Genomic DNA, 444,775 nt, shown 5'->3' on the forward strand with positions numbered 1-444,775 from the left:
TGCTGAGGATGGTGGCAGCGGCCTCATAATCCGCTTCGGCAGCGGCCAGTTCGGCGCGCTGATCCGCCAGATCGGATTCGCCTGCGTCGAGTTGTTTCAGCCGTTGGCCCAAAGTTTCGGCAAAATTGCCCAGATCATCGGGAGCCACGTCATGTTTGCGGGCCAGTGCGCGGATGGCGAACAGGCGCTCTTCGGCGGCTTCCAGTTCGGCGGGATTGAAATCCAGCGCCTCAAGGCAGGCGTTGACGCCATCCTGCGCCTCGCCCAGTTCGATAAGAGCGCGTCCAAGGGCGGCAATCGGCTCTTCCAGCTGGCCGCCTGCGTTGTCGGACACCCCTTCAAGCCAGCGCACCGCGTCGCCCATCGCCCCCTCGGCGCCTTCTGCCCCCAACAAAGCAAAGGCGCGGGCCACGTCATCGCGGATGCGCTCGGCCCCCTGCATCATACGGCGGCGGGCGTCGAGGTCGGCATCCTCGCCCGGTTGCGGATCAAGCTTGTCCAGCTCGGCCACGGCGTGGCGCAGGAAATCTTCCTCGGCGCGTACGGCAGCCAGAGCGGTTTCGGTATCTGTTAGCGCCTTGCGCTTGCGCGACATGTCGGCCCATGCGGCGCGGGTCGCGGTCAGTTGGGCATCAACGTCTGCGTAGGCATCCAGAATCGCGCGATGTCCACGCGGATTCAGCAGGCCGCGGTCATCGTGCTGGCCGTGCAGTTCGATCAGGGTTTCGGACAGCGCCCGCAATACCTCGCCCGAACAGCGTCGGTCGTTGACCCAAGCCGTCTTTCGCCCGTCCGAAGTGTTGACCCGGCGCAGGATCAACTCCTCACCACCGGGCAATCCGGCCTCGTCCAGAATCGCGTGGGCAGCATGGCCCGGGGACAGTTCGAACTCGGCCACCACCTCGCCCTGCGAGGCCCCCTGCCGGACCAGTTCGGCACGACCGCGCCAGCCCAGAACGAATCCCAGCGAATCCAGCAGGATGGATTTGCCCGCGCCGGTTTCACCGGTCAGCACGTTCAGCCCCGGCTGGAACGAAAGCTCCATCCGGTCGATGATCAGCATATCGCGGATATCAAGGGCGCGCAGCATCGGGTGTCACCGTCCGAGGCCAGTTCGCATCGCGCTTACAACCACTGGCCCTTGATCGACTGGCGGTAAATCTGGCTGAGCCAGTTGTCGCCACGGTCCTTGAGTTCCAGCCCACGCGACGTCAGCAGTTTGTAGCTGCTGTCATACCATTCGGACGACTGGTAGTTGTAACCCAGAATAGCCCCCGCCGATTGCGCCTCTTCTACCAGGCCGAGGGACAAATACGCCTCGACCAGACGGTGCAGCGCCTCGGCTGTGTGAGAGGTGGTCTGGAAATCCTCAACCACGACGCGGAAACGGTTGATCGCGGCGGTATAGTGTTTCTTGCGCAGGTAGTAGCGCCCGATCTCCATCTCTTTACCGGCCAGATGGTCGAAGGCCAGATCGAATTTCAGGATCGCGGATGTTGCGTATTCGCTGTCGGGATAAACCTCGATCACCGTGCGCAGCGCCTGCAGCGCCTGGAAGGTCAGGCCCTGGTCGCGCCCGACCTCGTCAATCTGGTCATAATAGCTGAGCGCCAGAAGATACTGGGCATAGGCCGCGTCCTCATCCGTCGGATAGAAGTCGATGTAGCGCTGCGCGGCACCCCGGCTTTCTTCGTAGTTCTTGTCGGAGTGATAGGAAAACGCCTGCATGATCAGGGCGCGCTTGGCCCAGTCGGAATAGGGATACAGACGCTCAACCTCGGAAAAATACCACGCGGCGTTGTCCGCGTTGCTTTGCGACAGCTCGTATTCGCCACGGGTGAAAATCTGTTCAGGCGTGTAGCCTTCGAGGTTCTGATTCCGGTCTACCCTGCTGCCACCGAACAGCCCGCCGCTGCACGCTGCCAAAGTGGCTGTCAGAAGAATCGCGCCCGCAAGCCTGACTGCCGCTTTGCTGCCAACCATACCGCCCATCCTTGTCGTCTTCTCTCGTGGGGTCGCCCCGGATTGGGCTTCGGTCTAGCACATAAAATTCCGGTGCAAAACGCCTTATCGGCATTGTGACCGAATTGCTGACCGAGTTCCGGTCAGATCAGGCAACTTCGGGAATTTCGTTCCAGATCAGCCCCTGCCCCGGCAGAAGCTCGGTCTGTTCCGGTGAACACAGGACCGGGCGCACAGCACCCGGCGTTTCAAACAGCTTGCGCAGCAGGGTGTTGGTCATCGAATGACCGGACTTTTCCCCGACGAAGTGGCCGAGAATCGGGCCGCCCGCCAGATAAAGATCACCCAGCGCGTCCAGCATCTTGTGGCGCACGGCTTCGTCCTTGTGGCGGAACCCGCCCGGCGTCAGCACAAGTTCGCCATCGACCACGACGGCGTTGTCCAGCGTACCGCCCAGGGCAAGACCATTTTCGCGCATCGCTTCAACATCCGAGCGCAGACAGAACGTGCGGCAATCGGAAAGTTCGCGGGCGAATGAGCCGTTGCGCATATCCAGCGTCATGGTCTGGCTGCCGATGGCCGCATCGTCAAAGTCGATGTGAAATTCGATTTCCAACCGGTCGGAGGGCCGGATCGAGGCGCGTGCGCCTTCGCGTTCCACAGTCACTTCCTTGAGGACTTCATACGCCAGAACCGGGCTGGCCTGACGGCGCACACCTTTGGCCATGATGCCACGGACAAAATCAACCGACGAGCCATCCATGATCGGAACTTCGGGGCCGTCGATCTCGATCAGGGCGTTGTGGACGCCACATCCGGCGAGCGCGGCCATGATATGTTCGATGGTCGACACAGACACGCCCGCATCATTGACCAAACGGGTGCACAAAGGCGTCCGCTCGACGATGTCATAGATGGCGGGGATCATCGCATTGCCAAGCTCAATATCCGTGCGCTTGAACCAGATTCCGTGGCCGGCAGCAGCCGGGTGCAGAACCATGGTTGCGGGTTTACCGCTGTGCAGTCCAATGCCTTTGAACGCGACCGGAGCTTTGAGCGTATGTTGCAATGTGGGCCTCTGTGAGCAGTGTCCGGCCTCTGCGGGCCGTGTTGGCACTGAGTTAAGCGAGAGACAGTCAAGGCTCAATTCACTCTTTGTAACCGAATGAAACATGTATGTAACAGATCGGCAAATCCCTGCTTACCAGCACTTAATGAACTGATTTTAAAAAGAAAAGGGCCGCCATTTGGCAGCCCCATCTGTTCAGTTTGTTACCGCTGTCAGTTGGCCTGACGCCGCAAGAAGGCCGGAATTTCGATCCGGTCTTGCTCGGGGTCGGAGTCATCCTGAGCGGGTGCCGTAGCGTCATGTTGGCGCAGTGTCGGCTGCTGACGAACGGGTTGTGCCGGTGTGTCGGAGGCGTGTCCGGTCATCCGGTCGATCAAGCGGTTGAACCCGAAACGCGGACGTTCGTGGTGTTCTTGCTGCGGTTGAACCTGCTGTTCCTGCGGCTGTTGGGCCGGGCGTTGCTGACGGGCCGAAGGCACGTTCTGAACCGCGGCCTGCAGGCGCTGCAATGCCTCGGGCGACGGGTTGCCGGGCGCTCTTGGGGCCACGTAGCTTTCCGGTGCCTGCTCGGCAACGGTTTGCTGCGGCTCGTACTCGTCGCGCTGCGGCTGATAGGCTGGCGGCGGCAGACCGTCGTCATCCATGTCCGCACCGGCTTGTGACGGTTCGAACATCGCGTCCTCGCGCACGGGTTCATCGACCGTTTCAAACAGCGAAGGCTCGCGGCTGACTTCGGGCTCGGGCGTGGGTTCCGACATTTCAGCCGCAACAGGTGCCTGTTCCTCGACCGGCTGTTCAGCAGAAACGGTACGGGTCAGCGGCGCCGACATCGAGCGGCGCGCAACCGGTGCATCGGACTGAACGTCGGTGGCATCAATACCGGTTGCAACAACCGAAACGCGCATGCCGCCTTCCATGTCGGTGTCCAGTGTCGAGCCCACGATGATGTTGGCGTCTGGATCGACCTCTTCGCGGATGCGGTTGGCTGCTTCGTCCAGCTCGAACAGGGTCAGGTCGTGTGAGCCCGTGATGTTGATCAGAACGCCCTTGGCACCCTTGAGGCTGATTTCATCCAGCAGCGGGTTGGCGATGGCCTTTTCTGCGGCCTGAATGGCGCGATCTTCGCCGGTCGCTTCACCGGTGCCCATCATCGCCTTGCCCATCTCGTCCATCACCGCGCGGACGTCGGCAAAGTCGAGGTTGATCAGGCCCGGACGCACCATCAGGTCGGTCACGCCTTTGACACCCTGATGCAGAACATCGTCCGCCATCGAGAACGCCTCGGTAAAGGTGGTTTTTTCGTTGGCCAGGCGGAACAGGTTCTGGTTGGGAATGATGATCAGCGTGTCGACGACCTTTTGCAGCGCATCAACGCCATCCTCGGCCTGACGCATCCGCTTGGCGCCTTCAAACTGGAAAGGCTTGGTGACGACACCCACGGTCAGCACACCAAGTTCACGCGCGGCCTGCGCAATGATCGGCGCCGCACCGGTGCCGGTGCCGCCGCCCATACCGGCGGTAATAAAGCACATGTGCGCGCCCGCCAGGTGGTCAACGATCTGTTCGATGCTTTCTTCGGCGGCGCTGGCGCCAACCGAGGGGCGCGCACCCGCGCCCAGCCCTTCGGTCACCTTCACACCAAGCTGCACCCGCGATTGCGAGCGGCTTTGCTGAAGCGCCTGAGCGTCGGTGTTGGCGACCACAAAATCGACGCCATCAAGTTGTTTCTCAATCATGTTGTTGACAGCGTTGCCACCTGCACCGCCAACGCCAAAAACCGTAATCCGAGGCTTCAATTCATCGTGCCCGGGCATCGAAAGATTCAATGTCATGCTCTGTCCGCCTGTTTTTATGATCCCGCAAATGCGGTCTTTTTCTTGCCTATCCACAGGTGATTCTACATTTCCAATTGGCAAACGTCACGTCAAAAATCGCGGAATTCCACAAAATGTGGAGAAATCATGGCGCAAACCAGCAGTATTTCGCAAACATCGCCAGATGTTGCGGAAAAAACCCATTAAACCACAAGGCAACAACACCGGATGCGCAGCCAGAACCTTGCGGCGCACATCTGAACTTACATATTTTCGGCGTAGGCGACTGCTCGTCCTGCCGATGACCTCTGTTGGGCCTTGTCGATATTTTGCGGGATAAATCCTTGCATCGCAACCTGATTCTTCAACTCAGAGGGGCATTCGGACAGGAAATCGTCTCGGTCGTGATTGACCGGACTTCCTGTGTCTCGGCCCCGATGAGAATACTCGACCGCACCATCAACTGATCCCCGTTCAGAAACGGCCACCAGCACACCGGCAATCCGTCGACATCGTTATCGTACAGAAAACAAATCTGCCCGTGGCGGGTGCTGATCTGACCATAGACGCATTGCTCTCCGGGCCGTTTCCAGACTGAAAGTGACCGGTTGAGAAACTGTTCCTTGCCCACAAGCTCGCCCGAACTCACCTCGTGAAAGCTCAGCGTCTTTCCAACAGCTGCGTCCAGGAAATCATCGGGCGTGATAAGTGTTTGAGGTTCGGCCGGCGTTGCGAGCAACGCCATACCGAGCACCGCAACGCCCCGAAGCGTCATTTTACCAGTTGTCCTTGAACCACTTCACCGCGCGGCGCAGCGACCGGGACGGGTAATTGTCGACCGGAATCTCGAAATCCCACCATTCGTCCTGAGGGTGTGCGGCGAACAGGCTGAGACCAACCGCCGAGGAAAAGCCCGGTCCAGTGGCCGATTGTGGCAGGCCGTGCACGCGCAGGGGACGACCCAGGCGCACGCGCTGGCCAAGGATACGGCTGGCCATACCGTCCAGCCCCATGATCTGGCTGCCACCCCCGGTAAGCACGATCTGCTGTGTTGGCATATGCTCAAAGCCCGCTGCGTCCAGACGCACGCGCACCTCTTCCAGAATCTCTTCGACGCGCGGGCGCATGATGCCGATCAGCTCGGCCCGGCTGACGGTGCGCCGGTCGTGTTCCCAGTCGCCGGTTTCGCCGCCGATATCGATCAACTCGCGGTCATCGGCGCCGGTAGCGTGCACCCCGCCGTTGAAAGTCTTGATCCGTTCGGCCACGGCGGCGGGTACGCCCAACCCCATGGAAATGTCGGCGGTGACGTGATCGCCGCCCATGCGCACACAGTCGGCATAGATCATGTGTTTCTTCATGAAGATCGACACGCTGGTGGTGCCACCACCCATGTCGATACAGGCCGCGCCCAGTTCCTGCTCATCCTCGACCAGTGCGGAAATGCCCGACACATAGGCGGAATTGGCGATCCCGGCGAGTTCAAGATCACAACGCTTGATACAATGGACGATATTCTGGATCGCGATCGCATCGACGGTCAGCATGTGCATGTCAACGGCCAGAGACTGCCCCAGCTGTCCACGCGGATCGATTAGGCCCGAGCGGTTGTCGAGCGCAAAATTCACCGGCTGGGCATGCAAAACCTCGCGCCCTGCCCCATAGTCCGGCACATCGCAGGCGTTGAGAACGCGCCCGATCTCGGCCTCGGTCACCAGCTGGCCTTCCAGATCCACCTGCGCATCCAGACCGTATGAACGCGGGTTCGCACCGGCAAAGCAGGCAATGACGTGATCGACGCGGATCTCGGCCATCTTTTGCGCGGCCTGCAGGGCAGTGCGAATGGCGCGTTCGGTTTCCTGCATGGCGGTCACTTCGCCAAACTGAACCCCACGGGAACGGGTTGTGGCCGCGCCGATGACCCGGAAACCGGTCTGCCCGGCCATCGAGCCGATCGAGTTGTCCTCGCTCAGCCGTCCGGTGCCGTCGAAGCGCAGAACGAGGCAGGAAATCTTGGAGCTGCCAACATCCAGAATGGCGACGACGCCCCGCTGCATGGCCTGCCTGCGCATCTGCCGCATTGCGCGCTGGGACTGATAAAGATCGGTCATCATCGTATTACTGCCCGTTACCCACTGTCACTTTTGTATTCCACCAGTCTTCGCTGGCGGCTTTGCTCATTCTTATTGTTGGACGCGATCCGAGCCGCATATCCACCACGGCCACGTCGCGTTCCAGAAGATCCTGCACCTCGCTGACCGCCAGCACACGTTCCAGTGCGCGCACCGGGCGTTCGGTGGGCAGCATGATGCGCTGGCCGCGATCCAGAACCAGATCCCAGCGCCGCTCGCCAATACGCACGAGGCCACGGACCCGCCCGCCAAGACTGCGCGCGGTTTTCAGAAGCTCCAGCGCCTCGGGCACATGATCGTCGGCACCCTTACCCGCAATCAGGGGCAGGTTGGCGTGGTTGGCGCGGGACGCCACCTCATCCACATGCGCGCCGGTTTCGTCCAGCAGTTCGATCCCGTCGCGGTTACGCCAGACTATAACCGGCTGACGTTCGACCACATTGACCTGCAGGATGCCGCCCGGGCGGATGCGGACGGTTGCAGATTTGACTGGATCGAGGCCGGTGATGACATCGCGGATTTGCTCGACATCCAGATCGAAGGAACTGATCGGAAAGTCCAACGGCACCACTTCACGGATATCCTCGGACAGGCCGGTCCCGGCCCCGTCGATGGCCATCAGGTTGACCATGAATTCGGGCCGTTCCTGAAACGAGGTGCGAATGTCGGCCACAAAGGTGCTGACCGCGTCCCGCCGTTCCTGGGAGGAGAAGTAGAGCCCGCCAATGGCCAGCGAAATACAAATCGGAATACCGATGCGCAGACCCATACGGATGCCGGGGGTCAGCATCCAGCGCTGGTATCTGTAGCTGAGGCGGGATGGCGCCGGGTCGGCCTTGCGCGCCGCGCGGCCAAACCGCTTGCCACCCTTCAGCTGCAGCTTGGGATCGGAATTTTCGTCGGCAGCGCCGGTTTCAAAGGCCGCGTCCGGTCCGGACAGGGCCTTGGACCGGTGAATCACCGGTGCGCGGGTAGCGGTCAGCGGTCGCATGAGGCGTCCTCCACCATCCAGGCGCAAAGCTGGCCGAACGTGATCCCCACATGCTCGCCCTGTTCGGGCACGAGTGACGTCGGTGTCATGCCGGGCTGGGTGTTGGTTTCCAGCAGAAACAGACCGGCAGCGCCCTTGCTGTCATCCCAGCGGAAATCGGTGCGACTGACGCCCCGGCAGCCCAGAACATTGTGGGCGCGCAAGGCATAGTCCATGCACAGATCAAAGATCTCGGACGGGATTTCGGCGGGCAGCACATGCCACGAGCCGCCGGGCTTGTATTTGGCGTCGTAGTCGTACCAGCCGTCGGTCATGATCTCGGTCACGGTCAGGGCGCGGTCGCCCATCACGGTCACGGTCAGTTCCCGCCCTGCCACATATTGTTCGACCATCACCTGATCCGGCATGTCATCAGCCAGCTTCGGCGGGCCATTTGCGCCTTCGTGCACCAGATAGATGCCGACGCTGGAGCCTTCGTTATTGGGTTTGACCACATAAGGGGCCGCCATCACGTGGTCGGCCATGACATCCGCCTTGGGGACGATCACGCTATCGGCGATAGGCAGGCCCGCAACACGAAACGCTTCTTTGCTGCGCTGCTTGTCCATGGCCAGCGCCGAGGCCAGCACGCCGGAATGCGTATAGGGAATGCCCATCCATTCAAGCAGACCCTGAACGCAGCCATCTTCGCCCCAGCGGCCATGCAGGGCGTTGAAAACCACGTCCGGTTTGATTTCCAGAAGGCGCGCGTGCAGGTCGGGACCAGCGTCCAGCTCGACCACTTCGATACCTTCTCCCCTGAGGGCGGTTGCGCATTCGCGCCCGCTGCTGAGAGACACCTCGCGCTCTGCCGAGGGTCCGCCCATCAATACCGCCACTTTGGGGCTTGTCCTGCTCGACCTACCCACGTTCGTGCGCCTCAATGTCCCCGGACCTTATGTGGTGGTCCGTACTGCGTTTATGCCTTTGATCCGCCGCCTGAATTTGCCTGTTTTTGGTCTGACGGTTGGGGCTTTATTCCTTCAGCGGATCACCGACCCGCATGATTTCCCACTCTAGCGTGATACCGCTTGTTTCGTAAACCTTTTTTCGCACCTCTTCGCCCAGCCCTTCGAGGTCGGCGGCAGTGGCGTCGCCAGTGTTGACGAGAAAGTTCGAATGCTTCTGACTCATCTGTGCACCACCCCGCATCGCGCCGCGCATTCCGGCGTCATCAATCACTTTCCACGCCTTGAGATCGTGCACGTCATCGTCCCGCCCCGTCGAGGAAAACCCGGCCGGATTGCGAAAGGTGGACCCGGCACTGCGGTCCTTGGTGGGCTGGGTTTCATCGCGCTTCTTTAGCTGGGCGTCCATGCGTGCGTGAAGCTCGGCGGGATCGCCGGACGGGCCCTTCAGCCTGGCCTCGACAAGCACCGCGCCCTGAGACAGGTCGGACTGGCGATAGCGGAAGTTCAGGTCCTCGGCGGTCAGTTCGACCACCTCTCCGTCACGGGTGACGATGGTGGCGGACTGGAACACATCCGCCGTGTAGCTGCCGTAGCAGCCCGCATTCATCCGCACCGCACCGCCGATGGAGCCGGGAATGGTGCGCAGGAATGTCAGGTCCACGCCCGCATCGGCCGCCTTGCGCGCCACATGCGCATCAAGCGCTGCTGCACCTGCGGTGACGGTATTGCCTTCGACCGAGATGCCGTTGAACCCGCGCCCCAGCCGGATCACCACGGCTCGCAGTCCGCCATCGCGGACGATGAGGTTCGAACCGACCCCCATGGGAAAAACCGCCACGTCCGAGGGGAGGTTGCGCAGAAACTCCTGCAGGTCCTCGCGGTCGGCGGGTTGAAACAGGTAGTCGGCAGGACCACCCACACGCAGCCAGGTGAGGTCGGATAAAGGGCGGTCGGGGGACAAACGCCCCCGTATGGACGGTATTTGGATCATAAGTCGGCGCGGGCCGCCACACTGCGCCCGCCGACGCCGCCCATGATGACCGCGAACAGGAAGGGCAGAACGCCGCCGGTCAGCCAGACAAAGGGGGCAAACGCGCGTTCTTCTTCACCGGTCCCGACCGTGGCCAGCATGACGATCAGCGCCAGCGCCACACAGGATGTCAGGCCAATCAGCCACAAAAGCCCACGCAGGCCGATCCAGCGTCCTGCTGCAAAACCGGCGATGGCCCCTAAAACAAATGCTGTAAGCGGCAGGTAGGCGAACGTTGCGATGTTCCCCATGGCGGACCTCCTGATCTGGTCGATTATTTTCCGGTTGCCTTCTTGCCCTGCAATTTCGACTTTGTCCAACGGGTCAGGTAAATAACAGGCCAACGCAGCACCGACATCCCTGCAATCAGCACGATCAGGCCGATCCATGGGCCGTTTTCATAGGTGACATAGCCCAGCAGAGGGATTCCGATGGCGATCAGGATATAGGCGCGGGTCCAGTGGTGATCCTTGCTGGGGATCATGGCCAGCACATTTGCAGCCAGCCCCCAGAGGCAGGCAAGGGCGATGGACCAGTTCATTCCGCGACCTCCTGCCCGGTCCATTTGCGCCAGTAATAGCGGATGGGATTGCGGAACATAGATACGAATGCTGCAAAAGCCAGCGCAGAGATGAACCAGCCGTAGTCATAGCCCAGCCAGACAATCAGCGCCGGCGCGCAGATCAGCAGCAGAATGCCCGGAGGGAATTGCAGCCGCATCGGCAGCAGCGCCACAATCGTCGCGCAGATCACCCAGATCGCGGCAAAGATCATCGAATAGCCCATTCACCCCTCCGAGGACGCACGGAAGCCTCTGGCATACTACCACACTTGCAGGTTGTGCGCCAAATGAGGTCCGACGTCAAACGGCTTGTTTTCTCTGCAATCTCTCAGGCAACCCGTTGGCCCAGGCGCTGATCGTGCCTGCCCCCAGACAGACGACCATGTCGCCGGGGCGCGCCTGTTCGCGGACGAGCCGTTCGAGATCGTCTTCGTTGAGGATCGCGCGGGCGTGGCGGTGGCCGTGGCGGATCAGCCCCGCGACCAGATCGTCGCGCCCTGCGCCTTCGATCGGGTCTTCGCCTGCGGAAAATACGTCAGCGATGGCGATCACGTCAGCGTCGTTGAAACAGGTGCAGAAATCATCGAACAGATGCGACAGGCGGGTGTAGCGGTGTGGCTGATGCACTGCGATGACGCGGCCTTCGGTCGCCTGACGGGCGGCTTTCAGCACGGCGGCGATTTCCACCGGGTGGTGGCCATAGTCGTCGATGATGGTGACGCCATCGATCTCGCCCACTTTGGTAAAGCGGCGGTTGACGCCGCCGAAATTGGCCAGCGCCTCGCGTATCTCGCTTGCCTTCATGCCCAGATGGCGGGCAACAGCCACGGCAGACAGCGCGTTCGAGACGTTGTGATCGCCGGGCATGGGCAGCGTACAGCCTTCGATCACCTTGTCTTCGTATTGCAGGTGAACGTCGAAATGAGCCACGCCCGCCTTGTAGGTCAGGTTTACGGCACGCACATCGGCCTGCGCGTTGAAACCATAGGTGCGCACGCGGCGGTCAGTGATGCGACCCACCAGCGCCTGCACTTCGGCGTGATCGGTGCAACAGACCGCGAGTCCGTAGAACGGGATATTCGAGACAAACTCGTTGAAGCCCGCGCGCAATTTGTCGAAATCGCCCCAGTGCTCCATATGCTCTGGGTCGATATTGGTGACGATGGCGATGGTGGCGGGCAGTCGGTTGAACGAGCCGTCACTCTCATCCGCCTCGACCACCATCCATTCACCCTGCCCCATGCGGGCGTTACTGCCATAGGCGTGGATAATGCCACCATTGATCACGGTCGGATCGAAATCGCCCGCCACCATCAGCTCGGCCATCATCGTGGTGGTGGTAGTCTTGCCGTGAGTTCCGGCGATGGCGATGTTTGACTTCAGGCGCATCAGTTCCGCCAACATGTCTGCGCGGCGAACCACCGGCAGCCCTTGCGCGCGCGCCTCGTCCAGTTCGGGATTGCCCGGCTTGATCGCGGTCGAGGTGACGACAACGGCGGCGTTTTGCAGGTTTTCGGCGCGCTGGCCGACAAAGATTTCAGCACCCAGCCCCGCCAGTCGATCTGTGATCTTGGACGCCTTGAGGTCCGATCCCTGCACCCGGTACCCGAGGTTCAGAAGCACCTCGGCGATGCCCGACATCCCGATCCCGCCGATTCCAACAAAGTGAATCGGCCCAACGTCCTGCGGCAGTTTGGTTGCGGGTGTCATGCGGTCTCCTTCTGCGCCAGTTGTTCGACAAGGGCCGTCAGACGCTCGGTCGCGTCGGGGGCACCAGTCGAAAGGGCGGCATGGGCCATTTTCTGTGCGGCTTCGGGGTTGGTCAGAACCGTGGTGATTTGCTGCGTCAGCGAAGAAACGTCAAGGACGTTTTCGGGAATCATGATCGCGCCGCCCGCCTGTACAAGTCCGCGCGCATTGGCGGTTTGATGATCCCCCGCCGCGGCGGCGAAGGGGACCAGTATCGAAGGGCGGCCGATGACCGAAATATCGGCAACGCTGGAAGCCCCGGAGCGCGAAATGACTAGCTGCGCGTCGGACATGCGGCGGGGCACGTCGTCGAAAAAGGGCTGAACGTCGGCGCGAATGCCGTGTTCGGAATAAAAGGCGGTGACGCGCTCGCCATCCTCGTCTCGGGCCTGATGCGCCACGCGGATACGGCTGCGCAGATCTTCGGACAAACCGGCGATTGCCGCCGGAACCACGTCACTGAGGATGCGCGCACCCTGAGAGCCGCCCATCACCAGAACTGACATCGGATACTCTCCGGGTGGGATATATCCCGCCGCCGCGCGTTCAAGCACGGCCGCGCGCACCGGGTTGCCGACGTGCACCCCATGGGCGCCTTCCGGCAGATCGGTGGGCCAGACACCGCAGGCCACATAGGCAACGCGGGTTGCAAACAGCTGGTTCACCCGGCCCAGAACACCGTTCTGTTCGTGAATCATACGCGGGATGCCCAGCATGGTTGCTGCGCTGAGTGCGGGGATCGACGGGTAGCCGCCGAAACCGACCACGACATCCGGTTTGTCCCGCATCATCTGAAAGACCATGCCGGTCACACCGCCTGCAATCTTGGGCCCGGCCATTGCCTTGGCGGCCAGCCCCCCACGTGCGAAGGTTGCGGAGGAGGCTTCTACGATCTCGGTCGTGTGGGGAAAGCCGCTGGTGTAACGCGCACCACGCGCGTCGGTGGACAGGCGCACGCGCCAGCCTTTTTTCAGCATGGATTCGGCCAAAGCCTGGGCGGGGAACATATGACCCCCGGTGCCGCCAGCCGCAATCAACAGATAGGGTTTGCCCATTATCCTCTTCCGCGCAGAATATCACCAAGTTCGCCCTGTGGGCGGGTGCGGGTAAAGGCCAAAAGCATGCCAACCGCAATCCCCCCCGCGATCAGCGAAGAACCGCCATAGCTGACAAAAGGCAGCGTCATGCCCTTGGCGGGCAACAGGCGCACGGCGACACCCATGTTGATCATCGCCTGAACCCCGAACATGCAGGCCAGACCCGTGCCTGCCAGACGGATGAACATATCACGCTCGCGCATCAGGCGCAGCAGCGACCGCACGACGATGATCGAGTAGAGCGCGATGATGATCAGCACCAGGATCAAGCCGTATTCCTCGGCCGCGACTGCGATGATGAAATCGGTATGGGCATCGGGCAGCGACCATTTTACCTGCCCCTCGCCGACGCCGACACCGAACAGCCCGCCTTCGCGGATGGCATTGGTGGCATAGCCCAGCTGGGTAGTCGGATCGACCTCCTGATTGAGAAAGCCGTCGATGCGGCGTGCGAAGTGTTCCGAGTTGGAATAAGCAAACATCCCACCCAGAACCACGGCTCCGGCCATGCCAAGCAGCAGCAGCATCGGCGCACCTGCCACGAAGTACATCACGCCCCAGCCGAACAGGATCAGGCAGGCCTGCCCAAAGTCCGGCTGCATCACCAGCATACCAACGATAGCCATGCACAGCGCAAAAGACCACAGACGCCCCGGCGGGCCATTGATTTCCTGCGAAGCGGCGAACAGCCACGCAGCAACGACGACAAATCCGGGTTTCAGAAATTCAGATGGCTGAAGCGACGCAAAGCCCAGCGAATACCAGCGCACCGCGCCCTTGCCGAAATCAGTGCCAAAAACCGGCAGAAAGGCCAGCGCCACAAAGGCTGCCACAAACCCCAGCACCGCCAGACGCCGCACCAGCGTGGGCGACATCATCGAGGTCAGCAACATCGCAACCAGCGCCATTCCGCCGAAAAACGCCTGCCTCTCGACATAATGGAAAGGATCGAACCCGTTTCGTCCGGCCAGCGGCGGGGACGAGGCCAGCCCAAGCAACAATCCGATGACAAACAGGATCAGAACACAGGACATCGTCCATTTGTCGATCGTCCGCCACCATTTCGGAAGGATCGGTTCACCACGCCGGTCCGGGACCGCGCCATACACCATCTCAGTCATGAGATTACCGCCACTATCTGCCTCGTTAACGCCCCGTTTTCGGGGTCTGTGTGTGAGAGTCTACAGGGGTTTTTGCGTTTGGGCTAGAGGGATGACGCTGATGCGGCAAAGTCACTGCGTATAGACCCAACAAACTCACTATGCGTTTCGGATTTCTTAGACTCCCGCAATCATTTCAGTTGCAGGCGTGGGTTGCCGGAAAGCTGCCCCCACAATACGCTTCATTGTCATCCAATCGATTTATTGGTGGAGACTCCAATGAAAGACATTTCCAACGAAGCCCAAGCCCTTTTTGCGCGATATTTGGAGTGCTGGAACAATCGCGACTTTGAGGGCGTCGCGGCCTGTTTCGACGAGCCGTCAATGTTCGTTCTTCCAACCGGCCCGGTAAGTCTGCCAAACCGGCAGGCACTGGTGGAACTGATTGGGAAAATTTTCGACGGTCTGGAAGCCGCAGGTTTCAGCCATACGACAATCGGTGCAATCGAGGCGCACCCGTGCGGCGACGGACTTGCAATACTGGACGCGCGGGACGTCAGCAGATTCAAAAAAGACGGTTCGATTTTGGAAGTCATTGATGGCCACTACATCATTCGCCAATCCGAAGAGGAATGGCGCTTTGCGGTGGCCGTGCCCTGCGCCACCGGTTGGAAAGAAGCCGCATCCTAGGGTGACTATCGTCCCGGCTGCTCCAAACGGCGCCCTCTTGCCTTTACTTGCAATCCGCGCCATGCGCAGCGCATGAGATACGACACGATCATCCTTGGCGCCGGCGCCGCCGGCATGATGTGCGCCGCCCATTGCGGCGGGCGGGTTCTGGTGATCGATCACGCGAAAGCCGCGGGAGAGAAAATCCGTATTTCGGGCGGAGGGCGCTGCAACTTTACCAACATGTATGCAGGCCCGGAAAACTTTCTGTCGCAGAACCCGCATTTCTGCAAATCGGCGCTGGCGCGCTATACCCAGTGGGATTTCATCGATCTTGTGAACCGCCACGGCATCACCTGGCACGAAAAGACACTGGGGCAACTGTTCTGCGATGGCTCATCAAAACAGATCATCGCCATGCTGATGGCCGAGATGGAGCGCGCGGGGGCCGAGCTTTGGGTGCGCAGCACGGTCTGCGACCTGCGCAAGATGGAAACCGGCTTTGCGCTGGAACTGGAGCGCGACGGCAAGCGGCACAACCTGACATGTACCAATCTTGTGCTGGCCACAGGTGGCAAATCGATCCCCAAGATGGGCGCGACCGGACTGGCCTATGACATTGCCCGCCAGTTCGGGTTACGAATGACCGACACCCGCGCCGCCCTTGTTCCCTTCACATTCCCGGATGGCCGGTTCAAAGACCTGTCCGGCGTCGCGCTGCCCGCGCGCCTTTCAAACGCCCGCACCGGTTTTGACGAGGCGCTGCTGTTCACCCATCGCGGCCTCAGCGGCCCCTCAGTTTTGCAACTGTCATCATACTGGCGTGAAGGCGAGGCCATTACCGTCAACCTGATCCCCGACCTGCCGCTGCTGGACCTGCTGCGCGAGCAACGGCAGGTTTCGGGGCGCAAGGCGCTGACGACGGAACTTGCGCGTCACCTGCCTGCCCGGCTGGTGGATTACCTTCAGGGGGAAATCCCGATGAATGGCAATCTGGCGGACCAGTCAGATACCAGCCTGACCGAGCTTGCGGAGGCGCTGAGCGCGTGGTCCCTGACCCCATCCGGAACCGAGGGCTACCGCACCGCCGAGGTCACACTGGGCGGAATCGATACGGATGACCTGTCGTCAAAGACCATGGCGGCAAAGAACGTACCGGGCCTCTATGCTATCGGAGAAGCGGTGGATGTCACCGGCTGGCTGGGCGGCTACAACTTCCAATGGGCCTGGTCGTCAGGCCATGCCGCCGGAACGGCCATAGCCTCGGGGCGCTGATCCCTCTTCTTCTCGCAACAAAATACGGCGGGGGTGAATTGACCGAAGGTCAAGACGGGGCGGCGTCCCTGGTGGCGTTTCAGAGCAATCAGACGCGTCTTAGCCCGCCAGCCGCTTGCGAACCTCGGCTACAAAATCCTCGCCCCGCTGTTCGAAATTGTCGTATTGATCAAAACTTGCGGCGGCGGGCGCCAGCAGCACAGTTTCGCCTTCCTGAGCATCCGCCATCGCGCGTTCCACTGCCCCGGCCATGGTGGTGCAGACTTCGGCCTCAGCCTCCAGCTGCATGGCGAACCCTGCCGCCTCTCGCCCGATCACATAGGCTTTCAGCACTTCGCTGCTTGCGCCGTTCAGGGCCGACAGCCCACCCTCTTTCTCAAGACCGCCGCAGATCCAGCGTATCTTCCTGAAGGCGCTCAGCGCCTTTACCGCGCTGTCCACGTTGGTCGCCTTGGAGTCGTTCACGTAAGTCACGCCCTCAGCCTCGGCAATGATCTGGCTGCGATGAGGCAGGCCCGGATAGCTATGCAACGCGGCCTCGATCACCCGCGGCGCCAGCCCCAGCGAGCGGCAGGCCGCATAGGCGGCGCAGGCATTCTGGTGATTATGGGCGCCCGGCAACCCTTTGATGCCGCGCAGGTCGATCGATCCGGTCTGACGACCCTTGCGGTATTCCGACAGAAACCCCTTTCGCGCAAAAACCTGCCAGCCGGGGCCGGTCAGTTTCCGCTCGACCGAGATGCGGATGACCCGGTCATCCGACGGCCCCTCGGACATCTGCCCCGCCAGAAAGGCGCCTTCGGCCTCATCCACGCCAATCACGGCCCGATCCGGCCCGCCTTCGGAAAACAACCGGCGTTTGGCGGCGAAATACCCACCCATACCGCCATGCCGATCCAGATGATCGGGGGAGAGGTTGGTGAACACGGCCACATCCGGCGTCAGCGCGCGCGCCAGCTCGGTCTGATAACTGCTGAGTTCCAGCACCACGACCGACCCGTCGTCGCCGGGGTCGATATCCAGCACGCCGCGCCCGATATTTCCGGCCAGCTGTGCCTCGCGCCCGGCTTCTGTCAGGATGTGATGGATCAGGGCGGCGGTGGTCGATTTGCCGTTCGAACCGGTCACGGCAATCACCCGCGGCGGCGTGTCGAACTTTTCCCACTCCGGCCCTGCAAACGAGCGGAAAAACAGGCCGATGTCGTTGTCCACCGGCACCCCGGCATCCTGCGCGGCTGCTACGACCGGGTTGGGTTCGGGATAGAGGTGCGGGATGCCCGGCGACACGATCAACGTCTCGATATCTTCAAAAGCGCCCTGCCGTCGTAAATCGACGCAATCGAACGCTTCATCGGCAGCCGCATCCCGCGCTGCCGGATTGTCATCCCAGCATATTGGCGTGGCGCCCCCGGCGCGCAGAGCCCGCGCCGCCGCCAGACCTGACCGGCCAAGCCCCAGAACCGCTACTTTCTGCCCTGAAAACCCTTTGACCGGGATCATATTGCCTATCCTTAAACTCTGAGAATTCCGCGGCCACACTGCACCGGGGCGATTCCGCTTGGCAAGATGTGAAAAGGCTTACGCGACAGCGTGAGCCGGGCCCAACAGGTGGCAGGCGGGCGCCAGCCCGCAGAACCTGGAGGGAGATCCCCTCACCGTACCTTCAGCGTCGCCAGACCGATCATCGCGAGGATCAGGGAAATGATCCAGAACCGGATCACGATGGTCGGCTCTGCCCAACCCTTTTTCTCATAATGATGGTGGATCGGCGCCATCAGAAACACACGTTTGCCTGTACGTTTGAAGTAGAGAACCTGAATGATGACGCTCAGCGCCTCGACGACGAACAATCCGCCGACAACAGCCAGCACCAGCTCGTGCTTGGTCGCAACGGCGATGGCCCCCAGCGCTCCGCCCAGCGCCAGCGATCCGGTGTCGCCCATGAACACGGCAGCAGGCGGGGCGTTGTACCAAAGAAATCCCAGCCCTGCGCCGAACAGGGCAGATGTGAAGATAAATATCTCACCCGTTCCCGGCACGTAATGCACATCCAGATATTCGGTAAAGTCGACCCGGCCCACGGCATAGGCAATGATCCCAAGCGTCGAGGCCGCAATCATCGCGGGCATGATCGCCAGACCGTCCAGACCATCTGTCAGGTTCACCGCATTCGCGGCACCGACGATCACGACGATGGCAAACGGAATATAGAAAAGACCCAGATTGATCAGCGTGTCCTTGAACACCGGCAGCGCCAGTTGGTTCTGCAGGTCAGCCGGATGGTGAAGCGTGGCCCAGAATGCGGCCAGCACGGCAATGATGACGCCCAGCGCCAGACGCAATCGGCCCGGGACACCACTGGTGTTCTGCTTGGAAACCTTTGCGTAATCATCGGCAAAGCCGATAGCCGCATAGGCGAGCGTCACGAATAGCACCATCCAGACATATGGGTTGTCCCACCGCGCCCAGATCAGGGTGGACGTGACCAGCGCGCCGACGATCAGCAGCCCGCCCATGGTTGGTGTGCCTGCCTTGGAAAAATGCGCCTCGGGGCCGTCGTCACGGATCGGCTGGCCCTTGCCCTGTTTTCTGCGCAATACGTTGATCAGCGGCTTGCCAAAGAGAAAGCCAAAGATCAGTGCGGTCAGAAAGGCGCCCCCTGCACGGAACGTGATATAGCGGAAGAGGTTCCAGAAATCCCCTCCGTCCGACAGGGCGGTCAACCAATAGAGCATCTCAAAACCTTTCCCAAACGCCGATCATGGTTCAAGCGCGCTCCCTTGCCCCATTTTCCGCAAACCGTCAACAATCCGCGCCAGGCCCATGCTGAGCGACCCTTTGGCCAGAACCGTGTCACCCGCGCGGATCAGGTCCGGCAAGTGCCCCGCCATCTCGGTGCTGGTCTCGCTCCACCGTCCGCGCTTTTCGGCAGGCAGCACGTCGTGCAGCGCCTTCATCAGCGGGCCAATGCAGTGGACCTGATCGACCTGCGCCATCGCCGCGACATCCGCCATACCGGCATGCATTGCGACTTCCTGCGCGCCCAACTCTTTCATGTCACCCAGAAACGCGATCCGGCGCGCGCCTTGCGAGGCGGCCAAAACGTCCAGCGCGGCCTCCATCGAGGTGGGGTTGGCGTTGTAGCTGTCATCCAGCAACTCGATCTGCCCGCCTGTCGCCAAAGGCAGCGTTTCGCGCACGCCGCGTCCTTTGACCGGTGACCATCGGCGCAGACCGGCAACGGCCTCATTCAGATCGACGCCCATTTCAACGCAGGCCGCCAAAGCGCCCAGCGCATTCATGGCAAAATGAGTGCCCGCGGATTGCACGTCGTAGGTGATCAGCGTGTCCCCGACCGAAGCGCTCGCCTGAACCGAGTCGCCTCCTTGCGTCACATCCGTCAGACTGTAGTCCTTGGCATCGCGGCCGAAATCGACGATCCCGGCGCCATGGTCGTGTGCGGTCTGACGCAGGATGTTCGCATGCTCGATGTCGGCATTCACAATCGCGGCCCCGCCACTTTCCAGCCCTTCGAAAATCGCCGCCTTTTCATGGGCGATGCCCGCAACCGACTCGAACGCCTCAAGGTGAACCGCCGCAACGGTCGTGACCAGGGCCACATGCGGGCGGGCCTGTCGGGCCAGAGGCGCAATCTCACCCGGATGATTCATGCCGATCTCGATCACCGCGTATTCGGTGTCGCGCGGCATTCGTGCCAATGTCAGCGGAACACCCCAATGGTTGTTATAGCTGGCAACACTGGCATGGGTCTTTCCCTGCATGGACAGGATTGTCGACAGCATTTCTTTGGTCGAGGTCTTGCCGACACTGCCGGTCACGCCGATGACGCGCGCGTCGCTTCGGGCGCGGGCAGCCTGCCCCAGCGCCTCAAGCCCGGTCTGAACGTCATCCACGATCAGCAGCGGCGCATCCTCGGACACACCGTCCGGAATGCGTGAGACCAGCGCAGCGCCCGCGCCTTTCTCAAGCGCCTGCGCCACAAAATCATGGCCGTCCCGCACGTCCTTCAGCGCGACGAACAGATCACCCGGCTGTATCGTGCGGGTATCGATGGAGACGCCGTTTACCACCCAATCGGCGGTGGCACGTCCGCCGGTTGCATCAGCGGCCTCGGCTGCGGTCCAGAGCGTCATGCCACCCTCCCGTCCAAAGCGGCCACAGCTATGCTGGCCTGTTCGGCATCGTCGAACGGCAGAACCTGATCACCGACGATCTGACCGGATTCGTGCCCTTTGCCCGCGATCAGCAGCGCGTCGCCCGGCTGCAGGGCATCGACGCCGCGCAGAATCGCCTCGGCCCGGTCGCCCACCTCGGTCGCTTCCGGTGCGCCCTGCATCACGGCAGCGCGGATCGTGGCAGGGTCTTCGCTACGCGGGTTGTCGTCGGTGACAAAGACGATATCCGCATTCTCAGCCGCCGCCTGGCCCATCAGCGGGCGTTTGGTGGCGTCGCGATCTCCGCCTGCGCCCACGATGGCGATGAGACGCCCCATCACATGAGGGCGCATCGCCTTGAGCGCGGTCGCAACGGCATCCGGCGTGTGTGCGTAATCGACAAAAACTGCCGCCCCGTTGTCGCGGGTCGCGGCCAGCTGCATTCGCCCGCGAACAGTGGTCAGGTGCGGCAGGGTTTCAAATACACGTTCCGGATCATCCCCGCTGGCTATGGCCAGACCACAGGCCAGCAGCACGTTTTCGGCCTGAAACCCTCCGATCAGGTTCAGGCGGGTCTGGAGTGTTTTACCGCGCCATGAAAACCGCAGGTCCTGCCCGGTAGCGTCGAACCGCTGGTTTAGCAGGCAGAGATCCGTGTCCGCCTGCCCTACCGTCAGCACCTTTTGTCCGCGTGACAGGGCGATGTCGCGCATCTCGGGGCCTTTGGGATCGCTGATGTTGATGACGGCCGTACCATCCGGCGGCAGGACCCGCGTGAACAGGCCGGCCTTGGCGATGAAATAAGCCTCGAACGTGTCGTGATAGTCCAGATGATCCTGCGTGAAGTTGGAAAAACCGGCCGCTGTCAGGTGCACGCCATCAAGGCGACGCTGTTCCAGCCCGTGGGACGATGCCTCCATCGCGGCGTGGGTCACGCCATTGGCCGCCGCCTCGGCAAGGCAGCGGTGCAAAGTGATCGGCTCGGGCGTGGTATGGGCCAGCGGTGCGGTCCATGCCCCTTCGACACCTGTCGTGCCGAGGTTCACCGCGGCATGGCCAAGTTCGGTCCAGATCTGGCGCACAAAGGTTGCCACGGATGTTTTGCCGTTGGTCCCCGTGACCGCAACCATGGTCTGAGGCTGCGCCCCGAACCACAGCGCTGCCGTGTAGGCGAGCGTCTGACGCGGGTCTTCGACGACGATCAACGCAGCATCGGATGCGGCCAGTTCGCCGGCCGCGATTTCTGCACCTTTGGCATCGGTCAGGATGGCGGCCGCCCCCATACGCAGGGCAAATTGGATGAATTCACCGCCGTGAACGCGCGTTCCGGGAAGGGCCGCGAACAGATAGCCATCCTTGACGTCGCGGCTGTCCACCGCGAGTCCGGTAATGTCCGGGTCCTTGCCGCCCCGCGCGGTAAGGGCCAGTTGGCTAAGTTTCGTTGACTTTGCGCCCATGACCCACCTTTTCGGACTGCCTAATTTGAGGTCAGCGTTATAGCAGCGCCCGCATCAGGCTCAAGCCGGGGACGCAGCCCCAGCAACGGAGCAACCCGACCGATCAACTCTGCGGCCACAGGCACAGCGGTCCAGCCAGCGGTGCGCCGCTTTTCGCCGTAGGCCACGATCGAGGGTTCGTCCAGTGTAACCACCAGAACGTATTTCGGGTCATATGCCGGGAACAGCGTGGCGAATGTCGCGATCACCCTGTCATCGTAATACCCGCCACGCGGTTTTGGCTTGTCGGCAGTGCCGGTTTTACCCGCAACGTCATAGCCCGGCACTTCGCCAAAGCTGGCTGTGCCGCTGGTGACAACCTTGCGCAGCATTTTCTGCGCCTGACGCGCTGCATTCTCGGACATCACGCGCGGGCCGTATTGCGGGCCGTTTCGGCGCAGGATCGTCGGGCTGACATAGTGGCCGCCATTGGCGATGGCGGCATAGCCCGCCGCCAGATGCATCGGGCTGGTGGAAAGGCCGTGGCCGTAAGAGATCGTGACGGTACTGAGTTCGCCCCATTTCTTTGGCTTCAGCGGCTCGCCACCTGCAGCCTCGACAATCTCGAACGGGGTGGGTTCAAACATGCCCAAACCGGCCAGAAAATCCTGCTGACGCTGCCCGCCGATTTGCAGGGCCAGCCGTCCGGTGCCCCGGTTCGAACTTTTGACGATGATGTCGGCGACGCTGAGATCGCCATAGTTCTTGCCCTGGAACTCTCCAATCGGGAACCGCCCGATCCTCATCGGGCCCGAAGTGTCGATGATGGTTTCCGAGTTGACCAAACCCAGATCAACGGCCTGTGCCGCCGTGAAAATCTTGAAAACCGAGCCCAGTTCATAAACACCCTGCACATAGCGGTTGAACAGCGGGCTGTCAGACGGATCAAACCCCGATGTCGGCGGCCTTGGCCGGTCATTCGGATCGAATGACGGCAGAGAAGCAGCGGAAACAACCTCGCCCGTGTGGGCATTCATCAGCACTGCCGAGGCGCCTTTGGCGTTCATGATCTTCATGCCGCCATAGAGAACCTGTTCGACCGCCGCCTGAACGGTCAGGTCCAGCGAAAGTTGCAGGGGCTTGGTGCCGTTGGCGGGATCGCGGAGATAACCGTCGAACTGCTTTTCGATACCGGCGACGCCAATGACTTCAGCAGCATCCACCCCCTCGCGGCCAAACCCGGCTCCGCCGAGGATATGGGACGCTAGGCGGCCGTTGGGATAAAGGCGCATTTCACGCGGGCCGAACAGGATGCCCGGATCGCCGATGTCGTGCACGGCCTGCTTCTGTTCCGGCGAAATGCGTTTCTTGATCCACAGAAACTTGCGCTTGCCGGTGAAATCCTTGACCAGACGATCCTTGTCCAGATCAGGGAAGATCCCGACCAGTTGATCCGCGGCTGCGACCGGGTCGATCATCAGAGGCGGCTGGGCGTAGACCGAATAAGTCTCGAGATTCGTTGCCAGAATGCGCCCTTCGCGGTCCACGATATCCGCGCGCTGCATCGCGATGGTTGCACCGGAGGCACTGGCAAGGGGTTCCTTTGCCTCGGACGTCGCCAACATACCCATGCGTGCGCCGACCACCGCAAATGCCACGAAAAAGAATGCGCCCAAAACCAGCAACCGGCCCTCGGCGCGGGCGCGGGACCGGTCCTTCATTTCCTCGTGGCGCTTGTGGATGTTCTCGCGCTCGATCAAATCGGGGTTCTCGCCGCGTGCTCGGGCATCAAGCACCTGCGCCAAAGGACGGAGCGGTGTACGCGTCATGGGATCTGCACCTCGCCCAGGGCCTGAACATCGGTGATCGCGGTCAGGTCATTCGGATCGATCTCTGGCAGGTCAGGATCTTCGGCATAAGCGATCTGATCCGCGCGCCCGAACTGCTCGGCACGCAGCGGCAGCAGGCCAAGGCGTTCAAAGTTCAGGTCTGCCAGCTCGCGCAACCGGTCGGGGCGATTCAGATAGGCCCATTCGGCGCGCAATACGGCCAGCCGGGCCTGCGCGGCTCCGATCTGAGTTTGCAGAGACCGGGTTTCTTTCAGAACCTGCTGCGTACGGTAGTTTTCCTGATAGGCCCAGAGGGCCAGACCAAACACGGACAGAGCGGTCAACACATACAAAATACTCTTCATCTTGCTCTTCCACCAAGTTGCGGCATGCCGATGGCGCGGGCGTCTACTTCCCCCGCCGGAGCATCGGTGCGAACGGCGACCCGCAACTTGGCAGACCGCGAACGTGGGTTTTCATCCAATTCCTGTGCATCCGGCCCTACGGCCTTGCGCGTTTTCAATGTAAATTGCGGCTGTTCCTGTTGTATCTCGGGCGCATAGCGGTTTGCGCGACCGGTTTTGCCCGCCCGCGACTGGAAAAACCGCTTAACCATCCGGTCCTCGATGGAATGGAACGTGACCACCGCCAGTTGACCGCCGGGTTTCAAAGCACGCTCAGCCGCCATGAGGCCCTGAAACAGCTCTTCGTACTCGGCGTTCACCGCAATGCGCAGGCCCTGAAAGCTGCGCGTCGCGGGATGTGACTGCCCCGGCTTGGGGCGCGGCAGGCAGGATTCGATGATCTCGACCAGACGCAGTGTTGTGGTAATCGGCTCCTCGGCCCGTGCCTTTATGATCGCCTTGGCAATGCGGCGGCTGGCGCGTTCTTCACCGTAGTGGAACAGGATATCCGCCAGCTGCGCCTCGGTCGCGGTATTGACCAGATCGGCGGCGCTTTCGCCTTCCTGGCTCATCCGCATGTCCAATGGACCGTCCTTCATAAAGGAAAAACCGCGCTCGGCCTGATCCAGTTGCATGGACGAGACGCCAAGATCCAGCACAACGCCATCCAGGTCCTGGGCGTATTCATCCATACGCGAAAACACTCCGGGCTGCATCACCAGCCGGTCGCCATATTCACCGGCCCAATCCGCCGCCATATCAAAGGCCAGCGGATCACGGTCAACGCCGATAACAGTGTCGGCACCGGCATCCAGCAAGCCGCGCGTATAGCCGCCGGCGCCAAAGGTTCCGTCAAGCCAGGTGCCCGAAACAGGTTCAACCGCGGCCAGCAACGGGCGCAACAGAACAGGAATGTGAGGTTTGTCGGAAGGGGTTTGCGTACCGGCCATGCCGTCACGCATCCCCGGGACCATCGAGGAACTCCATCGGATCGAAATCGTCCGGCAGTTCGTCCAGCCATTCTTCGGCTTTGGCCAGTTCTTCGGCCTCGTAAGTCTCGGGTTTCCAAATCTGAAAGGTATCACCGGCGGCGATAAAGAACGCCTCGCCCTCTAGCGCGATCTTGCTGCGCAGCTTGGCGGGCAGAACCAGACGACCGGTTTCGTCTACGTTGGTCGGAAAGGACTGACCATGGAACATGCGCTGCAGCATCTTGCGCTGCATGGACCCGCGCGGAAGTGCATCGATCTTGGCGTCAACTTCGTCGATCGCCTCCATCGTGTAGCATTCAAGATAATTGCGGCGGTGGTCGCCATAAACAATCACGAGTTCCGGATTGCTACCTGACTGCCAGTTGGGATCGGAGGCTTCAAGCACACGGCGAAAAGAGGCCGGGATCGACACCCTGCCCTTCGTATCCACCTTGTGGTGGCTTTCGCCTCTGAACCTGCGCGCCAAGACGACTGTCCCTTTCGCTTGCGCCCCACTTGAAATTCACGTTCCCCCCGAAGGTAAAAACGGCGGGTTGATCTGCTGCCACTGATCAACCCGCCGCATTCGCCCGCTTTGCGGGAAGTCCAGCTGCGCGCGCCACCTGGGGGGATGTCTGCTCGCTCGCGCGCCGGATCTTGGTGTCTGATGAAAAGCGAGATGCCTGTATGAAACCTGTTTGTTTTTGGTCGGGGTCGTTTGGTGCCCCATCTGCCTCGTCCTCATCGGATGTATTAGGGATGCCATGGGAATTCATGGAAATCAACTGGTTTATTCAATGAATCATGTCCCTCAGCGTCAATTTGAACGTCAGCAGCACAACTAATTCATCCATTTTGTCCACAAATAGAATTATCTATACAGCCGATCACTATATATGGTGTATTTATGATAGGTGCAATTTTTTCCCTCGATTTCCCAGAAAAATTAGCATTTCGCCAATTCCTTCACATATGTTCGCAATTTGTTCCCAATTTCCGCCACGAATCATTCCCCAGAACCAGTCCGCTTTGCTCTAAAACCAAGAGATCGCCCCCCTAAACACCGCTTCCCATAAATTCCCGTAATTCCCTCCGCTAAGATCAAGAGGGGTTGTCAGAACGCCGAAACTTCCACCGGGGCCGCCCAAATTTTCAACAGTCAAAAGGAAAATTTCCGAAAGGACAGCACCCGGGTTTTTAAGAAAGGCACCAGGAAGCCTTATTTTCCTGCACCTATGCGCCTCGTCGGATTTTCCCCCTTCAATCTATGCACTTGCTGCATAGCGGCATTGATCACGAGAGGTATTGTGCAGTTGCAGCATTTGCCTATTTTGATGCTCAAGCAAGCGCCGCAACATGGTGGCGAAACGAAAGATACGGAATACAAAAATGGCAGTAACAAGCGCACAGAGCACGCTGAAAGGCGCACATTCATTTGGCATCGCGTCGCTGTTCGAAGCAGCGAAGGACCGCTTTCTGCGGAACCGGATGTATCGCCAGACTGTCAACGAACTTTCGTCGCTGTCGAACCGTGAGCTGGCCGATCTGGGCCTGCACCGTTCGATGATCCGGCGTGTGGCCCAGCAGGCGGCCGAAGACCAGATCGCGCGCTGAGCGCAACAGAAACAACCGAGATCAGGCCCTCCTCCTCCCTGAGGGTCTGTATTTCAGCGGCGACGTCTCTCCTCCTCCCTGACGTTGCCGCACCCTATACCGGCCCTGAACGCCGGAGCTGATACGCCGGGCTTCCTCCTCCCTGTCCCGGTGTTGCAAGCGCGCGGCGATGCCCTCCTCCTCCCTGGCGTCGCCGCGACTTCATACCGGGATCAAACCCGGGTTCGGATACATCGGGGCTTTCCTCCTCCCTGCCCTGATGTTGAAAAGAACGGCGGTTCCCCTCCTCCTCCCTGGGAACCGCCGTTTTTGTTTTATGCAACTGTGTGTAGGATGAAGCTCTGATCGGGATTATCGGAGCTTCCAATGGCCGCTTATTTCATCGCCCAGATTACCATCCACGATCCCGACGGGTATCAGGGATACCTTGAAGGATTCATGCCGATCTTTGACCGGCACGGGGGCCGCCTGCTTACAGTGTCATCCAAACCCGTGGAGGTGATCGAAGGTACTTGGCCCGAGGACGGAATCGTCCTGATGGAGTTTCCGTCGCTTGAGGCCGCAAAGGCATGGAAAGACGATCCCGACTATGTCGAACTGGCGAAAATCCGGCATAAGACAGCGACTACAAACATGGTTTTGGTCGAAGGGCTTTAAAACGGAACGTCGTCCTTGGCGGTCAGATACTGAGACACAACCTTCTTGAGACCCGCCTTGTCGAAATCAACCTCGACCTTGTCGCCTTCGATACCAGTCACCGCCCCATAGCCGAACTTCTGGTGGAACACCCGTTCGCCCAGTGTGAAACTGGCCACTGCGGTTGCGTCGATCACGGTGTTGCGGGATTCGCGCGGCTGCGACATGCCGTATTGGCCCTGCCGGGCTTGCATCCGTTTCCAGCCGGGCGAGTTATAGACGTTTGCCTCGGCCGCACGGGTTTCGATTGTTGTCGTAGTCTGCCCACCACCATAGAGACCCGGCGGTGTCAGCACTTCGACATGATCCTCGGGCAGTTCATCTATGAACCGGGACGGCATCGCGTTCTGCCACTGTCCGAACACCCGCCGATTGGCCGCGAAAGAGATGGTGCAGACCTCTTCGGCACGGGTAATGCCGACATAGGCCAGCCGCCGCTCTTCTTCGAGGCCCTTGATTCCGGATTCGTCCATTGACCGTTGTGAGGGGAACAGCCCATCCTCCCAACCCGGCAGGAAAACGGCAGGAAATTCCAGCCCCTTGGCCGCGTGCAACGTCATGATCGAAACCTTGCTGTCTGCGTCCTGAGAATCGTTGTCCATGATCAGGCTGACATGTTCCAGAAATCCCTGCAGGTTCTCGAAACTCTCCAGCGCCTTGACCAGTTCCTTGAGATTTTCCAGACGCCCCGGCGCCTCGGGCGTTTTTTCGTTCTGCCAGTGGGCGGTATAGCCGGATTCGTCCAGAATGATCTGCGCCAGTTCGATATGAGAGGTTTCGGGTTCGCCGTAGCGGGCCGGTGCGGCCCCGTCATCGATGACCGAATCGTCGTCCAATTCAATCCGTGGCCCGCGCGTCATCGCGTTCCAGCGCGCCAGCCCCTCGAGCAACTGCCGCAAAGCCGCGCCGCCCTTGCCCTTGATCAACCCCTGATCAACAGCGATCCGCGCCCCGTCAACCAGCGACACGCCGTTTTCTCGCGCAGTCAACTGGATCGTCTGCTGCGCCTTGTCGCCAAGTCCGCGTTTGGGTGTGTTCACGATCCGCTCGAAAGCGAGATCATCCTCGGGGCTGATGACCAGCCGGAAGTAGGCCATGGCATCGCGAATCTCCATCCGCTCATAGAATCGCGGGCCGCCGATGACGCGATAAGGCAGGCCGATGGTCAGGAACCGATCCTCGAACGCGCGCATCTGGTGTGATGCGCGGACAAGGATGGCAATTTCATCAAGGTTCACGGGCCGCACGCCACGGGTGCCGCCCTGCATGGCGTCGATTTCCTCGCCGATCCAGCGCGCCTCTTCCTCGCCATCCCAATGGCCGATCAGGCGAACTTTCTCTCCGTCTTGCGCGTCAGTCCAAAGCTCTTTGCCCAGACGTCCCTCGTTACCGCGAATGACGTTCGAGGCCGCCGCCAAAATATGCGGGGTCGAGCGATAGTTCTGTTCCAGCCTCACCACAAAAGCGCCGGGGAAATCCTTTTCGAACCGCAGGATGTTGCCCACCTCGGCCCCGCGCCAGCCATAGATCGACTGATCGTCGTCACCCACGCAACAAATGTTCTTGTGTGCCCCGGCCAGCAGGCGCAGCCACATGTACTGGGCGACATTAGTGTCCTGATATTCGTCCACAAGGATATAGCGGAACCAGCGCTGGTATTGCTCCAGCACGTCCGTATGGGTCTGAAAGATCGTGACCATGTGCAACAGCAGGTCACCGAAATCCACCGCGTTCAGTTCGCGAAGGCGGGTCTGGTACTGAGCATAAAGCTCGATACCCTTGTGGTTATAGGCCCCTGCATCCGCGGCGGGCACCTTATCAGGCGTCAGGGCGCGGTTTTTCCAGTCATCAATGATTCCGGCCAGCATCCGCGCGGGCCAGCGTTTGTCGTCGATATTGGCGGCCTGAGTGAGTTGTTTAAGCAGCCGCTTCTGATCATCCGTGTCCAGAATGGTGAAGTTCGACTTCAACCCGACCAGTTCCGCATGACGCCGCAACAGCTTGACGCAGATCGAATGGAAGGTGCCAAGCCATGGCATCCCTTCGGCGGGCTGGCCCAGCATCCGGCCCACACGCTCTTTCATTTCGCGCGCGGCCTTGTTGGTGAAGGTCACCGCCAGAATCTCGTTCGGGCGGGCCTTGCCGCTGCGCAACAAATGGGTGATGCGGGCGGTCAACGCCTTGGTTTTACCTGTCCCCGCCCCCGCAAGCATCAGGACCGGGCCATCAAGCCGTTCGACCGCCTCGCGCTGCGCGGGATTGAGATCGTTCAGATAATCCATCTGACGCGCAGGCATGGCCCGCGCCGACAGCGATGCGCCTTCAAAGGCGTCCATTTCGTCGAAACTGCTCATGGCTGCAAACTACGCCGGAAACGGGGAAAGGGAAAGGGTTTGTTCATGCCTTGTTCCAACTCTGAAAGGTCGCATCCGGTGTTGGCTTTCCACTGACGGCTTGCCGAATCGACGGGCAGGTCCGATCAAATGGCATGGACCTAGGCAACAGATATCCGGGCATAGAAGACCTGAAAAGGCGTGCGCGTCGTCGGGTTCCTCATTTCGTGTGGGAATATCTGGACAGCGGTACTGGCAGCGAAACGGCAAGGGCCAGAAACCGCGCCGCGCTGGACCGGATCGGCTTTGCACCTTCGATCCTGCACGGTGAGCTGGAGTTCAACACTGCCACCCAGCTTCTGGGGCGAGATTTCGCGCTGCCGTTCGGCATCGCGCCGATTGGCATGTGCGGATTGATCTGGCCGGATGCCGAAAAGATACTCGCCCGTCAGGCCGCGGCTGCAGGAATTCCGTTTACCCTGTCGAAGGTTGCCAGCCAAAGCCCCGAAGATCTGTCGCACTGTCTGGGTCCTGATGCGTGGTTCCAGCTATATCCGCCAAGGGATCCCGACATTCGGATGGACGTTCTGAAGCGGGTGCGCGCGTCCGGCTTTTCGACCTTGGTGCTGACGGTAGACGTTCCTGTCGCATCGCGACGCGAGCGTCAGACGCGGTCCGGCCTGACACATCCGCCAGAACTGACGCCGCGCTTGCTATCGCAGATCGCATTGCGCCCGACCTGGGCGCTTGGGATGGCGCGGGCGGGGATGCCGCGGATGCGGACACTGGACAAATACATACAGAACCGGGGGAACCTGCCACCGACGGCCCATATCGGTTATCTGCTGCGAACCTCTCCGGACATGGACTATGTCCATTGGCTGCGCGATCACTGGGACGGACCATTCATCGTCAAGGGCGTGATGCGGCCCGAAGATGCCGAGCGGCTAGCCGCAGCAGGTGTCGATGCGCTGTGGGTGTCGAATCACGGAGGGCGTCAGTTCGACGGTGCCCCCGCCAGTATCGAGGCTCTTCCCGACATACGCGCCGCGACGAACCTGCCTGTGATATTTGACAGCGGCGTCGAGGGCGGGCTGGACGTTTTGCGCGCGCTTGCGCTGGGGGCTGACTTCGTAATGCTGGGGCGGGCGTTCCTGTATGGTCTGGCCGCATTGGGTGAGGCCGGGCCTACCCATGTGATCGACATACTGAAACAGGACATGATATCCAATATGGGACAGTTGGGCGCGGCCAATCTGGCCGATTTGCCGCCTGCAATTGACCTCGGATATGCTGCATTGCAGCAACGCCAGACATAAATCTGTTACTGAACGGCGTTTGCGAGCGATAACATGCCGGTTCTACCCAGAACTACAGATATACGTGCGCGTATTGTCTGCCTATTACCACGGCCAAGCTAGAAAAGACCGGGACCTGCCATGACCGACTTCAAGAAAATCCTGATCGCGAACCGCGGCGAGATCGCCATCCGAGTGATGCGCGCGGCGAACGAGATGGGTAAACAAACCGTTGCTGTCTTTGCCGAGGAGGACAAACTGGGCCTCCATCGCTTCAAGGCGGATGAGGCGTATCGCATCGGCGAAGGGATGGGGCCGGTTGCCGCCTATCTGTCCATTGACGAGATTATCCGCGTTGCCAAGGAATGCGGCGCGGATGCGATCCACCCCGGTTACGGCCTGCTGTCCGAGAATCCGGACTTTGTGGATGCCTGCGTCAAGAACGGCATCACCTTCATCGGCCCCAAGGCGGAAACCATGCGGGCGCTTGGCGACAAGGCCAGCGCACGTCGTGTTGCCATCGAGGCTGGCGTTCCAGTCATCCCCGCGACCGAGGTGCTGGGCGACGACATGGATGCGATCCGGGCCGAGGCGAAGGAAATTGGCTATCCGCTGATGCTCAAGGCATCCTGGGGTGGCGGCGGGCGCGGCATGCGTCCGATCGAATCCGAGGATGAGCTGGAAGAGAAAGTTCTGGAAGGCCGCCGCGAGGCCGAGGCTGCGTTCGGCAACGGCGAGGGGTATCTGGAAAAGATGATCACCCGTGCCCGCCACGTCGAGGTGCAGATCCTCGGCGACAAGCATGGTGAGATCTATCACCTTTACGAACGCGACTGCTCGGTTCAGCGCCGGAACCAGAAGGTCGTCGAACGCGCCCCTGCCCCATACTTAAGCGAGGAACAGCGCGCCGAGATCTGTGAACTGGGCCGCAAGATCTGCGCCCATGTGAACTATGAATGCGCCGGCACCGTCGAATTCCTGATGGATATGGAGACGGGCAAGTTCTACTTCATCGAGGTGAACCCCCGCGTGCAGGTGGAACATACCGTCACCGAAGAGGTCACCGGCATCGACATCGTTCAGGCGCAAATCCTGATTGCCGAAGGCAAGACCCTGGCCGAGGCCACGGGTGCGGCCAGCCAGGCGGACGTGCATCTGACCGGCCACGCGCTGCAGACCCGGATCACCACCGAGGATCCGCAGAACAACTTCATCCCCGACTATGGCCGCATCACCGCCTATCGCTCGGCCACCGGCATGGGCATCCGTCTGGATGGCGGCACCGCCTATGCGGGCGGTGTGATCACGCGCTATTACGACTCGCTGCTGACCAAGGTGACCGCTAAGGCGCCGACGCCTCAGGCCGCGATTGCCCGTATGGACCGCGCCCTGCGCGAGTTCCGCATTCGTGGTGTCAGCACCAATATCGACTTTGTCATCAACCTGCTGAAGCATCCGACCTTCCTGTCGAATGAATATACCACCAAGTTCATCGACACGACGCCGGACCTGTTCACCTTCAAGCGTCGCCGCGACCGGGGCACCAAGGTTCTGACCTATATCGCGGATATCACCGTGAACGGGCATCCTGAAACCAAGGACCGCCCGGAACCGCGCGCCGATCTGAAAGAGGCCAAGGCCCCCGCGCTGAAAGCCGAGCCGCAGATGGGCACACGTAACCTGCTGGAACAGAAAGGCCCGCAGGCGGTTGCCGACTGGATGAAGGCGCAGCGTCAGTTGCTGATCACCGACACCACCATGCGCGACGGGCACCAATCGTTGCTGGCCACCCGGATGCGCTCGATCGACATGATCAAGGTGGCGCCGACCTATGCGGCCAACCTGCCGCAGCTGTTCTCGGTCGAATGCTGGGGCGGCGCGACGTTCGACGTGGCCTACCGCTTCCTGCAGGAATGCCCGTGGCAGCGTCTGCGCGACCTGCGTGAGGCGATGCCGAACCTGATGACCCAGATGTTGCTGCGTGGTGCAAACGGGGTTGGTTACACCAACTATCCTGACAACGTGGTGCAGGAGTTCGTGCGTCAGGCATCCAAAGGGATCGATGTGTTCCGTGTGTTCGACTCGCTGAACTGGGTCGAGAACATGCGCGTCGCCATGGATGCGGTGATCGAGAACGGGAAAGTCTGTGAAGGCACCGTATGTTATACCGGCGACATTCTGGACCCGGACCGTTCCAAGTATGACCTGAAATACTATGTCGGCATGGCGAAAGAGCTGCGCGATGCAGGTGCACATATTCTGGGCCTGAAGGATATGGCGGGCCTGCTGAAACCGGCCTCGGCCAAAATCCTGATCCGCGCGCTGAAGGAAGAGGTCGGCCTGCCGATCCACTTCCACACGCACGACACCGCCGGTATCGCCAGCGCCACCATTCTGGCTGCGTCCGAGGCGGGCGTGGACGCGGTGGATTGCGCGATGGACAGCTTCAGCGGCAACACATCTCAGGCAACGCTGGGCACAGTGGTCGAGGCGCTGCGCCATACCGAGCGTGACACCGGACTGGATATCAAGGCCATCCGCGAGATCAGCGATTATTTCGAGGCCGTTCGCGGCCAGTACGCGGCCTTTGAATCCAGCCTGCAGGCCCCGGCCTCCGAGGTCTATCTGCACGAGATGCCCGGCGGCCAGTTCACCAACCTCAAGGCGCAGGCGCGTTCGCTGGGACTGGAGGAGCGCTGGCACGAAGTGGCGCAGATGTATGCCGACGTGAACCAGATGTTCGGCGATATCGTGAAAGTGACACCGTCGTCCAAGGTGGTCGGTGACATGGCGCTGATGATGGTCAGCCAGAACATGACCCGTGAGCAGGTCGAGGATCCGGATACCGATGTGGCCTTCCCCGACTCGGTCGTCGACATGATGCGCGGCAATCTGGGCCAGCCTCCGGGCGGGTTCCCGGACACGATCATCAGGAAGGTTCTCAAGGATGAGGCCCCGAACACCCAGCGCCCCGGCAAGGACGTGCCCGCGGTCGATCTGGAAGCCACCCGTGCCGACCTTTCGAAGCAGTTGGAAGGCAAGGATGTCGATGACGAGGACCTGAACGGTTATCTGATGTATCCCAAGGTGTTCCTGGATTACATGGGCCGTCACCGGACATATGGCCCGGTCCGCACCCTGCCCACGCGCACCTTCTTCTACGGCATGGAGCCGGGCGAGGAGATCACCGCCGAGATCGATCCGGGCAAGACGCTGGAAATCCGTTGTCAGGCCATCGGCGAGACCGATGAAAAGGGCGAGGTCAAAGTGTTCTTTGAACTCAACGGCCAGCCCCGCGTCATCCGGGTGCCGAATCGTCTGGTGACCTCATCCACGCAGGCCCGGCCCAAGGCCGAGGCCGGCAACGCCAACCACATCGGCGCACCGATGCCGGGGGTCGTGGCAACCGTCGCAGTGACCGCCGGGCAAGAGGTCAAGGAAGGCGACATGCTGCTGACCATCGAAGCGATGAAAATGGAAACCGGTATCCACGCCGAGCGTGACGCGGTGGTCAAGGCCGTCCACGTCCAGCCCGGCGGCCAGATCGACGCAAAAGACCTGCTCGTCGAACTGGAATAATTTGGGCGGCGCAAGCCGCCCACAATCACCAAAAGCGCAAAACGCCGCCGGCACTCAATCCGGCGGCGTTTTGTTTGGACTTATTCGGACAGCATGTCGTTCAGCGCTGACACTGCTTCGTCGGAAAGCTCCTGATCGCCGGTCAGATCTGCAAGCGCTTCTTCGCTGGTTTCTGATGCGGTATCTACCGCATCCTGCGCTTCGGCCACTTCGGATTCGGCATCCTCCACCGACTTTTGTGCCTCACTGACCGCATCATTATAGTCGTCGATCGAGTCGAACTGGTCGGCAATTTCGTCATCCGTAAGCCCTTCGAGAGCGTCCAGTTCGCTTTGGGCTTCGGCAAGGCTGTCGAGGGATTCGGCAAGATCGTCTTCGGCAATGCCAAGTTCCGCCAGCGAGTCACGATAATCGACCATGGAACCAACCCGGCTGTTGGGAGCTGCATTCGCAAAAGCCTGTGCGCTGGCGTGCGCGGCATTCAGCCCTTTGAGTTCCGAGGCTATCTTGCCCTGAGACTTGGTCACTGTGTCAGATTTTACAGCAGCCTTCGATCTGGAAGTGCGATCTTTTGATTTGCCGTTGAATATACCAGAGATTTTGTCTCCCAGGCGATCCGCACTGGCGGCCAGTCCGCGTTCGCTACTCTTCGATTTTCCTTTGCCCAGTCCGAGCCCAGCAAATACGCCTTTGCCGTTGTTGGACTTACCAGAGCTTTTGCCTAAACCAAGTCCGGAAAACACTCCCTTACCGCCAGAGGATTTGCCCGAGCCTTTACCAAAACCGGCCTCCGCGCTTTTGCCCTTGCCGCCGCCGTTACCGCCTTTTCCAGCACCGTTGCCGCCCTTGCCACTGGCACCATCACCGCCTTTGCCGTTGCCTCCACCGTTGCCGTTGCCGCCGCCGTTACCGTTGCCACCTCCATTGCCGCCGCCGTTGCCACCTCCATTACCGCCGCCGTTGCCACCTCCATTGCCATCCTTGGCATAGGCAACGTCCGGCGCAACAAACCCGGCTGCAAAACCAAAAACACCCGCAAACATCAGCGAGGTCATCGCTATTCGAAGCATCGAACCCGTTTTCATAGAGCCTCCAATATCCATCAGTTCCAGCCAAATTCTTCGCAATAGTAGCAATAAGAGTGCGGTTAAAAACACACTACCATTAACAACACTAATTATTATGGCAAAATTGTGCATCTCTGCGGCTATTGGCTATCTGTTAAGCTCCACGCGGCGGGGCTTGAGAAATCGGCGCTTGCTCGCGCGTCATCCTAGGACATGGGAAATTTTTTTCGTTTCGTGCGTTTTTCCCCTTGCAGCTTTACGCCAGAATTTATACTTCACGCCTCACTCAACGGTGCGGGCGTAGCTCAGGGGTAGAGCATAACCTTGCCAAGGTTAGGGTCGGGCGTTCGAATCGCCTCGCCCGCTCCAATGAGAGACCGAAAGGTCGCTGAAAGTATCTGATGCGGGCGTAGCTCAGGGGTAGAGCATAACCTTGCCAAGGTTAGGGTCGGGCGTTCGAATCGCCTCGCCCGCTCCAGATACCAAACTCTCCGAACATGCTGGTTCTTTGTCGGGCGTTGCGCCATTGTGGCCTGAAACGCAATCACTACGGAGATGCGCCCATGCCCGAGTATGAAATTCGCGCTTTGACGCCGGACGAACTTCAAACGTCTGTCGACTGGGCGGGGCACGAAGGGTGGAATCCCGGCCTGCACGACGCTGTGTGCTTTCGCAGTTCTGATCCCGAGGGTTTCAAAGGCGGATTTCTGGATGGGCGGATGATCGCATCCGCTTCGGCCGTGAATTACGACGACGCCTATTCGTTTCTGGGCTTTTACATCGTCCGACCCGAATTTCGCGGGTCTGGTTACGGGCTTAAGGTGGCCGAAGCGGTCAAAGCTCATTGCCAGGATCGCAATATGGGTATGGACGGTGTGGTCGAACAGCAGGACAACTATCGCAAATTCGGGTTTACCCTGGCCTATGACAATTATCGGTTTTCCGGAACGGTCCGCAGCATACTGAAGGGGCTGGATCAGACTGGTAATGACAACATTACCCCCTTGAGCACCCTGACAGATGAGGTGCGTACCTATGACCGGCACCTGTTCCCCGCCCCGCGCGATACGTTCCTGCAGGGCTGGCTGGACGCGCCAACCCATATCTCTCGGGTGTTTCAGGATAATGGGCGGATCAGGGGCTATGCGACGCTGCGGCGATGCCTGAGCGGATATAAGGTTGGACCGTTGTTTGCGGACAATACGGATATTGCGCAGGCCCTTCTGGCGTCGCTTTTGGCGACGCTTCCAGCCGATCAGTTGGACAGCGACGTGTTCATCGATATGCCGAACCCCAACGCCGGCGCAATGGAATTGGCCCATAACCTTGGCCTGACCAAGGTGTTCGAGACCGGGCGCATGTATTCCAGCCACGCGCCGGATATCGATCTGGATCGGATTTACGGAATCACGACGTTCGAACTGGGTTGAGACTCAGAACGCCTTGAAGGTCATCGTGGTCAGTGATCGTTCGATATTCGGGATCACCAGCAGGTGTTCGTTGATGTAATGGCCCACATCCTCGGTCTCGGGGATGTAGAGCTTCAGCAGCAGATCATATTCACCACTGGTCGAATACAGTTCCGAGTGGATTTCTCGCAGGGCGATTTCTTCGGCCACTTTGTAGGTCGTGCCGGGTTTGCAGCGAATCTGGATAAAAACGCAGGTGCTCATGCCATGGGCCTTGTTGTTTGATTTGCGGTCAGGCTGACATGACGGCAGGGCGCGTGCAATCCCCTGATTTCATCGCAACACATCGCCGCGTGGGGACCAAGCGGGCTGGATATCTTTTGCGATCCGCGTCTATAAGCACGCCTGTAGCAAAAGGAATTCGCCCATGCGCAGCGCCACGATCAGCCGCCAGACCGCCGAGACCGAGATCACGGTCGAAATCAATCTCGACGGGACCGGTGCCTATGACAACCAGACGGGTGTCGGGTTCTTCGATCACATGCTGGATCAGCTGGCGCGCCATTCGCTGATCGACATGACGATCCGGGCCAAGGGCGATTATCACATCGACGACCACCACACGGTCGAAGACACGGGCATTGCGCTGGGTCAGGCCCTGATGCAGGCCCTGGGAGACAAGAAAGGTATCCGCCGCTATGGCGAGTGTCACCTGCCCATGGATGACGCGCAGGTGCGGTGTGCGCTGGATTTGTCTGCCCGTCCGTTCCTGATTTGGAACGTGGACTTGCCGACACAAAAGATTGGCACCTTCGACACCGAACTGGTGCGCGAATTCTTTCAGGCGCTCAGCACCCATGGCGGCATCACGCTGCATATTGACCAGTTGCACGGCTTCAATAGCCACCACATCGCCGAGGCGGCCTTCAAGGCTGTTGCCCGCGCACTGCGTCTGGCGGTGGAAACCGACCCCCGCAAAGCTGATGCGATTCCATCGACCAAGGGCGCGCTATAGATGTTGACCGCCATCATCGACTATGAAAGCGGCAACCTGCACTCGGCCGAAAAGGCGTTTCAGCGCATGGCGCGCGAACTGAATGCCGGTGAGGTTGTGGTGACGTCGGACGCCGAGGTCGTTGCACGTGCGGACAGGCTGGTTCTGCCCGGCGACGGGGCTTTTCCCGCCTGTGCCGCCGAACTGCGTGGCCATAAAGGCATCCATGACGCAATGGTCGAGGCGGTCGAACAGAAGGGGCGTCCCTTTCTGGGCATCTGCGTCGGAATGCAGTTGATGGCAGCAAAAGGCCACGAATACAGCGAAACCGATGGATTGGGCTGGATCGCCGGAGACGTGGTGCGGATTGAACCGTCAGACGATGGCCTGAAAGTGCCCCATATGGGCTGGAACGATCTGGTGATCGAACACGAACACCCGATTTTTGACGGCGTAGAAAGCGGCGATCACACCTATTTCGTGCATTCCTACCATTTCCGCGTCAACGACCCGGCCCAGCGGCTGGCCCACGTGGATTATGGTGGGGATGTCACGGCCGTTGTCGGCCGCGACACGATGGTCGGGATGCAGTTCCACCCCGAGAAAAGTCAGGATGTGGGTCTACGGATGATCGGAAATTTCCTGAACTGGAAACCGTGAATCCGCAGGTCGGACCGCGTGCTACTCGATTCGCGACCAGACCTGACCGCGACAGATCAGGCCACCAGCAACACAGCCTTTGACGGTCAGTGAATTGCCGTCGAGGGACATTTTCGAGTTATAGGTTTTGTCCGAATCCGGTGCCCAGATCTTGCCATCCGCATAGGCACCATTCCCTTCGGGGATCATGTCCCAAATGATGTTCTTGCCAAGATGCTCATAGTCGAGCGATTCATTCCCTTCTGCATCGAAGGCGTTGTCGATCGTCCCGCAAATTGCGCTGCCGCAAGGCCCGATGGATACGTGCAGATAGCCACCGGTGTCACCTGGCTGGGTTTTCCACAGACCGTCAACCGGATCATCCGCCAGAGCCGCCGTGGCAAATACCGAACAGATCGCGGCAACTGCAAATGTGATCTTCTTCATGAAAACTCTCCCAATTTTGGCTCCAGTCTGACCGGAGGCGAAGAATCGAGCAAGCCTGACTTTGGGTCGCGTTGCATCCCCTGCCCCAGCCGTGCCATATCCCCCGCGAATATCAGCAAAAGGCCGCCAGACCATGATCCTTTACCCTGCTATCGACCTCAAAGACGGTCAGGCCGTGCGCCTGCTGCGCGGCGAGATGGACAAGGCCACCGTGTTCAACGAGGACCCGGCCGCTCAGGCCCGCGCCTTTGTCGAGGCCGGTTGCGAGTGGCTGCATCTGGTGGATCTGAACGGCGCCTTTGCCGGTGAGCCAGTCAATGCCGCACCGGTCGAAGCCATCCTGAAGGCTTGTGATGTACCTGCGCAGCTGGGCGGTGGCATTCGCGACATGGCCACGATTGAGACCTGGATCGAAAAGGGCCTTGCCCGCGTTATTCTGGGTACGGTCGCGGTGGAAAACCCCGATCTGGTGCGCGAAGCCGCCAAAGCCTTCCCTGGCAAAGTCGCTGTAGGCATTGATGCCCGGAACGGGCTGGTTGCCACAAAGGGCTGGGCCGAAGAGACCGACGTTCAGGTGACCGATCTGGCGCGCAGTTTCGAGGACGCGGGCGTTGCCGCCATCATCTACACCGACATCAACCGTGATGGCGCGATGCAGGGTCCGAATATCGACGCAACTGCTGATCTGGCCCGCGCCGTGTCGATCCCGGTGATCGCGTCAGGCGGTGTTAGCTCTCTGGATGATCTGATTGCCCTGCGCGATTGTGGGGTCGCCCTGAACGGCGCGATTTCTGGCCGAGCGTTGTATGACGGAGCAATCGACCTGAAAGAGGCCTTGTCAGCGCTGAAAAGCCAAGCCTGATCTGAACGTCAACAAACAAGAACTGCTACTTCATTTTCCAAGGATTTTTCAAAGGCTTTCCGCCTTTGTAAGGTTGCAGTTCTTTGTTGCCGGTGCGTACGAATTGCCAGCAATCGCTGCCACTTCCCCAGTTCTCGCACCATTGATTGCCGTCAACAAACCATTCGGCCTCGTACTTGTCACCTCCAAAGTTGCCGGCAATTTTCCCCTTTTTGCGACCTTTTCCATAGGCCTGAGCCCATTGGGTTTTACCATCGTTGTTTGAAATCCCGTAAAGTGTTGAACCCGGAATAGTCGCCAGCAGCTCTTTTTGCGTCATGAAATTCTGCGCCTGCGCAGCGCCTGCAACGGCCACAAAAAATGCGCCTGCAATCCATATCGTTTTCAATGAAGGCTTCATTGATAGCCCCTCCCAAAAAATGTTTGAAATGCAGGGAATTTACCACAATCCCGGCACTCAAACAAATTGCGGAGGAGAAGATGTGCCAGCGGCCAATGCTTCTGGCACATTCGTTTGGTTATTGCGCCGCCACAGACGTCAGCTTGGCCAGTGCGCCGCGCATCTTTTCGATGACCGGCGATTTCTCGACCTCGTCAAACTCATCCATGGTTTCCTTGGGATCTTCGTAGGCCAACCACACCTGACCGTTGGCGTCTTCATAGACCTGCACCTTGAGAGGCAGGAACAGACCTGCGCGCGGATCGATCTGCATGGCAGGCGTACCCAGAGCCGGGTTGCCGAAGATCAGAACCTGATTGGCCGGAATGGACATGCCAACCTTTTCGGCGCCTGCCGCATGGTCAACACGCGCGAAAACCGTTGCACCGGCGTTGCCTACCGCAGCCTCCAGCGCATCCATTGCCTCGGGCACAGATTTGGCCGTGTTTACCTTGATGATATCATCCGCCATTGCTGCGACGGTCCCTCCCAGAATGAACGCGGTTGTCAGAAATAGTTTGCGCATCGCAATATTCTCCTGATGAATTTGCCGATAGTTTTCACAGCTTTGACCGATGTGACAATCACAAGTCTGGCATCGGCAAGGCTTTGCCGTTAGGAGTGCCGCAACAAAGGATACCCCATGCTGAAAACCCGCATCATTCCCTGTCTGGATGTCGCTGACGGCCGAGTCGTCAAAGGTGTGAACTTTGTAGGCCTGCGCGACGCGGGCGATCCGGTGGAATCGGCCAAGGCTTATGACGCGGCAGGTGCGGATGAGATTTGTTTTCTCGACATCCATGCCACCCATGAAAATCGCGGCACGATGTTTGACGTGGTGCGCCGGACGGCCGAACAGTGTTTTGTTCCACTGACCGTTGGCGGTGGCGTGCGGACGCGCGAGGATGTGCGCGCCCTGCTGCTGGCAGGCGCGGACAAGGTCAGCTTCAACTCGGCAGCGGTCGCCAATCCGGATGTGGTGGCGGAAGCGGCCGGTCAGTTCGGCAGCCAGTGCATTGTGGTTGCCATCGACGCCAAGACCGTCAGTCCCGGCAAGTGGGAAATCTTTACCCATGGCGGGCGCAGATCGACCGGCATCGACGCGGTCGAGTTTGCCAGAACCGTCGTCGCCAAAGGGGCTGGCGAAATCCTGCTAACTTCGATGGACAGGGACGGCACCAAGGCCGGGTTCAACCTGCCACTGACTCGCGCCATTTCGGATGCGGTCGACGTGCCGGTCATTGCCTCGGGCGGGGTTGGAAATCTGGACCATCTTGTCGATGGCGTAACAAAAGGCGGCGCAAGCGCGGTACTGGCCGCGTCGATCTTTCATTTTGGCGAATACACCATTCAGGAAGCCAAGGAACATATGGCCGCCGCCGGTATCCCCATGAGGCTGACATGAGCATCCTGCACGATCTTGCGGCAACTATCGAAGACCGCAAAGGGGCCGATCCCGACTCAAGCTGGACCGCCAAGCTGCTGGCCAAAGGCCCCGAGAAATGTGCCGAGAAGTTCGGCGAAGAGGCCGTGGAGGCCATAATCGAGGCGGTAAAGGGTGACACGGCCGGATTGACCTCTGAAGCGGCGGATGTGCTTTACCATCTGCTGGTCATGCTGGCGGTGCGCGACGTGCCACTGGATGCCGTGTTGCAAGAACTTGCCCAACGTCAGGGCATCAGCGGCATCGCGGAGAAGGCAGCCCGAAAGGGCGATTGAATCCCCCATGGCAGGCCGTTAATCTTTATGGCCACCGGGCACGTTGATCCGGGGCGCGAACAATCGGGAATACTTGGATGATCGGTAAATTTGCTTTTGCTGTGATGGCGCTTGCGCTGGTGCTTGTCAGCGGCTGCACGGGAAAGCCAGATGTTGATCAGCGCGACATCTACGGGCTTGCACAAGAGTTGCAGCAACTGGGCCCCGAAGTGGACCCGAAAGAGGCTGAGCGCGCCGCTCGGATCGCCTATGACTATGCCCTGCAATTGCGCGAGGAATACCAGGTCACCGATTCACCGCTTGTGCATAACGCCAAGGTCAATAACGGGTTTCGCGATCGTGGCCTGTGCTGGCATTGGGCGGAAGACATCGAAAGACGTCTCAATCAGGAGCAGTTCCGCACATTGCAGATGCACCGCGCCATTTCCGACCCCGAAAACCCGTTTCGCATCGACCACAGCACCGCAATCATCAGCAAGCGTGGTGATGACATGTATGATGGCGTCGTACTGGACGGGTGGCGGAACGGCGGAGCCCTGTATTGGGCGCCGACTCGAGAGGATACGCGGTATAACTGGGCGCCCCGCATAGAGGTTCTCAGAAACAAAGAGCAGAAACTGCTGAAACAGCGGGCTTCCCTGACAACGGGCTGACCCGGTTACGGTCAGAGTTTCGATGAGATGATGCCGGTGGCGAATCCACCCATGCGCAGCTCTCCGAACAGGCGCTGATATTCGATCTTGGGGCAGCGGTTCATCACCACATCAACGCCCCGCGCCTGCGCCTTGGCGCCTGCATCCGCGTGTTCGACACCGATCTGCATCCAGATCGTGCGCAGGGCCGGAAACCCGTCAAGCGCCTCGTCCACGATGGGTGGAACCGCTTCTGAGCGGCGGAAAATATCGACCATATCCACCGGCTCGGTGATTTCGGACAATGTGGCCCGCACTGTTTCCCCAAACAGCTGTTTGCCCGCATGGCCGGGGTTGACCGGTATGACCCGAAATCCCTTAAGCCCAAGGTATCGTGCCACGTAATAACTGGGGCGCACCGGGTTCATGGAAACGCCAACAACAGCGACCACTTTCGTGCGCTGCAATACGGTCTTGAGAAAGGTATCGGAATAGTCGGACATATCGGCACCCTACCCGCCCGAAGGGCAAGAAAAAAGCGCCCAGGAATATCCTGGGCGCCAGTTATGGAACGAGGGACAGTGAAATGACCCGCGGCAGTTCCGTTCCGCGGTCACTGTGACATTTAGGCATAAGTTTCGAAAAAAGAAGAGGGGTCGAGTAAAATTGTGATGACAAATCACAATTGGCGGAAATCAGCCGGCTATTTGTAAAGAACGCGCGGCCAGTTTCCTTCGGCCGAGCGGATATTTCCTTCGACATCCCGGCTCCATAGCCTTTCGATCTGGTGCGAGTGAACCAGATACAGCCTGTCATCCACTATCTGCCAGGCATTCGGGTCCGTACTGGTCAGGTACCCGCGGGCAACGGCATAGGCACAATACCCACCGAACTGCGGCGCAAAGGCCCTTGGGTTTGCCTCGAACACTTCGCGGTTTTGCTGTGACGCAAAATGCCAGGTCGCCCCCTTCCACATCACGGCAATTTCCGGCGCGCCACGAACGGGTGTGCCGGCCTGAAAGTAGGATACCGTATCGTATCCATGAATCGCCGCACCGCCATCTGTGAAATACATAGGCGACTCGGCTCGGGCAACGTGGGGAACAAGGGTGGCCGTCATACCGGCCAGCAGGGAACGTCTTGAGATCATCGTATTACGGGTACAGTTACTTGGAGACCCGTAAAATGCAGCTTTTTGGCAGATTTATAAACCCCGTTGACAGGGAAGTGATTGGACCGTGTGCACCGGCGGTTTAATCGAAGATATCCTCGATCGTGTCCCATGCCTCGTCCACGAAACGAGAGAACATGCTTTTGCGCGGCTTCTTCTTTTTCTGCTTCGGCTTGGCATAGCCCCGACTGGCAGAGACGCTGTGCTCTGCTTTCTTGGTGGTTTTGGATTTCGGCAGCATTTTCAGATTGTGCAGCGGAGCGCCACAGCTGGAACAACTCAGCTCATGCCGCTCGCGGCCACGCAGAACCAGCGCCGCGCGGCTGCCGCAATAACAGCAGGTTACGATCTTGGATGGGCCTGAAATGGTCGCCTCCTGTCACTTGTGCCTTGAGGCATATAAGGCAATCGCCGCCGCGTTTGAGACGTTGAGCGAACCAAATCCGCCCGCTGCGTCAATTTTCACCAACTGATCAACGGTTTCCTTGGTTTTTTGCCGCAAACCCGGCCCTTCGGCCCCAAGAACCAGAGCTACCGGTCTGTCGCGCCTGCCATCGACTGCAGCTTCGATGGTCTGTTCCGCCTCGCCGTCCAGACCCAGCACGAGAAACCCCATGCCCTGAAGCTCAACAATGGTGTCGGCAAGGTTGCGAACGCGCAGGTAGGGTTGCCGCTCCAGCGCGCCGCTGGCCGTCTTGGCAAGCGCCCCGGTCTCGGGCGCCGAATGATGCCGCGTTCCGATCACGGCGCTGGCCCCAAGAACCTCGGCCGAGCGCAGAATCGCACCGACATTATGAGGGTCGGTCACGCGATCCAGAAGAATGACACGCGGATGCTCGCGCCCGATGCAGTTTTCGGCCAGCCCGCCCCAGTCCAGCGGCCTGACTTCAAGTGCTGCCCCCTGATGCACCGAACCCGGATCAATCGGAGCAGTGAATTTTCGCGGATCGACCACCTCGGGATCGATCCCGGCGAAATCGATGGCTTCACCCAGTTTTCCCTTGGCGTTGAGCGTCACGATCAGCCGTATTTTCTGCCGCTTTGGGTTCATCAATGCGTCACGAACGGCATGCAGGCCAAACAGCCAGACCGTCTCGCCTGCTGCCGCCTTGCGCGCCTGTTCTTTTTCCACGACCCATTTGGGTTTTTTCATCTGTACCGGCCTCCGGGCCTTGGAGTGAGTTTCCTGCGCCAAAGCGGAATTTTCCTGTTGACGCTCCTTTGGCGCGCTAGTAATCACGCCTCCACGTCAGGTGCAACGCCTGACAGTGGGCGACAGGCCGCAAGGTGTGGCAGGGGACTGTAACTCCCTCGCGGAGACGCACGCCTGGTTCGATTCCAGGGTCGCCCACCATCTTCACAATCCTCTGAATACAAATACAAAAGCTTGTTTTTCAGGCGAATTGTGACTTTGAGCCGCGAAAGCCGCCGTACAATCGGCGCCGATCAGACCGGCGCCGGATTTCTGGAACCAATTTCTTTTTTGCGGTCTCGACCGGACCGGCACAGGTTGATTATGCAGCGGCCGATTTTTCGGCGTTGACCTGCTGAACCCACTCCAGAATCGCGTCCGTGTCTGCTTCCATCTTTTGAGCAGCGCCGTCAGTGAATTCCTGAAAGCGGTCTTCGTTCAGCGAATTGACTCCGACCAGTACCGGGATATCGCGCGCCAAAGCTTCGGCGATCACCGGCCGGAAGCCGCGCCCATCCGCCTCGTGCTTGCCGAATTTGTTGATGATCAGAAGCTGTGGCGTGTCATCAAGCGACGCAGTCACATACCCAACCGCCTGTTCCAGCGCGGCCGGATCCAACCTGCAACCGCGCGCCATCGAACCCAGAGATTGCGAGATACGGATGGTCGCGCCATCAGGCAGTACGCGCAGGTCCATGTCGCATTTGCTGCTGTCGGCGCATTCGGTGTTGGTCTGCACCACTCCGGCCAGTCTGGCCCCCGTCGCCAGCAGGCGTTCCGCAACCGCGCTGAGCAGTCGGTCGGTTGCGCCTCTATCGGTGGTCGTGACATAGGCCAGATGCATTGTTTGGCTCTCCGGAATTGATGTTGGTGTTTCAGATAGCACGCCGTGGGGTGCGCGGCCACTCCCCGGCGTCAGGGAACGGGCGACAGGCCGATCACGGGTGCGTGCAGATGCAAAAGAACCGCATACGCGGCAAAGGCGGATATCCAGACCCAAGGACGCGGCAACGGGCGTGGGGCGTGTAGCGACAGCCGCGAGGTGTTGCGGGTAAGCCGGGTCCACTCAGCGCCAAGCTCAGCCGATCTGCGCCGGTCGATCAGCGCCATGCCCAACCACGCGAATCCGGCAAACAAGCCGAACAGAATCACATGTGCCAGGCTGCCATTGGCCATCAAATGTGCCAGGGCCCACAACAACAGGGCCGCGAGGACCGGATGGCGGGTCGTGCGCAGGATTCCGGGCTGATCCGGATCAAACGAGCTGCGGCCCAATCCGCCAAAGGAAAACGGGTTTTGAATCGCCAGACCGGCAATCGTCAGCCAGCAAACGATGGGCATGATCAGAACGGGAACCCACCGGAATATACCGAGGGGCGGGATAACCTCGACATATGGCGCGCGGGCAGCAGCCACGATCAGCCACGCCAGAACCGCCAGTGAGAACAGGGAATAGGCTGTGAAATATCCTGACCGGCCCAGCTTTGAGATCAGCCACGGGCGGACCGGTGGACGCACCGGGATCGCGTGGCTGAGCAGAAAGACGATGAGTGCCGCAATGAACTCGCCCCAACCGGCCATGGAACTCTCCAACGTTTTTTGCCCGGTCTAGGCAGCTTTGCGGTGCCGGTCTTTGTCCGAAGTCAAGAACGGCAAGGGGGCGGATCATCCGCCCCCTGCCCTTGTGTCACAGACCCAGCGCCTTGCGCCGTTCCTCGGCAAAGCCTTGCACCATGCGGTCAGCGATCAGTGCAAGGATCGCCATCGCCGCCCCTGCCGAGATACCCAGACCCACATCCGCCTGCCCCAGCGCCAGATAGATCGACTGGCCCAGACCGGTGGTGCCGATCAGCGCCGCGATCACCAACATGGCGAAGGCATAGAGGATGGTCTGGTTCAGCCCCAGCAGGATCGTCGGCGCGGCATAGGGCGCGCGCACGTCGCGCAGGATCTGCCATTCATTGGCACCGCTGGAAATGGCGGCCTCCATCATCTCGTCCGGCGTGTTGACCAGCCCGTGCCGCGTATAGCGGATCATCGGGACGATCGCATAGGCGCAGATCGCCAGAAAGGCCGAGAACTCGCCGATCTGGAACACCATGAGGACGGGGATCAGGAAGACAAACAGCGGGATCGTCTGCAACATGTCGCAGATCGGGCGCACGATCTTCCAGACCGGGCTCCAGACCGCACTGGCCAAGCCGATCAGCCCGCCAACCACGGCGCAGGAAAACACCGCCGCCCCGCTGAGATAAAGCGACAGCAACGCCCTTTCCCACAGGCCCGAGACAAGGATGGTGCTGAGTAGCACCACCGACAGCAGGGCCAACCGCCAGCCGCCCGCAACCCAGCCAAGTGCGGCAGCCCCGGTCAGGACGAAAGGCCACGGCAGGTTCGCAATCCCGGTTTCCAGCATCCCGATCAGGATAAGGACGGTCAGGCCACCGGTCAGATGGCCGCGCCACGCCATCAGCATCGCGATGACTGCACCGACGGCGAACAGGCCATAGCTCATGCCTGCAGTCCACTGAAAGCCCCAGGTAAACGGCAGAACCGCCTGATCCAGACCAATGCGCAACGGCAGCAAGACATAGAACAGGGAATTGTTCTTGAGCGCGTCCAGCCACGGCCCGTTATCCTGCGTGAATGCGGTCAGTCCGCTGTCCACCGCATCAGCCACGGGATCAAGCAGCGTCAGATCGGATGGATTGGGCAGCCGGGTCCAGAAGGCGATGGTGAACACCACCGCAAAGCCCAGCATGGCCCAGACAACGCGCATGTCATATCGCTTGCGCTCGGCCGCCAGAGTGCCGCTCATGCGGTCGATGACGACGGCGAATACCACGATAACAAGACCGGCCATCAGCGACTCGCCGAACTGCGCCTTGCGCATGGTCAGCAGAACCTCCCAGCCGATGTCGTTGAAACCACCGATGACGGCGGCGATGATGACCATCGACAGAGCAGCCATTAGGCACTGGTTCACACCAACCATGATCTGCGTCGAGGCCGAGGGGATTTCGACCTGAAACAGCTGCTGGAGGCGCGTGCCGCCGGACATGATGGCGGCCTCTTTCACCTCATGCTCGACCCGCTCCAGCCCCAGCATGACATTGCGGGCCATCGGAGGCGCGGCATAGATGGCCGACGCAATCAGGCCCACGACCGGACCAAAACCAAAGAGCAGCAGCAGCGGCGTGAGATAGGCAAAGGTCGGCACTGTCTGCATGACGTCCAGAACGGCCTGCACAAAGGATTTCACCCGCGGCACTTCGTTGGCAAGGATACCGATTGCGCCACCCACGATCAGCGCCACCGGCACCGAAACCGCCACAAGCGCGAGGGTATTCATGCTTTCCGCCCAATACCCTGATGCCAGCACGAAACTGAGCCCGAGAAATCCCAGCGAAGCCATGGGCAGACCACCCAGATACCAGCCCAGCGCGGTGACAATTCCGATCAACAGAGGCCAGGGGGTATTACCCAGCACATAGTTGGCCCAATCCATAGGATAGGCCATCACGTCAGAAAACAACCGAGCCGCCGGTTTGATACCGTTCAGAAACCAGGCCAGAAACGTCCCGACCCATTCGGTCGCTGGCAGCTCCCACGTCGTAGGCCATTTCACCAACCATGGCACAAAGGGTTCCAGCGCCAGACAGATCGCGCCGACCAGAACGGTGATCAGCGCCGCCTGTGCACCAACCGTTAACCGAACAGAGCTTGTTTTCGGCACATCGGCTAAAGCGCTCATGCCTCTTCCACCTGCAAAGCGGCGGCCAGATCGGACGGATGAACCGTGCCCACGATGGTGCCGGTCTGATCCCGCACGGGGACCGGTTCATACAGTTCCATGCAATGCGCCAGCGCGGCGTCCAGCGTCATCGATGTCGTCAGTCCCGGATCATCCGGGCCGCGTTCACCTTCGCCCTGGCGCATGACCGATGCGACCTTGGCGTGCTGGCCTTTGGCGACATCCTTGGAAAACTCACGCACGTAGTCATCGACCGGGCGCAGGACGATATCCGTAGGCGTGCCGATCTGGACGATCTTGCCGTCGCGCATGATGGCGATACGGTCGGCCAGCTTCAGCGCCTCCTGAATGTCATGAGTGATGAACACGATAGATTTCTTCAGCGTCGCCTGAATGCGCAGGAACTCGTCCTGCAACTGGCGGCGGATCAGCGGGTCAAGTGCCGAGAACGGCTCGTCCAGAAACCAGATATCCGGGTTCACAGCCAGTGATCGTGCGATCCCCACACGCTGACGCTGACCACCGGAAAGCTGGCGGGGGAAACTGTCTTCGCGGCCTTCAAGGCCGACCAGAGAGATCACCTCTTGTGCGCGCGCGCTGCGTTCCTTGCGCCCTATCCCCTGCACCTTGAGCGGATAGGCCACGTTTTCGGCTACGGTCATGTGCGGGAACAAGCCAAAGTGCTGAAACACCATGCCCAATTTCTTGCGGCGCAGTTCGGTCAGCGCTTTCTTGGAGGCACCGATGACATTTTCGCCTTCGATGCGTATCTCACCGCCGGTGCCCGGCAGCAGCTGTGAAATACAGCGGATCAGCGTCGATTTGCCGGAACCGCTTAGCCCCATGATGACGAACAACTCGCCATCCCGAACCTCGAAATTCGCGTCCTGCACCGCAGGAATGAACCCTTTTTCACGCAGGTCGGTGGCGGCCTGATCGGCGTCTCCCCCTGACCGAGACAACGCGTCGGTCAGGGCTTTGTCAGCGCCGGGGCCAAAGACCTGCCAGAGGTTCTGGCAGGCAATGGCTGGCGTAGTTGTGTCAGTCACGCAGGCAGCTCACTTGGTTGCAGCGTCGACAACCGGACGCCATTTGCCTTCGTTTTCGGCCATCCATGCGGCGACCACTTCTTCGACCTTGCCACCGTCAACGTCGATCGCACCCATCATCGGCTGCTGGTCTTCGACCGCCAGCTGATAGTTGGTCAGGATCTCATAGGCGGCGGGCCACTTTTCTTCCATGCCACTCCAACCGGCCTTGAAGATGCGCGAAGGCGAGAAATCGCAATCGTTGACTGCATTTGGGTTCGGGCCCCATGCCGGATCGCTGAAGCACGCTTCTTCGCCGGGCGGCAAATCAACGAATTTCACGTCATAGGCCGACATCGCCCAATGCGGCTGCCAGAAGGTGATGAGCAGCGGCGACTTGCGCTCGGTCGATGCGCGCAGTTCCGCGATCAATGCGCCCTCGGAGCCTGCAGGAACCGCCTTGAACGGCAGGTCCAGACCGGTCATCCGATCCGCGCCGGGTGTACCCCAATCGGCAGGGTAGTCCACGAGACGACCACCGGGTAGCGTTTCGGCTGTGGCAAAGACCTGCGCACAATCCTTCAGTGCTTCCCATGCGGGCAGGCCCGGGCACAGGTCTGCGACATGCGCCGGGTAAGCAATGCCTTCCTTGGCGTCGAGACCCAGATCACCGATTTCAACAACGGTGCCTTCGTCAATTTTCTTGGCATATTCGTCCGAAACGTTCGACGACCAGATTTCCAGCGTCGCATCGATGTCGCCATCGGCCAGCGCCTGGAACTGGTTCATCATGCCCGCGGTGACATATTCGACATTATAACCGGCCGCTTTCAGCATCTCACCCGCGACATGCGTAGTGACGTGCTGCCCCGTCCATTCATTGATGGCCAACTTGATCGGCTCGTCCACTGCGCCCATATCGGCGGCATAGGCCGAACCGGCGACCGTCATGGCCAATAGGCTTACGCTCAGTTTTTTCATCGATTAACTCCCTGTTTTATTTGTTTTTACTCATCCTGGCGGGCGTTGCCCCGCCGGTTGCGTTCTGCTGGTGTCAGTACCGTATCGCAACATGCGCATTTTCGGCCACGAAAAGAAAGCGCTTAGTTTTATTCGTGACGCAGTACGGCGTAGTTGTCCGACAACCCGATTCCTTTTCTGTCTCATCCCTTTTTGAACGCCGCAGCGCCAAAACCGGATTCGGCTCTTATGTATCGCCGGATATTGATTGACGGGTCAATCACAAACCGAAAATACCCCGTTTGTCGAGAAATACTTTGGGTCAATGGCATAAAAATTACGCCTCGCTTGGCAGACCAACCCTGCGCAGATACGTTTTGCGAAAGGACGGAGGATGCAACCATGCACCATTTCGATGAGATTTTCGGTCTGGCCGCGAACCGTCATGGCGGGGCGGAGGCTTTGGAGGCGACGCTGAGCAAACCCAAAACCCGGGATGAGCTTGCGGCGATGACCGAGGATCGCTGGCTGTCCGTTATAACCAAATGCGTGTTTCAGGCCGGGTTCAACTGGAAGGTCATCGAAAACAAATGGGATGGGTTCGAGACGGCCTTTGACGGGTTCGATGTCGGCCGCTGTGCCTTTATGGATGACGAAAAATTCGACGCGTTGTTGCAGGACACACGGATCGTCAGAAACGGCACCAAGATTGCCTCGGTCCGGGACAATGCCGCCTTTCTGCTGGAGTTGCGCGAAGAAGGCGGCGCGGGCCGCGTACTGGGTGGATGGCCATCGACCGATTATATTGGCCTTCTGGCAATGCTGGGCAAACGCGGGTCACGCCTTGGTGGCGCATCCGCCCAGTATGCAATGCGTTTTGCCGGGCGGGACAGTTTCATTCTGTCCCGTGATGTCACCGCGCGGCTGATCGCCGAGGGCGTCGTGGATAAGCCGCCAACATCAAAAAAGGCCATGGCCGCTGTGCAGGACGCATTCAATGTCTGGATGGAGCAATCGGGACGTTCGCTGACGGAAATCAGCCGCGTACTTGCGATGAGTCTCTGAAAACGACTTGCAGAGACGACCGGGCGCATTAGGCTTCACTGCATGATCCGATGCGTTTTTGTTCTGTTTGCTATTCTTCTCACCACTTGCGGGCGCCCATTGACCGATACCGAACGCGCCTTTGTGCAGAACGTTCACGGCGAATCGCTGGAACTCGACCGTGTTCGCCTTGTCGAAGGCGCACCCGTCGCGCCGATAACCTTTCACCGCAAACCCCGCCCGCGTGTGGCTTGCCGGGAAAGGATACTGCCACCGGTCAAGGAAGAGATCGTGACCAGCAAACCGGCGGCGGTCGCACTGTTCAACCGAGTCTTTTTCACCCGGGACTGGTATCTGGAAGATTATATGTCCGAATACCCGGACGAAATGAACCTGATCGCGGCGATGTTGCTGGCGCACGAGTTGACCCATGTCTGGCAATGGCAAAACCGAAAGGAAACCGGATACCACCCTTTGCGCGCGGCGGCTGAACACGGCTCAAGCGATGATCCCTACCTGTTTGACCTCGACACCTCACCGGATTTTCTGAGCTATGGGTTCGAGCAGCAAGGCGCCATTGTCGAGGAGTATGTCTGTTGCCGTGCTCTGGATCCCGATGCAGCCCGGACCAGACGTCTTCACGACATGCTGGGGAAACACCTGAACCTTGCCGCGCTTCCAACAGATGGGCGCGAGAGCGACGTAGTCATCCCGTGGCGCGGCGCCAAGGTCGAGGGGATTTGCAGCTGAACTGACATCGGCACGAGCTGGCGGAAGTGGGCGCCACCGGTGGCTTAGCTGGGCTGTAACGTCTTCAGGTAGGCAACAAGATCCGCAATGGGTCGGCTGGTCATGATCGGCTGGCCGTCAGGGGCCTTGATTGCCACATCCCTGCCCTCGAAATAAGGGCCGTAGACCGGCATCGGGCTTCCGTGGCTGACCAGCGGCTCGCGACCGTCGATGCGGGCGACAACGCGGGCGGTTGGAAACGCCTCGGCGTCTTTCTGAAGCGCTGTCAGATTTGTTGGCTGAATCACCAGAACCCCTGCCATCGGCCCATGGCCGGTGGCGTCCAGGCCATGGCAGGTCGCGCAATGGTGCAGATACAGGTCCTCTCCGCGATTTGCGTCCTGCGCGAACGCAGCCGTTGCGCAAAGCGCAAACAGTGTTATCGCAGCAGTACCCACTTTGTTTGACAGCCTGCCCATCACGCCCTCCTCGTTGATCATGTTGAATTCCCTGCAATAACAGCCTTGCCCGGGACGCGTTCAGCCGCAATGATCCAGATCAACGATAGCTGACCAGGGAATTCGGGAAATGACTCATTATGCGGCCATCATGCTGGCTGCGGGGATTGGCGTGCCGATCCTTGCAGCGCTTAACGCGGCGTTGGGAAAGTTCGTCGGCTCTCCAACTGCGGCCGCAGTCGTTCTGTTTACGGTCGCGCTTGCGTCGTCAGCGGCCGTTCTGCTGCTGACACCGGGCGCGCAGGCATTCACCAAAATGGCGGACGCGCCCAAACACCTGTTTCTCGGCGGTGTTCTGGTCGCTTTCTATGTCCTGTCGATCACGCATGTGGCGCCTCACTTCGGCGTAGGAAATGCAGTGTTCTTTGTTCTGCTGGGTCAGTTGATCAGTACTGCCGCTATTGATCACTTTGGCCTTTTTGGCGCTCAGGTCACGCCTTTGAGCCTGATGCGCGCCGGGGGCATTGCCGTCATGGCGATCGGGGTTGCGATCACGCAACTGGCCTGAGAACTCCACCCTCCAACCGAACCGCACGGTCCATCCGTGCGGCCAGATCCAAATTGTGGGTAGCAATAAGCGCCGACAGCCCCGAACCGCGCACCAAATCCATTAGCGCCCCAAACACCTGATCCGAGGTTTCGGGATCCAGATTCCCGGTAGGCTCATCCGCAAGCAGGATTTTAGGCCGGTTCGCCAAGGCGCGGCAGAATGCGGCACGCTGCTGCTCGCCCCCGGACAGGGCCGCCGGGCGGTGCGCGGCCCGGGGCGCTATGCCGACCCGGTCGAGCAGTTCCATCGCCCTTTCCTGCGCTGCGCGTTCGGAGGTGCCGTTTGCCAGTTGCGGCAGGGTGACATTTTCAAGGGCGGTAAATTCCGGCAGAAGATGGTGGAACTGATAGACAAAACCCACATCCCGCCGCCGGATTGCCGTTCGGGTGCGATCGCCCTTGCCGGTCGCGTTGTTTCCGGCAATCTCAACCGTCCCGGCGTCGGGCGTATCCAGCAGCCCTGCAATGTGCAGAAGTGTGGATTTCCCTGCGCCCGATGGCGCAACAAGGGCAACGGCCTCGCCCGCGCGCAATTCAAGATCAGCGCCGCGCAAGACCTGAACCTCACCCGGTTTGCCTTTCAGATATGTCTTGGTCAAACCGCTCAACCGCAATGTCACATCATTCATAGCGCAGCGCCTCGACCGGGTTCAGCCGCGCCGCGCGGCGGGCCGGAAAGTAAGTGACGAAAAAGGACAATCCCAGAGACAGCGCCACTGCCTTGAGCACATCTGACAGGTGCAACTCTGCCGGCAGGGCATAGATGCCGCGAATGGACGGGTCCCAGACACCGCCACCCATGGCATAGTTCACAAAGGAAAAGATCGTATCGATATAGATCGCAAACAGGCAGCCGAGGATCACCCCGAACGCCGTGCCCAGAATTCCGGTAAATGCGCCGCAGATAAAGAACACGCGCAAAACTGAACCCTCACTCAGGCCGATGGTACGAAGAATGCCGATATCGCGTCCCTTGTTTTTGACCAGCATGATCAGGCCGGACACAATATTCATCGCGGCAATCAGAACGAGGATCGACAAGATGATGAACATCACGTTGTCCTCGACCTCAAGCGCACGCAGAAATCCGCCCGAAGCGTCTTTCCACGTCCAGACCTGCGTTCCATCACCTGCGGCTTCGAGTATCGGGATCAGTGCGGGCTCGAGTTGTTCCGGCTGGGCAACCATCACCTCGATCTCATCGGCGGCACCTTCACGATTGAAAAAGGCCTGCGCCTGAGCAAATGGCAAATACACCCGCGTGCGATCGATATCGTACCGGCCTGCGGAAAAGACATATACAATTTCATACGCATTCACCCGCGGCGAGGTGCCGAATGCCGTTTTGACCCCGTTGGGTGAGGTCAGTTTAATACGGTCACCTACGGTCGCGCCGATGGCGCGCGCGACACCGGACCCGATGGCGACGACATCTTTTCCATCCTCGAACTGCGAGAGGTCACCGTAAGCCTGTTCGCTTTGCGCTATCCCCGGCAGGTCAAGCAGATCATCGGGCCGGATGCCAAACACCTGAACGCCGGAGCTGCTGTCGCGATTGGTGATCAGAACCTCACCCTTGACCAACGGCGCCGCGCGCTCGACGCCCGGTACCTGCTGAATGCGTTCGGCCATTGCGTCGAAATTCGCAATTGTGCGATCGACCCGACCCTGCGCATCCACCTCGCCTATCGAATAGACGGTGACATGGGCGTTGGCCCCCAGGATTGTGCCCACGAATTCCGAACGAAACCCGGAACGCACCGCCAGCGTCGCAATAAGGGCAAAGACCGCAAGCGTAATCCCGATAAGGGAAATCCACGTCATGACGCTGACTCCGCCTTCGGCACGGCGGGCCCGCAGATAGCGCCAGGCGATCTTCCATTCAAAAGGTGCAAAAGGAGGAGGAGTTACGGCCATTGCTGCTCCGGCAAATCAGATCGGGCGACCCTTGTCCCAAAAGCTTGAGCGGTCAAGTCAGATACCCTGATTGGCAAAACCGCTTCAAGCCGAAAGCGCCAATTAAAAGGCCAACAATGGACACGCCCCGATCCATTGATTCGTCTGGCGTGCACCTTTCAGGAACAGACATGAGGGCTAAATCCCTCACAGCGTGGGGGATTTTGTTTCAAACATGTAAACAAAGTGAGAATGTGAGCGCCAACTGAGTTCGTTTTGCAACGAAAATAGGGTAATATAGTTTCACGTTTTGCCTAGTCTGCGAAATTTTGTCACTCTGCCAAGTGGGGGAACACTTTAACCAGTACCAGAGCGGGGGGTCGCTCATGAATTTTCAAGAGGAATTAGTTAGCCCCGGAATGGCCGGGATTGAAAACAAATCAGCTGAGCTTGATTGCGAAACCGCCGCGTTGCTGCGGGCATCCATCAGACCGCTATTCACAAACGCCGCAAACTGGGGCGCATTGTCCGACATCCTGCGCGAAAAGGGATACAGCCTTGCGTTTCGGGATGGACGTCTGTGCCTGACCGATCAGGCGACGGGTGGCCGGATTTGCGGGCTGAAATTTCTGGGCTTTGAACTGCGCGAACTGGTGCGGCGAATGGGCCGCCCGATGGTTATCGCCCGCGGTGATCATGCGGATGGCGACCTGATCATCGCCCGCCCTGATCCGAAGGTGCGGGAAAGCTGAACAGACCGGGTTGACAAGTCGAGCAGCGTTGTCTGATCGTCGCCCTGCCTTCAGGTTCGATTTGTCCTTTGGCGTTGCCACGCATTCCTGCGAAAGAACTTTCTGATCTTGTACTTGGTGCGCGACTTTGCGCGCTCGCTCATGAACTCTTCACCCGCATCTTCGGCGATGACATCCGTCAGCAATACCTCGGCGTCCCAGGGATCATACGGCACAAGCGAGCGTTTCTTGAGAGAAGGACGATAGAACGATGTCGCAACATCGTTGAACATGGTCGCGGCGAAGGACATGGACGAGTTTGATATGGCCACCTGCCGGGCAAAACACAAAGCCATGAAATCCGTTACAAATCCCGGAGACGGAAGGGGATGCGGCGCATCCTTTGCGGACACCGTATTGAATGCACCAAAATCATCCAACACGCTGTCAAGATCATCACTGGCAACATAGACAGTAAGTTCGCCGACCTGTTCTCGCAGGGTGTCAAGCCAATCCGTGTACCATTCGGAAGGCGCACGAAAGAAAATTCCGGTCCCGTAATCACCCCGCCGCATGTGGACCGCGACAACGGTTCCCGGCAATTCCGAAAACCAACCCTGCAATCTTGCTGCATAATCGGAATAGGGAGATTTGAGCGAAAACTCCCCGCGCAACCGATCCCGTTGCGGCGCGTAGAAACTGGTCGGAAATTGGAAATAGCCGGACACGTCCGCGCCGTCCAACGAGCCGGTCGCATTCCGAATGGGGCAATGCCGGGGATCTTCGAAATTCTCGATCAACTTCCGATCTGGTTCCGGCAGATTGTTGCGGCCCGGCTGAATGTTGAAAATGGAATCCCCGTCCCAGGGCGGATTTGCAAACTCCAGACCATATTTGGCTGCATGAAACGACAGGTACATGTATTGGAAAATCTGGTTTCCAAATCGACCGTTGCCACCGATTTCCGCGTTAGTGATCAAATCCCTGCCACCTTACCCAGAGACGTCCCGATTTACCGGCACCTTACTTTTCCGCCAAAACTGCCATGCCCGGCGACGCGCCTTGCCAAGGCTTTCTTTCAGAGCGGGCCTGAGGGCATCGGGGAATTCATCGATGGATTGCAAGCTGCGACAAAGGCTGAGGGGCATGTTTCCCTGATAATACCAGCTCAGACAATCCGCGACAGTGTAACGCCCTGACAGTGATGCAAAACCGTTCATCAAATTGTACCACGCCATGGCGTAATCCTGTGCAACGCGCGCATCGTCCGCCGATGCGCCGCGCGATGAATATTCCGAAATCGGCATGTTCAGATCGAAACCCGTGGCGCCGCTGGCGAACATGCGAAGCACCAGATCATAATCCGATGCGACCGCGAAACTCAGATCATGCCCGCCAAGTCGATGAAACAGGTCGCGGCGGATGAAAACGGAGTTGTGCGAAAAAGGCATCCGCTGAAGAACCGCCCGTGGATCAGGGGGGCGGTCTTTGACAATCTGTCCGTCAGCGCCGCGTTCGACTGTCGAGCCATAGGCAAAGTCCGGCCCTCGTTTCGCCAGAAGGTCGGCAGCATCGTTCAGTGTGCTGTCCCCTGCAAGCCAGTCATCCGAATTGAGGAACAGGACATACGCTCCGCGCGCCGCTTTCACACCACGGTTCATCGCGTCGTAAAGCCCTTTGTCAGGTTCGCTGATGAACCGTGTGCGTGGAGCGCCTGTAATCAGGTCCTCGGCAAATTCGACGGTCCCGTCCGTAGAGGCACCATCCTGAATGATATGCTCGGCCCGGATACAATTTTGCCGCGCCATGCAATCGATGACGCGGCTGAAACTGTCTCTTCTGCCAGCGGACAAAAGGTTGTGGGTCGCCGTGATGACCGAGATCAGCGGCGCATCGCTATGATCAACTGGCGCGCTCATAAATCTCCGCGACTTTGGTGACGGCTTCTTCGGGGCTCAACTCTTCGCTTTCGCCAGTCCGGCGGCTGGTGAGTTCAACGACACCGTTCTTCAGGCCACGCGGTCCGACGGTGATGCGCCAGGGCAGACCGATCAGGTCCATGGTGGCGAACTTGCCCCCTGCCCGTTCGTTGCGATCGTCGTACAGCGGCTCCAGCCCCAGAGCGGTCAGAGCCTTGTAAATCTTGTCACAGGCCGCGTCCGCTTCGTCATCACCTTGCTTGAGGTTGACGATACCGCAGTGGAACGGGGTCACGCCCTCGGGCCAGATGATGCCCTTGTCGTCGTGGCTGGCCTCGATGATCGCGCCGATCAGGCGGCTGACGCCGATGCCATGGCTGCCCATGTGGACCGGAACCGGCTTGCCGTCAGGGCCTTGCACTGTTGCACCAAGAGGCTCGGAATACTTGGTGCCGAAATAGAAAATCTGACCAACCTCGATCCCGCGTGCCACACGACGGCGTTCTTCGGGGATCTGGTTGAACAGCGCCTCGTCATGCGTTTCATCTGTGCGCGCGTATTTCGAGGTGAACTCTTCCAGTATCGCCTGACACTGTTCGCGGTTGTCATAGTCGATCTCGCGATCCCCGAAGGTCAGATCGGTAACGGCACTGTCGTAGAAGACTTCGGATTCACCGGTATCCGCGAGAACCAGAAATTCGTGCGTATCGTCACCACCGATAGGGCCCGAATCCGCGCGCATCGGAATGGCCTGCAGGCCCATACGCTCATACGTGCGCAGGTAGCTGACAAGGTGACGGTTATAGGCGTGCAGCGCGTCTTCTTTGGTCAGGTCGAAGTTGTAGCCGTCTTTCATGTAGAATTCACGCCCCCGCATCACGCCAAAGCGCGGGCGGATTTCGTCGCGGAATTTCCACTGGATTTGGTACAGGGTCAGCGGCAGGTCCTTGTAGCTGTTGACGTGTCCGCGAAAGATGTCGGTCACCAGTTCCTCGGCCGTCGGCGTATACAGCATGTCACGCCCGTGCCGGTCCTGCATCCGCAGCATTTCCTGGCCATAGTCGTCATAACGGCCGGATTCGCGCCACAGATCCGCCGATTGCAGGATCGGCATCTGGATCGCGATGTGACCGGCACGCGCCTGTTCCTCGTGCACGATGTTTTCCAGCTTGCGTAGTACTTTGAAACCCAGCGGCAGCCAGGAATAGATACCGGCAGCGGCCTGCTTGATCATACCGGCGCGCAGCATCAGCCGGTGGCTGACGATCTGAGCCTCGGAAGGGTTTTCCTTGAGAACGGGCAGAAAGTAACGGCTGAGGCGCATTGATGGACCTTTAAAGGTGTGAATTCGACTGCAAAGGTGCTTAGTCCAAACCCCCGGCGGGGGCAATCGGCCTTTGGTGTTTTTGCGACCTGGGGTCAGTCGGTTTTTTGATTGACCAGCCAGTCACAGAGGCCAAATGTGACAAGAATGAAAAATACGAGGCCCCGATGCAAACCATACATGAGCCCGCGCGCGAGATTCCCGTCGTTCACAAAACGGATGTGCTGGTTGTCGGTTCCGGCCCAGCAGGGTTGGCCGCAGCCTTGGCCGCAGCCCGGGCCGGGGCCGAAGTGTCACTGATGGACAGGTTCGGCTGCATGGGCGGCAACATCACCGCTGTCGGCGTTGAAGGATTCGCGTGGTACCGGCACGAACAGACTGTCGAGGCAGGTGGGATCGGCCTGGAATTCGAAACTCGCGCCCGTGATATGGGCGCCGCCGTGCCGGAAAGTCAGTCACTCAGCTATGAGCTGGACAGCGAAGGGTTCAAGCTGGTGGCCGACAAGCTGGTCGAAGAGGCCGGCGTGCATCCGATGCTCCATCGCCAGTTCGTCGCGCCGATCATGGATGGTAATCGAATTACCGGGGTCATCACCGAATCCAAGGCGGGGCGCGAGGCGATACTGGCCAGAATCGTCATTGACGCAACCGGTGACGCGGATGTGGCGCACCGTGCAGGGGCACCCACCTTCAAAACCGCGCCGGAACAGATGATGGCGGCCTCGGTCATGTTTCATCTGGCCGGGGTGGACAAGCGCGCCTTCATGGAAGGGATCAAGGCCGATCCGCAGACCTACAAGGACTGGGGAGGTGGCGGTGAATGGAACATTGAAACCTCGGGCAAAGAGGACGACATGTTTTCGCCCTTCATCAAAAAGCCATTCGCTCAGGCCATCGAGGAAGGGCTGATCCCGGCGCATCTGAACACCATTGCGGGCACTTGGGGCGCGATGCATGACACGGGTGAGCTAACCTATATGAACCTGATCCATCTGGATGGGGTCGATGGTACCGACCCGGACAGCCTGACAAGGGGCGAGATCGAAGGGCGCCGCCAATCCATGCTGGCCATCGAGGCGTTGAGGCGTTTTATGCCGGGCTGCGAAAATGCGCGGCTGCGGAATTTCGGGATGACCGTCGGTATCCGGGACACGCGCAAGATCGACGCCGCCTACAACATGACCGAGGATGATGTCCGCCATCAGGGCCGGTTCGAGGATACCATCGGCATCTACCCCGAATTCATCGACGGATACGGCATCCTGATCTTGCCGACCACGGGGCGATACATGCAAGTCCCCTATCGCTCGATGCTGCCCAAAGGCGTTCAGGGGCTGCTGGTTGCCGGCCGGTCACACGGATCGGACCGCATCGCCCATGCCGCAACCCGCAATATGGCCTGTTGCGCTGTCATGGGCCAAGGGGCGGGTATCGCAGCAGCCGTGGCGTTGAAAAGCAATCGTGACCTCGATGCGCTGGATCTGGAACCGGTGCGCAACGAGTTGAACAGACAAGGTGTGAGAATTCACTGATGGAACATATCCCGACGATTGACATCTCACCGCTGCGCGATCGCAACCACCCCGGCTATGACGCGACTGTTGGGCAAATCCTGAATGCCTGTACCGGGATCGGTTTCCTTTCGATCACCGGGACCGGCATTTCGCAGGAAGTGGTCGACAATGTGCGCGCCTGTGTCCGGGCTGTTTTCGGGATCGAGGAACAGAGCAAGTGGGATCAGGCCATCACACGCGACAATTATCGCGGCTATATTCCGATGGGATTCTTCACCCCGAACGACGGTTCGGGCAAGGCCGACAAATACGAAGGCTACAAGCTGCATTTTGAAGTCGAAGAAGATGCCGGTATCCGGCAGGACTGCGCGCTTTATGGCCCGAACCTTTGGCCAAGTGAGGTGCCGCAGGCACGCATTGTCCTTTTGGATTATTGGACCCGACTGGACGGGGTCGCCGATATGCTGCTGGGCGCTTTAGAAGATGGGCTGAGCCTGACCCACGGTGCTTTGCGCAACGCGTTCACGAACCCGATGACCAACATGACCTTGTTGCACTATCCCCCACAGGCCCCGGACGAAGGCGGGTATGGTATCCACCCGCACAAGGATACCGACGCCCTGACCATCATCGCCCCGGACCCGGTGGGCGGGCTGGAGGTGCAGACCCGGGATGGCGGATGGATCACTCCGGATTGTCCCCCCGGTGGTTTTGTCGTGAATATCGGCGATATGTTGGAGCTGTGGTCGGGCGGACGTCTGAAATCAACGCCGCATCGCGTGGTCAACACTTCCGGAAAAGAACGGTATTCCTTCCCCTATTTTGCAGTGCCGCGTCATGATGTAATCGTTGCGCCCCTGTTGCCGCCCCTGCCCGGATTCGACCGGCCTGCCGTTCATTGCGGTCACTGGTCGGCCGAGATCTGGCGCACCAATTGGCCCGACGAAGAAGCAGATGATCACACGCCGGAACTGGGCACGTTGCACGTGTGAAAGGCAAAACCTCAATCGCATGAACCGCTTGCATCGCGCGCGCCCTTAGGCCAAGAAATAGGGCAAGAGCTGCAACGAGGGAATGCGCGATGGCTTTGCCGGTGAAAGATCAGCTCAGGTATTGGGGCATTGCGACCGTTGTTTTCGTCCTGATCCTCTGGCTGCTTGGCGATGTTCTGCTGCCGTTTGTAATTGGTGGAGCGATTGCCTATTTCCTGGACCCGGTCGCGGATCGGTTGGAGAAAATGGGCCTGTCCCGCATGGCGGCAACCGCGATCATCACCATATTCGGGATATTGCTGTTCGTGCTTTTGGCCCTGATGGTCATTCCGGCGCTGATCACGCAGCTGATCGATCTGGTTGAAGTGCTGCCCAGCCTGTTTCAGGAGCTGCGCGGCTTTATCGAAAAACAGTTCCCGGCGCTTCTGGACCGTGAATCCAACACACACCAGTTCCTGGTTTCGCTGGGCGAAACCCTGAAATCCAAGACGGGTGAAGTGCTGCAAACCGTCGTTGCATCCCTCGGATCGGCGGTGAATGTGGTTGTTTTGCTGGTCATCGTACCGGTCGTCACCGTCTATCTGTTGCTCGATTGGGACCGGATGATCGCCCGGATCGACGAATTGCTGCCGCGCGATCATGCCCCGGCCATCCGCCAGCTTGCCGGAGATATCGACAAGGTTCTTGCCTCTTTCGTGCGCGGAATGGGGACCGTCTGTCTGATTTTGGGAACGTACTACGCCATCGCGCTAATGATCGTGGGTCTGCAGTTCGGGCTGATCGTCGGGTTTATCGCGGGTCTGGTCACTTTCATCCCCTATCTGGGGGCGTTGATCGGCGGTTCGCTGGCCATTGGCCTTGCCCTGTTTCAGTTCTGGGGCGACTGGGCCTCGATCGGACTGGTCGCGGGTGTTTTCGCATTGGGTCAGGTGACCGAAGGCAACTTCCTGACGCCCAAACTGGTGGGCAGCTCTGTGGGATTGCACCCGGTCTGGTTGCTGCTGGCCCTGTCCGTGTTTGGCGCGCTGTTCGGATTTGTCGGCATGCTGATCGCCGTTCCGGTCGCCGCCGCACTTGGAGTGCTTGCAAGGTTCGCCACATCGCAATATCTGACGAGCCGCCTCTATACGGGCTTGAGCGCGCGGGATCAGGATAACCACTGAATGGCAAGACAACTGAGCTTTGACCTTCCGGCGAAAACCGCGCTGGGACGAGAGGATTTTTTCGTCTCACCGGCGAATGCGCTGGCCGTGGCCATGATTTCAGCGACATCCTGGCCCGGAAACAAGCTGGTGCTGAGCGGACCAGCGGGTGCAGGCAAGACCCATCTGGCACATGTCTGGGCCGGTGAAACCGGTGGTCGGATCGTGCAGGCGTCCGAAATTCGTTTCGACGATGTTCCCGCCCTGTCGCGGACGCCGATCGCGGTCGAGGATGTACCGATGATCGCAGGCGACCCAGAGCAACAGAAGACGCTGTTTCACCTGCACAACCTTGTTCTTGCCGAGGGCAACGCGCTGCTGATGACCGGGCGTCTGGCACCCAACCTCTGGCAACTACCGCTGGCCGATCTGCAAAGCCGGGTCGCGGGTGCGCATCATGTGGCGCTTGACCCGCCTGACGATGCCCTGTTGTGCGCGGTACTGGCAAAGCTATTCATTGACCGGCAGCTCAATCCCGGTCCTGACGTTATTTCTTACCTCGTCAAGCACATGGACCGCCGGTTCGAAACCGCAGCGGAACTTGTCGAACGGCTTGACCATGTGGCGCTGTCCGAAAAACGCGAGATTACGCGAACACTGGCCAGCCGGGTGCTCAATAATGACGCAGGCGCATCCGACAATTGACCGGGCATTCACGATTTCGCATTCTGCCGTTGGCAAGATCGGAAGAGACATGGAAAAATCCGTCGAAACCTCAGACGAAACCAGTGTTCCCGATTGGGACCCATTTGGCCGCCCTCTGTTTGACGATCCCAGTGTAAGAGCCCTGTCGCGTGTCGGCGTTGTCGATGTCGGCTCGAACTCGGTCAGGATGGTCATTTTCGACGGCGCGGCGCGTTCACCAGCGTATTTTTACAACGAAAAAATCATGTGTGCCCTTGGGGCTGGTCTGTCGGAAACCGGCAAGCTTAACCCGGCCGGTCGCACGCGGGCGTTGTCCGCTCTGAAACGGTTTCAGCATCTGGCACGGGATCTGGACCTGCCCCCGCTGCATGTCGTCGCAACTGCGGCCGTACGCGAGGCGAGTGACGGTCCGGATTTCTGTGCGCAGGTCGAAGAAGAAACAGGATTGAGCATCTCCGTCATCAACGGCGAGGAAGAGGCCCGGTTGTCGGCGCAGGGTGTGCTGCTGGGTTGGCCGGGGGCTTACGGATTGATCTGCGATATCGGCGGGTCTTCCATGGAACTTGCCGAGATCGGCGATGGCGACGTCGGACTGCGTGTCACCTCACCCCTTGGTCCGCTGAAACTGCGCGACATCAAAGGCGGGCGTCGGGGCCGCAAGGCGCATATCAAGCAGACGATGGAAGAATTGCGTGACCAGCTTGGGCCGCAGCGGGACCGTCTGTTTCTGGTCGGCGGCAGCTGGCGTGCGTTTGCAAGGCTCGACATGCTGCGGCGAGGATATCCGCTGCAGGTTTTGCATGAATACCGGATGACCACCAAGCAGGTCCGCGAAACCATCAAGTTCATCGAAAAGAACGACCCCGAGAAACTGAGGTCACAGGCAGGGGTTTCGGGGTCGCGTATGGCTCTGGTACCTTATGCGATGGATGTGTTGGGGCGGCTGATCCGCACCTTTAAACCCAAGGACATCGCTATCTCAAGCTACGGTATCCGCGAGGGGTTGTTGTATCAGCAAATGCCGCAGCGTCTGCGCGACCGTGACCCGCTGATCGAAGCCAGCCGTTTCGCCGAGATCAAAGATGCCCGGCTGCCGGGGTTCGGTAAGCACCTGTTCGAATTTGTGATGCCCCTGTTCCGCTCTGCGCCGGAGTCCAGCATACGCCTGGTCAAAGCGGCGTGTCTGTTGCACGACGTCAACTGGCGGGCGCATCCCGACTACCGTTCCGAGGTGTGTTTTGACACCGTGACCCGCGCCAATCTGGGCGGGCTGAAACATTCCGAAAGGGTGTTCATCGGTCTGGCGCTGCAGCACCGCTATCGCAACAAGCGCGAAGGCGACCGGTTCGAGCCGCTTTATGCTTTGCTGGACGACAAAGGCCAGAAGCAGGCAGAAATACTCGGCAAGGCCATGCGGTTTGGCGCAATGTTATGGATGCAGACCGACGCCAGAATGGGCAAGCTGCGTTTCTATCCGAAAAAGCAGAAGCTGGAACTTATTCTACCTTCGGAAACCCTGCCGCTGTTCAGCGAAGTGGCAGAATCACGTTTGAATGGTCTGGGCAGCGCCCTGAAATCCGAAGTGCGCGTTGTCGTCCGGGACTGATCGGCAGACACCGGTAGAACGGCTCGTCAGATATCTGTCCCTTCTGAAGGAGGCTCAGGCTCCTCACCGCTTTCCTCCTGCGGGGGCAGCGTTGGTTTCTTGCGGATGATGATATCACCGTTGGGCAGTATTTCCGGCGCCTCATATGCGCTCCAGTCGTCGACCTGTTCCATAAGTTCGGCCAGTGCCGGGCCCATATTGTCAACAAATGACTGCATGGCCGGCCCAAACTGTAGCGCCAGTTCCCGCAGCGTGTTCAGCGATGGCTCCATTTCCTGTCGAAGGCCCTCGAAAAACAGCTCCGCCCCCTGCTCCATCAGGGATTTGTCGTCCTCCTCTGCTGCTGCTGGCAGCGGCGCCAGCGCAAACAGAACACATATCAGGGCCGATTTACGCATAGCTTGAATATAGGTGTCGGCAATCGGACATGAAAGTCTACAGTTCAATGTCCAGCGTCACGGGAAAGTGGTCCGAAGCAGTCAGCAGTGCATCCCGCAGTTCAGGAACTTTCCAGCATTCTTCGTCGTCAAAAGGATGCCAGATCCTCCAGACCGGGCGCCGGGACTGCAGGTCGCTGCTGATCATGATGTAATCCAGCAGAGCGTCCAGAAAACGCCCCTCCTGTGGCATGGCAAACCGCGCGGTCGCAGGCACCGATTTCGGCCTTAACCGATGTGCCTCGACGGCATGCGGGTCATAAAGCCCCGCCTCCAGAAGAACCTCGACCGTTGAACGCCCGAACAGGTGTTCAAATTCGTCCAGGCCCGGACCGTCATTCAAATCGCCCATGAGAATAACGGCCTCGTCACTGGCCAGATGCGACCGGATGCGTGTGCTCAGCCAAATGGCTTGAGCCAGTTGCTTCCTGCGGTTGGCAATCGAAAGGCGCACGGCCTCGTCCCGCGTTGAGGCCCCATGCGGTGCCTTGGATTTCAGATGCGCCCCGATCAGGCGGAATTCGAATCCCGAGCGCAGCGTCACCGCCAATTCCATAGGTGGCTTGGAAAACCGGACCGAATCTTTGGTGGCATCAACGTCCAGATCGATCTGAAACACCCCGTCAAACCGGGGCGTTTCGGGACCATTGTCCTTGCCGGACGGTTCGCCTATCGGATCATGACGGGCGCTCAGCCGATCGGGGTCGTACAAAAGCGCCAGTTCCTGATGCGTATCATTGGGAAACCCCATCACGGCATGAGAGGTCCGCAGGTCAAACGCGTCCGCAAATCGCTGCAGGGCGCGAACCGTGTTCTGAGTTTTTCCTGTATTTGGCGCTTCGACGATCAGTACCGCATCGGCATCGACAGCGGTTAACACCTTGGCAATCGCTTCGACCTGCTGCGCCTTGGTAACGTCGTGACGCCCGGACCAGCTATCGTCAACGATCAGAGTGTCATCGTTGTCAAAAAGATTGGCGAACCATTCCACATTGTAGGTCGCCAAACGCATGACATCAGACCCGGGCGCCGTTGATCTCGTCCCATGCGCGGTTGATGTCGATCATCTTCTTTTCCGCCAGACGAACCGCCTCTTCAGGCACACCGCGCGCCATCATCGCGTCAGGATGTGTTTCACGAACCAGTTTACGCCAGACCTTGCGAATTTCCGGCAATGACATCTCTCTGCTTACACCCAACACCGTAAAGGGATCAGCGGGCGCTTCGGGAACAAATCGCGCGCGCAGCGCCATGAACTGAGCGTCCGTCTGTCCGAATATCCTGCTGACTTCCTCAAGGAACTCATTCTCGTTGGGGTGATAGAACCCGTCCGCCATCGCGATATGAAAGAGCCCTTCCATCAGATCGCAGAGCGTGGTGTTATCTTCGGCGAACATGCCTTTGATTTTGCGTGCATATTCCTGAAAACCCGCAACATCAGTCCGCGCCATGTTGAAGACCTTGGCGGCCCCTTCTTCGTCTCCGCGCGCAATCTGAAACACTTCGCGAAAGGCTGTCACTTCGTCGCGGGTCACCTGTCCGTCGGCCTTGGCCATCTTGGCGCCCAGCGCAATAACGGCGATGGCAAAGGCCACCGACCTTTCAGGCGGCGTCCGCAGGCGTTCAAAAACCTCCGTCAGGCTTTCGCCCTGGGCAAGCGCACTCAGCGCATCGGATATACGGGTCCAGATCGACATGTCCGCACCCTAACCCGCCCTGATGCAACTGTCAGGTGCGACCAATCATTCCTGAGCAAGAATTTTCTGCATCAGGACCAGATCCAGCCAGCGCCCCCATTTCCGCCCGACCTCCGGCATCCTGCCCACTTCGGAAAACCCGATTGCAGAATGAAATCTGATGGCTGGACGATTATCCGCAGAAATACCCGCCACCAGCACATGAACCCCGTCCACGCGGGCGACTTCCTCAAGCCGGTTCATAAGAGCATGCCCCACCCCACGGCCGCGGGCTTCGGGCTTCAGCTGGATCGTGTGCTCTCGGGAATGCGCGTATCCGGGCCCGCCCCTGAACGGCCCGTATGTCGCAAACCCAACGACGCTCCCATCGGTCTCTGCCACAAGAAACCGCATACCCCTTGCCTTGATATCCCTGACGATGTCCGCTTCTTCGCGCTCCGCCGAATTGAAGGTCACCAGCGTATCCCGAATGATCGCATTGGTTATCGCCATGATGACAGCTGCGTCTTCCGTTTTGGCCTGCCGCACCATCATTCCAGCACGCGCACCCCATGCGGTGTGTCAAACTCGGCCCTCAGCGCGGGTGCACCTTCGACAAATTCAACACAATCCAATTGCCCCAAAATCCCTGCAAGCTCGACGGCCTGCGGATTGCTGATCTCCAGCCTACGCAGACGACAACCGCCGGGTTGCAGCATCTGCGCAGGGTGCAGATTGCCTTTCCATTCAATCAACGCCGGAAACAGATTGTCGAACGGAAGCACCCCGTCGTAAGGAACGGCCATCTTCCAACGCAGGTCACCCCGCACCAAATCGATTGGATCACCGGCATTCACTGAAAGACGATCCAGCATGGCATCCAAGTCATCTACCCGGCAAATCCAGTTGGTCAGCCTCGGTGATCCCGAAAACCGATCCAGGTCAAACCACCGGGGCTGGCCGGGATCTGCCGCCTGCGGGTCAATTGCGATGGCCTCCAGATATAGCCCATCGTCCAGACCCAGAAGTCTGTTGTAAGTTCCGAATCTCTCGTGCCGCCCACCTGCCTGCAACGAGACGCCCAGCGCCTCTTCGACATAGGCCGTGGCCTCATCCAGGGTTTCCCCGGCAACTGCAACATGGTCCAGATTCATTGAGCGCCCCTTTCCCTGATGAAGCTACCGAGAACCGGACCAAACACAAAGGGAATCCGCCGCTTCATCAGGCCGAAAATACTCTCGGGGGGATCGCGCCACAGGTGCGGTTGGGGGGCAGACAGCCCCCCGCATCGGAATCAGCTCCGCGCTTCGCCGATCAAGTTCAGAATATCCTGCGCCGCTTCGGGAATGTTGGTTCCCGGCCCGAAGATTGCCTTCACACCGTGATCATATAGGAACTGATAGTCCTGTTGCGGAATGACACCGCCACAGATCACAATGATGTCCTCCGCTCCGGCTTTCTTCAGTTCCTCAACCAACTGAGGCGCCAATGTCTTGTGCCCGGCTGCCTGTGACGAGATGCCCACAACATGCACGTCGTTGTCGATTGCATCCTGCGCCGCCTCGGCCGGGGTCTGGAACAGCGGGCCAACATCGACATCGAAACCGATATCGGCAAAGGCGGTCGCGATAACCTTGGCGCCACGATCGTGCCCGTCCTGTCCCATCTTGACTACCAGCAGTCGTGGGCGACGGCCTTCGGCATCCGCAAACTCCTCTATCGACTTTTGAATCGCGGCAAAGCCTTCATCCCCTTCGTAAGCGGCACCGTAAACACCAGCCAGCGTTTTCACCTCGGCGCGGTGACGCCCGAATTCCTTTTCCATCGCCATGCTGATTTCTCCTACTGATGCGCGCGCGCGTGCGGCCTCGACCGCCGCTGCAAGCAGATTGCCGCCGCCCTGAGCAACACGGGTCAGATCATCAAGCGCCTTTTTACAGGCCGCTTCATCGCGGGTCGCACGGATGCGCTCAAGCCGCGCAACCTGCGCCTCACGCACCGCCACATTGTCCACATCCAGAATGTCGATCAGGTCTTCCTGTTCCTTGCGGTACTTGTTGACGCCGACGATCACCTCATCGCCCCGGTCGATCATGGCCTGACGCCGCGCGGCACTTTCCTCGATCCGCAGCTTGGGCATCCCGCTTGCCACGGCCTTGGTCATACCGCCCATTTCCTCGACCTCTTCCATCAGGGCCCAGGCCTTTTCGATCAGATCGTTGGTCAGGCTTTCGACGTAGTAGGAACCGGCCAGCGGATCGACCACATCGGTCACGCCGGTTTCTTCCTGCAGCACCAGTTGCGTGTTCCGCGCGATGCGGGCCGAAAAATCAGTCGGCAGTGCAATCGCTTCGTCCAGAGCGTTGGTGTGCAGCGACTGAGTGCCACCCAGAACCGCGCTCATCGCCTCATAGGCAGTGCGGATCACGTTGTTATAGGGGTCCTGCTCCTGCAGTGACACGCCCGATGTCTGACAGTGTGTCCGCAGCATTTTAGACCGTTCGGATTTCGCGCCGAACTCGGTCATCACACGATGCCAGAGGGTCCGCGCGGCGCGCAGTTTGGCGATCTCCATGAAGAAGTTCATGCCGATGGCAAAGAAGAAGGACAGGCGCCCCGCGAACTTGTCCACATCCATCCCGGCCTGCGTTGCGGCGCGAACATACTCACGCCCATCCGCCAGCGTATAGGCCAGTTCCTGCACCAGGTTCGCCCCGGCCTCTTGCATGTGGTAGCCAGAGATTGAGATCGAGTTGAACTTTGGCATCTCGTTCGACGTGAACTCAATGATGTCCGAGATGATCCGCATCGACGGATCAGGCGGGTAGATATAGGTGTTGCGCACCATGAATTCTTTGAGAATGTCGTTCTGGATGGTGCCGGACAGGACAGATTTATCGTGCCCCTGTTCTTCGCCCGCAACGATGAAGCTGGCCAAAATCGGGATTACAGCCCCGTTCATGGTCATCGAGACCGAAACCTTGTCCAACGGGATGCCGTCGAACAGGATTTTCATATCCTCGACTGAATCGATCGCCACGCCAGCCTTTCCGACATCGCCAACCACGCGCGGATGGTCACTGTCATAGCCGCGATGTGTTGCCAGATCGAAGGCGACCGAAACCCCCTGCTGACCCGCAGCCAGATTGCGGCGATAGAACGCATTCGACTCTTCAGCGGTCGAGAATCCGGCATATTGCCGGATGGTCCAGGGCCGCCCCGCATACATCGTCGCCTTCACCCCACGGGTGAACGGACCAAACCCCGGTAGCGACCCCATATGCGGCAGATCGGCGGTGTCGTCCTGCGTATAGAGCGGTTTGACGTCGATGCCTTCCAGCGTCTCTTTGGTCAGGTTGTCCAACGGGCGACCGCGCAGCTCTTTCTCGGCCAGCGCCTGCCAGTCTTTCGTATCGGTCATTGCGATTTCCTTTTCTCAATTCGGATCGCGCCGGGGCAAAACCCGCGCGTTGTTATGTTCCGTGTTGCCCGGTCAGACGTGGCGCAGCGCAACATTTTACAGTCTGTGTGCATTTCGCCGGTCGCATTCAGCGGCGCAGGGGCTATATTCAAACGAACAGGAGGCCCTATGACACGAACGCTTGCCCTTGTTTTCTCGGCACTATTCCCGCTGGCAGTTTTTGCCGCAGACGGGTCTGCACCTGCTGATGACGAATTCGTCCGCCCTGTCGGCGACAGCGACCTCAGCGAATATCTTTGGGTGAGCCGGCCAATTGTGGTTTTTGCCGACACTCCTGCCGATCCGCGCTTCCAGCAGCAGATCGATATGCTGCTTGAGGGCGAAGAGGCCATGCGTGACCGTGATGTCATCGTACTGACCGACACTGATCCGTCGGCCCGATCCCCGATCCGGTCGCAACTGCGCCCGCGCGGGTTCCAGATGGTATTCGTCGACAAGGACGGCGTGGTCAAACTGCGCAAGCCCAGCCCATGGAGTGTGCGGGAGATTGGCCGGTCCATCGACAAGACCCCCCTGCGCGAACGCGAGATCCGCGAACGGCGCGAGGGCGGCTGAGCGCATTTGCCATACCCAACGGCCCCGGCACAAAGCGCCGAAGTCCCTTTGGGATATGACAAACGCGCGGACATGATCACTCGAATTCCATGATCACATCGTCAACAGCCAGACTGTCGCCCGCGCCAGCGTTGATCTTGGAAACGACACCCTTTTTCTCGGCGCGCAGGATGTTTTCCATCTTCATCGCCTCGACAGTGCACAAGGCCTGACCTTCCTGCACCTCCTGCCCCACTTCGACATCGACCTTCACGATCAGGCCGGGCATCGGGCAGAGCAGCATCTTGGATGTGTCAGGCGGCAGCTTCTCGGGCATCCGTTTTGCAAGCTCGGCCTGACGGGGGGTGCGCACATGCACCTTCATATCCGCGCCCCTGTTGCGGATGCGGAATCCACCGGAAATCTTGCTTGCTTTCAGGACCAGCGGGCTGCCGTTGATATCCAGCGTTGCCAGTTGATCACCCGGCGTCCAGTCCGAAGAAACGCGGTATTCACCGCCACCTTCGAACGTGACCGTCGAACCTGCCGGATCGGCGGCGATGGTAAGATTGTACTCGTACCCTTGCAGGCTTACCGTCCAATCAGTTCCCACTTTGCGTTCATGGTTGTCCATACGGCCTGACAGGCGGGTCCGGCGAATCTCGGCTACACGGTGCATCGCCGCGCAAGAGGCTGCGATCCGGCGCAGATCGTCTTCGTGCAACGAAACACCATCAAATCCGTCAGGATATTCTTCGGCGATGAATGCGGTTGTCATGTCGCCCGAAACAAATTTCGGGTGATCCATGACCGCCGACAGGAACGGCAGGTTGTGGCCGATGCCTTCAACTTCGAAACTGTCAAGCGCCACGCGCATCGCCTCGATCGCCTGTTCGCGGGTCGGCGCCCACGTGCACAGCTTGGCGATCATGGGATCGTAATACATCGAAATCTCGCCGCCTTCGTACACGCCGGTATCGTTGCGCACTGCGGCCGCGCCCTCGGGCGCCTCACCCTGCCATTTGCCGTTGACCAACAGCGGCCCCGCAGCAATTTCCTGCGGCGGGCGATAACGTGTCAAACGGCCAATCGACGGCAGGAAGTTGCGATACGGGTCTTCGGCATACAGCCTGTTCTCGATGGCCCAGCCGTTGAGCCGCACGTCATCCTGAGAGATCGACAATTCCTCGCCCGCTGCCACGCGAACCATCTGTTCCACCAGATCGACACCAGTGATCAGTTCGGTGACCGGATGTTCAACCTGCAGGCGGGTGTTCATTTCCAGGAAGTAGAATTTCTTTTCACCGTCGACGATGAATTCTACCGTGCCCGCACTGGCGTAGCCCACGGCCTTGGCCAGCGCCACGGCCTGCTCGCCCATGGCGCGGCGTGTTTCTTCGTCAAGGAAGGGTGACGGAGCCTCTTCAACCACTTTTTGGTTCCGGCGCTGGATCGAGCATTCGCGCTCACCCAGATAAATGCCGTTTCCGTGGGTGTCGCACAGAACCTGAATTTCGATGTGGCGTGGCTGAGTTACGAATTTCTCGATAAAGATGCGGTCGTCGCCGAACGAATTCGCCGCTTCGTTCTTGGATGACTGAAAGCCCTCGCGCGCTTCTTCGTCATTCCAGGCAATTCGCATGCCCTTACCGCCGCCGCCAGCGCTGGCTTTGATCATCACGGGATAGCCGATTTCCTGGCTGATCTTGACCGCTTCGTCTGCGTCTTCGATCAACCCCATATAGCCGGGAACCGTGGAAACGCCCGCCTCCTGCGCGATCTTTTTCGAGGTGATCTTGTCACCCATCGCCTCGATCGCGCCTTTTGGGGGGCCGACAAAGACAACGCCTTCGGCCTCAAGCGCCTCGGCGAATTTGGCGTTTTCCGACAGGAAGCCATAACCGGGATGCACCGCCTGCGCGCCGGTCTGACGGATGGCCTCCATGACCTTGTCGATCACGATATAGGACTGGTTGGCAGGCGGCGGGCCGATATGCACCGCCTCATCCGCCATTTCCACGTGCAGCGCGTTCTTATCAGCATCTGAGTAGATGGCGACTGTGCCGATACCCATCTTGCGCGCGGTCTTGATGACCCGGCAGGCGATTTCGCCCCGGTTGGCGATCAGGATCTTGTTGAACATGGAACGTCCTTTGTCTTGGGTGTCTGGAAACGCAAAACGCCGCCACCGGGCATAAGCCCCGCGACGGCGTGTTGCGTGATTTCGGCCGGGGCCAAACGGCCCGCGGAAAAATAGGTATCAGTTACAGGTGTTCTGGGTCTTGCAATACAGCAGGTTGGTCGCCGCACCTGCCGCCGCGCCGACAACCGGGTTGGCATCCAGAACCAGCGCGCCAAGCAGGCCCGCGCTGCCGCCATAGAGCGCCTGTTCGCCGGGATCGTCCCCGCAGGCCGCCAATCCGGCGCACAGGCCAATTGCAGCGATGAGTCGTGATGTCTGCATGAATTCTGCCCCTTTTCAGACTTTGAATTTTCTGAGGACAGATGCGGGGCCGTGGCCGACAGACGCAAGCCACATCGCCGTGACAATGGCTGTTGCGCAAAATCCTGCTTTCGGACGGTTGGATTCCGCCGAAAGAAAAAAGCGGGCAGGGTATTGTGGGGAACACAAACCTGCCCGCTGAAGGAAGGGGTACGGAATAGTAGGTGCTTGTGCGGCGCAGGCAAAGTAGAGCCGCACGGCCCAACTACTCTGCCCGCCACAATAATTGCCGCCAAGCTAACATTGTTTCCAAACAGGTTTCCGGCCAGTTTCTGCCTATTCGGCAGAATTACGCGCAACTTTGTGCCGACCCGAGCAAAGGGGAACGCGTCCCCAATATGCTCATTCGCCGTCACGTTGCCGTTACACTTGAGGCTATCGAAGGCTGCCACACCATGTAGAGATTCACAGGCGATGACGTCAGCGCCATTCACCTTGATCATTGTTCTCAAGGGCTTCCGTTCGAATGGCGGTATTTTACAGCCATAATCGGTTTTTAGATCACGCAAATGAGAAAATAAGCCCACTATTTGTATCTTATTCGTGAATTTCCCAAGGCGAATTTGCGTGAAAGTGTTGCGGTGCATACTCGCACACAAGGAAAAATCCCCATGAAAAACAAAGGTAAAGCAGCCTTTCTGCTGGCTGTTTCCGGGGTGGCGCTGGCTGCCTCTCCGATCTGGGCTCAAGACGCGCAAACACAGGCCGAAATCGACGCCTTGCGCGCACGCGTCGAGGCGCTGGAAACGTCCAACAATTCTTCCAGTGGTGATTTTCAGCTGGGAAGCACTTCGCTGGATATCTACGGCTACGTCAAATCCGATTTCTTCTACGATTTCGAGTTTGATCAGGGAGATACGGCGTTTGTGAACGTCATCGGTGAGCCGTCCGCTGCCACGGACGGTACGTTCGGCGCCACCATACGGCAATCGCGGCTGGGCCTTCGGACCAGCACGCAGACCGACATCGGTGAGATCACCGGGCAACTGGAATATGACCTGTTCGCATCCAATGGTACTGCCGAGCTTCGGCTGCGCCATGCGAATATCGGTATCGGTGATAACTGGCTGATCGGGCAGTACTGGACCAACTTCCAGCCGCTCGACACGTACCCGACCACCGTTGAATTCAACGGACCCGTCGGTATCGCCTTTGCCCGGGTTCCGCAGGTGCGCTACAGCAACAAGCTCGGCGGTAACACCACTCTCAGCTTCTCGGTCGAGGAAAACGTCGGCGGGTCGAACTCGGACGATCCGGTGTTGACAGGTGCGGTCGAATACAATGACGGCACCTATGTCGCGCGCGCGGCTGCCCTTTATGGCAACGCGCAATCCGGCACCGTCGAAGTTGATCAGACCGGCTTTACCCTGTCGGGATCCGTCCGCCCCTGGCAAGGCGGGCTGTTTCAGGTCAACTACGTCACCGGCGAGGCGCTTGGCCCCTATCTTATCGGTCTGGGCAATGCCATCGTCGGCGGGCAGGCCAATGATGTCGATGGCTATACCATCGAATTCCGGCAGGATCTGAGCAGCAAGTGGAATGTCGGCATCGCGTACGGCAAAGAAGAATACGACCTGCCCACCTCGACCGGGACCCTGTCGTTTACCGAGTTGGAGACGATCCATGTCAACGCCTTCTACAAGGCGACCGACAGTCTGACACTCAGCGCGGAATACATCTTTGGTGAACGGAATGACGTTATTTCCGGCCAGACCTTCGATGGCAACCGGGTTCAAATTGCTGCTCAGCTGAACTTCTGAAATTGCAAACCAGCCCTGCCCGCTCCCGGGCAGGGTTCCCACGGCATGGCCGGGCAATGGCTTATGCACGGGGACGGCACACATAGTCAGTAGCTATCCTCAAACACGTCAGGGAATGACACGCGCGCCACTTCAACGTCGATGGCCAGAAGTGCGTCATAGCTGGCGGTGTCGAACGGATCTTCGGCCGGCACGACTTCTCGCCCGAACAACCAGCTGATCCGCCCGGCATCCAGATTGCCGCGCTCGAAAGGTTGATCGCCAAAGTGTTCCCACAACGCCCTCAGAAATGCGGTGTCGGCACGACGGTCCGCCGCCTTGCGATCGCGATACCGTTCGCGCCGCGTCAGCGGTGTGACACCCTTGGGGTTGGCACGCCGGACTGTGAACTGAAAATCGGTTCCGGGAAGACGACCGGGGAAACCGCGGTGCTTCAACATAACTGCACCTCCTGAAACTTGGCGAAGTCCAACGGGCAAACGCCTGATCTCTGACCAAAAATCGACGGTTTCCATCCGGGTAAGGATGAGCTCATAACGCGCGCTCCCAATGCGAAAAGGTTGTGTTGAGGCACTTTGGCGAGTTCAACGGCTGGTTTCATCGTCAAAGCCCCTCCCAGATACACCGGGATTGCTCCAGCCGATAGGCTTCGAAAAACTGAGTGGCGTCTGGTTCGGACAGGCCGAATTCCACCGGCCGATCAGACAGCGAGATCACCACGCGCGCGGGCTCCAGTTCATGCTTTGCCACGTAAGGAACCGCCAGTGTCTGGCACAGATGCTCCATATCCACAGTGGCCACGTCGTACCCGATACGTCCCGCGGTCGCGCCAATCTTGGGCGCGACAAAGCGGAACCGAACCCACAGTTCGCCGGGGTTGTTGTCCAGCAGAACATCCCGCAATTCCACGGGCTGCCCTGAAGGAACAGGCAACAAGCTTTGGGAGTTGCCGGTCGTCGCGGCACACACAGCCAGCACTGCCAGAACATAGCCGCAGCCCCGGCCCCGCGCCCGGCGGGCTCCTCCATCCGGGGCTGCGTGCGCAGCAGAGTCTGGCCGCGCGATTCTATGTCTGGTTGAACAATTCATGGGGTAGATTCGTCTTTGGTGTCAAACTGCGCGGGCGAGATGATCTCGATTAGTTCCATGTCGTCGGAATGGCGAACCTCGCGATGCACAACGCCGGGCGGCTGCAGTACGCACGACCCCGCACGCAAAGTATGTTCGCCCTGCCCCTCATATTCAAAGACGACCCAGCCCTTGGTGACGTAAACCATCTGGAAGTCCAGATCATGGCTGTGCCACGCACCCGGGCTTTCCATCCCCGGCACGGCACGGATGACATGCGCGCCGAATTTACCCTGCGTGGCCTCTTTGATCCCGAGGTCGCGGTACTCAAAGAAGGCCCGCAGCCCCTCGCCGACAAATGGGGAATCGTCGGCATGAGAAACGGTGAAAGCCTGATTTTTCCATAGCTGGGTCATTTGGCAATTTCTGTGGGGTGGGATGTTGACCCACCCCGCAGCCTCACAACGGAATGTTATCGTGCTTCTTCCACGGGTTCTTCAGGGATTTGCCCCGCAGTGAGGCAAACGCACGCGAGACCCGGCGGCGGGTGGAGTGCGGCATGATTACCTCGTCGATGAACCCGCGCTCGGCGGCGACGAATGGATTGGCAAAGCGGTCTTCGTAGTCCTGGGTATGGGCCGCGATCTTGTCGGCATCACCCAGGTCGGCACGGTGGATGATCTCGGTCGCGCCTTTGGCACCCATCACGGCAATCTCGGCCGTCGGCCAAGCATAGTTGAAATCGCCGCGCAGATGCTTGGACGCCATAACGTCATATGCACCACCATAGGCCTTGCGGGTGATCACCGTGACCTTTGGCACCGTCGCCTCACCATAGGCGAACAACAGCTTGGCCCCGTGCTTGATGACACCACCGTATTCCTGAGAGGTCCCAGGCAGGAAACCCGGCACATCCACGAAAGTCAGGATAGGGATTTCGAAACAATCGCAGAAACGGACAAAGCGCGCGGCCTTGCGGCTGCTGTCGATGTCCAGACAACCGGCCAACACCATCGGCTGGTTGGCGACGACACCGACCGTTTGCCCCTCGAGCCGCATGAACCCGGTGATGATGTTCTTGGCGAAGTCTTCCTGAATTTCATAGAAGTCACCCTCATCCGCCACTTTGGTGATGAGTTCCTTCATATCATAAGGCGTGTTCGGGTTTTCCGGCACCAGAGTGTCCAGCGAGGTCTCAATGCGGCCCGGTTCGTCAAAGAACGGACGCACAGGCGGCTTTTCGCGGTTGTTCAGCGGCAGGAAATCCACCAGTCGGCGCACCTCAGCCAGCGCCTCAACATCGTTTTCGAAGGCACCGTCAGCAACGGACGATTTTTTGGTATGGGTCGAGGCACCGCCCAACTCTTCGGCGGTGACCACTTCGTTGGTTACCGTTTTGACCACATCCGGACCGGTCACGAACATGTAGGACGTGTCCTTGACCATAAAGATGAAGTCAGTCATCGCCGGGCTGTAAACAGCGCCGCCTGCGCATGGCCCCATTATGACACTGATCTGAGGCACCACGCCGGATGCCATGATGTTGCGCTGAAACACCTCGGCGTACCCGGCCAGCGAGGCGACACCTTCCTGGATTCGCGCCCCACCCGAGTCGTTGATGCCGATCACAGGCGCCCCGTTCTGCACGGCCATATCCATGATCTTGCAGATCTTCTGCGCGTGGGTTTCCGACAGCGATCCGCCAAATACGGTAAAGTCCTGCGAAAAGACATAGACCATGCGGCCGTTGATCGTGCCCCAGCCGGTCACGACGCCATCACCTGCAGGCTTTTGATTTTCCATCCCGAAATCGGTGCAGCGGTGGCTGACAAACATGTCGAATTCTTCGAAGCTGTCTTCGTCCAGCAGCAGTTCAATCCGTTCGCGCGCCGTCAGTTTGCCGCGCGCATGTTGTGCGTCGATCCGTTTTTGACCGCCACCCAGCCGCGCAGCCTCGCGGCGATTTTCCAACTCGGAAAGGATGTCTTTCATCGCGTTAGTCCCCTGTAACATTTGGCGGGACAATATAGACTGAGACATTCAGGCCAAAGTGATTTTCGGCAAATTTGCAAATACTTCTCAACCGCTCAACAGCTAATTGCAAATTTGTTAATTAACACTTTAACACATTCGCAGGCATAGCAATGATCTTTCCCCTGCCTTAAATGCAAACCATGCAGTTCAGTTCCACACAGGCGCGTCGCAGCCCCCCGACACTTGCGACACTTATTTTGCTGTCCGGGCTGTCGGCACTGGGCATGAACGTATTCCTGCCCAGCCTGCCCAACATGGCGACTTATTTTCAGGCCGATTACAAAGTTCTGCAACTTTCCGTGGCACTGTATCTGGCGGTCAATGCCATCATGCAAATCCTGATCGGCCCCATTGCGGACAAGGCCGGGCGTCGGCCGGTCATTCTGTGGGGGCTGGGCCTTTTCCTGCTGGTCACACTGGGGTGCATTTACGCGCCAAATGCAGAAGTGTTCCTGTTCTTTCGGATGTGTCAGGCCGTCATCGCCGTCGGTATCGTGCTAAGCCGTGCCGCAGTCCGCGACATGTACGAACAGGACAAGGCCGCTTCGATGATCGGTTATGTGACTATGGGCATGGCGGTGGTCCCCATGGTCGGCCCCGCGATCGGCGGTCTGCTGGACGAAGGCTTTGGCTGGCAGGCAAACTTCTGGCTGCTGTTCGGCCTGGGCGCGTTGACGCTGCTGCTGGTGTTTGTGGACTTTGGCGAAACATCGCACAAAAGCGGCAAGACACTGGTACAGCAGTTCCGCGAATATCCCGAACTTCTGACCTCGCCTCGTTTTTGGGGATATGCACTGGCGTCGGCTTTTTCCTCCGGTGCATTCTTCGCCTATCTTGGCGGCGCACCGTTTGTGGGAACCGAAGTGTTTGGCATGAACCCTGCCGAGGTCGGCATCTATTTCGGGGCTCCGGCAGTCGGATATTTCTTCGGCAACTTCATCAGCGGCCGGTATTCGGTGCGCTATGGCGTGAACCGAATGGTGCTTTGGGGATGCTGGATGAACGCCATCGGCGTTGCTATTTCGGTTCTGATCATGCTGGCAGGCCTTGGCTCGGCGATCAGTTTCTTCGGCTTCATGACCTTTGTGGGGTTAGGTAACGGGATGTCCATTCCGAACGCCACTGCCGGATCGCTCTCGGTGCGTCCGCATCTTGCTGCTACGGCTTCGGGCCTGAGCGGCGCGATCATGCTGGGCGGCGGCGCCGCACTCAGCGCGCTTGCGGGGGCGCTGCTGACCGTCGAGACCGGCGCCTTACCCCTGCTATGGCTGATGCTTGCCACATCGGTGATGGGCATTGTGGCGATCCAGGTGGTGATCTGGCGGGAACGGCAGCTGGGGCTTTAACCAAAGGGCCCTTTGGGCGCGCAAGATCGCTTGCGCAGGGCAGTTTGCAAAGCTAGCCTTGGCGGTGTGTAAATCTGCAAAGACAAGCCATGGCCACCCAGAAACTGTATGCCGGCGCCAAGCTGCGCGAAATCCGCAATCGCCTGACACTCAAGCAAAAGGATTTTGCCGCCAAGCTTGGTGTTTCGCTGCCCTACCTCAACCAGATGGAAAACAACAACCGACCGGTCTCCACGACGGTCGTGCTGGCGCTGGCGCAGGAATTCGGGCTTGATGTCACCGAGCTCAGCACCGGCGACAGCGAACGGCTGGTCTCAGATATGCGCGAGGCACTGGCCGACCCGATCTTTGCCGACACAATGCCACCGGTTGCCGATCTTCGTCTGACTGCTTCAAACGCACCGGCGCTGGCGCGTGCCTTTATCGAGCTTCATCGCAACTATCGCCAGACCCACGAACGCCTCGCCTCGCTGGACGAGGCGCTGGGGCGCGAAGACGCGCGCATTCAGGCAAGCCCGTGGGAAGAGGTCCGCGACTTTTTCCACTATTGCGACAACTATATCGACGCTGTTGACCGCGCCGCTGAACGATTTGCCGAGCGCGCCGACGGGTCCGGCGGCATTCGCGAGGCCGCGTTGACCAGCCTGTCCGACCGCGGTGTGCAGGTCGATTTTTCGGACACTGAAATTCTGCGAAGCTATGACGCGCAGAACAAGAAACTTGTGCTCTCCTCTCGCACGGCACCGCAGACACAGGTGTTTCAGTTGCTGTTGCAGGTCGCCCTGATAAGTCAGGACCAATTGCTGGAAGCCACGCTTGATTTTGCCCGCTTCCAAAGCGACGAAGCCCGCTCGATCGCTAAAATCGGCCTTGCGAATTACTTCGCGGGCGCATCCCTCATGCCGTATGGCAGCTTTCTGGCAGCGGCGCAGGAATACCGCCACGATCTTGAGTTGCTCAGCAACCGGTTCGGCGCATCGATTGAACAGGTGGCGCATCGCCTGTCCACGATGCAAAGGCCCGGCGCCAAGGGTATCCCGTTTTTTTTCGTCCGGGTGGATCAGGCGGGCACCATCACCAAGCGTCACTCTGCCACGCGCCTGCAATTCGCCCGCTTTGGCGGGGCCTGCCCGCTGTGGAACGTTCACCGCGCCTTTGAAACGCCGGGGCACTTTTTACGACAACTGGCCGAAACCCCGGACGGGGTTCGCTATATCTCTCTGGCGCGGGATGTGTCGAAATCGGGTGGTTCGTTCGGAAGCCCCGTGCGCCGCTATGCAATTGCACTGGGGTGCGAGGTGCGCCATGCCGAGGCGCTGGTCTATGCCGACAATCTGGACACCAACAACGCAAGCGCCTACGAACCGATTGGTATTTCCTGCCGGATTTGCGAACGCAAAACCTGCCACCAGCGCTCCGTCCCGCCGCTGGAACGACGCCTGACCATCGATGCGCATACGCGCGGGACCCTGCCCTACGAAGTCACCTGATCCGGAAGGGTTACAGGGCCGCAGTTGCCGCGGCCCTTTTGCGGGTCAACGCATGTCAGGCTTTGGACAGAATGGCCCAGATCTCATCCTTGAGGGCCGCGCGCTTTTTTCGAAGCTCAACCTCGGCCAATTCCTCCATGGGCTCGACATTGGTTTCGGCACGGTGAACGGTGCGATTGATTTCGTGATACTCGTCTGCCAGCCGGGAAAAATGGGCATCCGATTGCTTGAGCTGGCTCATCAGTTCAGCCTTGTCCGGAAACTCTTCGGCCAGTTCATGCGGGGTGTGGGACATTTGTGTTCGCTCCTGATCTGTGTGTTGCAGCCAATTCGTAAATACGATGCGCCCAACACGCTTTGACCGGGATCAAAACAAAGCAGATTTTGCACAGGTTTCAGCATATGCGGCACACACATAGACAACATGTGATCGGGCCCGCACGTCCGCAACCTCCCACAGTTCGGCAACAATGAAACGGACCCTTCCAACTGGAAAGGCCCGCTGAGAATGCCGACTGACCTGACTGCGTTTATCAGGTGGTTTTAAGATCGGTTAACGCTGTGCCGTCACCCATTCAGGATGGATCCAGGGGCGATCATTCGCCTTCGAAAGCGGATCTTTTCCAAGCAGATGATCCGAGACCTTCTCACCCACCATGATCGATGGCGCGTTGAGGTTGCCGTTGGTGATCTGCGGAAAGATCGAGCTGTCGGCCACGCGCAACGCGTCAACACCGATCACCCGACCTTGCGGATCGACAACGGCGTCTTTGTCATCGGCACGGCCCATCCGGCAAGTACCGCAGGGATGATAGGCGCTTTCGGCGTGTTCCGCGATAAACCCGTTCAGTTCCTCGTCCGTCTGCACGGGCGCGCCCGGCTGAATTTCCTTGCCCACATAGGGTTTGAATGCGTCTTGCCCGAAAATCTCGCGCGTCAGCCGGATGCAGGTGCGGAAATCCTCCCAGTCCTGTTCGTGGCTCATGTAGTTGAACCGAATGACCGGCGCATCCTCGGCCCGCGCCGAACGCAATGTGACAGCACCCCGCGACGGCGACCGCATCGGCCCGACATGTGCCTGAAAACCGTGCCCCTCGGCCGCCGCCTGCCCATCATAGCGCACCGCAATGGGTAGGAAATGGTACTGGATGTCCGGGTACTCGACACCGGGTTTCGATCTGATGAAAGCCGCACTTTCAAATTGGTTCGAAGCGCCAAGGCCGGTCTTGGTGAACAACCACTGCGCCCCGATCAAACCCTTGCTGATCAGATTCCAGTGTTTGTAGAGTGTGATTGGCTGAACCGAAGCCTGCTGAATGTAGAGTTCCAGGTGATCCTGCAGGTTCGCACCAACACCCGGGCGATCGGCCACAACCTGAATACCGTGCTCCGCCAGATGTGCGGCCGGGCCTATGCCAGAAAGCATCAGAAGCTTCGGCGAGTTGATCGACGACGCCGCCAGCACCACCTCGCGACGGGCGCGGATGATCTCTTTCTTACCGCCGCGCACCAGTTCGACCCCCGTCGCGCGGCCATTTTCCATAACCACGCGTGAAGCGAGTCCACGGACGATATCGCAGTTGTCGCGCTTGAGCGCCGGCTTCAGATAAGCGTTCGCCGCAGACCAGCGCCGTCCTTTCCAGACGGTCTGTTCCATCGGGCCAAAGCCTTCCTGCTTTTCACCGTTATAGTCGCCGGTAACTTCGTACCCTGCCTGCTGACCCGCATCGACAAAAGCCTTGAACAGCGGGTTCGCACGCGGCCCGCGCGAAACATGCAGCGGCCCATCCGTCCCGCGCCATGTGGGATCGCCACCATGGCCGCCATCGTGCCATGTCTCCATACGTTTGTAGTAGGGCAGTACGTCGGCATAAGACCAGCCGTCTGCCCCCATATCGGCCCAAGTGTCGAAATCCCTCGCGTGGCCACGCACATAGACCATACCGTTGATCGAAGACGATCCGCCGATCACCTTACCGCGCGGACAGGCCAGACGTCGGTTGTTCAGATGCTGCTCGGGCTCGGACTGGTAGCCCCAGTCATAGCGCGACATGTTCATCGGATAGCTGAGCGCCGCAGGCATCTGGATGAACGGTCCGGCATCGGTGCCGCCATGTTCGATCACCAGCACCGAGGCCCCAGCCTCGCTCAGTCGATAAGCCATCGCGCAACCGGCGGATCCTGCACCGACGATGACGAAATCTGCTTCCATATTCGGGTCTCCTGTGCCCACCGGGTCAAGATTTTTCGTCGAAAAATCTCACTCTCTCCGATGGGGTAATTTTCAATATTGTGAAGAGGTTATTCGCCGCGCGGATATCGCTGGCTTTCCTCGACGGTATTCAGGTCCATGTGATTGCGCATGTAGCGTTCGGATGCTTTTTGCAGCGGCTGATAATCCCAGGGGTAGTAGCCGCCCTGCCGCAGCGCCTCATACACCACCCAGCGCCGGGCCTGGCTGGCACGCACATCCGCATCGAAGCGATCCAGATCCCAGCGTGCCTCGGATTTTGCCTGCAGGGTTTGCAGCGTTCCGGCATGTTCGGGATTGTCGGCAAGATTGTCCAACTCGTTGGGGTCCGCGTCCAGATCGAACAACTGATCAGGGTCAAGCGCGCAACGGTTGTATTTCCATTTTCCATAACGCAGTGAAACCAGCGGTGCATAAGATGCTTCGGCCGCATATTCCATCGCCACCGGCTCTGAACGCTCTGCCCCGTTGGCCAGCGGCACCAGATCGTGACCATCGGTCCAGGGTGCGATTTCGGCCATATCGACCCCTGCCAGCACCCCAAGCGTCGGCGTGACGTCAATTGTCGAAACCGGGGTGTCGATCCGACCGGCTGGCATGTCCGGAGCAGAAATCATCAGTGGCACTCGTGCCGAACCTTCGTAGAAGTTCATCTTGAACCAAAGGCCCCGCTCGCCCAGCATATCGCCGTGATCCGAGACGAACATGATGATTGCTTCCTGACGGGTCGTCTCCAGCACCTCCAATATCTCGCCAATCTTGTCATCGAGATATGAGATATTTGCAAAATACGCCCGACGCGATTTGCGGATATCTTCTTCGGTGATGTCAAAGCTGCGCCAGTCGTTGGCGTCAAAAATACGTTTGGAATGCGGGTCCTGGTTGTCATAGCCCAGATCCGGGACCTCTGGCAGCAGGTGTTCGCAATCCTCGTATAGGTCCCAGTACTTCCGGCGCGCCACATAAGGATCATGCGGGTGCGTGAAGCTGACGGTTACACACCACGGACGCTCATCCTTGCCGCGGGCAAGATCATAGAGCTTGGCCTTGGCGTTGTAGGCAACCTCGTCATCATACTCCATCTGGTTCGAAATTTCGGCAACGCCCGCCCCGGTGACCGAACCCATGTTGTGATACCACCAGTCGATCCGTTCACCCGGCTTGCGGTAATCAGGCGTCCAGCCGAAGTCAGCCGGATAAATGTCGGTCGTCAGACGATCCTCGAACCCGTGCAGCTGATCCGGGCCGACGAAATGCATCTTGCCGCTGAGGCAGGTGTAATACCCCGCACGACGCAGATGGTGGGCATAGGTGGGTATATCGCTGCGAAACTCGGCGGCATTGTCATAGACGCCGGTACGTGACGGCAACTGACCCGACATAAAGCTCGCCCGGCCCGGCGCACACAGCGGCGAGGCCGTGTAGGCGTTGGCAAATCGTGTCGAACGTTCCGCCAGCTTTTTCAGGTTCGGCGCATGAAGCCATTCGGCGGGACCATCGGGAAAGAGGGTTCCGTTGAGCTGATCCACCATCAGGATCAGAATGTTCGGTTTTGTCATTTTCCGGCCTCGATGAGAGTGTTGAGGACACGCAGGGCGTGGTTAACGGCCAATTCCGGCCTCTCCGGTGCGCTGAGCGCAGCCCGGATATAAAGCCCGTCGATCAGGGCGATCATGTTTTCAGCCCCTTCAACAGGATCATCCAACAAAGGGCGCAAGGCATGGGTCAGGTTCGACCGGATGCGCGCCTGATAAACCTGCCACAGCCGCAGCGCATCATCATTGGTCTGCGCCAGTACATAAAAGGTCATCCAGGCGGCAATGACGTCCGGAGTAAAACAGGACGGCGCGAAACACGCGCGAATGATTGCCTGCGCACGCGCGGATGGTTCCGCGGCATTCAGCTCTGTCCGCGCCTCTTGCCCGAAATCGCTGAGGATACGGCGCATGGCCGCAAGGAAAATCTGATCCTTGCCACCGAAATAATGGTGCGCCAATGCACTGGACATCCCCGCCCGCTTGGCGATCTGGCTGACTGTCACGTCGAGGGATTTTTTCACGCCAAGTTCCGCAATCGTCGCCTTGACGATCGCGTCGCGCCGTATCGGCTCCATCCCGAGTTTCGGCATGTCTGGCTCCTCAACACAACATTTGCAATTAAACGCTATGTCGATTTTATTGACTCGTCAATCAATAACGCATTCAGCCCAGCCGAAACCTCGTCAAAGTTTGGGCGCAATGCTTAGTGGAGTCACTTCCCGTCGGTTCAACACGGCTTCGCGCCAGGTGATGAAACTGACCGCTGCAAGAATGAGTGTACCACCGGAAACCACCCAGATATCCACCTGTTCGTGAAAGACAAGTGCGCCAAGCAGGGTCGCCCAGATCAGCTGCAGGAACGTAACCGGCTGGGTCACTGCCACCGGCGCGGCCTGCAGTGCGAGCGTCATGAAATAGTGCCCTGCCGTGGCAAAACTGGCCACAAGAAACAGCACGCCGATATCACGCAGGCTGGGCGGCGACCAAACCGCGACGGCAAAGGGAATCAGCATTATGGTCACCCAGATGGACAGTTGCGCAACGACAACCGATGGCCTGATATCTTCGACCATGACCTTGGCCAGCAGGTACGACCCACCCAGCATCAGCGAGGTTCCAAGCATCGCAAGATGGCCTGCTGATACTTCACGAAACCCAGGTCGGAGGATGATGGCCGTCCCGACAAGAGCAACCACAACGGCGGCAATGCGGCGTGCGGCCAGTTTCTCTCCCAAAAACAAAGCTGCGCCTATGGTCACGTAAACCGGGGTCAGATAATTCATCGCCGTGACCTCGGCCAATGGGATCTGTGTCATGGCAAAGAACCACAACATCACCCCGACTGCATGCACGGCCCCGCGCACCCCGAATATCGTAATGTGGCGGCGCGTCAGGCGGGTCGACAGAATCGCACGCATGGCTGGAAGCAAAAAGACCAGACCCAATGCGTAGCGCAGAAATGCGGCTTGAATCGGGTCCATGCTGGTTCCCATGGACTTGACCAGAGCCGTCATCAAAACGAAAGAAAGCCCGGCGGCGAACATCCAGAACATACCGGCTAGCGGGTGGGACTGTGCAGCTGCGATTGTCATGGCACTGGTTGAACACCTAAATGCCCGCCGGGACAACCCTTCACATCGCAACAAGTTTCAATGCGATACCCAACATGACTATTCCGATCAGCACATCGAGAACCTGCCACGCGCGCGGGCGGGTGAAAAACGGGGCCAGCAACCGGGCGCCATATCCCAGCGAGAAAAAGAAGGTGAAACTGGCGGTGACGGCCCCCAGCGCAAAGGCAAACCTGTCATCGTACTGCGCCGAAATCGAGCCAATCAGGACAACGGTGTCCAAGTAGACGTGCGGATTCAGCCAAGTGAATGCCAGAACCATAAGCAATGCAGTCTTCAGGCTGGTTTTCTGCCCTTTTTCGGCATCCATGGCCGCGCCACCCTTCCACGCGGAATTCAGACTGCGGAACCCATACCAGATCAGAAAAATAGCGCCGCCATATCTCATGACCGGCTCGAATTGAGGGATGGCCTGCGCTAAAGCCCCAAACCCCGCAACACCCGCTGTAATCAGGATGGCGTCTGACATCGCGCAAGTCAGGCATAGCGCAAAAACATGCTCGCGCCGCAAGCCTTGCCGCAGGACAAACGCATTTTGCGCACCGATCGCCAGAATCAGGCTGAACCCAAGGGCGAAACCCGGAAAGAACGTAGCTGACATGTGGCCTCCGACTGATTGCCCGAGTTGACTATTGGGTGCGCACGGATTTATCCAGTTAATTATCCTAAGCCAAATTAAGCTGAGCTAATGCTGTTCGACCCCAATCATCTGGCCACCCTGTCGGCGATTCTGCGGCTGGGCAGCTTTGATGCCGCTGCCGCCGATCTGGCCGTCACCCCTTCGGCCATTTCACAGCGCATCAAAGCCTTGGAAGACCATGTGGGAACCTCCCTCATTCATCGTGGGCCACCCTGCACTGGTACAGCGGTGGGCCTGCGCATTGCAAAACACGCCGAGGACATTGGCCTGCTTGAGGCTCAACTCAGCCGCGAACTTTCGCTGGAGAACGGACCGGGTTCAGCCCGTGTCAAAGTTGCCGTTCCCGCCGATAGCCTTGCCACCTGGTTTGTCACTGCCATGGCAGCGGTCCCGGACCTGCTGTTTGATCTGGTCATCGACGATCAGGACCATTCGGCCGACTGGCTGAGACGCGGCGAGGTCAGCGCAGCGGTTACCGTTGGCGGCCAGCCCGTCACCGGGTGTGATGCTGTTCCGCTGGGTACACTGAGGTATCTTGCCACCTGCAATCCTGGCTTTGCTCGCAAGTGGTTTCGGGATGGCGTAACCGCTGAGACGCTGTCAATTGCGCCTTGCATGACATTCAATCGCAAGGACAATCTGCAAAAGACCTGGCTTGCAAATAACTTTGATCCGCGCATCTCTCCACCCTCCCATTTCCTGCCCTCGACACACGCCTTTGTCGATGCCGCCTGTGCGGGACTGGGATGGGGCATGAACCCTGAATCTCTGGTTCGGCAAGCCATAAAGGACAACAGATTGCAGGTTCTGTTGCCCGACACGCCGCTGGACGTTCCGCTGACGTGGCAAGTTGGCCGCATCATGGCGACAGCACTTGCACCTTTGACGAAGGCCGTCAAAAGTGCCTCAGCCAAGGACCTGATCCGCGCGTAACCCGATTGGATCAGGCCAGAACAAACCGGAGTATTGCAATGTTCACCCGCGACGCGCTCAACTATGACCCGATACCGCTTCCGGATCGCAATGACCTGCCGGACGCAGAAATGATTGCCGAAGCGCGTGCCTTTTACGATGTCATGCGCAAGCGGCACACGGTTCGGGACTATTCATCCCGCGACGTCCCGCGCGAGGTGATTGAAACCTGCATTCGCACTGCCGGTACCGCCCCGTCAGGTGCAAATCATCAACCCTGGCATTTTGCCGCCATCTCGGATCAGGCTTTGAAACAGCGAATTCGAGAAGAAGCCGAGGAAGAAGAGCAGCGGTTTTATGAGGGTGGTGCCGGTGACGAATGGATCAAGGCGCTGGAACCGATCGGCACCAATGCGGTCAAGGAACACCTGACCGTCGCCCCGTGGCTGATCGTCGTTTTCGCCCAGCGTTGGGGTCAGTTCGAGGACGGAACCCGATACAAGAACTATTACGTGCCGGAAAGCGTGAACATCGCCACCGGTTTTTTGCTGGCGGCCCTGCATCACGCGGGCCTTTGCACGCTGACTCACACGCCGAACCCGATGCGTTTTCTGAACGCGGCGCTGGACCGACCGGCCTCGGAAAAGCCCACGATGATCATTGCGGTCGGCCATCCTGCCGACAATGCCACGGTGCCTTCAGTCGCTAAGCTGAAGAAACCTTTGGAGGAGATTTCGTCGTTTTTCTGATCAAGGGTATGATCGATAAATTTATGCGAACTGCCCAAAGCCCCTAGCGGGCAGCTTCCTTGTGTTTCGGGTGCGGTGCTACGAAACGGCTGCAGGCATAGGCCGCAAAAACACTTGCGGCGACGATGAATACGATAGCCCAGATCACTTCCTGACTGTGGGCAACTGCAGCCAGTCCGGCGCCCACGATTACGGCAGATAGCCTGGATACGCTTTTGATCACGGCAGATGCCTTGATGCGCTGATCCTCTGGCGCGATGTCCATAAAGTACAGCTTGCGCGCACCGCCCGCGCCGGTCACCGCGATAGTGGCCACAAAAAGGGCAATCGAATGCGCCCGCACATCGTGGTCAAGCCCGCCAAAGTGCATCAGGATCAAGGCCAGACCTGTCCCCGCGACCAGTAGCGACCCGGTGATCATCACCACCTGATGGGATTTCATGTTTACAACGTGCCACAACGGCGCGGCCACCAGATATCCGGCAGCAGACGAGATGATCAGCGCTGTCATCCCTCTCGCTGAGCTGTGATGCGATTCAGCCGCGATCAGGGCAAAGAACGGGACGGCAAGGGCGACCACCACCAGCGGCAGGCGCATCGCAAGGTATTTGCGAAACCAGCTTTCACCAAACAGCGTCCGCGCATCCGACAGAAAAGAGGTGACTGTCGTCCTTGGTGATCTGGGAGTTTCGACTTTTTCAGAACTGGCACCCGCCAGTTCGCGAACCGCCATCACAAAAACAGCCGACACGAGGAAACAAACCGTGGCAATAGCCACCACGGCGGAATGACGTTGAAACGGCGGCTGGCCTTTGGTGATTTCATGCACCACCAGTGTCAGGGCAATCGCCCCCACACCGCCGAGCCCAAGTTGCAGGTAGTGCTGCCAGATTCGCGCGTTGGAATTGAGGTGGTTGCTGAGGAAATCCACCAGCATCAGCCCCTGAATTTCTTCGATCAGACCGATCATGAAGAACGCGGCAACAAAAGCGATGGCCACCAAGATCATGTTGCCCGTCGCGGCGACAATCACTGCCAGCAGAAGACATGCGCCGATTGCAATCTCGCACATCGCCAAGGCGCGCTTTTTCTCGGATTTCGCGGCGATTGCGTCAGCCAGAAATACATCCCCGATCATGCTGCCCAGCTTGCGGATCGAAACCAGCGCTCCGGCCAGTATCATCGGCAGTTCAAGCGATACCGCAAGAAACGGCATAACGACCGATGGGCTGCCCATTGTCCAGGCGACCTGTGACAGAACGCTTTGACTTGTCAAAGCGGACATGTTGCGTCGCTCGAACTTTCTGGGCGCGGAGGCCATCAACCAACCAACCAGTTGCGCTTACTTTTTTCCACCAAATCAACCCTCTCGAAATACCTGAACCTACCCACAAGGTACAAAGTTCGAACCATTCGGCCAAGAAATGAAAAAGCCCGGCGATTGCCGGGCTTTCTGCAGAACGGTGTCTGGACGCTTCAGAGTTGCGCCATGACCTCGTCAGATGCTTCGAAATTGGTCGTCACACGCTGTACGTCGTCGTCATCTTCTAGCGCGTCGACCAGCTTCATCAGCCGTTGCATGTCTTCCAGACCCAGTTCAGTGGTTGTAGTGGGTTTCCAGACCAGTTTGGTTGACTCTGATTCACCAAGTGCGGCTTCAAGCGCGCCAGATACGTCGTTCAGATCGGTATCCGCACACCAGATGACGTGACCATCTTCCGAGCTTTCGACATCTTCGGCGCCCGCTTCGATAGCCGCTTCAAAGATAGCGTCTGAATCGCCCGCGGTTGCGGGGAAAACGACCTCTCCCTTACGTTCGAACATGAAACCGACCGATCCGGTCTCGCCCAGATTGCCGCCGTTCTTGGAAAAGGTCGAGCGCACGGTCGAGGCTGTCCGGTTACGGTTGTCGGTCATCGTCTCAACGATTACCGCTACGCCGTTGGGGCCATAGCCCTCATACCGGATTTCTTCGTAGTCATCGCCTTCGCCGGCAACGGATTTCTTGATCGCCCGGTCGATCACGTCCTTGGGGACCGAGTTCGACTTGGCCTCTTTCACCGCCAGACGCAGGCGCGGGTTCTTTTCGGGATCGGGGTCACCCATCTTGGCGGCGACGGTGATCTCTTTCGACAATTTGGAAAACAGTTTGGACCGCGCGGCGTCCTGACGCCCCTTGCGGTGCTGGATGTTGGCCCATTTGGAATGGCCGGCCATGTTGCGTCCTCGTGATGATTGCGTGTTTCGGCGCTCATATAGACGTTTGCGGGGCCGGGGATCAAGAGATCGGCTTGCCGTGACAGGTCCGGTGGCTATGGTGGGCGCATGACGACAGATCAGATCATATTGTTTACGCTGTTTCTTTCCGTTTTTGCGCTGCTGCTGTGGGGGCGCTTTCGATACGATCTTGTGGCATTTACCGCCCTGATGATTGGTGTGGTGCTGGGGGTCGTCCCGGTGGACCATGCCTTTGCCGGGTTTGGCCATCCCGCAACCATTGTGGTCGCTCTGGTTCTGGTGGTTTCGGCGGGGCTGGTGCGTTCAGGCGCTGTTTTCATGATCACCCGGACGCTTGTCGATGCCTCACGCGGGCTGGGCGCGCATATCGCACTGATGGGTGGCATCGGGGCAGTCCTGTCGGCCTTTATGAACAATGTCGCCGCTTTGGCGCTGCTGATGCCGGTCGATATCCAGACAGCCCGCAAGGCTGGCCGCGCGGCAGGGCTGACCCTGATGCCGCTGAGTTTCGCAACAATCCTTGGCGGCATGGCAACCCTGATCGGCACGCCGCCAAACATCATCATCGCGTCGATACGGGGCGAGGCACTGGGTGAGCCGTACCACATGTTCGATTTCGCCCCGGTCGGCGGTTTGGCGGCAATTGCGGGTCTGGTTTTCGTTGCCCTGATCGGCTGGCGCCTGATCCCGGATCGGGGTGCGCAGGCCGACACGTCCGAGGCCCTTGCGGAATACATCGCGGAACTGACGATTCCGGCCGAGTCCGCACAAATCGGCCAGCGCGTAGCCGAGCTGGATGAAACCGCCGAAAAGACAGACGTCGCGATCATTGGCCTGATCCGCGATGGAAAACGCCGGTATGGCCGCGCCGCCAATGCGATCCTGCGTGAAGGAGACGCCTTGGTGTTGGAGGCGACGCCTGAGGCACTGGATGAATTCCGATCGGCGCTCAAACTGGATTTTTCGGATACAAGACGGCAGGAATTACTGACAGCCGCAGGTGACGGGCTTGAGGTTATCGAGGTCGTCGTTCCGGAAAGCGCCCGCATCACGGGCCGGACAGCACAGGCGCTGGGACTGTCATGGCGTCAAAGCACGGTGCTGATGGGTATCTCGCGTCAGGGCCGCCGCATCACCAATCAGGTTCGCAAGACCGAAGTCGAGCCGGGTGACATCCTGCTGCTGCTCTGCCCGCGCGACCGGGGACCGGACGTGACCGAATGGCTGGGCTGCCTGCCCCTGGCCGAGCGCGGACTGGCCGTGACCGCCAACGACAAGGCGTGGCTGGCCATCGGACTGTTTGCGGCCGCCGTTCTGGCCGCCAGCATCGGTCTGATCTATCTGCCGATTGCGCTGGGACTGGTGGTGATCGGATATGTACTGACCAAAATCCTGCCAATTGCCCAGATCTATGACCAGATCGAATGGCCCGTAGTGGTCCTGCTGGGTTCGATGATTCCTCTTGGAACAGCACTGGAAACCTCTGGTGGCACCGAACTGATCGCGGGTGCTTTGGTGTCGCTGACGGCCGGACTGCCGGCGTGGGCGATCCTGACCGTCCTGATGATCGTAACGATGACCCTGTCAGATGTGCTGAACAACACAGCCACCACCATTGTCGCAGCCCCGGTCGGCATTCAGATGGCCCGCACATTGGAGGTTTCGCCCGATCCCTTCCTTATGGCCGTGGCGGTTGCAGCCTCGGCGGCGTTCCTGACCCCAATCGGTCACAAGAACAACACGCTGATCCTTGGCCCCGGCGGCTATCAGTTCGGCGATTACTGGCGCATGGGGCTGCCGCTGGAAATTCTCATCGTCGCGGTTTCCATCCCGGCCATACTGCTGTTCTGGCCGCTGTGACCCGCGCCATATTGCCAAACCTCTGTTCTGCAGGATAAGGGCAGGCCATGAAACGCTTTCTGATCCTGCAGCTTCGCCCGGAAACGGATGCCGCCGACGCCGAGTTCGTGTCCATTCTGGACAAATGCGGATTGTCACCGGACCGTGTGCATCGCATCCGTCTGGATTGCGAGGATCTGCCTGATGGCCTGAATGTCACCGACTACGCTGGCGTGATCGTTGGCGGTGGCCCGGGATGCGTCAGCGACGATCCCGAGAAAAAGTCACCGCTGGATACCCGGATCGAAAACGCGATCATGGGCCTAATGCCACAGATAACGCAGGCCGATCATCCGTTCATGGGGTGCTGCTATGGTTTGGGCATACTGGCGGCGCATCTGGACGGCGAAGTCAGCAAGGCACGATACGGCGAACCGGTAGGTCCTTCGATTTGCCACCTGACAGAGAACGCGGCATCAGACCCGCTGACCGATGGATTGCAGCCGGTATTCGAAGCCTTTGTCGGCCACAAAGAAGCCGTGCAGGCCCTGCCCGACGGCTGCATCCATCTGATTTCCTCTGAGCCTTGTCCGTTCCAGATGATCCGCTGGGGGCAAAACGTCTATGCCACCCAGTTTCATCCCGAGGCGGATGCCCGAGATTTTGAACAGCGTATCAATATCTACAAGGATCACGGCTATTTCCCGCCTGAGGATGCACAAGAGCTGATTGAAGCGTGCCATTCGGCTGACGTCACCCAACCCGGCGAAATTCTGCGGCGGTTTGCCGAACGCTATGGGTGACCTAACGGCGCTGTTGCCTGATCCCGACCCCCTCGCCTAATCTGACCAGAAACGACTTTGGGAGGGGTTGTTTTTGGACTTTCTGATCAATGTGGGCCTGCCCCTGTCGCTGGCCATCATCATGCTGTCTCTGGGCGTCGGTCTGGAGGCAGGCGATTTTCGCCGCGTTCTGACCCGACGCTATCCTTTTGCCATCGGTGCACTCAGTCAGGTCGCCCTGTTGCCTGTTGTGGCGTTTGCTGTCGTAAAACTGTTTTCGCTGCCGCCTGAAATCGCCGTCGGCTTCATGCTGCTCAGTTTTTGCCCGGGTGGTGTAACCAGCAACATCCTGTCGAAACTGGCAAAGGGTGATGTGGCGTTGTCCGTCAGCCTGACCGCCGTCATCAGCCTGTTGTCGATGGTGACAGTTCCCTTTCTGGCCTCTTGGTCGATCAATCATTTCATGGGCGAGCAAGCACCAGAGGTTTCGATAAGCGGGCTGGCCTTTGCAATGTTCCTGATCACCACACTGCCCGTGGCAATCGGCGTCAGCCTTCGGCATTTCTCCAGAGATTTCGCACTGAGGATCGACGGGCCGCTTTCAAAACTGGCCACGGCCCTTTTCGTCCTCATCGTGATCGCAGCCCTTGCTGGGAACTGGCAGCTGTTTGTCGACAACCTTGGCGTCATGGGGGCCGGGTTGATCACACTCAATGTCGCTCTGCTTTTGATAGGTCTGGCGATTTCACGCGCCGCAAACCTGTCGTGGAACGAGAGCAAGACAATCTCAATCGAAACCGGAATTCAGAATTCGGCCCTTGGAATTACGCTGGGCGCACTGATCACTGGCACAACAACCGGATTCAGCCCACTGGCCCTGCCCTCGGCCGTTTACGGCATCACCATGTATGCCGTGGCCATCCCATTCCTCATCTGGTTCCGAAACCGCTGAAAGGACGCTTCATGACCGCAAATACAGCAGATGCGATCGTTGTCGGAGGTGGCCTGGCGGGCCTTGCAGCGGCGGCGGAACTGGGCGACAGGGGCAAAAAGGTGATCCTGCTGGATCAGGAGCCCGCGCATTTTCTGGGCGGGCAGGCCTTTTGGAGCCTTGGTGGACTGTTCATGGTGGACACCCCCGAACAGCGCCGGATGGGTATTCATGACAGTCAGGAACTTGCCCTACGCGACTGGATGGGCAGCGCACAATTCGACCGGGATGAGGACAATTGGCCCAAGAAATGGGCCGAGGCCTATGTCGAGTTCGCCGCCGGAGAAATGCGGCCATGGCTGCACGAGATGGGGCTGCGTTGGTTCCCGGTAGTCGGCTGGGCCGAACGTGGCGGTTCTTATGCCAATGGTCACGGCAATTCGGTCCCGCGATTTCACATTACATGGGGTACAGGGCCTGGCGTCCTGGAGCATTTCATCCGCCGGGTGCGTGAACATGTCAGTGCCGGTCTGATTCAGATGAAGTTCCGGCATCAAACCAGCCACATCATTATGCAAAACGGAACGGCCAAGGGTGTATCCGGCGAAGTGCTGGCTGACGACACCGCACAGCGCGGCGAAAAAACAAATCGTGACGAGGTGGGTGAATTCGAGGTCTATGCCCCTTCGATCATCGTTACGTCCGGTGGGATTGGCGGGAATTTCGAACTGGTTCGAAAAAGCTGGCCTCGTGATCGCCTGGGTGAACCACCCAAGGATATGGTGGCCGGTGTGCCATTCCATGTCGATGGCAGAATGATTGCCATCAGTGAAAAAGCAGGCGGCCATGTCATAAATGGCGATCGTATGTGGCATTACACCGAAGGCGTGCGCAACTGGGACCCGATCTGGCCCGCGCACGGCATTCGAATTCTACCCGGCCCCAGTTCCATGTGGTTTGACGCGCGCGGCAACCGGCTGAACCCTCCATGCCTGCCGGGATTTGACACCCTGACAACCCTGAGGGAAATTCTGAAGACGGGCTATGAATACAGCTGGTTCGTTCTGACCCAGAAGGTGATCAAGAAGGAATTCGCCCTGTCGGGGTCAGAGCAAAACCCCGACTTCACCTCGGGAAGCTGGAAAGAGGTCATCCGGCAGCGCATCCTCTCGGGCGCCAAGGCGACGGGACCGGTCGAGGCCTTCAAGGAAAAGGGCGAGGATTTTGTCGTGGCCAACACGCTGACAGAACTGGTCAGCGGCATGAACCAACTAGGCGGCGGTCTTATCGATGAGGCCGATTTGCGTAAACAGATCGAGGCACGTGATTCCCAGATCGACAATCCGTTTTCAAAAGACGCCCAGATCATGGCCATTCTTGCCGCCCGCAACTACCGCGGGGATCGCCTGATCCGCACCGCCAAGCCGCACAAGTTTCTCGATCCGGCCAACGGTCCCCTGATCGCGGTCAAGCTACACGTGCTGACCCGCAAGACACTGGGCGGGTTGCAGACCAATCTGGACAGCCAGATGATCGGCGCAGATGGCCAGATTGTGCCGGGCCTGTTCGCCGCAGGTGAAGTGGCAGGGTTCGGCGGCGGTGGGTACCACGGATACAACGCGCTGGAGGGCACATTTCTCGGCGGATGCATCTTTTCCGGCCGCAACGCAGGCAGATCGCGGGCCGTTGCCTGACCGCCCTGCCCTTATTGCGCCAGTCTGAAACGCAGGACAGTATCGCCCGCCGCGTCAGTCAGGATCAGTTCATTCCCCGCCCGCGTAAAGGTAACTACGCGCTGCAATGCCTTGAAGAACTGACGCTCGATCTCGTCATAAGGCGGGGGACAGGCCATCAGTGTCGCCGCCATGTTGTCTGGGAAATTGATGGCATTGCCGGAAATCTCGGCCTTGCCCGAAAAGCGATTGCACCCCCCGCTGCCGCCAAAAGCGCCGTCCTGACCAAAGGAAATTTCTGGCGGCTTGTCGGTATCAGGTGCCTCACCACCCCATTCCGTCGCGATCCATTTGGTATTCTCAAGCATCGCCTGTCCCTGATTGCTGACCTGAACAAGAACCAGATCGGCCTGATTTCCAGCACCATCCGTCAACACCGGATAGGCGGTATCCGTGGTGAACAGCAGCTTTCGCCCGTCATAGATTGACCCTCTGACGACATACCGCATCCCGTCCCGTACAAGAGCATCGTCATAGGTCAGTTGATAGGCCGCAGGCACCGCGCTCAGCGAATATCGCTGTGCGGACAGTGTAACCGCAGGCGCGTCGGCACGGGACACGTCCTGAAGCTCGACGACCAAGGTGGCGTCTGGTGGCAGCGCAATACGTTCGCGATAGGTCGCCGATCCCTGCACGGTTCCTGCGACTGCACCATCCTGGCCTGCAACTGCGATCAGTAGACCAGCCAAAGTGGCAATACCCAGTGCGGATTTACGCATGACAAACTCACCCTTTCAGATCCTGTTACCAAACAAGATCGTAAGAAAGTTTGAATTTTCAAGCTGTTCGGACAACTGTCGGCGGTAATGCGCCGCTGATCAAAGCGGCCAGATCAACGGGATCAGCAACGATGCCAGCAGGCCGACCGTCAGATTGAGGGGGATACCTACCTTCATGAAATCCATGAATCTGTACCCGCCGGGGCCATATACCAGCATGTTGGTCTGATATCCGATGGGCGTCGCGAATGAGGCCGAAGCCGCCAGCATAACCGCAATCACAAGCGGGCGCGGATCGACGCCAACCGCCTGCGCCAGCCCGATGGCAATCGGGGTGACAACAACGGCAACCGCGTTATTCGACACCAGTTCCGTCAGAACGGAGGTCAGCAGGTACACAGCCCAGACAATCAGGAAGGGCGGCAGCATACCAAGCGACGGGGCGATAGCGTTGATTATCAGTTCGACCGCACCCGAGCTTTCCAGCGCGGCCCCGATGGCCAGCATTGCAAAAATCAGGGCCAGCAGCCGACCCTCGACAAAAGAAAACGCCTCATCTGCGTCTATGCAGCGGGTCGCCAGCACAACGGCCACGGCAATGATCGAAAGCATCAGGATCGGCGCCACACCCAAGGCAGCCAGCAGAACAATTCCGATCAGCGACGCAATGGCAATCGGCGCATGGCTGCGCCTGTACGCACGCCCCGAAGGCTGCGCAACCTCGACCATATCCATATCGGCGGCCAGTTTCTGAATATCGGCAGGAGATCCCTCCAGCAGCAGCGTGTCGCCCACCCGGACCACCAATTCGTCCAGTTGCCGCCCGATGTTCTGATTACGCCGATGCACGGCCAGAACATACACGCCATAGCGGCGGCGCAACCTCATCGCACCCAATGTCCGGCCGATCATGCGGCAGCCCGGCGTTATCAGCACCTCGACGGTTTTGGTTTCCACGGCGGACACTTGGTCAACACGCTTGAGTTCCGGGTTGCTCTGAAGGCTCAGAAGTTCGGTCATCTGGGTCCGTAAAACGACGCGGTCGCCGACCCGCAGCGCTACCCCCTTCAGGTTGCGACGCAGGGATTCGTCGCCGCGGATCACATCGATCAGACGAACACCCTGACGTTTGAACAACTGCACCCCCGTAACTTCGCGCCCGATCAGGTTGCTGTCGGGGGGTATGACCGCCTCGGTAAAGAACTTCATCTTCGACCGGTCGCTGAGCATGCTCGCCATACTGTCCCGCTCGGGCAGAAGATGCGGCGCAATGAACCGCAGATAAACCATGCCATAGATCACCACGGCGATCCCAAGCGGGGTGACCTCAAAGATCGAGAAGGCAGGCAAACCCTGTGCCCGTGCCACACCATCGACCAGCAGGTTAGTTGACGTACCAATAAGGGTCAGTGTCCCGCCCAATATCGCCGCATAGCTGAGCGGGATCAAAAGCTTTGAGGCCGGAAGGTTCAGCGTGCGGGCGATTTGCACGAAAACCGGAATCATAACAACGACCACAGGAGTATTCGAAACCACAGCAGACGCGATGATAACAAAACCCATCAGCAGCCCGATTGCGATCCTTGGATTGACCTGTGCCTGCTTCTGGGCAACCGACGTAAAAGCATCCAGCGCGCCAGTTCTGACCAATGCCCCCATGATGATGAACATGGCGGCAATCGTCCAAGGAGCCGGGTTTGAAAGAACGACCAGCGCATTTTGGTAGGGCAAAATACCGGTCATCATCATCAATGCGACACCCGAGATGGCCACAACCTCGGTCGGATAGGTTTCGCGCATGAACATCACGAACATGCCCCCGACAATGCACAGCGCCAATATCGCGCTGCCAGTATCTGTCAATTGAAGGAAGTCCATTCGTGGTATTCTGTCCGAACCCTGTTCTGGCACAAGCGCCCTGCAGCCAGTTTCACGTATTGCGCGGCTGCGGGCAAGCCTCAGCTTACTTTAGCTTTGCCAAAGTTAGTGTTTTCACGGCCCGGCTTGCTCGAGCCGCCCGCCGACACGAACCATCCGCACCTTCGTCGCCTGACCACTTCTGTCGTCAGTTTCGACATAGACACCGCTCAGGGTCGCCTCACCGGTTGCGGGTGTGAAGCGGGCCTTTGGCATGCCGGTGATAAACCGGCGCATCGGTTCTTTTTTGTCCATCCCGATCACTGAATCGTAATCGCCGCACATACCCGCATCGGTCAGATAGGCGGTTCCGCCCGGCAAAATTTGCGAATCTGCTGTTGGCACATGCGTATGCGTTCCAATCACAAGGCTGGCGCGCCCGTCGCAATAGTGGCCCATCGCCATCTTTTCCGAGGTCGCCTCGCAATGCATATCCACGATGACGGCTTGCGCCTGACCACCACGCGGATGCGATTTGAGTATGGGTTCAATTGCAGAAAACGGATCATCGAACGGGCGCTTCATAAAGACCTGACCCAGAACCTGAACCACGAGAATTTTCCGCCCACCCGGCGCATTATACAGGCGATATCCGCGCCCCGGCGCGCCCTTGGCGAAGTTCACCGGGCGCACAATGCGTGGCTCGCTTTCGATGAACTGCAACATGTCTTTCTGATCGAAAGCGTGATCCCCAAGCGTCAGACAATCCGCGCCCGCTTCCAGAAGCAGTTTGGCGTGATCGCCACTCAACCCCATGCCGTTCGAGGCATTCTCACCATTGACGACCACGAAATCCAGACGCCATTCCTCGCGCAGGCGTGGCAGATGCTGCTGCACGGCCGCGCGCCCCGCGCGCCCCATGACGTCCCCAAGAAACAAAATCTTCATGTCTCGGGTCCTATGGGTATCGCACGGCGATAACAAGGCAGAACCATGCAAATTGCAGGCCAATCGCGATACTTGATTTTGAATTTTGCGATGGCAAGTTCATAGGGTAACCGATTCTCAACCAAGGATAATTTCAATGACGCGCACTGCCCTGACACTCTCGATGCTGCTGCTCGCCACTGGACTTGCCGCCCAGACGACAACAACCATGGCCAATCCTGCCGCTACCTTCTGCGTCGAAAACAACGGCGAATATCAGATTCGAAAAAACGCGGACGGCAGTGAGTACGGCGTCTGCATCCTGCCTGACGGCAAAGAAGTGGATGCCTGGGAATACCTGCGCAGTCATTTCGAGAACTAAGGATCAGAAGGTCAGAACCCGGCTTTCCGTAACGACCATATCCAAGGGTTGGTCGGTTGGCTCAAGCGGCAGGTCTTCGGCCTCTTGCGCATCAAACGCGAAACCGATCGCAAGTGTCGGGCGTTTGGCGCGCAGGCCTTCAAGCGTCCGATCATAGAATCCACCGCCATATCCCAGCCTACCGCCACGTACATCAAACGCCACCAGCGGCACGATCAGGATCTCGGGATCGAAGTAGTCATCGACCTCGGGCACCTTCGCACCAAAAGGTCCGTCCTTCAGCACCCCTTCCGGTGTCCAACGCGAAAAGCGCAAAGCCTGTCCCTGCCCCTGAATGACAGGAACGCCAACCGGACCATAGGCTGTCGCCTCGGCCATGGCTGGCAGAGGATCGATTTCCGTGCGGATCGGCATGTAGCCGGACATCGGAACCCCCCTATGCCCGGCAAGAATTTCGGACAGGCGTCCGGCCGCACCCGGCATCCTTGTTTCAAACGCCGCTTTACGGCGGGCAAAGGCGGCTTTGCGGGCCGCCGCTTTGATTTCCGTCAGGTCGGTCGTATCGCTCACAGTAACACCACGCTGGCAAGCCCCAAGAAGATGAAAAACCCCATCACGTCCGTCGTGGTCGTAACGAAGGTTCCCGATGCCAGCGCCGGGTCAACGCCCAGACGGTCCAGCACGACCGGTACTACCGTACCTGCGAAGCCCGCGATGATCATGTTCACGACCAGGGCAGACCCGATCACGACACCCAGCAACGGAGAATCGAACCACATCATCCCAACTGTGCCCAGCACGATGGCAAAACACAGGCCGTTCAGCATACCGACCAGCAATTCGCGGCGAATGACCCGCCCCACGTTTGCCGCCGTCAGGTCGCGTGTGGCCAGTGCCCGCACAGCCACCGTCAGCGACTGGGTCCCCGCGTTGCCACCCATCGACGCCACGATCGGCATCAGAATGGCCAGTGCCACCAACTGATCAATCGCCGCCTCGAATTGCGAGATTACCAGCGAGGCGCAGATCGCCGTACACAGGTTCACCGCAAGCCACGGCAGACGTCGCTTGCTGGTCGCCGCTACGCTGTCGGAGATAGAGCTGTCGTCGCTGACACCCGCAAGGCGCAACATGTCCTCTTCGTATTCCTCGTCCAGAACCGCCATCGCATCATCGATGGTGATGACACCAACCAGTCGGCCATCCGCATCAACCACCGGGGCCGAGATCAGGTGGTACTGATTGAAGGCATAGGCCACATCCTCCTCGTCCTGATCGACCGGGATAACGTGAAACTCTTCTTCTGCGATATCGCTCATCGGCACATCGCGCGGCGTCGCCATCAGCTTGCCAAGTGTGACATGGGCAATGGGCTTCAGCCGGGGATCAACAAGGATGACGTGATAGAACTGATCCGGCAGATCATCGCTTGCGCGCATGAAATCAATGGTTTGCCCAACCGTCCAATGCTCGGGCGCCATAACCACTTCGCGCTGCATCAGACGCCCGGCCGAGTTTTCCGGGTAGGACAGCGCCTGTTCCGCCGCTACCCTTTCGGAATCCTCCAGCGCATCCAGAATGGCCTCTTGTTGCGGCTCCTCCAAGTCTTCCAGGAGGTCGACAACATCATCACTTTCCAGTTCCCGCACGGCTTCGGCCAGAACATCGGGCCGCAGGACGTTGATCACCTCTTCCCGAACGGATTCGTCCAGCTCCGACAGGATTTCCCCAGCGAACTCCTTGTCGTAAAGCCGGATCAGGCGCGTACGGTCAAACGAGTTGATCTGTTCCAGAAGGTCGGCAATGTCCGCCGCATGCAGCGGCTCCATCAACTCGACAAGTTTGTCGCGATCGTCAACGTCAACCGCATACAGGATCGCCGTTACGGTCTTTGGATCCAGCGCATAGGCGTCATCGTCCCGGGGCTGATCGGTTCCGGCGCTTTCGTTGCCTGTCGTCATGCTCTGCCCCCTGATCCTGGCGATTGGACCTTAAATAGAAGAAGCAGCTACAGGAAAACAATGACAATGGTCCAATTTACCCACATCTTTACGCCCCTTATGCTGTGGATCGGTCCCAAACATGTGGAGAGTGATGTAAATGGCGCAAAAGACGCTTTTGAAAGGGCGCGTTCTGACGTTTACCGGAACCCCGTTCAACGAAGAACCCGATGATGCCGTGACCATCAGCGAAGCCGTCGTGGTCGAAGGCGACCGCATTGCTGCTGTTGGTGCGGCCGACGATCTGAGCCGCGCTTACCCGGATGCGGCGGTGACCGATCATGGTGACAAGATCATTCTGGCCGGGTTCATCGATCCGCATGTGCATTATCCGCAGACCGCCATGATCGCCAGTTGGGGCAAGCGACTGATCGACTGGTTGAATTCCTACACTTTCCCGGAAGAGATGAAGTTTGGCGCGGCTGAATACGCCTCCGAGATTGCCAACCGGTATCTCGACCTGACCACCGCACACGGGACCACCACGATGTGCAGCTTCTGCACCATCCATCCAGAGAGTGTGGATGCCTTCTTTACCGCCGCTCAGGCGCGCGGGCAGCGGGTTGTCGCGGGCAAGACCTGCATGGACCGCAACGCGCCAGACGGGCTGCGGGACACGGCGCAATCTGCCTATGATCAATCCAAGTCTCTGCTGCAGCGCTGGCACGGAACAGATCGCATCTCATACGCGATCACGCCCCGGTTTTCCCCGACATCCACGCCCGAACAGCTTGAGGCGATGGGCGCTTTGTGGGCTGAACATCCCGACTGCCTGATGCAAACCCACCTGAGCGAACAAACCGACGAAATCGAGTGGGTCAGATCGCTGTTTCCCGATGCGCGGGATTATCTGGATACCTATGAGAAGTTTGGCCTGCTGGGCGGGCGAGGCCTGTATGGTCACGCCATCCATTTGGAACAGCGTGAGCGGGACCGCCTGCGGGAAGTTGACGCGGCACTGATACACTGTCCGACGTCAAACACCTTTATCGGATCGGGGCTGTTCGACATGGCCGGCCTGATGCAGGACGGCCACCGGGTAGGGCTGGCAACAGATACCGGCGGTGGGTCCAGTTTTTCCATGCTGCGTACGATGGCTGCGGCTTATGAAATTGGTCAGCTTCGCGGCGTTCCCCTGCACGCGGCTCAGTTGCTGTGGCTGGGAACCGTCGGTTCGGCCCGAACGTTGCGGATGGAGGACCGCATCGGCAATGTGGCACCGGGAATGGAGGCCGATCTGGTCGTGCTTGACCTCGCCTCAACCCCGGCCATCTCCCAGCGCGTGAAAAGCGCCGAAACCATATGGGAGGCCGTTTTCCCCACCATTATGATGGGGGACGACCGGGCAATCACCGAGGTCTGGATTGGAGGGCGTCGGGTGTAATCACCCCCGCCCTTCCCTTCTTCAGTGCTGTTTCCCAATTAGGGCGGTGGCCAACCGGTTTTGCCGCTCGATCACGACCGGCAGATCGATGGTTGCAACATGGCCGTCACGGACAATCTGGCGCCCTTCCACGAACAAGTGTTTTACGCGTACGGGCCCGGCCAGCAAAAGGGCTGCCGGGTCCCAGCTTCCGGCGCTTTCCACTCCGCTGACATCCCAAATCGCGATATCCGCGCGCTTGCCAACCGCAAGCCGCCCGCAATCGGGGCGGTTCAGGACGTCCGCTCCGCCTCTTGTCGCGATTTCCAGCGCTTCCCGCGCAGACATCGCGTCAGCCCCTTTTGACACACGTTGCAACAGCATGGCCTGCCGTGCCTCGGCCACCAGATTGCCGCTGTCGTTGCTGGCCGAACCGTCCACGCCCAACCCAACATTCACACCGGCATCCCGCATGGCCCGTACAGGCGCGATGCCCGATCCCAGCCTGCAATTCGAACAGGGGCAATGCGCAACGCCGGTCCGGGTTCTGGAAAACAAATCGATCTCTTCCCCGTTCAGCTTCACGCAATGCGCATGCCAGACATCCGAACCGGTCCAACCCAGATCCTCGGCATATTGCCCGGGGCGGCAACCGAACTGGGCTTGTGAATAGGCGATATCCTCATCGTTTTCAGCAAGATGAGTATGCAGCATCACCGCCTTGTCCCGCGCCAGCAGGGCCGTGTCCCGCATCAGATCCCGGCTGACCGAAAACGGCGAGCATGGTGCAAGACCAACGCGGCACATGGACCCTTCAGAGGGGTCATGAAAACCGTCCACGACCCGGATCATGTCCTCAAGAATGGCCTTCTCGTCCTCGACCAGACTGTCAGGCGGCAAGCCGCCATCGCTTTCGCCGATGCTCATGGCACCGCGCGTCGGGTGGAACCGGATACCCAGTTCGGCAGCCGCAACAATCGTATCCTCCAGACGCGATCCATTCGGGTACAGGTACAGGTGATCCGAACTCAGCGTGCATCCCGACAGGGCCAGCTCGGCCAAACCGATCTGGGCCGACACATGGATTTCCTCGGGCCCGAAATTCGCCCAAATCGGATAAAGCGTTTTGAGCCAGCCGAACAACAGGGCGTCCTGCCCCCCGGGCACCGCACGCGTCAGCGTCTGGTAGAGGTGGTGGTGTGTGTTCACCAGGCCAGGTGTCACCACACAGCCCGAAGCGTCGTGTATTTCACCCGCCGTTGTCAGGTTTTGGCCAACAGCAGCTATCTGACCGTTTCGGACCAGCAGGTCTGCATCCGCAAGCTCTTGCCTGTCGTCATCCATCGTCAGGATGGTTTTAGCGTTTTTGATCAGGATTTCGTTCATCCCCACACTCCTTTTGTCGTCCGTCTCATACGAAGAGTGTGAAGGCCGGTGGAAAACGGACCCAAGAACCGGCTGTTGACGTTTTTATCCGCTGGCGCCGGTTCGGGCAACAAATATCAGTATTGCTGCAGAATGTTCAAAGCTGCCGCGTGAATCTCCGCATTTGCTGCGGCAAGAACCTGACCGCCTTCGTGCGCGGGATTACCTTGCCAATCGGTAACGATACCTCCGGCTGCGTGGATTACAGCGATGGGTGCCTGAATGTCATAGGCGTTCAATCCCGCCTCGATCACCAGATCGATCTGACCGGCGGCCAGCAAAGCGTAGGCATAACAGTCCATCCCGTAACGGGTCAGCTTTACCTGATCCGCAACCGCGCGAAATGCGGTCGCTTCTTTAGTCGTTCCGACCTCGGGGAAGGTTGTGAACAAAAACGCCTGATCCAGTGATGCCGTACTTCGCGTACCAAGTTTCGACTGTCCCTGCGGCCCGGTCGAAAAGGCAACGCCGGGCGAGCCGACAAAACGTTCACCGATGTAAGGTTGATCAATGATCCCTGTCGTGGGCCCATCCTGATCCCCCACGGCGATCAACACACCCCAGGTCGGCGTTCCGCTGATGAATGCGCGGGTTCCGTCAATCGGGTCGAGCACCCATGTAAGCCCGGTCGTTCCCGGAGATTTTCCGAATTCCTCTCCCCAGATACCGTCATCCGGCCGATGCGCCGCCAGTACTGCACGCATCGCCTTCTCGGCCTCGCGATCCGCGACCGTGACCGGATCAAATCCGGCCTCCAGCTTGTTCTGGGTATCAAGATTGGCTTGCCTGAAATACGGCAGGATCGCCGCTCGTGCGGCGTCCGCCATCATTTCGGCGACTTCAAGATCGCTGCTTGGGGTCAGTTCCATGCCCTACCCCTGCGTGTCAGCGCCAATGAAGTCAAGTCAGTGAAGTTATGCTACGTCACTCAGCACACGCGCCAGTTCAAACAGGCGGCGGCGTTGGTTTTCCGGAATCGCATAGTACGAACGCACAAGATCCAGAGCTTCCTTGTCACCCATCAGATCTGCAGGAACCGACTTTTTGTCTGCGCCGTCCTTTTGCGTCTCATCCAGACCTTCAAAGAAGAAAGAGACCGGAACATCCAGAGCCTCGGCAATGTCCCACAGGCGGGATGCGCTGACCCGGTTGGCACCAGTTTCATACTTCTGAATCTGCTGGAACTTAATCCCAACCTGTTCTGCCAACTGCTGCTGAGTCATTCCAATCAGCCAGCGGCGGTGCCTGACGCGCTTGCCCACATGGACATCGACGGGATGGGTCATGGGTTCTCTCCTCTGTTTCACTAACAACCGTTCGGGTAATCGTACCAACAGCCATGTTTCGCCATACTGGCGAGTGGCCAATTAAGAACTCCCTAATTCCGATTATGCACCCCGAACCGCACTGAGTGCAAATATTGCTGTTTTCGCGAAATAATTCAAGAAGGTTGAGTTTGAAACGGACAACACAGATTTGTGGTTGTGCTCCGGTTAATTCGCACTTCACTGTTTTCGAATTGGAAACATGCACTTAACCAGCCGGCTCTGGAAATTCATCATTTTCCGGATTGCGATTGACAATCCCGTTCAACCTGCGGCGTATGGCGATAGTATCAGGAAAACCATGCGTAGCTATCGAATCCAATCTGCCGGATCAGCGGCAAACTTAACCCAAATACAGGTCCCCGAGCCCGGAGCCGGTCAGGTTCGGGTCGCCATTCGGGCCTGCGGTCTGAATTTTGCCGACCTTCTGATGCAGAAGGGGACATATCAGGACACACCTTCCACGCCATTTACACTGGGCATGGAAATCGCCGGGATTGTCGACAAGGTGGGGACAAACGTTTCCCACCTGAAGGCCGGAGACCGAATCGCCGTGTACTCGGGGCAAGGCGGATTGGCGGATTTCGGCATATTCGACGCAAACCGCGCGTTGCCCCTTCCGGACACGATGAGCTTCGAGGACGCCGCCGCCATTCAGATCGCTTACGGCACCAGTCACATTGCACTGGAACACCGCGCCCGCCTTCAGCCGGGGGAAACTCTTCTTGTCACCGGGGCAGCCGGTGGCGTCGGTTTGACCGCTGTCGAGATCGGCAAGCTTATGGGGGCTACCGTCATCGCGCAGGCCCGGGGCAAAGACAAGCTGGCCGTGGCCCAAAAAGCAGGTGCGGATCATCTGATTGACGCAGATGAGGACTTGCGGGAACGCGTAAAGTCACTGGGCGGTGCCGACGTTGTCTATGACGCCATCGGCGGAGACGTATTCAAGGCCGCCTTTCGCGCAACCAACCCCGAGGGGCGACTGCTGCCCATTGGCTTTGCGGGTGGAGATGTTCCACAGATTCCCGCAAACCATCTTCTGGTAAAGAACCTGACTGTGATCGGATTTTACATCGGCGGATATCTGAAGTTCCGGCCAGAGGTCGTGCGCAACAGCTTCGAGACCCTGTTCCGCTGGCATTCCGAAGGGCGCATCAAACCGCATATCAGCCACGTCCTGCCTCTGGAGGACGTGGCCGAGGGCATGAGATTGCTCAAAGAACGCAAGTCGACGGGCAAAATAGTGATTACGCCCTGACGCTTAACCCACGACTGCCCTGAGTTGCGTTCCGCCCAGCATGCTGAAGTTCTGGCGGACCAGAGCGGCCAACGCTTCGACTATTGCGCCCCGCCCTGCCTCACCACCGTACAGATTGATCAGATGCGCGGGCAGGTCTGGCAAAGCTCCATTCGATTCGATCTGCTCCAGATGCGCTGCCTCGGTTCCGTCCAGCATGGCATGAACTGCCAGATCGGCACTTACCGTTGCCTCGATCGTCCGGTCATTTTCGGTCTCAACCGCCAGTTCCCACGGGACACCCGCCGCATCCAGTGCGCCGATCACCTGCGGGCGGAACATGCAACGACGTCCCAAGGCCAGCCGTAAAGGTCGCTTTCGCCAGGCTGATCCGCCCTGCGCACCGATCCAGCGCAAGGGAAGTTCCGCAACGATCTCGGCTCCTTCACCCATGGTAGCTTCGGTCGTCAGGATCAGGTCGCATTCCCCGCGCCGGAACATTTCCTTGAGTTGCACAGTGTACGAAGACACCAGTTGAACCTTTACGCGCGGAAAATCGGCGTTGAACCGCTGCAGAACCCTGGGGATTGCCGGGTAAACGATGTCGTGCGGCACGCCCAGAACAACTTCGCCCTCAAAGGCCTGATCCGTCAGGCGACCGATCACTTCGTCGTTCAGGGCAACCATCCGCCGGGCATAGGCCAGCAACTGTTCGCCCGACGCGGTCAGCGCAATGGTTCGGCCGCTGCGATCCAACAACTCAAGACCCAACAGTTCTTCCAGACGCTTGAGCTGCATTGAAACGGCAGACTGCGTGAGGTGCAGGAACCCTGCGGCCCGCGTCACACCGCCATGATCCGCCACGGCCACAAACGATCGCAAAATGGTTATGTCCAGATTTCTCAACTTCACGATTCCTTATGGGATAGTTCATAAACATTCATTTTCATAATGTGTCATGATCGTCCATATAAATCAAGGAACATGATCCAATTGACGAAATTCATCAAGGAAACAGAAAGGACGATCCCATGTCACACGCCGCAATTTCGAATTCGCACTGCCCGGCCCGGGCATCGAGACCAAACCTGGTGAAGCGCGCCTTTGATCTGATCCGTCAGCGGCAGTCTCTTGCAAAACTGGATTGCCACGCCCTGAATGATATCGGAATCTCACGGTCCGAGGCCGAAACCGAGGCCGCTCGCCCCTTCTGGGATGCCCCCGATACATGGCGTAAGTAACCGATTTTCCGTTCCGAAATGCCAATCAGCGGCTCGTTACAGCGAGCCGCTGTTTTTGTTGAGTGAAATACCGTGTTTTAGACGTAAAACCCTTGAAACATACGCGACTCTCTCCGATATTTGCTGAGAGCTTTTCCCGTTTTCGCGGGAACACGACAGAATACATCAAGGGAGACCCTTATGGCACAATTCGATACGATCCGGACGGCGACTGGTGCGCGCGCCGCCGAGATTGACGAGGGCCTGCGCGCCCATATGAACAAAGTCTACGGCACTATGTCCGTGGGCATGTTGATCACGTTCCTTGCCGCTTGGGCAATTTCAGGGCTGTCGATCACGACTGACCCGAATGCCGCTGTGGCACAGCTGAACGCGAACACCTATCTGACGGCAACGGGTCATGCGATCTATGTCTCGCCGTTGAAATGGGTCATCATGTTCGCACCGCTGGCGTTTGTCTTCGGCTTTAGCGCCGCGATCAACCGCATGTCCGCAGCCGCCGCGCAGTTGGTTTTCTACAGCTTCGCAGCAGTCATGGGCCTGTCGATCAGCTGGATTTTCATCGCCTTCACCGGCCAGTCCATCATTCAGGTGTTCCTGATTACTTCGATCGCTTTCGCAGGTCTGTCGCTGTATGGCTACACGACCAAGAAAGACCTGTCCGGCATGGGCACATTCCTGATCATGGGCGTGATCGGCCTGATCGTGGCGATGGTTGTGAACATCTTTCTGGCCTCGTCGGCGGTTGCCTTCGCAATCTCGGTCATCGGCGTTCTGATCTTCGCTGGTCTGACGGCATACGACACGCAGAACATCAAAAACACCTACCTTCAGATGGCCCACTCGGGTGATCAGGAGTGGCTGGGTAAAGCTGCAATCATGGGCGCGTTGAGCCTCTATCTGGATTTCATCAACATGTTCATGTTCCTGCTGCAACTGCTGGGCAATCGCGAATAACGCGAACCTGATACGGAAAACGAAAAGGCGGGTCATCTTTGGCCCGCCTTTTTCATTTGGCCTATGGACGCATGAACATCGCTATCCTCAAAGCGGTTGAGGATGCTCTGTCGCGATCCAAACAAAACCAGAATCAGTCCGCGAGACGAAAAAGACCCCCGCAATTGCCAGGGGTCCTTCGCATCTGGAAATCAATTGAACGGCGTCAGCTACAGTTCAGCGGGACCGCAAAGCCTGTGCTGGACCTGCGCGACCCTTTTCCGTAGGCCGTACCACCGGCTGCCAGGCAGCCCGTAAGACGTTCAATCCGGCTGACAAAGGACGCCCCCACAGAGTTGTCCATTCGCGCGGAACTGTTCGAAGGCTCGCGAAGTACAGCAAACAGCGTATTGTTCACTTTGACGGTGCTCAGCATCAGATTGCGTTCAGCACCCTCGACGACAACGGCGTTGTTCGTCGTCCGCCCCCCGTTTTCGATCGCCACGCCGGCCATCTTTTCAAGAGACGTATCTTCAGACGCCACCCGGACTGGCGGAAGTGCCGCCAACTCGGCCGGTACATTCGTCAGCGGTGGCTGAAACGCCACTGTGCCCGGCACGTCAGCAGTTGTTCTGGGCTCCCCATCGATTCCGGTAAATCCGACACCTTCCCGGTTCCATGGATCTTCACAGGCCGCGAGGGTCAGGAAAGCGATTGCGGGCAACAAGATTTTTTTCATGACGGTCAACATATTGTGGCGGGTTGCTGAAGCGTAATGGTATGCGCAGCTTGTTTGCAAGCCATAGCAATGTCGATTAGCCGAAATCCTGATGCGCGGCTGCAACGGCGCACCGAACCGCCTGTCAATGTGGCTCGCCTTAACCGGCAGCACATGAACGACAAAAAAGGGCTCTGCCTTGACAGAGCCCTTTCGTGCAACTTTCAGTCAGAAGACAGATTACTTGATCTTGCCTTCTTTGTATTCGACATGCTTGCGCACGACCGGGTCGTATTTACGAACGGTCATTTTCTCGGTCATGGTGCGAGCGTTTTTCTTGGTCACGTAGAAGTGGCCCGTGCCCGCGGTCGAGTTCAGACGGATCTTGATTGTCGTCGGCTTCGCCATGGTTATCTCCTGCGTCCGGAAAGGCAGGGGCCTTTCGGTTGAATCCTTATGAGCGTGCGCTTTTACCCGTACTGCCGTACGAGTCAACCGGAATCGGCCCGGGATCTGCACAATTTCCGCCGTCTGCCCGCCCACGCCCGATGGGCGCATTTTGTTTGATCACGGATTCGTGATACGGTACCGGCAGATCGCATCCCAAGAAGCTGAATTCGGGCTCGACGATCGAGGCACCACAACATGGCAGGAAACTCTGGCAGCAGGGTTGTTTCATGTGACTTGATTGGGGGCTTTCATGACAGATCAGGATGAAAGGGTGAAGAACCGACCATCAGTTACGTTGGTCGCACCACCGGCGGGGTTTGCCCTGTTGGCGGGTGCCGCGCTAATAGCCGCCCTTGTCTGGCTGATCACCAACCCAATCCTCTTTTCCAACTGACAGAACCCGCAAGGCCTTGGGGCCGGTCAGTTTCGTGGCCCCGCATCAATCTGAAATTGGGAGATAGAAATGCCGATTTTCATTACTTACGCTTCTTATTCGCAAACCGGTATTCGCGGGATGCTGAAAAAACCCGAGAATCGTACAGGGCCGGTTCAGGCACTGCTGGACAAGGTTGGCGGGAAACTTCTGGCATTCTACATGACAACCGGGTCAAACGATGTGGTTGTCATCAGCGAAGCCCCCGATGGCACAGACGCAGTTGCAATTGGCATGGCCGTTGGGGCCTCGGGTGCGGTTGACAAAGTGGAAACCGTCCGCGCGTGGACAGCTGACGATTTCGTTGCGATCACGAAAAAGGCCGCCGAACTGACGGGTGCCTACACTCCGCCAGGAGGTTGAGAAATACGCGCGGAGGGCCTGTAAGCCGGATCTTGTTCCGGGGTTCCCCCCTTCGATGACCATTCCTCTAGGCCGTGCATTGCTGCACGGCTCGAGCTGCCAACCCGGTCCCTCTCGGCCAAGGCGTGCCTAGCGGCGGTTTCCAGGGCTTGCGCCCCGGACCAGCCCCGCGCGGGGACCCTATTCGGCATTGCTCCCGGTGGGGCTTGCCGTGCCGCCACTGTTGCCAGCGGCGCGGTGGGCTCTTACCCCACCGTTTCACCCTTACTCCGGATCAGATCCGGAGCGGTCTGTTTTCTGTGGCGCTTTCCGTCGGGTTACCCCGCCCGGGCGTTACCCGGCACCATTGCCTTGTGGAGTCCGGACTTTCCTCTCGGGCTTGCGCCCCAGCGGTCATCCGGCCCTCCGCGCAAGTGTGCAGTTATGCGGCGGGCAGCGCGGCGTCAAGCCGGGACGCAGCAAGGAGCACAGCCCCTCTTGGCCTGCGGCCAATTCACCCCGGGATATTTAGAGCAAGAGGAAAACGAGGGAGCGGTCAGGTCGGCAGGGCGTCCGAGCGCAGAGGAGTGAAGTCCTCAGGGGTAAGTGGGCCGGTTGCCCAAGGGCGAAAGCGGAGGCGGACGGCGCGAAGCAATGTGTCGTCATCTGCCGTAGTTGAATACCCTGCCCTGCCCGCGACCTTCCGGAAAAGTTCGGGATTCGGATCAGTCGGCCCGGCATTCTGACCACTCTGAGCTGCCAACCCCCGCCGTGCCAGCCGCGCCCAGTCGAAGCGCGGACCGGGGTCGAACTTGCGCCCAGGTGCCATGTCGGAATGGCCGATAACCCCTTCGGGTGGAATGCTCCAGCGTTTCATGATTTGTGGCAGCAGCCATTCCAGCACTGCCATCTGAGGCTCGGCAAATGGATGGGTACCGCGATTGTCCAGCTCAATACCGATCGAGCGCGAGTTGATGTCGTTTCTCCCATGCCAGCTTCCGGCCCCCGCATGCCAGGCGCGGTCCGCCTCATCCACCATTTGCCAAAGGTGACCATCGCAACCAATCAGATAATGCGCGGATACTTCCGCTGCAGGATCGCACAAACGGTCCAGCGCTGATTGCGCGCTGTCCATCGCCGTGTAGTGAAGAACGATCAGCGATGGCGCCAACCCATCCCGACGTGTGCCGAAGTTAGGAGAAGGCCGCCAATCAGGCTGCATGATCTCAGTTGCTGACAGCGCGCCGGAAGGGGCTTGGATCCCAACTGCAGGCATACCCGTCACCATCGGGGTCCAATCCCTTGCGGTCCCGCTGAGGGCCGCCATTTTCCAGAAATTCCATCTGGGCCTGATCCGGGGATGGATAGCGTGCGCAATTGCGCTGTGCCTTTGCCTGCAGGTTAAAGCCTGCGCGGCTGTACAATTGCGTCCCCACCGGGTTCGAGGTGCTGAGGGCATATTGAACGATATTCGTCCCGCCGCTTGCGCTACGCTCGGGAATGGCAGTGGGCGTCACAACCTCGTAGGTCTGGCTGTTCTGTTCTAGCCGCGCCGCGTCGGATTCGATGCTGCGTCGACCGGACACAGCCTCAAAGTCCTGCTCGTCCGAAATACCCGAACTGTTGATCACCGGGGTTGGGGTCGATGCCGACGATGTGCTCTGTATTGACGAGCCCTGTGGCGACGTGCTGGCCAGCGCCGCCGCGGTTTGGCTGGCGATATCGTCAGCGTTGCTCTGATCTCCGGTCGGGAGCGTTGAATCGAAGCCTGAAGGTGACAGCGGCTCTTCGGAAATCGCCGCGGGTGGAACCAGCGGGTTGCCGCCAACGCCCTGCCCGGCCAGTTCGGCCTCGCGTTGCGCCTGATATTCCGGCGTGTTGAAACCAACACCCGAAACAGGCGTCACGGTTTCGCACGCCGCCACAAAAGCTACGGCTGGAATCAGAAGCACTGCGCGCATAATGGCTGCTCCCCGCATGTTGTTCTTGCCTGCCCGAAGGCTTACCACCATTTGCCCGGCTTGGCCACAAACCCGGCTGCACTTTCCAGTGCGTAGGCGGTATTGAGCAGATCGCCTTCGTCCCATGGCCGACCGATCAGTTGCAGACCCAGCGGCAGCCCCTGCTTGTCCAGCCCGGCAGGTACCGAAATGCCCGGCAAACCGGCAAGGTTCACGGTCACGGTAAAGACGTCGTTCAGATACATCTGTACCGGGTCGGCCTCGGTCATTTCGCCCAGACCAAACGCAGCAGACGGAGTTGCCGGGGTCAGGATTGCATCGACACCGGCGGCGAACACGTCTTCGAAGTCCTTTTTGATCAGGGTCCGGACGCGGCGTGCGCGGTTGTAGTAGGCATCGTAGAAGCCGGCCGACAGAACATATGTGCCGACCATGACACGGCGCTGCACTTCATGGCCGAAACCTTCGGCGCGGGTCTTTTCGTACATCTCGGTGATGCCGTCGCCCTGCGCCAGCTGCGCGCGGCGGCCATAACGCACACCGTCGTAGCGGGCGAGGTTCGAGGACGCCTCGGCCGGAGCGATTACATAATAAGCTGGCAGCGCGTATTTGGTGTGCGGCAGCGAGATATCGACAATCTCGGCACCGGCGGCTTTCAGCATCTCGGCCCCTTCGGACCACAGCTTTTCGATCTCGGCGGGCATTCCGTCCATGCGGTATTCCTTGGGGATACCGATTTTCTTGCCCTTGATGTCGCCGGTCAGCATCGCTTCGAAATTCGGCACCGCAAGTTCCGTGCTGGTCGAATCCTTGGGATCATGTCCGCACATCGCCTCGAGCATGATGGCTGCGTCGCGTACGTTCTTGGTCATCGGACCGGCCTGATCCAGAGAGGATGCGAAGGCGACGATACCCCAGCGTGAACAACGGCCATAGGTCGGCTTGATGCCTGTGATGCCGGTGAACGCTGCAGGCTGACGGATCGATCCGCCTGTATCCGTGCCAGTCGCAGCAAGGCACAGATCGGCTGACACAGCAGCGGCCGAACCACCTGACGAGCCACCCGGCGTCAGCTGAGCGTCGTCATTGCCGCGCCGCCACGGGCTGACCGCGTTTCCGTAAACAGATGTTTCGTTGCTGCTCCCCATGGCGAATTCGTCCATGTTCAGCTTGCCCAGCATCACGGCACCCGCATCGGCCAGTTGCTGCGACACGGTGGATTCGTATTCGGGCTTGAACCCTTCCAAGATCTTCGAGGCCGCCTGCGAGGGCACACCCTTGGTGCAGAACAGATCCTTGATGCCGATCGGCAGGCCGCACATCGACGGCGCGTCGCCGCCCTTGATGCGCTCATCGGCAGCCTTGGCGCGTTCCAGTGCGATCTCGGGTGTCTTGTGGACAAAAGCATTCAGCGCATCGGCGTCGTCGATGGCCTTGAGGCAGGATTCGGTCAGCTCGACCGAGGTCACGTCACCTTTGCGCAGCGCGTCGCGGGCCTCGGCCAGGCCCAGTTTGTTCAGATCGCTCATGTCTTACTCCACAACTTTGGGAACAGCGAAGAACCCTTCGCGCGCGTCCGGGGCGTTGGCCAGAACCTTGTCCTGCTGATTGCCGTCGGTGACCACATCCTCACGACGTTTCAGGCGCATCGGCTCGACCGAGACCATCGGCTCGACACCTTCGACATCCACTTCGTTCAGTTGCTCAATGAACCCAAGGATGGTGTTGAACTCGGATGCCAGCGCCGGCAGCGCGTCATCCTCGACCTTGATCCGGGCCAGTTTGGCCACCTTGGCGGCGGTGCTTTGGTCAATCGACATCGGAAAACCTCATATGCGTTAGGGGGCGTTTACCCCTCTGTCGGGCGGGTCGCAAGTCTGTGACGGCGGTAAACCTCGATCATCCATCCAAGCATGATGGCATTCAGGATGTGCCATAGGAAATGCGTGCCCATTGGCCAATGGGCGCAAATCGGTTCGTCCAGCGCGCGAAAGGTGATGGAGGCGATCAGGATTCCGGCCCCGATTGCAAGCCCGCGCGCCGTTTCCGGCACCCTGTTTCGCAGCAAAACGGCATAGATCAGGATCAGCAAAGGTACCGGGGCATAACTTGCCGACCCGCCCAGCCCCGGCACCAGCTGAAACATCGGCACGGTGAGCGCAGCGTAAGGAAAAAACAACGCCGTCAGGCCCAGCGCCTGCCATGTCCCCAATTCCCAGACATCCCGGTTCACCGCGTAGATGTAGACCAATATGAACAGCAATATCGGCGTGGTATCGGCCACTGCGGCCCAGACCTGTGCGTGGGTGTGAAACAGGTAGCTGCCGATCCCGATCACTGCCAGAATTGCGACCAGCGCCATGGCCAAAGGTATGTTTTGCCCCCGAACCCGTCGCCACATGACAAAGGCAGCGATCAGAAACGCCGCATTTGTAACTGCGTTCACCGGCTCGGCCCAATAGCCGGAGTTCAGGCGCTCGCAATAGCCATCGATTTCCTGCATCCAGTCCATGGATTTTTACATAACGAATGCTAGGCTGCATCCAACAGATAAATGGGAGGATTTTCATGAATATCATCTGGCTGGGCCATGGCAGCTTTCGAATTGAGGCCGACGGGCAGGTTCTGCTGATCGATCCGTGGCTAACCGGAAACCCGGCTCTGCCCGAGGATCAGCATGATGCAGCGGTTGCCGGGGCTACTCATATTCTTCTGACCCATACTCATTTCGATCATGTGGTGGACGTGCTGCCGCTGGCCAAAAAGCTGAATATCCCTGTTGTGGGTCAGTACGACCTGATGGGGTTCTGGGGCGAAACCGAAGGGGTCGAGACCGTAGGTTTCAACAAGGGCGGCACGGTCGATCTGAACGGGATCAAGGTTTCAATGGTTCCCGCATCGCACAGTTCCACCTTTTCGACGCCCGACGGGCTGCGCACTGGCGGGACCGAAGTGGGCTTCATGATCGCGGCCGAGGGACACATGCTCTATGTTTCCGGCGATACCGATATCATGGCCGATATGGAGTGGATGGGCGACTACTACAAACCAGATATCGGCATTCTGTCTGCCGGCGGTCATTTCACCATGGACATGAAAGGGACGGCCTACGCGGCAAAGCGGTACTTCGACTTCAAGACCGTCATTCCCTGCCACTACAAAACCTTCCCGATTCTCGCGCAGTCGGCGCAAGAGCTGATCGACGGGCTGCCCGATGTAAACGTGATCGAGCCCGAGATCATGCAGCCGATAGAGATCTGAGGCATCCGCGACATGCCGAACGCCGTTCTGCCCTCGCCCGAGCTCATTGCGGTGATGCGCCGATGGAATCAGGCAGTTCAGGACGGCGACGGTGCCGTGTTGGCAAACATGCTCTCACGGTCAGAGCACCTGCGATATCAGGGTTCTGCCGACGACGAATCATGGTCAGGTCAGTTGTTCCGTAAAGGTTTTGCCGATCATGTCGCGGAAATTCCGGATTTTGACTGGCAGGAAGACAGCCTGGAAGCTTTTGAATGCGGCGACATCGGCTGGGCGCATTGTCATGCAACCATCACTTTCTCGGCCAACGGCAAAGCGTCCCCGCATCGGTTCACCTTCGTGCTGCATCTGGAGGAGGGTGTCTGGAAAGTCATTCAGGTGCACGTGTCAAACCCGATGCCCAATCTGGAAAAGATGGGTGCCGAGCATGAGGCCCTTAACGCACTTGTGGCAGCGGCGCGGGATGGCTTTGTGCAGGATCAGCGCGAAGGCACGGCGTCGGTCATGTTCACCGACATTGCCGATTCATCCAAAATCACCCAGCAACTGGGTGACAGCGACTGGACCGATACGATCCTTCATCATCTGAAACTGACCGAAGATGCCATCGCCGAACATCGCGGGCGGCTGGTCAAATCTCTTGGCGACGGAACCATGTCGATTTTTCAGACTGTCCACGACGCCATACAGGCCGGGATATCCCTGCAACGGAAAAACGCGGCATCGGCGTCAAACACTTCGCTTGGGCTGCGGATCGGTATCCACACAGGGGATGTCATTCAAAGGGAAGAAGATTTCTTTGGAACCGTCGTAAACAAGGCCGCGCGCATAACCGGCCTGAGCGGTCCGAATGAAATTCATGTCTCGGACGTTACCCGGCTTTTGGCAGGCAGCGAGACAGGTCTGCATTTCGGCCCGGCAAAACCGGTGCATCTGAAAGGCTTTGGTGGGCAACAAACGGTCTATCGTCTGGATTGGAAACCATCATAGGCACGCGCAGCGACCAGCGCAGGCGGCCGCAAGTCTGGCGCTTCAGTCGCCTCTTCGGCCCTCAAAAAACGTCTTGAGCAGCGCTTCGCAGTCCCTGGCAGAGATACCGTCGTAGACCTCGGGCTTGTGGTGCGCCTGCGGATGACTGAACACCCGCGCCCCGTGATCGACACCCCCGGATTTCGGATCGGCAGCCCCGTAGTAAATGCGCCGGATGCGCGCAGCGGCGAGGGCACCCGCACACATGGCACAGGGTTCCAGCGTTACGTACAGGTCATGACCCGGCAGCCGTTCAGACCCAATTGCGGCGCAGGCAGCCCGCATCGCAACAATTTCCGCGTGGGCCGTCGGATCATTCAATTCGCGCGTCCGGTTTCCCGCCGCAGCCACGACCTGACCACCCGGGGACACGATCACCGCACCCACGGGCACTTCACCCCGATCTGCTGCCGCGCGCGCCTCGGCCAGTGCCAGTTCCATGTACGATCTGAATTCCATGCCTCTGACTGCCCCACAATCCCGGCTTTCGCAAGCCGCCGGGATGGGCTATGGCCTCAGGATGAGCAACACCCCTCCTCCCGGCGACCGTATCGCCAAAGTCTTGGCCCGCGCGGGCGTCGCCTCGCGCCGCGAAGCCGAACGCATGATCGAAGCGGGCCGCGTGACCGTCAATGGCAAGGCTATCAGCAGCCCCGCGCTGAACGTTACCGCCAAAGACAGGATCACCGTTGATGGCAAACCGGTTTCCGAACCCGAACCCCCGCGCCTGTGGCTGTATCACAAACCCAATGGGTTGGTGACGACGACGCGCGACGAAAAGGGGCGCAAAACCATTTTCGATGATCTGCCCGAGGATATGCCCCGGGTGATGAGCGTCGGGCGTCTGGACCTCAATTCCGAAGGGCTGTTGCTGCTGACGAACGATGGCGGCATTAAGCGCAAGCTGGAATTGCCCGCCACCGGCTGGCTGCGCAAATACCGTGTCCGGATCAACGGCCGCCCCAAAGACGAGGATTTCGCGCCCCTGCGGAAGGGGCTCGTCATAGACGGGGAAAAGTTTCAGCCGATGACGGTCTCGCTGGATCGGCAACAGGGGGCCAATGCCTGGCTGACTGTGGGTTTGCGTGAGGGCAAGAACCGCGAGATCCGCCGCGCCATGGAAGATATCGGTCTGTCCGTGAACCGCCTTCTGCGTGTGTCATATGGCCCGTTCCAACTGGGTGCCCTGAAGCCCGGTGAGGTCGAGGAAATCCGCCGTCGTGTCGTCCGCGACCAGCTTGGGCTGGACACGGATGACAAGCCCGATCAGGCCCCAAAGCGCCCTGCCCGACCGCAAAGAAACAGACCTCCGATCGGCAAAAAACCTCGCAAGTGACGCCAGTTGCGCAACCTTCCCCCTAGCGCCGACCACGGGCATACATTAGTTTCTTAATATATGCGGTAGCTTGGGGGGCGCCATGTCTCAGACCGGAGTGCAAAAGGTTGCCTATGCAGCGCTTCTGGTGTTGCTGTTCGGTGTTTGCACCGGCTTGTTGGGCGGGTTGTAGGTCGTGGCCAAGCGATACGGTGGAAAATACAGCCCCGATGACAAACCGGAAATCGTGGATCAGCCCGAGCGTGGTCAATATGACGGGGCGCGGGTCGAACCAGCTGGCGCGCGAGCCAATATCATGTTCGTGCCGGCGATTCCGCTGGTGTTTCTATCCCTGAACGATGGCGCCATTGGCATGACGCTGGGCCTGGTTGCGGCGGGTATGCTGACCCTGGCCGCATGGCTGCTACGCGAAGGGTTACGCGCCGAAGCCGCCTTTAAGGCGCGCCGCACAGCCAGACGACCGGCGATCCCCCGCAAGATTTTTGCAAGTGTCCTGACGGGGCTGGGTATCGCTCTGGCGGCGTATCGCAATGAATATCTCGACACCGAAGCTGCTGCGCAGGTCAGTCTGCTGGCTCCGGTTCTTTTTGGCGTGGTCACGGCCGTACTTCATTCCGTCTCTTTCGGTATCGACCCCCTCAAAGACAAGGGAATGGAAGGCATTGACACATTTCAGCAGGACCGCGTCGCCCGCGTGGTGGATGATGCCGAAGCAAGCCTGTCGGAAATGTCCGATGCCATTGCACGCGCGGGTGACCGGCGGATCGAAGCCCGGGTCGAACGGTTTCAGAATACCGCGCGCGAGTTGTTTCGCACGGTCGAGGAAGACCCCCGCGATTTGGCCGGTGCGCGAAAGTACCTGACGGTGTACCTGCAGGGTGCCCGTGACGCGACGGTTAAGTTCGCCGATGTCTACGCGCGCACCCGCGATGCGCAGGCTCTGGCGGATTACACCGCTTTGCTGGATGATCTTGAACAGAATTTCGCGGCCCGCACCCGCAAGATGCTTTTGGATGATCGCAGTGATCTGACTGTTGAAATTGATGTGTTGCGCGAACGGCTGCAACGCGAAGGCGTCCGGTTGGATTGACCGGCCATTTTGAGCGAGGACTATTTTCATGTCTGATGAAATCAAGAACAAGGCAGTGGAAGCGGAAACGCTGGTTCAGGAAGTAACTGCAGTGGCCCTGCCGGAACCGCAGTCGCAGATCATTTCTTTGGAAGAGGCGGATGATCCCGTCAGCGCAGAAATTCGCAAGCGCATGAATGAGATCGACATGGACAACACGAATTCGATCGTGTCCTTCGGTTCGTCCGCGCAGGCGGAATTGCAGGAAATCAGTCAGGCCATGCTGGCGGATGTGCGTAACAAGGATGTGGGCCCCGCGGGTGACAGCCTGCGCAACATCGTCACGACGATCCGCGGGTTTTCGGTTAGTGAGCTGGATGTCCGGCGCGAGCGCAGCTGGTGGGAAAAACTGCTGGGAAAGGCCGCGCCCTTTGCCAAGTTCACTGCACAGTACGAAGACGTGCAGGGGCAAATCGACCGGATTACCGACGATCTGCTGGGGCATGAGCATACGCTGCTCAAGGACATCAAGTCGCTTGATCTGCTGTATGAAAAAACGCTCCAGTTCTATGACGAGCTGGCGCTCTACATCGCTGCGGGCGAGGAAAAACTGACCGAACTGGACAGCCACGACATTCCCGAAAAAGAGGCCGAAGTTCAGGCCGTGCCCGAAGAAGAGCAGGTCATGAAAGCGCAGGAGCTGCGCGACCTACGCGCGGCGCGCGACGATCTGGAACGCCGGGTGCACGACCTGAAACTGACCCGGCAGGTTACGATGCAGTCGCTTCCCTCGATCCGTCTGGTGCAGGAAAACGACAAGTCACTGGTGACCAAGATCAACTCGACACTGGTCAATACTGTCCCGCTCTGGGAAACGCAGCTGGCGCAGGCCGTCACGATCCAACGCAGTGCCGAGGCTGCCTCTGCCGTGCGCGATGCCAACGACCTGACGAACGAATTGCTGACATCGAACGCGGCCAACCTGCGGCAATCCAACAAGATGATCCGCGAAGAGATGGAGCGCGGCGTGTTCGACATCGAAGCGGTCAAACAGGCCAATGCGGATCTGATCGGAACCATTCAGGAAAGCCTGCAGATCGCCGACGAAGGCAAGGCCAAACGCGCAGCGGCAGAAGAAGATCTGAAGAAAATGGAAGCCGAACTGCGCGACACGCTGGCCTCGGCCAAGGCGCGGCAGGACGGGCTGGGCGATACCGCCGGAACGGCAGTTCCGGGTTGACGAATTGCGGATGGCTTCGGTGAAATACTTGCGGCATGTCGCGGCAGTTATGTCGTTGTTGGTGCTGGCCAACTGCGATACGGCCGATATGGCATCACTCGTTCCACAAGCGCGCCCGACGCCCGTCATTGCCACCGAGGATCTGTACATCGAGCCCTCGGCGGCAAGTGTTGATCTGGCCCGTTACTACGAAAAGGTGCAGAACGATTTGCTGACGCGCGGCCTGCTGCGCACAGATGGCGGCGGCCCCGACACGCCGTATGATGCCAGCGACCTTGTCCGTAACTTCGAAACCATCGCCTTTTACAGCGAATACCCCGGACAGGCCGTATCGGCAGGCAGCCGCCGGACAAGCGGTCAGCTGAGCCGGTGGACAGGCCCCGTGCGGGTCAGCGCGGAATTTGGCCCCTCCGTCCCGCTGGAGACACGCAGCGAGGACAGGGCCAAAATCGAAAATTACAGCCTGCGTCTGGCGAAACTGACCGATCATCCGATTTCAACCGTCAGCCGCAACGCGAATTTTCACATCTTTGTCGCGGGTGAGGATGACACTGAATTCGTTCAGAACCGGCTAAGGCAGCTGATCCCGAACATCGGTCAGGCGCAGCTTGATCTGTTCGACAAACTGCCGCGCTCATTTTACTGCTTTGTCTTTGCCTCGGCCAGCCAGGGGTCGCCCAATGAATATGCGCGCGCGGTGGCCTTGGTTCGGGCAGAACATCCCGATCTGGTGCGCCTCAGCTGCATTCATGAAGAAATCGCACAGGGTCTGGGCCTGCCAAACGACAGCCCCGCGGCGCGTCCTTCGATCTTCAATGACGATGACGAATTCGCGCTTTTGACAAGCCATGACGAGAAACTGCTGACAATGCTTTACGATCCGCGCCTCAAACCCGGCATGACCGCCGATCAGGCCCGGCCGGTGACCCGGATCATCGCACGTGAATTGATGGGCCAGTCGCTCTGACCCAATAAGACAGGAGAAATCCAATGGGAATTTTCGATTTTCTGACCGGAGAATTCATTGATGTCATTCATTGGGTGGATGACACCCGCGACACCATGGTCTGGCGGTTCGAGCGTGAAGGCCACGAGATCAAGTACGGCGCCAAGCTGACGGTGCGCGAAGGACAGTCGGCGGTCTTTGTGCACGAGGGGCAACTGGCGGATGTGTTCACGCCGGGCCTCTACATGCTCGAAACCAACAACATGCCGATCATGACGACGCTGCAGCATTGGGATCACGGATTCCAGTCGCCGTTCAAATCCGAAATCTATTTCGTCAACACGACCCGATTCAACGACCTTAAATGGGGCACCAAGAACCCCATCATGCTGCGTGATCCCGAATTCGGGCCAACCCGCATTCGCGCCTATGGCACCTATACGATCCGCGTGAAGGACCCGGCGCGGTTCCTCGTTGAAATCGTCGGAACCGATGGCGAATTCACCATGGACGAGATCAGCTTTCAGATCCGCAATATCATCGTACAGGAATTCAGCCGTGTCATCGCCGGGTCGGGCATACCGGTTCTGGACATGGCCGCAAATACCGCCGATCTGGGCAAGCTGATCGCGGCCGAGGTCTCGCCCGTTCTGGATGGGTACGGGTTGGAAATGCCGGAATTCTATATCGAAAACATCTCGCTGCCGCCCGCTGTCGAGGCGGCACTGGACAAGCGGACCTCGATGGGTCTTGCCGGTGATCTGGGCAAGTTCACCCAATATTCGGCTGCCGAAGCCATGACCGCAGCTGCCAACAACCCCGGACAGGGTGGCGGCATGGGCGCAGGGCTTGGCATGGGGATGGGTATGGCCATGGCGCAGCAGATGGGCAACATGGCAGCGGGTCAGCCGAGCGGCCCGTGGGGCGCACCCGCCCCCGCTGCCCCGCAACCGACAGCGCATGCGGCACCGCCCCCTCCTCCCCCGGTCGAGCATGTGTGGCACATTGCGGTCGACGGCCAGACCAGCGGGCCGTTCTCAAAAGCCAAAATGGGTCGCATGGCGGCGGAAGGTGAGATCACGCGCGAGTCCTTTGTCTGGACCGCCGGTCAGGACGGCTGGAAAAAAGCCGGGGACGTTCAGGAACTGGCGCAGCTGTTCACGATCCTGCCGCCTCCACCGCCCGGAGCGTGACCTTGGGCATAGCCCATGCCAGATCAGATTGAGGAGAGGCCGTGACCACCAACAGCGAACACCGGTTCCCTTGCGAACAATGCGGCGCGGACTATCGGTTCAACCCGGGCGACGGAACGCTGACTTGCGTCCATTGCGGCCATTCCGAACCGATCGGGTCTGGCCCATGGGGGGGCGCAAACCTGCGTGAACTGGATTTCGACGCGGCAATCGCGAACAAGTTGCCGGAGAGCGAAATAGAGGAAACGCGCGTTCTTTCCTGCCCCAACTGCGCGGCGCAGATCGAATTTGATCCGGACACGCACGCGGCGGAATGCCCGTTCTGCGCCACTCCCGTGGTCACGGATACGGGCATTAACCGGCATATCAAGCCACGGGGTGTTCTGCCCTTCGCACTCGACGAGCGTTCGGCCCACAAAGCCATGAGTGACTGGCTTGGCCGTCTGTGGTTCGCCCCAAACGGGCTGAAGGATTATGCCCGCAAGGGGCGCAGGATTCAGGGCATCTATGTTCCCTACTGGACATTCGACGCGGATACCCGATCCAGTTATCGCGGTGAACGTGGCGTGATCTATTACGAAACCCGGACTGTAATGCAGGACGGGAAACGGGTGCAGCAGCAGGTTCCGAAAATCCGCTGGTCACCAAAATCAGGCCGCGTGTCGCGGTTCTTTGACGATGTTCTTGTTCTGGCTTCGCGCTCGCTGCCAAAAAAGTACACCGATGCTCTGGAACCGTGGGACCTGCCCGCGCTGGAGCCGTATCAGCCTGAATACCTCGCCGGGTTCCGAGCCGAGGCTTATACCGTCGATCTGAACGAAGGGCACAAGCAGGCGCGCGTCCATATGGCCCGCGTGATCGAACGGGACGTGCGGTTTGATATCGGCGGGGACCGGCAGCGTATTCACGCCATCGATACCGACGTCAGCAACGTGACATTCAAGCATATTCTTCTGCCTATATGGATGGCAGCATATAAGTACCGGGGCCAGACCTATCGGTTTGTCATCAACGGAAGAACCGGACGGGTACAGGGCGAACGGCCCTGGTCGGCGATCAAGATCACCATTGCCGTTTTCTTTGGTCTGCTTGTTGCAGCCGGAATCGGATACCTTGCAGCGACAGGACAGCAATAGCATCCAAACACAGTAAACCACTTTCCACCACGATCCTGCGGCCCGCCGCGATTTTTCCGCCGCGGACCTCTTGCACATCGCGCCGGTGAACGACATCCTGCCGCGCGTTCGCGTGGGAGGAACCAGAGTGACGTTGAATAGTCTAAACCAGCTTTTGAATGACCGGCACTCGTGCCGCGCTTTCTCCTCAGATCAGGTTCCCAGAGCGGACATCGAGAGCATCGTAAACAGTGCAATCCGCGTTCCAAGCTGGTGCAACGCCCAGCCGTGGCACGTGCACGTCACCAGCGGCGCGGAAACGGATGCGTTTCGCGCGGCCCTGCTGGACGAAGCAGTAAATGGCTCTCCATCCCCTGATCTGCCGTTTCCAACCTCTTATTCAGGCGTTTATCAGGATCGCCGCCGCGCCTGTGGCTGGGCGCTGTACGAGGCGGTGGGCGTCGAAAAAGGCAACCGCGCCGGGTCTGCCCGTCAAATGATGGAGAACTTTTCGTTGTTTGGCGCACCGCATTGCGCGATCATTTCCAGCCCGGCCGAGCTGGGATCATATGGCGCCATGGATTGCGGCGGCTTCGTAACCGCGTTCACGCTGGCGGCACAGGCGCTTGGCATAGCGACCATCCCCCAAGCGGCCGTTGCGTCTTATGGGCCGTTTCTGCACCGGTATTTCGACATTCCCGAAGACCGTTTGATCCTGTGCGCCATATCCTTTGGCTATCCTGACGTACAGCACCCGGCCAATTCGTTCCGTACGGATCGTGCCGGGCTGGATGAGGTCGTGACTTGGAAAGGCTGACTGACCCGGTCATTTTGTGCTGCGGCGAGGCGGTTGCAGACCTTGTGCCTGCGGAGCTTGCCGAAGGCGGAACCGGCTTCCGCCCGGTTCCCGGCGGCGCGGCCGTCAACACCGCGGTCGCACTGGCGCGGCTTGGAACACCATCAGGGTTTGTCGGAACACTGTCGACTGACCCGATGGGTACGATGCTCAGAACGCATCTTAATACCGAAGGTGTCAATCTGAACGGTGCCGTTTCCTCCGATGCTTCGGCGACGGTGGCGCTGGCGCATCCGCTCGCCGACGGAACAAGGTTTGACCTTTATGATGAAGGAACGGCAGGCCGCGCCCTGCAACACGGAATGCTGCCACCCCTGCCCCAGTCAGTACAGGCTCTGGTCTTTGGAGGGATCAGCCTGATTCACGCCCCGGGCGCAGACGAGCTTGAGGCGCTGGCCGCATCTAACGACGACAGGCTGATCTGGCTGGACCTGAACATACGCGGCGGCCTTGTCAGCGATCCCGGACCCTACCGCGCGCGGCTTGAACGAATGGCAAAGTTGGCGGACGTCATCAAGGTTTCAGATGAAGATCTGGAGTGGCTGGGCCCCCTCCCCCCGCTGCGCGACAATCAGCTGCTGCTGCAAACCTGCGGCGCACAGGGTGCAAAGGCAAAGCTGGGCGCGATCGATTTCGCGGTTCCGGCCCCAGTTCGCGACGTGCGCGATACCGTGGGGGCAGGCGATATCTTCAACGCCGGGTTTCTCTCTTTCCTCTATCGGAATGGATTGTTGAACACGCCGCTGACATTGAATGAACAAGCCCTGGCAGATGCGGTCAGTTTCGGCATCACCGCGGCCAGCATCAGCGTAACGCGGTCCGGGGCGGATGCCCCCACAACAGAGGAAGTCTTATGCGCGCAGTAGTTCAGCGTGTCGCCCGGGCCTCAGTCACGGTTGATGGTGCGGTCATCGGACAAACGGGTCCAGGATTGATGATCCTTGTCTGCGCGATGCAGGAAGATAGCGAAACGCAGGTCGATCAGCTTGCCGCGAAAATCGCCCGGCTGCGCATTTTCAAGGATGAGGCGGGCAAAATGAACCGGTCCGTTCTGGATGTACAGGGATCGGCCCTTGTCATCAGCCAGTTCACACTGGCAGCCGATACCTCGCGCGGTAACCGGCCCGGCTATTCCAACGCGGCGCCGCCCGCAGAGGGCCAGCGGCTTTACGAACGTTTCGTGCGACAGTTGGCAGCGCAGGGCATTCCGGTCGAGACCGGCCAGTTCGGAGCTGATATGCAAGTGGAACTCATCAATGATGGCCCGGTCACAATCTGTTTGGAAAGCTGATGAACCAAAGACAAACAGCAATCGACATCTGGAAATCCGGCGTTGATGCCGTGGGTGGCTATCGTGCGACAGCCTCTGCGCTGGAAAACGCGGAGCGACCGGATCAGATTATCGCCGTCGGAAAGGCGGCGGGCGCAATGGCGCGGGCCGCGCTGGACCGGTTTGGCGCGTTGCCCTGTCTGGTCGTGACCAAGGATGGCCATGGCGAAGGTTTGCCCGATCATGTGACATTGATCGAAGCCTCGCACCCGGTCCCGGATGCCCGCAGCCTGACCGGAGGCCGCGCGTTGCGGACGGCAGTGTCCGGTATGGAAGCCGGATCGCATCTGCTGCTGCTGGTTTCGGGCGGAGCCTCTTCGCTGGCCGAAGATCTGGAAGACGGCAAGACGCTGGAGGATCTGGAAGCCCTCAATCGCAGACTGTTGTCGCAAGGGCTGGATATTCATGCCATGAACGCGCAACGGCGGTTGATTTCCCGGATCAAGGGCGGGCGATTGTTGTCCGAATTTTCCGGTGGCCGTGCAACCGTGCTGGCCATCTCTGACGTACCGGGCGACGATCTGAACGTGATCGGCTCGGGTGTCGGGGCAGTCCCGGCCGATCCTGTTTTCGAGGCAACGGCGCGCATCGTCGCGTCTAATATGCACGCACGCAATGCGGCCAAGGACGCAGGTCAGCAAGCAGGTCTTGAGGTCATCGCCAACGAAGAAGCCATGCATGACGATTACCTAGAAGTTGCCGGCAAACTGGGCGCGCGTCTGCGGGAAATGCCTCGGGGTGTCATGGTGTTTGGCGGTGAACCAACTGTTGTGCTGCCCGACCAGCCCGGACGCGGCGGACGCAATCAGGCGCTGGGTCTGGCACTTGCCCGCGAAATCCGAGGCTGCGACGGATTGACCTTGGTTGTCGGCGGAACTGACGGGACCGATGGGCCGACCGACGCCGCCGGGGCCATCGTGGACGGCACCACTTGGGACGACGATGCCGAGCGCGCACTGGCCGCTGCTGACAGCGGCAGTTTTCTGGACAAGAAGGGCGCGCTGTTGGTGACGGGGCCAACCGGCACCAACGTCATGGACCTTCTCGTCGCAATCAGGGAATGATTTGTCGCTTCTCCCCTACAACCTGATCGCCATGGCACCGAAACTCGCCGCATGACGCGTGTTTCAAACGCCCTTCGGGATATTGAGGAAATACCAGATCTCGGCATCCAGCTATCGGATGGCTGCCGCCTGTCCGCGCGTTTATGGCGGCCTGTTGATGCCCCTGATGATCCGGTCCCGGTCATTCTGGAATATCTGCCTTATCGCAAGCGTGATGGCACCACGGCGCGCGACGCCCTGACCCATCCGTGGTTTGCCAAACGGGGATATGCCTGCATCCGCGTTGACATGCGCGGCAATGGCGACAGCGAAGGGCTGATGGAGGACGAATACACCCAGCAGGAACTTGATGATGCCGTCGAGGTGATCGAGTGGCTTGCCGCGCAGGACTGGTGCACCGGCAACGTTGGAATGATGGGCATCAGCTGGGGTGGCTTCAATTCGCTTCAGGTCGCGGCGATGCAGCCCGAGGCGCTGAAGGCGATCATCACGCTATGCTCTACAGCGGACAGATATGCTGACGACATCCACTACAAGGGCGGGTGCCTGCTGAACGAAAACCTCGGTTGGGGCGCGACCATGTGGTCTTATTCCTCGCGCGCGCCTGATCCGGACCTCAGGGAAAACTGGCGTGAGCTGTGGCTGGAGCGCTTGAAGAACGAACCTTTCCTACCGTCCGTATGGTTGCGTCACCAGACGCGCGATGCCTATTGGCAACACGGCTCGGTTTGTGAAGATTTCAGCGCCATCAAGGCAGCCACCCTTGCCATTGGTGGATGGGGTGATGCCTACAAGAACACGGTGCCGCTGCTGGTTGAAAGTCTGGATGCACCGGTCAAAGGCATCAACGGACCATGGGTTCACAAATATCCCCACTTTGCGGTCCCCGAACCGCGCATCGGCTTTCTGCAAGAGGCACTGCGCTGGTGGGATTACTGGCTTAAGGGCCACGACACCGGCGTAACGGACGACCCGGATTATCGCGCATATCTGATGGATGGCGTTCGACCCGCTCGCTGGTACACCAAACGCCCCGGCCGTTGGATTGCCGAGGCAAAAGGCGCCACCAGGCATCTGCAAACGCAGACCTTGACGCTCGGCAATGACGGCCTTGGTGGCACTGAACCGCTGGACGCATTCGTGTGCTCGCCACATCATTGCGGCATGGAAGGCGGAGAATACTGCGCCATCTGGCTGGGCCCCGAGTTGCCCGGAGATCAGCGCGCGGACGATGCCCTGTCGGTCTGCGTGGACGGCCAGCCTCTGCCGCAGGATATGGATATCGTCGGTGCGCCCCGGCTGAAATTGCAGCTGAGCAGCGACAAGCCTCAGGCGCAGATTGCCGTGCGGCTCAATCACTTGCATCCCGATGGCGCATCAACCCGGATCACCTATGGCGTGCTGAACCTGACCCATCGGGACAGCCATCAAGATCCGCAACCGCTGACACCCGGGCAAAGCTACGAAGTTACGCTGGACCTGGATCATATCGCCTATCGCGTACCCAAGGGGCACCGCCTGCGTGTCGCTATCTCAAGCGCCTACTGGCCGCTGGTCTGGCCCTCCCCGGAATCTGCCCAGCTGCACCTTTCCGGAGGAGAGATCGCCGCGCCGCTCCGCCCGTCCGGTGATGCCGATGAATGTATGTTCCCCCCGCCCGACGCCGAAGCGCCATGGCGGGTCGAAACGCTACGGCCCGAAGCACATGTACGGCGCACGGAAACCGACCAGACCACGGGTGAGGTTTCACTGGTGATCGAAGATGATTTTGGTCTGGTCCGCGACAGTGAACACGGCCTTGTCAGCGGCGGGATCGCGCGTGAACGATGGTCGATCCACCCTGACGATCCGCTCTCGGCCCATGGTTACTGCCAATGGACTCAGGAGATGCACCGGAATGGGGTCAAATTGCGTACTGAAACCGGTTGCGAGATGCGATCGGACCGTGAAAACTTTCATCTGCGTGTGACCATTCATGCATATGAAAACGAAAGAGAAATCTATTTCCGCGAAGAGGAAGACAAAATACCCCGCAAAAATGTGTAACGCCGCTTACCGGGAGAGGCCGCGATTAGTCCTTGCCCGGGAAGCGGAAATGACCCTACATTGACTCATGCGTCAACAAAAACTGCCACCAAGGCAGAGGAAGAATTCAACTGGGAGAATCCAATGAACGAACAACTCACTCACATGACCAAACAGGTGACCGCCGGAAAAATGACCCGCCGCGAATTCATGGGGAAAGCCGCGGCTCTGGGCGTTTCTGCAGCTGTCGCCAGCACCATGTTCTCGGGCGCAGCCCGCGCGGCCGGCCCCAAAAAGGGCGGCGACCTGAAACTGGGTCTGCAGGGCGGTGAGTCTACAAACTCGCTGGACCCGGCAACCTATGCAAGCTCGGTCCCATACATGAACGGCCGCCACTTCGGCGACACACTGGTCGAAGTTGCACCGGACGGAACCATCGAAGCACGTCTGGCCGAAAGCGTAGAAGGCAGCGCTGACGCGAAGGTCTGGACCTTCAAGCTGCGTGATGGCGTCGAATTCCACAACGGCAAAACCATGACCAGCGAAGACGTGCTGAAAACCATGGAACGCCACTCGAACGAAGACTCCAAGTCCGGTGCCCTTGGCATCATGAAGGGCATCGAGTCGATGAAGGCCGATGGCAGCAACTTCCAGGTCACACTGACCGAGCCGAACGCCGACCTGCCCTATCTGATGGCGGACTATCACCTGATCATTCAGCCTGATGGTGGCATGGACAATCCTGCAGCGGGTATCGGCACAGGCCCATACAAGCTGGAAGTTGATGAGCCGGGCGTACGTCACCTGTTCAGCAAGTTCGAAAACTACTGGAAGGATGACGGTCATTTCGACAGCGTCGAAAACGTCGTCATCAACGACGCAACTGCCCGTACAGCAGCCCTTCAGTCGGGTCAGGTGCAGCTTGCGAACCGGATCGAACCCAAGGTTGCAGATCTGCTGAGCCGTGCACCAACGCTGACCGTTCAGTCCACACCGGGCCGGGGGCACTATGTCTTCATCATGCATGTGGACACCGCGCCGTTCGACAACAACGAACTGCGTCTGGCCCTGAAATACGCGATGAACCGCGAAGAGCAGGTCGAGAAAATCCTGCGCGGCTATGGCTCGGTCGGGAACGACATGCCGATCAACGCTGCATATCCGCTGTTTGATGAAACCATCCCACAGCGGGAGTTCAGCCTCGAAAAAGCAGCTGAACACTACAAAAACTCGGGCCACGATGGATCGCCGATCATTCTGCGTACCGCAGATGGTGCCTTCCCGGGTGCCGTTGATGCTGCGGCCCTGTTCCAGCAGACAGCGGCGCAGGCCGGAATCCCGCTGGAGATCAAGCGCGAGCCGAACGACGGTTACTGGTCCGAGGTCTGGAACAAAGAGCCGTTCTGCTGCTCGTACTGGGGTGGCCGTCCGGTACAGGACCAGATGTATGCAACCGCGTATCTCTCGACCGCAGACTGGAACGACACCCGGTTCAAGGTCAAAGAGTTCGACGACCTGCTGTTCGCAGCTCGTGCCGAACTGGACCCGGCCAAGCGCAAGACAATCTACTCGCAGATGGGTATGATGCTGCGCGACAACGGTGGCCTGATCTGCCCGATGTTCAACGACTTCGTCGATGCGGTCAGCAACCAGCTGGACGGCTGGGAAACTGACCCGAACGGCGAGATGATGAACGGTCAGGTTTCGCGCAAACTGTGGTTCGCGTGATACGGATCATCTGATATGCATCCAATCATCAAACTGGTTTCCCAGCGCCTCGCGCTGGGATTCCTGCTTCTCTTTGGCGCCTCGGCCCTGATTTTCGGCCTGACCGAAGCGCTTCCCGGAGACGCAGCGCAAGCCGTCCTGGGACAATCCGCAACCCCCGAATCCCTTGCCAACCTGCGCGAGGAAATGGGCCTGAACCGTCCCGCCCTGACCCGCTATGCCGAATGGCTGGGCGGTCTCGTCCAGGGTGATTTGGGTCAGTCTCTTACAAACAAACTGGATATCGCCGACTCTGTGGCCTCTCGCCTTGGTAATACGCTTTTCCTCGCGTTCTGGGCTGCCATTGTTTCGGTTCCGCTGGCGATCTTCCTTGGCCTGCTTGCTGTGCGCTACCGCAACCGCTGGCCGGACAAGCTGATCTCGGCCGTTACACTCACAACGATCTCGATCCCGGAATTCCTGCTGGGTTATGTGCTGGTCTATTTCGTCGCCGTGAAAATGGGCATGTTCTCACCGCTGGCAATGATCAATGACAGCATGTCACTGGGGCAAAAGCTTAACGCGATCGCACTTCCCGTCATTGTTCTGACCATGGTCGTTCTGGCGCATATGATGCGCATGACACGCGCCGCGATCCTCAACGTCATGCAGTCGGCCTATGTCGAGACTGCGGAACTCAAGGGTCTGAACAACTTCAAGATCATTTACCGCCATGCCTTCCCGAATGCCATCGCACCCATCGTAAACGTGGTGATGCTGAACCTGGCCTATCTGGTCGTCGGTGTCGTCGTGGTTGAGGTGGTGTTCGTCTATCCCGGCATGGGTCAATACCTGGTGGACCACGTGACCAAGCGTGACGTTCCGGTGGTTCTGGCCTGCGGTGTCATCTTCGCCGCTATCTACATCGGACTAAACATGGTTGCAGACATCGTTGCCATTCTGGCCAACCCAAGGCTGAGGCATCCGAAATGAAGAACATTCCTATCTCTGCAATGATCGGTCTGGGCTTCATGGCCATCTACTTCGTCGTTGCGATCTTCGCACCTCTGCTGGCGCCTTATGGCATGGCCGAGGTTGTGGGCGATGTGTGGGAGCCGTCCAGTTCTCAGTTCTGGCTGGGTACCGACAATATCGGCCGCGACCTGCTGAGCCGCATGATCTATGGCGGACGCACGACGATCTTTATCGCCACGGCGGCAACGATCCTCAGCTTTGTCACAGGCTCGGTCCTTGGTTTTCTAGCCGCTGTTCTGGGTGGCTGGGCCGATCAGGTCATGTCGCGTACCGTCGATCTGATCATGTCGATCCCGTCGCTGATCACCGCGCTGGTGGTTCTGGCCATGGTGCCGGTGACCATTCCGGTGCTGATCGTCGTCATGGGCCTGCTGGACGCCACACGCGTTTATCGTCTGGCCCGCGCCGTTGCGGTGGATATCGAGGTCATGGATTACGTCGAAGCCGCCAAGCTGCGCGGTGAAGGCCAGATCTGGATCATCTTCCGTGAAATCCTGCCCAACGCCCTGTCGCCGCTGGTTGCGGAACTGGGCCTTCGGTTCATCTTCATGGTTCTGTTTGTCTCGACCCTGTCCTTCCTGGGTCTGGGCGTTCAGCCGCCGCTGGCAGACTGGGGCGGCATCGTGAAGGAAAACAAGGACGGCATCGTCTATGGCATCGGCGCGGCGCTCTACCCCGCTGTGGCCATCGCCACGCTGGCGATCTCGGTCAACCTTGTGGCTGACTGGGTGCTGAACCGTACCACATCGCTGAAAGGAGGCCGGGGATGAGCGATCCACTTCTCAAGGTCCGCGACCTCAAAATTGGCGCGACCGTCTATCCACCGGGTGAGAAACCCCATGACATCGAAATCGTGCACGGGGTCAGCTTTGACCTCGCGCCCGGCAAGGTGCTGGGGCTGATCGGTGAATCCGGAGCGGGGAAATCCACTATTGGTCTGGCCTCGATGGCTTATGGCCGGGGTGGTGTGAAAATCACCGGCGGCGAGGTCTGGGTCAACGGGCGCGATATCCTCAAGACCTCTCTGGGTGATATCCGCAAGCTGCGCGGGGGCGAGGTGACGTATGTGTCGCAATCCGCCGCTGCATCGTTCAACCCCGCCAAGAAGATCATGGATCAGGTGGTCGAAGCTGCTGTGGAACAGAAAAAGTTCTCGCGCAAAGAGGCCGAAGGCCGCGCGCGTGAGCTGTTCGCCAAGCTGGGCCTGCCCGATCCGGACAATATCGGTGATCGCTACCCTCACCAGGTCTCGGGCGGTCAGTTGCAGCGCTGCATGACGGCGCTGGCGCTGTGCCCCGAACCCGATCTGGTCGTGTTCGACGAACCCACCACGGCGCTGGACGTGACCACTCAGATCGACGTTCTCATGGCCATCAAGGAAGCCATTGCCGATACCGGTGTTGCCGCTCTCTATATCACGCACGACCTTGCCGTTGTTGCGCAGGTGAGCGACGACATCATGGTACTTCGGATGGGCAACACGGTCGAATACGGCAATACCGATCAGATCATCAACAACCCGCAAGAGGAGTATACCAAGGCGCTTGTCTCGGTCCGCTCCATCGAGCACGAAGAAAAGAAACCCACACCGGAACCGGTACTAAGCGTGGATGGTATCACCGCGCGCTACAAGGGTCTGAACTTCGACGTGCTGCACAACGTCAATGTCGAGCTCCATCCGGGTCAGACGCTGGCGGTTGTGGGTGAATCCGGCTCGGGCAAGTCGACGCTGGCGCGGGTAATCACCGGCCTGCTGCCGCCGCGCGATGGTGAGATCACCTTTGCCGGTCGCAAGCTTTCGCCAGACCTCAAGGGCCGCACCCGCGAGGACCTGCGTGAGTTGCAGATGATCTATCAGATGGCCGACGTGGCGATGAACCCGCGTCAGACCGTCGGCACGATCATCGGTCGCCCGTTGGAGTTCTACTTCAACATGCGCGGTGCCGAGAAGCGCAAGCGGATCATCGAACTGCTGGACGAGATCGAACTGGGCGAGAAGTTCATGGATCGCTATCCGGCGGAACTGTCGGGTGGTCAGAAACAGCGTGTCTGTATCGCCCGGTCGCTGGCGGCCAAGCCCAAGATGATCATCTGCGACGAGGTGACATCGGCGCTCGACCCGTTGGTGGCGGATGGTATCCTGAAGCTGCTGCTCGATCTGCAAAAGATCGAGGATGTGGCCTATCTGTTCATCACCCACGATCTGGCCACAGTGCGTGCCATCTCGGATTCGATTGCCGTGATGTATCAGGGCCGCGTGGTTCGTTATGGTTCGAAATCGGAGGTGCTGAGCCCACCGTTCGACGACTATACCGACCTTTTGCTCAGCTCGGTGCCCGAGATGCATCTGGGTTGGCTGGAAGAGGTTGTCGCGCACCGCAAAATGGAAAGTGCAGGTAACTGACACCTGCCCTTTCGTGACAAACTGATGAAGATTTGAATTCCCGGCGAATTGCCTCTTGGCAGTCGTCGGGAATTTACTATTCGGGGCGCAAATTGGCGACCCGATACCCGAGAATCTTCTATGGTCGTCTTCGACAAAACTGCATGAAAAGGGGTGCAGAATGGACCGCAAATTTCTACTGATCATTCTGGACGGCGTGCCATGGCGCAATTTCCGCCGTCTGTTCGGCAATCTCGAAGGCTGGGTGGACAGCGGCGAGGCCCGCGTATGGAAGCTCAAGGCGGTGCTGCCATCGACCTCGGCCAGTTGCTATGCGTCGATCCACACCGGCGTGTCCCCGCAGGAACACGGCTGCACCGGCAACGGCAATGTCTTTCGGCTTAGCCACAAAGACATATTCAGCCAGGTGCGTGAGGCGGGCGGTACCACCGGCGCTGTGACGCACAGCTACTGGTCACAGTTTTTCAACCGGCATCCCTTCGACTACGTCCGCGACATCGAATATGACGAGCCGGACAGCAAAACGATCAACCATGGTCGGTTTCATTCCATGACCGGCTATGGCCACGACAATCAGATGACACCATCCGATGTCGATCTCTTTGCAACGCTGACCAATCTGTGCATGCGCTTTGGGCTGGACTACGGCATTCTGCACACCTGCACGCTGGACAGCATGGGGCATCGTTTCTTTCACGATTGCCAAGAGATGGACCATGCCTGTTTCGTCGCGGACGAAATGCTGGCGCCGTTCATCCCTCGCTGGCGGCAATTGGGGTACGAGGTGATCGTGACCGCTGACCACGGGCAGGATGAACGCGGCCACCACGGCGGGCGCGGACCGCTGCAGCAGGAAACAGCCTTGTACTACTTTGGGGATGCCGAAGGCCCTGCCGAAGACTACGTGATCGATCAGCGACAGCTTGCACCCACGATCCTGAACCGCATGGGTGCGCCCGTGGCCGATACGATGAAGGCCGCATCGTTCCTCAAGTGAGATGAAAGCATCAGGCCGCCCAAGGTGGCCTGATCACTCATAAGACCAAAGGCCCTGCCCCAGCGCCTCGATCGCCACCGAAATGCGTTCGAAACTGTCTGCGGCGCGCGTCACCGAACTGCGCGCGCGCAGGTATCCGTGCACAAGACCCGCTTCGTTGATCCACTTTGCGTGACCTCCGGCTTCGGTGATCTTTGCGCAATACTCTTTTCCATCGTCCCTCAGAGGGTCGCAATCGGCGGTCACCACAACCGTGGGCGGCAGCCCCGAAAAATCCGTATCGGCCAGCGGAGCATAAGTCGGATCGCTTTCGGGAACCTCGCCACCACACCGGATTTTCTCGTAGTACAGGACATCCTCGCGCGTCAGCAGCGGCGCATGGGCATGTTCCAGATAGGACCCTTCGTTGGTGTCACCGCCAAGCACAGGGTAAATCAGAACCTGCCCCAGAATGGGCTCCAAACGACCTCTGGCATGGTGCGACACTGCCGCTGCAAGGTTCCCCCCGGCGCTGTCACCCGCCAAAACCAGCGGATCACCAAATTCCCCGGCTGCCCATTCCGTCGCCGTCCAACAATCCTGAAACTGAACCGGGTGAAGCTCTTCGGGACACAATCGGTAGTCTACCGCAACCACGCGGTACCCGGTCTGCGCGCAAATCTCGGCACAGACATCGTCATGACTGTCCAGACCGCCCAGCACAAAGCCACCGCCATGGATGTAAATCACGGTCCGCGTCGGATAGCCGGCACTGTAAATGCGAACCGGCACGCCATCCGCCATCAGATCCTCTGTTTCGACACCGGCCGGACGGGGCCGCCGGAACGTTCGGCACAGATTGTCATAGACGCGGCGCTGATCGGCGATGGACATCCCGACCGCGTCGTCGGGATAACATTCCGCTGTCCGCCTGATGAAAGCCCAGGTTTCCTCGTCGATCAGACGCTCATAGTCCATTGCCCCTCCCGGTCAGGCTGCCCATTCCCAAGGCCGGGTGAATGATCCCAGCACCTTGTTCACATCGTCCTCGGTGGAGCCGTTCGCGTCAAGCTGCGCGACAAGTCCGCGTTTTTTGTCGTCAATCACGGAAACAACCCGCGCGGACACACCCGCCGTTTCAAGGGCACCGTTATAGATTCGGGTGATCGCCTGTTTTCTCAACTCCGGCTTGAACACCTTGCCGACGGCAGTCTTGGGCAGTTCCGTCAGGATGGTCATGTGCTTTGGCTGGGCAGCGCGTTCGTGGACGTGAACCTTGCAGTATTCCAGCAACTCTTCCTCGGTCGTCTTACCGCCCTCGACCAGTTCGACAAAGGCGCAGGGAACCTCTCCGGAATGGGCATCCGGCTGACCGATCGCCCCGGCAAACGCCACGGCTTCGTGACCCAGCAGCGCCTCTTCGATCTCGGCCGGGTCGATATTGTGACCGCCGCGAATGATCAGATCCTTAGCGCGGCCCGTGATCCACAGATATCCATCTTCGTCGAACCGCCCCAGATCGCCGGTGCGCAGATACGAATCAAAGTGATACAGATCCTTGTTCTTGTCCGCTTCGGTATAGGTGTTGCCCGCATACACGCCGGGGTTCGAGATGCAGATTTCTCCAATCTCATCCACGGCACATTCTGCTGGCCCATCCGGCCCATCCCGAAGGATTTTTACGTCCGTATAAGGGAACGGAATACCGATCGAGCCGATCTTTTTCTCACCATCCACCGGGTTGCACGACACAAGACATGTCGCCTCGGTCAGGCCATACCCTTCGACGATGGTGACGCCCGTGGCTTTTTCAAAGCGATTGAACAGTTCCACCGGCAATGGCGCCGATCCCGAAAACGCGGTTTTCACCGACGAGATATCGGCATCCACGGGCCGCTGCATCTTGGCGGAAATGGCCGTCGGCACCGTAATGATGAACGAGACCTTCCAGCGTTCAATCAGCTTCCAGAAATTGTCGAATACCCCATCGCCGCGATACCCGGCGGGCGTCGGGAAAATCACATGCGCACCGGATGACACGGCCGCCATGACAATCACGTGGACGGCAAAGACGTGGAACATGGGCAGAGGGCACATGATGACGTCGTTTTCGTCAAACAGCAGCGTATTGCCCAACCAGCCATTGTAGATCAGGCCGGAGTACTTGTGCTGCGCCACTTTCGGCATCCCGGTTGTCCCGCCGGTATGGAAGTAACAGGCGACGCGGTCCTCTTTGCTGTCTTCGAACGTCAGGGTCGTGGGCTGTTTGGCCAGTTCCTGATTGAAGTTCTTGTAATCTGCATGGGCCAGATGCTCTTTGTCGCCCATCTTGGGACGCAGGAAAGGCACCAGCCACGATTTAGGAGGCGTCAGATAACGGTTCAGATCAATTTCCAGAATCGTGTTGACGCTTGGCGCATGGCGCACCGCCTCTTCCACCTTCTGCGCAACATCCGTCTTGGGAAACGACTTGAGCGTGACCACGACCTTCGCCCCGGTCTCGCGCAGAATTGCGGCGATCTGTTCGGGCTCAAGCAACGGGTTGATCGGGTTCACGATCCCCGCAATCGCACCGCCCATCATCGTGATCAGCGTTTCGTTACAGTTTGGCAGCACATAGGCCACCACATCCTTTTCGCCCACACCCAGCGAGCGGAACAGGTTGGCGGCCTGATTGACCTTGCCCAAAAGGTCGGACCAGGTCAGCGTCTCGGCCTTGTCGGTCGGGCCAGAAAGCAACTGAAAGCTGATCGCCTTGTGGTTCGGAAATTTTTCTGCCGTGCGCGACAAAAGCTGATGGAACGTCACCGGGACATCCCGATCCTCCCACGGCATTTCCTGCTCGACCCGTATCTTGTCTTCCAAACCCACGAACGCCATGCGGCTCCTCCCCGTATTCTCCCGTGTCCTGCACAGGCATTTTTGTTCCATGCCAAGATGGAAACAAATCCGCGCCTGTGCAAGCGCGGGCTTAACGGTTGGGGTCAGGAATATGTAGAATGACGCTGCGGCGAAAGTCAGAGTGCCGGGGCGTCACATCATTCTGCGGCAACCGCGCCATCGGTGAACTGCAACCGCGCCAGACGCGCGTACAGGCCATCCTGCGCCACCAGATCGTCATGGGTACCCTGCGCGACGATACGCCCGGCCTCCATCACCACGATCCTGTCGGCCTTTTTGACCGTCGCCAGACGGTGTGCAACGATCAAGGTGGTACGCCCGGCCCGCATCTCGTCAACGGCACCCTGGACGGCGCGTTCGCTTTCCGCATCAAGGGCCGAGGTCGCCTCGTCCAACAGCAGAACCGGCGCATCGCGCAGGATCGCCCGTGCAATGGCGATCCGCTGCTTTTGCCCACCGGACAGCATGACACCACGCTCACCGACAAAGCTGTCATAGCTTTCGGGCAGGGCCGAAATGAAATCATGCGCCGCCGCGGCGCGGGCGGCCGCCTCAACCTCGGCATCTGTGGCATCCAACCGGCCAAACCGAATGTTCTCGCGCGCCGAGGCGGCAAAAATCACCGGGTCCTGTGGGACAAGGGCCATGAACCGACGGAAATCCGACCGGTCGAGGTCGCGCAGATCCATGCCATCCAGCGTCACGCGCCCCGAATCCGGGTCATAGAACCGCTGGATCATCTGAATGACGGTTGTCTTTCCCGCACCGGATGGTCCCACAAACGCAACCGTTTCGCCCGGATTGACGGTCAGCGTAAGTTCGTCCAGCGCCACGACATCCGGTCGCGACGGATATCGGAAGCTTACATCGTTGAACCCGATCTCACCCCGCACCGGCTGCGGCAGCGCTTTGGGGCGCAAGGGGTTGTTGACTGTATCCTGCGCATTCAGCAGTTCGATCAGACGCTCCGTTGCACCCGCCGCGCGCTGAAGCTCGCTCCAGATTTCCGAAAGGGCTGCGACCGATCCCGCCATGATCACCGCATAGATGACGAACTGGATCAGAACGCCTTCGGACATGAGCCCGTTACGGACGTCAATCGCCCCCATCCAAAGCACGCCAACGATCCCGGAAAAAACAAGGAAAATGACAATCACCGTCAAAATCGCACGCGTCTGAATGCGGCGCAGGGACACGGTATACGACGTCTCGGTCAAATCGCCGAACTGCTTGCGGCTGGCCTGCTCGTGGGTAAAGGCCTGCACGGTCTGAACCGCGCCCAGCGCCTCACCGGCATTGCCCGAGGATGCTGCAATCCAGTCCTGATTTTCCCGGCTGATAACCCGCAACCGCCGCCCCAGAACCAAAATCGGAACCACCACAATCGGAATGAGCAACAAAACCATCCCCGTCAGCTTGGCCGAGGTCAGCAACATCAGGACCAGACCACCGACGAACATCAGCATGTTGCGCAGCGCGATCGAAACCGAGGAACCCAGAACCGACTGGATCAGGGTCGTATCGGTCGTGATCCGGCTCAGCACCTCACCTGTCATGATGCGCTCGTAAAATTCCGGGCTCATGCTGATGACCCTGTCGAACACGGCCTTTCGGATATCCGCCACGACCCTCTCGCCCAGCCGGGTCACCAACGCATAGCGAATCCCGGTCCCGACGGCGAGAATGGCCGCAATCCCGAGCGCCGCCAGAAAATACTGATCCAGCAACTCGCCATCTTCGATCCGGAAATGGTCGACAACCCGACGAACTGCCAGCGGCAGCGTCAGTGACATACTCGCCGTCACGATCAACGCCAGCGTCGCACCGATCATCAACATGCGATAGGGCCGCATGAACGGCCAAAGCGATCCAAGGACGCCCAGCTTTTTCGAGCCAGCCCGCTCTTCACTCGCCCCCGGAGCAGGGGTGGTTACGGATTTCGCTGACTGGGTTCTTGCCATGTCTGGCCCTTGCATCTTGATCTTACACTGGTGCCCGCTTCTTGGCGACAGTCGCGCGCGGGGTCAAGAAGCGCGGCACCACACTACGGCAACGGGGGCCATTTGACGCAATCGAATTTTGGGCTGAACTGGAGCGGGTAGACGGAATCGAACCGACATAATCTGCTTGGAAGGCAGGGGCTTTACCATTAAGCTATACCCGCTCAGCGTCTGGGCTGATTATTCCATGCGCGTTCGGGCGTCAAGAACGGAAATTCGGTTCTTGCCGCCTTTTCGACCCCTCCGCACACCGGGGCGGCAGTCAGGCGCCTTTTATGCTATGATCCCCACATCCAATTGCCGCCGCGGGCGTCACCGCGCGGCAATTGATGCATTTTTTACATACGGGGGAAATTCACGATGACGGAATTTGACCTGGGTACCTATTCCCGCAATATCACAACATCCTCATCCGGGGCGAAAAAGGCGTTTGATCAGGGACTCGTCTGGCTTTTCGGGTTCAACCACGAAGCCGCTGCGGAGTGTTTCGAGAAGGCGATTGAACTGGACGCAAATTGCGGCATGGCGCATTGGGGCGTCGCCTTTGCAATCGCACCCAACTACAACAAACCGTGGGAGTTCTTTGAACCCGAAGAAAAAGTTTCAATGCTGCAACGCGCCCACCGGTCCGTCACAGATGCCATGGCGCTGCGCGATGCAGTGACACCCCTTGAGGCCGCGTTGATCGAGGCCCTGTCCCACCGCTTCCCAACTGATCCAGAAATAGAAGACTACGGGCCATGGAACGATGCATTCTCCGAATCCATGCGCAAGGTCTATGCCGAACACTCTGCGGATCTGGACGTGGCCTCGATCTTTGCCGAGGCGTTGATGAACCGAACGCCATGGCAGCTCTGGGATCTGAAACAGGGCAAACCTGCCGAAGGTGCTTCGACCGAAGAAGCTCAGACCGTTCTGGAAACGGCATTCGATACATTACCGGGCGCTTGGGACCATCCCGGTCTGCTGCACATGTACATTCACCTGATGGAGATGTCGCCCACACCCGAAAAGGCGCTGCGTCATGGCGACCGGCTGGTCGATTTGGTGCCGGACAGTGGCCACCTTGTGCATATGGCGACCCATATCGACGTATTGTGCGGCGACTACCAAAACGTAGTCTGGCGCAATCATCGTGCCGCACAGGTGGATCGGAAATACGAGGCGATGGCGGGTGGTGAGAATTTCTATACCGTCTACCGCGTTCACAACGTGCATTTCGAGGCCTATGGGGCCATGTTCCTTGGCCAGCCGGAAAAGGCCCTTGCCGCGTCCGAGGAACTGATGCGCATGTTACCCGACAACGTGATCCGCTTTTTCCCGGATTTGTTCGAGTCGTTTTACGGCAAGAAAATCCACGTGATGGTCCGTTTCGGACAGTGGGATGAAATCCTGAACGAACCATTCCCGGAGGACCGCGAACTTTATAGCTATACGTTTGCCGCCATGCGTCAGGCCCGCGCCGTTGCGCTGGCCAATCTGGGTCGCATGGATGAGGCCCGCAAAGAACGCGAACTGGCCGTCGAGGCGCGCAAGGCCGTTCCCGAAAGCCGTCTGGTCTTCAACAACACTGCCGAGGATGTACTGATGATCGGCGAAGCCATGATGGACGGTGAGATCGCGTTTAAATCCGGCGACCGTCAAGGCGGGCTTGGACATCTGCACCGCTCGGTCGAACTGGATGACAATCTGGTCTATGACGAGCCGTGGGGCTGGATGCAACCAACGCGCCATGCCCTTGGGGCCTTGCTGATGGAAGACCAGCGTTTTGACGAGGCCGAGGCGGTCTATCGCGCCGATCTGGGGCTGGACGACACCCTTGCCCGTGCCTGTCAGCACCCGCGCAATATCTGGAGCCTGCACGGCCTGCACGAATGCCTTGTCAGACGTGGTGAGCAAACCGAGGCAAGGCACATCAAGCTGCAGCTGGATCAGGCAGCAGCACGTGCAACCGTACCGGTTCACGCATCGTGCTATTGCCGAAGCAAGGCTAAGGCCGCCTGACAAACCAAACGCTCTAACGCAGGGTGGCCACAGGACGGATGGGTCTGTGGCTGCGCCCATGCGCATGACGCTTTCGCAAAAAAGTGATTTTGGGGGACTTGCCCCCTGTACTTGTTCCAACTGTCAATTACCTGTCACAAACGCATTCTACACCCTGACAGCACGTTGATTCTGACAGCCAGGAGCCATCCATGAAAGACGCCGACCCCACCAATCTGTCCGCAGACGATTGGGACGAGCTGCATTTCCCCCGCCCCGAAGAAAACGACTTTGACCGCGTCGTCGAAAGCGCGATATCGCGCCGTGGATTTCTCGGTGGCGTCCTCGCCTTCGGGTCGGGCGCAGCAGCAATGGGAGCAGGACTGCTGAGTTCAGGTGCGGCCCACGCGATCGAAGGCAGGCGCTTTGCCTTCACTCCGATTGCCGCACAAACCGACGGCACCGTTCATGTTCCCGAAGGGTATTCCTGGAACATGCTGATGCGCTGGGGCGATCCGCTATTCTCGGATGCTAACGGCTATGACATTACCGATGGTGGTCCCGTCGAAAATTCGGACAAGGTATTCGGTGAAAACACCGATGGCATGGAGACCTTTTCCTATCAGGGCCGCGAACTGATCGCCATCAACCACGAATATCCCAACCGCAAGATCAACCTGCCCGCCGCGCAGGAAGGCAAGCCCGCCAGCGCCGATGACGTGCGCAAGTTCCAGAACATTCAGGGCGTGACCGTGATGGAAATCACCGAAGGTCCCGAGGGCTGGTCGGTGGTGAAGGACAGCCCCTTCAATCGCCGCATCCACCACAACACGCCGATGAAAATCGTTGGCCCCGCTGCCGGTCACGACCTGCTGAAAACCGAGGCCGACCCGACCGGGACAACCTCGCTGGGTACGCTGAACAACTGCGGCGCCGGCAAGACGCCATGGGGCACCTACCTGACCTGCGAAGAAAACTTCAACGGCTATTTCGGCTCGACCGACGAAGGCGCGACCTATGACCAGAAGGTTGCCGATGGCATGAAGCGCTATGGCGTGAAAGCCGAAAGCTGGAATGGCTACGAACTGTTCGACGCGCGTTTCGACACCTCGAAAAACCCAAACGAGCCGCACCGCGCGGGCTGGATCGTGGAAATCGACCCCACCAAGCCCGACAGCACCCCGGTCAAACACACCGGCCTGGGCCGTTTCAAGCACGAGAATGCCGAGGTCGCGCTGGCCAGGGACGGTCGCGTGGTTGTCTATATGGGTGACGACGAACGCGGCGAATACCTCTATCGGTTCGTCTCGAACGACACCTACCAGCCCGGTGGCGAAACCGAAAGCCTGCTGAACGACGGCACACTTTATGTCGCCAAATTCAACGATGACATGACCGGTGAATGGCTGCCGTTGACGCCGGAAACCACCGGCATGGACGCGGCTGAAATCCTGATCTTCACCCGCATGGCAGCCTCGGCCGCGGGCGGCACCACCATGGACCGCCCCGAATGGGTCGCCTCCAGTCCGGTCGCGATCGAGGCATATTGCTGCCTGACCAACAACAAGAACCGCGGTGTCAAACCGAATGCCGGTGGCGACGACACCCCGGCCAATGGCCCCAACCCGCGCGAAGCCAACAAGTACGGCCAGATCGTCCGCTGGCGCCCGGCCGACGAGGATCACGCCGCCAACGGGTTCGACTGGGATCTTTATGTGATGGCGGGCAACCCGACCGTCCACGACGACGCGCGCGCCGGTTCGGACAACATGAACGAGGGCAACCTGTTCAACTCGCCCGACGGCATGGCAATCGACTCGACCGGTCTGGTCTGGATTCAAACCGACGGCAATGACGACAACGAAGAAGACTTCACCGGCAACGGCAACAACCAGATGCTGGTCGGCGACCCGGTGACCGGCGAGATTGCGCGGTTCATGACCGGACCAAATGGCTGCGAAGTTACCGGTCTGGCGTGGTCCGGCGACCTGCGCACCATGTTTGTCGGCATCCAGCACCCCGGCAGCAACTGGCCCGACGGGGGCACCCCGCGTTCGGCGGTGATCACCATCAAGCGTGACGACAACGGACTTGTCGGCTGATCGGATTTACAATCTTCAAACGCTCCCAGGCTGACCGCTTGGGGGCGTTTTTCTGTACAAGGCTCAGATATCCTCGCCGGGTGGCTCCAGCAAACCGCCGGGTTTCAGCAGTTGCCTTTCGGGAAGCCACGGGTTCAGCACAAGTGCATCGGCCAGGGCTGCGCGCGCCTCTTCCATCCGCTTCAGCCCCATCAACGACAAGGCGCGCCCGCTCATCGCCGCGACATGGTTCGGCGACAACTCAAGCGCCCGGTCCAGATCATTCAGGGCCGCAGGGAAATCATGTCTCAGATAATTGACGAAAGCGCGCTGATTGTACCCTTCGGCATAGTCCGGGCAGTACTCGACCAGCGCATTGAACTCTTCAAGCGCGCCGAGCAGATCCCACCCTTCACGCCGCGACATGCCCCGATCCAAAAGGGCCTTTGACCTTGTATCGGGGGCGTCCATCCACAACTCCCACATACGCCCTGAAATTCCCCGTGCCTCAACCTCGGTCTCTGCCGACTGAATCTCCCGGATAAGCTCATCCACCCCCGCGATATGATCCGGGGCATCTGGACAGGCCCCGGCCGTACCGGCACCTGCAATCAACGCAACGCTTATGGCTATGGCTTTTTTCATACCCCACAAGTGGCGCAATCCCCTGCCCGGTCAACCGATGTCTTCACCCGGATTCAGCAGACCGGTCTCTTTCACCGCCTCCATCGCCACAAATGTCGATGTATTCGCCACATGCGGCAGCGAAGAAATCTTCTCGGCCAGAACCGCACGGTACTCTGACATTGAGCGGGTCCGAACCTTGAGGAGATAGTCGAAATTGCTGGCGATCATATGCGCCTGCTCAATCTCGGCGATCCTGCGCACGGCGGCATTAAATTCCGCCAATGCCTTCTCACGCGTGTCGGTCAGCCGCACCTCGACAAAGGCCACATGGTCCAGCCCCAGCCGGATCGGGTCTACCATCGCGCGATACCCGGTGATGACGCCTTCGGCCTCAAGCCGTTTCAGGCGGGCCTGCGTCGGCGATTTCGACAACCCTATGCGCCGCGACAGATCGGCAACCGAAATCCGCCCATCCTCAGCGATGACCCTCAAGATGGCCTGATCGAACCGGTCCAAGTCAGGAAAGTCCATTTGCATCGTAATGACCCTAATATTCAGTCCATATGCACTTACTACACAATAATTCGGGAGTTTGTCCTGCATTTTTACAACTATGCTAGACAAAAAGCTCGGAGAGACCATGACACACGCCCTGCGCACACTCATCGACAACCAGACCTATGCCGATCAGTCCGCGATCCTTGACGCCCTGACTGCACAGGCCGCGCTGTCCCCTTCGGATCGTCAGGCGATTTGCAATGCGGCGGCCCAGCTGGTGCGCGATATCAGATCCAGTACGTCACCCGGCTTGATGGAGGTGTTTCTGGCTGAATACGGCCTGTCCACCGACGAAGGCGTGGCGCTTATGTGTCTGGCCGAAGCGTTGCTGCGTGTACCCGATGCCGACACGATCGACGCCCTGATCGAGGACAAGATCGCCCCGTCCGACTGGGGCAAACACCTTGGGCATTCATCTTCGTCTCTGGTGAATGCATCGACCTGGGCATTGATGCTGACCGGCAAGGTTCTCGACGAAGGCAAATCCTCCCCCGTAAGCGCCTTGCGCGGCGCGATAAAGCGGCTGGGCGAACCGGTGATCCGCACCGCCGTCGGCCGCGCCATGAAAGAGATGGGCCGCCAGTTCGTTCTGGGTGAAACCATTCAATCCGCCATGGACCGCGCGAAAGGGATGGAGAGCAAGGGATACACCTACTCCTACGACATGCTGGGCGAAGCCGCCCGGACCGAGGCCGACGCCGCGCGCTATCACCTGTCCTATTCCCGTGCCATCGCAGCCATTGCCGAGGCCTGCACGCATGACGACATTCGCGCCAATCCGGGCATCTCGGTCAAACTGTCCGCCCTGCACCCGCGCTATGAACTTGCACAGGAAGAACGGGTCATGGACGAACTGGTTCCGCGCCTACGCGCGCTGGCCTTGCTGGCCAAGGCGGCGGGCATGGGCCTGAATGTGGACGCAGAAGAGGCAGACCGCCTGTCCCTGTCGCTGCAGGTCATCGAGGCCGTCATGGCCGAACCGGCCCTGTCTGGCTGGGACGGTTTCGGTATCGTCGTGCAGGCTTATGGCCCGCGCGCCGGTCTGGTGCTGGACACGCTGTATGACATGGCACAGCGCCACGACCGCAAGCTGATGGTTCGGCTGGTCAAGGGCGCGTATTGGGATACCGAGATCAAGCGCGCTCAGGTCGAAGGCGTCGATGGGTTTCCCGTTTTCACCAAAAAGGCCGCAACCGACGTCTCGTACATCGCCAATGCCCGCAAGCTGCTGGGCATGACCGACCGGATCTACCCGCAATTCGCTACCCACAACGCCCATACGGTCAGCGCGATCCTGCATATGGCCGACGATCAGCCGTTCGAATTCCAGCGGCTGCACGGCATGGGCGAAACGCTGCACCAACTGGTGATGGACGGTCAGAAATCGCGCTGCCGCATCTATGCCCCGGTCGGTGCCCACCGTGACCTGTTGGCCTATCTGGTGCGCCGCCTTCTGGAAAACGGCGCCAACAGTTCCTTCGTCAACCAGATCGTGGACGAAAATGTGCCACCCGAGGACGTTGCCGCCGATCCGTTCGAAACGGTTCAGGAACCGGCACCAGCCTTGCCGACAGGACCGGAATTGTTTGCCCCCGAACGCCCAAACTCGCGTGGCTTCGACCTCAGGCACACGCCGACGCTCGACACCATCGACGCCCAGCGCGATACGTTCCGCGCCTATCACTGGTATGCCCGCCCGCTTTTGTCAGAAGATGCGCAACCCGAAGCCGACGAAACGGTCGCCAACCCGGCGCATCCACAGGACAAGCCCGGATCGGTCGCACCAGCAAGTGCTGCGGATGTCGAACTGGCGCTGGCATCGGCATCCATCTGGCGGGCATCTCCGGAAGAAAGGGCCGGAATTCTGAACGCAGCCGCCGACCTTTATGAGGCAAACTACGGCGAACTCTTTGCCCTGCTCGCACGTGAGGCAGGCAAATCCCTGATGGACGCGGTCGCCGAACTGCGGGAGGCGGTGGATTTCCTGCGCTATTACGCGGCCAACATTCCAGACGCCAAACCGGCAGGTACATTCACCTGCATCAGCCCCTGGAATTTCCCACTGGCAATTTTCACCGGGCAGATTTCGGCAGCTTTGGCCACCGGCAACGCAGTGCTGGCCAAACCCGCGCCACAGACCCCGCTGATCGCGCACCGCGCCGTACAGCTGCTGCACGAAGCCGGGGTTCCACGCGACGTGCTGCAACTGTTGCCCGGCGGTCCGGCGGTCGGCGCCGCGCTGACATCGGACCCGCGAGTTTCCGGCGTGGCCTTCACCGGATCAACCGCAACCGCGCTCAAAATCCGGGCCGCGATGGCCGAAAACCTGCGCCCGGGCACGCCCCTGATCGCCGAAACCGGTGGCCTGAACGCGATGATCGTAGACAGCACCGCCCTGCCCGAACAGGCTGTGCAATCTGTTGTCGAAAGCGCGTTCCAGTCGGCGGGTCAGCGCTGCTCGGCGCTGCGCTGCCTCTATCTTCAGGAAGATATCGCCGATGACGTTCTGACCATGCTCAAAGGTGCGATGGACGCGCTGAGTATCGGTGATCCGTGGCTGATCTCGACCGACAGCGGGCCTGTTATCGACGATCAGGCAAGACAGGGAATTGCCGATCACGTGGCCAAGGCCCGGGCCGAAGGGCGTGTCCTCAAGGAACTCGCCCCCCCGCCCGAGGGCACGTTCATCGCACCCACTCTGATCGAAATCCCGGGCATCGCCGCGCTGGAGCGCGAGATTTTCGGCCCCGTCCTGCATGTCGCCCGCTTCAAATCGCAGGAAATCGATCAGGTGATTGCCGACATCAACGCTACGGGCTATGGCCTGACATTCGGCCTGCACACCCGGATCGACGACCGCGTGCAACACGTGACCGAGGCGGTCCATGCGGGCAACATCTATGTCAACCGCAACCAGATCGGCGCCATCGTCGGCTCGCAGCCATTCGGGGGCGAAGGCTTGTCTGGCACAGGCCCCAAGGCTGGCGGTCCGAACTATATGGCCCGCTTTTGCGTCCCGGACCGGCAAACAAGCCAGGACACATGGGGCACGGTGATGACCGGCCTTCCCACCAGCGAAGGTGACCCGGCCCCGGCGCAAACCCACTCCCTGCCCGGCCCGACCGGCGAATCCAACCGTCTCAGCGAAATTCCCCGCGCGCCGCTGCTGTGCATGGGCCCGGGAGACCAGGCCGCAGGCGCGCAGGCCGACGCGGTGAAGGCACTGGGTGGAACCGCAATCCGGGCAACCGGAAATCTGGATCTGCACAGGCTTGAGAACATCGAAGGCATTTCCGGCGTTCTGTGGTGGGGGGACGAAGAGACCGCCCGCGAAATCGAACGTCACCTTGCCCGGCGCTCCGGGCCGATTGTGCCGATGATCCCCGGTCGACCGGACCGTGCAAGGGTGCTGGGTGAACGCCATGTCTGCGTCGATACCACCGCCGCGGGCGGCAACGCGGCCCTGCTGGGTGGTGCGGCATAAGTGACCTTGACGCTGGGCGCACAAAAGCCCAGCGTCGCCCCATGTTTCCGATACGCGATCACAACCCGTCGGGCCGCACGCCCTACGTCGTCTATGCCCTGATAGCCGCCAATATCCTGATTTTCCTGAGCTATGTGGGGATCATGGAGGATGCGCGCCTGATCAACCGGTTCTTTTTCGACTACGCGGTCATCCCGGCGCGGATCTCGGACGGGTTCGGGTTCGAAACACTGGTGACGTCGATGTTCCTGCATGGTGGTTGGATGCATCTGGCCGGTAACATGCTGTTCCTGTGGATCTTCGGCGACAACCTCGAAGATGAAATGGGCCATCTGCCGTTTCTGCTGTTTTATCTGGTCAGCGGTATCGGCGCGGGGCTGATCCATGTCGCCACTGCCCCGGGTTCGGTCGTGCCCACCGTCGGTGCATCCGGGGCCATCGCTGGTGTGATGGGTGGCTACCTGCTGATGTTTCCCAAGGCGCGCGTCGATATCCTGCTGATCCTGATCGTCTATTTCCGGGTCTTTTCCGTTTCCGCCTTCATCATGCTGGGCGTCTGGCTGGGAATGCAGTTCCTTGGCAGCTTCAGCGCCAATCCCGACGAAGGCGGCGTTGCCTATTGGGCCCATACCGGTGGGTTCTTTGTCGGATTGATACTGTGCATACCCCTTTGGCTGAAACGCGGCGGCCCGCAATTCTGGAATCGCACGCAAGGGCACCCGCCGCATCCCGAACACAAATACAAACTCTCTCAATCCCGCATTCCAAGGGTGCCGCGCAAATGAACCGTATGAAAGCCACCTGCCACTGCTGCGCGGTCGAGATCGAGGCGGATTTTCCACAAGGCCTCGCCTCGGCCGCGCGCTGTGATTGTTCGTTCTGCATCCGCCGCGGCGCGGCTGCGGTCACGGCCACGACAGCCTCACTGAAAGTCCTGAAAGGGGCAGACAACCTTGGCCTCTACAGCTGGGGCACAAAGACGGCCAAACACTATTTCTGCAAAACCTGCGGGATTTATGTCTATCACCAGCGCCGCTCGGACCCGGCGGAATGCGGCGTCAATCTAGGCTGCATCGAAGGTGGCAATCCGCGAACCCATGGAGACATCCCGTGGAACGACGGCGTCAATCACCCATCTGACAGGTCCGGCACCTGACCGCCGCTCAGGCGCGTGATCTCCAAGGCGGCTTCTGATACCAGCATCCCAAGCTCTGCTGCGCGCGCATCACCGAACCTTACCGTCGGACCGGAAACCGATATCCCCGCACAGGGTTCGCGCCGCTCGTTAAAGATGACCGCACCAATGCAGGACATACCCACATATCGTTCCTCGCGGTCATGAGACCAGCCGCGTTCCCGCGTCTCCGCCAAATCTGCCAGCAACTTGCTTTCGGGCAACAGGGTGCAATCCGTAAAGCCCTCCAACTCTGTCGCTGCCAGCACCTTTTGCAGCGTCTCCTCAGACATCGCCGCCAGTATCGCCTTGCCCGTGCCCGAGGCATACATCGGCGTGCGTGCACCCGGCGGGAAAAACGCCCGGATCGGATTTGCAGTTTCGACCTGACCGACAAACACGACCTCGTTGCCATCCGGAACCGCCAGATTGGCCGTTTCACCACTCTCCTGCATCAACCGCCGCAGTATTGGACGCCCGATTTCCAGCACACTGTTGCGCTTGAGAAAGGACGCACCAGTCCGATACGCCTCGATCCCGATCATCCATTCCTGCCGCTCGTCATCGAAAGCCACGTAACCATGCTTTTGCATGGTGGTCAGAATGCGATGCGTCGTGGCCGTGGGCACCCCAACCTCACGCGACAGATCGCTGAGGGTCGAACGTTCGTAACGCGCCACAGAAGTCAGAACGCCAAGCGCCCGATCCAGCGACTGCATGGTTCCTGCCGAGCTTTCCTTGAACAGGGACTTGGGCCTGCCACGCGGTCGTTTCTGAGTCTCCATTCCATCAAACTCCTGCTGTCCGGGGCCCTACCTCGGAAAATTAATTTGGTCCCGGCTTCATTTCTACCAAAATCAATAAAATGAAAATCCATTAATAATAATGTGTTATATATTTTATTGCAAAAATGAAAATGCTTTTCAAGAAAATTGCACCCGTTGCTGTTTTTCGCAAGAATTTCCTTCAAAGCGGAGGACACAGCGATGTCAAACCAGAACCCGGTCTTTATTCCCGGACCCACAAACATCCCGGATCGGCTTCGCCTTGCGATGCAGGTTCAGACACAGGATCACCGCGCGCCAGATTTCGTGGAAACTTTCGCGCCGGTTCTTGAGGACACCAAAAAGGTATTCGGCACCACGCAGGGCCAGGTCGTGACCTTTCCGGCCAGCGGCACCGGCGGCTGGGAGGCGGCGATCACCAACACACTCAGCCCCGGCGACAAGATCCTCGTCGCACGTTACGGCGTGTTCAGCCATCGCTGGATCGACCTGTGCCAGCGTCATGGGCTGGATGTGCAGATCATCGACTGCCCGTGGGGCAGCGGCGCGCCAGCGGACAGGTTTCAGGAAATCCTGTCATCGGACAAGAACCACGAAATTCGCGCCGTTCTGGCCACGCACAATGAAACGGCAACCGGCGTGCGCTCGGACATCGCGGCGCTGCGCCGCGCGATGGATGCGTCCGATCACCCGGCCATGCTGTTCGTGGATTGCGTCAGCTCTCTGGCTTCCATGGATTTCCAGTTCGACCGCTGGGGCGTGGATATCGCCGTATCGGGCTCGCAAAAGGGGTTCATGCTGGCAACGGGCATGGCGATCCTGTGTGTCAGCCCCAAGGCACTGGACGCGATGGGTTCGGCAAGGCTGCCGCGCACCTTCTTCGATTTCCGTGACATGATGGATGCAAATGCGTCCGGCGGGTTCCCCTACACGCCGCCACTTCAGCTGATCTATGGCATGCGGGAAAGCCTGAAGATGCTGTTCGAAGAAGGGCTGGAGAACGTTTATGCCCGCCACTTCCGGCTGGCCGAGGGCGTGCGCCGCGCTGTCGATGCATGGGGGCTGAAACTTGTCGCCCAATCCCCCGATCTGTATTCTGACACTGTCAGTGCGATTTACGTCCCGGACGGCTTCGACAGCAATGCCCTGACGGATCACGCCTTCAACGCCTATGGTGTCTCATTCGGGATCGGCCTTGGGCAGATGAACGGCAAAGCCTTCCGTATCGGCCATCTGGGCAGCCTGACGGATGTGATGGTGTTGTCGGGTCTGGCCACCATCGAAATGGCCATGGCCGACCTGAACTATCCGATCAAACTTGGCAGCGGCGTGGCTGCGGCGCAGGACTATTTCCGTGCCACCCACGCAGGCAGCGCCAAAGCAGCCGCATGAGGAGGCCCGCGATGCTGGATCAAATAACAGCGGCAGAATTGACAATCGACGACATGCGCGCGGCCCACGCACGGATCAAACCGCATATCCGGCGCACGCCCGTCATGACCTCGGACTATCTGAACGAGGTGTCCGGTGCCGAGCTGTTCTTCAAATGCGAGAACTTTCAGGAGGCCGGCGCCTTCAAAGTGCGCGGTGCCTGCAACGCGGTCTTTGGCCTCAGCGATGAGATGGCTGAAAAAGGTGTCTGCACGCACTCATCAGGCAACCACGCCCTGTCGCTATCCTATGCGGCGGGTCGCCGGGGCATTCCCTGCAACGTCGTGATGCCACGTACCGCGCCTCAGGCCAAAAAGGACGCGGTGCGCCGCTATGGTGGCACAATCACCGAATGCGAGCCCTCGACCTCGTCCCGCGAGGCGACATTTGCCGAGGTTCAGGCACGCACAGGCGGCGAGTTCGTGCACCCCTATAACGACCTGCGTGTGATCGCTGGTCAGGCCACATGTTCAGCGGAACTGCTGGAACAGACCGACGGGCTGGATGCCGTCGTGGCTCCGATCGGCGGCGGTGGGATGATCTCGGGCACTTGCCTGACCGTTTCGAACCTCGCCCCGGAAACAGGCATCTACGCCGCCGAGCCCGAGCAGGCCGACGACGCCTACCGTTCATTCAAGGCTGGTCACATCATCGCCGATGATGCGCCAAAAACGGTCGCCGACGGCCTTTTGGTTCCGCTCAAGGAAAACACCTGGCACTTCGTCTCGAACCACGTAACCGACATCTTCACCGCGTCCGAGCAAGAGATCATCGATGCGATGAAACTCACCTGGAAATACCTGCGCGTGGTGATGGAGCCATCTTCGGCCGTGCCGCTCGCGACCATTCTGAAAAACCCGGACACGTTCAAAGGCAAACGCGTTGGCGTGATCGTCACCGGCGGCAACGTGGATCTGGACAAACTGCCCTGGCTCAAAGGGTAAGAGAGGAAGAACAATGAACAAACCCGTCAACATCGAAGAACTGGATGTCGGCTTTGATATCCCGGCCGCAATCGGCATGGACGAAAGCGAAATTCAGACGCCCTGCCTGATCCTCGATCTGGACGCGCTTGAGCGCAATATCAAGAAGATGGGCGACTATGCCAAGGCGCACGGAATGCGCCACCGCGTTCACGGAAAGATGCACAAATCCGTGGATGTGGCGAAGCTGCAGGAACAACTGGGCGGCGCCGTGGGCGTCTGCTGCCAGAAAGTCTCCGAGGCCGAGGTTTTTGCCCGCGGCGGCATCAAGGATGTCCTCGTCTCGAACCAGGTGCGCGACCCGGCCAAGATCGACCGTCTGGCGCAACTGCCCAACTTTGGCGCCCGGACCATTGTGTGCGTGGACGACATCGACAACGTTGCAGACCTGTCGGCAGCCGCGCAAAAACACGGCACAACGCTGGAAGTGTTTGTCGAAATCGATTGCGGCGCTGGCCGCTGCGGAGTCGGCTCGACCGAGGATGTGATTGCCATCGCCAAGGCCGTTCAGGCAGCCCCGAACCTGAAATTCACCGGCATTCAGGCCTATCAGGGCGCGATGCAGCATCTGGACACTTACGAGGCGCGCAAGGAAAAACTCGACATCGCCATTGCCATGGTCAGGGACGCTGTGGACGGCCTCAAGGCTGAAGGGATCGAGTGTGAACTCGTCTCGGGCGGTGGAACCGGCTCGTATTACTTCGAGGCGAACTCGGGTGTTTATAACGAGCTGCAATGCGGCTCCTACGCCTTCATGGATGCCGATTACGGGCGCATTCTGGACAAGGATGGCAACCGCATCGATCAGGGCGAATGGGAAAATGCGCTGTTCCTTCTGACCAGCGTCATGAGCCACGCCAAGACGGACAAGGCGATCTGCGACGCGGGCCTCAAGGCGCAATCCGTCGACAGCGGCCTGCCTTTCATCTACGGGCGCGACGATGTGGAATATTTGAAATGTTCGGATGAACACGGCGTGATCGGTGATCCCGACGGTGTGCTCAAGGTGAACGACAAACTGCGTCTCGTCCCCGGTCACTGTGATCCGACCTGCAATGTGCATGACTGGTATGTCGGCGTCCGCGACGGCAAGGTCGAAGCGCTGTGGCCGGTTTCTGCCCGCGGCAAGGCGTACTGAGATGCGGGACGGAGAAATCATGAACACCACGACTGACGGTCTGCTGATCATTAACGAGGACCTCTGCGAGAAACTTGTCGGGCGCAAGGAAGCCTTCGACGCGGTTGAGGCGGTTTTTGCCGCCATGGCCCGCAAGGACGCCTATAATTTCCCGGTCATCCGCGAGGCGATCGGCCATGCCGATGCACTTTACGGTTTCAAATCCGGCTTCGACCGGGCCGGAAAGGTGCTGGGCGTCAAATCGGGCGGATACTGGCCGGGAAATGCCGACAAGGGTCTGACCAACCACCAATCCACAGTCTTTCTGTTCGACCCGGATACCGGCAAATTGTCGGCCCTCGTGGGCGGCAACTACCTGACTGCGGTTCGCACGGCCGCGTCCTCGGCCGTCTCCATCGCCCATCTGGCAAGACAGGATGCAAAAGTTCTGGGCATGGTCGGCGCTGGCCACCAGTCCGCCTTTCAGTTGCGGGCCGCAGCCGAGCAGCGCAGTTTCGAAAAGGTCGTGGCCTGGAACCCGCACCCGGAAATGCTGCCCCGGCTGGCCAAAGTGGCCGAGGAACTGGGGTTGGAGTTCCAGCCCGTGTCACAACAGGAACTGGGCGCTCAGGCGGATGTCATCATTACCATCACCTCGGCTTTTGAACCGCTGCTGATGAAAGACTGGATCAAACCCGGCACCCATCTGGCCTGCATGGGCACCGACACCAAAGGCAAACAGGAAGTGGACGCCGATCTTGTCGCCACTGCCACCGTATTCACGGACGAAGTTGCACAGTCCGTTTCAATCGGCGAAGCACAGCATGCCGTGGCCTCCGGTGCTCTGGCAGAAACGGCAATCACACCGATTGGTGCGGTCATCAACGGTGATCATGCCGGGCGCAGCAGCGACACCGAAATCACCCTGTTTGACGGAACCGGGGTCGGGCTTCAGGATCTGGCTGTCGCTTCGGTGGCCGCGCGACTGGCGGATGAGGCCGGGTTGGCGCAACGCGCCGCGCTCTGATCCAACCAACCAAAAACAAAGCCCGGCTGAGATTGGCACAGCCGGGCAACTTCTTCTTGTAACAAATACGGCCGCCGGAGGCTCCGGCGCTTTGCGCCGGATTGGGGCTCAGCCCCGGATGACCTTGGCGAAATTGTCAAAGATCGGTTCGTTGGCGCAGACCACTTCACCATCTGACAGCACACTGCCCTCAGGGTTCAGCGGCTGCACAAAGCCGCCCGCCTCTTTCACGATAATGATCCCGGCCGCCACATCCCACGCGTTCAGGCGCCGTTCCCAGAACCCTTCGTAACGGCCAGCAGCAACGTAGGCCATATCAAGCGCTGCGGATCCCCAGCGACGCACACCCGCACACAGCGGCATAAGACGTGCCAGATCCTGCAGGGTGGCGGGCAGGTCGGATCGGCCGCCAAAGGGTAGCCCGGTGGCGAAAATCGACTCGATCATCCGGTGACGGCCCGAAACGCGGATGCGGGTATCATTCATCCACGCGCCTTCACCTTTTTCGGCAAAGAACATCTCGTCCTTGGCTGCGTCATAGATCACGCCCGCAACGATCTTGCCCTTATGCTCCAGCGCGATAGAGACTGCCCAGTGCGGCAGCCCGTGCAGAAAGTTCGTCGTACCGTCCAGCGGATCGACGATCCAACGGCGGGTGGGGTCCTCACCGTCGATCGCGCCGCCTTCTTCGGCCAGCCAGCCATAGGCCGGGCGCGCGCCCAGCAGTTCCTCTTTCAGGATCGCCTCGGCAGCGATGTCGGCCTTGGACACAAAGTCGCCCGCCCCCTTCATCGATACCTGCAGGTTCTCGACCTCACGAAAATCCTTGACCAGAGAACGCCCCGCCTTGCGCGCGGCCTTGATCATGATGTTGAGATTTGCACTGCCAACCATTGTCAAAAGGCTCCTGTCCGGTCAAACCGCGCGTATACTGGCGCAAGGCGACATTGCCAAGAGGAATGATGCGCATAGCAGCCTTCCTCTCAGCGCCGGGTCAGATGTCATTGTGCCTGCAACCTTTTGGCCTCGACGCGCGCCAGCTTGACCAGTTCCTGAACGAACGGTTTTTCCAGATCCTCTGACCGGACAGCGGCATAAAGCCGACGCGTGATACCTGCCTGCGTCAATGGCCGCGTTACATAGTCCGAGTTGTATTTGACCTCGCGCACAACCCAGTCCGGCAACACCGAAACGCCGCGGTTCGAGGCGACCAGCAACAGGATCACTGCCGTCAGTTCCACCTGACGGATCGCCGCCGGTTCCACGCGCGCTGGGATCAACAGCTGGCTGAACACATCCAGCCGTGTCCGTTCCACCGGATACGTGATCAGGGTCTGCCCCCGGAAATCTTCGGCTTCGATAAAATCCTTCAGCGCCAGCGGATGCGAGGACGCCGCGACAAACACTGCATTATAATCGAAAAGCTCGACAAATTCGACGCCGGGCAGGTCTTCCGGGTCCGATGAAACGACCAGATCGACCTCTTCCTTCTGCAAGGCAGGCAGGGCGTCAAACGCCAGTCCCGGCCGGATATCGACATCCACATCCGGCCACGACTTGCGGAACGATTCCAGCACCGGAAACAGCCACTCAAAACAGGCATGGCACTCAATGGCGATATGCATCCGCCCCGTGCGTCCGTCCCTGAGAGAGGTAAATTCAGCCTGCATCGCCTCGACCTGCGGCAGAATCTGTTCGGCCAGCCGCAACAGGCGCACCCCCGCGGCCGACAGCTTCATCGGCTTGGACCGGCGCAGAAAAAGTTCGACCCCTGCCTGATCCTCCAACCCCTTGATCTGATGGCTAAGAGCGGATTGCGTGATGTTCAGCTGATCCGCCGCGCGGGCCAGCCCCCCGCATTCATGGATTGCCTTAATGGTGCGCAGGTGGCGAAACTCGATATGCATCCGCAAATACCGCTCATGTTGTTCTTGAGAATTATGAGTTTGTCTCACAATTCCTAAAATGTAACAAGAGGGCAGAAAAAGTGAGATGACAGCCGATGAACACGCCAGAAGTATCCTTTGAGTTCTTTCCGCCGCAGAACCTTGAGGCGTCGTTCCGTCTTTGGGATACGGTGCATACGCTAACGCCCCTTGCCCCACGTTTTGTATCTGTCACTTACGGTGCGGGCGGCACGACTCGCGAACTGACCCGCGAAGCCGTGGCAACGCTTCATAAAACCTCGGGCCTGAATGTCGCGGCGCATCTGACCTGTGTGCAGGCAACCCGCGAAGAAACGCTTGCCATCGCAGACACCTTTGCCGATGCGGGCGTGAGCGAGATTGTGGCCCTGCGCGGCGATCCACCCAAGGGACAAGGCCGATTTCAGCCCCACCCCGGCGGATTCGCGAACTCTGTCGAGCTGATCGAGGCGCTTTCTGATACGGGCAAGTTCACCATTCGTGTGGGCGCCTATCCCGACATTCACCCCGAAGCGCCCAATTCCGCCTCGGACGTCGACTGGCTCAAGGCCAAGCTGGACGCCGGTGCCGACGAAGCGCTGACCCAATTCTTTTTCGAGGCCGAGACGTTTTTCCGCTTCCGCGACGCCTGCGAAAAGGCAGGGATAGACAAACCGATCACGCCCGGAATTCTGCCGATCGAGAACTGGAAGGGCGCACGCAACTTTGCCAGACGCTGCGGCACACACATCCCCGATTGGGTTGAAAACGCATTCTCAAAAGCGCAGCGTGACGACCGCGAAGACCTGCTTGCCACCGCACTTTGCACCGAGCTTTGTACGGATCTGATTGAGGGCGGTGTGGACAAGCTGCATTTCTATACGCTCAACCGGCCGGAACTGACGCGCGACGTCTGTTTTGCGCTGGGTGTCACGCCAAAGGTCGATCTGCAGAACGTCGCCTGACACCTGCCCCTTGTATAATGTGCGATAACTCTTTGCCGATGCCCGCGAATCCCGATCACGGACACTGATAGTCCCGGCAAAACCCTGACGGTGTAATTTCACGCCTCCGACATGGATTGAACCAAGCCACGGGAACAAAACCGGCGGCACCCATGGATTGTTTGCCCCACAGGTTCAAAAACCCTTCAAATTTGACAAAACCATGGCGGGGGCCAAGGGTAATAACTGTAAGTGTTTAAAGAGTATTTTGGTATGGAGCCAGTTGACAGAATCCAGGCCCGGGCGGCTGCGCTCAGGGATCTTGGTGTCGCACAAACTGCAAGTTCAGACGAAATCCGCGAGGCGTGGAGGCGGGTGGCATTTCGGGCGCACCCGGATCATGCCGGTGGTGATCACGTTGATTTTGCCCGTGCGAAAGCAGCCTTTGATTTGTTGCGCGAGGACGGCCTAACGAAAAACGGCCGGTCCGACCCGGAGGGGCCGCCAAAGCCGCGGCGACCAAAACTCAGATCGCGCATTATAGACCTGAGCCCGCAAGAGATTGAGGCCTGCCGGGGCCAGCTTGTCGCAGATATGGACGACGCAAGCCCGGACAAACCCGCGGAACACATTCCTGACGCCGTGGGCTGCCATGGCCGCCATCTGACTTATTTTGTCGCCACATCGGTCTGCGAGGGCGGCAACCGGGTGGCGTTGCCGACGTCTATTCTGGATGCGTCCCGCAGATTGACGACCGAGGTGCTGTCCTTTCAGTCAAAAAGCGCAGGCGCAGGCGAAATCATCGTCCCCGACGGGATTCGCGAACGCAAGTTTCCTGGCGCCAAAAGCGTGAAGGTCCGGTTCCAAGCCAGCCGCGAGAACCGCCGCGAATTTATGACCTGACACAACGGGTAAACGCATGAAAAAACCCGGGTCACTGGTGACCCGGGCAAAATTCAATTTCGGCGAACCGATCAGTTGGAAACCGGGCCTTCCGATGTCCATTTCGGGATGACGCTGGTCGATGCGTCGTCCGGCTCGATGCCCGGCCAGTTGCCGCCCGCCAGATTGATATTACCGGGAACATCCTCTTCCCAGAACCCGACAACCACATCGGTGATGTTCAGATACAGCTTGTCATCCACAATCCGCCACAGGTTTGGATTGGCAGGAACCTTGCCGCCGCGTGATACGCCATAAGCACAGTGACCGTCGAATTGCGGCGCGTAATATTCCGGGTTTTCGAGAAACTTGTCGCGATTTTCCTCGGTCGCGAACGCCCAGGTCGATCCGTTATAGTCAGCCGTGATGTCGGCGCGGCCGCGCACACCTTCGGGCTGGGTCTGCCCTACCGGCACCTGCTCCAGACTGCGATAGGCCACGACATCATAGCCGGACACGGCAAAGCCGGTGCCGTCGACATATTGAGGTCCGGCAAATGCCGGGACGGCCATAACCATGGCTGCAGCAAAGCTAAAAGCAAATCGTTTCATTAGGCGGTTCCTTTTCGGATCGACAGTTTCTCAGATGCCTGTTCGGCAGGACTGACCAGACAATAGGCGATTCTGAAATCTTGCGAAGACCTGCTCGCGCCCCTGTGACGATCCACGAGGATATGTGAGGTGAATTCCGGAAATGTTTCAATACCGATCCGAATTCCGGGGGTTGGACTTTGCCGTTTGCAACATTAGCTCTGGTCACGGGTGCCTAACCCGCATGTGACCAGAAAGGCGTGATATGAGCGAACAATCCACCTATTCCCCACCCAAGGTCTGGACCTGGGACAGCGAAAGCGGCGGCCGCTTCGCAAATATCAACAGGCCCATTGCCGGGGCGACACACGACCGTGATCTGCCGATCGGCAAGCACCCGCTGCAGCTGTATTCGCTGGCCACCCCCAACGGGGTGAAGGTCACCATCATGCTGGAAGAGCTGCTGGCGCTGGGACACGACGGTGCGGAATATAATGCCTGGCTGGTCAATATCGGTGAAGGCGATCAGTTTTCGTCCGGTTTTGTTGAGGCCAACCCCAACTCGAAAATCCCGGCGCTGTGGGACCGGTCGGGGGACGAACCGGTGCGCATCTTTGAAAGCGCGTCAATCCTGTTCCACCTTGCCGAAAAGTTCGGCGTATTCCTGCCCGGCGAAGGCCCGGCGCGGACCGAGGTCATGAACTGGGTGTTCTGGCAAATGGGCAGCGCCCCTTATCTGGGTGGCGGCTTTGGCCACTTCTACGCCTATGCCCCGGAAAAGTGGCAGTATCCCATTGACCGCTTTGCCATGGAAGCCAAACGCCAACTGGACGTGCTGGACAGGGAACTGGCCGACAAGACCTATATCGCAGGCGAAGAGTACACGATCGCGGACATGGCGATCTGGCCGTGGTATGGTCAACTGGTACTGGGCCGTCTTTATGACGCTGCCGAGTTTTTGGATGTGACGTCCTACAAGAACGTCCTGCGTTGGGCCAAGGCCATCGACGAACGCCCCGCCGTAAGCCGAGGCCGCATGGTCAACCGCGCATTTGGCGAATTGCATACGCAACTGCACGAACGCCACGACGCAAGCGATTTCGAAACACGCACGCAGGACAAACTGGAACCCGCCGCCGAATAACCCGGCACGGCCAGATCGGGCCACGGACGCGGCGAACAGGCCGCTCCGTGGCCTTTTTTATTTCAGAATCGGCGGTTTTTCCGGGTCACTTCCCGGTGCGGTCCGCACGATGTCCGACTGTTCAGGCTGGGGCAGATCGAACCGCAACCCGACCCTGGCCATCATCGCGGCGGCAGGATCATCCGCTGAAAAGAAACCCACATCCATCTCTCCGGCCTCAATGCCCGAGAATGTCAGCGCCTCGGACGCGGCCTTGGCCAGCGCGCCTTCGGCCCCGGCGACGGCATCGACAAACCCCAGCAGGTGCCCCTGCCCGCCCCGGTCGTCCCGGGTACCGACCAGATAAGCGGTTTGCGCCAGTCCACCTGCCGTCGCTAGCTTGGCGTCCAGCGCCGTCAGCAAGCGTTCCGGCAAACCTTCGGGCGGCCGAAACTCTGCCAGCGCCGCCTGAACTTCCTGCGGGGCATGATCCAGCGTCTCATGCAGCCACGCCAAAGCCTCGGCCGGGATCAGAAACGATGACGGAGCAACCTCAAGGTTCAGACCGAGACCGATCCCCTTCCCGGACAGCATCGATGCCAGAACCCGCCCCGACAAAGCGGCGTAGGGGGCCGGTTGTCCCGTGAATCGGGCCAGCCGTTCCTCGCGGTCAAAGGCCAGAACAAACCTGCCATCCGCCACGTCGAACACTTCGGGGGACAGGTTTTCGTCCCGCGCCTCTTTGGTCAGCAGCAGGAACAACTCGCTATCCGCCAGCCTTTCGAAAAACCGCAATCGGGCGGCGTCGTCTTGCGGCGCGGCCTGCATCGCACCATGGGCATCGTCCAGCGCCGTCGCTTCAGTCATTCAACACCTCTTGCACCCGCGCGCGCAGCACCGGCAAAAGCTCGGCCTCGAACCACGGGTTTTTCTTCAGCCATCCCGTATTGCGCCACGACGGATGAGGCAAGGCAAAGACCCGCGGCGCATGGTCCCGCCACCTGCGCACCGTTTCGGTCACAGGTGTCTGCGCGCCAAGGTGGTATTTATGCGCATGCCCCCCGACAAGAACCGTCAGGGGCACCTCTCCCAGTTCCTGCATCACCCTGCCATGCCATGTCCGCCCGCAGATCCGCGGCGGCGGCAGATCGGCCTTGCGATCGTTGTAGCCCGGAAAGCAAAATGCCATCGGCACCACGGCAACACGGCTCAGATCGTAAAATGTGCTCTCGTCGATGCCCAGCCATGCGCGCAGCCGGTCACCGGACGGATCGGTAAACGGCCGCCCCGAGGCATGCACCCGCGCGCCCGGTGCCTGCCCTGCGATCAAAAGGCGCGCACCGGGGCGGAACCAGACGACCGGTCTTGGTTCGTGCGCAGTCGCCGTGACCGCAAATTTCTCAGCGCACAACCGGCACCCCCGTATTTCATCGGCGAGAGAGGTCATCGGCGCGCAAAGTTCCGTCTGCTGGGGTTGAACAGGCCATCCCGGAAAGATAGGCATCACGGGCCCGGCGTCCAGATGTACCTGCCCGCGCTTGGTGCCGGCATGTCACCACCAAAAAATCCTAATCGCGAACGCATTGAACATTTGTTTCATATTTCGACATAATGTGGCCAACATGGACCGGTATCAGGCACAACCCTTTCAAACCGGGACAGACACATCGGGACCCGCCCTTCACAAGTGTAAGGCAGCACATGCTGGAGTTTGAAAATGTCAGCAAATCCTTCTGGACCGGGACGCGCCGCAAGGTGATCCTGGATCGGGTTTCGTTCCGCGTTGAACTCGGCACTTCGCTTGGGGTTCTTGCCCCGAACGGTACCGGGAAAACCACGCTTATCAACATGATGGCGGGGCTTGAAAAACCGGACGAGGGCGTGATCCGCCGGGACTGCAAGGTTTCGTTCCCCATGGGGTTCACCGGCGGCGTATCAAACAAACTTTCGGCTTTGGAAAACTCGCGATACATCGCCAAGATTTACGGGCTGGACCCGGATTATGTCGAAGCCTACTGCATGTGGCTGTGCAATCTGGGCGAATACTTCAATCAGCCGCTGGCCACCTATTCCTCGGGCATGAGGGCGCGATTTACCTTTGCTCTCATGCTGGCGCTCGATTTCGACATGTACCTGATCGACGAAGGAATGCCGGCGACGACGGATGTTGAATTCAACAGGAAAGCAGGCTCGATCCTGCAGGAGCGGTTGCGGACAACCACACTTGTCATCGTTTCCCATAACCCTGCAACACTGGAAAAATTTGCGCGCAAGGCGGCTGTCCTGATGGATGGGCAGCTCTATATGTTTGAATCCTTGGAAGAGGCGAAGCAGTTGTATGACTACCAAACCCAGGGCTAGGAAATACCGGGTTCCCCAACCCGATGGTGCGAAAGGCGACGGTGACGGCCTGTCACGTTCACAGGCGATCGAAACCATTCGCCGTGCGACCCAACCGCAGAACCCCGAAGAAAACCAGACGGCGGCAGGCACCGAACTGGACGCGATCAAACGCGAGGGGCTGACAGGACGGCAGTTGCGCATGGCGCGCCGCCTTGCCCAAAAGCACAATCTGGCCGCAACCTCGGACTACGATGCGGTGCGGCTGCTGCGCCAGTCCGGAATCGATCCGTTTCAGAAATCGAACCTGCTTGATCTGGTGGCGTCGGAAAATACCGGCGACGGACAGAACGCCGATGGGCAGGACCCAAAGAAAGTCCAGCTGCCGCAAACCGTCAAAGCAAAGGGTGAGTCGCTACCCTCGCCAGAGCTGAACCCGGCCCAGCGTCGCGACATCGAAATCGGCCAGATTCAGAAAGACATCGCAAAACGCCGCCGCCGCAAGCTCATGGGGTTGTTTGCACGGCTGGCCGTATTCGTGCTGCTGCCGACAATCATTGTCGGGTATTACTTCTACCGCATCGCGACCCCGCTTTATGCCAGTAATTCCGAGTTTCTGATCCTTCAGGCCGATGGTGGCCCGGGCAGTATCGGCGGTTTGTTTGCCGGAACCCAGTTCGCGACAACCCAGGATTCCATAGCAGCGCAATCCTATCTCGAGTCGAAGGAAATCATGCTGAAACTCGACCAGGAGACAGGGTTTGCCGACCATTTCAAACAGGACTGGATCGACCCCATATTGCGCCTGGCTCCGGACGCGACGACCGAAGACATCTACAAAGTTTACAAGCGTGTTGTCACAATCGGCTACGACCCGACCGAGGGTGTGATCCGTATGGAGGTTGTGGCCGCGGATCCGGAAACCTCAACAGTCTTTTCAGAGAAGCTGATCGAATATTCTGAGGACCGCATTAACAATCTGTCCGAGCAAAAGCGCGAGGATCAGATGCGCGAAGCCCTGCAAAGCTTTGAAAACGCGCAGCAAGAGCGTCGCAATGCGCAGGAAAATCTGGTGGACCTGCAACTGAAAGGCGCCGTTCTTGATCCCGAAGGCGTCATCGCCAGCTTAAGGGCGCGGATCAATCAGGTCGAAGTCCAGTTGCAGGAAAAAGAGCTTCAGCTTGCGGCACTGCTGGATAACGCGCGCCCCAACAAAGCAAAGGTCGAGGGTGCGCGCAGCGATATCGAACGGCTAGAGGCGGTGCTGGCCGACCTCAATAATGAGATGGTCGATGCATCCAACGGCGAAAACTCGCTTGCCCGGCTGAGCGTCAGGATTCAGATGGCTCAGGCAGACCTCGTGACACGGGACATGATGTTGCAGACGGCCTTGCAGCAAATGGAAACGACCCGGCTGGAGGCGAACCGTCAGGTCCGTTATCTGACCGTATCGGTGAACCCCGTGCCCAGCCAGGAACCAAGCTATCCGCGCAAGTTCGAAAATACGATTTTGGCTTTCCTGCTTTTTGCTGGTATCTACCTCATGATCTCGCTTACCGCGTCGGTCCTTCGTGAACAGGTATCTTCATAAGTCCCATGAAACATATAAAAATCGCCGATCTGACGGTCGGCAACGACCTTCCGCTTACCATCATCGCCGGCCCCTGCCAGCTTGAAACCGCAGATCACGCCCAGATGATCGCCGGCGTCATGAAAGAGGCCTGCGAAGCAGTGGGCGCGCAATACGTTTTCAAAGCCTCCTACGACAAGGCCAACCGCACATCGCTAAGCGGCGCGCGCGGGATGGGAATTGACGCCGGTCTCAAGGTGCTGGACGACATCCGCAAGACTATGGGTGTGCCCGTCCTGACCGATGTGCATTCCGAGGCGCAATGCGCCATCGCCGCCGAGGCAGTGGATGTGCTGCAAATCCCCGCTTTCCTGTGCCGCCAGACCGACATGCTGCTGGCCGCGGGGAACACCGGTGCGGTGCTCAACGTCAAAAAGGGGCAGTTCCTCGCCCCGTGGGAAATGCAGAATATCGTCACCAAGATCGAAAGCACCGGAAACCACAACATCCTGCTGACCGAACGCGGTGCCTCTTTCGGCTACAACACCCTTGTCGCCGACATGCGTTCCCTGCCGATCATGGCACAGACGGGATACCCCGTGGTGATGGATGCCACCCACTCGGTGCAGCAGCCCGGCGGTCGTGGCGGCTCGTCCGGCGGCCAGCGGGAATTCGCTCCGGTTATGGCACGCGCGGCGGTCGCCGTGGGAACTGCGGCGGTGTTCATGGAAACCCATCAGGACCCAGACAATGCCCCTTGTGACGGCCCGAACATGATCTACCTCGATCAGATGCCCAAACTGATCGATACCCTGATGCGCCTTGACGAGCTGGCCAAGGCCAACCCAATTCAGATTTGAACCAACGGAATTTGACATGACCAAACCCCTTGCCGAGGTGACCCCGAACACCTGGAGTTTTCTGCGCGACGCGATGATCAAGCCCACGGGCTTTCGCGAATATGACGCACGCTGGAAATACCCTGACGAGATCAATCTGCCGGGCATGACCGCCCTTGGGCTTGGTCTGGGCACCCAGATGCACAAGCGCGGGATCGAACCCGTCATCGCGATCGGCAACGACTATCGCGACTATTCTCTGGCGATCAAGAACGCGCTGATCCTCGGTCTCATGCAGGCCGGTATTCAGGTCAAGGATATCGGCCCCGCGCTCAGCCCGATGGCCTATTTCGCCCAGTTCCACCTTGATGTGCCCGCAGTTGCGATGGTGACGGCCAGCCACAATCCCAATGGCTGGACCGGCGTCAAGATGGGCTTTGACCGCCCTCTGACCCATGGTCCGGATGAAATGGCCGAACTGCGCGATATCGTTCTGAACGGCGAAGGCGTGGCGCGGCCCGGCGGGTCCTATGAATTCGTCGATGGCGTGAAAGAGGCCTATATCGACGATCTGGTGGGCGATTTCAGAATGTCCCGCCCGCTCAAGGTCGTCTGCGCCACCGGCAACGGTACCGCTTCGGCCTTTGCGCCCGAGATTTTCGAACGCATGGGGGTCGAGGTCGTGCCCAGCCACAATCGGCTGGATTACACCTTCCCCAACTACAACCCCAACCCCGAAGCGATGGAGATGCTGCACGACATGGCCGATACGGTCAGGTCCAGCGGTGCCGATCTGGCGCTGGGTTTTGACGGCGACGGCGACCGCTGCGGCGTTGTCGATGATGAGGGCGAAGAAATCTTTGCCGACAAGGTCGGCGTCATCATGGCGCGCGATCTGGCCAAGCTGCACCCCGGCGCGACCTTTGTGGCCGACGTGAAATCCACCGGCCTGTTCGCCAGCGATCCCGAATTGCAGGCCCGCGGCGTCAAAGCCGATTACTGGAAGACCGGCCACAGCCACATGAAGCGCCGCGTCAAGGAAATCAACGCACTGGCGGGGTTCGAAAAGTCGGGTCACTACTTCCTCGCCGAACCCATCGGACGCGGTTACGACTGCGGGATGCGGGTCGCGGTGGAAATCTGCAAGCTGATGGACCGCAATCCGGACAAAAGCATGTCGGACCTTCGCAAGGCTCTGCCGAAAACCTGGTCGACACCGACCATGTCTCCCTACGCGTCGGACACGGAAAAATACGATATCCTGTCCCGGCTGGTGGACAAGCTGGTTGCCAAGGCCGAAGCGTCGGAACCCCTTGCGGGCCGCGCCATCAAAGAGGTTGTCACCGTCAACGGCGCACGGGTCATTCTGGACAACGGCAGCTGGGGGCTGGTGCGCGCCTCGTCCAACACGCCCAATCTGGTTGTCGTCTGCGAAAGCAGCGAAAGCGAGGATGAGATGCGGGCGATTTTCAGGGACATCGACGCCGTCATTCAGACCGAACCGGGCGTCGGAGAATATGATCAGACCATCTGATCCGGACAAGGACGCCGCAAGGTTCAGCCCCTTACAGTAAGTGGTACAGGTGAATGATAATGAGGCTCGGAACTTAATTTCCGTTCCGAGCCCAAAGCGGACGCTGAGTAATAATGTTCAGCGTTTAGGTTAAAGAAGACATACTGTCTCAAATTTTATTAAGCTCGAGTAGTTCATTGAGTTGAGGAACTCGCATGTCGACACCAGAAAATAGACTAGAGAAATTGGGTTTAAAACTGCCGCAGCCTACCAAGCTGCCCGAGGGCTTGGTTCTGCCCTTTGATTTTGTGAACATCAGAGGGGATCGCCTCCTTTTTTCGGGGCATCCCAAAAGCGCAGTTGATGGCAGTCTGAGCGGCCCCTTCGGAACAGTTGGGGCTGATATAACAACAGAGCAAGCATATACAGAAGCTCGCGAAGTGGCGCTGACTGTGTTCGCGAATATCAAGGCGGAAATCGGCGAGTTGTCTCGAATAACAGGATGGCTCCGCGTTTTCGGAATGGTGACTTCTGCGCCGGGCTATTCGGAGCAGCATGTTGCAGTGAATGGATTCAGCGACCTTGTGATCGAAGTTTTCGGTCAAGATATAGGCCGCCATGCTCGCTCAGCGATTGGTGTGTCCGGGCTGCCACTTGGGTTTGCAATGGAAATAGAGGGAGAAGTATTAATCTCTACGTAGTTGCCGGGGCCAGCTTTGTCCGCTGACCGGACCTCAACACTCTGCACCCGAAGAAATCCCCGGGCGCTTTTGCTCGACATAGAATAACAAGCCCACAGACCCGTGGCCGCGCGTGCAACAATTACTGCAAAGGGCCGGCCGCAAGGTGTCCCTTTTTCTTATTCATGGACGGTGTTGCACACGACCCTTAATCGCCCAGCAGTTTCAGCAAGCCCTTTCTGGCTTCGTCTTCCAGCTTGTCCTTGACCGCTTCTTCGATCTGCTCGGTTTCGGTGATCGTGGTGTTCAGCTCTTCGCCCACTTTCTCGAAAACCTTCTGCTTGGCGTCATCCTCCAGTTCCTTGACCTTGACCTCGGTCGCGGCCTCGATTGCCTTGGTCAGGTCCGGTTTGATCGACGGATCGCTCCACGGCCCCACGATCCGCACCGGCACCGCGATCCCTTTGCCGGAATTCGCGCGTAAGGCGACAGGCGTGAACAGATAATCGATGTTGCGCTTGCCGATACCGATACGCCCGGTTCCATCGGCGCGATAGTTGTCCAGCAACATCAGCAGATCCTTGTTTTTCAGATTGCCGTTCTTCATCGTGAAGCTGGCGCTGAGGCTGTTGAAAACGGTTGTCCCGCCGCTTCCTTTGCCCTTGCCCATCAGCCGGTCCAGATCGACGCCCGAGATGACACCGCCATCCATGTCGATACGCCCCTTGCCACTGAGCGAGCGCATGATCTGATTTTCGGTCTGACCCACTCCCAGAAATTCCAGCGACCCCGACGCCTTGCCTGACAAACGCTCAATACCCCCGAGCGTGGTCAGGGCCTGATTCAGATCGATGCCATCGGCCTTCAGCTTACCGCCGACCGACAACCCGTTTCGGTTATTGGCAACAACCTGCCCGGATATCTGACCCGAAAACAATCTGGCGGGGTTCATCTTGACCACACCCCGCGAGTTTTCCAGTTTCAGTGTCAGTTTGCTTTTGCCGAATTGCAGCCCCGCAACCGAAATTGCGTTTGCGTTCAGCCGGATCAACCCGTTTGCCAGCGCCAGCGCCGACGCATCGATTGGGTCCTTTGACCAGCCGTCGCCCTGACCAGCCTGGCCAGATTGACCGCCCCCCGATGCAGTTGAAGAATTCGTTGCAGCGCCCGTTTCCTCTTCTGTCCCGATCACTTTGGACAGATCCAGATGGTCCGTCGACAGCCGGGCCGTAATGCGCGGCGGGTCTGCGACAACGATATCCGCCTCCCCCTCAAACCGGTTGTTGTCCAGCTTCGAAACCATCTCGCGCAGGGACAGGCGCCCGTCACTGGTATATGTCATCCGGGTCGAAATGTCGGCCGCCTGACCCAGACCGTAGGGCACATGAATGCCGCTTTGGCCAAGTGCGGCAAACATCCGCATCGAATTCCCGGCCTTGATCTGCGCGGTTCCGTCCAACTCACCGGCAATATTCACACGGCCCGCAAAACCGATCTGCCCCCCTGGCGCAGTCAATTTCATCTCCATCCCAGTTGCGGCACCCGATGAAAATTCGGGCAGATCGGGGATTTTTAGATCAACGTCGACTGGCCCCTCTCCGATATTCAACTGCGCCTGCATTTCCATCGGCGCATCCGGTGATGGCCAGCTGGCCTCCAGATCAACGTTATCGAAATCGAAAGTGGCCTGGCCATTTTCCACATAGACGAGGCGCGCGTTTGACAGTTTCAGCATATCCAGCGTCACGCTGGGTACATCTGCCGCCACCGCATCCGTTCCACCACCAGCGGCCGAGGGCTGTGCTGCAGGACCCGCCACGGGCGACGGGGCGCTGAATTCCCAGTTTCCCTTGCCATCCGAGATTTCAAGGCGCAGCACCGGGTTTTCGGCAAGGATGCGGCGGATGGCCAGTTCACCGGCAAACAGCGCGGCGGCGTCGACGCCAACGGCCAGACTGTCCGCCTCAAGCATGGGCTGCGGACCCGCCCAGGCGGCATTACCAAAGGTGACAGCCTCTGTCTCCAATCCCAGAACCGGCCAGAAGGACAGCCGCACATCGCCTGTCAGGGTCAACTCCCGACCTGTCTGCGCCTTGACCTGCTCGGCCAGTATCGCGCCCAGTTTGTCGCCCGGCATCAGCAACAATGCGCCGATGACCAGCCCGATCACCGCGATCAGAATGAATACGATCCGTAACAACCAGCCCATGTTTCTGCTCCCTGCCTGTTCGGTCTTGTGGGTTTGGTGCAAGTCAGCCCTGCGCGGACAACATTTGCAAGGGGAGAAGTTCCCCACTATATGCCGCGCCATGACCACGAACCCGCCAAACCTCCGCCCCGACCTGGCGCCCGCCGCCCGGATCACCGAGACACCTCGCATCAACCAGCCGACCATCGGTATGGTGTCGCTTGGATGTCCCAAGGCACTTGTCGACAGCGAACGCATCCTGACGCGCCTTCGGGCCGAAGGATACGGCATTTCGCCCGACTATTCCGGTGCCGATGCCGTGATCGTGAACACCTGCGGGTTCCTCGACAGCGCCAAGGCTGAATCGCTGGAAGCGATCGGCGAGGCTCTGGTGGAAAACGGCAAGGTCATCGTTACGGGCTGTCTGGGGGCCGAACCGGATTACATTCGCGAGCATCACCCTCGCATTCTGGCCGTGACCGGCCCGCATCAGTACGAACAGGTGCTGGACGCGGTGCATGTCGCCGTGCCACCCGATCCGGACCCGTTCGTGGACCTGCTGCCCGCATCCGGCGTCAAGCTGACACCGCGCCATTACAGCTATCTCAAGATTTCCGAGGGCTGCAACCACAGCTGCAAATTCTGCATCATCCCCGACATGCGCGGCAGACTGGCCAGCCGCCCGGCCCATGCCGTCCTGCGCGAGGCGGAAAAGCTGGTCGACAACGGCGTGCGTGAGTTGCTGGTCATCTCTCAGGACACATCGGCCTATGGGCTGGACCGCAAATATGACGTGAACCCGTGGAAAGACCGCGAAGTGCGCAGCCACATCACTGATCTGGCGCGCGAGCTGGGTCAGCTGGATGCCTGGGTGCGGCTGCATTACGTCTATCCCTACCCCCATGTGCGCGACCTGATCCCGCTGATGGCGGATGCGGGGTGCAATGTGCTGCCCTATCTCGACATCCCGTTCCAGCATGCCCATCCGGACGTCCTGAAACGCATGGCCCGCCCGGCCGCTGCCGCCAAGACACTGGACGAGATCGCCGCCTGGCGCGCGACATGCCCGGACATCACCCTGCGCTCGACCTTTATCGTCGGCTATCCCGGCGAGACCGAGGCCGAATTCCAGACCCTGCTCGACTGGATGGACGAGGCGCAACTGGATCGTGTCGGCTGCTTCCAGTACGAAAACGTCGACGGCGCGCGGTCGAACGACCTGCCCGATCACGTGCCTGCCGAGATCAAGCAGGAGCGCTGGGAGCGGTTCATGGAAAAGGCACAAGCCATTTCCGAGGCCAAACTGGCCGCCAAGGTCGGTCAGAACATCGACGTAATCGTGGATGAGGTCGACGACGAAGCCGCCACCTGCCGAACCAAATCCGACGCCCCCGAGATCGACGGGAACCTGTTCATCGATGATGGGTTCGAGGGGTTGAAACCGGGGGATATCGTGACTGTCGAAGTTGAAGAAGCCGGGGAGTATGACCTGTGGGGGCGAATTCGGTAACCTGTTTCAGTTGCCTACTTGAAAACTGAACACTGTTTTTTCCTCGTCCCAAAGTCTCCAATCTACATTTCCTGCTTTCGCTTTTTCGAACGTAATCTTTAACGTTTCTACCACTCTGCAGCTATAATCTATTGAAAGAGATAATCCCGAGTTTATTGAAAACACTGATGAGGCATTCACTCCTTGATTCTTTTTAATAGTTTTCACATGTGAATTACCCGCTTCGTGACCAAGAAAAACAGATGGCGGTTTTGGTGCCGTCGCAGGTTGAATTTGGCGATAATACTTCTCACCTTCAGCATGCCGTGAAGCAGGATCAATACCAACAACGGTCGCGGTATAACGAATATCATTTGGGTTATAGTGGTTTACATACGCTTGAATATCCACATGAAGAGGAACAGATATCTGCTGCGTGCCCGCTTTTTTTACAAAATTGCTACTTAATTTCAGCGTCAAGTTATTCCAGTACGAAATCCCAAATGCAGCGCAACTGAACTTCATGGTTGCTTCACTTTGTGACTCTGTCTCAAACTCCGCAGAAATCTCAACATGGTTAGATATTTTTTTGTCCATGGTGACATCTACAATTGGCGCATAAACGGTTTTCCTCTCGGGCGGCGAGGAATGTTTATAGTAGGGTCCAAAAATAGTTTCGATCTTAGTTAAAATTTCATGAGCATCAGTATTTGATCTCACATTCATTACGTCAGGATATAAATCCGAATACTTATGCGGCACCAAAACAGAAGGTTTCAGGAAATCAATAACCTCAAATACATCACTGGCTTCATCAAAATGGCGAATCGGAGCTTGAAAAAATAGATCGCGTACGGAGTAATAGAAACGAAGCGGTTCATTTTCCCAAGCTGAATGCAAACTTTCAACATTGGCGCCTAGTGGCGTAAAGCCAGAACCTTGAAGTTCTGTTTCATCAAAATCATACATAGCCCTCTCCAATAGATAGATATAATCCTGACTCGAAAGGATAAGTTGATAGCCTCAAAAATTTGAATGTAGCAACTATCCGCTACGGAAAATATTGGGATTAAGGTGACTTTACTACAGCTTTGAATTTTAGCAATGATAGTTCAAATTGATCGATTGGCGCGATTGTAACGGTTCTTGTTCAAAACAGCCCAACCAAAACCACCACCCAAGCCACGCCCGCTGCCACGGCCGTTAACGCTACAGCCGCACTTGCCGCATCCTTGGCCTGCCCCGCCAGTTCGTGATGATCGGTCGAGGTGTGATCCACCGCCCGCTCGATGGCGGTGTTGAACAGTTCGGCCACCAGCACCAGTATCCCCAGCGCAAGGATCAGCGCGCGCTCTGCTGCGCCAAGCGGCAGCCACAAGGCCAGCGCGCCCGAGATCAGATTGGCCCAGACCCACACACGAAAGGAATACTCGGCGCGCCAGGTAACAACCAGACCCTGCCAGCTCCAGCGGGTGCGATCCCTTAGACGTTCGAAAAAGTTGCGCATGAGGGCTCCGGTCGTTCCAGCATACGGGTCGAAACTCCTGCCCGGCGGGCAAGAAAAAACCGCCCCAAGGGCGGCGCTGTCTCCAAAGGAAAACAGGCGGCCCCCAATAGGACCGCCTGTGGAATTCTTATTGTGCGACCGGGTTACAGACGGTCTGACCTGCTTCGGTGGTGGCCAGTTCATAGCCTGCCGAGCAGCTCGGGGTGCCGTACTTGTCATAGTCGGGCTGGATGTAAACCGGGGTCGGCTCTTCCTGCTGCGAGCACGCGGTCAAAACAACTGCGACGGCACTGAGAGCAGCGAGTTTAAGTTTCATGTCCATCATTCCTCTAATACTTTTCTGATATTGCCCAACTATTCGGGGCTTTGCATAGGATACGTGGTTGTTCACGATCTGGCAACCGAATCCGCCCATCAGTTCGGAGATGAGGCGAAACTATGCCGTAATATCAATCTTGTCGGATGAATCAGGCGGTATCAGCCGCTCATTTTCGCTTGCGCGAGCGCAAAGCCGCCTTGCGCATCGCAAAACCGCTCAAATCGCCCGGTTGACCTATCTCAGGCCGTTCAGCATATCGGCGTTCGCACAGAAATCCGGCGCCGCATCAGCCCTGGTCTGCTGGCACGCCAGCCATAGCGCGCACTTGTCATGGCAATGCGCCGCGCGACATCCGGTGATCAGTTCGGCGAATTGGTGCGACGACATACGGCCTTCGGCCATGGCTTCGGTAAAAGATACCCCCATGCAGCGGGCGACCGAGCGTGTGAGCCAAAAGTGTTTCTCGATATCTCCAATCGGGACCTGCGCCATCATCATTCCTCTGTGCGTCCGTTCCGAAGCTCGGCAAAACGGGCCCGGTTCGGGCAGGTCTCTGGCGCTTCGGCTATGCTCTGGTTTTCATCCAGCCACGCGGGGCAGCGCCCGGCCCATTCGCAGCTTCGGCACGACTGCACCATCCCGGCCCACTCATCCTGACTCAGCCGCCCGCTTCGGTGTTCGGACACGATGTCCACACCGGTTGCCTTGCCCATTCTCAGCACCAATCGAAGGTGCTTCATGATATCTCCGAGACGAGGCATTGCAGGGTCCACCGTTCAGGGGTTGAGACGTTCGAAAAGCTCCTGATTTCTGCAGTATTCCGGGGTGATCGGAGAGTGCTGGTTTTCCGAAAGGAACCGCGCGCAATGTCCGGGGTTCGGGCAGTCGCTGCACCTCAGCACTGCGTCCGAGATCTCATCAACGGAAACCTGGCCGCCAATGGCAGACTCCTGCAGGTCGATACCAAGGGCTCCCGCCATTCTGTCAACCAGTTCAGCATGATGGCGGAGCTTATTCGGATCGGACATCGTCGGTTCCTTTCTGTTGCGCTGTACAGTGGATACCGCAGCGCAGGCGCCCTGCCCTTGATGCAGGTCAAGACCCCGAACCGATGCTTTCCAGATAGGCACGCGTCGCGTCCTGAACGCGGCGAAAGCGATCTCCGCCCAGCTTTTTGCCGCCATACCAGCGTGTAACGACAATGACATGATCGCGCAGTTCCGCCCGTTCGATCATGCGCAGAATCACCATACCGGCCCCGGATTCACCGTCATCGGCCTTCAGGCCCCCGGTTGGCAGCATGGCCGCCCACGTGTTGTGCGTCGCCTTCGCATAGGCGCGATCCGATTTCAGCTCGGCCAGAACCGCATCCACCTCGGCGCGGCTTGAAACCTTTGCACCGCTTACGGCGTATTTCGAACCACGGTCGGTCAGGATCACACCCAACTTTGTCAGAGCGGTCATTGCACCAGCCCCAACCGGGCAGCGGTCTGGTTAACGATCTGGACACGCTGGGCGTTGGGGGGATGCGTTCCCAGAAACCGGTCGCCGGGATCAGGGATGCGCTCAAAAAACTTGACGCCGATAAGGGGGTTGTAGCCCGCCTTGTAGGTGATGATCGTCCCTAGCTGATCCGCCTCCAGCTCGAATTCCTTGGAATAGCTGCGCGCGCCAACAACTGCGCCCAGTTTTTGCGCCGATTCGATGCCCGCAGCATCACTTCCCAGCAAAACAGCCAGCCCGCCCAAAGCCACCGCGCCAGCCTCGGCATTCGCGGATTGCCGGGCGAGATGTCCGCGAATGTGGTGCGCGGCTTCATGCCCCATGACAAAAGCCAGTTCATCGCCGTTGCGCGCAGACTTTATCATCGACTGGGTGAAGATGATGACCGGACGCCCCTCTTTGTCGAGTGTCTGATACGCATTGACCTGCGCGCGCGGATTGGGATCCACAACGATCCTGAAATCGCAGTTTCCGTCGCTGGTCCGGCGTCGGCATTCGGACCGTGCTTGCGCCCCGATGTTGCGGCTGATCGCATTGAAATCCTTGGGCGCAGCCTGCGCATTGACCGTGGCAGGACCCCCTTGCGGCTCGGGATAGGCAATGGGCGCGGGTGCTGTCGCCGTACACCCGGCAATCGCAAGAACCAGCAAAAGAACAATCCGGCGCATCATGGGCCCCTCTAACGATCAGAACGGACAGAAAGAATAGCCCGGGCAATCAGCCACTTCCACTGTCGGTTTTTCTTTCAGCGGGTTGCCAAGCCCCGATTTGCCCTGCAGTCTGCCGATATGTTTTCGATTGAGCATGAATTCGACTCGACCGTCATTACTCTGGTGGACGAAGGTGACACACCCCTGCAAGAGGACGTGATCATCAACAGTTTTGCCGAATGCGTGACGCTGGAACAACTGGACCCCAGAACACAGCAGGTACAGAAAATCACACTGTCACCCGAACAGGTGCGTGATCTGGCCGCCGCACTGGACCTGCCCGAGGGGGTGTACCAGATACGGGAAACGCCGCCTCAGGAAACCTGAAGCAGCACAGACATCGGGCACAGGTTTCCACTGTCGCGAACGCTGGCGGGCATCCCGGTTCAGAAAGTTGAAAAATCGCGCTTTTCCCCTTGAATCAGAGGCGTCCCTGCCCGAGATACAGATGGCTTATGTAAAAAGGCTTCACATATGACGCTCAAAAATCCCGCCGCGCTGGAATTCCTGCTGTCCCGCCGTTCGCGCCCTGCCAAAACGCTGATCGCCCCTGCCCCCACGCGGGAGGAACTGATGCCGCTGCTGACCGCTGCGGCGCGCTGTCCGGATCATGGCAAGCTTGAGCCGTGGCGGTTCATCGTTCTGGAAAAAGGCGCAATGCCGCGCCTTGCGGACCTGACCGGATCGCGCGGCGAAGCACTGGGAAAAACGCCGGAAGATATCGCCAAGGCCAAAAACCAGTTCGAACTGGGACAACTGGCCGTCGCCGTGATCGAGGTGCAAAAGCCATCCGAAAAGATCCCGGCCCTCGAACAGACCTATTCAGCCGGTGCCGTGTGCCTGTCGCTGCTGAACGCGGCACTGGCGGCCGGATGGGGGGCGAACTGGCTGTCGGGCTGGCAGACCCACGACCGGGAATTCTGCGAACAGGCATTTGGGCTGGCGTCAAACGAACGTGTCGCCGGGCTGATTCACATCGCGACCGAAGGGTCTGCACCGCCCGAACGGCCCCGGCCGGACATTGATGCGATCACCCAATGGGTGAAGGAATGATCATCCTCAATTCCTTTTTCATGGCGCTTGGCCAGATCGGCGATCCGAGGTTTCGAAAGGTGCTGCTGCTGGGCGTCGGCCTGACATTTGCCCTTCTGGTCGCCGCCTATGCCGGTTTCTTGTGGTTTCTCAATACGCTGGTCGGCGAACAGGTCACCCTGCCGATACTGGGCGAGGTGACGTGGCTGAACGACCTGCTCAGCGTTTCGTCGTTTCTGCTGATGATGGTCCTGTCGGTGTTCCTGATGGTGCCGGTGGCGTCGGCCATCACCTCGATGTTTCTGGACGAGGTCGCTCAGGCGGTCGAGGACAAGCATTACCCGGCCCTACCGGCCGTTCCTCATGTCCCGATATGGGATTCCTTGCGCGATACGCTCAGCTTTCTGGGCGTCCTGATCGTCGCGAACCTGCTGGCCCTGATTTTGTACGCGATGTTCACGCCGCTGGCGCCGTTCATATTCTGGGCAATGAACGGGTTTCTTCTGGGACGGGAGTATTTCACGCTGGCCGCCATGCGGCGTCTGGGCCGCGAAGGGGCGCGCAAGCTTCGCGCGCAGCATATGCCAACGATCTGGATCGCCGGCACGTTGATGGCCATTCCGTTGTCGATACCGCTGATCAACCTGCTGATCCCGATTATCGGCGCGGCGACCTTTACCCATATCTATCACGGGGTGGCAGCCACCAGCCGGTGACCGCCACGCCGGTTTTTACAGCGTTTTGGCTTTATTCAAGCGGTGGCAACTGGTTGAACCAGTCGATATCGCGCACCGTGATCAGGCCGGAAATGATGATGCCCGCGATGATCGCCCACAGCACCACGGAAACAGCCGTGGTGATCCACATCTTCTTTTTCAGATGATGCTCTTCGGGCGCGCCTGCATGGGTGCCCGGCACGATCTCGCCCACATCGCCCTGGGTCTTGATCCGGATGGGCAGGATCACAAGCAACGTCATGAACCAGATGACGGCAAACAGAACTATGGCTGCGGTGATGGTCATGCGTCAGCCTCCGGGTTTATGCGCTCAGACCTGCTCAAGCTCGACAAGGCAGCCGTTGAAATCCTTGGGATGCAGGAACAGCACCGGCTTGCCATGCGCCCCGATCTTGGGCTCGCCCGAGCCCAGCACCCGCGCGCCGGTCTCCTTGAGATGATCGCGCGCGGCGATGATATCTTCTACCTCATAGCAGACATGATGGATACCGCCCGAGGGGTTCTTGTCCAAAAAACCCTTGATCGGGCTGTCGTCACCCAGCGGATACAGCAGTTCGATCTTGGTATTGGGCAGCTCGATGAACACGACAGTGACACCATGATCGGGCTCGTCCTGCGGTGCGCCGACCTTGGCGCCCAGCGCGCTGCGATATTGCTCGGACGCCGCCTCCAGATCCGGAACAGCAATTGCAACGTGGTTCAGCCTGCCGATCATGACAATCTCCTCTTATCTCCGTTGGCGCGGTTATGCGGGCAGACCCGTCAAAGGGCAAGTGCGCCAAATTGCATTAACCCTGTGTTAGCCGGATTTTCCTAACGTGAAGCACCCGCTGTTAAGGAGGTCTGCAATGAACGATTCGGTTCCTTCCACCACGTCGCACGCATTTCCCGGCACCATGCGCCCGTTGCTGGGCCAAACCATTCTTGTCGTCGAGGACAGCCGGTATGCCTGCGATGCCATGCGGTTGATGTGCTTGCGCAGCGGGGCCAGAATGCGTCGCGCGGATTGCCTGAAATCCGCGCACCGCCATCTCAGACTCTACCGTCCTTCGGTGATCGTGGTGGATCTGGGCCTGCCCGACGGCAACGGCGCGGACCTGATTGCCGAACTTTCCCAAAACAGCCCCCGGATCGGAGTGATTCTGGGAACCTCCGGCGACGACAGCGTCGGCACCACCGCCCTCGACGCCGGGGCGGACGGGTTTCTGGCGAAACCGCTGACCTCGCTGGCCGAGTTCCAGACTGCCATTCTTGACCTGCTGCCCGCAGACAGGCGCCCTGCTGTCCCCGTTGATCAGCAAGATCAGGTGATCTGCCCCGATCCGTTGGCCTATCAGGACGACATTACCCATATTGCCGAGCTTCTGACCGAGCCGAGTGATGACCGGGTTCTGGGCTATGCCGCCCAGTTCATCGGGGGCATCGCCCGAGCGGCCGGGGATCACGTATTGGAAGACGCCGCGCGCGATCTGACTGCCTCGCGCTCTCGGGGGGCACCGGTCACGGCTCAGACCGCGCGGCTGGTCGGGCTGGTGCAGAACAGACTGCAACAGCGCGAGGCGATCTGAGATGGTGACGGCCTATTTCATCACGGCAACATGCCTGTGCCTCTGGCTCTACCGGCAGACCCGATCGGCCGCGCGCTCCATTCGCGACGGCCGCACTCATGACGCCGATCTGCTGGATCACGTGATCCCCGATGCAGCCTCGCGGAAATAGTGAACTGATTGTTAAGACTGCATTGCCGAAGCAAACCGTAGGGCGTTAACCCACCGCCGATGCAGTTTTCAGGACCTTGAATAGTTGTACAAACCGGAAGATTGGCCAGTTTCAACTGGTACAAATCCACACTTTTCCGCCACCAGCGGCAAAAGGCGCCGCCCGCGCCAGGCGCGGGCGGGTAGTCTTACTCCTGCGGAATGACCCGCAGACCAAGCTCCATCAACTGGTCCGAAGTCGGCTCTGACGGCGCCGCCATCATCAAATCTTCGGCGCGCTGGTTCATCGGGAACATGATGACTTCGCGGATATTCACGGTGTCGGCCAGCAGCATGACGATCCGGTCGATACCGGCAGCACAGCCACCATGCGGCGGAGCGCCGTACTGGAACGCGTTAACCATTCCACCAAAGCGCTTACGCACTTCGTCCTCGCCATAACCGGCGATTTCAAAGGCCTTGAACATGATCTCGGGCTTGTGGTTCCGGATCGCGCCCGACAGAATCTCATAGCCGTTGCAGGCCAGATCGTACTGATATCCCAACACCTTAAGCGGATCGCCGTTCAGCGCCTCCATGCCCCCCTGGGGCATCGAGAACGGGTTGTGCTCAAAGTCGATCTTGCCGGTTTCCTCGTCCTGTTCGTAGATCGGGAAATCCACGATCCAGGCAAAGGCAAAACGGTCTTTCTCGGTCAGGCCCAGCTCTTCGCCGATGACGTCACGCGCTTTTCCTGCAACCTTTTCGAAGGCTTTCGGCTTTCCGCCCAAAAAGAACGCCGCATCACCAACGCCCAGACCCAACTGCTGACGGATCGCCTCGGTCCGTTCGGGGCCGATGTTCTTGGCCAGCGGACCTGCTGCCTCCATCCCCTCGCCCTGATCGCGCCAGAAGATATAGCCCATACCGGGCAGCCCTTCTTTCTGAGCAAAGGCATTCATGCGGTCACAGAACTTGCGGCTACCCCCGGTAGGCGCCGGGATCGCGCGAATCTCGGTGCCTTCCTGTTCCAGCAGCTTGGCAAAAATCGCAAAGCCGGAACCACGGAAATGTTCGGACACACTCTGCATCTTGATGGGGTTACGCAGGTCAGGCTTGTCGGTGCCATACCACAGCGCTGCATCCTTGTAGGAAATCTGCGGCCACTCCTGATCGACCTTGTGACCCTCGCCGAACTCTTCGAACACGCCTGTCAAGACAGGCTGAATCGTGTCGAACACGTCCTGCTGTTCGACAAACGACATCTCAAGGTCCAGCTGGTAAAAGTCCGTAGGCGACCGGTCGGCGCGCGGATCTTCGTCGCGGAAACAGGGCGCGATCTGGAAATATTTGTCGAAGCCCGAGACCATGATCAGCTGCTTGAACTGCTGCGGAGCCTGCGGCAGTGCATAGAATTTACCCGGATGCAGGCGCGAAGGCACCAGAAAGTCACGCGCGCCTTCGGGTGAGGATGCCGTGATGATCGGCGTCTGGTATTCACGGAAGCCCTGATCCCACATGCGGCGACGCATCGAGGCCACGACGTCTGAGCGCAAGGTCATGTTGCGCTGCATCGCCTCGCGGCGCAGGTCCAGATACCGATAGCGAAGGCGCGTTTCCTCGGGGTACTCCTGATCTCCGAACACCATCAGTGGAAGCTCTGCAGCCGATCCCAGCACTTCCAACTCGCGGACATACACCTCGATCTCGCCGGTAGGCAGCTTGGGGTTCACCAGTTCCGGGGCTCGCGCCTTGACGGTGCCGTCAATGCGGATACACCATTCGGACCGGACGTTTTCCAGCTCGGCAAACGCTGCGCTATCGCCGTCGCACAGAACCTGAGTTACGCCGAAATGGTCGCGCAGGTCGATGAACAACACACCGCCATGATCGCGCACGCGATGAACCCAGCCGGACAGGCGAACGGTTTCACCGACATTGGCGGCAGTCAGATCGGCGCAGGTGTGGCTGCGGTAGGCGTGCATCAGTCATATCCCTTCGGGCGGAGAATTCGTCGCGCCGATACACCGCGATAGCCACAGGAAGTCAAGGGTTCCGCGCCCAACCAGACCCGGTGTCACGCAAATGCAAGACAAAACCTGTTTTTGCCATATGTTATAAGTACAATGAATTCGGATAGTTGAGCCCGTTTACCGGGTGCCAGGCCAATTTCTGAAAGGAGTATGACGGCTCATGTGGCAGGCTATTTTTCACAGATTACTGACAGAATTTATCATCCGGGGCTCGCTCGGGGTGACATATCCGGACGGTTCCGAACATGTATATGGGGACGGAACCGCTCTGAACGCTGCAATTCACATCCATGACAAAGCCCTTTTGCCGCGACTGTGCCGCAATATCGAACTGGCCTTTGGCGAGGGGTACATGGACGGGAAATTGACGATCACAACCGGTGGGCTGGAAGACGTCATGCGCATTGCGATTCGCAATATCGTGGGCGGTCACCTTCCGAAAGCGCACAAGTGGCTCGCAAGGGGGCAGTTCCTGTTGCGCCCCATCCTTCAAAGGAACTCGCTTCGTTCAGCGCGCCGTAACGTTGCCCACCATTACGATATCTCGGACGATTTCTATCGGCTGATGTTGGATCGGGATATGCAGTACAGCTGCGCCTACTTCGACGCCCCCAACCGAACACTGGAACAGGCGCAGATCGCTAAAAAAGACCATATCGCGCGCAAGCTGTGTCTGGAGCCGGGCATGAAGGTTCTGGATATCGGCTGCGGCTGGGGTGGATTGTCGCTGACATTGGCGCGGGATTACGGTGTTCAGGTTACCGGCTTGACATTGTCGGAAAACCAACACGCAACAGCACGTCAGCGCGTTCATCAGGCGGGATTGCAAAACCGCGTCGAAATAAAGTTGCAGGATTACCGCGAACTGGATGGAAAATTCGACCGTATCGTTTCTGTCGGTATGTTGGAACATGTCGGGGTACCGCATTACCCCGAATATTTCGGCAAGGTCTCGGACCTGCTTGATCCGGATGGCGTTGCCCTGATTCACACGATCGGACGGAACGGACCGCCCAAGAATCAGTCTCCGTTTTTGAACAAATACATATTCCCGGGCGGCTACGTGCCTTCATTATCCGAGTTGATCGAACCGCTTGCGCATACAGGAATGTGGTTTCTGGATATCGAGAGTCTGCGGCTGCACTACGCCAAGACCCTGCGGTGTTGGCGCGACCGGTTCGAGGCGAACCTCGATAAGGTGCGCGCTATGTATGACGAGCGGTTTATCCGAATGTGGCGGTTCTATCTGACGGCCTGTATTCTGGTTTTCGAGGAACGCGATCAGACCGTGTTTCAGTTGCAGCTCGGGCACCGTAGTGACGCAGTACCGCTGACACGCGATTACCTGTATCGCCTCGATGCCCACCTGCGCGACGCGGCAGAGTAATTCTTCAGAATGGCCTTTGCACGTTGCCCGAATAGAAATAGACACCCAGCCCGGCGGCGAAAATGATGTTGCCAGCAATGGCATGCAACAACACCGCATAGAAGAACGAGCCGCGTTTTCTGTAAGCCCATGCAAACAAAAGACCGCCGGCAAAGGTCATCGCGGCGACGATCCAGCTCCAGTACATGAGATGCGCAAAGGAAAAGATTGCCGAGTTCAGGACATAGGATGCGCGCCCATTCGGCAGGATTGCATGATAGCGCCGGAAAAACAGTGGCCTAAACAGCAACTCCTGCGGCAGGGCCGAGGCCAGAGGATAGCCGATCCAGATGATCAGCAGAAACTCCGGCCTGTTTAGCAAAAGGAAATATGCAACGTCAGGCCGCGTGATCTGGATGAGAACCGAGCAGAACACCACCATCCCAAGTGTAAACAGAACGACCTCGCGCCAGGACCAGTTTCGCCAGCCAAAACGCAATTCCGCCCAGGCAAAACCGGGCGTCCGATGCAATAAGACGACACCGATCGCAGTGAAGGTGAACAGGGCCGGGAACATCCAGTCTGGCGGCAACAGCACGGCGATCAGCAGCGGCGCTGCCAAGAAAAACAGAGCAAACTCCATGCGCAGACGCAGATGCGTCGGGAATGATACAGCCGAGGTTCTGTCACTGCTCACGTCAACACCAACTCTGCCCGGATCAGCCCACGTAACGAATTTCCCACCTGCACCTTTCGTGCATTTTTCAGATCGGTCAAGGTCAGTCTTGCCTCGGATATGTCACCGTTTTCAAGCAGTTCCTGACGCAGGACGCCCGGCAGCAAGCCGGATGACAAAGGTGGTGTCAGATGGCGGCCATCCTGCGTTTCGATGAAAAGGTTGGTGATGGTACCCTCGCAAAGTTCGCCACGCTCGTTCAGAAACAGCAACTCATCTACGCCGACCGCCATACCCTTGCGGGCCGTATCGTAAACTTCGCGCCGGGTTGTTTTGTGCCGCAGCCAGAAATCCGAGGACTTCAGCCGGTTTTGTGAAATGGCAACGTTCCAGACAGGCGGGTTGTCGGCCAACGGCCCGCTTGTCAGTTCCAATTCGCCGGATGCATCCAGTGTCAGCCTGCATCGCAACGCGGTATCATTCGATATACCGCCCAGCATCTGCAAAGCCTTATGTCGGTCAAACGGCACTGCCAGAGCATCGGCGGATCGGGCCATCCGATCCAGATGCAGGTCCCCACGAATGACACCCTGCCCCGGACGAAAACCCAGCGTTTCGATCAGGCGGAAATCAGGCTCAACTGGTGGGCAAAGCGGGCTTTCCATAGCGCTTCCTCATATTCAGACGAGGCGGTACTGTCCCAAACCACGCCGCCGCCGACATTCAGTGTTGCCATGTCACCGTCAACCATCATGGTCCGGATCGCTACATTGAACTCGGATCGGCCATCCGGGGCGGCCCAGCCAATCGTGCCACAGTAGATATCCCGCGGCCATGGCTCCAGTTCAGCCAGAATCTCCATCGCTCTGATCTTTGGTGCACCGGTGATGGACCCGCAGGGAAACAGCGCGGCCATGATATCGGAAAGACCCGCATCGTCGCGCAGCTGCGCCCGAACCAGCGAGACCATCTGATGGACCGTGGCATAGGTTTCTACCTTGAACAGTTCCGGCACCTTGACCGACCCCGGCACCGCCACCCGGCTGATATCGTTGCGCAGCAGGTCAACGATCATCAGGTTTTCGGCCCGGTTCTTCTCATCCGACGACAAGAACGCCCGGCGGCGCGCATCTTCGTGCGCATCCGGACTGCGAGGCTGGGTGCCCTTCATCGGGCGGGTTTCGATTGTCCCCGATGCATCTGTGCGAAAGAACAACTCAGGCGAACGGCTCAGCAGGTCCGGCAGGCCTGCCTGTTCCACCAACGCGCCAAACCCCACGCGCTGGCGGTCTGCAAGAGCTGCATATAACGACGCGCTGCTTCCTTCGACGCCAAGATCAATAGGAAATGTCAGATTGGCCTGATAGATATCCCCGGCCCCGATTGCCTCATGCACCTTTCGGAAGGCACAGGCATAGCGATCCTCATCCCAACGGGGCTCGAACCGGGCAATCCCACCCCGCCCTTCGGTCAAATCAGAAGTGTCAGGTGCGTCGTAAACCCCGAAGCACATCAGCGGCAAACGCCGGTTCGCGGGCATTCGCGATGCAAGACGGGGCTCCAGCGCGTATCCCATTTCATAGCTGGCATATCCGGCAAGCCAGAAGCCCTCGGCCCGCGCGTCATCGAGTGCCGCCAAAGCCTGCGGCACTTCATGCGCGAAATCCGCGCGGATCATCCGGACTGGTCGGTCAAAACGCGTTCCCGGCCCGGCTGCTCCCTGATCAAAGCGAATACGCAATTGCATCCCCATTTGCCGTATTGCGCGATATAGAGATATCAGGGATGAGCGAAAGGGGGAAAGCGGCATTTTCATCTCTGTTTCCGATCCCCCTTGAACCTTTTCGCGTGGTCCCTATAACGCACGACAATTTGGGCGCTTGGGCGGTGCCCCTGACTCGCGGAAAATCGAAGGAACAAGGCCATGCCGAAGAGAACCGACATCCAGTCGATCATGATCATCGGGGCGGGGCCCATTGTCATCGGTCAGGCCTGTGAGTTCGACTATTCCGGTGCTCAGGCGTGCAAGGCGCTGCGCGAGGAAGGATACCGGGTCATTCTGGTGAACTCGAACCCCGCCACGATCATGACCGATCCCGGGCTGGCCGACGCGACCTATATCGAACCGATCACGCCCGAGGTGGTTGCCAAGATCATCGAAAAGGAACGCCCCGACGCCCTGCTGCCCACGATGGGTGGACAAACCGGGCTGAACACCTCGCTGGCGCTGGAAGAGATGGGTGTGCTCGACCAATTTGGTGTCGAGATGATCGGCGCCAAGCGTGACGCCATCGAAATGGCCGAAGACCGCGCCCTGTTCCGCGAGGCGATGGATCGACTGGGTCTTGAGAACCCCAAGGCAACCATCGTGACCGCCCCCAAGCGCGAGGACGGTTCTACCGATCTGGATGCAGGTGTGCAGATGGCTTTGGATGAGCTTGAGGAAATCGGCCTTCCCGCCATCATCCGTCCTGCATTTACACTGGGCGGAACCGGCGGCGGTGTGGCCTATAACCGCGAGGATTATATCCATTTTTGCCGCTCGGGCATGGATGCGTCGCCGGTCAATCAGATCCTCGTCGATGAAAGCCTGCTGGGCTGGAAAGAATACGAGATGGAGGTGGTCCGGGACACCGCCGACAACGCCATCATCGTCTGCTCCATTGAAAACGTCGACCCGATGGGTGTGCACACCGGCGACTCGATCACGGTGGCCCCTGCCCTGACGTTGACCGACAAGGAATACCAGATCATGCGCAACGGCTCGATCGCCGTTCTGCGTGAGATTGGCGTGGAAACCGGTGGCTCGAACGTGCAGTGGGCAATCAACCCCGATGATGGCCGTATGGTCGTGATCGAAATGAACCCGCGCGTGTCGCGGTCCTCGGCGCTGGCCTCAAAAGCGACCGGTTTCCCGATTGCCAAGATCGCGGCGAAACTGGCGATTGGCTACACGCTGGACGAGCTGGACAATGACATCACCAAGGTGACCCCGGCCTCGTTCGAGCCGACCATCGACTATGTTGTCACCAAGATCCCGAAATTCGCATTCGAGAAATTCCCCGGCTCGGAACCCTATCTGACCACCGCGATGAAGTCGGTGGGTGAGGCAATGTCCATCGGCCGCACCATCCACGAATCGATGCAAAAGGCACTGGCGTCGATGGAATCGGGCCTGACCGGGTTTGATGAGATCGAAATTCCGGGCTTGAATGTGGGTGTTTGGGACGAGGCCGACGACAAGGCCGCCGTGATCAAGGCGATCAGCCAGCAGACGCCCGACCGTCTGCGCACCATCGCGCAGGCCATGCGTCACGGTCTGACCGATGACGAGATTTTCGGCGTCACCAAGTTTGACCCGTGGTTCCTTGCCCGCATCCGCGAGATCGTCGATGCCGAGCGTCAGGTGCGCAAGGACGGCCTGCCCGTGACCGAGAAAGGCATCCGCAAGCTGAAAATGCTGGGCTTCACCGACGCGCGTCTGGGCAACCTGACTGGCCGTGACGAAGACAATGTCCGCCGCGCCCGCCGCAATCTGGGCGTAGCGGCAGTGTTCAAACGCATCGACACCTGCGCCGCCGAGTTCGAGGCGCAGACTCCCTACATGTATTCGACCTATGAGGCCCCGATGATGGGTGAGGTCGAATGCGAGGCGCGTCCGAGTGATCGCAAAAAGGTCGTCATCCTTGGCGGTGGCCCGAACCGGATCGGTCAGGGGATCGAGTTCGACTATTGCTGCTGTCACGCCTGTTTCGCGCTGACCGAAGCCGGGTACGAGACTATCATGGTCAACTGCAACCCCGAGACGGTTTCGACCGACTATGACACCTCGGATCGCCTGTATTTTGAGCCGCTGACCTTTGAACACGTGATGGAAATCCTGACGAAAGAACAGGAAAACGGCACGTTGCACGGCGTTATCGTTCAGTTTGGCGGCCAGACACCGCTGAAACTGGCCAACGCGCTTGAGGCCGAGGGCATTCCGATCCTCGGTACCACGCCGGACGCCATCGACCTGGCCGAGGACCGCGAGCGGTTCCAGGCGCTGGTCAACGATCTGGGTCTGAAGCAGCCCAATAACGGTATTGCCTCGACCGACGAACAGGCCCTGGAAATTGCCGAAGACATCGGCTTTCCGCTGGTGATCCGCCCCTCTTACGTGCTGGGTGGCCGCGCGATGGAAATCGTGCGCGATATGGATCAGCTGAAACGCTATATCAACGAGGCCGTGGTGGTTTCGGGTGACAGCCCGGTTCTGCTGGACAGCTATCTGGCCGGTGCGGTCGAACTGGACGTGGATGCGCTGTGCGATGGTACCGACGTTCACGTAGCCGGTATCATGCAGCATATCGAAGAGGCAGGCGTGCACTCGGGTGACTCGGCATGTTCGCTGCCGCCCTATTCGCTCTCGAAAGAAATCCTCGACCAGATCAAGGATCAGGCGTTCAAACTGGCCAAGGCGCTGAACGTCGTAGGCCTGATGAACGTGCAGTTCGCCATCAAGGATGATGAGATCTATCTGATCGAGGTGAACCCACGCGCCAGCCGCACCGTGCCTTTCGTTGCAAAGGCGACGGACAGCGCGATTGCTTCAATCGCGGCGCGGGTTATGGCCGGTGAAAAGCTGTCGAACTTCCCGATGCGCCCGCCTTATCAGGAAGGCAAGGACACCAAGATCGCCGATCAGATGACGCTGGCCGATCCGAACATGCCTTGGTTCTCGGTAAAAGAGGCCGTGCTACCCTTTGCCCGTTTCCCCGGCGTCGATACTATTCTGGGTCCGGAAATGCGTTCGACCGGCGAGGTCATGGGCTGGGATCGCGACTTCCCGCGCGCTTTCCTCAAGGCGCAGATGGGCGCAGGCATGGTGCTGCCTTCATCGGGCCGGGCCTTTGTCTCGATCAAAGACGCCGACAAGGGTGCTGCAATGCTGGAGGCCGCGCAGGTGCTGGTGGCACAGGGCTTCAACCTGGTTGCAACGCGCGGCACGCAAAGCTGGCTGGAGGGGCACGGAGTTCCCTGTGACGTTGTCAACAAGGTGTATGAAGGTCGCCCAGACGTGGTGGACATGCTCAAAGACGGACAGGTACAGCTGTTGATGAACACAACCGAAGGCGCGCAGGCCGTCGAGGATAGCAAAGCAATTCGCTCGATCGCGCTCTATGACAAAATCCCCTACTTCACGACCGCTGCGGCCAGCCACGCAGCCGCGCTGGCGATCAAGGCGCAAGCCGAAGGGGATGTCGAAGTCAAATCCCTGCAGGGATAAAACACCCCGAACATTGGCAGGGCCGGTTTTTTTACCGGTTTTGCCAATGTTTCTTTTCCCTCCGCGAAAAATGACGACCGATCACCCGGGTTGTTTCGAACCGTCGCGCAAATGGCGGAAAACCACCTGTGGGCGTGCATTCCCTCGGGTAAGCCACCCTTGATCCGGTGCGGTACTGACTGCATTTTGTGCAAATCCAAAAAATATTCAGGACCCGCCATGTACACGCCCGCCATAACCGGAACCGGTGTCTTTACGCCCGATAACGTCATCACGAATGCCGAGCTGGTCGTGGCCTTCAATGCCTATGCCGACAAGAAGAATGCCGAGAACGCCGAAGCGATTGCCGCGGGCCGGATGGAGCCGATCCAGTACTCTTCGGAAGAGTTCATCCTAAAGGCATCAGGGATCGAGAACCGGTACGTCATGGACAAGACCGGCATTTTGAACCCGAACATCATGCACCCGATCTTGCGTCAGCGCAGCGATGACGAGCCGGGCATAATGACCGAGATGGCCGTTGATGCCTGCAACAAGGCACTGGCACAGGCTGGTCGAACAGCCGAAGACATTGATCTGGTGATCTGTGCCGCTTCGAACCATGAACGCGCCTATCCGGCTGTTGCGGTCGAGATTCAGCAAGCTCTTGGCGTCAGGGGCTTCGGATTCGACATGAATGTCGCCTGCTCCTCTGCGACGTTTGGCATTCAGGCGGCGGCCGATATGGTGCGGTCCGGTTCGGTCCGGGCAGCGATAGTTGTGAACCCCGAAATCTGTTCGGGGCATCTGGAATGGCGGGACAGGGATTGCCACTTCATTTTTGGCGATGTGGCCACCGCGACCGTGATTGAGCGAGTCGAAGATGCAAAGGGACCGCATTTCGAGATTCTGTCGACCCGTTGCGCTACGGAATTTTCCAACAATATTCGAAACAACAATGGCTTTCTGCGACGGGCCCGCCCGGATGGCCTGGCGGACCGGCGAGACATGCAGTTCATGCAAAACGGGCGCAAGGTGTTCAAGGAAGTGCTGCCGATGGTAAGCCAGCACATCACGGATCACATGGATGCCGAAGGGCTGAGCAGCAGTGATCTGAAACGCCTTTGGCTGCATCAGGCCAACAAGACCATGAACGATTTCATTGGCAAAAAGGTGCTGGGCCGAGAGCCGGAACCGAATGAACAGCCCAATATTCTGCAGGACTATGCTAACACCTCATCCGCCGGATCAATCATCGCGTTTTCCAAACATTCGGATGATCTAAACAGTGGCGACGTGGGGCTAATCTGTTCGTTTGGCGCGGGATATTCAGTGGGGTCTGTGATCGTCCGCAGGCACGCCTGATCCGTTCAGGACGTTACCACCAACCAGCCCAAGTGGCTCAGCTTACGCTTTCCTCTTCGAGGTGAAGCTTCATTTCGATCAGCACCTGCTGCAACAGGCTGGTTTCCTTCAGCAGGCGCTTGGCCTCATTCACAGTGATAATGCCGTCCTCGATAGCGGACTGGTATTCGGTCATCAGCATTGCAAACCGCTGGCTGAGCGCGATCACATCGGAATTCACACCTCCGGTGCGGGGCGCGTCGGTGTTCCGGTCGCCATAAGACAAGGTGATGCTTTTCAGATCGGCCAGCGCCGAGGTCACATGCGGAAAGGTTGCAGCGTTTTCCAGTTTCGCGACAGCATCCACGGGCATGAACCGGTCGGCATGCTCCGCATTATCTGAATAATATCGCCCCAGCGTTGCCTTGGATTTACCGGTAATCTCGCACGCGGCTTCGATTCCGACGTCCTTAACCAAAGCTTCGGTATGTTTCTTGAGATATGTACCGATTTCGGCCATTTTTTTACCTTCGCTACCTGCGCTCACCCCTTCCCGATCATGTCTGCCGGGGAAAGGGCCGGAAATTTTCCCATTCAAGACTAATAAGTCAAATGTCATACCTTGGCTATCCCTCAGATTTACGGGGGATTTTGTGAGTGAGTGGCGGCAGTTCATGCCGGTAAAGAGTGACGTGAAGGCAACATTTATCGCCTTACGCTGGTTTGGTCGCATGTTGACCAACGGCGTCGCTGTTGCGGAAGCGGGGTTTCCATCCCCTAAGAGCATCTGCTCAGCCTCTGCAACCGCAACGGTGGCGTCGTTAGCCTTGGTTTGACTTGCCCGCCCGAAAAAGTCGTTCTAGACCCGGCGCATGGCAAAGCTCTACTTCAACTACTCCACCATGAATGCAGGCAAATCCACGGTTTTGCTGCAGGCCTCCCACAACTACCGCGAGCGCGGGATGGAAACCTATCTTCTGACCGCCGCCATCGATGGGCGCGCTGGCAATGGGCAGATTGCATCGCGAATCGGAATCTCGGCCGAAGCCGACACATTCAGCCCAGCGGACGATGTTTTCAGCATGATTGAGCGCCGCCTGAATCAGGGACCTGTGGCCTGTGTATTCGTGGACGAGGCGCAGTTTTTGTCCGAAGATCAGGTCTGGCAACTGGCACGGGCCGTTGATGATCTTAAAGTGCCGGTTCTGGCCTATGGCTTGCGGGTCGACTTTCAGGGACGGCTTTTTCCAGGCTCTGCCACACTGTTGGCCCTTGCGGACGAGATGCGCGAAGTTCGAACCATCTGCGAATGCGGACGCAAGGCGACAATGGTGATTCGCCGGGATGAGGACGGGAACGCCATCACCGAGGGCGCACAGGTACAGATCGGCGGGAACGAGACTTATGTCTCGCTCTGCCGCAAGCACTGGCGTGAAGCCGTCGGAATGTGATCTCAGACCGCGTTGGGAAGTGTGCGCCCTTCTGCGAAGGCTGCGACATTATCCAACGCCATATGCCCCATATCCGTCCGCACTTCTTCGGTTGCCGTCCCCAGATGCGGCAGCAAGGTGACGTTTTCCATCTTGCAAAGGGCATCCGGAACTGCCGGCTCGAATTCATACACGTCCAGCCCCGCACCTGCGATCTGACCGTCCTGCAAGGCGGTAATCAGTGCAGATTCGTGGATAACCTCACCTCGTGCGATGTTCACGAGGATTGCCGACGGATTCATTGCAGCCAAAACACCGGCGTCAATCAGGTGCCGGGTTTCAGGACCGCCGGGAACGGCCAGCACCAGAAAATCGACGGATGCGGCCAAAGCATCAAGATCGGCAATGTACTCCGCAGTAAAATCGAGCTCTTTCCCGCTGCGGGCCAGATAAGAAACCTGCATCCCGAACCCGAAATGGCAGCGCCGGGCGATAGCCTGCCCGATACGCCCCATGCCGACAATTCCGACCCGTTTGCCCGTCACGTGGTGACCCAGCATCTGCGTCGGATGCCACCCCTGCCAGTTACCGGAACGAACCAACCTCTCCCCCTCGCCCGCGCGGCGGGCCGTAGTCAGGATCAGCGTCATGGCTATATCTGCGGTCGCGTCGGTGACGGCTCCGGGCGTGTTCGACACCTGTAGGCCCGCCGATTGCGCAGAAGCCACGTCGATGTGGTTAAATCCGACTCCGAAATTGGCCAGCAATTTGCAACGCGGATTCGGAACCTGAGAAAACACCGCAGCAGAGAACAGATCACCCAATGTGGGTACCACCACGTCAAACTCGGCAAGCGCCCGCAGCATCTCGCCCTCATCAAGGGGCAGGTTGCTGGAACGGATTTCAGTGTTGAACGTGTCACGCGCGCGCGCTTCGACTGCGGGCGGCATGGGGCGTGTGATCCACAGTTTCATCAGTGCATCCTGCCGCCAACAGGCACCTTGCCATCGGGGCCGATCAAAACGATTTCGCCTTTATCGTCGGGCAATCCAAGCACCAGAACTTCGGACATGAACTTGCCGATCTGGCGTGGAGGAAAGTTGACTACGGCCATCACCTGCTTGCCCACCAAAGCGGACGGATCGTAATGCGCCGTGATCTGGGCAGAGGTTTTGCGTTCACCGATTTCGCCACCAAAATCGATCCACAACTTGATCGCGGGTTTGCGGGCTTCTGGATATTCTTCGGCCCGAATGACCTCGCCCACGCGGATGTCGACCTTGAGAAAGTCGTCAAAAGAAATCTCACTCACGCGACAACTCCTTTGAGCGTTCAGTGGCGGCGTTCACGGCCCGGTGCAACAGGTCGGGGAAACCTGTCTCCTCATGCATCAGAACCTCAAGCGCAGCCTGTGTCGTGCCGTTGGGTGATGTGACGTTGACGCGCAACTGCGAAGGATGGTCATCCGCTGCGACGGCCAGAGCCCCGGCGCCGGCAACGGTGGATTTGGCCAGCTTCATCGCAAGTTCGTGTGGCAGGCCGTGCGCCTCGCCAGCAGCGGCCAGTGTTTCGATCAGATGGAATACGTAGGCCGGGCCAGAACCGCTGACGCCGGTCACGGCGTCCATCTGCGCCTCATTTTCAAGCCGCACGGTTTCGCCAACGGCGGATAACAGGTTCTCGGCCAGCGTCAGGTGCGAATCCCCTGCATGAGCGTTTCCGATCAACGCGGTGATGCCCTGACGGATTGCGGCAGGCGTGTTGGGCATAGCACGAATGATAGGAGTTCCGCCGCCAAGTACCTTTTCAAACGTCTCAAGCGAGGTACCGGCAGCAACCGAGACGAATAAACTGCCACCCCCACCCAGTGCCTGAATCGCCGGCAGCGCCTCGCCCATCATCTGTGGCTTCACGGCCACCAGCACCACCGCTGGCGCTTCGGGCAAAGGTGTGTTGATGTTGACGCCCTGCGCCTTCAGCCAATCTGACGGATACGGGTCGACGACCCAAACCGAAGACGCGGGTAGGCCATGCTCCAGCCAACCTGCAAGCATGGCCGATCCCATTTTCCCGCAGCCCAAAAGCACCAGCCCCTGATCCGCGACGTGCGACATGTCCATGATTGCCCCTCCCCAATGTCTTCAGGTTCGGGGCAAAGCTTTACGCACGGCCATAAGCCTCTGCAATGGCGACTTGCATCGCATCCGACGGGGTACGGTTGCCCCATGTCACCAATTGGATGGCCGGATAGTATCGCTCGGCGCTCAGAACCGCCGCGGTAATCATCGTGTCAATCTGCTCCGGGCTGGCCGACTGGCCACCCGCAAGAACCAGACCATAGCGGTAAACCATCAGTTTCTGGTTTGCCCAGTACGTAAAGGCACCTGCCCAGCACTGATCGTTCATGGCGTTGAGCAATTCGTACAGTTCCGGAACCCGCTCCTGCGGCGGCTCCATCTCGAACGAACAGACCATCCGCAGCGTTTCGTCAAAGCCGGACCAAGCCAGGGTGATTGAATACGTACGCCACTGACCTTCGACCGCCATGGCAATCTGATCGTCCCCGATACGGTCGAAATCCCAGTCGTGATGTTCGGCGAGATGCTCAACAATGTCGATCGGATGAATGTCTTCTTCGAGGTACTGTTCGGAAAGGGCCATAATACCACCTCACTAAATTCTAGCTGGTCGGGGCTGGCAGCGCCCCAGCGCTAGTTGCCTGCTCTACAAGCCGGGCTTCCCCCTTTGGCCTGTACTAAATATGGTGCGATGTGGCAGGTACCCTGACAACCCCTATTTTTGGGGATAACAGCAATAAGTTGTGGACAGCTGGCAACGCCGCCCAAAATATTGGCGCCAGACACAGCTTTTTCTTGAAATAATTCTGCGGCGCGTCAAAATACCCCGAGCCGCGCAAACCGACACCGGATTGCACGGTTGGATAGTTTTACCCAAATATTGGAGATCCCGGACCTAGTCGCCCAGCTTGGCCTCAAGTGCCGCTATGCGTGCTTCGAGGGCCGCATTTTCCTCGCGCGCTTTCTGCGCCATCGCCCGCACGGCGTCGAACTCTTCGCGGGTGACGAAATCGCGATCAGCCAGCCAGCGGTCAATCATCGACTTCATGGCGTTCTCGGCCTCTTCCCGCGCGCCCTGCGCCACGCCCATGGCGTTGGTCATAAGTTGGGAAACGTCGTCCAGGATCTTGTTGCGGGTTTGCATGTCTTTACTCCGGTGTCGCGGTTACCCCCTATATGGGCAAGGAAAGGCCCGGGCTCAAGGTTGACTTGCCCCACAAACCCCGGGCAATGAGACGCACATGCAGGCAGTTCTGAATTTCCCCGACCTTTCACCCGAACTTTTCTCGATCTCACTATTCGGGATAGAGTTCGCCCTGCGGTGGTACGCCTTGTCCTACATCGCCGGTATTCTCATCGCGTGGCGTTTGGCGATTGTCGCCCTGCGCCGCCCTGCCCTATGGCACGACAACTCTCCGCCCCTGACGACACAACAATTCGAAGACCTGCTGACCTGGATCATCGTTGGCATCATACTGGGCGGACGGCTGGGTTTCGTGCTGTTCTACCAACCGGCCTATTATCTTCAGAACCCAATTGAGATTCTCAAGGTCTGGCAAGGCGGTATGGCCTTTCACGGCGGGTTGATTGGTGTGGTTCTGGCCTCATTGATCTTTGCGCAACGGCACGGAATTCCCAAACTGCCGCTGGCCGATCTTGTGGCCCACGGCGTCCCGCCCGGGCTGTTGCTGGGTCGGCTGGCCAACTTTGTAAATGCCGAACTATGGGGCCGCCCCAGCGAGTTACCTTGGGCCGTTATCTTTCCCGGTGCAGCCGCACAGGACTGCCCCGATGTCATTGGGCTGTGTGCCCGCCACCCCTCGCAACTTTATGAAGCGGCACTCGAGGGTCTGTTGCTTGGCCTGTTGCTGCTGTGGCTGGTTTATCGTCGCGGCGGATTTCACAGGCCCGGGCTGGTCACCGGGGTCTTCCTTGCGGGTTATGGCCTGTCACGTTTTATCGTTGAGTTCTTTCGGCAACCGGATGCGCAGTTCGTATCGCCGGGGAACCCTCTGGGACTGGCGTGGCATATCGACGGCTATGGGCTGACAATGGGCCAGCTTTTGTCGCTGCCGATGATCGCCCTTGGTCTGTGGTTCGTATTGCGATCCGGACGGGCGAAAGGATGAACCTCAAGGAACAACTGATCGAGCGCATTAGCCAGAACGGTCCGTTGACCATTGCAGATTACATGGCGGAATGCCTGCTGCATCCCGTTCATGGTTATTATACGACGCAGAACCCGTTTGGCTCTGCCGGGGATTTCACCACTGCACCAGAAATCAGCCAGATGTTCGGAGAACTGACCGGCCTTGCACTGGCGCAATGCTGGCTGGATCAGGGGCGGCCATCATCGTTTACCCTGGCCGAACTTGGCCCGGGTCGGGGAACCTTGATGGCGGATATTCTGCGCGCAACCCGTGGCATTCCGGGTTTCCACGAAGCCGCGCAGATTTTTCTGGTCGAAGCCTCTGCTGCGCTGCGCAAGATACAGGCGGAAACGCTGGCGGGTTACGCACCGATCTGGGCCGATTCCATTGAGGACCTGCCGCAGGCCCCGGTTTTTCTGATCGCCAATGAATTCTTTGACGCCCTGCCAATCCGCCAGTTCATAAGAGACGGCGACGGCTGGCGTGAGCGGCTGATTGGCTGCGAAAACGGGTCGCTGACCTTTGGACTTGGGCAAACCGCGTCACAACCGGCCTTGCAATACAGGTTGGACGACACGAAGGACGGCGACCTTGTCGAACTGTGCTCAGCTTCGACGCCGATCATGGCGACCGTTTCACAAAGAATACGTGACCATGGTGGTGCCGCTCTGATAGTCGATTATGGCGACTGGCGATCTTTGGGGGATACCTTTCAGGCGGTGCATTCGCACAAGGCAACTGATCCTCTGGCCCTCCCCGGAGGTTCCGACCTGACAGCACATGTGGATTTCGAATCCCTTGCCTCTGCCGCCAGGGCGGCGGGCATCTCCCATACGCGTCTTTCGACACAGGGCGTGTTTCTGGAACGATTGGGAATCACCGCTCGGGCGCAATCTCTGGCGAGCTCAGTTGTGGGTGACGAACTGGAATTGCTTGTCAGCGCACATCGGCGGTTGACGCACCCGGATGAAATGGGAAACCTGTTCAAGGTGCTTGGGCTTTACCCTGCACATGCCGCGCCACCACCCGGACTGGAGCCATGACACTGGAAATTCTGACCTCGGACCTGCTTTCCCCCGTTTCACATGGCTTTTTCAGCCGTCGCGGCGGCGCCTCCTCGGGTATATTTTCGGGTCTCAATTGTGGTCTGGGATCGTCGGACCAGCGCGAGGCAGTCATGCTGAATCGCAGTCGCGTGGCAAGTGCGATGGATGTAGATCCCGAGGCCCTTATTGGCGTTCATCAGGTTCATTCTCCGAATGTGGTTACTGTGACCGGCCCGATTTCCGGCGAACGGCCAAAAGCCGATGCGATGGTTACAGCGACCCCGAGTCTGGCGCTGACCATTCTCACGGCGGATTGCCAGCCGGTCCTGTTTTCCGATCCTGACGCGAAAGTGATCGGCGCCGCCCATGCGGGGTGGCGTGGTGCTTTGGAAGGCGTTCTGGAAGCGACTTTGGACGCCATGGAATCACTTGGGGCGAGCCGTTCCAATACAGTTGCCGTCATCGGTCCGACCATTTCGCAACGCGCCTACGAGGTCGGCCCGGAGTTTTTGGACATTTTCGAGGCAGAGTCACCGGAAAATACCCGGTTTTTCGCCAATGGAAACGGGGACCGCCTGCATTTCGATTTGCCGTCCTACGGCCTGCACAGGCTGCGCGCTGCAGGGATCGGAGAAGCCGAATGGACCAGGTATTGCACCTATTCTGACGCTGATCGGTTCTTTTCGTATCGCCGCACGACCCATGCAGGAGAAGCCGATTACGGACGGCTAATTTCTGCTATTCGCATATGAATTGCGGTCAAATTAAGGCAGTTTCGCCCCGATTTTGACGCATTAATTTAGTCTATCTCTCTAAGAATCGAACGGAATTTACCGCGGTGTCTCAGATGGTTACCTGAAGCCTCAGGCCACCAGACGCCGGCATAATTGGGAAAGAGGTACGCCACACCTGCATATTTGTCCTCAATTCTTCTCGGATCAGCCTTATCGGCGCCTCAAATGAGCATGAAGGTCAGGAGAATTGTTGAGGGGGACATCGGTCCCGGCAGTGCAGGTAAAGATAATGAAAACAAAATCTCGCTTTCTCAGCGCCGTCATCGCGGCCTCGAAAGATCAAAAGCTTGAAATGCCCTGGAAGCGCGTTTCGAGCGACTCAGTCAGAATTGCGCGCCGCCTGGCCGCAAGAAGCTGATCGGAAAGACCTGAAAGACCAAGCTGCCCGGTCTTTTGGAAAGGCCCACGCTGGAACATGGCCTCGGTCCCGCGTGGAATATCCGCAACAATTGTTGCGATAAAATTCGGGGTCGTGTGTGCGCAGACATTTTGGCTGCGTTTGTTGTGAGTTTGTCTGGGGGGTCAATGTTTTGACCAATAGTAAGCGGATACGGCTTCGCCTTGTGGCGACAAATTACGTATGCGCTCGTGGTAATACATTCATTTCAAGACAAAAAATCAAAATGCCGAACCAGGTAGATCAGAGGGGATGATCGGGAATCGGCATAAATTAGAGGGGACGGAATACATATGACTATTCCACATTCGCTGGCTCGAGCAGCAAAAAACGCGGTCGAGACATCTGTACTGCTGCGCGATGTACAAACGCCAGCCAGCCCGCAACGGGCCCAACTCAGACGCTACGAAGTCAGTTCACTTCTAAAGAACGGTGAGGTGTCTCAGGTTCGCCACATCGCGCCTGCCCTGCCCTTGTTCGAGGACGCCTTCTGTGCATTTTCCCGCGGCTCGCTTGTCGAGACCGATATCGGCCCGATGGCCATCGAGGATCTGATGCCCGGCGACAAGGTGATCACCTTGGACGGTGCCGCAGAAACGGTCCTTTGGAAGGGATCGGTCACGCTGCTGCCTGGCAAAGCCGACGCCCGTGGCCGCACGCATCCGCTGACGCGAATCATGGCCGATACTTTTGGCATGCAAAAACCGATGTCTGGTGTAATTGCCGGTCCGTCGGCCCGTCTGCTGGCCTCGCCCGCGCATCTGCACCATCTCAACGGTGGTGATCCGATGCTGACACCGGTGCAGGAATTTCAGGATGGAATGAGCGTAGTCGAAACTATCCCACCAACACCGGTGGAACTGTTTCATATATGCCTGCGCAGGCATTCGGTTATTCGCATCGACGGGTTGCAATTCGAAACCTATCATCCGGGGACAAATGCCATTCGGATGCTCAGCCAATCGCTGCGATCCATCTATCTGAATCTGTTCTCACACATCAGTTCTCTGAACGATTTCGGTCCGCTGTTGCTTCCGCGCGCCGGAGATGGTGAGATTGACGCTATCACTGCATGAATCCTGGGGGGGCTATTATGCAACTGTTACTGAGTTGGGTGTTTTCGTTAACCATTGCGGCGTTTTTACCGCCGTGCAACGCAACACCAAAAAACGTCGCTGCTACGCCGACCGGCTCAGCCGTTCTTCCAATACGTCGAACGGCACGCCTGGGGCGTCTTTTGCGCCGCGGATAACCAACGAAGTCTTGACGCTGGCCACGTTCGGCGTGGTCAGCAACTCTCCTGTCAGAAACTGCTGAAAGCTGCTGAGGTCCGGCGCGACGCACTTTAGAATGAAATCGACCTCACCGTTCAGCATGTGACATTCCCGAACCAACGGCCATTCACGGCAGCGATCTTCGAAGGCCCGCAATTCCGTCTCGGCCTGGCTTTCCAGACCGACCATGGCAAACACCTGAACCTCAAATCCCAGTTCCCGTGCATTCACTTCGGCGTGATAGCCGCGGATCAGGCCCGCTTCTTCCAGTGTCCGCACGCGCCGCAAACAGGGCGGAGCCGAAATTCCCACGCGTTTTGCGAGCTCAACATTGGTCATCCGACCGTCTGCCTGCAATTCCGCCAATATCTTGCGGTCAATTTCATCCAGCCGTGTCGCGACCATGGAATGCTCCTGAATTTTCGGTTCTTATAGCAGCGCACGGATGATGCGCAATAATCTTTCGCGATTAAGCAATATTCTTTATTCTCAATGCTCTTTTTCAGTACATCCCCGTGGGTGCATGACGGTCCTGCATGGGAAAAGGGGTTTAAGCCCGTTTCACTGACCGCTATATCCAAACGCTGAGGATCGCAGGTCCGCAGAGGCAGTTTCATTGGGGGTACCATGGCCGATACACGACACACCAAGGTTCTGATTATCGGATCGGGGCCTGCCGGTTACACCGCGGGCGTTTACGCAAGCCGGGCAATGCTGCAGCCGATTCTGGTACAGGGAATCGAACCCGGTGGTCAGTTGACTACAACGACCGAGGTCGAAAACTATCCCGGATTCACCGAAGTTCAGGGCCCGGACCTGATGATCAAGATGCAGGAACACGCCGCTGCCATGGGCTGCGAAGTCATTGGCGATATCGTCAGTGATCTGGACCTCAGCAAGCGCCCTTTCACCGCCAAGGGCGACAACGGAACAACTTACACGGCCGACTCGGTCATTCTGGCGACCGGGGCCCGCGCGAAATGGCTGGGGCTTCCTTCGGAAGACAAGTTCAAGGGATTTGGCGTTTCCGCCTGCGCGACCTGCGATGGCTTTTTCTATCGCGGTCAGGAAATCGTAGTAATCGGCGGCGGCAATACCGCGGTCGAAGAGGCCCTGTTCCTGACCAACTTCGCCAGCAAGGTCACGCTGATCCATCGCCGCGACGAGTTGCGCGCTGAAAAAATCCTGCAGGATCGTCTGTTCAAGAATGAAAAGATCGAACCGCTGTGGTTTCACGAGCTTGATGAAGTGATCGGCACGGATGCCCCGCTTGGTGTTGAAGGCGTTCGCGTAAAGAACGTGAAAACCGGTGAGATCACCGAAATCCCGTGCAAGGGCGTTTTCGTCGCCATTGGCCATGCACCGGCCAACGAACTGGTCAAGGATACGCTGGAAACCCATATGGGTGGCTATGTGGTGACCAAACCAGGCACCACTGAAACTTCGGTTCCGGGCGTCTTTGCCGCCGGTGATCTGACGGATCACGTATATCGTCAGGCCGTGACATCTGCGGGCATGGGATGCATGGCGGCGCTGGATGCCGAACGCTTTCTGGCGGAACACGACGCCTGAGGCCTACATTCCCTATCTCTAAGGAAAGGGCTGGTCCTTACTGCGGATCGGCCCTTTCTTTTTTGCCTCTCGCAACTGTGCCTTGACCCGGGCTTGCGCGCGGCACAGAATTTGCCTGCCGCTTAAAAGAAACCGGAGAAGATTTTGGCAAGTGCCCTCTGGCGAGGCAGCTGGACCACACGGCTCAGGATCGCGACCGGCCTGATCCTGCTTCTCTATGCATTTTTTCACTTTATCAATATCGGCCTCGGCCTGATTGACCCCGTCTGGATGAACGCGATGCAGGGCGCCCGCCAGTGGGTGACGCGCAGCGTGCCGGGCACTGTAATCCTTTATGCCTCACTGTTGATCCATGCCGGACTTGCCCTGACCTCAATCGCACAAAGGCGCACCCTACGTATGCCTTTCAGCGCCGCATTGCAGATGGTTCTGGGCCTGCTGATCCCGCTGCAACTGCTCTCTCATCTTGTTCAGACCCGGTACGCGCACGAGGTTTTCGGTGTAAACGACGCGATGAGCTACATCATGGTTCTGATGTGGCCGAACAACTCGATCTGGTATCAAAGCATCCTGTTGTTGCTGGTCTGGATACATGGCTGTATCGGCCTGCATTTCTGGCTACGTCTGACACGATGGTGGCGCCCCGCTATCCCCTATCTGATCGGCGTTGCGGTATTGGTCCCCGGCTTCGCCTATGCCGGACTGATCACCGAGGGCCGGCGAATGATGGCGGACTTTGCCGACCCGGACCTGCGCGATCAGTATGTCGAGTACTTTAACTGGCCTACCAACCAGGAATTCACAGCGCTCTTTGCCGTGAAAGACTGGGGTCACACAGTATTCTGGGCAGCACTTGCCTTGACTGCGGTGGTGTTCCTTGGGCGAAAGATCTGGCGCAAGCGGCATTCAGTCAGGGTGCGGTATGTCGATGGCCCTGAGATTCTATCGGAACCGGGGATGACCTTGCTTGAGATGTCGCAAGCCAACGGCATCCCCCATACCGCCCTTTGCGGCGGCAAAGGGCGCTGCACGACCTGCCGCGTTGTTGTGGAACAAGGTGCGGATCTTTTGCATCCACCAACCGACATCGAGGCGCGCAGCCTTGCAGCGGTCAATGCACCGCCGGGGACGCGTCTGGCCTGTCAGATCCGGCCGGCGCATCCGTCGACTGTCTTTCGCGTGTTCAAACCCGACGGAGGCCGCACGCGTGCCCATGCCAGTCAGGGGCAGGAACGCATGCTGGCAATTCTGTTTCTGGACATGCGGGGTTTTACGGCTCGTACCGCAGGTCAGTTGCCCTATGATGTCGTGTTTCTTTTGAACCGTTTTTTCGACGCAATCGTACCTGCGATCACAAACGATGGCGGCGTGGTCGACAAATATCTGGGCGACGGGCTACTTGCCGTTTTCGAAACCCGTGACACTGCCAGTTCGGCGAAAGCCGGGCTTAGGGCGGCTTCGGATGTCAGCCGGGCCTTGGAGAATTTCAACAAGCAGCTTGCCGGTGAAAACAGCCCCGAAATCAAAATCGGCATGGGGCTGCATCTGGGTGATCTTGTACTTGGGGAAATTGGTGCTCAAGGCCACGCCTCGCACACAATCATCGGGGACGCCGTCAACGTCGCAAGCCGACTGGAGGGTGAAACCAAGGGCTTGAGCGTAGAGCTGCTTGTATCCGACGAGGTGCTTGCGGCAGCGGGGATCGATACCACCCGGCTGTCTTTGACAGAGTTCCAGTTGCGTGGGGTTGCAGAGCCGATCGCAGCGCTGCCTGTACCACGGGCATCTCAGCTCACAGATCAGTTGGCAGCATCGGAACATGTGTCCGAAAACCCTCCCGCAAACTGAATTTTTCGAATTCATTTTCGCGTCAAATGCGCATCCTTGGAACATCCTTCTGTTCTGTGCAAAATCCGCGCATTCCGTTCTTTGTTTTCGCAGCCGTCTGGACTTCTGCTGAATGACAGTGCAAATGGCGCGAAATGCCACTGAAACAGCAGCAATTCAACCGATCTGACAAGAGTATTCCAATGACTATGTTAAGTAATCTGGCCCCGATCCCCGAACTTTATGTGTCCTATGACTCGGCCCAGAAACTGAAAGTCGAAGCCGCAGACCTGACAAGCTGGGACCTGACACCGCGCCAGATCTGTGATCTGGAACTGTTGATGAACGGCGGCTTCAACCCGCTCAAGGGGTTCCTGTCCGAAGATGACTATAACGGCGTCGTCGAAAACATGCGCCTTGCCGACGGTACCCTCTGGCCAATGCCGATCACGCTGGATGTGGGCGAAGAGTTCGCCGAGAAAATCGAACTTGGGCAGGATATTGCCCTGCGCGATCAGGAAGGCGTGATCCTGGCGACCATGACCGTCACCGACCGCTGGACACCGAACAAGGCCAACGAGGCGGAAAAGGTCTTTGGTGCTGACGATGACGCGCACCCGGCCGTCAACTATCTGCATAACGAGGCGGGCAAGATCTATCTGGGTGGCCCTGTCACCGGCATCCAGCCGCCAATCCACTATGATTTCAAGGCCCGTCGCGACACGCCGAACGAATTGCGCGCCTACTTCCGCAAGGTTGGCTGGCGTCGTGTTGTGGCGTTCCAGACCCGCAACCCGCTGCACCGGGCGCATCAGGAACTGACATTCCGTGCCGCCAAGGAAGCACAGGCCAACCTGCTGATCCACCCGGTTGTCGGTCTGACCAAGCCGGGCGATGTGGACCATTTCACCCGCGTGCGCTGCTATGAGGCCGTTCTGGACAAATATCCGGCTTCAACCACCTCGATGTCACTGCTGAATCTGGCGATGCGTATGGCTGGCCCGCGTGAAGCTGTCTGGCACGGTCTGATCCGCAAAAACCACGGCTGCACCCACTTTATCGTTGGTCGCGACCATGCCGGCCCCGGCAAGAACTCGGCCGGTGAGGATTTTTACGGACCTTACGATGCGCAGGATCTGTTCCGTGAATATCAGGACGAGATCGGCCTTGAGATGGTTGATTTCAAACACATGGTCTATGTGCAGGAACGGGCCCAGTACGAGCCCAATGACGAGATCGCGGACAAGGAAAACGTCACGATCCTGAACATCAGCGGAACCGAACTGCGCCGTCGTCTTCGCGAAGGGCTGGAGATTCCGGAATGGTTCTCGTTCCCCGAGGTTGTGCAGGAATTGCGCAACCGGTTCCCGCCGCGTTCGCATCAGGGCTTTACGGTGTTCTTCACCGGCTTCTCGGGCTCTGGAAAATCCACTATTGCCAATGCTTTGATGGTCAAACTGATGGAGATGGGCGACCGTCCCGTGACACTTTTGGATGGCGATATCGTGCGGAAAAACCTGTCGAGCGAACTGGGCTTTTCGAAAGAGCACCGCGACCTGAACATCCGTCGCATCGGCTATGTCGCGTCCGAGATCACCAAGAATGGCGGTATCGCCATCTGTGCCCCCATCGCGCCCTATGCCACGACCCGCCGCGCCGTGCGGGAAGATATCGAAGCCTTTGGTGCCTTCTGCGAGGTGCACGTCTCGACCTCGATCGAGGAATGCGAACGTCGCGATCGCAAGGGTCTTTACAAGCTGGCGCGTGAAGGGAAGATTCAGGAATTCACTGGAATTTCCGACCCTTACGATGTTCCTGAAAACCCGGAACTGCGTGTCGAAACCGAGAATGTCGATGTCGACAACTGCGCCCATCAGGTTCTGCTGAAGCTGGAAAGCATGGGTCTGATCGCGGGTTCATAAAGCAACCCGACCAAATTTTGACAGGCGGCCTCCGACATTTCGGGGGCCGTCTTTTTATTGGGCCGTTCCCGGTGGCATTGACAAACCCTCGTGAGATTGCTGCAAATCGGCAAATCTCATCTGATCCGGTCGTTGAATGAATCACGCGTTACCCACGGTTGCCAGCTTTTGGTTTGGGTCAGACCTGTCGTGGCTTGAGGCGCTGTGCATTCAGTCGTTTCTGGATCGGGGGCATCGTTTTGTTCTGTTTGTACCAAAAAAAATCGCCAACATTCCGATTTGTGCAACTGTCAAACCAGCCTCGGACGTTCTCTGGCCAGCACCGTTTGACATCGAAGACAACGACCGGCTGAGGGTCGCTGTGTTCTCGGACATCTTTCGGCTGCACCTGTTTGAGAAAACCGATTTCATCTGGGTTGATCTGGATGCTTACTGCGTTCGTCCCTTCGATTTCGAAGCCCCTCATGTCTTCGCCCATTCCGGAGCGGGCGGATTTCCGAATGGCGTGGCGCGTCTGCCAAAGGATTCAGAGACGCTGAAGCTGATGTTGGAGTTCGTCACCGGCCCTAACCCGACGCAGCCCTGGCGGGGTGATCGCTTGCGGCGGATCAATCGGCGCCGGGTGTCGAACGGGGAAACCTGGGGGATCGAAGCCCTGCCATGGGGATGTTCCGGGCCAAAGGCGTTCGGCCATTTCCTGCGCCAGACCGGTGAAGACAAATACGCGATGCCTGCCGATGCGTTCTATCCGCTGCTTCCGGACCACCTTTGGAAGCTGCACGACCCCGAGATCGAAACGGCCGATATCGAACACAAGGGTGTCTATTCGGTTCACATCTACGGGCATCAGAAAAAATATCTGGCCCGCACCGCGCAGGGTCTTCCGAAACCGGGCAGCTATCTGGCAAGGCTTTGTGATCGGCACGGTATCGATCCGACGAAAAATCCGATACCTCTGCTGGACTGGATGAAGCCGGGGCAGCCGACAGGATAGCCAGTCAGCTCCGAAATCGACCGAGTTTCAGCCCTTTTGCGGTGTCCCGGTCGTGATCGAATAGTCGCGGGGGATGCCTTTCGTCACCGCGAACCAGCTGGAATTTTTGGTCCGGGTCTGGTGTGCATCGAATGCCGTCTGATTTTCAAAGATTTCGTCCACCATGAAACGCCCGGGATGGTCGTCGGATTCGGTCACATCGAAAGACACGCAGCCCGGTTCCGACCGCGTCAGGTCAATATGTGCGGGCAAGGCGGCCCTGACCGCGTCCAGTCTGTCGGCCGGAACATCCAGATATCCGTTCAGAAAAACCCAGGCATCGTCATTTGCAGTCATCTGTTTGCCTTTCCCTGAAACTGGGCCGCAGCTATCAAAGCTGATCCCTGAGTGCCCGCGCCGCACGGCCTTCGAAATCTCCAAATGTGTCCGCGACGGGTTGAATAGCCTGAAGCGCGGGCAATCGCTGTTCAAAGTCGCTTTCGGAAACGGACTCTATTGCATCACGGATATCAGCCTCGGATTCACAGAGGATCATGCCCGAGGTATCCATGAAGTCCGCGATGTTCGGGCAACCCCAGTAGATCGGCACCGTCGCACACAGAATGGCGTCGACCAGCTTTTCCGAGAAATAGTTCTTTTCGCGCACATTTTCGATCACGACCGAATAGCGGTATGGGGCCAGACCATCGGATTTCTGGTCAAACGGCATGTAACCGCGCCCCATGATATCTACGTCCTGCCCCGTCTCGCGCACCCATTCGATTAGCGAGTGACGCAGTTGATGCCCGATCAGATCGCGCTTGGCCGAGGCGACCAGCGAGCAGGATTTCACCTTGTTCAGCGGCAGGTCCCGCCATTCGGGTACCAGTGTCGCCCCATACGGCAGGAAAACCGCGTTCGGCAGGCTGTTCAGCAGAACATCGTGAAAGGTGAATACCCGGAAAAACCGTCGCCACGAATAACGCAGCAGACGGTCATGTTTGGCATGAATGGCCGAAGGCTCGCCCATCATCAGCGAAATCTGCGCCCGTGTCCCCCTGCGCAGGCGAAAATGCGCCTTGGTGTTGGGATACATGATCAGATGGTCGGTGCGTTCCAGATCGCCTACGGTTTTGCCGTTCAGGCGATCCGGGCAACCGAGGGGCCAGGAAAGCTCGGACAATGGCAGTTCGGCCAGTTTCGGGCCAAGTCGGTGGCCATAGGGCAGAATCGCAATGGCGGGTTCTTTCATTGCGGCGTTCCATCCGGCAGATCGACCTGCCCGCGCATCAGGACAAAGCCTTTGCCCGCGACCTTGATGCCGGTCATCGCGTCAGGCGTGCCGACACGCGTGACGGTGGCCTGCCCCGGGCGGCCCATGTCGTGGCCCTGCTCGGCAATGAAACAGTCCTTATCCATCAGCCCATACTTCCACAAATAGGCAGCCATTGCACCGGTGGCTGAGCCGGTGAAAGGGTCCTCGGGCAGGCTGGGCGGCGCCAAAAGAAGGCGCGAGAACGTGTCACCTGCATCCGTTGCACCCTGAAGCGTCACCAGAAAGGGTTCCATCATGTCGGTGCCTGAATATCCCTGACTTCCAGCAAGATGGCGCAGGGCATCCACATTCAGTTTTGCCTGTCGCAGTGTCGCGTGATCACGTAGGACGGTGACGCAGAACGGCAGTCCCGTCGATACAATCTGCGGAGGGGAAATGATTGCGTCAGCGTCAAGACCTACGCAATCGGCCACCAAATCGGCGGGGACGACCGCCCCGAATTCAGGGGCTATCTGCGTCATCTCGATCTCGTTGCCATCCAGACGGATCGAGACAATCCCTGCCCCGGTTTCCAGTGTCAGCGTATTGCCCGTGACCATACCGCGCGACCGCATGGCCGCGACGGTGGCGATGGTGGGATGACCGGCAAAAGGTATCTCGCGACTGGCAAGGTAGTATCGCACGCGGATATCGGCCACATCCGATGGTCCTGTGAAGGTGCATTCAGCCAGCGAGGTTTCGCGGACATAAGCGGTGCAGGTCTCTTCGGACAGACCGGCGCCGTCATAGACAACAGCGCACCCGTTGCCGCCAAAGGGGCGATCGCTGAAGGCATCCACCCAATCGAATTCGAACCAGCTCATGCGCCCCCTCCCGGTTATGGCGGTCTGTACGGCGGGCATGTTTCGCCGGTCACACGGCAAATGTCACGTATTTTCAGAGAGTGCGTGGCCGTTCAGTGAACAGCCACAGGCGACAGGTCGTGTTCGCGGGCCAGAACAAAGGCCAGCTTGCGGTCGGCGACAAGGGCCAGTTGCTGGCCGTTTGCATCATGGACGGCGTAAAGCTGTTCAAGATCACCGGCCTGATCGCGCACTTCCTGCGGCAGGTCCGAAACCTCGACCGCCTTTACATAGACGATGCGGTCGCCTTCGGTATTGATTTCATATGGCGTATTCATGGCTTACCCCTTTCTTATGTTGATCGTCTGCACCACGGTTTCCGGTACGGCCCGGGTCAGATCGACATGCAGCAGACCGTTTTCCATCACGGCCTCGCCCACCTCGACGCCATCGGCCAGTACGAACATGCGCTGGAACTGGCGTGCGGCGATGCCACGGTGCAGGAACACGCGCCCGTCGCTGTCGTCGCGTTGTCGGCCCCGGATCACCAACTGGCGATCCTCGATGGTGATTGACAGATCTTCCTCGGCAAATCCGGCCACGGCGAGCGTGATCCGATAGGAAAAATCCGAGGTCTGCTCGATATTATAGGGCGGGTAGCCTTCATTCCCGGCCTTGGCCGAGCGTTCCAGAAGGCGTTCCAGCTGCTCGAACCCCAACAGATGCGGGTAGGAGCCAAGAGTAAGTTTCGACACTTTATCCTCGTCCTTTTTTGTCAAAGCGACGTGTTGGTGCGGCCCCGTAGCGGCAACCGCGCAATGTAGAATATGGGAAGAAAACAGGATGTCCACAAGGTCTAGGCGGATTCACCCGGACACACTATTCTGTGTGTCAATAAACAAGGGAAGTACTGAGTCGCCAATGAACGCGCCTACCGATCTTTCAATGAAAACCGATGAAGTTCTGCGGGTTGAACTGGAGGTGTTCCGCCGTCAGCACCGCGATCTTGACGAAGCCATCGAGGCGCTGCAAGCCACCGGCACGGCCGACCAGCTGACAATCAAGCGGTTGAAAAAGCAGAAACTTCGTCTGAAAGACATCATCCGCATGATCGAGGATCGCCTGACCCCGGACATAATCGCCTGAATCTACCTGTTTTCGGGCGGAATATCCCGGATGCGCGCGACATGCGCGTCGATGTCATCGCGCGTGAACTTTGAGTGACGGCGTTTGTCGCTTGCCGGTTGATTGACCAGCCCAAGGTTCAGTTCCGGCCGCCAGGACCGTTTCGGGCGGATCGGACGCGGGGAAAATCCGCCGCCGCAGGTGGGGCAGACATTGTGCAACTGATTCTCGACGCATTCGGCGCAATAGGTGCATTCGTAGCTGCAAATGCGTGCATCCGTTGCATCGGGTGGCAGGTCACGATCACACAGTTCGCAGTTGGGGCGCAGTTCCAGCATCATCTCATTCCCTGTTTGGGTCAAAGAGTTCCCGAGTTTTCGTCCCGATGCAACATGTTGCCAATTGCGCCAATGTTGCATTTGGCTATAGTGCGCGCTCTTTCCGCAGGCGGGGACAGCGCGTATGGGCGATATCAGGGTTGGGATCATCATGGGCAGTCAGTCGGACTGGCCGACCATGAAGGAAGCGGCGAACATTCTCGACGAACTGGGCGTGGCGTATGAAAAGCGCATCGTATCGGCGCACCGTACGCCTGATCGGTTGTGGGACTATGGCAAGACAGCCGCCGGGCGCGGTTTGCAGGTGATCATTGCCGGGGCCGGAGGTGCTGCGCATCTGCCGGGCATGATGGCGTCGAAAACCCGTGTGCCGGTGATTGGCGTTCCGGTTCAGACGCGGGCGCTGTCGGGTGTCGACTCGCTGTATTCCATCGTACAGATGCCCAAGGGCTTTCCGGTTGCGACCATGGCCATCGGATCGGCCGGTGGGGCCAATGCGGGCCTGATGGCGGCTGGCATTCTGGCGTTGCAGGACGACGCACTGGCGGAACGTCTGGATGCGTGGCGCGAGGCCCTGTCGGCCTCGATCCCGGAGGAGCCCGTCGATGAGTGAAGCACTTGCCCCCGGCGCGGTGATCGGAATTCTTGGTGGCGGTCAGTTGGGCCGAATGCTGTCTGTTGCGGCGTCACGGCTGGGTTTTGCCACCCATATCTATGAGCCGGGCGCCAACCCGCCCGCTGGTCAGGTCGCGGATCGCGTGACCACAGCCGCCTATGACGATGCGGCGGCGCTGAAGGTTTTTGCCGACTCGGTCGATGTCATCACTTACGAGTTCGAGAACATCCCGACAGAAGCACTGGATCTGCTGGAGGCGCACCGCCCGATCCGCCCCGGGCGCGAGGCGTTGCGGGTCAGTCAGGACCGGCTGACCGAAAAGACGTTTCTGCAGGGGCTGGGGCTGAACACCGCCCCCTTTGCCGATATCACCGATCTGGACAGCCTGAACGCAGCCATTGCCGAGATTGGCGCGCCAGCCATTCTGAAAACCCGCCGCTTTGGCTATGACGGCAAGGGGCAGGCACGACTGCATTCAGCCGAAGATGCCGGGGCCGCGCTGGCCGACATGTCCGGGGCGCCTGCCATTCTGGAAGGGTTCGTGAATTTTACCCATGAGGTGTCGATCATCGCGGCACGCGGTCTGGACGGTCAGGTCGCCTGTTTCGATCCCGGTGAGAACGTGCATCGCGATGGTATCCTGCACACCACGACCATACCGGCCCGTTTGTCCCCGTCGCAAAAGACGGATGCGGTGCTGCTGGCAGCCAATATCCTGAATGCACTGGATTATGTCGGCGTCATGGGGGTTGAGCTGTTCGCGACGCCGCAGGGACTGATCGTGAACGAAATTGCGCCGCGTGTGCATAATTCGGGCCACTGGACCCAGAACGGATGCGCCGTGGATCAGTTCGAGCAGCATATCCGCGCAGTGGCGGGCTGGCCGCTTGGGGATGGTCAGCGCCATGCGGATGTGGTGATGGAGAACCTGATCGGCGATGACATGGACCGGGTGCCGGAACTTGCGCAGGAGCGCGATGTGGCCATCCATCTTTATGGCAAGGCCGACGTAAAACCGGGCCGCAAGATGGGGCATTTTAACCGCATCGTCCGCTGAGGGAATTCGCGCGTATCGCGCGAAGCCTCCGGCCGGAGTATTTTTTAGCCAAATGAAGACGCGGCGTGCGTCTAACCCAGAAAGCGCGCCGCGATGTCGCCGGACATATGGCTGACCCGGCCACCGGCCAGCGTCGCGGCGACCCGGTGCGTTTCCGCGTCGAGAATGACGAGATCGGCGCGCTTACCCGGCGCCAGCGTGCCGCGATCGTTCAACCCCAGAACCCGTGCAGGGCCAGAGGATACCAGCGCCCATGCGCCCGCCAGATCCAGCAGGCCGGTTCTGGCGATCATCAGCGCGGCCCGGCGCGGGCTGGGATAGTGATAATCCGAGGCCAGTGCGTCACACAGCCCCATGGTGATCAGGTCCAATGCGCTGGCGTTACCTTTGTGCGAGCCGCCCCGCACCACGTTCGGCGAACCCAGAATGATCTGATCCCCGGCCGCGCGGGCAGCCTCGGCCGCGTCGAGCGTTTCGGGGAATTCCGCGATGGCCACGCCGCGTTCCCGCCATCCTGCGCGAGTCGCCGCCGTGGCATCATCGTGGCTGCCCATGCGTACACCTTGCCGTGACAATTCTGCGCAGAGTGCGTCAAGCGCCGCCGGAACCTCGTCCCCACGGGCGTGCATGGTTTGCAGCATGCCCAGATGCGCCTCGGGACTGCGCCCGGCCTTGAGCGCCTGCCCGGTCAGGCGCGGCGGCGTCCGGCCCTGAGACAGCCGATCATGCGGCAGGTGATCGTTGAACACGACATAAGGCACCTGCCAGTCGGCAATGCGGTCAGGAAGGCTGGCGTAATCCCCGAGCATGTGAGTTTCGAAACGCAATTGCGGGATCAGGTCCGTTACGACCGTGGCTTTGACCGAAGCGATTGCGGCAAATACCTGCGCGGCAAATTCCGGGCCGCGTACGCCGCCCTCCCAACTGTGAAACTGTGCCATGACGGCGGTGGTGATGCCGTTTGCGGCCAGTTCAGCCTCCGTGGCGATGACGCCCTCGTCCATCTGTTTCATTGCACCACGGCGTGGGGCGAGGTGACGTTCGAACCCGTCGCCATGCAGGTCGATAATACCGGGGAGGATGAGGTACCCGGACAGATCAATCCGGCGCCCTGCCCGGTCTTGCTGAATCATGCCTTCCGCGAGGCTCAGCTCGCCGCATGTTGTTGTATTATCCGGCAACAGGATGTCCGCGCCGGTCAGGGTCAGTTCCAATGCGCTCATCTTGTGGGCTCCGACTCTGGCTCGGTGCAGTCCCGCCCGATGCAGATCTCGTCAATGACGTTCATTACGCCGTCAAGCCAGGTGATCTCGGGGTCGAAACGGCCGAATTCGATGAAATGCAATGCCTGCGCCATAACCCGGGGGTTGTTCATCATGAAGGTATGCGTCACCGGCAGGACGATGTGGTCGGACATACCCTCAACCTTGGTGGTTTCGACCGAAACCTTGCCGTCATCCGCTCCGTCGATCATCGACGAAAATACCGGGTTCAATGAATTTTCGCCCGCGATCACGCCCAGTTCGAAATTGACCGGAGGCAATTGACCCGGAAACCCCTCTGGGCCGGTCGCAAGCGAGAGGCCCGCTGGCCCGTGCAACAGGCCGAACACTTCCCAATCGCCCAGTTCATCCACAAGCTGGCTGCCCTGATTGGGTGGGCCAAGCATGACGACACGGCCCAGATTGTCCGGCTGGTGATCCTGCAGCCAATAGCGGACCAGAATGCCGCCCATCGAATGCGACACGATGTGTGTTGGCTGATCGCCGCATTCGGCAAAAGCAGCGGGCAGGGTTTGCCGCGCAAGATCAGGTATCGGCAGGTCGGTCGAGGCATAGCCGGGCCGCACCACCTTGTAATCATGTGCAAGAAACAGCTGTTCCATGATCGAAAACGAGGCCTCGGTGCGTGCAAGGCCGTGCAACAGCACGACGCAGTCGGCGCGCGCCAGCCCCGGGAGCAGGCATAATATGAAGACAAGAAACCTCATAAAGGCCAGATAAGGCCAAACGGGATCGGGTGAAACCCCTAAGCCCGCTTCACTTTCAGTACCGCCAGGGCAATTCCGCCAAGCACCAGAAGCGTGCCGATGGCCAGACGCAGGCTGGCAGCTTCGCCCAGCAAGACGATGCCCGCCGCAATTGCGATGACCGGAACACTCAGCTGAACGGTGGCCGCCACCGCTGGCGCCAGTTGCGGCAGAACGCGATACCATAGCGCATATCCAAGCCCCGAGGTCACGCCACCAGACAAAGCGGCCAGAACGATACCTGCGGGCGTCATGGCCCAGTCAGTGCCAACCAGCACAAAGACCAGCGCAGTCACCGGCAGGGCGACCACAAAATTCGCGCCGGTTCCGGATAGCGCGTCCGGCTCGCTCCGTCCCGTCAATGTATAGGCACCCCAACCGATGCCCGCTGCCACCATTAGCGCAGCCCCGGCGGGGTCGACCTGAACCTGTCCTGCAGGCCAGAGGATGTAGGCCAACCCGGCGAAGGCTGTCGATGCGCCGATCACCTGCCGCATCTGTGGCGGTGCGCCGGTCAGCGACGTGGCGGCAAACATGGTGATCTGCACAACGCCGAACAGGATCAGCGCACCCAGCCCCGCATCCAGTGTCAGATAGGCCATCGAGAACCCGACCATATAGAGCGACAGAGCCCCCGCGCCGACCAATCGCCTCGGGTTCAGCAAGGGCAGCCGCCTGCCACGCAGCATAACCAGCACCGCCAGCGTCAGCGCCCCCGCCAGAACGCGCACAACGGCAAACGCGCCCGGGTCGCTGGCGCCGCTGTCAATGGCCAGCCGGTTCAGGATCGAGTTTGCCGCAAAGGCGATCATGGTCAGGGATGTCAGCAGAAACAGTTTCATACCAGACGCATAGCGGTTTCGCCCCGTCTTGGACACTCACATTCCCGCTTACTCGCCCTCAAAGGCCGCGGGATAGATCAGCGTTTCTTGCGGAATGTCATCTCCCGGCGCGGCAAGCATGGTGTATTCCACCGGGTAAGGCGTCGTCAGTCGCGCTGCCCGTACACGGGAAAAGCCGCATTTTTCGTAAAACTCCGGCTGCCCCAGCACAACAATCATTGGAACCTCCGACAACACCGGTATTTGCGCCGCAGCGACAAGCTCACTTACCAACCGCCGTCCGACCTGCCAATGCGTTTTGGATTGCCCTGATGGCGCCAAAGCACCCCGCTGAAACTCGGGCAACACTGCCACTGGCGCAAGGCATAGCCACCCCGAAGGCGCGTGCATCCGTGACAACGCAGCGTAGCCCGCTATCCGCCCCTGCCACGGCTTTACGATCTCAGACACCATGTCGCCGTCGCGCCGGAGCCGGTGAACAAGCTCTACCTCGGCCTCACCTTCAAAGGCCGCCCGCAGCAACGCATCCACTTCGGCTTCTTCGCCAGGGCGCATATCCCGGCTGACATCAGGTCCGATTGCCATTCTTCCTCTTGCTCCCAATATCCCCACCGGAGGCATGCCCGTATCACGAGCCTATCAAATGAAAAGGGGCCGCCCGAAGGCGACCCCGATCCATTAGCACAAAGCTCCCCCTTTTGGCAGCTTGGCCTTGCAGCCAAGCGCCTGTCGGGGTCGGCAGAATTTCCTGACGGAAATTCGCCGTTCTTACATCATGCCGCCCATGCCGCCCATGTCGGGCATGCCGCCTGCGGCAGGTGCGTCTTTCTGCGGCTTGTCTGCAACCATCGCTTCGGTGGTGATCAGCAGACCAGCAACCGACGATGCGTCTTCCAGAGCGGTACGCACAACCTTGGCAGGGTCGATCACACCGAATGCGAACATGTCGCCATATTCTTCGGTCTGAGCGTTGAAGCCGAACGCTGCGTCCGAGGATTCGCGAACCTTGCCGGCAACAACCGCACCGTCAACGCCTGCGTTTTCGGCGATCTGGCGCAGCGGCGCTTCGATGGCCTTGCGAACGATGTTGATGCCTGCGTCCTGATCGGCGTTCTCGCCTTTCAGTTCGTTCAGAGCTTTGCCGGACTGAACCAGTGCGACACCGCCACCAACGACAACGCCTTCCTGAACGGCAGCGCGGGTTGCGTTCAGAGCATCGTCCACACGGTCCTTACGCTCTTTCACTTCCACTTCGGTCATGCCGCCAACGCGGATCACAGCAACACCGCCCGCCAGTTTGGCAACGCGTTCCTGCAGCTTTTCACGGTCGTAGTCGCTCGAGGTTTCTTCGATCTGGGTACGGATCTGAGCAACGCGTGCTTCGATCTCGGCCTTCTCGCCTGCGCCGTCAACAACGGTGGTCTCGTCTTTGGTGATCGAGACTTTCTTGGCTGTGCCCAGCATGTCCATGGTGACATTCTCAAGCTTCATGCCCAGATCTTCGCTGATGACCTGACCACCGGTCAGGATTGCGATGTCCTGCAGCATGGCCTTGCGGCGGTCGCCGAAGCCCGGTGCTTTGACAGCAGCAATTTTCAGGCCGCCGCGCAGTTTGTTGACAACCAGGGTTGCCAGCGCTTCGCCTTCGACATCCTCGGCGATGATCAGCAGCGGCTTCTGCGACTGGATCACCGACTCGAGCAGCGGAACCATCGGCTGCAGCGAGGACAGTTTCTTTTCGTGCAGCAGGATCATCACGTCGTCGAGCTCGGTGATCATCTTGTCTGCGTTGGTGACGAAGTAAGGCGACAGGTAGCCACGGTCGAACTGCATACCTTCAACAACGTCGGTCTCGGTTTCCAGACCTTTGTTTTCTTCGACGGTGATGACGCCTTCGTTGCCAACCTTCTGCATTGCGTCTGCGATCTGCTGGCCGATTTCGGCTTCGCCGTTGGCCGAGATGGTGCCGACCTGAGCAACTTCTGCCGAGTCTTTCACTTCACGCGAAGCATTCTTGATGCCTTCGACAACCTTGGCGGTCGCCAGGTCGATGCCGCGCTTCAGGTCCATCGGGTTCAGGCCAGCTGCAACCTGCTTGAGACCTTCGCGAACGATGGCTTGTGCCAGAACGGTTGCGGTGGTGGTGCCGTCGCCTGCTTCGTCATTGGTGCGGCTGGCGACTTCTTTCACCATCTGCGCGCCCATGTTTTCGAACTTGTCTTCCAGTTCGATTTCCTTGGCAACCGAAACACCGTCTTTGGTGATGCGCGGTGCGCCGAAGGATTTGTCCAGAACCACGTTGCGGCCTTTGGGGCCCAGGGTCACTTTCACGGCGTCTGCCAGAGTGTTTACACCGGCCAGCATACGGTTGCGGGCATCGGTTTCGAACTTGACGTCCTTAGCAGCCATGTTCTTTCTCCTTGAGAAAAATGTTTGTAATTAAAGCGGTATGAGATCAGCGGCAGCGCGTGGCTTACGCGATGATCCCCATGATGTCGCTTTCTTTCATCATCAGCAGCTCTTCGCCGTCGACCTGGACCTCGGTGCCGGACCATTTGCCGAACAGGATCTTGTCGCCAGCTTTTACAGCCATCGCGATCAGCTCGCCGCTGTCCTTGCGTGCGCCTTCGCCGGTTGCGACGACTTCGCCTTCGCTGGGCTTTTCTTTTGCGCTGTCGGGGATGATCAGTCCGCCTGCGGTTTTCTCGTCGCTTTCGGTACGGCGAACCAGCACGCGGTCATGAAGCGGTTTCAATGCCATCTTTGCAGCTCCTTGGGCTCAAAGTTTGTTTATCCTCCCCCCGCTGGTCAGCGGGGCGTTAGCACTCGTAGACAGAGAGTGATAACGACGCATAGCTAGGCAGTTGGAAACAGCGAGTCAACAAGGCGTGATGAAATTTTTTGCAGATCGAATTGCGCCGCAGCGGAACTGTTTACTCGCCCCAATGAAGGAATAGGATGCCGTGAGTTCAAGCCCCGTTCGCGGGATTTCGAAGAGGAGGCGCAGATGCAGATAAAAGCCAACGGGATTTCTCTGGAAGTAGAAGACCACGGACCATCGAACGGGACGCCTCTGATCCTGATCCGGGGACAGGGCAGCCAGTTGGTGCACTGGCCTGATGAACTGGTTCAGGGCTTTGTGGACGAAGGTTACCGTACAATCGTTTTTGACAACCGTGACGTAGGACTGTCGCAGCGCTGTCCAGCCCAGGAGGCACCGGGCAACGCCGATGCAGTGCTGGAGATGATTGGTTCGGGCGGCGACCTGCCGCGCCCCTATGGGATCGAGAATATGGAAGCCGATGTAATCGGCCTGATGGACGCGATGGGCCTTGAGACCGCGCATTTCTTTGGCATTTCCATGGGCGGCGCAATCCTGCAGCAATTGTGCATCGACCACCCGGATCGCATTTTGTCCGCCACCATCGTCATGACCGCGTGCCGCCCGTTCGTTGACCGCACCTCGGGCGATCGCGCGGCGATGCTGGCGCTGGCCGAGAGCCTGCTGGTGCGGCCCCGCAGTCTGGAGGAATATCAGGATGCGCAGGTTGAGGAACATGCGAACTGGGGAAGTCCCGGTTATCCGATGCCAGAGGAAGATATTCGGGCGATGGCCGCCAAGGCCTATGCGCGCGGAGTGGATGACGAAGGCATGAACCGGCAGGTTCTGGCGATAGCAGGCGCCCCCGACCGGCGCCCTGCCCTGCGTCAGGTTTCGCTGCCCTGTCTGGTTGTACACGGAACGGACGACACGCTGATCCCGCTGGAGCTGGGACAAGAGATCGCCGCACATATTCCCGAAAGCGAGTTTCAGGCCATTAAGGGGATGGGGCACATCATCACGCCTTCTTTGTCGCCCGTAATCGTCGGGATGGTGCAGGAGTTCATACAGCGGCGCGCCTGAAACGAGGGGTCAGCCAGCCTCTTCCCAGCTGTAGGCCCAATGCTTCAACCCGTCGCTGCCTGTCGGGGACAAGGCATAGACGCCCTTTTCGACTTTGTCGAACCAGCCATAATGATTGTCCCGCATCATTCGTGTGGCCCCGGCAACCCCGGTTGCCTTGGCCACGGCGGCCCCTTTGGCCGATCCGTTCTCTGCCAGATAGGCCGCGCATTTCAATGCGTCCTGACGGTAGGCCGTGACGATGCCATGCCGTGTCGCCCCACCTGAATTCGGATCGCCCTGCAGGCGGTCGAACTCGCGCAACAGCTTGGCCGTTCGCACCGCGGATTTACGCGGAGCATAAGGGCCAGGGTCACAATGAACCTCGGCCCTTCCATCCGGGCGGACCGTAATCAGGCCCAGCCCCAGACGGCGGCAAAGGCCCAGGTTATCACGCAGTGCCCGCCGCGCCGATTTTCCACGGGGTTTGCACACACCGATATAGACCTGATCGGTCATCCTGAGGCGGGCGATGGCCTGATGAAAAAGGGCCAGCGAAAACCTGAGCTTCAGTTCGACAATAACCGGCGGTTCATCGCCCCGAACGGCCACGACATCCGCCGCGCCGACCTCTCCCTTGACGTCATAGCCCTGTCTTTCCAGCAATTGCTTGATGGGGGCGTAAAGATCCTGCTCGCGTTCCATGGTCACATGCTAGGCGCAATCCTGCGAAATGCAAAAATAACGTTTGCGATCCGGTGCGCGCTCGCGCGACGATAGGGTTGAGGCTTGGCATCAGGAGGATTCTCATGTTTCGCGCGACGCTTGCCCTGGTGCTTTGTTTCTGCACGGCAACAGCGGCCTATGCGCGATGTTCGGGAAGCGACCTGCGCGATAGGCTGACACCTGAAGCAGCGGCACGGCTGGAGCAGGAAATCGCGCGGGTGCCCTTTGCCTATGGCAATCACTGGATTGCCACCGGAAATGGCCAGCGCATTCACGTCATCGGTACCCAGCACAGCGGCGACAAACGGATGCGCCGGGTTATGCGAACGCTGCGGCCCGTCATCCGGCAGGCCGATGCGGTTCTGCTTGAGGTCACGAATGCGGAACTGGACCGGCTGGATGATGTGATCCGGCAAAATCCGACGATCCTGATGATGCCCCGGGGTAGTACCCTGCCGGACCTCATGTCCGCCGAGGACTGGAGCATGCTGCAATTGCGGATGCGCCCGGAGGGTGTGAACAAGGAGATTCTGGCGCGTCTGCAGCCCTGGTACATCTCGATGGCGCTGACGCGCACGGGATGCGGCGGACGCGGTATTGCCTCATATGCCGGTCTTGACGAACGCATCGAACGGATGGCGATCCGCAACGGCGTGGCCGTGGGATCGCTTGAGCGCGTGGGGGACGGGATGCGCGCGCTGTCCGACCAGCCGGTGAAGGACCAGTTGCGCCTGCTGGAACTGGATATGAAAAGCGGCCTGAACTATGACGATCAGGTCGTAACGCTGGAAAACGCCTATTTCGAAGAGAGGTTGGCCGAGGCGATGCTGATCCAGAAATGGACGCTGTACCGCGATATCAAGATCGCCCGCCCCGAGGTCAGCCGCCTGCTGCGCCAATATGACCGGCAGATACTGGATCAAAGAAACCGGGCCTGGGTTCCGGTTATTTTGCGGACCAAGGGACAAGTGCTTGTGGTTGCGGTGGGTGCAGGGCATCTTGCGGGTGAATCGGGCATTCTGAACCTGTTGAAACAACAGGGATATGAGCTGACCCGCGCTGAATTCTGATTTGCCGGGACTGACATTATGCGACATTTGATCTGCCTGTTTTTCTGTCTGTTTCCGCTTGGCGCCTTTGCCGCCTGCGAAGGCCGGGATCTGCGCCACGACCTGTCACCGGAAATGCGCGGCGACCTTGATGCCGCGCTGAGTGACATTCTGTTTCCTGAGGGCAATCATTGGATCGCCACCAAGGACAACACCACCCTGCACCTGATCGGCACGCTGCACACCAATGACGAGCGCATGGGCGCAGCGGTCGAGCGTCTGGCTCCTGCCCTGACGCAGGCCGATGCGTTTTTCTTTGAGATCACCCAGAAGGATATGAAAGAATTCGAGCGTGATCTGGCAAATGATTTCAGCCCGGTTCTGATCACGTCCGGCCCGACTCTGGTGGATCTGATCGACGAGGAAGACTGGGCCGAGTTGTCCAAGATACTAGCCGAGCGCGGTTTTCCAAGCTGGATGGCGGCCAAGATGCGACCCTGGTTCCTAAGCATGATGCTGGGCATTCCGCCCTGCCTGATGCAAAGCCCCGATGCGGATCGCGGCATGGACAAGCGTTTGTCGGAACTTGCCGATGCGCACGACATCCCCCAACACTCGCTGGAACGGGTCGAGGATCTGATCGCCATGTTCGACAGCCACCCGATCGAGGAACAAGCCCAATCCATCGTGCGGCTGGCCGGTGCGTTGCAGGCCGGTGATGATCAGATGGTGACCATGGCCAATGCCTATATGGAGGAAAAGCACGCCGAGATCATCGAACTGGCGCGCCTTCAGGGGTTTGAGGCGTCTGGCCTGTCGCAGGAGGAATTCGATGCCGAGTGGCGCAGTTTTGAGGAACAGATGCTGGTCGTGCGCAACGCCAACTGGATGCGCCAGATTCTGGAACTTGAGGATCAGACCGCCGTTATTGCCGTGGGTGCAGGCCACCTGAGTGCAGGTCACGGATTGCTAAATCAATTGCAGCAGGCCGGGTACACATTGAGCCGCGCGGATTTCTGATCAGGGGGAAAATCAGACCTTCCGTCGCATCCGGGTTGCCGCCGGGTGACATCCGGTTTCGACCACCCTATAAGGCGCGCAAATTTCCAATCTGCAGGACGCTGATATGACCACCCAAGTATTTGGACACAAATCCCCCGACACCGACTCGACCGGCTCACCTATCGTCTGGGCCTGGTACCTGAACGAGATCAAGGGTGTCGACGCCACTCCCGTCCTGCTGGGCGAGCCCAACACCGAAGCGGCCTTCATGCTGCAGCGCTGGGGTCTGGACAAACCTGCGATCATCGAAGACGTGGCCGAAGGCGCGCCGGTTGTCATCGTTGACACCAACAACCCGGCAGAACTTCCGGCCAGCATCAACAGCGCCGACATTCGCGCCATCATCGACCACCACAAACTGGTGGGCGGTCTGGAAACCAAAGGCCCCATCGACATCACCGTGCGCCCGCTGGCCTGCACCGCCACCATCATGCACGACCTGATGGGCGACGATGCCGCCAAGATGCCCGAGGCCATCAAGGGTGCGGCGCTGACCTGCATCCTGTCCGACACGCTGGAATTCCGCTCGCCCACTACCACCGACCATGACCGCGCCGTTGCCGAGAAACTGGCGGCCGATCTGGGTCTGGATATCGCAGCTTACGCCGCCGACATGTTTGCGGCGAAATCGGATGTGTCCTCGTTCTCGGACGCTGAGCTGATCCGCATGGACAGCAAGGAATACGAAGTCGACGGCACCAAGTTCCGCGTCTCGGTTCTGGAAACCACCGCACCGGGCATCGTTCTGGACCGCAAGGCCAGCCTGACCAACTCGATGGTGGATGTTGCCAAAGAAGACGGCGTCGATCAGGTCCTGCTGTTTGTGGTCGACATCCTGAACGAAGAAGCCACCCTGCTGGTGCCAAACGATCTGGTCAAAGGCGTTGCCGAAAAGAGCTTTGGGGCGTCAGTAAACGGCGACGCCGTAGTCCTGCCGGGCATCATGAGCCGGAAAAAACAGATCATCCCGAACCTCAAGGTCTGATTGGCCCTGAAGAGCAGGAAAGGCGCCCGGAAAAGGCGCCTTTTTTTATGACATCGGCGGCATGCCCTCAAAGCACGGCATCCCGTCGGGGATCAGGTGAAAATCCTGCTTTTCCGCAACAAACAACGCGGCTTTTGCCCCGCGGAATACTGCGGGATCGTCCAGCGTCCCGATTTTGACGATGACGGGATCAAGCCCCGGCCTGTGTGTTGTCACATGCGTTCCACAGTCCGCACAAAACTCGCGCGTGACAGGATTTTCGCGATCCGTTCGCCGATACTGTTTCGGCTTACCCGCTGTATACCGAAAGCCTTCTCGCGGCATCAGCATGAACAGGTTCGGCGCCCCGCCCGACACGTGCTGGCACGCCCGGCAATGACATTGGCCTTTGAATATCGGCTTGCCTTCGGCCTCGTATCGAAGTGCGCCGCAGAAACATCCACCTTCCAGTTTCATCCATCTTTCTCCTGTTGTTCGAAAAACAATGGACAGGAATTGTGTATTCCGGCAGTGTCCATTTTGACACTAAACAAACCAATTTTGACAAATGCACCCGATAAAAACCGTCATTCTGCAACCCGATCCTTGCCAGAAATCAAGCCTGTTCATAGCACACGAGATGCTGGAAACAGCCAACAGGGTGTCCCGCAGACACAACAGAGACGATGTTTTTGATTTCTGCACGCTGTCACCGGCCAGGTACCGGGGTGTCGGCGCAAAACCCGACCTGGTGATCCTTCCGGGGCTTGGTCTGTCAACCGAGCGGGAGTTGCGCAGGGCCATGGCCTCGCCCGCCTTTGAAGAGCTGGTCACCGTTTTGCGCGAGTTGTCCGAAACTCCGACCATCATCTCTGGGGCTTGTTCCGGTTGCTTTGCATTGGGCGCTGCCGGATTGCTGGACAAACGCGAAGTGACCACATCATGGTGGCTTGTCCCGCTGCTTCAGACCATGTTTCCGCGCGCCAAAACCAGATCAAGTCGGATCGTTCTGCGCGACGGCAATCTGATTACCGCAGGGGCCGCCTTTTCCCAGATCGATCTGATGGTGTTTCTGATCGAACATTTCGCAGGATTTGCAGTTGCTGAAGACTGCCGCCGGTTTCTTATGGCGGACAGCCGTCCAAGCCAGTTACCATACATGTCCGTGGCCACGATGATTGCTGGTGATCCGTCATTGCAGAAAGCGGAATTGCACCTGCGCCGCAATATCACAAGGCAAGTCAGCCTGGACGAATTGGCCGGGGCTGCGGGATTGGGAAGCAGAACATTCGCGCGCCGAATTTCGCGGGCGACCACGATGACGCCCTCAGCCTTCATTCAGACCATTCGTGTCACAGAAGCGATCCGGTTGGCACGTACTAGCGATCTGAACCATGACGAAATCGCGTGCCGCGTCGGATATTCCGATGCAACAGCATTGCGGCGGGTGATGCGAAAACGGACGGGCCAAACATTGGAGAGTTTTCGGGAATGACGCGACTTGCATTCAGCGAAGTTGGATCATCCCGCTTTAAACGCGCTGTTTGACGTACCTGTTAGGCCCAACCTCCATCAGACTCAGCTACCTGTTCCAAATTGTCTCGCCGGAACGGTATCTTCCCGCCCACCTTTTTTGCGAGGCTCTGCCTCGCGCCCCGGAGTGCGGCGGGGGCAGCGCCCCTCTGGTAAAACGTTGTCACCTCTGCCATAGGCTTGGGCATCCCACCTTTTTGCCTGAAAGAGAACATTGTGACCCAGATCATCACCTCTCTGACCGAGATTTCCGACCGTTACAAAGCGCTGTTCGTCGATCTTTGGGGTTGCGTGCACAATGGCGTCACCGCATTTCCCGAGGCTGTCACAGCATTGAGGGAATACAGGGCGAAGGGTGGATTGGTCGTGCTTGTCACCAACTCGCCCAAACCACGCGCCGGAGTTTCCACGCAACTGGTGCAGTTCAATGTTCCGGACGATGCCTATGACACGATTGCGACCAGTGGCGACTCAGCTCGGTCGGCGATGTTTCAGGGCGCAGTTGGCCACAAAGTATACTTCATGGGCGAATGGGAACGGGACGAAGGCTTTTTCGAGCCCCTGAAACTTCTGCACCATCCCATTCACATCGAACGTGTTCCGCTGGATCAGGCCGAAGGGATCGTGTGCTGCGGCCCGTTTGATCCCATGGCGGACCCGGATGTGAACCGGCCCGATTTTCTGTATGCCAAACAGATGGGCCTGAAATTGCTTTGCGCCAACCCGGATATCGTGGTGGATCGCGGCGAAGTGCGCGAATGGTGCGCTGGCGCTCTGGCCCGGCTTTACACCGAGATGGGCGGCGAGAGCCTGTATTTCGGGAAACCGCACCCGCCGATTTACGATCTGGCACGGCGAAGGCTGACGGCTCTGGGCGTTGATATTCCGGATTCTGAAATTCTGGTCATCGGCGACGGCCCGCATACCGACATCGCGGGCGGGATGGGCGAAGGGCTTGATTCCCTGTTCATCACCGGTGGTCTGGCTGCATCCGAGACAAAAACATCATACCAGCCGGACCCGGATGCGCTAAACCTCTATATTGAAAAGGAAAAGGTCAATCCGACCTACTCGATCGGAAGATTGAGATAACAATTTTGGGGCTTGATTTTCTGCGCGTGCAAAGTAATAAAGTTGCCAACCTGTGACCGGAAATAGTCTATTGTTACTCGGTCAGCATCAAGTGAGGGCAACATGTTGGACAATCTGCCGCGCGGAACGATCTGTATCGAAGACATCGAAATGGGCATGTCCCGTTACCTGCGCAAAGTGGTGACGGACGAAGACATCGAGATGTTCGCCCAGGTGTCAACTGACCGGAACCCGGTGCATCTGGATGACGATTATGCCCGTGATACCATCTTCGAGGGCCGCATCGCCCACGGCATGCTGACCGCCGGGCTGATCTCGGCGGTGATCGGAGAGCAGTTGCCGGGTCACGGCACGGTCTATATGGGTCAGTCGCTGAAGTTTCTGGCGCCTGTGCGTCCCGGTGACATGGTGTATGCCGAGGTCAAGGTGATCGACATCGATTTCGCCAAGCGCCGGGTCAAACTGGATTGCCATTGTTCGGTTGATGGCAAGAAGGTTCTGGTCGGCGAAGCGATGGTTCTGGCACCGTCGCGAAAGTTCGACTGATCCCTATTTGGTCACACCCGACAAGGCGCCCCAAGGGCGCCTTTTTTGTAAGCACCATTATGCCCTGCGCGCCGGGCCGCGCCCTTTGAGAACGCCGGATTCGAGTATGATCTCGGACACCAGGTGTTCGCGCCGGTAGGCCATGACGTGCACACCCGACACGCCTGCGATTTCCCTGATCTGCTGGATCAGTTCGATGCAGATCTTCTTGCCTTCGTCAGATGGCTTTTCTGCCTTTTCCATCCGCTCGATGATCTGGTCCGGGATATGGATGCCGGGAACGTTGCTGCGCATCCACCGGGCCGCGCGGGCCGAGGCGACGGGACCGACACCGGCGATGATGTAGACCTGTTTGTCGAGCCCTTCATCCCGCACCCGCGTCATGAATTTCTCGAACAAGGGAATGTCGTAGATGTAGTTGGTCTGGATGTATTCGGCACCGGCCTCGATCTTTTTGGCCAGTCGGTTCGGGCGCCAGTCATATGGTGGGATGCAGGGGTTTTCCGCCGCACCCAGAAACAGTTGCGGCGGGCGCGTGATTTTACGGCCTGACAGGAATGTTCCCTGATCCCGCATGGTTCGGATCGTGCGCAGCAGGGTCAGCGAGTCGAAATCGAATACAGGTTTTGCGCCCGGCTGATCCCCTACCCCGACGCCGTCACCGGTCAGGCACAATACGTTGCTGACGCCCAGTGCGGCGGCCCCAAGCACATCACCTTGAATGGCAATCCGGTTCCGGTCGCGGCAGGAAATCTGGTAGACCGGCGAATAGCCCGCACGCGTCAGCAAGGCGCAGATTCCGATTGAGGACATATGGCAATTCGCGCCGGACGCGTCGGTAGCGTTGATGGCATCCGCAACCTCGCCGAGCGGCTGCGCGGCCTGAAACACATCCTCGGGGTCGGCGCTGTCGGGAGGATTGAGTTCCGCCGTCACCGCAAACCGGCCCGAGCGCAGCACGCGTTCAAGACGGCTGTGGGACACAAAACCATCCGGTACGGGGACATAGCCGGTCGGTTCGATTTCACTGTGATGCGAGCTGTTCATTTCCGAAGCTCCCGGTTGACCGCGTTGGGCGGTTCTGCGGCCAGTGGGGCAGCGGATGGTTCGTTCTTGCGGGCCTCGGGGAATGCCTGTGCCAGTGTCTGCCGGGCCGCATTTCGCGCTTCTCGGTTTCGGGCGGCAATCTCGCGACTGACCCGAAGCCACGAGGATGAGCCCTTTAATGTATGTTCCACCGGTGGCAGGACCTCTTTGATCTTCGCGCCACCTTCGCACATCCGGCTAGCCCCGTCCCAAGCCAGGGACCAGACGCATTTCATCTCGGGCTTCACTTCGCAAAACCCGCCGGGGCGCACACCGCCGCAGGGTCCGTTGCGCAGTTGTTTGGGGCAGTTCATCGGGCAGGACATGCCGGTCGAGCTAAGCACGCATTGACCGCACATCTTGCAGTCGAACAGCAGTGTTTTGACGCCCTTCTCGACCAGTGCAATCGGGCGTTCGACGCGGTTGTAACCAATTTTCGCAAATAACGGGTCCAGCGCTACCATGCCGCCTTCGACACGCTTGTAAATCCACTCGAACGCGCGGGCATGGCGGATCGCGAACAGTCGCAGTCGATACATGGCACTGACCCTTCTGGCTTTTTCGCCGATGGCCGGCCCGAAGCTTGACCAGGGTAATCATGGTCTGATCTGGCCGGGCTACCAGTCTACACCCCCGATTATTTGGATCAAGCGATGGTTGGTCCGGGAAACAACACCTGCAATTGGTCCGATATTCCGAAGGTGTTGGGGCACAAAACTCGATCTGCGCTTGAACATATGCCGCTGTCCCGCTACGCAAACGCTCATGCGCATCATCCGTGATTTCAAGTATGTCGAGCCAGAAGATCGCGGCGCCAGCGTTGCGATCGGCAATTTTGACGGTGTTCATATCGGACACCAGTCGGTCATCGAACTGGCGCGAAACGCGGCACCGATGGCGCCGCTGGGCGTCATGACGTTCGAGCCGCATCCGCGCGAATTTTTTGCCCCCGACACACCGTCGTTCCGCCTTATGCGTGGCAACGCGCGCGCGCATCGGCTGGAAAAGCTGGGCGTCGAAAAGCTGTATGAGCTGCCGTTCAATGCGGCACTGGCCGGGCTGATGCCCGAGGAGTTTGCCCGCAATGTCATCTGTGATGGTCTGGGTCTGTCCCATGTCGTCGTCGGGGCCGATTTCTGTTTTGGGAAAGGTCGCAGCGGCAATGCAGATGACATGGTGCGTTTCGGACAGGAGATGGGGTTTGGTGTGACCGTTGCACCGCTGATGGAGCGATCGGAAAACGTTGTATCCTCGACCGCGATCCGTACCGCGCTTAGCGATGGCCGCCCGCGTGATGCGGCCGCGATGCTGGGGCATTGGCACCGCATCGAAGGTGAGGTGATCGGCGGCGAACAGCGAGGACGCGAGTTGGGCTTTCCCACGGCGAACATGTCCATCGAGGGGCTGCACCAGCCGAAATTCGGGGTTTACGCGGTTCTGGTCGATGTGCTGGATGGCCCGAACCAGGGCAGCTATCGTGGGGCCGCATCGGTCGGTACGCGCCCCATGTTCAAAGGCGAGCAACCCAATATCGAAACCTTCCTGTTCGATTTCTCGGGCGATCTGTACGGGGCCACCTTGTCGGTTGGCCTGGTCGAGTATCTGCGACCTGAGATGACCTTTGACGGTCTGGATGCCCTCATTGCGCAGATGAATGACGATTGCGCCAAAGCCCGCGAAATTCTGGCGGCAGAATGACCAAGGATCTGATCGACCGCGCGGGGTTGCCCTCGCGTTTTTGGGAACGCAAACCCTTGCGCAAGCTGAACGAGCGCGAATGGGAAGCGTTGTGCGACGGTTGCGGCAAATGCTGCCTGAACAAGCTGGAAGACGAGGATACCGGGCGGGTTGAGCTGACCTGTGTCGCCTGCCGTTTGCTGGACGATGAAAGTTGCCGCTGCACGCAGTATGACATCCGCCATCAATTTGTACCCGAGTGCATCGTACTGAAACCCGACAATATCGACAGCCACGCATATTGGATGCCCAAAACCTGTGCCTACAGGCTGCTTTGGGAGGGCAAGCCCCTTTACGATTGGCATCCGTTGATATCAGGTACGCCGGACAGCGTTCACAAGGCCGGTGTTTCGGTACAGGGGCGCACCGTATCTGAGTTTGAGACACCCGAAGAAGACTGGGAAGACTATATAATCGAGGAGCCTATCTGATGTATTTCGCCTCTGACAATTCCGGGCCTGTTCATCCAGAAGTGTTGGCCGCGCTGACTGAGGCCAATCAGGGCTATCAGATGGCCTATGGCGCGGACACGCTGATGAACGAAGTGCGCGATCAGATTCGCGGTATCTTCGAGGCGCCCGGTGCAGCAGTCTATTTGGTGGCGACCGGGACGGCGGCGAATTCTCTGGCGCTGGCAACGCTGACAAAGCCGTGGGAAACCGTGTTCTGCTCACCCGTGTCCCATATTCACGAGGACGAGTGCAACGCGCCTGAATTCTACAGCGGAGCAAAGCTGACGCTGGTGCCGGGTGATGACAAGATGACCGCCGAAGCCTTGCGCAAGTCGATCCTGGCAGAAGAAACCCGCGGGGTGCATGGGCCACAACGCGGGCCGGTGTCGATCACGCAGGTGACTGAGCGCGGGTCTGTCTATTCTCTGGAAGAGTTGCAGAGCCTGTGCGGTGTCGCCAAGGAATACGGCCTGCCAGTGCATCTGGACGGCGCACGCTTTGCCAATGCGCTGGTGGCGCTGAATTGCTCGCCTGCTGAGATGACGTGGAAGGCCGGTGTGGATGCGGTCAGTTTCGGTGGCACCAAGAATGGCCTGATGGGCGTTGAGGCGGTGGTCTTTTTTGACGAAAGCAAAGCTTGGGAGTTCGAGCTGCGCCGCAAGCGCGGAGCACATCTGTTTTCGAAACACCGCTACTTGTCGGCACAGATGTCTGCCTATCTGAAAGACGATCTGTGGCTGAAATCAGCGCGTCAGGCCAATGCGAATTGCTCAAGACTGGCGGATGGTTTGCGCGCGGCGGGGGCTTCGTTCCTGCACGAGCCGCAGGCCAACATGATCTTTGCCAGCTTCCCCCGCAGCACGCATCGGCGCTTGCATGACGCAGGTGCTGCCTATCATTTTTGGGGGGCGGAACTGGAAGGCGCGGATGAGGACGAGTCATTGGCCTGCCGTCTGGTCTGTGACTGGTCCATCAGCGAAGAGATGATCGACCAGTTCCTTTCTCTGCTGGAGTGATCAGCCCTGCGTCCAAAGGGCGCGCACCTGTGCGGCTGTTTGAACAGGGTGGGATATGGGCAGCATGTGCCCTGCCCCATCAATCACGGCACCAGTCGCATTGGGCAGGCGCCGGGTCAGCCCATCGTTAATCGCGACCATGACCGGGTGAGACAGCGATCCGCGCAACAGCCGGATCGGCATATTGGCCCTGTCCAGTATACCCGGTTTCAGCAGACCTGCGCGATCCGCAAACAGGGCGTCGTCGACGGTTGGCACAACGTGAATGCCCCGGATCATCGCGGCACGAGTGCTTTCCGGCAAGTCCGGCCAGCGCGGGCTGTCATCCGTGCTCCACATGCGGTTGAACAGGCGGGCGGCAAGCGCTTCGTCCCCGCGCGAAATCGCATCCATGTAGGGTTGCGCATCCTGTGCGTGCTGTTCGATCAGATGCGGCGCATCCTGAACGGCAACTGCGAAGAACACAGGCTCGATCAACGTGGCGCTTCGGACCAGTTCGGGATACTCAACCGCCAGCCGCAGAGCCACAGTTGCACCAAATGAATGGCCGATCACGTCCATGGGTTCGGTCAGGTGGGTCAGGGAAATCTGTGTGATCCGGTCCTGAAAATCACCCTGCCGATCCCAGTCGGGGCTGCGGCCATGCGACAGCATGTCGGGGGCAACAAATGTTGCCTCCTCGTGCAATTTACCTGCCAAACCTTTCCAGGCCCCCGAATGGGCGATCGTACAATGAAGGGCAAGGGCCTTTCGCGGCCCCTGCCCCAGTGTCCGAACAAATGCCGCTTGCGGCAATTGAAGTAATTCGCTCACCCCTTGAGATCCGCCAAATGCCGGTCCAGATCGTCCACACGGTCCTGCCCCCAGAACCGTTGCCCGTCGGGCGTAATGTAGAACGGGGCGCCAAAGACACCGCGATCCACCGCCTCTTCCAGATTGGCGGCATAGGTTTCGGCGCCCAGCAGCAGGCCGCTGTCGGCCAGATTGGGATCAAACCCGGCCTGTTCCAGACAGTCGCGGATCACGTCGTCCTGCGCGATATCCTTTTCCTCGGCCCAGCAGGCACGCAGGATCGAATGACAGAGTTTGCCGACATCGCCGCTGCCGTCCTGTATCGCGGCTATGATGGCGTATGACGAAGGTGCCGCATTGGTTGGCCAGTGCGCTGGTTGCAGGTTGAGCTTCATCCCGAGGTTTTTCGCCTGACGCACCAATTCCTGTGCGCGGTATTCGATGCGCGAGATGTGCCGGTCCTTGGGAGGTGTCCCACCGGTGCGGCCGAACAGGGCAATGATATCCACCGGCTTATAGGCAATGGACGCGCCATGTTTGGCGGCAACCTCTTCCAGCCGTGTTCCTGCCAGATAGGAATAAGGCGAGAGTGTCGCAAAATAGTAGTCAATGTCGGCCATGTTCACTTTCTCCGCTGCATTATCTTTGCGGGACGGTAAGGCCATGCTAAGCGGTGTCAACATCACGAATCTGTCACATTGCCATTGCTGCCCGGGGATCTCAGCCGATGCCGACACCAAACGAACCCAAGCTTATCGCTGGGAACGCAAATCTTCCTCTTGCCGAATCCATTGCCCGCCGCATGAGCCTGTATCGCGGCGTCGACCAGGGACTGGTCGATGCGCGGGTCGAACGGTTCAACGACGGCGAGATTTTCGTCGAAGTGTTCGAGAACGTGCGCGGCGAGGATATGTTCATCATCCAGCCGACCTCGAACCCGGCAAATGACAACCTGATGGAGCTGCTGATCATCGCTGACGCGCTGCGCCGGTCGTCCGCGGATCGGATCACCGCCGTGATCCCCTATTTCGGTTATGCCCGGCAGGACCGCCGTACCAAGGCCCGTACACCGATCAGCGCCAAGATGGTGGCAAACATGCTGACCGGCGCGGGTATCGAACGGGTTCTGACAATGGACCTGCATGCCGCGCAAATTCAGGGCTTCTTCGACATTCCGGTAGACAACCTCTATGCCTCACCGATCTTTGCGCTGGACGTGAAAAACCAGTTCAAGGATCAGCTTGACGAGATCATGGTGGTGTCACCCGACGTTGGCGGTGTTGCCCGCGCGCGAGAGCTGGCAAAGCGGATCGGTGCACCACTGTCGATCGTGGACAAGCGCCGTGAAAAGGCCGGTGAAGTCGCCGAGATGACTGTGATCGGGGATGTGAAGGACAAGATCTGCCTGATCGTGGACGATATCTGCGACACCGCAGGCACGCTGTGCAAGGCGGCGCAGGTGCTGATGGACAATGGTGCCAAGGAAGTTCACTCGTACATCACCCACGGCGTCATGAGCGGCCCGGCGGTCGAACGTGTGACGAATTCGGTGATGAAATCGCTGGTCCTGACCGACACCATCCAGCCGACCAAGGAAATCCAGAAGGCCGCCAATATCCGCACGGTTCCGACTGCGCCGATCTTTACCCAGGCGATCCTTAACATCTGGAACGGCACCAGCGTGTCGTCCCTTTTCGAGGACAAGACCCTGACGCCGATCTACGAGTCGCTGTATCATATGGATTGACGGGCAACGCGCCAATCGCAGCAATAACCCTACAATGGGGAACCACTACACAAGTTTGAAACAAACTACCCCGGAGTGTTCAAAACGCTCCGGGGTTTTTGCTGGGCCACCCGGATATCTATCCCTGTGTTGCGCCTTGTTGCAGCGCTTTCAGAAACTCGTGAAAATACACCTGCTGGCCGGCGGCATCGATATGTATTTCATCGAGAAACACAGCATCCTGACGTTGCAGAGCTGTCCGCATATCGACGTATTCGGCACCGGTCGCAGCAACCATCTCCATCAGTAGGCGTCGCTTGTCCAAGTCAGGGCCCGACAACTCCCCCACTGTCGGGTGGAGCATCACCACAACGCGGTCGACATTGCCCAAAGCCTCGTCGAGAAGGGCAGTGAGAGCTTTGAGACCGCGTTCACCGGAGTTCTCGATATTGCGACATCCTCGGCCATTGGGTTCAAGCTGCAAATATCTGGACCCGTGGTGTGCGATCGCGTCGGTCAGGGCCGAGATCGGTTTGTTTGTGTGGAAATCTCGGCCAAGCGTGGTGCAATAACGGGGGAAATCGTCCAGATCGTGCGTGCTGAACACAAAGAACACGGTTTCTGCATCAAACCAGCCAAATTCGCGAAAATACTTCCGAAGGTTTTCCGGTCCCCATGAGACCGCAGAAACATTTCCGACCCAGATGGCAGGCAGCGCAGCGTCCAGAGCTTCTGTTGCCAGATCCGACTGGTCAAGAAACGCGGTTCCATGGATCACACTGTCGCCCGCGACGAGAACGCGCCCCGTGTCCGCATCCGGTAAAGAGCGCGACCGCATCGAATGCTCGTTGTAGAAAACGCGGTTACCAAAGCGGCGGTACTCTCCGGGCACATTCACGTATTCGATGGACGCGTCCACGCGTGACAGCGGCGGGTCTCCGAAGCCCAGCCCCCATCTGGCCATTGCTTCAAGCGCAATCAGGAGAACTCCGAAACCGACAAGAATCCGCAACACCCCGAAAGTCTCCGCCTGTACGCTGAACAGGAAGTGTAATCGGATTTTGGCAGCCGGAAAACTGTTCGGTTCGTCAAACCTGCGTTTTAAGAGATGTTCCAATCATCCTCATGCGCCACTTCCCCAATCGCCGTCCAGGCAACTCGGATACGGGCGACGCGGGTGTCGGACCATGTGCGAAACACGGCGTCGAACCCTTCGGGGGTAATATTCTCGGCCTGCACCTCAGCGCGCAGAGCCGATGTAGAGTCTACATCCCACAAGGACACTCCAACCTGAACCAACGGCGGAGACCGGAAAGAGTCGCTGAAGCGGATGGTTGAACGGCGTTCGCGCAGGCCTTCTCCGGTCCACATATCTCCGCCGTCGGCAAAGTCGGAAAACAGCACTGCCTCGCCTTGGTCGATGCCAATCGGATGGGTTCGAAACGTCTTCATTTTGTCGTCTTTGTCTTTGAATTCCCGTACCTTACTGCGGTGTTTCGGCAAAATCACGACAAAAAAACGGCCCTGACAAGCAGGGCCGTTTCATCAATCTGAATGCAGCGAACCTTACAGGCTCATATGCGTTCCAAGGGCTTCCATGTCGGCCAGCAGCTTGGCGGCGTCGTCGACGATGGTCTGATCGTCGCCATTCTTGGCCGCTTCATGCGACTCGCGCGCCTCGGCGATCATCTCGTCCAATTGCGCACGGTTCACTTCCGAAACCGGAATGGCCTTTTCGGCCAGAACCGACAGGCTGTCGCCGTTGATCTGGGCAAACCCGCCGGTGACCAGGTATTCACTGGACCCTTCGGGCGCCTCGACCTTCAGGATGCCCGGGCGCATGGTGGTGATGGTGGGAGCATGATCGGGCATTGCCGTCATGTCCCCGTCCGCGCCGGGAATCTGGACCGCGCTCGCCTGAAGCGAAGCCAGGCTCCGCTCGGGGCTTACGAGGTCGAATTGCATCGTGTTTGCCATCAGGGATACTCCTTAGGCGGCTTCTGCGGCCATCTTCTCGGCTTTGGCGACCACATCGTCGATACCGCCAACCATCAGGAAGGCCGCTTCGGGCAGGTGGTCATATTCGCCGGCCACAACCGCTTTGAACGACGAGATGGTGACATCCAGAGCAACCTGAACGCCCGGCGAACCGGTGAAGACTTCGGCCACGTCGAACGGCTGCGACAGGAAGCGTTCGATCTTACGGGCACGAGCCACGGTCAGTTTGTCCTCTTCCGACAGTTCGTCCATGCCGAGGATGGCGATGATGTCCTGCAGCGACTTGTAGCGCTGGAGGATCTGCTGAACGTCGGTCGCAACCTGATAGTGCTCTTCGCCAACGATGGCCGGGTCAAGCAGGCGCGAGGTCGAGTCGAGCGGGTCCACGGCGGGGTAGATACCCTTTTCCGAGATCGCACGGTTAAGAACGGTGGTCGCGTCAAGGTGCGCAAACGAGGTTGCCGGCGCAGGGTCGGTAAGGTCGTCCGCAGGCACGTAGATCGCCTGCACCGAGGTGATCGAGCCCGACTTGGTCGAGGTGATGCGTTCCTGCAGGGCACCCATGTCGGTGGCCAGTGTCGGCTGATAGCCCACAGCCGAAGGAATACGACCCAGCAGAGCCGAAACCTCGGAACCCGCCTGCGTGAAGCGGAAGATGTTGTCAACGAAGAACAGAACGTCGGTACCGGACTGGTCGCGGAACTGCTCGGCCAGGGTCAGACCCGTCAGAGCAACACGCGCACGCGCACCCGGAGGTTCGTTCATCTGACCGTAAACCAGGGCCACTTGGCTCTCCGACAGGTTGTCCGGCTTGATAACGTTCGATTCGATCATCTCGTGGTACAGGTCGTTCCCTTCACGGGTCCGCTCACCAACACCCGCGAACACCGAGAAGCCCGAGTGCACTTTTGCGATGTTGTTGATCAGTTCCATGATCAGAACGGTTTTACCAACGCCGGCACCGCCGAACAGGCCGATCTTACCGCCTTTGGCGTAGGGGGCCAGCAGGTCCACAACCTTGATGCCGGTAACCAGAACTTCCGACTCGGTCGACTGTTCCGCGAAGGTCGGCGCAGGCTGGTGGATGGCGCGGGATTCGGTTGCTTCGACCGGGCCCTTCTCGTCGATGGGGTCGCCAACGACGTTCAGGATGCGGCCCAGAGTGGCGTTACCAACCGGCACCGAGATCGGTGCGCCCATGTCGGTGACTGCGGCACCGCGGACCAGACCTTCGGTCGCGTCCATCGCGATAGTGCGGACGGTGTTTTCACCCAGGTGCTGAGCAACTTCCAGTACCAGACGCTTGCCGTTGTTTTCGGTTTCCAGCGCGTTCAGAATTTCAGGCAGCTGATCGTCGAAGTGCACGTCGACGACGGCCCCGATGATCTGTGTGACTTTGCCTTTTGCATTCGCCATATTGTTGTCTCCGGTTTTCTTACAGCGCTTCGGCGCCGGAAATAATTTCAATCAGCTCGTTGGTGATCACGGCCTGACGCGAACGGTTGAACTGAATCGTCAGCTTGTCGATCATCTCACCCGCGTTGCGTGTCGCGTTGTCCATCGCGGACATCCGTGCACCCTGTTCAGACGCTCCGTTTTCGAGCAGAGCCGAGAAGATTGCGGTCGCAACCCCCTTGGGCAGCAGGTCGGCCAGAATGGCCTCTTCGCTGGGCTCGTAATCGAAGATGGCACCGCTGTCGTCATCCTCGGTTTCCTCGAACGAGGCGGGGATGACCTGCTGTGCCGTCGGGATCTGGGTCACAACGTTGACGAACTTCGAGTAGAAGATCGTGGCAACGTCGAACTCACCCCCGTCAAAGCGGGACAGGATGTCCTTGGCGATGTCCTGCGCGTTGGAGTACCCCAGACGCTTGACCTCGCTCAGGTCGACATGTCCAACGAACAGATCGCCAAAATCACGCTTGAGCGCGTCGCGGCCTTTCTTGCCGACAGTCAGAACCTTGACCGTCTTGCCTTTGGCGCGCAGCTCGTCCGCCTTTTGGCGGGCCAGCTTGGCGATGTTCGAGTTGAAGCCGCCACACAGGCCGCGTTCAGCTGTCATGACAACCAGCAGATGGACATCATCACTGCCCGTACCACGGAGCAGCTTGGGGGCGCTGTCGCTGCCCCCGACCGACGCCGCCAGCCCGGCCATCACGGCGTTGAACCGCTCGGCATAGGGACGCGAGGCTTCGGCAGATTCCTGGGCGCGGCGCAGTTTTGCAGCCGCGACCATCTGCATGGCCTTGGTGATCTTGCGGGTCGATTTGACCGACTCGATCCTGTTTTTAAGGTCCTTAAGATTTGGCATATGCCCGCCTCTCCCTTAAGCGAAGGTTGCGGCGTATTCTTCGATCGCAGCCTTGATCTTGTCGGAAGCGTCGCCCTTGATCTTGGGGTCTTCGTCCGTGATCCACTGAAGCAGATCCGCGTGCTTGCCACGCAGGTGCGCCAGCAGGCCAGCCTCGTAACGGCCAACGTCAGCCACGTCGATCTTGTCCAGGTAACCGTTGGTACCGGCGAAGATGACGCAGACGATTTCCGCGTTGGTCAGCGGCGAGTACTGCGGCTGCTTCATCAGTTCGGTCAGACGTGCACCACGGTTCAGCAGCTGCTGGGTCGCGGCGTCGAGGTCGGAACCGAACTGCGCAAACGCAGCCATTTCGCGGTACTGAGCCAGCTCAAGCTTAACCGGACCGGCAACCGACTTCATCGAGTTGGTCTGAGCCGACGAGCCCACACGCGAAACCGACAGACCGGTGTTCACGGCGGGGCGGATGCCCTGGTAGAACAGTTCAGTTTCAAGGAAGATCTGACCGTCGGTGATCGAGATCACGTTGGTCGGAATAAACGCCGAAACGTCACCGCCCTGAGTTTCGATAACCGGCAGAGCGGTCAGCGAACCCGCACCGAAGTCTTCGTTCAGCTTGGCCGAACGTTCCAGCAGACGGGAGTGGAGGTAGAAAACGTCACCAGGATAGGCTTCACGTCCGGGCGGACGGCGAAGCAGCAGCGACATCTGACGATAGGATACAGCCTGTTTCGACAGGTCATCATAGATGATCAGCGCGTGGCGGCCGTTGTCACGGAAGTATTCGGCCATCGCGGTGGCAGCGTAGGGTGCCAGGAACTGCATCGGAGCCGGGTCGGACGCGGTTGCGGCCACAACGATCGAGTAGTCGATCGCGCCAGACTCTTCCAGTTTCTTCACCAGCTGCGCAACGGTCGAACGCTTTTGACCGATCGCAACGTACACGCAGTACAGTTTCTTCGACTCGTCGTCGCCTGCTGCGTCGTTGTAAACTTTCTGGTTCAGGATCGCGTCCAGAGCAACGGCGGTTTTACCGGTCTGACGGTCACCAATGATCAGCTCACGCTGACCACGGCCAATCGGGATCATCGCGTCAACCGATTTCAGGCCGGTTGCCATCGGCTCGTGCACCGATTTACGCGGGATAATGCCCGGCGCTTTGACGTCTGCAACGCCACGTTTGGAGGCGTTGATAGGGCCTTTGCCGTCCAGCGGGTTGCCCAGCCCGTCAACAACGCGGCCCAGCAGCTCGTCACCGATCGGAACGTCCACGATCGAATTGGTGCGCTTAACAGTGTCACCTTCTTTGATGTCACGGTCGGAACCGAAGATAACGACACCAACGTTGTCGCTTTCCAGGTTCAGCGCCATACCCATGATGCCGCCGGGGAATTCGACCATTTCACCCGCTTGCACATTGTCCAGGCCGTATACACGGGCAATCCCGTCACCGACGCTCAGCACGCGGCCGATCTCGGCCACTTCGGCTTCCTGACCAAAATTCTTGATCTGGTCCTTCAGGATTGCAGAAATCTCTGCAGCTTGGATTCCCATTTATCCGACCTCTTTCATTGCATTCTGTAGGGAGTTCAGCTTCGAACGGATCGAGCTATCGATCATCTTCGAGCCCACTTTAACGACAAGACCGCCGATGAGGCTTTCATCAACGGTCGCATTGATTGTCACGGTCTTGCCCACACGCTCGGACAGCGTTTTGGACAGTTTATCCAGTTGGGTCTTGGTCAGCGCCTTGGCCGAAGCAACATCGGCGGTCACTTCACCACGCTCGTCGGCCAGCATGTCGCGCAGAACCTGCACCAGCTGCGGCACAACGAACAGACGACGCTTTTGCGCCATCAGGCCCAGCGTGTTGCGCAGGATCGCGTGCAGACCCATTTTGTCAGCGACTGCTGTAATTGCGCCTTCTTGCTCTGCCCGGGAAACCAGAGGCGAGGCGATCAGGTCGCGCAGTTCGGCACTTTCGCCCAGTGCTGCTGCCAGATCGTTGATTCCGGTTTCCAGACCTGCAAGGTCATTATTCTCTTTAGCGATCTCGAAGATCGCGGTGGCATAGCGCTCGGCAATGCCTGTGGAAATCGAAGCTGGTTCGGACACGTCCACCCTTCCGATATTTGAGGCCCCGATTTTGAGTAGCGGCCGCTACTTTGGGGCGTGAGGAAACCCCGCCTATAAAGGCAGGGGATCAAAATCACCGGGGATGTAGCAGAGCCTATCCAACCTAGCAATATAATATAGCGGTAATGCACTTATCCCCAAATTGTTTTATTTCAATAACTTACACAAGGTGCGACCCTTTTTACCGGCCTGCGCACTTGAAAAATGTTACTGACTTGCAGGTTTTTGCGATTCCTGTGGCCAATATCACGCAATTTCGCTCCAGACTGGAAAGGATGATAAGTCCAAATTTGCGGCGAAAATCACGCGGGTTTCAGCAAGCCATCCAACGCTTTGATCGGCCGCCTTTCGACATCCTTCGTCACGTTGCCTTTCGGCGGATGCACCCGTTTTCCGGCCTCGACCATCAGCACGCCGCCCGCCATGATGGTCGGAAGCCGCTGCCCGGTTTTCTCGATCAGACTGCCGGATTTTAGCCAGAACCGACGAAAAGACGGGGGAAGATACAAGGCCGAGCAATGTTTTTCAGGCAGAAAATGGTGCGCCTTCAGCTGCGTTTCCAACTGTGAAGCCGTATAGGGCCGACCATAACCGAACGGCGTCTTGTCTGTCCGCGACCACAGCCCTGCACGATTGGGGACGACAAAGATTGCCCGTCCGCCCGGACCCAGAACGCGCCAGCATTCATCCAGCAGTTGGCTGGGCCGCTCCGAGGTTTCCAGCCCGTGCATCACCACCAGCTTGTCCACATGCCCGGTTTCGATGGGCCACATCGTCTCTTCCGTCAGGACCGAGACGTTGGGCATCCCCGCAGGCCAGGGCATCACCCCCTGCGGACCGGGCATCAGGCCAATCACACGGCGCGCCTCGGACAGGTAGGGGCGTAGAAGAGGCACGGCGAAGCCGAATCCTGCAACCGTCTGCCCCTTGGCCTCGGGCCATATATCCACCAGCCGCCCGCGGATCGCCGCCTGCGCAGCACGGCCCAGCGTGCTGCGATAGTAGAAATTCCTCAGATCCTGCACATCGAGATGCATTGCGGACACCTGCTCAATCGGCTTAGCTGGGCGCAGTCTAGCAACGAAAGGGCAAAAGGCCATGCCTCTTGAGATCGTAACCATCCCATGTCTCAGCGATAACTACGCTTTTCTTGCGCATGATGCCAAAACCGGCGAGACGGCATTGGTCGATGCGCCCGAGCCCGGCCCCATTCTGGCCGAACTTGATGCGCGCGGCTGGCGCCTGAGCCATGTGCTGCTGACGCACCATCATTGGGATCACGTCGACGGGCTGGCGGGTATTCTGGAAAAACACCCAGCAAAAGTTGTCGGCGCGACAGCGGATGCGCACCGGTTGCCCGCGCTGGATTTGCAGGTTGCCGAAGGCGATACTTTTACCGTTGGGGGCGAAACGGTCGAGGTAATCGACGTGTCAGGGCATACGATCGGACACATCGCGTTCTATATTCCCGAGAGCAGCGTCGTGTTCACAGCAGACAGTCTGATGGCACTCGGTTGCGGCCGGCTGTTCGAGGGCACCGGCCCTCAGATGTGGGCATCGCTGAGTAAACTGGCGGCCCTGCCGGACGACACGCTGGTTTGCTCGGGACACGAATACACGCAGTCGAACGGCAAATTTGCGGAAACAATCGAACCGGAGAACCCGGAATTGCAGAAGCGGATCGCGCAGATCGCCCGCGCGCGTGCCGCCGGAGAGCCCACGGTGCCATCACTTTTGTCACTTGAAAAGGCGACAAACCCGTTTTTGCGGGCTACAGAGCCCGGAATTCAGGCGAATCTGGGCATGAGCGGCGCTGATCCGGCTGCCGTTTTCACCGAAATCCGCGCCCGAAAAGACCGGTTTTAGGCCCTGTCAAGCCTTCCTCACGGCCACGGTCACAGGAAATGTGACTGTCAAGAGCAAGAAAACCCTTGAAGCCGGGGCCTGATCAACCAAACTCTAATAGTATGAGGACATGGTTGGGCTGGGGGTCTGACCGCATCTCGGTTACCCCCTTCCGACCCAAGACAGAGGAGCACCCGCGTGCCTTCATTCTCGAGCACACTGGAACAAGCCATTCACGCGGCCCTTGCAGCTGCGAATGAACGGCGGCACGAATTCGCAACGCTGGAGCATCTGCTGCTGGCGCTTTTGGAAGAACCGGACGCGGTCCGCGTCATGAAGGCGTGCAGCGTCAATCTGGACGAATTGCGCAGCACACTGATCGAATTCATCGACGAGGACCTGTCAAATCTGGTCACCGATATCGACGGGTCCGAGGCGGTGCCAACCGCCGCCTTCCAGCGCGTCATTCAGCGTGCGGCCATTCATGTGCAAAGTTCAGGCCGCACCGAGGTGACCGGGGCGAATGTTCTGGTTGCAATCTTTGCGGAGCGTGAAAGCAACGCCGCCTATTTCCTGCAGGAACAGGACATGACGCGGTACGACGCCGTAAACTTTATCGCGCATGGTGTTGCCAAGGATTCGGCCTATGGCGAAAGCCGCCCCGTAACCGGTGCCGATCAGGACGACGAAGAGGTACAGGCCACAGCCAGCGAATCCGAACAGAAGGAAAGCGCGCTTGGCAAATATTGCGTGGACCTGAACGCCAAGTCCCGCGCCGGTGATGTCGATCCGCTGATCGGTCGCGCGGACGAGGTGGAGCGCTGTATCCAGGTATTGTGCCGCCGTCGCAAGAACAACCCGCTGCTGGTGGGCGACCCAGGCGTTGGCAAAACGGCCATCGCCGAAGGTCTTGCCTATAAGATCGTGCAGGGCGAGGCACCCGATGTTCTGTCGGAAACCACCATCTATGCGCTGGATATGGGCGCGCTGCTGGCCGGAACGCGCTATCGCGGCGACTTTGAAGAACGGCTCAAGGCCGTGGTGACCGAGCTGGAAGAGCATCCGGATGCGGTCCTCTTCATCGACGAGATTCATACGGTGATTGGCGCCGGAGCAACATCAGGCGGTGCGATGGACGCATCGAACCTGCTGAAACCTGCTCTGCAGGGCGGCAAGCTGCGTACAATGGGTTCCACCACCTACAAGGAATTCCGCCAGCACTTTGAAAAGGACCGCGCGCTGAGCCGCCGGTTCCAGAAGATCGACGTGAATGAACCTTCGGTCGAGGACAGCGTCAAAATCCTGCGCGGTCTGAAGCCCTATTTCGAAAAGCATCACGAGATCAAATATACGGCGGACGCGATCAAGACCGCAGTGGAATTGTCTGCGCGGTACATCAATGATCGTAAGCTGCCCGACAAGGCCATCGACGTGATTGACGAGGCCGGTGCAGCACAGCATCTGGTCGCGGAAAGCAAGCGCCGCAAGACCATCGGCGTGAAAGAGATCGAGGCCGTCGTCGCCAAGATCGCCCGGATTCCGCCCAAGAACGTCACCAAGGACGATGCCGAAGTTCTGAAAGATCTTGAGGCTTCACTGAAACGGGTGGTGTTTGGTCAAGATGTGGCCATCGAGGCCCTGTCGAGCGCCATCAAACTGGCGCGCGCCGGTCTACGTGAGCCCGAAAAACCCATCGGCAACTACCTGTTTGCCGGTCCGACCGGCGTGGGTAAAACCGAAGTGGCCAAGCAACTGGCCGATGCGCTGGGTGTGGAACTGCTGCGTTTTGACATGTCGGAATACATGGAGAAACATGCCGTCAGCCGCCTGATCGGCGCGCCTCCGGGCTATGTCGGGTTTGATCAGGGCGGCCTGTTGACCGACGGTGTGGACCAGCATCCGCATTGCGTATTGCTGCTGGACGAGATCGAAAAGGCACATCCGGACGTGTTCAATATCCTGTTGCAGGTGATGGACCATGGTGAGTTGACCGATCACAACGGCCGCACCGTGAACTTCCGCAACGTTGTTCTGATCATGACCTCGAACGCAGGTGCGGCAGAACAGGCGAAATCCGCCATCGGCTTTGGCCGCGACCGTCGCGAGGGCGAGGATACCGCTGCCATCGAACGCATGTTCACGCCGGAATTCCGCAACCGCCTGGACGCGGTGATTTCCTTTGCACCATTGCCGAAAGAAGTCATCCTGCAGGTTGTCGAAAAATTCGTACTGCAGCTTGAGGCGCAATTGCTCGATCGCGGTGTAACCATCGACCTGACGCCCAAAGCGGCCGAATGGCTGGCCGACAAGGGATATGACGACAAGATGGGCGCCCGCCCGCTGGGTCGTGTAATTCAGGAAAACATCAAGAAGCCTCTGGCCGAGGAACTGCTGTTCGGCAAGCTGGCCAAAGGTGGGGTGGTCCGCGTTTCGGTCAAGGATGGCGATCTGGACCTGGAAATCCTCGGCCCCGACCAACGCCGCATTCCGGGCGACAGGCCGCCATTGCTAACGGCGGACTGATCGGATTACCAAAAACAGACAAGAGCGCCCGCCTTTATCAGGCGGGCGTTTTTCTGAGCGAATACAGAAAGGGCGCAATCCATGCGTAAGATTGGAGCGTTGGTTTTCCCGGGCTTCGAATTGCTCGATGTATTTGGCCCGATGGAAATGTTCGGCCTTCTGACTGATGATTTCAGCATTGAACTGGTTTCGGAAACTCCGGGGCCTGTTGAAAGCAACCAAAAGCTGTCGGCCTTTGCAGGCACATCCATTGACGACGGACATGGTTACGACATCCTGTTCGTCCCCGGAGGCGCGGGGACCCGTCGGGAGGTCGGGAATACACGTTTGCTGGATTGGATCGCGCGAGCTTCCGACAACGCCGAATTTACCCTGAGTGTCTGCACTGGCAGCGCCCTGCTGGCCAAGGCCGGTGTGTTGAACAACCGGCGGGCCACGACAAACAAAGCCGCGTTCTCGTGGGTATGCGATCAAGGCCCTGAGGTCGAATGGGTCCCTCAGGCGCGTTGGGTCGAGGACGGGACATTCCTGACTTCGTCAGGTGTATCCGCAGGCATGGATATGGCGCTGGGAGCCATAGCGATCATGCATGGCCAAGAGGTCGCCGAAAAGGTGTCCGTATGGTGCGAATATTCATGGCACAAGGACAAGACTCACGATCCGTTCGCGGAAATCCACGGGCTGGTTTGACCAGCCGCGTGCATTTGAGCCCTATTTCTCGGTCAACTTCAACTCGATCCGCCGGTTTTGCGCGCGTGCCTCTGGTGTGTTGTCCGTGTTGACGGGTTGGAATTCTCCGAACCCGTTGGCCGCCAGCCTGTTGGGTGGAATGCCCAGTGCGTCGACCATATAACGGACAACCGACAGGGCGCGGCCCTGACTGAGTTCCCAATTATCCCGATAGCGGCCCCCGCCTGAAACCGGAATGTTGTCCGTGTGGCCATCAACCCGGATCACCCAGTTGATCCCGGCGGGTATCTCGACCGCTACGCTGCGCAGGATGTTGGCAACCTTGGCAACTTCAAGTCGGCCCTCAGGGGAGAGAACGGCGGAACCGGGGTCAAACAGTACCTCTGATGAGAAAACGAACCGGTCGCCTTCGATGCGCACGCCTTCCTGTTCGCCCAGAACCTCGCGAAGGCGACCAAAGAATTCGGACCTGTAACGCTGCAGATCTTCTGCCTGAGCCGCCAGTTCCTGATTTTGGCCTGCCAACTCAATGGCCTCGGCCTCCAGCCTCTTCCGCTCGGCTTCTTCCAGCAGGCGGCGCTTGCGCTCCTCAGATGCCGCGCGCGCCAGAGCCGAATTCAGGTTCTGACCAAGGGTCTGAATCTGAACTTCGGCGGCCTCATTGCGGGCCTCGTAGTCATCCAGCAGAGCCTGCAACGATCCCAACTGGCCCCGCAAAGCGGCAATCTGTTGGTTCAGCAGCGCGGTTTCACGTTGGGCCTTGGCCGATATCTCTTTTTCTTGCGCAATCGTTTCGCGGGCGATGGACAGCAGTGCCTCACGTTCCTCGGCCAGAGTTTTCTGACCCGCGGCCTGGGTTTCCGCCTCAGATTGCGCGGCCAATGCGGCGCTTAGCTGCGCTTTCAGCTCTTCGGTGTTGAGCTCGCCGAATTGCCGTTCCAGTTCTGCCTTCGCGGCCTGCGCGGCGGCCAGCAAGGTCAGGGTCTCTTCAGCCTCCTTGCGCTGCGCCTCGAGTGCAAGGGTCATGGCGGTCAGTTCCGCATCGGCGTTCTGCAACCTGTTGCGCAAGGCCTCGGCAGCGGCGGCTTCGGCCAGTTTTGCGGCCTCTTCCTCGCTTAGTTGCTGTTCCAGTTCGGTTATCTGCGCAGCGCGGGTTTCCCCGCTTTGCTCCAGATCGGCCACCATCGCCTCCAACGCTTCGCGCCGGGCGGCGGCCAGACGGGCGGCTTCGGCCTGTGCGTCGATCTCGTCCCGGCTTTGGGCAAGGGCGAGGTTCAGCGCCTCCTGTTCGGACAAAAGCTGGTCGCGTTGGGTTTCAAGGGAGGCAATGTTCCCCAGCGCGCGTTCCTGATCGGCCAGTAGTGCCGCCACCTGTGCCTCAAAGCCGGTGATGCGGGTTCTGGCCTGATCCAGCGCAGCAGCCTGCTGATCCCGTTCCGAGGTCAGCGCCGCGATCACCGACTGCGCCTGCGCCAGATCGTCCTCGGCCTGTGTCAGGGTCGTGCTCAGCGCCCCGAGGCGCGCTTGCAGTCGGCTGCTTTCGCGTTGTTCCAGCCCCAGTGCATCGGCCAGCGCAGCGACCTCGTCCGACAGGGCGGTCAGTTCGTCCTTTTGGCCCGAAATCGTTTCGCGCAGCACAAACTGGACCACCATGAAGATGGTCAGGACAAAAGTAAGCACCATCAGAAGCCCTGTCATCGCATCAACGAATCCGGGCCAGACCGAGCCTTGAAAACGTTGACCTGTGCGCCGGGACAGGGCCATCCGTTACTCTCCTTCCGGCGCGGTCCGGACCGCGCCCCGAGGCAGCGACAGTGCCTTGACCAACAGTTCGATATCTTTACGAAATTCGATCATGCTTTCCTGACGGCCCGCGGAAATCTCTTCGAGAATACGCAGCAGTTGCACATCCATAGACCGCAACCGCATCCTGCTTTCGGCGTCAATTCCGCCCTCGCCCGCGCCATGCTCACGCATGTGATCCAGCAGGGCATCCTGACCCAGGGCCACACGATCCAAGGCGGCCGTGACGCCTTCGGTGTCCGATTGACGAAGATTCATCTGCCCAATCGTTTCAATCAACTCGCTCAGTCTAGCCGAGACCTCCGCCTTATCCGCATCGTTGTTGGCGAACATGATCTGCAGCGCATCCATCTGTTCCGACATGGCATCCAGCACCGGGGTCAGAACCGCCAGTTCCGCACCGCCTTCGTCACCAGAGGAAAAACCGACGCGGGTGATGGTGGACAACCATTCCTCAAGCTCGCGGTAAAAACGGTTCTGGCCATGCCCGGCAAACAGTTCCAGCAAGCCCACGATCAGAGATCCGGCAAGACCCAATAGTGATGATCCGAACGCGACGCCCATGCCCTGCAGTTGTGCCTCAAGCCCGGTCATCAGCCGGTTGAATACGGCCAGACCTTCCTCGCCTTCCTGCGGGTTCAGGCTGCGGATTGTGTCGACGATTGCGGGAACGGTGGTGGCAAGGCCAAAGAACGTGCCCAGCAGCCCGAGATAGATCAGAACATTGGTTATATAGCGCGTGATCTCACGCTCTTCCTCGACACGTTCGGCCACCGAATCGAGGATTGATCGTGTTGAATGAGAACTGATCTGCATCCGTGCGCCGCGCGCCCGCAGAAGCGACGCCAGAGGGGCCAGCAATTGCGGCGGTCTGGTATCATCCCGTTCCACCCCACCGACAAAGGCCTCGATCCAGCGGACCGACCCGATAAGCTGTGTCACCTGATAGAAACAGGCCAGCACACCGATGACAAAGACCAGCAGGATGAAACCGTTCAGATACGGGTTCGCCTGAAACACCGGCAGCACGTAGGGAAGCGCGACGAATACCCCCAGGCCCGAAAGCCCGATTGCGATCAGCATCATTACGATTTGCCTGATCGGTTGCGAGAAATGCGGTCTCGCGTCCTGGTGTGCCTGCGCCATGCGCCCGGTTCCTGGTTTTGCCTGCTCTTTGGCCAAACCTATCGAAATTACACCGGTGACGCCAAGGGTTTATGCGGTCAGGTTCCGCACGCGTTCTGACAACCACTCAAGATCGGGGTCGCGCAATCCGATTTCAGACAGATGCTCGGCCGTATTATAAAGGTATTCGGTATTGGGTCCCCTGCCGCCAACCGCCGTCGCAATAATGCCCGCCTGTTCTTCAAGGGGCATGCCGCCGCAATATTGAACGTGGTGCGGGTCGATCACATAAGTGACCGCATTCACCACCTCGCCGCTTTCCAGATGCACGTCCAGCATGCGTTCCAAATAGGCCGAAGAGATCAACTCACGCTCGCGCAGCTCATCCAGCGTTCGTTCCTCATGCCCGGCTTCGACAGACAGGGCCAGTCCCTTGCAATGAGTGCCGTCCTGCTCGTCCAGCGCCAGCACAAGGCCCGGATGTTCCTCGGTGCCGCGGTGGTGGATCGAGCTCATGCAGAAGGATCGGGCATATCCATGCAGGGTTGCGCGTTCGCTGCGCGCCACCGGAAAGCCGGGGTTCCACAGCAGCGATCCATATCCGAATACCCACATCGTCATTGCACTGGTCCTTGCCCGTTTGCGCCTATAAACATCAATTCCGAGGCAGGAAAAAGGGCCATTCATCATGAGCCGTCTTTTACGAGTTATCGTTTTTATCGCCGTCGCATGGAGCGCCTATTGGTTCATTGCCGGATATGGCCTGCGCACGGCACTGACAAACTGGTTCGACAGGCAGCAGGAACAGGGATGGCAGGCCGATTTTTCCGAAGTTGCAACAGCGGGTTACCCAACCCACCATGTTACCCGGCTGGACTATCCGGCACTTGCGGATCCGGTGAACGGCACCGCCTGGAGCGCGGACTGGATCGAGTTTGAAAGCCCCTCAATCTGGCCCGGCCGACAGGTACTGCGATTTGCCGACACGCCGCAGCGGTTGTCCTATTTTGATCAGACCGCCACCGTCGAGGCCAGCGACATGCAGGCAGAGTTGCAGTTGCAGCCGGGTATCGCACTGGTTCTGGAGAAGATGGCGCTGACGTCGGGCGCGTGGACAATCACGGATCAGGCCGAGCTGTTGGCGGGCGGCAGCAACCTGAACCTGATTATGACGCAGACCGATATGCCGGAAACCTACGTGATCTCGGCGACGATTGATGCGTTTACACCCGGTGATGACCTGCGCCGCCTGATGCAAACCGCCACCTCGCTGCCGCAGAAATTCGAGACGCTTGAACTCGACATGACCGTGGAGTTTGACAAGCCGTGGGATCGTTCCGGGCTGGAAGAACGCCGCCCCCAACCCGTGACCATCGATCTGAGGTTGGCCGAGATGAAGTGGGGCGAATTGCGTCTGTTCGCCACCGGTGATCTGGAAGTGGATGCGCAAGGCATCCCGACCGGTGAGATTGCGATCAAGGCGGAAAACTGGCGGGACATGATTTCGATGGCGAACGCCGCCGGTGCATTGCCTGATCAGGCGGTCGATCCGGTCACGCGGGCATTATCACTGCTGGCCGGGCTTGGCGGTAACCCCAATGCGCTGGACCTGCAGTTGAATTTCCGCGACGGGTTCGTGGCGCTGGGGCCCCTGCCCCTTGGCCCTGCCCCTCGCCTGATACTGCGCTGAGCTTAGCGACAATAAGGCCCGCCACGATGGCGTGCCGTGTCCAGATGGAAGTGATCCCTGTGATAACCGTCTGAATTCGGGCCCAGAACCGTTCCGAACGGGCCGCAGGCACCGCGCCACACCTTTTGCAGCAGCTTGCGGGACGGGTTGCGTTTCCAGCCTTCCTGAACCGTCAGCACCTCGCCATCCATCATCTTGAAGGCCGAAATGTCGATGGCGCGACCTTTGCCGTGTTCCGATATCCGGGCGCCCTTGCGGTTGTTCCGTGTGCGGCAGGCGTAATGCGCGGCCACCTTCAGCTCCACCACCGGACCGCGCCGGCGAAAGGTGGGCTTGACGGTGCGCTCGACCCATTTGTTCAGCGCCTCTGCCGTACCGCAATCCATCATGGACGGGCGGCTGAGCAGGACACCGGACACGGATTTGACCTCGACCGCATCCTGGATGCCGCAGGCCTTGATGCGCCCGGGGACGTTGCCGACTTTTTCACCCTGAATTTCCACATTCCCGCAAACCGAAGATTTGCGCAGCCGCCGCTTTTTGAAGAACACTTCCTGTTCCAGAGACTTGGGTCGCAAATACGGGTGCAGGGAAACATCTGGCCCCAGAAAAGGCAGGTCAGCCGGGCGGGCAGCGGCCAGAATTGTCTGAGGCGATTGCGGGCGCAGGCTGGGGCGCAACCGCGAGGCCTGTGCAACAACGGCAACGGTGTCCACCGCAACCGCGCTTGCGGCGGCGACCAGCGCCGCGTCCGGCTGCGTCCGCGCAACGGGAAACAAGGAGGTCTCGGGAGGTGCGGCAGAGCTTGCCGTCATGCAAACCGTTGCCAAACCGATCAGCGCACTTCCCCAGACCTTTTTCATGTCTTGGCTTTCCCCCGGCCAAAATCCGGCGCATCCGTGTCCTGCCCGGCATCGATGATCCCGCGGCGGATGGCCCTTGTGCGGCTGAAATACTCGAACAACAGCTCGCCGTCACCCGTTCTTATTGCGCGTTGCAACGCGAACAGCTCTTCGGTGAAGCGGCCCAGAATTTCCAGTGTTGCATCCTTGTTGGTCAGAAAAACGTCGCGCCACATGGTGGGATCGGATGCAGCGATGCGGGTGAAATCGCGGAAACCGGCGGCGGAATACTTGATCACCTCGCTATCGGTCACCCGGCGCAGATCATCCGCGACGCCAACCATGGTATAAGCAATCAGGTGGGGTGCATGAGAGGTGACGGCCAGAACAAGATCGTGGCGTTCGACCTCCATTTCCTCGACATTGGCTCCCATACCCTCCCACAGCGCGCGCAGGTTGGCGACAGCTTGGGCGTCAGAGCCCTCGACCGGCACAAGCAGACACCAGCGATTGTCGAACAATTCGGCAAAACCGGATTCGGGGCCGGAATGTTCGGTGCCCGCCAGCGGGTGCGCGGGAACGAAATGAACCCCGGCAGGAATATGAGGCTGCACCGCATCGACAACGTGACTTTTGACCGAGCCCACGTCCGTAACCGTCGCGCCGGGCTTCAGCGCTGTTGAGATGTCGGCCGCAACGGCCCCCATCGCCCCGACCGGCACACAAAGCACCACAAGATCGGCCCCTTCGACCGCCTCGCGGGCGGTGTCGCAAACGCGGTCGCACAATCCCATACGCCGGGCGGTTTCGCGTGTGGCCTCGGATCGGGCATAACCCGTAACCTCGCCTGCCAGACCGGCGCGTTTGATTGCCCAGAACATCGACGAGGCGATCAGGCCCAGCCCGATCAGCGCCACACGGTCATAAATCTGGCTCATGCGGCGCCCCCTTTGAACGCGGTAATGGCCGCCACGATACGGCGGCAGGCCTCTTCGTCGCCAACGGTGATACGCAGCGCGTTCGGCAGGTTGTAGCCCGCAACGCGGCGCACGATCAAACCCTTAGATTGCAGGTAGTTGTCACAAGCTTCGGCCTCAGCCTGATCGGCAAAGCGGGCAAGGATGAAGTTCGTGCAGGACGGATCCGAAGGCACGCCAATCGCGGCAAGACTTTCCGAAAGCCACACCCGCAATCTGGTGTTTTCAGAGCGGCAGAATTCAACATATTCGACATCGCGCACTGCCGCTTCGGCGGCGTCCAACGCGGTGGAGGACAGGTTAAAGGGCTGGCGGACCCGATTCAGGACGTCAATGATATCCTTTTGCGCATAGCCCCAACCGACCCGCATGCCGCCAAGCCCGTAAATCTTGGAAAACGTGCGCGTCATGATGACGTTTTCAAATTCATCAACAACTGATGCACCACCATCAAAGCCATCAACAAATTCGGCATATGCGCCATCCAGAACCATCAGGCATTGCGATGGCAACGCACCCGCCAGACGCTCCAGTTCCGCTTTGGAAATCATCGTCGAGGTCGGGTTGCCCGGGTTTGTCACAAATACGATTCGAGTCTGATCGGTAACTGCTGCGAGGATTGCATCGACATCGACCTTGCGGTCACGCTCGGCCACCATGACAGGCGTTGCCCCGGCCATGCGGGCGATAATCGGATACATGGAAAACCCGTGCTCGGTATAGATCACCTCATCCCCCGGCCCTGTATAGGCCTGCGCCACGAATTGCAGAACCTCGTCGCTGCCAACACCGCAGACGATCCTGTCGGGATCCAGCCCGTGGCGTTCGCCGATCGCCGCGCGCAGGCTGTAGTGATCGGTGCCAGGGTAACGATGTAGATTGGCGGCACTTTCGCGCACGGCATCTATCGCGCGGGGGCTGGGGCCAAAGGGGTTTTCGTTCGAACTCAGCTTGATGACATTGGCCACGCCTTCCACATGGGACTTGCCGCCCTGATAAAGGGCGATGTCCATAATGCCGGGCTGTGGGGTAATCTTGTTCATGAAGGGGCTCCTTGGATGAGCCCCTATTAACGATCTGCACGCGTTCAGAAAAGCGGCAATTCCCTCAGGCGGCCTTGAAACGGGCCGTAACGGGGTCAGCGGCATAGAAAGGTACAAATTCCTCGGTCCGCCGGGACAGGTCATTGACGCTGTCGATAATGAACTGAACGGTTTCTTCGCTCATCAGATAGGAAAAGTTCAGGCGCACCCAGCCCGGTTTCTTCAGCTCTTCCCCTGCGGACAGGGCCGCGTGCAAAGCCTCGGACGTAGGGCGGTCAATGCCAAGAAGGCGGTGCGCATATGGACCTGCACAGGCACATCCGCCCCGTGCCTGTATACCATAGATGTCGCTGAGCATCCGAGTAAACAGCTGCTGGTGCACCGGTTGGCCCGCTTTGTCCCGCACTAGGAAGGAAAAGATCGGCAATCTGTGCGACGAATTGGTACCCAGCAAAGTCAGGTGCGGGTTGTTCGCCCAGCCTTCCAGCGCCATCCGGTTGTACTGCGCCTCTCGTTTCGCGATCTCGTCCGCGCCCACAACGTCCTTGACGATGAAAGCCAGAGCAGCACGGATATCGCCGATAACATTTGGGGTTCCAGCCTCTTCCCGCGTCGCGAGATCGTCACTGTAGTCGTGCCGCCAGGGCGAAACAAAGCTGACGGTGCCACCGCCCGGCCAGCTTGGGCACTGGCGCTTGACCACTTTCTGGTTGACGACAAGAACACCTGACGCCCCCGGACCACCGGGAAATTTGTGCGGAGACACCACGATGGCATCCTTGCGGGCATCTTCTGGCCCCATATCCATAGGCAGGTACGGGCCACCCCCCGCATAATCCCAAACGGCGTGCGCGCCATGGTTTTTCAGCATCCGGGTAACAGGGTCGGGATCGGTAATGATCCCAGTCACGTTGGATGCTGCCGAAAACGATCCGATCAACAGGTCGGCATCCGCGTTGGCGATCAACGCTGCCTCAAGCGCCTGCAAATCCGGGCCGCCCTGCGGTGCTTCGGGAATTTCGATCACCTGTGCCTTGCTTTCCCGCCACGGCAGGATGTTGGAATGATGTTCATAAGGTCCGATCAAGACAACCGGCCGGTCAGCCCCTTCCACTCCGAGTATACTGACCAGCCGGTTGAGCCCTGCAGTGGCGCCCGACCCGGTGAAGATCACCGCGTCGTCTCCCCTCGCGCCAACAATGCGGGCGATTTCATTGCGGGCTTCGCGCCGCAACCGCGTGATGTAGGAACCGCAATAGGAGGCTTCGGTGTGGCTGTTGGCATAAAACGGCAACACATGCCCGGCCACAAAGTCCTCGACCTGCCGCAATGCGCGGCCCGAAGCAACGTAATCCGCATACACAAGCGGTACGTCCCCGTGCAGACCGGGGATGAGAATGTTCTCACCAATCAATCCATTACGCAGACTGTCATCGTGAGTGGCGGTTTCAATCGCTGCGCGAAACTTGGAAAGGGTCATGTCACGGGCTCCTTACTGTTCTTTAAATATGATTGACGAAACCCGAGGAAACTTCCCCTGAATCGGTTTAGTTTTCTCGATTTTTGTGTCATATGCTTTAATATGAGCAAAAAAATCGATCAAATTGACGCGAGTATCCTGCGTGAGCTGCAAAAGGACGCCACATTGTCCCAGCGCGATCTGGCCGAACGGGTCGGCCTGTCGCAGAATGCATGCTGGCGGCGTCTGAAGGCGCTGAACGAAGACGGCGTGCTGCTAGGGTCATCCGCGCGGATCGCGCGCGAGAAACTTGGACTAAATCTTGTCGTCTTTGTAATGCTGCGCACACGTCATCATTCAGCGGACTGGCTGCAAGCCTTTCGCCGTCATGTTCTGACAATTCCGGAGGTGGTGGATTTTCACCGCATCGGCGGGGACTATGACTATCAGCTAAAAGTGGTCACGCAGGACATGGCAACCTATGACAAAGTCTATCAACGGCTGATCGAAAAGGTCGAGTTGGACAGCGTGACATCATATTTTGCAATGGAAGCCATAGCCGAAGGACGACCCCTGCCGATCTAAAGCCCTTCGGGAGATATCAGCTCAAGTCAGTATAGCCGCAAAAAAAAGAGCCGCGCGAAACGCGCGGCCCTTGGTTCGAAACCGGTTCGGCGAAGATCAGTTCTTCGCGTAGAATTCGACGACCAGGTTCGGCTCCATGACGACAGGGTAAGGCACATCGCCCAGACCCGGTGCGCGCACGAAGGTCGCGGTCATTTTCGAATGATCAGCGTCGATATAGTCAGGCACATCACGCTCGGCCAGAGCGACAGCTTCCAGAACAACAGCCAGTTGCTTGGATTTGTCGCGAACCTCGATAACGTCGCCTTCCTTGACGCGGTAGGACGGGATGTTCACGCGCTTGCCGTTAACCTTGACGTGGCCGTGGTTCACGAACTGACGTGCGGCAAAAACAGTTGCCACGAACTTGGCGCGGTAGACGACTGCGTCCAAGCGGCGCTCCAGCAGGCTGATCAGGTTTTCACCAGTGTCGCCTTTTACACGCTCGGCTTCGGCGTAGATGCGGCGGAACTGCTTTTCGGTCAGGTCGCCGTAGTAGCCTTTCAGCTTCTGCTTGGCACGCAGCTGCAGACCAAAGTCCGACAGCTTGCCCTTGCGGCGCTGGCCGTGCTGGCCGGGGCCGTATTCGCGACGGTTGACCGGGGATTTCGGACGACCCCAGATGTTTTCGCCCATCCGGCGGTCGATTTTGTACTTGGCAGACGTGCGTTTGGTCACGGCTGATCTCCTTCGTTTTGGTCGAGGTCCGAACGGACCACTATGAAGGGCGTTGTCCTCTTGAGGTCTCCCCCATGACAGGCATCCCCTTGCGGGGGCCACCAACACCAATGAAGCCGCGCTTATATCTGCGAGAATGTCAGAGTCAACAGGGCGCAAGGCGGGAAAGGAAAAATAGCGTGCGCAAGACGCTGCGCACCAAAGCCCCGAGGATAAATTAGTCCGTGGTTCCAAACGCTCGTGCGTACTCGGGCTCTCTTTCCGGTTCGTGAGTCACCACCAAGCGTCTGTCGGCCAAGTAGGTTACGACCCCGCCCCCATTCGCATTCGACACCGAATACGGCTGAGGTTCCGACACTTCGCTGATCCAGAATTCCTGCTCTCGCGGGGGCGGGCCGGATTCGAAAATCAATGTCGGCAGTGTCTCATTCACCAGCGTCACTAGATACGCGTGGTAACGTTGTGCGCCATTGCTCAGAATCAGCGAAGGGCTGCTCTTTTGAATGTCCGCAACCGATGCATTACCGGGCATCGTCGAACGCGCTGAAACAATGGAAGTGAACCCGGCTTCTTCGCGCCCAAGCTCCTCCTGCTCAATCAAAACAGTGGCCTGTCCCCGCCATTCCCATGCTGCACCAACAACCAAAGACTCCAGAGGCGCTGCCTCCAATCCGTCGATTTCCGTCTGTGTCCATGAAATGGCAACTCGACCGTTTAACCCGGTTCTCATCCGCCTGCCCGCACTTCACTACTCCGCACCATTTACTTAGCGGACAATAATAACGACGAATCCGGCAGAAAAGAGACCAGATGATGAAATCACGAACATGTTGCTTGTGTATCAAATCAAATTGATACTCAAACAACTATAGTGATACTTCATTTGCCGAAACTCAACCCAATTGTCATCTAGGAATTTCGATGCCAGCTGATTTTGGACGCACAATAACAGGCTGATTAATGGGTAACTTATCGCCACGAGAATCCGCACTTTGATCATAACCTCAACAAGTAAAGGGTTGGGCGCGGCCATGCGGACCTTTTACAAACTCAGCGAAAGCTCACTTTGTGTGCTTATACGCCATTCGTGAGGACCGCAGAAAATAGCCGGGGTGAACCCATCACGCCATATGCGGCAACAAGAATGAATGTCAGTTTTTGATTCAACGGAATAGCAACCATCTTTCTCGCCTACTTTGGCAGACCCGAAGAATTCACACCTATTAGCTCGGCCGCCTTCCAAGCACGTTGTTCCGCTATACAAACCAGTTTTTTCACAAATCGTCACAACAATGCCTGATGCAGTCAGTAATGCAGGGTCGTAATACACCCTTTCAAAAAATTAGAGGCCGCCTGAATGATCCGCTTCCATCAATTTGTCTGCATTTCGGCCATTGCGTTGCACGCCCCAAATGTTTCGTTTGCGGAGATTTCCGCATCTGATGTCTGGCAAATTCAGCAAGACTACTTTGAAACCATAGGCGGACAACTAACGGGAAACACTAGCCGGTCAGGCAAGACGGAAACGATCCGGGATGTTTCACTCCATTTCGATTTGCCGCTTGAACTCGGATTTATCAACTTAGCGACTACAGGAATGACGCTTACAGAAAATGACGATGGTTCTGTCAGCATAGGATACGTGGAGCCGGCTGTTCTGAAGATTTCAGCAGAGCTTTCCGAGCAGGACGAAATCAGCATGTCAGTTGGGTTCGAACTGGAAAATTTCGAATTGCTGGCTACTGGCAAAACCGGAGACATTACCTTCGACAGTTCGGTTGGCCGAATGAATATGGCGCTGGAGGAATACAGCGCTTCGGCCACTGACTTGGAGGCTGACTCGGTTGCCTTCTCTGGGGTCATCGAAGATTTTTCTGGCCGAACCCAAATAACAATGAGCGAGATGGCCAAGGTGAGTGCCCACTATGAAACAGGGGCACAGAGGTTCGACGTCGAAGTTGTGGGAGCCGAAACAGGAAAAAGCATCGGCGCGGAACGCGCCGAGAGTGTCGTAAGCAAAACTGAAATTGCTCTGCCAAGAAATGGCATGGACATCATGAACCTGGCTGCTGCCTTGGCCGAAGGGTTGAGCATATCCATTGATACCAGCATGCATGGCTATGAATCAAAGCAGAGCGTGGAAATCGATGGTCAGGAACTTTCCGATCAGTGGTCCTTCAGTGAGGTTCAAACCGCGCATATCGCTTTTGATCGAAACGGTGTTGTCCTCGCTGGTGCGGCCCAACAAAACGTCACCAAAATGAACATGCCAGAAGTCTTCCCTGTTATCTGGGAATTTGCTGCTGATCTGATTGAGGGCGAAATGAACTGGCCGATCTCCGCCAGTGCTGACCCGCAAGAGGCTCATATGCGTTTGGAAATGCGTGGGCTGACTGCAAGTGATGATCTTTGGGCAATGATCGACCCCGAGGCTGTCATTCCACGCGATCCGGCCACTGTCGCAGTTGATATGTCGGGCAAGGTGCGCAATCTCATCGACTGGATGAATTTTCAGCTGGTCAGCCAAGTACTTGAAGCAGACCAGGTTCCAGTGACCGCTGAATCTGTCGCCCTTGATGAGCTTGAAATCAAACTGGCCGGTGCGTCCCTCAATGGCTCCGGAGCCCTGGAGTTTGATAATGACGATATCCAGACCTATGGCGGTTTCCCCAAACCTGTCGGGGCGATTGCTCTGGAAATGAGCGGCGCCAACAGCCTGATTGATCGTCTGTCAGCGGTGGGTGTTATGGACGAAGCTGAGGTGCAGGGTTTTCGGATGATGCTGGCGATCATGGCCAAACCTGATCCGACCGCAGGCCCGGATGCGTTGGTTTCGCGGATTGAGCTGACCGAAGAAGGGCATGTGCTGGCAAACGGAAACCGGATCAAGTGAGTCTTTTTTGAAGGAATGGCGACGATTGCATCCTCGCCATACACCCGCTTTCAAGAAATTTAAGGTTCTGTTTCATCGCGTGATTTTTCGCAACTTTGCCCGCGATCCCGAGTTCTGTGCAGTTGGTTGATTGATTTGATGCCTGGTCGGTTCGATTTGACATGCAACAATATTGTTGCATTATGAGGTATGAGCATTCAGTTCGATCCGCAGCTAAGCATTCTGTTCAACGCCCTTGGCGACACAACACGATTGTTGATCCTTGATGAGTTGAGAAAGCGTGACGAACAGACGCTTTTCGAACTCTGCGCGCGGCTGCTTGAAGAGCATTCAGTCACAATATCCAGACAAGGCATCACAAGGCACCTGAATACGCTGGAGCAAGCAGGGCTAATCATCACGGCATGGCGAGGGCGCACAAAAATTCACACGCTGGTGGCTGCGCCAATTGCTAATGCGATCAATCCCTGGGTGGAATTATTTTCTCAAGGAGACGGAGTATGAAAATGTACATGAAGAGCATTACTGTTGATGATCAGTCTAAGGCTCTTGATTTCTACACGAATAAACTCGGGTTCGTTGTCAAGCACGATATCCCCTTAGGCGAACATCGTTGGCTGACATTAGTGTCAAAGGAGGAAATCGAAGGAGTAGAATTGGGTTTAGAACCGAACGCGCATCCTGCAACACGCGCCTATCAGAAAGCGCTTATGGCGGATGGTATTCCCGTTTCCGCATTCAGCGTTGACAATATTGAGGCCGAGGTTGCCAAACTAGAGGAAGCTGGTGTCGAGTTCACACAACCTCCTGTGAAGGCTGGCGGAGCGACGATGGCTGTCTTTGACGACACCTGCGGAAACCTCATCCAGCTAGTCGAATTACATGTTTGATCGCAAAGCATAGGGATTTCACCATTTTCCTTAAGCTGGCAATCATTGAACGTATTTCAATGGCAGCTGAATCCACGAAACAGGTGTCCGGCCTGGTCTGCTGAATGACCGGCCGCGCAGAAGATCCGGCACTTTCGGTGTAAGAAGACCAGGAACAACACATGGTCGATATCCTGCACCCTTCCCTGCGTTTTCAGACTCTTTGGCACAGGGCTTGCCTGTCGCCTTTTCTTGAGATTTTCTGTTCAGACTGACCAATCAAAAGGCCGGGCCTTCATGAAACTTGAATTTCACCACATCAACTTTGTCTCGGAAGACGTCGATCGGATGCACCGGTTTTACACGCAGGTGCTGGGGCTGGCCGATATACCGATTGAGAACTTCCCCCGGCCAGATGAAACCGACGATAGTGGCTACAGTGGCAAGATCCGTTTCGCGACTGATGGCGGAATGCAGATGCATCTGGCTGAAAAAAACCTCAACGTTGCGTTTAAACACAATGAGGCCATCAATCCCGTTGAACGTGGCCATATCGCATTCCGTACCGACGACATAGTGGCCTTCAAAAAGCTTCTGGACGACAACGGAATTTCCTATTCGGACTACGGCACCGCCTTCGCAAAAGAGTGGCACCAAGTGTTCTTTCACGACCCAGAGGGGAATATTATCGAGGTCCATCAGGCGATTTGATCTGTATTGGAGGTGCGTATTGAAACAAGCCGTACTGGTAATCGATGTTCAGCCCAACTTTAACCCGCCGCGCTGGTTGGTCGAACGTTGCCAGGTGTTAGCGTCCGGCTTGCCTTCCATTGCCACAGTAGTGCGCCATGATGAGGCCAAGGTACCTTTCCTCCAGCAGCTTGGATGGAAGCCCGACCTGGACAATGCCAGCCTCGTTCAAACAGACCGCACCGTTATAAAACATGGATATGGTCCACCTTCAGAGGTTATAGAGCAGTTCAAAAACTGGAAGATCGAGCGCGTATTGGTCTGTGGCATTCAGGCAGATGCCTGCGTTCTGGCCGCAGGGTTTGCGCTCTTCGATGCGGGGTTTCATCCAACCATCGTGGCCGATGCTGTTGTTGGTTCATCACTGGACCGCAGCGGCCAGCTGGGGGTCGATTTATGGCGCCACCACTTTGGGAAAGTTATTAAGAATCATTTAGAAATCACTTAGCGGGAAACCAGGTTGACGCCGGGTAAGCTTTTGTAATGCAAAAGTAATTCACGCATTTTTGACCTAAAAACAACTACTTCTGCCAAGCCTCACAAAAGCTTTGGCCTTCTTGAGGCGTTTAAAATGATTCTAAAGCGCCCAAATAGCCACCAGCCTTTCAACTTTAACCGAGCCTGCGTGGGTGTGAGTTTCACCCCTCAGGCCCCTATTCAAACAGGATGGTCCCCATGAATTTTATTCTGCGCGGTAGCCTGGTTACTCAGATCATCATCGGCCTCGTGGCTGGTGCTCTTCTTGCCACCCTTTGGCCTGTTGCCGGTTCGGCCGCTGGCCTGCTTGGCGACTTCTTCGTCGACGCATTGAAAGCCGTAGCACCAGTACTGGTGCTGATCCTGGTTTGCGCGGCGATCACAAACCACAAAAAGGACAGCGAGGCGCGAATGGGCCCCGTGATACTTTTGTATTTACTCGGAACCTTCGCAGCTGCACTGGTTGCCGTTGCAGCCAGCTATATGTTTCCGATCACATTGCATCTGACGGGTACGCCCGAGCTGTTGGATGCCCCGGACGGCCTGGCCGAAGTGGTCAAGAACATCCTACTGAAAATCGTGGACAATCCGGTGAATGCGCTGGCAACCGCTAACTATATCGGCATTCTCGCCTGGGCCGTTGGCCTTGGGCTGGTCTTCCGCCACGCCAGCGACTCGACCAAGACCCTGATGTCGGATCTGGATGGCGCAATCACCAAGATCGTGGCAGCAATAATCCGGGTGGCCCCAATCGGCATCTTCGGTATCGTGGCTTCGACAATTGCTGAGACCGGTTTTGGAACACTTGCAAGCTATGGCCAACTGCTGGCGTTGTTGATCGGTTGCATGATTTTCATGGCGCTGGTCGTGAACCCTCTGATCGTGTACCTGCGCATTCGCAAGAACCCCTATCCGTTGGTTTTCACATGCCTGAAAGAATCCGGGATTACCGCTTTTTTCATGCGCAGCTCGGCCGCCAATATTCCGGTGAACATGGAACTTTGCCGCCGTATGAATCTGGATGAAGAGACCTATTCGGTCACTATCCCTATCGGTGCGACGATTAACATGGCCGGCGCTGCCATAACCATCACAGTCATGACGCTGGCAACCGTTCATACCTTGGGCATTCAGGTCGATTTCCTCTCGGCACTGTTCCTGAGCATCATTGCCTCGATTGCCGCTACTGGGGCTTCGGGCGTAGCAGGCGGGTCACTGTTGCTGATCCCGATGGCTGCCAGCTTGTTTGGCATCGACAACGCGACGGCTATGCAAGTGGTTGGTATCGGCTTCATCATCGGCGTTTTGCAAGACTCGGCTGAAACCGGTTTGAACTCATCGACAGATGTCCTGTTCACCGCGGCAGGGTCGTATAAGCAAGGCGATCCCTACCCGCGCAAACTGCCGGTGGCACAGGTCGCCGCTTAGGCAGTGCCTAAAACACTTTGTTCAACCGTCGACGTTAGTTGGCGGTTGAACAACCACTTGGTCGCAATGAGATCGTCCAACGTTGTCATACGAGATCTTGTGCAGTAGCGTCCTGAACTATGGTCATCAGACGATACTCAATTGTGCTACTGATTAGCGTTCTGGCCTTACTGACCGGGCTTGGCGGCGTTGCTCACGCTCTGTCAAATGGCTGCGTCGGCTTTCACAGCATGGACCAAATGCAGTCGGCTAAACACGCAGCCATCGCGGATTGCAGCGCCGATATATCGACGCCAAGCTACCAACACGAACCGTATGGCTCTGACACTGGAGAGTGTAATCCCTTTCTTTGCCAAGCGGTTGTATTGGTCTCTCAGAACCACGACGTGTTGCAGTCCCCACGTGAGATCAGCCCAGAGTTCCAGATTGGAGCCCTAACCAGGCTTACCGAACCAGACAGCCCCTACAGACCCCCTGACCTTTGAAGCAGCGAAAACCCTTGCGCACCTGAGCGACCGGCACGTGCGGCTGTTCGCAATGTGCCGCAACACTACCAGCTTCTACAAAGACAGGATCAACCCATGAAAAAAAGTTACCTACTAATCGGCGCATGCGCCGTCGCTGCCCTTGCCGCCTTCTTAACTCTTCGACCCGGCCCAGTCGAAGAAGCGGCACCGCAAGAGGCAAGTGAAGGCGGCGCCATAGTCGCAATTCAGATGCCGCCCATCGAGGGCAATGCAGCAATCGGCCAGCGCATCTTTGATGTCTCCTGCGCCTCTTGCCATGGCGTTAATGCGGTCGGAGTAGAAGGTGCCGGACCGCCGCTGATCCACAAAATATACGAACCCAACCACCACGCTGACGAAGCCTTTCAGAGGGCGGTTTCACAAGGTGTAAGAAGCCATCATTGGCAGTTTGGTGACATGCCACCCGTTGAAGGTTTGACGCGAGGGGACGTATCATCGGTGATCGCGTACATTCGTGAAATCCAGCGTGCCAACGAAATAAACTGAGGATGGCGCCAGAAAGAAGATGATAACGCTTTGTTTGGTTTACGATTTCACCTCTCAAAATTTAGAGCCAAACAATATAATAAAGCAAAGGTCACGACGTGACCTTTGCCAAGTTAGTTCACCTGTTGAAGAACTCCGCTACAGCGTCGGTTGACGCCTTCACTGCCTCAGGCTTGTAGTAAAAATCAACATGGCTAAATTCGTCGAAGGCCAGTTACTCATGCTCGTTTGTCAGCTTCTCGACAAATTGGGTCGAGCAAATCGCTGTAAAGGCCGACTTGCTATAGATGGTCAGAGAAGGTTGCACGATCTTGTCTGCATAGGCTTCCCCGATCGAAACCAAAGACTTCATGCCCTGATCGCCAATATGCATGTTGGTATATGTCGGTACGGCATTCGGTCCTTTTACCCCATCGCGCCCATAGTAGTTATAGCTTTCTTCCGCCATCGGATTGACCCCCGAGCCAACAAACTCTTCATTTGATTGTTCATCGTTCAGGCCGAAGGGGGCGACATAGTCCGGCTCACCTGTTTCGTACATTTTCTGCATCGACGCATTGGAGGCCGCAATCTGTTGATTGACCATGTCGCGGTCTGCCCATTGGAATGCATCCGCCGCCATCATGCCGGACACCATGGCGATCTTCTTGATACGGTGATCGGTCACGGCGGCCGAAGCGATGATCGAACCACCTTGGCACACGCCCAGACCGTTGATTTCTTCGACGAAAGGCAAGGTGCCCAAGTAAGACACTGCGTCCCAAGTGTTTTCGATCAGGCGGAACATATAGCGGGACTGCTTGAATTCGCCCGGAAGCGCCGGAGAAGTACCCATGCCCAGGTAGTCAAACCCCAGATAGATGAAACCCCGTGCGGCCATCTCCTGTCCATATGTCGCCGGAATTTGGTCTTTGACCTGTGGGAACGGGCTGGCGCCCACGATGGCCTTGTAGGTCTTGGACCTATCAAATCCTTCGGGAAGGTAGAGATCACCTGCCAATTCCACTCCAAAGGATTTGAACGATACAGAGTTTTTGCCAACAGTCAGATTTTGAGGAGCCATATTCATAGTCCTTTCGGGTTGGTCGGCATCTCGTCTTACATAAGTAAATCTCCCTGTTTACTTATGGCTATAAAATGACATTTGTAAACAATTCTATTTACTTTTAGGGAAAAATCGTGAAACGTACTGAGAAGAAAAGACAATATTTCTCGATGCAGCCATCGAAGAGTTCCGTGAGCAGGGTTTTCTAGGGGCAAAGACGATCACGACCGCTAAAAATGCAAATGCATCGAGTCGCACTTTCTATAATCATTTGGAGAGCAAATAGGCGCTGTTTGAGGCGCCCCCTGAGATCATGATCGAACGCAACTGGAGAATTGAGCCGGTGCCCAATGACCCGGATCGCGATTTCGTCAGACAATTGAAGGATGCCTTATGGCGCTATGTTCGGGTAATCACTGACGAGACGGCCATTGGCCTGAACAGCATGGCCATATCAGAGTTGATCCGGGATCTGGATCGCTCCCGACAATTCCTCTCGGACTCTGAAACACATGACTACCCGGTCACAAGACTGATCGGAGAAGCCATGGAAGCAGACGTGGTCCGCAATGCCGGTCCGGCTTTTGCGACAAGGCATTTCCTCGCTCTCGACAGTGTTTTTCTGGGCGAAAGCCCCACGCCGAAGAGCGTAATGGACGAATGCATCGCGATGTTCCTGACACACTACGAACCCGACAGATGAGCCAAACGGTGGATCGCACATTGCTGAAACAACACGCGATCTTGCAGGCTGAAACGCCGGTTAGTTCATATACTTGTCGAAGAAATCGATCATCGTTTCGGTATACTCACCGAAGAAGTTGTAGCCGATGAAACGCCGGGTATCGCCTTCTTCAATCCAGTGCAGTTTTTTGTCTTCAACCGGGATCAGATCATAGGTCGTTTGCACGTCGTTGGGGATAGACCAGACGTCATCCCTATTCTGCACGATATAAGTTGGCATGGTGACGTTCTTGGCGTGAAGATGTGGGGTCATCTCGTTGAGCGGCACACCTCTGATCCTTTCAATTTCTTCGCCCAGGACATCGTGGAACGCTCCCAGCCCCATGGCGTCTAATGAAATCTTAGACATGACATTGATTGATGCTGGCTGCGCGCAGATAAATGCATTCACGTCTCCAAAATAGTCGGGGCGTTCGGCCATGGCGTGCATCGCGGCATTTCCACCGGCACAGGGATTGAACAGACCAATTTTCATGTCTTTCAGTTTGTTTCGAGATTTGACGTAGTCGAAGGCCGCCAGAACATCCTTGTACTCATCAGAGTAGCCCTGACCCCAAGCATTGTCCGCAACACCGTCGCTTTCGCCGTAATTGCGCAAGTCATACGTCAGGACGTTGTAACCCGCGTCGTGCAAGGCTTTGTGCACCTTTCCAAACTTCACCTCGGTATTCTGGAAATCATTCCAGGGCTTCATGTGGCCGTGAAATCCATAGCGGTTCAGGGTCGCGGGGTGATTGCAAATGATAAGCTTGTCAGAACCTTCTGCCGGAATGAACCAAGCCGCAAGTTTGACGCCATCTTCCGCGTGGAAGGCGACGTTTTCGAATTCGATTCCATAGTCCTGTGGAGTTTCCAGGATAGGAGCGCGCTCACCATCGATTGATACTAGGTCGCGCGCCACGGCCCTGAGGGTTGCGCGTTAATCTTCGGTTGGTTGAACGGTCATGCCATTTCTCCTGATTTTGACGTGTTTCATGGTGCGGGGCCGACATGCTGGTCCCGTGAAAATGGGGGTTAGGTTCTGTGTTGACAGTTTGGCGCAGGCTAGCTTCGGCTTGGCACCTTGTCCGGGCTGTTCGGCAATCTGGCGCGCCACTCGGTTGGGGTCTGACGTTCCCATTTTTGGAAGGCGCGGTAGAACGATCCCTGGTCTTCGTACCCAAGCAAATATGCGATCTCATTGATATCGAAGTCCGACTCGGCCAGATACTCTTGCGCCAGCTGAAGCCGGGTGTCCGACAGCAGTGATTTGAAGCTGTGTCCTTCGCCTTTGAGATGCCGCTGCAAGGATCGTTCACTAACCGCCATTTCACGCGCGATACTGCGCAATTCCGGGCGCCCTGCAGTCAACGCACGGCGAAGGTGCCAGCGCACCTGATCGGTTAATGATGTCGTGTTTTCGGCCTTGTTCAAATCAGCCTCAAGCGCGGCATCCAGCATCAACAAAAGCTCGCTGTTATAGCTTGTGAAGGGAATATCCAAATCGGCTTTGTCAAAGACAAGGCGTGCTCGTGGCGCATTCCATGTGATCGGGCAATCGTACCAGTTCTCAAGCCTATCGCTTGGGCTACGTCGCAGCTCGATTATCTTAGGTTTGATCTTCAGCCCAGTGCCTGCACGCACCATGTTCACAAGAAATGTAAAAGTGGCGTCCGTTAGCGCGTCGGGTTCTGTCTACTTGGCGTATGTCCAGGCGGTAGACACGACACAGCCTTCACTTTCTACGACCACTTGGAACTCTTCCGGCGCGCAAAGCGCCTTGAACCGTGCAACACGGTGCAGAGCTTCGCCTACGTTTTTGGCGTGGAAGGCAACCAAAAAGGGCGGGGGCAAGGTCGGCCCATGCATGGCCTGTGTCAAAGCGAGCCCAATATCTTCGCCGCCCAAAGTCTGAAGCGCCTCCCATATTGAAAAGAGCTGCTTGGTGCTCATACGCGCCTCTGACGAAAACGCACTCGGTGGTAGCCTGGCCTCACGCAGCAGAGCTGCGCGATTAATCGACAGGCTTCCGAGAACCTTCCAGAAAGTGTCTGGCGTCTTTATCCGATCAGGCGTTGGCATTTATCTGTCCCTTGGCATCTGAATAGAACATAGCCAATTCAGCCAAGATAGCTTATGGAAACACCCGCCAGATTTATCGCGGAACGCGCCAATTCTCCGATTGCTATGAGACCACAATTGCTGCCATTCGCGGCCACCGCGCATTCGAATTCACAGAACGCACCGGGAAAAAGCCCATTACCTGTGCTGGTTGACCACGACTGATCAGCACGCCGAACGATTTTCCAGTTTCAAATCAGGCTGAAAATTTCTGCCGGAAATCCTTGGGTGTCATCCCCGTGGCCTGATGGAATTTTCGACCAAAAGAGGAATGATCCGCGTACCCCGTGTCAAACGCAACTTGCTGGATTTGCTTTGTAGAATGGATCAGCAAATCTTTGGCCCTTTCGATCCTGACGGCCTGTACATAGGCGATCGGAGTCATCCCGGTCACAGATGTAAAGCGGCGGATGAAAGTGCGTTCTGCAAGACCCGCCTGCAAGGCAAGATCACCCACCGACAAACGCAATGCATAGTTGCTTTCAATGGCCAGCTGCGCTTTTCGGATCGCGGCATCCTGATGCGATAGGTCTGGTGTAAAACTGCGATAGCGCCGTTGATCTATCCGCCCCACGTCGACGACAAACCGGCGCGAGGTTTCGATCATCGCGTCACGGCCAACAAACCGCTCAATCAACGCCATTGACAAATCCACCCAAGCCATCATGCCCCCCGCAGTCGTCAGGTCTGAGTGTTCGATCAGGATCTGGTCTACGTCCGTAGCGGCTTCGGGGTATCGCTCGGACATGAGTGTTTCCAATCCCCAATGAGTTGTCACTGGCCGATTGCCCAAAACACCCGCCTCTGCCAACCAGACCAATCCCACGCACACCGAACACACAAGCGCTCCGCGTGTGTGTTCTTGTTTCAGGAGTTTTGGAATGTCGGGTTGGGCCGACACGTCAACCTCTTGTCCCGCAGGCGGCAAGATATAGGCGTCATGTCCGGGAGCTACTGTGTCGGTAATGGTCACGCTCAGAGGTCGATGCCCATCAAGACCTCCGGCAAAACTCAACATCTCTTCAATGCCGTGAACGGCTGAAGTCAAAGCGCCCCGGTATCTGACAACCGCAATACGTGATTGATCGGTCATAATGGCAGTTTGTGCATAGTTTTTGTCCACTCTGCCAATAGCGGAAATCCATGGGAGTAGCAAATTGGGATCCAGAAACGTGAAAGGATCAGTAGATGAAAACTCCAGAGCTTACTCGCCGCACATTTTCAACCGCCCTGCTTGGGACCGCAGCTGCTGCCGGTTTACCCAAGCCTGTTTTTGCGGCTGAGATCGCCACGCTGAACGTTGGTACAAAGACGGTATCGATGCTATCGGACGGTTATTTTGAAATCCCGCCCGCCTTCTTTCAGGGTGCCGACGACGCCGCCATGGCAGTCGCAGGGGATCCCGTCGAAATTGGAGCAACGGTCTGGTTGGTGCGCGACGGTGCACGCACCGTTCTAGTCGACTCGGGATCGGGAGCGGCACTTTCCGAGATGTTTCCAACCGTCGGCAAGCTAGACGCATTGCTTGCTGCAGAAGGGATCGAGAAGGACGCGATCACCGATATCATTCTAACCCACATGCATGCCGATCACATCGGCGGGCTGATGGGGCCGGACGCCGGCGGGTTCCGGAACGCAACCATTCATGTCGCAGAAGCCGAATGGGCGTTTTGGACCAACCCGGACTTGCCAGCTGCTGCTCCTGAGGCGGACAAGCCGATGATTGATTTACTGCAATCCATTGCGGCCCCATTGGCAGGTCGAGTTAAAACCTATGAGGGCAAAGCGGATCTGGGCGGTGGCATCACTTTGGTTCCACTCCATGGTCACACCCCGGGGCACACCGGGGTGCGCATCATGGCCGAGAATGGCACTGAGCTGCTGATTGTTGGTGACGCCATCATCTCAGAATTACTTCAGTTCGCGAACCCATCGGTACGCTATGCGCTGGACTCCGATCCAGAAAAGGCCGTCGCAACCCGGACAAAGCTGCTTGACCAACTGGCCGACAACCAGACGGTCTTTTCGGCCACCCATCTGAGCTACCCCGGAACCGGGCGCGTGACGCGCAGTGGTGACGGGTTTACCTTTATCCCGCTGGCATGAAGTTAATGAAACGTGTGAAAGAGCAGCGCTGCTCTTTCACACGTGCGATTTCGCCTATCGCTTCAGGCCCGCACCAAATGCCCACCATCTACGTCGAGTACGGTACCGGTCAGATAGCCATTGGTCATTGCCATTATTACGGTCTGTGCGATGTCTTCGGCCCGCCCAACACGACCAACAGGCAAGTTGCCACCGACTTCGGTATACATGGCGTCTCGGGCGTCCTGAGGCATTTGTTCGTAGGCCTCCGTGGCAACCATGCCGGGACTAATGCAGTTAACCCGCGCATGTCCAGCAAGTTCAAGCGCCAATCCTTTAGTCAGCGCTTCAACCGCCGCATTCACGGCCCCCAGACCCGTTGCCCCGGCGGATGGGCGACGGCTGAGAACGCCAGAGAAGAAGGTGATGGAGCCGCCTTCCACCAGTGACGGCAGCACTTCTCGTGCGGTGACATACGGGCCCGTGAACTTGGCTTCAAACATACCACGCAATTCATTGGTTGGCAGTTCGACGAAGGCACCACGCGCTGCACTGGAAGCCGAGATCACCAAGTGATCCACCGTGCCAAGTTCAGCGGCCCAAGCTTTCACGCTAGCCTCGTCGGTCGTGTCCACAGGCGCCACTTTGGCGCCTCCCCCGGTCTCGGTCGCGGCGGAGCTCAGCTTGTCCACGTTGCGGCTGGCGATGGTGACGTCTGCCCCAAGCGCCACGGCCAGTTTGGCGGTAGCTTTGCCCATGCCGCTGCTGCCGCCAACGATGACAACGTGTTTGCCCTGAAGGGCGGTATCGAAATCTGTATTCATTTAAGTCATTCCCAAGATCAGTCGATGTGATTGGATCAATCGATGCTCAGTACAAGCTTGCCGGTGGTCTCGCCTGCTTCCAGACGTCGATGCGCTTCTGCGGCCTCTGCAACTGGCAGAGTCTTGATATGCGGACGCAGAACGCCTTGTTTCAACATGTCAAACACGGTCGCCATGTCAGAGTTGAAGGCATTGGGGCGATTGGTGAAATAGGTGTAGATATCGCTTACCCGTACCGCGACGGACTTCTGAAAATGCTTCGCCAGATCCTCGGCAAAGCTGCCTGCGGGCGGACCGGCAAGGAACCCGAACAGCACCGCCGTTCCCAGTGGGGCCAGCGCGTCGAGGTCGGATTTCAGGGTGTCCCCAGAGATCGGGTTCAGCGTCAGGTCAACGCCGCGCCCACCGGTGAGTGCCATAACCCGTGCGGCAACTTCCTCTTTGCGGTAATCGATCACGTAGTCCGCACCTTGTTCTTGCGCATAGTTGGTCTTGTAGGTGCTGACCGAGGCGATCACTGTCAGGCCCAGATGTTTCGCGATCTGCAGAGCCATGGTGCCAACGCCGCCAGCGGCGGCATGAACCAGCACCGTTTTTCCAGCCGTAGCTCCGCCCAAATTGACCAGCATGTGATAGGCGGTCATCGCATTCACCGGGATCGATGCAGAGGTTTCGAAGCTGATTTCATCGGCCAGCCGGACCACGTAGGGAGCCCCGATCACAGAATGCGTGCCATAGCCGCCTGCGCCAACCGGACCCATCCAAGCCACGCGGTCACCCACAGTGATTCCGGCAACACCATTGCCTATGGCTTCTACAACCCCGGCGCCTTCAACTCCCGGAACAAGAGGCAGGTCGGGCATCATTCCTTCGGGCATTTCGCCCTGACGAAGGATCGTATCGATAAAGTTTACGGACCCGGCGCGGTTGCGGATTACGACTTCACCCTCGCCCGGCGCAGGTACCGCGAGATCAGTTTCGCGCAAGACCTCTGGCCCGCCGGTCTGAGTGATCTCGATTGCATATGACATGGTGTTCTCCTTCTGTTGAGGAGAAGATAGAGAAAGCAGCGCACAGGGATAATAATTGAAAATAGAACTAATAATCCCATAAATAGGATAATGATCTACAATGACCTAGCCCTGTTCACCGCCGTCGCTAATCACCTCAGCTTCTCCGCAGCTGCCGAGCAACTGGCCATCCCGCTTAGCCGGGTCAGCCGCCGCATTGCGGAGCTTGAGGATCATCTTGGTGCAAAACTGTTTGAGCGCACGACCCGACAGGTGCGCCTGACCGAAGAGGGTCGCCGGCTTCTGGATCGGTGTCAGAATCCGATCGAGGCGCTACAGGAGGCGGCGGGTTTTGCAAATGACACGCGGCGGCATATAATCCGCATCACTGCCCCACCCCTTGCTGCCCGCAAGACCGTTGGCCCACGCTTGCTGGATTTTGCTGAGCAACACCCAGATGTGGAATTTGAACTGACAACGACAAACCTGTTTCTCGACTTCTTTCGCGACAACATCGACCTTGCTTTCAGGGTTGGGCCGCTCTCGAATTCCAACCTCATCGCCAAGAAGCTTTGGTCGATTGATTATTGTTTCTGCGCCGGGACGAAGTTCGTCGAAGATCGTGGTTTACGTGGGCCACTGTCACGGGAAAAGTTACTGACCCTTCCTGCATTGGCGGCAGGACAGTCATGGGTGCTTGAAACCGGTGAGACACTGCAACCGGGACAGATTGTGCATAGCTTAGGTGATCTGGATGTTATCGAGCAGGCGGTTCGTCGCAATCTGGGTATCGCGATGCTGCCGCTAGATATGGTCGGGGGGGACATTCAGCCCTTGCACGTCGAGAATACCATCCCCCTGACCAGAGACATGTTTGCGGTTTATCCCAGCCGCCGCCTATTGCCGGTAAGAGTCAGAAGGCTGATCGACCACATGGCGACCGGCTGAGGTTACCAGTCGATCGGCTTTCCGTCGCGAAAGGAGCCTCCTGTGGGGCCTGCATCGGGCAGGGTTGCGGCCCAGACGACCCCTTCAGCACCTTCGGACACCGGGCGACCACCGCCACCCATGTCTGTCGCCACCCAACCGGGGCAAACGGCGTTGACGAGGATACGCTGCGGCTTTAATTCCGCTGCCGTCTTCAAGGTCAGCGCATTTAACGCCGCTTTCGAGATACCGTAACCCGGTGTCCCTGAGGACATTCCATGAATAGCCCCGGCCCCGGAAGACACGTTCACGATCCGGGCACTGTCGCCCCGCTTCAAGAGCGGCACCGCAGCAATGGTTGTGGCCCAAGGACCAAAGAGGTTGGTCTCAAACGCGCGCTGGACGCGGGCAAGATCGGCGGTATGCGCCCGCTGATCGGTGTCATAATCCACCCCAGCATTGTTCACGAGGATGTCGAGGTAACCATGCTCTGCTTGGATCTTGGTGAATGCAGCCGAGACCGAAGTGGGATCGGCCACGTCCAGCTGAATGGCTTCTGAGTCCTGTCCGATCTGATGTGCAACGGCTTCTCCCTTTGCCAGATCGCGTGATCCAATCAGAACTTTCACCCCGTGATCATGGGTCAGCTGCCGGGCAACCTCTTTCCCAATCCCGCGATTGGCGCCGGTTACAAGAGCAATACGTGGTTTGGTCATTGTGAACCCTTTCACTTTGCGGCTGCGACGCGTTCTCCAGCCTGCCCCACAACAGCGCGGTCACCGGTCTCCCACAGAGGTGTCATGGTCATGGATGTCACAAGCCAGCGGTCATCCGATTTCACCAGATCATAGCTGTACCGTCCGCCCAGCACCCAGAACCCATCCTCAATCCGGTGGGTGGCGGTAAAGTCGGCCTCTACCTTGGCGCTGGCATCGGTCAGTTCGGCGATCGTGTGATTGGTCACCATATGGTGCGTGATTTCGAAGCCGGGCAGGAAGGCGGCCCAACCGGCGATCAATTCATCGGCGGGCTGAGTAACGGGATCGCCACCCCACAGTCCGGTGTAATCGGTGGTGACGGTGTCGGCAAAGGCACCGCGCACGCGGGTCCAATCGTGACGGTCGGCCCCGGCGGCGATGTCGGTGATTGCCTTGCTGATGCCTTGGGCAGTGTCGGCGGGGATCATGTCGGCCATGGCAGTGCCTCCAATCAGGGTTGCGGCCGCGAGGGTTGCGATAAATCCACGGGTCATTTCAGTGTCCTTTCATCGGTTGGCGGAATTGCTTCACTCATTGGCCAAGCGCTCTGGCACAGGTGCCAGTTGGTATTGCGACCAGAAAAAGGTGTTGGCAGCGTCCTGATCAGCACTGAGATTGGTTGCCTCGACGATCTTGCCATTCTCGATCCGGTAGACCAGCGCCCAGATCGTATCGACATTCGGTTTGCCTTCGGCATTGGACCAGCCCCGGTGGATATCAACCACATGGGTTTCATCGGCACCGAAATAGATCGGATCGGCCTGAAATCCGGCCACGCCAAGCTGGGCAAAAAAGGCCAGAACCTCGTCTCGGCCATTCTTGGTACCGCTCAGAGGATGGCGGCCCGGAATGTGCCATTTCACATTTTCGTCCATGACAGCAGCGATCCCGTCGAGTTCATTTGCGCCATAGGCGGCAAAGAAATCCTGGACGACTTTCATGTTGTCTTCGGGTGTTTCGGCCATCGCGGTGCCTCCGATCAGGGATGCGGTTGCAAGGGCTGCGAGAATTTTGCGAGTCATTGGCTTTCCTTCGGGATGAGGAAGTGCCGGGCAGCGTGGCCCAGCACCTACCGGTTCTGTTCAGCCTTCAAGGCCAATGCGGAAATGGTCGGCCACGGTGTCGGCGGCGCGGGTCACATCCTCGGGATTGTCGTAGAAGTCGAACTGGGTCACGTCTTCCAACCACCGAGCGGTGGCCTCGCCAGCAAAGCCTGCCAGGAAGGTTTGCACACCTTGTGGGATGGCGGCGCTTTCCGAGTGCACGATAGCAAGCGGCTTGTCCAAACGTTGCGGGTTGTCGGCAGGATGATAGGTCAGCCAGCCTTCCCAGCCCGCATTGTTCCACTTGTCGTCGTATTCCGGGATCGCGCCGCGGTCGGCTTCGTAATAGTAACCACCGATCGGCATCAACACACCCTCAGCGCCTTCGGGACCAGCAGCGGGGATGATTTCGCCACCCTTGGCTTCGGCGGCATGCGAAACTTCGATCAGGCCCGCAACGCCTTCTTCACCGCCATAAACGGCCTCAACAATCTCTTTGTTGTGCAACCAAGGGGCTACCAAACCAAGGCGATCCACCAGCGGGTTGCCCGCCACAGCGTCGACCATATAGCCAGCAGAGGCACAGATCCCCAGACCGTTGATGTGACCGGCGTCAACCTCGGGCAGCGTTGCTACAAATTCAAATGCAGCCTTGATATCCGATGTTTTGGCCTCGGGGCTTTCTACGAAACGCACGTTGTTTGGAAGGTCCCCGGATTTGCCCCAGCCGCGGAAATCGAAGGTGAAGGCGGCAAAACCACGTTCGGCCATTTCACGGGCATAGTTGGCAGGCATCTGTTCCTGAACCGAGGTCCAGGCACCGGTCACAACGACAGTTGGCAGCGGAGCGTCACCACGTTCTTCTGGCAAGTAGAGCGTACCCGAAAGAACGGCACCTTCGTTCTCGAAAGTCACGGTCCGAGTTTCGACCTGAGCGATGGCAGCAGTGGAGGCCATAAGCCCGGCGGCAGCGGTCAGAGCAAGAGTTTTCACGACTGTATCTCCGTTGATTTGATTGGGCTCCAGCCCGATGACCAAAGAGATACGGCGCACTCGCCAAAATTAATTGCACCTGACTGCCGGGTTTTTGAATGATCCTGCTTCAGACAGGTTTTGCCGCCCGATACGCCCGAGGGGTCTGGCCCACGACCTGTTTGAAGCTGCGTGTGAAATGTGCCTGATCTGCAAATCCACACGCCAGGGCGATGTCACCGAGCGAACGCTCTGCGTCATCCATCATCTTGATGGCCTGCTCGATCCGATAGGCCATGACATATTGCATCGGTGTTGATCCAAGCGTTTCTTTGAACACACGGGCAAAATGTGACTGGCTCATCCCGACCTCTGCGGCCAGTTGATCCACCGTAATCGTCCGATCCAAACGGTTCTGCACATAGGAGAGAACGCGCTGGTAATGCCCTGATGTGAATCGCGCCGAAAGTTCGATCTCGTCAGCGCGGTGTTTCCCGTATTTCTGCAAAAGCTTGACCAGAAACACACGGCTCATTGCTTCGAACATCACAGCCGAGGACATATCGTCTGCCTCAAGCGCGTCCCGCAGGATGACCCCAGCGGCACAGAGGTCGGGGTCGGAAAACTGCGGAAGGTTCCGAAACTGCTGGGGATCCAGCAACATGCCAAGCTCGGATTGCGCAAACTGCTCCACCTTGGCGGGGTCCAGTGTGATCACGATCACGTCCGACTTTTCATGCCACCGCCAGCCAGATCGCATCCCAGCCGGCGTGACGACGATCTCGTCCATCTGGAACGTGAAATCGCGCAGTTCACCATCCCGCCAATTTTGCACGCGATGCGCCTTGGGATTAAGGTTTAGAAGCACGTGATGCTCTTCAAACACCTCTTCCGGCATCTGATCCGGTTCGGCCTGAAAATATCGCACTGACATAAGTCCCGCTGCTGACGGACGCGCCATCGCATCGCTGCTGAGCAGCGGTTCCGAGGGGTAAATGTCGGTGTATCTTAGGGGCAATCCATGAATCCTGAAGTGAAGCTGATAAATTTTCGATGGTTCAAGTAAAAGTGACAAAGCAGCTGAATTTCATCAAGTGATGTCCAAAGACTTCAAGACCAACTGAGAAATTGTTGGTTTTCGAGGATAGAATCCAGCGATAAACTAAAGATGCGGCAGCGGCCACTTTAGCCCGCACCTATCAAATGCCGCGCTATCCTCTAATGGCAGCAATTGGAGATCTATTTGTGGGTGACTTGTTTGGCGAGTAGAGCGTCAACTCAAAAACGCCCGTAATCGCGTCCAGTGCCGATATAGGTGTCATCGAATTCTGGACATCCGGGGTCTGGCATTTTTGACTCAAGGCATCTCATTGCACTTTCGTAAGACTGTGCAGGCCAGGCATCGACAAGTGAGCAACCGTATCGAACCAATGTGATCTCGTAGCCCTGTTCACGATAGGCGACAAAAACATAGTCAATATCGGAGCTTTCGTCCGCGAGGCGGTCAGCAAGGCATCTAACCTTTTCGTCTTCTTCTTTGTTGGGTGCTTTTGGTTCGAATGCCTCGATCATCTGTTCGATTGAGTGAAGCATGTCTATGAAAGACAGCGGCTTTGAAAAAACGAGTGGCCAATCAGTGGAAGACATTGTCGAATAAGCGGCAATCCACCCCTCCGGTCGGCGGGCTGTAACGATGACTCGTTGCATGTGATAGCCGAGGCGTTCTGCAAGGCGTTTTAGTTCTGCTTTTTCATTCGGATCATTGGGCGGGCCATGAGGTACAGGGCGGGCCATTTTTTTGTATCTGGAAAACAAGGCTCTGATGCTCTTACTTACTTGGAAAAATCGCTGTGTGCTGGTTTTTGCAGCCTAACCTTATTGCCGCCACCAGCCTGTTCTTCGGAAGACCTTTCGCGAATTCTATTGATCCTGCTTATGATCCCGCCGGGCTGCCGCCCCAAGACTTCGGAAATAGTTGCGATTGATTGCCCATCAACAAGCATTGCCAATACCTTTTCCTCTTCCGACTTTGTCCAAGGTTTATAAGCATTCCTGTGGGACTTTCGTATGTCGGCAATGACATAGCTCTTTTCTTCGTGAGATGCGTCAAGAACCAACAGTTCCAAGGCAATGTCCCTTAGTGCCTCTGCGACGTCTCGCCCGTCATCGGTTACAATATCTGAGCACGGCACACCGCTGGCGATTAGCCTGGCCCAGGAAATACAATTGTCACTGAGTATCCGCGCCATATTCAACCCCCTAAAGTACTCATTAGTGGTGCCAAAATGGCTCAAGATGTCGGCAGGAATACGACCAATTCTTGGCCGCCTCAAAATCCTCGATGGAAATTTCAACTTGCTCTTCCACAAGTGACGCGATGTCTAAAGCGGCCGTTTGTCAGGCCCGAGCAAATGACCGCTTCGTCCTGCAAAACTGCCATTGGTCGGGCTCGATAATGTAATTGCAGCGAATGGCTTCTTGATGGCTAGACTAAAACGACTCTGATCTTCCAGGTTCATCAGTCACATTAAGGTGTTGATTTTCTTAGTACTTTGGTTTCCTTTGAGCCCGCGAATTGGTGTTTTCTTTTTCATAACATAATTGACAATTTTGGACGCTATTTTACAAAATCGGTCATGATGCAGCCAATAGAACGCAAGCTGGAAATCGTTGTTTTGGTGAGTCCGCATTTTAATGTTTCGGCGACGACATCTTTCGTGGATTCATTCCGAATAGCAAACTATCTGACAGGTTCGGCTCGATTTTCTTGGACCTATGCCTCAGACAACGGTGGTCCAGTTGAGTCTAGTAGTGGCCTGGTCGTTGACACTGCCCCGTTGGCGGACGTGACAGACCACATGCCTTGGCTGGTTCTTGTGAGTACAAGTTGGACACCAGAACGGCATGGGACACGTCAGTTCAAGGTAGCACTTCAAAAATGGGAGTCGGGTGGAGCAATTGTTGTTGGTTTGGACACTGGTGCGATTGTTCTTGCAGCTGCTGGACTACTAAAGGGCAAGACCGCCACTGTTCATTATGAGCATATCGATGCATTTGCAGAAATGGCACAGGACACCACCGTTTCAGAAGACATGATTGTTACGGATGGTAGGATTTTCACGTGCTGTGGGGGATCAGCAGCAACCGATCTGGGTCTGGGATTTGTGCACTCTATCGCTGGTGAAAGTATCGCAAATGCATCTGCACGATATCTGTTTCATCACAATGTGCGCGGTGAAGGCCAGTCTCAGAACCCGAAAGACGTGGAACCGCTTGGGTATGTCACCTCTGGGATAGTCCGGGACGCGATCGATCTAATGGAGGCGCATTTGGAAACGACCCTGTCGATCCCGGAAGTATCAGCGCGTTTGAAGATTTCGCAACGACAACTGAGCCGATTGTTTCAGCAATATGTACACAAGTCGCCAATCGAGTATTACCGTGACATCCGCCTTGATCGAGCGCGCGGATTGGTGACACAGACCGAGTTGAAGTTCAGCGAGATTGCGGAAGCATCAGGGTTCAACGGGCAGGTTCATTTCAGCCGAGCATATCGAAAACGTTTTGGCCTGACACCAAGTGCGGACCGCATTGAAGGCCGTACGCCGTTCGAATTTCGCGCTTGGCCGATGTTCAAGCCTGATATCAAGTCCGAAGGTGTCGCGTAGCCTTTTGCATTGCCGTCAGCATCTTGTCACGTTTCGCTGATAGCTCTTCTGTACTTTGCCCTTGTGTTTGATCCTTAATGCCCGCGACAAGTTTATCGATTACATCCTCATCAAGACGTGGATTGCCCAGATCGTCCCACCAGCCATTAAATGTGTCTTTGAAATGGTCACAGAAGGCCTGCAGACCACCGTCGCCTGCACCCAGATGAAAAAGGGTCGTCGGACCCATCGCGGCCCAGCGCAGTCCCGGGCCAGCCCACATCGCTTTGTCGATATCTTCAACACTGGCAACACCTTCGACCGCCATATGGACGGCCTCGCGCCACACCGCGGCTTGCAACCGGTTCGCGACATGCCCGGGCATGCCCTTCTTTATCCGGATCGTGACTTTACCAATGTTCTTGTAGAACGCCTCCGTGCGGTCCAAGACATCTGAACCGGTGAAGTCATTCGCTGTCAGCTCGACCAGAGGGATGAGATGTGGCGGGTTAAACGGATGACCTAAGATCAGTTTGCTCGGATCGCGCCATCCCTGTTGCAAAGCCTCAAGCGTCAGGCCGGAAGTTGAGCTTGAAACTATTGCATCTAAATCCAAGTCTGACTCAATTTCAGCATAGATCGAATGCTTAATCGGCAACCTCTCTGGCACGTTCTCCTGAATGAATTGAGCGTCTCGCACGGCCTCAGCAGCGGTCGGCACAAAAGTGATCGCATCAGCAGTAGCGTGATCTGTTTGGCCCAGTTCCTCTAACGCTGGCCACGCTTTTTCGATGTACCGACGGACCGATACTTCTGCGTTCGGGTCGGGATCATAGACGGTCACACTACGACCCGAGGCGAGAAACAGCGCGGCCCAACTTGCCCCGATGACACCTGCTCCAAGGATGGCAGTTCTTTCAATTTCTGACATTAAAATAGTCCTGGGTTAAGGGGGGAGGCTGCCGTCATGCCCCCGTCCACGGTAAACAACTGTCCGGTCGCAAAAGACGAGTCATCCGATGCCAACCAAAGGGCCATCGCAGCGATGTCGGCGGGCTTGCCAAAGCGTTTGACCGCGTGGCGAGCCAGCGCATCTGATTTAGCCTTTTCCGGGTCTTGGGCAAGATCGAACCCTGCGTCCAACATGCCCGTTTCAATCCATCCCGGGCAGATCGCATTGCAACGCACCGCCGGTCCATGGTCCACCGCGATCGAACGTGTTAGCCCATGTACAAAAGCTTTTGACGCGTTGTAGAGCGCCATAGATGGATCAGCGACATTGCCCGAGATCGAACCGATATTGATGATCGAGCCACCGTGTGACATTTCCGGAATGAAGGCGCGACAACAGTTAAAAACGCCTCGTGCGTTTACTCCCATCACCAGATCCCAATCCGCATCCGAGCTTTCGGTAACTGTTTTCTCAACCTGAACGCCGGCGTTATTTACAAGGATATCTGTCCCTCCGACTGTTCTGACGATTTGTGCAACCGCTTCGGGATCGCGAACATCCAACGTGTACCAATTCACGTTTTCCGGCAGATCATCTGGTTGAGGACCACGCCCGCAGGTAGTGACAGCGGCCCCTTCGGTTACGAACGCCTCAACGATACCGCGCCCGATGCCCTGCTTGCCGCCTGTCACAAAGGCGCGTTTGCCAGCCAACCGCATCAGTGTGCCACCATGACGTGACGGATCGCAGTGTAGGCGTCCAGCGCATAGACCGACATATCGCTGCCCGTGCCCGAACCCTTCATAGCGGCCCATGGCATCTCAGGGGTCGCGACCCCATGCGTGTTCACCCACGTAAACCCATAACGCAGCTTGGACGTCATTTTCATCGCGCGCCCGACATCACGTGTCCAGACCGACGAGGCCAACCCGTAGGGGCCGTCGTTTGCGGTCTTCAGCGCTTCTTCGGCGTCAGAAAACCGGGATATGGTGACGACAGGGCCAAAGACCTCATTACAAGCAAGCTCGGCATTGTTGTCGACATTGGCGACAACAGTCGGCTGGTAGAAAAACCCGTTTTCTTCGCCGAAGGCCCCACCGGCAACAATTTCAGAACTGTTGCGCGCACGATCCACAAAACCCGCAACACGATCCCGCTGAGCCGCTGAAACAAGCGGGCCCATTTCTGTTCCTTCGGCTTTCGGTTCACCAACTTGAATCTGACCGACCTGATCAGCAATGGCGGCAACAAGCTTGTCGTAAACCTTGTCTGCAACCATCACGCGGCAAGGCTGTGCGCAGTCCTGACCAGCATTGAAGTAACTGCCATATCGGATCGTCTCGGCCACAGAATTCAGATCAGCATCATCAAAGACTATGACCGGCGCCTTGCCGCCCAACTCCAGGTGAACGTGTTTGATTTTCTGGGAAGCAGCCCGCATTGCAGCCATGCCTGTCGCCGGAGAACCCGTGACACTGATCCCTTCCATCTTTGGGCTGTTCATCAAGGTATTGCCCACGCTGGGGCCCCGGCCATGGATCACATTCAGCACACCTTTTGGCGCAACGTCTTGCAACAATTCGGCCAGTCGCAGAGTGGATAGCGGCGTAATCTCGGACGGTTTCAACACGACAGAACATCCTGCCGCGATAGGTGCGGCAATCTTCCAGGACGCCATCATCAGCGGGTAGTTCCACGGGGCGATGGCTGCGACTGGGCCTATTGGATCACGCCGGATCATCGAAGTATGACCCGCGACATATTCACCAGAAGCGGACCCCATCATGGTGCGCGCAGCACCCGCGAAGAAGCGAAAGACATCAATTGTTAGCGGCATTTCATCATCATGAGCCGATGGCCAGGGTTTTCCCACATCAAGGCTTTCAAGTTCTGCTAACTCTTGGCTGTTTGCCTCAATTACATCGGCTATCCGAAGCAAGATCGCAGAGCGTTCAGCAGGGGTCGTAACCGAAAAGGTTTCAAAAGCCTCTGCTGAGCTTCGCACTGCCGCCTCGATCTGTGCTTCGCTGGCTTCTTTTACTGTGCCAATAACCTCTCCTGTTGCAGGGTTCAGGATATCCAAGGCTTCTCCGGTACCTTCCACCATTTCGCCGTTGATCAGCATTTTCGTCTGCATGTGCCTCTCCTTAGAACCCAACTTGATCGCCGCCTTTTAGTGCAAGCCGCATGCGCGCTTCAGCTGGCGTCGCGACCGTAAGGCCAAGGTTTTCAACGATTGATCGGATGCGCGTGACTTGTTCGGCATTGGATTTTGCCAACTCTCCTTTGCCTATGAACAGGCTGTCTTCGAGACCCACCCGCAGGTTGCCACCCCGCATGGCACTTTGGGTCGCGAAAGGCATTTGGTGACGACCAGCGCCAAGAACGGACCATTCGTAATTCTCGGCCCCGAACAGCTTATCGGCTGTGTTGTGCATGTGGGTCAGATGGTCAGCATCTGCGCCAATGCCACCCAGAATTCCAAAGACCATCTGAATAAAAAATGGCGGTTTGATCAGGCCCTGATCCACGAACCATTTGACGTTGTACAGATGGCCAATGTCATAGCATTCGAACTCGAACCTGGTTCCATGATCGCCTCCAAGCTTTTCAATGGCGTAACGAATTGTTTTGAAGGTGTTGGGAAAGATGAAGTTCTCTGTCATTTCCAGAAATGGCTGTTCCCAGTCGTGCTGAAACTCACTGTATTTTTGCAGCATCGGAAAGATGCCAAAGTTCATGGACCCCATGTTGAGCGATGCCATTTCCGGGCTGGTCGAGGTCGCCGCCAGCAGCCGCTCATCAATTGACATCCCCAAACCACCGCCCGTCGAGACATTCATCACCACATCAGTGGACTGCTTGATTACAGGTAGAAACTGCTTGAACAGCTCAGGTCGGGGATCGGGTTTTCCGGTTTCGGGATGTCGTGCGTGCAAGTGAATGATCGATGCGCCTGCCTGCGCTGCTTCAATGCTGGCCGCCGCGATCTCGGCGGGCGTTATCGGCAGGTGCGGTGACATCGACGGTGTATGGATGCCCCCCGTTGGCGCGCAGGTGATGATGACGGGCTTGGGCATCAGAGCTTCATCTGCTGCACTTGTGCAGACAGCCCCCCATCCAACACCCACAACTGACCGGAGGCATAGCGCGCTTCGTCCGAAGCAAGCCAGTTGACCAGATTTGCAATATCCTCGGGCGTCCCGTAGGTGCGCATCGGATGAACATCACGCACAGCCTTTTGCAGTGTCTCAATGTTGCCACCGCCTCCGCCAGATCCATCGCCGTTGAAGAAGCTCTGCAACATCGGAGTGTCGATGTAGCCCGGGCAGATGGCGTTCACGCGGATGCCTTCAGGGCCGTGATCGCAAGCCATTGCACGGGTCAAAGCATGAACTGCCCCCTTGGTTGCGCAATAAGCCGCAAGCCCTGGGTCAGCAATGAAGCCGTCATAGGACCCGAAGTTGATAAGGCTTGCGCTGTTCCCCGTTTTCGCTGCTTCACGCATCAACGGAATGGCATATTTCGAGGTCAGAAAAGTACCCGTGGAATTGACCGCAAAGCTTTGGTTCCATTCCTCCAAAGTGGTTTCTTCTACCGTTTTTTCGATTTCGATCCCGGCAGCGTTCACAAGGATATCCAGTTTGCCGTGCGCCGCGCGCACATGATCCATTGCGGCTATCGCGTCTGCCTCTTGCGTCACATCCAGTTTAACAAAATGACTGCCATCGTCATCGTGCTGATCTAACGACCCTTCCGGGGTGAGGTCAGCGGCAAATACAATTGCACCTTCTTTCAGGAAGCGAGTGACAATCGCGCGACCGATACCTCCGCGCGCCCCGGTCACTAGGGCAATTTTTCCGTTCAGCATCATCGACTTCAGTCCTTCAAAGGCGGATAGCGATAGCGGCTTGCGGCCACAGTCCAATCCATGTTGTTGCGTACATACTGCTGGCTTGCATCAGACGGAGGGTTATAATCCCATGGCTCACTGGCACCTGCTTCTATCGCGGCATGTAACGCGCGGCGGGATTTTTGTGTCGCGATAATCTTTCTTCGCAAATCATTGCCGTCCCAACGCTCGGCGACTTCAGCAGCAAACCGATCTGCCGCGTCAGCGTAGCCTGGGTCCGCAGCGAGGTTCTTCGTTTCCATCGGATCAGCGCTCAGGTCATAGAGCTGCGGCGGGTCGCTATCACAATGAATGTACTTCAAGGGTCCGCGCCGGATCATGATCACTGGATAGCCCGTCATTTCGGCACAATATTCACTGATGGCCTCATCAATTGGGTCGCCCTCGCCCCGGGCCAAAGGCATCAGGCTGCGACCATCGGTCGGTTCTCCAAGCATCGTCTCATCACCGCCCCCAATGTCGATGAATGTTGGCAGCAGATCGACGAGCGACACCGCATTTTGCGCGGTCCCAACTGCAATGCCCGGCCCGGCCATGACCAGTGGAACTCGCGCGGAGTGTTCGAAGAAATTCATTTTGTACCACAGCCCACGTTCGCCCAGCATGTCGCCATGGTCGGCTGTGACAATCACTATGGTGTTGTCCAACTCGCCCGTCTCTTCGAGGGTTTGAACAAGCTCTCCGATTTTGCTGTCGAAGTAACTGACGTTCGCCAAATAAGCGTGACGCGCGCGCCGTATTTCCGCATCGGTGAGCGGCACGTAGGATGCTTCGATCCCATCCATCAATCGGCGAGAAAACGGGTCCTGATCTTCTAGCGCGGGGACAAACGCGGGCATGTCAATGTCATCATCCGCGTACAGGTTCCACCATTCTGGTCGCGCCACATATGGATCGTGCGGGTGAATGAAGCTTGCCACCATCGCAAAAGGCGCGTCGTTGCCAAGCGCTTTGTCGCGGGCCGCATCGAACAGCCAGCGTTTGGCGGCAAAGCCAACCTCGTCGTCATAGTCGATCTGGAATGTAGCATGGGCCATACCACTTTCCTTGACCGTCTGCATGTTGTGATACCATTTGTCGATCCGCTCGTCGGGGGCCTCCCAATCCGGGGTCCACGCGAAATCTGCGGGATAGATATCTGTCGTTACCCTGTCTTCGAAGCCGTGCATTTGATCCGGGCCAACAAAATGCATCTTGCCTGAAAGGCAGGTCCGGTAGCCTAGCGATTTGAGGTAATGCGCAAATGTCGGCACCGAAGCCTTGAACTCGGACGCGTTATCATAAGCTGCGATGCGGCTGATATGCTGACCCGACATAAAGGCAAATCGTGAAGGCGCACAGAGAGGAGAATTGCAGTAAGCCGCATCAAAGCGCATGCCGCGTGCAGCCAGCGCATCAAGATGCGGCGTTTGTGCGACCTTGTGTCCGTAAGCCCCTGTGAAATGAGGGGCCAGCTGGTCCGCCATGATCACAAGGATATTTGGCCGCGTCACGCAGCACCTGTTGCATAAGCATCCAGTACCAAACCATGGAAGTGATGCACGGCGTGCTCGGACTTGCCGGAGCCATCCGGGTCATTGACGATCCGGCCCTGGGTAAACGCAGGCGTATTCATCCCACGCTGCACACTTTCGACAAGGCTGATATCTTCAACCTGAAGTACTTCGTCCAGATAGCGAATTGCATCCAGCTCCATCGCGTCAGGTTCCGGGGTCTCGAGGAAGAAGTCATAAGTTTCTAGCGTTCTGTCCGGTCCAACAGGGATGATGTTCAACACGATCATGCTGGAGCGTCCGGGATATCGCATCAGGCAGGTGGTAGGATATAGCCACCAAACCGCATGGGTTTTCACAGTGGCATTCGACACATCATAGGCGGTGTTTGGACTGGTGCCCGCGTCCGCCATATGGCTGGAGTAGATACCGTAGGTTGTGACCTTGTAGGTATCCATATCCACGAGGTCACAAAAATCCTTATGTGCCGTAGGGCAATGATAGCACTCTAGGAAGTTGTCCACGACGTTCTTCCAGTTCGATTTGATGTCATAGGTCAGACGGTGGCCGAACGTGAGTTGATCCACATCCGGCGCCCAATGCCGCACCTCGGTTTCCAGGTTTCCGGATTGCTCTGACAAAGAAGCAGCAGTCGGATCCAAATTGACGAAAACAAAGCCGCAGAATTCTTCAACCTGCACTTCGTCGAGGCAAATCTCATCCTTGTTGAAGTCTTCGAGGTTTTCGGTATGTGGCGCTCGCGCCAATTGCCCGTCAAGCTTATAGACCCAAGCATGATAGGGGCACATAATTCGTGTGGTATTGCCTTCACCCGATAGCAGTTCATGCGCACGGTGTTTGCAAACGTTGTAAAAGGCACGAAGCTTACCTTCTTTGTCACGCACAGCCGCTATAGGTTGACCGGCAATATCCACCGTCACATAGGCGCCCGGCTCGCGTGTTTTTTCGCCATGGCACACCCATTGCCAAGTCTTGGAGAGAATGAAGCGAAGGTCAGCGTCAAACCACTTGCCCTCGGTGTATGCAGCAGCCTGCAACGAACTCGAGCGCGATGGATCAGCGTGATAACCAAAGGAAATTGTTTCTGAATCAGCCATATTGCCCCTCCCAAGTAAGGTTAATTCTATTTCGAGTGAGATTCGGAGCTATGCCTTTTCAGCCGGCGTTTTGATTATTTTCGCCAAGCCTTTGACTTTCGGGTGCACCGTGATGATCTAGCAAACGCTGGATTTGGCTGACACGCGAATGCTAATTCCTTGCTAGCATCCGATTTTCGGTCATTCGACACAGATGCAACATTTTGAGGCTGGTGAACTCACTCATCGCGCAACGGAGCCGGCCTTTCGTGAACTTGTCTGAATAACGGTCTTGGCCTGTTTCCCCGAGAGTGACCTGCCTAGAACGGCAATACGCGGGCGAAGAAGTCTCCGATCTCTGCGCCTCCAGTGATTGGCGACACCAAGGACACGTATTGATCCGGTCTGATAACAATGACTGCGCCCTGGTTTCGATTGATGCCCCGCATATTGAAAATGTCACTTCCATCTTGGGTTGGACAAAAAACCTTTTCATAGTCAGTGAGGTTCAGTGACCCTTTTCTAGGCTTCAGCAGATTATGCAGCTTCGAGATATCCATATCCCGGTGAGAAACCTGAAAGACCGCACGGACATCGATCACCGCGTCGATATCCGCACCGTTTGGCGTCACTCGCTCCAGCAACGTCTCTAAGTCTGCACACAAAGAAGCCGCAGGTCCATTTTCCTCGCCTCCGTCTGATCGTGGCGCAAAGATGATAATCCGCCAGCGCCCATCAGCCTTCAAATTATGCCCCAACTGCATTGGTTTCGCATCGGCAAGCCTGATGACAGGTCCGGAGTGGAACCGCTTGCCAACAGGATAACCTGTCGCCAGTTCCTGATGGCGCGTATCTCCCCTGATCAACGAAGCATCATAGCAGGTTTCAACACCCGCCGTGTAACGCCCATGCTTCTTGAAATATGCTTGAAATTGGGCGGCATCTTCTTTGGTCTTTGGCTTTTCACTAAACAAGCGGGCCATGTCGCGGTCAAAATCAATCAATTCCTGCGCCTTGGCGCGACGTTCCCTGGAGTAAGTGTCGAGCAATTCAACAGGCGATTGGCCGCGAATTACAGCGGCCAGTTTCCAACCCAGATTGAAGGCATCAGCCATTGAGACGTTCATGCCTTGCCCTGCTTTCGGGCTGTGCGTGTGACAGGCATCACCGGCAATAAATATTCGAGGTGATTTTTCTCCACGTTCCGTGTCATCGACATCATCAAAGGTATCGCAAACGCGCTGCCCAATCTCGTATGCCGACCACCAGGCGACTTGCGCGACATCAAAGTCAAAAGGGGATAGGATCTTTCGAGCCTTTTCGACCAACTCGTCTGTCGTGACACCTCGATCAGCTGCGCGCTCATCGGGACCTAGTTCATCAAGTTCTATGTATAGGCGAACCAGATAACCACCTTCGCGGGGAATAATCAGGATACTGCCCTGATCCGCAGATTGTATTGCACATTTTAATCTGATGTCAGGGAAACTGGTGTTGCAAAGAACATCCATCACGCCCCAAAGCTGTCGTGCCGATGTTCCTTCTAGGACAAGCCCCAATTCGGATCGCACTTTGCTGTGTGCGCCGTCGCAGCCAACGACATATTTGGCTCGAATGGTCTCGGTATTCTCAGGCCTGTTCACACAGGCAACTGTTGCTTCAATTGGAAAGTCGTGACCTTCCGTTCGAGACAGGGAAATCAGTTCTTGGTTGTAGTCAGGTACGAGGCGGCTTGGTGATTTGGCCATATTATCAAGGTAAAAATCATGAACTCTAGCTTGGCTCAGAATGATGTGTGGCATCTCTGAAAGATCATCTTCCACGTCCTGGATGCGCTCAACTCGGACAAGCGGCGTTCCGTCAGCTCCGGGTCGCCAAAAGCTCACTTCATTGACCTGATAGCCTTCCTTGATCACACGCTCTGCAAAACCAAATGCTTCGAACATTTCGACAGAGCGACAGGCGATACCGTCCGCTTGACCAAACTCCAGAGGGCCGGATTTACGCTCGATAATACGCACCGAGATGTCACCAAAAGCACTGAGTTGGCTCGCCAACGTCAATCCAGCTGGTCCACACCCAATAATTAGCACGTCGGTGGTTTCCCTCGCCGTGACTGAACTGGCGGAAGCAATTGAAGGATCTCCAGCGCGGAAGCCATTGAGATGATACTGCATTCGCAAACCTATTGCAGACATTGAAACAAAATTATGTGGGTGTCAGGTCTTTACCCATTCTCAGAACCACCCGGTTATTTCGTAAGCCGGCCGTCCCTAGATGCTTCAAGGTCCGTGCAGGTGACAATTGTCATGCCGCGCGGAGCAAATCCCATCTTGGAGCATACTGCTTCCGAGGGTGTGTTTCCCGCCTCTACACCGGTCATAAACTCCTGAAACCCAAATCTCTTTTCCATCTCCAGAATCGCGTGAGCACCGAGTACCAGCGCCAGTTTGCGGCCTCGCATTGAGGGATTTGTTGCCAGCATTCCCCACCATGCCTGCCCGGACAATGTCGCGTGTTCTGGATGAGCAATGGCAGACGCCGCAGCAATCGAAAATACTTTGTCCGAACGATCGACAGCCATACAGGTCACGGCAGGTTGAAGCTCTCCTCTCAATGCTGCACCGCATGTTGGCAGGACCCCACAATTCAAGGCCATATCCGCAGCCGCTTGCAGCAAGCCTCCGGAGGTTTCCCGAGATACCCAAACGAGCGAGATATCATCGGGAAACGGGATGGCATCGACGACATCCTTAGCTGCTACCAAGGTTGTTTTGGATCCTTCCCACTTCTGGTAGACGAGCGGTGTAAGACCTCTTGAACTCAGGCCCGACGAATAACTCTGACTTTCGTTGGCCGGTACTGTGATGCAGCTCGAGTTTCCTTGTATTTTGGCAAGATTCGCCACTAAATCCAGATCGCCATCAAGTGAACTGGCCACACCAACAGTGCGGCCATAATAGCTAAAGCGGGCATCATTGCGGAGGATTTCCGACAACGCACGCCCGCGTTTGAGAATGGATCGCTGATCGGCGCTTCCGAAGAATTCCTCTGGTCTCATTCCCCACCCTCCCGCGCCGACGTCGAGCTGGCCTGACCGTCGGAACAGGTCAAACCGAAGGCAGCTATCCCTGAATTTGAAGCGGCCGGTTCGAGATCGGCAAATTGCGAACAACCAATCACCCGCATTGGATGTCAGTTTCGGTCAGTATAGCAAACATTCACGCAAGTTGCAGAATACGCCTCGATGGGCTCAACTCGACCATTCTCTGCGATCTGCGAACGGTGGTTTCGGGGCCGGTGAATGTCCGGTCCGGTAGAGCAGTCCGGTAGCTCAGCGCAGCGACAATACTGAAATGACCTGCTTCAAGCTGTGAACAGGTCTCGCGAAAGGTTTGACAGAATGCGGCAACCATCGGCCGTGACAACTGCTACTTCTTCCAATCGGACGCCAAACCTACCTGGTAGATAGACGCCTGGCTCAATCGTAAAAACCATGCCTTCCTCCAAAACCAATTCATTGATGCCGGTCAGGTAAGGCGGTTCGTGCACCTCGGACCCAAGTCCATGACCTGTGCGGTGCGTGAAGAACTCACCATATCCTGCCGCCTCAATGACGTCGCGGGCCGCCTTGTCAATTATGCAGGCCTTGACACCCGGCCGAATGGCCGCCAGCGCCGCTGAGACCGCAGCGTCAACAGTGTCGTGAACGTCCTGATATCCCTTCGGTGCGTGACCCAGGCAGGACATACGCGTTATGTCCGAGAAGTAGCCGTCTTTCTGGCCTCCGATATCGACAACGATCGCGTCACCCGGACGCACCGGCGCATCACTCGAATGGTGGTGAGGGAACGCTGAATGCGCGCCTGCCCCCACAATGCCAAAGGCAAAATGCGCACCGCCTGCTTCGAAACGCGCTTTTGCCACTTGGACCAATTCGCGTTCAGTAACGCCATCGCGCAAGGCTTCTCGGATGGCGACATGGGCCGCGTCGGCAATGCGGGCGTTTTCCTGCAAAGCCGCCAGTTCACTATCATCCTTGATCATCCGCACTGCACCGATTGCACCAGAGGCAAAGCTGCGCTTGGCATCTGGCAAGGCATCCAGCAACAAAAGCGCATGATCGGCGCGCATTGCCTCATCAATCGCTACGCTTGTTGGTTGCGGATTGACGGCGCGTAGACCATCAGCAAACGCCACATCAGGGCCGTCGTCATCGCCCCACTCCCAAAACGGCAGATCGCTGTGTTGCCGTGCATCCTGAGCATTCAATGCAGGCATCAGGAACCCTGCCTTGTCGGGTCCTATCAGCAAAAAGCACGGCCGTTCGTCGGGATGGGGTGCAAATCCCAAAAGCCAGTGCAAATGCGCACCCGGTGACAATGCAACAAGATCAACCCCGGTTGCCGCCATACGCTCCCGCAACCGATCGAGTCTGGTCATGTCTTCTCCTCCAATCGCGCCTCATCAAAGGCGGCGTGCAAATCTGCGCGCGCATCGGTGACCAGTTGTTCCAGCAGTGTCACGCGCGCCCGTGTGAAATGCCCGGCCTCATCTAGGATGTTCACGGTGCCGATGACCTGCCCCCCCTTGATCACCGGAATGTTGACCGCAGCCTCACAACCCAGTTCGTTGATAAGCGCGTGGTCCGAGAAAAAGGGCGCAAAGTCAGCGGTCTGGTTGGCCACAAAGGTTCCCCCCCGTTCGAGAACCAGTTCTGTCCAGTCATTGCTGCCCATGGGCTTTGTACCAGTGACCGGGTATTCCAAAGGGTGCGAGGAATAGGCGCGTCGGGCGAGTCCCGCTTTTCGGTCCAGCACGGTCACCGTGAAAAGGCGCGCACCGCACGCCGTGTCAGCCGCGCGATGCAGCGCCGCAAAAACTTCGTCAGGTGTCATGTAACGCTTTCAATAGGGTGTACCGGGAGCAGAGACCGCTCCCGGTTTGATACATCAGTTCTTTTCGACAAGGCGGTAGTAGACATAGTCCGCATTGGCCCCGTTCACGAAGCCCTCGACATTGTCCGCCATCGCAACTTGCTTGACTGCCTGGAACATGATCACGAACGGCGCTTCTTCCTGCATGGATTTCTGCAGTTCGACATACATCTGATTGCGCTTGTCTGCGTCCTGTTCGGCCAAAGCCGCCTTGGTCTTCTCGTTGATCTCGGCAGGAGGCATCCATGCGTTACGCCAAGTTGTTGTCGACGCGTATTTATCGTCGGAGTTGTCAGCGTTATAGGCAAACGCCTTGGCGTTCGAATGCGGATCCATGAAATCCGGGCCCCAGTACAACAGCATCCCCTGGTGGGTGCGTGCGCGGTACTTTGTAATCACCTGTGCACCCGTGCCCGGCAAGATCTCAAAGTTAATACCGGCCGGTGCAAAGGTCTGTTGCAAGCTGGCCGCCATATCGGTGAACGGTGGGGCGTTGATCACGTCCAGTTCGATGGTAAGCGGCAGTTCGACGCCGGCTTCCTCAAGGATCGCCTTGGCCTTGTCCGGGTCATAATTGAATGGTGTATCGGTCAGAGCGCCGGGGAAACCCTCGGGCCAAAACGCCTGATGCACTTCCATCTGACCTTTGAGGAAACTGTCGGCCATGCCGTTGTAGTCCACAAGATAACGCGAAGCTTCCCACAGTGCGGGGTTGGTCAGAGGTTCATGTTTCTGGTTGAAGCTGAACCAGTGCACTGCGGTCTGCGGATAGGTTTCAATCTTGATGTCGGCATTACCTGCAAGACCGGCAACCTGATCGGGCGTCAGGTTCTTGGCCATATCCACATCACCGGATTCAAGTAGCAGCCGTTGAGTTGCCGCTTCGGGTGCGTGACGGATCATCACGCGTTCGGTCGCGGGCGCGCCGTTCCAGTAATTCGGATTTGCCTGAAGCATGAGAACTTCACCCGGCGCATACCGGGAGAGAGTATAGGCGCCTGTTCCGGCGCTGTTCTGGTTCATCCAGGCGTGGCCCATATCGCCATCAACCTCGTTCGCCATCGCGGTTTTAAAATCCACGATCGCAGCCGGACGGGCGGCCAGAACGTTCAGCACGAAAGACGGTGCAAAATCACCATCCCAACGAACCGTGACCATGTTGCCGTCAACCGTGACCATCTCTTCGATGTTATCGGCGGACCAACCGAGGTTTTCCAGAATAAAGGCCGGAGCCTTTTGGAGAACCAGAACGCGTTTCCAGCTTCCAACTACGTCTTCGCCGCGCAGCGGGTTGCCCGATGTGAAATTAACGCCGTCGCGCAACTGGAACGTCACGGTCTTGGCGGCTGCATCGATCTCCCAACTTTCCGCCAGACCCGCCGCCAGAACGGTGGTGTCCTCGGCGTCGTATTGCACCAGTTGGTCATAGGTGTTTGTGACATATTCGCCCGAGGTGAACTCATAGGCCGATGCCGGATCGATGGTCACGATATCATCTATGTTTTGCGCGATCACAAGTGCATTGGCGGGTGTTTCGGCCAATACAGGCGTGGCCGAAAGCGCGACAAGGCTCACCGCCAGCGATTTGGCAATGTCTGGAACGTACTTCATTGGTCTCTCCTGTTGATGTTGTGATTATTTTGTGCGCCCGGCTTGGGGCCAAGCAATCTGGGCGAGGTACCGGTCCACAAAAGTTTGGCCGGACCATCGCCTACATTTTCAAAGGCATGAGGGGTATCACCCATAAAGTGCAGGCTGTCGCCTTGGTGCAGTACGAAATGTGTTTCGCCCAGCGTTTGGCGCACGGTACCTTCCAGCACCATGATAAGCTCTTCGCCGACGTGGGCGGTGACCTCTGACGAGTATCCTGCGGGGATGTGGATAATCAGTGACGACAAGGTCCCGCCCGGCAAAACCGTCGAAATATGTTCGTAAGACAGAGACGAATCCGCGAGCGCGAATTGGGGGCGTTCACCTTGGCGTGTCACGCTGTCAGCGGGTTTTGGCGTGGAAATGAAGACGTCAACGTCCACACCCAGCGTTGCCGCCAGATTGGCAAGCGTTCCCAGGCTGGGCGTCGCCTTGTCCCTCTCAACCTGACTGAGAAAGCCAACCGAAATGCCCGTCTGATCTGCAAGGGTCTGCAGCGTCATGTTCGCTTTGCGGCGCAAGTCCCTGATGCGACCACCAAAAGCAGGCGGACGCGCAGGGTCGATATTGGACATGGGTTCAGACATGGTCGCTCCTGCAAGAAATTTTGATATTAGTAAAAAAATTTTGCTCAGTCAAAAAACTTTGATATTGTGGGTGAAACGGAGCCGAACTTGACTCGATCTATCCCAGCCCTCCAGTTCCTAATGACACTGGTCGTGACATTTCTCGGCTTGCTCGCGATCACGTTTGTAATCGGGCGGGTAGTTCCGATTGATCCGGTGGTGGCGATTGTCGGTGACAGGGCCAGCGCAGAAACATACGAGGCGGCGCGCCAGGAATTGGGCCTGGATGACCCCCTTGTTGTTCAATTCGCGCGCTACGTGAACCAGGTGCTTCACGGAGAGCTTGGTATGTCAGTTTCCACTGGCCGTCCGGTGGCCGAGGATTTGGCGCGCGTGTTCCCGGCCACTCTGGAAATGGCCACGATCGGCATCATCATCGGAGTGCTTCTTGGCGTTCCGATGGGCGTTTTCGCAGCGTCGCGGCAGGGAAAGCTGGCGGATCGCGTGATCCGCGTGATCGGTTTGGCGGGCTATGCCATCCCGGCCTTCTGGCTGGGGCTAGTTGGTTTGGTGGTCTTCTACGCAAACCTGCGTTGGGTTGGTGGTCCGGGCCGGATCGATTTCTTTCTCGATGGCACAGTGCCTCCGCGCACCGGCCTTTTGCTGATAGACAGCATCATCGACGGAAACCGGGAAGCTCTGTTAAGCGCCATCCATCACATCATTCTGCCTGCAACGATCCTTGGTTTCTTTGCCCTTGCCTATATCGCGCGCATGACGCGCAGCTTCATGCTCGAACAGTTAAGCCAGGAATATATTATCACCGCTCGTGTCAAAGGTACTCCCGAGCGGTTGATCCTGTGGCGACATGCGTTCCGACCCATTCGCGTGCAACTGATTACCGTGATCGGGTTGAGCTATGCCGGGCTACTGGAAGGTTCGGTGATGATTGAAACCGTGTTCAGTTGGCCGGGCATTGGCAGCTATCTGACAACGGCCCTTCTGAACGCAGATATGAACGCGGTTCTTGGCGCGACATTAGTGATCGGCGCGGTATTTGTCGGGATCAACAAAACATCTGACGTACTTTACCGACTGCTCGACCCGAGGGCGCGATCATGACAACACGCGACTGGTTGCTTTCCGACGATCCCGAAACATTGATGCAAGCCCGTTTGGGGCAGTTCTACAGATTGGCACGCGCATTGGCACGCAACTCGCTGGCAATGGTCGGGCTCGCCATCATTCTTATGCTGTTGATCGTGGCGGCGCTTGCACCATGGTTAGCCCCCTATTCACCCATCGAAGGTGATCTGGCGAACCGCCTGCAGCCGCCGTCCGCAACCCACTGGATGGGCACCGATGAACTGGGCCGGGATATCCTGTCCCGTATCATTTTCGGTGCACGTATCACACTGATGATCGTCCTGCTGGTGGCGGTGATTTCCGCTCCGCTTGGTTTGCTGATCGGCACTGTCGCCGCCTATTTCGGGGGCTGGATCGACCGCATCCTTATGGGGTTGACGGATATCTTCCTGTCCTTGCCCCGACTGATCCTCGCCCTGGCCTTTGTCGCGGCGCTGGGTCCGGGTATCGAGAATGCGGTCATTGCCATCGCCATCACGGCCTGGCCGGTCTATGCACGGATCGCTCGGGCCGAGGTGCTGACTTTCCGAAACGCCGAGTTCCTCGATGCGGTGCGTATGCAGGGCGCATCCCCGGCGCGCATCATCGCGCTTCACGTCGTGCCTTTGTGCATGTCATCGACCATCGTTCGCGTAACACTCGACATGGCGGGGATCATCCTGACTGCCGCCGGTCTGGGCTTCCTCGGCCTAGGCGCGCAGCCCCCATTGCCGGAATGGGGAGCGATGATTTCACGTGGGCGCTCGTTCATCCTCGATCAATGGTGGGTCGCCACCATGCCCGGCTTTGCCATCGTGATCGTATCGCTGGGATTTTGTCTGTTCGGTGACGGATTGCGTGACGTGCTGGACCCGAAACAAAGGTCGCGCGGATGAGCCTGCTTTCTGTTGAAAATCTACGCGTCACATTCCCGTCGGATCACGGCCCGGTCGAGGTTGTGCGCGGCCTGTCTTTTGACCTTGGCCGCGAACGGCTGGGCATCGTTGGGGAAAGCGGATCGGGTAAAAGCATGACCGGACGGGCCATCATGGGGCTGATACCCTCCCCCGGTTGCGTGACTGCGGACAGACTCGAATTCGATGGCACCGATCTGCGTGACTTGCCCGAAACTGCCATGCGCCGTATGCGCGGAGCGCGTATGTCGATGGTGCTACAGGACCCAAAATTCAGCCTGAACCCAGTTATTCGCATCGGCGAGCAGATCGAAGAAGCGATGGCAGTACATGGTGTCGCCCACCCCAAGGAGCGTCGCCAGCGCATGATGGAGGCCTTGCAAGCCGTACGCATTGAAGACCCTGAACGCGTAGCCAGGCTTTACCCGCACGAGGTGTCTGGCGGCATGGGGCAGCGCGTGATGATCGCCATGATGGTTGTTATGGAACCGGCCCTGATGATCGCCGACGAACCCACAAGCGCGTTGGATGTCTCAGTGCGCGGTCAGGTTTTGGATATTTTGGACGACCTTGTTCGGCGCCGGGGCATGGGGCTGATGCTTATTTCACATGACCTGAATATGGTGTCACGCTGGTGCGACCGTGTTTTGGTGATGTTCAAGGGTAAAATTGTCGAAGAACTGGGTACTGGCAAACTCAACGAGGCACGTCACCCCTATACGCGCGGACTGGTGGCCAGTCTGCCCAAGATCGATGAACACCGCACGCGCCTGCCGGTTCTGGATCGAGGCGCGTTATGATCCAGGTTCAGAACCTTTCAGTAAAGTTCAGTGAAACCACCGTCTTGCATGATGTTACGTTTGAGGTCGCAGCGGGCGAGAGCTTTGCGCTTGTCGGGGAGTCCGGGTCAGGTAAATCGACCATCCTCAAGGCGCTTTCGGGACAGGTCAAACCGTTTCGGGGCACATTGCAGATCGGTACCGACCGTCAAGGCAAAACAAGCCGCCTTGCGCTGGCTCGGCAAGTTCAGATGGTGTTTCAGGACCCTTATGGCAGCCTGCACCCCCGCCGAACAGTGGACGACACACTCAGCGAACCGCTCGCGATTCACCGATTGCCAGATCGGGATCGGCGGGTTCTGGACATGCTAGATGCCGTTGGTTTGCCTCGGCGCTTTCGCTTTCGCCTTCCCCATCAGCTGTCTGGGGGGCAACGCCAGCGGGTAGCCATCGCCCGCGCGCTGATGCTTGACCCTCCCATTTTGCTTCTAGACGAACCTACAAGTGCTTTGGATGTCAGCGTACAGGCAGAGATTCTGAATTTGCTCAAATCCTTGCGCGAAGAAAAACACCTGACTTTCCTTCTTGTCACTCATGATTTGCCGGTTGTCAGTTTCCTGTGTGACAGGCTGGCGATTTTGCGAGCAGGACGTATCGCGGAACTCGCCGATGTTGCCACTTTGCGTTCCGGCGAATTCACGTCTGACTACGGCAAAGAACTGTTTCAACGATCAGTCGAATAGTCACGGAAATTGCGTGCTGATCCGAGCAGTCCTTGTGTGGGCGCCCCCACCAACCTGTAATTCTGATCTATCAACTTTGAATGCTTAGTGTGCGGAGTTTGGTAAGTTAAAATGCCAACAGCTTGAATGTCAGGATCGAGCCGCCCACTCGGTGATCGTTGACCTCTTCCTGCGCTGATGCATCGTTCGTGTAAGATGCAGCATTAATTGAGCTAGGCTCAATGCGGCCAGGCTGGTCTTTCGATTGCGCTGTTGTTTTGAGAGCACGACCAGGTTTTGCAGAGCTTGCTATCTGCTCATCCTGGATGTTGCTCACACGTATATTATCTGTCGCGTTGGGGCGCACTGCTGTTGTTGGAGAAAGTGCTCAAACCTTGGTTTGCTACTCGATCGGTGTCCAATCCGATCCAGGATCATAGGTTGAAATTTCGGCCGTTACCTCAAGGGTCTCGGGTCCGAAGTCCGCCTCATAGACGATACCGTTTTCGCCTACGAGAAAGGAGTGAATCCCGGTTTCACCGTAGTCGGAGGGAACTGCCAGCAGGGCATGCCCGGCGACGAAATGATCACCGATAAAGTACGAGTAAGCACCACCAGGGGCATTCGCTCCCTGTTCCTGCAAAATCGTATAGTAATAGCCGAGAAACGGCTCTGCCTCATAATCATCTTCGCCGTCGCTCCACCCCGATGCTGTCGCTCGGGCGAGAGCGGCGCCGACAAAGCTGTCTTCGTCTGGCCAGAACAAACCGTCTCTCGCTCCGGGATCAGCGATGATCGACCGCGCAAATTCCATCACACCATCACCGTTGTGATCCACAAGACGAAATGCCGCCTGAAGGTCCACATAGGCCTCAAGCAAGTCGATCACTTCCAGCTCATTCAGGCCAATCTCGCGAGCAGACAGTTCTTCCAACCCAGCTTCGATATCAAATTGCCACCCCTCATCGCCACGCAGAATTGGGATCGGGAATGGCCAACCGTCTTCGCCCAGAACCAGAACAACCCCGTCATCATCAGGCTGAAATCGATAGCCTTCGGCATACATGCCAAGCACTTCGCGCCGTCTTTCCTGATCCTCCACGGGATCACCGGTGCCAATCATCTCTTCGGCCTCGGCGCCGAAAATCTCAATCAGCCTGTTCTGATCATCCGCCTTCAGGGCTTCGACAAAAGCATCCAATGCCGATTGGGGCGTGTCGAAACGGGCACCATCCGCGAATGCCGAACCCGCAGTCAAAGACAAAAGTAAAACAGAAAAAATCGATGTGCGCATTTTACCGTCTCCGCTTGCCCTTGGCGGCATGTCCACGTTGGGACGCCTTATGAGCTCTGTTGCCGGACGCCTTTTTCTTCATTGCCTGGCCCTTGGACGCAGACGGTTTCCGCTGTGCTGCCGCCTTCTTTGCCTGAGGCTTCTTGGCCGCTTGCGGTTTCTTTTTGACCGGCTGTTTCGCCGCATCCGGACGTTTCGTGCGATCAACTGCCTTCTGCTTGGCTGCGGCTTTGTCCCGATCGACATTGCCTCGGTTCACTTGCGGAAGAGACTTGTTCCCGTTGCCACGGTTTGCCAAGGCACCACCAGCCAATGCCCCTGCTCCGGCACCGGCTGCGACCGCCGCAGCGGCGCGATCCCGGCTGATATCCGCTGCACCGCTTTCCCGGCTCAACTTGTCGCGCAGTTCGTCCGTGCGACCTTCGGGGCGATTGACTGGCAAGTCACCGCGACCGCCTTCGGGTCTTTTGTGATCAGCAATTTTGTCACGGGCTTGCTGCTGGCGATCCGGATCCGGTGACCACTCAATATCCGTGCGATCACCCAGATCTATGTCATTGCCAATATTGACGTTGCCGTCGACGTCTATGTCGATATTCGGATTTCGGTAGATCGGACCGCCGCCCCAGCCACCACAATTTCTGCAACCCCAGTAGCCGTACCAATCATCGTCATCGTCAAAGATCTCGTCGATCAACGCGACAGCGCCGAAGGTAAGCAAGGCCGTGCCTACCACGTCTCCGGTCGATGGACCGGTATAAACCGTCTCAGGGTTGTATTGGGGGACGTACACGGTTTCGGGTTCGGTGGGCGTGACAATAATCGTATCGTCGTCCGCAACTTCCACTGTCTGCTCGGGCCCCGAAACAAGGGCCCCTGTGTCGATCGCCTGATTTCGCATGACTTGAACCGCATCCATCACGTCATCCGACTGGGCCAGCATGGCGGTGCCGACCGTCTCGGTCCAGTCGATATGCGTGGCCATCTGACCGATGACTTCCGGGAAAGCCGTTGCCAACACACTGACGGAAGGGTCCCAACCCATCGCTTCTATTTCGGGTTCAAGCTCGGCTGGATCGCGCTCGGTATTGTCCAGCAAGTATCGTTCGGCCTTTACAATCTCTAAAGGTTGGGTGGCTGCCACCAAAATCTGAATAAGCAACGTGTCGGGGTAGAGTGCCACCGGTGCAACCAGCGTTTGCAGTTCTGCGTCAGTCAAGAGTTCCAACGAAGTCTCTGAACTGTCTTGTGACGCCGAGGCATCGGATGCTTCTTGCGCGTATAAGGCAGTTGATGCACCAATTCCGAGCGCAATTACTAGATATCTAAACATATTGCGTTCCTTCAATCTATTGAAGGATCACCCATGTCTGCGATTCTGGCAACCTCAGCCCTCAGTTCGCGGCTGGGTCCTTTGTGTAGTTGTGGCCAAAGTCCAAATGCTGGCACGGCGCACAGGGTTTGACTCGGGGTAACAACCTTCGATTTTGACGGTTCCCCGGTCTACGGGGTTTGAACGGGGAACCGATCCAGGTTTCCAAAGTCTGAGGCAGTGACAACTGATACGAATGGACGATATCGGGTTTCACTTCGCATCCACTCAAATTGCTCTCAGGACTTTGGAGATTCCGAATTCTTCAAACGTCGATACCATCAGTATCACGTGCGGTTTTACAAAGCGACCGGGTACTGGTGCATCAGTAGCCCACAGTAAAGGCGGCGCGTGGAAACTTGGCTGACTGAGCCTCATCCATAATTGCCATCGCAAAGTCTTCCATAGAAATCTGCGAATTTCCGGCTTCATCAACAATTAGGTTGTCTGTGCCGGTTCTGAACACACCCCGGCGCTCGCCGGGCTGCAACAATGCGGACGGGCTGGCATAGGTCCAGTTCGCTGATGCATCAGATGAACAGAGTTCCCACTGCGCCATTGAAGCACGCGCGATTGGTACAATGCTCTCGGGCAGAAAGTCGGGATCTGACAAGACGGTGTGCGGGCTGCCATCGGGTAGATGCAGACGTGCGGCACCGCCAACAATGATCACCCGAAGGTTGGCAAGGGATGCGGCTTCCAGGATGGATCTGGTCAGTGCAACGATTTCGCCCTCGCGCCCGGCAGGTGCGCGCACAGCGCTTATGGCTAAATCCTGACCGGCCATGGCGGTGGCCAAAGCCGAGGGGTCGGCAACTTCTGCAACAATCGGCTTGACGCCTTTTGGCAACTTGTCGAGCCCCGCCTTGTTTCTTACGGCCGCGGTTACGTTATGGCCACGTGAGATCGCCTCGATCACGACGCGAGAACCCACGTCACCAGTGGCTCCAAATACGACAAGTTTCATGAATACTCTCCTTTTGGGTTGAGGTGTGAGTAGGAAGTTTTTGCAAGTGAGGGAGGGCTGGTACGCCCGGCGCGCTGCCCAAGCCAGATTGCAGTGAGTACAACTCCAGCTCCGGCGATCTGAGTGGGCGTCAGAGACTGGTCAAGTAGCATCCAGCCAATAATGACTGCGGAAAGTGGGCTTAGAAAACCAAGGGCTGAAACCGCGCCGGGCTCTATCCGGGAAATGCCTCGGAACCATAAAATGTACGTCAACGCAGCCCCTATCAGGGTCAGATAGGCGATGCCGTAGATATTCCGCACATTCAAAGGGGGAAGTGTAGGCTCAAACAGTAACGCCAGTGGAATCAGCAACAGCCCCCCTGCTGTGAGCTGCCAGGCCGCCAAGGTTAAAAGTGGCACAGGGGCTTGCCACTTCCGAGTCAGAACTGTGCCCGCCCCCATGGAGACTGCGCCGCCGATGCCTGCCAGCAACCCAATCGGATCAAGTGATATGCCCGAGCCAAGCACAAGAAGACCGACCCCGGAGATACCGATCGTTGCAGCGACCACCGCAGATGCCTTGACCGTCGTACCAATCAGCATTGCAGCCAAAAACACGACAATCAAAGGCTGAACCGCTCCGACGGTTGCGGCTACTCCGCCCGGTAGTCGATAGGCCGCCACAAACAGAAAAGTCCAAAACAGTGTGAAATTGAGCGAACCAAGAATGAAGGCGCGCATCCACCAGATACCCTGCGGCAGTTGCCGGGCCAGAATGAGCAAAAGCAGGCCAGCAGGCAAAGCACGCAGCGCGGCCATTGTGATTGGATACCCTGCGGGAAGAAATTCAGTCGTAACGTAGTACGTGCTGCCCCAAACCAGCGGCGCAATAGCAGTGAGCGCGATATCGACGTGATGTTTCATGAGGATTCTCCATTTATCTTGACGTCAAGATAAATTCACTTCTCTTGACGTCAAGATAAATCTTCGCAATATGCCTCTATGGACCACGTAGATCGCATCGTCTTGCAATGGAACAAGGCCCGACCTGACCTTGATGTCAGTCCGATGGAAACGATTGGGCGGCTCGCCCGTCTGGCGGTTCAACTCCGAAAAGAAATGGAGAAAACTTGGAAGGTTTACGGTCTCAATGCCGCCAGTTTTGATGTCCTGGCGACGCTGCGTAGATCCGGAAAGCCTGAAGGCTTGTCGCCGGGAGAGTTGCTTGACCTGACCATGGTTTCGTCGGGGACGATGACCAATCGGATCGACCAGCTTGTCAAGATCGGCCTGGTCGAGCGCGTGCCAAACCCGGAAGACAAACGCGGCTTCCTGATCCGACTGACAAGGACCGGTTTCTCAAAAATTGAAAAAGCCGTTACAGATCACGTTGAAACGCAACATCGGCTCTTGAAGGGTCTATCACCCACGCAGCGCGATAATTTGAATGCAATGCTAAAAGCACTGGGCGAAACAGTTGATGCAGATTCAAAATAAATACTGGTGAGTCAGGCGTCTCTCAAGAAACCATCACATTTTCAGAAAACGATTTGCCAATGAAGCAAAGCACTTAAGCAGGAAACCCATGGCAACATTTTTGCGAAACGCAAGCGAAAATTTCACTGTTCAATAGCGTCTAAGCTGTTTGCGCTGCGCGCCGCTAAACTGATTTTTTGCACACACATGTCACAAACCTCAAGCCTGCCGCGTCCTGTTTCTGTACACCACGAAAACAGGAGCACTAAATGCAATCCCGTCTCAACTATTTCGCCGTTGCCCCGCAACTGATGCAGCCAATGCTCGACATGGAGGAACGCCTCAAAACTGCGGGCTTGGAGCACAGTCTAATTGAGCTGATTAAACTGCGCGTGTCGCAGATCAACGGTTGCGCCTTCTGCATCCACATGCACACCCATGACGCGCGCGCGCAGGGCGAGAATGAAGACAGGCTTCACCTGCTGAATGCGTGGCGAGAGTCGTCTCTTTATTCCGAGCGTGAATGTGCTGCTCTGGCTTGGGCCGAAACGCTGACCCGCATCGAGCAGAATGGGGCACCGAATAACATCTATCAGGAGATGGCCGATCAGTTTTCAGATCAGGAAAAGATCGCCCTGACGCTGGTGGTAACCACGATCAATGCCTGGAACCGCATTGCTATTGGTTTTGCAACGCCACATCCTGCCGCCAAGGAGGCCTCGGCCGCATGAGCCATATTACTTCACCCGACAACGACCAGGCATTTGTCGATCTGCGACCGCGCGTGTTCGCGGTCGCCTATCGAATGCTTGGCTCCGTTAGTGACGCTGAGGATGTAGTGCAGGATGCGTTTCTGCGTTGGCAGAAGGTTGATCATACCAGTGTACGAGACGCGACAGGGTTTCTAATCCGAACCACCACGCGGCTATGCCTAGATCACATGCGGGCCGCGCGTACTCGGCGCGAGGCCTATCCCGGCGAGTGGTTGCCCGAACCACTGATCACAGATGATGCCACCAGTCGACTGGACCGTGACGTCTCGGTGGCGCTCCTATTGGCGCTGGAGCGGCTAACTCCTCTCGAGCGGGCAGCCTTTCTACTCCACGATGTGTTCGAGCACTCATATGACGAACTGGCACAGGTTTTGGAGCGCGCACCTGAATCCTGCCGCCAGCTTGTTAGCCGTGCCCGGAAGCATGTGCAGCGCAGCAAGCCCCGAACGCAAGTTGAGCCACAACAGGGCGAAGCCATCGCGAGAGCTTTTTTCTGGGCTGCCAAAAGCGGCGACACAGCCGCACTTACCAAATTGCTCGCGCAGGACGTTCGGTTTGTTTCGGACGGCGGCGGCAAAGTTCTGGCGACACTCAATCCGATTTTAGGCCGGGACAAGGTGATGCGGCTTTTGTCTGGACTGGCGCGCAAATACTCCGGTCGATCGGTACAGCAATGGCAATTCTGCCACCTGAACAATCTGCCATCGATCCTCAGCCACGAAACCGGTGATATATTGCAAACCACGTCGCTGGAGATCGAAAGCGATGTGATTACAGCGATTTACGTGGTGCGCAATCCAGAAAAGACACGCCATCTATTCTTCGACGAGTGACCGCCCATCAATGGCAACCTAATTGACTAGGCCGACAATATGGTCGGAGGAGACCCAACCTTGAGCGCTGCGATCTGTGGCTGCAGCGCAGCGTCACTAAAGATATCCCTTTATCGACGCGGCGCATAGCCGGCTGGCGTGCTACCGCCAAACCTCCGTAACATTCGTTAATAAAGGCAGTTTGCAAACCTGCATGCACTGCCTGGTTGCACTCCAGCCAATTTCAGTCTCTGCTGCAGTCAAACAGCTTTGAACGAGGTCACAATGCCCCAAGCATCTGACACCAATCGCCGTATTGTTCTTGCCGAACGACCAAACGGACAACCAGACGAAAATACGTTGCGACTTGAAACTACAAGCATTCCTGAACCAGGTCCGGAAGAGATGCTGGTACGAACGGTTTATCTGTCGCTGGATCCTTACATGCGCGGCCGAATGAACGATGCTAAATCCTATGCAGAACCCGTTCCGATTGGCGGTGTTATGACGGCACAGGTCGTGGGACAGGTGGTCAAATCCAACATCAAAGAGTTCGAAGTCGGAGACTACGTTCTCAACACAAGCGGGTGGCAGGACTTCGCTGTCTCGGACGGTACTCAGGTAGTCAACTTAGGAAAAGCCCCGGATAACCCGTCTTGGTCGCTTGGAATTCTCGGCATGCCCGGATACACGGCTTATGCTGGACTTCTGAAAATCGGGGAACCCAAGGCTGGTGAAACTGTCGTTGTGGCTGCGGCGGCAGGTCCAGTCGGCGCTACAGTCGGTCAGATTGCCAAACTTAAAGGATGTCGCGTGGTCGGCATTGCTGGCGGTTCGGAAAAGTGCGCCCATGTTGTCGAAAACCTTGGGTTTGATGCGTGTTTGGACCATCGAACCGGCGACCTGGCAGCGCAGTTGCGCGAGGCATGTCCGGATGGAATTGACGTCTATTTCGAGAATGTAGGAGGCAAAGTTCTTTATGCCGTATTGCCCCTTTTGAACCCGTTTTCGCGGATACCCGTTTGCGGCATTGTATCATGGTACAACCTGCCTGGCCTCCCAGACGGCCCGGATATGGGTCCTGCGATCATGGGCACGATCTTGCGAATGAAAGTCAAAATGCAGGGTTTCATAATCTACGATAACTTCGGTCCCGACGTATACCAGGAGTTTGTCCGTGATATGAAAGCCTGGCTCGAATCCGGTTCAATAAACTACAAGGAACATGTGATTGAGGGGCTGGAAAATGCCCCAGAGGCATTCAATCAGCTACTGGCCGGCGGAAACTTTGGGAAAATGGTTGTAAAAGTGGGTTAACCGAATTCACAGCGTGATATCGCGTGGTTCTTTGAAAAGGCTCTAGTGAACGACGGCCCTTCCCTGCCGGTGACTACCACACTGGGTCACCGCTTTGTAGCCCGTCGTAGCTGTCGTTCACTGCGTCCACAAAATATGCGCAAGGTCGAAATCATACTGTGCGCAAAAAAGCCGCCTTTTGCGGGGCTTCGGCGAAGGGCTGCTTTGAAAAAGGGTTCCTAGGAAATCAACCCATGTACAGGAATGCTGTCTGGACTTTGGCCTTGCGATTAGAGCGCTATTGAACCACGCCGCGCAAAAGCTCGATGAGTTTGTCAGCCTCTTCCTTTCCGAGCAGGGATTGGTATTCCGCGTCTTGCTCTTGCACTTCCTGCCGGATTTGCAGCATTCGTTTTTTGCCAAGCGCTGTGGGAAGAACATTGATTTGCCGTTGGTCAGCTTGGGCCACTTGTCGATGCACCAAACCATCTGAAACCATGCGGTCCACCAGTTTGGTCAGCGTCGGTGGGTTCATCAAAACGACTTCTGCGAGTTGGCCCATAGTTAACCGTTGGCCCGTCTCCAAAGTTTCTAGAATACGCCACGCTTCGATCTGAATTCCGTGCTGCTTTAGACGTGTGCTCAATGATGCAGACATCCTTCGATGTGCCGCCGCTAGGGCATATGAAAGATAGTCCTGAATTGAACTTGGGCTCGTTTGCATCGGCGTACCTGTTGTTGACAGCCTGAAATTATTTGACTTGGAAAGTAAAATCAATTGGTATGTAGCGGTCCTCGATAAGTCTGGGAAAGGCTGAGCCACTTTGACAACTCTTTTGGCTGTACCAACCGAACTTGAAGAACTGCGCGATGATCCGGTGTTACGCGGCAAGGGAACGTATCGGATAGCCCTCCTTATCCCTCTTTGTGGCGCCGCGGGTCTTTGGGCGCCGTCCTGTATCTCAAGTGCTCAGGTCGCTGTCGAAGAGCTGAACCGGACAAACGGAATTGATGGCCGCAAGGTGCAGCTCGTCATGATAGACGCCGCCATGGAGGCGAGTATTTCAATCGAAGAGACCGTGAACGATCTGATCGAAACGGAGTCGATCGACGCAATCGTCGGGATGCATCTCAGCTCGGTCCGGCATCGTCTCAGCAAGATTGTCCGTCAGCGGATCCCTTACATCTACACGCCACTCTATGAAGGTGGTGAGCGAACGCATGGATTGTTTGCAATCGGCGAAACACCCGATGAACAGCTTGGTCCTTCAATGGAGCATCTGCAGAACGAATATCGGCCTCGGAGTTGGGCTTTGATTGGCAACGACTACGTCTGGCCCAGAACGTCACACAACTATGCCAAGTCCAAACTTCAAGAGATGTCAGTTGGATTGGCCTATGAAAAATACCTTCCCTTCGGCCTGAAAAGCATGAACCAATTCGTGGAAGAAATTTCCAGATCAGGCGCAGAGGCGGTGCTGATCTCTCTAATTGGTCAGGACGCTGTCACGTTCAATCGGGCGTTTGGAAAGGCAAAACTACACGACCGGATGGTCCGGTTATCCTGCGCGCTTGATGAGAACGGTTTGCTTGGATGCGGGGCAAGTAACAGCCGCCGTATGTTCGCCGCGTCATCCTATTTTGGCGGACTTCCAACGGAAGCAAACGCAGCATTCAAGGAAAAATACTACCGGGTGCATGGGGATCAGGCACCGGTTTTGAACACATTGGGACAGTCCACCTATGAGGGGGTGCATTTTCTGGCCGGGTTGATGCAGCGACACGCAACAGTCTGGCGGGAGCATAGTGTTCCAGATGCCCTACCGGTGATCTATCGAAGCGGGCGCAAGCAGACGTCTTTCAACAAGAGTGAGCGGGCACCAATCTACCTTGCACGCGCAGATGGGTTGAAACTCGAAGTAATAAAAGAATTATAATTCAATGCATTAAATGAAATACTTTCCATTTCAATTATTTTACTTGAAATGGAAACTAAATTCTTCCACGCTTTAGCGAACGAATGGATCGCGGGCCACAGGTCTGACGATTGGTCAATTGGGGAGAATTGCCTTGGCTTGGGTAATCACGCTAGTTCTGCTGGTAGTCATCGCGCTGATCGCAATCTGGTTTCTGCAGAGATATTACGCAAAAGCGACCTTGGACACTGCGCTGGTGAGAACCGGATTTAGAGGGCGCCGCGTTGTCACAGACGGTGGTTGCTTATCTCTTCCCATTTTACACCAGATTCAAAAAGTGTCGATGGGGGCGCTGACCTTCAGCATCAGCCGCGAAGGTCGCGAAGCCGTATTGACGCGGGACAAGATGCGGGCCGATGTGCAGTTCGAATTCGAGCTTCGCGTGGCACCTACCGATGAAGGAATCTCAACAGCTGCGCAGGCCTTGGGATCGCGGATCGCGCGCAGTGGCGACAGCGTCAAGGATGTATTCGCAGGTTCGCTTGTGGACGCAATTCAACGTGCAGCAGCTGCCCGCACGTTGGAAGAAATTCACCTGGATCGCTCGGGGTTCTCCAAGGATGTGGCAGACGCCATCGAAACGCAGGCCGCAAAATTAGGGCTGACCCTGGTTTCTGCCTCGCTGATTGAAGTTGATCAGAGCGATCTGAGCCAGTGGAACGAAAACAACGCCTTCAACGCGCAAGGAATGCGTCAGTTGGCAGCGTTGGTTGCGGACCAACGCAAAGAGCGTATCCGCATCGAAACAGAGGCCGAGGTTGCAGTTCGCGAATGCCACCTGGCCCAGCATCAGCGGCAGCTAGAATTGCAGCGCGCGGAACGTGAAACTGAGATCGCGCAGCGGGAACATCTGGCCAAGCTCGAAGCAGACGCAAAATCCCGGGAAGAAAGAGCGTGCGACGAGGCAAAGCTCGCCAGCGAAACCGCCCGGATCGAAAACGAAAAGCGGGTAAAGGCGGCGCAAGTTGAAAGTGACGAGGCTTTGCGTAAGGCCGAGATGGCAGCAATTCGCACTCTTGAAGAAGAAAAGATCGAAAACGACATTCTGATTGCCCGGAAGCGAGCCGCAGAATCCGAGGTGCGCGCGGAAGAAGAAGAAGCCCGGGTCAAGGTGATACTGGCGGCAGAAAACGTTCAGGCGCAGAAAGAGCGAGCCATCGCAGAGCGTGAACGGGAAACTGCCCGCCTGAAACAGGAAAAAGAGCTTGAGCTCGAAAGCGCCAAGGTCAAGAGCGATGTCGAAACGTTGCTTGAGAAGGCCAAGGCTGATGCCGCCGCAAAAACCAAGGCCAGCGAAGCTGAACGCGCGCGCATGGAAGCCGAGGCCGCTGGCCGCATTGCTCTAAATCAAGCTGAAAACACACTTGGTGACGCGGTGATCCGGATGCGTCTGGAAGAGCGCAAACTCGACCGCTTGCCGGAAATCATGACGCAAATGATGAAACCGGTTGAAAAGATCGACTCGATCAAGATCAACCAGATCTCTGGCGCAGGCGGCGGCAATGGCTCTGGCGCGGGCGAAGGGGTTGACGGCGCATTTGGTGCGGCCATGGACCAGATCCTGGGCATGGCCGTGCGTCTGCCGGCAATGAAGCAGATGGGCGAAGAAATCGGGTTTGATTTTGATGCAAATCTTGCAGGCCGGACTGCCGACTACGCCAACCGGATCAAAGACAAACCAAAGAACGACAAGTGACGGAAAAGCCGTCCGGCATTCAACAGGCATGACATTAGGGAGGAAACTGAAATGTCACTTAATCGCCGTAACTTTCTGGCCAGCACAGCGGCCCTTGCAGGCGCTTCGATGTTGCCCCGCATGGCAATGGCCGCAGATACGATAAAGCTGGGCTCGATCCTTGATACCTCTGGTATTTTTGATGCTTATGGCAAGCCGATGGACATGGCCATGCGTCTGGCCGTGGACGAGATCAACGCCGCTGGTGGACTACTGGGTAAACAGATCGAAGTCGTGGCTTATGACACTCAGTCCGACATGGCGCTTTATTCACAATATGGCCAGCAATTAACCCGCCAGGACCAGGTGGACGTCGTACATGGCGGCATTCTGTCGGCCTCGCGAGAAGCAATCCGCCAGACAATGCGCAAAACAAAAACGCCTTATTTCTACAATGTGCTTTACGAAGGCGGCGTCTGCGACCGGAACATCTTTATCAACGGCGTAACACCGGCACAGCAGGTTGAGGCGCTTGTACCCTACGCCATGGGCAAGTCTGGCAAGAAGGTTTACATCCTCGCCGCCGACTACAACTACGGTCAAATCACTGCGCGCTGGATTCAAAAATTCGTGGCTGACAATGGCGGTGAGACGGTGGGCGTCGATTTCTTCCCCTTGGATGTCAGCGACTTTGGGTCCACCATCGCGAAAATTCAATCTGTCGGTCCCGATCTGGTGATTGCCCCGCTTGTAGGCGGTGCGCATCTATCGTTCTTCCGTCAGTGGGCTGCCGCTGGTATGAAAGACCGCATTCCGTTAGCGTCGACCACTTTGGGCGTAGGCAACGAGCACAAGGTTCTGACACCGGAAGAAGGCAACGGGATTATGGTTGCCTACAACTACAGCCAAGAGCTCGATACGCCTGCGAACAACGCCCTAAAAGAAAAGTGGGCAGCTGCCTATGGCGATAGCAACCTGATCCATGAGATCGCAGTATCGAATTATCAAGGTGTGATGACTTGGGCCGAAGCCGTGCGTCAAGCGGGTTCGATGGATCGCGATGCGTTGATTGCGGCTCTGGAATCCGGGCTGTCGATTGATGGACCGGCGGGCAAAATCACGGTCGATCCGAAAACGCACCACGCGGTGCTGGATGTTCACATTATGGAAATTGAGAACCAGGGCATGAAGGTGATCGAAACGCTGCCGCAGCGCCAGCCGATCGATACGCAGGCTGTGTGCGATCTGTCAGCCAACCCGGACGACAACTCGCAGTACGAAATAGAAATCTGATCTCCCGCAGATTTCGGCGGGGCGGCGTTGTCGCTCCGCACGCTCATTGTCGAGCCATCAATCTTTCCAACGGAAACACATTCTAATGGACTTAACCGTCGTCATTCTTGTCGAAATGCTCTACGCGGTCGCCTCGCTGATCCTCATCAGCGCCGGGCTCGCGGTTGTTTTCGGCATGATGAAAGTGATCAACCTCGCCCATGGCGAATTCATGATGATGGGCGGGTACGCGACCATCACCGCCGTGAACCTCGGCGTGAACATTTTCGTGGCCATGCTAATCATTGCGCCCATTGTCGTCGGTCTGATCGGGCTAGTGGTCGAACGGCTGGTTATCCGCCATCTATACGGACGGTTGGTCGATACGATGTTGGCGACCTGGGGGTTGAGCTTGTTCTTCATTGGTCTCGCCACCATGATCTTTGGCAATACAACGACTGGAATCTCGACGCCAATTCCAGGGTTTGCCATCGGGAACTATCAGATCAACGGCTACAACTTCTTCATCATCGTGGTCGCAATTCTGTTGCTGATCGGGATGCTTGCGATCCTGAAGGCCACGCGCGCAGGACTTATCGCACGAGGCGCGATGCAGCGCTCGGATATGGCGGCGGCATTGGGTTACAGTCCGGACCGCATCTACATGGCGACCTTCTTTTGTGGCTCTGCCCTCTCTGGTTTGGCAGGGGCCGTTCTCGCGCCACTGGTTGGTCTCGTGCCGACATCTGGTGGAGCATATATCGCCAAGGCTTTCATCACCGTGATCGCAGGCGGGCCTTCCTTGATTGCAGGTCTCTTCTCGAGCGCTGGTTTCTTCGGCGTGGTGAACCAGATTTTCACCTTCGCCATTTCGCCGGTGATCGGTGAAGTTGCTCTGTTGGTCGCAGCAGTCGTCCTGCTTCGCCTGCTGCCACAGGGGATTACCGGCAAATTCTTCAAGGGGAAGCTGTGATGCAAGGGAGCCTGTCAAAAGACACCATCACGATCATCCTCGTCACGGCCTTTCTGATCTGGGTGATGCCTTTGATGATCAGCACATACACGCTGACCGTTCTGATCGTCTATGGGATGTTAGGGCTGAGCCTTGGCTTGATCTGGGGCTTCGGCGGTATCCTCTGCTTTGGCCAGGCCGCATTTTTTGGGCTGGGGGCCTACACCTATGCCGTTGCGGCCATCAACATCGGTGAAAGCACAGTTCCGATGATCCTTGCCGTTATTGTTCCTGCAGGTTTCGCTGCTCTTCTTGGAGCAATGATGTTCTACGGACGACTTAACGATGTTTACCTTGGGGTCATCACTCTGGTTGTGACGTTGATCCTGTTCAAGTTCATCAACTCAACCGCCGGACCGCAATATGTGATTGGAGATGCTCGACTAGGCGGATTCAACGGCATTCCCGGATTTCAGACCTTGAACATCCCTGGAAGCCCGGACGACTATATCTGGGGAGACAGCTATTTCTATGTTTGTGCCGTTTTGCTGGGGCTGGTGTTCTTCCTTGTGTCGGCATTGCTGAGATCAAGCTTTGGTCGCATCGCCGTCGGCATTCGCGAAAATGAAACCCGCATGTCCCTCATGGGCTACGATGTTCGGGCCAGAAAAACCGTTTTGTTTGCTACCGGCGCCGCCATTGCTGGGTTGGCCGGCGCGTTGTTCGCGAACTGGGCCGAAATTGTAACCCCAAGCTTGTTTTCTCTTGGCCAATCGGCCGAGATTATCATCTGGTGCATCGTTGGCGGGCTGGGTACCCGCTTGGGCCCGATCCTCGGTGCCGCTGGACTGGCCTATCTGAAGTTCCTTCTGGGCCAACAAACTTTGGTGGATAACACACTGATCACAGGCCTGATTTTAGTGCTGTTCGTCCTCTTCCTGCCAAAAGGCGTCGTTCCAGCATTGGCGGGTCTCTGGAAAGTGAGTTTTGGCCGCCGCCCGTTGGGCCGCATTCATCAGCAACGTCGCATGAGAAACCGAGGGCGAGTCAATGGTTGAAACTGTACTCGAAACTCATGGGCTTACGATGCGTTTTGGCGGTGTTGTCGCGTCTGACAACGTTGATTTCCAACTCCGCGCACGCGAGCTGCGATGCCTGATCGGACCAAACGGGGCTGGTAAATCCACGTTCTTTAAATGCGTGACAGGGTTGCAAACGCCAACCGAAGGCGAAGTATTTATGCGTGGAGTAGAGACTACGCATTGGATGCCTCATCAAATCGCCTCGATGGGCGTGGGCATCAAGACGCAAACACCCAATGTCATGGACAGCCTCAGCGTGTTCGAAAACATCTGGCTTGCGGCAAGGCGGTTTCACGATCCCCAGGATGCCAATCGGAAGACACAGGAAATCATCGAACGTCTCGCCCTAGGCTCGATTGCCCGGGACGATCTCGGGCGGCTGGCGCATGGCGAGCGACAACGCGTTGAGCTAGGCCTTGTCGCTGTCGGAGATCCCTGGCTGGTGCTTCTGGACGAACCAGCAGCAGGCATGAGCGCGGAAGATGTCGAGCGGATGACAGAGATCATCCATGAGCTGAACAAGACTGCTGCGATCATCATCGTCGAGCATGACATGCAGTTCATTCGCTCAATTGCCGAGATGGTGACGGTGTTCCACCAGGGAAAGGTACTGATGGAAGATCACGTTGATCGCGTTATGTCAGATCCCACCGTTCGAAACGTCTATCTTGGAAAGAAGGCCTGAGATGACTGATGACGTAACAAACATACTCGAAGTCAAAGGTGTCTCGGGCGGGTATGGCAAAGTGCCAATCCTGCACGGGATCGAATTCGCGGTAGCGGAAAATGAGGTGGTAGGCATTCTTGGCCATAACGGCATGGGAAAGACCACACTATTGAAGACCCTCATGGGGTTCCTGCCCGCGGGGTCCGGGACGATCAGGTTTCATTCAACCGACATCACCGGGATGTCACCATTCGAGCGGGCAGGATTGGGGCTTGGCTATGTACCCCAGGGGCGGGGAATTTTCCCGCAACTGACCGTTCGCGACAATTTACGGTTTGCCTGGCATGAATATGCTGGTGCTTCTGAAAGCGATGTCATGGAAGCCGTTCTTGCGGACTTTCCGCGCCTACGTCCGCTGCTTGACCGTGAAGGTGGCGCGCTGTCTGGCGGTGAACAACAATTGCTGGCCCTTGCCCGGTGCCTGATGGGCGATCCGGATTTCCTTCTGCTGGATGAACCAACCGAAGGAATCCAACCCTCGATCATCGAGGAGATGGGTGAAACGCTACTGGCCCTGCGCGAAAGCCGGGGGCTTTCCATTCTTCTTGTCGAACAGAATTTCGACTTCATCTCCGACCTGTCCGACCGGGTTCTTGTACTTGAACGTGGCCGCATTACCGGGGAACTCAGTAAAGTAGATCTGTCTGATCAGGCAAAGGTTGATCAGTTTCTCGGCTTCGGGGCGGCCCGCTCGACCCGAGGGCAGGCTAGCGCACGTCCGGCGAACCAGCAAACATCCGCAACACGAACCAAATCTCAGGCAGTAACCGAGACCCAAGCGGCTGCCGCAAACGTGGTGACGAACATGACCATAAAACGACCAACCCTTTCGCAGATGCGTGACATGGCCAGCCGGTTTGGAATGAACCTGTCCGATGAGGATCTGAACGAATACCGCGAGATCATCGAACCATACATGCAGGCCTATGATCGTCTGGATGCGATGCCCGACTACCTGCCCGAAGTTCGCTATCCACGCAGCCCCGGCCATTTCCCGAACCCGTCCGAAAATCCACTGAACGCATGGTACGTGAAAACCGAAGTGCGCGGCGCGCCGGATGGCAAACTGCGCGGCAAACGCATCGCGCTGAAAGACACGATCTGCCTCGCTGGCGTGCCGATGATGAATGGCTCGTCCATTATGGAAGGCTATACGCCCGAGATTGACGCCACCATCGTGACCCGAATGCTGGATGCCGGGGCCATCATCACCGGCAAAGCACATTGCGAGAATTTCTGCCTTTCAGGAGGGTCGCACACCAATGCCAAAGGGCCGATTCATAACCCCTGGAAACGTGGTTATATGGCGGGCGGCTCCTCTGGTGGATCGGCAGCGCTGGTGGCCGCCGGTGAAGTGGACATGGCAATCGCAGGTGATCAGGGTGGTTCAGTGCGCATTCCGTCCTCAAATTGTGGTGTCTACGGAATGAAACCCACCCACGGACTTGTTCCGTACACTGGTGCGATGCCGATCGAGCAGACCATTGACCACCTCGGACCTGTGACAAACAACGTTGCCGACAATGCGTTACTGCTTGAAGTGCTGGCCGGCGAAGACGGTCTTGATCCGCGCCAGTACAAGCCCACGGTCTACAGTTATACTGAAGCGTTAGGTCGCGGCGCACATGGAATGCGGATCGGTGTTTTGAAGGAAGGCTTCGGGCATGAAAACTCTGAAGCAGATGTAGATGGAAAAGTCCTACAAGCCGCTGAACGGTTTCGTGAACTAGGCGCGCGGGTTGAGGAGGTTTCGATCCCCGAACACTACACGGCGATGGATGCATGGACGGCAATCACGCTCGAAGGCCTGCAGGACGGCATGATGTGGGGCAATTCAACCGGCACCAACTACCGTGGCCTCTTCCTGCCCTCGATGACTGATCACATGGCACAATGGCAGGGCCGCGCGGATGAACTTAGCCATTCACTCAAGGCCTGCATGTTTGTCGGAGAGCATTTTCAGCGACAGTACAGGGGGCGGTTCTACGGCAAAGGTCAGAACATCATGCGGCTTTGTAACGAACGTTATCTGGCTGCGCTAAAAAAATATGATCTTCTGTTGATGCCAACTCTTCCGATCAAGCCACAACCTCATCCGCCTGCTGACTGCTCGCTCAGTCTATACGTACAGCGTGCCTTTGAAATGGTTCCCAACACGGCACCCTTTAACGGTGGACTACCCGCTATGAGTATACCCTGCGGGTTGAGCGAAGGCCTGCCTATCGGAATGATGCTAGTTGGTCCAAACTATGGCGAAATGAAGATCTACCAGGCTGCGGATGCCTTTGAGCAATCGGGCGACTGGCGCAACATGTAAGGGAGGATCGATATGTCAATCCTGAACGAAAGTCTGTCGGTTCGAATTTCTGAATGGGATGTGCGAACCGAGGCAATCGGTGAAGCCACGGCGCCTCAAGACGGTAAATCATATGTCCGCGGCCCTTCAACCCCACCATTGGCCTATATTACCATTTCCCAGCTTTTGCGCGATGCCGTTTCACGATTTGGCCCCCGAGAAGCCGCCGTGTTCAACGAGCAAGGCATACGGATGAGCTATTACGATCTGGATCGTGCCGTCGATGAACTGGCTTCCGGGTTACTGGCGCTTGGCTTGGAAAAGGGGGATCGGGTTGGGATCTGGTCACCCAATCGTTTCGAATGGGTGCTCACGCAGTTTGCAACCGCTCGTGTCGGGCTTGTTTTGGTCAACATCAACCCTGCCTATCGCTTGGGTGAGTTGGAATACGCCCTGAACAAGGTCGGCTGCAAAGCTCTTATCGCAGCCAAGACCTTCAAATCTTCCGACTACGCAGGCATGATCCGCAATCTCGCCCCCGAACTTGAGGCTTGCGAGCCGGGACGTCTGCGTGCAGCAAAATTGCCGCGTTTGCGAAACGTCATCATTATGGACGACCAGCCGGGTCCCGGTGCGTATTCTTTCGAAACGCTTCGGAAACTTGGCGGCCCGGCGCAGCAACTTCGAATTCCAGAGATCGACAAGACACTTAGCCCCGATGATGCCATCAACATTCAGTTCACCTCCGGTACGACGGGGATGCCCAAAGGGGCCACGCTTTCGCACTATAACATCGTCAACAATGCGCGGTACGTAACTGATCGCATTGGTCTGTCCGAGACGGACCGGTTAGCGATTCCGGTGCCACTCTATCACTGTTTTGGCATGGTCATGGGCGTGCTCGGCGCTGTCAGCAAAGGGGCGACTATGATCTTCCCCGGCGAAGGTTTTGATGCGCCGCAGACTCTTGATGCTCTAGAAAAAGAGCGATGCACGGCCCTTTACGGCGTACCAACAATGTTTGTGGCGATGCTTGAAAACCTTGAAGGTAGTCCACGTGATCTATCCAACATGCGCACCGGCATCATGGCCGGTGCACCCTGCCCCGTTGAGGTCATGCAACGCGTGAATTCCGCGATGAACATGAAAGAGGTCACGATCTGCTATGGGATGACCGAAACCTCGCCTGTGTCCTTCCAGAGTTTCGTGGACGATCCCACCGATAAACGCTGCGAAACAGTCGGTCGCGTTCATCCTCACCTTGAGGTGAAGATCGTCGATCAGGATGGGCAAATTGTGCCCGTTGGCACTCAGGGTGAGCTCTGCACCCGTGGTTATTCCGTCATGAAGGGTTATTGGGAGGACGCCGAGAAAACCGCCGAGAGCATCGTAGACGGTTGGATGCATACCGGTGATCTTGCCGTTTTCGACGATGATGGCTTTTGCTCCATCGTGGGTCGTGTGAAGGACATGATCATCCGTGGTGGAGAAAACATCTATCCACGCGAGATCGAGGAATACCTGATGCGGCATCCAAAGGTCAGTGATGTTCAGGTCTTCGGCATTCCTGATGAGAAGTTCGGCGAGGAAGTCTGCGCCTGGGCAATTGCCAAGCCCGGCATGGAGCTGACCGAAGGCGAGCTTCGTGATGCGTTGAAAGGACAGATTGCCCATTTCAAAGTACCGAGTCACATCCGCATCGTTGACGAGCTTCCAATGACGATCACCGGGAAACCACAGAAGTTCGTGATGCGAGACAAGATGGTGGAAATGCTTGGATAGCGGTCATTCGCGCAACATGCAGCATGCAGGCAATTGGGCTTGGTGCCAACCAACGAGCGAGCTCGGCATCCGAGGGTTAGATGCGTCTGGTGTGGCTGAGGGCGGCCCATTGCGGACCTTCGTCTCAATTTGAAGATGCTGCTGTGCGGCCCGTCAGACCGGCCTTTCACTGTAAGTGCACTAACGTGCCACCGCTAAACGTCGGCGGAGCGCAAAAAAATATCGCACCCATCATGTGGCAAACGAATAGTCGCCAAAGCCACCACGTTGCGCTTTCCGCATTCCAAGTATTTCAACGGCTTATCCAAGATTTAGCATCGACTCAGGCTCCTATGGTAGCCTGAGGGCATCAGCGGGAAAACTCAGGAGGAAATGATGTCGGATGTTGACACTGTAAAGGCACTCGACGCGGCCATAATCGATGGAATCAACGCAAAGGACGCAGATAAGGCAACGGCACCCTATGCCGAAGATGGCGCAGCCATGCCCCCAGGAGCGCCGATGATGTCAGGTCACGCAGCCATTCGGGAATATTGGCAGGCAGCAATTGATGGCGGCCTAGGTGATGTTGTAGCCGATCTTAGCGACGCACAGGTCAGCGGAGACATTGCCATTACGATGGGAACATTGACTGGCTCCATGGGCGGACAAAAACTCTCTGGGAAGTACATTCTCTACTTCCGCAAAGGTGACAGCGGCTGGAAGGTTCAGCGCGACATCTGGAATTTCGACGAATAAAATTTGCGGAACGTCGCAACTGTCAAAACAACTGCATTGAGGCGGCTGGTCGCACGTGGGTGGCATCGCTGCGCAGCTCGGCGACTTGACCACAATCTGTGATTGTCCCACGAACCCGTGGCACCTTCAATCCACCACCATCTATGTTCGCCAACACCAGCCTGAAAGCAAACGGCCTCGGATTAAAACCGAGGCCGTTTCTTCAATTGATTTGTATAAAATGACCTATTGAGACGTTTAGGTCATGCCGCGTGACACGCCACGGCAAACAGGTCGAATCAGGGGTCAACCGCACTTTGAATGGCCGCAGCTGCGGCACGTCATGCAACCCTCGATCATGACCATATCGAACTGTCCACAAGAGGGGCAGGCCTTGCCGCGAGGGGCGTCCGTGTTCACCACCTGCGCCTGCGGATCGGATTTCAGGCCCATCCCCTCACCTTCCAGAAAGCCGATAGCGATCAGATGCTGTTCGATCACGCCACCAATCGCGGCCAAAATTGAAGGGATGTATTTGCCCTTGACCCAGGCCCCACCCCGCGGGTCGAACACTGCCTTCAGTTCTTCAACCACAAAGGACACATCACCCCCCCGCCGGAACACGGCCGAGATCATCCGCGTCAGCGCCAGCGTCCAAGCATAGTGCTCCATGTTCTTCGAATTGATGAACACCTCGAACGGACGACGACGGCCGCCGATCACAATGTCATTGATGGTCAGATAGATCGCATGCTCGCTGTCAGGCCACTTGAGCTTGTAGGTCGACCCTTCAAGCGATTGCGGGCGATCCAACGGTTCGGACATATAGATGACATCGCCGCCCTCGACTTCGTGCGGCGCATCGGCACTTTCGCCCGGTGCTTTGTCTGAGCTTTCGGAAACCGTAAGAACGGACCCCGTCACATCGTTGGGACGATAGGTGGTGCACCCTTTGCAGCCCTGATCCCAGGCCTGCATATAGACATCCTTGAACGCGTCGAACGAAATATCTTCGGGGCAGTTGATTGTCTTCGAGATTGAGCTGTCGATCCATTTCTGGGCCGCAGCCTGCATTTTGACGTGATCCAGCGGCGTCAGCGTCTGGGCGTTGACAAAGAAGTCGGGCAATTCGGCGTCTCCGAACTTGTCGCGCCAGTGCTGAACGGCGTAATCCACCACTTCTTCCTCGGTGCGCGATCCGTCTTTCTGCAGCACCTTGCGGGTATAGGCATAGGCAAAGACCGGCTCGATCCCAGACGAAACGTTGCCCGCATATAGCGAGATCGTCCCGGTCGGTGCGATTGAGGTCAAAAGCGCATTGCGGATGCCATGCTCGCGGATCGCATCGCGCACGTCTTCGTCCATGTCCTGCATTGCACCACTTGCCAGAAACGCGTCGGCATCGAACAGTGGGAACGCGCCCTTTTCGCGTGCCAGGTCCACCGACGCCAGATACGCGGCGCGGGCGATCGCGTGCAACCAACGCTCGGTCTGACGCGCCGCCTCGTCCGAGCCATAGCGCAGACCCAGCATCAGCAGAGCATCAGCCAGCCCCGTCACCCCAAGTCCGATCCGGCGCTTTGCCTGCGCCTCGGCCGCCTGCTCCGGCAGCGGGAACTTCGAGGCGTCCACAACGTTGTCCATCATCCGCACGGCAGTTGCGACAAGTTCCTGCAACGCTTTTTCATCGAGATGCGCGCCCCTCTCGAACGGCTCTGCCACCAGACGCGCCAGATTGACCGAACCCAACAGGCAGGCACCGTATGGCGGTAGCGGCTGTTCACCGCATGGATTGGTGGCAGCGATGGTTTCGACGTAACTCAGGTTGTTGGCTTGATTGATACGGTCGATGAAGATCACGCCGGGTTCGGCATAGTCATAGGTCGCCTGCATGATCCTGTTCCACAGATCGCGGGCCTGAACCGTGTGATAAACCTTGCCGTCGAACACCAACTCCCAAGGGCCGTCTGCCTTGACCGCTTCCATGAAGGCATCTGTTACCAGAACGGACATGTTGAACATGCGCAAACGGGCCGGGTCGGATTTAGCGGTAATGAAATGTTCAATATCCGGGTGATCACAGCGCATCGTCGCCATCATTGCCCCCCGGCGCGAACCGGCGGACATGATGGTACGGCACATCGCATCCCAGACATCCATGAAGGACAAGGGCCCCGAAGCATCCGCCGCCACACCGTGCACATCCGCGCCGCGCGGCCGGATGGTCGAGAAATCATAGCCGATTCCACCGCCCTGTTGCATGGTCAGCGCGGCCTCTTTCAACATATCGAAGATGCCGCCCATGCTGTCTGGAATTGTACCCATGACGAAGCAGTTGAACAGGGTCACCTGCCGCGCCGTGCCCGCCCCGGCGGTGATGCGCCCTGCGGGCAGATATTTGAAGTCCTCAAGCGCTTCATAGAACTTCTGCTCCCAAAGCGCGGGGTCTTTTTCTACCTTGGCCAAATCCCGCGCGATCCGCCGCCACGTGTCCTCGACCGTCTGGTCGATAGGCGTGCCATCCGCCTGTTTAAAGCGGTATTTCATGTCCCAGATCTGCTCGGCGATGGGGGCGGCAAAGCGGCTCATTGGTGATTCCCTGACTAGAAAGAGGCATCCATCTTAGACCAGAAGCCACGCAAACCACAACAACTTGATGACGCCCGATCTTGAGCTACAATATATAAGGTGAGCTTGGGACGACTCTGTGGGAAAGTTGTGGATAAGTACGTAAACCTCATAAAACTCTCGGTCGGGTCGGAAAGCGTGGATTCGCTGATTGCGTGGCAGGACAGCTATCGGCAACGCTTTGACGATGGACTGCCGCGCCACATCACCCGCATGTGGCCCAAGCGTGAAGCCGAAATTCTGAACGGCGGATCGATCTACTGGGTGATCAAGGGCGTCGTTCAGTGCCGTCAACGTATTCTGCGGATGGATGAGGTGACGGGCGAAGACGGCATCCGCCGCTGCGGCATCGTGCTGGAGCCCGAGGTTCACCGCACACAAAACGCGCAAAAGCGCCCGTTTCAGGGCTGGCGATATCTGAAACCCGAAGACACGCCACCTGACCTGCCCAAAGGCAAATCACAGGACGATGCCCTGCCCGACGACCTGAATCGCGCCCTGGCCGAGATCGGTGTGCTGTAGGATCAGCTCAGCCGATCCATCAGTTCGGACAGAACCTTCTTGTCTGCCGCGTCGTAACTGGCCACGCGACTACGCCACAGGGTCGCCTGCGACCGCAGGATCAGCCCATCTGGCAGAATCTTCAGGTGGTTGGCGCGCAATGTCTCACCGGTCGAAGTGATGTCGGCGATGGCCTCCGCAGTCTCGTTGACCACCGTGCCCTCTGTCGCGCCTTGACTGTCGACCAAAGTGTAGTCTGCAACCCCCGCATCAGTCAGGAATTCACGCACCAGACGGTGATACTTGGTTGCGATCCTCAGACGGTGCCCATGGGCCTGCCGAAACGCTGCCGCCGCCGCGTCGAGGTCATCCAGGGTATCAACGTCCACCCAGCAGGCCGGAGCCGCAATAACCAAATCCGCCTGACCGAAGCCCAATAGCGAGACTTCCTCGACCTGCTGTTCCCAACGCGGCAGTTTTTCGTGCACCAGATCGGTACCGGTCACACCCATGTGGATGCGCCCCGCCGCCAGTTCACGGGGAATTTCTCCGGCGGACAGCAGGATCAGCGATACCCCGTCAATCCCATCGACTTTTCCCGCATATTCACGATCAGAACCGCTGCGCGACAATGTGATGCCACGCTTGTCGAACCACGAGAATGTCTTCTCCATCAACCGGCCCTTGGAAGGTACGCCCAACTTAAGGCTCATTGGGTCGCCTCCTCGATTTCAAGCATCAGGTCCGGACGCAAAACACCTCCGACTGCGGGGATTTCGGCACCATTTCCCAGTTGCCGTGTCAGCGCATCATAACGGCCACCGGTTGCGATGGGCGGCAGATCCGGGCGCCCTTCGGCATAGAAACCAAAGACGAATCCGTCATAATATTCCATCGACGTACGGCCATAAGCGGCTTCGAAATCCATCCGCTCGACGTCAACGCCACGCGCCTGAAGCGAGGCAATCCGGGCCTCAAGCCGATCCAGCGCGGGCGTGATCTGTGGCAGATCGACGGCCACATCGCGCAGTTGTTCCAGCGCAAAGGGCATGGTCTCGCGCACGTTGAGCAAGGTTTCCAGCCCCGCCAGTTCGTTGTCCGAAATAGGCGGTGTATCACGGTCTTCGCGCAGCGCAGCAATCCGCGTCTCGATCTCCGCGGCCCGCCGCTTGCCGATCATGGGCACGTCGAAAGACATCGGATCCGTCGCATCCAGCAAGGCGTTTCGGCCCTCGGGGGCCGGTTTACGGCCCGCGAACCGGTCCAGCAGAATACGGAAACGGCGGGGACGCCACAGGTGCCGCATCAGCGCGGCCTTGCGCCGGTCCGTTGTACGAAGACCTTGTACTGCAGCAGTCAGAATACCGATGTCACCCGTCGCCGCGCGCAAAGGCAGACCACGCAGCTGGAGCGCGAACAACGAAAACACTTCGGCATCCGCTCCGGCGGGATCGTCGCGGTCAAAGACCTCGTATCCGACCTGAATGTATTCATTGGCCCGGTCGGGGTCATGTTCCTGACGGCGGAAAACTTCACCCGAATAGGTGTAACGCGCGGGCTCGGCCCCGTCGCTCATGTGCATCTGCACGACAGGCATCGTGAAATCGGGGCGCAGCATCTGCTCGCCCCGCAGCGCGTCCGAGGTCACATAGGCGCGGGCGCGAATATCCTCACCATAAAGGTCGAGCAACAATTCCGCCGGTTGCAACAGCGGCGGGTCCACGACCTGCGCGCCGGCGGCCTCAAAGCGCACACGCATCATCGCGGCGCGGGCCTGTATCTGGGAACGGTTTGGCATCGCCTAGCCCTGACTGTCGAGAATTTCACGCACTTTGGAAACCAGATCGCCGCGCGACACTTCAAACTGGCTGGGGCGTTCTTTCCATTCCTCCAGCGTGGCGCTTTCGGCGATCTTGGCGCCAAGGATCAGGTCCTTGATCTGCACGATGCCGCCCGCCTTTTCGTCACCGCCTTCGATCACGGCGATCGGAGAGTTCCGCTTGTCCGCGTATTTCAACTGATTGCCGAAATTCTTGGGGTTGCCCAGATAGACCTCGGCCCGGATGCCCGCATTGCGCAACTCGGCCACCATCGCCTGATAGTCGGCCATGCGGTCGCGGTCCATGACGGTAACTACCACAGGGCCCGTGGCCTGCGCACTTACCCGACCCTTTTCGTGCAGGGCGGCCAGCAGACGGTCAACGCCAATCGACACACCCGTCGCAGGCACTTCCTGTCCGGTGAAGCGTTTAACCAGATCGTCATAGCGTCCACCGCCCGAGACCGATCCGAATTGGCGCTTGCGGCCCTTTTCGTCGAAAATCTCAAAGGTCAGTTCGGCCTCATATACAGGGCCAGTGTAATATCCCAGACCACGCACGACGGATGGATCAATCTCGATCCGGTCCGCGCCGTATCCGCCCGCCGCCAGCAGTGCGCCGATTTGTTCCAGTTCGGCGATACCGTCCGCGCCGATCTTGCTGTCCCCTACTGCAGCACGCAGGTTTGCCAGCGTACCAGCGGTTTCAGCAGCTTTGGAGGTCAGGAAGGCAATCACAGGCTCGGCCTGATCGTCGCTGAGACCCACACCGTCGATAAATGCACCGGATGCATCCAGACGGCCCTTGGTCAGCAGTTCGCGTACGCCCTGCTCGCCCACTTTGTCGAACTTGTCGATGGTGCGCAGGACGTTGTCTCGGGCCGCGGCGTCTTCACCCAGCCCCATCGCCTCAAGCACGCCGTTCAGAACCTTGCGGTTGTTGACGCGCACCAGATAGTCACCGCGCGGAATGCCGACGGTTTCCAGAGTGTCCGACAGCATCGCGCAAATCTCGGCGTCCGCCGCCATCGAGGCCGTGCCGACCGTATCCGCATCACACTGATAGAACTGCCGATAACGCCCCGGTCCCGGCTTTTCGTTGCGCCAGACCGGCCCCATCGCATAGCGGCGATAAGGCGTTGGAAGATCATTGCGGTGCTGGGCGTAGACGCGGGCCAATGGCGCGGTCAGGTCGTAGCGCAGGGCCATCCAGTCGCCGTTGCCACCTTCGTCAAATTCCTGCCATGCAAAGACGCCCTCGTTCGGGCGATCCACATCCGGAAGGAACTTGCCCAGCGCCTCGACGGTCTCAACCGCGCTGCTCTCCAGCGCGTCAAACCCATAACGATGATAGACGTCCGCAATAGCCCGCAGCATCTCGGTGCGCTGCGAAACTTCCTGGCCGAAATAGTCGCGGAACCCTTTCGGCGTAATGGCCTTGGGGCGGGGCTGTTTCTTGGGCTTGGCCATATGGGGCGTCCTTGGGATTTTCATGTTCCGCGCGCGGTCTATCCCATGGCCTGCATCGGGGCAAGCCAACCCACTGCCGCAGGGTGCGCTTTCTCTGGTCAGTCGGCCGTGACAGCGCTATGAGCAGGATGGAAACAGGAGCACGCCATGCAGCAACTGGAAGAACAGATCGCCCACCTGACCCGCACGGTTGAAGACCTGAACACAGTCGTCACCCGTCAACAGGACGAGATCGACCGGCTAACCCGCCGGGTCGAAATGCTGCTGCAGCGCGAGGCCGAGCGGGCGCAGGAAGGTTCGGGCGGGGTTGTGCTGGGCGACGAACGCCCGCCGCACTATTGAGGGGGCTAAGTCAGGCCAGGCTTAGAATCTTGCGATGCTCCAGCCCGGTCATTGACCAATCGCGCCGACCACGCATCCTTGCTGCAAAACCATCCAGAGCATCGCCAAGCTGATCATCGAACCAAAGTGCCAGCGCTGTACGCGGCAGCATGGCCTTGTTGTGCTGGTAAGCGGTAACGAAAGTTCCGCCCTTGCCATCTGGTTCAAGTGTAACATCGAACTCTCCGTCCGTCAGACGCCGGTTCTTAGGATTTGAATTTCCAGAGAAGGAATAGTGGTAGCGATTTGGCGCATCGCATTCCAGCACGGTTTGCTGCTGCTTTTGAAAAATGGATGGCCCCATTAGATAAGAAACGTCAAAGCTGTCTGGCTCTCCCGGAACGGGTTGCGCGTCATACAATAATTGTTCCCAGCTCGAGCTTGCGCCACATTCGGCCAGCGCGAAAGCAGGCCAGACTTTTTCAATGGGTTGTCGCACACGCACGCGGCGTTTGGATTTCCAATCCAGACCAAAGCGAAACCCGTCCAAAACGGTCCCGTAGGTGATGGAGATAAAGCTCAGGAGTAATGCGAGGGTTATGATCGCTGTAAAGACGTCTGATAGGTTGAATTGATCAGCCAGACGTTCTGCTGGCTTAAGTGTAGCATTGAGAAAAGCCCAGAAAGTGAGCATTTCCACCATCATTCGCAAACGGCGGAAGATCAGAACAAGCAGTGCAAAACCTGCAAATACGATGCCGCTGACCAGCACGATGGTCAGACCAAGGGCCAGCCACGTGATGAACGGGCCTGCGGTGGCAATCATTTCTACAAATTGCGCTTTAAATTGCTCGCGATGCTGAAAGGCGACAGTCATCATCGAGAAAAACGTCCCGAACAGCAGTCGCCGACGTTGCCTGTAAATCAGTTTGAACATACTGCGCACACATAGGTTGTAGTATTCTACGCTGCGTATCGCTCAGGATGTTGGCCAGAATAAGACGTACCAAAGTTTAGTCGATAGCGCTTTGGCCATGTGATAGGTGGCCCAAACCACCAATTGGTTACAAGCCCAGCGTCGTTTTCACAGCGTTATCGACAACGCCACCCAGCAGCGCATTCTTGTCTTCGGCGCAGCCTTCAGACAAAGCGGTCAGAAACGCCTCGCGCAGCTTGGCCTTGTCCTCATCCGACGAGGCGTGCTCCTCGATATTGATCTGGCGGTTGTAGATGGACAGGGCCGTCATTTTTTCGACGACCGCCAGAACGAAGGTCTCATCTCCGTCCGCCTCTTCAACAACCGAAGCGCAAGTGTGGTACATCACCGGCAAGGCATCCTGTACCATCTGATCCGCTTCTTCATCTGCCTGAGCCGCAATCGGAGTGACAGCGAAGGCAACAAAGGTCATTGTCTTTAATGTGTTAAATCGCATCGCATTCACTTCCAGTTACGTCCAATAATGGCACCGGCCACGGCACCCGCTGCTGCACCTTTCCCGTCACCGATCAACGCGCCTACACCCGCGCCGACCACTGCCCCTTTGATTGTGTTGTCTTTCTTTTTGTCATCCGCCAATCCGGCAGATGCAGTCGCCAAAGATACGACCGCCGCGAAACCCAGTGATCTGAAACAAATACCTGAAATCGTCATGTCAGAGCCCTCCTGTGGCATGACCCAATAGGATATACCACTCAGCCTAACCGGGCGCCTTCATTGTGGCAACAAAACGAAGGTTCATAGTTCCTCGACCGACAGGACACCTTCCAGAGATTTGATGGCACCCTTGATCTGCGGGTTGATCGGAAAATCCTGGCCAAGGTCTATTTCCACCTCACCCGGAAGACCGGGGTCGAGAAGGCAAAGCTGTATCGGGCCTTTGGACGCGCCACGCGCTGCCGCGGCCGCATCTTCAAGGACGTTCGCAAGTGTTGGCACCACCTGCGCATCGTCCACGAAAACCCGCAATCCGGTCGCTCCGGCCTCGGCCACAGCCGCATCAATTGGACCGACAGACCGGCCCAGCAATTTGAGCTGATCGGCCTCCATTGTCGCCTCAGCGGTCAGAACGACATGCGCACCGGTTTCCAGAAACTCGCGGCTTTTCTCCAGCGTTTCAGAAAACAACGTCACCTCATACGCGCCGGTCGGATCCGATAGCTGAGCAAAGGCGAACCGGTTGCCGCGCGCGGATTTACGCTCCTGCCGACCGGCGACGACACCGGCCATCTTGGCAATCAGCGGGCCCGAGCGGGCCTTTTCCATCACATCGTCCAGCGTAAGGACCTGTTTGCGCTTCAAGGCAGGCATGTAATCATCCAGCGGATGGCCAGACAGATAGAAACCGATGGCCTTGAATTCTTCACTCAACCGCTCTGCAGGCAGCCAGTCGGCTGTGGGCGACAGGCGGGGTTCCGGCAGGTCATCCCCTGCCTCGCCGAACAGCGAAACCTGGTTAGAGTTCTTCTGTTCATGGATCGCCGCCGAATACTGCACCAGCGGCTCCAGGCTGTCGAATACCCGGCGACGGTTTTTGTCCAACTCATCAAATGCCCCAGCCCGTGCCATCATTTCGAGCGGGCGCTTGCCCACCTTTTTCAGATCGACGCGGCGGGCGAAATCGAACAGGTTCACAAACGGCTTGTCTGCACGCCCTTCGACCACAAGGTTCATCGCCTCAACGCCGACATTCTTGAGCGCGCCCAGCGCATAGACCAGATGCCCTTCGACCACGTCGAACGTCGCCTGAGAGCGGTTCACGCAGGGTGGCACATAAGGCAGTTCCAGACCCTTGCGGACTTCTTCGAAATAGACCGCCAGCTTGTCGGTCAGGTGGATATCGCAGTTCATGACGCCCGCCATGAACTCGACCGGGTGGTTCGCCTTTAGCCAGCCGGTCTGATAACTCACCACCGCATAGGCGGCGGCGTGGGATTTGTTGAAGCCGTAGTTGGCGAATTTCTCGAGCAGGTCGAAGACCTCGGAGGCCTTCTTGGCATCCACACCATTCTCGCCCGCGCCCTTTTCGAATTTCGGGCGTTCGGCGTCCATCGCCTCTTTGATCTTCTTACCCATCGCGCGGCGCAGCAGGTCAGCACCACCAAGGCTGTACCCGGCCATGACCTGCGCGATCTGCATCACCTGTTCCTGATAAACGATGATGCCCTGGGTTTCCTCAAGGATGTGATCGATCAGCGGATGCACGGATTCAATCTTGCGCAGCCCATTCTTAACCTCGCAATAGGTCGGAATGTTCTCCATCGGGCCAGGGCGGTACAGCGCCACAAGGGCCACGATATCCTCGATACAGGTGGGCTTCATGCGCTTGAGCGCATCCATCATGCCCGAGCTTTCCACCTGGAACACTGCCACCGTCTTGGCGGCCGAGTAGAGCTTGTATGTCGCCTCGTCATCCAGAGGGATGGCGTTGATCTGGTTCTCGGCCCCCTCGGCGGGTTCATAGAGTTCAGTGCCGTCCGCCGCCACGTGCAACGGGCGCCCGGACTTGAAGATCAGATCCATCGCATTCTGGATCACGGTCAAGGTTTTCAAACCCAGAAAGTCGAACTTCACCAGCCCGGCTTGCTCCACCCATTTCATATTGAACTGGGTCGCGGGCATGTCAGACCGCGGATCCTGATACAGCGGCACCAAGGCGTCCAGCGGCCGGTCGCCAATCACGACACCCGCCGCGTGGGTCGAGGCGTTCCGCAGCAGCCCTTCTACCTGTTGGCCGTAGGTAAGCAGACGCTCCACCACCTCTTCATTGCGGGCCTCTTCGCGCAGGCGGGGTTCGTCCTTCAGCGCCTTTTCGATGGAAACGGGTTTGACACCCTCAACAGGGATCATCTTGGACAGGCGATCCACCTGCCCATACGGCATCTGCAAAACACGCCCGATGTCGCGCACTGCAGCCTTCGACAATAGCGCACCGAAGGTGATGATCTGCCCCACCTTGTCGCGCCCGTATTTCTGCTGAACATAACGGATCACCTCTTCGCGGCGATCCATGCAGAAGTCGATATCGAAGTCGGGCATCGAAACCCGTTCGGGATTCAGGAACCGTTCGAACAGCAGCGAGTAGCGCAACGGGTCAAGGTCGGTGATCGTCAGCGCATAGGCCACCAGCGAGCCCGCACCGGAACCCCGTCCCGGCCCCACCGGAATGTCGTGATCCTTGGACCATTGAATAAAGTCCGCAACGATCAGGAAGTAGCCGGGAAACCCCATGCCTTCGATGATGCCAAGCTCGAAATCCAGCCGCTCTTGATACTCTTCCGGTGTCACCGCATGCGGGATCACCGCCAGACGCTTTTGCAGGCCATCATTGGCGATGCGGCGCAGTTCGGCCACCTCGTCATCAGCGAATTTCGGCAGGATCGGATCGCGGCGATAGGCCATGAAGGCGCAGCGTTTGGCGATCTCGACCGTGTTTTCGATTGCCTCGGGCAGGTCGGCGAACAGCGTCACCATCTCTTGCTGCGATTTGAAGTAATGCTGCGCGGTCAGGCGACGGCGACCTTCCTGCTGGTCGACATAGGCGCCTTCCGAGATGCAGATCAGCGCGTCGTGCGCTTCGTACATGTCTGAGGTCGGGAAATAGACATCGTTGGTGGCCACCAGCGGCAGGTTCTTCGCATAGGCCATTTCCACATGGCCACGCTCGGTCAGGCGCTCGGCCTCGGGCTGTCCGTCTTCGCCCGGATGTCGCTGAAGCTCGATGTACAGGCGATCGGGGAACATGGCTGCAAGACGATCCACCAAAGCCTCAGCCGCCGGGCGCTGGCCTTGCTGCAGCAGCATCCCGACCGGACCCTCCGGCCCGCCGGACAGACAGATCAAACCGTCTGAACGTTCGGCCAACTCTTCCAACGTGACCTGTGGCAGTTGCCCGCCCTTGTCCACATAGAGGCAAGAGCTGAGCTTCATCAGGTTCTCGTATCCCACCTCGGACTGCGCCAGAAGAACCAGCGGTGCGGGGGCCTTGGGTTTTTCCCCTGGCTGTGCCTGCACATAGGTCAGATCGACCTGACAACCCATGATCGGCTGCACCCCCGCCCCGCTTGCGGTCACCGAGAACTCCAAAGCCGAGAACATGCTGTTGGTGTCGGTCACCGCGACGGCGGGCATCTCCAACTTTTCGCAAAGACCCGGCAGCTTTTTAAGCCGCACGGCGCCTTCCAGCAGGGAATATTCGGTGTGAACGCGGAGATGAATGAATCGAGGAGTGCTGCTCATGCGCCGACGCTACCTCAGTCGGGCGTGGTGAAAAAGCCGGAACCGACCTGTTGAACAGCTTAAAAATCACTCTGGATTATTCGGCTTTTCCAGAAGGTGCTTCGGGGGACGTTATTCACTCCAGAGGAAAAATGCTGTAGATTCATAATTCTAAGCCGCTGTCGGACAGATCGAAACAACGTCGAAGGAAGGTAATGCTGTATCTTAGGGGCAGTTTTTCTTGCCAGATCGCGCCAGCCCTTTCTAACATCTGTCGGCAAGCTATCAGCCCGCTACTCTTTCTACGTCGCATCGAAGGAGAGCACCACATGGGCGTAACCGGGTAAGGCGACGGGTTTCACGAATGAATATCGCGTTTCTTCTGAACGGAGAGACAGTGGAGTTGGCGGATGTCGATCCGACGGCCACGCTGCTGGACTGGCTGCGCGAGGATCGCGGCCTGACCGGCACCAAGGAGGGCTGTAACGAAGGCGATTGCGGTGCCTGCACTGTCATGGTGACGGATGAGGAAGGCGCCAAGGCGCTGAACTCGTGCATCCTGTTCCTGCCTCAGCTACACGGCAAGGCCGTGCGCACCATCGAAGGTGCGAGCGGCCCGAACGGACAGGCCCATCCGGCCCAGCAGGCGATGGTTGATCTGCATGGGTCACAATGCGGTTTCTGCACCCCCGGCTTTGTCATGTCGATGGTGGCAAGTCACACCAATGGCGCGACGGATCATGACAACCAGCTTGCAGGCAATTTGTGCCGCTGCACCGGTTACGCGCCGATCATTCGTGCCGCCAAGGCCACCGAAGAGCATCCCGTTCCGGTCTGGATCAAGGATAAGCCGGTTGCCCCGCAGGCAACACCGCCCATGCTGCCGGGCTCATCCGACGAATTGGCCGCTGTCTATGCGCAGCACCCGGATGCCACACTGGTCGCTGGAGCGACCGATGTGGGTCTTTGGGTCACCAAGCAGTTGCGCAATCTGGACCCGGTGATTTTCCTCAACCGCTGCGACGACCTGAAAGAGATCACGATCACTGATGACGAAATCCGCTTTGGTGCCATGGTCGACATGAACCGTATGGGCGAAGCATTGGCCGACCTGTATCCGTCCTACGCCGAGATGATCCGCCGTTACGCCAGCGTTCAGGTCCGTCACGCAGCCACCGTCGGTGGTAATATCGCCAATGGCTCTCCCATCGGAGACAACCCTCCCGCCCTCATCGCGCTGGACGCAACGTTGCATCTGCGCAAGGGCGATACGCGCCGTTCAATGTCGCTGGAAGATTTCTTTGTCGACTATGGCAAGCAGGACCGTGCACCCGGTGAATTCGTCGAGGCCGTCAGTTTCAAACGGCAGGCGGACCGGCTGAAATGCTACAAGCTCAGCAAGCGGTTCGATCAGGATATTTCCGCCGTCTGCGGATGTTTCAATATCACCGTCGCGGACGGAACCGTGACCAGCGCGAGGATAGCGTTCGGCGGCATGGCCGGTATTCCGAAACGGGCCAAAACCGTCGAGGCCGCATTATTCGGCAAACAGTGGACAACCGAAACCGTGCAGGCGGCGCTGCCTGCTTTTGCTGAAGACTATACTCCGATGTCGGATATGCGTGCCTCGGCCAGCTACCGGCTGGAGACGGCCAAAGCCATGCTGGAGCGGTACTTCCTCGAAGATCAGGGCGAAGTGACAAATGTGCTGGAGGTGTCGGCATGAGCGTGACCAAACCCCTGCCCCACGACGCCGCCCCGCTTCATGTCTCGGGCACGGCACGTTATGTGGATGACATTCCCACCCCCAAGGGATCGTTACATCTGGCCTTTGGTCTCAGCCCCATCGCCAAGGGCAAGATCACGGCGATGGACCTGTCTGCAGTGAAGGCCGCCGAAGGTGTAGTCATGGTGATGACTGCTGACGATCTGCCTTTCGCCAACGACGTCTCTCCTTCTATCCATGATGAACCATTGTTGTCGGACGGAACCGTCAACTATGTTGGCCAACCTGTTTTCCTCGTGGCTGCGACCAGCCATCTGGCGGCACGCAAGGCCGCGCAACTCGGCAAGGTCGAATACGCCGAGGAAACACCGATCCTGACAATCGAAGAAGCACTCGCGGCCGACAGCCGGTTCGAGGAAGGGCCGCGCATCTATGCCAAGGGTGATGTCGACAGTGCCATTGCAAATTCGGAACATGTGATCGAAGGCGCGTTTGAACTGGGCGGACAGGAGCACTTCTATCTCGAAGGTCAGGCCGCTCTGGCCGTGCCGAATGAAGGCGGGGACATGCTGGTGCATTCCTCGACCCAGCACCCGACCGAGATTCAGCACAAAGTGGCTGATGCGTTGGGGGTACCGATGCATGGCGTGCGCGTTGAAACACGCCGCATGGGCGGAGGGTTCGGCGGCAAGGAAAGCCAGGGCAATGCGCTGGCCGTCGCCTGTGCAGTTACTGCCCGCGCCACCGGCAAAGCCTGCAAAATGCGCTATGACCGCGACGATGACATGGTGATCACCGGCAAACGCCACGCTTTCCGTATCGCGTACCGTGCAGGGCTTGATGAGCACGGCCACATACAGGGCGTTTCATTTCTGCATCATGCCATCTGCGGGTGGGCACAGGACCTTTCCCTGCCCGTTGCGGACCGCGCCATGCTGCATTCGGACAACGCCTACCTGTTGCCGAATGCCCGGATCGAAAGCCATCGGTTGAAAACCAACACGCAATCCGCCACCGCCTATCGCGGGTTTGGCGGCCCGCAGGGTATGGTCGGGATCGAACGGGTTATGGATCATGCCGCTCATGAGTTGGGGCTGGACCCGGTCGAGTTGCGCCGTCGCAACTATTATGAGGCCGCACACAGCCCGGTGATCGAACCAACCCATATTCCTGAACGTCCGTTGGGGCATGTCGATCCGCATGAGGATCTGACCAGTCTCGGCGCAGTCGAACAGGTAACCACTCCGCCGCCGGTCCGTCCGGTACCCGAAGGCGGCAACACGACGCCGTATGGCATGGAAGTTACCGATTTCGAGTTGCACGGGATGACCGAAGCCCTGCTGAAATCCAGCGACTATGCCGCGCGTAAGGCGGCAATTGCAAAGTGGAACACACAGAACCGGGTAATCAAGAAGGGCATCGCCTTTTCACCGGTCAAGTTCGGCATCTCGTTCACGCTGACCCACCTGAATCAGGCGGGCGCGCTGGTACATGTGTATCAGGACGGCTCGGTGCATCTGAACCATGGCGGCACCGAGATGGGCCAGGGCCTGTTCCAGAAGGTGGCGCAGGTCGCCGCGTCTCGATTTGGCATTCCGCTTGAAATGATCAAGATCACCGCCACGGATACCGCCAAAGTGCCCAACACATCGGCAACCGCGGCCTCATCTGGCAGTGATCTGAACGGCATGGCGGTCAAGGCAGCCTGCGACACGATCCGCGACCGGATGGCGGCCTATCTGGCCGAACGGCATCAGGCAGACGCCGCCACCGTCAAATTCAGCGATGGACATGTCGAAGTCGGTGGCGAACGCTATAGCTTCGCCGAGGCTGCGGCCCTCACCTATCAGGGGCGGGTCAGCCTGTCGGCGACCGGGTACTACAAAACACCAAAGATCGAATGGGACCGGATCAAGGGGCACGGCCGCCCGTTCTTTTACTTTGCTTATGGTGCATCCGTAACCGAAGTGGCGGTTGACACCTTGACAGGCGAAAACCGCATTCTGCGCACAGATATCCTGCACGATGCGGGGGCGTCGCTGAACCCGGCTCTGGATGTCGGTCAGGTCGAAGGTGCATACGTTCAGGGTGCAGGTTGGCTGACGACCGAGGAACTGGTCTGGGACGATCAGGGGCGGCTGCGTACGCATGCGCCGTCAACCTACAAAATCCCTGCCTGTTCGGATCGCCCCGACATTTTCAATGTCGCGCTGTGGGATGGGCAAAACCGCGAGGATACGATCTATCGCTCGAAGGCGGTCGGTGAACCGCCCTTCATGCTGGGGATTTCCGCATGGCTTGCCCTGTCGAATGCGGTCGCTGCCTGCGGAGACGCCTACCCGGCGTTGGATGCACCTGCCACGGCCGAGGAAGTGTGGCGCGGTGTTCAGCGGATGAAGGGAGGCATCTGATGGGATTTGATCGGGAAGCTTTGAGGGAGGCGGTCAAAACCCATGGGTCTGTGGTCCGGGTGGTTATAGCCGGGATCAAGGGGTCGTCCCCCCGCGAAGTCGGTGCAGCGATGCTTGTTTGGGAAAATGGGCAGTCTGGCACGATCGGCGGCGGCACGCTGGAATTTCAGGCCGCCGAGGCGGCACGTCATCAGAACTCGCAAAGAAAGCTGACCCAACACGCGCTTGGCCCGGACCTTGGCCAGTGCTGCGGCGGTGCAGTCACGCTGCTGAGCGAGGTCTATGACCTGAAAGCCGTGAATCGTCTGGATGACTCGATGATTGCACGTCCGGTTTCGGCTGGTGAAATGCCTCTGTCCGTCAAGCGTTTGCTGAACCGTGCACGTGGGCAAGGTGTTCAGCCAGAACCGCAGCTGCTTGACGGATGGATGGTCGAACCAGTGCACAAACCGGCCCGCGACCTGTGGATCTGGGGCGCTGGTCACGTGGGCCGAGCGCTGGTTGATGTTCTGTCGCCCCTGCCCGACCTGGCAATCACCTGGGTTGATACGGGGCCGGAGCGATTTCCTGAAACAGTGCCGAACGGCGTGACGGTCGTGCCGGCCGCCAAGCCGGCGGAACTGGTTCGACACGCACCGCGTGATGCCGAACATCTGGTGCTTACTTATTCACACAATCTGGATCTGGAGCTGTGCAACAGGCTGCTTTTGCACGATTTCCGCTTTGCGGGCCTGATCGGCTCGGCTACCAAATGGGCGCGGTTCCGCTCTCGTCTTGCTGCGTTGGGGCATTCACCCGAACGGGTAAGCCGGATCACCTGCCCGATCGGTGATCCGGGCTTGGGCAAACATCCGCAGATGATCGCGGTTGGCGTCGCGGCGCAAATCCTGCGCCCCGCCCTGCAAAACGACTTGAAGAAGGATCTGAGCGCGTGACCACACCACTTCTGAGCCTGCAAGGGCTGACCAAAGCCTATCCCGGCGTCGTGGCCAACGACACCGTCTCGTTCGATATCGGCGAGGGCGAAGTTCATGCGCTGCTGGGCGAAAACGGCGCAGGAAAATCCACTCTGGTCAAAATGATCTATGGGCTGGTGAAGCCTGACAGCGGTACGATGCTGTTGCGCGGCCAACCCTACGCGCCACCTGAACCCCGCGCCGCGCGGGCTGATGGCATTGCGATGGTGTTTCAGCACTTTTCACTGTTCGACGCACTGAACGTGGCCGAGAACATCGCACTTGGGATGGAGAACCCGCCACCAATGGGCGATCTGGCCTCGCGTATCCGCGAAGTGTCGGAGACCTACGGTCTGCCGCTGGATCCTTTCCGTACTGTTGGTGACCTGTCGGCGGGTGAGCGTCAGCGGGTCGAGATCATCCGCTGTCTATTGCAGGAACCCAAGCTGCTGATCATGGATGAACCGACATCGGTTCTCACCCCGCAGGAGGTTGATATCCTTTTCGAGACGCTGAATAAATTGCGGTCCGAGGGCACTTCGATCCTGTATATCTCGCACAAGCTCGAGGAAATCCGCACGCTCTGTGATCACGCCACGATCCTGCGTCTGGGCAAGAATGTTGGCGAATGTGTTCCAAACGAAACCTCGGCACGGGATATGGCCGAGATGATGGTGGGATCGACCCTGCAGACGCCGGAACGGTCAGGACGTGAGTTTGGCGAGGTCGCACTGGATGTCAGCGGCTTGTCAGTGCCTTCGCCGTCAGAATTCGGTACGGCACTGAAAAATGTCCATATGACCGTGCGCAAAGGCGAGGTTCTTGGCATCGGCGGCGTCGCCGGGAATGGGCAGGACGAATTGTTGGGGGTCCTTTCGGGTGAAATCCCGACAACCGCGGATGCAATCAAGTTCAATGGCCAGCCGATTGGCAAACTCGGGCCCACCGCGCGCCGTACGCTGGGTGTGCTGACAGCCCCTGAGGAAAGGCTTGGCCATGCCGCGGCCCCGGATATGAGCCTGACCGAAAACGCCCTGCTGACCGGATCGGTACGTGAAGGTTTGGAAAACAACGGCTTCCTGAAATGGGCTGAGACCAAGAGCTTTGCCGAAAAGATCATCGAAGTCTTCGACGTGCGCACACCCGGTCCCGAAAATGCGGCACGGTCGCTGTCGGGTGGCAACCTGCAGAAATTCGTGATCGGACGCGAGGTGTTGCAGAACCCTGATGTGTTGGTGGTGAACCAGCCGACATGGGGCGTTGATGCGGCGGCGGCGGCCTCGATCCGGCAGGCCATTCTGGATCTGGCCGCCAAAGGCACCGCAGTCATCTGCATCAGTCAGGATCTGGATGAGTTGATGGAGATTTCGGACAGCTTTGCGGCCCTTAACGAAGGACGCCTGAGCGCACCGCGCACAACGGCGGGCCTTACGGTGGACGAGATCGGCCTGATGATGGGCGGCGCACACGGCATGGAGGTGGCTCATGTTTGATCCGTTGAACCGCCTCAGGCGGCCGTATTTACAACGAGAAGAAGAACCTGGGGGGATGAGCAGATGATAGTGTTGGAGAAACGGCCGCAGCCGTCCAAAGCGTGGTCCTACGCGACCCCATTGGTGGCGGTGCTGGCAACAATGTTCTTTGGCGGGTTGCTATTCGCCATTCTGGGCAAAAACCCGGTTCAGGCCATTGGCACCATTTTCTGGGAGCCGCTGTTTGGCGAGTTTTCTTTCTATTACCGCCCGCAGCTATTGGTGAAAGGCGCGCCGCTGGTCCTGATTGCCATTGGCCTGTCGCTGGGCTTTCGGGCTGGCATCTGGAACATCGGCGCAGAGGGACAGTACATCATGGGCGCCATCTTTGGCGCAGGTGCGGGGCTTGCCTTTTATCCGCTGGAGGCGTGGTACGTCTTTCCGATCATGGTGATTGCTGGCGCGCTTGGCGGCTGGATCTGGGCAAGCATCCCGGCCTTTCTGAAAGTGCGGTTCGGTACCAACGAAATTCTCGTATCCCTGATGCTGGTTTATGTGGCTGAACAAATGCTGGCCTCGGTCTCGCTGGGACTGCTGAAGAACCCCGAGGGGTTTGGCTTTCCCGGCTCGCGCAATCTGCAGTCTTATGCCAGCGCGCATAATGCTGAGCTGATTTCAGGATCGGGGATGCATTGGGGCGTCGTGACCGCACTGATCGCTGTGATCTTTGCCTATATCCTGCTGAACCGTCACATGCTGGGCTTTCACATCCGGCTGACCGGCGAAGCGCCCCGCGCCGCGAAATTCGCAGGCGTGAACCCGGCCCGCCTGATCCTGTTCTGTCTGGGTCTTTCCGGCGCGTTGGCCGGATTGGCGGGGATGTTCGAAGTGTCCGGCCCTTCGGGCGTAGTCAGCATCGATTTTAACGTGGGCTATGGTTTCACGGCGATTATCGTCGCCTTTCTTGGCCGGTTGCACCCGATTGGAATTCTTCTGGCCGGGGGCCTGATGGCACTGACCTATATCGGCGGAGAAATCGCGCAGTCGCAACTGGGCCTGCCCGCCGCTGCCATTCAGGTGTTTCAGGGAATGCTGCTGTTCTTCCTGCTGGCATTCGATCTTTTGACAAACTACCGCATCCGTGCGGCCCGTAGTGAGGTAGCGTGACCCATGGATCTTGGTGAAATCAATCCCGTACTTTTGGTGGCCTCGCTTATGGTCGCCGCAACCCCTCTGCTATTGGCCGCGATCGGAGAGCTGGTCGTCGAGAAAGCAGGTGTTCTGAACCTTGGTGTCGAAGGTATGATGATCGTGGGTGCGATCAGTGGCTTTGCCATCTCGGTCGAAACCGGATCACCCTGGCTTGGCTTTTTCGCCGCAGCAATCGGGGGTGCCTTGCTGTCACTGCTGTTTGTCCTGCTGACACAGGTCGCACTGGCCAACCAGGTAGCGAGTGGGTTGGCTCTGACTCTGTTCGGCTTGGGATTCAGCGCATTGATGGGACAAAGCTATGTGGGGATCACACCACCGGATATGAAGGACCTCTATATCCCGCTCATCAGCGATATTCCGGTGATCGGCCCGATCCTGTTCCAGCATGATCCGATCCTCTATGTCGGAATCGCGCTGACTGCCACCGTCTGGTACGTTCTCAAGTTCACCCGTATCGGTCTGGTCCTGCGCGCGGTGGGTGAGAACCACGACGCCGCACATGCGCTGGGTTACAAGGTCATCAAAATTCGCGTTCTGGCGATCCTGTTCGGTGGGGCCTGCGCAGGTCTTGGTGGGGCCTATATCAGCCTGATCCGCGTGCCTCAATGGACCGATGGCATGACGGCCGGAGTTGGCTGGATCGCGCTCGCGCTGGTGGTGTTTGCCAGCTGGAAGCCATGGCGCGTTCTGCTGGGCGCCTATCTGTTCGGCGGCATCACCGTCTTGCAGCTTAATTTGCAGGCAGCGGGCGTTGCCATCCCTGTCGAGTATCTGGCAATGTCGCCCTACATCATCACGATCCTTGTGCTTGTGATCCTTTCGGCCGACAAGAGCAGTGCACCTGCCTCACTGGGCCGGATTTTCCACGCCTCGCACTAGACGGGGCCAAATGAACCAACTTGGGGAGTAACTACATGAAATTCACTTCACTTCTGGCAAGCGCCGCCCTTGCGCTGGGGCTGGCCACCAGCGCCATCGCTCAGGAAAAAACGAAGGTCGGCTTTATCTATGTCGGCTCGATCAACGACGGGGGCTGGAACGAGCACCACCATCACTCGGCCAAGGAAATGCAGAAGCATTTTGGCGACAACGTCGAGCTGGTTTATCAGGAGAACGTTGCCGAAGGGCCGGATGCCGAACGAGCAATGACTCAGATGGCACTTGAAGGCGCGGATCTGATCTTTTCGACGTCCTTCGGTTTTATGGACCCCACGATCAACGTGGCCAAGAAATTCCCGGACGTGAAATTTGAACACGCGACCGGCTACAAGCGGGCCGACAACGTCTCGACCTATTCCGCCCGTTTCTACGAAGGTCGTGCGGTACAAGGCCACATAGCCGGAAAAATGACCGAGTCGAACATCGTGGGCTACATCGGATCATACCCGATCCCAGAGGTGATCCGTGGTATCAACTCGGCCTATCTCCACGCCACGAAGGTCAACCCGGATGTCGAATTCAAGGTCATCTGGATTTACACTTGGCTTGACCCATCGAAAGAGGCAGACGCTGCCAAGGTTCTGATCGAACAGGGCGCAGATGTGATCCTGCAGCATACGGACTCGACCGCTCCGCTGGCGGCTATGAAGGACGCTGGCAACGTGATCGGGTTTGGTCAGGCTGCGGATATGGCAGAATATGCACCGCATCCGCGCGTCAGCTCAATCATCGACAACTGGACACCTTATTATGTCGCCAGAACCCAGGCAGTCATGGACGGCAACTGGGAAAGCATCGATACTTGGGATGGCATCAGCAAGGGCATGGTCGGGATCGGTGAAATCTCGGACGCAGTTCCTGCGGACGTCAAAGAGGAAGCGCTGGCAATGAAAGCCGCGATCGCCGATGGCAGCTATCACCCCTTCACCGGCCCGATCAAGAAACAGGATGGCAGCGACTGGCTGGCCGAAGGCGAAGTGGCCGATGATGGCACACTGGCTGGACTGAACTTCTATGTCGAAGGCCTGGAAGGCGAAATTCCGCAGTAAGCGCGGCTATTAAACCCAACGAAGGGCCGGCCATTTTGGCTGGCCCCTTGCCAAAAGTGTTGCACGGTTATGCACAACGCACGGCGCAACAGGCTGTTACAACAAAACACCCTCGCGGAATTCTGCGAGGGTGTTTTGTTGGAATGGCGGCTGTGCGGACTAAGCCGCCGTTCCTGTAGTGCCGCTGCTGCGCTTTTACGCCCGAATTGAGGACATGCTGCGCCCGTATATGAACACCGTCACCGGGATGTTCGTCGTATGAGTGGGGCAGAGATCTCCGCGCAGGTGAACGCCAATTCTGCGCCGTGCAATGCTTCAAGCGAATTGGCAATTAAATTTGCCCCGATTATCGTGACTAAAAAGCGTCTGGCGACAATCGGGGAAACTTAAGTAGCCGTGAACAAATGATGCTACCACCCTGCGTCCTCAAGCGCGCATCCATTTTCTTTTTCTAAGCGACGGGCAGCCTCCTCTTCTTTCTTTGTTCCTCGCCATGTCGCATCTCTAACCTGCTTTCGTATTTCGTGACACTTGTCAGAACTCCAGCGCCGGTAGCTAATCTCATCTTGCACCGCCGGAATCGCGAATGCGGCTACTGCAACCAACACGACGGCCCCACCGCCAGCAATCAAAGCCTTCTTGTTCACTTGGTACTACCTTCAGTTTAATTTGTCGTATCGAGAACAACTGCACGAATTGATGTTCTGGCAAGTTTCCAGCGGTCCGTTTCACATTTCTTGTGAGATATGTGTCATGTATGCATCTGAAAAATCTACATTTCACAAACCTGAATTCATTATCTGATCAGATAGACCGCCAGTCACCAGGACTAGGGTCGGGATCCCCGAGCCTCGCTAATTTTTGCATTTCTAAGAAAGATGGGTGGAACGGATATGGTTGGGTTGATCAGGGGACGTCCGCAATGCGGACAAAGAAGACGTCCAAGATTTAAGTCTATCCGAAGGTGGAGTTGTTCGAGTTTGAAAACCCAGTTACCGTATTGGGTTCAAACCTTTCCAGAAGCCATGGACACGCTTATGACACCCGACATCAAAACGGCTCGAAAATTGGCCCAGGATCATTGTGCCGCCTGGACTGCCAGAACACCGGAGCGTGTAGCCAGTAGGTATGCCGAGAAGACTTCGATGGCCATGAACGGCGGCGAACCTATGACCAGTCGCGCTCAAATATCTGATATGGCTAAAGGTTTCATGGCTGACTTCCCTGACCTTGTTCTTAGTCTCGATACTGTTCTCGTTGCTGACCATCACATGGTTTATGCGTGGACTTTCGAAGGCGAACACAAAGATACAGGAAACCGCGTTCGCTTTTCTGGTTGGGAAGAATGGGACCTGGATAAAAATTTGAATGTGAGCAAATCGTTAGGTTGGTACGACAGCGCTGACTATGACCGCCAAGTCGCTGGGGAGTGACTTTTCAACCGCGCGACTAGGCAACGACATACTGGATGCATCGCGGCCATTCGGGTAAGGCGCGGCATTCGGTAGATTTGGACTCAATCCGGACCCGCGGCAGTGCGGCAGGCGAAAACACGGCCGTTGCCCGACGCAAAAGGTGGCGACCCGGACCAAAGTTGTCGTTGGCTCGACGATCAGCCGCCGCCAATCCTGCGTCAAATGATTTAAAAACGTGAATATGATACGCTTGCAAATTAGAGAGCGAGATTATGACGCTTCCTTTTATGAAAGGAAACTGAGATGAACTCTGTTACCAATATATCTAAAACGCTGATTGCTGCATTGATCGGATGGGTTGGCGTCTCCCAAACTGGTATCAACCTAGTTGGTTCAGCCGAAGCGCAGCAGTCGGAAAGCCAGATACCGATGATATCGCCAACCGAAGCGCGTGAACGCGATTTCTACGCACCAAACAGTGAAACGCTGGCTCCCGATGAAATGCGTGTCATCGCTTGTGGCACCGGCATGCCGACCCCACGACCGGCTCAGGCGGCGGCGTGTTTCCTTGTTGAACTGGGAAATGGCGACAAGTTTTTGTTTGATATTGGCGACGGATCGATCGAGAGGCTTTTCGGGCTTCAAATTCCGACTGCTTTTCTCGACAAGGTCTTTATCGGACACCTTCACGGGGACCATTTCGGCGGCATCGGCGCACTCTATGTTGCGGGCGGAATATCTGGTCGGTTCTCGCCTCTGCGAATTTGGGGGCCCAGTGGCTCACGACCCGAACTGGGCACGGCGGCGGCTGTTGAAGCGATGGAGAAGATGTACCTTTGGGATCTCGAAGGGCGTCTGGGCCAAACCGATGTGCGCGGCTTTGCCACTGAAATCACTGAATTTGACTACAAGATCACGCAGGTCATTTACGAAAACAATGGCGTAAAGATCACCGCATTTCCTGCCATCCACGCGATCGATGGATCAGTTAGCTACCGGCTGGACTGGAATGATCTTTCCTTTGTGTATTCAAGCGATACCTATCCGAACAAGTGGTTTGTTGAAATGGCTCAGGGCGCCGATCTGGTGGTCCACGAATGCTTCATAGCAGTGCCTGACCTTGTTGCGCGTTATGGTTTGACACCCGAATCCGCTCTTCAGGTTGGCACTCAGATCCATACCCCACCCGAAGCTTTCGGTAAGGTCATGAGTGCCGTGCAGCCTCGTCTTGCCGTGGCTTATCACTTCTGGACCGGAATCGACTCGACGCCCGGCGTTCTTGAACGGATTAGAAAGACGTATGATGGGCCGCTGAGCCTTGCTCAGGACTATATGGTTTGGAATGTCACAAAAGACGATATCAAAGTAAGAATGGCTGCGATCAACCACGAAAGCTGGAACCCGCCTGCAGCCTATCCACCGGAACCCATCAACCCTGCGGATCAGATAGGCTACTCACCGGAGATCGAAGCGGGCCGTTGGGACGTCGACGACGTGGTACGACCAATCTACAAAGAAGCCGAAGAAGCACTGGGGCGCGAGTTCAAGTATCCCGGAGACTGAGCAATCATCGATGGCTTGAACAACGGAGGCACCGAGGTTTTATCGGCAAGCGTGGTTCTTTATCTCTCATAGTTCGGTTTGGGCTCAGACAAGACACTAAGGCGCTGCTGATCGCGCACCCGCTCGCGCATGCTCAGCAACACTTCTGGCAGATGTCTTGCCGTTTCGGCTGGTCCTTTTTCGCGGGGCGATTTCAATTTCAATCAACGATTTGAAAGGATTTCCTTGACGTGAACCGATCCGAGCGGGCCTCATCACCTTAGAACGTGGCGATCATCCTTGTTTTGGAAAGGCCAGATGGCAGTCGAACCAAATGACAACACCCGCTGGTGGATACTGGGTGCGATGGGTGCCATTCTCGGCGTTATTCTGCTGGATGAGACCGTGGTCAGTGTCGCATTGCCGACCATCCGAAAGGATCTTGGCCTGTCCGAACTGGATGCGCATTGGGTCGTGAACATCTATCTGCTGGTTCTGGCCTGTCTGGCCGGAGCCGCCGGACGTCTGGGTGATATTTTGGGTCCCCGTCGTTTGCTGACGTCGGGGCTTTTGATCTTTGGCCTGTCTTCGGCCCTGGGGGGCCTAGCCCAAAGCGGCACGGCGCTTATCTTGGCCCGTGCGGTACAAGGTGTCGGGGCCGCTTTCATCTTTCCGCTGTCTCTGGTTCTTGTCACCCGTTCCTTTGAGGATCATGAGCGAGGCAAGGCGCTTGGACTTTACGGGTCGATTGGCACGGTGTTTTTCTCGCTGGGACCTCTGATCGGCGGCCTGCTGACCGAATACATGTCGTGGCGGTGGATCTTTTGGGTCAACCCACCCATCGTTCTGATTGTGGCGGCCATCACGCTGAGCAAGTGGCGGGACCCGCCCCATCTGCCTGAACTAGGCTTTGACTGGGCCGGCTTTCTGATGCTGGTCGTGGGATTGGGCATGGTCGTGTTCGGCATTATGGAAGGACCTGACCGAGGCTGGACCCAGCCCGAGGTTTTGGTAACGCTCTTGCTTGGAGCGGCACTGCTGATCCTGTTCATACCTACCGAGCGTAAATCCCGCACCCCACTGATCGCGGTATCACTGTTTGCCAGTTCCAGCTTCAGTGCTGCAAACATGATCATCTTTACGGCGCAATTCGTTAAAATAGTTCTGTTGGTCTTTGGCGCGTTGTACTTTCAATCCGTGCTGGGTGTGTCGCCCCTTGTCGCCGGGATCGCGCTACTTCCATCGGTCGTGCCGCAGGTTCTGATCGCGACATTTGCCGGCAAAACCTCGGACCGGCTTGGAACGCGCGGGCCGTCCCTGTCGGGAGTGTTTGCCGGAGTGGTTGCGGTCGCCCTTATTGCACTGGGTATGCAGAGCCGCCACACCATGTTCATATTCGCAGGGTTCCTGATCTGGGGCTGTGCCGTACCGTTCCTGTTCGTACCCCCGCGCCGCGCGGTCATGTTCTCGGTTCCGCCGGCACTGCACGGTCAGGCGAGTGGAATTTCCATGTCATTTCAACTGCTGGGCGGAACGGTGGGAATGGCGCTTGGCAGTACTGTTTACGCGGTTACGCAATCTTTCTCACAGGTATTCTGGCTTGTTTCGGTGTTTGTTGCGGCGGTGTGGACTTTTGCCTTTTTCTCGCTCGACAAAGAAACAAGCACCCGCCCCTCGAAAGGGAGCGGGCGCAACTGAAGGAGATTTAGCCAAGGATGGCAGATCAATGCCCGGTTAGCACCAAAGTATTGACCGGCATCAGGATCAGACGAAGCCGCAACCCGGCGGCGTGGACTACGCCGATCGTGTCGACTACATGCAGGAACGCCTTTTCCCAGAAGCCTAGATTTTCATCTTCCAGCTTTTCGTGATTGTCGGTGTAGACGTTTGCCAGACAGTTACTTCCGGGCGGAATTTCATCGGCCATACCTTTGTAGAGCGGCTCAAGATACACCAATATCGAACCCGGATTTGTGTTTGCCTGCACATCGCGCAACTCGTCGCTTGGCCGAATTTGGCCCGACGGGATGACGTCTTGTACTTCGACAACGACAACCGGGATCACGGTGAACGGCTTGGTCATGCAACCCAGTTCACCAATCATTCCGGGTTTGATGACCTGAGCGGACAGTTGGTTGAATGCCGCCTGAAAACGATCATGCCCGGATGAAGACGGCACCAGAATACCCGCAGGCCGCAACAGCGGGCTGACATAGTCGCCAACCTGCAAACCAAACTGTTCGATCCGACCCGTCACACCCGCACTGACAACGGTTTTGTCCAGTTCGGTAAGGGCCGCGTCCAGTTGTGCGTTGGCGCTGGCCAGTTGAGCAGGGATCAGTTCCTCGATCTGCTGAACCACAGCTGCCCTTTGCGACTGGGCCGCGACCACTTTGGCCTCTCGCTCTTCGACCAGATTTTCCAAACGCTCGATTTCGGTCAGTCGAACAGCGCTTGAGCCTTCGTCGCGCAGCGTCGTGTTTCTTTCCAGATCTTCCAGCGCCTGATCCAGCGCAGCACGCGCGCCAGCTATACCGGCTTCGGCCTCGGCCAGATCGGTTTGCGCCACCTTCAACGAGGCCTGAACCTGAGCGATTTGGGCATGCGCAGCCTCGACTTGCGCCGTTTGCGTAAAATCCTCAATCCGGAAAATGGGTTGACCAGCCGTTACGTGTTCGTTGTTCCTGACATACACCTCCGAAACACGGCCGCCCAGTTGCGGCAAGATCGTGACAGTGCGGAAATACGAAGCGGCGGTTTTGCTGGCCGGGTGAAAATAAAATAACGTCGTGATGACAGTCAAAGCCAGAATGGCACAGGTCGTCAGCCCCCACCGCAATTCGTACCACATGGTGAAAAGCGTGATCTCGTGACCGATCCGTTTGCCTTGGACAAATCTGCGAAACAGAAAATCAGGCAACACCGTGACAAGGGCGCACATCAATGTTTCCAGCATGTCTTAGCGCTCCTGCCGTGTGGGTTCGGACAGATCCGGGGTGCCCACCGAAACATCTTCGGTCACCGGAGCGGGATCGCGTTCGGGTGCCAACGACCGGATGGCATCGGCAATCGCTCTCAGAGGGGCTGCAAAGTCAGGGAACTGGAAACCGGCCACCAGAATGGCGGCAATCCAGAATATGCCGTTATGCGTGAAAAGCGCCAGAAGCGCCAATATCCCTACCAACTGAAACTGAGGGTGATTGGATTCGTGTGCAATCTTTTCCGGAATCGAATGGAGCGTGAAATAGGCAACCCCAATCAGCAATATGACAACAACTGTAAAAACAACCATGAACGTAAATAGAAAGTCACTGCCGTCTGCCTGGGTCACATAGGACGGAATATGCCCCGTGGCCATCGGGTGTAATTCTGCGGTACTCACCCTGCCCTCCTGTTTTTGCTATCACTTCTTTGGATGGGTTGATGCTTTATTTCAAGCCTGCTTATAAAGCATGAAAGACCTTTTTGTCGGTTGTACGCCCCAGAACCTCTGCAGAAACAAAGGCTTTTGTATGATGTCCATGCTGAACTCTTCTGATGGAACCCCGGCCGGCCGTTTTGCATTCGGCACGATGCAATTCGGCGGGCGCGCAGATGCCGCGCAAAGTCAGGCCATGTACGATGCCTGCCGCGACGTGGGCCTGAACCATTTCGATACTGCATATGTTTATACAGACGGACAGTCCGAAACTCTGCTGAGGGGCATGATCCGGTCCGAGCGTGAAAGCCTGCTGATCGCGACAAAGGCCGGGTACACCGGCGGCGCAGGCAGTAGGAACATCAGGTCTCAGCTGGATGTGTCCCGTCAGCGGCTCGGACAGGACATGGTGGACATCCTGTATCTGCATCGGTTCGACCCCGACACCGATCTTGCCGAGACGATGGAATGTTTTGCCGAACTCAAGCAGGCAGGAAATATCCGGTATGTCGGCCTGTCGAATTTTGCCGCCTGGCAGGTGATGAAGGCCGTAAGAATTGCAGCGGGTTTCGATCTGAGCATTGATATCCTGCAACCGATGTACAGCCTTGTGAAACGACAGGCCGAGGTGGAAATCCTGCCGATGTGTGCGGATCAGAACATCACGGTGGCGGCCTATTCGCCGTTGGGTGGCGGTCTGCTGACCGGAAAATATGCAAGCGGCGGCCAGGGTCGGTTGGCGGAAGACGACCGATATGCAGCGCGCTACGGGCAGGGCTGGATGTTTGACACGGCCAAATCGCTGACGGACCTCGCATCCGAAGAGGGGCTGGATCCGGCCACACTGGCCGTTTCATGGGTGGCGGCAAGCCCGTTTGGCGCAACGCCGATCATTTCGGCGCGGAATGTGGAACAACTTGCCCCATCCCTGGCTGCGATGTCTCATACCATGTCCCCTGATCTTTATGCCCGCGTGACGGCTCTGAGCCAGTCTCCGGCTCCGGCAACGGATAGGCTGGAAGAGCAGTCATGATAGATTTTCTTGTGATCGGCGGCGGCATCGCGGGCCTCAGTGCGGGTGCACGGCTGTCGGAACACGGGTCTGTTACGGTTCTCGAAGCCGAAGACGCGTTGGGATATCACGCGTCGGGCCGTTCGGCGGCCTTGTTCGAGCAGGACTATGGATCGGAATCGGTGGTTCAACTGAACCGTGCAAGCGCCGATTTTCTGCATTCCAATAACGGTGGTTACCTCAGCCCTCGGGGGCTGCTTCTGGTCGGTGGTTTGGATCAGCACGACCAGTTTGTGACAGACCTTGCGGAACTGGGCATGAATGAGACAAGCCCGGATGATGCGATTAACCGGGTGCCTATTCTGAATCGAAAGGTCGTCGGTTACGCCGCTATCAAGGAAGGCGCATTCGATATCGATACGGATCGGATGTTGCAGGATTTTGCCCGGACCATCCGCGCCAATGGCGGTACGGTTCTGACAAAAAGGCGGGTCGTTGAAATCCGCAAGGACCGCAATTGGATCGTCAAGGCAGGCGAGACCTTTGAAGCAGCCCATCTAGTCAATGCGGCTGGTGCCTGGGCCGATGTGATGGCGCAGCTGGCCGGAATTGCACCCATTGGCTTGACCCCCCTGCGTCGGTCCATGGCCCGCATTCCGGCACCCGGCGGACATGACGTCCGTGATTGGCCGATGATGCTGGGTGTCGGAGAGCGCTGGTACGCCAAGCCGGATGCCGGAAAGTTGCTGGTTTCCCCTGCCGATGCCGACCCAGCTGAACCGCATGACGCCTATACCGATGACATGGTGTTGGCCGAGGGTCTGGCCCGCTACGAAGAGATGGTGACCGAGCCGGTGACCCGGGTCGAAGCCAACTGGGCGGGGTTGCGCAGCTTTGCGCCGGATCGGACGTTGGTTCTGGGCCCGGAACCGTCGGACCCGACCTTTATCTGGTCCGCCGGGCAAGGAGGGTACGGCATTCAGACAGCCCCGGCGGCGTCACGCCTCGTTACCGATCTCGTTGTGGGAGCCGTGCCCGAGCTGGATGCCGCAACGATATCCGCGCTGCGCCCGGACAGGTTGCGATCATGAAGGGTCGAAAACTCCCATCAAATGCCAGTGTCGCAACCTCCACCGATGGGGCCAGAATGGTTGCGCCTGCGGCGACCCGGAATTCAGCCGCAATTTGCGATCTGCTTGAATCCGTGGCACCGAAAAAGGGGCGCGCACTGGAATTGGCCAGCGGAACCGGGCAGCACGTCTCTGCCTTTGCCCAGAGACTTACCGGTGTGGAATGGCAGCCGACAGAAATAGCCCCTGACCGCCGCGCCAGCATAGACGAGTATGCGCTTGGTCTGGAAAATGTGGCCCCGGCAACCGAACTGGATGCGACCGCGCCGGGGTGGCACGCGAATTTCAGCGGCCAGCATTTAATAGTTCTGGTTAACCTGCTGCACCTAATAAGTTGGACCGAGACTGAAACTCTGGTTTCCGAAACCAGCAAGGCACTCGTACCCGGTGGTCGTTTTGTGCTTTACGGCCCATTCAAGCGAAGTGGCGAATTTACCAGTGAAGGTGATGCCGCTTTTCACGCAACTCTGAGCGCCCAGGACCCTGAAATCGGATACAAGGACGACGCCGATATTCTGGAACTGTTAAATTCGGTCGGATTGGACCTGATCCAGATCGTCGGAATGCCCGCGAATAATCTGGCCTTTGTCGTCGAAAAGCGGGCCATCTGATCAAGATCAATACGTGCCCGTCGGAAATCCGTATGTATTCCCATTATGGAATGTATGAAGGATATCCGAATGACATGGCAAGAAAAGCTATCTGATACACGCTCTGGCCTGCGTAATTTGAATAGCGCAATACCTGAAACCGCGCGTGCTTTTGGCACCTTGGGGAAAGCCGTCAAAGAAGGCGGAACGCTGGATTACAAGGTTAAAGAATTCATAGCCCTGGGCATGTCAATTGCGGTGCGGTGTGAACCCTGCATCTCTTTGCACACCGAGGCGCTGGTGAAAGCCGGGGCAACGCGCGAGGAGATCTCGGATGTCTTGTCCATGTCCGTCCAGATGGGCGGTGGCCCGTCCATGATGTATGCCGCCAAGGCATTGGAATGTTACGACGAACTGATCGGCTGACTGCCTAGAAAAAGGCCCCGGGTTTAACCGGGGCCTTTGTTCGATTAGCCATCTTTGCGGATGACTTCGTTTTTCGGATCGTAGGGGCTGTCGCAGGTGACGACCGCATCCCACAGCTTGTCCTGCATCTTGACCTGCAGCTTGGTGCCTTCGACCGCCAGCTCGGGCTTCACATAACCCATGCCGATGGATTTCTCGAAGGCCACCGAATAGCCGCCCGATGTCAGACGGCCCACGCGCTCGCCTTCCGGGGTGTACAACGCCTCGCGGCCCCATGGGTCCGCATCCGACGGACCGTCGATCAGCAGGGTACAACATTTCACGCGCACGCCGGTTTCGACCATCTTGTCCTTGCCGTGGAACTCTTTGTTCAGATCGACAAAGCGCGGCAGGTCGGCCTCCAGCGGGTTTGCGTCACGGCCCAGTTCGTTGCCGAAGGCGCGATAGGATTTCTCCTGACGCAGCCAGTTCTGAGCGCGGGCGCCGACTAGTTTCATGCCATGCTTTTCACCGGCCTTCTCAAGCAGGTCGAACAAGTAGTTCTGCATCTCGATCGGGTGGTGCAGTTCCCAGCCCAGTTCACCGGTATAGGCCACACGGATTGCGTTGACCGGGCACATGCCCAGTTCGATCTGACGGGCCGACAGCCACGGGAAGCGCTTGTTGGACAGAGCGGTTTCCGGATCGGCGTCCTTGATCACCTCTTTCAGAACGTCACGCGACTTGGGTCCGGCGATGGCGAACACTCCCCACTGGGTGGTCACGTCCTGGATCTCGATATAGCCGAACTCATCCATCTTGTCCTCGGCCGCCTTGCGCAGGAAGTCGGCGTCGTACTCGGTCCAGGCACCGGCAGAGACGATGTAGTAGTTGTTCTCGCCATTGCGGACGATGGTGTATTCGGTGCGGGTGGTCCCGTGCGAGGTCAGCGCGTAGGTCAGGTTGATGCGACCGACCTTGGGCAGCTTGTTGCAGGTGAACCAATCCAGGAACTGAGTCGCACCGGGGCCTTTGACGACGTGCTTGGTGAAGGCGGTGGCGTCGATCAGGCCAACGCCTTCGCGGATCGCTTTGGCCTCATCAACAGCATGTTGCCACCAACCGCCACGGCGGAACGAGCGGGCCTCTTTGTCGAAGTTTTCCGATGCGTCCAGCGGACCGAAATAGTTCGGGCGTTCCCAGCCGTTGACCCAGCCGAACTGCGCGCCACGTGCTTTCTGGCGGTCATAAGCCGGTGCGGTGCGCAGCGGGCGGCAGGCTTCACGCTCTTCGTCCGGGTGGTGCAGGATGTAGACGTGCTCATAGCACTCTTCGTTCTTGCGGGCCGCAAACTCGGTGGTCATCCAGTTGCTGCTGTACCGCTTGGGGTCCAGCGAGGCCATGTCGATCTCGGCTTCGCCATCGACCATCATCTGCGCCAGATAATAACCGGTGCCGCCTGCAGCGGTGATACCGAATGAGAAGCCTTCGGCCAGCCACATGTTACGCAGCCCCGGAGCCGGACCAACCAGCGGGTTGCCATCGGGGGTGTAGCAGATCGGGCCGTTGAAATCGTCTTTCAAGCCGGACTCGGCACAGGACGGCACGCGTTCGGCCATCGCCATGTACTGATCTGCGATCCGGTCCAGATCCAGCGGGAACAGGTCTGCGCGGAAGCTGTCCGGCACGCCATGTTCGAACTGCGCCGGCGCGCCGTGTTCATAGATGCCCAGAATCCAGCCGCCACGTTCCTCGCGGGCGTAGGATTCATTGTCTGCGTCGCGCACAACCGGATGTTCGGGGTTGCCCGCTTCACGCCATTTGACCAGCTCAGGGTCTTTGTCCATGACGATGAAGGTATGCTCGACCGGGATCGCGGGCATCTTGATGCCCAACATCTTGGCAGTTCGCTGCGCGTGGTTGCCCGATGCAGTCACGACATGCTCTGCAGTGATTACCACCTGCTCATCTGAAGGAACGAGGTTGCCGCCCTTCTCGACCATCTTGGTACAGGTGACTTCCCAGTGAGTGCCGTTCCAGTGGAATGCATCGGCCTGCATTTTGCGAACGATGTCGACACCGCGCTGGCGAGCACCCTTGGCCATCGCTTGGGTCACGTCGGCCGGGTTAATATAGCCGTCTTCGGTGTGATAGATCGCACCCTTCAGGTCCGAGGTTTCGATCAGCGGCCAACGCTCTTTGATCTGCTCGGGTGTCAGCCATTCGTAGGCGACATCGCAGGTCTCGGCGGTGGACGCATAGAGCATGTATTCGTCCATACGCTCTTGCGTCTGCGCCATGCGCAGGTTGCCGACCACTGCAAAGCCTGCGTTCAGGCCGGTTTCTTCCTCGAGTTGCTTGTAGAAGTCGACTGAGTATTTGTGGATGTGGGTTGTCGCATAGGACATGTTGAACAGCGGCAGCAGACCCGCCGCGTGCCAGGTCGAGCCCGACGTCAGCTCGTCCCGCTCGATCAGCATCACATCGTCCCAGCCCGCTTTGGCAAGGTGATAGGCGATCGAAGTCCCGACGGCACCGCCGCCAACAACCAGTGCTTTGACTTGGGTTTTCATATCCGGGCGTCTCCCCTTGAATTAAGTTGCCACCATATGGCGCAAATACGCAACTTTGCGTGACAACCATCCGACCAGTGGGGTTAAAAAAACGACGCGTTTCGGTTCGACCCGGTCAGTCTCCGAAACCTGAGCAGGTTTTTAGACTATCCCGAACAACGCAGGTGGCCGTTCCGCCAACAAAACCACCCTTGTGGACCAGGACCGTGGCATTTTCCTCGGACGTTCCGGTCTGTTCGGATTTGCCGATAAATGACATCAGAGACGCAAACAGGTTGCTGATACCTGATCGGGCGTCAGCCTGCTGGGCATCACCACCTACGAGTTTGGAGAGTTCTCTGCGATATGCGGCCTGAAGCGCATCGCCAATTTCGGGAACCCGGCCACCGGTGAAGTCAAACAGATCTGTGGAGAATCCGTTGTCTTGTGCAAGAGTGCTGAGCAGAAACGAAATGTCATCCGAATTCGCAAGCCTTTCTCCGGCCACTTCAGTCTGCAGTTTCAGAAAACGACCGCGCAGATCATTCATTTCCTGTGCCAGCGACACCTGATCGCCCTCCTGAACCGGAGCACCGCTACCGACAGACATGATCGGCTCGGACAACAAACCGTTCAGACCGTCGTAGTCTATTGTGCCAAGAATTTGGCCAATCGCGTCATCCGTGGCGCGTGCAACGACGATAATGTTCACCTCTTCGTCAAACCCAATTCGGCCTATGAATTTGCGAAGGTCATTCGGACCCAGTTCACTGGAATCTCCGTAGGTGGCATACACAAATCCCACTCCGCCCAGAACAGAGTACCCTTGCTGCTGACCCGCATAAAAGTTGCTTCCCGAAACCCGCTGGGCCATCAGACCGGTCAAAGAGTTGGCGTCGCCCGCCTCCTTCAACACGACCTCGACCCAGATCACTTCATCGCCGCGCTGGTAAACCCAGCCACGTTTGTCCTGCGCGATTGCGCGTTCTTCCTCAGCGGAATCTCTGTTTCCGGTCGCGGCCACGTGTACAATATCGGTTTGTTCTGCGGCGGACGGATTGGTTTGGGACAACCCGCTGTTGTCGCCGCTCAGCAGGCTGCGCCTCTGCCATCCTTCGGGCGCAGTGGGCAGATATGATTGTCCACCCGCGTCCCATCGCGCTTGACGACTACGCTCGTCTTGCTGTGCGGCTTTCCCCGCGCGGAATACGCCTGCCCGTTCTTCGATGGTGCGCACATACTCTTCGAACGACAACCGCCCGTCCGACCTTTTGCCCTGCTGAAAGTAGTCCAACACCACAAGAACAAGGCTGCATACCAAAGCAAATCCAAGGACACGCAAAACGCCCATCTTCTTCTCCGAAACGGATTTCGACTTGCTTTCGTTTGGCACCGGATTCAGGCGAGGTTATGACGATCCATGGACATGTTTACGAAATCACAACAATCAGGGCTCATTCACCCAGAATTTTCCCCGGATTCATGATGCCGTCCGGGTCCAGAGCGGCTTTGATCGCCGTCATGAACTGTGTCGCTGCACCCAACTCTTTGGCAAGATACGGTTTTTTCCCCTGACCTATGCCATGCTCTCCGGTGCAGGTTCCCTCCATCGAGATCGCGAGGTCGTTCAACCAACCCACAAATTCTTCTGCCTTGGCGATCTCATCTGCGTTATCCATATCGATCAGTAGCAAGGTATGGAAATTTCCGTCTCCGACGTGGCCCACCACGGGGGCAAGCAAGCCAAGTTCGGCCGCCTTGCCCTGCGCGGTCGTTACGCACGCGGCCAGACGTGAGATCGGAACGCAGACGTCGGTCGAAATCCCTTTCGCGCCGGGCCTGAGCTGCAGGCTGGCCCAGTACATGTCATGCCGCGCCTGCCAGAGTTTGTTGCGTTCCTCTGTTGTCGAGGTGGCCGCGAAATCTGTTCCACCGAACTCTTCGGCAATATTGCCAAAGGTCTCGGCCTGTTCGGAAACACCCGCATCTGATCCGTGAAACTCCAGCAAAAGCAATGGTGTTTCGGGAAGGTTCAGATTGGAATAGGCATTTGCGGCACTGACCGAGGTCTCATCCAGCAACTCGATGCGGGCGACCGGGATGCCGTATTGGATCGTCATCATCACCGCCTGACAAGCTGCATCGACCGAAGGGAAAGAGCAGCGGGCCGAGCTGATGGCTTCGGGAATGCCCTGAAGGCGCAGGGTGAGTTCCGTGATGACCCCCAGTGTTCCTTCGGCGCCAATCAAAAGCCGGGTCAGATCATATCCGGCCGAGGATTTTCTGGCCCGTTGCCCGGTGCGGATAATCTGCCCGTCCGGCATCACGGCCTCAAGGCTCAGGATGTTGTCCTTCATGGTTCCATACCGCACGGCATTGGTGCCGGAGGCGCGGGTCGCCGCCATCCCGCCCAGCGAGGCGTTGGCACCGGGGTCGATTGGAAAAAACAATCCCTGATCGCGCAGATAGGTATTCAGATCCTCGCGGGTCACGCCCGGCTGCACCACGCAGTCAAGATCCCCGACGTTCACCGCCAGAACCCTGTTCATCTGGCTCAGGTCAATGGAAATACCCCCGGCGGGCGCGTTCACGTGCCCTTCCAGGGAGGTGCCCGTTCCAAACGGTATAACCGGCACTTTGTGCGCCGCGCAGGTTCTTACAATCTCGGATACTTCTTCGGTGGAATGTGGAAAGACAACCGCATCCGGGCTTTGATTATTGATCCACGTGGTTGTGTGGCCGTGCTGTTCGCGAATGGCTGCTCCAGTCTGCAGGCGGTCACCAAACTGTTGTTTGAGAACACCAACGACGGTTTCTATCCCGGTCTCGTTGCGCGGTAGTTCCGTTGCCTGCCCCATTTTGCTCTCCCCCTTCGATCATCACTCAGTCCCTTACATGAGTGAGTAAGAGGCTGCCAGCCATTGGGCAATACCCACAAAAGCGGATCATCATTCGCCCAGCGCGATGCCCTCTCTCCGGGGGTCAGCCCCGCCATAAAGTCCATCTGTGATTTCGATCGCGTGCAGGCCCGATGTCAGATCCCGTGCGTTGACTTCGAACTCCAGTTCGGTCAGCGCCTCGGCCAGGGCTTCGGCGGATGTTCCCGCTTCGACGTCATAGGTGCCAAACCTGTTAACCAAGTGTGGCAGGGACACGGCCTGTTGTACGTCCATACCCCAGTCTGCCCATGCGATGATTGATTTCGCGACATACCCAATAATCCGACTACCGCCCGGAGAGCCAATCGCCAGAACCGGGTTTCCGTCCTTCATCACGATCGTCGGGCTCATCGACGATCTTGGTCGCTTGCCAGGTTCCAGCCTGTTGGCGATGGGAACGCCATCCACATGCGTCCGGAATGAAAAATCGGTCAGTTCATTGTTGAGCAGGAATCCATTGGTCATCAGCCGGGAACCAAAAGCGTTTTCGATGGTCGTCGTCATCGAAAGAACGTTGCCATACCCGTCCACGATGGAAATGTGGGACGTCGATGGCAACTCCAGCGACTCGTCATCCGCCCAGAGCATGCCATGGTCAAACTCCGGGTTGCCGGGCCCGACCTCTTGCAGGGCAGCGTCACTTTCCAGCAACGCGCCGCGCTGAGCCAGATAGCCCGGATCAACCAGCCCCTTGGTTGGCATCGGTACGAAATCGCTGTCGGCCATGTACCGGCCGCGATCCGCAAATGCGAGGCGGGACGCATCCCCGATCAACCGCCATGCCTCATGATTATCCGATCCAAGTCCGGCCAGATCATAGCCATTCAGCATTCCGAGAATCTGGCCGACGGTCAGCGCCCCAGAAGAGGGCGGCCCCATACCGCAGACATCGTAGACCCGGTAGGTCGCACAAACCGGCTCGCGCTCGATCACCTGATAAAGCGCCAGATCCGTTCCCGACAAGACACCCGGGTTTCCCGGGGCTGTGCGCACGGTCGTAACAATGGCCGAAGCGATCTCACCTCCATAAAAACCGGCAGCACCTTCTGCGGCCAATGTCCGAAGCGTTTGGCCATATTCGGGGTTTTTCAGACGATCACCTTCGGCCAGCGGTACGCCATTGGGCAGAAAGTACTCTGCGGTTACCGGAAACCGGGACAACCGTTCAGCATCCGCTGCAACCAAACCCGCCAGTCTGGGCGAGACATGAAATCCCTCTTCCGCCAACCGGGTGCCTTCCTGGAACAGCGCGGGCCAGGGCGTGCGGCCCCAACGGCGGTGTGCTTCTTCCAAAAGCGCTGGTGTGCCCGGCGTGCCGACGGAAAGCCCTCCAACAACGGCATCAAAGAACTTCAGCGGCTCTCCCTTTTCATCCTGAAACAGGGTTGGCGTCGCTTCGCGCGGCGCGGTTTCACGTGCGTCCAGTGTGGTCAAGGCGCCCGAGGCGGCGTCATACCAGACCAGAAAGGCCCCGCCACCCAATCCCGAGGATTGCGGTTCAACCAGCCCAAGAACGACCTGAACGGCAACCATGGCATCCGCTGCAGTACCACCGGCACGCAAAACCTCTGCCCCGGCCGCAACGGCGAGTGGGTTGGCTGCCGAAACCATCCAGTTTTCGGCTTTGACAGGGGTACCGGCCGCCTTGGCCTCAAGCGCGGCGACAACCTCCTCGGTCAGGGCCTGCACCTGACCTTCGGTGGCAGCTTCCGGGGAAACTGCATCAGCTGCTTCCTGCGCCAGAGAGGGCGAAATGGAAAACGCTGCCGAAAGAAGTAGTCCTGAAAAATACCTTAACCGCATTATTTCCTCCTATCGCCGGTCGGGCGTTCCGTATCGAAGGCGCAATTCCACATTTCATGGGAAACCTCTGCGCCCGGATAGGACGCTTTACAACATGGACGGCACCACCTGATCGGGCGGGCGATGGCCGTCTTCGAAGGTCTTGATATTGATGATGACCTTCTCGCCCATCTCGATCCGCCCTTCCAGCGTGGCCGAGCCCATGTGCGGCAACAGCACGACATTCGGCATTTGCCGCAACCGGGGGTTCACGCTGGTGCCGTGTTCATAAACGTCCAGCCCTGCCCCCGCGATTTCTCCTGATCGGATCATGCGGGTCAGCGCATTTTCGTCGATCACTTCGCCACGCGATGTATTAACGATCACCGCCGATGGCTTCATCAGCTTCAGGCGGCGCGCGTTCATCAGATGAAAGGTCGATGGCGTCGACGGGCAGTTGACGGAAATCACGTCCATACGGGCAACCATCTGATCCAGGCTGTCCCAATAGGTCGCTTCAAATTCTTCCTCGATTTCCGGACGCAGCCTGCGGCGGTTGTGATAGTGCACCTGCATCCCGAACGCGCTTGCCCTGCGCGCCACGGCCTGACCGATCCGGCCCATTCCCAGTATGCCAAGACGCCGCCCTCCGATGCGTCCGCCCAGCAACGCCGTCGGAGCCCAGCCTTCCCAATCACCTTTTTGCATGATCCCCAGACCTTCGGGGATGCGCCGTGTGACCGCCAGAATCAGCGCCATGGTCATATCCGCCGTATCGTCGGTCAAAACACCCGGCGTGTTTGAAACAAGAATTCCGCGTTGCCGTGCGGTGGCAACATCGATGTGGTCGACCCCCGCACCATAACTGGCAATCAGCCTCAGGTTTTCTCCGGCTTGCCCCAATAGCCCCGCATCGATCGTATCCGTAACGGTTGGAACCAGCACGTCGGCGTCGTTGACCGCCTCGACCAGTTCGTCCCGGGTCATTGGCGTGTCATCGTCGCGCAAACGCACATCGAAGAGTTCGCTTAACCGGGTTTCCACCGCTTCGGGCAACCGTCGCGTAACGACAACACTCAGACGTTCTCTTGGCACTTCAGCCCTCCCACTGCTTTGCAAACAGGCGCGCGTCATGGCATCGTGGCGCAGGATCAGGCGGGGCACAAGAACCCCGAGCGTTATTGGCACAACCTTTTTTGAAACCGGATCAACAGGCACAAGAGCAGGCAGGCAGTGAGTCGCGCATTTTCGGTGAAACGCCAGTGTTTGGCGCTGATTTTCTCGTTTCTTTTTGCGTTCTGCGCGGTTGCCGCAAACGCAGAAGATAAACGTGGTCCTGTCACCAACCTTCCGTTACCCCGCTTTGTCTCGATGAAAGCTGCCGAAGGGAATGTCCGGCGAGGCCCGTCTTTGACGCATCGAATCGATTGGGTTTTCAAACGCCGCGACATGCCGCTGCAGATCACGGCGGAGTATGGCAACTGGCGCAAGGTGCAGGATCGCGACGGGGCTGGTGGATGGGTGCACTATGCGCTGCTGTCTGGTGTCCGAACCGTTCTGGTCGAGGACGAGATGTTGCCTGTCTACGCCGGACCCGATTCCAAGTCGCAAATCAATGCACATTTCGAGAACGGTGTGGTGGCCCGGCTGGGGACCTGCACACTGGACTGGTGCCATATTTCAGCGGGCGGCTATCGCGGATGGGCTCTCAAGCAGGAACTTTGGGGTGTCGAGCCCGAAGAGCTTCGCGAATAGGGCTGACACAGGTCATCGGGGCGATTGCATTATGAACCGGTTAGTGACCTCGGCCAGTTCAGCGCCGACATCTTCCTGCAGAAAATGTCCAGCGTCCGGCAGCAATACATGCGGCTGACCGGCGGCGCCGGGGCACAGCTTTTGAAACACTTTGTCGACACCCGCCATGATGCGGTCATCCGCACCAAACGCTGTCAGGACAGGCGTGTCGAGCGTGCGGATAACCTGCCATGCCTGTCGGTTTGGCTCGGACGCGGGATCGTCCGGACGATCCGGCACAAGCATCGGAAACTGCCGTGCACCTGACTTGAAACTCTCGTCCGGGTAAGGCGCGTCATATGCCGCGACCTCATCATCCGTCAATTTGGACACCGTACCACCAAAGACAATCCGACCGGCGGGAAACTCCGGAACCTCCTGACTGAAACTGCGCCATGACGCAAACGCGTCACCCAATGGCTGGTCACCCGTAGGCAGTGCGGTGTTGGCAACGACGATGCGCGCAAAACGCTCGGGCATCTCAGCCCACAACCGCAAACCAATAAGCCCTCCCCAGTCCTGACAGACCAGCGTGATCTGTTTCAGATCGAGCTTGCGAAGCACCTCACCCATCCAGAAAACATGACGCTCATACGTATAGTCGCTACGTTGGGCGGGTTTGTCCGATCGTCCAAAGCCGACCAGATCAGGGGCCACGGCTCGGTGACCAGCAGCCGTGAATTTGGGTATCATGTGCCGGTACAAATAGGACCAGCTGGGTTCACCATGCATCATGAGAACCGGTGCCGCCTGCTCTGGTCCTTCGTCAACGTAGTGAACCCGCAGCGTTCCGCCTTCGGTATCGTCTATTTCCACATAGTTCGGCGCGAAACCATAATCGGCCAACCCCTCAAAGCGCTGATCGGGTGTACGCAGCGTTTTCATGTCGGTCCCTCCCTCTCACCATTCTGACCCTAGCATTCGCCGGTTGCACCGCTAGTGTGAACGTAACGACACTCCGGGGGTGAAAATGAAGGCTGTAACCTATCGTGACTTCGGCACTGCCAGCGACGTGCTCCAGTTAGAAGAGCTTGAACCTGTTCCACCGTGTCATGGAGAGGTCGTCGTCGATCTCGCCTATTCCGGCGTGAATCCGTCGGACGTTAAGGCCCGATCCGGCGCCCGCCCTGGTGTTACCAAGCCGCCCTTCCCCGTCATCATCCCCCACAGCGACGGAGCTGGTGTGATCTCTGAGGTTGGACCCGATGTTTCCCGGTCGCGAATTGGCGAGAGGGTTTGGATTTGGAATGGCCAATGGAAACGCGGGTTTGGGACGGCCGCCGAAAAGATCACTCTGCCATCGGAACAAGCCGTCAACCTGCCCGATCAGGTTTCCCTACAAACAGGTGCGGTACTGGGAATTCCGGGCTTGACGGCCAGCCACACAGTATTTTCCGGGGGCGAAGTCGAGGGGCAGACTGTTTTGATCCACGGCGGATCGGGAACAGTTGGTTATCTGGCGGTGCAACTGGCGAAATGGGGTGGTGCAAAGGTCATTTCCACTGCCTCTCGACACAATCTGGACCGGGTTGCCTCAGCCGGGGCCGATGCGGTTCTGGACCACACCTCTCCGAATCTGGAGCAGCAGATTCTCGACGCAAACGGTGGCAAGACGGTTTCTCGGATCGTCGACGTAGAATTTGGCAAAAACGCCGAGATCAATTCGGCCGTGATTTCCGAGAATGGCCGCATAAACGCCTACGGATCAGCACTGGAAATGGCGCCGGTGCTTCCATTCTATCTCTTGATGTTCAAAGCAGTAACGCTGGAGATGGTATTGGTTTATCTCTTGCCCGCCGACCAACGGGTCGCAGCCGCAGAACGATTGAACACCGCGCTGAAATCCGGCGCCCTGAACTGCCCAATACAATCGGTGTACAAGCTACAGGAGTGCGCCGCTGCCCATGAGGCCGTCGAGGCTGGAAGCCGTCAGGGTGCTATTCTTCTGGAAACGTCGGGATGAAGAAAAATATTTCTGAGCGGCTCATTTTTTTGAGAAGTGGGCCTTGATCCCCCCGAACAAGAGTCGTAGATAGCCGCTCACCGTTGGGGTGTAGCCAAGTGGTAAGGCAGCGGTTTTTGGTACCGTGTATCGTAGGTTCGAATCCTACCACCCCAGCCACCATTCTCCGAAAGAACAACAAAATAAGGGGAAATCCACCCCTTCAAGCCGACATGTATCCCATGCCTCCGATGGTGGGATACAATTTGGGATACACACTCGCCACTCCAAGATCGGATTTCGACCCAGGCGACGCGCTCGTGTCGGCCCCTATCTTACGAGGCGTGGCCGCACTTATTACTTCATGAAGCGTCTGCCAAAAAAAATATTGTACAGCGCATCAAACCGATTTCTGCGTTTTTCACTGCAAACCGACCTACCGCTCGACGCCGTAGTGCGGGCTGGATGCCTGCTCGCGGTTTACGAGCAGAGGGAAACGGAAATCGTGAACGCACTGAACAAAAAAGAGATAACACCTGAACAGGCAATTGCCTTACTGAAAGAGATGCTCCGCGCTGAACTCAATCGCATTCTGAAGGAACAAAATGCTGATTGTGGGCTTTCTGATCAGGAGACAAACGCCCGCATCGAAGCACTGGAAAACGAAAATAAAGTTCTCAAAGCAGCGATGCGAAAGCGCGACTGGTCCAGCACCGAACCAGTGCTGCTTGCGGCAGGGGAAACAATTTCCATCCCTGTAGCCACGCCGGTATCGGCAGATCTTGGTCGACGGGCAGTCGCCCAGCAACGGCAAATAAATGAGGTTGAAATCGACGTGCTCGACGGTGAAGACGTTAGAGTTGCCGCGTCCAATCTTCTCACAGAAGACGAGAACAGGGATTTTGACCGCTTCATTGAGGGAGAAATCATGTTGTCCGGAGCTATTGAGAGCGCTGTGGTCAACGCAACCTCACAAGATATGGCAAACAAATATGCGGCCACAGGCGCCATCGCACTCGAATTTTGGGGGGATATCGCTCTGTCAACAGTCACGACTGAGCACGTCAAAGATCTGATGTGGTTCGTTCAACGGATACCAGCACTGCACGGGAAGAAGCACGGCAACAATCGCTTCGTTAAAGATCGCCCGAATCCAACGAAGCTTGAAGAAGTTGAAATAGCGGATCTCAATGATGCTGCAATGCGCGCCGAAATAGAAGCAGACGAATTGCTCCCACTACCAGAAAAACGTGCTCGCCTCGCTGAAGTCCTAATCCCAAGGTTGGCCATGACCACGGTCGGACACCACCTCGACCGGCTGCACGCCATTTTTCGAAACGCTCAGGAAACGCTTGGATACAAAGGGCAAATCCGGTTTTTGACGAAAAACAAAATGCAACAGCATATCAAAGTGCTGAACGAAAAGAACAAAGACCCACTGTTCTTCCGAAAAGAGAAACCAAAGGAACGTGACTTTTGGTCGCAAGAACGTCTGAAAACACTCCTCATGTCACCCGTCTACACCGGCTGCAGTTCCGATTCCCGTCGTTGGAAGCCCGGGCCAATGATCATTCGTGACGCCAAATATTGGGTTCCGTTATTGGTCATGACGCTCGGCAGTCGTATTTTAGAAGTCCTGCAACTTAAAAAGACCGACTTGATTGTCCATGACGGTGTTCTGAGTCTTCGACTGGGGATCACGGCGGAACATCGCGTCAAAACGAGTGACTCCAAACGGGTGCTACCGCTGCCGCAACTCCTGATCGACATGGGCTTTGTAGAGTGGGTTCATTCATTGCCCGCACTACAGCGCCTTCTGTTTCCCTCTCCGGCGCAAGGCGCTGACATTGCGGCCATCTCCGGAAACTTCGGGAAGCAGCTGAAGACACTATTCACCCACTTGGGTATCGCAGATTGGCATGAGGACTTTTACGCGCTGCGAAAGACAATGAGCAGCGCGCTCGAAGACGCCGGCGTACCTGAAAACCGTCGCCAGGCAATTGCCGGCCACGCTGGGGGCAACACGATCAATCGCTCCTACACTCGACGAAATGTGTCGACGCTGAAGTCCGAGCTGGACAAGTTTGATCTCAAGGTGACGGTCGGTTTTTCAGAATCTTTGGGTCACCCGATCATCAAGAGTTGCGACCTTCTTGCCAAACCGGCCGCCGATGTTGAAGTTGAACTTGATATCGATGAAACCGCCAGAGTAGTTCGGATCAAATCCACGCAGTGCGGAAAAGTTCTGGTACATGCGCAAAGTTTTGGTGTGCACCCCAGCAAATACCAGATCGGTAAGGAAACAAGCTGCACATCAACGGAACTGGCCGTCAGGCTCCGCAAAATCAGCGAAGACTACCACCTTTGCCTTCCAAACACGCCTCAACGTCGTCAAGCTATCGAGAGTCTGATGGCTTACGCACACGTTGTTTGATGAACACTCGCGAGTGGATGTCCGCTGGCGCTGCGTAGTCTTTCAGCGCTCCGAGAAAAGAGGTGCACGCTTGTCAGCCCTGGACACCACTTGCAGCTCGTAACAAAGGATCACCTACGGTCACCGCCTAAAGCTCCAAAAGATCCTCCAGGAATTCAGAAGGTGGCTCACAGGCAGAGACCCATAGTTGCTCTCTTGCGCGTGTCGCCGCGACATAGAGCAGGTGCCTTTCCGTGTCGAACACCTCCTTCAATGAGGGTTCATCTGCGGCAGAAAGAAGTCGCTGCTCACTCGGTATTACATCCGCGTCGCACGCCATAACGGCAACCGCCCTAAATTCCCGACCCTTCGCTTCGTGCATACTTATGATGGGTATCTCAATCCCTTCTGGCACTGCTCGCTGAGCTCGATCAAACTGTTCATCGGATCTTACAAGGATCACCATACTGCTTGGGTCAAAACCATCGAGCAATCGCTGCTTAATCCACTTCTGCAGGCCCTGGGCTTCCTTTTCCTGTGTTTCAAATACATGAAGACCAGGCTGAGGCCCATGAAACACGGAAGTGATACCCAAACGTCGGTCCTCTCCACCATCAGCTTCGATCAGACGCGTCGGCAAAAGCTGATCTGACTTTTCACGAATTTGGTGGGAGGTTCTGTAGTTGACCTTAAGACTCCTCGATCGCCCGCGAATATCAACGCCGGCTGACTTCCAGGGGAAAGGCGATCGGAATATGCGCTGACCTATATCTCCTGCAAAAAACAGACCATTGTCTTTCTCTCCGGCAATACTGGAGAGCAGCACAAGTTCTGGAGTAGAGATATCTTGAGCTTCGTCCACGATAACATGGGTATATGGAAATTCTCGTCTTTCTTGAGCAAGACGATGCATAACCCCGGAAAGCGTAGTCTTGCCTTCCTCCTCAAGCTTTGCCCTTACGCGGGTGAATACCTGCCAAAGCTCATCACGCCGAGATGTCGCCATGCGTATTTTGCGACCAAGACGTGGTAATTCAAGGTAAGTTTGGGCGTCTCTAATATCCCATGCATCGATTATGAGGTGCCATTCATCCTGCAAGAAACTCCGATCAATCTCGCTGCTTTCTGCGGTTCTCGCCTCATTCAAGTAGTCGGAAATGTCAGCTTGGTCTGCGATCTCCAAATCGCCAAACGTCTCCAAAGCAAGGCTTTGCGAAACTTGACTTAGAGTACCCACAGTGATGCGCGAAGCAACATCCGAGTTTCCCTTTGTAAGCCTGGACAACTTCTCTGAAAGTCCTCGCGCCAATCCTTCATTAAAGGTGGTCAGCAGCACTTGCGCCTCGGAATCCTCTGAAGCGAGACGAACCGCTCGGTGAAGTGCAACGACCGTCTTTCCCGTCCCTGCTGATCCTATAATACGCGCCGGCCCGCTAAAGTCTTTTTCCACAAACTCGCGCTGAGCTGGGTGCAAGAAAACCGCCCAATCGTCCCAAGGCGCGTCCAGTGCAGATTCCAATTCCCTTTGATCGCCAATGACCCTAAAGCGACGCTGTGCATCAGGGTGCGCGAACCCGATGTTGGTGGCAAGTTCGATCCTGACTGTTGGACGTTCACCGACTGCGGCCGAGACAAGGGCTTCTGCCGCTTCGTCAGGAAGATGACTTGCAATATCTAAAACCGTGTCTTCGGTGGCCTGACGAACCGTTTCCAACCATTCCTCTGGCACACCCCAACTGAGTAGCACGTCATCACTTTCAGCTTGAAAGAGGCGAGGTTTCTTTACCGCTTCCTCAACATAGCGCTGAATAATGACCTCTTCGACGGTTTCTCTGACCTCGACGAATTGCATTGCACCAGTTTTGGGGTGCTGAACAAGCCGTTGCCGTGTTGCCCAGTCGTAAGCATCATCGTGGTGCGCAACATAAGACAAAAGTGTATTGCCATCACGTTTGTGAAGAACAATCCGAATGTCCCGATTTACTCGCGCACTCCAGAAATTCGGATCCCGGCAGCGGTCTATTCGGTGGATCGATAATCCGGAACTTTCCGGGTTGGTTTGAATGTCGAAGACAGTGATCTTGACCTGCGATTGTTCCTGGCTGGTTAGTTTTCCGAGGGACTTTGTGAAGCTGTTGGCAATGAGAACAGTCATCGGGAACCCGACTTGTTAGGAGCATGCCAAACAAGAGTTTTCTGCTTTTTCACGCCTTTGGGACTGGTATTGGCCTTCTTTGCGATCGCCTTTTTTCGCTTAAGTTTCTGCGCCTTACGTTTTGCGTCTATCTGCTCTTCGATACTGTTACTTAGGCCTCTACCATACGAGAGCGTGTTGGCCTTCCCCGGCACACGCAAAATGGTAGAGCCTCCCCGATAGCCTCCACCGCTCATATCAAACTCCCAGAACCTTCATCACCTCATCACCCAGATGGTTGATTACCTTAACAGCAATCCTTCCAGATTTAGGCCGTGCAAACGGTCTTGAGACCGTGCGTTTCAAGCTATCCCAAGCCTCTTCATCGATTTCGCCTTTCAGTGTTGTTCGAAGGGCTTTGTAGGGCACATCTGCGCCAGGGAAGTAGGCTTGGCGAACGAAGAAGCTTTCGCCGGAATAATCGGTATCAATGAACCAACAGGCGATGTCGCTGGCCTCGGAGCTCACAACCTCTCCGGTTGATGGTTTGAAGATGTCGACCCCCAAGAGCTCTACCCGCAGTTTGTCTCCATCTTCCTGAAGATCGATATCCGGCTCGCCGAACACGACGAACAGGTTGCCGCCACCGGCTTTTAGATCGCCCGCCATGTGCAGATCGGCGTTCATCCGGGCATGCAGGATCGGGATGCGGCCGAGTTTGTGGAATTCCTGTGCCATTGCTTCGAAGTTGAAGGCGCAGGCGATGACGATGTCGAACCCCGCGTCCGCTGCCTCGCGGGCGGTGTCGACCAGATCGGCGCGGCTGACAGTGCCGTATTCCGGGCCGATGAAGATGCCGGCGCGGCGCTCGGTCTCGCCCTCCATGTATCGACCCTCGGCAGCAATCCAGTCGCCGGGCCAAGGGGTTAGCGTGTCGAACTTGATGGCGTCCTCTCGGCCCACCTGCTGCACACCGGCCTTGATGAGGTTCTCCATGATCGCCTTGCGGTAGTTTTCTGCCTCCTGCTCCTGCCCGCTGCGATCGCCGCGTGCGGCATCGACTTCATCGATGATCTCGCCGTTCTCGTCCACAGGCGACATGCGATGGGGCGACAGGCTTTCGACGGTGAATGGCCCGGCGACGCGGACTCGCTTCTTGTCCTCATAGGGCTTGTCATAGAGGTATTCGAACTCTGCCTTGGCGGCGATGGAGGCGTCGATCTCTTTCTGCCGGGCGATGCGGGCCTGCCAGAATGCCTCTAACGCCTCCTCGGCTGATGCCGGCCAGCCTTCGGGGGCGTCGCGGGGGATTTCCCATTCCATGAAACCGTTTGCCGGGGCCATCTCTCCGCTGGGGAGTTCAACCTCGCCAGAGGCGGTGAAGTCGATCTTGTCACCTTTGCGGCCACCAGCTTCGACGATAAATGGGGCGGAGTGGCCGGAGAGGGCATAGTTGAGCGCCGCGCGGGCGTCTTCCACGGCAGGCAGCATTTGATCCCAGATTGTGTCGATCTCGGTGTTTGCTCCAATTTTACCGAGCGTTATTCGAGGAACCCGCTCGTTTACGAAACCATGTCTCACGTCCCCATGCGTCGAGGTCGTTGTTGGCGGTGTTCGGGTAATCTCTGCTTCCTTTTTTTGTCCTTCAGGGCTGTCTACGAGAAGATACCAGGGGTATTTGGCTCCCATGATACGAGCGCGAGCAAGGGCCAGTGAAACACGAGAAGTGTCGATGGTGATCCAACGACGCCCCCAATGCTCTGCGACAAATGCTGTTGTGCCGGACCCACATGTCGGATCAAGAACAAGATCACCGGGGTCCGTGGCCATAAGCAAGCAACGTTGCGGGACTCTTATCCCTGTTTGAACAACATAGACTTTGTCGGCACCGGCCCCACCGCCAGTGTCAGTCCAAACATCGCCAATCGCTTTAACACGAAAATCGTCCATCATCCGCCGGTATCGAATTACAGTTCTCATCTCCTTCACCCGATCTGCTTTTATCAGGCGCGAAAGCCCTTCCTCTGTAGTTTTCCAGTGATTTGCAGAAAGTGGCTTGAATTGCCTGCCGAAAGCTCTGACAGGAAAAGAACCGGTAGACCTTACCCCTTGTGACTGGAGGTCAGTTGCACTTTCAGTTTGTTCGGAATCCTTCAAATCGAACAGCTGGCGATATTTTATCTGTTTGCTGTTTTTAGCATACCAAACCACATAGTTTCCCAAGCGGTCCAGAGTATCTTCTCCACGTCCGGTCGTGGTCACGAAGTAAATCTGAGCAACGAAATTTTCTTCGCCAAAAACCTCATCCATCAGCGCCCGCACTCGGTGGACGTTCTCATCTCCGATCTGGACAAAGCAGCTGCCACTCTCGGTCAGCAACTCACGGGCCACCACCAGGCGGTCTCGCAGGTAGCTCAGATAGGAATGAATCCCGTCGCGCCAGGTGTCACGGAATGCCTTCACCTGTTCGGGCTCGCGCGTCAGGTGTTCCATCTTGCCATCCTTCACATCGCGTGAGGTGGTGGACCACTGGAAGTTGGAGTTGAATTTGATCCCGTAGGGCGGGTCGATATAGATCGCCTGCACTTGTCCGCGCAGCCCTTCGCGTTCGCTGAGTGACGACATCACCTGCAAGCCGTCGCCCAAGATCATCCGGTTCGACCATTTGCGGGAGTGGCGGTAGAATTCCACCTCGGCCTCGCGGTCCTCATCCGTCAGGCCGAAATGGCCGAATAAATCGTCGGCCTTTTCCCGTCCCGCCCGGAGATCGTCAATCAGCGCCTTAGGGTGCACCTGTTCCTGCAAGTAGATCGGCGGGGCATCGACGGTGAGCTCTTCCCGATCGATATCCTTCTCGCGCCAGATTAGTTGCGGATCGAGGTCCCGATTGCGTCTCTTGTAAGCCACTTTGATGGGGGCCTTGTCCTCCTCATGCATGACGCTTTCCAGCTCTGCCGAAGGGATGTTAGCTCGCATTTCGTCGTGTGTGATCGTGCCTATTGGCCTGGTATCGCTCATGCCGCAACCTCTTCGTGTTCTTCGATCTCGACAAGATCAATCACCGGTTCATTGTCGCCGGAATCATCAACAACCTTTTTGTTCATTGCCGAACTGACCAGGTCGGATAGTGCCTTACGGCGAGCCGCCCAGAAGGCCTCAAAGTTATTAGAACGCAAGTGTTCTGGATCAATTAGGTGAGATCGTAGGATATCGTCCAGTTCTCCTGATGCTATGCCGCCGTCTTCGATCCTTTTCAGGTACTCGGACGGAGCGTTACCACCAATCTTGCGATTGGACCCTGCCGACAGCGCTGTTTTGTTGATTATCGAGTTGTAAACGGCAGGAGATATGCCGTTTTTTTCGCACCAGGCACGGGGAAAGATATGATGGATGTCCATGCTGTTTTGAAAAAAGGTCATAATATCCACCGGCTTACCGCTAATAAAATCTCGGCATCCTTCTCGCATCAATAAAGCGTGCAGACCTTTGTAAGCAGCGGCCTGTCGAGAACGCAGCGTGTCGAGCCTGTCAGCCTGAAAGAGCGCCTCATCAACGGTGCCTGGAGCCGGGCCCTCACCTTTCAGCCAGGCAATCATTGCAGGAACGTCTTTGGCGATCCGTGTTTCAGTTGAGATGCCATAGCGTTCTCCGAGAACGCCGCACCAGAACCATTCCGAAAGCTTTTGCTTTGCTTGTGCCGTCTTGGCTTGTGGCCCCATGCGTGCAAAGACGCCGGCCAACGCGATCAGCTGTGGAGGATAGGGAACATCTTTGTGCCATATGATCTTTTGTTCATTTACGAATGCGCCGGCTTCCTTGAATGCCTCCTCTACGACATCCGAATACTTTTGGTAGGCCGGTAAGGGAAGTCGCAAGAGTGCGTCGCGTTTGATCGAAATCGCCGACAACTCACGCCCTTCAGCCCCTTTTGCAGCAGAGGCATCTCTAAGATCCATCGTATGGAGAAGGGTACAAGTCTGAAGAAAATCGGTACTCTTAAGCTCTTTGAATACGTCTTGGCGACCACCTTCGCCGCGTAGCCTGGCGAGTCGTCCTGGTTTGCCAGAGCTGCCGAGCCAATCTTCACGGAGATTGTAAGTGTCAGCCGCAAACATCGCAGTGAGCAACTCAAATGCATCCAGCTTTTTACCGCCTGTATTGACCTTTTCGAACACGAGGCAAACCGCCTCGCGCGAGTTGTCTTTCTTCAAACGAATGACCGGCATTTCGTAGCGCTTGACTGTATCAATCAAAAGCCGGTCGAATTGCTTTTCGACTTCATAGATATCTTCGTTTTTTTCGCGCCAGAAGTCACGCCAACCATAAATCCAGTCTCTTTCCTCGAATATCTGATTAAGCGGGAAAAGATGTTGCTCATACTGTTTCTCGGGCGTCGAAAGATCTCGCTCGATTTTTCTGCCGAAATCAGACCTTTCAATACGATCTTCCGGGACGCCAACGATCATATCTTCGTAATCGGCCTCCGGCGACAAAGCTTGCTTAATATCAAGGAAATAGAACCGCTTAATGCCTTGCCCTTTTGCCGTCTTCGTATTTACGACCTTCTTCGAGAAAAGGGTTTGATACAAACTGGTTAATCGTTGTTGGCCGTCCAAAAGAAACTCTTCGGGGTTCGTTTCACCGACTTGGACTGAAGCCAGGGGTCTGGCCTTGAATTGGACTTCGCCTCCGTTGGCGAGTGTAAGAATTGCGCCAACGGGAAATCCTCTGACAATGCTGGCAAGCAGAGATCTAATGCCTTCGTCGTCCCAAACCCAATCCCTTTGGAAGTCCGGAAGCTGGATAGAGCCGCTGTCAATCTTCTTTAAAAGGTCAATGAGATCCTCTTTGGTGCTGTCAAACATCAGCTTTTTCTCCCAACAGGGTAGCAATCGCCCGGTCCAGATCTTCCCGGAAATCGTGGATTGAGCGAAGTTCGGTGAATTCCCAGCGTCCGAAACGCTCGAGACGGTTCACGGAAGGGATCCACTTATTGCGCATGGTTTCTGCCTTTAGCATCGCATCATGCCCCCGGTAGCCTTTGACTTCGACAACCAGGGTCACTGGTTGCTCATGAGAGCTTCTTATTCGGATCAGGAAATCGGGAAGGTAACGTCGCGCCTCACCGTCCATGGTGTAGGGCACCTCGAATCCAAGGTTGTGGTTCTTTGTGTATGAGATCACATCAGGGTGTTCATCGAGAATTTGTGCGAATTTCGCTTCCCATTCCGAATCCGTGACGATCCAGTTGACATGGCTCCTATCGGAGCGCGGTTTGTACCGAGTGTCTTTTGAGGTTGTGAAATTAACGTCTGAAGTTGAACCTTCAGGAGCGAACGGATCAAGGGTCGCACGAATAATCGACTTTCCATCTGGCTGGTTCACCAGCGCGCCCATAAGGAGATCGCAAACCTCATCAGTTAGCTGACGATAGAGAAGCTGAGCTCGTTTTGTGCCATCTTTACAAACCAATCTGTCGGACTTCAGCCATTGGAGTACAATTCGCTTGGCGTGCGGAAAAAGATAGGTCTTGGGTTCTCCATTTGGGTCCCGAAGTTTGGAAGAGACCCAATAGTTTGCTATGTGGAAGGCAATGGTCGACAGCCGTCTATCATCCAGATACTCAAGATTGATCTCGTGTCTTTCTCCAATGATGCCAGACATTTGGACTTTAGTAGCGCTGACCTTTTCGGTTGTTAGGACGTAAGGCTCCATTTTGGAGAGATCTACGTCGATACGCTCTTTGGGAAAATCCGCCCGGTACCCTTCCACACGCGGGAAAGAAATCTCTAACGCGTCGCGATCTGGTGAGACTGCATGAACATGCACAACAGGGCGCGGTTGTTGCGGAGCCGCGGGTTTTCCCTGATCCGCAAAGTTTAACCCGTCGATGCCCATGATATCTGCATATTCAGTGCGGAAGAGCCCGGTATCTGGGTCCGTGTCGTAAGATAGGCGACGTAACGCCCGACCAATTACCTGCTCGCAGATCAATCGTGAGCCGAAAGCGCGCAGGCCCATGATGTGCGTGACGTTGTTTGCGTCCCAACCCTCTGTCAGCATCGAAACGGAGACAACACAGCGTACTTGTTCACCCAACCGGCCCTTTCGGCCAACGGTGTTCATGACTTCCCGGAGAATTTCCGCATCGGTGATTTCTTCGACCCCTGCACCGCGATTGGCGCGCTCTCTTTTAAACGCCTCGATCTCCTCTGCATGAGCATCGCGAAACGTCTTGTCGATTTCGCCACCACTTTCGAGAGCGGCAGAGTCGATCAGGATCGTCCGAGGCTTCTCCATCCTCTGATCATAGTCATCGAAATTCTGAAATAGCTCCAAGGCACCTTGCTCAACAACTTCCTCGTCTTTGTCGTTCGTTCGCAGGTAACCGGCAACGTAATCCCGTACCATTTCGGAATTGGTCGTGTTGTTACAGACAACTATAAAGACGGGTGGGACACCAACACCCTCCTTCTCCCAAAGTTGGAAGGTTTTTTCGTAGTGACCATAGAGAGCATCCAGTGCGACTTTTAGCTCGATCGGGAGCTTCTGAGGATCGGGCTTGGATTCGCCCTTTTGCTTCTTGGGCATCCTCTTGCCGATAGCAGGCCATAGATTGCGATAGAGAACCTGCTGACCATCCGCCCGATTGTCCGCAATCGGAACACGTGGGAGTTTTACGATGCCGCACTCAATCGCATCCATTAGCGAAAAGTCACTCATGACCCAAGGAAACAATGTGCCTTCGGGCCAGTTCGATCCAGACAGGAAGAATGGCGTGGCCGAGAGATCGTAAACAGCTTTCACGCCTTGCTGACGATTTAGAGCCTCAATTCCTGAAATCCAAAGACGCGCAGCTTCGTTGTTGGCTTCAGCCTCCTTCTTCTCGTCGCCAGTAAACTTGAACTCTTCTGCAACAGGGCGTTCGCGATAGCAGTGGTGAGCTTCGTCGTTGATGACGACAATGTTCTTCATTCCCATGAGATCTCCCATGGCGCGCTGTATCATTTGGCCTTCTGTTTCTGTGGTCGCAAGTTCCTCTCCGTGCCCTTCGAGCGCTCGCCTTGTGCCTTTAGAAGCATCAAACGTCTCGCGAAGCTTGAAGGCGTGGTAGTTGGTGATGACAATCTTTGCACGGTGAAGATCAGGCAAGAGGTCGTGTGGCACGAGATTGAGGCGAGTATAGTAGCTTTCGGGATCATTGGGCTGTAGCACCCGAAGCCGATCTCGAATGGTGATCCCCGGAGCAACAATCAGAAATCCTTTGGAAAATCTCTTGGTGTTGGGAGACCGAACAGCATTCAAGGCCTGCCAAGCGATCAGCATCGCCATTACTGTCGTCTTGCCAGCGCCTGTGGCCAACTTAAAAGCGATCCGGGTAAGATCAGGTTTAGCGTCCGAGGGATCTGCGCCGTCAGGCTGAATTGCAAAATTATTTGCAGTGTTGATCCAATTTAAGAACCGTTTGCCGCGTTGACCCATTTGCGGGGCCACCTCTGCCAACCAAATAGCGGCTTCGACTGCTTCGAGCTGGCAGAAAAAGGGGCGAATGGTTTGGCTTTCATCCCTTTGAATGGCCCGCCAGTGTTGGAGTAACCGCTGGGTAGTCGGGCTCACCTTCCACTGGGTTGGGTTAGGCAGATTTCTCCATGAATCCAAGGCTGAGCGCAGATCATTGACAATTGGAGATGGGTTAAACTCTGTCGCATCTGTCGAGAGGCCTTCTCCGCCAAGATCCATAGCGGTTTGTAACCGGCTGGAGGTAGAAGAAGCCCCAGGCAAAGCTGTCCAGAGCGCAGATTTTCTTCTGGTTGCGACCTCTCTGTCCGTGGGATGCCCGTCATCGTCAAGCTCCCAGTGTTTGCTCGGGTACAAATATGGCGAATTCAGAATAGGTTGGTCAAAGAAGCTCATAGCCGCAATCGTGATAGTTGTTTTAGGCGAACAAAGCAGGCTCAAACAACTACTGCAAGAGTGACTTGTTGAAATTTCAAAATGAAACCTGCGACAAAGCGCATCTCAACTTATTTGCAGTACCTGGCAGCAACATAGCCGAGCAGAAAATGTGTTTAGCTCCCCTGTTAGATGCCAACTCAGGCGACTGACGGCAGACGCCGTCAGATCGGCCTCGATAGCGCAACAACAAATGGCTCAATAATACGATAGGTGGTTCGAGAGTCGAAAGATCTCCAATTTCATCCATCAAACCTTTTTCAAAATCGACTGCTGGAACCAATTCCTGTCAAAAGACAGGAGAGCCAGAGTGCAGATTTGCCCAGTTTCACCCTCAGCTTTCGCTTTAACACAGGCGGAACTCTGCAGGCACCTGTCCGTTGAGCGGAGCTCTATAAAACAGATCGTTCGTCGAAAGCAGTTGATTAGCTTTGCAGGTCTGTACCCCTGGCACCAAATCTGGCGCGCGTTGCACGGCATTGAAGGCACATTTTTATTCACTCATTTGCATGAGCTGCGTCTTCAGCACAAAAATTCGACCATCCTGGCAGAAATCGAAGACCTCGAAGCTGCGCTGAAAACACCTCTCATCGACTTTGCGGCAATGGCCGGTTTGCTCGGAGTCAAACCGAACACGCTGTCACGCCGAATAGCGGACGGTCGCGAAACACTTCCCTTTCCATCCGTCAACCTTGGGCCGCGCAAGCGCATGTTTCGCCCTCTTGAGGTTTTGGTGTGGCGAGAAGAGGGGCTGCTGCTCGATCTTCCAATAGCGCGGGACACCGATGCCTCACCCAAAGATCAAATTGCCAAGGAAGAAAGCGGCTCTGGTCTCGAGAAAGCGATTTTTGGAGCTTTCTCTCAGAAAAAGGAGGCGTTCGTGGATTAGCCGGAAAAAAGCGATACAGCCGACCGTTTTCGGTTCGGGCAAACACTCGACAGTTCCGCTTTTCCTGCGGAATAGACGGAAAAAACAGGAATAGGCGGAACTTTGGTTTCCCGACAATCCGCCAATATGAACGACATGAACATGAAAGATATCTTCCCCGCACCACGACCCTCAACGGTCAGAATTTCCACAATGCAGGATGTCCAGGACTGGATTGCCGAGAATGGTCCTCAATACCTGAATGCCGCATTGATCCGTCTCGTTGGCAACGCACATGGTGAGCCGTTGTCCCGGCTCCCGGCAGATCTGAAGTGGATTGAAGCCAACTTCCCGAAGGCGAGAAAAGGCATTCATCCTCGCCCGGACCTGAACCAGAAACTGGAGCCTTATAAGAAATGGCGTGCTGACCTCATCCGCGCGGTCAGCTTCGCAACCGGCGTTACCGAGAAGAAGAAAGAACTGCGTGCCCGGCAGGACGGATGGGCCCTGCTGCACGATGCTGTCAAATTGCACGGAACAGAAAACGGAGGAATTATTACAAAGAACGTAGCAAGTCCTCTCCCAAAGCTTTCCGACACCGCGCGCATGGCAGGGCTTGAGCCCTGGGAGCTCGGCGAGCCCGAGACCCTGCAACGGATCGAAGCGGCAATTACCGTCCCCGGTGACAGGAGCACCGTCAGCCGAGCTTTGAAATTCCTCGACAGTTAAGTCTTCGGCAAGCCGAGCGATGTCGTCGCCTTCATCTTTTCCGAATGCCAGCCGGTGGACTTCAATAATGGCGTCAATATCTGCTTGGTTCATGGTTCTTTCCTATCTTTGGTTCATTTGGGCGCGAACGGATTTGATCCCCAACGCGGAGGCGCGGTAGGGATGACCATTCTTCGAGTGAATGAAGCGCTTTTTCAGCAAGCGTTGGAAAACGCTGAGAGTGCAGTCGGACAGCACATAACCGTCACGCGTATAACAAGTGACGTCATGGACTTTTCCGTTTTCCAGGCGATCGAAATGGATCGACCCGCCAAGGGCGAGTTCGTGCAAAACACGTTGCTCGTGCTTTGAGATATTCATTGTGATGTCTCGATTTTACGAAAGTACAACAACAGGACACTCAGCATCGTGCGTGAGTGTGCCCTTCAATGTTGGTGTTCCTGAATTGGGTCGCCAGGAACGGGCGTTAGGCCCGGGTCTCTTTCATAAAATCTCCGTTGTGTGAGGCGCACCGCCTCATACGTTTGGCGCACATAGGCCTTCAAGCGAGACAGGTCAATATCTCTTAGGTTCCGAGTGCCCTATTTTGAGCAATCGTGCGTACAACCTTCCGCATGCGCCAGCACCCAATCGACACCTCGCAAAAAGTCGTCGATTGTTAATGGGTTGTCTTCGCCGCTTGACGCGGAGAGTACAAATCCATGCGTGTAGTCGATGAGAAGATGCAAAAGCACATCATTCTTGTCACCACCATCGAGTTCCTGCGTACAGGCCCGCAGCCTATCAGTGATTTCCAAGAGGTCTTTGCTGATGAGAGTGACATCTTCCAGAACTGCGCGCAGTAGGTTGGCATTCGGCAAAGCCCGAAGATAGTAGGCATTTAGTATGCTACGCGCTTTCGCGCTTGCTCCTTCTTCAACAGTGCCCGGAAGCGTGTTCGCAAAGGCCAGTTCAACCAAGTCGGCCAGCAACTTTCGCTTACTGCCAGAATGGTAAGTTACGGCCATCGGTGTGACCTTCAGCTTATCCGCGAGAACTCGAAACGAAAGCGCGCCCGCGCCCTGCTTTTGTACAATGGGTAATGCAGTTTGCAGGATAAGCTGTTTAGACAGGCGTTCTTTTGATTTTTTAGGCCGTCCTACGGTCGGTGTATTGGTCATACATATTGCACTTTGTAAACCAGATCGACCATACCTGATGGAAAGGGTTTGGCAGAGATCAGTTCAAGATCAACGTCACCATCTGTTTCGCCAAAGATGCGAATACCATCACCCAGTAGAATGGGCACCAAGGTAATCTTCATGTCTTGAACAAATCCGGCTTGAAGGAACGACCGAATGATCGCACCGCCATCGACATAAACGCGCTCGTAACCGCGCTGGTTAAAGATCTCCCATAACTCTTCTGGACTTGCGGTCGAGAACTCTACTTTGTCATGCAAATGTTGAGGCAAATCCCGTTTAGTCATGGAGCGGCTGAGTACCACGACGGGTTTCTCATAAGGCCATTCACAAAATCCAAGGACAGTTCGCAACGATCCTGTTCCCATAACAAGGGCATCAACACTGTCCATAAACTCGAAGAACCCGTGGTCTTCATTTTCTGCAGGCTGCTTGTTCAACCAATCGAGCGAATGGTCTTTTCTGGCAACGAAACCGTCGAGGCTCATGGCCATCATGATGTGTCCGGTCGGCATGGCATCCTTCGTTCAATAAAATTTATACATCGCATAATTAAATAGAGCAAAGCCTGCAACTTGATCGCATCAGATACGACGCTTCAATGAAGAAAGTGGACACTCGCCCCCCCAATGACCCAGTTGAAACGCCTTGGAAGCGATGCAGCATTGGACTGCCGTGACCCTTTACCCGTTCTCCCGAGGATTCCTGGCTGGATATAGGCCGTCTTGGCACCGAAGCTGCGCAAAAAATTTTGAGAAAGAACAATTAATCTGACCATCAGGTATTCTAGATTAACCGCTATAGGTCGCCCCATCCCGCCGCCTTTCCATTTCGAATGCCGCGACACTTTGTTTTGCAGAGATTCCAACCTTTCAACGCGGGGAAAATCAGAGAACGAGGTGTGGCGATGCGTAACAAGTCGATTTAATCTGGAACGACCTCCGATACCTCTAATAGCACTTCACTTATCTTTTTCATTCCCCAGATCGCGATTTAGTCACAGGCTGCCGTCACAATCATTTCTACTTTCAATACACTACGGGCAAGCTTGGACTCTCCGCAGGCACGGGCTGGAGCGTGGCCTTCTGGCACCCAAGTGTCCCAAACGGCATTCATCTCGGCAAAATCTGCCATATCGGCCAGCCAGATTTCGCACTTCAAAATACGGGTCTTGTCACTGCCTGCTTTGGCCAACAGATCTTCAACCTTAGCTAGAATGTCGCGTGTTTGGTCACTTACCGTAGACGCGTCCGAGGTCTGGCCGCATAGATAGGCAACACCGTTATGTTTGACGATCCGGCTCATGCGCTGGCCGGTTTCGATCCGAGTGATGGTCATGTCTTGTTTCCTTCCAGTTGGGGAACCTTAAAGGGATTTTCGCCTACCCAAATGCTCAAGTGGTTAGGCTTTTGGGGCTGTTTGGTCCGGTTTTTGATGGGATGTGTATCAACTCGTTTTGGCACCAAAAGAGAGCAGCCAAACCGCCTGTATGCGACATAGCAACTTTCTGCCCAGTTGGATTTCTTCCGCACTTACCAAATTCAACAACCCCAAGAAGGTTTTTACGGAGTCGATGGGATCAAGGAAGATACCTTCGGTGCGCGCCATTTTCTCAAAGGCCGCGCGGGTCATTCCGCTTAGTTTCCCCATATCCTGTGCAATACAGTTTAGACCTTATGCCCAAGGCATGATACCGGTATAGCTTTCGCGCGTTGCAACGGCATGCGCCATATGCGCCAATGTCGTCAAATCGAAGACCGGTAGTTGCAGTTCTTGCTGAAGTCGCGCGGCATATGGCGGCAAATCGGTACACTCCAATACCAACGACCGTATCCCCGGTGATCGATGTCTAAGTCGCCGTGCGGCCTCAAGCACTTCGGCCTCGATCAAATCTGTGTCCATGCGGGTCCGCGTATTCCGCAAGATTACTTCAGCGAATTCGTTGGTGTCCTCCAATCCCTGAACTGCAACGGGAATACCAGCCGCTCCGACACCTTCGAAATGCCTCGGCGTCAGCGCAGACGCATCGGCTGTCAGTACGCCCACCGGCGCGTTTGCCCCGGTCATGTGAAATGCCAAAGGGACCTGGATCAGGCTGGATGCAAACACAGGCACGGAAACAGCTGCGGCGAGTTCTTTTTGAAACAAGGCCAGAAAACCGCAACTTCCGGTGATGGCTCGAACACCCTCTGCCTCAAGTCGTTTTGCGCCATCAATAAAAGGAGCTAGCAACTCGGGCGTTGGGTTGTTTAGCAGGGTTGGGACTGTGATGCCGTCGATCATTTCATAGAGTACAGGAAACGGAAGGCTGGACGGGTTCTTGATATGCCCCGGCGGTTTTGGGAAAGAGCTTTCAAGGCACAAAACCCCGATTGAAGCCCCGCAGATGTTTTGGCCGCCTTCATAAATTGGCATGGCGCTTAAGTCCTTTCGAATTAGAGATTTAGAAGCGGGCTAGCGAGAATGGGTCAAGGTTAATATTTGGGCTGCGACCAGACACGAGGTCCGCCACAAGTTCCCCTGTTTTCGGCGCCATCATCAGGCCGTAGTGAGAATGCCCAAACGCGGTGTAGAGGCCTTCTTTGCCATTGAGCTGTCCAATCGCGGGCAAGCTGTCGGGAAAGGAAGGACGCCGACCCATCCAAAACTGCGCCTCACCCGTATTCAATCCTGGCACCAATGATTTGGCCTGTTCGGTCAGTATCTTTTCTTTTCGCGGGTCAGCTGGGGCATCGACGCTTCCGAATTCGGCCGTGCCAGCAACCCTCAGGCCGCCCTGCATCGAACTTGCGACGATCTTTGCATCCACATCCATGACCGAATTGTTCAGCACAGCCGAAGGGTTTGGGAACTCAACATGGTAACCCCGCTCGGCTACAAGGGGCACGGGTAGTCCCAGGGGTTTCAGCAGGTCGGCAGACCATACTCCGGCCGCAAGGACGATATGGTGTGCATTCAACGTGTCTTGCGACGTGAAAATTTGCCAGACACCGTCCTCGGCACGGGTCAGGTTGCTGACTTCGGCTCGCACGAATTCGGCACCTTGCGCACGCGCTTTGTCGGCCAGAACAGCACCCAAACGCCCCGGAGAAGTTGCACGCGCCTGGCCCTTAATCACAATCGCGGCCTTGAACTCTTCTGACAATGCAGGTTCCATGCGCCGCAGTTCAGCGCCGTCGACACGCTCCAACTCACCACCTTTTTCCCGGCGGATTTGATAACCAAGCTCGTCCATGTCGGCCTGGCCAGGGTTGCGGAACGCGTGGATGTAGTAGCTGTCCGCGATCAGCTGTTCGTGTCCAGTGCCTTGGAGATGCCGACGGTACAGATCGATGGACGGGCGGCACAAAATCTCCATCGCATCCGAAACTTCGCGCACAGACTTTTCGCCGGATTTACCCAGAAAGCGCATCCCCCACGGGATCATCTTGGGCCAGAATGACGCCCTAACCGACAGCGCACTTTTTGGGTCCAGCAGCATTTGGGGGAGTTTCTTCCAAATGCCTGGTACTGCCTGCGGAATGATCGACCATGGTGACACCACGCCGGCATTGCCGAACGAAGTTTCCTGCCCCGGGTCGCCCCGGTCCAAAAGGCGGACCGGTATGCCGCGTTCCTGAAGCGATAGTGCGCAACAGATGCCGACGATCCCTGCGCCTATGATGGTGACTTGCTCTGTCATCGCATCAGGCCGGAGATTGGCTGCGATTGCGCGCGATCAGCTGGGTGATGATGACCGGCGACGCCACGGCCAGAGCGATCAGGTCAGCCGTCAAGCTAGGCGCGACAAAGATCACCCCTGCAATGGCCATCAGAACACGCGACGCGATGTTCAGCGGCTTCAGCCAGTACCCGACCACAGCTGCGGACAGGGCTATGACACCGGCGATACAGCTGGTGGCGGTATAGGTGAATTCCCACAGATTGAACCCGGTTGAGGATACAAATAGCAGAACCGGAGCATAGACAAAGGCCATCGGTGCGATCACTTTGCCCAACCCAAGGGTAAAGGCGGACAAACCAGTTCGGAACGGGTTGGAGTTTGCAATCGCCGCCGCCGCATAGGCCGAGGTGCAGACCGGAGGTGTGATCTCGGACACCACACCGTAGTAGAGCACGAACAGGTGGCTTGCGATTGGTGGAACGCCCAACTGCGCCAGCGCGGGCTGCGCCACAGAGACCAGCATGATGTAAAGCGCCGTAGTAGGGATGCCTGCGCCCATCAGGATGCAGACGATGGCAATGAAGACCAGCGAGATGAACAGTTGCAGATCTTCCATCGCAAACAGCTGGAAGCTGCCAAACGAAATCATGTTATAGAGATCTGCCGCCAGATTTCCTGCGCCTTGCGTTACCATGAACCCGATGCGGAATCCGATGCCGGTTGTGTTGATCACACCGACCACGATGCCCACGGCCGCAGCAGCAGCACCAACGGCCAGCGAGTATTTCACACCCAGTTCCACTGCAGCCAGCATCTCGGGCACTTCGATACGCTTTTGCGGGTTCAGTGTTGCGATCACGGACAACCCGCACAGGATCACGGTCATGTTCAGATCGAATCCACCATCCGAGAATTTCCATAGCACAAAGGCCAAGAACGCCGCTGCGTAGATCAGTGTCGGAGGTTGTTTCAGGCGTGACATGCCCGCGATAACAGCAAGCGAAATGCCGCAGAAGGCTGACATGAACGGCGTATAGCCGGTAAACAGGACCACAAGCAGACCAATCAGGGGCACGATATTAGCCCAACCTTCCGCCCAGACGGCCTTAAGTTGCGGCAACTGCTCCTTGGCCAGACCTTGCAGGTTCAGCTTGCGCGCCATCAGGTGCACCACGGCAAAGACGCCGACATAGTGCAGGATCGCAGGAAAGATCGCAGCGATGACAATGGTGGTATAGGGAACCTCAAGGAACTCGGCCATGATAAAGGCGGCGGCTCCCATGATCGGCGGAGTGATCTGGCCACCAGCCGAAGACGCGGCCTCGACGCCACCCGCAAAATGCCCGGGGTATCCAAGGCGCTTCATGTTGGGAATGGTCAGCGCGCCGGTCGAAACGGTGTTAGCCACGGAAGAGCCCGAAATCGTGCCGAAGAACGCCGAGGACACCACCGACACTTTTGCCGGACCGCCAGTGTAGCGACCCGCCAAAATAGTTGCGTTGTCAATGAAGAGTTGCCCCAACCCGGTGCGTTGAGCGATCACGCCGAACAGGACAAAGTGGAACACAATAGTCGAGACGACCCAAAGCGTGACGCCATAGATACCTTCCTGCGGGAAATACATCGATGACACAAAGGTCTTGAAGTTCACGCCGGGGTGTTGAAGCAGGCCCGGGAAATAGGGGCCCAGCAACGCATAAGAGATGAAGACACAGATGATCAGAGGCAGCACCCATCCCAGCGTGCGACGAGCTATGTCCAGCACCAGCAGGATGATGACCACGCCTAGAAAGACGTCATAGCCGTTGGGGTTGCCCATCCGGAAAGTCTGTTCCTCAATCCCGAGAAACGGTATCCCGCGCCACGCAAGCCCGACGTACAGAGCGGCGATAATTCCCAGCCCCATGAAGACCAGATCGTAGAGAGGAACATTGCCGATCCGGAACCGGCTGACCTTGAGGGCATAGAGGCTCTTGGCTCCGACAATCGGAATGGTGGCGTAAACCAGTATGAACAGCAGGGCCAGATAGATGCCCATATGCCAGTGATCAGCTGGCAGGCCGAACCCGGCTGTGAAAAATTCGTAGAATGCAAAGATCAAGGCAACGACGCGCAGTGCCTTGCCCGTTGTGGGCGTAACCTGTCGTACAGCGGCGCCTTCATCGAACTGTTCCTCGATCGCGGCCAGTTCTTCGGCCGTCAGTTCGTGGTCATCAAGTTGCTGGGTCTCGGACATGATGGCCTCCCTGTATTTTTGGTGCTCTTTGAGAGTGCGATGCCCCTTTTCAGGACATCGCTTCTTCAGCTCAGTTCACTGAGTGGTGGATTAGAGAAGACCAGCTTCTTTGTAGAACTTCTCGGCCCCTGGATGCAGCGGTACCCCCAACGCTTCGACGCCGTCCAGTGCCGTGTCGGGTGTGATCTGCTTGCCTTTGGCGTGGCCATTATCCAGCAGCTTGCGAGTGTTATCGTTCCACAGCGCCTTGGTCAGCTGATAGACCAGATCGTCGGATAGGTCCGAAGAGACGACCAACATCGCGCTGACCGCAGGTGTCTTGGTTTCGCCGTCGATGCCTTCATAAACACCACCCGGAATCGCCGAGGGGATATAGGCAGGAATGATCTCGTTGATCTTGGCCAGATCTTCGTCACTGAAGGAGTGCAGATTCATACCCTTGGTCGAGGACAGCTGCACCATCGCAGCAACAGGCCAACCTGCGGCATAGAAATAGGCGTCCAGCTGACCGTCGGCCAGGCGCTCAGCGCTCTGGCTGTTGTTCAGTTCGGCTTCGTCCATGTTGTCACGGTTGACGCCCCAGGCGTCCAGCATCTGCAGCACGGCAACCTGCGTGCCCGAGCCCGCCTGCGCGATACCGACGCGCTTGCCTTCCAGATCGCCCAGATCACTGATCGTCTGGCCGGCTGGCAGAACCAGATGCAGGTCCTCAGGGAAGAGGTTGGCCACAATACGGAGTTTGGGGTGAGGCTTGCCCTCAAATTTACCCTCGCCCAGATACATCGAGCGGGTGACGTCGGCTGCAGCCAGACCGGCCTCAAGCTCTCCATTCTGTACAGCGGCGTTGTTGAAGACGGACGCGGTGGTAGATTGTGCAATCGCGATCAAACCCGGAACGCCGCACTGACCGCCTTCTTCACACGGGCGCGAACCCGGAGGGGCGGAGATTCCGTTTGCGATGGTGCCGCCGATGGGGAAGTAGGTTCCGCCTGCACCACCGGTCCCAATGCGGAAAAAGGTTGGGTCCTGCGCCAGAGCAGGGGCGGCAAGCGCGCCTGCCAGTGCCAGTCCGGTCAAGCATTTCACAAATTTCATCATCATCTCCCTTGTTGAATCGTCAGATTCGGTTTGGCCGAATTTCGATCCTGCAAGCGTAGTAGCAATTTTCATAAATACAAATTTGTTATATTTCACTAAACTAAAGTTTAGCTTATGTACTGTCTATGAACCTGACACAGCTCACCGTCTTTCGCGAGGTGATGGAGACCGGCTCCATCTCTCAAACCGCCAAGAAACTGAACCGCACTCAGCCCGCGATCAGCCTAGCCTTGAAGAACCTTGAAAAGGATCTTGGCCTGACACTGTTCGAGCGGAAAGGACGAAGATTGGTACCTGTTCCGGAAGCACATTACCTTTTAGCCGAAACCGCTGGTATTCTGGACCGCCTTGCGTCGATTTCCAGCACAATGGAGGGGCTGATCAAAGGGCATTCCGGCAGCCTCAATATCGCTACAATGCCGGGCCCGTCCGCTTTTTTGTTCCCGCGTTTCATCAGCCAATCGGTCGGTGAAAACCCCGAGATACGCATCACTTTGTCAACGCGAAGCTCGCCCCAGATTATGGAACTTGCGGGGACGCAGAATATAGATTTCGGCTTCGCGGACTTCGAGCACTCGACCGGAAAAGAGCCTCAGTATTCTGCCGAACTGATCCGGGCAGATTGTTTTTGCGCCGTTGACCGTGACAGCCCGCTTGCTTGCCGCAAGATCATATCCATTTCCGATCTTGACGGGGCTCCGATGGGGGGATTGCATGCCACGCATCCATTCCAAAGAAAAATCCGGCAAGAGTTTCAGGATGTTTCTGCTAACTACAATCCAACAGTGACCTGTCAGTACTTTTTGCCGTTGATTCCCTTTGTGAGCTCAGGTCAGTGCTGTTCGATCGTAGATCCGTTGACCGTAGCGACTGAACGAGAACTAAACCTGTCCAACGGAAGGGTCGCGTTTCTACCCTTCAAAAAACCGCTCAGATACGAATACGCGCTCCTTGAGCCCGACCACCGACCACCCTCCCAATTGGCTTTGAAGATCAAGGCGGGGTGGAAAGCCGAAGTGGTAAAGATGTTGGAAGGGGTGAAAGCAAACCCTGATGTAGTAGGGATTGATGAAGCGAGAAACTAACGGAACAAACAGCTTTGGCGGCACAAAACGATACTGTTGAGAGGAAGTTTCCGAATTTGGATCTATTGCGGGCAGGTAAATGAATGCCGGCAATGAGTCGACCGCCGAGCTTTGCAAAGTCCAGTTTAGTGCGTGTTCCGGCCGTTGTTGCATCATGCAGCACCAGTCGCTTTAGGCTCTTTGCAGACCTCAGAGCCAGCGCAACATCTTATCGGCAGATCCCTCTCGCTTAGATAGGGACGACCTATTTCGGGCAAGCATCGCATAGTTTCTATGCTGCGGCGTGGCCTGTCACACCCGCCATTCGCTGCACACGCAAAATCAGCGGGCGAACGAATTCACTGATCGTGGGACAAAGCTGCCGTTTACCGTAATTTCCTCAATCTAATTTGCCTTCATTTGAACTGCGTTGAATGGTGGCGAAATTAATGAGTTAGGAACCAGGAAAAAGGATTTTACTGAACTTTGTTGCTATACTGGCGAGGACAATTCCGAAGCCCGGTTGTCGGGCTCCAAAGGAACACGCACGGAGCCTGCAAACCGAACGAGCATGTTGAACCACCCCATGACCCATATTGCTTTGGTGGCATCGTTTCGCCCATATCGGTCAATCAATTTCTCCAATGAGTTTCTGCTTATCACAACCGATTTAGTGATCTCATCGCAAATTTCGCACAAAGTTGCAGTCCATCCATCGAGCGCGCTCAGATCTTTTCCAACAATTGCGTCGATTTCGCGCTGGGTTAGCCCCGCGTTTTTAGCGAATGCGATATGTTGTATGAGGACGTAGTCGACGCTGCAAAGTGCCGCGATGCGCAAAGCCATGACTTCTCTGTCAACCGGCGGAAATTGTGCATCATCGAACATCTCGGACAAGATCGCGGAAATTTCACTGAGCCAGCCCGTTCTTCCCAGCATCCATAAAATGTTGAACTGCGACATTTTCTCAAGCAATTCAACGGTTTTGGCGTCCACACCGTCAGGGTTATCAAGTGTCGGTACGGGCAACATGGATACTACCTTTCAATCAATCTACGACTGCACCATTGCATTTGAAGCCTCAATGACGGCCAGGTCAACCACACGGATTGGGTGCCGTCCTGGTTCGCTTTGGGCTCACTGCTGTCGTTGGAGCAAGCGCAGCATCTTGCCTTCAGTCCTGCCTGGCTCAGGACGGGACGACCCATTGCCGACCTTAGCTGCTCCTTCGGAATACTGCGGTGCGTCACGCCAAACCAGTCGTTGGCTACAGATGAAAATCCGCGCGCTTGACTGACTATAGACGAGGCTTTGCGAGTGCACATGGACCGAGATGTCTTCTTATCTCTTCGCCACTTCAGCTTCGTAAGCGCTGATCATCTCATGACCGGTCGCAAAGAAGGACGACTTGGAGACTAGATCGGTTATTCCATAGCGCTTGAGTTCCGTCTTTAACGATGGCTCGGCGAATAGAAACACGACCTTGGTACCGCGTGCACGGAGCTTTTGAACAGTTGACTTCAAAACGTACCCGGCCGTGTAGTCGATGTCATCGATTGCGGATGCATCAATGCATAACCAGCGCGTCTGGTCATTGATCGCAGCGATGACATCTGTGACCTCGTTCGAAAATCGCTGTGCGTTTGCATAATACATTCCGTGCGAGAAGCGGTAGATAGTCAGTCCCGGTTCAAACTGGCTAGGCTTGTCTAGGGATTGTGTTAGCCATTCGCCATCTGATGCTTTGGTGATCACGGAATTCTTGGGTCGATAACCCTTTCGCGTGTGATCGATCAGCGAAAGAACCATTGCAAAGATGATGCCTTGTTCAACTCCGACGACGACGACAACCGCAGCGGTGCCCATCGCGATCCAGAATTCGGTTGGCGCCTGGACAAAGATATCCCGCAATCCTCGATGGTCGATCAGCTTTAGGCCAATCAGGAATACGATAGCGGAAAGCACCGCGTTGGGTAAGAACGCGAGCGGCTTTGTCAAGAACAGCAACACCAAAAGCACGACCAACGCTGTGGTAATTTGCGCTATTTGGCTTTGGCCTCCGGAACCGGCAACCATCTCGGTCTTGGTCGGGCTACCGTTGACGACGAATGTTGCACTGAAGGCCGCGCCAATATTGGCGATGCCCAGCCCGACAAGATCGGTATTTTCACTGAATTTGTCCCCGTAGCGCATCGCATAGGCGCGGGAAGTTGCCGCACTCTGTGCGAGGATGACAACCAGTATCGCAATCGCTGTCGGCAGCAGCTGCTTGAATGTCATCCAGGTCCAGTCGACATCCGGGATTGAAAGCGATGGCAAACCACCGGGCACTGGGCCAAGCAAGGCAATACCATACCCTCCGAAATCAAAGTTCCAACTGAGCCCAATAATCCCGATTACAGCAATCAAAGGCCCCGGGATTTTTGGAGACAGGCGCTTGGTTCCGATGACAATGAACAAGACTGCGGCCGCAATCAAAAACGTTGCCCAATTAACCTGACCCACGTTTTGATAAGCGCTTGAGAGTTTTTCGACGACGCCATGGCCGCTGGTTTCAATACCAAACAATCCAGGCAATTCGCCCAGCGAGACCTGTACTCCGACACCGGTCAGAAATCCAACGAGCACCGTCCGTGACAGAAAATCTGCCAGAAATCCAAGACCTATGATCCGGGCCGCAATCAGCAGAATGCCGGCCATCAACGCCAATAGCGACGCCAGCGCCATGTATTCGGAAGGGCCGCTCACAGCCATTCCGGCCAAGGCCGATGCGGTGATGGCAGCGGTCGCCGAATCCGCACCGACAACAAGATGGCGCGAAGATCCGAATATCGCGAACAGTGTCATCGGAATCAGGATCGTATAGAGCCCGGTAATGACCGGGGTTCCGGCGATTTTTGTGTACCCCATGACCTCGGGTATTGCGAGACATGCAAACGTCACCCCGGCAAGAACTTCCATCGGAAGCTTCGTTGGATCAATCGGCAGGATTCCTTGCAGGACCGGAAGGGATAATCCGCGAATGCGGGATGTTTTTTCAGGCATTCAAACGCTGCACCTTCGAATTAGAGGGGTCGCTGCTCGGTGGTGGAAACTATTTCTCGTGTTCGCGCGCGCGTTTTTCGGCGGCATGAAATTTCTTACGAATTTCTTCGAGATCAACAGTCGGCTTCGGAAACTCCATATTCAAAGATTCCAGATACTCGCTGACAATCCGGGATACAGCCAGATTGCGGAACCACTTGTGATTGGCCGGAATGACAAACCAGGGCGCAGCGTCAGTACTGCACCTGGAAAGCGCCGCTTCAAAGGCCTTGGTGTAATCGTCCCAAAGCGGGCGTTCGGCATAGTCTCCTTCGCTGATCTTCCAATGCCGTGCGGGATCCTCCAGTCGTTCACCAAACCGGCGTAATTCTTCCTCAGGACTAATGTGCAAATAAAACTTCAGAACATGCGTTTCGCTATCGCGAAGCAGCGCCTCGAATGCGTTGATATGGTCGTATCGTTTTTCCCACACGTCTTTAGGCACCAGATCATGTACCCGGACGACAAGAACATCCTCGTAATGCGAGCGGTTGAAGATCGCGACCTGACCCTTGGCGGGTGTGGCTTTGTGATAGCGCCACAGAAAATCATGAGCGGCTTCTTCTTTGGTGGGAACCTTGAAGCCGCTGACGTTACAGCCCTGCGGGTTCATTGCTGCGAGAACGTGATTTATGGTCCCGTCTTTTCCGGCGGCGTCGCGGCCCTGCAGACAGATCAAAAGCGAGCGCTTCTTCTCGGCATATAGAAGATATTGAAGCTCGCTGATCTTTTGTGCGTAAGCCTCGATCTCGGGCAAAGCGTGCTGATGGTCTTCGTGCTTGTCCTTAAAGTCGGCATCAATGTCATCAAGATTGATCTTGCTGCCCGGCTTTACTCGAAATTTATTGAAGTAATGCATGAATCAGCCTTCCTATGCGTTTCACGCTATACGGTGCGCCGCATTATGAGAATCCTGCAACCGGCGCATCATACCCAGCTTTGTCAGGTCAAGAATAACTAACCAGATCAGCATATAAACCCAGACCAGACCGATCACGGTCCACGGGATTTGTTCGACAAACCAACCGAAACCGCACAGCGCGACGGCGATCGCCTGGGTGCCGATAACCGCGATCAGCAGCGGGCGCGCGGGCCATGGCCGGGCAAAGAAAGCTCCCCTTGATCGGACAACAAACAACAAAAGATGCCCACCCGCCGCAAGCTGCAGAAACAAGACCGTCTGTATTTGTTCTTGCGTCAGCGAAATCCATGACTGCAGGGACGTGCTGTTGATCCAGTGCATCCCAATCAGCAAGAGGCCAAAAGTCTGAACGATTGAAAGCAGCCCCATCAGACTGGCGCCAAGTAGAATGCGCCGCATGTCCCATCGGACGGGTTTCTTCGGCAGGTAGGTGTTGTCGTAGGCGATTGTCATAATCGGTACGTCATCAAGCAGCGCCAGCATGATAATCATGATGGGCGTCAACGGAGAAAAACCGAATAGTATCGTCGCCATTACCACCACGAACATAATGTCCAGCGTCATGGCAACCCGGTAGACGATATAGTTCAGGATTCTCTCGAAGATACGCCTTGCTTCTTCGATGGCATCAATGATGGTCGACAGTCCTGGCGCGGTTAAAACCAAGGCAGCGGCGGCGCGTGCGGCGTCTGTTGCCCCGCTGACCGCAACCCCGCAATCAGCCTGCTTCAGCGCCGGGGCATCGTTCACACCATCACCGGTCATTGCCACGACATGTCCGCGATCCTGCAGTGCCTTGACGATGGCGTACTTATGTTCAGGAAAGACCCGGGCAAACCCATCCGCCCGTTCGACGTTTTGCGCAACTTGCTCTGGCAGCTGACTCATGTCCATGTTGGATGTGAACAGGTCCGAGGCCGCCTGAAGGTGCGCGCCCATGCCTAGTTGGGCGGCGATCTGGTCGCCAATGGCCACGTCATCACCCGTTACCATTTTAACGGAAAGCCCATGTTCCTTGGCTCGCTGAATCGTCTCTCTCGAGTCATCACGCGGCGGATCGTAAAGCGACAGAATGCCCAGAAACGCCCAGGTTTTCCCATCGTCATCTGATCGCGCGACGCCTAGAGCGCGCATCCCTTTTGACGCAAGGCCTTCGACGTCATCTTGCGCTTTCCTGAGCGATTGAGGCTCTAGCTCGCACAGGTCCAAAATGACCTGCGGCGCTCCTTTTGTATAGCTTGTAGATTTGCCGTCCGGGTCTGTTATGACCGCCTGGGTCCGTTTGGAAACGGGATCGAATGGAACAAATTTGACCTGCTTGTATTTGGGCAGAGCGCTGGAGTCCGACAGCCCTGCGATCACGGCCGCATCAATTGGATCGTCGCCGTCAAACTGCGAAGCCAGCGCGCCCGCCAGAACAAGCTCTTTTGGATCATTCGCACCGAACAGCACGGGGTCGCCCAAGCTAAGCTGGTTCTTCGTCAAGGTTCCGGTCTTGTCCGAGCACAAAACGTCAACACCGGCGAGTTCCTCGATGGCCTCCAATCGCGAAACGATTGCCTTCTTCTTGGAAAGGTTCATCGCTCCCAATGCGTTCGTTACTGTCATAACCGTCGGCATTGCCACAGGAATCGAAGCGACGAGCAGCGCCAGAACTGTTCTTAGGATGTCCGCGGCCGAGGACCATTTCCAAGAATGATCAACGATAATGTCGCGGTAGAGTTCGGTACCAACCAGAAGGAAGGCCAACGCGATTGACAGGATAATCAGAAAATCACCGATATGCGTGACGGCGATCTGTGAATGTGAAGCGCCTTTACCCGCTCCCGCCACAAGGCTCGCAGTTCGCCCAAAAAAGGTATCGGCGCCCGTAGCGATTACCACAGCGCTCATTTCACCCTTTTTTGCGATGCTACCGGAATACCCTACGTCGCCCACCGCCTTGGATACCGGAAGAGATTCGCCCGTCAGCGCTGCTTGGTCGATGCTGACATAGTTGCCGTCAATGAACCGAACGTCGGCCGGAATGACGTCGCCAAGCTTAACGCGCACTACGTCGCCCGGAACGACCGTCGCCGCATCAATTTGTGAGAACTTTCCGTCTCGCAGGACCATGGCTTTAGGGGCCATCCCCGCCTTCAGCGCCGCCAACGCATCCGCCGCCTTGCGTTCCTGCCAGAATCCTGACGCAGCGTTGTAGGCCAGCAAAACAATGATGATGATGAAGTCAGACCAATGTCCGATCATCGCCGAAAGGACAGCTGCGGCCTCGATCATCCAGGGGATCGGCCCCCAAAGATATCCGAACAATCGCTGCAGATCGCTGACGTGGTTTTCAGCCAGCTCGTTTCGCCCATATTGTGTCAGACGATCCGAAGCCTCTGCCGAACTGAGGCCGTTACGAGTTGTTGTGAGATCCTTTAATACGGTCTCCAGGTCGACCTTCTCGAGCCCCGGATCTTTCTTTTGCGATGGATTAGACTGTGCAAGCATCTCTCTCACCTTGCAGACAAGCTAGCCCAAAAACAGCTTGCTTCGCAAATGGTTACAGAGATCTGCAGTTTACTCAGTAGCGCAGCGAACTGTGCGTCCATGTTTCGCCAAGCCTTTTCAGCATTGAAGTCCGCTGGAAACTATTAGTCTGACACAAAATCGCCTGACCACCCCAATAGGCAAAGTGATTGCGGTGATCGTAATCCAATTTGCCCAAGGGTGTCTTCAAACCCGGAACTTGAGAACGTGGAAAACAGGCCGACCGGAGATAGCCCTATCCAAGGGCTTGCTTTAACCAGCTCTCAGATAGGGGATTGAGCCAGCAATGTCGGTGTCGTCGATGACGCGGAAATTCGATATGCTTCCTGACTGCCGGGCCTGACCGAAAGGCGCGTAAGCAGGATCGGCCGCAAACCCGTCCAGTGCGGCGCGGGATGGAAATTCAAGAATAGCGATCAGAGTACTGTCTTTTACCTCACCTTCGAGGGTTTCGATGTTCCCGCTGCGCGACAGGTAGCGGCCGCCGTGTTTCTCGACCAGCTTGTGGACGTTCGCGGCATATTCCGGGATCCAGCTTTCGTCCGTGACTTTGATGTCTGCGATCAGAAAAACGCTCATATCTTGTCTCCTCTTCTGTGGCGAACCGGCGTGGTAACACCAAGCGCTTCGACGTTGCCCGTAACGACAGACACTCAGCTAGTCCTGGAACTGGAGCGGGTGATACAGGTTCTGGACTGGATGCATGCGGTGGTACCGTTAGGGTGTGGATGAAAGAGCCAAGGGAGACGTCATGACACAAGCCGGTTACAAACAGTTCTGCCCGCTCGCCATGGCCGCCGAAGTGCTCTGCACAAGGTGGACGATGGTATTGATGCGTGAATTCATTGCGGGCTCCACCCGGTTCAACGACCTGCGCCGAGGCGTGCCCAAAATGTCTCCGACATTGCTTTCGCAACGGCTGAAAGACCTAGAAGCGTCAAGAATTGTCGAAAGAAAGCCGGTACCCTCAGAACGGGGTGTATTCGAATATCATCTAACTGATGCCGGACGCGATCTGCGCGAGGTTGTCGTCGCCATGGGAATGTGGGGTCAGAAATGGGTCGAGTCGTCGCTTTCCTTGAAGAATCTCGATCCGTCACTTCTGATGTGGGACATGCGCAGGAACCTAAACCCCGAGCCGCTTCCAAAACAGCGTACCGTAGTTCAGTTCCTGTATCACGACCTGCCATCAACAAAACGGGACTGGTGGTTGGTGATCGAGCCCACAGGTGAAGTTGACCTTTGCTGGGCCGATCCCGGCTTTGAAATCGACCTTTATATATCGACAGACCTCAGAACCATGACGGCAATCTGGATGGGATTGACGGATATGTCTGCCGAGCGCGACAAGTTCGAGTTCACGGGTTCGAGCGAAATTTCTTCGACGATGCAGACATGGCTTGGACTAAGTCCCTTTGCCGTTCAGAAAAAGCTCGCATCTTAAAGGAGTTGGATTGTCTGTTTCGGCCACGTTGACTTGATCTACGTTTCAATTAAGCCGGGCTGGATGGATTCAGATCACAACAACTAACCTGCCGTTGAGATTGCGACACTCATGCCGCGCGTCAACGTGTTGCTTACCATGCAGCTTTCTTTGGCGCGCTTAATGATGCTTGCCGGATCAGATCCGTCATCGGTCGTACAATGAACAAGCATTCTCGCATCTGTAGCCACAAGAGGTTCACCATTCAGATCAAGTGAAACGTCAACCGTCACTTCTACAAGGTTGACGCCAAGTTCTTCAGCCACATAACGCAGATCGTTGCAGAAACACCCACCCAAAGACAAGGCAAGAAGCTGAGCGCCGTTGAAACCAAGCCCTTGCCCACCAGCTTTCCCCTCAGGTCTGTCGGCAACAATGGTGTGGCCTCTGGCCCAACCAACTGCGGCCTCTGTGCCGGGAATGTTTCGCAGTTTTACGTCAACCTGCATTTCTCACCTCCGCTAAATGGCAGACTTAATGCGGTGTCAGCATACGCTAGATGGAACCTTCAGGTCAGATTTAACGCAAAGATCAAACCCGTCTGACATTCAATACCTGCGCTTGGAGTATCGTGAGTGTTTGCCCGAATTGCTCTCAATACCTCAAGAATTGCGTTGGACGCGCCAGTCAACTTTGACTCAGATATCACCTCGTATTGCCCCGGTCTGGGTAATCTTGTTGTCTCGCCGATAAATGGACACTGGGCAAAACCACCAGTTTCGCGGGCAGTGAGTTTACAAAAACCTAGCCTATTGACGCATTGGGTGCCGAGGGCAATCTTGGGTTATGGAACGGCCTAGGACGCAATATGCCAAGGCGGGTGATATTCACATCGCCTATCAGGTTTTCGGGGACGGACCGATTGATCTGCTATGGGCACAAGGTTGGGCAACCCATATCGAATACGCTTGGGAGAGTCCGGACTATGCACGATTTCTGACGAAAATCAGTCGGTTTGCGCGGGTAATTTTCTTCGACAAACGCGGTGTGGGAATGTCTGATCGGGATGTCGGATATCCCACTCTTGAGGAACGTTCGCTGGACATCAACGCGGTGTTGGACGCTGTAGGTACCGAACGGGTAGCGATCTTTGGAATGTCAGAGGGTGGCGCGATCTCCAGCGTTTTCGCAGCCACCTACCCGGAGCGGGTGAGCCATCTTATCCTAAACGGAAGCCGCCCTCGATACAAATGGGCGCCGGACTATCCACTTGGGCTAAAGCCCGATGAATTGGAAGACGCGATACAGCACTTTAGCGGTTACGCAGACGGCGACTTCATCGGGCTGGATGGCGCTCCCAGCATTTCTGATGATCCGGCGGCTCAACGTTGGCTCGATACCTATTTTCGGTATGCCGCTAGTCCCCGCGCTTTGATGAAATTGTCGCAGATGAACTACAACATCGACTACCGGCATGTTCTCAAGGCGATTCAGACCCCTACCTTGGTCATGCATCGCGAGGGAGACCGATGGTGTGACGTGGGTCACGCGAGATATCTGGCCGACAATATCAAGGGTGCAAAGTTGCGGATTTTGCCAGGGGAAGACCACATCGCCTGGTACGGAGACCAAGATCAGGTGGTTTCTGAAATCAGGGCATTCGTGACCGGCGAAGCAGCCTCGGCGTCTGCTGAGAGAACATTGCTCACTTTGGTTTTTCTTGATCTCGTTGCTTCAACCGAACGCCTCACAATGATGGGTGATGAACGCTGGCATAGTGTACTGGATCAACTTGACCAGATCGTACAACGTCGCGTCGCTGCGTTTGGGGGAAACACAATTAAGCATACGGGAGATGGCTACCTTATATCCTTCCGTGGGCCCACAAGTGCTTTGGATTGCGCACAAATTCTACGCAACGACGTGTCGAATTTGGGATTAAAAAGCCGAACGGGAGTTCATACCGGCGAATGTGAAATCAGGGGAGAGGATTTGGCCGGCGTCGCCGTACACGTGGCGGCACGACTTATGGGCGAAGCTGGTCCTGATGAAATTCTGACATCTCAGACGGTCAAGGACCTGACACTGGGATCAGATCACGACTTCTGTGAACTGGGTCGGCGAGAGCTCCGAGGCACCAGCGGAGAATGGACCCTCTTTGCCGTCGCAAATTGATGGTTTGTCAACCGTGCGACATAGGGTTGACGAGAGTACGTCTGGGCTTTGTACCGCCATCAGGCCTGATGCAGCGTCCAAGCCTTTGTTAATTCGCAAACCCTTCAGTACGACCACCCCGGGCAAGCCTTGACTTGTGAATCTGAGCAGCGACGCCAGCCGTCATACCGGAGCGCAGTTATCAGGCTAACCTGATCCGTCCCATCTGAGTGATCAAGTTTGAGTAATAGTGCAGCTGAACAATAAATGCGGACTCTCAGTCAAACAGGCCAATCCAATCATGTTCACCGCGCATGCAATTTCAGCGTTTAGAGAATGGTCAGCAACGACAACAAAGCCGATACCGCTTTAACCAAACCAAGTCCGCTATGCGCCAATAAAACCTTCTACCTCTGGCGCATCTTCCTCAAGGTATCGCGGCCCGGGACCGTTAGCACCGATTTTGTCGTCAGGGTTGACCAGCTTGCAGGTATCCATCGACAAGCAACCACATCCGATACAGCCTGCCATTCCGTCTCTCAATCGCTGCAAACGTGCGATACGGTCATCCAGTTCTTCGGTCCATCTGGCTGAGAGTTTTTCCCAGTGTTTGACTGTCACCTTTTCTTCGGGTGGCAGAAAATCCATTGCTTCGGCAATTTCCCGAAGCGGTATGCCCGCCCTTTGCGCCACCTGGATAATGGCGATCTTTCGCAAAACAGTCGGAGAATAACGGCGGTGGTTGGCGTCGTTGCGTACCGACGCGATCAGCCCTTTTCGCTCATAGAAATGCACCGCAGACACAGCGATGCCGCTGCGTTCAGCCACGTCTCCAACCGTCAGGCCACCTCTTCGCTTCATCCCGCAACCCTCGCGTTCAACCTATTGACCTCAACTTAAGTTGAGGAAGTAGCAACGCAAGAGCAGGCTCGAATCATCGGGCAAAAAAACACGGAGATTGAAATGTCGAAACAGAAGCCCGCCTTCCTTGTGGCCAGTTCGTTTATGCCGGAAGGACACGGTACGCTTGATCCCTACGGTCAGGCCACGCACCCGGTTATGGAGAAGTGGGGCGGAGAGTTGATTGTCGCAGGTGAGACCGGGCAATTTATGGATCATTTCGAGGGTGAATGGAAAAAAGACGCCCGGTTCACGTTGTTCAGGTTTCCCTCAATGGAGGCGCTGCAAGGCTTTTGGCACTCGGAAGAGTATCAGGCCGTCAAGCACCTCAGAACGGATGTGATCCCCCCAAATTTTACGTTTGCAGTAGAGGGTTTCGACGCCGAAGAATGGGCCGAACAAAACCCGGATCACGCTTACACACAAAAAGACTGAATACCGATTTTGAGCGCGGAGCGAACCATGACGACAGCCGTAGACCACAATAAAGAGGCCGGGTGGCAGGAAATTCTAAGGGGAGAGTTCTCAGCAGCGTCTGCCGTCCTTGCGGCGGGCATTGCGCTTCACGCGGTGAACATTACCCTTTCTGCCACGATGCTTCCTTCCATTGTGGCAGAGATTGGCGGGCACAGCCTTTATGCCTGGAACGCGACGCTCGCAACGCTTGCAGCGATCCTCAGTGCAGCCGTCACTGGGAAACTGTTAAGGCGCACAGGTGTGCGCCTTGGATTTGGGCTGTCCGGGCTTGTTTTTGCGACTGGTAGCCTGCTTGCCGCATTGGCGTGGACCATGCCGGTTTTGCTGGTCGGTCGGGTCATTCAGGGTGCTGGCGGTGGGATGCTGTTCACTCTCTGCTATTCGATGATCATCGTCGTCTATCCGGAACGCCTGTGGTCCCGGGCGATGGCTCTCTTGTCCGGAACATGGGGGATCACAATGCTATTTGGTCCGGCTATCGGCGGCATCTTCGCCGAGCTTGGCATGTGGCGCATGGGTTTTGGAATCATGCTTCCGATCACCGCCTTGTTTGTCGCTCTGACCCTAAGGCTACTTCCTCGTAGTCAACAGGATCATAAGCCGACCGAGCGGATTGCATTCGGGCAATTGGGATTACTTGCAGGGTCAGTCTTGGCGGTTTCCCTTGGCAGTATCGCACCATCTATCACATGGGCGGTCGCAGCTGTACTTGCGTCTGTCTTGCTTTTGCTGACTCTGATGCGCCGCGAACAGGTTCAGACCGTGCGACTGTTCCCGCGCGGTGCCACCGTCCCTGGAACACCGCTATTTCTGGCTATTTCGGTCATGGCGCTTTTGATTTTCTGTATCAATGCCGAGTTCTTCATGCCGTTTTATCTGCAACGACTGCATGGGTTAAGCCCGCTGATGGCGGGCTACGTGGCGGCTTTGGTTTCCATTGGATGGGCGGCGTCCGAAGTTTACTCCGCACGGTTTACCGGTCGAAAGATGCACCAGGCGGTCCTCGCTGGACCAATCCTGATGATGGTTGCCTGTGTGGCGCTTGGCACGGCCACACCGATGTTCGGGATCGCAGGACCGGCAATGACGGTATTATTGGCAGTCGCCTTGATTGTTTTGGGCGTTGGCATCGGCTCCGGTTGGCCTCACCTCAACACGTTCATCCTTCAATTCACGGATGAAAACGAAAGGGATATGGCCGCGTCCGCCCTATCTACAGTTCAGATGTTTGCAGTTGCGTTTGGGACCGCCGCGGCTGGTTTGGTCGGCAACTTCACCGGGTTCAAAAACGCCGGAAACCTGACGACCATAGCCAATTCCGCGGTGTGGTTGTTCGTGACTTTCGGGTTGGTCGCCGGGGTTGCAGTTCTTGCAAGCCGCGCCCTGATAGCCAGGCAGACGGAGTAACGGAATGGAACAAGTATTCCCGGACCTTCGGCAAACACCGAATGAACGGCGTTTTGGGACATTGAAGCCCCTCGCCTATCTTCTTTAGCTTCCTGAAAAACGAGAGTAGATCGATGTCGCCGAAAGCACAGCGTCACCGCTCTTTAGTCGAGGCTATTTTCGGCAAAACGGTTTGCCACGAAATCAATCAAGATGCGCATCCGATGCGACAGGAAAGCTGTTTCCGGTCGAAGAAGAAAAATGCCACCGCCCCCAATTCAATTTGAAAAATTGGGGGCTGTATCAGATCAATTCGAAAGTTGATTCAGTTCAGTAAAAATACGGCAGGTTTTTCTTTTTTGCGACCTCTACCCAGTTCGGCACGAATGGCACGATCTTGTCTTGTGACGGCACCATGATCTCAATGAAATTCGCCCCGGGATTGGCGATCGCGTCGCGCAAGGTTTCTTCGATGTCGTCTTCCGAGGTGATGCGCGTAGCTTTGAACCCAAAGGATTCCGCCAGCTTCCGATAGTCAACTCCGCCAAAATCAGTTGCCCATGGCTCGTCGACATCATCCAACAGGATAGCCTCACCACGAATCCATCCGAATGTATCGTTTCTGGTCAGGATCACGGTGATGTTCTTGCCGCTTCTGCGAAGAGTTTCCAAATCGCCAATCACGAAGCCAAATGACCCGTCGCCAGTAAAAGAAATGACAGGGCCATCTGATGCGTAAATCGCGCCCAGACCGGCAGGTATCGAATACCCCAATGCACCCATGGAATAGTTCGTGATGTAACGTCTTCCGGCCTCCCGGACAGACAACAATGCAGACGGGTAGATCGCGCTGACCCCGGGTTCGGACGTAACAACTGCATTCGATGGCAAGATCTTGTCCAATGCCTGGGACAGCTTGACCGGAGAAATGACGCCCTCTGGCATTGGGATGTTGGAATTGAAAACCGCATCTAGAGCAGTGCGCTTGACCGGGTTTAGGTCTACCTCTGGTCTATTAAGGTCAGGATGATTCTTCTTGATCAGCTCGACCATGTATTCGAGGCTGGCCCGAGCATCTCCGACCAGTCCTACTTTGACCGGAAAGTTGTTGCCGACATGCGCTTCGGCGATGTCCAGGTGGATGAATGTCTTGCTGTAAGGGTCGCCGTACAGGCGCCAGTGATCGGTCGAACTCGAATCCGTATTGGTCCCGACAAAGAACACCAGATCCGCGTTTTTGACGTAGTCATTTGAGTATTCCATCCCCCCTCTTGCACCGATCACGCGCAATGCAAGCGGATGGGTTTCCGGAATCGTACCTTTTCCTGCGGTGGTCGTGCCAACCGGGATTTGCAAAAGCTCGGCAAGCTCCAGAAGAATCTCCGAGGCCTTTGAGATTAGCCCACCTTGCCCGGAAACGATCACAGGGCGTTCCGCCTTGAGCAACAGGTCAATCGTTTCTTTGATCTTGCCATGATCAGCGACCGGGCGATGCGCCGGATACGTGCTGTAGTCGGGTTCCGCATAAAGGTCGTCAATTTCCGCCTCATCGTGGAACACATTGATCGGCACGCGGATGTGGACGGGCGCAGGCCGACCGGATGTAGCGACGCGAAATGCCCGCCGGAGGAGAAACGGGATTTCCTTGGGGTTGGTCACCAAAAAGGACTCTTTACAGATGCTGTCGTAAAGAGCGGTTTGATCGACCCCGGTCAAACCGTGTTTCTTGTCCTGATTGATCGGGATGTCCGAGCTGAAAAATATGACCGGGACAGAGCTCAAATATGCCTCGGTGATACCCGGAGAACAATGCGTGACACCCGGGCTTGGGGCTTCGAGAACGGCGGGTCTGCCGGTAATTTTTGCATAAGCCTCGGCCGCGAAAGACGCGGTTCTTTCGTCGCGGGTCAGCACGTACTCGATCGGCGACTGCTTGCCCCATTCTTTGTACCAGCCGATTGTCGTCTCACCAGGCAGTCCAAAGACGTGGGTTACACCGTGCAGTTCAAGCATTTTCAGAATGACCTGAGCGCCATTCATTTTTTGGGTCTCAGCCGGTTTCATCTTGGATTCCTTTGTGCGAGAGAAATCTGTATACAGAGTTGTGGACTTACTATTGTACAGATGTCTGTTCAGTCAATGCATGAATGCACCGACCACACAAACAATCCCGATCGATGGCAGGTGCAGCTCGTGGTGTGCAGGTGATGAATTTCCCCGGGCCGGTTTTTTCTTGCCGCTCATGCTGCACAAAACAGTCGTGGTGAATGCTTCTGCGCGTCCGGAAAAAATGCCAGGATGATCTGTGAGCCCGCGCCTGCTTAAGCAGGGTTTCTCAGATGAACTTCTGACCGGGTGATCGCTGCAGTAACAGCGTCACCCCCCAGATCCGTCATTGCGAAAGATGGATGTATTAAATCCTCAGGCGAGGCGTGGATCATCCAGCTCCAGCGGAAAGCGTTTCGGCATCAAACCCGCCTGAAACCAGGACACGAACGAATGTATCGAATAGACCGGCAACCCGGTGAGCTTTCTGACGTCTGCAGCATAAGGAACCATATTGGTGCACTCGAGCACGATAGCGCCGATATTCTCGTTCTTCGTCACCAACTCTTGCGCTGCATCCAACATGTCGAGCCGACACTTTTCGAAATCTATTTCCAAATGGCTGTCAAGAATTCCACGGGTGAATTCCCGGCCATTGTCGGTTCCCACAATTGGCGTATCGAGCGGAACGTTGGCGGCGTTCAGGTGCGCCTCCGTCAGGGTCGACTTGGAAATCGTGATCACTCCGACTCGCCGTTCCGGCGGCAGCAGGACCTGGACCATCGGCACTTGCATCAGGGACGATGTCGCGACGGGCACACCGACAGCTGCTGCGACTTCTTCCTGTATCAGGGACAAGAAACCGCAATTTGTGGTGATCCCGTCAACGCCGCTTTCGACCAGTTCACGCGCCGATGCGATAAAGGCTTCGGTCAATCCACGCGCGCCGTCGCGCACGACCCTATCGGGTGAGGCCCCTCGTACCAGCCGGTACTGAACCGGAAAATCCCAACTCAGCGCATTGCCTATATCTCCGGGAATTCGCGGGAATGTTGCGTCAAGCATCAGAATTCCGACTGAGGCGCCGTATATGCCTTTTCCACCCTTCAGGACAGTCATCTGTAGTTCCTTTGTTTTGTAATCACAGCCGAGTACTTAGTTGGGGACGTAAAGCTGTGAAAATGCTTGCCGCACTGCGGCGGTAGTTTCTTCAATCCGGCGGCCGATATGATTGCGCAGAGCCAAAACGGCCTCATCTTCATTTCTTTGCGCAAGCGCATCCAATATTGCGACATGGTCCGCCCGGGTCCGCGCTCGCCGTATTTCCATATCGATAAACCGTACATAACGAATACGGGCATTGATGTTGGAAATCTGCCGTTCAAGTTCCTCGTTCCGGGAAAGGCGGACCAGTCCCAAATGGAATTCTTCGTCCACATCTACCATTTCGGCGATGGAGTCTGTTGTCATGTAGTTGTCGTCACCACGTTTGACGTGTTCGGAAAGCGCCTCAATTTCCGCATCTGACGCACGCTGCACCGCTAGGCGCAAAGCCTCGCTTTCAATCGCCACGCGGGCCTCATAAAGCGCCTGAATCTTTTCCGGGCTAAGCGACCGGCAAAAAAACCCACGGCCGTTTTCGAAATTCAAAAACCCTTCGGCGACCAATCGGTTCAGCGCTTCACGAAGTGGTGTTCGGCTGGCACCCAGAGATTTGGAGAGCGAACTTTCGTTGACACGCTGGTCCGGCTTGAATTCAAAATTCGTCGCCATTCTGCGCACTTCATCATAGATTTTGTCAACGCTGCTTGAAAGCTCACTCATATCGTCTCTCCGAGCAATAGTTGCATTCAATTTGGTACACAGTGCTTCCTACACACACATTGCACATATGTACATGCATCTGACATATGTGCATGCATCCTCTGATGTCAGTTGTTGCATGACCTGAAGAAACTCACTGGAAAGTTCGGGAGCCATGGCAAACGCACGGGCAATTACGACCCATCTTTCGTTCGCCTTGAAACCTTCTCTGGCAAGCCGGATACTCAAACACCGAAATTGGTGACCCAACAAGGAGTCATCTGGCCTCCAAGTTAGGGTGTTTGGACCAACGAACGACGCCCTTTGGGGTCAAAACCAAGTGCCAAGGATCAGGAAAACCAACGCAACCGCTGCAGGAGATAGTCTGGCGTAAAGGATGAAGTTTCCGCGCGTGCCCGCGCTGCCGACTATGGCCGTCAGAACGATAAAAGCCAAGACAAATGCTTGGGTCCAAGACTGAGAAGAGCCCGGCAGCAAAAAACTAAAACAGAGTCCCAAACCGATGGACGCGTTATAGGATGCGATACTCCGGCCTAAAAAACGTGTTCTATTAACCTCTTCTACATTGAAGTCAGTCACCCTTTCACACACGTCCTGCCAGCGAAACCACTGTGCGTAAGCAAATACAAAATGACCACCAATTACAGCAGCAAGCGCAAGATAATAAAAATAAATCATGTAAAACTCCGTTAATTCAAGTTTCGGGTGTCAAAAAACTACCTCCATAGCGCATCATCATTCGAACGAATTGCGTTCGGTTAGAGCAGCCGGTTTTTGAAAGAATTGATTTCGTCTGTGCATTGATCGTCGAAACGGCACGCCCACGGCGGTCAGCGATTTCCGGGTTGGTCAAACCGCGCCCAATTGAATTAACGATCGAGGTTTCTGCCTGCGTCAGACCAAAAGCTTGTTGCACATGATTGACATTAAAGGTTGCAGGCAAACTGGTGTCAGTGCTGCAAAGCAAAAACCCCCGAAACGGAGAAGTTCCCATCTCGTCCAGTCTATGCAACGGGATGACTTCAACACACAAAACATCGTTCGTGTGATTGAGTATACACTCCTTTCGTGGTCTTGCGCCGAATTTCCCATGTTGACGCGGACTATCCATCAAAGCCTCTAGACTGTTCTGCCCCTTGGGATCCGCAATGTGCAGACGTCCATCCCCCAGAACACGAAACAGCCGATAGCTTTCCTGCTGACGCTGAAATTCGTCGTTGCGCGCGACAACGCAACCACGCGCGTCCAGCACACAAATTCCGATAGATAACTTGTCGATTGCAGACAGAATGGCCTCGTATCGCTGTTGCAACTGGCGCGTTGGAATTCCCAAATCAATTGCCTTTGCGAGGTGCGGCAGGATTTTGGACAAGAAGGCTCGTTCCTCTCCTATCAGCGGACCGCGCGCGATATTCAGCTGAACAGAAAACAGCGATATCCACTGGTTGTCCTTGTTCATTACGCCCGCAGCGCGATGAAGAATGCCAAGCCTCATCAGTTTTTTGACGTGTTCCTGCGATTTGAGCTCATTTAATGAGGGTGCCAAAGCGCTATCATCAATTAGCTGTATTGCGTCATCTTCGTTCGTCTGCTGTCGTATAATTGCCTGATCGCGGGCCTCCAGCTCCTGACATTTTGACAAATAAACAGACAGAATATCTTGCGAGTACAGCCCTGAGTGCATCGGTGCCGTCAGAGTGCGCCCGTTGACCGTATCTGACCACTCAAAAATGATACTACCCTGCGCAGATACGCGATCTACAACCTCGTCAAGAACCTCGGTCCAACGATTGCTGTCTGCAACCGTATCGTAAATCCGTAATATCAGCTGCTCTTCAGAATTGGTCACGGGACTATCCACCTATTCCTTTTAGACAGGCTCTGTAATTCTAACCCTGCATTCAACCGCAAGCATAGCCCATTTGGGGGATGCTGCGATTTTGACAAATATGTAGTGTCGAAGGACAAATAAGATTCATAGTATTTTTGAGAAATATGGAACAAAGGAGATATTAACGTCGCCGAGTATTCCTCTCATTGGTTTGGAGAGTTTTTCCAGCTCACTTTGAAGGCCCTGAAAGATTTGATATTTAGGCGACCAATTCGCGCGGCATCTCTGCATCAACATTCAGGTACTCTAATTCTAAACTGATTTTTTCAGATACCCGCGGTTGTGTTGCGATGGATGGTTTGCAATTTCATGGCTTTGAATGTAGCTTTCATCGCTAGAATAAACATTTTTGTTGCAAGTGGTTAGGACTCGTCAATCCTGCGCCACCGATCTGAGAACGCACAAGTAGATAAAATTTGAATGTGCCGAGGCTGGCGACGTCGATCCCAGATGTCTGTCACGCTCGATGGATTTGGCAGAGTTAATTGCCTGACGCGGTTTGACACAGGGTTCAGAACATCTGCTCCGATAGGCATCGCCCTTTTTGGCGCTGAATTTGTCGACGGGATCAAGATGACCTGGACCAGAAAGGATACGAGGTTCCAGTTTACCGTTTCTGCGGTTTCTCAGGATCCACACCTTTGAAGTGTGCTGTTGATCCAGGTTTTTGCCAGCGAGATTGTTGTTATGTTCGATTTTATTACGCAAATTACAAATGCCGCCGCCACAGTGTCCAACGATATTCGGCAAGCCCGTCGCCGCAAGCTGATAGAACGTCAATTTTATGAGGCCCAAGCGTCAATAACAGCGGCCTATAAACACCATGTTTCAGGGGCCAATGCTATCCGCTCGCTGCAAAGCCAAGCCAAGGCGCTTTCGGTAACATGGCGCGACATCATTGATCTTGGCGACCCCTACCGCACCACCCATGAGCGTCGGCTAGAAAATCTGAAATCACGGGTCGTCAAAAACACCGAAGAAAAGGGCACATGGTTTTTGGAACCGGACGCTGCAACTTTGGCGGCGCTGCAGGCGCCAAGGGTAGCCGCTGTGCGAGCCCAGGCCGAAAATGATCTGTTTGAACTCCTCGATCAGTCACTCGATGCAACGCTTCAGCAATTCGACAGCAAATGTATTGAGATCGAAAATCAGGCCGAAGATCAGCGCCGGACCGAACTCCGCGCGCTGATCACGAAGAAACGCAACATTCTGGTGGCGGCCACACAGGCGGATACGGAGCGGGATGATGCGCGTAAGTTGCTGGTTGCCGCGCAGAATGGCTGGGCTGAACGTGTCGCAGCGTCTTACCAATCCGCACTGGCCGACAAGCTGACAGAGTTTGACGAAAAAATTCGACCGAAGTTGATCGCAAAGGTCGTACGCGAGCGCACAGCTGCTCACTGGATTAAGGAAATTCTTATCAAAGGCAACAGCGTACCTCATGCCAAGCTGGGACGAGAATATCAGAAAAGCGATCAACACCTACAGGACCAGTTGATCAACACGGTGACCCTGATGGTTCTGGAAGACGGCTCACTGGTCTATCGCGCGCGTGAGCGCAACGCCGGAGGTCGGTTTTCATTCGAAACGAACTATATGCGCGAAAGCACTCAGTTCAGAAATCAGGCACGGCACAAGGCTCCCGATCCTCAGGTTCGCGGCCCAGAGGATCGTGAACTTCCATTTGCCTTGCGATTCCTTGATCAGGTGCAGATCCCGGCAACGACCTCTGCGAGTTTGAAAGAGGTTGCCCCATTCAGCATTCGTAGTGGCGACGATGTTGAACAAGTCATGTCACAGTTCGAGGGCGATGTATTTGGTGCGCTGCACGGTTTGGAGGAAAACGGTTATCGCTACCCCCCACACATCACGAGCTTTCCGGGCACGCAGAGGGTTGCGGACTGGTTGGGTAAGAATTCCGCGCGGCAGATTTCAGTTGCACTTCGCCCTGACGGGCTGTTGGCCGTAGTAGTCAAGCTGAACGATAGCAAAACGATCGCAGACGGCGACAAACCCGACAAGTTGATCCAACTCCGCGAGGATTATAATAATGCGCGACTGATGAGCCTGCTGGTCGTGACATTGGTGACGCGCGTGCTGAACGGTTCGGACGGTGCACGCTGCTTCCCAAGAAAATGCGGTCCGAGCAAGCGGCTGCACATTCCAAGTTTCTGCATCTGGCCGCTTCAGGTCGATCCGCAAGGGGCAGTGACCCGGGCGGAGACTCTTCTCGAACAGTTTGAATCGGGGGCGCTCAAATTGGACAAGGTGCCAAGCTGGGCGGTCGGTTGGACCCCGACGATTCAGGCGAATGCACTGGCGGCCCGCTTCACCTTTACTGCGGAACGGCATCTTCGCGTGCTGAACGCGACCGACGCGGGACCTATCGAGGTGCGGAAAGGTGTGAATGAAAATGACGCACTACATAAGCTGACACAGTGGTTCAAATACACCTGTTTGCTGCTTGGTGCCCTTTGGGCGTCTATGGTGTTGTCTACTGTGGTGGCGACCAATGCCTATACGGTGCGCGAGCTGTGGCTATCCACGCTGGCGTTTTCATTGATCGGTGTCTGGCGCTGTCTGATCTGTTGGGGATTGTCAGCCCGTGCACGTGAACCCCGTCCACCAGCGAACCTGAACGGGTGGCTATCGCGATTGGTGTCAAGCCTTTCAAAATTCGTAGGTGCGGTGGTTGAGTTGGCCTTTGCCCGTCGATGGTTTCTGCTGACCGGTCCGGCAATCATGTGCTTGCTGATTGCGACTACATATCTTGGAGCACATTCACACTGGGAGGAAATTTGGACCTCGCTGCAAGAACGGATACCTGATTTTTCCGCACTCAGCTCTCTTTTGCCGAATGGAGTTTCCTTGAGTGCCTTTTCTGGCGGTACCGAAGAGAACTCTGATGTCGCAGGGTTTCAGGCGTCGCTCTACAAAGGTGTCTGGGCGCTTCCGCTTCTCGCCATCGGTTTGATGCGGCATGGGTACATGCTGCTGTATGATCTGGTCCTGCAGCGCGGCCAGCTACAACGTAAACTGAATTCGGTGGCCGGTGTCGAACAGACATGGGCTGCGGGTCGGGCACTGCCGTCGCTCATGACGTCTTCTGAGGGCGAGGCACCAGCGTTGACCGACGAAAAAGCCTCGGCCATCAGCAACGCACTTGCGCGAATGGGAACGCGTGTGACCGCTGAACTCGCCGCAGCGCGGTCGCGGTTCGACAAGGGCTCGGCGGCAAATGCCGCATTGGTAGCCGTGATTGGGCTGCTAGCGCCCTTCAGCGCGATGGAAGCCGCAAAGCTCAATGAGCCAAGTGAGCCAAGTCCCTATGAGGGCCTTTCCACCGAGTTGGAGAAGACACATGACAGTTTGGTCGCGAAACTGGAGCCGTTGATACCGGAGTATCCTCTAATCAACCGGATCGAGGTGACACCTGAAGTGCTTGCCGATCTGGGCAAGCTCAACGCCGAACTCTCTACGGTGCTGGAAACCCTGCAGGACATTCAAAACAACCGAAGCGTAACAATCTCGGCCCGGGCCGAAACGCAAAACGCGATTGCTGCACTCGACGAGTTGTCTCGCGTTATGCGGCGGATAACAGTGAATTCCAAGGTGGCACTGGATGCCGATATCGGGTCAGCGCTGCAAGAGCTGGGGCTTCTCAAAGCCGTGCTCGATAAGTTGCGGGAAGGAGTGGTCATTCCCGTCACGCCCAAGGGATTGAGACCTCCTGAATCCGCACGATGGGTCGACATAGACTTCGCCTTTATCAATACGGCACACGACACAGGGATTATACACCGGGTGTTGGCGCATTGTGACCAGTTGGGCGGGATGCGCTTCGATACTAACGATGCGAATATCAACAAAGGTGAGTGGTTCAGCGGGCACAACGTGACTGGCACGACCGACCTTGCTTCGCTTGTCGCGCGCATAAATCCCGGGACCAACCCGCAAGGCGCAGCTGCAGATGAACCCTGGCGGATATACATCCTCGGGCTGGCCGACACGCAAGGCAATGCCGTTTCAAACCTCAACCTGTCAAAGCGCCGGGCCGAGGCTGTGAAAGAGAAGCTGTCGGGTAAAGTAGGCGGGTTACCAATAATGACCCTGCCTTTGGGTGAAGCAGGATGGCTGGCGGATACAGGTCTGCCGGATCAGGAAAGTGACGCAAATCATCGCAGCGCAACCGTGTATCTGTGCCCGCGGCAGATTCAGGTTGCAGAAAACAATGCTGGAAGGGACTTTCAATGACCATTGTCAAGATCAATCGCATAGCCAAGGAAAAGACCCAGCGCAAAAAGCTGACTCAGATCGGTGAAGTGACAATGCAGCACGGCCGCGGTTCGGGTGTCGATGTCAAAGAGTTCGACCTCCCCGATCAGCACATCATCGAAGCCGAGCTTGAAAACGGATTGATCCTGTTTCGGCGCGCGGATGATATTGGTGAAGTGAGCTCTGACCGCAGCGGATCCGGGGGGACTCAGCTTGTCCTACCGCAATCTCTGGACCAAGGCGCCAACTCGCGCGGGCTGGGTGCGTTTGCGGTGCGCACTTACCGGTTCTTTTCAGGCAGTGGTCTGGGCGAAAAGGCCGCTTATGCCACCGCGCGAAAGCTTGAGCAAAAACCGCGAGAATTGGACGGCTGGCCACGCAAACCCGCCTATCGCGACGAAGATGTGTTGCTGCCCTTGCTGCGCGACGGAGGTTTCGGAGAGATGGACGCCTCGTTGGCCACGCGCGATGGTGCTGAAATTCTCGTGCTGATCCACGGCACGGCTTCCAGCACCTTGGGTTCTTTTGGACCAATCGCTCATGGCAAATCCGATGGAACCCTATCCCCTGGGACAACATCGCGCACGCAATGGGAAAGGCTTTGCAAAAGATTCGAAGACCCAAAAGATGACAATGAAGAAAAGCGTTGCCTGATCTACGGATTCGAGCATCACACGCTGACACGCAGCCCCGTGCAGAATGCCATCGCGCTTTTGGAAGCGATTCCGCGCAACGCCAAGTTACACATCCTTTCCCATTCACGGGGCGGGTTGGTCGGTGAACTGCTGTGCCTGCTGCCGGACACGTTGGACAAGGATGATCTGGACCGATACGCGGACACCGGGCTGCCACGTGACGACCTGGAAAAGTTCAAGCAACTGATGGCATTCAAGGCTCCGCAAGTGCAGCAATTCGTGCGCGTTGCGGCACCGATGCAGGGCACGTTGCTGAATTCGGACCGTATCGACACGACCTTCTCGTTGCTGTTCAACCTCATGAAGATCGTACCGGGTGGGCAGAATGTACTGGCCGACGCGTTCCGCGAATTTGCCCGCGAATTTATCGCAACGCGCGAGGATGTCTCGGTTTTGCCGGGCTTGGCGGCAATGAGCCCCGAGTCCGCGCTGGTAGCGATCCTCAATCGGGCCAATCGCACCATCGAAAGTCCCTTGACTGTTGTCAGCGGAGATATCGAGCCATCCGGCATTCTCAAGTCGCTCGCCGTATTTGCGACGGATCTGTTCTATCGCGAGGATCACGACGTGGTGGTCCATACCCGTGCGATGCTCAAAGGTGTGCCGCGCAAACCAGACTTAAAGGTGTTTCCCGCGCAAGGCAGCGACGTGAATCACTTCAGCTACTTCTCCAACAAAATGTCGTCGACAGTGATAGTCGATGCATTGACTGGCATTGAGAACCCCAATCTTGAGTCGCGCGCGCCAGAGCCTGAGTCGATGGAATTAATCTCGGGCACTCGAGGATCAGGGGCTGACAAGCCGCTTGTGTTTGTGCTGCCGGGGATCATGGGTAGCCATCTGCGGGTCAAGGGGCAAGACACGCCGATCTGGTTCAATCTCCCTCGCATTCTGACCGGCGAGCTTAGAAAAATCACAAGCAAGGACGGCGAACCTATTGAAGATGTTGAACCTGCTGGCGTTCTCAAACGCTTTTACGGAGGGCTCGTACGGCATTTGAGCCGCAGCCACGAGGTTGCAGTCTTTGATTTCGATTGGCGCAAGCCGCTGCAGGAAGAAGCGGACCGGCTTGCCGCGCGCGTGCAAATGGAGCTCAGCAAAATTCCCAACGGGGAAACGCGTCCGATCCGATTTGTGGCCCACTCGATGGGTGGGCTCGTGGTGCGCCTGATGATCAACCGCCATCGCGAATTGTGGAAAAAACTGCGCAGCGATGCGGGCGGCGGGTCCACGCTTGTTATGCTGGGCACGCCCAATCGTGGATCGATGTCGATTGTCTGGGCCCTGATGGGGCTCGACAAGATGATCCACACGATCGATCGCATCGACTGGAAGCATGATGTGCCCGAACTGGTAAAGAAAATGGTCCCATTGCAGGGCATTCTGGAGCTGCTTCCCACAGACGGGGACGGAGCCTATTTCAAAAGGTCGACATGGCAGCAGTTGCGCAACGCAAAGGGCCCGAACTGGCCGTTACCCGAAAGCAAACGACTGAAAAATGCGGCCAAGACCTATGATGAACTTAAGCTGATACCCAATGATGCGCCCGCCATGAGCTATATCGCGGGCAATGCCGAGATGACCCCGGCCGCGTTGGACAGCACTACATTGAAGATGACAGGATCGCGACACGGTGACGGGCGCGTGCTGTGGCGCACCGGCCTGCTGCCAGATGTTTCCACATGGTATGCGTATGAAACCAGCCACGGCGACCTGGCGCGCGACAGGGATCTGTTCGGGCCAATCCTCGACCTGTTGCAAACCGGGCGTACAAACGGCTTACCACAGACACCGCCGGTTGAGCGCAGCGGTGCTCCGCTGTTCGAAGTAATGGAACCCGAACTGCTCTACCCGTCCAACGAGGACGCGGAAGCGGCGATCATCGGTGCCACGGGTGCGGATGATCAGGAAATTGATGCCGAGAAGCGGACTCCCTGCCAAGTGTCCGTCACCCATGGAGATCTGAGACTGCACAATAGTGTGGTGACCGTTGGGCGTTATGAACACGAACCGATGGAAGGTGTCGAGCGCGACATTGATGAACAGTTGGACGGACAATTGACACAACGTCGCGCGCTTGGGATTTATCCAGGGCAAGAAGGCACAGCCGAACTTTTCCTGCGCAAACAGCCCGTTGGAGAGTTTGCCACGGGGATCGACGGCGCCTTGGTCGTCGGCTTGGGCCGGGTCAGCGAATTGTCGCGGCGGCGCCTGTCGGTGACGCTGGCCAATGCCTTTGTCCTTTACGCATTACGCACGGGCCCTGTTGAGAAAGATGGAGCAAAGGCACTAACGACATTGCCAATCAGTTCCAACGACAGTCAGCTTTCAATTACCGATAGCGTGGAATCGATCCTTGTGGCGCTACAAAACGCGAATAATCGCTTGCCACGCGATCACAGGATCACGCATCTGACCATCCTCGAACTCTACGAGGACCGCGCCATCGAGGTCGGCTCAGCCCTGTCTCGGATGGAGCGCGAGGGGCGCTGGAAACAGGATTTCAAGATCGACTGCAACATTCGCAACGGCCTGGCAGGACGGCAGCGGTTCCGCTTTGGTCCAGATACAAGCGGTAACCGGCGCATGCAGATTACAGTGCCTGAAAATGACACCGAGAGCCTGGATTTCGTGGTGTTTGATCGCGGCGCGTTGGCCCAGAAGGTAACTACACGCGTCAAACGCAGCCGTGTAGACAGCCTGATCCACGAGGCCACTGCAAACAGCCATACGGGACCGGACACAGGCAAACTGCTGTATGAGTGGGTCATCCCCAAAGAGTTGCGCGCCAAAACCTCGGACAAACGCAACATGACATTGCAGGTCGACGAAGCCGCGGCAGCCTACCCATGGGAGATGTTGCAGGACAACTGGGCTGAGGGCGGCAAACCGGTTGCGGTTGAAGCGCAGGTAACCCGCCAGTTAATTCGCCGGCGCAGCGGTCTGGGGTCAAACATCGCCGCATCGCGCCGGGTTTTGGTGATCGGTGATCCGGTCAGCTTTTTCAGTGAACTGAAAGGCGCACAGGCCGAAGCCCGGCTTGTTGCCGACAAACTTGGCGCCAGCGGCTGGACGCAAGATATGGACGTACAAATCCGCGAGAACGTCGACGTCGAGCGCGCGCTTACATTAGAGGAGAACCAAATCCTGCATTTCGCCGGGCATGGTGTGTTCGAGTGGGGCGACAACAAACAGACCGGGCTCATAACAGGCAAGAAACGGGTGCTGGAACCCGCCTTCATCGAAAAGCTGCGCTATGTGCCAGAGTTCGTTTTCCTCAACTGTTGCTACGGTGGCGCCATCGGCATCGCGCCGGACATGGCAGAAATCTCGGACGAAGAGAGAGATCCGCACACTCCTCGGGCAGCACTGGCCAACCGTCCCGATCTCGCTTCGGGAATTGCGATGAAGTTCATCGAAGCTGGCAGTAAGGCCGTGATTGCCGCCGGTTGGGCTGTGAACGATGGTATGGCGCAGCTGTTTGCGACAACCTTCTACGACGCCTTCCTGAACGGATACAGTTTTGCCGAGGCTGTACGCCTGGCGCGGGCCAAGGTCTACGAGAAGGATCAAGATGGAAACACTTGGAGTGCCTATCAAACCTATGGCGATCCTGAGTTCAGATTGCAAAGAGGTGTGGGCGCGCATCGACCGGACTGGGTCAAGCCCGAGTTCGTTTCGCCCCGACAGGCAACATTGACACTGCGGTCGCTAAAACTTGACGCGCGGTTCGCGCCAACGGCTCAACAGACAACGCAGGTTGCCAAACAGTTCATGGAGACACTTCGGGTCGTCAACGGGCACAGCGAATGGAGCCGCAATCCCGAGCTGTTCGAGGCCATCGCTGATGTTTGCGCGGAATTGGGCGATTACAAAAGTGCCATTGAATATTACGAGAGAGCGGTACGCCGTTCGCCCCCGACCCTGTCGCTGAATGCCCTGGAAAACCTGATGTCCTTGCGGGTGCGCGTGGATACGCAAACCCGCATCGAGAAACAACAAGGTTCATCAAAAAGGGAAATTGAAAAGGCGCGCAAAAAGGAAGAAGAGACGATACGGGCGGCGATCGACTATCTGGTTCAACAGGAAAAAATCGCAGGAGAACGCAGTGCAGCCCTGCGCCAGACCCGGATCGGTGACGGATATCTGCGGCTGACGGCCTGCGCGTTTGTCGGTTCCCCTACAAAGGCAACCACCATTGATTATCTGGAACGGGCGCGCGGAGCCTATGACACTGCCGTAAACTTCGGGTTCCAGCTTCCCGAGTTCGACACAGCATACCCCCTGATCCGACGGGCGCTTGCAGACTTTCTTCTGTCTTGTGCATCCGACGGCAAACTGGGTCACTCCATTGATGAACTTATGCCGGTGGTAAATCGCGTGGCCCAAGACATAAAGGAAACCGACGCGCAACAGACGCAGTTCCAACGCCGCCGGCTGATTGCGGAAACCCGCCTCTTCGAACTTGTCTCGACGGACATATACAATGCCTCACTCAAGGGCGAGTTGCTTGATGTCTTTGGGCAGTTGTTTTTGGATGGCGGGTCCATCCGGCGACGCAGAGAAGTCGTGAGCGACCTCTACACCGTCGCCCAGTTGTTGTCCGAGGTCGGCAAGCAACGCACCAATCAGTTGGATACAACAGTTGGCGAAACGGTCAGGTCATTGGCGCGAGAGCTTGAGAACGGAATTCCAAAAGTCTCGGACTCAATTTTGAATTTAGCAGAGGAGATTTGACAATGAACGACCTGTTTGAAGGAAACGAATACGATTTTGTGGAAGGTGACTTGCTTCAGGAGGCGTTAAGGGGGGACTATTCCCGCAGTGACACGCCTGAGATGGTGGAATTCAGGGCATTTTTCGACACCCTGCCCAGCGAGTTTTTCACCGCAGACGAATTCATGGTTCTTGGCCCGTCCAACCGCCCCGGCGGAAGTTGTGAGGGCAAGAACGGTTTGGCACCGAAAAGCCTGTGGAACAATGTTAAGCCGCTTGTGAAGGCCATGAACCTGATCCGGAAGGAATTGGGTACTTCGGTTCAGATCACAAACTGCTTCCGCAGTGGACCCTACAACGCGTGCGTTGGAGGCGTACCTGGCAGCTTCCATTCAAGATTCCAGGCGGCGGATTGGATCTGCGGTGCGGGCAACTCTGCCACATGGGCGAGCGCGGCCAGAGCAGTCAGAGATGCCGGAGGGTTTTCAGGCGGCATCGGTATATACAACAGTTTTGTGCATGTTGACGTGCGCGGCTCAAACGCAGATTGGGACAATCGCAGTTAATCTGCTCGGTTGAATCTTTCTGAACTCAGACAGGGTCGTTAATATGCTTCGCACTGTGTGGAGTATCGTCGGATCAGCCATTCTTCCGCACAAAAAAGGGCGCCCATGGGGCGCCCCCAATTTTAAGCCTTTGGCAGGGCTTCAGCCATTGGCGGCAATAAGCTCGGACTGTGCAACGATGACTTCAGCCTGCTTGATCGAGGCGATATCAACCAGACGCCCTTTGTAAACGGTCGCACCTTCGCCGTTTGCCTTGGCCTGCTCCATCGCGGCAAGGATTTCCCGCGCCTCAGCGACGGCTTCATCGGATGGGGTAAAGACCTGATTGGCAAGGGCGATCTGTTTGGGGTGAATGGCCCATTTTCCCACCATGCCCAACGTAGCCGACCGTTTGGCCTGCGCAATATAGCCTTCGTCATCCGAGAAATCGCCAAATGGTCCATCCACAGGCAACACGCCATGTGTGCGGCAGGCAGCAACAATTGCGGCCTGCGCCCAATGCCATGGGTCAGACCAGTGTTTCTGACCTTCACGCAACATGTAATAGTTTTCCTGCGTTCCGCCGATGCCGGTGGTCTGCATCCCCATCGATGCCGCAAAATCCGCCGCACCTAGGCTCATCGCCTGCAGGCGGGGCGAGGATGCCGCGATTTCTTCGACATGCGCAATACCGGCGGAGGATTCGATGATCACTTCAAAACCGATTGGCTTGCTGCGACCCTTGGCGCGTTCGATGGCCGTGACCAGCGCGTCGACCGCGTAAACATCGGCCGCACAGCCGACCTTGGGGATCATGATCTGGTCCAGCCGATCGCCCGCTTGTTCCAGCAGATCAACGACGTCGCGATACCAATACGGCGTGTCCAGCCCATTGATCCGCACGGACATGTACTTGTTGCCCCAGTCGACCGTGTTAAGCGCCTCGATCACATTGGCGCGTGCGGTGTCCTTGTCGGACGGGGCGACCGAGTCCTCCAGATCCAGATTGATCACGTCCGCAGCAGACGCCGCCATCTTTGGGAACAGTTTGGTGTTCGAACCAGGCCCGAACAACTGACAGCGGTTAGGACGCGCAGGGGCGGCAGGTTGAATGCGAAAGCTCATCTGGACCTCTTTCGGGTAATGAAATTGCGATTTCGTTGTCTCATGGGGTATTAAATTGCGCATGCATGCGCAAGCACCTTTGTGCAAGTGCAGCATTGCCATCGCAGCATCTGTTGCCGATGCAGTGGTTTTGAGTGACTAAAGTTTAATCAGTTTGAAAACTTGAAAGATTTTTGCGCTGTTTTTGAGATTTGCGCAAAAATCTCCTGTCAGAGACCCCGGCGGCCGGGCAAAACGCGAAACGCTCGCCACGCCGGTTCAATAGTTTACGCCGGAATCAAAGGAGTGCATTGCAATGATCGAGACACCGTATCTGTTGTTTTTGGGCGATGCGCCCGACCAGCTGGCGGCGAAAGTGGCCCAGGGCATCAAGGACTGGCGCCCTGAAAATGCGGTTGGCCAGTTCCGCATGGACGGTTGCAAGGCCGATCTGGGCCTGAAGGACATGGACCTGATCGAAGCCCGCGAGGCCGGAGCAAAAACTCTGGTCATTGGCGTTGCCAACCGGGGTGGCGTGATCAGTCAGGAATGGAAAAAAGTGCTTGTGATGGCACTGGAGGAAGGCTTTGATCTGGCATCGGGCCTGCATAACCTGCTGCGTGACGAGCCCGATCTGGTGGCCGTAGCCGAGGCGACCGGGCGCAAGCTACATGACGTGCGCGTTCCGGATGTGGATTATCCAATTGCGAATGGCATCAAGCGCAAGGGCAAGCGTTGTCTGGCCGTTGGAACCGATTGCTCGGTCGGCAAAATGTACACCGCCCTTGCGATGGACAAGGAAATGCGCGCGCGTGGCATGAAATCGACCTTCCGCGCCACTGGCCAGACCGGCATCCTGATCACCGGTGACGGTGTACCGCTGGATGCGGTTATCGCCGATTTCATGGCCGGATCGGTTGAGTGGCTGACACCCGATAACGACGACGACCACTGGGATCTGATCGAAGGTCAGGGTTCCCTGTTCCATGTCTCGTATTCCGGTGTGACGATGGCGCTGATCCATGGGGGCCAGCCGGATGCCCTGATCCTGAGCCATGAGCCGACACGCGAGCATATGCGCGGTCTGCCGACCTATCAGCAGCCTACCCTGCAGGAATTGCAGGACATGGCACTGACGCTAGCGAAGGTGGCTAACCCGGACTGTCAGGTCGTCGGCATCTCGGTAAACACCCAGCATATGGGTGAAGCTGACGCCAAAGCATATCTTGAGAAAATCGAGGCCGAAATGAATCTGCCCGCGACCGATCCGTTCCGTTTCGGTTCGGACAAGCTGGTGGATGCGCTGGCCGCAATGTGATCTAAGCGGCGCGCCGGTGGCTAGGTTTTCTGCCTCCGGCGGCCGTATTTTGAACAAGAAGAAGGATGGCGCGTGTGCAGATAGAAGTCACCCGCGATGTATTTCGACTGGCGCAGGTATTCACCATTTCGCGCGGGTCGCGGACCGAAGCCAACGTATTGACGGTTCGGGTGTCCGGTGGCGCGCATCAGGGCTGGGGCGAATGTGTGCCTTATGCGCGGTACGACGAAACGCTGGCATCCGTCGAAGCAGAGATTGCCGGATTGCCCGAGGTGTTCACCCGTGAAGGGTTGATGGATCTCTTGCCTGCAGGGGCCGCCCGCAATGCCGTGGATTGCGCTCTTTGGGATCTTGAGGCGAAACGCGCAGGCAAGCGGGCATGGGATCTGGCGGGGCTTGCTGCTCCGGGGCCGGAAATTACCGCCTACACCCTGTCGCTGGACACACCCGAAGCAATGAGAGAACAGGCTGCGAAAAATGCGCACCGGCCTTTGCTCAAAATCAAGCTGGGTACACCGGATGACATGCCCCGACTTGAGGCAGTGCGCGCCGGTGCGCCCGACGCCCGTATCATCATTGATGCGAACGAAGGATGGTCTGCGGACGTCTATGCCGATCTTGCGCCGCATCTGGTGCGGCTGGGCGTGGCGCTGGTCGAACAACCCCTGCCCGCCGGCGATGACGAAGCCCTGATCGGGATGGAGCGCCCAGTGCCTGTCTGTGCCGACGAATCCTGTCATGATCGGACCAGCCTGCCCGCACTCAAAGGCAAATATGATGTGGTGAACATCAAACTGGACAAAACCGGTGGGCTGACCGAAGCGCTGAAACTGCGTGAGGCGGCTCTGGCCGAGGGGTACGGTATCATGGTCGGCTGTATGGTGGGCAGTTCGCTGGCGATGGCCCCTGCGACTCTGGTGGCGCAAGGCGCGACAGTAACCGACCTTGACGGCCCACTGCTGTTGGCCGAAGACCGCGACACCCCACTGATTTTTGACGACGCCGGTGTGCACCCGCCCATGGCGGCACTCTGGGGCTGAGGAGACATACATGACCCGAACCGTTTACGTGAATGGCGAATACCTGCCCGAGACCGAGGCCAGTATCTCGATTTTTGACCGTGGCTTTCTGTTTGCCGATGCCGTCTATGAAGTGACCAGCGTTCTGGATGGCAAGCTGATCGATTTCGAAGGTCACGCCGTGCGCCTGAAGCGTTCGCTGGATGAGCTGGACATGGCCGAACCGTGCAGCAACGAAGAATTGCTGGAAATTCACCGCAAACTGGTCGAGGTGAACGGCATCGAAGAAGGGCTTGTCTATCTGCAGGTAACCCGTGGCTCGGATGGTGATCGGGATTTTGTGTTCCCTTCGGCAGACACCAAGCCGAGCCTCGTGCTGTTTACACAAAACAAGCCGGGGCTGGCTGACAGCGCTGCTGCTCGTAAGGGTGCCAAGATCATTTCCATCGAAGACATTCGCTGGGGCCGCCGCGATATCAAAACGGTGCAGTTGCTGTATCCTTCGATGGGCAAGATGATGGCCAAGAAGGCAGGATGCGATGATGCGTGGCTGGTTGAAGATGGCTATGTGACCGAGGGAACATCGAACAACGCCTACTTCGTCAAGAATGGCAAGATCGTTACCCGCCCGCTGTCGAACGACATTCTGCACGGCATCACCCGCAAGGCAGTGCTGCGGCTGGCCGCCGAAGCGCAGATGGAAATTGAAGAGCGGTTGTTCACAATTGACGAGGCCAAGGAGGCGGATGAGGCGTTCACCACCTCAGCAAGCGCTTTCGTTATGCCCGTTGTCGAGATTGACGGCGCGCAGCTGGGTGATGGTACACCCGGCCCGATTTCCAAGCGGTTGCGGGAAATCTATATCGACGAAGGCCGTAAAACTGCGATCTGAGGCCAAAACGACCTCTGACTGACGAGAACAGACGATTTTGCAAACCTCCCGCTGGTAACCTGCCAGTGGGAGGTTTTCTTATGCGGCCATTCGAGGGAGTTCGGGTTCTGGACCTGACACATGTCTTTGCCGGTCCTTTCTGCGCATATCAGTTGGGGGTTCTGGGTGCCGAGGTCATCAAGATCGAACCGGTGGACCGCCCGGACATGACACGCGAAGAAGGTGCAGATAACGCCCTGAACGCAATGGGCATGGGATTGTCGTTTCAGGCTCAGGGCGGAAACAAGCGAACACTGGCACTGGACCTCAAATCGGACGAGGGTCAAAGCCTGTTTGAACATCTGGTCAAAACGGCAGATGTCGTAGTGCTGAACTATACCGCCCACGCGGTGGAAGAGCTTGATCTGGACTATGACAGGCTGGCCGCGCTGAAACCGGATTTGATCTACTGCCTGATCAGTGGCTTTGGCACTACCGGGCCAAAGGCGGATCACCCGGCATATGATGTCGTCATTCAGGCGTTCACCGGTGTCATGGCCGCAAATGGTGAAGTTGACAGCGATCCGGTGCGCATAGGCCCGGCGGTCATTGATTACGGCACCGGGGCGCAGGCGGCACTGGCGATTTCAGCCGCTCTGTACGGGCGGGCGCAAACCGGTCTCGGACGGCGAATTGACGTTGCGATGGCTGATTGCGCGCTGATGTTGATGAACTCTCATACCGCCACGACGCTTGCGACCGGCGTTGCACCCAGACCTCATGGAAACCATGACCCGTCGCTGGCCGGATATGCGACTTACGACACAGCAGACGGAACTTTGATGATCGGCGCATTTTCCAATGTCCAGATGGCACGCCTGATGTCGGCAATCGGCGAGGATGAAAGGGCCAGTGCCATATTGTCGACCCCGAGAACGGAAATCGGCGCCCGCCGGGAAGAAGACGCCGAAGTATTGACGCACGCCCTGCGGTCGAAGTCGGCGGCCGAGTGGGAAACCATTCTGAATGCGCACCACGTCCCTGCTGCAAGAGTGCGTGGTCTTGCCGAGGCGCTTCGCGAGGGTCAGGTTGCCTCTCGCAACGTCGTTCAGCAGGTTGACGAGGCGCGCTTTGCGGTCGCCGGGTTCGCCTACGATCACGGCAGCCCAATGCTGACCGACGCCCCGAGGGCGCACGGAGCCGATAGCCGATCCGTACTGGCAGAACTGGGAATCGACGCGGCCAGATTTGACGCCCTGGCCGCGGCTGGCGTAGTGTTCAGCCCTTCTTGAGTACGTTTTCCTCAAAGGCGACCTTGAATTCGGCCTGCTTTTCAGCGCTGGCTTCGGTCTGATAGTTGGCCTTCCATTCGTCCATGGTCATGCCATAGAAAACCTCACGCGCTGCCGCCTTGTCCATCTCGATGCCTTTTTCATTCGCAGCTTCCTGATACCACCGGGCCAGACAGTTGCGGCAGAACCCGGCAAGGTTCATCAGGTCGATGTTCTGGACATCGGTCCGGTCTTCCATCAGGTGTTTTTGCAGACGGCGAAAGGCAGCGGCCTGAAGTTCAATTTCGGTTTGCTGGTCCATGAGCGTGGCTCCGCGTGAAATACTGTTGTCCTGTATCCGACCTAACAATCCAGACGTCTGGTTACAACAAACAGGAGGGACCCGAAGGTCCCCCGCATTTGGTATTTCTGCTGCCTATAGCGGCCTCAGGCCAGTTTCAGCGCCAGCCAGGGTATCAGGCAGAAGATGATCGTCAGTATCTTGTAGTTGGCCAGATACTTGAAATAGGCCTTTTTGACATCGGCCCGTTCCATCTGAAACATCCTGCCGTGTATGCCTGCAATCCAGTCCTGCAGCACCACAACCATCAGCGTGGTAAACAGCAAAATTGCAATGTTCAGGACCGTCATCCAGCCGAAGACGGTCGTCAGGAATTCCTGAGTCATGGTCGTCTCCTTTCCCCAATAATATGGGGTTCGACCTGTGCCCGCACAATAAACTGACGCCCGAAACCGGTCGAAATTGACCCCACGTTATGCTTCGCTATTGCCAAGGGCCTCTTGCAGAACCACGGCCAGCCGCTCAGCCCAGGCACGTTGCCCAGCGTGATCTGAAATCAGGTCATTCCGTATTTCAATCAACGCATTAGGCCGTCCATGGCTGGTGCAATGCTTGTCGATCGCATCTCCGGGCAGCACACCCGTATAGGGTTCATTCACACCAACACACAGGTCGCCTTCGGCCTCAAGCCGGTGAATCAGCGGTCGGGAAAACCGCTCATCCGCAGTGTGCAGAACACCAATGTGCCACGGACGCGGATCGCGGCCCCGCAATTGGCGTGTGAACGAGTGCATAGATACGACAACCGCATGAGGCAGAGCGGCCATTCGCCCCAATGCGTCGTGATAGGGGCGATAACACATGTTCAGCCGCCGCTCCCGCTCTGCCGCATCAGCGTGGCGGTTTCCAGGGATGATCGAACCGTCATAAAGCTTCATCAGCAGGGTTGGGTCGTCTTCGCCCCGGTTCGGATCGATCACAAGTCGCGAGAAGTTGGCCGCGATAACCGGTGCATTCAGTATCTCGCCCAGATGCTTCGATACCTCATAGGCCCCGACGTCATAGGCGATGTGGCGCTCCATATCCTCACGCGGCAGGCCCAGATCCCCTCCGTTAACTTCCGGCGGAACCGTGTTGGTCGCGTGATCGCAGGTAATCAGCCAGCGGGACGGCCTGTCCTCGCCGTGAATAAAGAATGGAGTGTATGTCATAAGCCTGTCATCTAGTTTGTCGCAGGTGTAGGGCAGTTGTCTGGAAAAGGGAATTGCGCAATAAGCAGACCGGGGCGCTGTTTGCGATAACAGCGATAAATTGAGGAGAGCAAGGCCAATGCGACGCCTGAGAAATGTGAAAATCGTGGCGACGTTGGGTCCGGCGTCCGAAAGTTATGAAATGATCCGGGCACTGCACGAGGCCGGGGCAGACGTTTTCCGTCTGAACATGAGCCACGGCAGCCACGACGAGATTCGGGAAAAGCACCGGATCATCAGGCAGGTGGAAAAGGATCTGGACAGTCCGATCGCCATACTGGCTGACCTGCAAGGCCCCAAATTGCGCGTTGGTGTCTTTGTAAATGATACAGAGGACCTCGAAGTGGGCGCTGCGTTCCGTCTTGATCTGGATGAAACGCCTGGCGATTCAACTCGCGTCTGCCTACCGCATCCTGAGATTTTCGAGGCGCTGGAGCCTGGCGCGCATCTGCTGGTCAATGACGGCAAGATCAGTCTGCTGGTGGAAAAATGCGGACCTGATTTCGCGGATTGCAAGGTGGAAATTGGCGGCACGATTTCGAACCGCAAGGGGGTGAATGTACCGGATGTTGTACTGCCGCTGGCCGCACTCTCTGAAAAGGACCGGGACGATTTGGAATTTGTCTGTCAGCTGGGTGTCGACTGGCTGGCGCTGAGCTTTGTACAGCGTGCGAAAGACGTGTTCGAGGCGCGCGCGCTGGCCGATGGCCGCGCGGCGATCCTGTCCAAGATTGAAAAACCCGCCGCGGTCGAAGCATTCAACGAAATTCTTGATGCCTCCGACGGGATCATGGTGGCGCGCGGTGATCTGGGCGTAGAACTGCCGGTGTCCGCCGTACCACCAATTCAGAAACGACTGGTGCGCCGCTGCCGCGCGGCCGCCAAGCCGGTGATCGTGGCGACCCAGATGCTGGAAAGCATGATCGAAAGCCCGATGCCAACCCGTGCCGAGGTGTCCGACGTGGCCACGGCCATCTATGAAGGTACGGACGCAATCATGCTCAGCGCCGAGTCCGCCGCGGGGTCTTATCCGATCGAAGCGGTGCAGACCATGGACAAGGTGGCTGTCGAGGTCGAGGCCGATCCGAACTATACTCAGATCATCACCGCCTCAAGGACGGCCAAGGGCACGACAGTTGCCGACGGCATCGTCGCTGCTGCGCGTGAGATTGCCGAAAAGACGGATATCAAGGCAATCTGCTGTTTTACGCAAAGTGGCACGACCGCCCTGTTAACCGCACGAGAACGCCCGGGCGTGCCCATCATTGCGATGACATCCCTTAAAGGCACGGCACGACGTCTGTGCCTGAGCTGGGGCTGCAACTGCGTGATGACCCCGGAACTTGAGCGATTCAAAAGCGCGGTGGTCAATGCGGCGCGCGCTGCACGGGCCGGAGGGTTCGCAGGGGATACGGATCAGATTGTCGTTACGGCGGGTGTCCCGTTCAATGTCCCGGGCACCACGAATATCCTGCGCGTTGCGCCTTGCGACGAAAGGTTGATCTACAGCACCGATCCAGAGTAATTCGAGCGCTGTTTCTGTGCCTTTGGAAAAGAATCCTGCCTTTACCTCTTGCCAGTTGGCCAAGACTTGCGTAAACGGCGCCTCTGATCGCGTGACCGGCCAATGTGGCATGCCGAGTCGCGTTTAGTACCGAACCCCGAAAGGAGACGGAAATGCCTAAGATGAAGACCAAATCGAGCGCCAAGAAGCGCTTTAAGGTGACTGCGACCGGTAAGGTCCTTGCTGGCCAGGCCGGCAAACGTCACGGCATGATCAAGCGGACCAAGAAATTCATCCGCGATGCCCGTGGCAACACCACTCTGTCCGCCCCCGACGCCAAGATCGTCAAGGGCTACATGCCCTACGACCGCTAAGAGGAGATACCGATATGTCCCGCGTTAAAGGTGGAACCGTAACTCACGCCCGTCACAAGAAGGTCATCAAGGCCGCCAAAGGTTACTATGGCCGCCGCAAGAGCACCTTCAAGGTTGCCCGTCAGGCCGTCGATAAGGCCAACCAGTACGCAACCCGCGACCGTAAGAACCGCAAGCGCAACTTCCGCGCTCTGTGGATCCAGCGCATCAACGCTGCTGTCCGTTCGCATGACGAAGCACTGACATACTCCCGCTTCATCAACGGCCTGAACCTGGCCGGTATCGAAGTGGACCGCAAAGTTCTGGCCGACCTGGCCGTGCACGAACCGGAAGCGTTCGGCGCGATCGTCGCCAAAGCACAGGCTGCTCTGGCTGCCTGATCCTCTTTCGAGAGACAGTGATTGAAAGGTCGTTCCTTTGGGAGCGGCCTTTATTTCGTTGTTAAAGAACGCTATTCGCGTTGGCTTTGTTCAGGTATTTCCGATCTCAGCCTAAGCTGAATTTTCCCAGGTAACCGGGTCCAATCGGAACAGCTTGGCCAGCTCCTCGTAAACTGCCGGTACCTCAGCTTTCAAAGCCGAGGGTCTTTCGAAAAACACTTCCACGGCAACCGCGAAAAACTCTTCATGACCTACTGCGCCATAGGCGTCGATTATTGTCCTTTGCCCGCATTCAACCGCCCGGACATGGGCGTCATAGGCTGTCAGAAACACATGCTCCCATTTTGAATAGCTCTGCCCCTCACTCAACACGGGAACTCCGTCGGTGTGGCCGGATAAGTCGTCTATTTGATGCGCAAATTCGTGAAACACGACGTTTTGTCCATCTCGGTCGTTCAAGGCCCCTTGCCTGCTATGCGCCCAGGACAAAACAACTGGACCGCGCCCCCAGCTTTCTCCGGTGCGAACAACTTCCTGTTCCGTAACAACAAAGCCCGAATGTCTGCTTTGCCGGGACTTGAAGGCATTTGGATAAATGAGAATGGTCGTCAGATGATCGTACCACAAGTCACTGTTGACAATGAGAAGGCACGCCTGAGCAGAAATGGACAGTTCCATTTCTTCGGTAACCTCCAACCCATTGCAGCCGACAAAGTTCACCTGCTCGAGAAACAGATTCACTTTGCCGTCAAGATTTCCGCGCAAGTTCGGCGGAAGCCTACGGATCAAAGGAACCTGCGTTTCAACGATGGCGCGTTGCCGGTCTGAAAGCGGGGTGGAAAGCAACTGCGCGCGAGTGCGCTGTTTCGACCAATAGCGGTACCCAAAATAGCCTAGGGCCAAAAGAAGAACTGCGATGAAAATTGTCATGGACAGACACTACTGCGGTCAGCTGGGACTGGGAATGATATTCTCCTAAGACAGACCGATGTCGGTTGCTGGCAGAGCTTCATACACCGGTTGAACGTCCAAGCCAGTACCACCTGAGATGCCATACTTCAGGCTCTTCTGGTGCAACAAAAAACCGGCGCTGTGCGCGCCGGTTTCAAATTGTCTAAATTGCCAAGCGAGTGTCAGCCAAACACACGCCCCAGCGCGCCGTCGACCGCGTCTGTAATTTGGTCGATGTCATCTGGTGTCGCGATCAGGGCGGGTGAGAAGCACAGGGTGTTGTTGCGGCCCGGCAGCGACCGGTTGGTGACGCCGATGATAACCCCCTGGTTCATACAATCCGCCACAACTGCCTGTGCCAGCTTTTCATCCACCGGCTCTTTGGTTGACCGATCCGACACCAGTTCGGCCCCCAGGAACAGGCCTTTGCCGCGCACGTCGCCGACGACTTTGTGCTTTTCCATCAGCGCCTGCAGGTTGCCCATCATGCGCTCGCCCATGTTGGTGCAGTTCTGCAGCAGGTTCTCGTCCTCGATGATCCGCATGTTCTCGATCGCTGCTGCCGGTCCGGCGGTGCAGCCACCAAAGGTCGAAATATCGCGGAAATAGTTCAGCGGATCAGAGGTGTCGTCCTTGAACATGTCAAAGACTTCTTCGGTGGTCACCATGCAGGCAATCGCGGCGTAACCCGAGGCGACGCCTTTGGCCATGGTCACAAAGTCGGGCTTGATGCCGTATTGCTGATAGCCGAACCAGGTGCCGGTACGTCCCACACCACAAACAACCTCATCGATATGCAGCAGGACATCGTACTTCTTGCAGATTTCCTGCACACGCTCCCAATAGCCTGCGGGCGCTTCGATCACGCCGCCACCAGCGGTAACCGGTTCAAGGCACAGTGCGCCGACGGTTTCAGGGCCTTCGCGCAGGATCACCTCTTCGATGGCATCCGCCGCTGCCTGACCAAAGGCCTCGCCCGACAGGTCCTCTTTGCCCAACTCGTGCTTGCGGTATTCCATGCAATGGGGCACGCGCACGAAATCAGGTGCAAAGGGGCCGTATTGCGCGTTCCGCTCGTCCTGACCGCCTGCCGACATGGTCGCAAGGGTCGAGCCGTGGTAGTCGCGGTCACGATAGAGAATCTTGGTCTTTTTGCCGCCATAGCGCTTGTGCGCAATCTGGCGAACCATCTTGAAGGCTTTCTCGTTCGCCTCAGAACCGGAATTGGTGTAGTACACCCGGCTCATGCCCGGCATCTTGTCGATCAGTTTTTCAGCAAAGATCGAACCGGGGATTGAGCCTGCGGAATTGGCGAAATAGCACAGCTTCATCAGCTGGTCGTACACCGCCTTGGCAATGGATTCGCGGCCGTAGCCGACGTTGACGGTCCAGACGCCCCCCGAGACAGCGTCGAGATGCTCCTTGCCCTTTTGATCCCAGACACGCATGCCTTTACCTTCGACAATGATGCGCGGATCATTGGTTTCAAAGGGCTTATGCTGGATCAGGTGATGCCAGATATGGGCGCGGTCGGCCTCGACCACGCGGGAAAGATCGTTTTCGTTGAACGTGCCGTCCATGACATGTCCTTTCAAAGTGAAGTGTTGCGCTGAACTCGGGGCGTGCTCTGTCCGGGCAAGCAATTTTCCATGACTCAGATCAGCGCGAAAGGCCAGTATTAGATAGGGCCAGATGGGCTGATCGCGTATCTCCAGTCCAAAACGGACTAGTATTACTACGGATTTATTTCAAACACTTCTTTGTGCTCTATGCGCCAACACGATCTGGGAGGAATGGCAGATGACTTCGACCAACATTTACGATCGCCATCTGGGCAAGAATCAAGCCAACCACACACAGCTTTCTCCGCTAAGCTATATCGAGCGGACCGCAGCCGTGTATCCCGATTATGAATCGGTGGTGTATGGCCAGCGCAGGTACACCTGGGCGCAAACCTATTCGCGTAGCCGACGTCTGGCCAGTGCACTGGCCGGGCGCGGCATCGGGCGGGGAGATACGGTTTCCATCATCGCAGCCAATATCCCGGAAATGTACGAGGCGCATTTTGGTGTACCGATGGCCGGAGCGGTCCTGAACGCCATCAACACGCGCCTCGACGCAACGATCATCGCGTTCATTCTGAACCACGCCGAAGCCAAGGTTCTGCTTGTCGATCCCGAGTTCTCGGGTGTTGTGCAGGACGCATTGAAGCAGGTCGAGAGGCCGGACCTACTGGTGATCGATATTGAGGATGCCAGCTTTGACGGCGGCGAAAAACTGGGGGTGCTGACCTATGACGCACTGCTGGCCGAGGGCGATCCCGAGTTTGAGTGGTCGCTGCCAGCGGACGAATGGGATGCGATTTCTCTGAATTACACCTCAGGCACGACCGGCAACCCCAAGGGGGTTGTTTACCACCATCGCGGGGCGGCTCTGAATGCGACCTCGAACATTCTGGACTGGGGTATGCCGAAGCACTCGGTCTATCTGTGGACGCTGCCGATGTTTCATTGCAATGGATGGTGTTTCCCCTGGACGATGGCGGCCAATGCAGGTGTGTCGATCTGTCTGCGCGCGGTACGGGACGAGCCGATTTATCGCGCCTTCCACGATGAAAAGGTCACGCATTTCTGTGGCGCCCCGATCGTGCTGAACATGCTGGCAAACGCGCCCGATCACCTGAGGGATTTCGATCATGAGATCAAGGTGATGACAGCAGGTGCGCCGCCCCCTGCCGCTGTCATCGAAAAGATGGAGGGGATGGGGGTCGCGGTCACTCATGTCTATGGTCTGACCGAGACATACGGCCCATCAGTCGTCTGTGCATGGAAAGATGAATGGGACGCCAAAGAGGCCGAAGAGCGTTCGGCGCTGAAAGTACGGCAAGGGGTGAAATACGTTGCCTTGTCCGGTCTCATGGTTGCCGATCCCGAAACCCTGGAACCGGTCCCCGCTGACGGTGAAACCATGGGCGAGATATTCATGCAGGGCAACATCGTGATGAAAGGATACCTCAAGAATCCCGACGCCACGGACAAGGCCTTCAAAGGGGGGTGGTTTGCCTCGGGCGATCTGGGGGTTATGCATCCTGACGGGTATATCGCGCTCAAGGACCGGTCCAAGGACATCATCATTTCGGGGGGCGAAAACATCTCGTCAGTCGAGGTTGAGGGCATCCTTTACAAGCACCCGGCAGTGATGGAGGCGGCAGTGGTCGCCCGTCCGGACGAAAAATGGGGTGAAACCCCATGCGCTTTCGTCGAACTGAAACCCGGCAAAGAGACAACCGAGGCGGAACTGATAACGTTCTGCAGGGACAACATGGCCCACTTCAAGGCACCTAAGACCGTCGTGTTCGGAGCATTGCCCAAGACGTCTACGGGTAAGATTCAGAAATTCGCCCTGCGGGACCGGGCGCGGGCGCTTTGATCGGATACTGAAAACAAACAGGCCGCTCAAAGGGCGGCCTGCTTTGTAGGTTCAGCGATCGAAAATCGACAAATCCAGATCCAGCATCTCGCCCATCCAGAAGGCCCTGTCACGGTGATCTTCAAGGTGCTGTCCGGTTTCGGGGTGGGTGAAAACGGTCAATCCCTGCCGGTTCAGCAAAAGCCAGGGTATAACAGCGTCAAATGCGTCGGCGTCGAACCCTAGCTGGCAGCTCCATCGGGGATGAGGGCCGACATTGCGGGCGTGCATCCGGCCCATCTGAACGGGAAACAGGCGAGCGGCATCTTCGCAAACCTGCTGCGCAGTATCCTGCGTATCAGCGCCGAAATAGACGTGGGCGTGGTATCCGGTGATTTCGGGCATTCGAACCTCTTACGGTGACTGCCCGAAATTTAAGGTGGCCGGACGGCGATGAACACATCCATCCGCAAACATAATATGTGCGCCCGTTCAGGCGGGTGCGTGCATATCTGGATGCGCTGCAACAAAAGCCGGATGTTTGGCACAAGCGGCTTCGGCACGCAGAAGTTTTGGCATGTTGGTCAGGTCCACGTCCCACCGCCGGGCGTTATACATCTGTGGCATCAAACAGATATCGGCCAGTCCCGGTTTTGAACCAGTGCAAAAGGGCGCCTGATCAAAGCCGCTCAGCAGGGTTTCAAAGGCCAGCAACCCCGGGCGAATGAAATGCCGCATCCAGTCGCCGGGCATTCCTTCGGTTCCACCACTGAGGTCGGTTGCATATTTGGCCACCTGCAGGTTGCAGACAGGGTGTATATCCACAGCAATGGAATGGGCCAAAGCCTGTTCACGGGCCCGCGCGGCCGGGGATTCGGACAACAGGCCCAGCCCCCGCGTTTGGTCCAGATAGTCGAGTATCGCCAGTGATTGCGTCTGCCTTTGGCCGTCGATTTCCAGAACAGGTACAAATCCCTGAGGGTTCAAAGCTAAATGAGCGTCGGATTTCTGCTCTCCGCTGACCAGATCAACAACAACTGACCGGTAGGCAATCCCGGCCAGATTCAGCGCGATCCGAACGCGATAACTGGCCGAAGACCGCCAGTAGTCATAGAGCACGACGTCGCTCATTTAATCTTCCCCGAATGCAGTAAGGCAACCGACGTCTGCCGGTTGCCAGTTTCGAACAGTTTGGTTGCCTCAGAGGTTACTCAGTTCCTTTGCATGCAGCCAGTCTGCATGTTTGGGGGCCTTTTTCGTCTTTGACCACTCTTCCAGCATGTCCCACTTCACCTCGTTCAGCTTGTCCAGCATCGCTTGTTCTTCTGGGTCCGGGCAGGCCAGTTCGACACGATGCCCGTTCGGATCGAAGAAGTAGATCGAATGAAAGATCGAGTGATCTGTGACGCCAAGAACCTCAACACCGTTGGCTTCCAGATGATCCTTGAACGCAATCAGTTCTTCACGGTCTTTTACCTTGAAGGCGATATGCTGCACCCATTTGGGGGTATTCGGGTCGCGACCCATTTCGGGCTTAGTCGGCAACTCAAAGAACGCCAGAACATTGCCATTCCCCGCATCCAAAAACAGATGCATGTAAGGGTCAGGTTCGTGGGTTGAGGGGACATGATCCTCGGCAATCGCCAGAATGAAGTCCATATTCAGCATCTTGCCGTACCACTCGACCGTTTCCTTGGCGTCCTTGCAGCGATAGGCAACGTGGTGAATCTGTTCAATTTTCATTGGGTTTACTCCTGTTTCAGGGCCGCTGCATTAATTGCCTGGCTCAATACTGCGCGATCACCAATGTGATTGGCGAGCACCAGTACAAGCCGGGCGTTCAGGGCATCACTGTCCGCTTTCTCCAGCCCCTCATGGGCCGCCAGTAGATCGGCATAAAAGTCATCCGCGCCGTCGATATTCGGTGTCAGGATCAGATCGGTCATGTGCTCTTACTCCTTGCCGGTGGCCCGGCGGATCGCATGCCGGAACGAGTTTTCTTCGAAAGTGTCACGCCGCGCCGCCACGTGCTGGTCCGGACGGATCAGATAAACGGCGCTTGTGGCGTCACCTAGATACCGGCGCTTCAGCTCCAGCGTCGGATCATCCTTGACGGAAAGGGCAAGGCGCGTGACTTCGATGCCATCTTCTTCGATGACGTCCGGTGCATCCGCGTCAATCGTGAGCAGTGTGAACTTACCCGCCAGCTTGGGCAGCAGGAACTCATCGCCCAGCGGGGCATCGGGGCAGGCAGAACCCGGCCTCGTCCTTGCGGGCCCGTTCAGAGCGTCCGCCGAGTTCAGCGGCGAGCCGTCATAAGTACAGGGCACGCTAAGACGACCGGAATTCACCAATGGGCGAGCGAATTCATAGTGTTCACTGAGGTCCAGAACCGCATCCCGAAGAACGCGCGACATTTCGGATTTCGGAGTGATGAAATCGGTCGAGCGGGTCGAATTCAGAATATTCTCGTCCGCACCGTGAATGCGCTCGGCATCATAACTGTCCAGCAGGCTTTCCGGGGCCTTGCCGTCCATCACCAGCTTCAGTTTCCAGCACAGATTGTCGGTGTCCTGCAGCCCTGAATTTGCACCACGGGCCCCAAAGGGTGAAACCTGATGTGCGCTGTCGCCTGCAAAGATCACGCGACCATGGCGGAATTTTTCCATGCGGCGGCACTGGAATGTGTAGATCGAAACCCATTCCAGTTCGAACTTCACGTCTTCGCCCAACATCGCTTTGAGGCGGGGAATGACGTTTTCGGGCCGCTTCTCGCGTTCCTTGTCGATATCCCATCCCAGTTGCAGGTCAATCCGCCAGACCCCGTCCGGTTGCTTATGCAACAATGCCGACTGGCCTCGGTTGAAGGGCGGGTCGAACCAGAACCAGCGCTCGGTTGGAAAATCGGCGTCCATGATCACGTCCGCGATCAGAAAGTTGTCTTCGAACACGCGGCCGACAAAATCCTTGCCCAGCATGGCCCGGGTTGGTGACCCTGCCCCGTCGCAGGCGATCAGCCAGTCCGCCTCGACCGTGTAGGAACCTTCGGGCGTTTCCACCTCAAGTTTCACATGATCGGGATGAGTACCAATGGCTTCGACCTTGTTGCGTCCCCGGATTTCAATCGGGGCTCCTCCGGCCTGCAATTCACGGACCCGGTTCACCAGATATTCTTCAAAATAGTATTGTTGCAGGTTGATGAACGCCGGGCGTTGGTGGCCCTCTTCGGGCAGAAGGTTGAAACCATAAACCTGACGGTCGTCGAAAAAGACCTTGCCAAGGTTCCAGACGACGCCCTTGTCCACCATTGGCTGCCCGCACCCCAGCCGATCCAGGATTTCCAGCGGGCGTTTGGCAAAACAGATCGCGCGGCTGCCAAAACTCACTTTGTCATTATCGTCCAGAACCAACACTTCGACACCTTGTTGCGCAAGGTCGATGGCAGCGGCGAGACCGATTGGCCCTGCACCGACCACGATCACCTTGTGCCGAACCGGCGCAGATGCGTCCTGATCCGCGCTGTGTTCGTAGGCATAGAGTGGAACTTCAAAGATCTTGTTCATGGGCCCTCCCCCGATGCTCATGCGCTCAGGGCGCAAATCTCCTGTCCTTCGCCGCGCTGGCGCCAAAGGTTCTGGTGTATCGTTTCATTGTTTCATTCGGGGCAACACGATCTGGATCAAAGTCGCCCCGATTCATCAGCCCTGCAGGGCCTCCCACATTTCCAGATCACGCTGGGCGGTCCAGATGCGGGGTGTGTCTATGCCGCGTGCTTCGTCATAAGCGCGGGCGACGTTGAATGGCAGGCAGTGTTCATAGATCGCGTAATCGGCGAACTTCGGATCACATTCTGCGCGCACGGCATCCCATGCCTCTTTCAGCGATCCACCGCGCGCCGCAACCTTTGCCGCCGGGCGATAGGTGCTTTCAACAAAGTCACGCGTGTTCTCAATGGCGGCGTTGACCATGTCCTTGCCAACCAGCGCATCACCCCGGCCAGGCGCGATCGCATCAACGTCAAACCACTTGATTTCGTCCAGGGTATCGCCCCAGTCATTGAAATGACCGTCGCCGCAATAGCAGGCCGAGTGGTATTCGACGATGTCGCCGGTGAACATCACGTTCTGGTCCGGCACATGGATGACAATGTCCCCTGCCGTATGCGCACGGCCCAAATGCATCAGGTCGACCCGGCGATTACCCAGATAGATAGTCATCGTGTCGCTGAACGTGGTTGTTGGCCAGGTCAGGCCGGGGATACTCTCATGCCCTTCGAACAGGCGAGGAAAGCGCTGGAATTCGCTATCCCAGTCCTCCTGCCCGCGTTCCACGACCATGGCGCGGGCCATGTCGGACATGACGATCTGCTGTGCACCGAAGGCACTGGCACCCAAAACGCGCACCGCGTGATAGTGGGTCAGCGCCACATGAGTGATCGGCTTGTCGGTCACTGAACGCACACACTCGATCACCTTGTTCGCCAGTCGAGGTGTGGCCTGCGCTTCCACAATCATAACGCTGTCATCGCCGATGATGACGCCCGAGTTTGGATCGCCCTCAGCCGTGAAAGCATACAGTCCCTCGCCGACTTCGGTGAAGGATATCTTCTTTTCCGTCATGTCCCCCTGGGACGCAAATGCTTTGGTCATGGTGATTTCCTTATCGTGCGTAGGGGTTTTCAAGTGCAGGCAGAACGGTGCCCGTGCAGTCACCGAAGCCGATTGTATAGCCGTCACCTTTGGCAGCACCTTTCAGGGTCAGCGTATCGCCATCTTCGATGAAGGACCGAGCCTCACCCGTGTCCAGCGTCAACGGCTCCTTGCCCCCCCAGCTGAGTTCCAGCAGCGATCCGCGCTCGGGCTTGGTCGCCCCGGAAATGGTGCCGGACCCCAAAAGGTCGCCTGCATTCATCGGGCAGCCTGACGTCGTATGGTGGGCGAGTTGTTGCGCGGCGGAATAGTACATTTCCCTATAGTTGGTACGCGCAATTGTGGTCGCGTCTTTCCCGTCCGGCGCCATGGTGATTTCAAGGTCGATGTCATAGAGCATCGGACCACAGTCCTTGAGGTGATCCAGCAACTCGAACTCGCGTTCGGGAGTGTCACAGCGAAACGGCTCCAGCGCCGCCTTGGTCACGATCCACGGGCTGATTGAGGTGGCGGTGGCCTTGGCCTGAAAGGGACCAAGAGGTTGGTATTCCCATGCCTGAATATCGCGGGCCGACCAGTCGTTCAGCAGAACGTAGCCAAAGATATTATCATCAGCTTCCTGCACCGATATCGGTCCGTCGGACGGCGTGCCGACAATTGCGCCCATTTCCAGTTCGATGTCGAATCTGCGGCAGGGCAAAAACGCAGGCAGATCATGGTCAGGTGACTTGAGCTGTCCCCAAGGTCGGCGGACATCCGTACCAGAGACGACAACTGACGAAGCACGACCATTATAGCCAATCGGAATATGCAGCCAGTTGGGCGGCAGTGCATTTTCAGGCCCACGGAACATGGTACCGACGTTGAATGCATGGTTCCGGCCTGCATAGAAATCAGTGTATTCGCTGACCGCAAAAGGCATATGCAATTCGGCGTCAGTCATCGGCACAAGCAACGGTTCAACCTTGTCCTGTTCCGGCGAGCCTTCTGAAAGCAATGCGATCAGCCGGTCACGCAGCGCCGCCCAGACGGCAGGACCTTCTTCCATCAACTCGTTCCAGAAGGGCACGTCGAACAGAGGATAATCGGCCAGCGAAATGAGACCTGCGGCCTCTGCCTCGGTAACATCAAGGATCATGTCTCCGATGGCGACACCACAACGTGGATCGGACCCGGCGGTCGAAAAGACGCCATAAGGCAGGTTGTTCAGCGGAAAGGGGTGGTTCGCATCGTTGGCCGAAGCCACCCAGGATTTCATTAACGGCATGTTACGTCCTTAATCAGTCGCGGATATAAGCCCGCTAAATTGGGTTATTGGGCGGAGCGCAGCGATTTCAGCCCTAGAAGCAGGGCCGCCACGATCATGAAGCTGCCACCGATCCAGTCCAGCCACAGCCGTGCGGATCCTTTCAGGCGGCTGGCCAGCCAGCTTGCGCTGCCGCCATAGACCGTCAGGAAAAGCCCGTCGATAGCCAGGTAGGTTGCCGACAGAATTGCGAATTGCGGCCAGAATGGTTGTGCGCCGTTTATGAACAAAGGGAACAACGCGGCAAAGAACACAACAGCCTTGGGGTTCGCAGCAGAGGTTACAAAACCTTGCATCCACAGTGCCTTGCGGCTGGCCAGTTTCGCGGATTGCGAAGTCTTGCTTTCGGCCTTCAGAATTGTGCGGAGGCCAAGAAACACAAGATACGCCACGCCGAGCCACTTGATGACCGCCAACGCCGCACCAGAAGTTGCAATCAGTGCCGCAAGGCCAAGACCTGCTGCCAGCATCTGTAACAGGTTTGCGGTCAGGTCACCGGCTGCTGTGAACAGGCCACGCGGCAACCCGTTAGCAGCCGAATTGGACAGCATCAGCAACTGGCTTGGTCCCGGTGTACTCATCAGCAGCAGGACCGTAGCGACGTATGTGATCCAGATATCAAAGCTCATGATACGCTCATTTCTTGCCCGGAGTTCCGTCGAATTTCTTCTCAAGCGTTGTCCAACAATCGATATAGTCGTCCTGCAGTGGCGCTTCGTTGGCTGCAAACGCGGTCAGATGTTGCGGGAAGCGGGTCTCGAACATGAACGACATCGTGTTTTCCAGCTTGTCCGGTCCAAGGTTCGAATTCGATGCCTTTTCAAAGGCTTCCTTGTCCGGTCCATGTGGCAGCATCATATTGTGCAGGCTCATCCCGCCGGGAACGAAACCCTGCGGTTTGGCATCGTACTGACCATAGATGTTCCCCATCAACTCGGACATGATGTTCTTGTGGTACCATGGCGGGCGGAATGTGTCCTCCATCACCATCCACCTTTCGCGGAACAGCACGAAGTCGATATTGGCGGTTCCCGGTTGCCCCGAAGGTGCGGTCAGCACGGTAAAGATCGACGGATCGGGGTGATCGAACAGGATGGCCCCGACAGGACAATATGTGCGCAGATCGTATTTGCAGGGCGCATAGTTGCCATGCCAGGCAACCACATCCAGCGGGCTGTGCCCAATGCTGGTGGTATGGAACTGTCCGCACCATTTTATGGTGACGGTCGACGGCACTTCGCGGTCCTCGAACGCGGCAACCGGCGTTTTGAAATCTCGCGGATTGGCCATGCAGTTGGCGCCGATTGGGCCCCTGCCCGGTAATTCGAATTTCTGGCCATAGTTTTCACAGACGAATCCACGAGCCGGACCTTCCAGAACTTCGACGCGATAGAGCAGTCCGCGCGGAATAATCGCGATTTCCTTGGGCTCCAGATCAATAATGCCAAGCTCGGTCGCAAAGCGCAGGCGCCCTTCTTGTGGGACAACCAGCAATTCGGAATCGGCCGAATAGAAATAGTCGTCCACCATGGATTCAGTGACGAGATATATGTGGCTGGCCATTCCGACCTGGGTGTTCACGTCACCTGCCGTGGTCATGGTACGCATGCCGGTCAGCCAGGTCAGCGACTCGTCCGAGTGCGCAACCGGGTCCCAGCGGTATTGGCCAAGGCTGATTACGTCAGGATCGACGCAGGGCGCAGATTTCCAATAGGGCAGATCGATCTTTTCGTAGCGGTGCGAGTGCTTGACCGATGGACGAATGCGATAGCACCAGGTCCGTTCAGGATGCGTTGCTGTAAAGGCCGTACCGCTCAGCTGTTCACCATACAGTCCATAGTTACATTTCTGAGGGCTGTTCATGCCCTGCGGCAGAGCACCGGGCAAAGCCTCGGTTTCGAAGTCGTTTCCAAAACCCGGCATATAGCCTTCGTGCGTGCCCACAGGCGTACTGGCCTGGGTCATTTTGTGGGGGTCAGTCGGACGATTCATGGCGCGTTCCTCCGTTTGCTGCTTGTCGAATAATAGTTGATTTTGTAACTAACAAGCATGACACAGCACAAAAAACCTGAAAAAGATGACTTCGATCTGCGAAATTTCCTGCCTTTTCTTCTGAATCAGGCTGCCGAGGAGAGTTCGCTGGAATTCCAGCGCGTCTACAAGAATCGGTATGGAATGTTGCGTACCGAATGGCGCGTCCTTTTTCATCTGGGCAATTATGGTGAAATGACCGCCAAGGAAATTGGCGAGCGCGCCAAGATTCACAAGACCAAAGTCAGCCGTGCGGTTCATAAGCTGGAACAGCGTCGATATCTGTCCCGCACCCGCGATGAAAACGATCGCCGGGTCGAACGATTGGCTCTGACGACCGGCGGTCAGTCGGTCTATCGTGAATTACGGGGGATTGCAGAGCAATATGACGCCAAACTGGCCGCGCATTTCACAAATGGCGAGGCCGCGCTGCTACGCATGATGCTGCGACGATTGGCGGGTATGGATTGACGCACTGGTAAATTCAGGGCGCCAACCCCAGATGACTCTCAGCAGATTTGGAGCCTTACATGACCGCCGCAAATACCATTTCCCCTGAGGCCAATACACTGATCAGCTGGCTGATCGAGCGGGGGCTGGAAGGTGCAGGCCACGAAGAACTTCTTGAGGGGTATTGTACAAGGCTGGTCGAGCTTGGTGTGCCGCTCATGCGGTTTCATTCGGCTCAGACCGCGCTGCATCCGACCTATGGGGGGATTGGATATAGCTGGTATCATGACGAAGGCGGGCATTTCGAAAATTATGAATATACAGAAACACCCAGCGAAAGATGGGTAAACAGCCCGCTATATATATTAATGCAACAAAAGATGGATACACTGCGCGAAAGGCTGGTTGAGCAAAACGAACCCAGCCGGTTCCCATTTTTGAATGAGCTGCGCGAACGCGGAGCCACCGATTATCTCGCCACAGGCCTTGTGTTGGAGAAATGGAATCCGGACAAACCCATCGACCCCAAAAATTCACCCGAAGGTGTCCTGTTGTCTTGGGCCAGCAACGGCGCCGACGGGTTTCGTGACAGCGATCTGGAGTTGATCAGGGCGGCACTGCCGCATCTGGGTTTGGCAATCAAATCGGCGACCAATCGCAAGATGGCCAGTGATCTAATGCGCGTATATCTGGGCCGGGACGCGGGGCGCCGCGTGCTGTCAGGCGAAATCCGCCGGGGATCGCTTCAGCAGATCGATGCGGTGATATGGAACTTCGACCTTGAAGGGTTCACCAGCCTGTCCGAAGAACTGCCGGGCCCTGAAATCATCGAAATGCTCAATGACTATCTGGCCGTCGCCGTCGACGTGGTTCAGGATTGCGATGGCAGCATTCTGAAATTCATGGGCGACGGCCTGATGGCGATGTTCGATGTCGGTGAAATCGACGCCGATGCGCGCGCGGCGCTTGAGGCGGTTGCTCAGTTGCAGGCCCGGATGACCGAAAAGAACGCTGAACGGCAGGCAGTCGGTCTGCCCACGGCAAATTATACGCTGGCCCTGCATGCAGGCGAAATTCTGTATGGAAATATCGGGGCGGAAAACCGTCTTGATTTTACCGTGATTGGCCCAGCGGTAAATCAGGCGGCCCGAATAGCCGGAATGCACAGATCATTGGGGCAGAGGATTTTGCTTTCGGACGACGTGGCGCGTGCCGCACAACCATGCGCGCACGATCTGATTTCGCTTGGCCGTTACATGCTGCGCGGCGTTTCCGAGCCGAAAGAACTGTTCACCGTGTACCGGGGCGGGTCCTAAAAATCGATCTCGACACCCGGCAGGTTCAGTTCCTTCATCATGTCGCGCAATTCCTGCCGGGCCGCGATGTTCGAGATATTCAGCTGCTTGACGCCGATGTCCTTGAGATCCAGCAGTGTCAGACCGCGCGGGAACAACTCGCGAAAGATCACCCGCTCGGAAAAGCCCGAGGCGACACGGAAGCCGATTCGCTGGGACAGCATCTCGATGGCGCGCTGCATCTTTTCCTTGTTGACCATCCGCTGCGTGCCGACCCGGTTTCGCACGACAACCCAATCGAGGGGTTTCAGCCCTGCCTGCGCCCGAAGCTGACGCGCGTTCCAGACCATTTCGGAATAGACGGACGGGCCGAGAATTTTTTCGCCCTGGGTGTCGATCCGAGCCAGCAGATCAAAGTCGATGAAGCTGTCATTGAGTGGCGTGATCAGCGTATCGGCCAATGAATGCGCCACCTGGCTGAGCCGGGTATGAGACCCCGGACAGTCGATCAGTATGAAATCGCTGTCACTTTCCAGCTCGGCAACGGCTGCAGACAACCGGTGGTCATAGATGTTTTCGCCGGGTTTCAGAACCGAGGCGTCGATTTCCGGCAGGTCGTGGTGTCGGGGGCTGGGCAGCCGAAGCTCGGACCCGTTGATATAGCCCTTGCGGTTCTCGAAATAGCGACCAAGGCTGCGTTGGCGCAAATCCAGATCCAGCGAACTGACCTTATGACCTAATCTGGCCAGCGCCGTGGCCACATGCATGGATACCGTAGACTTGCCTGCGCCGCCCTTTTCGTTCCCCACTACGATGATATGTGCCATGCCTGTATTCCCGGTTTGTCACGCTTTTGACCACGCGTTGTTGGTCGACACTATATGTTGTGTGGGCATCGAAGGAAAGAACCTACATGCGTTTACCGGGCATATTGAGGCTCAAAAGTGCAGCGATTGCCTCGCGGTTTTCTTTCCCCTGCCCGGCACGTCCCGAATTTCTGCTGCTGAATCACTCTTTTGTGGTACGCGAGGGCCAATGCAGGAGCGAGTGGAACACGTCTTTCTCAATGCCCTGAATATCGTCCTGCCAGCACTGATCCGTGCCGGGATGGGATACTGGCTGGCAAATATCGACGCCCCGGCTGACGACAAACTCATCAGAAGACCCGTTGCGTGAGTCGGCTGCCCGACCCTGATCCTAGCGTATCTGGCCACAACCACGATCGGGGTATGGACCTTCTGTTACATGATGACCGGAGCGGCGAGTCTTATTAAACGATGATACCAACATCGTTGTCGTCGGAACGTATCCTGCGTGCAGCCTATGGGCTGTCAAAAGAAAACGGGACCTGAAGCCCCGTTTTCAAACCTTTTCAGTGTCCAAACACGTTGTTTGGTACCCATTTCATCTTTTCGCCCTGCTTGCCCCATTTCATCATCAGACAGGCAGTGCTGTATTTCTGAAAGTACACGATGTTCAGATCATACCATCCGGCCTCTGGTACTTCGACCTCGACGCGCTGGTTGGCCTCGCATGGCTGGCGCGCCGAAAAATAGCCGACCTGCTGACCGCCGATCCGGGCGTCGATCCCGTCATTGGACCAGGTTTCCAGCTCGTAGATTCCGGGCGCATCGAACCGGATATATCCTTTGATATCGGCTGCAACGTTCATCGCCTTGTCAAACGTCAGAACTGGGTCGCCTTCGGATGTGTCCCGATAATCCAAACCCCGCAACGCGCGGCCGGGTTTGGCGCTGGATACCATCTGCTTGGCCATGTCGATCGATTGAATCTTGGACGGCGGATCGCCGCCCCAGGCATATTTCACCGCAAGTCCGGCTTTTGGGCTCGAAGGCTGCGGACTGGCCGGTTTTAGCTTGATAGGCGCGGCCGAGAGCGCCGAGGCCAGCGTCAACCCAAATACCGCAACCATTCCTGTTAAGAATGATTTCATACTCATCTCCCGTGCTGTTAGTTTGCCGACCCTCGCCGATCTGATGCAAACGAACTCATCCATGAGCCTAGGCGGCAATTTTTCGTGCGACAACCCCGCTCGGCATCACTTTTGTCGACTCAGGCCCGCATGTCCTTGGGCGAGCCCATGACAACATAAGATGTGATGGATGTGACATGGGGCAATGTCCCGAGAACTTCGGTATGAAATGTCTTGTATGAAGGAAGGTCTGCACATTCCACTCGCAGTAGATATTCGATGGTTCCGGTAATGTTGTGACACTCCACCACTTCCGGTGCCTGTTGCAGCGCCTTTTCGAACCCTTCCTGCGCGGCCTTTGTATGCTCTCCCAGCCCGACACCGATATAGGCCACAAAGCCCAGCCCCAGCGCAGCGGGGTTCAGCACGGCACGATAGCCCGCAATGATACCCAGCCGCTCCAGTTCCTGCACGCGACGAAGGCAGGCCGAAGGAGAAAGCCCCACACGCTCGGCCAGTTCCAGATTGCTGATGCGCCCATCCCGCGAGAGCTCACGCAATATTCGGCGATTTATTTCGTCCAGTTTGGTCATTTATTGCAGAATTTATTGAAGCACACACAAAAACGCAATTTCATTTGCCGTGAACGCAGCAATTATCGGCGTATGACCTACGATATCCTGTTTGCCCTTGTGGTATTTGCCTTCGTCTCATCCATCACGCCGGGGCCGAACAACCTGATGCTGATGGCCTCGGGCGCCAATTTCGGCTTTCGGCGCACGATCCCGCACATGTTGGGTATCGGGCTGGGATTTACTTTCATGGTGCTTCTGGTTGGCGCAGGGTTGGTACAGGTCTTTGAAAGATTTCCGGTCAGCTATACCGTGCTGAAGATCGCGTCTGTGGTTTATCTGCTGTATCTCGCCTGGAAGATTGCCCATGCCGCGCCGGCAACTGGTCAGGACGCATCGGGCAGGCCAATGAGCTTTCTACAGGCCGCCGCGTTTCAATGGGTGAACCCAAAGGCCTGGGCGATGGCGCTGACCGCAACAACCGCATACGCGCCGGGCCAGACGCTGAACGCAATAATTGTTGTCGCCCTTGTATTCGGTGCGATCAACCTGCCTTCGGTCAGTACCTGGACGGTACTGGGGCAGCAGATGGCGCGAATTCTGACAAACCCGCGCCGTCTGGTGGCTTTTAACTGGACCATGGCCGGACTGCTTGTTGCCTCGCTCTATCCGGTTCTCTGGCCGCAATGAATTAGCGGAGCGGCAGACAGATCTCGGTCAGCAACTCCTCAGGCGGCGTTTCCCGCGGATTGTTCAGGTAGATTTCATAGCAAGGCTGATCAGCGGGCTCTTCGCCCGATTGCGGCAACCAGTTACCAAACAGGCTGTGATAGGCCGCATGGATGCCGGAATACGGCCCCTTGTAGGTCAGAACAGCGGTCTTGCCACCGGGTATCTGCCACTCTTCCATACCATCGGGAATATCCGCGCCCCGGAATTCAGCACCTGCAAAACTGCGCAATTGATCCTGCGGAACGTCCTCGGGGCTGTCCAGATACAGGGCCAGCATGGGTCCGACATGCGGCCAGAGCTGGCGGGATTCGCACAACGCTCCGAACGCTTCAAAGCTCTTGCCGATCTTGGCATAGTCGCCCTTGTGCGGCAGCGCAGCCACGCGGCGGGCGGGTTCATTTCGGGTGGTCACAGGGTGCATGGGATATCCTCCGGTTTTAAAGTTTGGATGAGCCGGCAGAAACTGCCCCGCCTTTCTGAATGCAGCGGGGCTGCTGCCGTAAGCCTCGGAAAAGGCCCGTGCAAAGGATTTCAGGTTCGGATATCCGACGTCGGCCGCAATCTGCGAGACCGGCGTTTCGGATTGTACCAGCCACGTAGCGGCGCGATGCAAACGCAAGCGACGAACAGCCTGTGCGCATGTCTCGCCCGTGATCGCGCGAAATACGCGATGCCAATGAAACCGCGACATCGCCGCCACATCCGCCAGAGCGTCCAGCGACAGATCATCTGCCGGGTGGCTGTGGATATGGGCAAGCACGCGCAACACACGATCTTCGTAACTGGTTGCCATGGTGGGCTTTCCTCTTTCACTTCGCTCCATTGAGGATGCATATTCCATTGCCACAAATCTTGCTGAGTTGCATCCTGAGCGACCTGAGGTCATATAGCAGGGAACTTTCGCGTTAAGAGGCGTCATGACTCAGTATCTGGATTTCGAAAAACCCCTGGCCGAGATCGAAGGCAAGGCCGAGGAATTGCGCGCGCTGGCGCGTGCCAACGAAGAGATGGACGTGACCGAAGAAGCGGCAGCGCTTGATGCAAAAGCGGCCAAGCTTCTGGACGAGTTGTACGATGACCTCACCCCATGGCGGAAATGCCAGGTGGCACGCCATCCCGAACGGCCCCATTGCAAAGACTATATCGAGGAACTGTTTTCCGAATTCACTCCGCTAGCCGGTGACAGGAACTTTGCTGACGATCTGGCCGTCATTGGTGGGTTGGCCCGTTTCAACGATCAGCCGGTAATGGTGATCGGTCACGAAAAGGGTTCTGACACGAAATCGCGGATCGAACGGAATTTCGGCATGGCCCGGCCCGAAGGGTATCGCAAGGCCGTGCGCCTGATGGAAATGGCGGGCCGGTTCGGCCTGCCGGTGATCACCCTGATCGACACTGCTGGCGCCTATCCCGGCAAAGGTGCCGAAGAGCGCGGGCAATCCGAAGCCATCGCGCGCTCGACCGAGATGTGTCTGAAAATCGGTGTACCTCTGGTTTCGGTCATCATCGGCGAAGGCGGGTCAGGTGGCGCGGTTGCGTTTGCGACCGCCAACCGCGTCGCGATGCTGGAACATTCGATCTATTCGGTGATTTCACCCGAAGGCTGCGCCTCGATCCTCTGGAAAGATTCCGAAAAGATGCGCGAAGCTGCCGAGGCGCTGCGCCTGACAGCGCAGGACCTGAACAAACTCGGGGTTTGTGACCGGATCATTGCTGAACCCAAAGGCGGTGCGCACCGTGATCGTCCGGCAACCGTCGAAGCCGTCAGCGAAGCGATTTCCGCAATGCTGGAGGAGTTGAGCGGAAAAGACGCTGCAGCCCTGATTCAGGATCGCAGGCAGAAATTCCTTGATATCGGTTCCAAAGGACTGGCCGCTTAACTGCGCGGCCAGCCCTGTACCCGGTAGATTAGACCTTCAGCCGCCTAGGCGGCGCAGCAGGTCCACCGAAGGCTCACCCGTAACCGTCAGGCCGTTGGCACTTTGATATTCGCTGATGGCGGCCTTGGTGTTGGACCCGACCACCCCGTCTGCGCCTTGCGTGTCGTATCCTGCAGCCGTCAGACGTCTTTGCAGGTCCTTGCGGTCATCCAGCGTCAACCCGGTCGCGTCCGGGCCGAAAGAAGCCTGAAACGGTGCGCCGCCCGCGATGCGGTCTGACAGGTGCCCTACCCCGATCGCATAGCTGTCCGAGTTGTTGTACCGTTTCAGAACCTGGAAATTACGAAACACGGCAATTCTGGGTCCTGGAACCTGCGGTTGCAGAACCGCAACCGGCGTGCCGGAATTCGCAGCGGCCGAACCGACCTCACCTCCCCAAGGCTGCCCCCGGACCCAACCCGCGCGGGCCAGATAGGCGGCGGTGGAGGCCAGCGAATCCGTCGGATCATCCGACCAGATATCGCGACGGCCATCGCCGGTGAAATCCACGGCATAGGCCAGATATGACGTCGGAATGAACTGCGTATGCCCCATGGCACCGGCCCAGCTACCGGTCATGTTCGCAGGCGTCGTATCACCGTTCTGCAGGATCTTCATCGCGGCCACCAACTGGCTTTCAAAGAAAGCTCCACGACGCCCGTCATAGGCCAGCGTCGAGAGCGCCGAAACCACCGGAACATCCCCACGTCGCTCGCCGTACCGGCTTTCCAGCCCCCAGACGGCAACCACGACTTCCTTGTCTACGCCATATTGCGCCTCGATGCGCGACAACGTGGACCCGTGGCGTTGAAGCATCTGCCTGCCAGTGCTTATTCTTTCATCCGAAGCGGCAATGGCCAGATAATCCTCAAGCGAGCGCTTGAATTCGGTCTGGTTGCGATCGCGCTCGATCACGCCGGGCAGATATCCCGCCCCCTGAAAGGCGCGGTCTATGGTCGTTTGCGAGATACCCTGTGCCGACGCGCGCCCTTTGAAGCCCGCGACCCAGGCATCCCACCCGGCATTTGGCACCGCCTTCATCCGACTGCTTGACGTATTTTGCGTCACGCCGCCGCCGGAACAGGCCGCCAGCATCGTTGACCCAAGCCCAAGTGAGAATATTCGACGATTGATCATGACTGAAATCTGCTCTTGTTTTGATTTGTGTTCAGATTAGCGAACTCGCCGGCATCGTACCACCAAACATGGCGCGTGAATTGCTTTCGAAATCATCACGCGATCCGCACTGGGAAATTCGGCAAAAAGCCGCTCAGGCCACAAGCAGACGAAGGCCCTGCGTGACGTCCGAGCGGACCGCCAGGCGAAGACCCGGCTCGTCCCCGGCCTTCAGGGCGGATATGATCAGCCTGTGAAAATGCGGCGGTTCGGTCCGGCGCAACCGACCATAGAGGGCGCGCATGGTTGGCCCAAGCTGCAGCCATACGGTCTCTGCCATGGCCAGCATGGCCGGTGCCTGCGCTCGCAGATACAGCGTGCGATGAAATTCCAGATTGGCGCGGATATACCCGACTGCATCCCGTTTGGTCACCATTTCCGCCACGGACATGTTGATGGTCTGCAACCGATCGATCAGCGCCATATGGGCACGCGGTAGCGCGCGGCTGGCCAATTCCACCTCAAGCAGCGCCCGCAAGGCAGCCAGCTCTTCGATACGGTCATTGCTCAGCTCAGGTGTTGAAACCCGTCCCGATGTCGACAACGAAAGCGCACCTTCCGCCGCCAGCCTGCGGACTGTCTCGCGCGCCGGAGTCATGGATACGCCAAATTCCTTGCCAATGCCTCGTAGAGTCAAAGCCTGACCCGGTGGAATTTCCCCATGCATGATCCGCGACCGCAATGCGCGGTAGACACGATCATGAGTGGCTGATTGGGAGTCTGTGGAGCGTGTGGACAACATGGCCCCATGTGATCACAAAATTCGGCGACGTCAACTCGCGTCGATATCGAACCGGTACCGGTGCAGTTCCGCGCCATTGTCCCGCAGCCAGCGGCGAGGCACCTCGTACGGCCCGAATAGGCGTTCGACCTGTGCCCAGAAAGCCGGGGAATGATTCATTTCGGCCAGATGCGCGACCTCATGCGCCGCAACATAATGCAGCACTTCGGACGGAGCCAGGATGAGGCGCCAGGAATACATGAGCCCCCCATCCGAACTGCACGACCCCCATCTGGACCGGGTGTCGCGCAAGGTGAGGCGCGAGTATGACCGCCCAAGCATAGCGGCATAGTCATCGCTGGCTTCAGTCAGGCGCTCGCGGGCAAGTTCCTTGAGGAACCGGGCAAGCCTGCGGGCCTCGGACCCGGACGGGACAGCAACTTCCCCCGGACGCAGTTCAATTCTGCGCCCAGTTGCACCAACGATTCGCCGCAGCCGCCCCTCAATCGGAATCTCTTCGCCAGGTCGTACAACGGAATGCTCTGGTCTGGCCTGCAGATGCCCCCGAATCCAATCCTCCTTGACCCGCGCGAAATCCAGCGCCTCGGTTTCGGGAACTCCGGGTGGCAAGGTCAGCGTAACCCGACCATCCAGCTGAGAAATCCTCAGGCTGATCCGTCGCGCACGCGCCGATCTGCGCAATGTCAGGGGCACTGGCGGATGCCCTGGCAACGCATGTCGCCCCATGGCACGATCTCCTCTGCTCAAAGGCTTTGACAGCCCCTGCCGCATGTGGCAGGTGAGCTGAATCATTTATACGACTCACCTGATATCAAGGGGATTTGAGATGCCCAAGGAAGAATGGGGTGTAAAGCGCGTTTGTCCGACAACAGGCAAACGGTTTTATGACCTGAACAAGGACCCGATCGTTAGCCCCTATACCGGCGAGATCGTGGAACTGGAAACCGGCAAAAGCCGGATGATTGCCGCGGACGCCGAAGACGCCGCATCGGCCAAGGCACGTGAGAACACCTCGGATGAGGATCTGGTTCTCGACGATGATGACACTTCGGATGTCGATATCGACGACGACATTCTCGAGGATGACGACGACGATAACGTTTCGCTGGACGACATCACGGATATGTCCTCCGAGGACGAATCCTGATACATTTCGGAGGCGGCGGATACTGCGCCGCCTCTGAATCTCCGGCTGGGTTTCGGCCGACAAATTTTTACCGGACTCTGTTTTTTGGGCTTGCACTTGGGTGCTTCGTCTCATAAACGTCCGTCCACCGCGAAGCGGTACCTATTTGGGGCCTTAGCTCAGTTGGGAGAGCGCTTGCATGGCATGCAAGAGGTCAGGGGTTCGACTCCCCTAGGCTCCACCAAAACCTAACAGAACAACTAGATAGCAAGCATTTGAGCGGTGTGACACACAGGTGTGACACAAAATGAAGCTGCATGCGTATCTCTCACTGTCCAGACATGGCATCTACTACTTTCGTTGGCCCCTACCCGACACACGACCAAAACCCCACACCAGACCAAACACCACACCTAGGACCCTTCGGGTGTCATTGCGTACGAGATGCCCTAAAGAGGCTGGTACTCTGGCACGGCGTCTTGCAGTGTGCGGCGACACAATAACCAAGCACATAGAACAATCGGGCATGAACTACGGCGAACTTCGCACAAAGGTGCATGGGCATTTCAAGAGAGTACTAGAAAGGGCAAAGGCGCGCAGGGACGAACTCGGCCCATACACCGAGGGTGAAAAAGAGCGCATGATTGATACCCTCCAATACTATGAGATGGACAACGAAGACTACTGGGACTTGATGGGCAAGGAATACGCCACGCGGGAATACCAAAATTTCTGCAATGCAACTGACGTAGCCCAAGCCCAGCCTGTCGAGACAAGGTGGGCCATCCTTGATGAAATCCGAAAAGCACAAGCCAGTTTCTACAAGGCTCTGCTGGAACACGATAAGACGTTCGAGAGCTACTATTTCAGCACGAAGCCCAGCGCGGCTGTAAGCACCCCCAAAAGCGCCCAAGCCAGTTCCAGCAACGTCCCAGTCACAGTTTCAAAGAAGCCCCCTGAGGCGCTTTCTGGCCCGCTACTGTCCGTCCTGTTTGCCGAGAAAAAAGCTGAGGCGGAACAGATAGACGGGTGGTCAGCCAAACTGTTGAACGACTATCAGGCTTGGATAGGCCTATTCATCGTATTGCAAGGCGACCGTCCTATTCTCGACTACAAAAAGGCTGACGCGCGCGACTTTAAAAACGTGCTGCTTGAGCTACCCAAAAACAGGAACAAACTGCCGCAAACGATTGGCCTATCTCCTAGAGACGCCATACAAGCCGCCAAAGACCACGGGTTGCCAAGGCTATCAATAAGTACGGTCAACAAGGCCTTGGGAAGGCTACAAGGGATATGGAAGTGGGCCGACAAACAGTTGGACGAAGAGGTTACAGACATCTTTGGGCCGATGAAGATAGCTGACAACAACAACGCCAGAAACCAACACGACCCGTTCAGCAAAGAGCAACTGCAAACCATCCTCAACAGCCCCCTATACACAGGGTGCAAATCAAGGCGGTTCCGCACAGCGCCGGGAGATACAGACCTGAGCGATACCAGTTGGTATTGGCTTCCGCTGCTCGGTCTATGGACTGGCGCACGACTGAACGAGTTGTGCCAATTGAGCGTTGAAGACATCGACCAAGAAGAGGGCATACCCCTAATTCGGGTCCAAGAGGGCGACGAATACCAACGCGTCAAGTTCGGCAAAAGCAGACTTGTACCCATACACCCCGAGTTAGTCCGACTTGGCTTCCTCCGCTTCGTAGAGGCTCAACGACAGGCAGGCCACGAGCGGATATTCCATGAACTAAAGCTGGGAGCGACGGGCTACTACTCCGATCAGGCCAGCAAAGACTTTAACCGTTACATCGACCGAATTGGCGTGAAGACGGTCAAGACCTCCTTCCACTCTTTCCGCCATAACTTCAAAGATGCTTGCCGTCATGCTGGTGTACAGCCTGACATCAATGACATCCTCTTGGGTCATGCCCTGCCCGGTATGGCTGGACGATATGGCGATGGCAACGTACCTGTGCCGGTGTTGTATGAGGCAATCTGCAAAATGACTTACAGTGAGTTAGAATTTTCGCAGATCACGGTTCATCCATGATGCTAGGCGGAAAGCTGGTCTTGACGAAGTTTATCGAAGTTACACCAACTGTTGACGCATGCGTCGCCATTTCTGCCCAAAGGCTCCACCCTTGGTCGATCGCGCAGCCACAAACTCTGAAATGTCTACGTTCAAACACGCAAGGTAATGGGAGATTTCAACAAAAGCATGAACGGGTTTACTGCTAGCTGAGCTTCCCAAAGCAGCGTTTTTGGACGCCTTGACCCTCAAATCGGTGATCAAGTTACCGAGGCTGTCACTTCGCCGTATCGGGAACCATACTGCATGTTTGTGTTGATAGTTTATGTCGTTTCTCATGGCGGATATCCACGAGCCCGAGCCTGCGGCGGAACCGCTAATTGCCAGCTTTACCTCCTCACTCCCAGAAACCAAATTCTGAGCATCTACTGCACCGGACGCCACAGCAGCGTTCGCGCGATCGTCCAAAAACTGACAAAAGCTCTTCCAGAATGCCTCATGAACGCCTCCACCTGCACCATGGGGTGAAAAGGTCATACGCGGGCTATTTCGGACTGATAAATCCAAGCTGTAAATATACATACCGGGCGTCAAACTGCCGCCACCCACTCCTATTAGGGACAGGAACTGGTTTATCTTGTTAACGTGGTTCCTCTCGATCTTTACCACCCCAGTTCCTTGAGAGCGCATAACAGCGTGGGCCGCAAAAAATGCGGAATAGTAGAGTTTGAGCAGCGGCCAACTCGCTAACCTGTGTCCGGTATTGATCAGCCCCACTTGTGTGGTCCAATTTGATTGTTAGTGTATGACTGGCCTTTGGTCCATTTGAACGATGGTTTCCGGGGCCGGCGGTTT

General features: G+C 57.5%; 430 protein-coding genes, 6 tRNA genes, 1 other RNA gene and 1 pseudogene (1 of these 438 cut by a window edge). 190 read left to right on the forward strand and 248 right to left on the reverse strand.

All coding sequences use genetic code 11. The annotated features are described in order from the left end of the window. From recN to ftsW, 15 genes are all read right to left on the reverse strand, one after another. Positions 1–1,090: the 5' portion of a DNA repair protein RecN gene (recN, locus tag ACR0NA_RS06510; RefSeq protein WP_480727190.1), read on the reverse strand. 560 nt of this gene lie to the left of the window's left edge; 1,090 of the gene's 1,650 nt are visible here — the first part of the coding sequence; the start codon lies at positions 1,088–1,090; its stop codon lies off the left edge, out of view. A 35-nt stretch (positions 1,091–1,125) separates the two neighbouring features. Further along, on the reverse strand, positions 1,126–1,983 hold the full coding sequence (locus tag ACR0NA_RS06515) for an outer membrane protein assembly factor BamD (protein ID WP_170650751.1): 858 nt from the start codon (positions 1,981–1,983) through the stop codon (positions 1,126–1,128). A 127-nt stretch (positions 1,984–2,110) separates the two neighbouring features. After that, on the reverse strand, positions 2,111–3,031 hold the full coding sequence (gene lpxC, locus ACR0NA_RS06520; RefSeq protein WP_480448880.1) for a UDP-3-O-acyl-N-acetylglucosamine deacetylase: 921 nt from the start codon (positions 3,029–3,031) through the stop codon (positions 2,111–2,113). 212 nt (positions 3,032–3,243) lie between these two features. Beyond that, positions 3,244–4,863: a cell division protein FtsZ gene (gene ftsZ, locus ACR0NA_RS06525; RefSeq protein WP_480727192.1), complete on the reverse strand. Its 1,620-nt coding sequence runs from the start codon at positions 4,861–4,863 to the stop codon at positions 3,244–3,246. Positions 4,864–5,209: 346 nt separating this feature from the next. Next, entirely contained in the window at positions 5,210–5,590 is a 381-nt protein-coding gene (locus ACR0NA_RS06530) for a hypothetical protein (protein WP_480727194.1), read from the reverse strand. 31 nt (positions 5,591–5,621) lie between these two features. Further along, positions 5,622–6,956, reverse strand: a complete 1,335-nt coding sequence (gene ftsA / locus ACR0NA_RS06535; protein ID WP_170650755.1) for a cell division protein FtsA — start codon at positions 6,954–6,956, stop codon at positions 5,622–5,624. A gap of 7 nt (positions 6,957–6,963) precedes the next feature. Further along, the gene (locus ACR0NA_RS06540) at positions 6,964–7,968 is read right to left on the reverse strand and encodes a cell division protein FtsQ/DivIB (protein WP_480727198.1); all 1,005 of its coding nucleotides are present in this window, start codon (positions 7,966–7,968) and stop codon (positions 6,964–6,966) included. After that, a complete protein-coding gene (locus ACR0NA_RS06545) occupies positions 7,956–8,876 on the reverse strand; it encodes a D-alanine--D-alanine ligase (RefSeq protein WP_480727200.1) in 921 nt (306 codons plus the stop codon). Before ACR0NA_RS06545 ends, ACR0NA_RS06540 begins: the two co-directional genes overlap by 13 nt. A 106-nt stretch (positions 8,877–8,982) precedes the next feature. After that, entirely contained in the window at positions 8,983–9,909 is a 927-nt protein-coding gene (gene murB, locus ACR0NA_RS06550; protein ID WP_480727203.1) for a UDP-N-acetylmuramate dehydrogenase, read from the reverse strand. After that, on the reverse strand, positions 9,906–10,199 hold the full coding sequence (locus ACR0NA_RS06555; protein ID WP_480727206.1) for a hypothetical protein: 294 nt from the start codon (positions 10,197–10,199) through the stop codon (positions 9,906–9,908). The genes murB and ACR0NA_RS06555 overlap by 4 nt, the downstream gene beginning before the upstream one ends. Positions 10,200–10,222: 23 nt before the next feature. Continuing rightward, on the reverse strand, positions 10,223–10,489 hold the full coding sequence (locus ACR0NA_RS06560) for a DUF2484 family protein (RefSeq protein WP_170650760.1): 267 nt from the start codon (positions 10,487–10,489) through the stop codon (positions 10,223–10,225). Next, on the reverse strand, positions 10,486–10,734 hold the full coding sequence (locus ACR0NA_RS06565; RefSeq protein WP_480727208.1) for a DUF2484 family protein: 249 nt from the start codon (positions 10,732–10,734) through the stop codon (positions 10,486–10,488). Before ACR0NA_RS06565 ends, ACR0NA_RS06560 begins: the two co-directional genes overlap by 4 nt. A 76-nt stretch (positions 10,735–10,810) precedes the next feature. After that, on the reverse strand, positions 10,811–12,220 hold the full coding sequence (gene murC, locus ACR0NA_RS06570; protein WP_480727210.1) for a UDP-N-acetylmuramate--L-alanine ligase: 1,410 nt from the start codon (positions 12,218–12,220) through the stop codon (positions 10,811–10,813). Then, complete coding sequence (locus tag ACR0NA_RS06575; protein WP_480727212.1) at positions 12,217–13,314, reverse strand: UDP-N-acetylglucosamine--N-acetylmuramyl-(pentapeptide) pyrophosphoryl-undecaprenol N-acetylglucosamine transferase; 1,098 nt, start codon at positions 13,312–13,314, stop codon at positions 12,217–12,219. Before ACR0NA_RS06575 ends, murC begins: the two co-directional genes overlap by 4 nt. Continuing rightward, positions 13,314–14,477: a putative lipid II flippase FtsW gene (gene ftsW / locus ACR0NA_RS06580; protein WP_480727214.1), complete on the reverse strand. Its 1,164-nt coding sequence runs from the start codon at positions 14,475–14,477 to the stop codon at positions 13,314–13,316. The genes ACR0NA_RS06575 and ftsW overlap by 1 nt, the downstream gene beginning before the upstream one ends. Positions 14,478–14,735: 258 nt before the next feature. On the opposite strand from ftsW, the gene ACR0NA_RS06585 reads away from it, so the two are divergent. After that, entirely contained in the window at positions 14,736–15,146 is a 411-nt protein-coding gene (locus ACR0NA_RS06585; protein WP_480727217.1) for a nuclear transport factor 2 family protein, read from the forward strand. 72 nt (positions 15,147–15,218) lie between these two features. Next, the gene (locus ACR0NA_RS06590) at positions 15,219–16,400 is read left to right on the forward strand and encodes a BaiN/RdsA family NAD(P)/FAD-dependent oxidoreductase (RefSeq protein WP_480727220.1); all 1,182 of its coding nucleotides are present in this window, start codon (positions 15,219–15,221) and stop codon (positions 16,398–16,400) included. A 99-nt stretch (positions 16,401–16,499) separates the two neighbouring features. Here ACR0NA_RS06590 and murD read toward each other — a convergent pair whose 3' ends face one another. From murD to mraZ, 8 genes are all read right to left on the reverse strand, one after another. After that, complete coding sequence (gene murD, locus ACR0NA_RS06595) at positions 16,500–17,900, reverse strand: UDP-N-acetylmuramoyl-L-alanine--D-glutamate ligase (protein ID WP_480727222.1); 1,401 nt, start codon at positions 17,898–17,900, stop codon at positions 16,500–16,502. 152 nt (positions 17,901–18,052) lie between these two features. Beyond that, the gene (mraY, locus tag ACR0NA_RS06600; protein WP_170650768.1) at positions 18,053–19,135 is read right to left on the reverse strand and encodes a phospho-N-acetylmuramoyl-pentapeptide-transferase; all 1,083 of its coding nucleotides are present in this window, start codon (positions 19,133–19,135) and stop codon (positions 18,053–18,055) included. 24 nt (positions 19,136–19,159) lie between these two features. Then, positions 19,160–20,554: a UDP-N-acetylmuramoyl-tripeptide--D-alanyl-D-alanine ligase gene (locus ACR0NA_RS06605; RefSeq protein WP_480727227.1), complete on the reverse strand. Its 1,395-nt coding sequence runs from the start codon at positions 20,552–20,554 to the stop codon at positions 19,160–19,162. Then, the gene (locus ACR0NA_RS06610; RefSeq protein ID WP_480727229.1) at positions 20,551–22,032 is read right to left on the reverse strand and encodes a UDP-N-acetylmuramoyl-L-alanyl-D-glutamate--2,6-diaminopimelate ligase; all 1,482 of its coding nucleotides are present in this window, start codon (positions 22,030–22,032) and stop codon (positions 20,551–20,553) included. Before ACR0NA_RS06610 ends, ACR0NA_RS06605 begins: the two co-directional genes overlap by 4 nt. Positions 22,033–22,052: 20 nt before the next feature. Further along, a complete protein-coding gene (locus ACR0NA_RS06615; RefSeq protein ID WP_480727232.1) occupies positions 22,053–23,840 on the reverse strand; it encodes a peptidoglycan D,D-transpeptidase FtsI family protein in 1,788 nt (595 codons plus the stop codon). After that, positions 23,837–24,205 carry a cell division protein FtsL gene (gene ftsL, locus ACR0NA_RS06620; RefSeq protein WP_170650772.1) on the reverse strand — a complete coding sequence of 123 codons (369 nt, stop codon included), beginning with the start codon at positions 24,203–24,205 and terminating at the stop codon, positions 23,837–23,839. The genes ACR0NA_RS06615 and ftsL overlap by 4 nt, the downstream gene beginning before the upstream one ends. Beyond that, positions 24,202–25,194, reverse strand: coding sequence for a 16S rRNA (cytosine(1402)-N(4))-methyltransferase RsmH (gene rsmH, locus ACR0NA_RS06625; RefSeq protein ID WP_480728023.1), 993 nt, complete (start codon positions 25,192–25,194; stop codon positions 24,202–24,204). Before rsmH ends, ftsL begins: the two co-directional genes overlap by 4 nt. A 4-nt stretch (positions 25,195–25,198) precedes the next feature. Next, positions 25,199–25,702, reverse strand: a complete 504-nt coding sequence (mraZ, locus tag ACR0NA_RS06630) for a division/cell wall cluster transcriptional repressor MraZ (RefSeq protein WP_480727236.1) — start codon at positions 25,700–25,702, stop codon at positions 25,199–25,201. A gap of 902 nt (positions 25,703–26,604) precedes the next feature. Here mraZ and ACR0NA_RS06635 point away from each other — a divergent pair. Both ACR0NA_RS06635 and ACR0NA_RS06640 read left to right on the forward strand, forming a co-directional pair. Continuing rightward, positions 26,605–26,829, forward strand: a complete 225-nt coding sequence (locus tag ACR0NA_RS06635; RefSeq protein WP_170650774.1) for a DUF1127 domain-containing protein — start codon at positions 26,605–26,607, stop codon at positions 26,827–26,829. Positions 26,830–27,195: 366 nt separating this feature from the next. Then, positions 27,196–27,486, forward strand: a complete 291-nt coding sequence (locus ACR0NA_RS06640; protein WP_480727239.1) for a DUF1330 domain-containing protein — start codon at positions 27,196–27,198, stop codon at positions 27,484–27,486. On the opposite strand, the gene ACR0NA_RS06645 is transcribed toward ACR0NA_RS06640, so the two are convergent. After that, positions 27,483–29,879 (reverse strand): ATP-dependent helicase, encoded by a 2,397-nt coding sequence (locus tag ACR0NA_RS06645; RefSeq protein WP_480727241.1) that lies wholly within the window; start codon positions 29,877–29,879, stop codon positions 27,483–27,485. The genes ACR0NA_RS06640 and ACR0NA_RS06645 overlap by 4 nt on opposite strands. Positions 29,880–30,013: 134 nt before the next feature. Between ACR0NA_RS06645 and ACR0NA_RS06650 the strand changes: the two genes are divergently transcribed. Then, positions 30,014–31,177: an alpha-hydroxy acid oxidase gene (locus ACR0NA_RS06650; RefSeq protein ID WP_480727243.1), complete on the forward strand. Its 1,164-nt coding sequence runs from the start codon at positions 30,014–30,016 to the stop codon at positions 31,175–31,177. 120 nt (positions 31,178–31,297) lie between these two features. Then, positions 31,298–34,735 (forward strand): pyruvate carboxylase, encoded by a 3,438-nt coding sequence (locus ACR0NA_RS06655; RefSeq protein WP_480727245.1) that lies wholly within the window; start codon positions 31,298–31,300, stop codon positions 34,733–34,735. Positions 34,736–34,815: 80 nt separating this feature from the next. Here the strand turns inward: ACR0NA_RS06655 and ACR0NA_RS06660 are convergent, their stop codons facing one another. Then, positions 34,816–35,820, reverse strand: coding sequence for a hypothetical protein (locus ACR0NA_RS06660; protein WP_480727247.1), 1,005 nt, complete (start codon positions 35,818–35,820; stop codon positions 34,816–34,818). A gap of 276 nt (positions 35,821–36,096) precedes the next feature. On the opposite strand from ACR0NA_RS06660, the gene ACR0NA_RS06665 reads away from it, so the two are divergent. From ACR0NA_RS06665 to ACR0NA_RS06675, 3 genes are all read left to right on the forward strand, one after another. Beyond that, positions 36,097–36,171, forward strand: a tRNA-Gly gene (locus ACR0NA_RS06665). Positions 36,172–36,205: 34 nt separating this feature from the next. Then, positions 36,206–36,280, forward strand: a tRNA-Gly gene (locus ACR0NA_RS06670). 19 nt (positions 36,281–36,299) lie between these two features. After that, positions 36,300–37,232, forward strand: a complete 933-nt coding sequence (locus tag ACR0NA_RS06675; protein ID WP_480727249.1) for a GNAT family N-acetyltransferase — start codon at positions 36,300–36,302, stop codon at positions 37,230–37,232. 3 nt (positions 37,233–37,235) lie between these two features. On the opposite strand, the gene ACR0NA_RS06680 is transcribed toward ACR0NA_RS06675, so the two are convergent. Then, entirely contained in the window at positions 37,236–37,475 is a 240-nt protein-coding gene (locus ACR0NA_RS06680) for an Lrp/AsnC family transcriptional regulator (RefSeq protein ID WP_170650781.1), read from the reverse strand. A 163-nt stretch (positions 37,476–37,638) separates the two neighbouring features. Between ACR0NA_RS06680 and hisB the strand changes: the two genes are divergently transcribed. Then, positions 37,639–38,226 carry an imidazoleglycerol-phosphate dehydratase HisB gene (gene hisB / locus ACR0NA_RS06685; protein WP_480727252.1) on the forward strand — a complete coding sequence of 196 codons (588 nt, stop codon included), beginning with the start codon at positions 37,639–37,641 and terminating at the stop codon, positions 38,224–38,226. Beyond that, positions 38,227–38,865 (forward strand): imidazole glycerol phosphate synthase subunit HisH, encoded by a 639-nt coding sequence (gene hisH / locus ACR0NA_RS06690; RefSeq protein ID WP_480727254.1) that lies wholly within the window; start codon positions 38,227–38,229, stop codon positions 38,863–38,865. 21 nt (positions 38,866–38,886) lie between these two features. Here the strand turns inward: hisH and ACR0NA_RS06695 are convergent, their stop codons facing one another. Beyond that, positions 38,887–39,291 (reverse strand): DUF2147 domain-containing protein, encoded by a 405-nt coding sequence (locus ACR0NA_RS06695; RefSeq protein WP_480727256.1) that lies wholly within the window; start codon positions 39,289–39,291, stop codon positions 38,887–38,889. Positions 39,292–39,424: 133 nt separating this feature from the next. On the opposite strand from ACR0NA_RS06695, the gene hisA reads away from it, so the two are divergent. After that, entirely contained in the window at positions 39,425–40,153 is a 729-nt protein-coding gene (gene hisA, locus ACR0NA_RS06700; RefSeq protein ID WP_480727258.1) for a 1-(5-phosphoribosyl)-5-[(5-phosphoribosylamino)methylideneamino]imidazole-4-carboxamide isomerase, read from the forward strand. 25 nt (positions 40,154–40,178) lie between these two features. On the opposite strand, the gene ACR0NA_RS06705 is transcribed toward hisA, so the two are convergent. Together ACR0NA_RS06705 and ACR0NA_RS06710 are read right to left on the reverse strand one after the other, a co-directional pair. After that, complete coding sequence (locus tag ACR0NA_RS06705; protein ID WP_480727264.1) at positions 40,179–40,553, reverse strand: hypothetical protein; 375 nt, start codon at positions 40,551–40,553, stop codon at positions 40,179–40,181. Between the two features lie 118 nt (positions 40,554–40,671). Then, positions 40,672–41,064 (reverse strand): DUF302 domain-containing protein, encoded by a 393-nt coding sequence (locus ACR0NA_RS06710; protein ID WP_480728025.1) that lies wholly within the window; start codon positions 41,062–41,064, stop codon positions 40,672–40,674. 171 nt (positions 41,065–41,235) lie between these two features. On the opposite strand from ACR0NA_RS06710, the gene hisF reads away from it, so the two are divergent. From hisF to ACR0NA_RS06725, 3 genes are all read left to right on the forward strand, one after another. Next, positions 41,236–41,997 carry an imidazole glycerol phosphate synthase subunit HisF gene (gene hisF / locus ACR0NA_RS06715; RefSeq protein ID WP_170650787.1) on the forward strand — a complete coding sequence of 254 codons (762 nt, stop codon included), beginning with the start codon at positions 41,236–41,238 and terminating at the stop codon, positions 41,995–41,997. Next, positions 41,994–42,311 (forward strand): phosphoribosyl-ATP diphosphatase, encoded by a 318-nt coding sequence (locus ACR0NA_RS06720; RefSeq protein WP_480727269.1) that lies wholly within the window; start codon positions 41,994–41,996, stop codon positions 42,309–42,311. Before hisF ends, ACR0NA_RS06720 begins: the two co-directional genes overlap by 4 nt. A gap of 77 nt (positions 42,312–42,388) precedes the next feature. Beyond that, positions 42,389–42,964 carry a hypothetical protein gene (locus ACR0NA_RS06725; protein ID WP_480727272.1) on the forward strand — a complete coding sequence of 192 codons (576 nt, stop codon included), beginning with the start codon at positions 42,389–42,391 and terminating at the stop codon, positions 42,962–42,964. A gap of 11 nt (positions 42,965–42,975) precedes the next feature. Here ACR0NA_RS06725 and ACR0NA_RS06730 read toward each other — a convergent pair whose 3' ends face one another. From ACR0NA_RS06730 to rlmB, 4 genes are all read right to left on the reverse strand, one after another. Then, entirely contained in the window at positions 42,976–43,446 is a 471-nt protein-coding gene (locus tag ACR0NA_RS06730; RefSeq protein ID WP_480727274.1) for a CoA-binding protein, read from the reverse strand. A 200-nt stretch (positions 43,447–43,646) separates the two neighbouring features. Continuing rightward, positions 43,647–44,093: a YHS domain-containing (seleno)protein gene (locus ACR0NA_RS06735; RefSeq protein ID WP_480727276.1), complete on the reverse strand. Its 447-nt coding sequence runs from the start codon at positions 44,091–44,093 to the stop codon at positions 43,647–43,649. A 103-nt stretch (positions 44,094–44,196) separates the two neighbouring features. After that, the gene (locus tag ACR0NA_RS06740) at positions 44,197–44,481 is read right to left on the reverse strand and encodes a hypothetical protein (protein WP_480728027.1); all 285 of its coding nucleotides are present in this window, start codon (positions 44,479–44,481) and stop codon (positions 44,197–44,199) included. Between the two features lie 12 nt (positions 44,482–44,493). Then, on the reverse strand, positions 44,494–45,267 hold the full coding sequence (gene rlmB / locus ACR0NA_RS06745; protein WP_480727279.1) for a 23S rRNA (guanosine(2251)-2'-O)-methyltransferase RlmB: 774 nt from the start codon (positions 45,265–45,267) through the stop codon (positions 44,494–44,496). 117 nt (positions 45,268–45,384) lie between these two features. Here rlmB and ACR0NA_RS06750 point away from each other — a divergent pair. After that, a tRNA-Tyr gene (locus tag ACR0NA_RS06750) sits at positions 45,385–45,468 on the forward strand. A gap of 160 nt (positions 45,469–45,628) precedes the next feature. Here ACR0NA_RS06750 and ACR0NA_RS06755 read toward each other — a convergent pair. The 5 genes from ACR0NA_RS06755 to ACR0NA_RS06775 form a co-directional block, all read right to left on the reverse strand. Next, positions 45,629–46,150 carry a DUF2478 domain-containing protein gene (locus ACR0NA_RS06755; RefSeq protein WP_480727282.1) on the reverse strand — a complete coding sequence of 174 codons (522 nt, stop codon included), beginning with the start codon at positions 46,148–46,150 and terminating at the stop codon, positions 45,629–45,631. Positions 46,151–46,221: 71 nt separating this feature from the next. Further along, positions 46,222–46,887 (reverse strand): NnrU family protein, encoded by a 666-nt coding sequence (locus tag ACR0NA_RS06760; RefSeq protein WP_480727284.1) that lies wholly within the window; start codon positions 46,885–46,887, stop codon positions 46,222–46,224. 106 nt (positions 46,888–46,993) lie between these two features. After that, positions 46,994–49,060, reverse strand: a complete 2,067-nt coding sequence (locus ACR0NA_RS06765; protein WP_480727286.1) for an ABC transporter permease — start codon at positions 49,058–49,060, stop codon at positions 46,994–46,996. Beyond that, positions 49,057–50,109 (reverse strand): quaternary amine ABC transporter ATP-binding protein, encoded by a 1,053-nt coding sequence (locus ACR0NA_RS06770; protein ID WP_480727288.1) that lies wholly within the window; start codon positions 50,107–50,109, stop codon positions 49,057–49,059. Before ACR0NA_RS06770 ends, ACR0NA_RS06765 begins: the two co-directional genes overlap by 4 nt. A 9-nt stretch (positions 50,110–50,118) precedes the next feature. Next, positions 50,119–51,069: an ABC transporter substrate-binding protein gene (locus ACR0NA_RS06775; RefSeq protein ID WP_170650835.1), complete on the reverse strand. Its 951-nt coding sequence runs from the start codon at positions 51,067–51,069 to the stop codon at positions 50,119–50,121. Positions 51,070–51,450: 381 nt separating this feature from the next. Here ACR0NA_RS06775 and ACR0NA_RS06780 point away from each other — a divergent pair, with 381 nt between their 5' ends. Together ACR0NA_RS06780 and ACR0NA_RS06785 are read left to right on the forward strand one after the other, a co-directional pair. Then, positions 51,451–52,113 (forward strand): DNA-3-methyladenine glycosylase I, encoded by a 663-nt coding sequence (locus tag ACR0NA_RS06780; protein WP_480727291.1) that lies wholly within the window; start codon positions 51,451–51,453, stop codon positions 52,111–52,113. A 42-nt stretch (positions 52,114–52,155) separates the two neighbouring features. Further along, entirely contained in the window at positions 52,156–52,842 is a 687-nt protein-coding gene (locus tag ACR0NA_RS06785) for a hypothetical protein (protein WP_480727295.1), read from the forward strand. A gap of 44 nt (positions 52,843–52,886) precedes the next feature. Here the strand turns inward: ACR0NA_RS06785 and ACR0NA_RS06790 are convergent, their stop codons facing one another. Further along, a complete protein-coding gene (locus tag ACR0NA_RS06790; RefSeq protein WP_480728030.1) occupies positions 52,887–53,300 on the reverse strand; it encodes a c-type cytochrome in 414 nt (137 codons plus the stop codon). A 109-nt stretch (positions 53,301–53,409) separates the two neighbouring features. Here ACR0NA_RS06790 and ACR0NA_RS06795 point away from each other — a divergent pair, with 109 nt between their 5' ends. Further along, positions 53,410–53,847 (forward strand): DMT family transporter, encoded by a 438-nt coding sequence (locus ACR0NA_RS06795; RefSeq protein WP_480727297.1) that lies wholly within the window; start codon positions 53,410–53,412, stop codon positions 53,845–53,847. Here ACR0NA_RS06795 and ACR0NA_RS06800 read toward each other — a convergent pair. Both ACR0NA_RS06800 and ACR0NA_RS06805 read right to left on the reverse strand, forming a co-directional pair. Then, positions 53,831–54,517 (reverse strand): ABC transporter ATP-binding protein, encoded by a 687-nt coding sequence (locus ACR0NA_RS06800; RefSeq protein WP_480727300.1) that lies wholly within the window; start codon positions 54,515–54,517, stop codon positions 53,831–53,833. The two genes, ACR0NA_RS06795 and ACR0NA_RS06800, sit on opposite strands and share 17 nt — an antisense overlap. Next, on the reverse strand, positions 54,510–55,805 hold the full coding sequence (locus ACR0NA_RS06805; protein WP_480727303.1) for a lipoprotein-releasing ABC transporter permease subunit: 1,296 nt from the start codon (positions 55,803–55,805) through the stop codon (positions 54,510–54,512). The genes ACR0NA_RS06800 and ACR0NA_RS06805 overlap by 8 nt, the downstream gene beginning before the upstream one ends. A 365-nt stretch (positions 55,806–56,170) precedes the next feature. Here ACR0NA_RS06805 and ACR0NA_RS06810 point away from each other — a divergent pair, with 365 nt between their 5' ends. Continuing rightward, a complete protein-coding gene (locus ACR0NA_RS06810) occupies positions 56,171–56,536 on the forward strand; it encodes a hypothetical protein (protein ID WP_480727305.1) in 366 nt (121 codons plus the stop codon). A 50-nt stretch (positions 56,537–56,586) separates the two neighbouring features. Here ACR0NA_RS06810 and ACR0NA_RS06815 read toward each other — a convergent pair whose 3' ends face one another. Genes ACR0NA_RS06815 through proS form a run of 3 tightly spaced genes read right to left on the reverse strand, consistent with a single transcriptional unit; the run spans position 56,587 to position 59,758 of the window. Beyond that, positions 56,587–57,495, reverse strand: coding sequence for an O-fucosyltransferase family protein (locus ACR0NA_RS06815; RefSeq protein ID WP_480727307.1), 909 nt, complete (start codon positions 57,493–57,495; stop codon positions 56,587–56,589). 12 nt (positions 57,496–57,507) lie between these two features. After that, positions 57,508–58,434, reverse strand: coding sequence for a glycosyltransferase family 2 protein (locus tag ACR0NA_RS06820; protein WP_480727310.1), 927 nt, complete (start codon positions 58,432–58,434; stop codon positions 57,508–57,510). Further along, entirely contained in the window at positions 58,418–59,758 is a 1,341-nt protein-coding gene (gene proS / locus ACR0NA_RS06825) for a proline--tRNA ligase (protein ID WP_480727312.1), read from the reverse strand. Before proS ends, ACR0NA_RS06820 begins: the two co-directional genes overlap by 17 nt. A gap of 167 nt (positions 59,759–59,925) precedes the next feature. Between proS and ACR0NA_RS06830 the strand changes: the two genes are divergently transcribed. The 5 genes from ACR0NA_RS06830 to ACR0NA_RS06850 all read left to right on the forward strand — a co-directional run bounded on the left by ACR0NA_RS06830 (position 59,926) and on the right by ACR0NA_RS06850 (position 65,717). Further along, a complete protein-coding gene (locus ACR0NA_RS06830; protein WP_170650845.1) occupies positions 59,926–61,290 on the forward strand; it encodes an FAD-dependent oxidoreductase in 1,365 nt (454 codons plus the stop codon). Further along, positions 61,290–62,264, forward strand: coding sequence for an isopenicillin N synthase family dioxygenase (locus ACR0NA_RS06835; protein ID WP_480727315.1), 975 nt, complete (start codon positions 61,290–61,292; stop codon positions 62,262–62,264). Before ACR0NA_RS06830 ends, ACR0NA_RS06835 begins: the two co-directional genes overlap by 1 nt. Before the next feature lie 89 nt (positions 62,265–62,353). Beyond that, entirely contained in the window at positions 62,354–63,427 is a 1,074-nt protein-coding gene (locus ACR0NA_RS06840) for an AI-2E family transporter (RefSeq protein ID WP_480727318.1), read from the forward strand. Beyond that, a complete protein-coding gene (locus ACR0NA_RS06845) occupies positions 63,428–64,111 on the forward strand; it encodes an HdaA/DnaA family protein (protein ID WP_170650848.1) in 684 nt (227 codons plus the stop codon). It begins immediately after the preceding gene. Positions 64,112–64,160: 49 nt separating this feature from the next. Beyond that, on the forward strand, positions 64,161–65,717 hold the full coding sequence (locus ACR0NA_RS06850; protein WP_480727323.1) for a Ppx/GppA family phosphatase: 1,557 nt from the start codon (positions 64,161–64,163) through the stop codon (positions 65,715–65,717). A 26-nt stretch (positions 65,718–65,743) separates the two neighbouring features. Here ACR0NA_RS06850 and ACR0NA_RS06855 read toward each other — a convergent pair whose 3' ends face one another. From ACR0NA_RS06855 to scpA, 6 genes are all read right to left on the reverse strand, one after another. Continuing rightward, positions 65,744–66,115: a hypothetical protein gene (locus ACR0NA_RS06855; protein WP_480727325.1), complete on the reverse strand. Its 372-nt coding sequence runs from the start codon at positions 66,113–66,115 to the stop codon at positions 65,744–65,746. A gap of 37 nt (positions 66,116–66,152) precedes the next feature. Beyond that, positions 66,153–67,166: an endonuclease/exonuclease/phosphatase family protein gene (locus ACR0NA_RS06860; RefSeq protein WP_480727327.1), complete on the reverse strand. Its 1,014-nt coding sequence runs from the start codon at positions 67,164–67,166 to the stop codon at positions 66,153–66,155. Positions 67,167–67,170: 4 nt separating this feature from the next. Further along, entirely contained in the window at positions 67,171–67,851 is a 681-nt protein-coding gene (locus tag ACR0NA_RS06865; protein ID WP_170650851.1) for a molecular chaperone DjiA, read from the reverse strand. 45 nt (positions 67,852–67,896) lie between these two features. Then, positions 67,897–68,385: an N-acetyltransferase family protein gene (locus tag ACR0NA_RS06870; RefSeq protein WP_480727334.1), complete on the reverse strand. Its 489-nt coding sequence runs from the start codon at positions 68,383–68,385 to the stop codon at positions 67,897–67,899. Next, positions 68,382–68,984: a VOC family protein gene (locus tag ACR0NA_RS06875; RefSeq protein ID WP_480727335.1), complete on the reverse strand. Its 603-nt coding sequence runs from the start codon at positions 68,982–68,984 to the stop codon at positions 68,382–68,384. The genes ACR0NA_RS06870 and ACR0NA_RS06875 overlap by 4 nt, the downstream gene beginning before the upstream one ends. 140 nt (positions 68,985–69,124) lie before the next feature. Beyond that, positions 69,125–71,251: a methylmalonyl-CoA mutase gene (gene scpA / locus ACR0NA_RS06880; protein WP_480727337.1), complete on the reverse strand. Its 2,127-nt coding sequence runs from the start codon at positions 71,249–71,251 to the stop codon at positions 69,125–69,127. Between the two features lie 168 nt (positions 71,252–71,419). Here scpA and ACR0NA_RS06885 point away from each other — a divergent pair, with 168 nt between their 5' ends. Next, positions 71,420–71,866 carry a DUF4174 domain-containing protein gene (locus ACR0NA_RS06885; RefSeq protein WP_480727339.1) on the forward strand — a complete coding sequence of 149 codons (447 nt, stop codon included), beginning with the start codon at positions 71,420–71,422 and terminating at the stop codon, positions 71,864–71,866. A 76-nt stretch (positions 71,867–71,942) separates the two neighbouring features. On the opposite strand, the gene ACR0NA_RS06890 is transcribed toward ACR0NA_RS06885, so the two are convergent. Both ACR0NA_RS06890 and ACR0NA_RS06895 read right to left on the reverse strand, forming a co-directional pair. Beyond that, positions 71,943–73,988 (reverse strand): acetyl-CoA carboxylase biotin carboxylase subunit, encoded by a 2,046-nt coding sequence (locus ACR0NA_RS06890; RefSeq protein WP_170650856.1) that lies wholly within the window; start codon positions 73,986–73,988, stop codon positions 71,943–71,945. Positions 73,989–74,105: 117 nt separating this feature from the next. Further along, positions 74,106–74,309, reverse strand: coding sequence for a hypothetical protein (locus ACR0NA_RS06895; RefSeq protein ID WP_170650857.1), 204 nt, complete (start codon positions 74,307–74,309; stop codon positions 74,106–74,108). 650 nt (positions 74,310–74,959) lie between these two features. On the opposite strand from ACR0NA_RS06895, the gene ACR0NA_RS06900 reads away from it, so the two are divergent. Then, positions 74,960–76,108, forward strand: coding sequence for a DcaP family trimeric outer membrane transporter (locus tag ACR0NA_RS06900; RefSeq protein WP_170650858.1), 1,149 nt, complete (start codon positions 74,960–74,962; stop codon positions 76,106–76,108). A gap of 86 nt (positions 76,109–76,194) precedes the next feature. Here the strand turns inward: ACR0NA_RS06900 and ACR0NA_RS06905 are convergent, their stop codons facing one another. From ACR0NA_RS06905 to ACR0NA_RS06920, 4 genes are all read right to left on the reverse strand, one after another. Next, a complete protein-coding gene (locus tag ACR0NA_RS06905) occupies positions 76,195–76,548 on the reverse strand; it encodes a hypothetical protein (RefSeq protein WP_480727345.1) in 354 nt (117 codons plus the stop codon). A 163-nt stretch (positions 76,549–76,711) separates the two neighbouring features. After that, entirely contained in the window at positions 76,712–77,086 is a 375-nt protein-coding gene (locus ACR0NA_RS06910; RefSeq protein ID WP_480727347.1) for a DUF6497 family protein, read from the reverse strand. A 107-nt stretch (positions 77,087–77,193) separates the two neighbouring features. Further along, positions 77,194–77,592 (reverse strand): cupin domain-containing protein, encoded by a 399-nt coding sequence (locus tag ACR0NA_RS06915; RefSeq protein ID WP_480727350.1) that lies wholly within the window; start codon positions 77,590–77,592, stop codon positions 77,194–77,196. Between the two features lie 43 nt (positions 77,593–77,635). Continuing rightward, complete coding sequence (locus ACR0NA_RS06920; RefSeq protein ID WP_480727354.1) at positions 77,636–79,168, reverse strand: acyl-CoA carboxylase subunit beta; 1,533 nt, start codon at positions 79,166–79,168, stop codon at positions 77,636–77,638. A 182-nt stretch (positions 79,169–79,350) separates the two neighbouring features. Here ACR0NA_RS06920 and ACR0NA_RS06925 point away from each other — a divergent pair, with 182 nt between their 5' ends. Together ACR0NA_RS06925 and ACR0NA_RS06930 are read left to right on the forward strand one after the other, a co-directional pair. Further along, positions 79,351–80,556 (forward strand): multidrug effflux MFS transporter, encoded by a 1,206-nt coding sequence (locus tag ACR0NA_RS06925; protein ID WP_480727358.1) that lies wholly within the window; start codon positions 79,351–79,353, stop codon positions 80,554–80,556. Positions 80,557–80,645: 89 nt separating this feature from the next. Beyond that, the gene (locus ACR0NA_RS06930) at positions 80,646–82,046 is read left to right on the forward strand and encodes a helix-turn-helix domain-containing protein (RefSeq protein ID WP_480727361.1); all 1,401 of its coding nucleotides are present in this window, start codon (positions 80,646–80,648) and stop codon (positions 82,044–82,046) included. A gap of 55 nt (positions 82,047–82,101) precedes the next feature. On the opposite strand, the gene ACR0NA_RS06935 is transcribed toward ACR0NA_RS06930, so the two are convergent. The 6 genes from ACR0NA_RS06935 to ACR0NA_RS06960 all read right to left on the reverse strand — a co-directional run bounded on the left by ACR0NA_RS06935 (position 82,102) and on the right by ACR0NA_RS06960 (position 88,067). Continuing rightward, the gene (locus tag ACR0NA_RS06935) at positions 82,102–82,341 is read right to left on the reverse strand and encodes an HP1242/YdcH family protein (protein WP_480448774.1); all 240 of its coding nucleotides are present in this window, start codon (positions 82,339–82,341) and stop codon (positions 82,102–82,104) included. Between the two features lie 258 nt (positions 82,342–82,599). Beyond that, positions 82,600–84,258, reverse strand: coding sequence for a choline dehydrogenase (gene betA, locus ACR0NA_RS06940; RefSeq protein ID WP_480727363.1), 1,659 nt, complete (start codon positions 84,256–84,258; stop codon positions 82,600–82,602). Positions 84,259–84,347: 89 nt separating this feature from the next. Then, positions 84,348–85,856: a choline-sulfatase gene (gene betC / locus ACR0NA_RS06945; protein ID WP_480727365.1), complete on the reverse strand. Its 1,509-nt coding sequence runs from the start codon at positions 85,854–85,856 to the stop codon at positions 84,348–84,350. After that, positions 85,853–86,425 carry a choline-binding transcriptional repressor BetI gene (gene betI, locus ACR0NA_RS06950; RefSeq protein WP_170650868.1) on the reverse strand — a complete coding sequence of 191 codons (573 nt, stop codon included), beginning with the start codon at positions 86,423–86,425 and terminating at the stop codon, positions 85,853–85,855. Before betI ends, betC (ACR0NA_RS06945) begins: the two co-directional genes overlap by 4 nt. A gap of 93 nt (positions 86,426–86,518) precedes the next feature. Further along, entirely contained in the window at positions 86,519–87,427 is a 909-nt protein-coding gene (locus tag ACR0NA_RS06955) for a DMT family transporter (protein ID WP_480727368.1), read from the reverse strand. A gap of 40 nt (positions 87,428–87,467) precedes the next feature. Next, positions 87,468–88,067 carry a LysE/ArgO family amino acid transporter gene (locus ACR0NA_RS06960; RefSeq protein WP_480727370.1) on the reverse strand — a complete coding sequence of 200 codons (600 nt, stop codon included), beginning with the start codon at positions 88,065–88,067 and terminating at the stop codon, positions 87,468–87,470. Positions 88,068–88,154: 87 nt separating this feature from the next. Here ACR0NA_RS06960 and ACR0NA_RS06965 point away from each other — a divergent pair, with 87 nt between their 5' ends. Then, the gene (locus tag ACR0NA_RS06965) at positions 88,155–89,039 is read left to right on the forward strand and encodes a LysR family transcriptional regulator ArgP (protein ID WP_480727372.1); all 885 of its coding nucleotides are present in this window, start codon (positions 88,155–88,157) and stop codon (positions 89,037–89,039) included. Between the two features lie 38 nt (positions 89,040–89,077). Further along, positions 89,078–89,767, forward strand: a complete 690-nt coding sequence (locus ACR0NA_RS06970; RefSeq protein WP_480727375.1) for a nitroreductase family protein — start codon at positions 89,078–89,080, stop codon at positions 89,765–89,767. 43 nt (positions 89,768–89,810) lie between these two features. Here the strand turns inward: ACR0NA_RS06970 and ACR0NA_RS06975 are convergent, their stop codons facing one another. Then, positions 89,811–91,052 carry an MFS transporter gene (locus ACR0NA_RS06975; protein ID WP_480727377.1) on the reverse strand — a complete coding sequence of 414 codons (1,242 nt, stop codon included), beginning with the start codon at positions 91,050–91,052 and terminating at the stop codon, positions 89,811–89,813. 191 nt (positions 91,053–91,243) lie between these two features. Further along, positions 91,244–91,984: a YebC/PmpR family DNA-binding transcriptional regulator gene (locus ACR0NA_RS06980; protein ID WP_170650874.1), complete on the reverse strand. Its 741-nt coding sequence runs from the start codon at positions 91,982–91,984 to the stop codon at positions 91,244–91,246. Positions 91,985–92,092: 108 nt separating this feature from the next. Here ACR0NA_RS06980 and ACR0NA_RS06985 point away from each other — a divergent pair, with 108 nt between their 5' ends. The 4 genes from ACR0NA_RS06985 (at position 92,093) to ACR0NA_RS07000 (ending at position 97,251) form a co-directional block, all read left to right on the forward strand. Beyond that, entirely contained in the window at positions 92,093–93,865 is a 1,773-nt protein-coding gene (locus ACR0NA_RS06985; protein WP_480727380.1) for an SLC13 family permease, read from the forward strand. 47 nt (positions 93,866–93,912) lie between these two features. Then, positions 93,913–94,647, forward strand: a complete 735-nt coding sequence (locus ACR0NA_RS06990) for a glutamine amidotransferase (RefSeq protein WP_480727383.1) — start codon at positions 93,913–93,915, stop codon at positions 94,645–94,647. A 73-nt stretch (positions 94,648–94,720) separates the two neighbouring features. Then, the gene (locus tag ACR0NA_RS06995; RefSeq protein WP_480727385.1) at positions 94,721–95,578 is read left to right on the forward strand and encodes a bile acid:sodium symporter family protein; all 858 of its coding nucleotides are present in this window, start codon (positions 94,721–94,723) and stop codon (positions 95,576–95,578) included. An 11-nt stretch (positions 95,579–95,589) separates the two neighbouring features. Continuing rightward, positions 95,590–97,251 (forward strand): FAD-binding dehydrogenase, encoded by a 1,662-nt coding sequence (locus tag ACR0NA_RS07000; RefSeq protein ID WP_480727387.1) that lies wholly within the window; start codon positions 95,590–95,592, stop codon positions 97,249–97,251. Between the two features lie 11 nt (positions 97,252–97,262). Here ACR0NA_RS07000 and ACR0NA_RS07005 read toward each other — a convergent pair whose 3' ends face one another. The 3 genes from ACR0NA_RS07005 to ACR0NA_RS07015 all read right to left on the reverse strand — a co-directional run bounded on the left by ACR0NA_RS07005 (position 97,263) and on the right by ACR0NA_RS07015 (position 100,814). Then, a complete protein-coding gene (locus ACR0NA_RS07005) occupies positions 97,263–98,009 on the reverse strand; it encodes a YbaY family lipoprotein (protein WP_480727389.1) in 747 nt (248 codons plus the stop codon). A 99-nt stretch (positions 98,010–98,108) separates the two neighbouring features. Continuing rightward, positions 98,109–99,887: an SLC13 family permease gene (locus ACR0NA_RS07010; RefSeq protein ID WP_480727391.1), complete on the reverse strand. Its 1,779-nt coding sequence runs from the start codon at positions 99,885–99,887 to the stop codon at positions 98,109–98,111. A gap of 114 nt (positions 99,888–100,001) precedes the next feature. Beyond that, positions 100,002–100,814, reverse strand: a complete 813-nt coding sequence (locus tag ACR0NA_RS07015) for a TIGR00282 family metallophosphoesterase (RefSeq protein WP_480727394.1) — start codon at positions 100,812–100,814, stop codon at positions 100,002–100,004. A 136-nt stretch (positions 100,815–100,950) separates the two neighbouring features. Here ACR0NA_RS07015 and ACR0NA_RS07020 point away from each other — a divergent pair, with 136 nt between their 5' ends. Beyond that, positions 100,951–101,175, forward strand: coding sequence for a putative hemolysin (locus tag ACR0NA_RS07020; RefSeq protein ID WP_480727397.1), 225 nt, complete (start codon positions 100,951–100,953; stop codon positions 101,173–101,175). 3 nt (positions 101,176–101,178) lie between these two features. Here ACR0NA_RS07020 and ACR0NA_RS07025 read toward each other — a convergent pair whose 3' ends face one another. Both ACR0NA_RS07025 and mgtE read right to left on the reverse strand, forming a co-directional pair. Then, on the reverse strand, positions 101,179–101,745 hold the full coding sequence (locus tag ACR0NA_RS07025; protein ID WP_480448757.1) for a 5-formyltetrahydrofolate cyclo-ligase: 567 nt from the start codon (positions 101,743–101,745) through the stop codon (positions 101,179–101,181). Then, the gene (gene mgtE / locus ACR0NA_RS07030) at positions 101,742–103,136 is read right to left on the reverse strand and encodes a magnesium transporter (RefSeq protein ID WP_480727400.1); all 1,395 of its coding nucleotides are present in this window, start codon (positions 103,134–103,136) and stop codon (positions 101,742–101,744) included. The genes ACR0NA_RS07025 and mgtE overlap by 4 nt, the downstream gene beginning before the upstream one ends. A 139-nt stretch (positions 103,137–103,275) precedes the next feature. Between mgtE and guaD the strand changes: the two genes are divergently transcribed. Continuing rightward, positions 103,276–104,559 carry a guanine deaminase gene (gene guaD / locus ACR0NA_RS07035; protein WP_480727402.1) on the forward strand — a complete coding sequence of 428 codons (1,284 nt, stop codon included), beginning with the start codon at positions 103,276–103,278 and terminating at the stop codon, positions 104,557–104,559. Between the two features lie 21 nt (positions 104,560–104,580). Here the strand turns inward: guaD and ACR0NA_RS07040 are convergent, their stop codons facing one another. The 3 genes from ACR0NA_RS07040 to ACR0NA_RS07050 form a co-directional block, all read right to left on the reverse strand. Continuing rightward, entirely contained in the window at positions 104,581–105,924 is a 1,344-nt protein-coding gene (locus ACR0NA_RS07040; protein WP_480727404.1) for an 8-oxoguanine deaminase, read from the reverse strand. A gap of 116 nt (positions 105,925–106,040) precedes the next feature. Further along, complete coding sequence (gene hisN / locus ACR0NA_RS07045) at positions 106,041–106,832, reverse strand: histidinol-phosphatase (RefSeq protein WP_480727406.1); 792 nt, start codon at positions 106,830–106,832, stop codon at positions 106,041–106,043. 45 nt (positions 106,833–106,877) lie between these two features. Then, complete coding sequence (locus ACR0NA_RS07050) at positions 106,878–107,249, reverse strand: helix-turn-helix domain-containing protein (protein ID WP_170650888.1); 372 nt, start codon at positions 107,247–107,249, stop codon at positions 106,878–106,880. A gap of 340 nt (positions 107,250–107,589) precedes the next feature. Between ACR0NA_RS07050 and ACR0NA_RS07055 the strand changes: the two genes are divergently transcribed. Next, positions 107,590–108,546, forward strand: coding sequence for an NADPH:quinone oxidoreductase family protein (locus tag ACR0NA_RS07055; RefSeq protein ID WP_480727409.1), 957 nt, complete (start codon positions 107,590–107,592; stop codon positions 108,544–108,546). Between the two features lie 3 nt (positions 108,547–108,549). On the opposite strand, the gene ACR0NA_RS07060 is transcribed toward ACR0NA_RS07055, so the two are convergent. Beyond that, positions 108,550–109,431, reverse strand: coding sequence for a LysR family transcriptional regulator (locus ACR0NA_RS07060; protein WP_480727411.1), 882 nt, complete (start codon positions 109,429–109,431; stop codon positions 108,550–108,552). A 125-nt stretch (positions 109,432–109,556) separates the two neighbouring features. Here ACR0NA_RS07060 and ACR0NA_RS07065 point away from each other — a divergent pair, with 125 nt between their 5' ends. Together ACR0NA_RS07065 and ACR0NA_RS07070 are read left to right on the forward strand one after the other, a co-directional pair. Further along, positions 109,557–109,766, forward strand: a complete 210-nt coding sequence (locus tag ACR0NA_RS07065) for a DUF1127 domain-containing protein (RefSeq protein ID WP_480727413.1) — start codon at positions 109,557–109,559, stop codon at positions 109,764–109,766. A gap of 180 nt (positions 109,767–109,946) precedes the next feature. After that, positions 109,947–110,723, forward strand: a complete 777-nt coding sequence (locus ACR0NA_RS07070; RefSeq protein ID WP_170650892.1) for a Bax inhibitor-1/YccA family protein — start codon at positions 109,947–109,949, stop codon at positions 110,721–110,723. 205 nt (positions 110,724–110,928) lie between these two features. Here the strand turns inward: ACR0NA_RS07070 and ACR0NA_RS07075 are convergent, their stop codons facing one another. Beyond that, a complete protein-coding gene (locus tag ACR0NA_RS07075; RefSeq protein ID WP_480727415.1) occupies positions 110,929–111,441 on the reverse strand; it encodes a hypothetical protein in 513 nt (170 codons plus the stop codon). A 219-nt stretch (positions 111,442–111,660) separates the two neighbouring features. Beyond that, entirely contained in the window at positions 111,661–111,828 is a 168-nt protein-coding gene (rpmG, locus tag ACR0NA_RS07080; protein ID WP_007799108.1) for a 50S ribosomal protein L33, read from the reverse strand. A gap of 292 nt (positions 111,829–112,120) precedes the next feature. On the opposite strand from rpmG, the gene ACR0NA_RS07085 reads away from it, so the two are divergent. Together ACR0NA_RS07085 and ACR0NA_RS07090 are read left to right on the forward strand one after the other, a co-directional pair. Next, complete coding sequence (locus ACR0NA_RS07085; RefSeq protein WP_480727416.1) at positions 112,121–112,264, forward strand: hypothetical protein; 144 nt, start codon at positions 112,121–112,123, stop codon at positions 112,262–112,264. A 69-nt stretch (positions 112,265–112,333) separates the two neighbouring features. Then, positions 112,334–112,666 carry a GYD domain-containing protein gene (locus ACR0NA_RS07090; protein ID WP_170650895.1) on the forward strand — a complete coding sequence of 111 codons (333 nt, stop codon included), beginning with the start codon at positions 112,334–112,336 and terminating at the stop codon, positions 112,664–112,666. Positions 112,667–112,671: 5 nt separating this feature from the next. Here the strand turns inward: ACR0NA_RS07090 and rnpB are convergent. The 6 genes from rnpB to ACR0NA_RS07120 form a co-directional block, all read right to left on the reverse strand. Then, positions 112,672–113,075, reverse strand: an RNA gene (gene rnpB, locus ACR0NA_RS07095) — RNase P RNA component class A. 126 nt (positions 113,076–113,201) lie between these two features. Beyond that, positions 113,202–113,867, reverse strand: a complete 666-nt coding sequence (locus tag ACR0NA_RS07100) for an N-acetylmuramoyl-L-alanine amidase (protein ID WP_480727419.1) — start codon at positions 113,865–113,867, stop codon at positions 113,202–113,204. Positions 113,868–113,871: 4 nt separating this feature from the next. Further along, on the reverse strand, positions 113,872–114,606 hold the full coding sequence (locus tag ACR0NA_RS07105) for a hypothetical protein (protein ID WP_480727421.1): 735 nt from the start codon (positions 114,604–114,606) through the stop codon (positions 113,872–113,874). A 41-nt stretch (positions 114,607–114,647) separates the two neighbouring features. Beyond that, positions 114,648–116,135: an Asp-tRNA(Asn)/Glu-tRNA(Gln) amidotransferase subunit GatA gene (gene gatA, locus ACR0NA_RS07110; protein ID WP_170650898.1), complete on the reverse strand. Its 1,488-nt coding sequence runs from the start codon at positions 116,133–116,135 to the stop codon at positions 114,648–114,650. A gap of 3 nt (positions 116,136–116,138) precedes the next feature. After that, positions 116,139–116,426: an Asp-tRNA(Asn)/Glu-tRNA(Gln) amidotransferase subunit GatC gene (gene gatC, locus ACR0NA_RS07115; RefSeq protein ID WP_170325838.1), complete on the reverse strand. Its 288-nt coding sequence runs from the start codon at positions 116,424–116,426 to the stop codon at positions 116,139–116,141. Positions 116,427–116,455: 29 nt separating this feature from the next. Further along, on the reverse strand, positions 116,456–117,118 hold the full coding sequence (locus ACR0NA_RS07120; protein ID WP_480727424.1) for a ceramidase domain-containing protein: 663 nt from the start codon (positions 117,116–117,118) through the stop codon (positions 116,456–116,458). A 56-nt stretch (positions 117,119–117,174) separates the two neighbouring features. Between ACR0NA_RS07120 and ACR0NA_RS07125 the strand changes: the two genes are divergently transcribed. Then, entirely contained in the window at positions 117,175–117,867 is a 693-nt protein-coding gene (locus ACR0NA_RS07125) for a metal-dependent hydrolase (protein WP_480727427.1), read from the forward strand. 12 nt (positions 117,868–117,879) lie between these two features. Then, positions 117,880–118,857 (forward strand): nuclear transport factor 2 family protein, encoded by a 978-nt coding sequence (locus tag ACR0NA_RS07130; protein WP_480727429.1) that lies wholly within the window; start codon positions 117,880–117,882, stop codon positions 118,855–118,857. A 42-nt stretch (positions 118,858–118,899) separates the two neighbouring features. Here the strand turns inward: ACR0NA_RS07130 and ACR0NA_RS07135 are convergent, their stop codons facing one another. Further along, a complete protein-coding gene (locus ACR0NA_RS07135; protein WP_480727432.1) occupies positions 118,900–119,355 on the reverse strand; it encodes a nucleoside deaminase in 456 nt (151 codons plus the stop codon). Between ACR0NA_RS07135 and ACR0NA_RS07140 the strand changes: the two genes are divergently transcribed. The 16 genes from ACR0NA_RS07140 (at position 119,354) to ACR0NA_RS07215 (ending at position 137,213) form a co-directional block, all read left to right on the forward strand. Beyond that, positions 119,354–120,232: a pseudouridine synthase gene (locus ACR0NA_RS07140; RefSeq protein ID WP_170650903.1), complete on the forward strand. Its 879-nt coding sequence runs from the start codon at positions 119,354–119,356 to the stop codon at positions 120,230–120,232. The two genes, ACR0NA_RS07135 and ACR0NA_RS07140, sit on opposite strands and share 2 nt — an antisense overlap. Positions 120,233–120,407: 175 nt before the next feature. Next, on the forward strand, positions 120,408–121,322 hold the full coding sequence (locus ACR0NA_RS07145) for a 5-bromo-4-chloroindolyl phosphate hydrolysis family protein (protein WP_480727434.1): 915 nt from the start codon (positions 120,408–120,410) through the stop codon (positions 121,320–121,322). Between the two features lie 28 nt (positions 121,323–121,350). After that, entirely contained in the window at positions 121,351–122,541 is a 1,191-nt protein-coding gene (locus tag ACR0NA_RS07150; protein ID WP_480448734.1) for a toxic anion resistance protein, read from the forward strand. A gap of 10 nt (positions 122,542–122,551) precedes the next feature. After that, complete coding sequence (locus tag ACR0NA_RS07155; protein ID WP_480727436.1) at positions 122,552–123,508, forward strand: DUF2927 domain-containing protein; 957 nt, start codon at positions 122,552–122,554, stop codon at positions 123,506–123,508. Positions 123,509–123,531: 23 nt separating this feature from the next. Beyond that, complete coding sequence (locus tag ACR0NA_RS07160; RefSeq protein ID WP_480727438.1) at positions 123,532–124,680, forward strand: SPFH domain-containing protein; 1,149 nt, start codon at positions 123,532–123,534, stop codon at positions 124,678–124,680. A gap of 41 nt (positions 124,681–124,721) precedes the next feature. Next, complete coding sequence (locus tag ACR0NA_RS07165) at positions 124,722–125,816, forward strand: TFIIB-type zinc finger domain-containing protein (RefSeq protein WP_480727440.1); 1,095 nt, start codon at positions 124,722–124,724, stop codon at positions 125,814–125,816. Positions 125,817–125,943: 127 nt separating this feature from the next. Further along, a complete protein-coding gene (locus ACR0NA_RS07170) occupies positions 125,944–126,612 on the forward strand; it encodes a nitroreductase (protein WP_480727442.1) in 669 nt (222 codons plus the stop codon). After that, positions 126,600–127,517 (forward strand): carbohydrate kinase family protein, encoded by a 918-nt coding sequence (locus ACR0NA_RS07175; protein WP_480727444.1) that lies wholly within the window; start codon positions 126,600–126,602, stop codon positions 127,515–127,517. Before ACR0NA_RS07170 ends, ACR0NA_RS07175 begins: the two co-directional genes overlap by 13 nt. Then, positions 127,505–127,942: a D-aminoacyl-tRNA deacylase gene (dtd, locus tag ACR0NA_RS07180; RefSeq protein WP_480727446.1), complete on the forward strand. Its 438-nt coding sequence runs from the start codon at positions 127,505–127,507 to the stop codon at positions 127,940–127,942. Before ACR0NA_RS07175 ends, dtd begins: the two co-directional genes overlap by 13 nt. Further along, complete coding sequence (locus ACR0NA_RS07185) at positions 127,942–129,045, forward strand: glycerate kinase type-2 family protein (protein WP_480727448.1); 1,104 nt, start codon at positions 127,942–127,944, stop codon at positions 129,043–129,045. Before dtd ends, ACR0NA_RS07185 begins: the two co-directional genes overlap by 1 nt. 51 nt (positions 129,046–129,096) lie before the next feature. Then, positions 129,097–131,091: a CocE/NonD family hydrolase gene (locus ACR0NA_RS07190; protein ID WP_480727450.1), complete on the forward strand. Its 1,995-nt coding sequence runs from the start codon at positions 129,097–129,099 to the stop codon at positions 131,089–131,091. A gap of 123 nt (positions 131,092–131,214) precedes the next feature. Beyond that, complete coding sequence (locus ACR0NA_RS07195) at positions 131,215–132,798, forward strand: ABC transporter substrate-binding protein (protein WP_170650912.1); 1,584 nt, start codon at positions 131,215–131,217, stop codon at positions 132,796–132,798. A gap of 15 nt (positions 132,799–132,813) precedes the next feature. Beyond that, a complete protein-coding gene (locus ACR0NA_RS07200) occupies positions 132,814–133,770 on the forward strand; it encodes an ABC transporter permease (protein WP_170650913.1) in 957 nt (318 codons plus the stop codon). Continuing rightward, entirely contained in the window at positions 133,767–134,582 is an 816-nt protein-coding gene (locus ACR0NA_RS07205; protein WP_170650914.1) for an ABC transporter permease, read from the forward strand. Before ACR0NA_RS07200 ends, ACR0NA_RS07205 begins: the two co-directional genes overlap by 4 nt. Then, complete coding sequence (locus tag ACR0NA_RS07210) at positions 134,579–136,216, forward strand: ABC transporter ATP-binding protein (protein WP_170650915.1); 1,638 nt, start codon at positions 134,579–134,581, stop codon at positions 136,214–136,216. Before ACR0NA_RS07205 ends, ACR0NA_RS07210 begins: the two co-directional genes overlap by 4 nt. A gap of 160 nt (positions 136,217–136,376) precedes the next feature. After that, positions 136,377–137,213 carry an alkaline phosphatase family protein gene (locus ACR0NA_RS07215; protein ID WP_480727454.1) on the forward strand — a complete coding sequence of 279 codons (837 nt, stop codon included), beginning with the start codon at positions 136,377–136,379 and terminating at the stop codon, positions 137,211–137,213. Between the two features lie 33 nt (positions 137,214–137,246). Here the strand turns inward: ACR0NA_RS07215 and ACR0NA_RS07220 are convergent, their stop codons facing one another. From ACR0NA_RS07220 to ACR0NA_RS07235, 4 genes are all read right to left on the reverse strand, one after another. Further along, positions 137,247–138,170, reverse strand: a complete 924-nt coding sequence (locus tag ACR0NA_RS07220) for an alpha/beta hydrolase (RefSeq protein WP_480727456.1) — start codon at positions 138,168–138,170, stop codon at positions 137,247–137,249. A gap of 12 nt (positions 138,171–138,182) precedes the next feature. Next, positions 138,183–140,072, reverse strand: a complete 1,890-nt coding sequence (locus tag ACR0NA_RS07225) for an acyl-CoA synthetase (RefSeq protein ID WP_480727458.1) — start codon at positions 140,070–140,072, stop codon at positions 138,183–138,185. A gap of 158 nt (positions 140,073–140,230) precedes the next feature. Continuing rightward, the gene (locus ACR0NA_RS07230; protein ID WP_480727461.1) at positions 140,231–142,054 is read right to left on the reverse strand and encodes an ABC transporter transmembrane domain-containing protein; all 1,824 of its coding nucleotides are present in this window, start codon (positions 142,052–142,054) and stop codon (positions 140,231–140,233) included. A 129-nt stretch (positions 142,055–142,183) separates the two neighbouring features. Next, positions 142,184–142,257, reverse strand: a tRNA-Gly gene (locus ACR0NA_RS07235). Positions 142,258–142,453: 196 nt separating this feature from the next. Between ACR0NA_RS07235 and ACR0NA_RS07240 the strand changes: the two genes are divergently transcribed. Next, positions 142,454–144,097 (forward strand): hypothetical protein, encoded by a 1,644-nt coding sequence (locus ACR0NA_RS07240; protein WP_480727463.1) that lies wholly within the window; start codon positions 142,454–142,456, stop codon positions 144,095–144,097. Positions 144,098–144,288: 191 nt separating this feature from the next. After that, positions 144,289–146,178, forward strand: coding sequence for a PhoX family protein (locus ACR0NA_RS07245; RefSeq protein ID WP_480727466.1), 1,890 nt, complete (start codon positions 144,289–144,291; stop codon positions 146,176–146,178). A 63-nt stretch (positions 146,179–146,241) separates the two neighbouring features. Here ACR0NA_RS07245 and ACR0NA_RS07250 read toward each other — a convergent pair whose 3' ends face one another. Together ACR0NA_RS07250 and ACR0NA_RS07255 are read right to left on the reverse strand one after the other, a co-directional pair. Next, a complete protein-coding gene (locus ACR0NA_RS07250) occupies positions 146,242–146,802 on the reverse strand; it encodes a tetratricopeptide repeat protein (protein WP_480727468.1) in 561 nt (186 codons plus the stop codon). Between the two features lie 30 nt (positions 146,803–146,832). Then, positions 146,833–147,321 carry an Lrp/AsnC family transcriptional regulator gene (locus ACR0NA_RS07255; protein ID WP_480727470.1) on the reverse strand — a complete coding sequence of 163 codons (489 nt, stop codon included), beginning with the start codon at positions 147,319–147,321 and terminating at the stop codon, positions 146,833–146,835. 103 nt (positions 147,322–147,424) lie between these two features. Between ACR0NA_RS07255 and putA the strand changes: the two genes are divergently transcribed. The 3 genes from putA to ACR0NA_RS07270 are packed head-to-tail and all read left to right on the forward strand — an operon-like array spanning position 147,425 to position 151,982. Further along, complete coding sequence (putA, locus tag ACR0NA_RS07260) at positions 147,425–150,826, forward strand: bifunctional proline dehydrogenase/L-glutamate gamma-semialdehyde dehydrogenase PutA (protein ID WP_480727472.1); 3,402 nt, start codon at positions 147,425–147,427, stop codon at positions 150,824–150,826. Between the two features lie 41 nt (positions 150,827–150,867). Continuing rightward, positions 150,868–151,611: a rhomboid family intramembrane serine protease gene (locus ACR0NA_RS07265; RefSeq protein ID WP_480727474.1), complete on the forward strand. Its 744-nt coding sequence runs from the start codon at positions 150,868–150,870 to the stop codon at positions 151,609–151,611. After that, positions 151,608–151,982, forward strand: coding sequence for a GFA family protein (locus tag ACR0NA_RS07270; RefSeq protein WP_480727476.1), 375 nt, complete (start codon positions 151,608–151,610; stop codon positions 151,980–151,982). Before ACR0NA_RS07265 ends, ACR0NA_RS07270 begins: the two co-directional genes overlap by 4 nt. Here ACR0NA_RS07270 and ACR0NA_RS07275 read toward each other — a convergent pair. Next, complete coding sequence (locus ACR0NA_RS07275; RefSeq protein WP_480727478.1) at positions 151,955–152,785, reverse strand: IclR family transcriptional regulator; 831 nt, start codon at positions 152,783–152,785, stop codon at positions 151,955–151,957. The genes ACR0NA_RS07270 and ACR0NA_RS07275 overlap by 28 nt on opposite strands. A 201-nt stretch (positions 152,786–152,986) precedes the next feature. On the opposite strand from ACR0NA_RS07275, the gene bhcA reads away from it, so the two are divergent. The 4 genes from bhcA to bhcD are packed head-to-tail and all read left to right on the forward strand — an operon-like array spanning position 152,987 to position 157,343. Continuing rightward, positions 152,987–154,177: an L-aspartate--glyoxylate aminotransferase BhcA gene (gene bhcA / locus ACR0NA_RS07280; protein WP_480727480.1), complete on the forward strand. Its 1,191-nt coding sequence runs from the start codon at positions 152,987–152,989 to the stop codon at positions 154,175–154,177. A gap of 11 nt (positions 154,178–154,188) precedes the next feature. Further along, complete coding sequence (bhcB, locus tag ACR0NA_RS07285; protein ID WP_480448711.1) at positions 154,189–155,160, forward strand: beta-hydroxyaspartate dehydratase BhcB; 972 nt, start codon at positions 154,189–154,191, stop codon at positions 155,158–155,160. 13 nt (positions 155,161–155,173) lie between these two features. Next, positions 155,174–156,337, forward strand: coding sequence for a 3-hydroxy-D-aspartate aldolase BhcC (gene bhcC, locus ACR0NA_RS07290; RefSeq protein ID WP_480727482.1), 1,164 nt, complete (start codon positions 155,174–155,176; stop codon positions 156,335–156,337). 19 nt (positions 156,338–156,356) lie between these two features. Then, positions 156,357–157,343, forward strand: coding sequence for an iminosuccinate reductase BhcD (gene bhcD, locus ACR0NA_RS07295; protein ID WP_480727483.1), 987 nt, complete (start codon positions 156,357–156,359; stop codon positions 157,341–157,343). A gap of 108 nt (positions 157,344–157,451) precedes the next feature. Here bhcD and ACR0NA_RS07300 read toward each other — a convergent pair whose 3' ends face one another. Continuing rightward, positions 157,452–158,237 carry an inositol monophosphatase family protein gene (locus tag ACR0NA_RS07300; protein WP_480727484.1) on the reverse strand — a complete coding sequence of 262 codons (786 nt, stop codon included), beginning with the start codon at positions 158,235–158,237 and terminating at the stop codon, positions 157,452–157,454. A 107-nt stretch (positions 158,238–158,344) separates the two neighbouring features. After that, positions 158,345–159,250 (reverse strand): LysR family transcriptional regulator, encoded by a 906-nt coding sequence (locus tag ACR0NA_RS07305; RefSeq protein ID WP_480727485.1) that lies wholly within the window; start codon positions 159,248–159,250, stop codon positions 158,345–158,347. Positions 159,251–159,345: 95 nt separating this feature from the next. Here ACR0NA_RS07305 and metF point away from each other — a divergent pair, with 95 nt between their 5' ends. Next, positions 159,346–160,212 (forward strand): methylenetetrahydrofolate reductase [NAD(P)H], encoded by an 867-nt coding sequence (metF, locus tag ACR0NA_RS07310; RefSeq protein ID WP_480727486.1) that lies wholly within the window; start codon positions 159,346–159,348, stop codon positions 160,210–160,212. Between the two features lie 252 nt (positions 160,213–160,464). Continuing rightward, positions 160,465–161,094, forward strand: a complete 630-nt coding sequence (locus ACR0NA_RS07315; RefSeq protein ID WP_480727487.1) for a J domain-containing protein — start codon at positions 160,465–160,467, stop codon at positions 161,092–161,094. A 71-nt stretch (positions 161,095–161,165) separates the two neighbouring features. On the opposite strand, the gene ACR0NA_RS07320 is transcribed toward ACR0NA_RS07315, so the two are convergent. Next, a complete protein-coding gene (locus ACR0NA_RS07320) occupies positions 161,166–161,684 on the reverse strand; it encodes a YHS domain-containing (seleno)protein (protein ID WP_480727488.1) in 519 nt (172 codons plus the stop codon). Positions 161,685–161,928: 244 nt separating this feature from the next. Here ACR0NA_RS07320 and yghU point away from each other — a divergent pair, with 244 nt between their 5' ends. Next, positions 161,929–162,807, forward strand: a complete 879-nt coding sequence (gene yghU / locus ACR0NA_RS07325) for a glutathione-dependent disulfide-bond oxidoreductase (protein WP_480727490.1) — start codon at positions 161,929–161,931, stop codon at positions 162,805–162,807. Positions 162,808–162,864: 57 nt separating this feature from the next. On the opposite strand, the gene ACR0NA_RS07330 is transcribed toward yghU, so the two are convergent. Continuing rightward, positions 162,865–163,653: an SseB family protein gene (locus ACR0NA_RS07330; protein WP_480727493.1), complete on the reverse strand. Its 789-nt coding sequence runs from the start codon at positions 163,651–163,653 to the stop codon at positions 162,865–162,867. Continuing rightward, a complete protein-coding gene (locus ACR0NA_RS07335) occupies positions 163,646–164,233 on the reverse strand; it encodes a uracil-DNA glycosylase family protein (protein WP_480727495.1) in 588 nt (195 codons plus the stop codon). Before ACR0NA_RS07335 ends, ACR0NA_RS07330 begins: the two co-directional genes overlap by 8 nt. A gap of 254 nt (positions 164,234–164,487) precedes the next feature. Between ACR0NA_RS07335 and ACR0NA_RS07340 the strand changes: the two genes are divergently transcribed. The 5 genes from ACR0NA_RS07340 (at position 164,488) to ACR0NA_RS07360 (ending at position 169,749) form a co-directional block, all read left to right on the forward strand. Then, the gene (locus ACR0NA_RS07340; protein ID WP_170650940.1) at positions 164,488–165,147 is read left to right on the forward strand and encodes an ATP-binding cassette domain-containing protein; all 660 of its coding nucleotides are present in this window, start codon (positions 164,488–164,490) and stop codon (positions 165,145–165,147) included. Next, on the forward strand, positions 165,125–166,717 hold the full coding sequence (locus tag ACR0NA_RS07345) for a KpsE/RkpR family capsule polysaccharide export protein (RefSeq protein ID WP_480727497.1): 1,593 nt from the start codon (positions 165,125–165,127) through the stop codon (positions 166,715–166,717). Before ACR0NA_RS07340 ends, ACR0NA_RS07345 begins: the two co-directional genes overlap by 23 nt. Before the next feature lie 5 nt (positions 166,718–166,722). After that, complete coding sequence (gene kdsA, locus ACR0NA_RS07350) at positions 166,723–167,556, forward strand: 3-deoxy-8-phosphooctulonate synthase (protein WP_480448699.1); 834 nt, start codon at positions 166,723–166,725, stop codon at positions 167,554–167,556. A gap of 16 nt (positions 167,557–167,572) precedes the next feature. Continuing rightward, positions 167,573–169,069: a phosphomannomutase/phosphoglucomutase gene (locus ACR0NA_RS07355; RefSeq protein ID WP_480727500.1), complete on the forward strand. Its 1,497-nt coding sequence runs from the start codon at positions 167,573–167,575 to the stop codon at positions 169,067–169,069. A 194-nt stretch (positions 169,070–169,263) separates the two neighbouring features. After that, positions 169,264–169,749, forward strand: coding sequence for a RidA family protein (locus tag ACR0NA_RS07360; RefSeq protein ID WP_480727502.1), 486 nt, complete (start codon positions 169,264–169,266; stop codon positions 169,747–169,749). A 187-nt stretch (positions 169,750–169,936) separates the two neighbouring features. Here the strand turns inward: ACR0NA_RS07360 and ACR0NA_RS07365 are convergent, their stop codons facing one another. After that, entirely contained in the window at positions 169,937–171,937 is a 2,001-nt protein-coding gene (locus tag ACR0NA_RS07365; protein ID WP_480727504.1) for an AsmA family protein, read from the reverse strand. Between the two features lie 100 nt (positions 171,938–172,037). Here ACR0NA_RS07365 and rimO point away from each other — a divergent pair, with 100 nt between their 5' ends. After that, the gene (gene rimO, locus ACR0NA_RS07370) at positions 172,038–173,426 is read left to right on the forward strand and encodes a 30S ribosomal protein S12 methylthiotransferase RimO (RefSeq protein ID WP_480727507.1); all 1,389 of its coding nucleotides are present in this window, start codon (positions 172,038–172,040) and stop codon (positions 173,424–173,426) included. A 6-nt stretch (positions 173,427–173,432) separates the two neighbouring features. Here the strand turns inward: rimO and ACR0NA_RS07375 are convergent, their stop codons facing one another. The 8 genes from ACR0NA_RS07375 to ACR0NA_RS07410 all read right to left on the reverse strand — a co-directional run bounded on the left by ACR0NA_RS07375 (position 173,433) and on the right by ACR0NA_RS07410 (position 177,402). Then, entirely contained in the window at positions 173,433–174,374 is a 942-nt protein-coding gene (locus tag ACR0NA_RS07375; protein ID WP_480727510.1) for a hypothetical protein, read from the reverse strand. Between the two features lie 181 nt (positions 174,375–174,555). Further along, the gene (locus tag ACR0NA_RS07380) at positions 174,556–174,912 is read right to left on the reverse strand and encodes a diacylglycerol kinase (protein WP_480727512.1); all 357 of its coding nucleotides are present in this window, start codon (positions 174,910–174,912) and stop codon (positions 174,556–174,558) included. A gap of 127 nt (positions 174,913–175,039) precedes the next feature. Further along, positions 175,040–175,228, reverse strand: a complete 189-nt coding sequence (locus tag ACR0NA_RS07385; protein ID WP_480448691.1) for a hypothetical protein — start codon at positions 175,226–175,228, stop codon at positions 175,040–175,042. A gap of 237 nt (positions 175,229–175,465) precedes the next feature. Next, positions 175,466–175,729: a DUF6455 family protein gene (locus tag ACR0NA_RS07390; RefSeq protein WP_480727517.1), complete on the reverse strand. Its 264-nt coding sequence runs from the start codon at positions 175,727–175,729 to the stop codon at positions 175,466–175,468. Beyond that, the gene (locus ACR0NA_RS07395; protein ID WP_480727520.1) at positions 175,726–175,992 is read right to left on the reverse strand and encodes a DUF6455 family protein; all 267 of its coding nucleotides are present in this window, start codon (positions 175,990–175,992) and stop codon (positions 175,726–175,728) included. Before ACR0NA_RS07395 ends, ACR0NA_RS07390 begins: the two co-directional genes overlap by 4 nt. A 15-nt stretch (positions 175,993–176,007) precedes the next feature. Continuing rightward, positions 176,008–176,259 (reverse strand): DUF6455 family protein, encoded by a 252-nt coding sequence (locus tag ACR0NA_RS07400; RefSeq protein ID WP_480727522.1) that lies wholly within the window; start codon positions 176,257–176,259, stop codon positions 176,008–176,010. A gap of 67 nt (positions 176,260–176,326) precedes the next feature. Then, the gene (locus tag ACR0NA_RS07405) at positions 176,327–176,695 is read right to left on the reverse strand and encodes a YigZ family protein (protein WP_480448689.1); all 369 of its coding nucleotides are present in this window, start codon (positions 176,693–176,695) and stop codon (positions 176,327–176,329) included. After that, positions 176,692–177,402, reverse strand: a complete 711-nt coding sequence (locus ACR0NA_RS07410; protein WP_480727524.1) for a M48 family metalloprotease — start codon at positions 177,400–177,402, stop codon at positions 176,692–176,694. The genes ACR0NA_RS07405 and ACR0NA_RS07410 overlap by 4 nt, the downstream gene beginning before the upstream one ends. 120 nt (positions 177,403–177,522) lie before the next feature. On the opposite strand from ACR0NA_RS07410, the gene ACR0NA_RS07415 reads away from it, so the two are divergent. The 3 genes from ACR0NA_RS07415 to ACR0NA_RS07425 all read left to right on the forward strand — a co-directional run bounded on the left by ACR0NA_RS07415 (position 177,523) and on the right by ACR0NA_RS07425 (position 179,192). Beyond that, positions 177,523–177,771, forward strand: coding sequence for a hypothetical protein (locus ACR0NA_RS07415; protein WP_480727526.1), 249 nt, complete (start codon positions 177,523–177,525; stop codon positions 177,769–177,771). 147 nt (positions 177,772–177,918) lie between these two features. After that, complete coding sequence (locus ACR0NA_RS07420) at positions 177,919–178,497, forward strand: nitroreductase family protein (RefSeq protein ID WP_480727528.1); 579 nt, start codon at positions 177,919–177,921, stop codon at positions 178,495–178,497. Further along, positions 178,494–179,192, forward strand: coding sequence for an EI24 domain-containing protein (locus tag ACR0NA_RS07425; protein WP_170650956.1), 699 nt, complete (start codon positions 178,494–178,496; stop codon positions 179,190–179,192). The genes ACR0NA_RS07420 and ACR0NA_RS07425 overlap by 4 nt, the downstream gene beginning before the upstream one ends. A gap of 31 nt (positions 179,193–179,223) precedes the next feature. Here ACR0NA_RS07425 and ACR0NA_RS07430 read toward each other — a convergent pair whose 3' ends face one another. Together ACR0NA_RS07430 and mce are read right to left on the reverse strand one after the other, a co-directional pair. Beyond that, positions 179,224–179,499 carry a DUF1467 family protein gene (locus ACR0NA_RS07430; RefSeq protein WP_170650957.1) on the reverse strand — a complete coding sequence of 92 codons (276 nt, stop codon included), beginning with the start codon at positions 179,497–179,499 and terminating at the stop codon, positions 179,224–179,226. A gap of 24 nt (positions 179,500–179,523) precedes the next feature. Beyond that, a complete protein-coding gene (mce, locus tag ACR0NA_RS07435; protein ID WP_480448686.1) occupies positions 179,524–179,928 on the reverse strand; it encodes a methylmalonyl-CoA epimerase in 405 nt (134 codons plus the stop codon). 133 nt (positions 179,929–180,061) lie between these two features. On the opposite strand from mce, the gene ACR0NA_RS07440 reads away from it, so the two are divergent. Beyond that, the gene (locus tag ACR0NA_RS07440; protein WP_480727531.1) at positions 180,062–180,781 is read left to right on the forward strand and encodes a response regulator transcription factor; all 720 of its coding nucleotides are present in this window, start codon (positions 180,062–180,064) and stop codon (positions 180,779–180,781) included. A gap of 1 nt (position 180,782) precedes the next feature. Next, positions 180,783–180,932, forward strand: coding sequence for a hypothetical protein (locus tag ACR0NA_RS07445; protein WP_480448684.1), 150 nt, complete (start codon positions 180,783–180,785; stop codon positions 180,930–180,932). A 187-nt stretch (positions 180,933–181,119) separates the two neighbouring features. Here the strand turns inward: ACR0NA_RS07445 and aspS are convergent, their stop codons facing one another. Continuing rightward, complete coding sequence (gene aspS, locus ACR0NA_RS07450; RefSeq protein WP_480448683.1) at positions 181,120–182,895, reverse strand: aspartate--tRNA ligase; 1,776 nt, start codon at positions 182,893–182,895, stop codon at positions 181,120–181,122. Between the two features lie 208 nt (positions 182,896–183,103). Between aspS and ACR0NA_RS07455 the strand changes: the two genes are divergently transcribed. After that, positions 183,104–184,330, forward strand: coding sequence for a class I SAM-dependent methyltransferase (locus ACR0NA_RS07455; protein ID WP_480727534.1), 1,227 nt, complete (start codon positions 183,104–183,106; stop codon positions 184,328–184,330). A gap of 4 nt (positions 184,331–184,334) precedes the next feature. Here ACR0NA_RS07455 and ACR0NA_RS07460 read toward each other — a convergent pair whose 3' ends face one another. Genes ACR0NA_RS07460 through ACR0NA_RS07470 form a run of 3 tightly spaced genes read right to left on the reverse strand, consistent with a single transcriptional unit; the run spans position 184,335 to position 186,732 of the window. After that, positions 184,335–185,006 carry a CPBP family intramembrane glutamic endopeptidase gene (locus tag ACR0NA_RS07460; RefSeq protein WP_480727536.1) on the reverse strand — a complete coding sequence of 224 codons (672 nt, stop codon included), beginning with the start codon at positions 185,004–185,006 and terminating at the stop codon, positions 184,335–184,337. Continuing rightward, positions 185,003–185,650: an aminotransferase class IV family protein gene (locus ACR0NA_RS07465; protein ID WP_480727538.1), complete on the reverse strand. Its 648-nt coding sequence runs from the start codon at positions 185,648–185,650 to the stop codon at positions 185,003–185,005. The genes ACR0NA_RS07460 and ACR0NA_RS07465 overlap by 4 nt, the downstream gene beginning before the upstream one ends. Beyond that, entirely contained in the window at positions 185,605–186,732 is a 1,128-nt protein-coding gene (locus ACR0NA_RS07470; protein WP_480727541.1) for an aminodeoxychorismate synthase component I, read from the reverse strand. Before ACR0NA_RS07470 ends, ACR0NA_RS07465 begins: the two co-directional genes overlap by 46 nt. Before the next feature lie 177 nt (positions 186,733–186,909). On the opposite strand from ACR0NA_RS07470, the gene carB reads away from it, so the two are divergent. Beyond that, positions 186,910–190,254 (forward strand): carbamoyl-phosphate synthase large subunit, encoded by a 3,345-nt coding sequence (carB, locus tag ACR0NA_RS07475; protein ID WP_480727543.1) that lies wholly within the window; start codon positions 186,910–186,912, stop codon positions 190,252–190,254. Positions 190,255–190,473: 219 nt separating this feature from the next. Then, on the forward strand, positions 190,474–191,598 hold the full coding sequence (locus tag ACR0NA_RS07480) for a beta-ketoacyl-ACP synthase III (RefSeq protein ID WP_480727545.1): 1,125 nt from the start codon (positions 190,474–190,476) through the stop codon (positions 191,596–191,598). Between the two features lie 37 nt (positions 191,599–191,635). Here the strand turns inward: ACR0NA_RS07480 and ACR0NA_RS07485 are convergent, their stop codons facing one another. Further along, the gene (locus tag ACR0NA_RS07485) at positions 191,636–192,097 is read right to left on the reverse strand and encodes a hypothetical protein (protein ID WP_480448677.1); all 462 of its coding nucleotides are present in this window, start codon (positions 192,095–192,097) and stop codon (positions 191,636–191,638) included. Between the two features lie 352 nt (positions 192,098–192,449). On the opposite strand from ACR0NA_RS07485, the gene ACR0NA_RS07490 reads away from it, so the two are divergent. After that, positions 192,450–193,028: a thymidine kinase gene (locus tag ACR0NA_RS07490; protein ID WP_480727548.1), complete on the forward strand. Its 579-nt coding sequence runs from the start codon at positions 192,450–192,452 to the stop codon at positions 193,026–193,028. Between the two features lie 2 nt (positions 193,029–193,030). Here the strand turns inward: ACR0NA_RS07490 and ACR0NA_RS07495 are convergent, their stop codons facing one another. The 5 genes from ACR0NA_RS07495 to ACR0NA_RS07515 form a co-directional block, all read right to left on the reverse strand. Further along, positions 193,031–193,981 carry a 2-hydroxyacid dehydrogenase gene (locus ACR0NA_RS07495; RefSeq protein WP_480727550.1) on the reverse strand — a complete coding sequence of 317 codons (951 nt, stop codon included), beginning with the start codon at positions 193,979–193,981 and terminating at the stop codon, positions 193,031–193,033. Continuing rightward, positions 193,981–194,319 carry a tRNA-binding protein gene (locus ACR0NA_RS07500; RefSeq protein WP_480727554.1) on the reverse strand — a complete coding sequence of 113 codons (339 nt, stop codon included), beginning with the start codon at positions 194,317–194,319 and terminating at the stop codon, positions 193,981–193,983. The genes ACR0NA_RS07495 and ACR0NA_RS07500 overlap by 1 nt, the downstream gene beginning before the upstream one ends. After that, positions 194,312–195,127: a pyrroline-5-carboxylate reductase gene (proC, locus tag ACR0NA_RS07505; RefSeq protein WP_480727556.1), complete on the reverse strand. Its 816-nt coding sequence runs from the start codon at positions 195,125–195,127 to the stop codon at positions 194,312–194,314. Before proC ends, ACR0NA_RS07500 begins: the two co-directional genes overlap by 8 nt. Positions 195,128–195,167: 40 nt before the next feature. Beyond that, positions 195,168–195,668, reverse strand: coding sequence for a YbjN domain-containing protein (locus ACR0NA_RS07510; protein ID WP_170650971.1), 501 nt, complete (start codon positions 195,666–195,668; stop codon positions 195,168–195,170). Between the two features lie 312 nt (positions 195,669–195,980). Next, positions 195,981–196,229, reverse strand: a complete 249-nt coding sequence (locus ACR0NA_RS07515; protein ID WP_170650972.1) for an accessory factor UbiK family protein — start codon at positions 196,227–196,229, stop codon at positions 195,981–195,983. A 97-nt stretch (positions 196,230–196,326) separates the two neighbouring features. Between ACR0NA_RS07515 and lgt the strand changes: the two genes are divergently transcribed. The 5 genes from lgt (at position 196,327) to ACR0NA_RS07540 (ending at position 200,548) form a co-directional block, all read left to right on the forward strand. Then, positions 196,327–197,214, forward strand: a complete 888-nt coding sequence (gene lgt, locus ACR0NA_RS07520; RefSeq protein ID WP_480727559.1) for a prolipoprotein diacylglyceryl transferase — start codon at positions 196,327–196,329, stop codon at positions 197,212–197,214. Next, positions 197,211–198,278 carry a class I SAM-dependent methyltransferase gene (locus ACR0NA_RS07525; protein ID WP_480727562.1) on the forward strand — a complete coding sequence of 356 codons (1,068 nt, stop codon included), beginning with the start codon at positions 197,211–197,213 and terminating at the stop codon, positions 198,276–198,278. Before lgt ends, ACR0NA_RS07525 begins: the two co-directional genes overlap by 4 nt. After that, positions 198,275–199,033 (forward strand): peptidoglycan editing factor PgeF, encoded by a 759-nt coding sequence (pgeF, locus tag ACR0NA_RS07530; RefSeq protein WP_480727564.1) that lies wholly within the window; start codon positions 198,275–198,277, stop codon positions 199,031–199,033. Before ACR0NA_RS07525 ends, pgeF begins: the two co-directional genes overlap by 4 nt. 207 nt (positions 199,034–199,240) lie before the next feature. Beyond that, positions 199,241–199,366 carry a hypothetical protein gene (locus ACR0NA_RS07535; RefSeq protein ID WP_480727566.1) on the forward strand — a complete coding sequence of 42 codons (126 nt, stop codon included), beginning with the start codon at positions 199,241–199,243 and terminating at the stop codon, positions 199,364–199,366. 399 nt (positions 199,367–199,765) lie between these two features. Continuing rightward, positions 199,766–200,548, forward strand: a complete 783-nt coding sequence (locus ACR0NA_RS07540) for a Hint domain-containing protein (RefSeq protein ID WP_480727569.1) — start codon at positions 199,766–199,768, stop codon at positions 200,546–200,548. A 102-nt stretch (positions 200,549–200,650) separates the two neighbouring features. Here the strand turns inward: ACR0NA_RS07540 and ACR0NA_RS07545 are convergent, their stop codons facing one another. Further along, positions 200,651–201,151: an Lrp/AsnC family transcriptional regulator gene (locus ACR0NA_RS07545; RefSeq protein WP_170650977.1), complete on the reverse strand. Its 501-nt coding sequence runs from the start codon at positions 201,149–201,151 to the stop codon at positions 200,651–200,653. A 222-nt stretch (positions 201,152–201,373) separates the two neighbouring features. Here ACR0NA_RS07545 and trxB point away from each other — a divergent pair, with 222 nt between their 5' ends. The 4 genes from trxB (at position 201,374) to ACR0NA_RS07565 (ending at position 207,061) form a co-directional block, all read left to right on the forward strand. Then, entirely contained in the window at positions 201,374–202,318 is a 945-nt protein-coding gene (trxB, locus tag ACR0NA_RS07550) for a thioredoxin-disulfide reductase (protein WP_480727573.1), read from the forward strand. Positions 202,319–202,462: 144 nt separating this feature from the next. Further along, a complete protein-coding gene (locus tag ACR0NA_RS07555) occupies positions 202,463–204,166 on the forward strand; it encodes an adenylate/guanylate cyclase domain-containing protein (protein WP_480727576.1) in 1,704 nt (567 codons plus the stop codon). 182 nt (positions 204,167–204,348) lie between these two features. Beyond that, entirely contained in the window at positions 204,349–206,067 is a 1,719-nt protein-coding gene (locus ACR0NA_RS07560; protein ID WP_170650980.1) for a bifunctional sulfate adenylyltransferase/adenylylsulfate kinase, read from the forward strand. A gap of 136 nt (positions 206,068–206,203) precedes the next feature. After that, positions 206,204–207,061 carry a hypothetical protein gene (locus ACR0NA_RS07565; RefSeq protein ID WP_480727581.1) on the forward strand — a complete coding sequence of 286 codons (858 nt, stop codon included), beginning with the start codon at positions 206,204–206,206 and terminating at the stop codon, positions 207,059–207,061. Positions 207,062–207,088: 27 nt separating this feature from the next. Here ACR0NA_RS07565 and ACR0NA_RS07570 read toward each other — a convergent pair whose 3' ends face one another. From ACR0NA_RS07570 to ACR0NA_RS07590, 5 genes are all read right to left on the reverse strand, one after another. Further along, positions 207,089–207,397, reverse strand: a complete 309-nt coding sequence (locus ACR0NA_RS07570) for a putative quinol monooxygenase (RefSeq protein WP_480727584.1) — start codon at positions 207,395–207,397, stop codon at positions 207,089–207,091. 34 nt (positions 207,398–207,431) lie between these two features. Beyond that, positions 207,432–208,292, reverse strand: a complete 861-nt coding sequence (locus tag ACR0NA_RS07575) for a hypothetical protein (RefSeq protein ID WP_480727587.1) — start codon at positions 208,290–208,292, stop codon at positions 207,432–207,434. Beyond that, entirely contained in the window at positions 208,289–209,179 is an 891-nt protein-coding gene (locus ACR0NA_RS07580; RefSeq protein ID WP_480727589.1) for a PhzF family phenazine biosynthesis protein, read from the reverse strand. Before ACR0NA_RS07580 ends, ACR0NA_RS07575 begins: the two co-directional genes overlap by 4 nt. A gap of 92 nt (positions 209,180–209,271) precedes the next feature. Continuing rightward, positions 209,272–209,496 (reverse strand): DUF1150 family protein, encoded by a 225-nt coding sequence (locus ACR0NA_RS07585; RefSeq protein ID WP_170650985.1) that lies wholly within the window; start codon positions 209,494–209,496, stop codon positions 209,272–209,274. Positions 209,497–209,499: 3 nt separating this feature from the next. Continuing rightward, the gene (locus tag ACR0NA_RS07590; RefSeq protein WP_480727591.1) at positions 209,500–209,913 is read right to left on the reverse strand and encodes an Hsp20 family protein; all 414 of its coding nucleotides are present in this window, start codon (positions 209,911–209,913) and stop codon (positions 209,500–209,502) included. A gap of 166 nt (positions 209,914–210,079) precedes the next feature. Between ACR0NA_RS07590 and ACR0NA_RS07595 the strand changes: the two genes are divergently transcribed. Then, positions 210,080–210,304 (forward strand): YdcH family protein, encoded by a 225-nt coding sequence (locus tag ACR0NA_RS07595; RefSeq protein WP_480727593.1) that lies wholly within the window; start codon positions 210,080–210,082, stop codon positions 210,302–210,304. Positions 210,305–210,306: 2 nt separating this feature from the next. Here the strand turns inward: ACR0NA_RS07595 and ACR0NA_RS07600 are convergent, their stop codons facing one another. Continuing rightward, complete coding sequence (locus tag ACR0NA_RS07600; protein WP_480727595.1) at positions 210,307–210,621, reverse strand: DUF1272 domain-containing protein; 315 nt, start codon at positions 210,619–210,621, stop codon at positions 210,307–210,309. 124 nt (positions 210,622–210,745) lie between these two features. Here ACR0NA_RS07600 and purE point away from each other — a divergent pair, with 124 nt between their 5' ends. Together purE and ACR0NA_RS07610 are read left to right on the forward strand one after the other, a co-directional pair. Continuing rightward, positions 210,746–211,234 carry a 5-(carboxyamino)imidazole ribonucleotide mutase gene (purE, locus tag ACR0NA_RS07605; RefSeq protein ID WP_480727597.1) on the forward strand — a complete coding sequence of 163 codons (489 nt, stop codon included), beginning with the start codon at positions 210,746–210,748 and terminating at the stop codon, positions 211,232–211,234. After that, entirely contained in the window at positions 211,227–212,294 is a 1,068-nt protein-coding gene (locus ACR0NA_RS07610; protein ID WP_480727598.1) for a 5-(carboxyamino)imidazole ribonucleotide synthase, read from the forward strand. Before purE ends, ACR0NA_RS07610 begins: the two co-directional genes overlap by 8 nt. A gap of 71 nt (positions 212,295–212,365) precedes the next feature. On the opposite strand, the gene ACR0NA_RS07615 is transcribed toward ACR0NA_RS07610, so the two are convergent. From ACR0NA_RS07615 to ACR0NA_RS07640, 6 genes are all read right to left on the reverse strand, one after another. Beyond that, positions 212,366–213,517: an alpha-D-ribose 1-methylphosphonate 5-triphosphate diphosphatase gene (locus ACR0NA_RS07615; protein WP_480727600.1), complete on the reverse strand. Its 1,152-nt coding sequence runs from the start codon at positions 213,515–213,517 to the stop codon at positions 212,366–212,368. After that, positions 213,514–214,284 carry an alpha/beta hydrolase gene (locus tag ACR0NA_RS07620; RefSeq protein WP_480727602.1) on the reverse strand — a complete coding sequence of 257 codons (771 nt, stop codon included), beginning with the start codon at positions 214,282–214,284 and terminating at the stop codon, positions 213,514–213,516. The genes ACR0NA_RS07615 and ACR0NA_RS07620 overlap by 4 nt, the downstream gene beginning before the upstream one ends. Positions 214,285–214,322: 38 nt before the next feature. Next, positions 214,323–215,165: a DMT family transporter gene (locus ACR0NA_RS07625; protein ID WP_480727604.1), complete on the reverse strand. Its 843-nt coding sequence runs from the start codon at positions 215,163–215,165 to the stop codon at positions 214,323–214,325. A 48-nt stretch (positions 215,166–215,213) separates the two neighbouring features. After that, the gene (locus ACR0NA_RS07630; protein WP_480727607.1) at positions 215,214–215,750 is read right to left on the reverse strand and encodes a GNAT family N-acetyltransferase; all 537 of its coding nucleotides are present in this window, start codon (positions 215,748–215,750) and stop codon (positions 215,214–215,216) included. 183 nt (positions 215,751–215,933) lie between these two features. Beyond that, positions 215,934–217,574 (reverse strand): chaperonin GroEL, encoded by a 1,641-nt coding sequence (gene groL / locus ACR0NA_RS07635; protein ID WP_170650996.1) that lies wholly within the window; start codon positions 217,572–217,574, stop codon positions 215,934–215,936. A gap of 64 nt (positions 217,575–217,638) precedes the next feature. Continuing rightward, a complete protein-coding gene (locus ACR0NA_RS07640) occupies positions 217,639–217,926 on the reverse strand; it encodes a co-chaperone GroES (RefSeq protein ID WP_170650997.1) in 288 nt (95 codons plus the stop codon). A 246-nt stretch (positions 217,927–218,172) separates the two neighbouring features. Between ACR0NA_RS07640 and ACR0NA_RS07645 the strand changes: the two genes are divergently transcribed. After that, positions 218,173–219,069 (forward strand): alpha/beta fold hydrolase, encoded by an 897-nt coding sequence (locus ACR0NA_RS07645; RefSeq protein WP_480727610.1) that lies wholly within the window; start codon positions 218,173–218,175, stop codon positions 219,067–219,069. A 9-nt stretch (positions 219,070–219,078) separates the two neighbouring features. Here ACR0NA_RS07645 and ACR0NA_RS07650 read toward each other — a convergent pair whose 3' ends face one another. Further along, the gene (locus tag ACR0NA_RS07650; RefSeq protein WP_480727612.1) at positions 219,079–219,753 is read right to left on the reverse strand and encodes a DUF2161 domain-containing phosphodiesterase; all 675 of its coding nucleotides are present in this window, start codon (positions 219,751–219,753) and stop codon (positions 219,079–219,081) included. Between the two features lie 104 nt (positions 219,754–219,857). Between ACR0NA_RS07650 and ACR0NA_RS07655 the strand changes: the two genes are divergently transcribed. The 3 genes from ACR0NA_RS07655 (at position 219,858) to ACR0NA_RS07665 (ending at position 222,870) form a co-directional block, all read left to right on the forward strand. Continuing rightward, positions 219,858–220,844 carry a TraB/GumN family protein gene (locus tag ACR0NA_RS07655; RefSeq protein ID WP_480727614.1) on the forward strand — a complete coding sequence of 329 codons (987 nt, stop codon included), beginning with the start codon at positions 219,858–219,860 and terminating at the stop codon, positions 220,842–220,844. Positions 220,845–220,862: 18 nt separating this feature from the next. Further along, positions 220,863–221,843 carry a TraB/GumN family protein gene (locus tag ACR0NA_RS07660; RefSeq protein ID WP_480727616.1) on the forward strand — a complete coding sequence of 327 codons (981 nt, stop codon included), beginning with the start codon at positions 220,863–220,865 and terminating at the stop codon, positions 221,841–221,843. 106 nt (positions 221,844–221,949) lie between these two features. Continuing rightward, positions 221,950–222,870, forward strand: a complete 921-nt coding sequence (locus tag ACR0NA_RS07665; protein ID WP_480727618.1) for a manganese-dependent inorganic pyrophosphatase — start codon at positions 221,950–221,952, stop codon at positions 222,868–222,870. A 45-nt stretch (positions 222,871–222,915) separates the two neighbouring features. Here ACR0NA_RS07665 and ACR0NA_RS07670 read toward each other — a convergent pair whose 3' ends face one another. Continuing rightward, positions 222,916–223,326 carry a GFA family protein gene (locus tag ACR0NA_RS07670; RefSeq protein ID WP_480727620.1) on the reverse strand — a complete coding sequence of 137 codons (411 nt, stop codon included), beginning with the start codon at positions 223,324–223,326 and terminating at the stop codon, positions 222,916–222,918. Between the two features lie 91 nt (positions 223,327–223,417). Between ACR0NA_RS07670 and ACR0NA_RS07675 the strand changes: the two genes are divergently transcribed. From ACR0NA_RS07675 to ACR0NA_RS07685, 3 genes are all read left to right on the forward strand, one after another. After that, positions 223,418–224,344 (forward strand): GlxA family transcriptional regulator, encoded by a 927-nt coding sequence (locus ACR0NA_RS07675; protein ID WP_480727622.1) that lies wholly within the window; start codon positions 223,418–223,420, stop codon positions 224,342–224,344. A 254-nt stretch (positions 224,345–224,598) separates the two neighbouring features. Continuing rightward, a complete protein-coding gene (locus ACR0NA_RS07680) occupies positions 224,599–225,474 on the forward strand; it encodes a TIGR01459 family HAD-type hydrolase (protein WP_480727624.1) in 876 nt (291 codons plus the stop codon). Positions 225,475–225,576: 102 nt separating this feature from the next. After that, entirely contained in the window at positions 225,577–226,020 is a 444-nt protein-coding gene (locus ACR0NA_RS07685; protein WP_170651005.1) for a MaoC family dehydratase, read from the forward strand. 57 nt (positions 226,021–226,077) lie between these two features. On the opposite strand, the gene ACR0NA_RS07690 is transcribed toward ACR0NA_RS07685, so the two are convergent. Continuing rightward, positions 226,078–227,067 carry a methylenetetrahydrofolate reductase gene (locus tag ACR0NA_RS07690; protein WP_170651006.1) on the reverse strand — a complete coding sequence of 330 codons (990 nt, stop codon included), beginning with the start codon at positions 227,065–227,067 and terminating at the stop codon, positions 226,078–226,080. Further along, positions 227,064–227,645, reverse strand: coding sequence for a methylenetetrahydrofolate reductase C-terminal domain-containing protein (locus tag ACR0NA_RS07695; RefSeq protein WP_480727627.1), 582 nt, complete (start codon positions 227,643–227,645; stop codon positions 227,064–227,066). The genes ACR0NA_RS07690 and ACR0NA_RS07695 overlap by 4 nt, the downstream gene beginning before the upstream one ends. Before the next feature lie 226 nt (positions 227,646–227,871). Here ACR0NA_RS07695 and ACR0NA_RS07700 point away from each other — a divergent pair, with 226 nt between their 5' ends. Genes ACR0NA_RS07700 through ACR0NA_RS07710 form a run of 3 tightly spaced genes read left to right on the forward strand, consistent with a single transcriptional unit; the run spans position 227,872 to position 230,311 of the window. Further along, positions 227,872–228,804: a bifunctional riboflavin kinase/FAD synthetase gene (locus tag ACR0NA_RS07700; RefSeq protein WP_480727628.1), complete on the forward strand. Its 933-nt coding sequence runs from the start codon at positions 227,872–227,874 to the stop codon at positions 228,802–228,804. Beyond that, positions 228,801–229,274, forward strand: a complete 474-nt coding sequence (locus tag ACR0NA_RS07705; RefSeq protein ID WP_480727630.1) for a YcgN family cysteine cluster protein — start codon at positions 228,801–228,803, stop codon at positions 229,272–229,274. The genes ACR0NA_RS07700 and ACR0NA_RS07705 overlap by 4 nt, the downstream gene beginning before the upstream one ends. Beyond that, positions 229,274–230,311 (forward strand): threonine aldolase family protein, encoded by a 1,038-nt coding sequence (locus ACR0NA_RS07710; protein ID WP_480727633.1) that lies wholly within the window; start codon positions 229,274–229,276, stop codon positions 230,309–230,311. Before ACR0NA_RS07705 ends, ACR0NA_RS07710 begins: the two co-directional genes overlap by 1 nt. On the opposite strand, the gene ACR0NA_RS07715 is transcribed toward ACR0NA_RS07710, so the two are convergent. Beyond that, the gene (locus tag ACR0NA_RS07715) at positions 230,312–231,124 is read right to left on the reverse strand and encodes an alpha/beta fold hydrolase (RefSeq protein ID WP_480727635.1); all 813 of its coding nucleotides are present in this window, start codon (positions 231,122–231,124) and stop codon (positions 230,312–230,314) included. Continuing rightward, on the reverse strand, positions 231,121–231,723 hold the full coding sequence (locus tag ACR0NA_RS07720) for a DsbA family protein (RefSeq protein WP_480727637.1): 603 nt from the start codon (positions 231,721–231,723) through the stop codon (positions 231,121–231,123). The genes ACR0NA_RS07715 and ACR0NA_RS07720 overlap by 4 nt, the downstream gene beginning before the upstream one ends. Before the next feature lie 107 nt (positions 231,724–231,830). On the opposite strand from ACR0NA_RS07720, the gene ACR0NA_RS07725 reads away from it, so the two are divergent. Then, positions 231,831–232,850 carry a ribose-phosphate pyrophosphokinase gene (locus ACR0NA_RS07725; protein WP_480448639.1) on the forward strand — a complete coding sequence of 340 codons (1,020 nt, stop codon included), beginning with the start codon at positions 231,831–231,833 and terminating at the stop codon, positions 232,848–232,850. 118 nt (positions 232,851–232,968) lie between these two features. Here the strand turns inward: ACR0NA_RS07725 and ACR0NA_RS07730 are convergent, their stop codons facing one another. From ACR0NA_RS07730 to ACR0NA_RS07765, 8 genes are all read right to left on the reverse strand, one after another. Beyond that, on the reverse strand, positions 232,969–233,844 hold the full coding sequence (locus tag ACR0NA_RS07730) for a hypothetical protein (RefSeq protein ID WP_480727640.1): 876 nt from the start codon (positions 233,842–233,844) through the stop codon (positions 232,969–232,971). Between the two features lie 86 nt (positions 233,845–233,930). Further along, positions 233,931–234,281, reverse strand: a complete 351-nt coding sequence (locus tag ACR0NA_RS07735) for an H-type lectin domain-containing protein (RefSeq protein WP_480727642.1) — start codon at positions 234,279–234,281, stop codon at positions 233,931–233,933. Positions 234,282–234,395: 114 nt separating this feature from the next. Further along, complete coding sequence (locus ACR0NA_RS07740) at positions 234,396–234,806, reverse strand: F0F1 ATP synthase subunit epsilon (protein ID WP_170651015.1); 411 nt, start codon at positions 234,804–234,806, stop codon at positions 234,396–234,398. Between the two features lie 12 nt (positions 234,807–234,818). Then, complete coding sequence (gene atpD / locus ACR0NA_RS07745; RefSeq protein WP_170651016.1) at positions 234,819–236,243, reverse strand: F0F1 ATP synthase subunit beta; 1,425 nt, start codon at positions 236,241–236,243, stop codon at positions 234,819–234,821. Between the two features lie 19 nt (positions 236,244–236,262). Continuing rightward, on the reverse strand, positions 236,263–237,138 hold the full coding sequence (locus ACR0NA_RS07750; RefSeq protein WP_480727645.1) for a F0F1 ATP synthase subunit gamma: 876 nt from the start codon (positions 237,136–237,138) through the stop codon (positions 236,263–236,265). A gap of 15 nt (positions 237,139–237,153) precedes the next feature. Further along, entirely contained in the window at positions 237,154–238,692 is a 1,539-nt protein-coding gene (atpA, locus tag ACR0NA_RS07755; RefSeq protein ID WP_170651018.1) for a F0F1 ATP synthase subunit alpha, read from the reverse strand. Then, complete coding sequence (locus ACR0NA_RS07760) at positions 238,693–239,253, reverse strand: F0F1 ATP synthase subunit delta (RefSeq protein ID WP_170651019.1); 561 nt, start codon at positions 239,251–239,253, stop codon at positions 238,693–238,695. It abuts the gene before it with no gap. A 323-nt stretch (positions 239,254–239,576) separates the two neighbouring features. Beyond that, positions 239,577–240,311 carry a class I SAM-dependent methyltransferase gene (locus tag ACR0NA_RS07765; protein ID WP_480448634.1) on the reverse strand — a complete coding sequence of 245 codons (735 nt, stop codon included), beginning with the start codon at positions 240,309–240,311 and terminating at the stop codon, positions 239,577–239,579. Between the two features lie 61 nt (positions 240,312–240,372). Between ACR0NA_RS07765 and gloB the strand changes: the two genes are divergently transcribed. The 3 genes from gloB (at position 240,373) to ACR0NA_RS07780 (ending at position 244,332) form a co-directional block, all read left to right on the forward strand. After that, positions 240,373–241,140: a hydroxyacylglutathione hydrolase gene (gloB, locus tag ACR0NA_RS07770; RefSeq protein ID WP_480727648.1), complete on the forward strand. Its 768-nt coding sequence runs from the start codon at positions 240,373–240,375 to the stop codon at positions 241,138–241,140. A 177-nt stretch (positions 241,141–241,317) separates the two neighbouring features. Beyond that, positions 241,318–243,642, forward strand: coding sequence for an ATP-dependent Clp protease ATP-binding subunit ClpA (gene clpA / locus ACR0NA_RS07775; RefSeq protein ID WP_170651022.1), 2,325 nt, complete (start codon positions 241,318–241,320; stop codon positions 243,640–243,642). Between the two features lie 81 nt (positions 243,643–243,723). Then, complete coding sequence (locus ACR0NA_RS07780) at positions 243,724–244,332, forward strand: DJ-1/PfpI family protein (RefSeq protein WP_480727651.1); 609 nt, start codon at positions 243,724–243,726, stop codon at positions 244,330–244,332. A 21-nt stretch (positions 244,333–244,353) separates the two neighbouring features. Here the strand turns inward: ACR0NA_RS07780 and ACR0NA_RS07785 are convergent, their stop codons facing one another. From ACR0NA_RS07785 to ACR0NA_RS07795, 3 genes are all read right to left on the reverse strand, one after another. After that, positions 244,354–246,096, reverse strand: coding sequence for a peptidoglycan -binding protein (locus tag ACR0NA_RS07785; protein ID WP_480727653.1), 1,743 nt, complete (start codon positions 246,094–246,096; stop codon positions 244,354–244,356). 3 nt (positions 246,097–246,099) lie between these two features. Further along, positions 246,100–247,281 (reverse strand): biopolymer transporter ExbB, encoded by a 1,182-nt coding sequence (locus tag ACR0NA_RS07790; RefSeq protein WP_480727655.1) that lies wholly within the window; start codon positions 247,279–247,281, stop codon positions 246,100–246,102. 69 nt (positions 247,282–247,350) lie between these two features. After that, positions 247,351–247,881, reverse strand: a complete 531-nt coding sequence (locus tag ACR0NA_RS07795; protein WP_170651026.1) for a gamma-glutamylcyclotransferase — start codon at positions 247,879–247,881, stop codon at positions 247,351–247,353. 67 nt (positions 247,882–247,948) lie between these two features. Here ACR0NA_RS07795 and ACR0NA_RS07800 point away from each other — a divergent pair, with 67 nt between their 5' ends. After that, positions 247,949–248,950 carry a DUF2125 domain-containing protein gene (locus tag ACR0NA_RS07800; RefSeq protein WP_480727657.1) on the forward strand — a complete coding sequence of 334 codons (1,002 nt, stop codon included), beginning with the start codon at positions 247,949–247,951 and terminating at the stop codon, positions 248,948–248,950. Between the two features lie 2 nt (positions 248,951–248,952). Here the strand turns inward: ACR0NA_RS07800 and ACR0NA_RS07805 are convergent, their stop codons facing one another. From ACR0NA_RS07805 to ACR0NA_RS07820, 4 genes are all read right to left on the reverse strand, one after another. After that, on the reverse strand, positions 248,953–249,813 hold the full coding sequence (locus ACR0NA_RS07805) for an extensin-like domain-containing protein (RefSeq protein WP_480727659.1): 861 nt from the start codon (positions 249,811–249,813) through the stop codon (positions 248,953–248,955). After that, positions 249,810–250,730: a prephenate/arogenate dehydrogenase family protein gene (locus ACR0NA_RS07810; protein ID WP_480727661.1), complete on the reverse strand. Its 921-nt coding sequence runs from the start codon at positions 250,728–250,730 to the stop codon at positions 249,810–249,812. Before ACR0NA_RS07810 ends, ACR0NA_RS07805 begins: the two co-directional genes overlap by 4 nt. Continuing rightward, a complete protein-coding gene (hisC, locus tag ACR0NA_RS07815) occupies positions 250,727–251,812 on the reverse strand; it encodes a histidinol-phosphate transaminase (protein WP_480727663.1) in 1,086 nt (361 codons plus the stop codon). The genes ACR0NA_RS07810 and hisC overlap by 4 nt, the downstream gene beginning before the upstream one ends. Positions 251,813–251,876: 64 nt before the next feature. Beyond that, positions 251,877–253,292 carry an aminotransferase class V-fold PLP-dependent enzyme gene (locus ACR0NA_RS07820; RefSeq protein WP_480727665.1) on the reverse strand — a complete coding sequence of 472 codons (1,416 nt, stop codon included), beginning with the start codon at positions 253,290–253,292 and terminating at the stop codon, positions 251,877–251,879. Positions 253,293–253,394: 102 nt separating this feature from the next. On the opposite strand from ACR0NA_RS07820, the gene ACR0NA_RS07825 reads away from it, so the two are divergent. Next, on the forward strand, positions 253,395–253,856 hold the full coding sequence (locus ACR0NA_RS07825; RefSeq protein WP_170651032.1) for an Lrp/AsnC family transcriptional regulator: 462 nt from the start codon (positions 253,395–253,397) through the stop codon (positions 253,854–253,856). 96 nt (positions 253,857–253,952) lie between these two features. On the opposite strand, the gene rpsD is transcribed toward ACR0NA_RS07825, so the two are convergent. Beyond that, positions 253,953–254,573 (reverse strand): 30S ribosomal protein S4, encoded by a 621-nt coding sequence (gene rpsD / locus ACR0NA_RS07830; RefSeq protein WP_170651033.1) that lies wholly within the window; start codon positions 254,571–254,573, stop codon positions 253,953–253,955. A 217-nt stretch (positions 254,574–254,790) separates the two neighbouring features. After that, entirely contained in the window at positions 254,791–255,303 is a 513-nt protein-coding gene (locus ACR0NA_RS07835) for a hypothetical protein (RefSeq protein ID WP_480727668.1), read from the reverse strand. Between the two features lie 867 nt (positions 255,304–256,170). Here ACR0NA_RS07835 and ACR0NA_RS07840 point away from each other — a divergent pair. The 7 genes from ACR0NA_RS07840 (at position 256,171) to ACR0NA_RS07870 (ending at position 262,003) form a co-directional block, all read left to right on the forward strand. Then, positions 256,171–257,466 (forward strand): DUF2125 domain-containing protein, encoded by a 1,296-nt coding sequence (locus ACR0NA_RS07840; protein WP_480727670.1) that lies wholly within the window; start codon positions 256,171–256,173, stop codon positions 257,464–257,466. 189 nt (positions 257,467–257,655) lie between these two features. Beyond that, positions 257,656–257,970 carry an ArsR/SmtB family transcription factor gene (locus ACR0NA_RS07845; RefSeq protein ID WP_480727672.1) on the forward strand — a complete coding sequence of 105 codons (315 nt, stop codon included), beginning with the start codon at positions 257,656–257,658 and terminating at the stop codon, positions 257,968–257,970. Next, positions 257,967–258,356: a VOC family protein gene (locus ACR0NA_RS07850; protein WP_480727674.1), complete on the forward strand. Its 390-nt coding sequence runs from the start codon at positions 257,967–257,969 to the stop codon at positions 258,354–258,356. Before ACR0NA_RS07845 ends, ACR0NA_RS07850 begins: the two co-directional genes overlap by 4 nt. 276 nt (positions 258,357–258,632) lie before the next feature. Beyond that, on the forward strand, positions 258,633–259,046 hold the full coding sequence (locus ACR0NA_RS07855; RefSeq protein ID WP_480727676.1) for a VOC family protein: 414 nt from the start codon (positions 258,633–258,635) through the stop codon (positions 259,044–259,046). Between the two features lie 19 nt (positions 259,047–259,065). Beyond that, positions 259,066–259,533, forward strand: coding sequence for a cysteine hydrolase family protein (locus ACR0NA_RS07860; RefSeq protein ID WP_480727679.1), 468 nt, complete (start codon positions 259,066–259,068; stop codon positions 259,531–259,533). A 227-nt stretch (positions 259,534–259,760) separates the two neighbouring features. Beyond that, positions 259,761–260,990 carry a serine/threonine transporter SstT gene (gene sstT / locus ACR0NA_RS07865; protein ID WP_480727684.1) on the forward strand — a complete coding sequence of 410 codons (1,230 nt, stop codon included), beginning with the start codon at positions 259,761–259,763 and terminating at the stop codon, positions 260,988–260,990. A 581-nt stretch (positions 260,991–261,571) separates the two neighbouring features. Continuing rightward, the gene (locus ACR0NA_RS07870) at positions 261,572–262,003 is read left to right on the forward strand and encodes a c-type cytochrome (protein ID WP_480727687.1); all 432 of its coding nucleotides are present in this window, start codon (positions 261,572–261,574) and stop codon (positions 262,001–262,003) included. 214 nt (positions 262,004–262,217) lie between these two features. Here the strand turns inward: ACR0NA_RS07870 and ACR0NA_RS07875 are convergent, their stop codons facing one another. Further along, a complete protein-coding gene (locus ACR0NA_RS07875; RefSeq protein WP_480727689.1) occupies positions 262,218–263,066 on the reverse strand; it encodes an alpha/beta hydrolase in 849 nt (282 codons plus the stop codon). A gap of 160 nt (positions 263,067–263,226) precedes the next feature. On the opposite strand from ACR0NA_RS07875, the gene ACR0NA_RS07880 reads away from it, so the two are divergent. Then, positions 263,227–263,334: a hypothetical protein gene (locus ACR0NA_RS07880; protein WP_480728033.1), complete on the forward strand. Its 108-nt coding sequence runs from the start codon at positions 263,227–263,229 to the stop codon at positions 263,332–263,334. A 27-nt stretch (positions 263,335–263,361) separates the two neighbouring features. After that, positions 263,362–263,751, forward strand: a complete 390-nt coding sequence (locus tag ACR0NA_RS07885; RefSeq protein WP_480727690.1) for a TetR/AcrR family transcriptional regulator C-terminal domain-containing protein — start codon at positions 263,362–263,364, stop codon at positions 263,749–263,751. A 60-nt stretch (positions 263,752–263,811) separates the two neighbouring features. Here ACR0NA_RS07885 and ACR0NA_RS07890 read toward each other — a convergent pair whose 3' ends face one another. The 4 genes and pseudogenes from ACR0NA_RS07890 to ACR0NA_RS07905 all read right to left on the reverse strand — a co-directional run bounded on the left by ACR0NA_RS07890 (position 263,812) and on the right by ACR0NA_RS07905 (position 266,985). Next, positions 263,812–264,693 carry an alpha/beta hydrolase family protein gene (locus tag ACR0NA_RS07890; protein WP_480727693.1) on the reverse strand — a complete coding sequence of 294 codons (882 nt, stop codon included), beginning with the start codon at positions 264,691–264,693 and terminating at the stop codon, positions 263,812–263,814. 143 nt (positions 264,694–264,836) lie between these two features. Beyond that, entirely contained in the window at positions 264,837–265,232 is a 396-nt protein-coding gene (locus ACR0NA_RS07895; RefSeq protein ID WP_480728035.1) for a helix-turn-helix transcriptional regulator, read from the reverse strand. Positions 265,233–265,274: 42 nt separating this feature from the next. Next, positions 265,275–265,853: pseudogene (locus tag ACR0NA_RS07900) on the reverse strand (AraC family transcriptional regulator ligand-binding domain-containing protein); the annotation flags it as partial. Between the two features lie 235 nt (positions 265,854–266,088). Beyond that, a complete protein-coding gene (locus ACR0NA_RS07905; protein ID WP_480727694.1) occupies positions 266,089–266,985 on the reverse strand; it encodes a GlxA family transcriptional regulator in 897 nt (298 codons plus the stop codon). A 95-nt stretch (positions 266,986–267,080) separates the two neighbouring features. On the opposite strand from ACR0NA_RS07905, the gene ACR0NA_RS07910 reads away from it, so the two are divergent. Then, on the forward strand, positions 267,081–267,998 hold the full coding sequence (locus ACR0NA_RS07910; RefSeq protein ID WP_480727696.1) for an MBL fold metallo-hydrolase: 918 nt from the start codon (positions 267,081–267,083) through the stop codon (positions 267,996–267,998). Between the two features lie 62 nt (positions 267,999–268,060). On the opposite strand, the gene ACR0NA_RS07915 is transcribed toward ACR0NA_RS07910, so the two are convergent. Then, positions 268,061–268,801, reverse strand: coding sequence for an SDR family oxidoreductase (locus ACR0NA_RS07915; protein WP_480727698.1), 741 nt, complete (start codon positions 268,799–268,801; stop codon positions 268,061–268,063). A 35-nt stretch (positions 268,802–268,836) separates the two neighbouring features. Then, entirely contained in the window at positions 268,837–269,832 is a 996-nt protein-coding gene (locus ACR0NA_RS07920; protein WP_480727700.1) for a quinone oxidoreductase family protein, read from the reverse strand. A 90-nt stretch (positions 269,833–269,922) separates the two neighbouring features. On the opposite strand from ACR0NA_RS07920, the gene ACR0NA_RS07925 reads away from it, so the two are divergent. After that, entirely contained in the window at positions 269,923–270,759 is an 837-nt protein-coding gene (locus tag ACR0NA_RS07925; protein ID WP_480727702.1) for a LysR family transcriptional regulator, read from the forward strand. A 2-nt stretch (positions 270,760–270,761) separates the two neighbouring features. On the opposite strand, the gene ACR0NA_RS07930 is transcribed toward ACR0NA_RS07925, so the two are convergent. The 7 genes from ACR0NA_RS07930 to ACR0NA_RS07960 form a co-directional block, all read right to left on the reverse strand. After that, entirely contained in the window at positions 270,762–271,454 is a 693-nt protein-coding gene (locus ACR0NA_RS07930) for an SDR family oxidoreductase (protein WP_480727704.1), read from the reverse strand. An 11-nt stretch (positions 271,455–271,465) separates the two neighbouring features. After that, entirely contained in the window at positions 271,466–271,990 is a 525-nt protein-coding gene (locus tag ACR0NA_RS07935; protein WP_480727706.1) for a nuclear transport factor 2 family protein, read from the reverse strand. A 33-nt stretch (positions 271,991–272,023) separates the two neighbouring features. Continuing rightward, the gene (locus tag ACR0NA_RS07940) at positions 272,024–272,518 is read right to left on the reverse strand and encodes a nuclear transport factor 2 family protein (RefSeq protein WP_480727708.1); all 495 of its coding nucleotides are present in this window, start codon (positions 272,516–272,518) and stop codon (positions 272,024–272,026) included. 60 nt (positions 272,519–272,578) lie between these two features. After that, positions 272,579–273,532, reverse strand: coding sequence for an alpha/beta hydrolase (locus ACR0NA_RS07945; RefSeq protein ID WP_480727710.1), 954 nt, complete (start codon positions 273,530–273,532; stop codon positions 272,579–272,581). A gap of 109 nt (positions 273,533–273,641) precedes the next feature. Further along, positions 273,642–274,529, reverse strand: a complete 888-nt coding sequence (locus ACR0NA_RS07950) for an AraC family transcriptional regulator (protein ID WP_480727712.1) — start codon at positions 274,527–274,529, stop codon at positions 273,642–273,644. Between the two features lie 260 nt (positions 274,530–274,789). Then, entirely contained in the window at positions 274,790–275,305 is a 516-nt protein-coding gene (locus ACR0NA_RS07955; RefSeq protein ID WP_480727714.1) for a hypothetical protein, read from the reverse strand. A 38-nt stretch (positions 275,306–275,343) separates the two neighbouring features. Then, entirely contained in the window at positions 275,344–275,760 is a 417-nt protein-coding gene (locus ACR0NA_RS07960; RefSeq protein ID WP_480727716.1) for a hypothetical protein, read from the reverse strand. A gap of 303 nt (positions 275,761–276,063) precedes the next feature. Between ACR0NA_RS07960 and ACR0NA_RS07965 the strand changes: the two genes are divergently transcribed. Next, positions 276,064–277,179: a GlxA family transcriptional regulator gene (locus ACR0NA_RS07965; RefSeq protein WP_480727718.1), complete on the forward strand. Its 1,116-nt coding sequence runs from the start codon at positions 276,064–276,066 to the stop codon at positions 277,177–277,179. On the opposite strand, the gene ACR0NA_RS07970 is transcribed toward ACR0NA_RS07965, so the two are convergent. The 13 genes from ACR0NA_RS07970 to ACR0NA_RS08030 form a co-directional block, all read right to left on the reverse strand. Further along, the gene (locus ACR0NA_RS07970) at positions 277,157–278,089 is read right to left on the reverse strand and encodes a 3-hydroxyacyl-CoA dehydrogenase NAD-binding domain-containing protein (protein ID WP_480727720.1); all 933 of its coding nucleotides are present in this window, start codon (positions 278,087–278,089) and stop codon (positions 277,157–277,159) included. The two genes, ACR0NA_RS07965 and ACR0NA_RS07970, sit on opposite strands and share 23 nt — an antisense overlap. Further along, positions 278,089–278,829, reverse strand: coding sequence for an SDR family NAD(P)-dependent oxidoreductase (locus ACR0NA_RS07975; protein ID WP_480727722.1), 741 nt, complete (start codon positions 278,827–278,829; stop codon positions 278,089–278,091). Before ACR0NA_RS07975 ends, ACR0NA_RS07970 begins: the two co-directional genes overlap by 1 nt. Beyond that, entirely contained in the window at positions 278,829–280,247 is a 1,419-nt protein-coding gene (locus ACR0NA_RS07980) for a gamma-aminobutyraldehyde dehydrogenase (RefSeq protein ID WP_480727725.1), read from the reverse strand. Before ACR0NA_RS07980 ends, ACR0NA_RS07975 begins: the two co-directional genes overlap by 1 nt. A gap of 10 nt (positions 280,248–280,257) precedes the next feature. Further along, positions 280,258–281,190 (reverse strand): 3,5-dioxohexanoate:acetyl-CoA acetone transferase, encoded by a 933-nt coding sequence (kce, locus tag ACR0NA_RS07985; RefSeq protein ID WP_480727727.1) that lies wholly within the window; start codon positions 281,188–281,190, stop codon positions 280,258–280,260. Then, positions 281,190–281,981: an SDR family NAD(P)-dependent oxidoreductase gene (locus ACR0NA_RS07990; protein ID WP_480727731.1), complete on the reverse strand. Its 792-nt coding sequence runs from the start codon at positions 281,979–281,981 to the stop codon at positions 281,190–281,192. Before ACR0NA_RS07990 ends, kce begins: the two co-directional genes overlap by 1 nt. 8 nt (positions 281,982–281,989) lie before the next feature. Next, complete coding sequence (gene betC, locus ACR0NA_RS07995; RefSeq protein WP_480727733.1) at positions 281,990–283,516, reverse strand: choline-sulfatase; 1,527 nt, start codon at positions 283,514–283,516, stop codon at positions 281,990–281,992. Next, on the reverse strand, positions 283,513–284,634 hold the full coding sequence (locus ACR0NA_RS08000) for an aromatic ring-hydroxylating oxygenase subunit alpha (protein WP_480727736.1): 1,122 nt from the start codon (positions 284,632–284,634) through the stop codon (positions 283,513–283,515). Before ACR0NA_RS08000 ends, betC (ACR0NA_RS07995) begins: the two co-directional genes overlap by 4 nt. A 299-nt stretch (positions 284,635–284,933) precedes the next feature. Continuing rightward, positions 284,934–286,811 carry an FAD-dependent monooxygenase gene (locus ACR0NA_RS08005; protein WP_480727739.1) on the reverse strand — a complete coding sequence of 626 codons (1,878 nt, stop codon included), beginning with the start codon at positions 286,809–286,811 and terminating at the stop codon, positions 284,934–284,936. A gap of 53 nt (positions 286,812–286,864) precedes the next feature. Continuing rightward, positions 286,865–287,674: a GNAT family N-acetyltransferase gene (locus tag ACR0NA_RS08010; RefSeq protein WP_480727742.1), complete on the reverse strand. Its 810-nt coding sequence runs from the start codon at positions 287,672–287,674 to the stop codon at positions 286,865–286,867. A gap of 305 nt (positions 287,675–287,979) precedes the next feature. Beyond that, positions 287,980–289,056 (reverse strand): M24 family metallopeptidase, encoded by a 1,077-nt coding sequence (locus ACR0NA_RS08015; RefSeq protein ID WP_480727744.1) that lies wholly within the window; start codon positions 289,054–289,056, stop codon positions 287,980–287,982. Beyond that, a complete protein-coding gene (locus ACR0NA_RS08020; protein ID WP_480727748.1) occupies positions 289,053–289,511 on the reverse strand; it encodes a GAF domain-containing protein in 459 nt (152 codons plus the stop codon). Before ACR0NA_RS08020 ends, ACR0NA_RS08015 begins: the two co-directional genes overlap by 4 nt. 54 nt (positions 289,512–289,565) lie before the next feature. Then, the gene (locus ACR0NA_RS08025) at positions 289,566–291,161 is read right to left on the reverse strand and encodes an ABC transporter substrate-binding protein (protein WP_480727751.1); all 1,596 of its coding nucleotides are present in this window, start codon (positions 291,159–291,161) and stop codon (positions 289,566–289,568) included. Further along, positions 291,158–291,787 carry a helix-turn-helix domain-containing protein gene (locus ACR0NA_RS08030; protein ID WP_480727753.1) on the reverse strand — a complete coding sequence of 210 codons (630 nt, stop codon included), beginning with the start codon at positions 291,785–291,787 and terminating at the stop codon, positions 291,158–291,160. Before ACR0NA_RS08030 ends, ACR0NA_RS08025 begins: the two co-directional genes overlap by 4 nt. Positions 291,788–291,907: 120 nt before the next feature. On the opposite strand from ACR0NA_RS08030, the gene ACR0NA_RS08035 reads away from it, so the two are divergent. Genes ACR0NA_RS08035 through ACR0NA_RS08050 form a run of 4 tightly spaced genes read left to right on the forward strand, consistent with a single transcriptional unit; the run spans position 291,908 to position 295,327 of the window. Then, on the forward strand, positions 291,908–292,888 hold the full coding sequence (locus tag ACR0NA_RS08035) for an ABC transporter permease (protein WP_480728037.1): 981 nt from the start codon (positions 291,908–291,910) through the stop codon (positions 292,886–292,888). Further along, positions 292,885–293,787: an ABC transporter permease gene (locus ACR0NA_RS08040; RefSeq protein ID WP_170651048.1), complete on the forward strand. Its 903-nt coding sequence runs from the start codon at positions 292,885–292,887 to the stop codon at positions 293,785–293,787. Before ACR0NA_RS08035 ends, ACR0NA_RS08040 begins: the two co-directional genes overlap by 4 nt. Beyond that, positions 293,784–294,605, forward strand: coding sequence for an ABC transporter ATP-binding protein (locus tag ACR0NA_RS08045; RefSeq protein ID WP_480727757.1), 822 nt, complete (start codon positions 293,784–293,786; stop codon positions 294,603–294,605). Before ACR0NA_RS08040 ends, ACR0NA_RS08045 begins: the two co-directional genes overlap by 4 nt. Further along, on the forward strand, positions 294,602–295,327 hold the full coding sequence (locus tag ACR0NA_RS08050) for an ABC transporter ATP-binding protein (protein ID WP_480727759.1): 726 nt from the start codon (positions 294,602–294,604) through the stop codon (positions 295,325–295,327). Before ACR0NA_RS08045 ends, ACR0NA_RS08050 begins: the two co-directional genes overlap by 4 nt. A 106-nt stretch (positions 295,328–295,433) precedes the next feature. Here ACR0NA_RS08050 and ACR0NA_RS08055 read toward each other — a convergent pair whose 3' ends face one another. The 5 genes from ACR0NA_RS08055 to ACR0NA_RS08075 form a co-directional block, all read right to left on the reverse strand. Continuing rightward, a complete protein-coding gene (locus tag ACR0NA_RS08055) occupies positions 295,434–295,643 on the reverse strand; it encodes a hypothetical protein (RefSeq protein ID WP_480727761.1) in 210 nt (69 codons plus the stop codon). A 66-nt stretch (positions 295,644–295,709) separates the two neighbouring features. Next, positions 295,710–296,600, reverse strand: a complete 891-nt coding sequence (locus tag ACR0NA_RS08060) for a DUF2950 family protein (protein ID WP_480727763.1) — start codon at positions 296,598–296,600, stop codon at positions 295,710–295,712. 1 nt (position 296,601) lies between these two features. Beyond that, complete coding sequence (locus ACR0NA_RS08065) at positions 296,602–297,933, reverse strand: DUF3300 domain-containing protein (RefSeq protein ID WP_480727766.1); 1,332 nt, start codon at positions 297,931–297,933, stop codon at positions 296,602–296,604. A gap of 364 nt (positions 297,934–298,297) precedes the next feature. Continuing rightward, complete coding sequence (locus ACR0NA_RS08070) at positions 298,298–298,939, reverse strand: NAD(P)-dependent oxidoreductase (RefSeq protein ID WP_480727767.1); 642 nt, start codon at positions 298,937–298,939, stop codon at positions 298,298–298,300. After that, positions 298,936–299,844, reverse strand: coding sequence for a DMT family transporter (locus ACR0NA_RS08075; protein ID WP_480727770.1), 909 nt, complete (start codon positions 299,842–299,844; stop codon positions 298,936–298,938). Before ACR0NA_RS08075 ends, ACR0NA_RS08070 begins: the two co-directional genes overlap by 4 nt. Before the next feature lie 78 nt (positions 299,845–299,922). Between ACR0NA_RS08075 and ACR0NA_RS08080 the strand changes: the two genes are divergently transcribed. From ACR0NA_RS08080 to ACR0NA_RS08095, 4 genes are all read left to right on the forward strand, one after another. Further along, positions 299,923–300,417 (forward strand): MarR family winged helix-turn-helix transcriptional regulator, encoded by a 495-nt coding sequence (locus tag ACR0NA_RS08080; RefSeq protein WP_480727772.1) that lies wholly within the window; start codon positions 299,923–299,925, stop codon positions 300,415–300,417. Between the two features lie 248 nt (positions 300,418–300,665). Beyond that, a complete protein-coding gene (locus ACR0NA_RS08085; RefSeq protein ID WP_480727773.1) occupies positions 300,666–301,127 on the forward strand; it encodes a carboxymuconolactone decarboxylase family protein in 462 nt (153 codons plus the stop codon). Continuing rightward, positions 301,124–302,002: a sigma-70 family RNA polymerase sigma factor gene (locus ACR0NA_RS08090; protein WP_480727775.1), complete on the forward strand. Its 879-nt coding sequence runs from the start codon at positions 301,124–301,126 to the stop codon at positions 302,000–302,002. Before ACR0NA_RS08085 ends, ACR0NA_RS08090 begins: the two co-directional genes overlap by 4 nt. A 264-nt stretch (positions 302,003–302,266) precedes the next feature. After that, positions 302,267–303,298 carry an NADP-dependent oxidoreductase gene (locus ACR0NA_RS08095; protein WP_480727778.1) on the forward strand — a complete coding sequence of 344 codons (1,032 nt, stop codon included), beginning with the start codon at positions 302,267–302,269 and terminating at the stop codon, positions 303,296–303,298. Positions 303,299–303,575: 277 nt separating this feature from the next. Here the strand turns inward: ACR0NA_RS08095 and ACR0NA_RS08100 are convergent, their stop codons facing one another. After that, entirely contained in the window at positions 303,576–303,923 is a 348-nt protein-coding gene (locus ACR0NA_RS08100) for a MarR family winged helix-turn-helix transcriptional regulator (protein ID WP_480727780.1), read from the reverse strand. A gap of 178 nt (positions 303,924–304,101) precedes the next feature. Between ACR0NA_RS08100 and ACR0NA_RS08105 the strand changes: the two genes are divergently transcribed. The 9 genes from ACR0NA_RS08105 (at position 304,102) to ACR0NA_RS08145 (ending at position 315,777) form a co-directional block, all read left to right on the forward strand. Beyond that, positions 304,102–305,214, forward strand: a complete 1,113-nt coding sequence (locus ACR0NA_RS08105) for a substrate-binding domain-containing protein (protein WP_480727782.1) — start codon at positions 304,102–304,104, stop codon at positions 305,212–305,214. Positions 305,215–305,347: 133 nt separating this feature from the next. Then, positions 305,348–306,949, forward strand: coding sequence for a flotillin family protein (locus tag ACR0NA_RS08110; RefSeq protein WP_480727784.1), 1,602 nt, complete (start codon positions 305,348–305,350; stop codon positions 306,947–306,949). Between the two features lie 51 nt (positions 306,950–307,000). Beyond that, positions 307,001–308,221 (forward strand): urea ABC transporter substrate-binding protein, encoded by a 1,221-nt coding sequence (locus ACR0NA_RS08115; RefSeq protein WP_480727787.1) that lies wholly within the window; start codon positions 307,001–307,003, stop codon positions 308,219–308,221. Between the two features lie 85 nt (positions 308,222–308,306). Further along, a complete protein-coding gene (locus ACR0NA_RS08120; protein ID WP_480727789.1) occupies positions 308,307–309,173 on the forward strand; it encodes a branched-chain amino acid ABC transporter permease in 867 nt (288 codons plus the stop codon). Further along, positions 309,173–310,210: an ABC transporter permease subunit gene (locus ACR0NA_RS08125; protein WP_170651061.1), complete on the forward strand. Its 1,038-nt coding sequence runs from the start codon at positions 309,173–309,175 to the stop codon at positions 310,208–310,210. The genes ACR0NA_RS08120 and ACR0NA_RS08125 overlap by 1 nt, the downstream gene beginning before the upstream one ends. Further along, entirely contained in the window at positions 310,203–310,919 is a 717-nt protein-coding gene (locus ACR0NA_RS08130; protein ID WP_480727791.1) for an ABC transporter ATP-binding protein, read from the forward strand. The genes ACR0NA_RS08125 and ACR0NA_RS08130 overlap by 8 nt, the downstream gene beginning before the upstream one ends. Position 310,920: 1 nt before the next feature. Further along, positions 310,921–313,278, forward strand: a complete 2,358-nt coding sequence (locus tag ACR0NA_RS08135) for an amidase (RefSeq protein ID WP_480727794.1) — start codon at positions 310,921–310,923, stop codon at positions 313,276–313,278. A gap of 12 nt (positions 313,279–313,290) precedes the next feature. Continuing rightward, the gene (locus ACR0NA_RS08140) at positions 313,291–315,039 is read left to right on the forward strand and encodes an AMP-binding protein (protein WP_480727797.1); all 1,749 of its coding nucleotides are present in this window, start codon (positions 313,291–313,293) and stop codon (positions 315,037–315,039) included. A 375-nt stretch (positions 315,040–315,414) separates the two neighbouring features. Then, positions 315,415–315,777, forward strand: a complete 363-nt coding sequence (locus ACR0NA_RS08145) for a YybH family protein (protein ID WP_480727799.1) — start codon at positions 315,415–315,417, stop codon at positions 315,775–315,777. Positions 315,778–316,062: 285 nt separating this feature from the next. Here ACR0NA_RS08145 and ACR0NA_RS08150 read toward each other — a convergent pair whose 3' ends face one another. Further along, positions 316,063–318,345, reverse strand: a complete 2,283-nt coding sequence (locus tag ACR0NA_RS08150) for an adenosylcobalamin-dependent ribonucleoside-diphosphate reductase (protein WP_480727802.1) — start codon at positions 318,343–318,345, stop codon at positions 316,063–316,065. A 129-nt stretch (positions 318,346–318,474) separates the two neighbouring features. On the opposite strand from ACR0NA_RS08150, the gene ACR0NA_RS08155 reads away from it, so the two are divergent. Continuing rightward, on the forward strand, positions 318,475–318,906 hold the full coding sequence (locus tag ACR0NA_RS08155) for a DUF1489 family protein (protein WP_480727805.1): 432 nt from the start codon (positions 318,475–318,477) through the stop codon (positions 318,904–318,906). 2 nt (positions 318,907–318,908) lie between these two features. On the opposite strand, the gene hisG is transcribed toward ACR0NA_RS08155, so the two are convergent. Genes hisG through hisS form a run of 3 tightly spaced genes read right to left on the reverse strand, consistent with a single transcriptional unit; the run spans position 318,909 to position 322,174 of the window. Next, positions 318,909–319,598 (reverse strand): ATP phosphoribosyltransferase, encoded by a 690-nt coding sequence (hisG, locus tag ACR0NA_RS08160; protein WP_170651068.1) that lies wholly within the window; start codon positions 319,596–319,598, stop codon positions 318,909–318,911. Further along, positions 319,595–320,683 (reverse strand): ATP phosphoribosyltransferase regulatory subunit, encoded by a 1,089-nt coding sequence (locus tag ACR0NA_RS08165; protein ID WP_480727807.1) that lies wholly within the window; start codon positions 320,681–320,683, stop codon positions 319,595–319,597. Before ACR0NA_RS08165 ends, hisG begins: the two co-directional genes overlap by 4 nt. 3 nt (positions 320,684–320,686) lie before the next feature. Continuing rightward, complete coding sequence (hisS, locus tag ACR0NA_RS08170) at positions 320,687–322,174, reverse strand: histidine--tRNA ligase (RefSeq protein ID WP_480728039.1); 1,488 nt, start codon at positions 322,172–322,174, stop codon at positions 320,687–320,689. A gap of 147 nt (positions 322,175–322,321) precedes the next feature. Between hisS and ACR0NA_RS08175 the strand changes: the two genes are divergently transcribed. Beyond that, a complete protein-coding gene (locus ACR0NA_RS08175) occupies positions 322,322–322,516 on the forward strand; it encodes a SlyX family protein (protein WP_170651071.1) in 195 nt (64 codons plus the stop codon). 10 nt (positions 322,517–322,526) lie between these two features. On the opposite strand, the gene ACR0NA_RS08180 is transcribed toward ACR0NA_RS08175, so the two are convergent. From ACR0NA_RS08180 to dnaE, 4 genes are all read right to left on the reverse strand, one after another. Then, positions 322,527–323,432, reverse strand: a complete 906-nt coding sequence (locus tag ACR0NA_RS08180) for an SRPBCC family protein (RefSeq protein ID WP_480727811.1) — start codon at positions 323,430–323,432, stop codon at positions 322,527–322,529. Between the two features lie 127 nt (positions 323,433–323,559). Beyond that, positions 323,560–323,904, reverse strand: a complete 345-nt coding sequence (locus ACR0NA_RS08185) for a hypothetical protein (RefSeq protein ID WP_480727814.1) — start codon at positions 323,902–323,904, stop codon at positions 323,560–323,562. A gap of 29 nt (positions 323,905–323,933) precedes the next feature. Then, positions 323,934–324,146 (reverse strand): YMGG-like glycine zipper-containing protein, encoded by a 213-nt coding sequence (locus ACR0NA_RS08190; protein WP_170651073.1) that lies wholly within the window; start codon positions 324,144–324,146, stop codon positions 323,934–323,936. 84 nt (positions 324,147–324,230) lie between these two features. Beyond that, positions 324,231–327,731 carry a DNA polymerase III subunit alpha gene (gene dnaE, locus ACR0NA_RS08195; protein ID WP_480727816.1) on the reverse strand — a complete coding sequence of 1,167 codons (3,501 nt, stop codon included), beginning with the start codon at positions 327,729–327,731 and terminating at the stop codon, positions 324,231–324,233. 343 nt (positions 327,732–328,074) lie between these two features. Between dnaE and xdhA the strand changes: the two genes are divergently transcribed. From xdhA to ACR0NA_RS08245, 10 genes are all read left to right on the forward strand, one after another. Continuing rightward, positions 328,075–329,436, forward strand: coding sequence for a xanthine dehydrogenase small subunit (gene xdhA / locus ACR0NA_RS08200; RefSeq protein ID WP_480727818.1), 1,362 nt, complete (start codon positions 328,075–328,077; stop codon positions 329,434–329,436). Beyond that, a complete protein-coding gene (xdhB, locus tag ACR0NA_RS08205; RefSeq protein WP_480727820.1) occupies positions 329,433–331,847 on the forward strand; it encodes a xanthine dehydrogenase molybdopterin binding subunit in 2,415 nt (804 codons plus the stop codon). Before xdhA ends, xdhB begins: the two co-directional genes overlap by 4 nt. Continuing rightward, positions 331,847–332,782 carry a xanthine dehydrogenase accessory protein XdhC gene (gene xdhC, locus ACR0NA_RS08210; RefSeq protein WP_480727824.1) on the forward strand — a complete coding sequence of 312 codons (936 nt, stop codon included), beginning with the start codon at positions 331,847–331,849 and terminating at the stop codon, positions 332,780–332,782. The genes xdhB and xdhC overlap by 1 nt, the downstream gene beginning before the upstream one ends. Beyond that, positions 332,779–334,296 carry an ABC transporter ATP-binding protein gene (locus ACR0NA_RS08215; RefSeq protein ID WP_170651078.1) on the forward strand — a complete coding sequence of 506 codons (1,518 nt, stop codon included), beginning with the start codon at positions 332,779–332,781 and terminating at the stop codon, positions 334,294–334,296. Before xdhC ends, ACR0NA_RS08215 begins: the two co-directional genes overlap by 4 nt. A 63-nt stretch (positions 334,297–334,359) precedes the next feature. Then, entirely contained in the window at positions 334,360–335,442 is a 1,083-nt protein-coding gene (locus tag ACR0NA_RS08220) for an ABC transporter permease (protein ID WP_170651079.1), read from the forward strand. A gap of 3 nt (positions 335,443–335,445) precedes the next feature. Next, entirely contained in the window at positions 335,446–336,366 is a 921-nt protein-coding gene (locus tag ACR0NA_RS08225) for an ABC transporter permease (protein ID WP_480727829.1), read from the forward strand. 35 nt (positions 336,367–336,401) lie between these two features. After that, entirely contained in the window at positions 336,402–337,475 is a 1,074-nt protein-coding gene (locus tag ACR0NA_RS08230; RefSeq protein WP_480727831.1) for a BMP family ABC transporter substrate-binding protein, read from the forward strand. A 980-nt stretch (positions 337,476–338,455) separates the two neighbouring features. After that, entirely contained in the window at positions 338,456–338,908 is a 453-nt protein-coding gene (locus ACR0NA_RS08235; protein ID WP_480727833.1) for a nuclear transport factor 2 family protein, read from the forward strand. 285 nt (positions 338,909–339,193) lie between these two features. Then, positions 339,194–340,453 (forward strand): guanitoxin biosynthesis MBL fold metallo-hydrolase GntH, encoded by a 1,260-nt coding sequence (gntH, locus tag ACR0NA_RS08240; RefSeq protein ID WP_480727836.1) that lies wholly within the window; start codon positions 339,194–339,196, stop codon positions 340,451–340,453. 297 nt (positions 340,454–340,750) lie between these two features. Continuing rightward, entirely contained in the window at positions 340,751–342,130 is a 1,380-nt protein-coding gene (locus ACR0NA_RS08245) for an MFS transporter (RefSeq protein ID WP_480727838.1), read from the forward strand. Between the two features lie 25 nt (positions 342,131–342,155). Here ACR0NA_RS08245 and ACR0NA_RS08250 read toward each other — a convergent pair whose 3' ends face one another. Next, entirely contained in the window at positions 342,156–343,388 is a 1,233-nt protein-coding gene (locus ACR0NA_RS08250) for an HlyD family secretion protein (protein WP_170651086.1), read from the reverse strand. 3 nt (positions 343,389–343,391) lie between these two features. Continuing rightward, positions 343,392–343,790 carry a hypothetical protein gene (locus tag ACR0NA_RS08255; protein ID WP_480728041.1) on the reverse strand — a complete coding sequence of 133 codons (399 nt, stop codon included), beginning with the start codon at positions 343,788–343,790 and terminating at the stop codon, positions 343,392–343,394. Positions 343,791–343,944: 154 nt separating this feature from the next. On the opposite strand from ACR0NA_RS08255, the gene ACR0NA_RS08260 reads away from it, so the two are divergent. From ACR0NA_RS08260 to ACR0NA_RS08275, 4 genes are all read left to right on the forward strand, one after another. Beyond that, entirely contained in the window at positions 343,945–344,883 is a 939-nt protein-coding gene (locus tag ACR0NA_RS08260) for an aldo/keto reductase (RefSeq protein ID WP_480727840.1), read from the forward strand. Further along, positions 344,880–345,953 carry an NAD(P)/FAD-dependent oxidoreductase gene (locus tag ACR0NA_RS08265; RefSeq protein WP_480727843.1) on the forward strand — a complete coding sequence of 358 codons (1,074 nt, stop codon included), beginning with the start codon at positions 344,880–344,882 and terminating at the stop codon, positions 345,951–345,953. The genes ACR0NA_RS08260 and ACR0NA_RS08265 overlap by 4 nt, the downstream gene beginning before the upstream one ends. Beyond that, complete coding sequence (locus ACR0NA_RS08270; RefSeq protein WP_480727845.1) at positions 345,950–346,603, forward strand: DUF938 domain-containing protein; 654 nt, start codon at positions 345,950–345,952, stop codon at positions 346,601–346,603. The genes ACR0NA_RS08265 and ACR0NA_RS08270 overlap by 4 nt, the downstream gene beginning before the upstream one ends. A 69-nt stretch (positions 346,604–346,672) precedes the next feature. Continuing rightward, a complete protein-coding gene (locus tag ACR0NA_RS08275; RefSeq protein ID WP_480727847.1) occupies positions 346,673–347,008 on the forward strand; it encodes a carboxymuconolactone decarboxylase family protein in 336 nt (111 codons plus the stop codon). 44 nt (positions 347,009–347,052) lie between these two features. Here ACR0NA_RS08275 and ACR0NA_RS08280 read toward each other — a convergent pair whose 3' ends face one another. The 5 genes from ACR0NA_RS08280 to ACR0NA_RS08300 all read right to left on the reverse strand — a co-directional run bounded on the left by ACR0NA_RS08280 (position 347,053) and on the right by ACR0NA_RS08300 (position 355,355). Next, positions 347,053–349,560, reverse strand: a complete 2,508-nt coding sequence (locus ACR0NA_RS08280) for a GcvT family protein (RefSeq protein WP_480727849.1) — start codon at positions 349,558–349,560, stop codon at positions 347,053–347,055. Positions 349,561–349,675: 115 nt separating this feature from the next. Continuing rightward, entirely contained in the window at positions 349,676–350,890 is a 1,215-nt protein-coding gene (locus ACR0NA_RS08285; protein ID WP_480727853.1) for a hypothetical protein, read from the reverse strand. A 103-nt stretch (positions 350,891–350,993) separates the two neighbouring features. Continuing rightward, a complete protein-coding gene (locus ACR0NA_RS08290) occupies positions 350,994–352,397 on the reverse strand; it encodes an FAD-binding oxidoreductase (RefSeq protein WP_480727856.1) in 1,404 nt (467 codons plus the stop codon). 90 nt (positions 352,398–352,487) lie between these two features. Next, entirely contained in the window at positions 352,488–354,281 is a 1,794-nt protein-coding gene (gene ggt / locus ACR0NA_RS08295) for a gamma-glutamyltransferase (RefSeq protein WP_480727858.1), read from the reverse strand. A gap of 87 nt (positions 354,282–354,368) precedes the next feature. Beyond that, on the reverse strand, positions 354,369–355,355 hold the full coding sequence (locus tag ACR0NA_RS08300) for a 2-hydroxyacid dehydrogenase (RefSeq protein WP_170651095.1): 987 nt from the start codon (positions 355,353–355,355) through the stop codon (positions 354,369–354,371). Positions 355,356–355,526: 171 nt separating this feature from the next. On the opposite strand from ACR0NA_RS08300, the gene ACR0NA_RS08305 reads away from it, so the two are divergent. Further along, positions 355,527–356,015 (forward strand): SH3 domain-containing protein, encoded by a 489-nt coding sequence (locus ACR0NA_RS08305; RefSeq protein WP_480728043.1) that lies wholly within the window; start codon positions 355,527–355,529, stop codon positions 356,013–356,015. A gap of 12 nt (positions 356,016–356,027) precedes the next feature. Here ACR0NA_RS08305 and ACR0NA_RS08310 read toward each other — a convergent pair whose 3' ends face one another. Further along, positions 356,028–356,939 (reverse strand): haloalkane dehalogenase, encoded by a 912-nt coding sequence (locus ACR0NA_RS08310; RefSeq protein ID WP_480727862.1) that lies wholly within the window; start codon positions 356,937–356,939, stop codon positions 356,028–356,030. A gap of 85 nt (positions 356,940–357,024) precedes the next feature. Here ACR0NA_RS08310 and ACR0NA_RS08315 point away from each other — a divergent pair, with 85 nt between their 5' ends. From ACR0NA_RS08315 to ACR0NA_RS08325, 3 genes are all read left to right on the forward strand, one after another. Further along, the gene (locus tag ACR0NA_RS08315) at positions 357,025–358,017 is read left to right on the forward strand and encodes an NADPH:quinone reductase (protein WP_480727866.1); all 993 of its coding nucleotides are present in this window, start codon (positions 357,025–357,027) and stop codon (positions 358,015–358,017) included. 84 nt (positions 358,018–358,101) lie between these two features. Next, a tRNA-Gln gene (locus ACR0NA_RS08320) sits at positions 358,102–358,176 on the forward strand. A gap of 184 nt (positions 358,177–358,360) precedes the next feature. After that, complete coding sequence (locus tag ACR0NA_RS08325) at positions 358,361–360,430, forward strand: site-specific integrase (protein ID WP_480727868.1); 2,070 nt, start codon at positions 358,361–358,363, stop codon at positions 360,428–360,430. Positions 360,431–360,557: 127 nt separating this feature from the next. Here the strand turns inward: ACR0NA_RS08325 and ACR0NA_RS08330 are convergent, their stop codons facing one another. From ACR0NA_RS08330 to ACR0NA_RS08345, 4 genes are all read right to left on the reverse strand, one after another. Beyond that, a complete protein-coding gene (locus ACR0NA_RS08330; RefSeq protein WP_480727870.1) occupies positions 360,558–362,564 on the reverse strand; it encodes a UvrD-helicase domain-containing protein in 2,007 nt (668 codons plus the stop codon). Between the two features lie 237 nt (positions 362,565–362,801). Then, complete coding sequence (locus tag ACR0NA_RS08335; protein WP_480727872.1) at positions 362,802–365,561, reverse strand: site-specific DNA-methyltransferase; 2,760 nt, start codon at positions 365,559–365,561, stop codon at positions 362,802–362,804. Continuing rightward, positions 365,558–367,408 carry a GmrSD restriction endonuclease domain-containing protein gene (locus ACR0NA_RS08340; RefSeq protein ID WP_480727874.1) on the reverse strand — a complete coding sequence of 617 codons (1,851 nt, stop codon included), beginning with the start codon at positions 367,406–367,408 and terminating at the stop codon, positions 365,558–365,560. The genes ACR0NA_RS08335 and ACR0NA_RS08340 overlap by 4 nt, the downstream gene beginning before the upstream one ends. Continuing rightward, on the reverse strand, positions 367,401–370,457 hold the full coding sequence (locus tag ACR0NA_RS08345) for a BPTD_3080 family restriction endonuclease (protein ID WP_480727876.1): 3,057 nt from the start codon (positions 370,455–370,457) through the stop codon (positions 367,401–367,403). Before ACR0NA_RS08345 ends, ACR0NA_RS08340 begins: the two co-directional genes overlap by 8 nt. A gap of 349 nt (positions 370,458–370,806) precedes the next feature. Here ACR0NA_RS08345 and ACR0NA_RS08350 point away from each other — a divergent pair, with 349 nt between their 5' ends. Then, entirely contained in the window at positions 370,807–371,385 is a 579-nt protein-coding gene (locus tag ACR0NA_RS08350; protein WP_480727880.1) for a hypothetical protein, read from the forward strand. A 126-nt stretch (positions 371,386–371,511) separates the two neighbouring features. Then, complete coding sequence (locus ACR0NA_RS08355; protein ID WP_480727882.1) at positions 371,512–372,093, forward strand: hypothetical protein; 582 nt, start codon at positions 371,512–371,514, stop codon at positions 372,091–372,093. 102 nt (positions 372,094–372,195) lie between these two features. Here the strand turns inward: ACR0NA_RS08355 and ACR0NA_RS08360 are convergent, their stop codons facing one another. The 9 genes from ACR0NA_RS08360 to ACR0NA_RS08400 form a co-directional block, all read right to left on the reverse strand. Next, the gene (locus tag ACR0NA_RS08360) at positions 372,196–372,453 is read right to left on the reverse strand and encodes a YjhX family toxin (RefSeq protein WP_480727885.1); all 258 of its coding nucleotides are present in this window, start codon (positions 372,451–372,453) and stop codon (positions 372,196–372,198) included. A 221-nt stretch (positions 372,454–372,674) separates the two neighbouring features. Then, positions 372,675–373,253 (reverse strand): TetR/AcrR family transcriptional regulator, encoded by a 579-nt coding sequence (locus ACR0NA_RS08365; protein WP_480727887.1) that lies wholly within the window; start codon positions 373,251–373,253, stop codon positions 372,675–372,677. After that, a complete protein-coding gene (locus ACR0NA_RS08370; RefSeq protein ID WP_480727889.1) occupies positions 373,250–373,771 on the reverse strand; it encodes a dihydrofolate reductase family protein in 522 nt (173 codons plus the stop codon). Before ACR0NA_RS08370 ends, ACR0NA_RS08365 begins: the two co-directional genes overlap by 4 nt. 496 nt (positions 373,772–374,267) lie before the next feature. Beyond that, the gene (locus tag ACR0NA_RS08375) at positions 374,268–374,612 is read right to left on the reverse strand and encodes a RidA family protein (RefSeq protein ID WP_480727891.1); all 345 of its coding nucleotides are present in this window, start codon (positions 374,610–374,612) and stop codon (positions 374,268–374,270) included. 108 nt (positions 374,613–374,720) lie between these two features. Next, complete coding sequence (locus ACR0NA_RS08380; RefSeq protein ID WP_480727893.1) at positions 374,721–374,906, reverse strand: hypothetical protein; 186 nt, start codon at positions 374,904–374,906, stop codon at positions 374,721–374,723. Positions 374,907–374,948: 42 nt separating this feature from the next. Beyond that, positions 374,949–375,689 (reverse strand): aspartate/glutamate racemase family protein, encoded by a 741-nt coding sequence (locus ACR0NA_RS08385; RefSeq protein WP_480727894.1) that lies wholly within the window; start codon positions 375,687–375,689, stop codon positions 374,949–374,951. Between the two features lie 28 nt (positions 375,690–375,717). Then, entirely contained in the window at positions 375,718–376,956 is a 1,239-nt protein-coding gene (locus tag ACR0NA_RS08390; protein ID WP_480727896.1) for an NAD(P)/FAD-dependent oxidoreductase, read from the reverse strand. A 4-nt stretch (positions 376,957–376,960) separates the two neighbouring features. Then, positions 376,961–379,174, reverse strand: a complete 2,214-nt coding sequence (locus ACR0NA_RS08395; protein WP_480727898.1) for a TRAP transporter permease — start codon at positions 379,172–379,174, stop codon at positions 376,961–376,963. A 90-nt stretch (positions 379,175–379,264) separates the two neighbouring features. Further along, on the reverse strand, positions 379,265–380,269 hold the full coding sequence (locus tag ACR0NA_RS08400) for a TAXI family TRAP transporter solute-binding subunit (protein WP_480727900.1): 1,005 nt from the start codon (positions 380,267–380,269) through the stop codon (positions 379,265–379,267). A gap of 128 nt (positions 380,270–380,397) precedes the next feature. Between ACR0NA_RS08400 and ACR0NA_RS08405 the strand changes: the two genes are divergently transcribed. Next, positions 380,398–381,357, forward strand: a complete 960-nt coding sequence (locus ACR0NA_RS08405) for a LysR family transcriptional regulator (RefSeq protein WP_480727902.1) — start codon at positions 380,398–380,400, stop codon at positions 381,355–381,357. Between the two features lie 471 nt (positions 381,358–381,828). Here the strand turns inward: ACR0NA_RS08405 and ACR0NA_RS08410 are convergent, their stop codons facing one another. The 5 genes from ACR0NA_RS08410 to ACR0NA_RS08430 form a co-directional block, all read right to left on the reverse strand. Continuing rightward, the gene (locus tag ACR0NA_RS08410; RefSeq protein WP_480727904.1) at positions 381,829–382,368 is read right to left on the reverse strand and encodes a carboxymuconolactone decarboxylase family protein; all 540 of its coding nucleotides are present in this window, start codon (positions 382,366–382,368) and stop codon (positions 381,829–381,831) included. A 309-nt stretch (positions 382,369–382,677) separates the two neighbouring features. Next, complete coding sequence (locus ACR0NA_RS08415) at positions 382,678–384,381, reverse strand: SulP family inorganic anion transporter (RefSeq protein ID WP_480727907.1); 1,704 nt, start codon at positions 384,379–384,381, stop codon at positions 382,678–382,680. 49 nt (positions 384,382–384,430) lie between these two features. Further along, positions 384,431–385,279, reverse strand: coding sequence for a polyphosphate kinase 2 family protein (locus ACR0NA_RS08420; RefSeq protein WP_170651128.1), 849 nt, complete (start codon positions 385,277–385,279; stop codon positions 384,431–384,433). A 21-nt stretch (positions 385,280–385,300) separates the two neighbouring features. Then, positions 385,301–387,835 (reverse strand): plasma-membrane proton-efflux P-type ATPase, encoded by a 2,535-nt coding sequence (locus ACR0NA_RS08425; RefSeq protein WP_480727913.1) that lies wholly within the window; start codon positions 387,833–387,835, stop codon positions 385,301–385,303. Positions 387,836–388,126: 291 nt separating this feature from the next. After that, positions 388,127–388,453 carry a DUF1330 domain-containing protein gene (locus ACR0NA_RS08430; RefSeq protein ID WP_480727915.1) on the reverse strand — a complete coding sequence of 109 codons (327 nt, stop codon included), beginning with the start codon at positions 388,451–388,453 and terminating at the stop codon, positions 388,127–388,129. Positions 388,454–388,625: 172 nt separating this feature from the next. Between ACR0NA_RS08430 and ACR0NA_RS08435 the strand changes: the two genes are divergently transcribed. Further along, positions 388,626–389,318: a winged helix-turn-helix transcriptional regulator gene (locus ACR0NA_RS08435; protein WP_480727917.1), complete on the forward strand. Its 693-nt coding sequence runs from the start codon at positions 388,626–388,628 to the stop codon at positions 389,316–389,318. Between the two features lie 83 nt (positions 389,319–389,401). Here the strand turns inward: ACR0NA_RS08435 and ACR0NA_RS08440 are convergent, their stop codons facing one another. Further along, positions 389,402–389,806: an OsmC family protein gene (locus ACR0NA_RS08440; RefSeq protein WP_480727919.1), complete on the reverse strand. Its 405-nt coding sequence runs from the start codon at positions 389,804–389,806 to the stop codon at positions 389,402–389,404. A gap of 337 nt (positions 389,807–390,143) precedes the next feature. Between ACR0NA_RS08440 and ACR0NA_RS08445 the strand changes: the two genes are divergently transcribed. Next, positions 390,144–391,472, forward strand: a complete 1,329-nt coding sequence (locus ACR0NA_RS08445) for an adenylate/guanylate cyclase domain-containing protein (RefSeq protein WP_480727921.1) — start codon at positions 390,144–390,146, stop codon at positions 391,470–391,472. 366 nt (positions 391,473–391,838) lie between these two features. Here ACR0NA_RS08445 and soxR read toward each other — a convergent pair whose 3' ends face one another. Then, positions 391,839–392,312 carry a redox-sensitive transcriptional activator SoxR gene (gene soxR, locus ACR0NA_RS08450; protein ID WP_480727924.1) on the reverse strand — a complete coding sequence of 158 codons (474 nt, stop codon included), beginning with the start codon at positions 392,310–392,312 and terminating at the stop codon, positions 391,839–391,841. A gap of 102 nt (positions 392,313–392,414) precedes the next feature. On the opposite strand from soxR, the gene ACR0NA_RS08455 reads away from it, so the two are divergent. Together ACR0NA_RS08455 and ACR0NA_RS08460 are read left to right on the forward strand one after the other, a co-directional pair. Then, a complete protein-coding gene (locus ACR0NA_RS08455; protein ID WP_480727927.1) occupies positions 392,415–392,786 on the forward strand; it encodes a DUF1330 domain-containing protein in 372 nt (123 codons plus the stop codon). 27 nt (positions 392,787–392,813) lie between these two features. Continuing rightward, positions 392,814–394,235, forward strand: a complete 1,422-nt coding sequence (locus ACR0NA_RS08460) for an MFS transporter (RefSeq protein WP_480727928.1) — start codon at positions 392,814–392,816, stop codon at positions 394,233–394,235. Positions 394,236–394,544: 309 nt separating this feature from the next. Here ACR0NA_RS08460 and ACR0NA_RS08465 read toward each other — a convergent pair whose 3' ends face one another. The 5 genes from ACR0NA_RS08465 to ACR0NA_RS08485 all read right to left on the reverse strand — a co-directional run bounded on the left by ACR0NA_RS08465 (position 394,545) and on the right by ACR0NA_RS08485 (position 399,933). After that, on the reverse strand, positions 394,545–396,278 hold the full coding sequence (locus ACR0NA_RS08465; RefSeq protein ID WP_480727930.1) for a thiamine pyrophosphate-binding protein: 1,734 nt from the start codon (positions 396,276–396,278) through the stop codon (positions 394,545–394,547). Between the two features lie 357 nt (positions 396,279–396,635). Beyond that, positions 396,636–397,379 carry an aspartate/glutamate racemase family protein gene (locus ACR0NA_RS08470; RefSeq protein ID WP_480727932.1) on the reverse strand — a complete coding sequence of 248 codons (744 nt, stop codon included), beginning with the start codon at positions 397,377–397,379 and terminating at the stop codon, positions 396,636–396,638. Positions 397,380–397,415: 36 nt separating this feature from the next. Continuing rightward, positions 397,416–398,084, reverse strand: a complete 669-nt coding sequence (locus ACR0NA_RS08475) for a GntR family transcriptional regulator (protein WP_480448500.1) — start codon at positions 398,082–398,084, stop codon at positions 397,416–397,418. Between the two features lie 309 nt (positions 398,085–398,393). Beyond that, entirely contained in the window at positions 398,394–398,762 is a 369-nt protein-coding gene (locus ACR0NA_RS08480; protein ID WP_480727935.1) for a DUF1304 family protein, read from the reverse strand. Between the two features lie 16 nt (positions 398,763–398,778). Further along, entirely contained in the window at positions 398,779–399,933 is a 1,155-nt protein-coding gene (locus ACR0NA_RS08485; RefSeq protein WP_480727937.1) for a helix-turn-helix transcriptional regulator, read from the reverse strand. 729 nt (positions 399,934–400,662) lie between these two features. Here ACR0NA_RS08485 and ACR0NA_RS08490 point away from each other — a divergent pair. Genes ACR0NA_RS08490 through ACR0NA_RS08500 form a run of 3 tightly spaced genes read left to right on the forward strand, consistent with a single transcriptional unit; the run spans position 400,663 to position 410,227 of the window. Further along, entirely contained in the window at positions 400,663–404,229 is a 3,567-nt protein-coding gene (locus ACR0NA_RS08490) for an OmpA family protein (RefSeq protein WP_480727939.1), read from the forward strand. Beyond that, the gene (locus tag ACR0NA_RS08495) at positions 404,226–409,682 is read left to right on the forward strand and encodes a CHAT domain-containing protein (RefSeq protein ID WP_480727941.1); all 5,457 of its coding nucleotides are present in this window, start codon (positions 404,226–404,228) and stop codon (positions 409,680–409,682) included. Before ACR0NA_RS08490 ends, ACR0NA_RS08495 begins: the two co-directional genes overlap by 4 nt. 2 nt (positions 409,683–409,684) lie before the next feature. Next, on the forward strand, positions 409,685–410,227 hold the full coding sequence (locus tag ACR0NA_RS08500) for a D-Ala-D-Ala carboxypeptidase family metallohydrolase (RefSeq protein WP_480727944.1): 543 nt from the start codon (positions 409,685–409,687) through the stop codon (positions 410,225–410,227). Between the two features lie 141 nt (positions 410,228–410,368). Here ACR0NA_RS08500 and ACR0NA_RS08505 read toward each other — a convergent pair whose 3' ends face one another. Continuing rightward, positions 410,369–411,331 (reverse strand): L-malyl-CoA/beta-methylmalyl-CoA lyase, encoded by a 963-nt coding sequence (locus ACR0NA_RS08505; protein ID WP_480727946.1) that lies wholly within the window; start codon positions 411,329–411,331, stop codon positions 410,369–410,371. 295 nt (positions 411,332–411,626) lie between these two features. Here ACR0NA_RS08505 and dgcN point away from each other — a divergent pair, with 295 nt between their 5' ends. From dgcN to ACR0NA_RS08525, 4 genes are all read left to right on the forward strand, one after another. Next, entirely contained in the window at positions 411,627–412,628 is a 1,002-nt protein-coding gene (gene dgcN / locus ACR0NA_RS08510) for an N-acetyltransferase DgcN (RefSeq protein ID WP_480727948.1), read from the forward strand. 74 nt (positions 412,629–412,702) lie between these two features. Further along, positions 412,703–413,668, forward strand: coding sequence for an N-acetyl-D-Glu racemase DgcA (dgcA, locus tag ACR0NA_RS08515; protein ID WP_480728045.1), 966 nt, complete (start codon positions 412,703–412,705; stop codon positions 413,666–413,668). A gap of 10 nt (positions 413,669–413,678) precedes the next feature. Beyond that, complete coding sequence (locus ACR0NA_RS08520) at positions 413,679–414,539, forward strand: D-amino-acid transaminase (protein ID WP_480727950.1); 861 nt, start codon at positions 413,679–413,681, stop codon at positions 414,537–414,539. Positions 414,540–414,619: 80 nt separating this feature from the next. Beyond that, positions 414,620–415,810 (forward strand): CaiB/BaiF CoA transferase family protein, encoded by a 1,191-nt coding sequence (locus tag ACR0NA_RS08525; protein WP_480727952.1) that lies wholly within the window; start codon positions 414,620–414,622, stop codon positions 415,808–415,810. Here ACR0NA_RS08525 and ACR0NA_RS08530 read toward each other — a convergent pair. The 3 genes from ACR0NA_RS08530 to ACR0NA_RS08540 form a co-directional block, all read right to left on the reverse strand. Continuing rightward, entirely contained in the window at positions 415,797–416,111 is a 315-nt protein-coding gene (locus ACR0NA_RS08530) for a DUF1244 domain-containing protein (protein ID WP_480727953.1), read from the reverse strand. The genes ACR0NA_RS08525 and ACR0NA_RS08530 overlap by 14 nt on opposite strands. A 125-nt stretch (positions 416,112–416,236) precedes the next feature. Then, positions 416,237–416,476, reverse strand: a complete 240-nt coding sequence (locus tag ACR0NA_RS08535) for a DUF6868 family protein (protein WP_170651151.1) — start codon at positions 416,474–416,476, stop codon at positions 416,237–416,239. A gap of 87 nt (positions 416,477–416,563) precedes the next feature. Then, complete coding sequence (locus tag ACR0NA_RS08540; RefSeq protein ID WP_480727958.1) at positions 416,564–417,301, reverse strand: N-formylglutamate amidohydrolase; 738 nt, start codon at positions 417,299–417,301, stop codon at positions 416,564–416,566. 118 nt (positions 417,302–417,419) lie between these two features. On the opposite strand from ACR0NA_RS08540, the gene pyk reads away from it, so the two are divergent. The 3 genes from pyk to rplT all read left to right on the forward strand — a co-directional run bounded on the left by pyk (position 417,420) and on the right by rplT (position 419,598). Continuing rightward, the gene (gene pyk, locus ACR0NA_RS08545) at positions 417,420–418,865 is read left to right on the forward strand and encodes a pyruvate kinase (protein WP_480727962.1); all 1,446 of its coding nucleotides are present in this window, start codon (positions 417,420–417,422) and stop codon (positions 418,863–418,865) included. A gap of 152 nt (positions 418,866–419,017) precedes the next feature. Beyond that, the gene (rpmI, locus tag ACR0NA_RS08550) at positions 419,018–419,218 is read left to right on the forward strand and encodes a 50S ribosomal protein L35 (RefSeq protein ID WP_010443552.1); all 201 of its coding nucleotides are present in this window, start codon (positions 419,018–419,020) and stop codon (positions 419,216–419,218) included. Positions 419,219–419,232: 14 nt separating this feature from the next. Continuing rightward, complete coding sequence (rplT, locus tag ACR0NA_RS08555; RefSeq protein WP_008756009.1) at positions 419,233–419,598, forward strand: 50S ribosomal protein L20; 366 nt, start codon at positions 419,233–419,235, stop codon at positions 419,596–419,598. Positions 419,599–419,709: 111 nt separating this feature from the next. On the opposite strand, the gene ACR0NA_RS08560 is transcribed toward rplT, so the two are convergent. Next, positions 419,710–420,528 (reverse strand): M90 family metallopeptidase, encoded by an 819-nt coding sequence (locus tag ACR0NA_RS08560; RefSeq protein ID WP_480727965.1) that lies wholly within the window; start codon positions 420,526–420,528, stop codon positions 419,710–419,712. 203 nt (positions 420,529–420,731) lie between these two features. Next, positions 420,732–422,129, reverse strand: coding sequence for an aminotransferase family protein (locus ACR0NA_RS08565; protein WP_480727969.1), 1,398 nt, complete (start codon positions 422,127–422,129; stop codon positions 420,732–420,734). 220 nt (positions 422,130–422,349) lie between these two features. Between ACR0NA_RS08565 and ACR0NA_RS08570 the strand changes: the two genes are divergently transcribed. Next, positions 422,350–423,978, forward strand: a complete 1,629-nt coding sequence (locus ACR0NA_RS08570; protein ID WP_480727972.1) for an acyl-CoA synthetase — start codon at positions 422,350–422,352, stop codon at positions 423,976–423,978. A 51-nt stretch (positions 423,979–424,029) separates the two neighbouring features. On the opposite strand, the gene ACR0NA_RS08575 is transcribed toward ACR0NA_RS08570, so the two are convergent. The 9 genes from ACR0NA_RS08575 to hmgA all read right to left on the reverse strand — a co-directional run bounded on the left by ACR0NA_RS08575 (position 424,030) and on the right by hmgA (position 431,904). Then, on the reverse strand, positions 424,030–424,362 hold the full coding sequence (locus tag ACR0NA_RS08575; RefSeq protein WP_480727974.1) for a DOPA 4,5-dioxygenase family protein: 333 nt from the start codon (positions 424,360–424,362) through the stop codon (positions 424,030–424,032). Between the two features lie 87 nt (positions 424,363–424,449). Continuing rightward, positions 424,450–425,088, reverse strand: coding sequence for a maleylacetoacetate isomerase (gene maiA, locus ACR0NA_RS08580; protein WP_480727976.1), 639 nt, complete (start codon positions 425,086–425,088; stop codon positions 424,450–424,452). A gap of 69 nt (positions 425,089–425,157) precedes the next feature. Next, complete coding sequence (locus ACR0NA_RS08585; protein ID WP_480727978.1) at positions 425,158–425,700, reverse strand: VOC family protein; 543 nt, start codon at positions 425,698–425,700, stop codon at positions 425,158–425,160. Between the two features lie 5 nt (positions 425,701–425,705). Then, complete coding sequence (locus ACR0NA_RS08590; protein WP_170651160.1) at positions 425,706–425,903, reverse strand: DUF2783 domain-containing protein; 198 nt, start codon at positions 425,901–425,903, stop codon at positions 425,706–425,708. A gap of 6 nt (positions 425,904–425,909) precedes the next feature. Continuing rightward, the gene (locus ACR0NA_RS08595; RefSeq protein ID WP_170651161.1) at positions 425,910–427,520 is read right to left on the reverse strand and encodes an FAD-dependent oxidoreductase; all 1,611 of its coding nucleotides are present in this window, start codon (positions 427,518–427,520) and stop codon (positions 425,910–425,912) included. Positions 427,521–427,655: 135 nt separating this feature from the next. After that, positions 427,656–428,606: an MBL fold metallo-hydrolase gene (locus ACR0NA_RS08600; RefSeq protein ID WP_170651162.1), complete on the reverse strand. Its 951-nt coding sequence runs from the start codon at positions 428,604–428,606 to the stop codon at positions 427,656–427,658. 10 nt (positions 428,607–428,616) lie between these two features. Continuing rightward, on the reverse strand, positions 428,617–429,873 hold the full coding sequence (fahA, locus tag ACR0NA_RS08605; protein WP_480727984.1) for a fumarylacetoacetase: 1,257 nt from the start codon (positions 429,871–429,873) through the stop codon (positions 428,617–428,619). A 44-nt stretch (positions 429,874–429,917) separates the two neighbouring features. Then, the gene (locus ACR0NA_RS08610; RefSeq protein WP_480727988.1) at positions 429,918–430,541 is read right to left on the reverse strand and encodes a LysE family translocator; all 624 of its coding nucleotides are present in this window, start codon (positions 430,539–430,541) and stop codon (positions 429,918–429,920) included. A gap of 7 nt (positions 430,542–430,548) precedes the next feature. Beyond that, positions 430,549–431,904 carry a homogentisate 1,2-dioxygenase gene (hmgA, locus tag ACR0NA_RS08615; protein WP_480448480.1) on the reverse strand — a complete coding sequence of 452 codons (1,356 nt, stop codon included), beginning with the start codon at positions 431,902–431,904 and terminating at the stop codon, positions 430,549–430,551. Between the two features lie 57 nt (positions 431,905–431,961). Between hmgA and ACR0NA_RS08620 the strand changes: the two genes are divergently transcribed. Beyond that, positions 431,962–432,414: a MarR family transcriptional regulator gene (locus ACR0NA_RS08620; RefSeq protein WP_170651166.1), complete on the forward strand. Its 453-nt coding sequence runs from the start codon at positions 431,962–431,964 to the stop codon at positions 432,412–432,414. A gap of 59 nt (positions 432,415–432,473) precedes the next feature. After that, positions 432,474–433,709, forward strand: a complete 1,236-nt coding sequence (locus ACR0NA_RS08625; RefSeq protein ID WP_480727992.1) for an adenylate/guanylate cyclase domain-containing protein — start codon at positions 432,474–432,476, stop codon at positions 433,707–433,709. On the opposite strand, the gene ACR0NA_RS08630 is transcribed toward ACR0NA_RS08625, so the two are convergent. Further along, a complete protein-coding gene (locus ACR0NA_RS08630) occupies positions 433,706–434,515 on the reverse strand; it encodes a division plane positioning ATPase MipZ (RefSeq protein ID WP_170651168.1) in 810 nt (269 codons plus the stop codon). The two genes, ACR0NA_RS08625 and ACR0NA_RS08630, sit on opposite strands and share 4 nt — an antisense overlap. Before the next feature lie 208 nt (positions 434,516–434,723). On the opposite strand from ACR0NA_RS08630, the gene ACR0NA_RS08635 reads away from it, so the two are divergent. Beyond that, positions 434,724–434,864, forward strand: a complete 141-nt coding sequence (locus tag ACR0NA_RS08635; protein WP_480727994.1) for a hypothetical protein — start codon at positions 434,724–434,726, stop codon at positions 434,862–434,864. 196 nt (positions 434,865–435,060) lie between these two features. On the opposite strand, the gene ACR0NA_RS08640 is transcribed toward ACR0NA_RS08635, so the two are convergent. Further along, positions 435,061–435,642 (reverse strand): PA14 domain-containing protein, encoded by a 582-nt coding sequence (locus ACR0NA_RS08640; RefSeq protein WP_170651170.1) that lies wholly within the window; start codon positions 435,640–435,642, stop codon positions 435,061–435,063. A 119-nt stretch (positions 435,643–435,761) separates the two neighbouring features. Beyond that, positions 435,762–436,214, reverse strand: coding sequence for an Lrp/AsnC family transcriptional regulator (locus ACR0NA_RS08645; RefSeq protein WP_480727996.1), 453 nt, complete (start codon positions 436,212–436,214; stop codon positions 435,762–435,764). A gap of 72 nt (positions 436,215–436,286) precedes the next feature. On the opposite strand from ACR0NA_RS08645, the gene ACR0NA_RS08650 reads away from it, so the two are divergent. Continuing rightward, entirely contained in the window at positions 436,287–436,883 is a 597-nt protein-coding gene (locus ACR0NA_RS08650) for a LysE family translocator (RefSeq protein WP_480727999.1), read from the forward strand. Between the two features lies 1 nt (position 436,884). On the opposite strand, the gene ACR0NA_RS08655 is transcribed toward ACR0NA_RS08650, so the two are convergent. Next, positions 436,885–437,718, reverse strand: coding sequence for an AraC family transcriptional regulator (locus ACR0NA_RS08655; protein ID WP_480728001.1), 834 nt, complete (start codon positions 437,716–437,718; stop codon positions 436,885–436,887). A 124-nt stretch (positions 437,719–437,842) separates the two neighbouring features. Here ACR0NA_RS08655 and ACR0NA_RS08660 point away from each other — a divergent pair, with 124 nt between their 5' ends. Beyond that, positions 437,843–438,805 carry an acetyl-CoA carboxylase carboxyltransferase subunit alpha gene (locus tag ACR0NA_RS08660; RefSeq protein WP_480448472.1) on the forward strand — a complete coding sequence of 321 codons (963 nt, stop codon included), beginning with the start codon at positions 437,843–437,845 and terminating at the stop codon, positions 438,803–438,805. A 36-nt stretch (positions 438,806–438,841) separates the two neighbouring features. On the opposite strand, the gene ACR0NA_RS08665 is transcribed toward ACR0NA_RS08660, so the two are convergent. From ACR0NA_RS08665 to ACR0NA_RS08675, 3 genes are all read right to left on the reverse strand, one after another. Next, positions 438,842–439,981, reverse strand: coding sequence for a lytic murein transglycosylase (locus ACR0NA_RS08665; RefSeq protein WP_480728004.1), 1,140 nt, complete (start codon positions 439,979–439,981; stop codon positions 438,842–438,844). A gap of 133 nt (positions 439,982–440,114) precedes the next feature. After that, on the reverse strand, positions 440,115–440,762 hold the full coding sequence (locus ACR0NA_RS08670; protein WP_480728006.1) for a GntR family transcriptional regulator: 648 nt from the start codon (positions 440,760–440,762) through the stop codon (positions 440,115–440,117). Between the two features lie 30 nt (positions 440,763–440,792). Further along, the gene (locus ACR0NA_RS08675) at positions 440,793–441,488 is read right to left on the reverse strand and encodes a M48 family metallopeptidase (protein ID WP_480728010.1); all 696 of its coding nucleotides are present in this window, start codon (positions 441,486–441,488) and stop codon (positions 440,793–440,795) included. 100 nt (positions 441,489–441,588) lie between these two features. Between ACR0NA_RS08675 and ACR0NA_RS08680 the strand changes: the two genes are divergently transcribed. The 3 genes from ACR0NA_RS08680 (at position 441,589) to ACR0NA_RS08690 (ending at position 443,941) form a co-directional block, all read left to right on the forward strand. Further along, positions 441,589–441,909: a TIGR02300 family protein gene (locus ACR0NA_RS08680; RefSeq protein ID WP_480728014.1), complete on the forward strand. Its 321-nt coding sequence runs from the start codon at positions 441,589–441,591 to the stop codon at positions 441,907–441,909. A gap of 147 nt (positions 441,910–442,056) precedes the next feature. Next, a tRNA-Ala gene (locus ACR0NA_RS08685) sits at positions 442,057–442,132 on the forward strand. Positions 442,133–442,414: 282 nt separating this feature from the next. Next, entirely contained in the window at positions 442,415–443,941 is a 1,527-nt protein-coding gene (locus tag ACR0NA_RS08690; protein ID WP_480728015.1) for a site-specific integrase, read from the forward strand. A 39-nt stretch (positions 443,942–443,980) separates the two neighbouring features. Here ACR0NA_RS08690 and ACR0NA_RS08695 read toward each other — a convergent pair whose 3' ends face one another. Next, positions 443,981–444,697 carry a hypothetical protein gene (locus ACR0NA_RS08695; protein WP_480728019.1) on the reverse strand — a complete coding sequence of 239 codons (717 nt, stop codon included), beginning with the start codon at positions 444,695–444,697 and terminating at the stop codon, positions 443,981–443,983. Positions 444,698–444,775: the final 78 nt, after the last annotated feature.

The organism is Ruegeria sp. C11 (genome assembly GCF_056537725.1).

Coding starts and splice junctions, on each gene's coding strand:
- ACR0NA_RS06515 (WP_170650751.1), bottom strand. CDS start 1,983: ATGGTTGGCAGCAAAGCGGCAGTCAGGCTTGCGGGCGCGATTCTTCTG.
- ftsZ (WP_480727192.1), bottom strand. CDS start 4,863: ATGACATTGAATCTTTCGATGCCCGGGCACGATGAATTGAAGCCTCGG.
- ACR0NA_RS06530 (WP_480727194.1), bottom strand. CDS start 5,590: ATGGCGTTGCTCGCAACGCCGGCCGAACCTCAAACACTTATCACGCCC.
- ftsA (WP_170650755.1), bottom strand. CDS start 6,956: ATGACCGATCTTTATCAGTCCCAGCGCGCAATGCGGCAGATGCGCAGG.
- ACR0NA_RS06540 (WP_480727198.1), bottom strand. CDS start 7,968: ATGCGACCGCTGACCGCTACCCGCGCACCGGTGATTCACCGGTCCAAG.
- murB (WP_480727203.1), bottom strand. CDS start 9,909: ATGATCCAAATACCGTCCATACGGGGGCGTTTGTCCCCCGACCGCCCT.
- ACR0NA_RS06555 (WP_480727206.1), bottom strand. CDS start 10,199: ATGGGGAACATCGCAACGTTCGCCTACCTGCCGCTTACAGCATTTGTT.
- ACR0NA_RS06560 (WP_170650760.1), bottom strand. CDS start 10,489: ATGAACTGGTCCATCGCCCTTGCCTGCCTCTGGGGGCTGGCTGCAAAT.
- ACR0NA_RS06565 (WP_480727208.1), bottom strand. CDS start 10,734: ATGGGCTATTCGATGATCTTTGCCGCGATCTGGGTGATCTGCGCGACG.
- murC (WP_480727210.1), bottom strand. CDS start 12,220: ATGACACCCGCAACCAAACTGCCGCAGGACGTTGGGCCGATTCACTTT.
- ACR0NA_RS06575 (WP_480727212.1), bottom strand. CDS start 13,314: ATGGGCAAACCCTATCTGTTGATTGCGGCTGGCGGCACCGGGGGTCAT.
- ftsW (WP_480727214.1), bottom strand. CDS start 14,477: ATGACTGAGATGGTGTATGGCGCGGTCCCGGACCGGCGTGGTGAACCG.
- ACR0NA_RS06585 (WP_480727217.1), top strand. CDS start 14,736: ATGAAAGACATTTCCAACGAAGCCCAAGCCCTTTTTGCGCGATATTTG.
- ACR0NA_RS06590 (WP_480727220.1), top strand. CDS start 15,219: ATGAGATACGACACGATCATCCTTGGCGCCGGCGCCGCCGGCATGATG.
- murD (WP_480727222.1), bottom strand. CDS start 17,900: ATGATCCCGGTCAAAGGGTTTTCAGGGCAGAAAGTAGCGGTTCTGGGG.
- mraY (WP_170650768.1), bottom strand. CDS start 19,135: ATGCTCTATTGGTTGACCGCCCTGTCGGACGGAGGGGATTTCTGGAAC.
- ACR0NA_RS06605 (WP_480727227.1), bottom strand. CDS start 20,554: ATGACGCTCTGGACCGCAGCCGAGGCCGCTGATGCAACCGGCGGACGT.
- ACR0NA_RS06610 (WP_480727229.1), bottom strand. CDS start 22,032: ATGGGCGCAAAGTCAACGAAACTTAGCCAACTGGCCCTTACCGCGCGG.
- ACR0NA_RS06615 (WP_480727232.1), bottom strand. CDS start 23,840: ATGACGCGTACACCGCTCCGTCCTTTGGCGCAGGTGCTTGATGCCCGA.
- ftsL (WP_170650772.1), bottom strand. CDS start 24,205: ATGAAGAGTATTTTGTATGTGTTGACCGCTCTGTCCGTGTTTGGTCTG.
- rsmH (WP_480728023.1), bottom strand. CDS start 25,194: ATGGCCGGTACGCAAACCCCTTCCGACAAACCTCACATTCCTGTTCTG.
- ACR0NA_RS06635 (WP_170650774.1), top strand. CDS start 26,605: ATGGCAGTAACAAGCGCACAGAGCACGCTGAAAGGCGCACATTCATTT.
- ACR0NA_RS06640 (WP_480727239.1), top strand. CDS start 27,196: ATGGCCGCTTATTTCATCGCCCAGATTACCATCCACGATCCCGACGGG.
- ACR0NA_RS06645 (WP_480727241.1), bottom strand. CDS start 29,879: ATGAGCAGTTTCGACGAAATGGACGCCTTTGAAGGCGCATCGCTGTCG.
- ACR0NA_RS06650 (WP_480727243.1), top strand. CDS start 30,014: ATGGACCTAGGCAACAGATATCCGGGCATAGAAGACCTGAAAAGGCGT.
- ACR0NA_RS06655 (WP_480727245.1), top strand. CDS start 31,298: ATGACCGACTTCAAGAAAATCCTGATCGCGAACCGCGGCGAGATCGCC.
- ACR0NA_RS06660 (WP_480727247.1), bottom strand. CDS start 35,820: ATGAAAACGGGTTCGATGCTTCGAATAGCGATGACCTCGCTGATGTTT.
- ACR0NA_RS06675 (WP_480727249.1), top strand. CDS start 36,300: ATGCTGGTTCTTTGTCGGGCGTTGCGCCATTGTGGCCTGAAACGCAAT.
- ACR0NA_RS06680 (WP_170650781.1), bottom strand. CDS start 37,475: ATGAGCACCTGCGTTTTTATCCAGATTCGCTGCAAACCCGGCACGACC.
- hisB (WP_480727252.1), top strand. CDS start 37,639: ATGCGCAGCGCCACGATCAGCCGCCAGACCGCCGAGACCGAGATCACG.
- hisH (WP_480727254.1), top strand. CDS start 38,227: ATGTTGACCGCCATCATCGACTATGAAAGCGGCAACCTGCACTCGGCC.
- ACR0NA_RS06695 (WP_480727256.1), bottom strand. CDS start 39,291: ATGAAGAAGATCACATTTGCAGTTGCCGCGATCTGTTCGGTATTTGCC.
- hisA (WP_480727258.1), top strand. CDS start 39,425: ATGATCCTTTACCCTGCTATCGACCTCAAAGACGGTCAGGCCGTGCGC.
- ACR0NA_RS06705 (WP_480727264.1), bottom strand. CDS start 40,553: ATGAAGCCTTCATTGAAAACGATATGGATTGCAGGCGCATTTTTTGTG.
- ACR0NA_RS06710 (WP_480728025.1), bottom strand. CDS start 41,064: ATGGCGGATGATATCATCAAGGTAAACACGGCCAAATCTGTGCCCGAG.
- hisF (WP_170650787.1), top strand. CDS start 41,236: ATGCTGAAAACCCGCATCATTCCCTGTCTGGATGTCGCTGACGGCCGA.
- ACR0NA_RS06720 (WP_480727269.1), top strand. CDS start 41,994: ATGAGCATCCTGCACGATCTTGCGGCAACTATCGAAGACCGCAAAGGG.
- ACR0NA_RS06725 (WP_480727272.1), top strand. CDS start 42,389: ATGATCGGTAAATTTGCTTTTGCTGTGATGGCGCTTGCGCTGGTGCTT.
- ACR0NA_RS06730 (WP_480727274.1), bottom strand. CDS start 43,446: ATGTCCGACTATTCCGATACCTTTCTCAAGACCGTATTGCAGCGCACG.
- ACR0NA_RS06735 (WP_480727276.1), bottom strand. CDS start 44,093: ATGATCTCAAGACGTTCCCTGCTGGCCGGTATGACGGCCACCCTTGTT.
- rlmB (WP_480727279.1), bottom strand. CDS start 45,267: ATGAAAAAACCCAAATGGGTCGTGGAAAAAGAACAGGCGCGCAAGGCG.
- ACR0NA_RS06755 (WP_480727282.1), bottom strand. CDS start 46,150: ATGCATCTGGCCTATGTCACGACCACCGATAGAGGCGCAACCGACCGA.
- ACR0NA_RS06760 (WP_480727284.1), bottom strand. CDS start 46,887: ATGGCCGGTTGGGGCGAGTTCATTGCGGCACTCATCGTCTTTCTGCTC.
- ACR0NA_RS06765 (WP_480727286.1), bottom strand. CDS start 49,060: ATGAGCGCTTTAGCCGATGTGCCGAAAACAAGCTCTGTTCGGTTAACG.
- ACR0NA_RS06775 (WP_170650835.1), bottom strand. CDS start 51,069: ATGAAAAAACTGAGCGTAAGCCTATTGGCCATGACGGTCGCCGGTTCG.
- ACR0NA_RS06780 (WP_480727291.1), top strand. CDS start 51,451: ATGCACCATTTCGATGAGATTTTCGGTCTGGCCGCGAACCGTCATGGC.
- ACR0NA_RS06785 (WP_480727295.1), top strand. CDS start 52,156: ATGATCCGATGCGTTTTTGTTCTGTTTGCTATTCTTCTCACCACTTGC.
- ACR0NA_RS06790 (WP_480728030.1), bottom strand. CDS start 53,300: ATGGGCAGGCTGTCAAACAAAGTGGGTACTGCTGCGATAACACTGTTT.
- ACR0NA_RS06795 (WP_480727297.1), top strand. CDS start 53,410: ATGACTCATTATGCGGCCATCATGCTGGCTGCGGGGATTGGCGTGCCG.
- ACR0NA_RS06800 (WP_480727300.1), bottom strand. CDS start 54,517: ATGAATGATGTGACATTGCGGTTGAGCGGTTTGACCAAGACATATCTG.
- ACR0NA_RS06805 (WP_480727303.1), bottom strand. CDS start 55,805: ATGGCCGTAACTCCTCCTCCTTTTGCACCTTTTGAATGGAAGATCGCC.
- ACR0NA_RS06810 (WP_480727305.1), top strand. CDS start 56,171: ATGAATTTTCAAGAGGAATTAGTTAGCCCCGGAATGGCCGGGATTGAA.
- ACR0NA_RS06820 (WP_480727310.1), bottom strand. CDS start 58,434: ATGAGCGCGCCAGTTGATCATAGCGATGCGCCGCTGATCTCGGTCATC.
- proS (WP_480727312.1), bottom strand. CDS start 59,758: ATGCGCCTCAGCCGTTACTTTCTGCCCGTTCTCAAGGAAAACCCTTCC.
- ACR0NA_RS06830 (WP_170650845.1), top strand. CDS start 59,926: ATGCAAACCATACATGAGCCCGCGCGCGAGATTCCCGTCGTTCACAAA.
- ACR0NA_RS06835 (WP_480727315.1), top strand. CDS start 61,290: ATGGAACATATCCCGACGATTGACATCTCACCGCTGCGCGATCGCAAC.
- ACR0NA_RS06840 (WP_480727318.1), top strand. CDS start 62,354: ATGGCTTTGCCGGTGAAAGATCAGCTCAGGTATTGGGGCATTGCGACC.
- ACR0NA_RS06845 (WP_170650848.1), top strand. CDS start 63,428: ATGGCAAGACAACTGAGCTTTGACCTTCCGGCGAAAACCGCGCTGGGA.
- ACR0NA_RS06850 (WP_480727323.1), top strand. CDS start 64,161: ATGGAAAAATCCGTCGAAACCTCAGACGAAACCAGTGTTCCCGATTGG.
- ACR0NA_RS06855 (WP_480727325.1), bottom strand. CDS start 66,115: ATGCGTAAATCGGCCCTGATATGTGTTCTGTTTGCGCTGGCGCCGCTG.
- ACR0NA_RS06860 (WP_480727327.1), bottom strand. CDS start 67,166: ATGCGTTTGGCGACCTACAATGTGGAATGGTTCGCCAATCTTTTTGAC.
- ACR0NA_RS06865 (WP_170650851.1), bottom strand. CDS start 67,851: ATGTCGATCTGGACCCGTATATCCGATGCGCTGAGTGCGCTTGCCCAG.
- ACR0NA_RS06870 (WP_480727334.1), bottom strand. CDS start 68,385: ATGATGGTGCGGCAGGCCAAAACGGAAGACGCAGCTGTCATCATGGCG.
- ACR0NA_RS06875 (WP_480727335.1), bottom strand. CDS start 68,984: ATGAATCTGGACCATGTTGCAGTTGCCGGGGAAACCCTGGATGAGGCC.
- scpA (WP_480727337.1), bottom strand. CDS start 71,251: ATGACCGATACGAAAGACTGGCAGGCGCTGGCCGAGAAAGAGCTGCGC.
- ACR0NA_RS06885 (WP_480727339.1), top strand. CDS start 71,420: ATGACACGAACGCTTGCCCTTGTTTTCTCGGCACTATTCCCGCTGGCA.
- ACR0NA_RS06890 (WP_170650856.1), bottom strand. CDS start 73,988: ATGTTCAACAAGATCCTGATCGCCAACCGGGGCGAAATCGCCTGCCGG.
- ACR0NA_RS06895 (WP_170650857.1), bottom strand. CDS start 74,309: ATGCAGACATCACGACTCATCGCTGCAATTGGCCTGTGCGCCGGATTG.
- ACR0NA_RS06900 (WP_170650858.1), top strand. CDS start 74,960: ATGAAAAACAAAGGTAAAGCAGCCTTTCTGCTGGCTGTTTCCGGGGTG.
- ACR0NA_RS06905 (WP_480727345.1), bottom strand. CDS start 76,548: ATGTTGAAGCACCGCGGTTTCCCCGGTCGTCTTCCCGGAACCGATTTT.
- ACR0NA_RS06915 (WP_480727350.1), bottom strand. CDS start 77,592: ATGACCCAGCTATGGAAAAATCAGGCTTTCACCGTTTCTCATGCCGAC.
- ACR0NA_RS06920 (WP_480727354.1), bottom strand. CDS start 79,168: ATGAAAGACATCCTTTCCGAGTTGGAAAATCGCCGCGAGGCTGCGCGG.
- ACR0NA_RS06925 (WP_480727358.1), top strand. CDS start 79,351: ATGCAGTTCAGTTCCACACAGGCGCGTCGCAGCCCCCCGACACTTGCG.
- ACR0NA_RS06930 (WP_480727361.1), top strand. CDS start 80,646: ATGGCCACCCAGAAACTGTATGCCGGCGCCAAGCTGCGCGAAATCCGC.
- ACR0NA_RS06935 (WP_480448774.1), bottom strand. CDS start 82,341: ATGTCCCACACCCCGCATGAACTGGCCGAAGAGTTTCCGGACAAGGCT.
- betA (WP_480727363.1), bottom strand. CDS start 84,258: ATGGAAGCAGATTTCGTCATCGTCGGTGCAGGATCCGCCGGTTGCGCG.
- betC (WP_480727365.1), bottom strand. CDS start 85,856: ATGACAAAACCGAACATTCTGATCCTGATGGTGGATCAGCTCAACGGA.
- betI (WP_170650868.1), bottom strand. CDS start 86,425: ATGCCGAAACTCGGGATGGAGCCGATACGGCGCGACGCGATCGTCAAG.
- ACR0NA_RS06955 (WP_480727368.1), bottom strand. CDS start 87,427: ATGACAATCGCAGCTGCACAGTCCCACCCGCTAGCCGGTATGTTCTGG.
- ACR0NA_RS06960 (WP_480727370.1), bottom strand. CDS start 88,067: ATGTCAGCTACGTTCTTTCCGGGTTTCGCCCTTGGGTTCAGCCTGATT.
- ACR0NA_RS06965 (WP_480727372.1), top strand. CDS start 88,155: ATGCTGTTCGACCCCAATCATCTGGCCACCCTGTCGGCGATTCTGCGG.
- ACR0NA_RS06970 (WP_480727375.1), top strand. CDS start 89,078: ATGTTCACCCGCGACGCGCTCAACTATGACCCGATACCGCTTCCGGAT.
- ACR0NA_RS06975 (WP_480727377.1), bottom strand. CDS start 91,052: ATGTCCGCTTTGACAAGTCAAAGCGTTCTGTCACAGGTCGCCTGGACA.
- ACR0NA_RS06980 (WP_170650874.1), bottom strand. CDS start 91,984: ATGGCCGGCCATTCCAAATGGGCCAACATCCAGCACCGCAAGGGGCGT.
- ACR0NA_RS06985 (WP_480727380.1), top strand. CDS start 92,093: ATGACGACAGATCAGATCATATTGTTTACGCTGTTTCTTTCCGTTTTT.
- ACR0NA_RS06990 (WP_480727383.1), top strand. CDS start 93,913: ATGAAACGCTTTCTGATCCTGCAGCTTCGCCCGGAAACGGATGCCGCC.
- ACR0NA_RS07000 (WP_480727387.1), top strand. CDS start 95,590: ATGACCGCAAATACAGCAGATGCGATCGTTGTCGGAGGTGGCCTGGCG.
- ACR0NA_RS07005 (WP_480727389.1), bottom strand. CDS start 98,009: ATGCGTAAATCCGCACTGGGTATTGCCACTTTGGCTGGTCTACTGATC.
- ACR0NA_RS07010 (WP_480727391.1), bottom strand. CDS start 99,887: ATGGACTTCCTTCAATTGACAGATACTGGCAGCGCGATATTGGCGCTG.
- ACR0NA_RS07015 (WP_480727394.1), bottom strand. CDS start 100,814: ATGAAGATTTTGTTTCTTGGGGACGTCATGGGGCGCGCGGGGCGCGCG.
- ACR0NA_RS07020 (WP_480727397.1), top strand. CDS start 100,951: ATGACGCGCACTGCCCTGACACTCTCGATGCTGCTGCTCGCCACTGGA.
- mgtE (WP_480727400.1), bottom strand. CDS start 103,136: ATGACGACAGGCAACGAAAGCGCCGGAACCGATCAGCCCCGGGACGAT.
- guaD (WP_480727402.1), top strand. CDS start 103,276: ATGGCGCAAAAGACGCTTTTGAAAGGGCGCGTTCTGACGTTTACCGGA.
- ACR0NA_RS07040 (WP_480727404.1), bottom strand. CDS start 105,924: ATGAACGAAATCCTGATCAAAAACGCTAAAACCATCCTGACGATGGAT.
- hisN (WP_480727406.1), bottom strand. CDS start 106,832: ATGGAACTGACCCCAAGCAGCGATCTTGAAGTCGCCGAAATGATGGCG.
- ACR0NA_RS07050 (WP_170650888.1), bottom strand. CDS start 107,249: ATGACCCATCCCGTCGATGTCCATGTGGGCAAGCGCGTCAGGCACCGC.
- ACR0NA_RS07055 (WP_480727409.1), top strand. CDS start 107,590: ATGCGTAGCTATCGAATCCAATCTGCCGGATCAGCGGCAAACTTAACC.
- ACR0NA_RS07065 (WP_480727413.1), top strand. CDS start 109,557: ATGTCACACGCCGCAATTTCGAATTCGCACTGCCCGGCCCGGGCATCG.
- ACR0NA_RS07070 (WP_170650892.1), top strand. CDS start 109,947: ATGGCACAATTCGATACGATCCGGACGGCGACTGGTGCGCGCGCCGCC.
- ACR0NA_RS07075 (WP_480727415.1), bottom strand. CDS start 111,441: ATGAAAAAAATCTTGTTGCCCGCAATCGCTTTCCTGACCCTCGCGGCC.
- rpmG (WP_007799108.1), bottom strand. CDS start 111,828: ATGGCGAAGCCGACGACAATCAAGATCCGTCTGAACTCGACCGCGGGC.
- ACR0NA_RS07085 (WP_480727416.1), top strand. CDS start 112,121: ATGACAGATCAGGATGAAAGGGTGAAGAACCGACCATCAGTTACGTTG.
- ACR0NA_RS07090 (WP_170650895.1), top strand. CDS start 112,334: ATGCCGATTTTCATTACTTACGCTTCTTATTCGCAAACCGGTATTCGC.
- ACR0NA_RS07100 (WP_480727419.1), bottom strand. CDS start 113,867: ATGCAGCCTGATTGGCGGCCTTCTCCTAACTTCGGCACACGTCGGGAT.
- ACR0NA_RS07105 (WP_480727421.1), bottom strand. CDS start 114,606: ATGCGCGCAGTGCTTCTGATTCCAGCCGTAGCTTTTGTGGCGGCGTGC.
- gatA (WP_170650898.1), bottom strand. CDS start 116,135: ATGAGCGATCTGAACAAACTGGGCCTGGCCGAGGCCCGCGACGCGCTG.
- gatC (WP_170325838.1), bottom strand. CDS start 116,426: ATGTCGATTGACCAAAGCACCGCCGCCAAGGTGGCCAAACTGGCCCGG.
- ACR0NA_RS07120 (WP_480727424.1), bottom strand. CDS start 117,118: ATGGACTGGATGCAGGAAATCGATGGCTATTGCGAGCGCCTGAACTCC.
- ACR0NA_RS07125 (WP_480727427.1), top strand. CDS start 117,175: ATGAATATCATCTGGCTGGGCCATGGCAGCTTTCGAATTGAGGCCGAC.
- ACR0NA_RS07130 (WP_480727429.1), top strand. CDS start 117,880: ATGCCGAACGCCGTTCTGCCCTCGCCCGAGCTCATTGCGGTGATGCGC.
- ACR0NA_RS07140 (WP_170650903.1), top strand. CDS start 119,354: ATGCCTCTGACTGCCCCACAATCCCGGCTTTCGCAAGCCGCCGGGATG.
- ACR0NA_RS07135 (WP_480727432.1), bottom strand. CDS start 119,355: ATGGAATTCAGATCGTACATGGAACTGGCACTGGCCGAGGCGCGCGCG.
- ACR0NA_RS07150 (WP_480448734.1), top strand. CDS start 121,351: ATGTCTGATGAAATCAAGAACAAGGCAGTGGAAGCGGAAACGCTGGTT.
- ACR0NA_RS07155 (WP_480727436.1), top strand. CDS start 122,552: ATGGCTTCGGTGAAATACTTGCGGCATGTCGCGGCAGTTATGTCGTTG.
- ACR0NA_RS07160 (WP_480727438.1), top strand. CDS start 123,532: ATGGGAATTTTCGATTTTCTGACCGGAGAATTCATTGATGTCATTCAT.
- dtd (WP_480727446.1), top strand. CDS start 127,505: ATGCGCGCAGTAGTTCAGCGTGTCGCCCGGGCCTCAGTCACGGTTGAT.
- ACR0NA_RS07185 (WP_480727448.1), top strand. CDS start 127,942: ATGAACCAAAGACAAACAGCAATCGACATCTGGAAATCCGGCGTTGAT.
- ACR0NA_RS07190 (WP_480727450.1), top strand. CDS start 129,097: ATGACGCGTGTTTCAAACGCCCTTCGGGATATTGAGGAAATACCAGAT.
- ACR0NA_RS07195 (WP_170650912.1), top strand. CDS start 131,215: ATGAACGAACAACTCACTCACATGACCAAACAGGTGACCGCCGGAAAA.
- ACR0NA_RS07200 (WP_170650913.1), top strand. CDS start 132,814: ATGCATCCAATCATCAAACTGGTTTCCCAGCGCCTCGCGCTGGGATTC.
- ACR0NA_RS07205 (WP_170650914.1), top strand. CDS start 133,767: ATGAAGAACATTCCTATCTCTGCAATGATCGGTCTGGGCTTCATGGCC.
- ACR0NA_RS07210 (WP_170650915.1), top strand. CDS start 134,579: ATGAGCGATCCACTTCTCAAGGTCCGCGACCTCAAAATTGGCGCGACC.
- ACR0NA_RS07215 (WP_480727454.1), top strand. CDS start 136,377: ATGGACCGCAAATTTCTACTGATCATTCTGGACGGCGTGCCATGGCGC.
- ACR0NA_RS07220 (WP_480727456.1), bottom strand. CDS start 138,170: ATGGACTATGAGCGTCTGATCGACGAGGAAACCTGGGCTTTCATCAGG.
- ACR0NA_RS07225 (WP_480727458.1), bottom strand. CDS start 140,072: ATGGCGTTCGTGGGTTTGGAAGACAAGATACGGGTCGAGCAGGAAATG.
- ACR0NA_RS07230 (WP_480727461.1), bottom strand. CDS start 142,054: ATGGCAAGAACCCAGTCAGCGAAATCCGTAACCACCCCTGCTCCGGGG.
- ACR0NA_RS07240 (WP_480727463.1), top strand. CDS start 142,454: ATGACGGAATTTGACCTGGGTACCTATTCCCGCAATATCACAACATCC.
- ACR0NA_RS07245 (WP_480727466.1), top strand. CDS start 144,289: ATGAAAGACGCCGACCCCACCAATCTGTCCGCAGACGATTGGGACGAG.
- ACR0NA_RS07250 (WP_480727468.1), bottom strand. CDS start 146,802: ATGAAAAAAGCCATAGCCATAAGCGTTGCGTTGATTGCAGGTGCCGGT.
- ACR0NA_RS07255 (WP_480727470.1), bottom strand. CDS start 147,321: ATGCAAATGGACTTTCCTGACTTGGACCGGTTCGATCAGGCCATCTTG.
- putA (WP_480727472.1), top strand. CDS start 147,425: ATGACACACGCCCTGCGCACACTCATCGACAACCAGACCTATGCCGAT.
- ACR0NA_RS07265 (WP_480727474.1), top strand. CDS start 150,868: ATGTTTCCGATACGCGATCACAACCCGTCGGGCCGCACGCCCTACGTC.
- ACR0NA_RS07270 (WP_480727476.1), top strand. CDS start 151,608: ATGAACCGTATGAAAGCCACCTGCCACTGCTGCGCGGTCGAGATCGAG.
- ACR0NA_RS07275 (WP_480727478.1), bottom strand. CDS start 152,785: ATGGAGACTCAGAAACGACCGCGTGGCAGGCCCAAGTCCCTGTTCAAG.
- bhcA (WP_480727480.1), top strand. CDS start 152,987: ATGTCAAACCAGAACCCGGTCTTTATTCCCGGACCCACAAACATCCCG.
- bhcB (WP_480448711.1), top strand. CDS start 154,189: ATGCTGGATCAAATAACAGCGGCAGAATTGACAATCGACGACATGCGC.
- bhcC (WP_480727482.1), top strand. CDS start 155,174: ATGAACAAACCCGTCAACATCGAAGAACTGGATGTCGGCTTTGATATC.
- bhcD (WP_480727483.1), top strand. CDS start 156,357: ATGAACACCACGACTGACGGTCTGCTGATCATTAACGAGGACCTCTGC.
- ACR0NA_RS07300 (WP_480727484.1), bottom strand. CDS start 158,237: ATGGTTGGCAGTGCAAATCTCAACATCATGATCAAGGCCGCGCGCAAG.
- ACR0NA_RS07305 (WP_480727485.1), bottom strand. CDS start 159,250: ATGCATATCGAGTTTCGCCACCTGCGCACCATTAAGGCAATCCATGAA.
- metF (WP_480727486.1), top strand. CDS start 159,346: ATGAACACGCCAGAAGTATCCTTTGAGTTCTTTCCGCCGCAGAACCTT.
- ACR0NA_RS07315 (WP_480727487.1), top strand. CDS start 160,465: ATGGAGCCAGTTGACAGAATCCAGGCCCGGGCGGCTGCGCTCAGGGAT.
- ACR0NA_RS07320 (WP_480727488.1), bottom strand. CDS start 161,684: ATGAAACGATTTGCTTTTAGCTTTGCTGCAGCCATGGTTATGGCCGTC.
- yghU (WP_480727490.1), top strand. CDS start 161,929: ATGAGCGAACAATCCACCTATTCCCCACCCAAGGTCTGGACCTGGGAC.
- ACR0NA_RS07330 (WP_480727493.1), bottom strand. CDS start 163,653: ATGACTGAAGCGACGGCGCTGGACGATGCCCATGGTGCGATGCAGGCC.
- ACR0NA_RS07335 (WP_480727495.1), bottom strand. CDS start 164,233: ATGACCTCTCTCGCCGATGAAATACGGGGGTGCCGGTTGTGCGCTGAG.
- ACR0NA_RS07340 (WP_170650940.1), top strand. CDS start 164,488: ATGCTGGAGTTTGAAAATGTCAGCAAATCCTTCTGGACCGGGACGCGC.
- ACR0NA_RS07345 (WP_480727497.1), top strand. CDS start 165,125: ATGACTACCAAACCCAGGGCTAGGAAATACCGGGTTCCCCAACCCGAT.
- kdsA (WP_480448699.1), top strand. CDS start 166,723: ATGAAACATATAAAAATCGCCGATCTGACGGTCGGCAACGACCTTCCG.
- ACR0NA_RS07355 (WP_480727500.1), top strand. CDS start 167,573: ATGACCAAACCCCTTGCCGAGGTGACCCCGAACACCTGGAGTTTTCTG.
- ACR0NA_RS07360 (WP_480727502.1), top strand. CDS start 169,264: ATGTCGACACCAGAAAATAGACTAGAGAAATTGGGTTTAAAACTGCCG.
- ACR0NA_RS07365 (WP_480727504.1), bottom strand. CDS start 171,937: ATGGGCTGGTTGTTACGGATCGTATTCATTCTGATCGCGGTGATCGGG.
- rimO (WP_480727507.1), top strand. CDS start 172,038: ATGACCACGAACCCGCCAAACCTCCGCCCCGACCTGGCGCCCGCCGCC.
- ACR0NA_RS07375 (WP_480727510.1), bottom strand. CDS start 174,374: ATGTATGATTTTGATGAAACAGAACTTCAAGGTTCTGGCTTTACGCCA.
- ACR0NA_RS07380 (WP_480727512.1), bottom strand. CDS start 174,912: ATGCGCAACTTTTTCGAACGTCTAAGGGATCGCACCCGCTGGAGCTGG.
- ACR0NA_RS07385 (WP_480448691.1), bottom strand. CDS start 175,228: ATGAAACTTAAACTCGCTGCTCTCAGTGCCGTCGCAGTTGTTTTGACC.
- ACR0NA_RS07390 (WP_480727517.1), bottom strand. CDS start 175,729: ATGATGATGGCGCAGGTCCCGATTGGAGATATCGAGAAACACTTTTGG.
- ACR0NA_RS07395 (WP_480727520.1), bottom strand. CDS start 175,992: ATGCCTCGTCTCGGAGATATCATGAAGCACCTTCGATTGGTGCTGAGA.
- ACR0NA_RS07400 (WP_480727522.1), bottom strand. CDS start 176,259: ATGTCCGATCCGAATAAGCTCCGCCATCATGCTGAACTGGTTGACAGA.
- ACR0NA_RS07405 (WP_480448689.1), bottom strand. CDS start 176,695: ATGACCGCTCTGACAAAGTTGGGTGTGATCCTGACCGACCGTGGTTCG.
- ACR0NA_RS07410 (WP_480727524.1), bottom strand. CDS start 177,402: ATGCGCCGGATTGTTCTTTTGCTGGTTCTTGCGATTGCCGGGTGTACG.
- ACR0NA_RS07415 (WP_480727526.1), top strand. CDS start 177,523: ATGTTTTCGATTGAGCATGAATTCGACTCGACCGTCATTACTCTGGTG.
- ACR0NA_RS07420 (WP_480727528.1), top strand. CDS start 177,919: ATGACGCTCAAAAATCCCGCCGCGCTGGAATTCCTGCTGTCCCGCCGT.
- ACR0NA_RS07425 (WP_170650956.1), top strand. CDS start 178,494: ATGATCATCCTCAATTCCTTTTTCATGGCGCTTGGCCAGATCGGCGAT.
- ACR0NA_RS07430 (WP_170650957.1), bottom strand. CDS start 179,499: ATGACCATCACCGCAGCCATAGTTCTGTTTGCCGTCATCTGGTTCATG.
- mce (WP_480448686.1), bottom strand. CDS start 179,928: ATGATCGGCAGGCTGAACCACGTTGCAATTGCTGTTCCGGATCTGGAG.
- ACR0NA_RS07440 (WP_480727531.1), top strand. CDS start 180,062: ATGAACGATTCGGTTCCTTCCACCACGTCGCACGCATTTCCCGGCACC.
- ACR0NA_RS07445 (WP_480448684.1), top strand. CDS start 180,783: ATGGTGACGGCCTATTTCATCACGGCAACATGCCTGTGCCTCTGGCTC.
- aspS (WP_480448683.1), bottom strand. CDS start 182,895: ATGCACGCCTACCGCAGCCACACCTGCGCCGATCTGACTGCCGCCAAT.
- ACR0NA_RS07455 (WP_480727534.1), top strand. CDS start 183,104: ATGTGGCAGGCTATTTTTCACAGATTACTGACAGAATTTATCATCCGG.
- ACR0NA_RS07465 (WP_480727538.1), bottom strand. CDS start 185,650: ATGGAAAGCCCGCTTTGCCCACCAGTTGAGCCTGATTTCCGCCTGATC.
- ACR0NA_RS07470 (WP_480727541.1), bottom strand. CDS start 186,732: ATGCAATTGCGTATTCGCTTTGATCAGGGAGCAGCCGGGCCGGGAACG.
- carB (WP_480727543.1), top strand. CDS start 186,910: ATGCCGAAGAGAACCGACATCCAGTCGATCATGATCATCGGGGCGGGG.
- ACR0NA_RS07480 (WP_480727545.1), top strand. CDS start 190,474: ATGTACACGCCCGCCATAACCGGAACCGGTGTCTTTACGCCCGATAAC.
- ACR0NA_RS07485 (WP_480448677.1), bottom strand. CDS start 192,097: ATGGCCGAAATCGGTACATATCTCAAGAAACATACCGAAGCTTTGGTT.
- ACR0NA_RS07490 (WP_480727548.1), top strand. CDS start 192,450: ATGGCAAAGCTCTACTTCAACTACTCCACCATGAATGCAGGCAAATCC.
- ACR0NA_RS07495 (WP_480727550.1), bottom strand. CDS start 193,981: ATGAAACTGTGGATCACACGCCCCATGCCGCCCGCAGTCGAAGCGCGC.
- proC (WP_480727556.1), bottom strand. CDS start 195,127: ATGGACATGTCGCACGTCGCGGATCAGGGGCTGGTGCTTTTGGGCTGC.
- ACR0NA_RS07510 (WP_170650971.1), bottom strand. CDS start 195,668: ATGGCCCTTTCCGAACAGTACCTCGAAGAAGACATTCATCCGATCGAC.
- ACR0NA_RS07515 (WP_170650972.1), bottom strand. CDS start 196,229: ATGCAAACCCGCAACAAGATCCTGGACGACGTTTCCCAACTTATGACC.
- lgt (WP_480727559.1), top strand. CDS start 196,327: ATGCAGGCAGTTCTGAATTTCCCCGACCTTTCACCCGAACTTTTCTCG.
- ACR0NA_RS07525 (WP_480727562.1), top strand. CDS start 197,211: ATGAACCTCAAGGAACAACTGATCGAGCGCATTAGCCAGAACGGTCCG.
- pgeF (WP_480727564.1), top strand. CDS start 198,275: ATGACACTGGAAATTCTGACCTCGGACCTGCTTTCCCCCGTTTCACAT.
- ACR0NA_RS07535 (WP_480727566.1), top strand. CDS start 199,241: ATGAGCATGAAGGTCAGGAGAATTGTTGAGGGGGACATCGGTCCCGGC.
- ACR0NA_RS07540 (WP_480727569.1), top strand. CDS start 199,766: ATGACTATTCCACATTCGCTGGCTCGAGCAGCAAAAAACGCGGTCGAG.
- ACR0NA_RS07545 (WP_170650977.1), bottom strand. CDS start 201,151: ATGGTCGCGACACGGCTGGATGAAATTGACCGCAAGATATTGGCGGAA.
- trxB (WP_480727573.1), top strand. CDS start 201,374: ATGGCCGATACACGACACACCAAGGTTCTGATTATCGGATCGGGGCCT.
- ACR0NA_RS07560 (WP_170650980.1), top strand. CDS start 204,349: ATGACTATGTTAAGTAATCTGGCCCCGATCCCCGAACTTTATGTGTCC.
- ACR0NA_RS07565 (WP_480727581.1), top strand. CDS start 206,204: ATGAATCACGCGTTACCCACGGTTGCCAGCTTTTGGTTTGGGTCAGAC.
- ACR0NA_RS07570 (WP_480727584.1), bottom strand. CDS start 207,397: ATGACTGCAAATGACGATGCCTGGGTTTTTCTGAACGGATATCTGGAT.
- ACR0NA_RS07575 (WP_480727587.1), bottom strand. CDS start 208,292: ATGAAAGAACCCGCCATTGCGATTCTGCCCTATGGCCACCGACTTGGC.
- ACR0NA_RS07580 (WP_480727589.1), bottom strand. CDS start 209,179: ATGAGCTGGTTCGAATTCGATTGGGTGGATGCCTTCAGCGATCGCCCC.
- ACR0NA_RS07585 (WP_170650985.1), bottom strand. CDS start 209,496: ATGAATACGCCATATGAAATCAATACCGAAGGCGACCGCATCGTCTAT.
- ACR0NA_RS07595 (WP_480727593.1), top strand. CDS start 210,080: ATGAACGCGCCTACCGATCTTTCAATGAAAACCGATGAAGTTCTGCGG.
- ACR0NA_RS07600 (WP_480727595.1), bottom strand. CDS start 210,621: ATGCTGGAACTGCGCCCCAACTGCGAACTGTGTGATCGTGACCTGCCA.
- purE (WP_480727597.1), top strand. CDS start 210,746: ATGGGCGATATCAGGGTTGGGATCATCATGGGCAGTCAGTCGGACTGG.
- ACR0NA_RS07610 (WP_480727598.1), top strand. CDS start 211,227: ATGAGTGAAGCACTTGCCCCCGGCGCGGTGATCGGAATTCTTGGTGGC.
- ACR0NA_RS07615 (WP_480727600.1), bottom strand. CDS start 213,517: ATGAGCGCATTGGAACTGACCCTGACCGGCGCGGACATCCTGTTGCCG.
- ACR0NA_RS07620 (WP_480727602.1), bottom strand. CDS start 214,284: ATGAGGTTTCTTGTCTTCATATTATGCCTGCTCCCGGGGCTGGCGCGC.
- ACR0NA_RS07625 (WP_480727604.1), bottom strand. CDS start 215,165: ATGAAACTGTTTCTGCTGACATCCCTGACCATGATCGCCTTTGCGGCA.
- ACR0NA_RS07630 (WP_480727607.1), bottom strand. CDS start 215,750: ATGGCAATCGGACCTGATGTCAGCCGGGATATGCGCCCTGGCGAAGAA.
- groL (WP_170650996.1), bottom strand. CDS start 217,574: ATGGCTGCTAAGGACGTCAAGTTCGAAACCGATGCCCGCAACCGTATG.
- ACR0NA_RS07640 (WP_170650997.1), bottom strand. CDS start 217,926: ATGGCATTGAAACCGCTTCATGACCGCGTGCTGGTTCGCCGTACCGAA.
- ACR0NA_RS07645 (WP_480727610.1), top strand. CDS start 218,173: ATGCAGATAAAAGCCAACGGGATTTCTCTGGAAGTAGAAGACCACGGA.
- ACR0NA_RS07650 (WP_480727612.1), bottom strand. CDS start 219,753: ATGGAACGCGAGCAGGATCTTTACGCCCCCATCAAGCAATTGCTGGAA.
- ACR0NA_RS07655 (WP_480727614.1), top strand. CDS start 219,858: ATGTTTCGCGCGACGCTTGCCCTGGTGCTTTGTTTCTGCACGGCAACA.
- ACR0NA_RS07660 (WP_480727616.1), top strand. CDS start 220,863: ATGCGACATTTGATCTGCCTGTTTTTCTGTCTGTTTCCGCTTGGCGCC.
- ACR0NA_RS07665 (WP_480727618.1), top strand. CDS start 221,950: ATGACCACCCAAGTATTTGGACACAAATCCCCCGACACCGACTCGACC.
- ACR0NA_RS07670 (WP_480727620.1), bottom strand. CDS start 223,326: ATGAAACTGGAAGGTGGATGTTTCTGCGGCGCACTTCGATACGAGGCC.
- ACR0NA_RS07675 (WP_480727622.1), top strand. CDS start 223,418: ATGCACCCGATAAAAACCGTCATTCTGCAACCCGATCCTTGCCAGAAA.
- ACR0NA_RS07685 (WP_170651005.1), top strand. CDS start 225,577: ATGTTGGACAATCTGCCGCGCGGAACGATCTGTATCGAAGACATCGAA.
- ACR0NA_RS07690 (WP_170651006.1), bottom strand. CDS start 227,067: ATGAACAGCTCGCATCACAGTGAAATCGAACCGACCGGCTATGTCCCC.
- ACR0NA_RS07695 (WP_480727627.1), bottom strand. CDS start 227,645: ATGTATCGACTGCGACTGTTCGCGATCCGCCATGCCCGCGCGTTCGAG.
- ACR0NA_RS07700 (WP_480727628.1), top strand. CDS start 227,872: ATGCGCATCATCCGTGATTTCAAGTATGTCGAGCCAGAAGATCGCGGC.
- ACR0NA_RS07705 (WP_480727630.1), top strand. CDS start 228,801: ATGACCAAGGATCTGATCGACCGCGCGGGGTTGCCCTCGCGTTTTTGG.
- ACR0NA_RS07710 (WP_480727633.1), top strand. CDS start 229,274: ATGTATTTCGCCTCTGACAATTCCGGGCCTGTTCATCCAGAAGTGTTG.
- ACR0NA_RS07720 (WP_480727637.1), bottom strand. CDS start 231,723: ATGGCCGACATTGACTACTATTTTGCGACACTCTCGCCTTATTCCTAT.
- ACR0NA_RS07725 (WP_480448639.1), top strand. CDS start 231,831: ATGCCGACACCAAACGAACCCAAGCTTATCGCTGGGAACGCAAATCTT.
- ACR0NA_RS07735 (WP_480727642.1), bottom strand. CDS start 234,281: ATGAAGACGTTTCGAACCCATCCGATTGGCATCGACCAAGGCGAGGCA.
- ACR0NA_RS07740 (WP_170651015.1), bottom strand. CDS start 234,806: ATGGCAAACACGATGCAATTCGACCTCGTAAGCCCCGAGCGGAGCCTG.
- atpD (WP_170651016.1), bottom strand. CDS start 236,243: ATGGCGAATGCAAAAGGCAAAGTCACACAGATCATCGGGGCCGTCGTC.
- ACR0NA_RS07750 (WP_480727645.1), bottom strand. CDS start 237,138: ATGCCAAATCTTAAGGACCTTAAAAACAGGATCGAGTCGGTCAAATCG.
- atpA (WP_170651018.1), bottom strand. CDS start 238,692: ATGGGAATCCAAGCTGCAGAGATTTCTGCAATCCTGAAGGACCAGATC.
- ACR0NA_RS07765 (WP_480448634.1), bottom strand. CDS start 240,311: ATGCATCTCGATGTGCAGGATCTGAGGAATTTCTACTATCGCAGCACG.
- gloB (WP_480727648.1), top strand. CDS start 240,373: ATGCCTCTTGAGATCGTAACCATCCCATGTCTCAGCGATAACTACGCT.
- ACR0NA_RS07780 (WP_480727651.1), top strand. CDS start 243,724: ATGCGTAAGATTGGAGCGTTGGTTTTCCCGGGCTTCGAATTGCTCGAT.
- ACR0NA_RS07785 (WP_480727653.1), bottom strand. CDS start 246,096: ATGGCCCTGTCCCGGCGCACAGGTCAACGTTTTCAAGGCTCGGTCTGG.
- ACR0NA_RS07790 (WP_480727655.1), bottom strand. CDS start 247,281: ATGGCGCAGGCACACCAGGACGCGAGACCGCATTTCTCGCAACCGATC.
- ACR0NA_RS07795 (WP_170651026.1), bottom strand. CDS start 247,881: ATGACGATGTGGGTATTCGGATATGGATCGCTGCTGTGGAACCCCGGC.
- ACR0NA_RS07800 (WP_480727657.1), top strand. CDS start 247,949: ATGAGCCGTCTTTTACGAGTTATCGTTTTTATCGCCGTCGCATGGAGC.
- ACR0NA_RS07805 (WP_480727659.1), bottom strand. CDS start 249,813: ATGAAAAAGGTCTGGGGAAGTGCGCTGATCGGTTTGGCAACGGTTTGC.
- ACR0NA_RS07810 (WP_480727661.1), bottom strand. CDS start 250,730: ATGAGCCAGATTTATGACCGTGTGGCGCTGATCGGGCTGGGCCTGATC.
- hisC (WP_480727663.1), bottom strand. CDS start 251,812: ATGAACAAGATTACCCCACAGCCCGGCATTATGGACATCGCCCTTTAT.
- ACR0NA_RS07820 (WP_480727665.1), bottom strand. CDS start 253,292: ATGACCCTTTCCAAGTTTCGCGCAGCGATTGAAACCGCCACTCACGAT.
- ACR0NA_RS07825 (WP_170651032.1), top strand. CDS start 253,395: ATGAGCAAAAAAATCGATCAAATTGACGCGAGTATCCTGCGTGAGCTG.
- ACR0NA_RS07835 (WP_480727668.1), bottom strand. CDS start 255,303: ATGAGAACCGGGTTAAACGGTCGAGTTGCCATTTCATGGACACAGACG.
- ACR0NA_RS07840 (WP_480727670.1), top strand. CDS start 256,171: ATGACGCTTACAGAAAATGACGATGGTTCTGTCAGCATAGGATACGTG.
- ACR0NA_RS07845 (WP_480727672.1), top strand. CDS start 257,656: ATGAGCATTCAGTTCGATCCGCAGCTAAGCATTCTGTTCAACGCCCTT.
- ACR0NA_RS07850 (WP_480727674.1), top strand. CDS start 257,967: ATGAAAATGTACATGAAGAGCATTACTGTTGATGATCAGTCTAAGGCT.
- ACR0NA_RS07855 (WP_480727676.1), top strand. CDS start 258,633: ATGAAACTTGAATTTCACCACATCAACTTTGTCTCGGAAGACGTCGAT.
- sstT (WP_480727684.1), top strand. CDS start 259,761: ATGAATTTTATTCTGCGCGGTAGCCTGGTTACTCAGATCATCATCGGC.
- ACR0NA_RS07870 (WP_480727687.1), top strand. CDS start 261,572: ATGAAAAAAAGTTACCTACTAATCGGCGCATGCGCCGTCGCTGCCCTT.
- ACR0NA_RS07875 (WP_480727689.1), bottom strand. CDS start 263,066: ATGGCTCCTCAAAATCTGACTGTTGGCAAAAACTCTGTATCGTTCAAA.
- ACR0NA_RS07885 (WP_480727690.1), top strand. CDS start 263,362: ATGATCGAACGCAACTGGAGAATTGAGCCGGTGCCCAATGACCCGGAT.
- ACR0NA_RS07895 (WP_480728035.1), bottom strand. CDS start 265,232: ATGCTGGATGCCGCGCTTGAGGCTGATTTGAACAAGGCCGAAAACACG.
- ACR0NA_RS07905 (WP_480727694.1), bottom strand. CDS start 266,985: ATGACCGATCAATCACGTATTGCGGTTGTCAGATACCGGGGCGCTTTG.
- ACR0NA_RS07910 (WP_480727696.1), top strand. CDS start 267,081: ATGAAAACTCCAGAGCTTACTCGCCGCACATTTTCAACCGCCCTGCTT.
- ACR0NA_RS07915 (WP_480727698.1), bottom strand. CDS start 268,801: ATGAATACAGATTTCGATACCGCCCTTCAGGGCAAACACGTTGTCATC.
- ACR0NA_RS07920 (WP_480727700.1), bottom strand. CDS start 269,832: ATGTCATATGCAATCGAGATCACTCAGACCGGCGGGCCAGAGGTCTTG.
- ACR0NA_RS07925 (WP_480727702.1), top strand. CDS start 269,923: ATGATCTACAATGACCTAGCCCTGTTCACCGCCGTCGCTAATCACCTC.
- ACR0NA_RS07930 (WP_480727704.1), bottom strand. CDS start 271,454: ATGACCAAACCACGTATTGCTCTTGTAACCGGCGCCAATCGCGGGATT.
- ACR0NA_RS07935 (WP_480727706.1), bottom strand. CDS start 271,990: ATGACCCGTGGATTTATCGCAACCCTCGCGGCCGCAACCCTGATTGGA.
- ACR0NA_RS07940 (WP_480727708.1), bottom strand. CDS start 272,518: ATGACTCGCAAAATTCTCGCAGCCCTTGCAACCGCATCCCTGATCGGA.
- ACR0NA_RS07955 (WP_480727714.1), bottom strand. CDS start 275,305: ATGGCCCGCCCTGTACCTCATGGCCCGCCCAATGATCCGAATGAAAAA.
- ACR0NA_RS07960 (WP_480727716.1), bottom strand. CDS start 275,760: ATGGCGCGGATACTCAGTGACAATTGTATTTCCTGGGCCAGGCTAATC.
- ACR0NA_RS07970 (WP_480727720.1), bottom strand. CDS start 278,089: ATGTCAGAAATTGAAAGAACTGCCATCCTTGGAGCAGGTGTCATCGGG.
- ACR0NA_RS07975 (WP_480727722.1), bottom strand. CDS start 278,829: ATGCGGTTGGCTGGCAAACGCGCCTTTGTGACAGGCGGCAAGCAGGGC.
- ACR0NA_RS07980 (WP_480727725.1), bottom strand. CDS start 280,247: ATGCAGACGAAAATGCTGATCAACGGCGAAATGGTGGAAGGTACCGGA.
- kce (WP_480727727.1), bottom strand. CDS start 281,190: ATGCCCAAGCCCGTCATCATCACCTGCGCGCCAACGGGGGGCATCCAT.
- ACR0NA_RS07990 (WP_480727731.1), bottom strand. CDS start 281,981: ATGCTGAACGGAAAAATTGCCCTAGTGACCGGGGCGCGCGGAGGTATC.
- ACR0NA_RS08000 (WP_480727736.1), bottom strand. CDS start 284,634: ATGGCTGATTCAGAAACAATTTCCTTTGGTTATCACGCTGATCCATCG.
- ACR0NA_RS08005 (WP_480727739.1), bottom strand. CDS start 286,811: ATGTCTGCAATAGGTTTGCGAATGCAGTATCATCTCAATGGCTTCCGC.
- ACR0NA_RS08010 (WP_480727742.1), bottom strand. CDS start 287,674: ATGAGACCAGAGGAATTCTTCGGAAGCGCCGATCAGCGATCCATTCTC.
- ACR0NA_RS08015 (WP_480727744.1), bottom strand. CDS start 289,056: ATGACCAGACTCGATCGGTTGCGGGAGCGTATGGCGGCAACCGGGGTT.
- ACR0NA_RS08020 (WP_480727748.1), bottom strand. CDS start 289,511: ATGACACCTGACGAAGTTTTTGCGGCGCTGCATCGCGCGGCTGACACG.
- ACR0NA_RS08025 (WP_480727751.1), bottom strand. CDS start 291,161: ATGAAGTACGTTCCAGACATTGCCAAATCGCTGGCGGTGAGCCTTGTC.
- ACR0NA_RS08030 (WP_480727753.1), bottom strand. CDS start 291,787: ATGTCTGAACCCATGTCCAATATCGACCCTGCGCGTCCGCCTGCTTTT.
- ACR0NA_RS08035 (WP_480728037.1), top strand. CDS start 291,908: ATGACACTGGTCGTGACATTTCTCGGCTTGCTCGCGATCACGTTTGTA.
- ACR0NA_RS08040 (WP_170651048.1), top strand. CDS start 292,885: ATGACAACACGCGACTGGTTGCTTTCCGACGATCCCGAAACATTGATG.
- ACR0NA_RS08045 (WP_480727757.1), top strand. CDS start 293,784: ATGAGCCTGCTTTCTGTTGAAAATCTACGCGTCACATTCCCGTCGGAT.
- ACR0NA_RS08050 (WP_480727759.1), top strand. CDS start 294,602: ATGATCCAGGTTCAGAACCTTTCAGTAAAGTTCAGTGAAACCACCGTC.
- ACR0NA_RS08060 (WP_480727763.1), bottom strand. CDS start 296,600: ATGCGCACATCGATTTTTTCTGTTTTACTTTTGTCTTTGACTGCGGGT.
- ACR0NA_RS08065 (WP_480727766.1), bottom strand. CDS start 297,933: ATGTTTAGATATCTAGTAATTGCGCTCGGAATTGGTGCATCAACTGCC.
- ACR0NA_RS08070 (WP_480727767.1), bottom strand. CDS start 298,939: ATGAAACTTGTCGTATTTGGAGCCACTGGTGACGTGGGTTCTCGCGTC.
- ACR0NA_RS08075 (WP_480727770.1), bottom strand. CDS start 299,844: ATGAAACATCACGTCGATATCGCGCTCACTGCTATTGCGCCGCTGGTT.
- ACR0NA_RS08080 (WP_480727772.1), top strand. CDS start 299,923: ATGGACCACGTAGATCGCATCGTCTTGCAATGGAACAAGGCCCGACCT.
- ACR0NA_RS08085 (WP_480727773.1), top strand. CDS start 300,666: ATGCAATCCCGTCTCAACTATTTCGCCGTTGCCCCGCAACTGATGCAG.
- ACR0NA_RS08090 (WP_480727775.1), top strand. CDS start 301,124: ATGAGCCATATTACTTCACCCGACAACGACCAGGCATTTGTCGATCTG.
- ACR0NA_RS08095 (WP_480727778.1), top strand. CDS start 302,267: ATGCCCCAAGCATCTGACACCAATCGCCGTATTGTTCTTGCCGAACGA.
- ACR0NA_RS08115 (WP_480727787.1), top strand. CDS start 307,001: ATGTCACTTAATCGCCGTAACTTTCTGGCCAGCACAGCGGCCCTTGCA.
- ACR0NA_RS08120 (WP_480727789.1), top strand. CDS start 308,307: ATGGACTTAACCGTCGTCATTCTTGTCGAAATGCTCTACGCGGTCGCC.
- ACR0NA_RS08125 (WP_170651061.1), top strand. CDS start 309,173: ATGCAAGGGAGCCTGTCAAAAGACACCATCACGATCATCCTCGTCACG.
- ACR0NA_RS08130 (WP_480727791.1), top strand. CDS start 310,203: ATGGTTGAAACTGTACTCGAAACTCATGGGCTTACGATGCGTTTTGGC.
- ACR0NA_RS08135 (WP_480727794.1), top strand. CDS start 310,921: ATGACTGATGACGTAACAAACATACTCGAAGTCAAAGGTGTCTCGGGC.
- ACR0NA_RS08140 (WP_480727797.1), top strand. CDS start 313,291: ATGTCAATCCTGAACGAAAGTCTGTCGGTTCGAATTTCTGAATGGGAT.
- ACR0NA_RS08145 (WP_480727799.1), top strand. CDS start 315,415: ATGTCGGATGTTGACACTGTAAAGGCACTCGACGCGGCCATAATCGAT.
- ACR0NA_RS08150 (WP_480727802.1), bottom strand. CDS start 318,345: ATGAGCCGCTTTGCCGCCCCCATCGCCGAGCAGATCTGGGACATGAAA.
- hisG (WP_170651068.1), bottom strand. CDS start 319,598: ATGAGCCTTAAGTTGGGCGTACCTTCCAAGGGCCGGTTGATGGAGAAG.
- ACR0NA_RS08165 (WP_480727807.1), bottom strand. CDS start 320,683: ATGCCAAACCGTTCCCAGATACAGGCCCGCGCCGCGATGATGCGTGTG.
- hisS (WP_480728039.1), bottom strand. CDS start 322,174: ATGGCCAAGCCCAAGAAACAGCCCCGCCCCAAGGCCATTACGCCGAAA.
- ACR0NA_RS08175 (WP_170651071.1), top strand. CDS start 322,322: ATGCAGCAACTGGAAGAACAGATCGCCCACCTGACCCGCACGGTTGAA.
- ACR0NA_RS08180 (WP_480727811.1), bottom strand. CDS start 323,432: ATGTTCAAACTGATTTACAGGCAACGTCGGCGACTGCTGTTCGGGACG.
- ACR0NA_RS08185 (WP_480727814.1), bottom strand. CDS start 323,904: ATGACCTTTGTTGCCTTCGCTGTCACTCCGATTGCGGCTCAGGCAGAT.
- ACR0NA_RS08190 (WP_170651073.1), bottom strand. CDS start 324,146: ATGACGATTTCAGGTATTTGTTTCAGATCACTGGGTTTCGCGGCGGTC.
- dnaE (WP_480727816.1), bottom strand. CDS start 327,731: ATGAGCAGCACTCCTCGATTCATTCATCTCCGCGTTCACACCGAATAT.
- xdhA (WP_480727818.1), top strand. CDS start 328,075: ATGAATATCGCGTTTCTTCTGAACGGAGAGACAGTGGAGTTGGCGGAT.
- xdhB (WP_480727820.1), top strand. CDS start 329,433: ATGAGCGTGACCAAACCCCTGCCCCACGACGCCGCCCCGCTTCATGTC.
- xdhC (WP_480727824.1), top strand. CDS start 331,847: ATGGGATTTGATCGGGAAGCTTTGAGGGAGGCGGTCAAAACCCATGGG.
- ACR0NA_RS08220 (WP_170651079.1), top strand. CDS start 334,360: ATGATAGTGTTGGAGAAACGGCCGCAGCCGTCCAAAGCGTGGTCCTAC.
- ACR0NA_RS08225 (WP_480727829.1), top strand. CDS start 335,446: ATGGATCTTGGTGAAATCAATCCCGTACTTTTGGTGGCCTCGCTTATG.
- ACR0NA_RS08230 (WP_480727831.1), top strand. CDS start 336,402: ATGAAATTCACTTCACTTCTGGCAAGCGCCGCCCTTGCGCTGGGGCTG.
- gntH (WP_480727836.1), top strand. CDS start 339,194: ATGAACTCTGTTACCAATATATCTAAAACGCTGATTGCTGCATTGATC.
- ACR0NA_RS08245 (WP_480727838.1), top strand. CDS start 340,751: ATGGCAGTCGAACCAAATGACAACACCCGCTGGTGGATACTGGGTGCG.
- ACR0NA_RS08250 (WP_170651086.1), bottom strand. CDS start 343,388: ATGCTGGAAACATTGATGTGCGCCCTTGTCACGGTGTTGCCTGATTTT.
- ACR0NA_RS08255 (WP_480728041.1), bottom strand. CDS start 343,790: ATGGCCACGGGGCATATTCCGTCCTATGTGACCCAGGCAGACGGCAGT.
- ACR0NA_RS08260 (WP_480727840.1), top strand. CDS start 343,945: ATGATGTCCATGCTGAACTCTTCTGATGGAACCCCGGCCGGCCGTTTT.
- ACR0NA_RS08265 (WP_480727843.1), top strand. CDS start 344,880: ATGATAGATTTTCTTGTGATCGGCGGCGGCATCGCGGGCCTCAGTGCG.
- ACR0NA_RS08270 (WP_480727845.1), top strand. CDS start 345,950: ATGAAGGGTCGAAAACTCCCATCAAATGCCAGTGTCGCAACCTCCACC.
- ACR0NA_RS08275 (WP_480727847.1), top strand. CDS start 346,673: ATGACATGGCAAGAAAAGCTATCTGATACACGCTCTGGCCTGCGTAAT.
- ACR0NA_RS08280 (WP_480727849.1), bottom strand. CDS start 349,560: ATGAAAACCCAAGTCAAAGCACTGGTTGTTGGCGGCGGTGCCGTCGGG.
- ACR0NA_RS08285 (WP_480727853.1), bottom strand. CDS start 350,890: ATGGGCGTTTTGCGTGTCCTTGGATTTGCTTTGGTATGCAGCCTTGTT.
- ACR0NA_RS08290 (WP_480727856.1), bottom strand. CDS start 352,397: ATGGGGCAGGCAACGGAACTACCGCGCAACGAGACCGGGATAGAAACC.
- ggt (WP_480727858.1), bottom strand. CDS start 354,281: ATGCGGTTAAGGTATTTTTCAGGACTACTTCTTTCGGCAGCGTTTTCC.
- ACR0NA_RS08310 (WP_480727862.1), bottom strand. CDS start 356,939: ATGAAAACGCTGCGTACACCCGATCAGCGCTTTGAGGGGTTGGCCGAT.
- ACR0NA_RS08315 (WP_480727866.1), top strand. CDS start 357,025: ATGAAGGCTGTAACCTATCGTGACTTCGGCACTGCCAGCGACGTGCTC.
- ACR0NA_RS08325 (WP_480727868.1), top strand. CDS start 358,361: ATGAAGCGTCTGCCAAAAAAAATATTGTACAGCGCATCAAACCGATTT.
- ACR0NA_RS08330 (WP_480727870.1), bottom strand. CDS start 362,564: ATGACTGTTCTCATTGCCAACAGCTTCACAAAGTCCCTCGGAAAACTA.
- ACR0NA_RS08335 (WP_480727872.1), bottom strand. CDS start 365,561: ATGAGCGATACCAGGCCAATAGGCACGATCACACACGACGAAATGCGA.
- ACR0NA_RS08340 (WP_480727874.1), bottom strand. CDS start 367,408: ATGTTTGACAGCACCAAAGAGGATCTCATTGACCTTTTAAAGAAGATT.
- ACR0NA_RS08345 (WP_480727876.1), bottom strand. CDS start 370,457: ATGAGCTTCTTTGACCAACCTATTCTGAATTCGCCATATTTGTACCCG.
- ACR0NA_RS08355 (WP_480727882.1), top strand. CDS start 371,512: ATGAACGACATGAACATGAAAGATATCTTCCCCGCACCACGACCCTCA.
- ACR0NA_RS08360 (WP_480727885.1), bottom strand. CDS start 372,453: ATGAATATCTCAAAGCACGAGCAACGTGTTTTGCACGAACTCGCCCTT.
- ACR0NA_RS08365 (WP_480727887.1), bottom strand. CDS start 373,253: ATGACCAATACACCGACCGTAGGACGGCCTAAAAAATCAAAAGAACGC.
- ACR0NA_RS08370 (WP_480727889.1), bottom strand. CDS start 373,771: ATGATGGCCATGAGCCTCGACGGTTTCGTTGCCAGAAAAGACCATTCG.
- ACR0NA_RS08375 (WP_480727891.1), bottom strand. CDS start 374,612: ATGACCATCACTCGGATCGAAACCGGCCAGCGCATGAGCCGGATCGTC.
- ACR0NA_RS08380 (WP_480727893.1), bottom strand. CDS start 374,906: ATGACCCGCGCGGCCTTTGAGAAAATGGCGCGCACCGAAGGTATCTTC.
- ACR0NA_RS08385 (WP_480727894.1), bottom strand. CDS start 375,689: ATGCCAATTTATGAAGGCGGCCAAAACATCTGCGGGGCTTCAATCGGG.
- ACR0NA_RS08390 (WP_480727896.1), bottom strand. CDS start 376,956: ATGACAGAGCAAGTCACCATCATAGGCGCAGGGATCGTCGGCATCTGT.
- ACR0NA_RS08395 (WP_480727898.1), bottom strand. CDS start 379,174: ATGTCCGAGACCCAGCAACTTGATGACCACGAACTGACGGCCGAAGAA.
- ACR0NA_RS08400 (WP_480727900.1), bottom strand. CDS start 380,269: ATGAAATTTGTGAAATGCTTGACCGGACTGGCACTGGCAGGCGCGCTT.
- ACR0NA_RS08405 (WP_480727902.1), top strand. CDS start 380,398: ATGAACCTGACACAGCTCACCGTCTTTCGCGAGGTGATGGAGACCGGC.
- ACR0NA_RS08410 (WP_480727904.1), bottom strand. CDS start 382,368: ATGTTGCCCGTACCGACACTTGATAACCCTGACGGTGTGGACGCCAAA.
- ACR0NA_RS08415 (WP_480727907.1), bottom strand. CDS start 384,381: ATGCCTGAAAAAACATCCCGCATTCGCGGATTATCCCTTCCGGTCCTG.
- ACR0NA_RS08420 (WP_170651128.1), bottom strand. CDS start 385,279: ATGCATTACTTCAATAAATTTCGAGTAAAGCCGGGCAGCAAGATCAAT.
- ACR0NA_RS08425 (WP_480727913.1), bottom strand. CDS start 387,835: ATGCTTGCACAGTCTAATCCATCGCAAAAGAAAGATCCGGGGCTCGAG.
- ACR0NA_RS08430 (WP_480727915.1), bottom strand. CDS start 388,453: ATGAGCGTTTTTCTGATCGCAGACATCAAAGTCACGGACGAAAGCTGG.
- ACR0NA_RS08435 (WP_480727917.1), top strand. CDS start 388,626: ATGACACAAGCCGGTTACAAACAGTTCTGCCCGCTCGCCATGGCCGCC.
- ACR0NA_RS08440 (WP_480727919.1), bottom strand. CDS start 389,806: ATGCAGGTTGACGTAAAACTGCGAAACATTCCCGGCACAGAGGCCGCA.
- ACR0NA_RS08445 (WP_480727921.1), top strand. CDS start 390,144: ATGGAACGGCCTAGGACGCAATATGCCAAGGCGGGTGATATTCACATC.
- soxR (WP_480727924.1), bottom strand. CDS start 392,312: ATGAAGCGAAGAGGTGGCCTGACGGTTGGAGACGTGGCTGAACGCAGC.
- ACR0NA_RS08455 (WP_480727927.1), top strand. CDS start 392,415: ATGTCGAAACAGAAGCCCGCCTTCCTTGTGGCCAGTTCGTTTATGCCG.
- ACR0NA_RS08460 (WP_480727928.1), top strand. CDS start 392,814: ATGACGACAGCCGTAGACCACAATAAAGAGGCCGGGTGGCAGGAAATT.
- ACR0NA_RS08465 (WP_480727930.1), bottom strand. CDS start 396,278: ATGAAACCGGCTGAGACCCAAAAAATGAATGGCGCTCAGGTCATTCTG.
- ACR0NA_RS08470 (WP_480727932.1), bottom strand. CDS start 397,379: ATGACTGTCCTGAAGGGTGGAAAAGGCATATACGGCGCCTCAGTCGGA.
- ACR0NA_RS08475 (WP_480448500.1), bottom strand. CDS start 398,084: ATGAGTGAGCTTTCAAGCAGCGTTGACAAAATCTATGATGAAGTGCGC.
- ACR0NA_RS08480 (WP_480727935.1), bottom strand. CDS start 398,762: ATGATTTATTTTTATTATCTTGCGCTTGCTGCTGTAATTGGTGGTCAT.
- ACR0NA_RS08490 (WP_480727939.1), top strand. CDS start 400,663: ATGTTCGATTTTATTACGCAAATTACAAATGCCGCCGCCACAGTGTCC.
- ACR0NA_RS08495 (WP_480727941.1), top strand. CDS start 404,226: ATGACCATTGTCAAGATCAATCGCATAGCCAAGGAAAAGACCCAGCGC.
- ACR0NA_RS08500 (WP_480727944.1), top strand. CDS start 409,685: ATGAACGACCTGTTTGAAGGAAACGAATACGATTTTGTGGAAGGTGAC.
- ACR0NA_RS08505 (WP_480727946.1), bottom strand. CDS start 411,331: ATGAGCTTTCGCATTCAACCTGCCGCCCCTGCGCGTCCTAACCGCTGT.
- dgcN (WP_480727948.1), top strand. CDS start 411,627: ATGATCGAGACACCGTATCTGTTGTTTTTGGGCGATGCGCCCGACCAG.
- ACR0NA_RS08520 (WP_480727950.1), top strand. CDS start 413,679: ATGACCCGAACCGTTTACGTGAATGGCGAATACCTGCCCGAGACCGAG.
- ACR0NA_RS08525 (WP_480727952.1), top strand. CDS start 414,620: ATGCGGCCATTCGAGGGAGTTCGGGTTCTGGACCTGACACATGTCTTT.
- ACR0NA_RS08530 (WP_480727953.1), bottom strand. CDS start 416,111: ATGGACCAGCAAACCGAAATTGAACTTCAGGCCGCTGCCTTTCGCCGT.
- ACR0NA_RS08535 (WP_170651151.1), bottom strand. CDS start 416,476: ATGACTCAGGAATTCCTGACGACCGTCTTCGGCTGGATGACGGTCCTG.
- ACR0NA_RS08540 (WP_480727958.1), bottom strand. CDS start 417,301: ATGACATACACTCCATTCTTTATTCACGGCGAGGACAGGCCGTCCCGC.
- pyk (WP_480727962.1), top strand. CDS start 417,420: ATGCGACGCCTGAGAAATGTGAAAATCGTGGCGACGTTGGGTCCGGCG.
- rpmI (WP_010443552.1), top strand. CDS start 419,018: ATGCCTAAGATGAAGACCAAATCGAGCGCCAAGAAGCGCTTTAAGGTG.
- rplT (WP_008756009.1), top strand. CDS start 419,233: ATGTCCCGCGTTAAAGGTGGAACCGTAACTCACGCCCGTCACAAGAAG.
- ACR0NA_RS08560 (WP_480727965.1), bottom strand. CDS start 420,528: ATGACAATTTTCATCGCAGTTCTTCTTTTGGCCCTAGGCTATTTTGGG.
- ACR0NA_RS08565 (WP_480727969.1), bottom strand. CDS start 422,129: ATGGACGGCACGTTCAACGAAAACGATCTTTCCCGCGTGGTCGAGGCC.
- ACR0NA_RS08570 (WP_480727972.1), top strand. CDS start 422,350: ATGACTTCGACCAACATTTACGATCGCCATCTGGGCAAGAATCAAGCC.
- ACR0NA_RS08575 (WP_480727974.1), bottom strand. CDS start 424,362: ATGCCCGAAATCACCGGATACCACGCCCACGTCTATTTCGGCGCTGAT.
- maiA (WP_480727976.1), bottom strand. CDS start 425,088: ATGAGCGACGTCGTGCTCTATGACTACTGGCGGTCTTCGGCCAGTTAT.
- ACR0NA_RS08585 (WP_480727978.1), bottom strand. CDS start 425,700: ATGAAAATTGAACAGATTCACCACGTTGCCTATCGCTGCAAGGACGCC.
- ACR0NA_RS08590 (WP_170651160.1), bottom strand. CDS start 425,903: ATGACCGATCTGATCCTGACACCGAATATCGACGGCGCGGATGACTTT.
- ACR0NA_RS08595 (WP_170651161.1), bottom strand. CDS start 427,520: ATGAACAAGATCTTTGAAGTTCCACTCTATGCCTACGAACACAGCGCG.
- ACR0NA_RS08600 (WP_170651162.1), bottom strand. CDS start 428,606: ATGACCAAAGCATTTGCGTCCCAGGGGGACATGACGGAAAAGAAGATA.
- fahA (WP_480727984.1), bottom strand. CDS start 429,873: ATGCCGTTAATGAAATCCTGGGTGGCTTCGGCCAACGATGCGAACCAC.
- ACR0NA_RS08610 (WP_480727988.1), bottom strand. CDS start 430,541: ATGAGCTTTGATATCTGGATCACATACGTCGCTACGGTCCTGCTGCTG.
- hmgA (WP_480448480.1), bottom strand. CDS start 431,904: ATGAATCGTCCGACTGACCCCCACAAAATGACCCAGGCCAGTACGCCT.
- ACR0NA_RS08620 (WP_170651166.1), top strand. CDS start 431,962: ATGACACAGCACAAAAAACCTGAAAAAGATGACTTCGATCTGCGAAAT.
- ACR0NA_RS08625 (WP_480727992.1), top strand. CDS start 432,474: ATGACCGCCGCAAATACCATTTCCCCTGAGGCCAATACACTGATCAGC.
- ACR0NA_RS08630 (WP_170651168.1), bottom strand. CDS start 434,515: ATGGCACATATCATCGTAGTGGGGAACGAAAAGGGCGGCGCAGGCAAG.
- ACR0NA_RS08635 (WP_480727994.1), top strand. CDS start 434,724: ATGCAGGAGCGAGTGGAACACGTCTTTCTCAATGCCCTGAATATCGTC.
- ACR0NA_RS08640 (WP_170651170.1), bottom strand. CDS start 435,642: ATGAAATCATTCTTAACAGGAATGGTTGCGGTATTTGGGTTGACGCTG.
- ACR0NA_RS08645 (WP_480727996.1), bottom strand. CDS start 436,214: ATGACCAAACTGGACGAAATAAATCGCCGAATATTGCGTGAGCTCTCG.
- ACR0NA_RS08650 (WP_480727999.1), top strand. CDS start 436,287: ATGACCTACGATATCCTGTTTGCCCTTGTGGTATTTGCCTTCGTCTCA.
- ACR0NA_RS08655 (WP_480728001.1), bottom strand. CDS start 437,718: ATGGCAACCAGTTACGAAGATCGTGTGTTGCGCGTGCTTGCCCATATC.
- ACR0NA_RS08660 (WP_480448472.1), top strand. CDS start 437,843: ATGACTCAGTATCTGGATTTCGAAAAACCCCTGGCCGAGATCGAAGGC.
- ACR0NA_RS08665 (WP_480728004.1), bottom strand. CDS start 439,981: ATGATCAATCGTCGAATATTCTCACTTGGGCTTGGGTCAACGATGCTG.
- ACR0NA_RS08670 (WP_480728006.1), bottom strand. CDS start 440,762: ATGTTGTCCACACGCTCCACAGACTCCCAATCAGCCACTCATGATCGT.
- ACR0NA_RS08675 (WP_480728010.1), bottom strand. CDS start 441,488: ATGGGGCGACATGCGTTGCCAGGGCATCCGCCAGTGCCCCTGACATTG.
- ACR0NA_RS08680 (WP_480728014.1), top strand. CDS start 441,589: ATGCCCAAGGAAGAATGGGGTGTAAAGCGCGTTTGTCCGACAACAGGC.
- ACR0NA_RS08690 (WP_480728015.1), top strand. CDS start 442,415: ATGAACTACGGCGAACTTCGCACAAAGGTGCATGGGCATTTCAAGAGA.